A 461,373-nucleotide genomic window follows, 5' to 3' on the forward strand; every position below is an offset into this window, starting at 1 on the left:
TCCTGGATTTCCTGCATGGGTGGGGCTGTTCCGGTATCCACGGCCTGGGAGTTGCCGGAGGAGGGCGCATCGCAGGCCGCGAGCATCATGAGTACGATGACCCCCGTCAGAATCACGACGAGGGCATCGAACCGGTTTGATCGGTGGGATGGGGAGGAGGCTGTCATGGAATGATTCCAGAGTTGAGTGATGAGCTGCCTGATGAGATGTGGCACGTCAGAATGTCCATGTGGCACTGAGCCGGATATCCCGGCCGGGCTCGTCCCGCACCAGTAGACGCCCATCCGCATCCGTATCGGCCAGTGAGGTCTGCTCGGCATAACGGGTGTCCAGGAGGTTGCGCACGACCAGGGAGAGGCTCAGGCGATCGTCCATCCCGGGCTGCCACTGGGCCTGAATGTCGTGCAGGCTGTAACCGTCCCGTTGGGGGGCATCGTCGGGTACCCGGGTGAGGTCATCCACCCAGGTGAACGTGTAGCCCAGGGTGAGGTTGTCCAGAGCCGCCCAGCGCTGATCCCAGATGAACCGGTCACCTCCGGTACCGCCCCGTCGGCGAGAGACAGACTGAGGATTGCCATCCTCATCCACGGTTTCGGCGCTGAAGAAGGAGAGCCGGGTATCGTGTCGGCCGATACCCCAACTGGCGCGGATCTCATAGCCACGGGTGCGCAGGGTGTCCTGGCGGTTTCTGATCGTGCCCACGAAAGGTGGCTCATGGCCGAACCGCCCACTGGCAAACGGGCTTCCCCAGGGATCATCCCGGTCGATGCTGTTGCGCAGGCGGGTGTCGAACACCGTGAAGTCCAGGGTCAGCCGGTCGCTCTCCAGCAGGGCATCCCGCGCGTCATAGCTCACACCGGCCTCACGTCGTCGGGATTTCTCTGCCTTGAAGGGCTTGCCATCGTTGAGGTTGGTGTCCTCATTGAGGTAGGCCATCCAGCCGATGGGTATGATCCCGGCGCCACTCACGGCCTCGCCATAGCCAGCAAAGGCGGTCCAGCCGCCGAAGATATCCACCTGTGCGCTGACGTTAGGGGAAATGGCATTGCCCGATAGCGTCTGCTGGTGGAACTCGGTGGAGAAGTCGTCGAAGCGTGCCCCCAGGGAGAGCGACCACCGCCCCTGGTGCATGCGATTCTGGATGAAGGCACCCAGGTTACGGGACTCGCTGGTGATGCTCGGACCTTCCGTACGACCTTCTTCCAGGTAGTAGTCCATGCCGAGGGTCAGACGGTGTTGGATGTCCGCGTGATCAAAACGGAAGGTGTTCCTTGCGTCGCCGCCGTATTCCCGCGTGCGGGTGCGGGTGCCGTCATCGAGTCTTTGCAGCTGATGATCGGTGTAATAGAGACGACCGATCCAGTCCAGCCACTGCTGGGGCGCATCATGGGTGTGTTGCAGGGTCCAGCGATGCTGTCGCAGACGTTGACCCACCGCGTCCTGGGCCTGGTCCTGACGAGGATCTCCGAAGTCGCTCCCCCGTGATCCATAGGGGTGGTCCCCGGTGAGCGTGTGACGCTGGGCGCCCAGTCGGATCTCGTGTCCCTGGGTGGGAAGGCGGCTGAGTCGGAACAGGTAGTCCCGATCCTGCCCACCGGAATGGGGCATGGTGTCTCCCCCGCCCACGCGGTAATCATCACGATTCACGGCCCGCAGATGAGCCAGGGCGCCCCATTGCTCGTTCAGCCGGGCCATGAGAGATGCAGAGCCGAGCAACGCATCATCCGCGCTGGCATGACCGCTTTTCACACGAACGCCCTGCTGTTGGCCAGGCAAGAGCAGATCCTGAGCGTCCTTGGTGGTGAATTCCACTCGCCCCCCCAGTGCCCCGGGACCCTGGTCGGCCGAGGGACGTGGGTCCACTTCCACCTGCTTGATGAGATCCGGGTCCAGACCGCTGAGGCTGCCGCGATGCTGATGGAGATTGCGGCCTTCCCGGGCGCCGTCGATGTTCACGTTGAGATTGCTGGCTTCCAGTCCACGCAGATACAGTCGCTGCGCGTTGCGACTGCCGCCGCCTACGTCCACTGAGGCCTCGGAGCGGAAAATGTCCGCCACATCCAGTGGCTGGTGCCTTTGGATGTCCTCGTCGGTGATTCGGCGATTGGAGTGATTTCGGGACTCGAGAACGATGGGGTCCAGTTCGACAACGGCCGATGCATGATGGCTGGTCTGGCCAGCAAAGGCTGGCGACACCAGGGTGCCGGATATCATGGCCAGAACAAGAGGGGTCGGTTTGTGCATTGAGGTTCCTTTCGCGCACCACCCCGTGCGCGGTGATCGGGTGGACAGACCACGGGGTGTCAACGCAGGAGGGCCGAACGAAAGGGACTCACCAACCGGAAGGGGAGCGGGTTATCCGTGACCGGCCCCGACCGCAGCGCCCCGCAGTGTTCGGGTCTGTTCAGGGCCGGTCTCCGGACTTGTGGCCTGGAGGGCGATGACGCCCTCCGGCAGATTGCCTTCCCACACGACCCGCCCGAGAAGGACGTGAGCCGCGCAGTGGCATGAGAGAATCTGCCGTTACCACCTACCGTTGCGGGGGCAGTGCCGGACTCGCCAGGCAGGGCTGGCTGAACCGGACTTCCCGTTTAACCTGCCAGACCGGGAGGGTCGGCAGGCACCCAGAACAACCGCGGAGACTATCAGGTTAATTCGGGCCGATTCAACTTGACGGTGGGTGCGAATTCTGCAGCCGGCTCCCGTGCAGCGTGTGTTTGTGCACAGGCGGGCCGGTGCCTAGTCGATTGCACGGTTTTCTGTCAAGGGGAAATCGCCCATGGGGAATGTTCTTAATAAGTCTATATAAATGAGCGAGTTAGCCTGGGGTGGCGATTTTTTGATCAATCTGACGGTAATGCCCGTCAGGCCAGGCTTTTCGAGGTTTGCCGACACGCTGTCCACAAAGATATCCACAGGATCTGTGGATGATGTCGTTGCGATCCGGGATGTACTGGGCCATCAGTCCCCCATTTCGGTCGCCGAGGGGGAAGCCAGTTCATCCGCATGCGCGCCATGGGCATCCAGCCCTTTCAGAAGATCCGCCTCTGAAAAGGGAAGATTGACCTTGCGGGCAGGTTTTTCGGCAGCCTCTATCACGATCTTGCCGGCTTTAACGTGAATGGTGACCGGGCTGGAGACATCCAGCCTGGCCTGCGCCAGAATCTTGCTGGAAAGCCGCACAGCGGCGCTGTTTCCCCAGCGTTTGATCTCACTTTGCATGGGAATCTCCAGGGCTGGGTGTATCTACTTAAGTAGATACTTAATTGCAGCTGGATGTAGTCGTCAACGCCGCTCAAGACGCTGGCAGAGCTGCTTGATCATGGGGTCGCGCCCATTCTAACCCTGAGTAGTCCGCGCCGCTTTCAAATCGCCGGGCGCATCAAGGATGTTGCGCTTGATGCGCCACATGACTTCAACGGTTTTCAGCTGTACGGCGATGAACGGGAGCATGACCAGAAGATGTGCCCAGCTGCCTGCCTGCAGTACACCGCTGTTGATGAGCCCCAGGTGAATGAAGAACATGCCGAAGACGAAGAACGCCACGCCAGGGCAGATCAGAGCGAAGGTGCCGGCATTGCCCTGGTTTCCTCGCGAATAGTCGCGGAAATAACCCAGGCGCTGCATCACGGCATAGCCGATCAGCCCGAAAAGGATCTGGGCGGAAAGAATGGCGGCGCTCAGGATCAGCAGTGAACTGTAGTTGACCGGCTGATCGAAGCCCTGTTGCAGGCCATAGGACAGCCGGATCCAGGTGATGCCCAGCAGGGTGAGGATGGGGATGATGATCCACAGACTGGGGCTGGCTGCCACATTGATGCCCTTGACCATCATGGCCTGGAAGCCGTGCACCAGTTTGATCACCGCCAACAGGATGGCCGCGGTGAAAAAGAACATGGAAAGCAGGAGAGCGATAATGGCCGTGGCCTGGGTCTGACTCATCATGGCCGGTGCCGCTAGGCCCACGGCGATCATGGCCAGGGCGAAGATGGCGATCATCGGCGCCAGGCTGTTATTGGATGAAAAATCCACGTTGCCCTCGGTGAGGGTGCGGGCAAAGTAGGTGGTCAGGATCTTCAGGGCATACACGCCCACCGCCAGGAAGGCCAGCAGCGCCAGCGGGAACAGGTATTCCACCACCGACCAGAGATTGGGCACGAACAGGGCGCCCAGCACGAACATCATGTTGATGGACATGGCCAGGGTAAGGGGGATGGCCATCAGGGAGATCTCGTTGTTGCCGCTGCGCAGCTGGGCGAATGCCGGCGTGCGGCGGAATTGGCGGTATTCGCGGATGTTCCAGATCAGCAGCCTGAAGTGCAGGGCAGCGAAGAGCACCACGGCCACCAGAACCAGCGCCAGCCCGACCGATGCGGGCGTGACCGGGCCGGTGAGGATGGGCCACAAGTGATTGAAGGTGGCCATGGAGGGTTGGGGGCGTTCCACCAGAAACATGGGGTACATGAAGAACGAAACGGCCAGACCGCCTGCCCCCAGGGCTGCCAGGAAGAAGAGGGGATGGTACGACTCATTGAGGTCGCGTTTGAGCATGGAGGGTTCCTTGGGTGTATGGGGTAATATCCGTATATTATAAATTGCTAATATATTACTGGCAAACCCGGACTCTTGTCCGGGTACGGCTGTGGATGGCTTAGCGACACTCCATGGGTACGAGCTCAAACTGTCGATGGCAGGCGATGCACACGTTCTGCACGTTCACCAGGCGATGCATGATCTCCTGACTGGGGGCACCCTGCCGGGATTGCTCGGCAATGTCATCGAATCCCAGGCGCATGGCCCGGTACATCTCCACGAAATCCGGGGACAGATTGGCCGCCATGCGCTCGAACCGCCTCAGCTCCCGCTGGTTTGTCCGATGGGGGCGACCCTCTTCCTCATAGGCTTGCGCCAGCAACTTCATGCGTTCCAGCATGGCCGAGGTGGGGCGGAAATCCTCGGCCAGGGTGGCGATGCGTTCATGATCACCCTCCAGTGCAGAGGCAAGGATGCCGTTGGATATCTCCATGAACTGCCGCATGTGACCGAGAAGATGCTCGCGGTCGTCATCGCACAGATGCAGGGCGGTCCGCGATGCTCCGGAATCCGCCTGCGCCGGGCTGGTCGCAAGTAAAGCCATGATCAACAGGAGAAAAAGGCCCGAAAACCGGGGTCGGGATGAGTGTGCTCTTGTCATTGAATGGATCTGCCAGGGTGTTCAGGGAAGAGGGGTTTCATCGTAGGGAGTAGCGCAGTCCCACGCGGTAAAACCGGCCGGGGTCGGCCAGCAGGCTGCTGTTGTTGTTGGCGTCAAACAGGTTGTCGATACCGCCGTAAAGTTCCAGGTTGTCCCAGGTCCGGGGCTGGAAGCTGGCGGTCAGGTCAGCCACGGTGTAGCGGCTGTCCCGCTCGGTATTGTCGGCATCCAGATAGCGCTGACCCACATGACGGACGCGCAACTGCCAGAACTGCACATCATCAGGCGCCCAGGTGAGTCCGGCCACGGCCGTGACATCCGGACTGGTGGAAAGGGTGCGTCCGGTGTTGCGGTTCTCCGCGTCCACCCAGGTGCCGGTGAGATCGGCATGCACCGTGTGGGTCAGGGGCAGGGACAACAGGGCTTCCAGCCCCCGGATACGGGCCTCGCCCACATTGCGGAAGGTGATGTACTCGGTGTCCTGAGGCTGTTCACGAACCCGCTCCACGCGGTCACGGATGTCGGTATGAAAAGCGGTAAGCTCGTAGCGGCCGCCGCCGACCCGTCCCAGCAGGCCCAGTTCCCAGGTGTCGCTCCGTTCCGGCTTCAGGTCATGGGGGGTCTTGCCCACGCTGGGGTCCGACACATGGGCGCCGAGCATGGGCATGCCGCTCGGGTTGATATGGTTGGAGTCGTAGTCGCGATTCTCGGGCACCTTGAAGCCCTGGGCGTAGTTGAAGCGCAAGCGGGTGGCTTCGGTCAGGGCATAGACGCCGCCAGCCTTCATGGTGGTGCTGTCCTCGCCCACACTGGCTTCGTCGTAGCGGGCGCCGTATACCAGATCCAGTCGTTCGCTGGCCTTCCACTCATGCTGGACGAAGGCGCCGCCGTGCCAGCGGTCATCACCATCCCGGTATTGTGCACCTGCTGCCAGAGTGTGTTCTGCCGACGGGCTCCAGGTGGCCAGCAGGTCATTGATGGTCTCGGTCAGGATGGTATCCCTGCCACCTGCATCCGTCTGGCCGCGGTTGTCAAAGCCCAGGTCACGCCAGGGGATCGCGGTCACTGAGCGTTCCTTTTCATAGCGGCTCTGATAGAGGTTGTAACGCAGTCCGAAGCGTTCATCGGGCTGCCAGTCCAGGGTGCCGGAGACATCCGTGCGACGGTTATCGTCGGTCCAGCGGGTGGGGATGTTGAAGGCAGGAATGGTCTGGCCCTGATTGCTGGAGTAGTTCGTGTCGGTGCGACCCTCGTTCACATAGTCCCGGGAACGGCTCTCCTCCATCCAGCCCAGCTCCAGTTCACCCTGCAGGGTGTGGGTGATCTGGTGGCGCAGCGTCACTCCCAGGTTGTACACGTCTGCCTCGTCCAGCCGCTGTTCATCGAAGCGGTAAACATCCTGGATGTTACGCACGGGAGAGTTGGGTCCACCGTGCCCGGAGGGCGGCGTTCGTTGCCCGGTGACGCCCACCTGGGCGGAAGTGCCCCTCTCGTAAGCATTGCGGGTGCTGGCGTTGGCCAGCACGCTGACCTGGGTGCGCTCATTGCCCCCGAGCAGGTTGGCGCTGGCGGATAACCGCTCCGCGCCCCCGCCATCGCGCATCCCCGCCTGCACGTCCACATCCGCCTCGAACCCGCTTCGCGGTTGGCGGGTAATGATGTTGATCACGCCCCCCAGGGCGTCGGAGCCGTACAGCACACTGCCTGGCCCCTTGAGGATCTCGATGCGCTCGATCTGCCCTGCGGTGAGTCGGTTGAGTTCATAGCGCCGACTCGGCTCGCCCGAGACGCGGCGCCCATTGATCAGGAACACCGTGTCATCCCGGCTGGCACCCCGGATGGAGGCCAGGGTGCCATCGGCACTCACGTACAGCCCGGAGTGATTGCGCAGTATGTCCGAGAGCAGCACGGAGCCGCTGTTCTGGATGTCCGCGGCGGTGATCACTTCCACCGATGCAGGACTGCGCTCCAGGGCGCGTTCGGTGCGGGTGCCCGCCGTGACGGTGAGTGTCTCGAGTTGTGCCGCGGACGCCTCGGTTGTTGCCTGGTCGACCTGGGCGTGGGCCAGGGCTGGCAGCAACAGCAGGGCTATCTTGGGAATGGTACCGGCCACCACCGCGGCAGTCAGTGGGCTTTTCTGGCGGGCAATGGGAAGCGGGCAGGAGCGGTTGAGCGTGTTCAGGTGAGGCATGCGGTCCAGACTCTCCATTTCGCCCCTGCCCATGGGCGGAGAGCGATCGGTGAAAAAGGCCTGGCTGGCTCACCGGATATGGCCGGTTGGCGGGCTTGGCTGCTGCGCTTTGAGTTATTGAATAAGAATTATGTGCGTTATGTTAGTCCTTCGCGAGTCTGGTTGTCATTGATATTGCCCAAGTCGATGACTACCACCCGACCGTGCCCGGCCCGCCCTTGAAGGGCCCCTGGATCTCGGCGGTGATCCAGCCGCCGTAAAAGCTTCCCTGCTGCGCCTGCACCTGCTCACCGTCCACGTAACAGGCCTCAACCCGACCTGCATAGAAGGAGATATATCCAGCAATATCAGAATGTGAGTCCGTGGGGTGTTCATAGGCCCAGCACACGTCACGGATCGTTCCGCCCGATGTGTGCAGGTTCCAGTATCGGGCCCGCCCCTTGAATTCGCAGTAGGTGCTTGTGTCGCTGGGTTCCAGCCGTGACCAGTCGACGCTGTCCGGGGGCAGGTAGTAGCAGGGCGGGTGGGATGTCTCCAGCACCCGAAAGGCCTGCCGGGTTTCGGCCAGCACCTGCCCGTCATGGACGACCTTCAAGTGGCGCTGCACCGGCTCCACACGGGGTGGGCGCGGATAGTCCCACACGGATTCCTGGGGGTGGCTCGTGGTCATGGTGGTCTCCTCACTTCATCGCCAGCGGGTGCAGATTTGGAGTGTCCGCCAGTCTCCTGGGTTCCTCCGTGTGGATTTCCAGGGTCGCGGTTCAATAAGAACTGGCGGGTGGTCGTTGACGTGGGTCAAGTCACAGTTTAACGTCTGTTGACAGAACCCATGGTTGTAAGGAGTCCGCTGTGAGTGCCCTTCCTGATATGACCCAGCACGACATGGCCCAGCCGGAGATCAGCCCTCAATCCCTGCGTCAGCGTTACCAGGCGGTACGGGATCACAGCGTCGCGCTGGCAGCACCGTTGTCCGCGGAGGACATGACGGTGCAGACCATGGCCGATGTGAGCCCCACCAAGTGGCATCTGGCCCATACCACCTGGTTTTTCGAGAATTTCATCCTGCATCCCCACGCGAAGGGTTATCACCGATTCAACGAACGTTACGGCTACCTGTTCAACTCCTACTACTACACTGTGGGCCAGATGCACCCCCGCCCGCAGCGTGGGCAGATCACGCGCCCCGGCGTCGACCAGGTCATGGCTTATCGCGCCCATGTGGATGAACATCTGCTGAACCTGCTGGATGAACGTGGCGACGATCCGGAGTTGGCCCAGCTGGTCACGCTGGGGCTGAACCATGAGCAGCAGCACCAGGAACTGATCCTCACGGATATCAAGCATGTGCTGGCTGCCAATCCACTGTGTCCTGCCTACCGGGATGGCCCGCTTTCCAAGGGGGTATCCTTAGCACCCCTGGAGTTTTTGCCGGGGTCCAGGGAACTGGTGGACATCGGTTCCGAGGGGACCCATTTCTGTTTCGATAACGAGCGCCCGCGGCACCGGCAATGGCTGGAACCTCACCAGTTGGGCGACCGGCTGATCACCAACGGTGAATTCCTGGAGTTCATTCGTGACGGTGGCTACCGCACCCCGGAACTCTGGCTGTCCGACGGCTGGGCCACCGTGCAGGCCCAGGGATGGGACCGCCCCCTCTACTGGAACCGGGAGTACAACTCGGAGTTCACCCTGCTGGGCGAACAGGCCCTGGATCCGTCCCGTCCCGTGTGCCATGTGAGCTACTACGAGGCTGACGCCTTTGCCCGCTGGGCCGGCGCCAGGCTGCCCACCGAGGCCGAATGGGAGACCGCCGTTGAACAGGCCGGCATCGAACCGGCGGGGCAGGGTGGGCATTCTGCCTTTCATCCCGACACCGCACAGGGCCGTGGCCTGCGCCAGTGCTTTGGCGACGTATGGCAATGGACCTCCAGCCCCTATGTGCAATACCCCGGTTACCGGGCGCCCGCCGGCGCCATTGGGGAGTACAACGGCAAGTTCATGTGCAACCAGATGGTGCTGCGCGGCAGCTCCTGCGTGACGCCGCCTGGGCATGCTCGAATCACCTATCGCAATTTCTTCTATCCCGGAGACCGCTGGCAGTTCATGGGGATCCGGCTGGCCAAGGATATCGACTGATGCCGGCAAACGCACAACGCCTCAATTCCCCCGCCGACGAGCGGGAAGTGTTCCTGCAGGACATGCTCACGGCCTTGTCGGGTCGCCCGAAGCAGACCTCGCCCAAGTACTTCTACGATGAAGTGGGCTCGCGCCTGTTCGATCGGATCTGCGAGTTGCCCGAGTATTACCCCACGCGTACCGAACGGCGCATCCTTGAGCAGCACGGCGCCGAGATGGCCCGGACCCTGGGGCCGCGTGTGATGCTGGTGGAGCCGGGCAGTGGCAGCAGTACCAAGGTACCGCTGATCCTGAAACACCTGAGAGAACCCGCCGCTTATGTGCCCATGGAGATCTGTCTGGAGCATATGGTGGCCAATCTGGGGCCTCTGGAGGCCGCGTTCCCGCAATTGGAGATTCTGCCGGTGGCGGCAGACTTCACCCGGCCATTCTCGCTACCCACGCCGCGACTGCGGGCGCGGCGCCGGGTGGTGTTCTTTCCTGGCTCCACGCTGGGCAATTTCACCCCTGAAGAGGCACGGGAGTTGCTGCGTACCCTGCGCCGGGTGGTCGGTCATGGGGGCGCGTTGTTGCTGGGCGTGGATCTGCAAAAGCCATCCGAGGTGCTCATTCCTGCCTACGATGACGCTCAGGGCGTCACCGCCGCCTTCAACCTCAACCTGCTGGAGCGTGCCAACCGGGAGCTGGGCGCGGATTTCAATATCGGCAACTTCAAGCACCGGGCGGTGTGGAACGCAGACGCGGGACGCATCGAGATGCATCTGGTCAGCCGTTGTCCCCAGGCCGTGCACCTGGCTGGCGAGATGTTCCACTTTGCCACCGACGAGGCCATCATCACCGAATACAGCCACAAGTACACCCACCCGGCCCTGCAGTTGCTGGCGGCCGAGACAGGCTTTGCCGCGCATCGCACCTGGGAGGACGAGAAAGGGTGGTTCAGCCTTCAGTACTGGGTGGCGGTGGACTGAACGACCCGCTGCATCCAGACCCTGAGCGCAGCGCGGTGGGAGCCTCATCCAGCTCCACCATGGCGATCAGTTCCCGATGGCGGAGCCCTTGAGATGGGGTTCCTCGTTGGCGGAACGCACGCAGTTCTTGCCCGCTCTCTTGGCAAGATAGACGCTATCGTCTGCCCGCTTGATGAGTTCATCCGGGTGGGTCATGGCGGGCGTGCGCACCGCGACGCCAATGCTGGAACTGCCCTGCCATGCCCCAGCCCCCGTGGGGACTCTCATGGCGGCTACTGCATCCTTTATCTGCTCGGCAATGTACAGGGCACCCCGCAGCGGAGTGGCCGGGCATAGCACCAGAAACTCGTCGCCACCCAGTCGACAGACGATATCGTCATTGCGCAGCGTGTGCCGCAGGGTTCTTGCCAGTTCGACCAGCACATGATCACCAGCTTCATGGCCGTAGGTGTCGTTCACTTCCTTGAAGTGATCCGCGTCGATCATCATGCAGGCCAGGGGTTTGCCCAATCGGCAGGACTCTTCCCAAAGCGCCTCAAGGTGTTGCATGGCATGACGTCGGTTCGGCAGGCCGGTGAGCGCATCCGTAAGCGATAGCACTTGCAACTGGCGGTTGGCCTCGGTGAGCTCTCGGGTTCGCGCCTCTACCCGTGCCTCCAGGGATTGGTTGAACTGAACCAGTTGCCGGTTGCGCTCGGAAACCTGAGTAAACAAGGCGCTCAAGGCGTTCACCAGTGGCTCGACATGCTCATGGCTGGTTTTCTCCGCGTCGGCATAGGCTGCCCCGGGGGAGGTGCCTATGCGGATGGCCTCGATCTGCCGCGCCATGTGCTGATCCTGGCCCAGGATGTGGAAGGCCAGCCAATGGATCAGATAGTCGAGAAGCTGTTTGCTGGCCCGGGGGGTGTCCTGAATCAGTGACCCATGCAGCCGCGTGACGTCCTCGAGAAAATCCCGATGCATCTGTACATGGGTATCCACATGGCGGGCGTCCAGGCCCATCGTCTTCATCAGCGCTTCCTCTTCCTTGAAATGAAAGCCTGCATAATCGACCAGTTGCCCGTACAGCGTTTCCAGGTCCTCCCGATGAACCTGGTTGGCACCCAGTAGGTGAGTGTGATCACCCGAATTGATGTCCTCCTGATCACGTTCGTTAAGGGGCCTGATCAGCAAGACGCCGCCGGCGCCCGGGAGGGAGTTCGGCGGCGTCTTGGGCGTAGGTCTTGGGAGGACGTCAGAACGGAGGGTTGTCTGGGTCCTCGGTCGGGAGGGGGACGTCGGACAGTAAGCTGAGCTGGGTCATATTTTCCTGCGAGCGTTCGTCGTGGTAGCGGTGGATCTGCCCCAGGTAGTGGGATTCGAACAAGATCAGGAAGTCGTGGAGCAGGGCCTGCAACTCGACGACAGCGTCGTCGCTGAGTTCGGGCCAGGGCAGGGATTGCGGATGGAGGGTTGCGGGCATGAGGGTCTCCAGGGGTTCAACGGCTTGCGGCGGCACGGCGCGGAGTGGGTTTTTCTGCGGGGGCGAACACGTCGAGGTAGAGTTTCTCGTCGAGCTGCGGCAGATCGCGCTGGGCGGCCACGGCGAGCAGTTCGGCGGCCAGGGTGGTGAGCAGGCGGTAGTTGCCGATGGCGTGGTCACACAGGGTGTGCTGGAGCGTGGGCGTCATCAGGCTGGCGTTGCCGGCGGTGTTGAGCAGATGCTGCAGGCAAGCCAGGAGTTCCTCGCGGCTGGCCGCTTCGGTGACCAGACGGGTGCGGATGCGGGAGCCGAGCGGGATCAGTTCCTCGCGGCGCAGCTTCTCGGGCAGGCGGGCATCGCCGGCAAGGATCACGCACAAGAGCGTCTGTGAGTCGAAGCGGGCGCTGGCCATCAGGCGCAGTTCGGACAGGACCGCGGGACTCATTTCCTGGGCTTCGTCGATCAGGAGCACTGCGCGCCGGCGGGTGGTGTCCAGATGCGCGAACCAGTTCTCGCGCAAGGCCTTGAAGCCGCCCCAGCGGTTGTGTGGGCGCAGGGGGACGCCGAAGAGATCGCCCATCTCGCGGTAGAAGTCGGCCAACTGGCTCTGCGGATGATGGATGGCGACGACGGTGAGATCGGGCAGCCGTGCCAGGCGTTCCGCGATCAGGCGCAGAACCACGCTCTTGCCGGTGCCGGGGTCGCCGTTGATCATGGCGAAGCCGCCTTCGCGGACCAGGCCCTGTTCGATGCGCCAGTAGAAGTCCTCGACGCGTGCGGGCACATAGAGCGCCTCGACCGGGATTTCGGTGGCGAATGGGTTCCACTTCAGCCCATAGAGGGCCAGTAATTTCGAGTTCATGCGGAGTCCTCTTCGGGGTCTGGGGTGGGCAGGTAGGCGGGCGGCAGGCCGGTGGCGGCATAGTCGGCCAGCAACTGGCGCAACAGCGGCGCCATCCCCGAGGGTGGCAGTGGCGTGAGCGCGCGTGCCGCAGGTGGCCGGACGCGTCGTTGTGCGTTGGCGTTGGCGGATTTGTCGAGCGGCAGCACCGGGCACAGGACGGTGCCGGTGCGGGGATCGACCAAGTCGACGCGGGTGCGATCCCACCGCGCGTAGCGCAGCGACACCCGGTCGAGGTGCTGGTAGCGGGCGGGGATCTCGAAGCGCTGCCCCTCCAGAGACACCGTGCCATCGGAGCGTCGCTGGCGGCGGGTGACCTCAACACGGAAAGCATCGGCCAGTGCCGCGACCGGCGGGCAGTCCCGGCTGACGTTCGGCCCGGCCAGATAGCGTTTCAGCGGGGTGGTGTCGAGTTCACTGTGGCGGGTGCGGTGATACTCCTGCTCGGCCCAAGCCTGCGTGGTCTGGTTGAGCACATCGAGGGTGAGTGGGGTTTGTCCCTCCAGCATCGGCATCAGGCGACCTTCGATACGCCCCCAAAGGGACTCTTGCTTCCCGTTCTGGTAGGGAGAATACGGTAGCGTCGTCTGGTGCAGCACACCCAGGCGCTGCAATCCGGCAACGGTTTCCTCGGCGATCATCGCTGCACCGTTGTCCGTCATCAGGGCACGCGGCAACCCGCGCTTCATGAGTGCCTGGGACAGGCCGTGGACGAGGCTCTGCGCCGTCTCGTCCAGGTACCACTGCAGGTGGCAGATCAAGCGCGAGCGGTCATCCAGGATGCCGAGCAGGTACGGTTTGACCCAGGCGCCCTCTCGGGTCAGTACCTTGCGCGAACCGTGGTGGAAGTCCAGGTGCCAGAGCGCACAGACATGGTCCAGCTCGTAGCTGCGCACCTCCAGCGCTGCGAATCGGTCGCGGGCGAGGATCGCGCCGTCGGTTGCACACTTCGGCCGCGCCTGGCGGAACATCCCGTGCGCCTTCAGATAGCGCCGCACCGTGGGATACGAGGGCATGCAGACCTCGCTGTCGGCCAGGTCCACGCACAGGTTGTCGAAGTGCAACTGCACCGTCCAGCCCGGATGTTCCCGGTATTGCTGCACCAGGGCGGCGATCACGGCCGGCGTCATGGCGGTGAAGTGGCCATGCGGGCGGCGCTGGTTGCGCAGTGCCGCCACCGGGTCGGGGGCCGACCGTGCCGCGTAATACCAGCGCTCCAGTGTGGACACCCCGAAGCGCACCTCGGTGCCGGTGACGGGATGGCGCCAGACGCGCTCGGCCAACGCCGCCAGTGCCGCCCGCAATGCTCCCGGTTCCGGCGGTGCGGCGAACAAGGGACCAATGATCGAGAAGCGCAAGCGCGCCCATCGATCACGCAACAGAGGATCGTTCGGTGGATGCACGTTCGTCTCCCAATATGCGCGGTGCCGGCGGCACCACGACCGGGAGAGAAGGCTACGCAGCGGGAATCGGTTCGACCATTGGCATCCTCTGCGGGAACTCAGCGCCCCTCGGGCGCCGTGATCGTGAGTGGGGTGAGCAAGGCCAGCAGGCACCGCAGCGGTTCGTGTTCCTGGCCGGGCAACTGCTCCAGGAGACCGTTCGGCAACCGTGCCGCAGCCACCGGCAGCAGGAACCGCGCACCCAGCACCCGCCACAGCGAGGTCCGCACAAAGTCTTCGCGCCACCACCGCCGCCACCGTGCCAGGGTGCGCCAGGGAATCGATAACGCTTCACACAACGCAGCCGCCGCCGTGCCGTGCCCGGCCGGCCGGGTTGACCCCAGCACCACCACCCAGCTCAGCCATACGCGCCGCCCCAGAAAACGCACCGACTGGCTGGTCGTCCGACGTCGGCACTGGCTGCAGCAGAAACTCAGCCGCGTCGCGTATTCAGCGCGGAACGCAGGCGGGCAGCCGCGCGGCTTGCGTGGATAGTTGGCGCGGTGTAGCACGCCGCCACACGGGCACCCGGCCGCCTGCGCCTCGGCCGCCAATGCCTCATCGATGTGGATTAGAAACCGGAAAAACTGGGGATCGGACAACGGAACATGGCACACTGTGAGTGTCTCTTGGCTTGGTAACCAGAGACTCCCCCAAAGGGCGCGTTCGTTCAAGCTCCCCGAGGGGGATCCCCCCTCAAACCTCACCCTGCGTGATCATTCCACCCGCAAACACCCTCAGTAAGGGTGATCGTACTCAGTAGGGCGCCCAAACGGTTGATCAGGTCCACCAGATGTTGGTGCTGCTCATCAACCGTCGACAGGCCGGTAACGAAATTGGCGTTCCACTGGAATGCAAGCATGGGAAGGGGCTCCCCTTGATGGATCCGGATCGCTGCTGCAAGAACACGCGCTGGAGGAAAATCGGTCGGGTACGGCCTGCCCAGGGTATACCCACTGGCGTAGGATCTGTATCCATTTAAGAACTGGTCTGATTCTAAGCCCGATCTCCTGGCTTGCAAAGGATCAAGGTCTGATTCAGTACCGACGCAACCCGCGGGGGTAGGGGTACCAGGGGTCGTACCAAGGGTCGTAATAGTACGGGGGGGGATGGCGATACGATCGGTCGGTGCGTGGTTCAGGCCACAGGTGGTGTCCGGCTGTGCGCACACGCACATAGTCGTAGTCGTGCTCGCCCACCGGTCGCGTGGCGATCCCGTCGATTGTTCCGGTCACGGTGAAGGCGCGCCCGGGCGTATAGATGGCAGGATCGAGGAAGCCCTCCACCACGGCCAGAAAACGGCCGTCGCTGCCGTCCCCTGAGTGTGGTCGCCCACGGTTATCCAGTTGGCGGGAGACCACCTCAACCAGAGTGCCGTGCTCCTGGTTTTCCACCCCGGCGATGGAGCCACCCCAACGCACGTGTTCTCCCTGGAAGCGCTCAGGGGCACCCCGTACCTCGGTGAGGTGCGGGCTGTCCGGGGGCGGTGCGGGTATGCCCTTGGGGGTTGCGGCGCAACCCACCAGTGCCGCCGAAGCCAGCAGAATGGGCAGCAGCAGTATGCGCATGGCAATCACCTGAGAAGCGGCCTGGGATGGCTGTATCCCGTTAAGACCACCGCGCCGGGTGCAGGTTCGCTTATCGTCCCATTCTCAGTGCGCGTACCTGAAGGCCCGAGGAAAATCGAGCGTCTGGGATTTTCTTGTGCTGGATCACTATCGCGGAAGTTGTCCTCGTGTAGTGTCTGCTGCGACATGCCTGATCGCGTGGAGTCAGCGCGGTATTTGCCAGTAAGCCTCATTTGGAGGGAATTTAAATGGTTGACGAAATGAAAGGTTCGCTCTCGGGACTGAACGAAGAAGAGGCCATGGAGTTCCACGGTGTCTTCATGACCAGCATGATGGGTTTCCTGGCGGTTGCCGCTGTGGCCCACGTCCTGGCCTGGATGTGGCGTCCCTGGGGTGTGGCTTGGTAAGACCGTTCGCCTGAATGGCGAAACGAGTTCCAGGTTGTACCTCCAGCAAAGCAGTAGAACCAGTTTTTTTCCGATATAGGAGACTTCAATATGTGGCGTACTTGGCTGCTGTTCGATCCGCGCAGAGCGCTGGTTGCCCTGTTTGCGTTCCTGGCCGTGCTGGCTCTTTTGATCCACTTCATCCTGTTGAGCACCGAGCGCTTCAACTGGATGCATAGCGCCTCTCTGGTTGACACGACCGAGCAGGTTGCCGTTCAGGAAACGGGCAAGTCAACCCTGGCCTGAACCGGCCTGAGACGGTCTGATGTCCACGCTCCCGGGCGTGGATGACCACGACGAGACTTTGGGGTTTACTTGTGCTGAGTCACGATGCCAAAACTTGTCCTGGTGTAGTGTCTACTGCGAAGTACGTGATCGCGTTGAATCGGCGCGGTATTTGCCAATAAGGCTCATTTGGAGGGAATTTAAATGGTTGATGAAACGAAAGGTTCGCTCTCGGGTTTGAACGAAGAAGAGGCCATGGAGTTCCACGGTGTCTTCATGACCAGCATGATGGGTTTCCTGGCGGTTGCCGCTGTGGCCCACGTCCTGGCCTGGATGTGGCGTCCCTGGGGTGTGGCTTGGTAAGACCGTTCGCCTGAATGGCGTAACGAGTTCCAGGTTGTACCTCCAGCAAAGCAGTAGAACCAGTTTTTTTCCGATATAGGAGACTTCAATATGTGGCGTACTTGGCTGCTGTTCGATCCGCGCAGAGCGCTGGTTGCCCTGTTTGCATTCCTGGCCGTGCTGGCTCTTTTGATCCACTTCATCCTGTTGAGCACCGAGCGCTTCAACTGGATGCATAGCGCCTCTCTGGTTGACACGACCGAGCAGGTTGCCGTTCAGGAAACGGGCAAGTCAACCCTGGCCTGAACTTGGCCTCAAGGCGTTTGATGCCCGACTGCCGGGCGGGATTGTTCTGTCATGCGCATCCCGCCCGGCATCAGGGTGGCCTCCTGAAAAACCCCGCCTTTTTTTAGTCCTCGCCGTTGAAGGACTGCCGCTTCCCGGCGGCCACTTGCCTGTCACCCCTGCCGCCTGGCTTGCCTTATCCCTTATTCCGTAAAAGGGATCTGTCCCCTTTTTTGGGGTTCAGTAGCGCGTCCAGTACGCTTAGAAAATGCTCCACGTCCAGGGGTTTGGTCAGGTATTCGTCAAAGCCCACGCTGATGCCGCGCTCCACGTCTCGTTCGGTGGCGAAGGCCGTCAGCGCCATGACCGGTATGGCAGCGGTGGCCGAGTTGGCGCGCAGCCGCTTGAGCACCTGATAGCCATCCAGTTCGGGCATGTTGATATCCAGCAGGATCAGGTCCGGCTCGTGGGCGGTGGCCAGCTCCAGGCCCAGACCTGGGTCGGGGGCGCTGAGCAGGCGCAGATGAGGGCGCCGGGTGAGAATCTGCGCCACCAGACGCAGGTTGGCCGGATTGTCGTCGATATGCAGCACGGTGTGGGTCTGGGTTGCGTCCCCCATGGATGCCGGCTGACTGCTGGGTTCCATGCGGGTCACCTCGACGGACTCCTGAACCCCCTGGGGCAGGCGCAACCAGAAGGTGCTGCCCTCTCCGGGCCGGCTGTCCACGCCAATCTCTCCCCCCATGACCTCTATCAGTCGACGGCTGATGGCCAGCCCGATCCCCGTGCCCTCAATGCCCTCCATGCACCCCTCCAGCCGGCTGAAGGGCAGAAAGAGCTGATCGAGCTTGTCCGGAGAAATGCCCTTGCCGGTGTCAGTGACGCTGATGCGCAGCCATCCCTGGAAATCCGGGCGGATATCCAGGCACACATCACCGCCGTCCCGGTTGTACTTGATGGCGTTGGAAAGCAGGTTGATCAACACCTGCTTGAGGCGTATCCGGTCGGCCAGGACCACCCAATTCTCGTCGTGGCCCGGGTCGATGCGGATCTGTCGGGCGTCGGCCAGGGGAGTGAGCAGCATCAGGCACTCGCGCACGAGTTCCCGCAGGGGGATGCTTTCGATGGACAGTTCCACCCGGCCAGCCTCCACGCTGGCCAGATCCAGCACCTCGTTGATCAGGTCCAGTAGATGACGACCGCCCTTGAGGATCTCGCCCACGCTGTCGGCCTGGATCTCATCCAGCGTGGGATCAGTCTCCAGTAACTGGGCAAAACCGAGCACGGCATTCATGGGAGTGCGCAGCTCATGGCTCATATTGGAGAGAAACTCCGATTTGGCCCGGCTGGCCCGTTCGGCTTCCTCCTTCGCTCTGCGTAGATCTTCCTCTGTCTGCTTGCGGTCGCTGATGTCCTTATGGCTGATCACTAACTGCCGACCGGATGCGGGTCCCCCGTCCAGAGGGGTGGCCAGTACCATGAAGGCTGTGCCATTAATTCGGTATTCGTCCTCGAAATGGGGCACCTGACCGCGCAGAACCTCCCGGATGCCCGCCGCGACCCGGCGCGCCTCGTCCGCTGACTCACCCTGAACCGCAGTGCACAGGGAGAAATAGTTGATGCCCCGTCCCACCGGGTCCTGGGCACCTTGGTGATGGCGGCTAAAGTCATCCCATGCACGGTTCACGGCGATGATCGTGCCCTCGTGATCCAGCACGCAGATGCTGGAGCGCAGCGAGTCGATAATGGCCTGAGTGAAGGCCAGCGTCTTGGCTTCGCGCTCCTGGGCGGCGGTTTCGATGGATCGGCGCTTGCGCTCCCGGTCCATCTGGTGCAGGGCGTGGGAGGTGTCCTCGACGATGCCCCGCAGCAATTGCAGAACATCCTCGGTGAACAGGCCCTTGTCGCGCCCCATGAAGCTGCCCAGGCCCAATAGCTCATCACCACGGAACAGGATGAAGTGGACGCAGGTACGTATGCCGTTGGCGCCCGCCCATTCCCGCCAGGCCTCGGGCGTATCGGGGGACTCGCAATCCTTGCACAGCAAGGGGCGGTCGTTCAGGCATTCCCAGGGATTGCCACGCAGTATTTCCCAGGTCTCTTGCAGAGGCAGTCCCCGGGCCTGTTCCTCGGTCAATCCATGGACCACAGGTTTTTTCAGTTGGGCATCGCCTCGGTGGCGCAGGCTGATGGCGCAGGCATCCAGGCCACCCTGTTCCACGAGGATGCCGGCCGTGCGATGCAATAAGGTCCCTTCGTCATCAATGCGGTTGATGCATTGATTCACCTGGGTGCGGGTGGCATACAGCCGAAAGATCTGTTCCAGACGCGATTGGGCCAGCTTGCGGTCGGTGATGTCGCGATTGACACCGCGCCGCCCCAGATAGGTGCCGTCGTCGTCCACCACCGGCTGGCAGTGGTGTTCGATCCAGCGGATCTCGCCATCCGGGCGATGCACGGCAAACTCCAGAGCCATGTGGGACAGATCGCCCTCTTGATGGCTCACCTCCGTCAGGTGCTGGCGCCAGCGCTGGGCATCCTCCGGGGTGAAGAGTGTGTACATCAGGTCCGGATCCTTCAGGAAGGCCTCCGGGGGATAGCCACTGATGTCCTCACACCCGGGAGAGACATAGACATAGCGGCCATCGGCACCGTACCAGTAATCCCAGTCCGGTGAGTGTTGTGCGGCAATGCGATAGCCACGTTCGCTCTCGCGCAGTTGCTCGTGGGTGGTGCGCAATTCCTCCTCTTGGCGCATCCGCTCGGTGAGATCCACCAGGGCGCAGGCAAATTCCAGGTCCCGCCCGTCGCGGCCGGGCAGGCGTGCCACGTGCAATTCTCCCGGGAAGTGATCCTGCTGCGCGGGGCTGGCACTAAAATGGACGTCTGCCAGTCGGGCCTGGCCGTCTCGCGCGGCCTGGCGCAGGGCCGCCTGGACGATGGCCTCGTGCTCACGATCCACCAGGCTGCACAGCCTTTTCCGGCGCAGATGGCTCACGTCGAGCCTGAAAGCCTTCGCCGCCTCCTGATTGGCCTCCAGGATCATGCCGCTTTGATCCACCACCAGGGATGCCATGGGCAGGCCGCCGAAGAAGGCAGCGTAGTTATCCAGTAACCGCTGGGTGACAAACTGGGATTCGCGCAGCTCGGCGTTCTGGATCTCCAGTTCCGACTCATACACGCTGAGGGTCTGTACCAGCTCGGCCAGGCTCACTTCACCCTGCTTGAGGAGGTTCTCGGCCTGTTCGAAATCGCCCTGCTCGACGGCATGCTGGGCACGTTTCAGGGCATGGCTGGACTGGGTCTCTTCTTGGGTCATTGCCGGCAATCTTGAGGCCGTGCGGGCACGGCATGAGCAGAGACCATGGTTCCGGCATGGCCTGCGGATAGCCCAGGGTCCTTTTCATGGCGGTGCCTGGAGTTTACCGAGCGAGGGTAGGGGATACAATTCGGTATGGGAAGGCTTGAAAGGGGGGGCATGCCATGGTCCAGATCGATGGCGACGGACTCCAGTCCCAACTGGATGCCTTCATGTGACCAGACAAGAAAAAAGCCGCTAAGGTTTCCCTTAAGCGGCTGATTTCGTTACTGCTTTTGGTGGGCGGTACTAGGATCGAACTAGTGACCCCTGCCGTGTGAAGGCAGTGCTCTACCGCTGAGCTAACCGCCCGATACGAAAGAAGCGCAGATTATAGGGAGGGCGGTGGGGGTCGTCAATACCTGATTTTCAGGTCGGTATATTCGGGTCTTGAGAGGCATCCTGGTCGGTCGCCATAGGCGGCACCCTGAGCACGTGTTGCGCTTCCTGCAGGGTGAAATCCAGGAAGGCTTGTCCCACTTGCGAGAAGCGTTTGCCACGTGGGTAAACCACGTACCAGTGCCGCCGAATGGGGAAGCCTTCCACATCCAGCACCACCAGCCGGTTCAACAGCAGTTCCATCTCCAGGGTATGCAGGGATAATACGCCCAGGCCCATGCCTGCCCCCACGGCCTGCTTGATGGCCTCACTGCTGTGCATCTGCTGTGCCGCGCGCAAGGCCACGCCGTGCTCCGCAAAGAAGCGTTCGGCGGCGCCCCGGGTTCCCGAGCCTGTCTCGCGCATGACAAAGCACTCGCCCGAGAGGCGGCTCAGTGGGATGTCCTTCTCGTTGGCCAGGGGATGCTCCGGTGGGGCAATGATCACCAGGGGGTTTTCCATGAAGGGGTGGGCCATGGGCTCGGAGGTGGGGGGTTGCCCCATGATGGCCAGATCCATGGCGTTGATGGCCAGCCGGTTCAGCAGTTCCTCCCGGTTGCTCACCTCCAGGGTGACCGAGACGCCCTGATGACGATTGCAGAAGGCAGCGATGAGCCGGGGTACGAAGTAGTTGGCGGTGCTGGCCGCCGCGATGGTGAGATGGCCGCGACGCAGACCCTTCATCTCGTCCAGCACCATCTCCACCTCTGCCAGTTGCGCGGCGATGGCGCAACTGTAGTGGTAAAGCTCACGACCGGCGTCGGTGAGATGGATGCGTTTGCCGATCTGTTCGAACAGCGGCAGGCCCACGTGCTCTTCGAGTTGCTTGATCTGCATGGAAACGGCGGGCTGGGTGAGATGGAGTTCCTCCGACGCCCGCGTATAGCTCAGATGTCGGGCCACGGCCTCAAAGGCCTTGAGTTGGCGGAAGGTGAAGTTCATCTTGGTCAATGTTGCCCCGCGCCATGATCATCCAAAGGGAACGATGCCTATCAACAAAACTCTTCTCGACCCGGTCGTGTCGTCAGAAGGGGATCGTTTCGCCACCGTCGTATTCCACTGCCGTGGTCTCGTACATGGCATCTTCTGCTTCCTTGTTCATCACGATGATGCTGATGCGCCTGTTGATGGGGTCCTCGGGGTCCTCCCTGTTGAACAGCACGGTGGAACCCAGGCCCATGACGCGTCCCACCTTGTCGCCTTCCATGCCGCCCGCCACGAGTGCACGCCGTGCCGCATTGGCCCGGTCGGTGGACAACTCCCAGTTAGTGTAGTCGGCACTGGGGAAGGGGCGGGCGTCGGTATGCCCGGTGATGGTGACGCGATTGGGCACTGCGTTGATGATGGCACCCAATTCGCCAAGGATTGCCTGGGAGTAATTGAGAAGCCGATCGCTGCCAAGATCAAACATGGGGCGGTTTTCGCGATCCACGATCTGTATCCGCAGACCTTCGGGTGTGATGTCCAGTAATAGCTGGTCCTTGAAGGGCTCCAGGGCCTGGCTTTTGTCCAGTGCTTCTTCCAGTACTTCCATCAACGATTCCAGACGCTCTTCGTCCTGTTCGCGTGCCATCTCTTCGGCACGCTCCATGTCGATGGCCCCTTCAAAGTCGATGATGGATGGAGAAGCGCCGTCACCCTCGGTGGGATGGGGTGGCGTGGGGCTGATGCCCATGGCAGCCGAAGGGTTCTGGAAATATTCCGAAATGGCGGCCTTTTGCCGTTCATCCGTCATTCCCAGGATCCAGAGCAACAGGAAAAACGCCATCATGGCGACGGCAAAGTCGGCAAAGGCAATCTTCCAGGCGCCACCATGGTGGCCTGCCTTCTTGACCACCCGCTTGATGACGATGGGTTGCTTCTTGTCTTCGGCCGCCATGGGCCCTTACTCCTTGGCGCCGCGCAGGTGGGATTCCAGTTCCGCGAAGCTTGGGCGCAGGTCGGATGCCATGGCCTTGCGGCCGAATTCCACCGCCACCTGAGGGCTGTAACCCTGGACATTGGCGAGGATGCAGGCCTTGAGGCAGGCGAAGAACTTGGCTTCCTCCTCGGCCCGGCGCTCAAGGGCAGAGCTCATGGGGCCGACAAAACCATAGGCAAGCAGGATACCGGTGAAGGTCCCCACCAGGGCGGCCGCGACGAGTCCGCCAATCTTGTCAATGGGTCCGTCCAGGGCGCTCATGGTGTTCACGATGCCGAGCACCGCCGCCACGATACCAAAGGCCGGCAGGCCATCGGCAACCCGGGCCACCGCATGGGAGGGCTCCGCCGCTTCCTCATGGTGGGTTTCCAGGTCGATGTCCATGAGGTTGTCCAGTTCGAACGGGTTCATGGCGCCGCTCACCACCAGACGCATGTAATCGCAGATGAATTCCACCGCGTGATGGTTCTTCGCAATTCGGGGATACTTTTCGAACAGCGGGCTGCTCTCGGGTTCCTCAATGTCTGCCTCGATGGACATCAAGCCTTCCTTGCGGGCCTTGGAAAACATCTCGTACATCAGGCCGAGCAGTTGCAGATAGTCGTCCTTCTTGTAGGTGGAACCGCCCATGAGTCTGGGTATGGCCTTGAACACCTGGATGATGGTCTTCATCGGGTTGGCAATGATGAAGGCGCCCAGCGCCGCCCCACAGATGATGACAAACTCGTATGGCTGCCAGATGAGGATCAGCTGCCCGCCGTGCGCCGCCCAGCCACCTAATACGGCAACAGTAACGATGATTGAACCAAGGATCAGATTCACGAGCCGCTAACCTCCGGGATTGGCGCGATGACTGCGGGGGGGGTGGCTTGCCGATTTAAAACCACGCGATAATAGCGCAATCAAGACGCCCGTCACACTCACTGGACTCAGGAGCCACATTGATGGACAAAAAATCGCTGGCGGACTGGGTGCATCACCTGGGGGATCGGGATCTGCCGCTGCTCGAGGGAACCGCTGCCATCTTGTCCATTGTGGAGGCTAACCCCCAGATGAGCATGCGGGCGGTCGGGCGCCTGGTGCAGCGGGATCCGGGGCTGGCCCTCAAGCTCATTCGGGTGGCCAATGGCGTACCCCATCGTCACTTTCGCACCGAGGTGGTGGCCCTGGACGAGGCCGTGATGATGATTGGCACCGACGGGTTGAAGCGGACCATCCGTGAACTGGAAAAGGTGCCGGATGTGCTCTCCACGAATGCCCAGTCCTATTACCGTTATCTGGCGGGCCGGGTGGCCTATGCGGCGGCTCTGGCGGAGGCCTGGGCCGAGAACCGTCACGACATGATCCCCTCCGAGGTGGGCCTGGCAGCGTTGCTGTACGACCTTGGGGAACTGGTCTGGACCATCCATGACGAGCGGCGCATGGCGCGCTACATGGAGCTGGTCCGTGACGGACAGGTGCTGCCCCATGAAGCCGAGTACGTGGCCCTGGATGTCAGCCTGGAAACGGTGGGTCACGCCCTGGCGGAGCGCTGGCAACTGCCGGCCATGGTGCGCGAGTGCATGTGTCCTGCCAATGCCCGTCATGCCCGGGCCATGGGGGTGATGCTGGCCTCCAACCTGGCCCGGGATGCGATGGCGGCCTGGGACCACCCGGGCGTGGGGGGCAACCTGGACCAGGCGGCTCGGTATCTGGACTGTAGCTCCGAGGAACTGGCGGACTACATCAACGGTGCCACTGAGCATTTCAATACCCATGTGGATCTCTACGGTCTGGATCCTGTTCCCTTGCTGGACGAAGAGAAGGTCAAGGCCTATCGGGAAGCGGGGGCCAAGCCGCCTGAGCCGGTCTTCTGCCTCATGCCCCGGTCTGATCGGTATGAGCAGGCCCGCCGCCAACTGGCCTCCCACTCACTGGAGAACCGGGACCAGGTTCTGGATGTGTTGCTGGAGGGGTTGCACGAGGGCCTGGGGCTGAACCGGGTGGTATTCGCGCGACTCAGCGACATTGGTGACACCCTGTCGGCCGAGCGCATGGAGGGCACCGATCACGAGCCGGCCTTCAATCGTTTTGAGCTCAACCTGGCCGGGGGGCACCTGATCGCGGTGATGATGAAGCGGCCCTCGGCCTTCTGGTTGAACCCCTCCAATTGTGACGAGGTATGGCCGCGGGTGCCCCACTCCATGCGCACCCTGATTGGTGTGCGAGAGTTCTTCGCCCATTCGGTATTTGTGGGGGACCAGCCTTACGGCCTGGTCTATGCGGACCGCCGCTCCGGATCCTGCGCGCTGGATAGGCGGGCGCTGAAGGGGTTCAAGGCGCTGGTTGAACTGGCCACCGCCCATCTGGAATCGTTGCGACAGGCAGGCCAGGGGCGCCTCTGAGGGCGCCCCGGCCACCTCGAGGGTTTTATTGCCCGTAACGGCGTTCGATGTACTGCTCCACCAGCACCTGAAACTCCTCGGCGATGCGCTCGCCCTTGAGGGTGACGGTCTTTTCGCCGTCCTCGTAGACCGGTGCGATGGGCGTTTCGCCGGTTCCCGGAAGGCTGATGCCGATGTTGGCGTGCTTGCTCTCCCCGGGGCCGTTCACCACGCAGCCCATTACCGCCACGGTCATCTCCTCCACACCGGGATACTGCCGGCTCCATTCGGGCATCTTGTGGCGGATATAGTTCTGGATGTCCTGGGCCAGATGCTGGAAGTAATCGCTGGAGGTACGGCCGCAACCGGGGCAGGCCACCACCGCCGGCAGGAATCGGCGCAGCTCCAGGCTTTGCAGGATCTCCTGGGCGACGATGACCTCCTTGGTGCGTTCCGCGCCCGGCTCCGGAGTGAGCGAGACGCGGATGGTATCGCCAATGCCCTCTTGCAGCAGGACCGCCAGACCGGCGGTGGAGGCGACGATGCCCTTCACACCCATGCCGGCCTCGGTGAGGCCCAGGTGCAGGGGGTAGTCGCAGCGCGAGGCCAGGTCCTTGTAGACGCGGATCAGGGGCTGCACGCCGCTGACCTTGCAGGAGAGGATGATCCGGTCCCGGGGGAGGCCAATCTCCTCGGCCCGCGCGGCGCTGCCCAGCGCTGACTGGATCAAGGCCTCGCGATTGACGTCATGCATGCCCAGGGGCTGGGGTTGGCGGGCGTTTTCGTCCATCATGCGGGCCAGCAGGTCCTGGTCCAGGCTGCCCCAGTTCACGCCGATGCGTACTGGTTTGTCATACTGGCAGGCCATCTCGATCATTTGCGCGAACTGGGTGTCGCGCTTGGCGCCGCGACCCACATTGCCCGGGTTGATGCGCAGCTTGGCCAGTGCCTCGGCGCAGGCGGGGTACTTGCTCAGGAGCTTGTGACCGTTGAAATGGAAATCCCCCACCAGGGGGGTGTTCACCCCCAGGGCATCCAGGCGTTCGCGAATCCTGGGGACCGCCGCAGCGGCCTCGTCCGTATTCACGGTGATGCGTACAAGCTCAGAGCCGGCGCGGGCCAGATCGGCCACTTGCCTGGCGGTGGCGTCGATGTTGGCGGTGTCGGTGTTGGTCATGGATTGAATGACCACCGGGGCGTCGCCACCCACGGTGACATGGCCCACGCGAACCGGAACGGTGGTGTGCCGGCGGTACTCAGGATTGTTCGTCATCATGGTGTGCGGTACTGGCAGATTGAGGTGGAACAATGGTAGCAGGTTGCCCGCCACCCTTGTACGGGCGGGGGATGATCCTGCCACGGTAAAAAGGACATCGGGACGATTCAATGAACTTCACTTTCCTGCATGCGGCGGATCTGCACGTGGACAGCCCCCTCAAGGGGCTGGACCGTTATGAAGGGGCGCCGGTGGAGCGTTTGCGCAACGCCACGCGCCAGGCCCTGGAGGCCCTGGTGGATACCGCCCTGAATGCCCGGGTGGACTTCCTGCTGCTGGCCGGAGACATCTACGATCGGGACTGGCAGGACTTTCATACCGGCCTGTTCTTCCGTGAGCAGATGGTTCGCCTGGAGCGAGGCGGGGTGCGGGTGTTCATGGTGCAGGGCAACCATGATGCCCAGGGGGTGATCAGTCGCCAGTTGCATTTGCCCGAAAACGTGACCGTCTTTTCCAGTCGAACGGCACAGACAGCGCAACTGGAGCCGCTCTCCGTGGCCATTCATGGGCGCAGCTTTCCCAATCGCGCGGTGGATGAGGACTGGGTGCCCGAATACCCGGCACCGGTGACCGGGTGCTTCAATATCGGGTTGTTGCATACCAGCCTGAGCGGGCGGCCGGGCCACGACCGTTATGCCCCGACCGATGTGGCCGCGCTCACCGCCAAGGGTTACGACTACTGGGCGCTGGGGCATGTGCATCATCGCGAGGTGGTGTGTGAAAGCCCGCGCATCGTCTTTCCCGGCAATCTGCAAGGCCGTCATGCCAACGAAACCGGCCCCAAGGGTTGTGATCTGGTGCGGGTTACGCCCGCGGGCATCCAGTCCGAATTCATGCCCCTGGATGTGGTGCGCTGGCATCGGATCGAGCTGGATGTCACCGATCTCGAGGATATCGCCGCCTTTGTGCGCCGGGTCTCCAGGGCCCTGGAGCAGGCGCTGGACGGGGATCTGGAGCGACTGCATGCGGTGCGTGTACATCTCACCGGCATGAGTGCCCTGCAGGATCTTGAGGCCCGTCAGCCCGGCACGCTGGAAGCCCAGGTGCGGGCTGCCGCACAGGACCTGGATGGGCCCCAGGTGTGGGTGGAACAGGTGCGGGTGCGCCTGAGTCGTCCGCTGGAGCGGGGTCAGGTGGCGGCCCGGGATGACGCCGTGGGCGAGTTGCTGCGTCTGGTGGATGAAATGATGGAGGATCCCGACCGGGCCGCCGAATTTCTGCAACAGCCGCTTGCGGGTCTTCTGGACAAGATCCCCGGGGAGGTGGATCTCCCTGACTGGGTCGAGCTGAAGGATGAACAGCAGGTGCGGGATCTGCTGCTGGATGCCGAATCCACCGTGCTGGCACGGCTGGGCGAGGCGGGGCAGGGCGAATCATGAAACTCATTCGGCTGGATCTTCAGGCCTTTGGGCCGTTCACCGACACGCAGATTGTCTTTGGCCAGGCCGATGATGGGCGGGACGCTGACGGTCTGCACCTGATCTACGGCCCCAATGAGGCCGGTAAATCCTCGGCGCTGCGGGCCATGACGGATCTGCGTTTTGGCATTCCTGCACGCAGTCGCGATAACTTCGTTCACGATTTCAAGCGCTTGCGCCTTGCAGGTGTGTTTGTGGATGCCCGAGGGGAGCCCGTCTATCTGGCGCGTCGCAAGGGGCGGGGCGTCACCCTGCACAGGCCAGACAGCAAGGACGACACCCTGACCGATGCGCCCGCGGCCACCCCGGAGCAGGAGCAGCAACTCACTGGCGGGCTGACGCGAGAGGCATTCGAGGCCATGTTCGGCCTGGATCACCTGCGCTTGCGCGAGGGTGGGGATCGCTTGCTCAAGGGGGAGGGGGAACTGGGGTCTGCCCTGTTCGAGGCCAGCGCCGGCACCCGGGGCATCGCCGGCATACTCGAGGCCCTGGATACGGATGCCAAAGGCCTTTTCAGTTCACATGGACGGGCCACCCAGGCGGTGATCAATGAAGCCCGGGCGACCCTGGAGGCGCAGCGCAAGGTCCACAGGGATGCACTCACGCGACCCGCAGAGTGGCAGGCCCTGGAGCGCAGTCATCAGCAGGCCCTGGAAGAACTCACCAGTCTGGAGAAAGCCCTGGAGGAAGCCCAGCGGCATGAGAAGGATCTGGCGGGCCTGCGAACCGTGGCGCCGCTTCTGGAGGACCTGGACCGTTTGCGCAAGGAGCTTGCGTCGCTTGAAACCGTGCCCGACCTGGTGGCCGAGGCCCGCGAGCAACGCCTGTCGGCCCAGCAGGCCCGCGGCCGTGCCCGCCAGGACCTTCGCGATGCCGAGACCCAGTGGCAGGAATGCGAGCGTCGATTGCAGGCCCTGGTGATTGAAACCCCGCTGCTGGAGCATGCGGCCACCATCGAGCGGTTGGCCGGGCGCCTGGAGACGGTGACCGAAGCCCGGGTGGAGCTTTACCGTCAGCAGGCCCGCGTGGAGCGGCTGGATGCCCGCCTGACCGAACAGGCTCAACGCCTGGACGACAAGGCTGATGTGGGGAGGTTATTGAAACATCTGCCTTCGGCGGCCGATCGGGCTGCCCTGGAGGAGGATCTCAATCAGCTGGCAGTGATCGGGCCGCGTCTGGAGGATCGCCGGTCGCGCCTGGAGACGTTGGAAACGGCCGAGCGGGAGGCGGAGCACGAGGCCGCAGCCCCTGAGGCGACGGCCAGCGAATCCCTCGCCCAGGCGCTGCATCAGGCCCGGGCCCTCGGGGAGGTGACCGCAGATACCCAGGCCGTGAAGCGGGATCTGGAGGATATGCACAGCCAGTTGCAGCAGCATCTGGCAGATATGGGGCAGGTGGAGCTTCAGGTCGTGCGGGAATCCCGGCCCTTGATGCAGGCTCAGCTGGATGAGGCCCGGGATGCCCAGGGCGCGGTGGAGGACACCCTGCGGGCGCTCAACGAGGAGGAGGCGCGCCTGCAACGGGATCGGCAGGAACAGGCCAGACAACTGGAGCAGCTGACGGCCGGTGGTCGGGTGGTGACCCTCGATACCCTGCTTGAAGCCCGGGCATGGCGCGATGCCCTGTGGTCGCGTCTGAGGCAGACCTATGTGGAAGGCCAGAGCGCTCCAGAAGCGGCGATGAAGGATCTCGACCTGACGCGCCCCTTGCCAGAGAGCTTTGAGGTCGCTCAGATGCAGGCCGATCATCAGGCAGATCAGCTCAGGGAGAATGCCGGGCAAGCCGCGCGCATCCAGGAATGCCAGGGCAGGATCAAGGCCATGGATGAACGCCATGGGGAGATCCAGGCCCGGCTTGCGCAAGGGCAGCGGGAGCGTGAGGCATTGATTGAACAGTGGCAGACGCGTCTGCAGGCTCAGGGGCTGCCGGATCTTTCCCCCGATGCCCTGGGGCAATGGCAGGGGCGCCGCGAGGCCCTGCTGGAACTGGCGAGGCGACTGGAGCGGCTGGAGCGCAGCCAGTCAGAGCGTGATGAGCAGCGTCGGCAGGCCATGGAAACACTGAGCCAGGCCTTGTGTGCCGTTGGCGAGCGCCCGGCTGGAACGGACCTGGCGGTGCTGATCGAGCAGGCGGGTGCCTGGGAACGCCAGGCCACCGCCGCCCAGGGGCGTCGTCAGGAGCGCGAGCGCCATGCACGGATCCGGCAAAGGGATCGGGATGCATTGCTTCGGGACATCGACGCCATGGAACGGGAGTGGCAGGCCCGCACCCGCGCCGTTTCGGCCTGGCATGAACGCCTGGGTCTGCCCGCGACGGCAGGGCCGGCCGAGGTGCGCGCCCGTCTGGAGGAACTGGATACCCTGGAGGCCCTGAGTGTCGAGCGGGGGGATCTACTCGCCGCGCAAGCACGCCAGCAGGCGCTGGTGCGGGACTTTCAGGATCAGGTGGCCGGCCTGGCCCATCTTCTGGGTGAACCCACGCCCAGCTCGCCGGATGACTATGCGGGTCAGTTGCAGACGAGGCTGCGGGTTGCCCGGGAGCGAGAGCATCAGCGGGCCATGGGCCTTCAGGAGCAGGGCGCGGCAGCGGCCGCTCGGGAGCGGGCCCGGCAAGAGCTCGATACCCAGGCCAGGGCGCTTGAGGCCTTGTGCCAGGCGGCCGATGGGGTCGGGGAGGACGATCTGCCCGGGATCGAGGCCAGAGCCGACCGCAAACGTCAGGTGCGTATGGGCCTGGAGGAGCGGCAGCAGCAGCTTGCCCTGGCCTCCATTCGATCGGAGGCGGACTTGCGCCAGCGTCTGGAGGGGTTGGACGTGATCGCCATCGAGGCGGACCAGGCCCGCTGTCAGGTAGAGATCGAACGCCTGGGGCAGGCGGTGGCCGAGGCCCGCAAGGTTGAAGAACGCACCCGCAGGGATCTTGAAGAGGTGGACACCTCTGACGAGGCGGCCCGTGCCCGGGAAGCGATGGAATCGGCTGCCGCCCGTATCCAGGGGGCCATCCGGCCCTGGATGCGCCTGCGCCTGGCCCATGCATTGCTGCAGGAGGCGCTTCATCGATTCCGTCAGCGTTCCCAGGCGCCCATGGTGGCGGCAGCCTCGAACTATCTGGCGTTGATGACTCAGGGGCGCTATGCGCGCCTAGAGGCCGATGAATCCCAGGACGTACCGGTACTCAAGGCCATGCGGGATGACGGCACCCTGATCGGCGTGGATGCCATGAGTGAGGGCACCCGCGATCAGCTCTACCTGGCACTGCGCCTGGCGGCCCTGGAGTTGCGACGGGAGTCCCATCCCGGCATGCCGGTCATCCTGGACGATGTACTGATGACCTCGGACGATGCCCGGGCCGGTTTGATCCTGCAGGCGCTGGCACGGTTTGCCGGGGCGGGGCAGGTGATGCTGTTCACTCATCACCGGCATCTTCTGGAAGTGGCCCGGGAGGCGGTGCAGGCCAACGCCCTGCACATCCATGAATTGGGGCGTGAGCGCGGCGCGGCTTGACGCTCCTGCAGCAAAGCCCGCATAATTCAACGCCTTTCCGGCGCCCGTGCGCCGTAGATACCGAGCAATGGTGACCTGCACCGGTCCCCTCGCGACAACAAGCTGTGAACCCCGCCAGGCCCGGAAGGGAGCAACGGTAGCAGTGGACTTGGGCGCCGGGGTGCGGCTGGTGTGGGTTACCACCCTTTCGAGGCCATGCCGGGCTTGGCACTCTTCAGCGACCCGCAACGAGATCCATGAGCTATCAGGTCCTGGCCCGCAAGTGGCGTCCCCGCACCTTCGAACAACTGGTGGGCCAACCCCACGTGGTGCGCGCCCTCTCCAATGCCCTGCGTGAAGATCGCCTCCACCATGCCTATCTATTCACCGGCACCCGTGGCGTGGGCAAGACGACCATCGCCCGCGTTCTGGCCAAGTGCCTCAACTGCGAAACGGGCATCACCGCCCAGCCCTGCGGCCAATGCAGCGCCTGCCGTGAGATCGACGAGGGCCGCTTTGTTGATCTGATCGAGGTGGACGCCGCCTCCCGCACCCGTGTGGAAGACACCCGGGATCTGCTGGAAAACGTGCCCTATGCCCCCACCCGGGGCCGCTTCAAGGTCTACCTGGTGGACGAGGTGCACATGCTCTCCACCCACAGCTTCAATGCCCTGCTCAAGACGCTTGAAGAACCCCCGCCCCACGTCAAGTTTCTGCTCGCCACCACGGATCCGCAAAAGCTTCCGGTCACCGTGCTCTCCCGCTGCCTGCAGTTCAATCTCAAGGCCATGCCGCCGGAGATGATTCATGGCCATTTGCTCCAGTTGCTGGAGCGGGAAGGTATCCAGGCCGAGTCGGCGGCGGTGATGCAGGTGGCCCGGGCCGCCTCGGGCAGCATGCGCGACGCCCTGAGCCTGCTGGATCAGGCCATCGGTTTCGGGGGCGGCGTGCTGCGCGAGGCCGAGGTGCTGGACATGCTCGGTGCCATCTCCCGAGACCATCTGAAACGTCTTCTGGAGGCCCTGGCCGAGGGCGATGCCCGTGAACTGCTGGCAGCGGTGGACGTGCTCTCGGAGCAAGCGCCGGACTATGGCGCGGTGCTGGGGGAGGTCATCACCCTGCTGCATCACCTGGCCCTGGTTCAGCAAGTGCCCGAGGTGGCGGACAGCTTGCCTGATGATCCGTCCATGCTCAGGGATCTGGCATCACGACTGTCACCTGAGGATGTCCAGCTGTTCTACCAGATCGCCCTGATCGGGCGCCGCGACCTACCCCTGGCGCCGGAGCCCCGGGCCGGTGTGGAGATGGTCTTGTTGCGCATGCTGGCGTTCCGGCCGGCGGAGGCCTCGCAACCGACAGCCGCTGCCACCCAGGCGCCTTCGTCTGCGCCTGCCGGCAAACGCCCAGCTGCGTCGTCACCCGGGCCGGAGCCATTCCCCGCGCCTGCACCGACACCCTCTGCGCCCCCAGCGCCCCCAGCGCCCCCAGCGCCCCCAGCGGCCCCTTCGGTGCCGGCGTCCGGGAGCGGCGAACTGGACTGGCCGCAACTGGCCGCCAGCCTGGGGCTTGGGGGTATCCCCGGTCAGCTGGCCAGCCATTGCGCATTGTTGCGCTACGATGGTGGTGAGTTGGTCCTGGGCCTGGCACGTCAGCACGATAACTTCAGGACCACCAAGGCTCAGGACAAGCTCCAGGAAGCGCTGCGCCACCACCTGGGTGAAGAGGTGAAGCTCACCATCCAGGTAGGGAATGCCCAGGGAGAGACCCCGGCAGCCATGGCCGCACGTCGCGATGCGGAGCGTCAGCGGGCGGCCGAGCAGTCCATCGACGAGGATCGCTGGGCGCAGGGACTGAAAGAGCAGTTTGATGCGGAACTGGTCCCGGGCTCCGTGCGTCCGCGCGATCGGGAGTAACGCCCGGCCCGGTCCAGGTCATGGATTCGGGCTGGCGATGATGTTTCATTGACCCCGAGGCTTTACACTAGGCCTCTTGATTCCACTGACGTACGTAAGGTGAAGATATGCTGAAAGGCGGACTTGGCAATTTGATGAAGCAGGCCCAGAAGATGCAGGAGGACATGGCCAAGGCGCAGGCTGAGCTGGCCGAGATGGAAGTGACCGGTGAGTCCGGCGGTGGCCTGGTGACCGTGGTCATGACCGGCAAGCATGCCGTGCGCAAGGTGGGCATCGACCCCAGTCTGCTGGAGGATGACCGCGATATGCTGGAAGACCTGCTGACTGCCGCCATGAATGACGCCGTGCAAAAGGTTGAAGACATGACCCGGGAACACATGGGCAACCTGACCCAGGGCATGGGTCTGCCCCCGGGCTTCAAGATGCCTTTCTGAGCCCTTCGTGGCCGAAACCTCTTTGCTGGAGCGCCTGGTGGAGGGCCTGAGATGCCTCCCCGGCGTAGGCCCGAAATCCGCCCAGCGCATGGCATTGCATGTGCTGGAGCGGGATCGCGAGGGGGCTTTGCGCCTGGCGGCCGTGCTGCGCGAGGCCGTGGAACGCATCGGCCACTGTCGGGTGTGCCGCACCCTCACCGAGCATGAGGTCTGTCATCTGTGTGCCGATTCGGGGCGCGACCGGCAGGTGATGTGTGTGGTGGAGGCGCCTGCGGATGTGCTCGCCATCGAGCAGGCCACCGGCTTTCGCGGCCAGTATCATGTCCTGCTGGGGCAGTTGTCTCCCCTGGATGGCGTGGGCCCCGAGGAACTGGGGCTGGATCAGCTGGAGGCGCGACTGGGAGCAGGGGAGGTTACCGAACTGATCCTGGCCATGGGCACCACCGTGGAGGGCGAGGTGACAGCCCACTATATCAGTGAGATGGCCCGGTCCCGGGGTATCCGTACCACCCGTATCGCCCATGGGATTCCCCTGGGGGGCGAGCTGGAATATGTGGACCGTGGCACCTTGTCTCATGCCTTCGACGGGCGCCGGGAATACTGAATGCGAACACGCTATCCGCCTGAAACCGTGATGGGGAATGCATGACCGATTGTATTTTTTGCAAGATTGCCGAAGGCACCATCCCTGCCGACAAGGTGTATGAGGACGACCTGGTTGTGGCCTTTCGTGACCTCAACCCAAAGGCCCCGGTGCATGTGCTGGTGATACCGCGCAAGCATATTGCCACCCTCAACGACCTGACCGAGGAAGATCATGCCGTCCTGGCCCGGTTGCAGTGGGTGGCCACTCGCGTGGCACAGCAGGAGGGGATCGCCGAGGATGGCTACCGAACCGTGATGAACTGCAATGCAGACGGTGGACAGTCCGTCTACCATATTCATCTGCACGTGCTGGGTGGGCGCCAGATGGAGTGGCCTCCGGGCTGACCATTCACTGAGGATCGCTGGAATGAACAAGTCTCTCTCAACTCTATGCCTGGGCGCGGTGCTGTCGTGCGCAGCAGGCGTGAGTGCGGACGAGGCACTGCATCCGGCGCTCTCTCCTGGTGTCAGCCTGTCTCAGTGGGATGTCTCCAGTGTCTGGGGGGGCGAGTCTGAGGTAGGGCCGCGCTTCACCGTGGGGCCGTATTGGGAGAATTTCCTCACCCAGGGTAACGGACACCTGAGGGCCCTGGACGGGCGTCTGTTCCGCGAGAGCCTGGATTATGACTTGCGGCGGCAGGCCGATCGTGTCCCGGCACCCAGGGGGCGCATGACGGGGACTGGTATCGAGGCCGTGGGCGGGTACCAGTTGGGCTATGTGGCCGACCGGGTGCGCTACGATCTGGTGCTGGGCGTGGGCTATGACCGGGTTCGCCAGGCCTGGGACCGGGGGGTGCGGAATGCCGGCCGGGTCGGTGGCTTTGAGGATGAACTGCACCCCGTTTTCTACACCCGCATCGGGGCAGGCCCGGTCTTCGAAACGGAACAATGGCGTGGGCGTCTGCATATGGGCCTGAAATACCCCCTGGACCTGGATGACGAACTGGATCTGACGTCCCTGATGTTTGGTCAGGATCCGGCACACGTGTCCCAGTACCACTCCGGGAGTTTTGTGAACTTCAGCAACCTCTTCCTGCTGGGGGGCAACGAGTTCCGCCTGGACTTCTATTACGACCGGTATCGGCTGTCGTCCCCGGGTCTGGGGGGAGGCGGCCTTGACGCATCGGGGCTGGATTGCCTTGATTGTGGCACTGGCTCCACCCAGAGCAATGTGGAGATCTTCGGTATCGAGATGGGTGTGAATTTCTAGGCATCGGGCCCACCGGCTGTTTTACCCCGGTAGCAGGTTCCGGTAGCTTTCATATCGCCGCGGGCTGATGTGCCCGGCCTTCACCGCCTCCAGCACCGCACAACCCGGCTCCACCGTGTGGCTGCAATCCTGAAAGCGGCATTCCCCCGCCCGTTCGCGAAGCTCTACGAAGCCCTGCACCAGTGCCTCCCGGGAGGCAGGCCCGGGCGTGAAGTCACGGACACCAGGGGAGTCGATCAGGGCGCCGCCACATTCCAGGGGATACAGCGTGGCATTGGTCGTGGTGTGCCGCCCACCTTCGCCCCCCATCTCGGAGAGGGCGCCGATGCGGATCTCCAGGTCCGGCAGCAGGGCCTTGACCAGCGACGACTTGCCCACCCCCGACTGACCCACCAGCACACTCACTCCCGAAGACAGTGCAGCCCGGAGTGTGTCCATGCCCTGATTGTGGGGGACGCTGGCGTGTATGACTTCGTAACCCAGGTCCCGATACTCGGTCAGGGGTGAGGGCAACGGAGCCCCCGCGGGCAACAGGTCCACCTTGTTGAAGAGGATCACGCCCCGGGCGGGCATGCGCTCAATGGCCGCCAGATAACGATCCACCAGCGACCAGTTGGGTTCTGGGGCCGGGGCAATGACCACCACCACCTGACTCAGGTTGGCCGCCACGCTCTTGGGGTTGCCGCGAGGGTCCACCCGCTCCAGCAGGTTGGTGCGTGGCAGGATGTCGGTGACCACGGCGTGCCCCTGGGCATCCCGATGCCACTGCACCCGATCATTGCACACGCCGTGCTCCAGGCGTCGGCGGGTGGTGCAGCGGTGGACCACTCCCTGGTCGTCTTCCACTAATACCTGTGATCCGAAGCGGGTGACCACCCGGCCGGCCATGGATTGGGTCATTGCGTGTTCCGTGGGTTGTCTATGTGTGCAGCAACTGATCCACCTTGGCGGCACAGATGAAGTCGTTCTCCGACAGGCCGCCAATGGCATGGGTGGAGAAATCCACCTGGCATTGATTGTAACTCACGGCCATGTCCGGATGATGATCCTGCTGATGGGCGATCCAGGCCACGGCATTCACAAACGCCATGGTTTCATGGTAATTGCGAAAGCGCACCGTGCGGCTCAATTTCCCGGCGTCGTCGGACAGCTGCCAATCGCTGGCGAGCTTCTCCATCATGCCCTTGGCCGCTTTCTCGTCAAGAGGGGCGACCCCACCTTCGCAGGGTACGCACTGTTTCTGGCTCAGTGACTCGTTCATGCAACCTCCCAGGGCGGCGGGGGCCGCCTCGAAAATGCGCGTGTCTACGGTGTAGACTGTGCCACAGACGTCACGTTCGAACAAAAAAGGAACCCCATGAGCCCTCACCCGGATAACCTGGTCTGGATTGACCTTGAGATGACCGGTCTGGACCCCCAGTCTGACTACATCATCGAGATTGCCACCATCGTCACGGACAAGAATCTCAACATCCTGGCCGAAGGACCGGTCATCGCCATCCACCAGAACGAGGAAATCCTCGGCGGTCTGGACGACTGGAATCACAGCACGCACAGCCGCTCCGGACTCCTTCAGCGGGTGCGGAGCAGCATGTACAACGAGGTGGATGCCGAGCAGGCCACCCTGCGTTTCCTGAAGGATTACGTGCCGGCACGCACATCACCCATGTGCGGCAACACCATCTGCCAGGACCGGCGCTTTCTATACCGCTGCATGCCCGACCTGGAAGCATTCTTCCATTACCGCAACCTGGATGTGAGTACGCTCAAGGAACTGGCGCGGCGCTGGGCACCCGAGGTGCTCAATTCCCTCTCCAAGGATGCCACGCACCAGGCCCTGCAGGATATTCGCGACTCCATCACCGAGCTGCGCCATTACCGGGAGCACCTGCTCAAGGTGTAACCCGGCTCAGGGTTCGATGGGGGTATCCGGGCAGTTGCCCCAGTCGGACCAGCTTCCGGGGTAGCCACGAACCTTCTCGAAGCCCAGGTGCTTGAGCACCAGCCAGGTGTAGGCGGAGCGGTGATGGGTGTGGCAGTAGGTGACGATTTCCTTGTCGCGGGTGATGCCCTGGGTGCCCAACTCCTGTAGCAGCGTCCTCTCCGGACGTAGTCGAAGATCCTGTTTCGCATCCATGGCCTGAGTCCATTCGTACAAAATGGCCCCGGGGATGTGCCCACCACGTTGGGCGCGGACATCACTGCCATCAAATTCCTCAGGGCTGCGGGCATCCAGAAATGCCACCCGGGGGTCTTGCAGGTGCGCCAGGATCCAGTCCCGGTCTGCCACCTGTGACTCGTTAAACGCCCCTATCGGGTAATCGCCCTGATCAATGCTGGGTTCCTGGGTGGTCACCGGCATGTTCTCCCGGCGCCAGCCCTCCAGCCCCCCGTCCAGCAATGACAACCGCTCGTGCCCCACCACCGCCAGGGTCCACAGCAGGCGTGAGGCCTTGCCACCTCCCTCGTCATCATAGGCCACCACGTGGCTGCCGGGATGAATGCCCAGTTCCCGGAAGAGTTGCGTCAGATCATCGGGTTCGGGGATCATGCCCATGGCCGGCGGTTCGTCCCGCAGCAGGCGAGGGTAATCCAGGTGCACTGCGGCAGGAAGGTGCCCCTGGGCATAATGGTCTGCCTCGCTCACATCAATGATCCTGAGGGTGGTGTCCTGAAGTCGGGCCTCCAGAGCGCGCGCGTCGATAAGCAAGGGTGTCTCGATCAAGGGGGTCTCCGTGGGCATGATGGATTCCTCAAGAAGATCACGCATGGGGCGACGTCCTGCCCGGGGTGGTTCCCGGAGCCAGCAGGGTGGGGATGCCATCCAGTGCCGGGTCGGTGTCGGGATAATCGATGGTGTAGTGCAGGCCCCGGCTCTCCTGCCGGGAGAGCGCACTGCGGATGATGATCTCTGCCACCACGGCCAGGTTACGCAATTCGATCAGGTCGTTGCTCACCCGGAAATTGCTGTAATACTCGTGGATTTCCCCCTGGAGTAACTCGATGCGGCGCAGGGCCCGTTGCAGGCGCTTGCTGGAACGCACGATGCCCACGTAGTCCCACATGAAACGGCGCAATTCATCCCAGTTGTGGGAAACCACCACCTCCTCGTCGGAATCGGTGACCCGGCTCTCGTCCCAAGGGGGGATCTGGGCGTCACGGGTGACGTGATCGGTGTGCTCGAGAATGTGTTGTGCGGCTGAGCGGGCGAATACCAGGCATTCCAGCAGCGAGTTGCTGGCCATGCGGTTGGCCCCGTGAAGGCCGGTATAGGCCACTTCGCCGATGGCATACAGCCCATCCAGGTCTGTACGGGCGCTGAGGTCGGTGACCACTCCGCCGCAGGTGTAATGGGCAGCGGGCACCACGGGCAGCGGGTCGCGGGTCATGTCGAAGCCGTACTCCAGGCAACGCTTGTAGATGGTGGGGAAATGCGCCTTGATGAAGTCGGCCGGCTTGTGGGAGATGTCCAGGAACAGGCAATCGGCCCCCAGGCGCTTCATTTCATGGTCGATGGCCCGGGCGACGATGTCTCTCGGGGCCAGCTCGCCGCGGGGGTCGAAATCATGCATGAAAGGCTCGCCACTGGGCAGCAGCAGGCGCCCGCCTTCGCCGCGTACCGCCTCCGAGATGAGGAAGGACTTGGCCTTGGGATGGAAAAGGCAGGTGGGATGGAACTGCATGAACTCCATGTTGGCCACCCGGCAGCCGGCCCGCCACGCCATGGCGATGCCATCGCCCGTGGACCCGTCCGGGTTACTGCTGTAGAGATACACCTTGCTGGCACCGCCCGTGGCCAGTACCACGGCCGAGGCGTCGAAGATCTCGACCTGCTGGCGATCCAGGTCCAGTACGTAAGCCCCAAGGCAGCGCTCGCCGGGCAGGCCGAGCTTGGCGCTGTTGATCAGGTCGACGGCGATGTGATGTTCGAACAGCTGGATATTGTCGTGACGTCGGACCTGTTCCACCAGGGTGGATTCGATGGCCTGACCCGTGGCATCGGCGGCGTGGACCACACGGCGATGGCTGTGCCCTCCCTCACGGGTCAGATGCAACTGCACCCGGCCATCCTCGGTGGGTTCGCGCGTGAAGGGTACGCCCAGATCCAGCAGCCACTGGATGCTTTGGGGCCCGTTCTCCACCGTGTGGCGCACCGCCTCCTCATCACACAGGCCAGCGCCTGCGCCCAGAGTGTCGCGCACGTGGGCGTCGATGGAATCCTTGCGATCGAGCACCGCCGATACGCCACCCTGGGCGTAGAGGGTACTGCCCTCGGTGATCGGACCCTTGCTCAGTACCGCCACCCGGCGCTCCGAGGCCAGGTGCAACGCCAGGCTCAGGCCGGCGGCGCCACTGCCAATGATCAGGACATCCGCTGACTGGCGCTCAGGCGCCTGGGTATCTTCCTGCATGGGTTTACAGCCTCGCGTAAGATGTCAGCCTCGATCGATCCGTCTGGGGTGCCATGGGGCACTTCCGGTTGTCCTGGGAGCGCCCGGGTCCGTCAGGACCCGGGCCTTGGTCTCGGGGCACCTCCCAGGACGGGCCTTGCTTGAGGCTATGTTGTTATATGGGTTATTTTGTCACAGTTTTTCGCGCTGTCACACGTGCCGGGGGGCGGGCTCAAAAATTGACCTATGCCAAGCATTTGCGGGAAAAGACCTGCAGATGGGGAAGTGTTTATCCCATTTGCCAGAACTTAAAGAGGGTTTTCATGTCCATCGCAGTTAGGGTACAGGAGGTGCCCTCAGAGGGGGAGTGCCCGCATGGGCAATAAAGTTACCGATGAGGAATTGGTCAGGCGTGTTCAGGCCGGGGACAAGAAGGCTTTCGACGTGCTGGTGCTCAAGTACCAGCACAAGATCGTCAATCTGGTCTCGCGCTACGTGCATGACCCCTCCACGGCGCTGGACGTGGCCCAGGAAGCCTTTATCAAGGCCTATCGGGGCCTGGCCAATTTCCGTGGAGAAAGCGCTTTTTACACGTGGTTGTACCGGATCGCGATCAACACCGCGAAGAATTATCTGGTGTCACAAAGCCGCAGAACACCGGACTACGAGGTGGATGCCCAGGATGCCGAGCAGATGGGCGGCGAATCGGCTCTCAAGGAATATGCAACCCCGGAAGGGGAAATGATGTCCGATGAGATACGCATGGCCGTTCAGGAAGCCATCGGCGGTCTTCCGGAAGACCTGAGAATCGCCATCACGCTTCGTGAACTGGAAGGCATGAGTTACGAAGAGATCGCTCAGACCATGGGTTGCCCCATCGGCACGGTGCGATCCCGAATTTTCAGGGCCCGGGAGGCGATTGACCGAACCTTGCGGCCTTTGCTGGATTAAAGCTCTACATAAGCGAGAAGTCACATGACAGCCACTAAAGAGGAAAGACTCTCTGCACTGGTCGATGACGAGGCCGATGCATTCGAGCTCCGCCGGCTGGTGGACGAGATGGAGAAAAACCCTGAGGACCTGTCCCAATGGGGACGGTATCACCTCATCGGGGACGTCATGCGTGGAAATACCCTGTGCGCCCCTGCGGGCTTCAGCGACCGGATAATGCAGGCCATCGAGGAAGAGCCCGCGCCCACCGTTTCCCCCTGGGCGAGGCACGGTCGGATGCTGAAACCCGTGGCTGGCATGGGCATGGCAGCCGCCGTGGCCGTGGCAGTGCTGGTGGGCGTACAGAACTTCACCGGCGATGCCAGTGATCCAGGGTCCGCTGAACCGGCGATGGCGGGCAGCGAGTCCGACCTGCGTTCGGTGCAGTTCGGGCAGGGTCAGCAGCCGCGCTATCAGTCCGTATTCCCCTCGGATACCCGCAGTACCCAGGTTCAGCACTCCCCAGTGGAGATCGGTGGTCATCGGGCGCTACGCATCGATATGGGTGACGCCCGTTTCAACAGCTACCTGATTAATCATACGGAGTCGACGGTGGGGGCCGGGGTGTTTCCCCAGACGCGAAACGCGGGTCACGGCGCCTCGGGTGAATGATCCGATGACGCGTCGGCTCCCAGCCTGTCTGGCGATGGCCGCATTGCTCGCCTCGGCGGTGGCCGCTGCCTCGGACACGAGAGCCGATGACCTGGTCGCAAAGATGGTCCGTGCTGTGGATCAGTTGAATTATGAGGGGATTTTCGTCTTCTCTCAGGAAAACCGCATGGAGACCATGCATATCCTGCATGGTCGGGACGAGCATGGCTCCCGCGAACGTCTGATGGCCCTCAGCGGTGAACCCCGCGAGGTCATCAAGGATGATCACTCCATTACCTGCATTCGGGCGGACAGCGCCTCGGTGTGCATGGAGCCGCGCAAAACGCTGATGGGCATGCCTGGAATGAGCCCTCTGCGAGGTGGTACGGAGGGCCTGCGGGACAACTATCGCGTGGATGTGGGCGCGTCATACAGGATTGCGGGGCTCTCCTGTCGCGAGGTGGCCATCCTGCCCAGGGATGAGTTGCGCTACGGCCATCGCCTGTGCATCCATGAAGACTCGGGCATGCTCCTCAAGGCCCAACTCCAGGGCCATGATGGGACGGTGCTTGAGCAGTTCATGTTCACCCATATCGAATTCCCCGAGTCGGTCGACGAGGAACGCTTCGAACCGGCCATGGAGGGGGAGGACTTCACCGTACAGCGCTTGGAAAAAAGGGATCGCCCCGAGCGGGAAGTCATGGAGCCCGATCCCCACTGGCACCTGCGCGATCTGCCCCGAGGCTTTGGTGTCACCGCGGTGCGCAAGCGAGCCATGGACGCCAATCCCCACCCAGTGCAGCACATGGTGCTCTCTGATGGCATGGCCACGGTGTCGGTATTCATTGCCCGTGCAGAGCGCCCCGAGGATCTGTTGGTCGGTGTAACCCGTTCTGGTGCCCTGCATGCGGCCGCGCGGCCGGTGGGGGACTATCAGATCACCGTGCTGGGGGAGGTGCCGGCAGCGACTGTGCGCCTGATTGCCGAATCCGTCGTCCACGAGGAAAGCCCGTGATAGAAGAAAACGCCCGCGTGATTGCCGTGGATGAGCCGGGGTTTGCCTGGGTGGACACCCAGCGCAAGACCGCTTGCGGCTCCTGTGCCGTGTCCAGCGGTTGTGGCACCAGCGTGATCGCCAAGCTTTTCAGTGCCAAGCGCACCCAGGTGCGTGTCATCGACCCGCTGGGTGTCAAGCTGGGCGAGGAGGTGATGGTGGGCATCGAGGAGTCCGCCCTGGTGCGGGGGTCCCTGGCGGTCTACATCCTGCCCCTGATCACGATGCTGCTGGCCGCGCTGGCGGCTCAGGGGCTATGGTCCGGTGCCGGTGAACTTCCAGTGGTGTTCGCCGGTCTCTTGGGACTGGGTGGTGGCCTGGGCCTGGTGGCCTTGTACACGCGACGGATTCGTCGCGACCCCCGTTTCCAGCCAGTGGTGGTCCGCCGCCTGGGTCCACCGGTGACGCCCGTGGAGGGTGTGCTGGCCCCCTGACGTGACAAGCCCCATCCGACATTCAATCCACGGACCGACCTGCGAGCGCATGTTCATGATACCGAGCACTCGTTACAAACTGTTTTTCTCCTTGCTTCTGGCCCTGGCACTGATGTTTCCGGTGGCCGGGGCTGCACAATCCAGAAGCCTCCCGGACTTCGTGCCCCTGGCAGAAGCCAACAGCCCTGCCGTTGTGAACATCAGTACCTCGCGCACCGTAGAGAGCCGAATGGGTCGGGGGCACCCCCCGATCGAGTTGCCCGATGGAATGCCCCAGGACGGGCCCTTTGGCGATCTGCTGCGTCGCTTCTTCGGCGAAGAGGGGCAGGGCGCGCCCCGGCGCGAATTCGACTCCCGGTCCCTGGGGTCGGGGTTCATCATCTCGGACGACGGCTATGTGGTGACCAACCATCATGTGGTGAAGGAGGCCGACCAGATTGAGGTCCGTCTGAGTGACCGGCGTACCTTCGAGGCCGAATTGGTGGGCTCCGACCCCCGTACCGATGTCGCGCTGCTGCGCATTGACGCCACCGACCTGCCCACCCTCAAGCTTGGTGACTCCAAGGATCTCAAGGTGGGTGAGTGGGTGCTGGCCATCGGCTCTCCTTTCGGATTCGATCACTCGGTGACGGCCGGCATCATCAGTGCCAAGGGCCGCAGCCTGCCCACGGAGAACTACGTGCCGTTCCTCCAGACCGACGTGGCCATCAACCCGGGTAACTCCGGCGGACCGCTGTTCAATCTGGATGGAGAGGTGGTAGGCATCAACTCCCAGATCTACAGCCGCACGGGGGGCTTCATGGGCCTCTCGTTCGCCATTCCCATTGAAGTGGCCATGGATGTGGTGGATCAGCTTCGCGAAACCGGACGCGTCAGCCGGGGCTGGCTGGGCGTGATGATCCAGGAAGTCACCCGCGATCTGGCCGACTCCTTCGATATGGATCGCCCCATGGGCGCCCTGGTGGCCCGGGTATTGCCCGACAGCCCCGCCGAGGCGGCCGGTCTCAAGAGCGGGGACGTGATCGTGGGCTTTGATGGTGAGGAAGTTCCCCGTTCCTCCGCGTTGCCCCCCATGGTGGGACGTTTCTCCATCGGCGAGACCGCCGAAGTGGACATACTGCGTGATGGCGAGCCCAAGAGCCTGTCGGTGAAGATCGCCAAGCTCCCGGAAGATGATGATCGGGCTCGGGCACACACGCAGGCCCCCGCAGAGCCCCCGTCTGCCGCCATGGAAATGTTCGGGATGGATGTGGGGCCTGTGCCCGATGACATCCGCGAGCGTCTGGACCTGCCGGAAGGCGGCGTGCTGGTGAAAGACGTGGCTCAGGGAGCCGCACAGCGGGCGGGTATCCGCTCCGGGGACGTGTTGCTGATGATCAACAGCCACGCCCTGGAGTCCCCGGAGCAGATGTCCAAGGTGCTTGAGGATCTGCCCGCGGGGCGTTCTGCCCGGGTTCTGGTGCAGCGCAGTCAGGGCCCGATCTGGATGCCGCTGGACGTGCCCGAGTGAGGCAATGACAGCTCGGGTGACCGTTTATCATCGCGAGGGGTGTCATCTCTGCGATCGCATGTTTGATGAGCTCCGTTCGTTGCAACACCGGCTGGATTTTCACGTCCAGCCGGTGGATATCGACGAGGATCCCGACTTGAAGGAGCGCTTCAACGTCAAGGTGCCGGTGCTGGCAGTGGAGGATGAAATCCTCTGCTGCCATTTCCTGGATGTGCCGGGGCTGGAGCGGGCCCTGGAGCCCGACTGAGGCGTTCCCGGTCGCCCCCTCGCTGTTCCTGCCTGGGCCGAGTCTGTACAATGCGCGCAACCCATCTGGCTGCACCCGCCACGGGCCCAGGATTCTGGGGCGCGGACGGGTGCGCATCATTTTGAGCATCGCCCATGAGCAGTAGTCCCCCGATCGACGACAAACAACAGCGCATACGGAATTTCTCCATCATTGCCCACATCGACCACGGCAAATCCACCCTGGCCGATCGTTTCATTCAGGAATGTGGCGGGCTGACCCAGCGGGAAATGGCGGAACAGGTTCTGGACTCCATGGATCTGGAGCGGGAACGGGGCATCACCATCAAGGCGCAGAGTGTCTCGCTGTTCTACACAGCCCGGGATGGCCTGGAATATCAACTCAACTTCATCGACACCCCCGGGCACGTGGACTTCTCCTACGAGGTTTCCCGATCCCTGTATGCCTGCGAGGGGGCCCTGCTGGTGGTGGATGCATCCCAGGGCGTTGAGGCGCAGAGCGTGGCCAACTGCTACACCGCGATTGATCAGGAACTGGAAGTGGTTCCGGTGCTCAACAAGATCGATCTGCCCGCCGCCGAGCCCGAACGCGTGGCCCACGAGATCGAGGAGATCATCGGCATCGAGGCACAGAATGCCGTGCGGGTGAGTGCCAAGACGGGCGAGGGTGTGTCCGACCTGCTGGAAGCCCTGGTGGCCCGGATTCCACCACCCCAGGGAAGTCCTGACGGGCCCCTGAAGGCCCTGATCATCGATTCCTGGTTTGACAACTACATGGGCGTGGTGGCCCTGGTGCGTGTCAAGCAGGGGAGTATCCGGCCCAAACAGAAGATCATGGCCATGTCCACAGGGCGCAATCACCTGGTGGACAAGGTGGGCGTATTCAATCCCAAGCCCACGCCTTGCGATGTGCTGGGCGTGGGGCAGGTGGGTTTTGTCATCGCCACCATCAAGGACATCACCGGTGCCAAGGTGGGGGATACCCTGACCAGCGCCGATCATCCCGCCGACTCCCCGTTGCCGGGTTTCAAGGAGGTTCAGCCCCGGGTCTTTGCGGGCATCTTCCCGGTCAGCGCCGATGATTTCAATGATCTGCGCGATGCCCTGGACAAGCTTCGCCTCAATGACGCCTCGCTGCACTATGAACCCGAGACCTCCCAGGCCCTGGGCTTTGGTTTTCGCTGTGGTTTCCTGGGCATGCTCCATATGGAAATCGTCCAGGAACGCCTGGAGCGGGAGTACGATCTGGATCTGATCACCACCGCGCCCACCGTGATCTATGAGGTGGAAACCACCAGCGGCGAGGTGAAGACCATCCACAATCCCTCGCAGTTGCCGCCGAGCAATGAGCTGGCCGAGATCCGCGAACCCATCATCAGCGCCAACATCCTGCTGCCACAGGACTATGTGGGCGCAGTGATCACCCTGTGCGTGGAAAAGCGGGGTGTGCAGACCCGCATGCAGTATCTGGGCAAGCAGGTGTCTCTGGGCTACGACATGCCCATGTCGGAGGTGGTGCTGGACTTCTTCGACCGGCTCAAGTCGGTCAGCCGCGGCTATGCCTCCTTTGACTACGAGCTGAAGAACTTCGAGGCGGCCCCCCTGGTGAAGGTGGATGTGCTCATCAACGGCGAGCGCGTGGATGCCCTTTCCATCATTACCCACAGGGATCAGGCCCAGACCCGGGGCCGGGATCTCACCGAGCGCATGGCCAAGTTGATCCCCCGGCAGATGTTCGAGGTGGCCATCCAGGCCGCCATCGGCTCCAAGATCATCGCCCGCTCCTCCGTGAAGGCCCTGCGCAAGAACGTGACCGCCAAATGCTACGGCGGCGACGCCAGCCGCAAGCGCAAGCTGCTGGAAAAGCAGAAGGCCGGGAAAAAGCGCATGAAGAACATCGGCCGCGTCGAGGTACCCCAGGAGGCCTTCCTGGCAGTGCTTCAAGTGGACAACAAGGACTGATGGGAGACAGGGACCATGACATTTGACCTGGAATTGATTCTGGTACTGGGCACTCTGGTTACCGGTCTGGTGTGGCTGGCCGATGTGATCTGGTGGCGCAAGTCACGCATGGCTGCGGTGCAGGAGGCGAATCCCGGGCAGGGCAAACGGGTGGCAAAGGCCGCGGCCAAGGCTCAGGAGCCCTGGTATGTGGACTATGCCAAGGCGTTCTTGCCGGTACTGCTCATTGTGCTGGTGCTGCGCGCCTTTGTGGCGGAACCCTTCCGCATTCCCTCCGGCTCCATGATGCCCACCCTGCTCGTGGGTGATTTCATCCTGGTGAGCAAATCCAGCTACGGCATCCGGCTACCGGTGGTGCGAACCCGGATCATCGATACCGGCCAGCCCCAGCGTGGCGACGTGGCGGTTTTCCGATACCCGGCGAACCCCCGGGAGGACTACATCAAACGCATTGTGGGTGTGCCGGGGGATCGCGTGGGTTTCTACGACAAGCGTCTGTACATCAATGGGGAACCCGTGCCTCAGGAAGTGCTGGGCAGTTACGAGGGGCAGGGCTCGGGGGCGGTCATGACCGGTGCCCAGTTGATGGAAGAACGTATCAACGAGGTCTCCCATCAGGTGCTGGCATGGCCGGATCGGCAATCCGCTGAAGGTGAGGTGGTGGTGCCCGAAGGTCATTATTTTGCCCTGGGCGACAATCGGGACAACAGTAACGACAGCCGCTTCTGGGGGTTTGTGCCTGAGGAGAACCTGGTGGGCCGGGCCCTGTTCATCTGGATGCACTGGGACCACGGCGCCCGGGAGATGGATTTCAGCCGACTGGGCACGCGTATCCAGTAGGGCGACCGCTGGCGCTGCCTGTGGCGCCGGTGATTCGCGTCAGGGGTTATACTGAGCCCCTGACTATTCGTCTCTATTGGGGGCTCAGAACATGAAGACCTTGCATTCGCAATCCGGCGCCGGGTTCATCCCGCTGCTTCTGATCATCGGTATCCTCGTGATGCTGGGAACCGTGGGACTGCGGCTGTTCCCGGTTTACATGGAGTACTGGAACGCAACATCCATCGTCAAGGATGTGGCCAGCGAACCAGGTGCCGCCAACAAGAACGCCCGTCAGTTGTGGACCGATGTGAACCGCCGCTTTCAGATCAACTCAGTGGATAACGTGCAGCGCGACCATGTCACTGTGGAACAGCAGGGGGGCGGGCAGGTCCTGCGGGTCCAGTACGAGGTGCGCACCCCCATGATTGCCAATGTGGACGCGGTGGTGAGTTTCGACCGGTCGTACCCACTGGCAGATTGAGCATGGTACGTACTGGTCTTATGGCGCTTTTGCCCGAATCCGTCCCGGATTCGGAAGCCCTGCGTCAGGCGCTCACCCATCGTAGCGCCGGGCAGCGCCACAACGAGCGCCTGGAATATCTGGGTGACAGTGTGCTCAATTTCATCATCGCCGACCGCCTGTACCAGGTGCGGCCCGAGGCCCCGGAGGGGGAACTCAGCCGCCTGCGGGCCGCCCTGGTGAACAAGGACAGCCTGGCGGTCATTGCTCGGGATCAGGGCATGGGGGAGTTGCTCAGTCTCGGTGAGGGCGAGCGCAAGAGTGGCGGTCATCGCCGGGATTCCATCCTCGCCGATGCCCTGGAAGCGGTGATCGGTGCGGTGTACGTGCTCACGGATTTTGAAACCACGCGGGACTTCGTGCTCAAGCTCTATGCGTCCCGCTTTGCCAGCCTGCCCAGTGCCGAATCCCTCAAGGACCCCAAAACCCGCCTGCAGGAATGGCTGCAGCGCAGAAACCTGGACATCCCCGACTACGAGATCCTGGAAGTGTCGGGCAAACCTCATGATCAGCATTTCAAGGCAGCCTGCCATATCCCGGCTCGGGAGTTATCGGTGAAGGGCGAGGGCAGCAGTCGTCGCCGCGCCGAGCAGGCCGCCGCCGTCAAGGCCATGGAAGCACTCCAGGCCGTGGAGAAGAACACTTGATTGAACATTCCGATCCTGGCTCCCTGGGCCAGGGTGATGACCTGTCGTCCACTCGTTGTGGTTATGTTGCCATTATCGGGCGTCCGAACGTGGGCAAGTCCACCTTGCTCAACCACCTGGTGGGGGAGAAGATCGCCGCCGCCAGCCGCAAGGCCCAGACCACGCGGCACCGGATTCGCGGACTGATCACCCACGGCCCGGACCAGTTGGTGCTGGTGGATACCCCGGGGGTGGATCCCTCCACACCCAAGTTGTTGGGCAAGGTACTCAATCGCACCGCTCAGGCGGCAGTGGATGATGTGGATGCCGTGGTCCTGGTGGTGGAGGCGGGCCGCTGGGAACCCGCTGACGAGGCCCTGGCCCAGCGCCTGGAGAACAGCAACCGCCCTGTGGTGCTGGTCATCAATAAGGTGGATCGGCTCAAGGACAAGTCGGCCCTTTTGCCCTATATCGACCAGGTGCGGGGACGGCTGCCCTTTCACGAGGTGGTGCCCCTCTCGGCCCTCAAGGGCAAGAACGTCGAGCCACTGGTGGACACGCTGATGCAACTCCTGCCGCCAGGCCCCCATCTGTTCCCGGATGACGAAATCACCGACCGCAGTCAGCGTTTTCGCGTGACGGAGGTGATCCGCGAGCAACTCCTGGAGCGCCTGGGCCAGGAAGTGCCCTACGCCACCTCGGTGGAGGTGGAACAATGGGAAGACTCCGGCACCGCACTGCATATCGGCGCGGTGATCTGGGTGGAACGCGAGGGTCAGAAGGCCATTGTCGTGGGCAAGGGAGGCCGCATGATCAAGGGCGTGGGCAGCGGCGCCCGGGTGGAACTGGAACAGATGCTCGAACGCAAGGTGATGCTCAAGCTCTGGGTGAAGTTGCGGGACGGCTGGCAGGATGATCTGGACGGTATCCGCCGCATGGGGATCGACGTGGAGTCGTGAGCACCGTCGCGCGCAGCATCGGCTATGTGCTGCATGCCCGCCCTTACCGTGAAACCAGCCAGCTGCTGGAACTGTTCACCGTATCCGAGGGGCGCATGGCCGCCGTGCTGCGCGGTGCCCGCAACCGGGGGCGTCACGCCGCCCAGCCCTTTCGCCGGATGGAACTGGCCTGGTCCGGACGTGGTCAGGTACAGACCCTCACCCAGTGCGATGAGACCGGGGCCATGCGGCTCAAGGGAGATCGGGCCATTTGTGGCCTGTATGTGAACGAACTGGCCATGAAGTTGTTGCCCCGACAGATCCAGGCTCCCGAACTGTTCGAGGCGTATGAGCGGGTACTGGGCCAACTGGCAGATGCTGGCATTCCCGTGGAGTTACCGTTGCGCCAGTATGAGCTGGCGCTGTTGCAATGGCTGGGGGAAGGCCTGGAGTTCCTGTCCAGCGACACACTGGACCCCAGCGCTCATTATCTGGTGGAACCTCAGCAGACGCCGCGTCCCGCCGGTGCAGGCGAGATGGATTCACCCCACTGTATCACCGGGCGGGCATTGACCGCCCTGTTATGCGGTCAACTGGAAGACCGCGAAGACCGGCGTCAGGCAAGGCGGGTGCTGCGTCTGCTGCTGGATCACCATCTGGAGGGTAAGCCCCTCGTTTCACGTCAACTCATCGCCCGCGGGCGATCGGATGCCACATCATGAGCTTTGTCTTTCCCCGTTTACGCCTGGGTGTGAACATCGATCATCTGGCTACCATCCGCCAGGTACGTCACACCACCTATCCCGATCTTGAAGATGCCGTACGCCGTATTGAGGCCGCCGGCGCCGACATCATCACCCTGCATCTGCGGGAGGACAGGCGCCATATTCAGGACGCAGATGTGTACGGCCTGCGCCATACCATCCAAAGTGGCATGAATCTGGAGATGGCCCCCACCGCCGAGATGCATGCCATTGCCCTGGAGGTGAAGCCCGAGGCCTGTTGCCTGGTGCCTGAGCGCCGTGAGGAACTCACCACCGAGGGTGGGCTGGACGTTCTGGGGCATGAGGATCGCCTGGCCGACTACTGTGCCGGGCTGGTGGAGGCCGGCATCAAGGTCTCCCTGTTCGTGGAGCCGGATCCCGAGCACCTGGATGCCGCCCGGCGCATCGGCGCGCCCGTGGTGGAACTGCACACGGGTGCCTATGCCAACGCCGGGAGCCCTGAGGAGCGTCAGGCGTTGCTGGAACAGATCGGCCGGGCGGCGCGCCACGGTCACGAACTGGGGCTGGTGGTCAGTGCCGGTCACGGCCTGGACTACGACAACGTGGGACCCATTGCCGCGATTCCTGAATTCTATGAGTTGAACATCGGCCACTCCATCGTGGCGCGGGCCCTGTTCTGTGGCATTCAGGAAGCGGTGGTGGAGATGCGTGCCGCCATGGATGCTGCCCGCTGATGCGCGTGATCGGGATCGGTACGGATATCGTCGCTGTGCACCGTATCGAGGCCTCGTTGACCCGCCATGGCGAGGGTTTCGCCCGACGTATCCTGCATCCTGACGAATGGGACGGATTTCGCGACAGTCCCGCACCGGCGGCATTCCTGGCGAAACGCTTCGCGGCCAAGGAGGCGGCCGCCAAGGCCCTGGGCGTGGGCATCGGGGCCCGGATGTCCCTCCAGGATGCCTGCGTCGACCACGACCCCCACGGACGCCCCTTGCTGCGCCTTGAGGGCAGGGGGCAGGAAACGGCGCAAGCCCTGGGGGTCAAGGAGACGCAGATCAGTCTCTCCGATGAGCGCGATTACGCCCTGGCCTTCGTGGTCATGTCAGGTTGATCACGTTGTCCCAAAGCGATAGCAGGGCCTCCACCTCGTCCAGCAGGGTTTGACGCATTCCGGGTATGGACACCTCGTCATTCTCGCGCAAGGCTTTTTCCAGAGCGGTACTGGCCGCCTCCAGGCGGGGTGTGGCGCAATAGCGCGAGGCCCCCTTGAGCTGGTGCGCCAGCTTCAGCAGCGCCGGGCGCTTCATCCCGGTATCGCACAACTCCTGTCGGGCCCTTGTCAGATCCCGGATCAAGAGTTGTCGCAGTTCCCTCGCCAGGTCAGGGGAGTCGCCAGCCATACGCAGGGCACGCTCCGGATCGTGAAGGGGGCCACCCGTCGGCAGTTGAAACGAGCTTGCAGGGGGGGCGGCGCTGGTCGGGACCTGATCGTTGGCGGCCTTTTTCACGCAATCCAGTAGATCGTTCTGGGAAACGGGCTTGGTCAGGATGCGGTCAAATCCCAGCTCCAGCAACTCCCGATGGAACTCAGGGCGGGCGTCAGCGGTAACGGCGATGATCCTGGCGCCTGGGTCCTCCCGGCGGATGAGCCGCAGCGCTCCGGGGCCGTCCAGCACCGGCATGTGTACATCCATGAATACGATATCGCAGCGCCGGGCCCGGTAGGACTCCGCAGCCTGGCGGCCGTTGGCGGCTTCATCCACCAGCCCGCCCATGCCGCTGACGAACTCGGTGAGCAGACGGCGATTGATGGCATTGTCATCGGCGATGAGAACGCGCTTGCCACTGATGGACCGGGGCCCTGGATGTGCCAGTCGGGGTCTCTCGGTAGCGGGGTACTGCCCGGATTCAGTACCCTGCCTGAGCAGATACTCTCTCAGCATGCTTTCCGACAGTTGCGGCGCGACCAGCAGCGCACCGCGCCGACGCCATTCTGCAGTGAGATCGTCCGGGAGGGCAGAGAAGGCGACCAGGATCACCTGCTCCGCCTGCCGGGGAGGCTGTCTGAGGACGCGCAGGCTCTCAGCACCCGGACGGCGCAGCCATAGCAAGCCCCGATGCCTGTGCGATGCACGCAGCGCATCCAGAAAGCCCTGCATGCTATCCACTGGCCACGCCTGCAGCCCCTGCTGGCGTGCGCAGCCCAGCGCCAGGTCACGGGCCTCGGCGTCATCCGCGTGGATCACCAGGGCATCGAGCACCGGTGCGGCGGGTTCAGCGGCCGCGTCGACGGTTTCCATGGGCACCTGCAGGCGGAAGGTGGCGCCTTCGCCCGGGCGACTGTCGACCGAGATCTGCCCCCCGAGCACCTTGACCAGGCCTCGCGTAATGCCAAGCCCCAGGCCTGAGCCCACCCTCTGAATCTCGTCGGGCTGAACCTGGTAAAAGGGCTCGAAAATTCGCTCCAGGTGGACTTCGTCGATCCCGGGCCCGAAGTCCTGAACCTCCATCTCCAGAGTAGTGCCCTGGGCAGTCTCCCGGGCCCGCACCCGCAGGATGACATGGCCGTTCAGCGTGAACTTGACCGCATTACTGAGCACGTTGGTCAGTAACTGCTTCACCCGTAGCGGATCGCTGATCAGATGCTCCGGGGTGCCCGGCTCCATCAGCAGGGCAATATTGACGGTCCGCTCCGGCACGGCCTTGTCGCAAACGCTGATCACTTCGCCCAGCAGTTGCCGCAGATTGAAGGCTGTGCGGTTGATGTAGACATTGCCGGACTCGATGCGAGAAATATCCAGCAGGTCGCTGACCAGTTTAAGGGTGTCCTGGCTGGATTCATCGATGATATTGACCCAGGATCGTTCCTGGTCATCCAGGGTGCCACGCTGGATCAACAACTCCGCGTAGCCCTGAACTGCGGTGAGGGGGGTGCGCAGTTCGTGGCTGATGCTGGCCAGAAACTCGGATTTGCGCCGATTGGCCTGATCGGCCTCACCGCGAGCCCGGGTCAGGGCCTGGTTCTTCTCGTCGATCTCGCGGAGTTTTTCCTGCAGGCGTTGTGTGGCCTCCTGAACACGCTCAGTCATGGACTGCTGGGAACGCTCGATGCTCTCCGCCATGCTGTTGATGCCCACCTGCAGCACGCCGATTTCACCATCCACCCGGGCGCGACTGCGGGCCGTGAGGTCTCCCTGGTCGATGTATTTCACCGTGGCGGCAATCTTCTCCAGCGGCATGGACAGGCGCATGCTCCAGCGGCTCACCAGCACCCAGGTGATTGCCAGCAAGAGCATGACGATCATCAGGCTCTGCAGCATGGACTGGGTCTGATGCACCGAGGTGGGGACGTTGGTCAGGCTGAGCGAGACCGTGCCGATGAGGCGGGGATCGCCATTGCCCGGAGCCGTGGAGGCATCGGGCAAGGGCAGGTCGAACTCGTCCAGGGCCGTGAGACGGATCTCCTCCTGAAAACGTTTGACCTCCTCGCCAAACAGGTGCGAGGCCATCCAGGCCACGGCCGCGTTGGTATCACTGCCACCAGGCTGCTGTTCGTGATGGTAAACCTGATGCCCCTGGTGATCCTTGATGGTGACCTCCAGCACATCGGGCTGCATGCGTGCCTTGGCGGTCACCGCCTCCAGATAGTTCCTGTTGCCGGAGATCACCCCATACTCAGCCGCTGGCCCCAGGAATGCCGCCAGCATCTCACCGCGCATCAATAACTGCTCATCCAGTTCCCGGACCTTGATGTCCGTCCAGTAGAGCGTCAGCGCCAGCGCCACCGCGAGGCTGGGTAGCAGTGACAGGGTGAGGATGCGATGGCGTATGCGACCTTGCATCAGGGCTCTTCCACCGTGATGCGCAGGGAACGGGCCACCTGGCGATTGATGGAGACCTGGTGGACTTCGGTATGGCGGCGCACCGCCACCCAGTCGTCGGGGCCACTCAGGGACTGAATGTACTGGCCGGCCTCGCGGCCCAGGGCCTGTGGCGGACTGTGGATGGACATCAGGGCTCCCGCCCGGTGAAGGGCCTCGGAATGACCAATCAACGGCGTCCCCTGCCGGTACGTGGTCATCATGATACTGACGATGGTACGAGGGTTGTAGATGCGCCGGTCGGGGACGGTGAGGATGGCATCCGCTTCCCTTGATGCCTGGATGAAGGTGGGGATCAGGTCGTCCTCCTTCGCGGCGAACCGCAGCAGGGACAGGGGGTCGTCCTTTTCACGGAGGCTGGTGTTGTCCGGGGTGGTTCCAAACCCCGGGCTCTGAACGATGGCGAAGCGGTTCAGGGCAGGCACGTGCTGGCGTACGATCTCCACCCGGCGTTCCAGTGGGATGTCCATGAAGATGGCCGCAAAACGCGGATCACCCCCGCGACTATCCATGACGCGCTCGTAGCTGATGGCAGGTACGGTGATGCTGAGCACCCGTGCCTTTCGCGTTTGCCCTTGCGCGGATTCAGCTGCCCGTGTTCCGGATGTAATGATCAGGCAGTTGTGGCAATCGGCACTCTGGAGCCACAGGGCAGCATCCGGTGAGTCCATTGCGGTGAAAACCGGTTCCCTGTCTCTTGGCAGGGTGCGAGCGAGCCCCTGGAAAACCTCCTGGTGCAAGGGAGTCTCTGCACTTGCCAGGAAGATGATGCGCTGGAAGTGCGTGACCGTCGGGGCTTCTGCCCCGCCGTCCTGAGCGAGAACCGTCTGGCCCATCCCGATCCATATCGCCATGATCAGGCAGAACCGGGTCAGTGAGGCATTCAGCCATTGGCGTCGGCTCGCCCAGGAGCATCTGCCGACGCCCCTGAGGGTATGGGTGGAGAAAGGGGAGGACCATTCCATGGGCAGTCTCAGAACTCGGCACTCAGGGTAAACCAGGCCCCCGTCTTGCGAGGGTTGGCACGCCAGTTCGAGTCCGGCGAGCGGGTGTCGTAGCCACTGGCCAGCAGGTCGGTGATGGAAAGTGAGGCTTCCACCCTGGGGGACAGGTCGTAGGTCAGGTGAAGATCCAGGAAACCGTCCCCCGCGTCCGCGGGGCGACTGCCGGGATCATCAATCCACTGTACATCGCTGTAGTGGTAGTAGCTGGTCATGATGCGCCAGTCATCACTGGGGCGCAGGATCATGCCCAGGTTCAGCACATGGGAAGGTACGGAATCAGCCTGTGTCTGGCCGTGATCATCACTACGGGCCTGCATCAGGCTCAGCCCGCCCATCAGGCGCAGGCGCCGGTGGGGGCGGTAGCCGAATTCGGCCTCCACACCGCTGATGCGCAGGCTGCCTTCGTTGCGGAATACCCCGGGGGGCTGTGCATTGATGATGGCCTCGTAGGGCATCTGGATGATCCGTTCGATGGTGTTGTGAAACCCCTTGAGGTCGACAGTGACGCGACCTTGGTCGAATTGCCCATGGTAACCCAGTTCGTAGGAGCGGATGACCTCCGCCTGGAGGTTGTCTTCGGTGGTGAGTAAAGCATTTTCGCTGTAAGGAGGGCGGGCCGCAGCGAAGGCCTCCACAAGGCTGGGTGTTCGTATGGCGCGCGAGGTGACCAGGCGGATACTGTGTTGCTCACTGGCAATAAAGGTAATACCAGCCCGGGGCATGAATTCACCACCCACAAGGTCATTGTGTTCGTACATCCCGCCCAGATGCACCAACCATTGGGGAGTCGGCTTCCATTCCAAGTGGCCAAATAGCCGGTAGAGTTCATTGCTGATCCAGTCACCATCATCGAAATAATAGTTTGAGCGTGAGCGATCCACCCGGATTCCTCCGCCCAGTACCAGTTGTGTATCGCTGGCGGGCTTGGAGTGCCGTTCCAACTCTAAATCGTGGCGGCGGGATGTGGCCTTGCCGCGGCGATCAGGTGTGATTGCAAACTCATCCCAAGTGGTGTTTTGCTCGAAATAATATTGAAATACATGGTGGGTCTCCATGTCCCGCTGATCCTCAAGTCGCAAATGCACATATCCACCGTCCACTTGGTCGTTGCGAAATATGGGTTGTTCGCCTTCACCGGTGGTCTTTCGGGACTCAGCAAGGCCGGTACCAGCCATGAGGACCAAACCAGGCGCAAAATGCCAATCGGCGCGCGCATTTACCTTCGTCAACGTGAATTCATCGTGTTGCTCGCTAAGACCATCACTGGACTTTTGCCCGGCGGTTATCCGATAGGAAAGGGCAGCGTCTGGGGTGCTTGCTCCGAGACGATACTGAACGTCGCGAATACCTGCCGTACCCAGGCTTGTCGATAGTAGCTGTCCCTGAGTGTCTCCAGAATGGCGTGTCAGTATGTTAACAATGGCGGAAAAGGAATTAGAGCCGTATGCAGCGGCATTGGGTCCCCGAATGACTTCGATGCGTTCGATTTCCTCCAGAGACAGCCCCAGTTCGGCCCACTGAGCACCACCGTTGGTGGGGCTATAAATCGATCGGCCATCAATCAGCACCTGCATCTGGCGAGCAAACTGCTGTCCTAGACCTTGGTAAACGACCATGGGCTGTCTGCCATTGTGTTGCCCGATGATGAATCCTGGCACCAGTCGAAGCAGGTCCGTCAGGTCGCGAGCCTGGCTGGCCTGCAGCCACTCCCGGTCGATGACCGTAATGGATGCCGGCGCCTCGGAGAGAGGCTGCTCCAGACGGGTGGCCGTCAGGGCCACCGGCAGATCCATGAAAAAATCCTGCTCCGTGGGGGACCATTCGCCAGCCCAGGCGGGCAGGCCAAGTGGCAGGAGCAGGGTCGTGCCCATGAGCCATGGAAGGGTTCTGCCAGCAGTGCAGCGGCATGCCTTTGACGGATGACGGTGACGAGCCATGGTCTTTGGTGTTTGCCCGGAACCCGGATGGGCGGGAATTGAGGTGAGTTTCAGCTTCATGGGGCCACCTGGATACGTAATGACCGGGCTACATACGGGTTGATCGCCACTTCGTGTCGTTCCGTGTGATGTCGCTGGGCGCTCCACTGGGGCTGTCCGCTCTCCAGCGACTGGAGCAGCATGGCGGCTTCCTTTCCGAGTTGTTCTGGAGTGGCATGAATGGAGATCAGCGCCCCCGCCCTTAGCAGGCTCTCTGAATGCGCAATCAGGGGTGTTCTATGGCGGTAGGTGGTCATCACGATGCTGACGATGGTGCGCGGGTTGTAAACGCGCCGATCCGGGACGGTCAGGATGGCGTCGGCCCGCTCCGAAGCGCGCGCGAAGGTACGGATCAGATCGTTTTCCTGATAGCTGACAAAACGCTCGACTCCCGTGGCCCCGTTGCTTTCATGGCTCGCCAATCCTTCCACGGGGGATGCGCGGGAGGGGCCCTCAATCAACGCCAGACGATTGATGCCGGGAAGCACTTCCCGAGCGATCGCCATGCGTTGCTCCAGGGGGATGTCCATGAAGATGGCCGCCAGGCGGTCCGTGTCGCCATGGGTCTGGACGGCCAGTTCGAAGGACTGGCGCGGGATGGTGATGCTCAGGATGTGGGCTTCACTGAGGCCTGGCAGGGCCCGGTTAAGGGAGCGGGTGCCGGAAGTGATGACCAGGCAGCGATGGCAGTCCCAGATGGACAACCATGCTTCGGTGTCGGGGTGTCCCAAGGCGGCATACACCATCCGCCCATTGGGCACGTCATGGATTTGGCCGAAGATGCTTTGATGCGGGCCACTGTCCTCACTGGCCAGAAAGAGAATACGCTCCCACTGGGGGCTGCCCGCCGAGGCGTCGGGCACCGGCAACAACAGGCTGCCGGCCAGTAAGGCCAGCGCCAGGATAAGCCGGTGGGGATGAGCGATCCTTGTCATGAAGTGGGCGTTCCTTCTGTGCGGGCTGTTCCGCTCGCGGTGCCTAGAACTCCAGGGAGAGGCTTAGGTAGGCTTCGGTGGATCGGCGGTTGCCGCGCCGGTTGGGGCCATCCACGCGGCTGTCAAAGCCACTGGCCAGCACATCTCTCACTGAAAGTGCAGCGGAGGCATGGGGCCCCAGGGTGCGACTCACGTGCAGGTCCAGGAAACCGTCTCCTGCATCCAGGGGCGGACTGTCCATAACCGGGTCATCAAGCCAGTCGATGGAGCCGTAGTGGTAATACTCCGCGGTGAGTGTCCAGGGGTTGTCGGGTGTGAACATCAACCCCAGATTGGCCGTATGCCCCGGTATGGAATCGGCCTGTGGTTGGGCGTCTTCGTCCACCTGGGATGTGCTCAGCAGGGCGAATCCCCCCAGCAGACGCAGACGGGGTGTGGGCCGGTAATCCCATTGGGTTTCAAGGCCCTGCAGGGTCAAGCCTCCGATATTGCGGAACTCGCCCCCCTCTTCGGCTTGATTGAAGGCGGCATAAGGAACCTGGATCAGGTCTTGCAATTGGTTACGAAACAGTTTTACGTCAGTCGTCAGCCGACCATCGGCAAACTGGCCGTGGTAGCCCAACTCAAGAGAATGAATGACCTCTGGCTCGAGTCCGCCCTGCGATCTAGTGAGGGTTCGTTCCTGGTCGGGTCTCGAGCGGTCGACGATGTTGATTTCCTCTTCCGCCAGGCTCGGGGTTCGCGTGGCTCGAGACGCCACGAGGCGAAGACTGTGCTCTGGATGGGGCATATAGACAACGGCCGCCCTGGGCATGAGGTTATCCTTGGTGATGTCGTTGTATTCGTACATGCCTCCCAGGTTGACCAGCCATTGAGGCGTCGGAGACCACTCCCAGTGGCCGAATACCCGATAGAACTCGTTCTCAATCCATCCCCGGTCATCAAAATAATAGGACGACGCGGAACGATCGAGTCTTGCACTGCCGCCGTAAACGACCCTGGAGTCGGGAGAGAGGCGGCGTGATGACTCCAGTTCCAGATCATGACGTTGTGCCCGGGATTCAAGGGTGGTGGTGTAGCGATCACCTTCCGCATTCAGAGCTTCGAAATCATCCTCCAGGTCATGGAACTGGAAGTAATACTGCAACCTGTGGGTCGTATCCGCGTCGCGGCTATCCTGGAGTTGCAGGTGAAGGTGGCCGAAGTCGCGAGTGAATTCCCGGTTTGGTAGTGCGCCCAGTGCGCCTTGTACGCCGTCGATGCCTTTACGGGATTGGCCCAGCCCAAGCTGGGTGGTGATGCCAATCCCGGGCAGGGGGTTCCAGTCGGACCGGGCGCTGAAGGTGTCGATGCGACGCTGGTCGTGTTTGTCCGGAAAGCCGTCGTCCTCCTTGCGCTGGATGGCCACCCGATAGTGGCCTTGCTCGGTATCACCGCCGTAACGCCAGCGCAGGTCGCGAACCCCATTGGACCCCAGGCGGGTGGACACCCGGTTACCCTGCGTCTCGGCGGAATGCCGGGTGAGGATATTGATGATCGCGAAGAAGGAATTGGAGCCATAGGCGGCGGCGTTGGGCCCGCGGATGACTTCTATCCGCTCGATGTCATCCGGCGTGAGATCCAGGATGCCCCATTGAGTGCCCCCGTTGATGGAGGTGTAAATGGAGCGGCCATCCACCAGCACCTGGAGTTGTCGCACAAACTGTTCGGAAAACCCGTGGTAGGTCACGATAGGGCGCCCACCGTTGGCGGAGCCCACCACCACCCCCGGCACCATGCGCAGCAGTTCATGGATGTCCCGGGCCTGACTGTGGCTGATCCAGTGCCGGTCGATCACCGTGACCGAGGCGGGCGCCTCGATCAGGGGCTGTTGCAGGCGGGTGGCGGTGAGGGCCACGGGCAGGTCCATGAAATAATCCTGCTCGGTGGGCCATGCCTCCTCGCCGAACGCGGGGAGCGCCAGGCTTGCCCCCATCAGGCCCAGACCGGTGAGCCCCATCCAGCGACATCGGCGCGAAAACGGGCGTGTCCAGCCGTGCTTCGGCGGCATTTCGAAAGGGGTGTCCGGCATGGTTATAATGGGCCCTGAGTCTCGAGGCGACCTTTAACGATGAATTATCCGACGATGGAATCCTGCGTGGGCAACACGCCCCTGGTACGGCTGCAACGCCTGCCGGGTGACACCTCCAATGTGCTGCTGGGCAAACTGGAGGGTGATAACCCCGCCGGTTCGGTGAAGGATCGCCCGGCCATGAGCATGATCCGCCATGCGGAGGAACGCGGCGACATCCGCCCCGGCGACATCCTCATTGAGGCCACCAGCGGCAACACCGGCATCGCCCTGGCCATGGCCGCCGCCATCCGTGGATACCGGCTGGTGCTTATTATGCCGGAAAACATGAGTTCTGAAAGGCGCGCGACCATGAAGGCCTTTGGCGCCGAGATTATCCTGGTCACCAAAGGCGAGGGCATGGAGGGTGCGCGGGACCTGGCCCAGCAGATGCAGGCCGAGGGCAAGGGCCGCGTGCTGGATCAGTTTGCCAACGCGGACAACCCCCGCGCCCACTATGAAACCACCGGGCCGGAGTTGTGGCGAGACACCCAGGGGCAGATCACCCATTTTGTCAGTTCCATGGGGACCACCGGCACCATCATGGGGGTGTCGCGTTACCTGAAGGAGCAGAATCCCAACATCCAGATCATTGGTGTGCAGCCCACTGAAGGGTCCAGCATCCCGGGCATCCGCCGCTGGCCTGAGGCCTATCTGCCGCGCATCTTTGATCCTGCCGCCGTGGACAGGGTGATTGACGTCTCCCAGGATGAGGCCGAAAAGACCATGCGGCGACTGGCCGCAGAGGAGGGCATTTTTTCGGGTGTCTCCTCCGGAGGCGCCATGGCCGCGGCCCTGAGGCTGTCGGCGGAACTGGAAAATGCCGTGATCGCATCCATTGTCTGTGACCGTGGTGACCGCTATATCTCCACTGGCGTGTTTCCCGCATGACGGCCGCGTTCGCAGAACCGGTGATGGTCTTTGATATCGAGACCATCCCCGACGTAAAGGGCGGCCGCAGGATTCATGGCCTGGAAGATCTGGACGACGCCAAGGCCGCCAAGGCCCTGTCGCAACTCAGGTTGCAGAAGACCGGTAGCGAGTTTCTGGCCCTCCATCTGCATCGGGTGGTGGCCATCTCCGTGGTGCTGGCCACACGGGATCAGTTGCGGGTGTGGTCCCTGGGCAGCCCGGACTCGGATGAGGCCGAGCTGGTGCGACGCTTCTTCGAGGGGATCGAGCGCTATGCCCCCACCCTGGTGACCTGGAACGGTGGCGGATTCGATCTGCCGGTGTTGCATTATCGCTCGCTGCTTCACAAGGTCTCGGCGCCCCGGTACTGGGATACCGGCGATGACGATCGCAGCTTTCGTTACAACAATTACCTCTCCCGCTTTCACTGGCGCCACGTGGACCTGATGGATGTGCTGGCCGGCTTTCAGATGCGCGCCAATGCGCCCCTGGACGAGATCGCCACCTTGCTGGGTTTTCCCGGCAAGATGGGAATGAACGGCGCCCACGTGTGGGATGCCTGGCTGGCCGGGGATATCCAGGGTATTCGCGACTACTGCGAGACGGATGTGCTCAACACCTACCTGGTCTTTCTGCGCTTTGAACACCTCAGAGGCCGCCTCAGCGATGAAGGCCTGGCCCGGGAAGAGGGGCGCGTGGCCGAATTGTTGCGGGCTTCAGAAGCCACCCACCTGCAGGCCTTCCACCAGGCCTGGCTCGGACACCCCCCGGAATGAGTGCCAGAAAACGCAATAAATTGCCTGACGAGCCCGTTCAGGCCCATATCGATTCCATGACCCACGAAGGACGCGGTGTTGCCCGCCTGGACGGCAAGGCCGTCTTCGTGGACGGCGTATTGCCGGGCGAGACGGTGACTTTCCGTTACACGCGCCGCAGTCGCCGTTACGACGAAGGGCGCGTCGACCAGGTGCTGGAGGCCTCCAGTGATCGGGTGGAACCCCGCTGTCCCCATTTTGGGGTCTGTGGCGGCTGTGTGCTCCAGCACATGGATCCCTCAGCCCAGGTGCGGGCCAAGGAGCAGGCCATGCTGGAGAATCTCAAGCATCTTGGCAGCGTGAGCCCGGACCGGGTGCTTCCTGCCATCACCGGTCCCCGATGGGGTTATCGACGCAAGGCGCGCCTGGGCGTCAAGCATGTGCCCAAGAAAGGCGGTGTGCTGGTGGGCTTTCGGGAGCGGGGCAGCCCCTATCTGGCCGAACTGGAGATTTGCCATGTGCTTCATCCGGCGGTGGGTGAGCGCATCATGGCCCTGCGGGCATTGCTCACCGCCATGCAGGCGCGGGAGCGGATACCACAGATCGAGGTTGGGGTGGGGGATGATGATGCGGTGGCCCTGGTGTTTCGCCACCTGGATCCGCTCACCGAGGGGGACCGGGAGCGTTTGAAGGCCTTCGGGCAGGACCATGAACTGCAGATCTGGCTGCAGCCCGGTGGCCCGGACAGCATCAACCCCCTGTGGCCGGAGTCACCCGCGGATTTGTGTTTCACTCATCCGGAGGAGGGGCTGCGTATCCCGTTTTCCCCTGTGGATTTCATCCAGGTGAATCGGGATGTGAACCATCGCATGGTGCCTCAGGCCATGGAGCTATTGCAGGTGGCACCGGAGCATGGGGTGCTGGACCTGTTCTGCGGGCTGGGTAACTTCACTCTGCCACTGGCCCGGCGGGCTGCCCGGGTGACCGGGGTGGAGGGGGATGCCGCCATGGTGGAACGGGCTCGGGAGAATGCAGTCAAAAATGGTGTTCATAACACCCGTTACTTTGCCGCGGATCTGAGTGCGGACCTTGCCGGGGCGACTTGGTTATCCGAGCCGGTGGACCGAGTCCTGCTGGACCCGCCCCGGCCCGGTGCCTGGGAGGTGCTGGGGCCGGTGGCAGCCCTGGCGCCGGAACGGATCGTCTATGTCTCGTGTAACCCGGCCACGCTGGCGCGAGACGCAGGTGAACTGGTCCGCGAGCATGGTTATCGACTGGAAGCGGCGGGTGTCATGGACATGTTTCCGCATACGGCTCACGTGGAGTCCATGGCGGTATTCAGCCGCTGATAGCGAGGCAGATCATGATTGATACCACCACCCTGGTCCTGGCCAAGGGCCTGTTGACGGCCGCCATCCTGCTGGGAGGCTGCGCCTGGCAGCTCTGGTCGGTGAAGCGGGCGTTGAGGGAGCGGAGGGAGAAGAGGGGCTAGCGCCCTTCTCCCCTCCGGGGAGAAGGGCTGGGGATGAGGGGACGGGAAAGACCCCGAACTCAGATGTCCCTCAACAGTTCATTGATGCCCACCTTCGAGCGGGTCTTCTCGTCCACCTTCTTGACGATCACCGCGCAGTACAGGCTGTACTTGCCATCCTTGGAGGGCAGGTTGCCGGACACCACCACGGAACCGGCCGGGACGCGGCCATAGCTGATTTCGTCCTTCTCCCGGTCGTAAATGCGGGTGCTCTGGCCCAGGTAAACCCCCATGGAGATCACCGAGCCTTCTTCCACGATCACGCCTTCCACCACCTCGGAGCGGGCGCCGATGAAGCAGTTGTCCTCGATGATGGTGGGGGAGGCCTGCAGGGGTTCCAGCACGCCACCGATGCCCACGCCGCCGGACAGGTGCACGTTCTTGCCGATCTGCGCACAGGAGCCCACCGTGGCCCAGGTGTCCACCATGCTGCCTGTGTCCACATAGGCGCCGATGTTCACATAGGAGGGCATCAACACCACGCCCGGGGCGATATAGGACCCCCGGCGGGCAGTGGCCGGCGGCACCACCCGCACGCCACCCTCACGAAATTCCCGTGAGTTTACGTCGCCCCACTTGGAATCCACCTTGTCGTAGTAGTTGGTGAACCCCCCCTTGATGAACTGGTTGTCATTGATGCGGAAGGACAGCAGCACAGCCTTCTTGAGCCATTCATTGACGACCCATTCCCCATCACGCTTTTCCGCCACCCGGGCCGTGCCCCGGTCGAGCATGTCGACGGCCTCCATCACCGCGTCCCGCAGGCGGGTCTCGGCATTGCGGGGATTGATCTCCGCGCGTCGCTCAAAGGCGTCTTCGATCAGGGTCTGAATATCACTCATGGGATGTTCCTCTGGTGGTCAAGCCGGTTGGTTTGCGGATTCTAAGGGGTGAAGGTTCCCGGTGTCATTGCGCCCGGTACGGGGCTGACTCCAGGTGACGGCGAATGCGTTGGGCGGCGTCGATGCAATCGTCCAGCGGCGCCACCAGGGCCATGCGGACCCGCCCCTGGCCGGGGTTGCCCGCCGCAGTGGCGCGGGAGAGGTAACTGCCGGGCAGTACGGTGATATGTTCCTGGGCAAACAGTTCCCGCGCGAAGGTTTCATCATCCCCGGGTGTGCGCGCCCACAGATAGAACCCCGCGTCGGGACGCTGTACATCCATGACGCCATCCAGAATCTCCAGAACCGCGTCGAACTTGCGGGTGTACAGCGCCCTGTTGTCCTGCACGTGGGACTCGTCATTCCATGCGGCGATGCTGGCGGCCTGGGCCGGCGGTGCCATGGCGCAGCCATGGTAGGTGCGGTACTGGTGGAAGCGCTCCAGGATTCGGGCATCCCCGGCCACAAAGCCTGATCTCAGGCCCGGCAGGTTGGAGCGCTTGGACAGGCTATGGAAGACCACCACCCGCTCAAAATTCGGGTCACCGGCCCGGGCTGCGGCGCCCAGCATCCCCGGTGGCGGAGTGGCGTCGGTGAAATGGATCTCTGAATAGCACTCGTCGGCGGCGATGACGAAGTCATGGGCGTGGGCCAGGGCCAGCAGTCGCTGCATGAAGGCCTCGTCCATGACGGCGCCGCTCGGATTACCGGGATTGCAGAGGTAGAGCAGTTGGCAGTCCCGCCATTGATCCTCGGAGATGGCCTCAAGATCAGGTAGGAACCCCTTGTCTGCGCTCAGGTTCATGAACAGCGGCCGGGCCCCGGCCAGCAGGGCAGCCCCTTCGTAGATCTGATAGAAGGGATTGGGCATCAGCACCAGGGGGTTGTTCCGGGTGCGATCCACCACGCATTGGGCCAGGGCGAACAGGGCCTCCCGGGTGCCGTTCACCGGCAGTACCTGGCGCTCGGGGTCCAGGCTGTCCGTGGGCAACTGGAAGCGTTGCCTGGCCCAGTGGCTGATGGCCTGACGCAGTTCCGGCCCGCCACGGGTCATAGGGTAGCGGGCCAGGCCTGCCAGGTTGGTCTGCAATGCCTCCAGGGCGACCCCGGGGGCCGGGTGGGCCGGCTCACCGATGGAGAGCGGGATATGGCTCAGATGCGCGGGAGGGGTGATGCCCTGCTTGAGGGCTGCAAGCTTCTGAAAGGGATAGGGCTGCAGGCGATCCAGGTCGGGATTCATGTCTTGGGGGAGCGAAAGGGCGCCATAGTATACGGTAGAAGGCACCAGGATGAGGAGCCGGCCCCGTTGTCACGGGACCGCCCCCGGGCAGTGAATGGATGCGTCTATACCTCCAATTCCCTGGGAGGGGGGTCCGTCACTCCGATCTCCAGTGCCTCTCTCAGGCGCGAGGCAATCAGCGCCTGGCGTTCGGGGTCACTGATGGGGGTGTCGTCCAGATTGGAGATGTAGAAGACGTCATCGGCCTGTTCGCCGGCAGTGGCGATCTTGGCGTTGTGCACTTTCACCTGACAGTCGGTGAGGATGATGCCGATGCGCGAAAGCAGTCCAGGTCGGTCGGCCGTGCTGATCTTCAGCACGGTGCGTAGATAATGCGTGTGCGGCGCAAAACTCACCTCGGTGGGCACGTCGAAATGCTTGAGTTGGCGAGGGGTGGAGCGGCGCACCATGTTCGGGCGTCGGTCAGGCTCCTTCAGGCGCTCCTTGAGCAGTCGGCCGATCTCCTGAACCCTGAAGGGGTTGTCGATGGGCTGGCCGGTATCCTCCAGGACAAGGAAGGTATCCAGGGTGCGGTGGCTGCTGGTGGTGATGATGCGGGCATCCACGATGTCCAGGCCCAGCTGGGTCAGAGCCGTGCTGGTCAGGGCGAACAGGTGGGGGTGGTCTTCCGTGTAGAGGAATATCTCGGTACTGCCCCGCGCCGTTTCCTGGCGCACCTGGACCAGTGGCAGGTCCTCTTCGTCCACCTCGTGGATGGCCCGCGTGTGCCAGGCGATCTCATCAGCGGAGTGACGCAGGAAATAGTCCACATCAAAGTCGTTCCAGATGGTGAAGCAATGTTCCTCGTCCACGCCCCGGGACTTGAGCAGCTCCAGGGCATGGGTTTGCACCTCGCCCACCAGTTCATCCTGATCCGGCGGATTGTCCAGCCCGCGGCGCAGCATGCGCTGGGTGGAGGCATACAGGTTGCCAAGCAGGGAGTTCTTCCAGGAGTTCCACAACTTGGGGTTGGTTCCCCGGATATCCGCCACGGTGAGCAGATACAGATAGTTCAGGCGCATGGTGTTGCCCACCTGGGAGGCAAATTCCATGATGACGTCCGGATCCGAAATGTCCCGGCGCTGGGCGGTGAGGGACATGAGCAGGTGGGCGCGAACCAGCCAGCCCACCAGATTGGCGTCGTACAGGGCCAGCCCATGACGCAGGCAGAACTCCCGGGCCTCCTCGGCCCCCAGTTCGGAATGGTCACCACCGCGTCCCTTGGCAATGTCGTGGAACAGGCCGGCCAGGTACAGCAATTCCGGCTTGGGTATGCGCCGGAAGAGGCGTGAGCACTCGGGCAGTTCTTCATCATGCTCGCTGCTGGCAAAGCGCCGCAGGTTGCGGATGACGGCCAGGGTGTGTTCATCCACCGTGAAGACATGGAACAGGTCGTACTGCATGCGTCCCACGATCAGGGCAAAGGCGGGCAGATAGGCAGCCAGCACCCCATAGCGGTTCATGCGACGCAACTGGTCCGTCACGCCGTGGGGTTGGCGCAGGATCTCCATGAACAGGCTGCGGCAGGCCAGGTCCTGGCGGAAATTGTCGTCGATCAGGCCCCGGTGGGAGCGGATCTCGCGGATGGTGGAGGCGCGGATGCCCTTGAGGTCCGGGTGCTGCTGGAGCAACAGGAACACTTCCAGGAGGGCAGGGGGGTACTGGCGGAACACCCTTGGGTGGGTGATCTCCAGGAATCCGCGCCGGGCCTGGAAACGCCGGTTGATGGGCACGATGTCGTCATCGGTTTCGTCCAGCAGGATGGCCTCGCTGAAGTGCTGCAAGAGCATCTCATTGAGCCGTTCCAGTTCCATCACGGTGCGAAAGTACTGCTGCATGAACTGCTCCACCGCCAGATTGTGGTCGTGGTCGCTGAAGCCCAGCAGATTGGCCAGACGGCGCTGATAGTCAAACAGCAGGCGATCTTCCTTGCGGCCGCTGAGCATGTGCAGTGCAAAGCGCACGCGCCACAGGAAGGCCTGCCCATCCATCAGATCGTGGTATTCGGCCTGGGTGAGAAAGCCATGAGCCACCAGTTCCGCCAGGGCGCTGGAGCCGAAGTGGCGTTGAGTGACCCAGCCGATCATCTGGATGTCGCGCAGGCCTCCCGGGCTCTCCTTGAGATTGGGTTCCAGGCGATAGGCGGTTTCGCCGAAGCGCTGATGGCGGGCCTCCTGTTCGTCCAGCTTGGCGCAGAAAAAGGCCCGACTATTCCACATGCGCTCCGGGCTGATGCGTGACTCCAGTTCGGAAAACAGTGACTCAGGGCCTGTCAGGGGACGGGATTCGAGCAGGTTGGTGGCCACGGTGATATCGGCGGCAGCTTCGCGGCTGCAGTCCTCCAGGTTGCGAACGCTGTGCCCCAGCTCCAGACCGATGTCCCAGAGGAAGGTCACGAATGCGCCCAGGCGTTCCTCGGTACCCGGGGAAATCCCGTTCTGGAACAGGATCAGGATGTCCACGTCCGATCCCGGATGCAGGTCGCCCCGCCCATAGCCCCCTACTGCGGCCAGTCCCAGCGTCTCCTCCTGATCCAGGGCCATGCCCGCCCAGGCGGTGATCAGCAGGCGATCCATCGTGGCAGCGCGGGCCTGCACCAGGTCGGTGACATCGCAGCCCTCGGCAAAGGCCGTTTCCAGCGTCAGGCGCACATGGTTGAGGGCATCCACATAGGTCTGCCTATCCGGGGGGGAGTGAGCACGCAGGCGCTGCTCCAGCGACTCCCAGTCCAGGCGCTGTTGAATGGATTCCGGCAAGGGCCTCAATGCGGACATGGGACTGCCCTCAGCTGGTGCGCTCGTCCTTGCGCAGGGTCAGGATCTCGTGGCCGTCTTCGGTCACCAGGATGGTGTGCTCCCACTGGGCCGACAGGCTGTGGTCCTTGGTGACCACCGTCCAGCCGTCGGCCAGCAGACGGGTGTGACGCTTGCCGATATTCACCATAGGTTCGATGGTGAAGGTCATGCCCGGTTGCAGCTCCATGCCTTCGCCGGGTGTGCCGAAATGCAGCACCTGGGGGTCTTCATGGAACTCCCGGCCGATGCCATGACCGCAGTACTCACGCACCACGCTGCACCGCTCGGCCTCGGCGTAGGTCTGCACGGCATGGCCAATGTCACCCAGGCGGGCACCGGGGCGCACCATCCGGATGCCCCGCCACAGGGCCTCATGGGCGATGTCCACCACGCGCTGCGCCTTCACCGAAGGCTTGCCGATGATGAACATGCGACTGGTATCCCCGTGGTAGCCGTCATGGATCACGGTGATGTCGATGTTCAGGATGTCGCCGTCCTTGAGGCGGCGATCCCCAGGGATGCCGTGGCAAACCTGGTGGTTCAGCGAGGTGCAGATGGAACGGGGGAAGCCCCGGTAATTCAGCGGCGCTGGCGTCGCCTTCTGTACGTTGACAATGTGCTGGTGACAGAGTTCGTCCAGTTCGGCGGTGCTGATCCCGGCCTGCACATGGGGCGCGATCATCTCCAGGACTTCGGCGGCCATGCGGCCGGCGACGCGCATTTTTTCGATCTCTTCCGGGGTCTTGATGGATACGGGCATCAGGTGGGGTCCACGGCGGGTTGGGACGCGCTATGCGTTTGTTGTGAAAGACCGTTTATGGTATAAAGCGCCCGCGCTCCATGCAAACCAGACCGCCGGGAGCGTCCACTCTATCGAATCCACACATACGCCGTCACGCATGGCTGGGTGCCCTTAGCGGGTTGCCATGCGGGGCGTATGGAGGCTCAACCCTCAGGAGAATCATCATGCCTAACGTCACCATGCGTCAGATGCTCGAAGCGGGCGTCCATTTCGGACACCAGACCCGTTACTGGAACCCGAAGATGGATCAGTACATCTTCGGCCACCGCAACAAGATTCACATCATCAACCTCGAGAAGACGGTTCCGTGCTTCAACGATGCGATGAACTACCTGGGCAAGATGGCCGCCAACGGTGGCAACATCATGTTCGTGGGGACCAAGCGTTCCGCTCGTGATCTGGTGGCCGAGCACGCCAGACGCTGCAAGATGCCCTTTGTGAACCACCGCTGGCTGGGCGGCATGCTCACCAACTTCAAGACCGTGCGCGAGTCCATTCGCCGCCTCAAGGATCTGGAGGCGATGCAGGAAGACGGTAGCCTGCGGGTGCTGAACAAGAAGGAAGCCCTGATGCGTACCCGCGAGATGGAGAAGCTCGACCGCAGTCTGGGCGGCATCAAGGACATGCCCGGCCTGCCCGACGCCCTGTTCGTGATCGACGTGGGCTATGAGCGCATCGCCATCAGCGAAGCCCGCAAGCTGGGCATTCCCGTCGTGGCCGTGGTGGACAGCAACAACTCCCCCGATGGCGTCGACTACGTGATCCCTGGCAACGATGACGCCATGCGCGCCATCCAGCTGTATGTCAGCGCCGCTGCCGATGCCATCAACGATGCCCGGAGCGTGGCCCGTGCCGGCGCCGGCGACGAGTTCGTCGAGGTGAAGGACGAAGCCCCCGCCCCGGCGGCCCAACCCGCGGAAGCCCCCGAAGCCGGACAGGCTGAGGCCAGGTAACTCTTTCCAGGCTCCGCCGACGCCCGAATGGCATCGGCGGGGCGCTGCAAACGAATCTTCAGGAGTATCCCCATGCAGATTACCGCATCCATGGTCAAAGAACTGCGCGAGACCACCGGCGCAGGCATGATGGAGTGCAAGAAGGCCCTGACCGCGGCCAATGGAGACATGGAAGCCGCCATCGAACAGATGCGCAAGTCCGGTGCCGCCAAGGCCGTCAAGAAGGCTGATCGTGTCGCTGCCGAAGGGCAGGTGATGGTGGCCAGTTCCGATGATCATCGTCGCGCCGCCATCGTCGAAGTCAACTGCGAAACCGACTTCGTGGCCAAGGACGAGAACTTCAAGTCCTTTGTGACCCAGATTGCCGAACAGGCATTGGCACAGCAGCCCGCCGACGTGGACGCGCTGATGGCGCTGTCCGGCGCCGAAGGCAGCCTTGAGGAGACCCGTGCAGCCCTGGTGGCCAAGATCGGCGAGAACGTGCAGGTGCGCCGTTTCCAGCTCTTCGCCAGCGAAGACGGTGAACTGGCTCATTACCTCCATGGCACCCGCATCGGTGTGGTGGTGGAAATGGTGGGTGGCAGTCAGGACCTGGCCCGCGACGTGGCCATGCATATCGCCGCCAGCCACCCGGTGTGCGTTGACGAAAGCCAGGTGCCTCAGGATCTCCTGAAAAAGGAAGAGGCCGTGTTCCGTGCCCAGGCCGAAGAGAGCGGCAAGCCCGCCGAGATCATCGACAAGATGATCACCGGTCGTATCAAGAAGTATCTGGGCGAGGTCACCCTTCTGGGTCAGCCCTTCGTCAAGGATCCCGACCAGACCGTGGGCCAGATGCTCAAGTCCGCCGGTGCCCAGGTACGCCAGTTCGCCCGTTTCGAAGTGGGTGAAGGCATCGAGAAGAAGACGGAAAACTTCGCTGAAGAGGTCATGGCCCAAGCGAAGGGCTCCTGATATTGTTCTAGACAACACCGCCCCAGAACCCGGGGCTTCTGCCCCCGGGGACCGACAATCCAGCCATCAAGGTTACCCATGACTGACGACACCCGCCCTGCCTACAAGCGAATCCTGCTGAAGCTGAGCGGCGAGGCCCTGATGGGGGATCTGGAGTACGGCATCTGTCCGGATGTGCTGGGGCGGGTGGCTCGCGAAGTGGCCGAACTGAGCCGCCTCGGCATCGAGGTGGCCATCGTCATTGGGGGTGGCAACATCTTCCGGGGGCAGGGATGGCCCAGGCGGGCATGGATCGGGTGAGTGCCGATCACATGGGCATGCTGGCCACCGTGATGAACGGCCTGGCCATGCAGGATGCCCTGGAACGGGTGGGCAAGTTCTGCCGGGTGATGTCGGCGCTCAAGATCAATCAGGTCTGTGAGGACTACATCCGCCGCCGCGCGGTGCGTCATCTGGAAAAAGGACGCATCGTCGTGTTTGCCGCCGGTACCGGCAATCCCTTCTTCACCACCGATACCGCCGCCAGCCTGCGTGCCATCGAGATGAACTGCGATGTCATGATCAAGGCCACCAAGGTGGACGGTGTCTACGATTCCGATCCCATGCATAACCCCGACGCCAAACGCTACGATCGGCTGACCTTTGACGAAGTCCTCACGGCGCGTCTGGGCGTCATGGATGCCACGGCCATCGTCATGTGTCGGGACAACGATATGCCCCTTCGGGTGATCAACATATTCAAGGAAGGGGAACTCATGCGACTCGTCATGGGCGAGCGCGTGGGCACCCTGGTCGAGAGAGGTTGAGTGACATGCTTGATGCCATAAAAGACGATGCTTCCACCCGCATGGGCAAGAGTATTGATTCCCTGCGGCTGGAAATGGCCAAGATCCGCACCGGCCGTGCCCAAACCAGCCTGCTGGATCACGTTCAGGTGGAATACTACGGTAGCGAAGTGCCCATCAATCAGGTGGCCAACGTCAACGTGGAAGATGCCCGTACCCTGACCGTGACGCCCTGGGAGCGGGACATGGTGAGCAAGGTGGAAAAGGCCATCATGAATTCGGATCTGGGTCTGAACCCCTCTTCCGTCGGCACCGTGATCCGCGTGCCCATGCCGGCCCTGACCGAGGAACGGCGCAAGGACCTGGTAAAGGTGGTGCGCCACGAGGCGGAGAACGCCCGGGTGGCGATCCGCAACATTCGGCGGGATGCCAACAGTGATCTCAAGGCCCTGCTCAAGGACAAGTCCATCACCGAGGACGATGATCGCCAGGGGCAGGAGATCATTCAGAAGCTGACCGATCAGCATATTGCTGAAGTGGACAAGGTGCTGGCCCAGAAAGAAAAAGAACTCATGGCCATCTGATCCCCACGGATGGATATCAAGACGCAGTGAGCCAGTCTCCCGTGAATACTGCGGGCACGCCGCGCCATGTGGCCATCATCATGGATGGCAATGGGCGGTGGGCCCGCTCCCGCCTGCTTCCCCGGACAGAAGGTCATCGCCAGGGCGTGAACGCGGCCCGAATGGCGGTGCGCTACTGTGCCCAGCAGGGCGTCCGGGTTCTGACCCTGTTCGCCTTCAGCAGCGAGAACTGGCGTCGCCCCCGTCAGGAGGTGGGCACGCTGATGGATCTGTTCGTGGGTTCCATCGGCCGCGAGGTGCCGGAACTGGTGGAGAAGGGCATTCGCCTTCGCTTCATTGGTGATCGCACCACCTTCTCCGCCAAGCTCCAGGCGCGCATGGCCGATGCCGAGGAGCGCACCCGGCATAATCAGCATATGGATCTGGTGGTGGCCGTCAGCTACGGCGGGCGCTGGGACATTGCCAACGCCGCTGCGGCGCTGGCTGAACGGGTGCGGCGTGGGGAGCTTGAACCGGAGCAGATCACCCCCGAAGTCATGGAGGGGCATTTGTCCACGGCGGGTCTGCCTGAGCCGGATCTGTTCGTGCGCACCGGAGGCGAACAGCGCGTCAGCAATTTCCTGTTATGGCAGCTGGCTTACACCGAGCTGTTTTTTACTGATGTGCTCTGGCCGGATTTCGATGAAGACGAATTGGGCCGGGCCTTTGAACACTTCGCGGGGCGCCAGCGGCGCTTCGGGCATATCCAGGAACAGATCGTGGGGACGGGGGATGCTTAAACAACGGGTGATGACCGGCGTGATCCTGGCGGCAGCCGTCGTGGCCGCCGTGTTGTTGCTGCCCAATTCCGTCTTCGCGGTGGTCATGCTGGCGGTCACGCTGCTGGGTGCGTGGGAGTGGAGTCGTCTGTGCGGGCTCGATGAAACCCGGGTGCGCGCCGCCTATGTGGGGGGGCTGGCCGTTCTGGGTGGTATCACCTGGTGGCTGGTTTTCGTGCAGGTGCATCTCTGGCCCGTGGCCATCGGAGTGATCTGGTGGGCCTGCGTATTGGTGATGCTGGCCCTGTACGAGCCAGGGTCCGGGGAGCGCCGGGCCCTGCGTCGGTATGGGCTGGCATTGGCAGGGGCGTTGACCCTGATCCCCGCCTGGGCCGCACTGGTGTGGTTTCATCAAGTTCAGCCGCTTCTGGTGCTGTACCTGGTGTTACTCACTGCCACCGCCGATACAGCTGCCTACTTCACGGGAAAGCGCTTCGGTCGGGTGAAGCTGGCGCCATCCATCAGTCCCGGCAAGACCCGGGAGGGGCTTCTCGGCGCTATCGCAGCCATCGTCCCCTTTGGGTTGCTGGGTGCCTGGGGTTTTGGGGTGGAGCCCGGGTTGTGGTTTTATTTCGTGGCCTTGTGTGTGATCACGGCATTGATGTCGGTGGCTGGCGATCTGTTTGAGAGCCTGGTCAAGCGGGAGGCGGGCGCCAAGGATAGCGGTACCCTGTTGCCCGGGCATGGTGGGATAATGGATCGCATCGACAGCCTCACGGCCGCAGCGCCGGTCTTCCTGATCGGTCTCTTGTGGGCCGGAATTATGGCAAGATAGCGCTCGGCGAGGGATGGGGATTCCAACCACCCGTTCCGTGGCCTTGCACACGCCGGCGGTATCCGTCAGCGTCAACCTGACTGTATGAGTACCGGGAGTCTTTCCATGGCTGCTTCCCCCAAGGGCGTGACCGTTCTCGGCGCCACCGGAACCATCGGCGTCAACACCCTGGACGTGATGGCGCGCCATCCCCAGCTCTATCGGGCCGTGGCCCTCACCGCCAACGGTAATGTGGAGCGCCTGGTGGAACAGTGCCGCGCCCATCGGCCCGCCTATGCCGTGGTGGCCGATCCCGAACAGGAGGGCGCACTGGCCGCCGGATTGAAGGCGGCCGGGCTGGACACGGAAGCCTTGGCAGGACCCGAAGCCCTGGCGCATGTGGCTGCCCTGCCGGAAACGGATTATGTGATGGCAGCCATTGTTGGCGGTGCCGGCCTGCTACCCTCCCTGGCCGCGGCCCGGGCGGGGAAACGGGTGCTTCTGGCCAACAAGGAGGCCCTGGTCATGTCCGGGCGCATCTTCATGGACCAGATCCGTCAAAGCGGCGCCGAACTGCTGCCCATCGACAGTGAGCACAACGCCATCTTCCAGTGCATGCCGGGCGATTTCGATCGGGGGCTTGGGCGTGTCGGTGTGGAGCGCATTCTGCTGACCGCCTCCGGCGGCCCCTTCCGCGCCTATGCCGCCTCGGATCTGGAGGCGGTGACCCCGGAGCAGGCCTGCGCGCATCCCAACTGGGTGATGGGGCGCAAGATCTCGGTGGATTCCGCCTCCATGATGAACAAGGGGCTTGAGCTGATCGAGGCCTGCTGGCTGTTCGATACCACGCCGGACAAGGTGGAGGTGGTGCTGCATCCCCAGAGCGTGATTCACTCCATGGTGTCCTATGTGGATGGTTCGGTACTGGCACAGCTGGGCAACCCCGATATGCGCACCCCCATTGCCCATGCCCTGGCCTGGCCGGAGCGCATTGCCTCGGGTGTGGATCCCCTGGATATCGTGCAGGTGGCCCGACTCGATTTCGAACGACCCGACATGGATCGCTTCCCATGCCTGCGCCTGGCCTACGAATCCTTCGAGGCGGGGGGCACTGCCACTGCCATCCTCAACGCTGCCAATGAAGTGGCGGTGGAATCCTTTCTGGATGCACGCATTCGCTTCACGGACATCCCCCGGGTCATATCCCACTGCCTGGAGACCATGGAACTGGGCGCGGCGGATACCCTGGAGGAGGTCCTGGCGGCCGATGAGGCGGCCCGCGCCGTGGCCCGCGCGGTTGTTACGGCGGGTGGGCTTGGTCAGCGGGTCACGGCCTGATGACCTTTCTGATCAGCGTTCTGGCCTTTGTGGTGGCCATCGGGGTGCTGGTCACCGTGCATGAGTTCGGCCACTACTGGGTGGCGCGGCGCTGCGGTGTGAAGGTGCTGCGTTTCTCCGTGGGCTTTGGCCGCCCGCTGTGGCGGCGGGTGGCTGGCAAGGACCGCACCGAATATGTGATTGCCGCGATCCCCCTGGGGGGGTACGTGAAGATGCTGGATGAGCGTGAGGACCCTGTCGCCGACAAGGACCTGCCTCGTGCCTTCAACCGCCAGAACGTCTGGCGTCGCATCGCCATCGTGATTGCCGGGCCCACCGCCAATTTCCTCTTCGCCATTGCTGCCTTCACCCTGATGTTCATCGTCGGCGTCTCGGGGGTGAAGCCATTGGTGGGTGAAGTGATGCCGGGGTCCCTGGCCGAACAGGCGGGCTTTGAGCGCCAGGATGAGATCCTGCGGGTGGAAGACAAATCCACCCCCACCTGGGAACTCGTGGCCCTGAATCTGCTCGAAAAAGGCCTGGATGCCCGTGAGGTTGATGTGCTGGTACGCACCGCCGGGGGGCAGGAAGTGTGGCGGACGCTGGATCTGACCGATCGGCGTCAATTGCTGGCCGACGGCTCGCTGCTGGATAAACTGGGGATGGAGGTCTGGAGGCCCTGGTCCGAGCCGGTATTTGGTGAGGTGCTGGCGGATGGGGCGGCTGAACGTGCCGGCGTACAACCCGGGGACCGCATCCTGAGCGTGAATGGTGAATCCATTTCCAGTTGGCAGGCCTGGGTGGAGCATGTCCGGGCGCGTCCTGACGAAACACTGGATGTCCGTCTGGAGAGGAATGGGTCTCCCATCACCCTCACTTTGCGAACCGAGGTCCGCGACGAGGGTGGAGAGCGGATCGGTCAGATCGGCGCCTGGCCCCGCATGGACGAAGAGGCGGCCGAGGCCATGCAGCGCCAGGTGCGCTATGGGCCTTTCACCGCCATTGCCCTGGGGCTTGAGCGGACGTGGGACATGTCGGTGCTGACCCTGCGGGTGATGTGGCGGCTGATCACCGGGGAGGCGGCGGCCAGCAACATCGCTGGCCCCGTGAGCATTGCCGAATATGCCGGTGTGAGTGCGGTCATTGGGTTTTCCGCATTCCTGAGTTTTCTGGCCATTGTCAGTCTCAGCCTGGGCATCATCAATCTGCTGCCCATACCGATTCTGGATGGGGGGCACTTGCTGTATTACCTGGTGGAGATCATCAAGGGCAGCCCGGTCTCACAGACGGTGGAGGCCATCGGCCAGCGCATCGGCCTGGTGATGATCGCCATGCTGATGTCACTGGCCTTTTACAACGATTTCATGCGAATCCTGGGTTGAATCTGAATGTTTCTTGAGGTGCGACGTCTGATCGCCGGCACGGGGCTGGCCATTGCCCTGGCCAGTACCCCTACCATCCTGCATGCCAGCAATGAGCGGTTTGTCATTGAGGATATCGAGGTGGAGGGTCTGCAGCGCATCGCTGCCGGCACCGTTTTCAGCTATCTGCCGGTGGGTGTGGGTGATTCCTTTGATGAGGCCCAGAGTGCCGAAGTGATCCGCGCCCTGTACCGAACAGGCTTCTTCTCGGACGTGTCGCTGCTACGGCGTGATGGGGTGCTGGTGGTGATGGTGGAAGAGCGCCCGGCCATCAACGAGATTCGCATCAGCGGCAACCGGGACATCAAGACCGATCAATTGATGGATGCCCTGCAGCAGGTGGGCATGGCCCGCGGGCGTGTGTTCAACCGCAGCGTGCTCGAGCGGATGGAGAACGAGTTGCTGCAGCAGTATTTTGCCCGAGGCAAGTACAACGTACAGGTGGATGTGGAGGTGGATGAGCTGCCCCGCAACCGCGTGGATGTGGTCATTGATATTGCCGAAGGCCGGGTGGCCCGTATCCAGCAGATCAATCTGGTAGGTAACGAGACCTATTCCGATCGGGAGCTGACCCGCCGTTTCGACTCCGGGGAACCACCCTGGTACAACCCCTTCAGCCGGCGTGACCATTATTCCCGCCAGCGCCTGTCCGGGGATCTGGAAGAGTTGCGTTCCCGCTATCTGGATTCGGGTTTCGTGAATTTCAATATTGACTCCACGCAGGTCACGCTCACCCCGGATCGCAAGGACATCTACGTCACCATCAATATCGACGAGGGTGATCAGTATTCCATCAGCGAAGTGAATCTGGCAGGCGACCTGGTGGTGGGCGAGGAGGAACTGCGCGAACTACTGGAGATCCAGCCCGGGGACACCTTTTCCCGCAGTCGCATCACCCGCAGTGCCAATGCCATCAGCGACCGTCTGGGCGATGAGGGCTATGCGTTCGCCAACGTGAACCCCATCCCCGAACTGGATGAGGAGAATCAGACTGTGGCGCTGACCTTCTTCGTGGACCCAGGGCAACGGGTGTACGTGCGGCGCATCAATTTCAGCGGTAACACCCGCACCCGGGATGAAGTCTTCCGTCGCGAGATGCGACAAATGGAGGGGGGCTGGTATTCCGCATCCAATGTGGATCGCTCCCAGGTGCGTCTGCAGCGGCTCTCCTATGTGGAGAATGTGAATGTGGAAACCCGCCGCGTCCCCGGCACGGAGGATCAGGTGGATCTGGATATCACCGTGCGGGAGCGCCTGTCGGGCAACTTCATGGTGGGGGCGGGTTATTCCCAGAGCCAGGGTGTGCTCTTCAATACCAGCCTCTCCCAGGAAAACTTCTTCGGTACCGGTAACCGGGTCTCCCTGGCCGTGAACACCAGCCGGGTGAGCACCCTGTACAGCCTTTCCTACACCAATCCCTACTACACCATCGATGGGGTCAGTCGGGGCTTCAATGTGTTCTATCGGGAGACCGATGCCTTCCGGGCTGACATCTCCCGTTATTCATCCAACCGGTTCGGGGCCAACGTCACTTATGGCATCCCGCTGACCGAGTACAACACCTTCCGGATCACGCCCGGGTTCGAGAGCGTGGAGATCCTCACTTCGGATAATACGCCGGATGAGATCTTTGACTATCTGGATGCCGAGGGGGATCGGTTCGATCTTTACACCCTGACCACAAGCCTCAGTCACGACACCCGTAACCGCACGGTGTTCGCGGAGAAGGGCAACCTGCAACGGGGTACGCTGGAGTTCTCCTTGCCCGGTAGCGATCTGGAATATTACAAGATCGACTACCGCAACCAGTTGTTCGTGCCGGTGCGTGAAAACCTGACCTTCAAGCTCTCCGGCGAGGTGGCCTATGGGGAGTCCTACGGCGATACCGGCGACCTGCCGTTCTTCGAGAAGTATTTTGCCGGCGGTACGCGCTCCGTACGTGGCTACCGGGATCTCAGTCTGGGCCCCCGCGACAGCCGCGATGATCCCTTTGGTGGCAACTTCCGGGTGCTGGGCGGCGCCGAACTGATCTTCCCGCCTCCCTTCATGGAAGAGGCGCCCAACGTGCGCATGAGCCTGTTCCTGGACGCCGGTCAGGTTTACCCCAGCTACGAGGACTTTGAAGCGGATGAGATCCGCGCTTCCGTGGGCGTTGGCATGACCTGGTTGTCGCCCGTGGGCGCGTTGACTTTCAGTCTGGCCGAGGCGTTAAATGATGAGCCCGGTGACCGGCTGCAGTCCTTCCAGTTCAATATTGGCGCCTCCTTCTGAGATCCGGTGGACCTACTGCACGGGCGTCCCCATTGCCGCGGAGAAAGGGTTTGAAGAGTCATATGTCGCGAATCATCACCGGGTTGCTGCTGGTCCTGGTGCTGGTCCTGCCCGGACTCGCGCTGGGGGCGGATTCCGTCGCCTTCGTGAACATCAATCGTGTCATGGATCAATCGCCTCAGGCGGAGGCCTCGCTGAGTGCCCTGGAGGAGGAATTCGCCCCCCGGGATGCCGAACTGGTGGCCGAGCGTGACGCGCTGCGTCGCCTGCAGCAGCGCCTGGAGCGGGATACGGACATCATGGGTTCGGAAGAGCGTCTTGAACTGGAGCGGGAATTTCGCAACCGCTCCCGTGAGTTCAAGCGCGCCCAGGACATGTTTCAGGAAGACCTGAATGTTCGCCGCAATGATGAGCTGGCCCGTCTGCAGCGATTGGTGCATAACGTGATCCTGGACATTGCCAAAGAGCAGGGCGTGGATCTCGTGGTGACCGAACGCACCGTCCTGTTCGCCAGCGACCGTATCGATATTACCAGCAAGGTGCTGGACGAGTTGCGCCGGCAGCATCGGAACGGTGGTTGATGGGGATGACGGAGGCCGCCATCACGCTTGGCGAACTCGCCGAGTATCTGGGGGCGGATCTGCACGGGGGGGAGCCGGGTGCGCGAATTGATTCGCTGGCCCCCCTGGAACGGGCCGGTCCGGGCCAGTTGGCCTTCATGACCCATCGTCGTTATCAGGAAGCGCTCATCCGCACTCGCGCCGGTGCAGTGATCCTTTCCCCCGAACAGCTGCCCCATTGCCCCGTGCCGGCCCTGGTCTGCCAACAGCCCCATGTCGCCTATGCACAGGCCGCGCGATGTCTTCATCCGGATCCTGTGGCCGTGGCCGGCATCGCCCCCAGTGCCTGTGTCAGCGATGACGCCCAGGTGCATCCCACGGCTGAGGTGGGCCCGCAGTGCGTGGTGGAGGCCGATTGCCACATCGGGCCGGGGGTGATCCTGGGGCCGGGATGTATTCTCCAGCAAGGATGCCAGGTGGGCGAGGGTTCGCGACTGGTAGCGCGTGTGACCCTGGGCCCCCGCGTGCGGCTGGGAAGACGCAACCTGGTGCAACCGGGGGCGGTCATTGGCGCGGATGGCTTTGGTTTCGCCCGGGAGGATGAAACCTGGCTCAGAGTCCCGCAGGTGGGCAGTGTGCTTATCGGTGACGATGTGGAAGTGGGTGCCAACACCACCATTGACCGGGGTGCTCTGGATGACACCATCATCGAGGATGGGGTCAAACTGGATAACCTCGTCCAGGTGGCGCACAACGTCTTCATTGGTGCGCACACCGCGGTGGCCGGTTGTGTGGGCATTGCCGGCAGTGCACGCATTGGTCGGCGCTGCGGCATCGGCGGTGGTGCGGGTATACTGGGGCATCTGGAGATCGCGGACGATGTCACCGTGACCGCCATGACACTGGTGACCCATTCCATACGCGAGCCCGGGGTCTATTCTTCCGGCATGCCCCAGGCACCCGCCCGGGAATGGAACCGCAGCCTGGCCCATCTGCGCCGGCTGGGGGAGCTTTTTCGCAGGGTGAGGGGGCTCGAGCAGGGGGGCGATCCGGATGGCAGGCAGCGTCGTTGAGGTCTTTCGCCGCCGCGACGAGGGTTTTTCTCGGATAAGAACAGGATAATAATGTGGATCAAATGACCATACACGAGGTGCTGCGTTATCTGCCGCACCGTTTTCCTTTCCTGATGGTGGACCGGGTGCTGGACTATCAACCCGGCGATTACATGAATGCCATCAAGAATGTCTCTTTCAACGAGCCTTATTTCCAGGGGCACTTTCCGATTCGTCCGGTGATGCCCGGTGTACTCATCCTGGAGGCCCTGGCGCAGACCACGGGTCTGCTCGCCTTCAAGACGCAGGAACACCGCGGTGAGTCCGGGGACAAGCAGCAGCTCTATCTGTTCGTGGGCATCGATGAAGCCCGCTTCCGTCGCCAGGTGGAGCCAGGGGACCAACTGCACCTGCATGTAAAGCATGTGCGTACCGTGCGTGGCATCTGGCGCTTTGAGGCAGAGGCCAAGGTGGATGGCAAGGTGGTTGCCACGGCCACCCTCATGTGTGCGGGCAAGGATGTGGAATCATGATTGACCCCCGTGCCGTTGTGGACCCCGGCGCACGGATAGAGGAGGGCGTCAGCATTGGCGCCTTTTCCATCATAGGGCCCGATGTGAAGATCGGTCGGGGTACCTGGATTGGTCCTCATGTGGTGATCAACGGGGACACCACCCTGGGCGAGGACTGCCAGGTATTCCAGTTTGCCTCCCTGGGGGAAGCACCTCAGGACATCGGCTATCGGGGTGAGCCAACCCGCCTGGAGATCGGTGATCGCAACATCATCCGGGAATTCACCACCTTGAGCCGCGGCACCCCGAAAGGCGGGGGCTGCACCCGGGTGGGGTCGGACAACCTCATCATGGCCTATGTGCACATTGCCCATGACTGCGAGGTGGGCGACCACGTGGTGTTCTCCAATGCCGCCTCGCTGGCAGGCCACTGCCATGTGGGGGATCGGGCGATCCTGGGGGGCTTTACCCTGGTGCATCAGTTCTGTCGGGTGGGTACTCAGGCCTTCACCAGCATGGGCGCTGCCTTGAACCGGGATCTACCACCTTACTGTCTGGCCAGCGGCAACTATGCCCGGGCGGTGGGTATCAACAAGGTGGGCCTGAAACGGCGTGGTGTCTCTCCTGAGGCGGTGCGCGCCCTGCATCGGGCCTTCAAACTGCTGGTTCGAGGCCGTGACCGGGCCCAGGGGCTTGAGGCCGTCGCTCCGCTGGTCCAGGCCCATCCCGAGGTGGCCACCTTCGTGGACTTCATCCAGAACAGCCCCCGCGGCATCATCCGTTCCGGCCGTCGCGGCGAAGGCTGAGGAATCAGGGACGGGATTGGACCCGGCTATGGGGTGCCCGCCGAGCCAGGATCCTTGTCCTTGAAGCGTACATCCACAATGCGCACGCTTTCCACCGCCTCCACCTGATTGGGGGCGATCAGGCGCTCAGCGAGGGTCTTGACGTCAGCCAGTTTCACCTTGCTCAGGTTAACGTCCAGTTCAACGGTCACTTCCACTTTCACGGTGTTACCTCCTCGCTGCAGGGCGTGTTCAGATGCTGGGAGCGGTGGTATGGGTCGGGTCCAGCATGTCCCGCAGGCTCATGGGATCGGCGATCCCCGGCAGCTTGATACTGCCGCCGTCGCGACCGATGATGCCCACCTTGCCATAGCCCAGGACTCGGCCCAGCCGGCCTTGAGACAGCCCGGCCGCCCGGATATCGTCAAGATCCAGCATGCGCTTCCTCCGAAACACTGTACCGGTGACCGTGATCAATCTTCGGTCGGTGACGGACACCTCGGTATTGAGGAAGATGGCCAGTGCGCGGGCCATGACCCCGGGCACGATCACCACATACACCACGGCGGCAACCACTTCGCCCCCCAGGCCAAACGGGCCCAATACCAGCAGGATGCAGAGGGTGAGGAGCTGGATGGGCGGCAGAAAGATGGCCCAGTGGGTGTCGGCACGGAACAGGATATCCTCGTCGGGTTCCAGGAGGTCCTCGGTGACCTCGTCACGGCTCAGGGAAAAGGACACCAGGGCAGCCACCATGGCAGCTGGCAATAGCAGCGTGCCTGCTACCAGCAGCGTGGTGCCCAAGGGCGTGCCGAAGAAGTTCAGCCCTGCGAATACGTTGATGGCGGCGGCCACCAGCACGCCAGCAGAGACGAAATTCAGTCGCCGTTTCCAGCGTCGACTATTGGGCAGCGACTGGCAGGGGCGCGAAGGCCACCATCGAACCAGCATCACGATCAGCGTGATGGGGAACAGAACGATGAAAAGGCCCAGGGAGAACAGGGCCGCGCGGCCCAGGAAGACAAGCGAACCCATGAGACTGAGCAGGGTGCACCAGAACAGCACGTGGGGAAGCCAGCGGCTCCAGAAGCTCCTTTTTTTGCGCTTTTCGTTCAAGGCCAGACTCCGGTGGGCATCTTGAGTGTTTTCCCCATTGGGGATGTTGCCCTATTTTGCCTGAGTCTTTACCGGATTGTCCCCGTATCGGGCGTTACGAGTCCTTGGTCTGGTCCTGGGCAGTATCCTTTCCTTCCCCGGGCTTGTGAACGCCGCGCAGCTCCTTTACCCGATCCACGCCCTTGCGTCGCTGTGCGTAGATCACCTCCAGCTTGGCAGCAATGTCGTCACGCTCCTCGCCCTCGGGGGTTTTGGGCAGCTTCTCGCGCAGGTCCCGTTCCTTGTGCTTGAGTTTTTTGAGCACCTTGCGGATGGACTGAATCTCCTTACGCTGCGAGGCTCGGTCTGCATCCAGGAACTTGCCCAGCTTAGCGAGCAGTTTTTTTGTCGCCATGGGTATGATCCGGTTGGGGTGAGTCAGGTTCAGCACTGGCCATCCGCTCGATGTCTTTCTCGTCCAGAGCCAGCGCGCCCTCGGCCGCCTGCTCGGCCAGTGTTCCGGTCTGAAGCAGGGCGCGTGCCGCATCCAGGAGGTTTTCGCACACCTCCGAGGCATACTTCTCATCATTGAGCATGGATGTGGCAATGGCGGGGGACAACCACCGACTGCGGACCATCCGGTTGATGTCCGACGTGAATCGGCGACCGGATTTCTCGGTGGACAGCTTAAGCGAGTCCAATGACAGGCTTGTGACAGTGTCCGGGTCCTGAGATCTCAATTGCTTGATTTCCCGCAGTACGCGGGCGATGCGCAGGCGGATGCCGTCATAGGCCTCCCGTACAGCCGTATTGGAGGACAGGCCATATCGGGAGAGGTTCTTGTGGAGATGCTTGGTGGCCTTCACTGCCTCGACGATATCCCGGCTGGCCTGCTGGAGGGCATCCACCTGGTTGATGGCATACGGGGACATCTCCCGCCCCTGGATCTCGCTGGAGAAGGCGACAATCTCGTTATGCAGGCTCTTCACCTTGTTTTCGTAGGCGTCGTCCAGGTCCAGCGGGATGATCCGGTGGGTTTTCCTGACTGCCTCCGTGAGCGAGTCATCCGAGGCGATCACGGATCGGCGCAGGCTGACCCCATGGGCGATCAGGTCATGGGCATTGTCATACAGATGGCTCACCTCCTTGCGCAGGGCGTTCAAAGCACTGGCGGGGGTTTCCAGGGCACCCGGGTACAGGTAAAGCGGTTGCGCCCTGGATTTGGGCGTGAATTGCACGTAGCGCAGCAAAAACCACTCAAGCTGTTTGACGAAGGGGGTGAGCAGAATCACGCCCAGCAGGTTGAACAACGTATGGAACAGGGCCAGCTTGAGCAGTAGATCATCCTCAATTCCCATCAGAACACTGAGTTGGTCCACCACCCAGCCCATCTGTTCGATCAGGGCGATGGCCACCGCAGCGGTCATGATGTTGAAGATCACATGGGCCATTGCCAGGCGCTTGCCGCCCAGGTTGGCGGTCATGCCGCCAATGGCGGTGGTGACGGCGCTGCCCAGATTGGCACCGATGGCCAGGGCCAGGGCGGCATCGTAGGTGATCTGGCCGGCGGCGAGGGCGGCGATGATCACCAGCAGGGTGGCATGGCTGGACTGCATGATCACCGTAATGGCCATGCCGATGCCGGTGAACAGCAGCACGCCCCACAGGCCGGGCACCTCATAGGCGGAGAATTCAAAGGCCTGCTGGAAGGCCTCGAAGCCCTCCTTCATGTAGTGAATGCCCAGGAACAGAAAGCCCACGCCCAGGGCCAGGTATCCCAGACCCTTGATCAACTTGGAACTCTGCAGCAGCATGACCACGCCGAAGACCAGGGCTGGCATGGCATAACCGGCGATATCAACGCGAAGCCCCAGTCCGGCAATGAGCCAGGCCCCCGTGGTGGTGCCCAGGTTCGCCCCCATGATGATGCCAATCCCCGCCGCCAGCGTGATCATCTCGGCACTGACAAAGGAGATGGTGATCAGGGATACCAGGGTGCTGGACTGCATCAGCGTGGTGGAGCCGATGCCAAAGGCGATGCTCTTCCAGAGCCGGTTGGTGGACCGGCGCAGTACCCGTTCCAGGGCGCCGCCGGTGAAGGCCTTGAAACCCTTCTCCAGGGAAATCATCCCGAACAGGAACAGGGCGATACCGGCGGCGATCTCCTTGAAATGCGGGCTGGCCCAGAAGCCATAGCCCAGCATGATGAACAACACCAGGAGCCAGTAGCGGCGAGGGTCCAGCAGGGTGATGTTCATCTTCAAGGTGTTGCTGTCCTCAATTTTCCCTCGTGTATCAACTCCAGGGCCATGCGGGCAACCTTGTCCGAGCCGCCGCCCTCGCCCAGGCGATCGCGGATCTGCCCCAGCGAGGCTACCATGTCCTCATAATACGCCTGGTCCGTGAGTAGTCGCTCAAGTTCGGTGCCAATGTTCTGGGCACTGGCTTCATCCTGTACGAATTCCCTGACCACGCGCCGTTCGGCCACAATGTTGGCGAGGCCGATATCGCGGATGAGGATCATGCGCTTGAGAATGGCGTGGGTGATGGGCGCCACACGGTAGATGATGGCCATGGGGGTCTTCAGCAGGGCGGCCTCCAGGGTGGCGGTGCCCGAGGCGATGATCAAGGCCCGACTCACCGACATCACGTCGTGGGCCTGCCCAACGACCTGATGGATGCCCAGCGATGCATCCACCCTGGGCGTGATGTCTGCCTCGATATCCACTCCTGGCGCCAGTGGCATCACGAATTGAAGATCCGGGTGACGTACCCGCAGCCAGCGGCAGGTTTCCATGATGATGGGGAGATGACGGCGCAGTTCGCCCGAGCGACTGCCCGGTAACAGGCCGATCACCGGCCGCAGGGGGTCCAGCCCCAGGTTGGCCATGATCTCCTCGCGACCCCCGGAGGGCCTGACGCTGTCCACCAGTGGGTTGCCCACGTAGCGCACAGGGATCCCGTAGCGCTGATAGACCTCCACCTCGAAGGGGAACAGGACCGCCATGGCATCCACAACCCGTCCGATGCGCTTCACCCGGTGGGGGCGCCAGGCCCAGATCTGTGGGCTGACGTAGAAAAGCACGCGGATGCCCTGCTGCTTGGCCGCCCGCGCCAGACGCAGGTTGAACTCCACATAGTCCACCAGCACCAGCAGGTCCGGCGGGTCACTGCGCAGGCGTTCCTTGAGAATGTTCAGGGCGCGGCGGATCTCCCGATACTGGGCGATCACCTCCCACAGACCTACCACCGCCAGCCGACGTGCGTCCACCACCAGCTCCACGCCCGCGTCGCGCAGGGCATTGCAGCCCATGCCTGTGTAGCGGTTACCCGGGCTCAGGTCCTCCAGGGCGCGGACCATGGCGGCTGCATGGTGGTCGCCGGAGGCTTCGCCGGCCACCACCATGATGTGCAGGGGGTTGCTCACGTCAGTCAAGGGCGCCCCGGATGACCTGGGTGACGCGCTCGATGGATGCATCAGGCAACTCCGGATAGATGGGCAGGGACAGGCAGCGCGCGGCCACCGAATCGGTCACCGGCAGGTTCACCCCGGCGGTGGTGTCGGCAAAGGCCTTCTGACGGTGCAGCGGGATGGGATAGTAGATGGCGCAGGCGATCTGTTCGGACTGCAGGGCCTTCATGATCACATCACGCTGATCACTGAGGATCGTGTACTGGTGGAACACGTGAGTGCCCAGGCCGTCCTCGAAAGGCGTGGTCACGCCGGTGCCGGCCAGTTGCTCGTTATACTGATGCGCCACCCGTCGGCGGCTGAAGTTGTAGTCGTCGATATGGGGTAGCTTGACGCGCAGGATGGCGGCCTGGATCTCGTCCAGGCGGCTGTTGTAGCCGATGCGGTCGTGGTGATAGCGCACGTCGCTGCCATGATTGCGCAGATTGCGCAGCATGGCCGCATGGGCCTCGTCGCGGGTGGTCACCAGGCCGCCGTCTCCGTAACACCCCAGATTCTTGCTGGGGAAGAAGCTGAAGCAGCCGAAGTCGCCCGTGGACCCGGTCTGTTGGCCGTCCACCCGGGCGCCAAAGGATTGGGCGCAGTCTTCCAGCAGCATCAGGTCGTGTTGCCTGCAGAGCTGTTTGAGGGTGTCCAGGTCGGCGGGCTGGCCAAACAGGTGCACCGGCATGATGGCGCGTGTCTTGTCATTGATGGCCCCACGCACCTGTCCCGCATCGATATTGAAGCTATGGGGATCGATATCCACGAATACCGGTGTGGCACCCACATAGCGGATGGCCTCGGCGGTGGCAATGAAGGTGAAGGCGCTGGTGATCACCTCGTCGCCAGGCCCGATACCGGCGGCCCTGAGGGCCAGGTGCAGGGCGTCGGTGCCCGAGGCGCAGGTGATGGCGTGCTCGACGCCCAGATAATCGGCCAGTTCCTGCTCCAGGGCCTGCACATTGGGGCCCAGGATGAAGTGGGTACTGTCGAGCACACCCCGCACAGCGGCGTCGATGTCGCTCTTGAGATGCTGGTATTGGGTCTTGAGATCGACCATGGGGATCATGGTGGGGTCCTTCTGCAAACGAATCGGGTGTTGGGGCGGTCGGGCGAGGGGGCTCAGCAGTCCTCGCCCAGCACATGGGCGCCGTGGCGCACCTGTTCGGTAATGCGGATGGCCGTCTCCAGGGCGCGTTGCCCATCCTCGCCGGAGACAATGACCGGCCCACCGTTCCGCACGGCCTCCAGGAAGGCGGCAATCTCGGTCTTCAGGGCGTCGCCTTCCTCGAAAATGCTGGTCTCTGTGGTCACTTCCGGTATGCCGGGGAACATTTCCCGTTCGCCCAGGCGGTGGATGGACAAGCCTCGATTCTGGAAATCCACGGAAACATAGGCGTTCTTCTGGAAGATGCGCATCTTGCGCTCGCTCTTGAGGCTCACCCGGCTGGAGGTGACATTGGCCACACAGCCATTTTCGAATTCAATACGGGCATTGGCGATGTCCAGCGCCTCGGATAGCACCTTGGCGCCACTGGCGGCCACGGATTTCACCGGCGAGCGCACCATGTCCAGGATGATGTCGATATCGTGGATCATCAGGTCCAGTACCACGTTCACGTCGGTGGCCCGGGGCTTGAAGGGGGCCAGCCGGTGGGACTCGATGAACAGGGGCGGGCAGCGCTGGTCGGCCAGGTCCAGAAGGGCGGCGTTGAAGCGCTCCAGGTGCCCCACCTGCAGGATCGCATCGTGCTCGCGGGCGATGCGGTTCAACTCCGCGGCCTCTTCCACGGTGCTGGTGATGGGCTTTTCCACCAGTACGTGGGTACCCCGCTCCAGGAAGTCCCGCGCCACCTGATAATGCAGGGTAGTGGGCACGGCGATGCTCACCGCGTCCACCTCACCGAGCAGTTCCCGGTAATCGGTCACACCGCGACAACCGCAGTCCGCTGCCACCCGGGCGACCGCCTCGGCGTCAGTATCGGCCACGGCGACCAGATCGGCGTGGGAAAAGGCGGCGTACTTCTGGGCGTGAAACTTGCCGAGATAGCCGACGCCGATGACGGCGCATCGGGTTGGAGTCATGGGTTTTCCAGGGTTTTTCCGGGAATGGGGCGTGTGTAACGGCCAGTCGTGGGGTGCCAGGATACACCGTCGTGGGGTGCCGGGCCGCTTGGCCATGCATCCCTGCCGCTGATGCCCGTGGGGCTGGCTTTGCCTTGGCTGACCTGCTTAATTGATTACAGACTGACTATTTTAATGGATCCCGAGGGCCTTGTGGTGACGGAAGCAGAACTGACCCAATTACTGGCACAAAACAACGTGGCCGGCGTGGACGAGGTGGGGCGGGGCCCCCTGGCGGGCCCGGTGGTGGCCGCCGCCGTGATCCTGGACCCTGCTCGCCCCATTGCCGGGCTGATGGACTCCAAGTCCCTGACGCCGGCCCGCCGCGAGGCGCTGGCAGTGCTGATTCGTGAGCGCTCGCTCGCCTGGTCCCTGGCCCTGTGCACGCCAGAGGAGATCGACGAGATGAACATCCTGCATGCCACCCTCGAGGCGATGCGCCGGGCTGTGGCTACGCTGACGCGATTGCCATCCATCGCACTGGTGGATGGCAATCGCTGCCCTGAACTGAACTGTGCCGCCTATCCCGTGGTGAAGGGGGATGGCCGCGTCCCCTGCATCAGCGCTGCCTCCATCATTGCCAAGGTCCACCGGGATGCCCTGATGGCCGACCTGGATCAGATCTATCCCGGTTACGGGCTGGCCACCCACAAGGGTTACCCCACGCCGGCCCATCGGGACGCCCTGGTCAGGCTGGGCCCCAGTCCGTGCCATCGCCGCAGTTTCGCTCCCGTCCGGGAAGCCGGGATGCGCTGAGTCTCCCTGGCCGCAAGGCTGGATCAAGGGCCCCCCTCTGGCCTTATACTCCCCGACTGTCCAGCTCGACTCAGCAGCCCCACGGCACCCATGACACCCAGTTTCGTTCATCTCCATCTGCATTCCGAATTCTCCCTGGTGGACGGCCTGGTGCGCGTCGGTGCCCTGGTGGACACCGCGCGGGCCAACGGCATGCCGGCCTGTGCGGTCACGGACCAGAACAACCTCTTTGGCATGGTCAAGTTCTACAAGGCCGCCCTCAAGGCCGGGGTCAAGCCCCTCATTGGCGCCGATGCCTGGGTGACGGCACCGCAGCCTGGGGAGCCGCCCACGCGCCTGGTCCTGCTCTGCCAGGACAACGAAGGCTACGGTAACCTCACACGGCTGATCAGTCGGGGTTATCAGGAGGGCCAGCAAAGCGGTGCCCCGGTCCTGGAACGGGACTGGTTCACCCCGGAGACCTGTCGCGGATTGATCGCCCTGTCCGGCGCGCGCGAGGGGGAAGTGGGCCGGGCCCTGCTGTCCAGCCAGCCGGATATGGCCCCGCCCCTGTGCGATCACTGGGCGGGCCTGTTTCCGGGTCGCTTCTACCTGGAACTGGTGCGCACGGGGCGGGAAGGCGAGGAGGACTACCTGCACGCGGCGGTGGCACTGGCTGCCACCCGTGGCCTGCCGGTGGTGGCCACCAACGATGTGCGCTTCCTCAAGGCCGAGGACTTCGACGCCCACGAGGCCCGTGTATGCATCCACGATGGTCGGGTGCTGGACGATCCGAGGCGGCCACGTCTGTACAGTCGGCAGCAGTATCTGCGCACCCCTGAAGAGATGGCAGAGCTCTTTAGCGATGTGCCAGAAGCCCTTGAAAATACGGTGGAGATCGCCAGGCGCTGCAACCTCACGCTGACCCTGGGGGAAAACTATCTGCCCCAGTTCCCCATCCCCGACGGGATGACCACCGACGAGTATTTTCGCAGTGAGTCCCGCAAGGGGCTGGAGCAGCGCCTGGTACGTCTGGTGGCTGAGGATGACCCGGATCGGGAGGCCCGCCTCCAGACCTACAAGGAGCGTCTGGAGGTGGAACTGGACGTGATCTGCCAGATGGGGTTCCCCGGTTACTTCCTGATCGTGGCGGACTTCATCCAGTGGGCCAAGGACAATGGCGTGCCGGTGGGGCCGGGCCGTGGCTCCGGGGCGGGGTCTCTGGTGGCCTATGCCCTGAAGATTACTGATCTGGACCCAATACGTTATGAGCTTCTCTTTGAGCGGTTTCTGAATCCAGAGCGGGTCTCCATGCCCGACTTCGATGTGGACTTTTGCATGGAGAAGCGGGACAGCGTCATCGACTACGTGGCACGGCGCTACGGTCGGGACAAGGTCTCGCAGATCATCACCTACGGCACCATGGCCGCCAAGGCGGTGGTGCGCGACGTGGGGCGGGTGCTCGGGCACCCCTACGGCTTTGTGGACCGCATTGCCAAGCAGATCCCCATGGAGATCGGGATGACCCTGGACAAGGCCCTGGAGCAGGAGGAGGACCTGCGTCGGAGCTATCAGGATGACGAGGAAGTCCGCGATCTCATCGATCTGGCCCTGAAGCTGGAAGGGGTGGCCCGCAACGCCGGCAAGCACGCTGGCGGCGTGGTCATCGCCCCCACCACGCTCACGGACTTCTCGCCCCTGTTCTGCGAGCCAGGAGGGCAGGGGGTGGTCACCCACTTCGACAAGGACGACGTGGAGGCCATTGGTCTGGTGAAGTTCGACTTCCTGGGCCTGCGCACCCTGACGATCATCGATTGGGCCGTGCACAACATCAATGCCCGGCGCAAGGAAAACGGCGAGGATCTGCTGGACATCAACGATGTCTCCCTGGAGGACCAGGCCACCTTCAGCCTGCTCAAGCGCCAGGAGACCACCGCGGTCTTCCAGCTGGAATCGCGGGGTATGAAGGATCTCATCAAACGCCTGGAACCCGATGATTTTGAAGACATCATCGCCCTGGTGGCCCTCTACCGCCCCGGCCCGCTGCAATCGGGCATGGTGGACGACTACATCAACCGCAAGCACGGTCGGGCCAAGGTGGAATACCCCCATCCGGCCCTGGAACCCATTCTCAAGCCCACCCATGGGGTGATCCTCTACCAGGAACAGGTGATGCAGATCGCCCAGGTGCTGGCTGGCTATAGCCTGGGCGGCGCGGATTTGCTGCGTCGCGCCATGGGCAAGAAAAAGCCCGAGGAGATGGCCAAGCAGCGGGAGATCTTCCAGAAGGGCGCCGTGGAGCAAGGGGTGGAGGCCGGCACCGCCACCTACATCTTCGACCTGATGGAGAAGTTCGCCGGTTACGGATTCAACAAGTCCCACTCGGCGGCCTATGCGCTGCTCTCCTACCAGACCGCCTGGCTCAAATGCCATTACCCGGCGGCCTTCATGGCGGCAGTGCTCTCCGCCGATCTGGATCACACCGACAAGATCGTGAATCTCATCGACGAGTGCCGCTCCATGAATCTGGAGGTGATCCCACCGGACGTGAATGCCTCCAGCTACGAGTTCACCGTGCGCGACGCGCGCACCATCGTCTACGGGCTGGGCGCCATCAAGGGCGTGGGGGAGTCGGCCATTCAGGTGATCCTGGACAGTCGTCACCAGGGCGGGCCGTTCAGCAGCCTGGATGACCTGTGCATGCGCGCCGACTCCCAGAAGATCAACCGGCGCACTCTGGAGGCCCTGATCCGCGCAGGCGCCCTGGACTCCATCGGCCCCAACCGGGCCACGCTGATGCACACACTGCCCCAGGCGCTGTCCCGCGCCGAGCAATACCTGCGGGATCAGAGCATGGGGCAGGAGGATCTGTTCGGGGATCTGGTCGCGCCGACACCGGAGGTGATGGCGACCGAGCAGTGGCCGGAATGGGACGAAGAGAGTCGCCTGCTGGCGGAAAAGGAAACCCTGGGCCTGTACCTCACCGGGCATCCCATCATCCGCTATGAGGCCGAACTGGCGCAGATCACCGGTAAGCGCATCGCCGATCTGCTCAGCGACCTGGCCGATAGCGCCCCTGCCAACGGCGGCAGCAATGGGGGTGGCAACGGCGAGGGCGGGGGTTACGGTCGGGGCCGGCAGCGGGAGCAGACCGTGATTGTCGCCGGTCTGGTGGTGGCCATCCGCACCCGCAACGGCAACTCCGGACGCATGGCCTTCCTCACCCTGGATGACCGCAGCGGCCGGGTGGAAGTCGGACTGTTCGGGGACGATTACCGGCGCTACCAGAGCCTGCTGGTCAAGGATCGCCTGCTGGTGGTGGAGGGTAGCGCCGGCGTCGACGAGTTCAGTGGCAACGTGCGCATGCGCTGTCGCCAGATCATGGATCTGGACCAGGCGCGGGAACAGTTTGCCAAGCGGGTGGAACTGGCCGTGAACGGCAAGGCCAGCCCGGGGCTTCTGGAGGGGCTGCACTCGCATCTGGAGCCGTTTAGTGAGGGGCCATGCCCCATCTACCTGAGTTACTGCAACGACCAGGCCAGTGCCTGCTTTCGCCTGGGGGCCCGCTGGCAGGTGCGCCCCAACGAGGAACTGATCCATCGCCTGCGGGAGCTGCTGGGCGAGGAGGCAGTGCGGATCGTTTACCGGTGAGATCAATATGCTGCGACGCACTTGAGACGAGTCAGTTCCCCGCGTGTACAATGCCTCTTTCCCACACCAACCGACAAGTCATCGAATGAACCCGGATTTCCTTGAATTTGAGCAGCCTATCGCCGAACTGGAAGCCAAGATCGAAGAGCTCCGGTTCGTGGGTGATGATGCGGAAGTGAACATCCAGGACGAGATCGCCCGTCTGGAGGCCAAGTGCAAGAGCCTCACCGAGTCGATCTTCTCCAAGCTCACGGCCTGGCAGATCGCCCAACTGGCCCGTCATCCGCGACGGCCCTACACCCTGGATTACGTGAAGCACATGCTCACGGAGTTCGAGGAACTCCACGGTGATCGCGCCTTTGCCGATGATCCGGCCATTGTGGGTGGCATCGGGCGCCTGGGGGATCGGCCCGTGATGGTCATCGGCCACCAGAAGGGCCGTGATACCAAGGAGAAGATCTTCCGCAACTTTGGCATGCCGCGCCCCGAGGGTTACCGCAAGGCCCTGCGCCTGATGCAGATGGCGGAGCGGTTCTCCCTGCCGGTGATCACCTTCATCGATACCCCCGGTGCCTATCCCGGCGTAGGGGCCGAGGAACGGGGGCAGAGCGAGGCCATTGCCCGCAACCTCATGGAGATGTCGGAACTGCGCACGCCCATCGTCTGCACCGTGGTGGGCGAGGGTGGCTCCGGTGGCGCCCTGGCCGTGGGGGTGGGTGACAAGGTGCAGATGCTGCAATACAGCACCTACTCGGTGATCTCGCCCGAGGGCTGCGCCTCCATTCTCTGGAAGAGCGCTGAAAAGGCCGCCGAGGCCGCCGAGGCCATGGGCATCATCTCTACCCGGCTCAAGGAACTGGGGCTGATCGACGAGGTGATCAACGAACCGCTGGGTGGCGCACACCGGAATCCGGACGCCATGTGCCAGACCTTGAAGGCGAATCTCCAGGAGACCCTGGACGAGTTGCAGTGCATGGATGTGGATGAACTGGTGGAGCGTCGTTATCAACGCATCATGAAGTACGGACAGGTCAAGGAGTAACCCCCCGTGCTCAAGGCCCTCGCCCAGGCCCTGGAACGTCTGCCGCCAGCACGACGGTGGTTGCTGGGGCTGAGCGGGGGGCTGGATTCCGTGGCCTTGTTGCACGGCTTGGCGCAGCTGGATGCTCCGGCGGGTTCCCCAGGCTTGCGCGCGGTGCATGTGCACCATGGTCTTCATGCCCGTGGGGATGAGTGGGCCCGGCATTGTCAGGTGCTCTGTGATGCCCTGGAGGTGCCGCTGGAAGTGGTGAGCGTGGATGCCCGGCCCCGGCGGGGCCAGAGCCCTGAGGCCGCCGCCCGCCGGGCACGCTATGAGGCACTGGCCGACCGGATGGCCCCCGGTGACGCCCTGCTGACCGCCCATCACCGCCGCGATCAGGCGGAAACCCTGCTTCTCCAACTCCTGCGTGGCGCCGGCCCGGCCGGGCTCTCGGCCATGCCCCGCTGGCAGCCCTATGGTTCAGGCTGGCATGGTCGGCCCCTGCTGGACATGGACCGATCTGTGCTCGAGGCCTACGCCCACCAGCATGACCTGGTCTGGGTGGAAGACGACAGTAATACCGACCTGGGGCTGGACCGTAATCTTCTGCGCCATGAGGTGATGCCCCAGCTGCGTCAGCGCTGGCCGGCCCTGGATACCACACTGGCCCGGGCAGCGGGCCTGCAGGCGGAGGCCCAGGAACTTCTGGCGGAGCGCGCCCGGGAGGACCTGCAGGACCTGCGAGGGGAGGTGGCAGGCACCTTGTCGATTCCGGCGATTCGTGCCCTGCGCCGCCCCCGGCAACGCAACGCCTTGAGGGGCTGGTTGCAGGAGAAGGGCTTGCCGGTGCCGAACCAGAATCGCCTGGAATCCCTGTTGCAGCAGATTCGGAATGCCAGTCCCGATACCCGGCTGCGGGTGAGCTGGCCCGGGGCAGAGGTGCGCGGGTATCGGGACGGTCTCCATGCCATGGAGCCATTGCCGCCGGTGGACCCGGGGCGGGCATGGTCATGGGATGGCACGACGGATCTCCACCTGCCGGAACTGGGCATGACCCTGTCGCTGGAGGCGCTGGTCGACTTGCATGAACTGGACCCGACCCGCCTCGAATGGCCGCTGACGGTGCGCCTGCGCCGTGGAGGCGAGACCTGCCGTCTGCGCGGACAGACCCGGATCCTCAAGAAACTCTTTCAGGAGGCAGGCATCCCCCCCTGGGAACGGGAACGCATTCCCCTGATACACGCCGGCGATCGTCTTGCCGTGGTGTGGGGCCTGTGGTGCTGTGATCTCCCGACCGGGGTGGTGGGCGGTGAAGCACCTGAGTGAATACCGGGACGCGGGAGCCGTCCGGCAGGTGGCGGCGGCCATTGCCCGTGAGTTGGATGCGGACCGGTGGTATCGATTCATGGAGTTCTGCGGCGGCCACACCCACGCCATCGCCCGGGACGCCCTGGCCAGCCTGTTACCGGAAAACCTGCGGTTTGTTCATGGTCCGGGGTGTCCGGTCTGCGTGCTCCCTGGTGAACGCGTGGATCTGGCCATCGCCCTGGCGCAACGCCCGGAGGTGATCCTGTGCACCTATGCCGATACCCTGAGAGTGCCCGGCTCCGGTGGCCACACCTTGCTCCGGGCGCGGGCCCTGGGAGCGGATGTGCGCATGGTGTATGCCACCACCGATGCCCTGCGGGTGGCCCGGGACCATCCGGATCGACAGGTGGTCTTTTTTGCCATCGGTTTCGAGACCACGGCCCCGGCCACGGCCGTGGCATTGTTGCAGGCCCGTGATGAGGGTCTGGTCAATTTCTCTGTCTGCTGCAACCATGTGCTGACGCCCCCCGCCATGGGCGCCGTGCTGCGCGGTAATCAGGGCAATGCGCCGGCACGGGTTGACGGCGTGATTGGCCCCTCCCATGTGTCGGCCATCATCGGCCTGGAACCCTACGCCTTCGTGGCCCATGAACTGCAAACGCCCCTGGTCGTGGCCGGGTTCGAGCCCCTGGATGTGTTGCAGGCGGTGCACATGCTGGTGCGCCAGATCCATACGGGTCGCTGCGAGGTGGAAAACCAGTACACCCGGGTGGTGTCTCCTTTGGGGAATCCCAAGGCCCGCGCCCTGATGGATCAGGTCTTCGTGCCCCGACCCAGCTTTGCCTGGCGGGGCCTGGGGCGGTTGCCGCACAGCGCCCTGGGTATGGCTGATGACTTTGCAGATCTGGATGCCGAACGGCGCTTCCCCGTGCAGGTGGTGCCGGTGGAGGATCATCCCGCCTGCCAGTGCGCCGCCGTCCTGCGCGGGGAGATGGAGCCCCGGGCATGTGGCGTGTTTGGCCGTGCCTGCACCCCGGAGAGCCCGCTGGGCGCGTGCATGGTGTCCTCGGAGGGGGCTTGCGCGGCGGAGTATCGATATGGCTGAGAACACCATCACCCTGGCCCACGGCAGTGGCGGGCGCGCCATGAGCCAGTTGATTGAGGATCTGTTTCGACGCGCCTTCGACAATCCCTGGCTGAATCAGGGCAATGACTGTGCAGTGATGGACTCCCCGCCGGGTCGCCTGGTGATGGCCACCGATAGTCACGTGATCACGCCACTGTTCTTCCCTGGTGGTGACATTGGCAGCCTGGCCGTGCACGGCACCCTGAACGACGTGGCCATGAGTGGTGCGCAACCCCTCTCCCTGTCGGTTGCCTTCATCCTGGAAGAGGGGTTTCCCGTGGTCGATCTGGAACGCATCGTCCGCTCCATGGCCGATGCGGCCCGGCAGGCGGGCGTGCCCGTGGTAACCGGCGACACCAAGGTGGTGCCGCGGGGGCAGGCGGATGGAGTGTATATCACCACCACCGGGCTGGGCCGGGTTGCGGAGGACGTGAACATCGCGGGCAACCGCGCCCGCCCGGGGGACGCCATCCTGGTGAGCGGCACCCTGGGGGATCATGGGGTGGCCATCCTGTCCCTGCGGGAAAACCTGCAGTTCCAGACCACCCTGGAATCGGATACCGCCGCCCTGCACGAACTGGTGGCGTCCATGCTGGCGGCCGTGCCGGATATTCATTGCCTGAGGGACCCTACCCGGGGCGGGCTATCCTGCTGCCTGCACGAGCTGGCGCAGCAGTCGGGCGTGGGCATGATCATCGATGAGGCCCAGCTCCCGGTTCGGGAGGCCGTGGCCGGGGCCTGCGAACTGCTGGGTCTGGACCCCCTCAATGTGGCCAACGAGGGCAAGCTGGTGGCCATTTGTCCCGAAAACCAGGCCCAGGCCCTGCTGGCCGCCCTGCAACAGCACCCGCTGGGCCGGGAGGCGGCCATCATCGGCCAGGTGGTGGAGGACCCGCACCGGCTGGTGCGTCTGAAGACCCGCTACGGGGGCATGCGCCATGTGGAATGGCTGGCCGGCGAGGCCCTGCCGCGGATCTGCTGAACATAACAGAATGCCTTCAAGGCCGGTGAGGCTGTGCCAGATAGTCCTCGGATTGCATCTCCAGCAGACGGCTCACGCAGCGCTGGTACTCGAAGCGTAGCCGCTGCCCCTGATACAGCGCCTCGGGGCGCGCTTCGGCGGCGATGATGAGGTTCACCTTGCGGTCGTAGAACTCATCCACCAGCGCCAGGAATCGCCGGGCGGCGTCGTCCATGGTGTTGTCCATGACCGGCACATCGGCAATCAGCACCGAATGGAACTCCCGGGCGATCTCCACGTAGTCCACCTGGCTGCGCGGGCCCTCGCACAGATCGGCGAAGCGAAACCACACCACCCCGTCGGCACAGCGTTGAACGGGGATCTTGCGACCCTCCACCTTGATATGGCGGCAATCGTGTGGCGCATCGGGGGCCAGGGTGTCGAAGGTGCTGATCAGTTGCTCGCGGGACTCATCGTCCGACGGGGTGTGATAAATCCGGGCCTGTTGCAGGCTGCGCAGCCGATAGTCCACATCCCCATCCAGATGGAACACCTCCAGGTTTTCCTTGATCAGCCCGATGGCGGGCAGGAACAGGTCCCGTTGCAGACCGTCCTTGTAAAGCTCATCCGGTGGCAGGTTGGAGGTGGTCACCAGGCAGACGCCATTGTCCATCAGTCCCGCCAGCAGACGGTGCAGCAAGACCGCATCAGTGATGTCGGAGACGAAGAACTCATCCAGACACAACAGGCGGGCACGGGCCATGCGCCGGGCAACGATGGCAATGGGGTCGCTCTGGTCCTTGAGTTCGCGCAGCTCGGCGTGCACCTTCTGCATGAAGCGGTGAAAATGCAGCCGCGTCTTGTCCTCGATGGGCAACTCATCGAAGAAACGATCCACCAGGTAGGTCTTGCCACGACCCACATCCCCCCACAGATACAGACCGCGCACGGGTTCCCGCGCATCACCACGCCCCAGCAGGCGCGCCAGTGGACCGGGCCGCTTCGGTCGGGGCGCCGCCTCCAGGTCATCCGTGATGCGTCTCAAGCGCGCCAGGGCCTGCTCCTGGGCGGGATCCAGCTGGATTTCAGGTGGGTGTTCGGGTTGCACGCGACCGTGATGGGGCATGAGGACGGCTCTGTGATGACAGCGCTACGGCACTGCAGCATAGCATAGACACCCGTGCACCCAACCCCGCGAATCCCATGGAAAAGGACTGGTCAGGGGCCTATTCGGGGTTTAGCATTGCGATTATCCGTTTCGTCATCTGGTGAATGAGAGCTGTCATCCATGAATAAAGCCCCGGAAACCGATCTCCATGCCCTGCTTGACCAGCCCATGCCCGACCGTGACGGGCATTTCGGGCCCTATGGGGGGCAGGCCGTACCCCCGCAGTTGAAGGCCATCATGGATTCCATCGCCGAGGCCTATCTTGCCATCCGCGAGACCCAGGCCTATCAGGACGAACTGGCCGAGCTGTACACCCACTACGTGGGTCGCCCCAGCCCCATCTACCTGGCCCGGCGGCTGAGCGAGCATTGTGGCGGCAATGCCGAGATCTACCTCAAGCGGGAGGATCTGAATCACACGGGCGCCCACAAGATCAACCACGCCCTGGGGGAGGCCCTGCTGGCCAAGCACATGGGCAAGACCAAGGTGATCGCCGAGACCGGGGCGGGTCAGCATGGTGTGGCCATGGCCACCGCCTGTGCCCTGGTGGGACTGCCCTGCGAGATCCACATGGGTGAGATCGATATCGCCAAGGAACACCCCAACGTGGTCAAGATGAAGATCCTCGGGGCCACCCTCATCAGCGTGGATCGCGGCACACGCACCCTCAAGGATGCCGTGGACAGCGCCTTCGAGGAGTACATGAAGGACCCGGACAACTTCTTCTATGCCATTGGCTCCGTGGTGGGCCCCCATCCTTTCCCCATGATGGTGCGGGACTTCCAGTCGGTGGTGGGGCGCGAGGCGCGCGAGCAGTTTCTTGCCATGAAGGGGGAGCTCCCCGACTACGTGGTGGCCTGCGTGGGGGGCGGCTCCAATGCCATGGGCCTGTTCACGGCCTTCCTGCACGACCTGGAAGTGAAGATGGTGGGCGTGGAGCCTTCCGGTCGGGGCCTTGGCCTGGGTGAGCATGCCGCCACGCTGACCTATGGCAAGCCTGGCACCATGCACGGGTTCCATTCCTACATGCTGCAGGACGATGAAGGTCTGCCTCAGCCCGTGTACTCCATTGCCTCCGGCCTGGATTACCCTTCCGTGGGCCCTCAGCACAGCTACCTGAAGGATATTGGCCGGGCCGAGTACCATGCCATTGATGATGAGGCCTGCCTGAAGGCCTTCATGGATCTTTCCCGCTTTGAGGGCATCATCCCCGCCCTGGAATCCTCCCACGCCCTGGCCTGGGCCATGCAGGCGGCGCGTGAGGCCGAGCCGGGCACGCGCATCCTGATCAACCTCTCCGGGCGCGGTGACAAGGACGCGGACTTCGTCGCCGACAAGCTCGCCCTCTAGGGCATCATCATCCCTCTGGCAGCGCCCCTCTCCCCACCGGGGAGCGGGGCAGGGGTGAGGAACCTTCATCAGCAGGGTGGTGTCTCCCACTACTGCAAGGGGTTGCATCCCATCCCCACCTTCGCGGAGGTGTCATGAAATCGCTCACCCTGTCCCGCTTTCCCGCACCGGATAATCCCGCTCTGATCCTGCTGCCCTGGCTGGTGGCCCTTGCGGCGGTGGTCCTGGCATTGACTCTGGGCGACCCCGCAGCCCACCTGGCCGGCGAAACGGATACTTCGGGTCTGCTGCGAGGGTTTGCGATGCTCAAGGGTGTGATCACCCTGGTGGCCCTGTTGTTACTCTCCTGGCGCCTGTTGTGGCCGGTGCCCAAAAACCTTCTGGTGGGCTATCTGCTGGCCATCACCGCCATGGCAGGGGCGGGTGCCATGGTCTGGCAACTCTCCTATCTGGGTCTGGTCTCCATCTTCTTCCATGGTGGGCTGATCCTGCTGCTGCTGATGGCCTGGAAGGATTCGGCGGCCCGGTAAACCCATCACGCAACGCCCAGCCACTGCACCAGCTGATAATACAGCGGGATGCCAATAATGACGTTTACCGGGAAGGTGAGACCCAGCGCAGCCAGCATGGCCAGGCCGATGTTGGCCTTGGGGATGGCGGCACGAATGGCCGCCGGTGCGGCAATGTAGGAGGCGCTGGCCGTCAGGGCAGTGAGGATGAGCAACGAGCCGGCGGGCAACCCCATCAGCAGGCCCATGCCCAGGCCGACGCCAGCAAGCACGAAGGGGGCAAACACGGCAAAGCACAACAGCCGCCAATGGTGCCAGGGGATGGGGCGCAGGGTTTCGGCCGCCGTCAGGCCCATTTCCAGCAGGAACAGGGCCAGCACCACCTTGAATGCGTTGGTCAGCAGGTCGGTGACCGCCGCACCTTCCTGGGGGCCGTAAAGCAGGCCGATGATCACCCCACCCACCAGCAGGATCACACCCCGGTTGGTGAGGGTTTCATGCCATATCCCCGGCATGCCGGCGCTTGCCTTGGCGCCGCTATAGCGGCGATAGAGGAAGATGGCCACCATGATGGCCGGCAACTCCATCATCACCAGGTAGAGGGTCACCTCCGGGCTGATGGTGAGCTTCAGACCCTCTGCAAAGGCCAGGGCCACGGCAAAGGTGCCGGCGCTCACGGAGCCGTAATGGGCGGCCATGCTGGCACTGTCCGCCGCCGACAGGCAGACGACGCGCATCAGCAGGGGCATGAGTATCAGCGGAATCAGTGCCCCCAGCACGGCCACCGCCATTAGATCCTGGATGACCGACAGGCTGATATTGCCATGCAGCGCCATGCCCCCCTTCAGACCGATGGTCAGCATCAGCAGCAGGCTGAGGGTGTCGTAGGCGGCCTTGGGAATGGTCAGGTCGGATTTCAGCAGCCCCGCCACCAGGCCGAGCAGGAAGAACATGACGACAATATCGGGCATAGGTGTGGAAGCAGTTGGCCAGGAGGGGCGGATTTTGAAGCGAAAAGCGTCTGGATGCCAGTGCCTGGGACTTGAGTAGCCCTTGACCTGGTGGCACTCTCCTGAGATGACACTCTCCATGCGCATCAAGATCATTCCATGGGTTGCCTTGGCGTTGAGCTGGCTGGTGCTGGCCCCGGTACAGGCGCAGACCATCATCCTCCAGGAAGGGGAATCCTGGGAGCGGGGTGGCGTGCAGGTCTGGTGTGGGCCACCCCCTTCCAGCGTGCGCCCCATCGTGATCACCGAATGCCAGTTCTGGGACGATTTCGACCGCACCTGTCTGTTCGAGCGCCGAATTCATCGGGTCGGCAGCCAGGAGTGTGTGGAGGAATGCCAGCACTGGGATGATTTTTCGAGCACCTGTGACTTCGAAACCCGCTGCGAGTTTCACCCGGATCAAGGCGTGTTCGTGCACACGCGCTGTGAGCAATTCGACGATTTTTTCAGGACTTGCGAGCGGGAACGAGCCCGTATTCTGCAGTGAGCGGTTACGGAGGCTGTTTTCTGCTTTCGTTCAAACCCCCTAAAGAATCCATTCAGGTCGCCGATACAGACTCCATACCCCCCAGTGCAGGAGTGTGTCGCCGTGGCTATCGAAAACAGTGTCTTCCCGGTCTCACTCAAGACCCCCGATTTCCGTCCCGGCGCCAAGGGTGCGGGGCAGGGCATGGCCGCCGGCGACAATGGCTCGGCCCGCAGCCTGAATGCTCTGCAGAACAAGATCCTGCAGAGCCTGGCAAAGCAGATCCCCGGGCAAAGCCTGGGGAGCATGAAACGCCTGGATGCCAATGACTTCACCCCCGAGAAGGTGGCGGAGCGCATTGCCGGTTTCGTGGAGCTGGGGCTGGCCAACGCCCGCGCCCGCGGAGCCAGTGAGGAGCAACTGCAAACGCTGAAAGAGCAGGCTACACGAGGCGTCGAGCAGGGCTTCAAGGAGGCCCGGGAGATCCTGGGAGGTCTCAATCTGCTCGATGGCAAGATCAAGGCGGACGTGGACGAGACCGAGCGGCTTACCTTCGAGGCTCTGAAGAACCTCGAACTCGCCCCCCAGGATCGTGATCTGGTCGGCATGACCCGCCTGTCCATGATGGAGCGCTATCAGCGCGCCGAGAGCCTGGAACTCAACATCACCACACAATCGGGTGCCCAGGTGAGCATCCAGTTCCAGAGTGCTCAGGATACCCGTGTCCAGGCCGAGGCCCGGATGGAGGGTGGGGACTCCCGGGGGTGGCTGGATGTGAGCCGAACCGAGCAGAGCGGGTACAGCTTCTCGATCCAGGGCGACCTGAATCCGGACGAACTCCGGGCCGTGGAGGATCTGGTGCGTGATGTAGGCCAGTTGGCCAATGAGTTCTTCAATGGCGACGTGCAGCAGGCCTTCGAGATGCTGCCCGATCTGCGTTTCGATGTCAGCCAGCTGCAGTCCATGGATCTGAACATGACCCGCACCGAGACCTACCGGATGGCCCAAAGCTATGAGCAGACCCGGCAGATGGAGTCTCCGGAGACCGCCATGCCGGCAAGACGCCTGGGCCAGTTGATGGAATCCATGCAGGAACGGTTCAACCTGCCACCGCTTCAGTTCCTGGCCAATCCCATGGACGATGGCGGACTGATCATGAAGACACTGGTGGAGCAGGATGCCCGCTTCAAGGAAGCCGCTACCGAGCAACAAGAGCGGTTCCAGGAGAACATGGCGCGCTTGCTGGACGCAGTGCGTCAGTAGCATGAGAGCCCGCAGCGGGGAATATTCCGGTCACTCCACGGTCATAATTCCAGGTAACCACCCCTGGAGCTCCGGTGACCCCGCTAACCCATCATGAAATCCTCACCCTGGTTGGCCCCTTTGCCCGCGATGAATGGCGGGTGGATCTGGCGGCCACCGACCGCCAGAACCGGTGCGTGGTTTTCGAGCCGCGCACCCATGACAACCCCGAAGATCCTTCGAGCCTCTCGCTCACCGAACACCTGCAACTGGAAAACCCGGCCCGTGGCCGGTTCTGTCTGCGGCGCACGCTGACCGAGGCCTCGGGCCTTTGCGCCACGCTGGAGGTCACCGGTGACGACCCGGCCTCGGTGTACGCCCAGTGCGCCCGTGTGCCGCTGCATGACCACTTTCGGCACCAGGCCGGCACGCTGGCGGCCATCAGTTACGCCCTGGAGTATCGCCGCCCCGCACCCAACGTCGAGCCGGGCTGGAGGCGGCGTTTTACCCTGGGCGAGGCCTGCGTGCGCGGGCGACGCCTGCAGTTTGATGCCCGCACCGTCCCGGGTCTGCCGGCCAAACTGACCCTGGACTGGCATCCCCGGGGGGATATCCATCTGCCCGGTGACCTGCTGGCGGTGCAGGGCTGGGCGTGGCGACCCCTGCAACTGATGCCCGGTGGCTGGAAGGCCACCGTAAAACTGGCACGACGGGAGCCGGAGCGTTCACGGGAGGCCGAGGAGCGTTTTCTGGCCACCGTGGCACATCTGGAACAGACCCTGTCCCAACCACCCACGCGCTTTCATGAGCGCTTCAAGTGGCAGCGCTGGCGGGTGGTCTTTCAGCGCAGCCTGGCCATACAGGGCATGCTGGCCATTCTATCTGCCATCCCCATCCTGTACTGGGGCGATTTCGGGCAGGATGGTCAGGTACCGCTGTGGACCACCGGTGTGCCGCCCGTGATGCTGCTGGCCATCTTCCTGAGCTGGTCCCGCGAGGTGCCGGTGATGGAGATCCCGCCACTGCCCAAACCGCTGCTGGCCGCCGCCTGGGAGCAGGGCCCAACGACTGAAGGAGTCTCCGACTGATGCAGGGCAATCCCATGAACATCCCGGCGGTGTCCATTGCCGCCGCCAAGCAGGCACTGATCGAGCAATACGCGGATCCGGTGCTGCGGCTTCGTGCCTCCATGCTCTGGGGCACGCGCGGGGTGGGCAAATCCTCCATCATCGCCCAGGTGGCCGAGCACTACGGTGTGCCCCTGGTGGACCTGCGCTTGACCACCATCGAACCGGTGGACATCCGCGGTGCCATCTATGCCGATGAGGAACAATCCCGTACGGTCTGGTTTCCCCCGGAGTTCCTGCCCGGCCCGGATCAACCCGAAGGCATCCTGTTTCTGGATGAACTCACCGCCGCCGACCAGCGCCTGCAGATCTCCGCCTATTCCCTCATCCTGGATCGGCGCGTGGGGCACTACCATTTGCCCCATGGCTGGCAGGTGGTGGCGGCGGGAAATGCCCGCTTTCATGGGGCAGTGAGTCACGACATGGGCACGGCCCTGGCGGACCGCATGTTTCATTTCAATGTGCAGACGGCCATCGACGCCTTCCTGGAACATGCCCTGGAACGAGGCTTTGCCCCGGAGGTGATGGCCTACCTGAAGGTGCGGGCCGACAAGCTGGATGACACCCAGACCCAGCTCGCCAATGACTATCTGATCGGTGCAAGCCCGCGGGGGTGGGAGGACATCTCCAACGTACTGCGCTCGGATATCTCCGACATGGCCAAGCGCCTGTTCGTCCAGGGGCGCATCGGGTCCGCCAATGCCGCAGAGTTCTTCGGAGTGTTGCGGGAGATCCAGTCGGGGGTGGATGTGACCCGGCTGCTGGCAGCGGATGCGGGGCCGGAAACCGCGGACCTGCTGCCGCACTCACTGGATGGTCTGTACGGCATGATCTACGGCCTGCTGGCTGCTGTGGAGGATGCCAGTGCCATGAACCGTGCGCTTGAGATCATTGAGCAGTATCCGGATATCCGGGCCGATGTGGCCTTGCCCATTCGTGAAGCCCAGACCCTCACCATGGAACTGCTGCTGCAAAAGGGCCTGGCCCGGGGGCTGGAGAACACCATCCTGGCCAGCCCGGCTTATGAGCGCTATATGGCGCGTCGGGAACAAGGGGCATGACGGGCTACGACGACCCGGTTCACGCTGGCCACCGGGGCACCCGGGCGGTACAGACCATGGTGGAGTACGCGCCGTCCACGGGGGGACTGGCCCTGTGGATGCAGCATCAGGACGTGGACGAACTTCCCGAGTCGGTCAGGGCGGCCAATGATGGTCAGACCATCTATTACGGGCCTACCTTCGGGGATCTGCCCCTGCCGCGCCAGGTGGGCCTGGTGGCGCACCAGGTGCTGCACGTGGCCCTGCGCCACGCCCAGCGCCGGGAGGAACTGAGGCAGTTGGTGGGCGATGTGGATGCCCAGCTCTATAACATCTGCGCCGACGCCATCGTCAACACCAGCCTGAGTCATCTGGACTGGCTGGAACTGCCCAGGGATGCGGTGACGCTGGAGCGGCTGCTGCAGGAGACTCTCGACGTGCGCTATGGGCCCGAACAGGCCCTGCTGGAATGGGATGTGGAGCGGCTCTATCGTCAGGTGGACGATCGCCGCAAGGGGCGGGGGTCCGGGCGCGGTGAGGGCGGGGATCAGGGGGGATCGGGGGGAAGTGCCAGCGAGGATTCCCGCGACGGCAGTGAGGATAAGCCCGGACCGAGGCAGGATGGGCCCCGGGCCGAACAGGCGCGATATCTGGATGGGGCGGAGTCCAGGGATCTGCTTCCCAGTGATGAGGATGTGAGCCGACCCGAGGCCGCAGCGGAGCAGAGCCGGGAATGGGCCGAGCGCATCAGCCGGGCCCATGCCGGGGACGGTGCCTTCTCCATGATTCGCTCACTGCTCGCGGATCTGCCCCGAGTGCGGGTGCCCTGGGAGCAGGTGCTGCGTACCCAGTTGACCCGTGGCCTGACCCGGAATCCCGAGTTGTCCTGGTCCCGCCCGTCACGCTCTTACCTGGCCAATCGGGGGCGCACGGCGGGTGGGCGTCGCATGCCCTGGGAACCGGGCATGGTGGGTTCCCGTGCGGTCCCTCGCCTGGTACTGGTGGTGGATGTCTCGGGTTCCATCGACGAGGGCCTGCTGGGGCGCTTTGCCACCGAGATCGAGGCCATCACGCGTCGCACCGAGGCCAATCTGATCCTGGTGATCGGGGACCTGGCCGTACGCTCGGTGCAGCGCTTCGAACCCGGGGTGTCCTCGTTGCGGGATCTGGTCTTCGAGGGGGGCGCAGGCACCGATTTCACGCCCCTGCTCAAGGAGGCCGACCGGCAACGACCGGACATGGGGGTGGTGCTCACCGACCTGCAGGGACCAGCCCACTACCGCCCGGACTGGCCGGTGCTCTGGGCCGTGCCTCCCGAGCATGAAGCCACCCCGGCGCCGTTTGGTCGCAAGCTGGTGCTGGTGGACTGAGAAGCCTGCGTCCTTTTCAGGGCATCAGTCGCTGGATCTCCCAGGTCTCGTACTGCAGCCGGTACTGAAACCGGTCATGCAGTCGGTTGTCCCGTCCCTGCCAGAATTCGAAAGTGTCCGGCACCAGCCGGTACCCGCCCCAGGTCTCGGGTCGGCGCACATCCCCATGGGGATGGCGCAGTTGCACCCGCTCCAGACGTTGCTCAAGGGCCTCCCGGTTTTTGACCGGACTGCTTTGTTCCGAGGCGGCCGCGGCCAGCTGGCTGCCCCGTGGGCGGGACCGGAAATACTCGTCCGCGTCCGTTGAGGGCAGGCGTTCCACGTAGCCTTCCACACGGATCTGACGCTCCAGCCCGGCCCAGTAAAACAACAGGGCCGCCATGGGATTCTCTGCCAGTTGCCGACCCTTGAGGCTGCGGCCATCGGAATACCAGCACAGCCCCCGATCATCCACATGCTTGAGCAGCACCGCCCGGGCTGAAGGACGGCCCTTGGCGTCCGCCGTGGCCAGCACCATGGCAGTGGCGTCGGGCTCGCTCTCGGCGTCCTTGAGCCAGTCGGCCAGTTGCTCGAAGGGGTCCAGGGCCAGATCGGCACGGCGCAGGCTCGCACGCTGATACGATCGGCGGGTCTGACGATGGTCAATGGGCGACATGGGCCGTCAACTCCTGCACTGTTGGAGGATCTGTTCAGCGGCGATGGTGCCGGACAGGATGGTCGGTGGCACGCCCGGGCCCGGCACCGTGAGCTGGCCGGCGTAATAGAGATTATCCAGCTTGCGGCTCTTCAGTCTGGGCTTGAGCATGGCGGTCTGCATCAGGGTATTGGCCAGGCCGTAGGCATTGCCCTTGAAGGCATGATAGTCGTGGATGAAGTCCTCGTGGGCGTAGGACCGGCAAAACACCACATGATCGCGAATGGACTGGCCGGTGATGGCCTCCAGTCGGTCCAGGATGAGGTTCTGGTAATGGCGTCGCGTCTCGGGGGTGTCCTCCAGGCCAGCGGCCACCGGGATGAGAACCATGAGATTCTCCTGGCCTTCAGGGGCCACCGAGGGGTCGGTCTGCGAGGTGGCGCTCACGTACAGGGCCGGTTCGGTGGGCCAGGTGGGGTTTTCATAGATCTGCGCCGCATGGGCCTCGAAATCGGCGTCAAACAGCAGGGTGTGGTGCGGCAGCCCCTCCAGCTTCTTGTCCACGCCCATGTAGAAGATGATGGAGGAGGGGGACATGACCCGCTTGTCCCAGTAGCCTGGTGAATACATGCGATCCGCTTCAGGCAGCAGATCCTGCTCCACGTGGTGATAGTCCCCGGCACCGATCAGATAATCCGCTTCGAAGCGCCCCTGTTCCGTGTTGACGGCCACCACCCGTCCATCCCGGGTTTCGATCCCGGCGGCCTCGGTACCAAATTCAAAGCGTACGCCCATCTCCTGAGCCAGCTGGTGCATGGCCTTGACCAGTTCATACATCCCGCCCATGGGGTACCAGGTGCCCAGCTTGAGATCGCCATAGTTCATCATGCTGTACAGGGCCGGTGTGGTGCGGCCCGTGCCCCCCAGGAACAGGATGGGGAACTCCAGCATGCGGTGCAGGCGCGGGCTCTTGAAGTAACGGGTGATATGGCTGCGATAGGAGCGCAGCAGATGCATGGAGAAGAGATAGCGCAACAGCCGCAACTGGGCAAATTCCATGAAGGAAAGGCAGGGTTTGTTGGCAAACTCGCCGATGCCGACGGTGTATTTCACCTCGGCCTCGTCCAGGAACCGTTCCAGCTGGAAACCGGCACCCGGCTCGATACGCTCGAACAGTTCCACGGTCTCTTTCACGTCTGCCGGGATCTCCACGTAGTCATCCTTGCCGAAGTAGATCCGGTAGGAGGGGTCCAGGCGCTTCAGCTCAAAGTAATCAGCGCTCTTGCGCCCGAATTCGGCGAAGAACCCGTCGATGACGTCGGGCATCCAGTACCAGCTCGGCCCCATGTCGAAGGTGAAACCCTGGGCGGAAAACTGCCGGCCCCGACCGCCGGGGATGTCGTGGCGCTCGATGACGGTGACATCCATGCCCTCGCGGGCCAACGTGGCGGCGGCGGCGAGCCCGGAGAAACCGGCGCCGATGATGACAATCTTGTTTTTCTTCATGATTTCTTCGAAAAATGGCGGTGAATGGGTACGCTACTCCGGCGGCCCGTGGCTGGCAAGGTGTACCGCCCCGCGCCCCTCCATGAAAACCCGCCCATGGGACCCGGGCCATGGGTGGGGTATGATTGCCCTCCCAATTTGTTCAAGTAATGACATCCATGACTTCCATACCCTCCCGTATTGCCCAGGAACTGGGCGTTCAGGCCAGCCAGGTCAACGCTGCCGTGGAACTGCTGGACGGTGGCTCCACCGTGCCCTTCGTGGCCCGTTATCGCAAGGAGGCCACCGGTGGCCTGGACGATACGCAACTGCGCAATCTGGAGGAGCGGCTGATCTACCTGCGGGAGCTGGAGGGGCGCCGACAGGTGGTGCTCAAGGCCATCGACGAGCAGGGCAAGCTCACCGACACCCTGCGAGAGGCCATCGAGACCGCCGAGACCAAGACCCGTCTTGAGGACCTCTACCGGCCCTACATGAAAAAGCGCCGCACCAAGGCACAGATTGCCCGGGAAAACGGCCTGGAACCATTGCTGGACAGTCTGCTGGAGGATCCCGCTCAATCCCCGGAGGCGGTGGCTGCCGGCTTCACCCGTGACGAGATCACCGTGGAGGCGGCCCTGGAAGGGGCCGGGCATATCTTCATGGAGCGCATTGCCGAGGATGCCGACCTTATTGAAGAGATGCGCAAGTTCGGCTGGGAGCACGGCTACATGGTCAGCCGGGTGGTGGAGGGCAAGGAACAGGCCGGTGCCCGTTTTCGTGACTATTTCGATCATGTGGAGCCCCTGTGCAAGGTGCCTTCCCACCGGGCCCTGGCCATGTTCCGGGGGCAGGCCGAAGAGGTGCTGCGCCTGGAGGTGGCCTGGAGCCAGGCCCAGGCCCGGGGCGAAAAGGAAGAGGCCGGTGCCTCCCCCGGCGAGCGTGCCGTGGTGCGACGCTTCGGCCTCTCGGACCAGGGGCGGCCCGCCGACGCCTGGCTGGCGCGGCATGCCCGCCTGGCCTGGCGGGCCAAGCTCTCCATTCACCTGGATGTGGCCCTGAAGCGCCGCATCAGGGAGCTGGCGGAGGAGGAGGCCATCCGTGTCTTCGGCGCCAACCTGGAGGACGTTCTGCTGGCCGCACCGGCAGGGTCCCGGGCCACCATGGGCCTGGACCCAGGTGTGCGCACCGGCGTGAAGGTGGCCGTGGTGGATACGGAGGGCGCGGTGGTGGATACCGCGACCGTGTATCCCTTCCAGCCGAAGAATCAGGTGGATGCCACGTTGCACGTCCTGGAGACGCTGGTGAAGCGGCATCAAGTGGAGCTCATTGCCATCGGTAACGGGACCTTCTCCCGCGAGACGGATGCCCTGGCGGCGGAACTGCTGCGGCGCCTGAATCGGCCCGCACTGAGCAAGGTGATCGTGTCGGAGGCCGGCGCCTCGGTCTACTCCGCCTCGGAGGGGGCCTCCCGGGAGTTGCCGGATCTGGATGTCTCCCTGCGGGGCGCGGTGTCCATTGCCCGGCGTCTGCAGGACCCGTTGGCGGAACTGGTGAAGATCGATCCCAAGGCCATCGGCGTGGGTCAGTATCAGCACGATGTGAATCAGAGCCATCTGGCCCGCAAGCTGGACGCCGTGGTCGAGGACTGCGTCAACGCCGTGGGTGTGGACGTGAACACCGCCTCCGTGCCCCTGTTGGCCCGGGTGTCCGGCCTGGGCCCCACGCTGGCGGAGAATATCGTGGTACACCGTTCCCAGAATGGGGCCTTCAGGAACCGGACAGCCCTCAAGGCCATCCCCCGCCTGGGGGCCAAGGCCTTCGAACAGGCGGCGGGCTTTCTGCGTGTGCCATCCGGGGACAACCCGCTGGATGCCTCGGGGGTACACCCGGAGGCCTATCCGGTGGTCAAGCGCATCATGGCCAAGACACAGCGGGATGTGCGTCAGTTGATCGGGGACGAGGCGTTCCTCAAGGGCCTCGACCCGCGGGAGTTCACCGATGAGGCCTTTGGTGAACCCACGGTGCGGGACATCCTCGCCGAATTGGCCAAACCGGGCCGCGATCCCAGGCCCGAGTTCCGCACGGCTGCCTTCCGTGACGGGGTGGACAAGCTGGAGGACCTGGAGCCTGGGATGGTGCTGGAGGGTACGGTGACCAACGTGGCCAACTTCGGGGCCTTTGTGGATGTGGGCGTGCATCAGGATGGCCTGGTGCACATCTCCGCCCTGGCCGAGGGCTTCGTCAAGGACCCTCGGGACGTGGTGCGGGCCGGGGACGTGGTGAAGGTGAAGGTCATGGAGGTGGATCCGGAACGTCGCCGCATCGGCCTGAGCATGCGACTGGGGGATGAACCCGGGCAGGAGAGTCGCGGCGGTCGCAAGCCGCCTCGGGACCAGAAGGTCCCCCATCCCGGTCGCAACGGCAAGGGGGCACCGCCGAAGGCTGGGGCTCGCGGCAAGCCCCGCGAGCCCCAGCCGGAGAGTGCCCTGGCCGCCGCCCTGAAGGCGGCCCAGGGCAAGGGCTGAGGACCGACGTCCGGGGCTGATGTCATGCACGAGATGTCCCTGGCCCGTGAGGTGCTTCGCATCCTGGAAACCCAGGCCCGGTTGCAGAAATTTTCCCGGGTCCACGCGGTCACACTCTCCGTGGGTCCACTGGCCGCGGTGGATGAGCACGCCCTGCGTTTTGCCCTGGAGGCGGTGATCCAGGGGACGTTTGCCGAGGGGGCAGAACTGCATATCGAGCCCTCTGTGGCCAGTGGGTGTTGCCGACACTGCGGACACTACTTCAACATGGACTCCTGGCTGACCCCTTGCCCTCGTTGCGATGGCCCTGCGCGGGCCGAAAACGGTCAGGAGATGCAGGTGAAGGACCTGCAGGTCAGTGATTAGGGCCGGCTGGGGCCGGGTAGGCGGTCAGGGGATGCGGAGGAAGAGATCATGTGCACGGTTTGCGGTTGTGGTAACGATGACCACGGGCACGAGCATCATGGCAAGAACACTCGCCAGGTGTCCGTTGAAACGGACCTGCTGGCACGTAACGACGCCCATGCTCAGGACAACCGGGCCTGGTTTGAGCGGGAACGGGTACTGGCCCTGAATCTGGTCTCAAGCCCCGGGTCGGGCAAGACCAGCCTGTTGACCGCGACCATCGAGCACTTGAGGGGGCGCCTGCCGCTGGCGGTCATCGAAGGCGACCAGCAAACCAGTCGCGATGCTGAACGCATCCGACGGACGGGCGTGCCTGCCGTGCAGATCAATACCGGCAAGGGCTGCCACCTGGATGCCCATCGGGTGGGCCATGCCTGTGAAGAGCTGGAGCCGCCCCGGGGCGGCATCCTGTTCATGGAAAACGTGGGCAACCTGGTGTGCCCGGCGGCCTTTGATCTGGGTGAGGCCTTCAGGGTCGTGGTCCTCTCGGTCACGGAGGGGGATGACAAGCCCTTCAAGTATCCGGACATGTTTCAAACCTCCCAGGTGATGATCGTGAACAAGCTGGATCTGCTCCCCCATGTGGACTTCGACATGGACGCCTGCATCGAACAGGCCCGCCGGCTCAATCCGGAGATGGAGGTGTTCCAGCTCTCGGCCCGCACCGGGCAGGGGATGGCGGCCTGGGTGCAGTGGCTGGAGGATCAGTGTTCAGGCCGGGGGGATGTGTCGGAGGGTCAGGAACTGGAGGCCCTGCGCCAGCGCGTGGCCGAACTGGAGTCCCGTCTGCAGCAGGCGGGGCTGATGAAGTCCTGAGGATACTCCGTGACCCAGGGTCCGGTTCGCCTGCATCTGAGTATCCAGGGGCGTGTTCAGGGGGTGGGCTTCAGGCCCCATGTTCATCGTCTGGCCCAGTCCCTGGAACTGACGGGTTGGGTGCGTAACCAGGCGGACGGCGTCGAGATGGAGTTGCAAGGGGATGCGCCGTCGCTGGATGCCTTTATCTCCGCTCTGCCAAAGGGGCTGCCGCCTCTAGCGAGCGTGGATCACCTTGTGCGCTCAAGCCGGGTGCCCTTGGATGGAGAACCCGGGTTCGTGATCCACCCGAGCCAGACGGGCGGCTTTCACTTTGGCCCGATGGCGGATGCGGCGATGTGTCCGCAGTGTCTGCGGGAAATGTTCGACCCCCATGACCGTCGTTACCGCCACGCTTTCACCCATTGCACCCACTGCGGCCCCCGCTACACGATGCTGGATGGACTGCCCTATGACCGGGCCCGCACCAGCATGCAGGTTTTCACTCCCTGTGCAGCCTGCGAGGCGGAATACGAAGACCCCGCCGATCGGCGCTTCCATGCCCAGGCCAATGCCTGCCCCGACTGTGGTCCCCGCCTTGCCCTGTTGAACCCGGATGGCCAGCCTGTTGCATCGGATGACCCCGTGGCCGGGGCGGCGGCCTGGCTTGCCGAGGGGCGCATCCTGGCACTCAAGGGGGTGGGTGGATATCAACTGCTGTGCAATGCCCGCGATGCCGCTGCCGTGGCCCGTTTGCGGGCGCGCAAGCATCGCGGTGAACAGCCTCTGGGCGTGATGGTGGTCAATACGGCTTCTCTGGACGGTCTGGCCCAGGTGGAGCCACCACAAAGAGCATGGTTGGAGGACTGGACCCGCCCACTGGTGCTGCTTGAAAAGACCGCGGATACGGATACGGCACTGCCCGGCGTGGCTCCCCATCTACCCTGGCTGGCGGCCATGCTGCCCTGCGCCCCGGTGCACTACCTGCTGTTTCACGCCCTGACGGGGCAGCCACCCGGGACGGCATGGTTGCAGCAACCCCAGCCCTTTGTACTGGTTTGCACGTCGGGCAATCTTCATGGCGAGCCCTTGTTCATCGACGATGCTCAGGCGCTGGAGGGTCTGGCAGCCGTGGCTGATGGCTTTCTGGTCCATGATCGGGGCATTCGCCAGCGCTGCGACGACAGCGTGTTACGCGCGACCGACGGGGGCCTCACGGTGATTCGTCGGGCCAGGGGCTTGAGTCCTGCGCCCATTCCCCTGCCGCGCGAGGGGCCTGCCGTCCTGGCCACTGGGGCGCTGTTGAAAAACACCCTGTGCATCACCCGGGGCCGCCAGGCCCTGGTGTCCCCCCATGTGGGGGATCTGGATCGCCACGGGAGTTGCCGGGCACTGGAGGCACTGGCCCAGTGGTGGCTGGAGCGGCTGGACGAGACGCCCGCTGTGGTGGCCTGCGACATGCACCCGGACTTTTACAGCACCCGTCTGGCCTCGCGCCTGGCGGCCCAATGGTCGGTGCCCTTGCTGGCGGTACAGCATCATCATGCCCACCTTGCAGCGGTACAGGCCGAGCATGGCCTCGATCGGCCAATGCTCGGCCTGGCCATCGATGGCTACGGCCTGGGGACGGACGGCGGCGCCTGGGGCGGAGAGTTGATGCTGCTGGAGGGGCAGGACTTCCAGCGGGTGGGCCACCTGCGGTCCCTGGCCCTGCCAGGAGGTGACCGGGCAGCGGTGGAGCCCTGGCGAATGGCGGCGTCGGTCCTGCACGCCCTGGGCCGAGGCGAGGAGATCCCCGTGCGTTTCGCTCAATACCCCCAGGCCCAGGGTGTGGAGATGCTGCTGTCGCGTGGTGGCCTCTGCCCGCGCACCACCAGCCTGGGCCGTTTATTCGATGCGGCTGCTGGTCTGTTGGGGGTGGTGGATTTCAATGGCTATGAGGGGGAGGCCGCCATGCGACTGGAGGGGCTGGCGACCCGCCATGGCCCGGCAGAGGCGCTTCCTGGGGGATGGGAGCTGGACCGGGACGTGCTGGACTTCTGGCCGCTGCTGGCTTGCCTGGCCGGGGAGCGGCGTTCGGTAGCCGAGGCGGCTGCTATCTTTCATGCCACGGTGGCACGCGGGCTGGCCGAGTGGACCCTGAGCCGGGCCCGGCATCTGGGACTGGAGGAAGTGATGCTGTCGGGCGGTTGCTGTCTGAATCAGATTCTGATGCGGGACTTGCGGCATCTTCTTGCTGGCGCGGGGGTGCGTGTGTATGAGCCCCGGCGGGTACCTCCCAATGATGGGGGGGTGAGCCTGGGGCAGGCCTGGGTGGCCCTGCAGGTGGTGAACGGTTGATCAATCCGGGAGGAATGCCATGTGTCTGGCCATGCCGGTGGAAGTGATCGAATGTCTTGAGGGAGATCGGGCCCTGGTGGATCTTGGCGGTATCCGCAAGGAGATCAGCCTGGCCCTGGTGGATAATGTGTCGGTGGGGGACTTCGTGATCCTGCACGTGGGCTTTGCCATTGGCCGCCTGGATCCCGATGAGGCGGCTCGTAGCCTGGAGATGTTCCGTCAGATGGGCATCTGAAGGGCAGGGGAATGTGCCAGGCACAAAAAAGCCGGGAGAGGTTTCCCCCTCCCGGCCTTTCAAGCGGCATCGGGCCATGCCCGATGCAACAAGCGCCAGGTGCTTACTTGGCAGCCTTGGCCAGGGCGTCGGCACGGTCGGTGCGCTCCCAGCTCACGCCCAGGTCTTCGCGACCGAAGTGGCCGTAGGAAGCGGTCGGACGGTAGATCGGCTTCTCCAGATCCAGCATGGTCAGGATGCCGAACGGGCGCAGATCGAAGATGTCGCGGACGATTTCCGTCAGACGGGTCTCGTCGATCTTGCCGGTGCCGAAGGTTTCCACGGCAATGGAGGTGGGCTCGGCCACACCGATGGCGTAGGAGACCTGAACTTCGCAGCGCTCGGCCAGGCCGGCAGCCACGATGTTCTTGGCCACATAGCGGGCGGCGTAGGCAGCGGAGCGGTCCACCTTGGAGGGGTCCTTGCCGGAGAAGGCACCGCCACCGTGACGGGCCATGCCGCCGTAGGTGTCCACGATGATCTTCCGGCCGGTCAGGCCGCAGTCGCCCAGCGGGCCGCCGGTGACAAAGCGACCGGTGGGGTTAATGTGGAACTTGGTGCCCTTGTGCAGCCACTTCTCGCCCAGCACGGGCTTGATGATCTCTTCCATCACGGCTTCCTGCAGATCCTTCTGTTCGATCTCGGGAGCGTGCTGGGTGGAGAGCACCACCGCGTCGGCAGCCACGGCCTTGCCGCCTTCATAGCGGAAGGTCACCTGGCTCTTGGCGTCGGGACGCAGCCAGGGCAGGGTGCCGTTCTTGCGCACTTCGGCCTGGCGCTGCACCAGCTTGTGAGAGAAGTGGATGGGGGCGGGCATCAGCACGTCGGTTTCGTTACAGGCATAACCGAACATCAGCCCCTGGTCACCGGCACCCTGGTCTTCCGGGCGGCTGCGATCCACACCCTGGTTGATGTCCATGGACTGGGCGCCCAGGGAATTCAGCACGGCGCAGGTGTTGCCGTCAAAGCCCTTGTCGGAGCTGTCGTAACCGATGTCCAGCACCACTTCGCGTACCAGGTCTTCCAGGTTCAGAACGGCAGTGGACTTCACCTCACCAGCAATCAGCACCATGCCCGTCTGGGTCACGGTCTCCGCGGCCACGCGGGCCTTGGGATCCTGCGCCAGGTAGGCGTCAATGATCGCATCGGAGATCTGGTCGGCCATCTTGTCCGGATGGCCTTCGGAGACGGATTCGGAGGTGAATAGATAGGTCTTGCTCATGTAATGGTTTCTCCTGGTAATGGTCTTTCAGGGTTGAAGTCGGATGATCGCCCGGAATCAGGCCTTGCGGAAGCGAAAGATGCCCCAGCACAGGTGCCCGGCCTTGCCGCCATCAACCCAGTGTTGCAAACCTTTTTTCATGCGTGCGATGTAATCCTCGGAGATGAGGCCCTTGAGGCTCTCTTCGCGGGCTTCAAGCTCCTGAAGCACCCGCCCGTAGTGGCGCGGCAACTGGTGACTGTGATCCTCGAACCCGATCTCTTCCATACCCACCTTCTTGGCGGCATCCCGGTAAAAACCGGGGGAGCCCAGGGTTTCCAGGTGGATGCGGTCCAGGATGGGCTGCAGCTTCTCCTTGGGCGCATCGTCAGTCTGCATGGGGTCGGTGAAGATGAAGACACCGCCGGGCTTGAGCACGCGGGCCACTTCCTCGATGACCTTGGCGCGATTGCCGCTGTGGAGGATGGCGTCCTGGGACCACACCACGTCGAAGCTGTTGTCTTCGGCCGGGATGGACTCGAAGCTGGCGTCGATCACGTCGATGAGATGATCCAGCTTGAGGGCCTTGTTCATCTGGCGATCGCGCTCGTTCTCCACTTCGCTCAGATTCAATGCCTTGACGTGGCAGCCGAAGGTGGTGGCCAGGTAACGGGCTGCACCACCGTAGCCGGCGCCGATGTCCAGCACCTTCATGTCGCTGGTGGGTTCGCCCAGCAGATCGCCCATGTGGGCTACCGTGCGACGGCTGGCGTCGGGGATGGGTTCCTCATCGGACTCATACAGGCCGATGTGGATATCCTCGCCACCCCATACACGGTGGTAGAAATTATCGGCGTCTTCGCTGTTGTAGTAGTCGCGGGCAGTGGCGACGGCACCTTCATACTGATTCGTCATTATTCTTTCCCCGTATATTTCTTGCTGGCTACGTGGATGAAGAAGTCCGGCTCAGCTTCGTGGTAGGTTTCCTTGAAATCGCCGTAGGTTTCGATGTTCTGGAAACCCACCTCGCGCATCAGACGGCGCACATAAGGCTTGCGCAGCGGGAACATGTTCAGGTGGAACACGGACTTGTCCGGGAAGGCATAGCGGAAGCGGGCCAGGCCGTCATCCACGTGTTCCGGGTACACCGAGACGTTGTCGCCACAGTAGTAGAAGGTGTGCGCACTGGAATAACCATGATCCAGGATGGCGTCGTAGTTGCGCTGGTCCAGGATCAGGACGCCGTCATGGTTCAGGGCGGCATAGAACTCGGCCAGGGCCTTGCGGCGATCGTTTTCGTTGAACAGGTGGGTGAAGGAGTTACCCAGGCAGACAACGGCATCGTAGCGGCCATAGATGTCACGATTGAGTTCGCGCCAATCAGCCTGCGTGGTGCGCAGGATGTGTCCACGCTTGCGGCCGTTTTCAAAGGCCTTGACGAGCATTTCAGGGGCGCCGTCCACGCTGACCACATCGAAGCCGGCCTCCAGCAGGCGGACGGAGTGGAAACCGGTACCGGTGGCCACATCCAGCACGCGCTTGGCGCCGCGCTTCTTGAGTTCCTGGATGAAGAAGTCGCCTTCGCTCTGTGCGCGACTGTCCCAGTCGATCAGATCATCCCATTTGTCGACGAATGATTCGGTGTATTCCTTCACGTAGTTGTCGGTGTCGCGACGTTCTACCGGCTTCTCGCCGAAATCCTGGTCTTTCATGGTGTTGGACATAGTGATGTTCCCCGCCATTTGAGGTGTTTGATTTGCGTTGCATCGCGCGGCGCTCAGCGCCTCCACGATATCGAGCACACCGCCATGACCGGGCCAAACGAGTCGACCCTGTCTGCGATGCGTGGCCGGCTTGATGTTTGCCGGCGATGGTGTCCGCCTCCACCATCGAACTCTATGCTGGCGTGTTGCTGTGTCCTGTGAAGAGTCGCGACCGCCCGGATCCTGCAATCACCCAAAGGGTGCGGGGGGTGCGTCTTCCTTGCGACGGTTACCGCGGCCGGATCGTGGGGCACGACCGTTTCGATGACCTTCGGGTCAGGTAGCCCGAGTGCGGAAAAACCGTGGACGCCTTGTTGGCAGGTGGTCGCCCGACGGGGCGACAAATAAATATGAACTCCGACTACGTTATTGCTCGCGCCAAAGACCTGCCTGGTTGCGGCTGATCACCACACTGCATTGCATGGTGGTCACCGTATGCACCTTCAAGGTTATGCGCTGATGCATCCTTAGTAGCTTGGGGGACTTTCGCGAAGAATGCAAGTTTGGGCCCTGTGGATTCACTGAATCTTCACGCGAGCAGGCGCGTATTTCGTCACTCATCACAGCACATGCATGCGCCTTGGAATGCGCGTTGTCGCGAACCCCACATTGGGGCAAACGCCCTGTTGTGGTGCGCTACGCCACCCTCTGCGGGAGCGGCATGACAGGATTAAATGTTGATCCAAAACAGCAGGATACGCGAGTGCTCTGTGTTTTTCCAGGATTGGCATGGGAATTGCCCTTACTTTTGGCGAGGTCTTACGGGGCAAGGCACGCCCAAGGCGAGCGCCCGGGCGCAGCACCCCCCGTCATCCATTCTTTACCAAGAGGGCAATAGTATGGCGCGCATCGGCATTTTTTTCGGTACCACCTCCGGCAATACGCGCAAGGTGGCCAAGATGATCAAGAAGAAGTTCGATGATGAAACCATGGCAAAGCCCCTGAATGTAAATCGGGTTTCGGCTGATGATATTGCAGGCTATGACTATCTGATATTCGGCACGCCCACCATGGGTTCCGGCCAGTTGCCGGGCCTGTCTGCAGATTGCGAGGAGGAGAGTTGGGAGGAATTCATGCCGACGCTGGAAGAGGTGGATTTCTCCGGCAAGACGGTGGCCCTGTATGGCTTGGGTGATCAGGTGGGATACCCGGATGAATTCGTGGATGCGCTGATGGAAATCCATGACGTGGTCACCGATCGAGGGGGGCGCGTGGTGGGTTCGTGGCCGACAGAGGGGTATACCTTCAACAGCTCTCAGGCGGTGGTGGATGGGGAGTTTGTTGGCCTGGTGCTGGACCAGGATAATCAGAGCGACCAGACTGAGGCCCGCCTCGAACAGTGGCTCAAGCAGATCGCCCCGGATTTTGATCTGACGGTTTGATCCCACAGGCCGCCCCGGCGCTCTCCGGGGCGGTTTTTTTCGGCTTCATCGTTGATAATGATTAGCAACACCATTAGCATGCCGGTCTTGCGTGCCTGAGGCGCATACTGGTTCCGCGAGGTTTTGCCCCATGAATTCAGAAGATACATCCCCAACAAGCAGCATCCTCCACGGCCTGCAGTCAGTGATTGACCTGGGTGGTCCGGTGGTGGTCATCCTGTTGATCATGTCGGTGGTGGCGCTCACCGTCATCCTCGTCAAGATCTGGCAGTTCAGCTGGCTGCGGCTGGGGGATCAGAGCAGCCTGGACGAAGCGCTGGCGCACTGGCGTCAACACCAGGGCGACAAGGCGCTGGATGTGCTCGCCCGGTCCCGTAGTCCTGCCGCCCGGGTGGTGGAAACCGCCATCCAGGGACGCCGAGACCCCAACATGCCCGAGACCCTGGTCCGGGAGGAAGTGGGGCGCATCGCCGCCGGCTGGCTGGAAAAACTACGCGGACAATTCCGGGTGCTGGAAGTGATCGGCAGTCTGGCGCCGTTACTGGGTCTGCTGGGAACCGTGCTGGGCATGATCGTGGCCTTCCAGCAACTGGAGGCGGCTGGCAACCGGGTGGACCCGGCCATCCTTTCAGGTGGCATCTGGGTGGCCCTGATGACCACCGCCGTGGGCCTGGCCGTGGCCATCCCCGTGGTGGCGGTGCTCAATGGTCTGGAACGTTGGCTGGAACGTTTCCGCTATCGCCTGCAGGATGCCGTGACACAGGTCTTTACCGTGCGACCACCGGAGCCGATTGCCGACCGTCAGGAGGAGGATGGGCAGTCTCGGCAGGCCCGCATCAAGCTTTGGAAGGGGCGGGCGGCCTCCGATGCAGATTGAACTGCCACCACGCCGCCGACGGGCACTGATCAGCCTGACGCCGCTGATTGATGTGGTCTTCATCCTGCTGATTTTCTTCATGCTGGCCTCCAGCTTTCTCGACTGGAGCGCGGTGCCGCTGAGCACGCCCTCCGCTCAACAAACACCGGCGGTTGTGGATGAACCCCCTTTGTCGGTGCGCATCTCCGTCGATGCGGGCGTGCGCATCGAGGGTGAGGCCGTGGAACATGACGCCATCAAGGGCGTGATCCGGCAGTATCTGGACGAACAGCCCGAGCGCACGGTGGTGGTGCAGCCCGAAGCTGGCGTGACCCTGCAACAGGTGGTGGATGTGCTGGATGAGGTGCGACATGCCAATCCACGCTCCATGAGGCTGGCCCGAGAGTAAAGTCCATGCATCTTCCCGAGTTTCCACAGCGTGAAGCCGATGAGAACCATCTCATCCCCCTGATCAACATCGTCTTCCTGTTGCTGATCTTCTTCATGGTGGCCGGTGCCTTGTCTTCTCAGGATGTGTTTGACGTGGAGGCTCCGGATTCGAGCATCGAGGAGGAGGTGAACGATGAGGGCTGGCTGGTCTTGCTGGGGGAGGGTGGACGCCTGGCCCTCGAGAATGAGGAACTGGATAGTGAGGCCCTGAAGGCGCGCCTCGTGGAGGCCCTGGAGGAGCGGGAAGGCGACGAAACGAGTTCCCAGCCCGCCGTGCGCATCAAGGCCGACCAGGCCGCCACCACCGAGGAGTTGCTGGATCTGATGGAACTCCTCAGGGATGCCGGTGTGGAAAAAGTCATGCTGCTCACCGTGCTTGGTAATCATTGATCATGCGGATTCGAGGTTTTCCATGGGTTGTGGCACTGGTCCTGGCCGTGGGGGTGCATGCCTCCGTGCTTTGGTACCTGGCGCGCACGGACACCGAGACCGACGGTGCTGAAGCACCGGGTGAATCCGGTGTGGTCATCGACCTGGGGCCCGCAGGCCGAACCATTGGAGATCCGGAGGCACTGCCAGAGCCCGAGCCGGAACCTGAACCCGAGCCGGAACCTGAGCCCGAGCCGGAACCTGAGCCGGAACCTGAGCCGGAACCTGAGCCGGAACCTGAGCCAGAGCCTGAGCCGGAGCCGGAGCCAGAGCCAGAGCCAGAGCCAGAGCCAGAGCCGGAGCCAGAGCCAGAGCCGGAGCCAGAGCCAGAGCCGGAACCTGAACCCGAGCCCCGGGAACCCGCAGAGGATCAGCCAAGGGATGCGTCGGTCCAGGGGGAGGAAAGTGAGCATGAAGCCCCCGCCGACGAGGTCCGTGACGCCCCCGCAGCTGACCAGGGTGGAGGCGATCCGGCCGCAGAGCAGGATTATGCCCGGGAGCTGCGCGCCTGGCTGGAACGGCACAAGGAATATCCCCGTCAGGCCCAGCGTCGGCGTCAGGAAGGGGTGGCCACGGTGCGGGTCACCATCGACCAGGATGGCAACGTGCTCTCCTATGAGCTGGAGCAGGGGTCCGGCCACAGTCTGCTGGATCGGGCCGTGGAGGACATGATCCGTCGCGCCGACCCCTTACCCGCGATGCCCGCCGATATGGGACAATCGACTTTTACCTTCTCGCTCCCGGTCTCCTTCAACCTGCGTTAACGGCTTGTGCCGGTGGTGACTGGGATAAGGCGCGTTGAGGGGGTATGACCCCTCTGGTATCCTTGCACGCCATCCGGCGCACTCAGTCGCCGTCACCCCATTTCCAACGAATATCTCATGACTCGATACGTATTCATTACAGGGGGCGTGGTTTCCTCCCTGGGTAAGGGCATTGCTGCTGCCTCCCTGGGAACCATCCTTGAGGCACGTGGCCTGAAGGTGACCCTGCTCAAGCTCGATCCCTACATCAACGTGGATCCGGGCACCATGAGTCCGTTTCAGCATGGAGAGGTATTCGTCACCGAGGATGGGGCGGAAACCGATCTGGATCTGGGCCATTACGAACGCTTCGTGCGCATTCGTACCACCCGCCGCAACAATTTCACCACCGGTCAGATCTACGAGAACGTGATCCGCAAGGAACGCCGTGGCGACTATCTGGGCGGTACCGTGCAGGTCATCCCCCACATTACCGACGAGATCAAGCGCTCCATTCGTGCCGGTGCGGAGGGCGCCGACATTGCCCTGGTGGAGATCGGCGGCACCGTGGGCGATATCGAGTCGCTGCCTTTCCTGGAGGCGATTCGCCAGATGGGTGTGGAACTGGGCCATGACAATGCCCTGTTCATGCACCTGACCCTGGTGCCCTACATCGCCGCCGCCGGTGAAATCAAGACCAAGCCTACCCAGCACTCGGTCAAGGAATTACGCTCCATCGGCATTCAACCAGATATCCTGCTCTGCCGCAGCACCCACCCTCTGCCGGAGGGGGAGCGCCGCAAGATCGCCCTGTTCACCAACGTGGAGGAAAAGGCCGTCATTTCAGCGGTGGATGTGGACAACATCTACAAGATTCCGCTGTGGCTGCACTCCCAGAAGCTGGACGAAATCGTCCTTCGCAAACTGCATGTGGAGGCCCGGGCGGCCGATCTTTCCGATTGGAAAAACGTGGTCAATGCCATGGAATTCCCTGAGGCCGAGGTCACCATCGGCATGGTGGGCAAGTACGTGGAACTCACCGAGTCCTACAAGTCCCTCAACGAGGCCTTGACCCATGCGGGTATCCACACCTCCACCAAGGTGAACATCCGTTATATCGATTCGGAAAAACTGGAGAATTCGGAAGACGATGTGCTGGGCGAGGTGGACGCCATTCTGGTGCCGGGTGGTTTCGGCGAGCGGGGCGTGGAGGGCAAGATTGCTGCGGTGCGTTATGCCCGGGAGCACCGGGTGCCTTACCTGGGCATCTGCCTGGGGATGCAGGCAGCCGTGATCGAGTTCGCCCGCCACGTGGCCGGCCTGGAGGATGCTCACAGCACCGAATTCCGGCCCGAGACGCCGCATCCGGTCATCGCCCTGATCACCGAATGGCAGAACGCCGAGGGCCAGCTGGAGCGACGCGCCGAGGACGACGACCTGGGCGGCACCATGCGCCTGGGCGGGCAGGAGGCCCGTCTTGACCCCAAGACCCTGGTTTGCCGGATCTATGGGAACGAGGTGATCAGCGAGCGTCACCGGCATCGGTATGAATTCAATAACCAGTACCTGGAAACCCTGGCCAAGGCGGGTCTGGTGATCTCGGGTAAATCCATGGATGATGCCCTGGTGGAAGTGGTGGAGCTTCACGATCACCCCTGGTTCCTGGCTTGCCAGTTCCATCCGGAATTTACCTCCACGCCCCGGGATGGGCACCCGCTCTTTTCCGGTTTTGTGCGTGCCGCGCGGTTGCAGCACGAGAAAAAGGCCAACCTGAGTGAGCACTATGAATCTGTGTGATTTTCAGGCCGGTAATGATCAGCCGCTATTCCTGATCTCCGGGCCTTGCGTGATCGAAAGCGAGCAGCTGGCCCTGGACACGGCCGGACAGCTCAAGGAGATGGCGGATCGTCTGGGCATCCCTTTCATTTACAAATCCTCGTTCGACAAGGCCAATCGATCCTCTGTACAGAGTTTTCGTGGCCCGGGACTGGACGAAGGTCTGAAGATCCTGGAAAAGGTGCGGCAGCAGATTCAGGTGCCGGTGCTCACCGATGTCCACGAGGACACCCCCATGGAGGCCGTCGCCGCCGTGGTGGATGTGCTGCAGACACCGGCCTTTCTGTGCCGCCAGACCAACTTCATCCAGAAGGTGGCCGCGCAGGGGCTGCCGGTGAATATCAAGAAGGGGCAGTTCCTGGCCCCGTGGGACATGCAGAACGTGGTGGACAAGGCCCGGGCCACGGGTAATGAACGCATCATGGTCTGCGAGCGAGGGGTTTCCTTCGGCTACAACACCCTGATTTCCGACATGCGCGGCCTGGCGGTGATGCGCCAGACCGGCTGTCCGGTGGTATTCGATGCCACGCATTCGGTGCAGCAACCCGGCGGACGGGGAAGCAGCTCCGGCGGTCAGCGGGAGTTTGTTCCGGTGCTGGCCCGGGCAGCGGTGGCCGCTGGCGTGGCCGGATTGTTCATGGAGACCCATCCCGACCCGGAAAAGGCCCTCTCCGACGGCCCCAATGCCTGGCCCATGCCCCTGCTGGAAGACCTGTTGACCACCCTCAAGGCGCTGGACGAGGTCACCAAGCGCCAGGGTTTCATTGAAGATCAGTTCCTGATCGCATCCCAAGATTAGTAGAGGACACTCATGACCGAGATCGTCGATATCCATGCCCGCGAAGTGCTGGATTCCCGCGGCAATCCCACTGTCGAAGCGGACATCAAACTTGTTTCCGGTGTCACTGGGCGGGCCATCGTGCCCTCCGGCGCCTCGACCGGCTCCCGCGAGGCCCTGGAACTGCGCGACGGCGGCGACCGTTATTGCGGCAAGGGCGTGCAAAAGGCAGTGGCCAACGTCAACGGCGAGATTCGCGAGGCCTTGCTGGGGGTTACGTCGGACGATCAGGAGGCCATTGATCGGCGGATGATTGAACTGGACGGCACGGAGAATAAGGGTCGTCTGGGCGCCAATGCCCTGCTGGCAGTGTCCATGGCAACTGCCCATGCCAATGCCATGGAGAACGGATATCCCCTGTATCGGCATCTGGGCGGGGAGGGTGCCAACATGCTGCCCGTGCCCATGATGAACATCATCAACGGCGGGGCCCATGCCAGCAACAATGTGGACATGCAGGAATTCATGATCCTGCCCGTGGGCGCGCCCAACGTGGCCGATGCCGTCCGTTACGGCGCTGAGGTGTTCCATGCCCTGAAGAAGGTGCTGGGTGCCCGCAAGCTGTCCACCACCGTGGGTGACGAAGGTGGGTTTGCCCCGGACCTGGACTCCAATGAAGCGGCCATCGAAGCCATCCTGGAGGCCATCCATCAGGCCGGCTTCACCCCGGGCAAGGATATCCATCTCGGTCTGGATTGCGCCGCTTCCGAGTTCTACAAGAATGGCCGTTATGAGCTGGCGTCCGAGGGCAAGAGCCTGGATGCGGCCGGCATGGTGGACTATCTGTGCCGGTGGATGGATCAGTACCCCATCATCAGCATCGAAGACGGCCTGGATGAGGGCGACTGGGACGGCTGGAAGCTGCTCACCGAGAAGCTGGGCAACCGCGTGCAACTGGTGGGCGATGACCTGTTCGTGACCAACACCCGCATCCTTCAGGAAGGCATCGACAAGGGGATCGGTAACTCCATCCTCATCAAACTCAACCAGATCGGCACCCTCACGGAGACTCTGGAGGCCATCCGACTGGCCCAGGCAGCCGGTTACACGGCCGTGATCTCCCATCGCTCCGGCGAGAGTGAGGACGTGACCATTGCGGACCTGTCGGTGGCCACGAGTGCCGGACAGATCAAGACCGGTTCCTTGTCGCGCTCCGATCGGGTGGCCAAGTACAATCAGCTGATCCGTATCGAAGAGGAGCTGGGCTCGGCGGCCCGCTACGCGGGCCGGCAGGCCTTCCCGCACCTGAAGTGAGGCCTCAACGCGCCCCCCATGCCCGCGTGCGCGAGTGGGGGGCGCTGCGCGCCTGGACAGGAACATGAAGTGGTTGACCGCCCTGCTGCTGGCCTTGCTGGTGGCCCTGCAGTACAAACTCTGGTTCGGCGAGGGCAACCCGCCCGAGGTCTGGCAATTGCGTGAGACCCTGGAGGCGCAACAGGCGGAGAACCGGCAATTGCGCAGCCGTAATGAGGCCCTGGAAGCCGAGGTGATCGACCTCAAGACCGGCCTGGACGCCATCGAGGAACGCGCCCGGCGCGAGCTGGGCATGATTGGTGAGGATGAGGTCTTCTTCCAGGTGGTGGACCGTCACCGCTTTCCCGAGTACCGATGAAAGAGTACCGATGAAACCTGAGCCAAGATTCTGGGCGGTGATTCCTGCCGCCGGCGTGGGCAGTCGCATGCGAGCCGACCGCCCCAAGCAGTACCTGCCCCTGGCCGGTCGCACCGTGATCGAACAGACCCTGGATATATTCCTGCGTCATCCTCGTATCGCCGGTGTGGTGGTGGCCGTGAGCCATGACGATGCCTATTTTCCTTCCCTGTGCCCCACCGCCGACAAGCCCCTCAAGGTGGTGGATGGTGGTGCCGAGCGCTGCCACTCGGTGTTGAATGCCCTGCGCGGCCTGAAGGCACTGGCTCAGCCGGATGACTGGGTGCTGGTTCATGATGCCGCGCGGCCCTGTTTGAGTGACGAGGATCTGGAGGGTCTGATCCAGGCCCTGGGAGATGATCCGGTGGGCGGCATCCTGGCCACCCCGGTGAGGGACACCAAGAAGCGGGCCACGCCCGATGGGCGCATTGCCGCCACGGTGGATCGCTCCGACCTGTGGCGAGCCTTCACGCCCCAGATGTTTCGCCTGGACGCCCTGGCAGGCGCCCTGGAGAAGGCACTGAATGATGGCTTCATGGTCACCGATGAAGCCTCGGCCCTGGAACATGCCGGCCAGTCTCCCCGACTGGTGGAAGGCAGCGCCGAAAACATCAAGATCACCCGCCCCGAGGATCTGCGTTTGGCCGAGTTCTACCTGGCCGAGCGCAAGCGGGCATCCACGACCCGGAACGAGACATGAACCTGCGTATTGGTCACGGCTACGACGTACATGCCTTCATGGAAGGCGATCACCTGGTGATTGGCGGGGTGCATATCCCCCATGACCGGGCCTTCAAGGCCCACTCGGACGGCGACGTGCTGCTGCACGCCGTCAGTGACGCCATCCTGGGCGCGCTGGCCCTGGGTGACATCGGTCGGCACTTTCCGGATACGGACCCGGCCTTCAAGGGCGCGGACAGTCGTGAACTGCTGCGCCAGGTGATGGGGCAGGTCCGCGAGCGGGGCTGGAGAGTGGGCAATGTGGACGGCACCATCGCCGCTCAGGCCCCCAAGATGTCACCCCATGTGGATCGGATGCGGGCCAATATCGCCGAGGATCTCGGGGTGGAGGTTGAGCAGGTGAACGTGAAAGCCACCACCACCGAGCGTCTGGGATTCGTGGGCCGCAAGGAGGGCATCGAGGCCCACGCGGTGGTGCTGCTGACCCGGGAGTGAAACGCCTCCCCCAGGGTCAGCAACCTTGGGGGAGGGGGGTTGCCTGGCCTTAACGCTCCAGGTGTTTCAGCTTGTCCGGTTTTCCGTTCCATTCCTCCGCATCCGGCAACGGATCCTTGCGCCGGGTGATCACCGGCCACTGCTGGGACAGTTCCGCATTCAGTTCCAGCATATGCTCCTGCCCTTCAGGGACCTCATCCTCCGGCACGATGGCCTCGGCTGGACACTCCGGCTCGCACAGAGAGCAGTCGATGCATTCATCCGGGTCAATCACCAGAAAGTTGGGGCCCTCGTGAAAACAGTCCACCGGGCACACCTCCACGCAGTCCGTGAACTTGCAGCGGATACAGTTTTCCAGTACCACAAACGTCATCGTGCATATCCCTCCAGATGGGTGTGATTGGGGCAGGCCCTGACTGGCCAGTGAATCAAGCCTGAGGCCTGAGCCGGCTTAACGTCAAGATCCCCTCATTTCGGTGCCGTTACCCCCAGGAAAACAGGGTTTTGCCAGGGGGTTCAGTCACTCACTGATCCCGTTGCTTCTTCCTTGATCAGAGACTGCAGCCGATAAAGGGCCTCCAGGGCCTGCCGGGGGGTGAGATCATCCGGGCTCAACGCTTCAACCGCCTCGCGCAGCGCCGTTGCGGCCGGGTCAGCAGGCTCCGGTGGCGAGGGTGTCCAACCGCCGTCGGCGCCAAAAAGGCTGAGTTGGGGGCTGTCGGCAGCCGCGCCAGCCAGGCTCTGCTGTTCCAGTTCCGACAGGCGCTCCCGGGCGCGCTGGATCACGCTGCGGGGTACACCAGCCAGTGCGGCCACATGCAGGCCATAACTCTGGTTGGCCGGCCCTTCTTTCAGGGCATGCAGGAAGACGATGCGCTCACCGTGCTCGATGGCATCGATGTGTACATTCACAATGGCAGGGAACTGCTCTGGCAGGGCCGTGAGCTCGAAATAATGGGTGGCGAACAGACTGAAGGCCCGGTTCTTGCGCGCCAGGTGTTCGGCGCAGGCCCAGGCGAGGGAGAGGCCATCGAAGGTGCTGGTGCCACGGCCGATCTCATCCATGAGTACCAGGCTGCGATCAGTGGCATGGTTGAGGATGTTCGCGGCCTCGGTCATCTCCACCATGAACGTGGATCGGCCCGAAGCCAGGTCGTCACTGGCACCGATGCGGGTGAAGATGCGGTCCACGGGCCCCAGCCGGGCATGGCGAGCGGGCACGAAGCTGCCCACGTGGGCCATGAGCACAATCAGGGCGGCCTGACGCATGTAGGTGGATTTACCGCCCATATTGGGGCCGGTGATCACCAGCATGCGGCGCCGGTCGTGCATCTTCAGGTCATTGGGCACGAATGGGGCATCCAGTACCTGCTCCACCACCGGATGCCGCCCTTCCTCGATGAGCAGTCCCGGCGTGTCGGTGAGTTCCGGAGCCCGATAGTCCAGGGTCTCGGCCCGTTCCGCCAGGTTGGCCAGTACATCCAGTTCCGCCAGGCCCTCGGCGGTCTGACGCAGCCCCGGCAAGGGTTCATGCAACTGTGTGAGCAGCGCCTCGTAAAGCTGTTTTTCCCGGGCCAGTGATCTTTCCCGTGCTGAGAGCACCTTGTCCTCAAAGCGCTTGAGTTCGGGCGTGATGAAGCGCTCCGCCCCCTTGAGGGTCTGGCGGCGAGTGTAATCCTCCGGGGCCTTCTCCGACTGAGTGCGGCTGATCTCGATGTAATACCCGTGCACACGGTTGTAGGCCACCTTGAGATTGGTGATGCCCGTACGTTCCCGCTCACGCTGCTCCAGATCCACCAGGAACTGATCAGCATTCTCCGACAGGCTGCGCAGTTCATCCAGTTCCGCGTCGTAACCCGATGCGATCACGCCACCGTCACGGATCAGTACCGGGGGCTGGTCGATCACGGCCCGGCGCAGCAGGTCCACCACCTGCGGGTGTTCTCCGATCTGCCCCGCCAGGGCGGTGATGCGCGGTGATGCCAGGGTGGCCAGTTCTGACTGCAGGTTGGGTAGTTCTGCCAGGGAATCACGCAGGGTGGTGAGATCGCGGGGGCGGGCGGAACCCAGGGCCACCCGGGTGAGGATGCGTTCCAGGTCGCCGATCCCCCGCAGTTGCACCTGAAGGGGCTCGAAGGCCTGCCGTTCCTGCAACTCTCCAACCGCGCCATGGCGCTCCTGCAGGGCGCGGCGATCCCGCAGGGGCTGATGCAGCCAACGGCCCAGCAGGCGACTACCCATGGCCGTGACCGTGCGATCGAGCACGGAGGCCAGGGTGTTCTCATGGCCTCCGGACAGATTCACGGTGAGTTCCAGGTTCCGTCGGCTGGCAGCGTCCAGAATGATGCCGGCATCACGGCTCTGCACACTCAGGCCATCGATATGGGGCAGGGCGGTCTTCTGGGTGTCCTTGACGTACTGCAGCAGGGCCCCCGCGGCCCCGACCGCCCGATGCATGTCCTCGCAGCCAAAGCCGGCCAGATCCCGGGTGCCGAACTGGCGGGTCAGCAGTTCTCGCGCGGCGTCCACCTCGAAATGCCACGGTGGCCGGCGGCGCACGCCCGTGCGTTCCGGGCCGGGCAGTGTCATGCCCTCGGGAATCAGGATCTCGGCCGGGCGCAGACGTTCCAGCTCACCCAGCAGGGGCTCCGTGCCGGCGAGTTCCTGAACCTGAAAGCGCCCCGTGCTCAGGTCCAGGGCGGCCAGCCCGGTGTGTTCGCCATCGCCCCCAACGCACACCAGCAGATTGTCCCGGCGCTCATCCAGCAGGGCGTCCTCGGTGACCGTACCCGGCGTAACCACCCGCACCACCTTGCGTTCCACCGGGCCCTTGCTGCTGCCCGGGTCCCCCACCTGCTCACAGATGGCCACCGATTCTCCCAGTCGCAGCAGCCTGGCCAGATAGGACTCCACAGCATGCACGGGCACACCTGCCATGGGGATGGGTTCCCCGGCGGACTGTCCACGGCGGGTGAGGGTGATGTCCAGGAGCCTCGCCGCGCGGGTGGCGTCGTCGAAGAACAGCTCGTAGAAATCCCCCATGCGGTAGAACAACAGGATGTCCGGATGCTCGGCCTTGATGCGAAGAAACTGCTGCATCATGGGGGTGTGTGCAGAATGATTCTTTACTTCAGTCACTTAATGCCTTTTCTTGTCAAATGGTCCGAAGGATGTCCGATCGGCGGCGGCCCGCAGGTCGCAATGGTCGGGATGATGCCCTTAAAAGGCCCCGGCGTGAAGGAAGCGCGCGGTGAACAACGCATCAGGATCGTCTAATCTCCATACAGGAGGAGATACATGGCCCCTCCCGGGCCGCTCTTCCGTTAATGACGCAGCGATTGCTGCGCGGCCGGGCTCAGGCTCGGCCTTTTCAGTCACGCAGATAGGAGGTTCGTCTATGACAACATGGGTCATCGTCGCGGATGCGAGTCGGGCCAGGTTTTTCAGCGCCGAAAAGTCCTTCAGCCCTCTGGTGGAAGAGGAAGACTTCACGCATCCCGAGGCCCGATTGCACGAACACGAACTGCAATCCGACCGAATGGGGCGAACATTTGACAGCAGTGGCGATGGGCGTCATGCCATGGGGAAGGAGACGCCTCCCAAGAAGCATGAGGCCAACCGGTTTGCGAGGGAGTTGTGTGAGCGACTCAACGTGGCCCGCGCCAAGGGTCAGTTTACCAAGCTCTACATCATCGCCGCGCCCTCGTTCCTCGGAGCGTTGCGCGGTTGCATGAATGCGGTCACCCAGAAATCCATTGCCGGTGAGATCGACAAGAACCTCACCACTCAGGATCCGGCCGATATCCGGCGGCAGTTACCGCAGTTCCTTTGAGCCAACGGCCCATCCTGGGGCCGTGCCCCCACACCCGGGGTCATCCCGTGGCTGTGGGGGTGTGCTCAGGACTCCTTCCCCACCAGGGGCACGAAGCGCACCGCCAGCACCCGCTGGCAATCCAGTTCTCCCTCATCGTTGCAGGTGGCCACCACCAGATCCTGGCTCTGCCAGTTGGAGTTCACCGGGATCACCATGCGCCCGCCGGGGCGCAACTGGTCTTCAAGGCTGGCGGGGATGCGTGGAGCACCGGCGGTGACGATGATGGCGTCGAAGGGGGCCTCCTCCGGCCAACCGGCATGACCATCGCCCACCCGGGTATGGATGTTCCCGTAGCCCAGGGCCCGCAGACGTTCCTGAGCGCCCTCGGCCAGTTCCGGTATGACTTCAATGGTAAAGACCTCCCGGGCCAGCTCCGCCAGGATGGCGGTCTGGTAGCCGCATCCAGTGCCCACCTCCAGTACCCGCGCCTCGGGGGTCAGGTCCAGCAGTTGTGTCATCAGGGCCACCACGAAGGGTTGCGAGATGGTCTGCTGATGTCCGATGGGGAGGGCGGTGTTCTCCCAGGCATGACTTTGTTGCCTGGCCGGCACGAAGTGGTCCCGGGGCACCCGGGTCAGGGCCGCTTCCACCTCGGGTGCCAGAGACTGAAGGCCCGTGGTGTCAGCGGTGGCCTTGAAGTCAAGGCGAACCTGTTCAATGAGCCGGGCGACTGGATCTTTCATGGCGCGGTATCTCCTGTCAACGCCTGGAACAAGCCCTGGAAGGCTCGCGTTCCACGGCATGATAGTATTTCGCGGGCGCGCTTGTAGAGGCCCGAATCGATTCACCTAATGAACTGGGGGCATGCATGAACATGGGTATGGATGAAAAACGTGATTTCCAGCGTTTGCAGGTGGATCATCCGGTCAGGGTGAAGGAGCTGGATTCGGGTCGGGAGCACCAGGGGCTGGGGCGGGATCTAAGCCCGAACGGCCTCTCCTTCTATCTGGATGATCCGCTGCCAGTGGGAATGCAGCTCGCGGTGGCGATTGAACCGATCAAGGCCCTGGTAGCGCCGCTAAATGCGGAAGTGGAGGTATTGCGGGTGGACCCGGAAGGCCTGGGCTATGTGGTGGCCACCAAGATTCAGCGCATGCTGTGATGACCGCCCTCAACGACTCCGCTCTGGAGGGGCGTGCCAGGGCCCTGGGGGACCTGATTCTGGCGCGTGGTTGGCAGCTGGCCCTGGCTGAATCCTGCACCGGGGGCTGGATCGCCAAGGTGATCACCGACATTCCCGGCAGCTCGGCCTGGTTCGATCGTGGCTTTGTCACCTACAGCAATGCCGCCAAGCGGGAACAGTTGCAGGTGCCTCAGCAGACCCTGGATGCCGCCGGCGCCGTGAGTCGCGAGACCGTGCAGGCCATGGTGGACGGAGTCTTGCGCAACTGCAGCGCTGATCTTGCAGCGGCAGTCAGCGGTGTCGCCGGCCCCGGGGGCGGGACCCTCGACAAGCCGGTGGGCACGGTCTGGGTCGCCTGGGGACTCAGAGACCAGCCCGTTCATGGTGAATGTCTCCACTTGCAGGGGGATCGGGAAGCCGTGCGACGGCAGAGCGTCGCGCGGGTGCTGGAGGGCCTGCAAACCCTGCTGGAACGCCGCTAACCCCCCGTGTTCGGGATTGGCGACGGAGGGCGGGAGTGTGAGATACTCCCACGCTTTCCGGAATTGTTTAAGGGCGCCGTGGACGGTGCCAAACCACATGACTAGGGATGATCGAGAGGGCAGGATCTTGGACGAGAATCGTAAAAAGGCGTTGAGCGCGGCACTGGGCCAGATCGAACGGCAGTTCGGCAAGGGCGCTGTCATGCGCATGGGCGATTCCAGCGTGGTGCGTGATGTGTCGGTGGTGTCCACCGGGTCCCTGGCCCTGGATATTGCCCTGGGTGTGGGTGGTCTGCCCCGCGGTCGCGTGGTGGAGATCTTCGGGCCCGAGTCCTCTGGCAAGACCACGCTGACGCTGCAGGTGATCGCCGAATGCCAGAAGGAGGGCGGCACGGCGGCCTTCGTGGACGCGGAACATGCCCTGGACCCGACCTATGCCCAGGCGCTGGGTGTGGATGTGGACAATCTCCTGGTCTCCCAGCCCGACACCGGTGAACAGGCCCTGGAGATCGCCGACATGCTGGTGCGTTCCGGCGCCGTGGATGTGGTGGTGGTGGACTCCGTGGCCGCACTCACCCCCAAGGCCGAGATTGAAGGCGAGATGGGCGACACCCACGTGGGCCTGCAGGCCCGCCTGATGTCCCAGGCCCTGCGCAAGCTCACCGCCAACATCAAGCGTTCCAACACCCTGGTGGTGTTCATCAACCAGATCCGCATGAAGATCGGTGTGATGTTCGGTAACCCCGAGACCACCACCGGTGGCAATGCGCTCAAATTCTACTCCTCCGTTCGGCTGGATATCCGCCGTACCGGCGCCATCAAGAAAGGCGACGAAGTGATCGGCAACGAAACGCGGGTGAAAGTGGTCAAGAACAAGACGGCCCCGCCGTTCCGGGAAGCCCACTTCGAGATTCTCTATGGCGAGGGCATCTCCCGCCTGGCCGAAGTGATCGACATGGGCGTGAAGGACGGCATCGTCGACAAGGCAGGCGCCTGGTACAGCTACAAGGGGGAACGCATTGGCCAGGGCAAGGATAACGCCCGTAACTTCCTCAAGGAACATCCGGAGATCGCCGCGGATATCGAGTCCCAGATCCGCGACAAGCACATGCCCAAGCGGAAGCCTGTTGAGAGTGACAGTAGCGAAAGCCAAGCCGCAGAAGGCTGAACAGGATCCTCAGGAGAGCGCCCTGCGTCTGTTGGCGCGTCGCGAGCACAGTCGTTACGAGCTCGCCGGCAAGCTGGCGGCACGGGGTTTTGCCAGGGACAGTGTGGACGCGGCGCTCGATGACCTCGAGTCCGAGGGCTGGCTCAGCGACGCCCGTTTCGTCAGCGAATTTGTACGTTACCGAATCCGCCAGGGGCAAGGCCCTCTGCGTATCCTTGCCGATCTGCGCCAGCGCGGCATCGACGAGGCTCAGGCCCAGCAGGCCCTGCAGGCAGCAGAGGTGGATTGGCAGGTTCAGGCCCATGATGTTTACGAACGCCGCTTCGCCGGCGAGCCACCCCGGGACTACAGGGAACGCGCCCGGCAGATGCGTTTTTTGCAGAGCCGGGGTTTTTCCGCGGAAGTCATCCGCCGGGTCATGAATGAAGTAGGCAAGATATGAAAAGCGCCGATATCAGAACCAGTTTTCTCGAATACTTCCGCTCCAAGGGCCATGAAGTGGTGGCCTCGGCCCCGCTGGTCCCCGGGAACGATCCCACCTTGCTGTTCACCAACGCAGGCATGGTGCAGTTCAAGGAGACCTTCCTGGGGCTTGAGCAGCGGTCCTATCAGCGGGCAACCTCCTCGCAGCGCTGCGTGCGCGCCGGTGGCAAGCACAACGACCTGGAGAACGTGGGCTATACGGCGCGGCATCACACGTTCTTCGAGATGCTGGGCAATTTCAGCTTTGGCGATTATTTCAAGCGTGATGCCATTCACCATGCCTGGGAGTACCTCACTCAGGTGCTCAAGATGCCCGCCGACAAACTCTGGGTGACGGTCTACGAGACGGACGACGAGGCCTACGATATCTGGGTGAAGGAGATCGGCGTGCCCAGGGATCGGGTCACCCGCATCGGTGATGATCCTGGTGGCGGTTCCGATAACTTCTGGCAGATGGGGGATACCGGTCCCTGCGGCCCCTGCACCGAGGTCTTTTATGACCATGGTCCCAGCGTCTGGGGTGGCCCGCCGGGTTCGCCCGAGGCTGATGGCGACCGTTACATCGAGATCTGGAACCTGGTCTTCATGCAATACGACCGGGACAGTGAAGGCAATCTGAACCCCCTGCCCAAGCCCTCAGTGGACACGGGCATGGGCCTTGAGCGCCTGGCCGCGGTTCTGCAGGGGGTTCACTCCAATTATGAAATCGACCTGTTCCAGAATCTTCTGGATGCGGTGGGTCACATCATGGGCAGTGAGGACACTCATTCGCCCTCCTACAAGGTGATCGCCGACCACATCCGCTCCTGCAGTTTCCTGATCACCGACGGTGTCATGCCTGCCAATGAAGGCCGGGGCTACGTGCTGCGCCGGATCATCCGCCGCGCCGCCCGCCATGGACACAAGCTGGGCATGACCGACCCCTTCTTCCACCGCCTGGTGGAGCCCCTGGTGCGTGAGATGGGCGAAGCCTATCCCGAACTGGCCAAGGCCCAGAAACAGGTGGAACGGGTGCTCCTGCAAGAGGAAGAGCGCTTCCGCGAAACCCTGGAGCATGGCCTCAAGCACCTGGAAGAGGGGCTGGAAAAAATCTCCGACAAGACCATCCCCGGCGGCCTGATCTTCAAGCTCTATGATACCTACGGCTTCCCGGTGGACCTGACCGGCGACATTGCCCGGGAGAAGGGCCTGGAACTGGATATGGCCGGTTTCGAACACGAAATGGACCAGCAGCGTGACCGTGCCCGGGCCGCCAGCAGCTTCCGCATGTCCGATGTCGGTGCGGTGGCCAAAGGGGTGTCGGACTCCCGGTTCGTGGGCTATGAACACATCGAGGAGCAGGCCCGGGTGCTGCGCCTGGCGGGAAGCGACGGCAAGCCCGTGGACAGCCTGAATGACTCCAGCGAAGGCAGTGTGCTGCTGGATGTGACCCCGTTCTATGGGGAATCCGGTGGTCAGGTGGGCGATACCGGCTTTATCGAAGGCCCTGACGGGCTGTTCCAGGTGAACGACACGGTGAAGCAGGGTGGGGTGTTCATCCATCGAGGCACCATGCTGCGCGGGACGCTGAATACGGATTCCGCCGTCACCGCCCGGGTGGATGGCGAACGTCGTCGCGCCGTGGTGCTCAATCACTCGGCCACCCATCTGCTCCATGCCGCCCTGCGCGAGGTACTTGGCGAGCATGTGCAGCAGAAGGGTTCCCTGGTGGCCCCGGATCGGCTGCGCTTTGACTTCTCCCACTTTGAGCCCGTGAGCAGCGAGCAATTGGTCCGTATCGAGCGCATGGTCAACCACGCGATTCGCGCCAATGCCCCCGCCGAAGCCCGCATCATGCCCATCAAGGAAGCAATGGAAGCCGGTGCCATGGCGCTGTTTGGGGAAAAATACGGCGACGAGGTGCGCGTGCTCTCATTGGGAGATTTCTCGGTGGAGCTTTGCGGCGGCATTCATGTTCAGCGCACCGGTGATATCGGTGTATTCAAGGTGATCAGCGAGGGCGGGGTGGCCTCCGGCATCCGCCGTATCGAGGCCGTGACAGGCGAAAACGCCCTGAATTACCTGGATGACACCGAAAACCAGCTGGACGAGGCCGCCCGGATGCTGCGCGCTGGCCGGGGTGACCTCACCGAGAAGATCCAGCAGGTACTTGACCGCAATCGCGGCCTGGAAAAGGAGCTTGAGGCCATGAAGGCCAAACTGGCGTCCCAGGCCGGCTCCAGCCTGACGGACCAGGCGGTGGACGTGAACGGCGTGAAGGTGCTGGCGGCGCGCATGGATGAAGCCGACCCCAAGTCACTGCGCGAGACCGTGGACCAACTCAAGAACAAGCTGGGCGAAGCCATCATCGTGCTGGCCACCGCCCGTGATGGGAAGGTGAGCCTGGTGGCTGGCGTGACCGCAAGCCATTCCAGCACCATCAAGGCAGGCGAGCTGGTGAATCAGGTAGCCCAGCAGGTGGGCGGGAAGGGCGGTGGTCGGCCCGACATGGCCATGGCCGGTGGAAATCGTCCGGAGGCGCTGGATGAAGCCCTGGCCTCCGTGAAGGGCTGGGTGGAGTCACGTCTTTGATGTCCGCCCTGGAGCCTTGCCTTTCTGCCCCGTTCCTCGGCTTGATGAGCGGCTTGGGCGCCTGGTACGGAAATAGTCCTTTCGTGCACCCTTGCGACTGTTGTCTAATGTAAATCTGATACCCAAGTAGAACACTATGGCATTGATTGTTCAAAAATACGGCGGCACCTCCGTGGGAAGCGTGGAACGCATCCAGCACGTAGCCGACCGCGTGAGTCAGTCTCGTCGCCAGGGGCATGACGTGGTGGTGGTGGTGTCCGCCATGAGCGGGGAGACCGACCGACTGCTGGGCCTGGCGCGCGGCATCCGCAGCGACGCCGATGGACGTGAGCTGGACGTGCTGCTGTCCACTGGCGAGCAGGTGACCATTGCACTGCTGTCCATGGCGCTTGAGACCAAGGGATGCCCGGCCCGCTCCTATACGGGTGCCCAGGTGCACATACGTACCGACAGTGCCCACAACAAGGCACGCATCCAGGAGATTGATGGTGCCCGGGTGCGTCGTGATCTGGCCGACGGCAAGGTGGTGGTGGTCGCCGGTTTCCAGGGCGTCGATGAGTCGGGCAATATCACCACGCTGGGCCGAGGTGGTTCCGATACCACGGCCGTGGCCCTGGCAGCAGCCCTCAAGGCCGACGAATGTCAGATCTTCACCGACGTGGATGGGGTGTATACCACCGATCCCCGCGTCGTTCCCCAGGCACGGCGACTGGAACGCATCACCTTCGAGGAGATGCTGGAAATGGCCAGCCTGGGTTCCAAGGTCCTGCAGATCCGTGCTGTGGAGTTTGCGGGAAAATACAATGTACCTTTGCGTGTTCTATCCTCCTTCCAGGAAGGAGGAGACGGCACGCTCATCACCTTTGAGGAAGGGAGCATGGAACAGGCGCTCATTTCCGGAATCGCCTTTAACCAGAACGAAGCTCAACTGACCGTGACGGGCGTTCCCGACCAGCCCGGCGTGGCCTACCGCATTCTCGGCGCGGTGGCTCAGGCCAATATCGAAGTGGACATGATCCTGCAGAACGTGGGAGCCGATGGCACCACTGACTTCACCTTCACGGTTCACCGTAATGATTTCGACAAAGCCATGGGCATCGTTCGCGCCCGTGCCGAGGAACTGGATGCACGAGAGGTCTCCGGGGATCCGAAGATCGTCAAGATCTCGATCGTAGGCGTGGGTATGCGCTCCCACGCCGGCATTGCCAGCAAGATGTTCGAGGCCCTGGCGGCTGAAGGCATCAATATCCGCATGATCTCCACCTCGGAAATCAAGATCTCCGTGGTGGTGGACGAGAAATACCTGGAGTTGGGGGTGCGCGCACTGCACGATGCCTTTGAACTGGAGCGGGCACCTGCAGCGTAATGCGTATTGACTGGGCCCAGGATGCCGGCGGAGGACATCCGGTTTCTTGAGGTCCATCCAGGTTGAAATCGGCCATGATGGCCGATTGGCACCAGGCCATAGAGTCTGGTTTACTATAAAACCAAGGTGATTGAAGTTCAGATTGGAGAAAAGGAAATGTTGATTCTTACTCGTCGGGTAGGCGAAACACTGATGATCGGTGACGAAGTCACCGTGACCGTGCTGGGCGTGAAGGGTAACCAGGTTCGCGTCGGCATCAATGCACCCAAAGACGTTGCCGTGCATCGGGAAGAAATCTACGAGCGCATTCAGCGCGAGCAGGATCCCGATGGTTACGTAGCCGATAACAACCAGCCCTGAAGTCATTGCCAGCTGAATGACCGAACCCGGACAGGGCAGGGCGGGCGATTCGCAAGGCGCCCCACCCTCTCCGGGTTGCGGTGCACTCTACTCTTTACGAAGGCTCATCAAGCAGGTACCATATCGGCCTTCAATGAAGTCCTCATCCCGGAGAGATGGCCGAGCGGCTGAAGGCGCTCCCCTGCTAAGGGAGTATGGGTCAAAAGCCCATCGAGGGTTCGAATCCCTCTCTCTCCGCCATACGATGCATCTAAGCCCCTGATTTGAGGGGCTTTTTTGTTGGTGTGGCAGGTGTTAGTCCCCCAACTGGTCCCCCGCGCCGATTCAACCCAATCAGCTAACGACTTCCCCCAAAAGGTTAAACCTCGCCGCCGTCTCGGAAAGTCAGGGATCAGAATCGCCCGGTTCATTCGGGTTACCCGGATGTTTCCAGATGCGGATTCACCGAGGCTGCCTTTCCGCTCCCCGGGAATACCATGGCAACGTCGGGCAGGACGATCCCCTTGACCACCGATTGACGCCGCGCCCCCTTCACAAGATACCGATGAACGTTGGTTCCATCCGGCCGCTTCTGGTGGACTCTCAGCTTCATGAATCGCTTCCGCTTCATTCATGTCACCGGCAAGGGTCCCCACCCATTGGGCGAAGAGCGCCTGGTCCGATGCCAGCCACGCCAATCCGCGGGTCGGCATGATGTGATGGACCAGCAGGGGCGTGACCCGCTCATGAAAGCCATGACGCCGCCGTGGTCTGTAGGTCACCGTGTAGGCCTGGCAGCGCGGCACGCCTGTCATGGGGCCGGCCAGTGGATCCCAGGTGCCGATGGATTGGCCATCGGCCCAATATAGGGTGACCCACTGATCCACCGCCGGTTTACCCAGGTCATGGAGCAGGGCAGCCATGGCCACCGCATAGGTCCACAGATCATGCTGCCTGGCAATGCGCTCAGGCTCGCCGCCGATCGGCAGCAATCGCCCCCGGCGGATCAGCAGTGCCTGGTGTACAACCTCGAGGGTGTGATCCAGTAGTCCGCCAAGGCCCGCATGATGGTGGGCCTGGGAGGCGGGCAATTGCTGCACGAAGCTGGCGTATTGCCGGATTGGCCACAGCACCAAGGCCTGATGATGTGGGCCGGGCAGGCCGGTCAACCTGGCAATCTGGGCCAGCACGGCCTGGCGGTGTGTGGGTGTGAAGAGGGTCTGCGCGTCCTGGATCGGTATCAGGAGCGATGGCGATCCTACCGCGTCCGTGCCGTGAAGGCTTCTGCCTGCCTGATGGCCCAGTGAGCGTGTGATCCAGGAGGTCAGGGCGTTCATGAGGGCATGGTAGGGCGGGGGCGGGGCGTCCCCAAGCGTTTATGGTCTATCGGGAGAATGGGGATTTTCGGGTATTGGCGCGCGCATGGAAGGTTGAGGTGCCTGGTGCGTTGCGGGAGAATCGTCGAGTTATTGATGGCCTTCCAGAATCGTGTCCTCCCTGATGGGCTGTCGCTCTGGGTCCACGGGGAGTGGACGGCGGGCAGCCGTGCTGAGCTTGCTCGCGCTGTTGAATATTTGATCAACAAACAAACGCATCCAGGCAGCTGGACTTGGGCCTTGAGGGCCAGCAGGCTCGAGACATCAGCCGAGCACGGGACCCAGTGGATGGGATCCACTTCAGCAGGAAATCCGTGAGGGTATTGCCGAGGTCCGCCGCACCCTGGGGCAGATCGTCGCAGGGGACAGCGACAAGGACGAAGAATTTTCTGCCAGCGCCTGCGGTTGTTGCGGCACCCGGTTGGCAGGTGCCCGGCATCACTGCGTGATTCTTGGGAAGTCAGTCTCAGGGTGAATCGCTGGCATGGCCTGCACCACCTACTTGCCTGCCATTTTCCTCGCGGCGTCGTACTCGGCATCCAGACCTGACTGGGAGTCGATCGAGGGATCAATCTGCTTCAGGCCCACATGCATCATCGACAGCAACTGTAGGCCAGAGAAATCGCCCGAGAGTGACTTCAGCGTGTAGCGCTTGGCAGGGTCGTTGATGGAGAGACCGCTCTCGCCGAGCTTTGCAATCTCGAACACGGTGGTGGCCAGCTGCTGCTTATCCATCTTCTCGAAGGTTTCCAGCGCTCCGGTCATGTACATCACCACGTCCATGCGCAGGCCTCCAAAGGATGGTCAGGGCAGCGTTCACGAGCAGATGCTGTTCCGTGACAACGAACCCAGCCTGTCACTGGCCCAGGCCGGTCGAGCCTGGGCATTCGATGCCCCGGGGTCCGACTTCAAGCTGGGCCTGGAGGCCTACCGCATCAGTCAGGCGGCGCTGTTCGACCCCATGATGGCGGTGCACACATCCAACGTGGAGCCGCTGCCCCACCAGATCTCTGCCGTCTACGAGGTGATGCTGCCCCGTCAGCCGCTGCGCTTCGTGCTGGCCGACGACCCCGGCGCCGGCAAGACGATCATGGCCGGCCTGTTGATCCGTGAGCTTTTGATGCGCGCCGACGCCAAGCGCATCCTGATCGTCTCTCCGGGCGGGCTCACCGACCAGTGGCAGGATGAGCTGCTGGAGAAGTTTGGCGTGCAGTTCGAGATCTTCAGCCGCGAGAAGCAGGAGCAGTGTGCCTCCGGCAACTACTTCAATGAGCAGGACCAGCTGATCTGCCGCCTGGACCAGCTCTCGCGCAACGAGTTCTACCAGGAGAAGCTGGTCAGCACCGAGTGGGACCTGATCATCGTCGATGAAGCCCACAAACTGTCGGCCAATTACTTCGGCAACAAGATCAACAAGACCAAGCGGTTCCAGCTTGGCGAGCTGCTTGGCTCAATCACCCGCCACTTCCTGCTGATGACCGCCACGCCGCACAACGGCAAGGAAGAGGACTTCCAGATCTGGCTGTCGCTGATCGACAGCGACCGCTTCTACGGCAAGTTCCGCGAAGGCGCCCACAAGGTCGACGTCTCCGACATGATGCGGCGCATGGTCAAGGAGGAACTGCTCAAGTTCGACGGCACCCCGCTGTTCCCCGAGCGCCGGGCCTACACCGCCAACTACCACCTCTCCGACGCCGAGGCCTCGCTGTACGAGCAGGTTACCGACTACGTGCGTAACGAGATGAATCGTGCCGATGCGCTCTCCGGCAAGCGCAAGGGCACCGTTGGCTTCGCACTCACACAGCTGCAGCGTCGACTGGCCTCCAGCCCCGAGGCGATCTATCAGTCCCTGAAGCGCCGCCGGCGCAAGCTTGAGGATCGTCTCAACGAGATGAAGCTCATGGCCCGGGGGCAGTGCGTGCGGGAGGGTGATTCTGCTTCCACGTTGGGCACCTATGTCGTTCAAAAGCAGATCGAGTTGCCGGAAAACCTGGACGAACTGGATGAGGAACTGAGCGCCGAGGAGTACGAATGCTACGCCGAGCAGGTGGTGGATCAGGCCACCGCGGCAGAAACCGTACCCGAGCTTGAGGCCGAGATCCTGATCCTCAAGGATCTGGAAGAACAGGCCTCTCAGCTGGTGGCCTCCCGCAGCGACCGCAAGTGGGAGGAGCTCTCGCACCTGCTGCAGGACAGCCCGGAGATGTACACCGCCTGCGGCAGCCGCCGCAAGCTGATCATCTTTACCGAGCACAAGGACACACTGAACTACCTGGTCGACCGCATCCGCAGCCTGCTGGGCCGTCCCGAGGCGGTGATCACCATCCACGGTGGCACCAACCGCGACGACCGACGCAAGGCCCAGGAGCAATTCCGCAACGACCCCGACGTGCTGGTACTGATTGCCACCGACGCCGCCGGTGAAGGCGTCAACCTGCAGAACGCCAATTTGATGGCGAACTATGACCTGCCCTGGAACCCCAATCGCCTGGAGCAGCGCTTTGGCCGTATCCACCGTATCGGCCAGACCGAGGTCTGCCACCTATGGAACCTGGTGGCCAACGAGACCCGCGAAGGTGCGGTCTTTCAGAAACTGTTCGACAAGCTGGAGGTTGAGAAGAGCGCCCTGGGCGGTAAGGTCTTCGACATCCTTGGCGAGGCCTTCGAAAACACCTCACTCAAGGAACTGCTGGTCGAGGCCATTCGCTACGGCGAGTCCGCCGAGGTGAAGGCGCGCCTGGAGCAGGTGATCGACGGCGCCCTGGATACCGACCATCTCAGGGAGATCATCCGTCGCAACGCCCTGGTCGAGCAGCACATGGGGCTCGAGGAGCTCTATGCGGTGAAGGAGGAGATGGAGAAGGCCGAGGCGCGCAAGCTGCAGCCCTACTTCATCCGCGCCTTCTTCACAGAGGCATTCCAGCTCCTGCGCGGGGAGTTGCGCCCTCGGGAGCCCGGCCGCTACGAGGTGCGCCACGTGCCCGCTGCCATTCGCGAGCGCGACCGGGTGATCGGCGAGAGCCGTACCCCGGTGTTGCGCAAGTACGAGCGCATCTGCTTCGAAAAGGAGCACGTGCGCCTGCCCGGCAAACCCATGGCCGACCTGATCCACCCCATGCACCCGCTGATGCATGCCACCACCGACCTGGTGCTGCAGGCCCACCGCGGCAAGCTCAAGCAGGGTGCCGTGCTGGTGGACCCCAATGACGACAGTGAAGAGCCCAAGATGCTGTTCATGGTCGACCATTCGGTGCGCGAGGTGCAGAACCAGAGCAACGGCTCGCCTCGGGTGGTCTCGCGTCGCCTGCAGTTTGTGGAGATCGACGAGCAGGGCAGGGCAACCCATGCCGGCTGGGCGCCGCATCTGGACATGCAGCCCATCGACGACTACGACCTGAGCCTGGTGCAGGACATACTCCAGGCACCCTGAAGTGGACCCCATCCACTGGACCACCTGACAGGGGGGTTAAGCTCTAACCGGGGTTGTAGCTCTCAGGCGTCAGGCCGCCCGAGTCAGAGGTTGGTTGAAGTAAACCTCATCCGGTGTTGCGTCGTCCAGCCCCTGATGGGGCCGCTCGGCGTTGTACCAGGTGAAGTACTGCTTCAGATCCTGGCGTAAGTGGACGCCATTATCAAAGGCCTTCAGGTAGACGCACTCGTACTTCACGCTGCGCCAGAGCCGCTCCACAAAGATGTTGTCCTGGTAACAGCCCTTACCGTCCATGCTGATCTGGATTTTGTGGTCTTTCAGCACCTGGGTGAACGCCTTGCTGGTGAACTGGCAGCCTTGGTCCGTGTTGAATATCTCGGGTCGCCCATGGCGTGCCAGAGCCTCCTCAAGGGCATCAATGCAGAAGTCGGTGTCCAGGGTGTTCGACACACGCCAGGAGAGCACACGACGACTGTGCCAGTCCATGATGGCCACCAGGTACATGAACCCCCGGGCCATCGGGATGAACGTCACATCGGTCGCCCAGACCTGGTTGGGACGATCGATCACCAGATCCCGCAGCAGGTAGGGATAGATCTGGTGGCCCTCGCCCGGTCGACTGGTGCGCGGCCTCGGATACACGGCGTGCAGGCCCATCTGGCGCATCAGCCGCTGGACTCGCTTGCGGTTTACCGGGTGGCTCAAGCGGTTGAGGTAGGCCCTCATCCGCCGCGAACCATAGAACGGCCTTCGCAGGTATTCCTCGTCAATCAGGCGCATCAGCTCCAGGTCGCTATCCTGGGTCGGCTTGGGCCGGTAGTACACCGAAGAACGGCTGATGTCGAGCAACTGACACTGTCGCCGGACGCTGACATCAACCGCCTGCGGCTCCACCAGGGCCTGTCGCTGGGCCCGGCTCAACGACCGAGCCTGCGTGATAAAAAATCGCGTTCCACCGTCAGCTTGCCGATCTCACGGTACAGGGTGTCGATCTCCTCCTGAGTCTTCTGGGCCGCCTTGCCCCCACCCTTGCCCTCGAAGATCCCCGTCGCCTTGTCCAGCAACTCACGCCGCCACTGACTCACCATGGTCGGATGGATCTCGAAGCGGGCTGCCAGCTCCGAGGTGGTCTGTTCCCCTTTGAGGGCTTCAAGGGCCACCTTGGCCTTGAAGTCGGCGCTGTATTGCTTGCGTTTCCTGCTCATGATCAGATTCTCCTGTCGGAATGATCAGAGCTTAACCCCTGGTCCGAATCTTGGGGTCCACCTCACCCTGGATCACTGGCGACCTGGAGGCCCTGGCGCTCAACCATGCCGTGCAAGCCCTGGTGCCCGAGCACTTCCGAGAGGTGAAGGGGCGCCGCGAGCGCCACGCCGACAAGGTGCTCAACGCCGTCAATGAGCGGCTGGTCAAGGAGATCAACTACTGGTCTGACCGCTACATCAAGCTCACCGACGACATGAAGGCTGGCAAGCAGCCACGCATGCGGCCGGAGATGGCGCGTCGGCGCGTGGATGAACTCACCGAGCGCCTCAACCAGAGACGCCGCGAGCTCGACGCCATGAAGCAGGTGGTCTCCAGCACCCCCGTGGTCATCGGCGGCGCCCTGGTGATCCCCCAAGGTCTGCTGGCCCAGCGCCGGGGCGAGACCCAGTTCAGCGTCGACGCCCAGTCCCGCGCCCGCATCGAGCTGCTGGCCATGCAGGCGGTGATGGACGCCGAGCGTGCCATGGGCCACCAGGTGTTCGATGTCTCCGATCAGAAGTGCGGCTGGGACGTGACCGCTCGCCCGCCGGCCAACCCGGATGGCTCGATCCTGCCCGACCGGCACATCGAGGTGAAGGGCCGCGCCAAGGGGCAGAGCACCATCACCGTCTCACGCAACGAGATCATCTACGGCCTCAACCAGGCCGATAAATTCTGGCTGGCCATCGTCATCGTGGAGGGGGAGCGCGTGGAAGGGCCCTACTATGTGCAGAAGCCCTTTGCGAGCGAGCCCGACTTTGGTGTGGCCAGCATCAACTACGATCTAGGTGAACTGCTGGCCAAGGGCTCGACGGCAACCTAGAATCATGGTGCCTTACAGTAAGGAGGGCATACCATGACCGCCATCGCCAAGATTACCACCAAGGGCCAGACCACCATTCCCGCCGATATCCGTGCCGCGCTGCAGGTCGGCCCCGGCGACTTGCTGGCCTGGGAGCTGCAAGAAGACGGCAGCGCCACTGTGCGCCGGGTGCAGCCGCTGGATCTCGAATATCTCAGGGCTCTGGAAGGCACGCTCAGCGAATGGGCCTCGGCAGCGGATGAGGCAGCCTATCGTGACCTTTGAGCGCTGGCAGGTGGTGCGTGTGCCGTTTCCGTTCACCGACCGAACCGCCACCAAGAACCGCCCGGCATTGATGCTCTCTAGTGCGGCCACCTTTAATGCGCCCGCGGGGCATGGAGTCTTAGCCATGATCACCTCTTCCAAGAATCCATCATGGCCACTGGATTGCCCCATTGAGGATCTTGCAGCCGCCGGCCTACCCGCGCCCTCGGTGGTGCGCTGCAAGCTGTTCACTCTGGATGCTCGCCTGATCCGGGGAGAGCTGGGCCGGTTGTCCGCAGCGGATGCCGACCGGGTCAGGAAAACCCTTTCCCTTCTGCTGGAGCTGGAATGACCGCCATCAAATGTCCCAAAAAGCTGATCGAAGTCGCGCTGCCGCTGGACGATATTAACGTCGCGGCCGCCCGTGAGAAGTCGATCCGGCATGGCCACCCCAGCACCCTGCATCTGTGGTGGGCGCGGCGACCTCTGGCGGCGGCACGGGCGGTGCTCTTTGCGCAGCTGGTCAACGACCCCGGCTACCAGCGAGAACTGGGTTACGGGGTGAACAAGCAGGAGGCGGAGATCAAGCGAGAAAAGCTGTTTCAGATCATCCGCGACCTGGTGAAATGGGAGAACACCAACAACGAGGAAGTCCTGGGCCGTGCTCGGGAGGCCATCTGGGAAAGCTGGCGGGAAACCTGCCACCTGAACCGTAATCATCCCCAGGCGGCTGAACTGTTCAATCCCGAAAAGCTGCCTGCCTTCCACGATCCCTTTGCCGGCGGTGGCGCCATCCCGCTGGGGGCCCAGCGTCTGGGGCTGGAAAGCTATGCTTCGGACCTGAACCCGGTGGCGGTGATGATCAACAAGGCGATGATCGAGATCCCGCCTAAGTTTGCTGGCCAGCCGCCGGTGGGGCCGATTCCCGATAGTGAAAAGCAGCAGACGATGTATGACGACTGGTCGGGCGCCAAGGGCTTGGCCGAGGATGTGCGCCGCTATGGGCACTGGATGCGGGAGGAAGCCTTTAAGCGCATTGGGCATCTGTATCCCAAGGTGAAGATCACACCGGACATGGTGGCCGAACGGCCTGATCTGAAAGCCTATCTTGGTGAGGAACTGACTGTGATCGCCTGGTTGTGGGCGAGGACGGTGAAGAGTCCGAATCCGGCGTTCAGTCATGTGGATGTGCCGTTGGTCCGCTCTTTTGTGCTGTCGTCAAAAAAGGGGAAAGAGGCATGGGTTGAGCCAGTTATTGAGGGGGGGGGATATCGGTTTGAAGTCAGGCTTGGTCCACCATCTGAAATAGCTTTGCAGGGTACTGTTGTTCGAAGTGGTGGCACCTGCATTTTGAGTCAGACAGCCATTCCCTTTAAATACATCCGAGCTGAAGCCAAAAATGGTCGAATGGGCCAAAAGCTCATGGCGATGGTTCTGGAAGGGAAAGCCGGGCGTATTTATTTATCACCAAGTGAAGATGTAGAGTCAATTGCTAATTCAGAAGAAGGAGAGCGCTTCACCGAAACTGAAATATCGCACTGGCCCGGGAGAACTAATGTTGTTGAGTATGGAATGACCAAGTTTCTGGACCTCTTCACCTCCCGCCAACTGGTAGCCCTCACCACCTTCTCCGATCTGGTGCAGGAAGCCAGAGAAAAGGTCATTGCCGACTATCGTTCGGCAAACCCCAATGCCTCCACCCGACGCGGGGTGGGTTTGGATGAAGGCAGTCTCGATCCCGATGATATGCCACTGGCCCAAGGTGGATCGGGGGCGACGGCGTATGGGGATGCGGTGGTAATTTATCTAACCTTCTGCCTTGATCGCTGTGCTGATTTTAATAACTCTCTAGTGGGGTGGCGTCAAGGTAATGAAAAGATTATGTATCTATTTTCTCGGCAAGCCATTCCGATGATTTGGGATTTTGGTGAAGCCAATATAATGGGTAATGTTGTTGGTGGCTTTATTACAAATCTTGAGTACCAAGTCAAATGCATACTGAAGCTTGGCATCCCGGCTGCAAGTGGCACTTCATTACAGCTCGATGCATCCGCACAGGAAGCGAGCAAGAATACGGTTGTCTCAACAGATCCTCCTTATTATGACAATATCGGCTATGCCGACCTATCCGATTTCTTCTATGTCTGGATGCGTCGATCACTACGCAATATCTATCCAGCACTATTCGGCACCATGGCAGTACCCAAAGCGGAGGAGCTGGTGGCTACTCCCTATCGCCATGGCAGCAAGGAGGATGCTGAGGCTTTCTTTATGGATGGCATGACCCGTGCTGTTTATAATTTGGCGGTGCAGGCTCATCCTGCCTTCCCGGTCACGATTTACTACGCCTTCAAGCAATCGGAAACCAAGGAAGGCAGTACCACTAGCACTGGCTGGGTGACCTTTCTGGAGGCAGTCATCCAAGCTGGCTTCTCCATTGACGGCACCTGGCCGATGCGAAGTGAGCAAACCCACCGGATGATAGGAATGGGCACCAACGCCCTGGCCTCCTCCATCGTCCTGGTCTGCCGCAAACGCCTCCCCAACGCCGGGACCATCTCCCGCCGCGACTTCCAGCGCCAGTTGCGCGAAGAAATGCCCGAAGCCCTGGAAACCATGATCGGCGGCGAGACCGGCCAGACACCCATCGCCCCGGTGGACCTCGCCCAGGCCGCCATCGGTCCCGGCATGGCCATCTACTCCCGCTACGAGGCCGTGCTGAATCAAGATGGGTCGCGGATGAGTGTTCATGATGCCCTGGTGCTGATCAACCGTGCGATTACCGAGTTCCTGACGCCGGATTCCGGCAACTTCGATGCCGATACCCAGTTCTGTGCCAGCTGGTTCGACCAGTATGCCTGGAGCGCCGGGCCCTTCGGTGAGGCGGATACCTTGGCGCGCGCCAAGGGCACCAGCGTGGATGGCGTCAACCAGGCCGGTGTGGTCGAGTCGGGCGGCGGCAAGGTCCGCCTGCTCAAGTGGGGCGAGTACCAGTCCGACTGGGATCCCACCACCGACAAGCGCACGCTGGTGTGGGAGGCCTGCCACCAGATGATCCGCCGCCTGCAGAACCATGGTGAATCCGCCGCCGGCGAGCTGCTGGCCAAGATGCCGGAGAAGGGAGAGTCGATCCGTCAGCTGTCGTACCACCTCTACACCCTCTGCGAGCGCAAGAAGTGGGCCGAGGAGGCGCGGGCCTACAACGAGCTGATTGGTTCCTGGCATGCCATCGTGGCGGCGTCTCATGAGATTGGGCATGTTGGCGAACAGATCGGCTTTGATCTCTAGGAGGCGGCATGCTGAAGCGGCTGGAACTTGATAACCTCACGCTATTTCCCCAGGCGCGGCTGGATTTCGCGCCGGGGCTCAACGTCATCGTGGGTGAGAACGGCACCGGCAAGTCGCATCTGCTCAAGGTCGCCTATAGCGTGATCGCCAACGCTTATGAGCAGGGCAATGAGCCGAGCGTGACCGACCCCACCAAGGTGCTACTGCAGAAGGGAATTGCCGACAAGCTGATCAAGGTATTTCGGCCCGAGTCGCTGGGTCGCCTGGCCAGTCGCCGCCAGGGGGCGCAGACCTGCAAGGTCTCCGTCGCCTTTGAACAGGCCGCGCTGGATACCGCCTTCAGTTTCAGCACCCGCTCGCAGACCGAGGTCAAGATCGATGGGCTGCCCGGGGCCTGGCAGGAAAAAGCGCCGGTCTTCATGCCTACTCGGGAGCTGCTCAGTCAGTACCACTGGCTGCTGCCGCTCTATGAAAGCCGCCATGTGGATATCGAAGAGCACCACATCGACCTCTGTAAACTGCTGGGGGCGCCGGCCATCAAGGGCACTCGGGAAAAGACCGTGGCCGAGCTTGTGGCACCCCTGGAGGAGGCCATGGGCGGCAAGGTGGTGCTGGACAAGAACGGGCGCTTCTACCTGCGCATTCCCGGCCAAGGCAACCTGGAGATGCCGCTGGTGGCCGAAGGGCTGCGTAAGCTGGCGATGCTCGCCCGCCTGATTACTACCGGCTCGCTGCTCGACAAGGGCTACCTGTTCTGGGATGAGCCCGAGGCGAACCTCAACCCCAAGCTGATCAAGCTGGTGGCCCAGGCAGCCGTAACACTCAGCCAGCAGGGCATACAGGTGGTGATCGCCACCCACAGCTACTTCCTGCTCAAGGAGCTTGATCTCTTGACTCGTCAGCAGGCAGTGGCGCAGCGCTACTTTGCCCTGGTTCGCGGTGAGGGGTTGGTTGAGCGTATCGAGGTAGCCGACCACCTCAGTGGCCTGGAGCATCTGGTCAGTCTGGATGAAGAATTGGCCCAGTATGATCGCGAGATGGAGCTGGTCAATGCCTGAAGTGACAGAGGGCCAGCTTACCTTCCACTTTCCCGAGGGCTGGCAGCTGGCCAAGTACGACGACAGTTCCTGGCATCGCCAGCGGATGAAGAGTCGCCCCAAGGGAGTGGATATCTTGGCCCACGATGGTGGCCCCACCCACTGGTGGATCGAAGTCAAAGATTGCGAGGGCTATGAGCCAGAAAACCGTCCGCGACTCTCAGGAACGGATCCATCTGAGGTCATCCAGGCCAGGCAGTGGGTTGAGCAACAAGGGTTGAAGTCCACGGTGCAGGTGGCGCGACGCAAGCCGTTTATCGTCGATGAAGTCGAGGAAAAGCTCCGCGATACCCTGGCGGCGCTCACCGTCGCCCAGCGGGAAGGTGAACCTGAGCTAGCACGCTTTAACATCGTTTGGCCACAATCTCCAAAGCTTAAGGTTGTTTTGCTGCTGACCTGGAATCAACGGGACTTCAAACGTCTGGCTACTCGCCTGCGGTCCAAAATGGAGACCGCCCTGGCACCCTATGGAGCCCAAGGTTTTGTCGTGAACGAGAAGAATCCGGGAGACGCTGGGCTAAATTGCCAGGTGATAAGGAATCAAGCATGAGCATTGAGCAGGCAATAGAGCAGCTGACGCGCACCGATGTGATCCGCACCATCGATGCGAGCGGTCAGCGTGTTCCGCCTGGTGAGCGCTTCTCATGCCTGCACCAAGGGCGTCGCTTCGATCCCAAGCAGCTGATGGCGGAGGCGCTGGCCTACACCAAGCAGCACCGCGTCGATCCGGAAGCGCTGGAGCAGGCCCTGTATGAGCCCTTTGTGGAGGCGCTCAAGGAGCGCGAGTTCGCTGTGGTCAGCAATCCCCGCCAGATCGGTGATACCGACCTGACCGTCATGGTCTACGAGGTAAAGAAGCCACCCCTGGTACAGGAGAACTTCAAGCGCCTCTTCTCCGCCAACCAGAACCGCTTCTACTGGAACCGCGAGAAGTTCTCCAAGCTGAAGCGTGGTGCCCCGGTGTTCGTGGTCAACAACAGCGCTGCCCGGGTGCTGTTTGGCTATCTGCAGGACACGCTGATTCGCGCCGAATACGATGAGGAGAGCCATGTCAGCCGCTTCACCCATCAGGGCGAAACCTTTGAGGTCGGCCAAAAGTACCTAGAGTTCGTCTGCATCGAGGTCCGGTCGCTCCTGCACTCGCCGCCGGGCTGGCACTGGAAGACCTTTGGCAGCGGTGAACACTCCTATATCTCGGGGCCCGAGGTCAGCGCCAAGGTGGCCAGGAACAACCTGAAGTGGACCCCATCCACTGGACCACCTGACAGGGGGGTTAAGCTCTAACCGGGGTTGTAGCTCTCAGGCGTCAGGCCGCCCGAGTCAGAGGTTGGTTGAAGTAAACCTCATCCGGTGTTGCGTCGTCCAGCCCCTGATGGGGCCGCTCGGCGTTGTACCAGGTGAAGTACTGCTTCAGATCCTGGCGTAAGTGGACGCCATTATCAAAGGCCTTCAGGTAGACGCACTCGTACTTCACGCTGCGCCAGAGCCGCTCCACAAAGATGTTGTCCTGGTAACAGCCCTTACCGTCCATGCTGATCTGGATTTTGTGGTCTTTCAGCACCTGGGTGAACGCCTTGCTGGTGAACTGGCAGCCTTGGTCCGTGTTGAATATCTCGGGTCGCCCATGGCGTGCCAGAGCCTCCTCAAGGGCATCAATGCAGAAGTCGGTGTCCAGGGTGTTCGACACACGCCAGGAGAGCACACGACGACTGTGCCAGTCCATGATGGCCACCAGGTACATGAACCCCCGGGCCATCGGGATGAACGTCACATCGGTCGCCCAGACCTGGTTGGGACGATCGATCACCAGATCCCGCAGCAGGTAGGGATAGATCTGGTGGCCCTCGCCCGGTCGACTGGTGCGCGGCCTCGGATACACGGCGTGCAGGCCCATCTGGCGCATCAGCCGCTGGACTCGCTTGCGGTTTACCGGGTGGCTCAAGCGGTTGAGGTAGGCCCTCATCCGCCGCGAACCATAGAACGGCCTTCGCAGGTATTCCTCGTCAATCAGGCGCATCAGCTCCAGGTCGCTATCCTGGGTCGGCTTGGGCCGGTAGTACACCGAAGAACGGCTGATGTCGAGCAACTGACACTGTCGCCGGACGCTGACATCAACCGCCTGCGGCTCCACCAGGGCCTGTCGCTGGGCCCGGCTCAACGACCGAGCCTGCGTGATAAAAAATCGCGTTCCACCGTCAGCTTGCCGATCTCACGGTACAGGGTGTCGATCTCCTCCTGAGTCTTCTGGGCCGCCTTGCCCCCACCCTTGCCCTCGAAGATCCCCGTCGCCTTGTCCAGCAACTCACGCCGCCACTGACTCACCATGGTCGGATGGATCTCGAAGCGGGCTGCCAGCTCCGAGGTGGTCTGTTCCCCTTTGAGGGCTTCAAGGGCCACCTTGGCCTTGAAGTCGGCGCTGTATTGCTTGCGTTTCCTGCTCATGATCAGATTCTCCTGTCGGAATGATCAGAGCTTAACCCCTGGTCCGAATCTTGGGGTCCACCTCAGTATTGCTTGCGTTTCCTGCTCATGATCAGATTCTCCTGTCGGAATGATCAGAGCTTAACCCCTGGTCCGAATCTTGGGGTCCACCTCAACCTGGAGCGGGTCAATCTGCTGCTCGAGGTATTTGCGCGGGATGAAGAAATCGCGCTGCAGCTACAGACTTGCTACCAGGCGTTGCGGGCCCACGTGGATGATCAGGAAGAGCCTGAGCACCACGAACCCCGGGTCTGGTATGTGATGCAGGGGAAAACTTTCAATCCCCAGCAGGGTCTGACCTATCTTTGGGCGCCGATCGAGGGGAAAGGCGGGCGTTCATTTAACCACTGGAAAGCTGTGGGCGAGGTCAGGCCGGGAGATATCGTCGTTCACCATGCGGCAGGTGGGGTTCAAGCGGTCTCACGGGCGGAGTCGATGCCCTTCGTGACGCCCCAGCCAGATGACGTCGACAACGAGTGGCGTGGTGATGGTAACCGTGTCGACCTTGAGGTGCTGGTTCAGCTAAAGCAGTCGGTCACTGTAGATACCATCCGGCAGAAGAAAGCGCAGCTGCAGAAAGCCCTGGCCGATGTGCGTGGCCCCTACCAAATAGCGCCGCAGTGCTCCGCCTATAGCCGCGCAGCGGCTTAGGGGGTGGTGAAGCGGCGCATGGCGCGCAGCGCCATCACTCCGGCGCTTCCTGCTGTTCGATGTATTGCTTCAGGACCGAGAGCGGCGCCCCGCCGACGCTGATGATGCAGTAGCTGCGAGACCAGAACACCGGCTTGTGCCAGTAGTAGCGCCGTATGTGCTCCCCGTACTCCTTGCGGATCAGTCGGGAGGTGACAGTCTTGAGATTATTCACGAACGCAGATGGCGCGGTGCGCGGCGTCAACTCCAGGAGCAGATGCACATGATCCGGTTCGCCGTTGAACTCCAGAACCTCGCCTTCCCACCTTTTGGTGGTAGCGCGGACGATTTCTTCCAGGCGGGAAAGCATCGGGCTCGTGATGCACTTGCGCCGGTACTTGGTGACGATAACCAAATGGTACTGGAGCCGATATGTGCAATGGTAGAGCCGTTTTAGCGGTTGCGAGTCCATAACAACCAAGTATACTTTCAGTATGGTCCAGCGCAAGGTCACATACCGGCTTTACCCAACAGCCGCCCAGCTTGCCGCCCTGGAACACCAACGCTGGGTTCACTGTCTGCTGTGGAACGAAGCACTGGCTGAGCGGCGGCGGGCCTGGAGCGAACGGCAGGAGTCACTGGGGTTTTCGAGTCAGTGCAAGCGATTGACCCAGTGGCGACGTCTGTCGAAACTGCTTCGCGGCCTTAACGCCCAGTCCACACAGGTCACGCTCAAGCGCCTGGATCTGGCATTCAAGCACTTTTTCCGTCGGGTAAAGAACGGCGAGACGCCGGGCTTTCCGCGCTTCAAGCCCCTGCATCGCTTCAAGGGTTGGGGTTACAAAACCCACGGTGACGGTTGGCGCCTGATCACGAATGAACGGATGAAACACGGGACATTGCGGCTCAGTGGTGTCGGCAAGATCGCGATCCGGGGCAAACCTCGAACCACCGGCACGCCGAAGACCTGCGAGGTATTGTGTCGCAACGGCCGTTGGTACGCGTCGGTGACGCTGAACTGCGAACCGTCGCGTCAGCGCGGAGACGAACTTGGCGGTCTGGACTGGGGGCTGGAAACCTTCGCCACCATGGCCACGCCCGCGGGGACCGAAACCATCGGTAACCCGCGCCACCTGGCCAACAGTCTGAACGAAATTCGCCGGGTCCAGCGCCACATCTCCCGCAAGGAGGAGGCGGCCAGGAAGGCGTCCGGCAGACAGCGGCGCTTTCCTGTCTCCAACCGGCTCCAGAGGGAATACGAGCGCCTGCGCCGTCTTCACCGCAAGGTGGCGAACCAGCGCCACGATTTTCAGCACCAGACGACGGCGCGGCTTGTTGGGCAATTCGCCGTCCTGGGCCTGGAGGCACTGAACATCCGCAACATGACCGCTTCGGGCGGTCAGTACAAAAAGGGCTTGAACCGCAGCATCCTCGATGCCGCAGGCGGGGCCTTCCATCAACTGCTCGGGTACAAAGCGGAAGAGGCTGGGACCTGGGCGATGGAGGCCCCGACGCGGCAGCTCAAGCCCTCGCAAACCTGTCACGCCTGCGGGCGCCAGGAGAAGAAGCCGCTCGGCCAGCGGCGTCATGAGTGCCCTTGTGGCGCGTCCTGCTCGCGGGACGAAAACGCCGCTCGGGTCTTGATGAACTGGGCCAAGCAGCAGTTATCCGGTCGGGAACGTGGCCGATGCGTGGAGGGCGGCAAGACCGAATCATCCCCGGATGATCCGGCACGCCCCGAGAAGCGCGAAACTCACGCCATAGCCTGAAAGGCTTGGCGGGAGTAGTTCATTACGTCTATCGCCTGATAGCCGATAACGCGCCAACCTGCCGGCCGGTGGCCAGATGAAAGGCAATCGCACAGGGCGTTACTTCATCACCCGGCTGGGCCTGGAGGAGGCGCTCAAGGAGCGGGAGCCAGAGCTGCAGTTCCTCAGTAGCTGGGAAAAATTCATCGAATGGAAGACGCTGAAGACGCGCTACCCTTCCGTGCGTGTTCGGCGTCAACGGTTTACTGATCCACTCACTGGTCAATCAGAGAGTGAACTCGAATTCATCGCGGAAGCAGACCTGGAGTCGTCATAATATCACTGAAAGCCTGGCGAGATGTCGTCACGCCACATAAGGATGTGCTGGGAGGCACATTCAAGCAGTCGGAATTTGCTGCGGATATCACCCAAGTGGCAACCGGCACGGCACCCGAGGAGTATCAGGACGCCGAGAAGTTTTTCTCACGCACCTACATCACCGAAGGCATGCGCCTGCTGCTGATCTCGGTGGCGCAGCGCCTTGCTGGAAAGGGTGGCGACCCGGTCATCCAGCTGCAGACGGCCTTTGGTGGCGGCAAGACGCACACCATGCTGGCGGTCTACCACCTGGCCTCCCGCAAGACCTCCACCGACAAGCTCCACGGCATCCCGCCGATCCTGGATGAGGCGGGCATTCACGAGCTGCCCAGCGCCCGGGTGGCGGTCATTGATGGCATCAACATGGCGCCCAGCCAGCAGTCGGTGAAGAAGGCAGGGCAGAAGGTCACCACTCTCTGGGGGGAGCTGGCCTGGCAGCTGCTGGGCGACGAAGGTCTGGCCATGGTGAAAGAGTCCCACGATCGGGGCACCTCTCCCGGCAAGCAGGTGCTGGTCGAGTTACTGCAACGCGCCTCACCCTGCGTGGTGCTGGTGGATGAGCTGCTGGCCTATATCCGGCAGTTTGAGCTCGGCAAGTCATATTCTGCCGGCACCTACGACAGCAACGTCAGCTTTATCCAGGCGCTCACCGAGGCCATGAAGGCGGTGCCCAATGCCATTCTGCTCGCCTCCCTGCCGGAATCGGAGCTCGAAGTCGGTGGCACCATGGGCCAGCATACCCTCACCGCGCTGGAGAAGTACTTTGGCCGCGTGGAGTCGGTGTGGAAGCCGGTCGCTACGGAAGAAGCGTTCGAGATCGTTCGCCGCCGGCTTTTTGAGAACGCTGGGGAGCGTGCCGAGGTGGAAGGCATCAGCCGGCAGTTCTCGGACTTCTATCGGCAGTATGCCGAGAAGTTTCCCACCGAGACTCAGTCCAATGAGTACTTCGAGCGCCTGTGCCGTTCCTACCCGATTCACCCCGAGGTGTTCGACCGTCTCTACGAGGACTGGTCGACACTGGATAAATTCCAGCGTACCCGCGGCGTGCTGCAGTACATGGCGATCGTGATCCACAACCTGTGGGTGTCGGGTAACCGGGACGCCTTGATCATGCCCGGCTCACTGCCTCTGGAAGACAGCAGTGTGCGTGACAAGAGCATCCACTATCTGCCCCAGGGCTGGCAGCCGGTGATCGAGCGGGAGGTGGACGGCCCGCGCTCTGCCGCTCAGGCGCTGGATAGCGAGGTCGCCCTCTTTGGCGGAGTCCACGCGGCTCGCCGGGCGGCACGCACGATCTTCCTGGGCAGTGCGGCCTCCAGCAGCACCCAGGCGGCCCGTGGCATCAAGCAGGAGCGCATCCTGCTGGGCGCCGTGCAGCCTGGGCAAGCGATCGGCGTCTTCGAAGACGTGCTCAAGCGCCTGCGCGACCGTCTGCATTATCTCTACTCCGAGCAGGATCGTTTCTGGTTTGATACCAAGCCCAACCTGCGTCGGGAGATGGAGAGTCGCAAGCAGAATATCAGCGAGCGAGATGCCTTGATTCCGTTACTCAAGGAGCGCACCGCCCGCCTGATGGGGCGTCAACACCACTTTGCCGGCATCCACGTCTTCACCGCCTCCAGCGACGTACCTGACGAGTATGGCAGCGGGCCCCGCCTGGTGGTGTTGCCGACCGGTGCCGCCTACAGTCGTACCGAGAGCAACCAGGCCTATCGGGCCGCCGAGGAGATCCTTCGCAACCGTGGTGAACAGCCGCGTCAGAAACAGAACCGACTGATCTTCCTGGCGGCCGATTTCGACGTGGTGAGCCGCCTGAAGGACCAGGCACGTACCTTCCTGGCCTGGAGGTCGATCGTGGAAGATATCGACAGCGGCGCCCTCAACCAGGACCTGACCCACCTGCGCCAGGCCAAACAGAGTCGCGACTCGGCCGAATCCTCGCTGTCCCAGCTGATTCGAGAGACCTACAAGTGGCTGATGGCTCCAGTGGAGGAGTTCATGAAGGGCAAGCCGACACTGAGATGGGAGGTCGTCCAGGTCTCGACCACCACCCCGAACCTGATCGAGACCATCGAGAACAAGCTGCGCGAAGAGGAGTGGCTGATCTACGAGTGGTCGCCGATCTTCCTGCGCAACATCCTTAACCAGTGGTACTTCAAAGATGGTGTGACCGAGGTCAGCGCCGTCAAGGTGTGGCAGGACAGCTGCCACTATCTCTACCTGCCGCGCCTGGTGAACGACAGCGTGTTCAGGAACGCCATGAACCAGGGTGTCGCCTCGGAAGATTTCTTTGGCTATGCGTCTGGCAAAGAAGGGGACCGGTACCTCGGATTCACTTTTGACGAGGGCAGCATCGGCGGGCTGGATACCGAATCGCTCATCATCGAGCGCGAGGCCGCCAAGGCATACCGGGACAAGCTGGCAGCCGAGGCTGCACAACGCGCCAACAAGCTGGCTGATCGTAATGCTGATCAGCCAGGTGGATCAGATGGCGCGAGCGCCCCAGCGGGCACGGGTGAGGGCACTGCGTCTCCCATGGACTCAGGATCCGGCGGCGTCACTGTTGCTCCGAGCCCCGCCTCTCAGAGCGTTGTCAAAAAGCAGTTTTACGGCACAATCACTCTCGACCCGGTCAAGGCCAAGCTGGATTTCGCCAACGTGGTCGACGAGATCGTCCAGCAGTTCACGCTTCGCACCGGGGTCGAGGTGAAGATCTCGGTCGAGATCGAAGCCACGAGCCCCGATGGCTTCGATGAGGCGCTGCAGCGGACCATCAAGGAAAACTGCAACGTGCTGAAGTTCAGCAGCTCGGAGTTTGAGGGGGAGTAAATCGGCCGGTGCCGAGGGATGATGGTCATGGTACCTGGATGGACGGGGAAGAATCCCTCCGACAGAACACGGGCTGCATGCGCGAAAACAACTCGAAGTACGAGTCTGTTGCTCACTGAAAGGGGAAGATTCCAGGGAGGTGCCGAGTGTTCACCTGCCTGGATACCATGGCCTCGATCCTGGTATCTGCCTACACCCAGCGGGTGGATGCCGCCACGGGGCATGAGGAGGATACCTACGTGTACAGCGTGTACGTGACGCGGGAGCAGTGGGAGCAGATCCACTTTGGTGCATTGGATCAGGTGGAACCGGCCTTGGCACTGGAGCGGTTCGAACTGCGACGGAACATGACCAAGACCGGGATTTTCCGGGGAATCGAGCCTTTTGATTCAGGGCGTTTATGACCAGCCGACCACCTGGTTTTCGGGATGGGCGCCCGCCTGATCATGCTGCGCCACCCGGTAGACGCCGCGGCGCACCTGTTCCAGGTGACCCTGGCGTTTGAGCTGGGCGAGGCGTTGCGGTAGGTTTTGCGTCGGCAGGCCTGCCTGAGTGGCACGTTCGCGGATGTCCGCCAGGGTCACCTCCGGAGCCTGGGCGATGATCTGCAACCACTGCTCAGCTTGATTGCGCTGCGGTGATCGGCCCTGGAGTGGGCTGTACTTGGGCAGTCGTGCGCCAAGTTCAAGGAGTTTGCCGTCCAGATGGGCCAGTTCAGCACGCTGGACTTCCTGCAGACGCCGTAGGGCATTGCGGTGGCTCTCGATCAGTTCCCGCCGTTCGGCCTTCAGGGTCTGGAGTTGCTCGCGGCGGGAAGCCTCTTGTTGTTCATATTCTTCCCGGGCCTTGTGCTTCGCCAGTTCATAGAGTTCTTGTGCGGTGAGTAGGTCTAGACTATTAGTCATTGATAGGTTTTCTGGTGTCTTCTTGCACATGAATGCCTCGGATCTTCAGCCGAAGAGGCATAATGGGTGCTCTACTAAAACTGAGAATCACTTCACGGTATTTCTGTACCTTTATGGAACTCTAGAGCTAAATACCTATTGGTTGGCATGGTTATAACCTAAAGGAGAAAAGTGATGTCTTGGGGAGTTGATGAAGCTCAAGTCATTCGCGAGATGATAAAGCATGAGGCTAATGTCAGTAACCATCGTCTGACATGGCTTGCAGCCCTGCAAGGTCTATTGTTTGCAGCGCTAGGTTTCTTCTGGTGCTCCGAGGGGGCAGGTCCGTATATATTGATCTTGTCAGTATTGGGTGTATTCTCCTCTGCGTCAAGTCTCTATTCGCTTTGGTTAGCTCATCGCGCTACGGAAAACATTTTAATCTCATGGAACGCGAATAAGCTCGATACATATAATGGTCCCGATGTCATAGGTGCTTTCGTTACTGGTAGTTCACGTTGGTTTCTGCCGTGGTTTTGTCTGCCATTACTGCTTATTTTGGCTTGGTCTTCCTTTCTTTTGATTGCATTGTACAGTGATGGAGTTTTCTAATTTGAGTCCATCTTCAGCGCAACTCGGAGCCTGCCTATCTGGTAGTCCGCAAAGAAGTTACTTCAGCTTCGATTTGCCTATGGGGCATCCGTCCATCATCGATGATCTTATGGTCCCCTTTGTCGTGTGAGGCAAGCCGGCCCTTTGGGATAGGGCCCTTCCCCTTCATGGCCCCTTCCATTCCTGTCCTTGATGCCCCTTTGGGCCCTTTGCCGTTTTCTGTTGGGGTGTCCACAGAATCCGTGGATAAGGTTGTGGATAATTCCTGGAAGAACGTCTGCTGGGCTTGCAGGATGAGGGCCACGGAACAGATTGGACACTTTTTGATCAGGTCCTGGGCAGGGAGGCCGGGGATGGGGCGGTGACACGACGGTTCCAGGATCTGGAGCTGGTGTCGCAGGGGGGGGGCACAGAGTGGCTTTTCGACCCGTATTGACGGGCTATACTCGCTCGAGCGGGCGAAATCAAAGCGGGCTGGTGGCGTGATTCAGCCCCGGTTCATGGACGGCCGTTAGCATCGGGGCCTGGCGGGGTTCCGCAGGAGGTCGTGTGATGAGGGTGGAAATCTGGGGTTCGCAAGTCCACGTGGTGGACCTGGTGTCCGGCTCGCTGTTGCTGATCGTGGCGGGCTTCCTGCTCTGGAGTGTCTGGGCCATCCGCCGCAAGGGATTCAGAGGCGGTACTGGGGTGGTGTGCGCAAGGTCAGCGTGGCGACGATGGGTGTCTCGATTGCCATTCTCGGGGCGGTGTTCCATATGATGGGAGTGGTGGCGAAGGCGATTCTCGACGCATGGGGGCGTTCCGATTCAGGTGTCTACTATGCAGGTTTGGAACCTGAAGACCCATCAAGGATGCGTATAGATCCACCTTTTTCCGACTCAAATGATAAGGATTGAGGGTTGATCTATCTGCCTTTGCCCCTGGTCGCTACCCTGTTGGCTAAACTACCTCCCTGTTGACCGGCTTGCTTGCTGGGATTGTTCAATTCACTGGTGGCGTTATTGATCGCCCCCACCGCCTTGAACCCCACCCACCCCATCATCGCACTCCAGATCACCGGCAGCCCCAGGTACAGGCCGGCGATGATGGTGGTGAGCAGGATGGACTTCAGGTCCGGGCCCACCCGATCCAGCAGCGAGGTGCCGGTGTACAGGGACTGCAGCAGGTTGTTGTCCACCCACAGGGTGATGTGCCATAGCACGGCCCAGAACTTGACCGTGAAGATGGCGATGGCGCCGACCAGCAGGATGGAGGGCTGGTACATGCCGAACAGCAACACCAGGGGCAGCATGGCGTAGATGCCCATCAGGGTCAGGGCCTGGATGAAGGGCAGGGCCTGCAGGATGAGGGCGAGGGTCGGCTCCATGAACAGGGTGTAGAACGAGACCAGGCCGATGGCGGACACGCCCTGGGTGAACAGTTCATTGCCGGAACCCACGATGCCGGTGGATAGGCCGACAGAGAGCGGGGGCAGATCGTCCGCCTCGAAAGACTCGGCGTGTGGGTCCGTGACGGAGGTCTCGCCACCGGCCTCCACATCGCCGGCCAGGGCACCGGCACCATCCACCTCATAGGCGACCGGATCGGACTCGCCACCCCCGCCAAAGAGCATGACCGCACTGACCACTAGCAGAACGACGATGGCACCGCCGCCGATGATCACGCCCTTGGGCGGGGGGCTCAGCTGAGGGGGCTCACTGCCGGATGTCTCGAGGTCATCCAACGGCGGCAGCAGGCGCGGATGCTCACTGAAATCAGCGCCGGATTCGGGGCGCGTGGGGTGGTCATGCGTTTCCTGGGACTGTGGATCGTTCGCCATGACGGGCCTCCTGGACATCAGTCATCGATCTGAGCGGACTCGGCTGCGGGCCGCCATCGGTCGAATTGCGCGCGGATGATGGCTTCGGCGTCGGTCGTCGGGATGGCATCGACGCTGGCCGAGTCAGGGACACGCAACCACACCCCTTCGCGCAGCAGGTTCATGTTGGGTTCGCCGCCCAGGCGCAGGAAGGCCTCGGGATTGGCCTGCCAGAGGGCCACCAGACCCTGACGGGCGCGATGGCCCGGCCACAATTCGGAGGCGATATCCAGGAGGGTCTGCTGAGGCCGGACGGGGCCGTAGTCACCTACCGGTGCCGGCGCTGGCGGCTCCACCCAGCGGGGCGCATCCCGTGTCTCGGCCCGATCTGGCGGTTCCCGGAGCGCCATCGGCGGGATATCGCCGTAGCGCTCCACATACCGGGTCTGGTATTCCGGTCGCAGCTCGAACGACACCAGGCGGTGAACCGGATCCAGGCTCACCTGCCAGGCCTCACCGGCCAGCGTGGCCAGGGCCTGCTCCAGGGGCAGGGGGCCCAGGTGGCGATGCACCTCGGGCAATGGCTGGTTCAACAGCACCGGCCGATAGGGATCAGCGTAGGCCGCGTCGGCCAGGGCAAACCCACTGGGGGGCAACAGGTGACGCACCGCATCGCCCACGGTCTGCACGCTGCGCCGTGGGAAGCGCACATCAACGATCACCGAAAGAGGCCGCACCTGCTCCGCCGTGGGGATTGGTGCCAGGGTCTGATAGCGACCGACACGCACATCGCCGCTGGCTGCCGCCATTGTGGCGCCGAGGGTCGTGGTGACCACCAGGGTGGTCAGGAAGCGTTGTCGCATGTCCGTCTCCGGAAAAGAGGCGGGCCCGCGCCAGATGGCAACAGACCCGCCGTAGAGGCAGTCCATGGCTGGCAAACCGTGGACGCCACCATCTTTCCGAAGGGGTAGGGCAGGGGGCAATGAAAAACCGTTCATCCAAATGGGTGCGGTTTTTTTGAGTCGCCCGTGAGTAGCTATTGGGTTTCCAAACCCCAAGCGAGGTGCTGAGGGTACTTCAGGGATGTGACTTCACTGGGAGGCTGACCATCCATATTCGGTGCCGACGTCCGGGGATGTCACACGCAGTTCAACGGTGTCTGACACGCTTGACCAAGACATGCCGGCTACGTCGGGCTAAACTGCCGCCGAAGTGGCTAAATGGAAATTGGGCTGTACGTGGCTCCTTGCTCGACCGCAGGAGGGCCGTATGGCTCCAGTAAGCTGAGGGGAAGGTGTAATGACGGGTGAACCGCATGCATTGGCGCGCAGCGTGTCGCGCCTGCCGTCGATGGTCTTTCAGTACCGGATGAACCCGGATGGAACCTGTCGATACGAGTATGTCAACCAGGCCATCGAGGCAATCTTCGGGCTCACCCCTGATCAGGTACTGGATGATCCCATGACGGTGATGGAGCGGATGCACCCCGACGATGCTTCCCAAGTACGACGGTATTTCGGTCACTCCGCCGCCACCCAGACCGCCCTCCGCTACCAGTACCGAGTCCACCATCCGGAACAAGGCTTGCTTTGGGTGGAAGAGTACGCCCAACCGGAATCCTTGCCCGACGGGTCGATCCTCTGGCACGGGCAGGTCTTTGATATCACCGAGTTCAAGGTGCTGGACTCCGAGCTGTCCTTGAGCCGTGCACGGCTGCGCGAGGCCAGCAAGCTGGCGCATCTGGGTCATTGGGAAATGGATCTGCGAACCAATGATGTGTGGTGGTGCGATACAACCTGTGAATTGCTTGGTTGCGATACGTCTGACTTCAAGCTCCCGGTCGAGGAGCACTGGGGCCGTCTTCATCCTGATGACCTGGATCGGGTGAAGGCAAACCATGCGAGCGCCCTGCAGGATAAGCGGCCCGAGATCAGACCGATTGAGTGCCGAATACGCCGGGATGATGGTAAGTTCATCTGGGTGACAAACTGGGCCCGGATTCGCTTCGATGAGGACGGCGAACCCGTGCAGCTTTTCGGCACGACGCAGGACATCTCGGAGCGCAAGCGGCTCGAACAGACCCTCATCGACTCCAAGATGGCGGCAGATCGAGCGAACCAGTTCAAGTCGGATTTCGTGCTCGGGATGAGTCATGAGTTGCGTACGCCGCTGAATGCCGTGCTGGGTTTTGGTCAACTGCTCCAGCACGATCCTGACCTGACGCCCGAGCAGGCCGCCAACCTGGAGGAGATCCAGAGGGCAGGCCAGCATCTGCTGGGGCTGATCGACGAGATCCTGGATCTGTCGAAGGTGGAATCGGGGCGTCTTGAGCTTTCCACCTCGACCGAGGACTGCGGGATGCTCGCAGAGGAAGCCATCAGCCTGGTGACCGCCCTGGCAGAGAACCGCTGCGTCAGGCTGGAACTGGATGTGGAGGATGATATTGCGGTGGATTGTGACCCCACCCGGCTGCGTCAGGTCATGGTCAACCTGTTGTCCAATGGCATCAAATACAATCGCCCCAATGGTGAGGTGAAGCTCAGTGTCCGGCGGCAGGGTGACGGCGAGCAGGAAAGCATACGGATTGATGTCAAGGATACCGGGATCGGTATTCCGCAGGACCGAATAGCTGATGTGTTTCGGCCCTTTGAGCGACTGGGGCGGGAGCATGTAGAAGGCACCGGTATCGGCCTGGTCATCAGCAAGAGGCTGGTGGAAGCCATGGGCGGTAGCCTATCCGTGGAAAGCGTCCAGGGGTCGGGCAGTCGGTTTTCTATCACCATGCCCCTGGGAGATGGCGCTCAGTCCTCCGTGCGGGCAACGCGATCGGTGACTGTCAATGCCGAAAAGGCCCGGGGTTTGGTTCTGCACATTGACGATAGCATGACCAATCTCAGGTTGTTGCAGCGCGTGCCGTCGCCCTTGGACGCTGTAGACTACATGGGCTCGCCGACGGGCTCGTTGGGCCTGGATCTGGCCACCGCCTACAAACCCCGTCTGATCTTCCTTGACCTTGAACTCCCGGATATGCACGGCTTTGAGGTGCTCGGCCGACTTAGATCAATGGTGGCAACGCGTCATATCCCGGTGGTGGGTTTGACGGCCCGAGCCTCGGCCAATGATGTTTGCAGGGGCCTGGAGGCGGGATTTGATCGCTACATCGGGATTCCCTTTGATATCGACGAGGTCATGGGAGCCATCCATGCATACATGGCCCAGGATGAAGGGGATCGGTTATTGGGATAGAATCGCGGCCCATTTCCCAGAATATGGATTTTGATGTGGCGTGTACCTGATGCTTCTCGTTAGCCCGTATCATGCCATCCCAGGATACGGCCATGGCGTTTGAGAAAGGGCAGCGCAGGTTCGCCTGGCGAAGGGAGCTCGCCATCCTGAGTGTCCTGCTGATGGTTGTCTGGTTCTGGCCCGGCCCATCGTGGGCAGGGAGTCATGGATGGCCGGAGCCGATCAATGTGGTCGACCGGGAGCGGGTATCCCTGGCACCTCACAGTGCGGTTTACATGGATCAGGCTCGGCGGACCGCACCCGAGGCTCTGCTGGCACAAGGGTGGCCCGACTTTGTGGAGGTGGATTCGCGCTCCTTCAACCTGGGTATGTCACCCGGCGTGCTCTGGGTGGCCTTTGGTTTGCAAGACCTGGATGCCCGGGCCCGACTGCTCTATCTGGACAATCCTCTGTTCGATTCTGTGACCCTGTTCGCACAGGACGAGGACGGAGGCTGGCGTGAAGTGCCCCGACACCGGGCGGTGGCCTGGGATCAGCAGTTGCGCGAGGCCTGGCGCCACGTCTTCCATCTTGCCGCCGACGGCCCGGGCACTCGGTACCTGCTGCGGGTGGAGACGGGCCAGAATCTGCGGTTCCATGCCGAGATACAGACCCTTGAGGGGCATCAGGCGCAGACCACCCGATTCTGGCTGGCGCAGGGGGGATATCACGGCATCATCCTGGCCCTGGCGATCTACAACCTGTTCCTGCTCTTCAGCCTGCGTGACACCAGCTATGCCTGGTACATCGCCTTCATTGTTTCCACCGCGGGTTATTTTTTCTTCCAGCGAGGTCTTCACCTGGAGTTTTTCCCGGGGTGGGGGAGTCAGACCACCCAACTCCTGATGTTCCTTTGCCTGGCACTGTTGTCCACGTTTGCGCTGCAGTTCACACGGCGTTTTCTGCTGATGCGCCGCCGCGATCCGGGTTGGGACCGGTGGCTGCGCCTGGCCTTGCCCCTGCCATTGATCGGCATCGTGCTGCATGTATGGGCAGGCACGGCCGGCAGTGTCCTGTTCTTCTCTCTGGTGACGCTGGGGGTGATCGTGTTGGTGGTGGGCGCCAGCCTGCGCGCGTACTACTTTCATGGCTTCCGCCCGGCGTTGTATCTGCTTATGGCCTGGGCGGTCATGGTGATCGGCGCCCTGCTCTTCATCCTGGGCGCCTTGGGGATGCTGCCCAATAATATGCTCACCTATTATGCGGTCCAGGCCGGCTCGGCCCTGGAAACCATGCTGCTGTCGCTGGCCCTGGCGGATCGCATCCGTGAACTGCAGTCCGAGCGCAAGGCTCTGGCACGCAGGGGAGATCAGCTCGAACGGGTCACGTTGCTGGATGAACTCACCGGCCTTTACAACCGCCGTCATCTGGACCGCACCCTGCCGGAAATGGTGGCTCGTGCCTGCCATCTTGGATCTCCTCTTTCCGTGGCGGTGGTCGATGCAGACAACTTCAAACAACTTAACGACACCCATGGCCATGCCGTGGGTGACCAGGTTCTGATCCGCATGGGGCAGGTCATGGCCGACTCGGTGCGCCGGGGAGATGTGGTGTGCCGCTATGGAGGAGAGGAATTTGTCCTCCTGATGCCGGGTGCCGACGCGCTCACCGCCCGGGAGATTGCCGAGCGTTTGCGTCGGGCCGTGGCCAGTCTGCTCCACCCCGTGGATGGCGTGAGTGGTCGGCAGACCGTCAGCATCGGATTGGCCACGCTGCAGCCGGGCGAATCCCCACAGGCTCTGTTTCTGAGGGCGGACAAGGCCTTGTATGAGGCCAAGACCGCGGGCAAGGACCGGGTAGTGGGGTGAGCTTCTGATAGACAAATCATCGATGCCGTGAAGCGCTTGTACACCTGGAATATGTTCTTTGTGCCCGCAGTCGACCCTGAGCGGTCATTCAGTGGGAGGTGGTGTGACAGGCTGCAGTCTGCTGTAAAGCTGACGCCCGAGACCTTGAAGGTTTTACCCGGGATTGTTTCGGGCTGTGTGTGACGCTCGCTCAGGACTTGGTGGGGTGATCCAGGGCGTAGCTTTCGAGAACTTCCAGCGGAATGATGGCGAGAGTTTCCTCGTGAGTGGCGCGGAGATAGACGCCGGGGGCTTGGCCAGCCTTGTGGGCTTCGAGCCAACGGCCGGCGCATAAACACCAATGGTCGCCAGGTTTAAGGCCCTGGAAGCCCATCATGGGATTGGACGTCATGAGGTCGTTGCCCTGGGCGCGCGAGTACTCGAGAAATTCCCGGGTCATCTTTGCGCATACGGTATGGATGCCACGGTCTTCATGGCCAGTGTTGCAGCACCCGTCGCGATAAAAGCCCGTCATGGGATCGGCGCCGCAAGCTGCAAGCTCCTCGCCGTATACGTTGCGTGAGGGGAAGGGGTTCATGGGATGCTCCAGAAGTGTATCGTTGGCCATTTTACGATCGGTTCGGGAGGGATAAAAACCTCTCATCTACCTGGGTCCGAAGCACTCGAACTCTATCCGAAGGGCGTCTTGGTCATGATGCGCCATCAATGCGCAGCCGCAGACGTGCGGGCTGTTCAGGAGATGGCGCTGGTGACCGATGCACCTGGGATCGTTCTGATGGCGCCGGGTAGGTACGCCCCTTCATGAGGAGGACGTCCATGGGCGCAGCCTGGTGAGGTGTACTGCCACCACAGACCTTCTCGTTCGCACCCTGTCCTAACCAGCCTCTATCCACTTGGGTGTCGTCCAGGTATTCGGTGCCTGTCCCAAGATAGGTGCATACCAGACGTAAATCCAGATTGTCTACATGAAAATAGGGACACTCCTGATGGCTGATCGTGTCCAGGCTGATATCCAGGAGTGTATGTCCGGACACTCGCTGGAAATAACCCGCCAGCACCTTGATGTCCGCTGCAAGCCACTTCAAAGCACCCAATTGGCTTTCCAGTAGATCGTTTAAGTCGTCCAGCGCCACAACCCTTTTGAGCCTGGGTGATTCTCGAACAGCCAGGCTGATCAGCTCCTCATCGTGTTCAACCAGCTGCCGTTGCCATAGCACCATGCTGCAATCGAGCCGGTGAATCAGGGACAGGTCTTGAGGGTGTTGCGTGGTCAGAATCCCAGCGATGGGAGCCACCGCCGTACCTGCTGTTTCTGGCACACTCATGGGGCTTCTCCGGTTTGGACTTCGGTTTCCTGATGGGCCAGCCGCCACGCGGGGAAGGGATCTTCCAGGTGTTCCCACATTGCTGTCCCGCCGGCCATCTCAGTGTCGGTGAGCAGGCAGCTATCCAGTTGCGCACGCAGTTCGTGCTCTTTCATGTTCATGCCAATGAAAACCAGCTCCTGCCGGCGATCACCGAAATGCTCATCCCAAAGTGGAACCACGCCGTTTTTCCACCAGGTTTCGTTCACGGGCCGGTCTTCTTCCGCCACGGCGGCCCACCAAAGCCCCGCAGCCTCATGGGTGAGCGCGCCGCCCGCTTGGGAGAGACTGCCAGCCCAGTCGTATCGCGAGGCGAGCCAGAAATACCCTTTGCCGCGGAGAACCCCGGGCCAGTCGCTGCTTAGCAAGGCATGAAATCGGGCGGGGTGGAAGGGACGCCGCGCCTTGTAGACAAAGCTGGTAATGCCGTAGGACTCCGTCTCCGGCGTGTGGATCCCCATCATTTCCTTGATCCATCCTGGCGCTTGGCTGGCCTTTTGGAAGTCAAAGGACCCGGTGCCCAGGATACTATCGAGCGGCACCTTGCCGTAGCTGGCCTCGATGAGCCGCGCATCCCGGTTCAAGGCTCTGACGACGCCTTTCACCTGCTGGAGTTCTGCCTCGTTCACCCGGTCAGTCTTGTTGATGATAATGACATCAGCAAACTCAATCTGGTCCGCTAGCAGATCCACGACCGAGCGATCATCTTCTTCACCCAGGGACTCCCCCCTGTCGCGCAATAAGTCGACCGACGCGTAGTCATGCAGCAGGGCAGCGGCATCCACTACCGTGACCATGGTGTCGAGACGCGCCACATCGGACAGGCTACGGCCCTGTGCATCACGGAAATCGAAGGTGGCCGCCACGGGCATGGGTTCTGAAATACCCGTGGATTCGATCAGCAGGTAGTCGAAGCGCCCTTCTACGGCGAGCCGGCGGACCTCCAAAAGCAGATCCTCGCGCAATGTGCAGCAGATGCAGCCATTGGTCATTTCCACCATCCGCGCTTCAGTCCGAGAGAGGTCCGTGTCGCTTGATCTGACCAGGGTCGCATCGATGTTGACCTCACTCATGTCGTTGACAATCACGGCTACCCGCATCCCATATCGGTTGCGCAGTACATGATTAAGTAGTGTGGTTTTTCCTGCACCAAGGAATCCAGACAGAACGGTCACGGGAAGCTGTTTCATGGGCTGCACTCCATGGAGTCGTGGATGAATGAACCGAACGCGGGCCTCAAGGGCCTCGGTAATTTCTTTCCCTGGTTTCGGCCTGTTGCTTGGCCTCGATGCTCAGGGTGGCGGTGGGTCTGGCCAAAAGGCGCCTGAGGCCTATAGGTTCTCCGGTGACATCGCAGTAGCCATAGGTTCCATCCTGGATGCGTTTCAGGGCCTGATCGATCTTGCGCAATAAGGTGGCCTCGCGCTCTCGCAAACGGATCTCCAGACCCTGTTCCTCCTCCCGTGCGGCGCGGTCCAATTCGTCTGCCGCCCGCTGGGTCTCGCGCAAATGATCTGTGGTGGTGCGGATGTCATTGATGATTTCAGCGCGCATTTTGAGTAACTCCGCGCGGAAATAGGCGATTTGTGTCTCGCCCATGTACTCACTGGAGGGCATCTGGAGCAGTTCGCGGGTCGTCAGCATGCGGGTGCCTCTATCCGAGTGCGAAGGTCGGAAATGATAGAGTAGTTATAACATAACTATTTGTGGATGATCCAACCACACACCACTGAGCCCTCAAGAGCGTTTCCGGTCAACTGGATGTTGATTGCAGTCGCGGTCACTCTCACGCGCAAATTCCCAGCATGGTCTGGGCGAGATTGACCAGCAGCACCAGGATCAACATGATGAGGCCATGAAGCCAGAGGTTTCTGGGCGGGGGTTGAACAGTGTGTCGGGTTGAATTCACCGGTTTTGCTCTTGGCCAATGTCTGCTGGTTGCAGTGGCCCTGCTTGTCACGGCCTGCTCGGCATCGGTCGATCCGCCGGAGAGGACCGGCGAGTGGTTGGTGGACCTCGGTTCAGTGTATTGCAGTCCCCTCCCGGTGGTCAGTTTTTCCGCCGACCGGGAGTGGATGGTGTTCTGGACTCGATATTTCGATGGCGATGCCGATACCGGCAGGCGCTCTCCCATCACATCGCCGGCACTGCTGGAGGTGGATGGCCGGCGGCTGGTTTTGCCTGCAGGGCCGGTGGATCGCGTTGATGGCCCATCCTTCTCCCCATCCAGCCTGTGCTGGGATGACGCTGGAGACGGCCTATTCGTGCGCAGCAGTGGCCAGTCAGGTGATGCGGACCGCCCCTGGTATCGGGCCGATGTCGGGCCCGACTCGAGGCTGGTTCCGGTCTCCGCGCCGCCCGAGTCCTGCCGCCGCCCACCCGAGGTGGAATGGCAGTGGCACCGCGAGGTCGTCATTCCCACCGAAGTTCGTGGCGGGCTGCAGGTGATTCGTGACGGCTGCTGCACGGCTGAGCTGCGACTTGCGGATGGTCGTCTGCTGGTTCGCCACGAGGCCCGCAGCAGGCTGTCGGATCTTGTTTCGATCGGAAGTTACGCTTGGTCGGATTCCAGAACCCGGCTGGCTTACACGCTGCACGAGGAAACGAGCTGGCGCTTCGGACAGCCGACCCGCAGCTTCGTTCTTGAGGAGCCTGAGCAGCCGGATCTGCTGGACGGCCAGGTCTACGCTTTTGCCTGGCGCGGCGATGACGAGCTGATCGGCTGCGCAAACCGCCCGCGCAGTGAAGGGGGCGGCAGCAGTCTGAAGCGCTGGCGCTTCGAAGCGGCCCATCGTTGATGTGATGGGCACGAGAAAGACGATGACCAGTTGCATCCTATTGAGTGGCAGACTGGCCCGGGAGCCTCGGCGAGGGCTTACGGCGAATATTTCGTCAAATCAAGCGTGGCCAGGGCCATCAGTTCCTTATGCTTGGTGGACAGCGTTCCCTCTGCCGGGGGGCCGTTCTGTATTCTTTCCGACAAGGCCGTGGCCCTGCTGCGGCGCCTGGGGTATCGGGCCCACAAGCTCAACGACGGCGTCTCGGAATGGCAGGCAGCAGGTCTGCCGCTGGAATCCCGGGACGCAACCTCACCCACCGAACACGAACCCAGGAGTCACCGCCATGCCTGACAGAGCCCATTGGGATGAAGTCTACGCCACCCGGCCCAGTGATTCGCTCAGCTGGTATCAGTAGGGCGGGGGGTTGTCGATGGACTGGATAAGGCAACTGAACCTGCCACCCTCCGCCAGCATCATCGATGTGGGGGGCGGGACCTCCCGCCTGGTGGATGAATTGCTGGCCGCAGGGCACGACGATCTCACGGTGCTGGATCTATCTCAGCAGGCCCTTGAGACTTCCAGGGCCCGTCTTGGGGATGCCGGTGGCAGGGTGTCCTGGTTGGCGCAGGACATCACCGAGGCCGATCTCCCTCCGGCGCGTTTCGATCTCTGGCATGACCGCGCCGTGTTTCATTTTCTTACCGACCCATCGCATCGCCAGGCCTATGTGGAACGCCTGCAACAAAGTGTGCGCCCCGGTGGACGGGTGATCATGGCCACGTTCGCAGACACGGGCCCGGAGCGCTGCAGTGGTCTGCCGGTGATGCGCTACGGGCCCGAAAGCCTCCATGTGGCGCTGGGCGAGGATCTGCGACTGCTCCGACACGCCAGCGAGCATCACACCACGCCCACCGGTGCTGTGCAGCACTTCAATTTTTGCCTTTTCGAGCGACCGCTTCACCCGTGACCGGGGGGCTGAAGACCGCTTCCAGCCCCTTTGAAATTCAAGCTCATTTCCGAAAACCATGGAGTTGTTATGTCCACCTCACGTCGCCAAGGCCTGGCCACCCGCGCCATTCACGGAGTGTCCGGCCGGGATCCACAAGGGAGCCCCCACACCCCCATCTACAACACGACCACGTTCGGCTTCGATTCCACCGCTGATCTGCTCGATGTGGTGGACGGTCATAAACCGGGCAGCTTGTACACCCGTTATGGCGTCAACTACCCCCGCCTGAAGGCGGGAGCTTGTGAAAGCAGGCTGGGTTGACCAGGGAGAGCGGTGAAAGCCCGCTACGTTTGCAACAGGTCGTCAAGACCCACCGGCGGATGCTGCCTCAGTCTGCCGCTCTGGAAGGCCGGGATCATGCTGGCGAAAGGTAAAACGCCGAAGGTTTTGGTCGCCGCGCAAGCGGGAGCCGGTTGCAGACATTCCCGAGGGGAGCGGGCCGCAAGGCCCTGTCACCAGACCCGTAAGGGTTCTGTTTTTGGAGAGCGTTGAAATGGCGGTTTTGGTACTGGACAGGCGTAAAAAGCCCCTGATGCCGTGTTCGGAGAAACGCGCACGGCTACTGCTGGAACGGGGTCGGGCCGTGGTCCACAAGATGCGTCCGTTCACGATCCGGCTGAAGGATCGCACGGCGGAGGCATCCACCTTGCAGCCGGTACGAATCAAGATCGATCCCGGCAGCAAGACCACCGGGGTGACGGTGATCCGCGAGGATGATTCCGACCCGGAGCAGCAGCAGGTATTGATGCTGATGGAGGTGGAGCACCGTGGCCACCAGATCAAGGACGCATTGACCCAGCGCCGCGCCTTTCGGCGGCGTCGCCGGGGGCAGTTGCGTCACCGGGCACCCCGGTTCGACAACCGCACCCGGCCTCGGGGCTGGTTGGCACCGAGCCTTCAACACCGGGTGGATACCACACTGGCCTGGGTGGCGCGGCTGCGCCGACTGGCCCCGGTCACAGCCATCGACCAGGAGTTGGTTCGATTCGATACACAGGCGATGGAAGCCCCCGAGATCAGCGGCGTGGAGTACCAGCAGGGGACATTGCACGGTTACGAGGTGCGCGAATACCTGCTGGAGAAGTGGCAACGGCGCTGCGCCTACTGCGGGGCCAGGGACTTGCCTCTGGAGGTGGATCACATCCATCCCCGGAGCCGGGGCGGATCGGATCGGGTCAGCAACCTGACCCTGGCCTGCCACGACTGCAATCAGGCCAAGGGGAATCAGCCCGTGGAAGCCTTTCTGGCTGCCGATCCCAAACGTCTGCAACGGATCAAAGACCAGGCCCGTGCGCCGCTCAAGGACGCGGCAGCGGTCAATGCCACGCGCTGGGCGCTGTTTCAAGGGCTCAAGGCCATGGGCCTGCCCGTGATCACTGGCAGCGGCGGTCGCACCAAATACAACCGCCAGCGGTTGGGCCTACCCAAGACCCATGCACTGGATGCGGCTTGCGTCGGTCAGGTCGCAGCGGTCACGGGCTGGAACGTGCCGACGCTGACGACGCGGGCCACGGGCCGGGGGAGTTATCAGCGCACGCGGCTCAACCGCTTTGGCTTCCCCCGTGGCTACCTGATGCGGAAAAAACAAGTGAAGGGCTTTCAGACCGGAGATCTGGTCCAGGCCCAGGTGCCGACCGGCAAGAAAGCAGGCACGTATCAGGGCCGCGTGGCCATCCGCGCCACCGGCAGCTTCAACATCCAGACCGCCCAAGGCGTCGTCCAGGGCATTTCACACCGCCACTGCCGTCTGCTGCAACGAGCCGATGGCTATGGCTATACCTTCCAACCCAAACCACTACAGGAGGACGCGAGCAGGGCCGCGTGATCGTGCTACGCACGATGCGCTATCCCTCCCCGACCTGAAGGACGGGGTTTCTCGCGCAAACTGATGAATCTGCCGGGCTGGTCTTTGCACCCACTCAGGGGCAACCTGTCAGAGCATTGGTCCGTTTCGGTCAGCGGCAACTGGCGGCTGACCTTCAGGTTCGATAACGGTGATGCAATCCTGGTCGATTATCAGGACTACCACTGAGGAGGGTCATGATGACGATGCACAATCCGCCGCACCCCGGAGAATTACTGCGCGATGACGTGTTGCCTGCGCTGGGTCTTTCGGTGGCGGCCGCGGCTCGCGAACTGGGCGTCACGCGGGCGGCACTGTCGCGTGTACTGCACGGTCACGCGGGTATTTCACCAAAGATGGCTTTGCGCATCGAGCACTGGCTGGGTGTAGAACGGGGCGGGCGCGCCGAAGTCTGGGCAGGAATGCAACTCGATTACGATCTATGGCGTGAGCGCCACGGCAAGGCGGCGTAGGCAAGCCTGATTTGGGAGACGCTGTAACAACCGGGAAACAATCAATCCACCCCCCTCGGCATCCAACGCCCCGTGAGGGACCTCTCTATGAGGTGTTCCTGCCGTTGCCAATCAATGTGGCAGTGCTTGCTCCGGGCCGGTCAGCGTCCCTGGTGGGAGGGGCGCTGACCGGCCCAGGCATATCAGCATTCGGTGCGTTCGGCCATCTCCAGTGCGTCATCGACCTCGATGCCGAGGTAGCGGACGGTACTTTCCAGCTTGCGATGACCAAGCAGGAGTTGCACCGCCCGCAGGTTCTTGGTTCGCCGGTAGATCAGCGTGGCCTTGGTGCGGCGCAGTGATCCCGCAGACCTGCTCAACCAAGTGAGGCTGAGCATGACCAGCGAAGCTCAGTAGAAGGGCCTGACATTAATGGGCGAGGTGGATCCTGACGTGCCGCCGCGTCTGTGGGGTGACCCGGAGGCGGTCAAACAGACGCTGGTGATCCTGGTGGATAATGCGATCAAGTTTACCCATACAGGACGCATCACGCTGATGTTAAAAGCTGATGAGTGCTGGCTACGCTTCCTGGTTGAGGATACCGGCCCAGGGTCTCGCCCAGTCCGATGATGGCCCGGATGATGGCGGCATCCTCGGGGTGATGGGCGGGTCTTCCTCCATGTCGGAGACGAAGGACCGATCGATCTTGACGCGCGAGATGGGGTAACAGCAGGATGAACTCATCGCCGCCGAAGCGGGCCACGGTGTCTTCCTCGCGCAGTAGGGCACGCAGGCGTTGCGCCATGTGGATCAGCAGTTGATCGCCCTGGGCAATGGCCTGACCGATCCTGTCCAGCATGACGCTGCGATTGGGCAAACCGGTGAGCGGGTCATGGAAGGCCAGATACTCCAGACCCTCGTTCAGGGCGCGCTTGTCCGAGATGTCCTCCGCCAGCCTGATGTAATGCGTCACCTCCCCACGGGCATCTATCTGCAGGAATCTACCGGACACACCCATACCCCCGGAACCGGTGTCCATAGGGCCCGAGAGTGGCACCAACGACACTTGGCGCTGGAGGCTCCGCCAGAAATATGGCGAAATACCCGGCATGGATCAGTTCACCTTGCCCCTGGCGTTATTCAATTTCCTCCCGGTGTTGCTTACGGCGGTGGCGCTGGGTTTTCTCGCGCGTCTGCTCGGTCGTCTTCGTCACGACCTGATGGCATGGGCCATCCTTGGGGCTGCCCTGGTGGTGGCCGGTGGTCTGTCCAAGGCGATCTGGAAGCTGCTGGCGACTCTCACAGGACAGGATGTGGTTTGGCTCTCCAATGCGCTTTTCCTGTTGATCGGGCCAGGGTTTTTCCTGCTGGCGGTCATTACCTGGGGGGTGTTTCGCCGGGTGGAGGTCGGTCCTCGGAAAATCGTGCTCCTGGGATGGGGGCTGGCCGGGATTATGCTGGCCTGCACGGTCGCTGCTGTCCGTACCTGGGGTCTGGAGATCACCAGAGGATGGTTCCTGCCATTCATGCTGCTCACCAGTTTGGGTAATCTGGGCCTGATGGCGCTACTGATCCGGCTCGGTTGGCGTGCCCGGCAATGGGGTGTGATCGGTCTTCTGCTGGTGAACGTGCTGGTGGTGTTCGCGTTGCAGCCCATCGCCATGGCCGGGGCAGATACGCTGGCCATGCAGTGGCTGGAGCAGGTGATCACTGCATTGGGTGCCTTGTGTCTTGCGGTCGCCCTGTGGCTGTTGGTGCGAGCCGCGCGATAGAAAAGGTGTCCGTCCCCTTTTTCGAACCTGGCTGCATGGCTGGTATGATGCGGTGCAGCGGTGGCTGGCGGTGTGCCGGCACCAACAACCTATGAGCCGACAAAGGAAGATGGAATGACTTCAGCATGTGATCAGCGGTCTGCGGCTGACGCCATTGAGTTGCGCCCCGGGGTTCACTGGGTGGGGGTGCTGGATCACGACATCGTCAGCTTCGACGTGGTGATGACCACCGATTATGGGACCACTTACAACGCCTATCTGGTGGATGCAGAGAAAAAGGTCCTGGTGGATGCGGTCAAGGACGGGTTCTTCGATGATTTCCTGCAACGGGTCCGGCAGGTGACCGACCCATCGCAGATCGATTACATCGTCTTCAATCACACCGAGCCGGATCACAGCGGCTGCCTGGAGCGCCTGCTGCAACTGGCGCCCAACGCCACCGTGGTGGCCAGTCGGCAGGGCATTGGTTACCTGCGGGAGTTCCTGGGTCGCGATTTCCCTCACCAGGTGGTGAAGGGCGGGGACACCCTGGACCTGGGCAACAAGACGCTGCGCTTCGTATCGGCACCCCATCTGCACTGGCCAGACACCATGTACACCTATCTCGAGGAAGACGGGTTGCTGTTCACCTGCGATTCCTTCGGATGCCACTATGCGCATCCGGCCATGCTGGATGACCGAGTGGGGGATTTCAGTGATGCCTTCAAGTACTACTTTGATGTGATCCTCAAGCCCTTTTCCCGTTTCATGCTCAAGGGCATCGAGCAGGTTCGGGCCCTGGAAGTGCAGGGGGTGTTACCCGGTCATGGCCCCTTGTTGATGTCCAACTGGCGCCACTGGGTGGATACCACGGAACAGTATGCGCGCCAGGCCATGGAATATCCTCATCAGGACTACGTATTCATCCCTTATGTCTCGGCGCATCACAACACGGAGGCCATGGCCCATGCCATTGCCCGGGGGTTGTCTCAAGCGGGGCCGTTTCAGGCCCACGTGGCGGATATCGAAACCATGCCCCAGGGGGAACTGGAGGAGCACATGGCACGTTGTCAGGCCGTGGTGGTGGGGTGCCCAACGGTCAATCAGAACATCCTGCTGCCGGTTTACAAACTGTTTGCGGCGATCAACCCGGTGCGGGACAAGGGCAAGCTGTGCGGAGCTTTTGGTTCTTATGGCTGGAGCGGTGAGTCGGCCAAGATCATCCCGAGCACACTGGCGCAGCTGAAATTGAAGATGGTGGATGAGGGGGTATTCGTGCGCTTCTCCCCGGATGACGCGGCGCTGGAAGCCTGCATGGCCTACGGGCAATCCCTGGGCGCGCGCTTGCGGGACAAGCAGGCAGCCTGACATGAGCTGCTCATCACCCTTTTGGCTGCCTGGGCTGCCCACCCCTGTGTGGGCCCGGCCGGACTTGACCTCGCGCAAGCTTTTTCGCCTTCGCTGCAGGAAGCTGTATCGTCTGCTTGACATCTTTCTGCGTCAACGTAGACTTACATCCAGGCTACAGTTCTGGGTTGTGCAGGCAGCAGGATTCGGCACCACCAACACTGTGGCAGTGCTTGAAAAGTAACCGGTTCCCTATAGAAATCCGGTCTTTAAACCTAGAGGGCTTTACCAATGAGCGAATACAGAGCGAGCAGACCGAGCAACCCGTCCGACGATTGGAAGCTGTGGCTGGTGGTCAATCCGGGCACGTGGCTGATGCCGATTCTGATGACCGTACTGGTGGTGGCTCTGGTAGTGCACGCCTTTGTTTACAGCAACGACAACTACAACCCGCTGACGTATGAAGTGTCTGCGGAAGCTGTTGCTGAATAATCTGACGTAATTGGAGGGTTTAAACCATGTATGACAGCATCTCTGGCCTGAGCGAAGAACAGGCAAAAGAATTCCACGAACAGTTCAAGACCACGTTCACCGTGTTCATGGTGCTGGCCGCTGTGGCCCACTTCCTGGTGTATCTGTGGAGACCGTTCTACTAAGGTCTTACCGACTGTCTTGCTAAGGCAGCGGTAAAGGTGGAGGAGTTCTGATATACCCTGGCTGAAGGGGTATATCAGGCTCCTCCACCTTTCCACGTTTCTTTCCGTTCCTTTCCTTGTATTCCCTTCATGTGGCGAGATGAGGGCGTAGGTGGGAGTTTGACTAAAACCATCAGGTATTGCAACCCCCTTCACGCAGTCTGACTCCCGAACTGCCCGAGATTTTCCCGGTGTTTCCCCGACACCTTCAGTATTCCCCTCGTCAAATCTCTGACATCCCTTGAAAATTGCCTCCTGGCATCGGTGCCGATGAGCCCCCTGTGCGCCTGTAAACCGGCAACATCTGGCCGCCTTGTGCAGCCGACGAGTCTGCCGGTCGGTCACGAACGGCCGTTATCTGCCCCTGATGGGGATCTGATCAAGATGGCATGCACTGTGCATTGAATGTTGCAAACAACATCGACCGGTGCACAGATGCGCAAGAAGATTCTCTGGGTTTTGGGTGCTGCGGGGGTTCTCGCCCTGATCACCCTGTTGGCCTCCACTGTCGGCCTGGCATGGGCCAACCTTCCGGGGCTCATGCTGGTGGTCGGGGGTACCTGGCTGGCTTCCGTGATCGGGCATTCCCCGAAACCCGTCATGGATCTTCTGAAGCGTTTGCCTGAACTATTCCGACAACCTCCGGTGGTACATCTGCCCACCCAGGATCACAAACGCCTGTTAAAGGTGGCTGACCTGTGCCGCCGTGGTCATGTGCGCATCGCGGAGGACACCGCCAAGACCATCGGCGACCCGTTTCTCCAGGCCGGTGCCCGCCTGGCCCTGGACCGTCATAGCGGAGACGAACTGGTGCGCATGCTGCAATGGCGCATCCGGCGTCAGAAAGAGTCGGATCATCGGGATATCCGCATCCTGCGCACCATGGCCACGTTTGCCCCCGCATTCGGCATGCTTGGCACACTGGTCGGGCTGGTGGCCCTGCTGGGTAACCTGGGCTCGTCCGGCCTGGAATATGTAGGGCTGGCCATGGGTTTTGCGCTGATGAGTACGCTTTACGGGCTGCTGGCGGCCAATCTGATCTTCAAGCCGCTAGCCCTCAAACTGGAGGACCGCTCCCGACACCAGCTGCTGCACATGAATTTCCTGCTGGATGCGGTGCTCATGCTGCATGAACGTCAACATCCCGTGATGATCAACGAGTTTCTTGAATCCGTGCCACGGGATCGGGACGAGCCCGCCGAGTGGGCAAGGGCACCGGTCCGGGCCTTGCCGCAGGAGAGATTGCGGGCATGACCACTTCTGCCTGGGGAACGCCGGCGGCACTCAGGGAAAGCTCCCACACAGGGTCTTACCGGGGTCGGGAACGCGTGGAGTTCGACGAACCGGTGCAGACTGACGGCGGCTGGACCGTGGGCTACCTGGATGTGCTGTTGCTGCTCGTGACGCTTTTTGCGGCCTTGCTGGCTGCGGCCTATCTGCAGATCGACGAACTGCAGGGGCGGTTCGCAAAGGCGGACAGCGAACCCCAAACCGTGAACCTGCAAACCTTGCTGGAGCCAGCGATGCCAGAGGCGACGCCGGGCATGCCGTCCTCCGATCCGCCCACGGGATGGCCCATGGACCCGGCCCCGCCGTTACCACCGATCTCCTATCCCGCACCGGAACTGTTGACCCAGACCATCCCGGTGTTGTCCATGACGGACAAGGCACCGGCTCCCCGCATCGAGTCGGTCCCGGCGCCCATCCTGCTGGAACCTGCCGAGTCCCCCGAGGTTCCGCCGGCATTGGAGGCGCTGGCCGATCTGGTGGCGGGCCAGGGAGCGGAACAGCCACTGGAGATGCTCATCGAGGAGCATCAGGTGCGCCTGGAAGTGGGTAACGACATCCTGTTTCCTTCCGGTACGGCCCAGTTGAGTGAGGCGGGTATCGGTCTTCTGGAGGAGGTCTATCAGGTCCTGGCCCGGGAGGAGCTGAGCATCATCGTCGAGGGTCACACGGATGATGTCCCCATCAATACGGAGCGGTTTCCTTCCAACTGGGAGCTGTCCTCCTTGCGCGCCACCACGGTGGCACGGCAGCTTATCGAGCTGGGCGTCCCGGCCGAGCAGCTGCGCATTGCCGGTCACGCCCACACCCGTCCCCGGGCGCCCAATGACACACCGGAAAACCGTGCCCAGAACCGCCGGGTGAGCCTGGTGCTCGAAGTGGCCCGGTAAAGAGATTTGCCACCTTTCTGCCTATACTGGCGGACATGACCATACTCAACGCTATTCTGGATCTTGCGCTGACGGCCGCCCCCTGGCTGCTTCTGGGTTTGCTGGCAGCGGGCATCATCAAGGGGTTTCTCTCCGAGGCCCGGATGAAAAGCTGGGTGGGCGGCGAGGGCCTGAAGGGGATTTCCCGGGCGGCCGTTATCGGGGCGCCATTGCCCCTGTGCTCCTGTGGGGCGATTCCCACCGGCCTTGCCTTGTACCGGGGTGGGGCGGGGCGGGGACCCTCCACTGCCTTCATGATCGGTACGCCGGGGATCGGGGTCGATTCACTGGCGATCAGCTATGCCTTGCTCGGGCCCTTCATGATGGTGGCAAGGGCCGCAGGTGCGGTCACAACGGCCGTGACCACTGGATTGCTGGTGAATCTGAGTCGCCCGGCCGCGACGCCAGGCGCCGAATCCCCTGAGACCAATGGGGCAGGTGACAGCTGTTCCTCCGGTTGTTGCAGCACGGGTTGCGACGGAGAGCCTGAATCACGGGCTGCAGGAGCAAGCGAGGCCGGGTGGCGGGTTCGCCTGGCCTCCGGCATGCGCTATGCCTTTTCCGATCTGCTGGATGACATCAGCACCTGGATACTGGCGGGGCTGATCCTCGCCGGTGCGCTGGTGGCCCTGGTGCCCCCGGAGTCCCTGTCGCAATGGGGTAGTGGGCCGCTGGCCATGCTGGTGATGGCCCTCATCGGGGTGCCTCTCTATATTTGCGCCACCGCAGCCACCCCGGTGGCGGCGGGAATGCTCGTGGCCGGTGTTTCCCCTGGCACGGCGCTGGTCTTCCTGCTGGCCGGGCCCATCACCAGCATGGCCACGTTGGGGGTTTTGCGCCGGGAAATGGGCAATCAGGCCCTGGCGCTTTACATGACCGGCATCGTGACCACCACGATTGCCCTGGGGCTGATAGTGGACCTGATCGTGCAGGCCAGTGGCCTGGATCTCACACAACAACTGGGGGCAGCCCGTGAGCTGACGCCCATGTGGCTGGAAATCACCGCGCTGGTGATCCTTCTGGCTGTGGCGATTCGCCCGGCACGCCGAGTCCTGATGCACCGCTGGAGCTGAACCATGTGCGGACGTTACGCCCTGCATACGGCCTGCAGCCGTATCGCTCTGGCTGGATCCTGCCATCACCGAGCGCCAGCCCATCCGCCATTTGATGCGTCGCCTGGCCCCGGAACGTCTTACCTGTCATCCCGTCAGCCAGCGCGTGAATCATGCCTCACATGAAGGGATGGACCTGATTGAACCAGTGCCCTGACCCGGTCTACACATGGTCGACTTACAGTCGGGCAGCTGATGTGGGAGCATTTTCGATGGCAGGTCACCCAAGGATGCATGGGGCACAACCATGTGACGTGGGAGATCGATCGGGGAACGGCCTTGGGGCAATTCCCCTAATGACGAATAGGGGCAGAGCTTCATGGTTGAACTGATATTGCTGGGGGTGCTTTTACTGGGCGTCGTGGCCATCATTGGCTGGACGATTTCCATCTTCAACCGCTTGGTCACCCTGCGTAATCAGGTGGCCAACGGATTCGCGCAAATCGACGTGCAGTTGACGCGTCGCCATGATTTGATCCCCAACCTGGTGGAAACAGCCAAGGGCTATCTGCGGCACGAACGGGAAACCCTGGAAGCAGTGATCCAGGCCCGCAACCAGGCCGCCGCGGGCCTGAAACAGGCGGCGGCCGACCCTACCAACGCCTTGGCCATCCAGCAACTGGCCGGTGCCGAGGGTGCCCTGGCGGGTCTGATGGGTCGCCTGTTTGCGCTCTCCGAGGCCTATCCGGACCTGCAGGCCAGCGAGAACATGCAGCAGCTTTCGGCAGAGCTGGCGGCCACGGAGGATCGCGTCGCACTGGCCCGTCAGGCCTTTAACGACTCTGTGCTCAACTACAACAATGCCCGGGAGATCTTCCCGAATCGTCTTGTCGCGGGGCCGATGGGGTTTGAGGCCGCGCAGCTGCTGCAGATCGAAAACGTCTCCATGCGTCAGGCGCCCAAGGTGTCATTTGGTTGATGGCACCATGGCGGATACATCGGGCGGCGTGGCAACCGACACCTCCGCTCGGAAAAAATCACGCCGGCGGAATCGGAGCAGGGTAGCCAGAAAGACCTCCGGAACATGCCCCAGGCGTGTGTTGTATCGCTCCACGGCATGGTTGAATCCGTCCCGCATGAAGGCTACCTCGTTTTCCAGTGCCACCAGAGTGTCATGGAACCCGATCATCGCCTGAGATGTGGTGAGATCAGGATAGGACTCGCGCAACAGGCGCAGCTGTTGCAGCAGCTGCTGCTCAACGCCCAGCAGCTGCTCTGCCCTGGGAATATCCACTGACTCGTTGCTGGCCTGGGTGCGCAGCTGGGCCAATCTCTCCTGCAGTTCCCGCTCGTGGGCCATGGAGGTCTTGACGACCTCCTGGATGGCCGGGATCAGGGTGGCCCGTTTTTGCAGGGACACGCCAATATTCGACCAGGTGGTGTCCACGCGATTTCTCAGGAACACCAGGTCGTTGTACATCAGCACCACCACGGCAATCAGCATGTAAATGGGGGTGATCATCGCCGCAATGAGCAGAGCAGCCCCATTGAATGCCCCCATCAGTCCAATCAGGGTCAGCAGTGCCGCCAGGGCTGCAATGAAGCCCAGGGTCAGGGAAGTAAAGCCGCCCCGGGCCTTGCGGAGCATCAGCTGAGCCTCGCTGAGATTGCTGAGGAGGTAAGGCGGTTCAGAGGTCGCCATGTACAGCGACTGCTGGGTTTCGGGGTCAATCTGTGCCCGTCCCAGGGCATAGAGGGTGTCGCCCACGTCCAGGCGCTCCTCCGTATGCCGGTAGCGACCACTACTGACGATCGCGCCGCCGGGTGCCCGATCCCTTTGGCGCTGGGTGTGTTTGCGGGTTGTGATGACCTGAGCGCCTTCGGGATCAATGGGGAAGTCACCCTCACGATCACGACAGATGAAGCGTTTACCCACCTTTTCCTCACTGATCGTGACCCAGCTGTCCTTCTTTGTGCCGCGATTTTCCTCCAGTTTGTAGTGATAATAGACACATCGTGTCTTTTCGATAGGTGAGGTGAGTGCTTCGTGCTGAGGCGCGGGGAGTATTTCACCCTTGAGTTCCGTAAGTCCGTAGGTGGCACCGGCACTGGGGCTGGTGGGTATGTTTTCAATGGTGCGTTTGAGATGAATCATCGATAACCCGATGGGCAGCAAGAAGATGGCACCCAGGGCCCCGAGAACGAGGATCAACATCGGGACTCCACCTTCCAGGCGGGTGGGTTCAAAGTTTGCCTCCCTGACTTCCATGGCCTGTATGGCCTCACTGCCCAGGGGAATGGGATTCGGCCGTTCCCACCCGCTCAGGCTTGCCACCAGGCGCTCAGGCCAGTGCTCCCATGTGCCACGCACGCGCTCGGTGGTTCGCGCAACATTGATATGCAGGCGTTCAACCAGTCGGGCTTGTTCCTCGGGTAGATGGGTGTGCAACGCGCCGCTCCATGTGGCCAGACCGTCCCAATGCCCGTCCCAGTGCAGGCCATGCTGGCTCAGTGTTCCCTGAATGGTCTCTCTGGCGGCCGAGGAGGCGGCCTCTTGCTGCTCCATGGCCACCTGCAGATCGATCCTGGCCGCAGCCAGGCTCCACAGCATCAGCAAGACCAATGTGGAAATCATCAGTAAACTGAGGAAGGCAGCCACCTTGTGGATGCGCAGGGACCAGCACAGGGTGAGCACGATCAGGGCCACAGCGGCCAGTGAGAACCAGATGGATGTGAGCGTGGTGCGGGCAAGGGACTGACGCTGATGCGATTCCCCGAAAGCGGATACCCGGGCCACGTAATGCTCCGGTAGTCCACGTAGCTGGACCCCCAGAGTGTGGGCCACGGGAGTGGCCAGGCCCAGCACCGTGATCGTATCCCCCGGGTCGATCCGGTACTCGGTGAAACGCCGATCCCCCCGGGTCTGCTGGTATTTTCTGGGCGCCGAGAAGCCTTGGCGGCCTCTATCGCTGTATATCCTCACGCTGCCTGTTTCGTCCTCGAGCCGCAGGAAACTGGTGGCGTCGCGAGTGTCGCTGACCGTTCGCCAATAGTAACCCCCTTCCGAGTCACGTACCTTGCGCTCCTCGACATGTCGAAAATACAGCGTCTGCCGTCGGGAACTGGGTGCAGTGACCATGGGACCATCACTGGTAGCCTTACCCGACAGTTGCACCACGCCGGGAATGATTTCGGCCACCTTGATCTCGGGCAGTCGCTCCACCGCCCGCATGTGCCCCATGCTCGTCAGGCCGGAATGGGCGGCATAGCCGGCCGCGAGGGACAGCAGAAGGATCGCAATCAGGCGCAGTAGCATCGAGTGGGTCCATGTGGCGGGCGAACCTCAAGCATCAATGGCGATACAGGGGCTGGCAAGTCATCTGCACGTCGTCCAAGGGGCGACCGCGGTCCACCACCGCAACCTGTCTCCCACCCGGGCGCGACCCTGGCGCCTGAGTTTCTTATACTGGCAGGCATGGAGATACCCAGGGGTGTGAGTGCTCGTATCGAGCCGCTGGCATGTTCAGGTCACGGGCCTGTGGCCGGCCTGGATGGTTGCCGGGGGCGATGGTTGTGCGTGATGGGTGATCCTCACTGCCCCGAGACGATCCGTGCCTTGATCCTGGAGAACCCACGCGATCTCCTGCACCTGGATCCCCGTCCCCAGGTGGTGGGTGCGGACATTCCCATTGGATTGGCAGACATGGCGCCTCGCCGTGCCGATGTGGAGGCCCGTCAGCGCCTGGGTCGCCCACGCGGCAGCAGCGTATTCCCGGCACCCTTGCGGGTGATGCTGCAGGCCCCATCCTACGAGCAGGCCTGCCTGCTCGGTCGCCAGCAGGCGGGGCGGGCCCTGTCCCGGCAAACCTGGAACATCATTCCCATGATCCGGGCCATGGACAACTTCCTGCAGGAGTGCGGTGACCGTCAGGCCTGGGTACGGGAGGTGCATCCTGAACTGAGCTTTCAGGCATGGAATCAGGGCCAGGCCATGACGCACAACAAGAAGACACCCGAGGGTCGCCGGGAGCGACATAGCCTGTTGGAGGCGACTTTCCCGGGAGCACACGAGGCAGCCTGCCGTGATCTGGTCCATGAACGCTACGCACCGGACGATCTGCTGGATGCCTTCGCCGTGTTCTGGACCGCAGCCCGGATCGCTCAAGGGCGTGCCATTCGACTGCCCAAGGTGCCGGAGAAGGACGCCACCGGGCTACCCATGGAGATCGTGTGCTGATGAGTTATCGACTGGCGATCAGGGCTTGGCAAGTCAGCCGTGCGTCTTCCTGACCATGTCATCACCGCTGCCCGGGATGCTCGCAACCCGTACTCCGTGGTTTGCAAATCCCCAGGGTCTTCATCCGTGAAGACGAGGCCAGCGAGGGTGCCCTGGCCATGGATGGCAAGGAGGTTTCTGGACCGAGCCTGGACAGGGGCGTGATCTTCCAGAATCACAGCCTGCTGCCCTGGCTCTCGGCCCTGTCCAACGTGGCCTTCGCGGTTCGTTCCCGCTGGCCGGACTGGTCGCGCACCAAGGTGCAGGAGCACAGCCTGAAATATCTGGACATGGTGGGGTTGGGCGGCTCCGAGTACAAGAAGCCGGCGGAGCTGTCCGGAGGCATAAGACAGCGCGTGGGCATCGCCCGGGCATTCGCCATCGCGGGCAGTGGCTTTATCCCCTCCAGTCGGGGCGTGGGCTCAACCAGGCGAACAGCAGCCCACCCAGCGCACCCGCCAGTGCCAGCGCCAGGATGCCGGTGGAGAACCTTGATGCACCGATCAGGGTGGCCGGCAGCAACTGGTTCATCACCACCAGGGCGACCGAGATGCCGGCGGCGCCGGCCAGGGTGTGGAGCGCGATACGGGCCTCTGGCCACCAACGTGCAATCAGTCCACTCACGGGCAGGGCGATCAAGAAGGCGGCTGCCACCAGCACGCCGTAGGTGGGGGCAAAGTTCAACAGATCATGGGCGGTGCTCTGCAGTCGCAACGTCATGTTCATGGGCGCCCCCAGGGCCTGGACCATGGCCAGGTTGAATTGGGTCTGGATGATGCTGCCCAGTAACGTGGCCAGGACAAGACCCGCAAACCAGGCCAAAGCCGTCTTGAGTCGCTGCATGACACCTGCCTCCTCGATGCTGCTGCCGTGATGGCCCTCAAGGCCCTGCATGGGTATTCTTGCAGCTAAGCCCACCGAAATCACGTTGCCGCCATGACCCTGCGACTGATGAAGGCATTACCCCTGGTCCTGATGCTGCTGGCCACTCCACTCAAGGCGGCGGATTACCGACTCGATACGATCGCCTCGGGGCTGGAGCATCCCTGGTCCCTGGCCTTTTTGCCGGATGGGCGCATGCTGGTCACCGAGCGGGCAGGGCGCCTGCGGGTGATCGAGAACGGGGAACTTCAGGAGGCGCCTGTGGAGGGCGTGCCGTCATCCTTCGTTCGCAGCCAGGGCGGGTTGCTGGAGGTACTGCCCCATCCGGACTTCGAGCGTCACCCCTACCTGTTTCTCACCCAGGCCGTGGGCGAGCCGCGCGCCAACACCACGCGGCTGATCCGGGGGCGGCTGGAAGGCAACACCCTCACGGAGGTGGAGGTTCTGTTCGAGGCGACGCCACGGCGAACCCGGCCGGTGCACTACGGAGGGCGCATGACCTTCCTGGACGATGGCACCCTGTTGCTCGGGCTGGGGGATGGCTTCGATCATCGCGAAGACGCCCAGCGACTGGACAGTCACACCGGTACCATCGTGAGACTGAACCCGGAAGACGGCCGTGCCCCCGACGATAACCCCTTCGTAGGTCGCGATGATGCGCTGCCGGAGATCTACAGCTACGGCCACCGCAATGTGCAGGGCCTGGTATGGGATGCACAGACCGGCATTCTCTGGTCGCACGAGCATGGCCCACGTGGCGGCGATGAACTCAATATCATCCAGCCGGGCGCCAACTACGGCTGGCCCGTCGCCACCCACGGGGTTGATTACTCCGGCGCCATCATCACCCCTCACACCTCGTTGCCGGGCACGGAAGACCCCATCCATCACTGGACGCCGGCGATCGCCCCGGCGGGCATGACCCTGTATCGCGGCGATCTCTTCCCCGAGTGGCAGGGCAGCCTGTTCATCACCTCCCTGGTCCAGCGCCATGTGCGCCGCCTCACCCTGGACGGGACACGGGTGGTGGACGAAGAAATCCTTTTCGACGAAGTGGATGAACGCATTCGCGACGTGCGCACGGGGCCCGATGGTGCCCTGTATCTGCTCACCGACAAGGCGGATGGACGCGTGCTGCGCGTGGACGTGCCGACCGCCCCGTAAGGGGGCCGGTCGGGTCACGCCCTGTCGGCAGGCATTCGCTCCAGAATGATGGAGAAATTATTCACCGGCATGTCGATCACGGATTGCAGGGACAGTCCGTGTTCCCGACCCAAAGTTTCGATATCGGCGATGTCCCGCACACCCCAGTCCGGGTTCTGGGCCCGAAGGTACTGGTCAAACTGCTGATTGCTGGGCGCGGTGTGCGTCCCGTCGCGGGAGTAGGGGCCGTAGAGGTAGAGCAGACCGCCGGGTGTGAGGTACTGGCCAGCACCTTTCATCAGGCCGTCCGTGGTGGCCCAAGCCGAGATGTGCGTTACATTGATGCAAACCATCGCGGCAAAGCCATCCGCGGGCGGGCGATCCGATTGCCCCAGCCCCCAATCCGCCTGACCCGCATCCAGTCGCACCGGCGCCTTCAGATTGGGCAGGGACGCACTCTCCCGCCAGGCCTCGATACTGCTCAGGTGGTGCGGATCCACATCGGTGGGCCACCAGGTGATGTCGGGGAATGCGCGGGCAAAGTCCACCACATGCTGACCGGTGCCACTGCCCACCTCCAGGGCATGGCCGCTCAAGCCCCCGAAGGCATCCCGCAGGACGTCCAGAATGGGGTTGATGTTTTCGTGGTAGGAGGGGGAATCCAGGCGAGCGTTGGCGGACATGAAGTCTGGCTCCGGGGCTCATGGGTGCGGGTTACGTGCGGCTCCTGGGGCCATCTGCATGATGGGATCCTCGAAAAATCGCCCCAGTCAGGGCATCATACTCCCAACTCTCCCGATCGGGTGGATACCCATCTTGCATTCCGGATTCTCTCACCTGGGAGACGACCCAATTGGATAGGGCCCCGTGCATGCATCCTTTTCAAGCGAATCAAGACCATCGCCGGGGGGTGCTGCAGGCCATGCTGCTGGTCACCGTGATCAGCGCCCTCGTATTCGCGGCCCTCAACTTCCCCGATGGCATGATTCTGGTGGCCTGGATCCAGGTGGCCGTTGCCGTTTTCGCCGCATTGACCACCCTGGGCCTGTCACATTTCTACGAACGCAATCGCGAGCGGTCCGAACGGGAACTGATGCGCCTGGCGACGACGGACCCGCTGACCGGATTGGCCAATCGCATGCGTCTTAACGATGTCTTCCAGCGGGAACGGGCGCAAGCGCAGCGCAATGGAACCGCGCTGTCGCTGCTCGTACTGGACCTGGACCGCTTCAAGCAGATCAACGACGAGCACGGTGTTACGTCCCGCACTGATCCCGCTTACCACCCCCTCGCCATCCCAGGTTCCTTGAGGGCCTGTTAAAGCACATCCCCGCCTTCAATCCGGGACATCCGGGTCAAAGAAAAGGCCGGTGCACCTCTGGTAGTGTGAAATCTTCGACCAAATCACAACACCAAAAGGCACCGGCCATGGCTTTGATCCTGCCAGGGATTGCGTCCCTTGAGCAACACTTATCGGCCCTGTTGACTCATCCCGAGGGGTATCGACCCAAGCGGTGCCCGCATTGTGGTCGCGCCGGGCTGTGGTGCCACGGGTGCTATGGCCGCAAGGCCGACCGGGATCGTGGTGGCACCCTGAATCCGATTGCCATTGCGCGATTTCGATGCCCGGGGTGTTGCCGCACCTGTTCGAGGTTGCCCGAGTGCATTCCCCCACATCGTTGGTATCTGTGGGCGGTACAGCAGTGGGCATTGCTGGCACTCCTGGCGGGGCGTTCCTGCCGCGCCCTGAGCCGGGAGGGGATGCCGGGCAGGCACACCCTGGGGCGGTGGATGCACCGTTGGCGGGAGCGGTTTCACCTGCACGCCTTTGCCTTGTGTCAGCACGACCCTGGGTGGGGGCGTTATCCCGGCATGGCCACCTTGTGGCCGGCGGTGCTGGCCTGCATGCCGCTGTCAGCGGCGATGATCCTGGTACAGCATGTCGGGATCGCCATCCCATGAAGGCACGGGGATGCCCGTGGCGGGACAGGGGGTCAGTCGTGTTTCCATGACTCCACACAGTCTGCCCCTTGGACGGGGTGGGGCGCTGGGTTTTGCTGGGCGTTCCCTATCCGGCCCCAGGAGGCCTGCCCATGAAAATCAGCAAACCCATCCATCCCATGGCCCTGTTCCGTCTGAGCGTGCTCGGCACGCTGGCAGCCTGTCCGCCACTGCACCGGGGTGAGCTCAAACAGCACCTGCAAGCCCTGGCCGCCCGGGATTACCTGGATCCCACCACCGGGCGGCCGGTGCGTCTGGCGGAGAAGACTATCGAGCGCTGGTATTACGCCTACAAGCGCGGTGATATCGAGGCCCTGGCGCCGTGCTCCCGCTCGGATCAGGGCGCCTCAAAGATCGACCCGGCGCTGCAACAGGCCCTGCTGCAGGCCAAGCAGGACAACCCACAACGTTCCCTCAACGCCCTGATCCGGTTGCTGGAAAAGGAGGGTCGGGTGGCCCGGGGAGTGCTGTCCCGTTCCAGCGTTCACCGTCTGCTGCGGCGCCATGGGCTCTCCCACACTGCGGGATCCCCCAGTCAACCCCGGGAACGGCGACGCTTCGAGGCCCATCATGCCGGGGATCTGTGGCAGGGCGACGTCATGCATGGCCCCAAGATCCCGGTGAAGGGGCGGCTGCGCAAGGTCTATCTGGTCTCGCTCATGGATGATGCCTCGCGACTGATCACCCACAGCGCCTTCTGTACCGACGAGGGGGCCCTGGCCATCCAGGGGGTGCTCAAGCAGGCCCTGCTCAAGCGCGGCCTGCCGTCACGGCTGATGCTGGACCAGGGGGCGGCATACCGTAGCACCCAGTTGCAGGCCATCTGCGCGCGGCTGAAGATCCATATGGTCTACTGTGCGCCTTACCAGCCTGAAGGGAAGGGTAAGATCGAACGCTGGCATCGCCGAGTGCGGGATCACTTCCTCGGCGAGCTGGATCTGCAGCGGATCCAGGGGCTGGAGGATCTCAACGCGCGTCTGTGGGCCTGGCTGGACCAGGACTACCATGTGACGCCCCATGCCGGCCTCAATGGCCTCACCCCGCTGGCCCGCTATCAGCAGGACCTGGTCAACATCCGCCCCCTGGGGCCCCTGGCCACCGAACTCGACGCCCTGTTCCATCACTATCACACCCGCAAGGTGCGCAAGGATGGCACGGTCTCCCTGCACGGGCAGTACCTGGAGGTGCCCTTCGAACTCGTCGGTCAGAGCGTCATCCTGGTCGAGGATCCCCATCAACGCCAGGTGGTGGCCGTGCTCGATGCCCAGGAGCAGCCCGTGGGCAAGGCCACGCCCCTGGATGCCCGCGCCAACCTCAAACGTCGACGTCAGCAGCCAGTCATCCCCGATCCGTCCCCCACCGCCCAAACCGGACCCAATGCCATCGAGCTGGCCCTGCAGCAACAGCAGGTCGACTGGGTGCTCGACACCGACGCGAACGAGGAGGCATGAACCCCATGTACCGTGAACACTTCGGTCTCACCCAGGACCCCCTGGGCAAGCAAAGCCGCGCGCTGTTCGATACCGAGCCGCTGCGCTTACTCAAACAACGCTTCGACTGGTTGCTCGAACACCCCGGCGTGGGACTGCTCACTGGCCCCCCGGGAGTCGGCAAGACCGCCGCCCTGCGCCAACTGACGCAACCCCTCAACCCGCATCGCTTCGAGGTCATCTATCTGGCCGAAACCGACTTCGGGCGCCTGGACCTGTATCGCTCACTGGCCCTTGCCCTTGGCCTGGAACCCCCGCATCGACGCGCCGCCCTGTGGCGGGAAATCAAGGCCCGACTGCGCGAGATGGCCGAGCAAAAACACCTGCTGCCCCTGTGGATCATCGACGAAGCCCAGAACCTGCCCAACGAGTTCTTCCGCGATCTGCCGGCCTTCATCAACTTCGCCTTCGACTCCCAGGACCTAATGACCCTGTGGCTGGTGGGACACCCCAGCCTCGCCCAGACCCTGCAGCGTGCCCCCTACGAGGCCCTGGCCAGCCGTCTGCAGTGCCATATCCAACTGCCCCCCATCGACGACCCCGAGCAGTTCACCGCCCTGGTCAGGCATGGACTGAAGCAGGCCGGCGTGCAGCAGCAACTGATGTCCGACTCCGGCCTACACCTGCTGCTCATGGCCAGCCGTGGCCGACCCCGCACCGCCAGCCAGATCCTGTGTACCGCCATGAAACTGGCCGTGCCCAAGGGACTGAATCACCTCCCCGACGAACTGCTCCAGGAAGCCATCGAGGCCCTGCGATGAATACCCAGAACATCGAAAAGCCGGTCCTGCCCCCGGACCTGGACCCCGACACGGTGCGCGCCCTGCACACCGTCCTGCTCAACCTGGTGGATCACCTGGAGTCGGTGTACTTCGCGCAACTGCGCCAGGAAGAGGAAAGACCGGACAACGACGTCACCACCCCCCGCCGGGCTTGCCGGCTGCCGGGCGATGAGCCACCCTTCTGAGTCACATCCGTCCCAGGCTGCGCGCGGAGGTGTTACCTTCCGCGCTCAGCTCGGGATGGGCCCTTTATCCCACCTCACAGAGGCCGGGATGGAAAGCCTTGGATAGGGTGGGACGTAACAACGGTCACGAGGCCGGCGACAGGGTGTTGATCGCCTTCGCCGACATGCTTCGCGCGCGCCTGCGGGATACCGACCTCATCGTGCGCTCTGGGGGGAGGAATTCCTGGTGCTGCTCAACAACACCGATAGCAAACAAGCTGTCGCCATCGCCGAGGAACTGCGAGCAAACCTGGAGCAATTGCCCATCCATTACGGGGGGCAGGTCCTGAGACTCACCGTCAGCATCGGTGTCGCCGGATACGGAACGGACGGGCGCGACCTGGATACGCTCACCCGAATCGCCGACGAACGCCTTTACCAGGCCAAAGGGAGTGGTCGCAACAGCGTTTGTGGTGGCCCTGAAGAGGAGGGCGGAGTGGCACTGGTGATGGCCGCTGGTGGATAACCGGCAGGCTGCGACCGCGACAAAGCGATGACGATACCCAATCTCAAAGCCCTCGCTGGACTCGACCGCGATCTGCAACAGTCGTTGTTGAGCCAGATCCGCGACCTCTGGACCCATACCTCCACCGCCCTGGAGGGCAACAGCCTCACCCTGGGCGAGACCAAGTTCGTCATCGAGGAGGGGCTGACGGTCTCCGGCAAGCCGTTGAAGGATCATCAGGAGGTGATGGGGCATGCCCGCGCCATCGAACTGATCTACAAGGCGCTGGGCGGGGAAGTCACCGAATCGCACTTGTTTGACCTGCACCGGGCGGTGCAATCAGAACTCGTGGCGGACATCTACAAGCCCTGCGGGGCCTGGAAAGTGGAGCCCAACGGCACCTATGCCGTCACCGAGGAGGGGCGCCAGGCCTTCATCGAGTACGCCTCGCCCGAAGACGTGCCCGCATTGATGGCCGGGTGGCTGGCCGAGCTCAATCGGCTCGCTGAAGAACCCCTGAGCGAGACGGACGCAGTCGATGCCTATGCCCGGTTGCACCTGGGATTCGTCCACGTACATCCGTTCTGGGACGGCAACGGGCGCCTGGCGCGTCTGTTGAGCAACATCCCGGCGCTCCGTTCCGGCCATCTGCCGGTGGTGATCGATGTGCGCGACCGTAAGGAATACATCGACATCCTGGCCCAATACGAGCTGGCAAGCGGGCAGCTCACCGCCGAAACCGGTGTCTGGCCCGCCGAGGCCCAGGAGGCAGCCTTCCGGGCATTCTGCCAGCGGTCCTACCAGGCAACGCGGGACCTGGTTGAGCAGGCAAGAGAGCAGCAGGCGAAGCGCAACCTTCGTCGCAACACACCCAAACCGCGTCCAGATCGGGATGATCAATGACTGGCTCCATTAACCCCTGAGTTCGAGATCATCCCGAATCACCTCCGGATAGCGAAACGCAATCTCGATGCAGCCTGGTTGGTGGGCTTGGCAGCAGAGCATGAGGGACGCCACCGCCATTACCAGCCGAACACGGCCAAGCGACGGGTGTTATCCCATTTTCTCCTGGGTTTGAGGGTATTGCGGCGCGAATCAGCCAGGATCGTCGATGACACCTTACAACGCATTCGGTCGGGGATACGGGCCGTGTTCGCCGCCGCGATTCCTGCATGATTTCGTGGGGATATCCCAGGCGAAGAGCTTTTGCTATGTCTACCCCTTAATACTCAATTCTTTCGCTTCCTTTCTTTGTGAGGCAAGTAAACGTATCTTGCTTTGAAGTGCATAACCCCAATAACCAATGGCCCATATGAGAAGTAAAAATATCCATTGCTCTTGCTTGTCTGTCAAATCGAGTGTTTTTTGTAAAAATGGCGCTGCTGTGTCAGTAACAAACTTTGCAAATAGAACAGAAGCAACAGCAAAAGCTACACCGAAAACTGATATTTGAATCTTCATTTAGGTTGTGCTCTTAATTTGGAGTGTTAATCAAGTGTCAAGGCGTAAGCTAACATGCAAACTGATTGAGTTGGCGTTTTCGCAAAATATTATTAACCCGGCGATCAAATAGCTACGCTGCTGCGTACTGAATTGCCTTGGCTTGGAAATAGCTGGCAACCCGCCTGGGCAGTTTCTGCAGTTTGCGCATGTGAGACATTGCCTTCTGCTTCAGTTGTTCCTTGTTGCGCGCAGGCGGACCGCTATGAACGCCAGCCTTGATATCGCAATTTAGGTATTCATCAGGGTTCAGATCATGCGAGTACGGTGGCAAATAAAAGACCTCGATTTCATCTTTGTGGTCACTCAGCCAATCCCGGACCTTATACGCATGATGTACCCGGAGATTATCCAGAATCAGGAAAATCTTCTGGTCACAGCTCTTGACCAGACGCTTCATGAAGTCAATCAGAAGACCCGCATGCATAGTGCCCTCATAAATTCGGAAACGCACCTTGCCACGATTGGTGATCGTGGAAATCAGATTGATGGATGCGCGCTTGGCGTTCTGCCGCAACACCGGAGTCTGCCCCTTGGGCGCATAGCCACGCACGTGCTGGCAATCCGACCTCAAACCCGTCTCATCACCCCAGTGGATCTCCGCCTTCTCCTCCTTGGCACGCGCCTGAATCGCGGGGTAGTCAACCGTCAGCCAGCGCTGAACATCTGCCGCCTGCTGTTCATAGGCCTGCTTTTTCGGCTTTTGCACCGTGAACCCCCAGCGCTTGAGGTATTCCGTGATCGAGCGAATGGGCACCGTCTGCCCGGTCTCTTCCCGGATCAGTTGCCGAACGGCCTCACGGGTCCACAAGGCGTACTGCAGGTTCAACTGATCAGGTGTATGGTCTCGCAGCTGCTGCTGCAGATATTCTTCATCTTCGGGATCCAGCTGTCTTCCCGAGCCAAGGCGTCGGCCACGTCGCCTGGCAAGCAACGCGTCCCAGCCACCCTCACGATATTTCTTCAACCATCGACCTACTGTAAGGTGGTGGACGCCAAGTTCTTCACCAATCTCTTGGCGTGTGAATCCGCGTTCCGACAGAGAAACAGCCGTCTTGCGCTTCTCTTCCTGCGCGGCCGGATGCAGTGTGCGAGCGTCTTCTCGTTCCATGCTCAAAGCGTAACACATGCATAGCTAATTGATCACCGGGTTAATAACCTAGATATTGCACTCACCGGACTAATTTTTCGAGATATTCTATGACTGTGCCCGACGAAAACCATATCCATCTGGACGAACGGTTTTCCACTGCCTCATTGCGCCCTTCCTGGCTCCCCCCCACCCGCTGCTGCGCCTGGACCGACTGCTGGATTAGAACCCCGTCGACGTCAGCGAATTGGAACTGACCCGCTACCGTCTGACCAAGCGCGAGGAGAAGAGCCTGCGCCTGGAAGACTCGGATGGGGACTATGGCCTCAAGCCGGTCAGCAGGTGGGTTCAGGCAAACCCCACGACCCGGAGAAGCAGCGCCTGGCGGAGATCATCGAACGGCTCAACGACCTCTATGGCGCCGAGGTGAGCGACAAGGACCAGCTGCATTTTGCCAACGGCATTGCCGACCGCATCGAGCGTGACGAGTCGGTGATGGCTCAGGTACGCAGCCACAGCGAGGATAAGGTGATGCACGGCCTGTTCCCGAAGAAGATCATTGACGCGGTGCTGGATGCCCTGAACGACCACGAGGAGCTGAGCATGCCGGTACTGGAGGATGAAAAGGCGGGGAGGGCGTTTGCGCTGCTGATTTTGAGGTTGCTGGCGGGGCGGTCAGCGAGGATTGAGGAGGGGGAGCAAGGCCGACGAGTTTGATCTTCCCTGAATTTGCAGCAAACCTCGCCTGGAAGCCGTAAATCCCTTCCCAGTATTAGCAGGAACCCTCTTGTATCGGCAGAGAGACCTATGGATACAACAATTTGGCACGATGAGTTGGAGGAACCCCCATTTGATCCAAAAGGTTGGTGTGTTCCAAATCATTATCCCTTTGTTTTTTGGGCTAAATAAAAAGATTTCACCACGACTCACCACCATGTTTGAGTTTCTGCAAAGTAGCATCAGACGACGACTGGTATTAAATACCGCATGGAAGGGCGCTGACGCGCTTGAGGAAAAAAGGTGACCATGGCATAACTTATCTTAAGCAATACCACACGGTTTCGCAGTTTGATCAGGGAGCAGGGATGCACACGAAGTGTCGTTACAAATCAGCCCACTTCGCCTCCCGTGTCCGCGGTACAAGCGCTGCTGCTAAATTGAGATATGGTCGCTGCCCCTTGTGGTGGTTTCCGAATGTTGTCATTTGGCAAAGCCGAGCCATAGCTAATTCTCAAGCTAACTTGGTCGCGACCGCACAGGTTCGGCAAAGCGCTTATTTCCCACCAAGCAAAAAATCTTCTTATACCACATCGCCCCAACCCCACCCTGGTGTAGCCAGTAGCGTGGGTGAGCATTTCCATGAGCGCAAACTAGAATCACGACAACATGTTGGTGACGCTCTTGTAAAGAAATTAGATCAGCATGATGAGTGCCTTGAGCCTTTTGGGTGAGTTATGAGCAGAACAAAGGTGAGGTGGGATATGGCCAGTAGCGATCAAAAAAAATACGAAGATTTCGTGAACCACTCGACTGCATCCGCGTCTTCTGAAGTCGTCTTTCTTTATGGTAAAGCGAGTGCTGAGTTCATTAAAGGTTATCGAGGGATCGATAATCAGAATGGTTTCAGGTTCAATAAGTCTCACAAGGATATTAGCTCTTATCGGATTAACCCTGAGTTCAAGGATAATAATATCAAGCAACAGGCTGGCTTCTCTGCAGAGGTTCTATACACCTCGAAAGAAAATGCGAGAAGGATCTTGGAGGGTGATCCCAATAGAGTGGCAAGATCAGACGATACTAGAATGGGGACTAATCATCCTGTTGTCGACCATGTGGTGGTTGATAAGAAAGGAAACATCATTGATGGCTCCGGTTCTCAAATGAAATTCGTCAACGATGAGAAGACGTTGATTAAGAGGATTGCCGAGGGTGAGGGTGGTGGGAAAACGGATCTTTCGCGATACAGAGGAAAAAAACTTTTACTACCTACCGAGCAGGTCGAAACTGCTAAGGCGTTTTGCGATGAGCAGGCTAAGCAGTACGACAAAGCACATGAAGAATTGATAAAGAAGAACGAGATTGAAAAGGCAAAGGTAGCCAAAGAAAGAGCGGACTATTATCGCCAAGCTAAAAAAGACATATTGTTACGTCCCACCCTATCCAAGGCTTTCCATCCCGGCCTCTGTGAGGTGGGATAAAGGGCCCATCCCGAGCTGAGCGCGGAAGGTAACACCTCCGCGCGCAGCCTGGGACGGATGTGACTCAGAAGGGTGGCTCATCGCCCGGCAGCCGGCAAGCCCGGCGGGGGGTGGTGACGTCGTTGTCCGGTCTTTCCTCTTCCTGGCGCAGTTGCGCGAAGTACACCGACTCCAGGTGATCCACCAGGTTGAGCAGGACGGTGTGCAGGGCGCGCACCGTGTCGGGGTCCAGGTCCGGGGGCAGGACCGGCTTTTCGATGTTCTGGGTATTCATCGCAGGGCCTCGATGGCTTCCTGGAGCAGTTCGTCGGGGAGGTGATTCAGTCCCTTGGGCACGGCCAGTTTCATGGCGGTACACAGGATCTGGCTGGCGGTGCGGGGTCGGCCACGGCTGGCCATGAGCAGCAGGTGTAGGCCGGAGTCGGACATCAGTTGCTGCTGCACGCCGGCCTGCTTCAGTCCATGCCTGACCAGGGCGGTGAACTGCTCGGGGTCGTCGATGGGGGGCAGTTGGATATGGCACTGCAGACGGCTGGCCAGGGCCTCGTAGGGGGCACGCTGCAGGGTCTGGGCGAGGCTGGGGTGTCCCACCAGCCACAGGGTCATTAGGTCCTGGGAGTCGAAGGCGAAGTTGATGAAGGCCGGCAGATCGCGGAAGAACTCGTTGGGCAGGTTCTGGGCTTCGTCGATGATCCACAGGGGCAGCAGGTGTTTTTGCTCGGCCATCTCGCGCAGTCGGGCCTTGATTTCCCGCCACAGGGCGGCGCGTCGATGCGGGGGTTCCAGGCCAAGGGCAAGGGCCAGTGAGCGATACAGGTCCAGGCGCCCGAAGTCGGTTTCGGCCAGATAGATGACCTCGAAGCGATGCGGGTTGAGGGGTTGCGTCAGTTGGCGCAGGGCGGCGGTCTTGCCGACTCCCGGGGGCCAGTGAGCAGTCCCACGCCGGGGTGTTCGAGCAACCAGTCGAAGCGTTGTTTGAGTAAGCGCAGCGGCTCGGTATCGAACAGCGCGCGGCTTTGCTTGCCCAGGGGGTCCTGGGTGAGACCGAAGTGTTCACGGTACATGGGGTTCATGCCTCCTCGTTCGCGTCGGTGTCGAGCACCCAGTCGACCTGCTGTTGCTGCAGGGCCAGCTCGATGGCATTGGGTCCGGTTTGGGCGGTGGGGGACGGATCGGGGATGACTGGCTGCTGACGTCGACGTTTGAGGTTGGCGCGGGCATCCAGGGGCGTGGCCTTGCCCACGGGCTGCTCCTGGGCATCGAGCACGGCCACCACCTGGCGTTGATGGGGATCCTCGACCAGGATGACGCTCTGACCGACGAGTTCGAAGGGCACCTCCAGGTACTGCCCGTGCAGGGAGACCGTGCCATCCTTGCGCACCTTGCGGGTGTGATAGTGATGGAACAGGGCGTCGAGTTCGGTGGCCAGGGGCCCCAGGGGGCGGATGTTGACCAGGTCCTGCTGATAGCGGGCCAGCGGGGTGAGGCCATTGAGGCCGGCATGGGGCGTCACATGGTAGTCCTGGTCCAGCCAGGCCCACAGACGCGCGTTGAGATCCTCCAGCCCCTGGATCCGCTGCAGATCCAGCTCGCCGAGGAAGTGATCCCGCACTCGGCGATGCCAGCGTTCGATCTTACCCTTCCCTTCAGGCTGGTAAGGCGCACAGTAGACCATATGGATCTTCAGCCGCGCGCAGATGGCCTGCAACTGGGTGCTACGGTATGCCGCCCCCTGGTCCAGCATCAGCCGTGACGGCAGGCCGCGCTTGAGCAGGGCCTGCTTGAGCACCCCCTGGATGGCCAGGGCCCCCTCGTCGGTACAGAAGGCGCTGTGGGTGATCAGTCGCGAGGCATCATCCATGAGCGAGACCAGATAGACCTTGCGCAGCCGCCCCTTCACCGGGATCTTGGGGCCATGCATGACGTCGCCCTGCCACAGATCCCCGGCATGATGGGCCTCGAAGCGTCGCCGTTCCCGGGGTTGACTGGGGGATCCCGCAGTGTGGGAGAGCCCATGGCGCCGCAGCAGACGGTGAACGCTGGAACGGGACAGCACTCCCCGGGCCACCCGACCCTCCTTTTCCAGCAACCGGATCAGGGCGTTGAGGGAACGTTGTGGGTTGTCCTGCTTGGCCTGCAGCAGGGCCTGTTGCAGCGCCGGGTCGATCTTTGAGGCGCCCTGATCCGAGCGGGAGCACGGCGCCAGGGCCTCGATATCACCGCGCTTGTAGGCGTAATACCAGCGCTCGATAGTCTTCTCCGCCAGACGCACCGGCCGCCCGGTGGTGGGATCCAGGTAATCCCGGGCGGCCAGGGCTTGCAGGTGCTGTTTGAGCTCACCCCGGTGCAGTGGCGGACAGGCTGCCAGCGTGCCGAGCACGCTCAGACGGAACAGGGCCATGGGATGGATGGGTTTGCTGATTTTCATGGGCAGGCCTCCTGGGGCCGGATAGGGAACGCCCAGCAAAACCCAGCGCCCCACCCCGTCCAAGGGGCAGACTGTGTGGAGTCATGGAAACACGACTGACCCCCTGTCCCGCCACGGGCATCCCCGTGCCTTCATGGGATGGCGATCCCGACATGCTGTACCAGGATCATCGCCGCTGACAGCGGCATGCAGGCCAGCACCGCCGGCCACAAGGTGGCCATGCCGGGATAACGCCCCCACCCAGGGTCGTGCTGACACAAGGCAAAGGCGTGCAGGTGAAACCGCTCCCGCCAACGGTGCATCCACCGCCCCAGGGTGTGCCTGCCCGGCATCCCCTCCCGGCTCAGGGCGCGGCAGGAACGCCCCGCCAGGAGTGCCAGCAATGCCCACTGCTGTACCGCCCACAGATACCAACGATGTGGGGGAATGCACTCGGGCAACCTCGAACAGGTGCGGCAACACCCCGGGCATCGAAATCGCGCAATGGCAATCGGATTCAGGGTGCCACCACGATCCCGGTCGGCCTTGCGGCCATAGCACCCGTGGCACCACAGCCCGGCGCGACCACAATGCGGGCACCGCTTGGGTCGATACCCCTCGGGATGAGTCAACAGGGCCGATAAGTGTTGCTCAAGGGACGCAATCCCTGGCAGGATCAAAGCCATGGCCGGTGCCTTTTGGTGTTGTGATTTGGTCGAAGATTTCACACTACCAGAGGTGCACCGGCCTTTTCTTTGACCCGGATGTCCCGGATTGAAGGCGGGGATGTGCTTTAACAGGCCCTCAAGGAACCTGGGATGGCGAGGGGGTGGTAAGCGGGATCAGTGCGGGACGTAACACATATCAGACTCGGATATCTCGGAAGGGCAAGCAAGATTCTATCGAGAGCACCCAGAGCTAGCTACTGCAACTGATATGGCTAAATTAAGTCATCAAGCTGGTCTGAAAGGAGCCCAGGTTGGTGCGGTGGTTGGTGGGGCAATTTCGATACTAGTAAACGTTGTGCAAGTAGGCACAGGAGAGAAAAGTAAAGAGAAGGCGGCTGCTGACATCTTGCATTCTACTGGTAGCGCTGCCGCTGCAGGGTATATGACTGCGTTTTCGGGGTCGTTATTGTCAGCCGCCATGCAACAATCGAAGTCGCAGGCCATTAGAAGTCTTTCGGCAACGTCACTACCCGCAGTAGTCATTTCGACATGCATGAATCTAGCGGGCATCATCAAAGCCTATGTGTCCGGAGAGATCGATGGTGTTCAGTTTCTTGAGAAGGCTGGTCAGTCCGGTACTAATATGCTGGCGTCCAGTTTGTTCGCCACCATTGGACAAATAGCGTTACCGGTACCTGTGGTAGGTGCGATGGTGGGAGGGATGATCGGCTACAGCCTGTCTAGTATGTTCTATGCAGAAGGTCTCCTCGTCCTCAAGGAGGCGAAGCAGGCAAGGATAGATTACGAGAACACCAAGCGTCTATGCGAAGCAGCAAGACAGACCATGCGCATAGAGAGGGTAAGAGTGGAGGAGCTTTTTAAAAATTACCTGGACCAGAAGGAAAAAGAATATCAGGACTTATTTTCGAACATGGATAGACAATTGCTCGAAGGAGATGTATCTGGTTTTTGCCAGACTATCAATCAGTTTGCAGGTGGTTACGGCTATAATCTAGAAGTTTCTTCAGTTAAAGATCTGGACGATATTATTAATGGGCCAGGCTCGCTGAAAATTTAACCAAGAGAGGTGGTTTATGTATTTAAGCTTGCTTAAGAGTCGTGACAGCAAGATCTTGTTTTTGAAGTATGCGGTTTTGGTTTCCTTTGTTGATGTGCTAACAGATGAAGATGAAGGGGTCGAATTTGAAGCTAGGTACGGCTCGCATTTCTATTTGTCTGACGGTCATTTTCACGATGAAATCGTTTCTTTTGCACAAAATAATGTAGAAAGCATTCATAAAACATTAAAAAGCTTCATTGCTACGGGGGTTGAGCTGAAGACCCTGAAAATGTTTTGTGACGAGATGGGTATGGAGGCATTTTTAGATCGCGACCCTTGGTATTCCGAGTTGGATAGAAAAGTTGATGAGTTGTTGGCGCAGTTTTTGTTTGGGACAGCAGCGTTAATACAAAAAACGGGTCAAACTACTAATCCAGATTTATTGAGAGAGCAAAAAATAAGGCAATCTTTTTTAATAAAGAGCTGTGAGGCGTTTGCTGAGTATAACGAGGAAATCATCGATAATCTTTCACCTGAGGAACGAAAGGTCATGATTTTTGAGTTATTAGGAATGGCTTACTCTGATGGCGTTGTATCAATTCAAGAAAAGGAAGTGGTCATTGAGATATCTAGTTTGTTGGGTGTTGAGCATTCCTTCATTGAAGATGTGACCGAAGTGATCGAAGAAGTTTCAAGGTTGCATAAAAAAGGACTTGAGTTAATCGAAGAGTAGGAGTCTTGATATGCCATTACCGTTAATTGTACCTATTGCTGTTGGTTTGGCAGGTTTATATGGCGCAGGAAAGGGCGCCAAGGCTGCTATCGATAATAGTGATGCGAAGGACCTTAATAGAAGGTCAGAGAGGATTGTCGAAGAGGCGCAGAATTCCATTGAAAACAGTCGATTGGAATGCCACGCAAGATTAGAAGATCTCGGCAAAAGAAAACTAAAAGCAATTGAAGTGGGTATCGGTAGGTTTGTGGATGTTTACTCGAGAATGGAGAATGTCGAGCTTGATGATTTCAACCTTAACGAGAATGGGTTGCCGCAAAAAAAGGAAGAGACCCCAGAGTTGATGATGAAGGAGTTTGAGTTCTTGGCCGAAAGTGGAAAAGGCGTGGGGGCGGGTGCATTAGGAGGCGGTTTAGCGGCGTTTGGGGCATATAATGGAACCATGATGTTGGCGGCAAGTGGTACAACCACCGCGATTTCCTCGTTAAGTGGTGCCGCAGCAACAAATGCAACTTTAGCTTGGTTGGGCGGCGGGACATTAGCTTCTGGCGGCCTCGGAATGGCTGGTGGTGTGATGGTCCTAGGGACCTTAGCAGCAGGGCCGGCTCTGTTGATTTTCGGGAGTATATTAGGTGCGAAGGCAGATAAGAATCTGTCCGATGCAAAAGCTAACCTTGAGAAAGCGAAGACGTTTGAGGAAGAATCTAAATTAGTCATTGCGCGCCTTACCGGCATCATCGATGCTGCGACGCTCGCTTCGAATGTAATATCCAAGGCGAGGTCACGGCTGAGAAGATCTCTTGATGCCTTGGAGAAAGTGCAATCAACGCAAGGTGTGGATTACAGGTCGTACTCTAGAGAACAGAAGGAGGTTGTTGTTATTGCAGTAAAATATACTCAGCTGATACGGGTGTTGGTGGAGTTGCCGCTGCTCAGTGAGAAGGGTGATTTAATAGAAGCTTCAGTGGAGGATCTTAGGCAGAAGAATAAGGAGCTGGCTTGAATAATTGAAATGGTGTGATAAGTAGGCAGGATAGGAAATAGTTATGAGATGGCTTCCTTCTCTGTCGGTATTATGTCGGAGCTCGGGTGCCGTAGGTGGTCGATGGGGTAGATACTTGGTCGTGAGCCGCTAAAAGCACGATGCAAGAGAGTCCGTGAGTACGATCACCCTTACTGAGGGTGTTTGCGGGTGGAATGATCACGCAGGGTGAGGTTTGAGGGGGGATCCCCCTCGGGGAGCTTGAACGAACGCGCCCTTTGGGGGAGTCTCTGGTTACCAAGCCAAGAGACACTCACAGTGTGCCATGTTCCGTTGTCCGATCCCCAGTTTTTCCGTACGCGTCCGCTAGAACCCATATTTCATAGTCCGCCCTGATCCCCCATCGTCCACGGCACGATCTCAAGCAACCAAGGAGATGTGCCGGCATGAACAGAGGTGTCCGACAGCGCAAGCGCGCTTTCTGGAAGGGACTGGTCCAGCAGTGGGCGGCTTCAGGCCAGAGCAAGGCGGCCTTTGCCCGTCAGCACGGGGTCACACCCCAGCAGTTATCGCAGTGGGCAGTGCGCTATCCGGAATGGGTGGTGGCCGCGACCGAGGCCAAGGCGGAGCATTCGCCCTCGAAGCCCGCCACCGGGACGCAGCGCTTTTTGACGGTGCGCACGGTGGGGGACGACCCTGATCCCGTAGACCTGTCGCCGCAGCTCGGTGGACCGGTGGTGGTGACCTTGAGCCACGGTCGTCGGCTCGAGCTCTATCCGGGGTTTTGCGCCCAGACCCTGCAACGGGCCATGGAGGTCCTGGAGGCATGATCGCCTGGCCCACGGGGGTGGCCATCCACCTGGCAGTGGCGCCGGTGGATTTCCGCAAGGCCTTCGATGGTCTGTGCATCGAGATCGTCGAGGCCCTGGAGCGGGATCCGCTCAGCGGTGAGTTGTTCGTCTTCCGCAACCGGGCCGGGGATAAGCTCAAGGCCCTGTACTGGGATGGCCAGGGCTTTGTGATGATCTACAAGCGCCTGGAGAAGGGGCGCTTCAAGTGGCTCCAGCAGGTGGATGGAGATGCAGAGGGTGAGGTTCGGCTCTCCCGCAGCCAGATGCAGGCGCTGTTCGAGGGTATCGATTGGCGGCGCCTGGAAACCCCTCGAAAATGCCTTGCCACAGCCACCCGCTGATAGATAAATACCATCAACAAGTCAGCCACTTAGCGCTTTCGGCGTGGTAAAATGCGGGCATGTTAAAGGGCGCTGCACAAGACCTGCCGACACCCCCTTCCGGCCTGCGCGAATCGCAGTTCCGCGCTGCCCTGGCGGACCGTGATCAGCTCATTGAGCAGCAGTCCCAGCTACTCGCCCAGCAGCAGTCCACGATCAATGAGCTGAGCGAACAACTGGAGAATCTCAAGCGCCAGGTCCTTGAGGCCCAGCGCAAACGCTTCGGGCAAAGCTCCGAGCGTGGCTGTTACCTCCAGCAGGATCTCTTCCACCCGCAGGAAGCCCCGATCCCCGAGCAAGACGAAGAAGAAACCACCGAGGCGCCCAAAAAGCGGCGCAAGACCCAGCCCCCTCGAGGTCGCCGTGTCCTCCCACCGGAATTGCCCCGGGAGACGCAGCGCTACGACTACGACGACGAAACCCGGGCCCAACTGGAAGCCCAGAACGGCGGCCCGCTGGTGGAGATCGGTGTCGAGGTGACCGAGACCCTGGAGTACCAACCCGGGCAGCTGTACGTGAAGCGCCACGAGGTGCCCAAGTATGCGATCCAGGGGGATGACGGGGAGCGCACCATCGTCTCTCCACCGCGCCCCTCGCCACCGATCCCCGGCGCCCAGGTGGGTGCCAGCCTGCTGGCCCATACCGTGATCAGCAAGTTCGCGGATCATCTGCCGCTCAACCGCATCAGCCAGCAGCTGGCCCGGGATGGTTACGACGTCCCCCGCCAGCGGCTGTGCGACTACGTGCTGCTGTCCGCCTCGGTCCTGGCCCCGCTGGCCGACCTCGTTCGCCAGGATGCCCTGGCCAGTCCGGTCGTTCACAGTGACGACACCACGGTGCCGCAACTGGAAAAGGGCCGACGACAAACCCGAACCTGTCGCCTGTGGCTCTACCTGGGCCGCGGGCGGGAGGACGGCATCATCCCGGTGTTCTACGACTACACCACCAACCGATCCCAGGAAGGTCCGCTGGAACACCTGCGTGACTACCAGGGATATCTGCAAGCCGATGCCTATGCGGGCTACCTGAACGCCGAGCGGATCCAGGAGGCGCTGATCTGGTGTGCCTGCTGGGCCCATGCGAGGCGCCCGTTCGAAAAGATCGCCCGCAAACACAAAAAACGCGGCCGGGTGCATCTGGTGATGAAGCTGATCACGGCGATCTACCAGGTGGAATCGCGCCTGCGCGAACAGGGGATCACGGACCCCGAGCAGATCCGCGAGGCCCGCCAGCGCCGCACGGTGCCCATCCTCAAGCGCTTGCGTCGCCTGCTGGACCGCATCCTGCCCAGCCTGCCGCCCCGGGGAGACTTCGCCAAGGCGATCGGTTATGTCCTCAACCACTGGCAGGCCCTGATGCGCTTCACTGAGGATGGCCGCCTGGAGCCCGACAACAACCGCGGCGAACGCGCCCTGCGCGGGGTATGCGTGAGCCGCAAGAACTGGAACTTCACCGGCTCCGAGAATGGTGGCCACGCCCTGGCCATCCTGCTCACCCTCCTGGAAACCTGCAAGCAGAACGGGGTGAACCCGCGTCACTATCTGATCGATGTGCTTGAGCGCATCCAGGATCATCCCGCCAATCGCCTCCACGAACTGCTGCCCTATCACTGGGAACCGCGCACCCAGGCCTGCGGGGAGAATGCCAGCGGGGAGTGAGGGTTGGGTATACGTGCCCTACCGGACACTTACGTTTTTCCGGTTTCTAATCCACATCGATGAGGCATTGGCGGCCGAGGCGCAGGCGGCCGGGTGCCCGTGTGGCGGCGTGCTACACCGCGCCAACTATCCACGCAAGCCGCGCGGCTGCCCGCCTGCGTTCCGCGCTGAATACGCGACGCGGCTGAGTTTCTGCTGCAGCCAGTGCCGACGTCGGACGACCAGCCAGTCGGTGCGTTTTCTGGGGCGGCGCGTATGGCTGAGCTGGGTGGTGGTGCTGGGGTCAACCCGGCCGGCCGGGCACGGCACGGCGGCGGCTGCGTTGTGTGAAGCGTTATCGATTCCCTGGCGCACCCTGGCACGGTGGCGGCGGTGGTGGCGCGAAGACTTTGTGCGGACCTCGCTGTGGCGGGTGCTGGGTGCGCGGTTCCTGCTGCCGGTGGCTGCGGCACGGTTGCCGAACGGTCTCCTGGAGCAGTTGCCCGGCCAGGAACACGAACCGCTGCGGTGCCTGCTGGCCTTGCTCACCCCACTCACGATCACGGCGCCCGAGGGGCGCTGAGTTCCCGCAGAGGATGCCAATGGTCGAACCGATTCCCGCTGCGTAGCCTTCTCTCCCGGTCGTGGTGCCGCCGGCACCGCGCATATTGGGAGACGAACGTGCATCCACCGAACGATCCTCTGTTGCGTGATCGATGGGCGCGCTTGCGCTTCTCGATCATTGGTCCCTTGTTCGCCGCACCGCCGGAACCGGGAGCATTGCGGGCGGCACTGGCGGCGTTGGCCGAGCGCGTCTGGCGCCATCCCGTCACCGGCACCGAGGTGCGCTTCGGGGTGTCCACACTGGAGCGCTGGTATTACGCGGCACGGTCGGCCCCCGACCCGGTGGCGGCACTGCGCAACCAGCGCCGCCCGCATGGCCACTTCACCGCCATGACGCCGGCCGTGATCGCCGCCCTGGTGCAGCAATACCGGGAACATCCGGGCTGGACGGTGCAGTTGCACTTCGACAACCTGTGCGTGGACCTGGCCGACAGCGAGGTCTGCATGCCCTCGTATCCCACGGTGCGGCGCTATCTGAAGGCGCACGGGATGTTCCGCCAGGCGCGGCCGAAGTGTGCAACCGACGGCGCGATCCTCGCCCGCGACCGATTCGCAGCGCTGGAGGTGCGCAGCTACGAGCTGGACCATGTCTGTGCGCTCTGGCACCTGGACTTCCACCACGGTTCGCGCAAGGTACTGACCCGAGAGGGCGCCTGGGTCAAACCGTACCTGCTCGGCATCCTGGATGACCGCTCGCGCTTGATCTGCCACCTGCAGTGGTACCTGGACGAGACGGCGCAGAGCCTCGTCCACGGCCTGTCCCAGGCACTCATGAAGCGCGGGTTGCCGCGTGCCCTGATGACGGACAACGGTGCAGCGATGATCGCCGAGGAAACCGTTGCCGGATTGCAGCGCCTGGGTGTGCTGCACCAGACGACGCTACCGTATTCTCCCTACCAGAACGGGAAGCAAGAGTCCCTTTGGGGGCGTATCGAAGGTCGCCTGATGCCGATGCTGGAGGGACAAACCCCACTCACCCTCGATGTGCTCAACCAGACCACGCAGGCTTGGGCCGAGCAGGAGTATCACCGCACCCGCCACAGTGAACTCGACACCACCCCGCTGAAACGCTATCTGGCCGGGCCGAACGTCAGCCGGGACTGCCCGCCGGTCGCGGCACTGGCCGATGCTTTCCGTGTTGAGGTCACCCGCCGCCAGCGACGCTCCGATGGCACGGTGTCTCTGGAGGGGCAGCGCTTCGAGATCCCCGCCCGCTACCAGCACCTCGACCGGGTGTCGCTGCGCTACGCGCGGTGGGATCGCACCCGCGTCGACTTGGTCGATCCCCGCACCGGCACCGTCCTGTGCCCGGTGCTGCCGCTCGACAAATCCGCCAACGCCAACGCACAACGACGCGTCCGGCCACCTGCGGCACGCGCGCTCACGCCACTGCCACCCTCGGGGATGGCGCCGCTGTTGCGCCAGTTGCTGGCCGACTATGCCGCCACCGGCCTGCCGCCCGCCTACCTGCCCACCCCAGACCCCGAAGAGGACTCCGCATGAACTCGAAATTACTGGCCCTCTATGGGCTGAAGTGGAACCCATTCGCCACCGAAATCCCGGTCGAGGCGCTCTATGTGCCCGCACGCGTCGAGGACTTCTACTGGCGCATCGAACAGGGCCTGGTCCGCGAAGGCGGCTTCGCCATGATCAACGGCGACCCCGGCACCGGCAAGAGCGTGGTTCTGCGCCTGATCGCGGAACGCCTGGCACGGCTGCCCGATCTCACCGTCGTCGCCATCCATCATCCGCAGAGCCAGTTGGCCGACTTCTACCGCGAGATGGGCGATCTCTTCGGCGTCCCCCTGCGCCCACACAACCGCTGGGGCGGCTTCAAGGCCTTGCGCGAGAACTGGTTCGCGCATCTGGACACCACCCGCCGGCGCGCAGTGCTCCTGATCGACGAAGCCCAGGAAATGAGTCCCGCGGTCCTGTCCGAACTGCGCCTGATGGCCAGCGCCCGCTTCGACTCACAGACGCTCTTGTGCGTGATCCTTGCCGGCGATGCCCGCCTGCCCGAGAAGCTGCGCCGCGAGGAACTGATCCCGCTCGGCTCCCGCATCCGCACCCGTCTGGTCACCGAAGCGGCCAGCCGCGAGGAACTCCTGGCTTGCCTGCAGCATCTGCTCAACACCGCCGGCAACGCCAGCCTGATGACGCCCACGCTCCAGCACACCCTGTGTGACCACGCCATCGGCAACTACCGCCTGCTCACCACCCTGGCCGCCGAACTGCTCGCCGTGGCCGCCCAGCGCGATCTGCCGCAGCTCGACGAGAAACTCTACCTCGACGTGTTCGCCCCCGCAGAAAAACCCACTCCGCGCCGTGCCGCCGCAAGCCGTTGAACCCCTGGAGACCCTCATGCCCGCAACCCTCCATCCGCAATCCCTGCCCTGGCCCGAACTCAGCGACGACGCTGTCGTCGAGTTGCAGGCCCTGCTCCACGACTTCCTGATCTTGTTCGAATCCCACTACCTGGGGCAGATCCACCGCTACCACGACGAACGCTCGCAGGAAAATATGACCCAGCTCAGCTTACTGTCCGACGTCCCCCTCCCGACCGAGGACCCAGACAACCCTCCGTTCTGACGTCCTCCCAAGACCTACGCCCAAGACGCCGCCGAACTCCCTCCCGGGCGCCGGCGGCGTCTTGCTGATCAGGCCCCTTAACGAACGTGATCAGGAGGACATCAATTCGGGTGATCACACTCAGTCCGATGGTCTAACGTTAGAAGCTGCCACACAACGGGTGCCTAGATCAATCAGAACGAGAACCTAACGGCCATCGACGTCAGCGAATTGGAGTTGACCCACTATCGTCTGACCAAGCGTGAGGAGAAGCGCCTGCGTCTGGAAGACTCGGATGGGGACTACGGCCTCAAGCCGGTCAGCGAGGTGGGCTCAGGCAAACCCAAGACGCCGGCGGCTGTCACAAGTGGTTGCCTGAGAGCGAATCTTTATGCTGCCATTTCCAGGGGGTTATCCTTAGGGACTCGCTCAAGAGTCATGGTGACAGTATCGACATGCGACCAGTTACGAGTCTTTCCAGTCCACCGCTCCGGGCGAAGCTGTCGGGCTCTTTGGAACTGCTGATGACAGGGGGCGCCTTATCCTCACTCCTGTGGGCTCAGCGGGCGGGTGTGACAGGGAAGCGGATACCGCTGTGGCGCCGGGCGGTGTTCGTGTTTGTACCAGCGGGGCCTTGAAGGGGGAGAGTCGCTGAATTAGCGGCAATATTCTCTGGCTTCCCGCTGGTCTCGTTCGATCCGCTGTCGGAGTGTGCGGCCACGGTCTGCCGTATAGCCTCTTCGCAGTTCGCTGCGGGCGTTTTCTATGCGGTCTTGGTAGAACTGGCACATACGCTGGTTTGATCGGGAGTCGATCTCGTCGAGCCGCTGTTGCAGGGCCTGTTGGCGTCGCTGTAGTTCGCGCTGCCGGGCGGCCTCACGGTCTTGGCGCTCAAACTCGCGGAGCTGGCGTTGGGTTTCCAGGCGCCTTCGCTGGGCTTCGCCCGGGTCAGCGGGCGCTGCCTGGGGTTGAACTCGCTGTGTGTTGGCGCCGGGCGGGGCGTCCCCGAAGTGGGTGTTACCGTCTTCGTCGGTCCATCGGTATACCTGGCCGCTGGCGGCCGCAGTAATCAACGCGAGCGCGATGCCCGCTGCCAATGCCAGTTTCACCGTATTCCCTCCTGTTCCTCTGCGCCTATCGAGAAAGTCCTTGCTCGGCCTCTTGCCCGCGCGCGCCCCTTATATCTCGCAATGTAGCCGGGACCCCCATCCCCAAGCCTGACTCATATCAATTCAATCGCCCGCTTGGGAGCCCAAAGCCAACGGGATTCCGAGAATTTTCGTCTTAAGAACGAGCGCACCAAGGCCCAAGGTCATGGAAAGGGGGGGGGTGCCATGATCCAGGTCGATGGCGCCGGTCTACAGCCCCACCTTGAAGCTTTCATGTGGGAGATCCTGCCTGCGAACGATTCAGGTCGGGAGGTGCGCGTGAACGCGGACGGCGGCGCCATGCTGCTGGGGATGGGAGAGTAGGGCCTTGTCCTGATTCCGCCTGCGTTCGTTGACAAGCGTCGCGCCTGTCAATGCCGGGTCGTTGACAAATCCGTTGACAAACAAAAAAGGGGTTAGGACTCATCATCCTAACCCCTTGATTTTTGGCTCCCCGGGACGGGCTCGAACCGCCGACCTAGTGATTAACAGTCACCCGCTCTACCGACTGAGCTACCGGGGAATTGCTTTGGAAGCCCGGCATATTACGGATGCTGCCGGGCTTCGTCAAGGGGTTTTAACCCTCTACTGCACGACCAATGCGTTCCACGGCCTGCTTGAGGTTATCCAGGCTGGTGGCGAAGGAAATACGCACGTGGCCTTCGGCGCCGAAGGCGGAACCGGGGACCAGGGCAACGCCCACCTTGTCGAGCAGGTGCTCGGCGAATTTCACGTCGCTATCCATGCCCAGCTTCTCCATGGCGCCCTTCACGCTGGGGAAGGAGTAGAAAGTGCCGTCGGAGGGCAGGCATTCCACGCCCGGGATGGCATTGAGGGCCTCCACCAGGTAGTCGTGGCGGTCCTGGAAGGCCTTGCACATCTCGGCCACGCAGGACTGATCGCTGTTCAGGGCCACCTGGGCGGCTTCCTGGGCGATGGACGTGGGGTTGGAGGTGCTCTGGGACTGGATCTTCTTCATGGCCGCGATCAGCGGCTTGGGGCCACCGGCGTAGCCGATGCGCCAGCCGGTCATGGCATAGGCCTTGGACACACCATTGAGCACGATGGTCTGCTCGTACAGGTCGGGGCAGGCCATGAGGATGTTGCAGAAGGGGGCATCGCGGAACATCATGTGCTCGTACATGTCGTCCGTGGCCACCACTACATTGGGATGACGCAGCATCACCTCGCCCAGGGCGGCCAGTTCCTCGCGGCTGTAAGCCACGCCCGTGGGGTTGGAGGGGCTGTTGATCACCACCAGGCGGGTGCGGGGCGTGATGGCCGCTTCCAGTTGCTGGGCCGTCATCTTGAAGCCCTGGGACTGGTCGGCGCTGACGATTACCGGCTTGCCGTCGGCCAGCAGCACCATGTCCGGGTAGGACACCCAGTAGGGGGCGGGGATGATGACTTCGTCGCCCTCGTTCAGCAGGGCCTGGCAGAGGTTGAAGAAACTCTGCTTGCCGCCGCAGGAGACCAGAATCTGATCCGGCTGATAGCTGTGACCGTTATCGCGCTGGAACTTGTCGATGATGGCCTGCTTCAAACCTGGCGTGCCGTCCACGGCGGTATACTTGGTCTTGCCCTCGCGGATGGCGGTGATGCCCGCCTCCTTGATGTGATCCGGCGTGTTGAAGTCGGGTTCGCCGGCGCCCAGGCCGATCACGTCGCGTCCTTCGGCCCTCAACTGGGCGGCGAGGGCGCTGACGGCCAGTGTGGGGGAGGGCTTGATGCGCTGAACGCGGGATGAGAGCTTGATGTCCAAGGCGGTATCCAGGAATGCTGGTGGATGGAAGACTCGATCCAAAATAATACTCAAACTGTCCTGATAAGATAAGCCCATGGACCAACCTTTCCACCTTTCCACCCGCTTTGACCCGGCGGGAGACCAGCCCGCCGCCATTGAAAGCCTGCTGGATGGCCTGGACTCGGGCCTGGCCCATCAAACCCTGCTGGGAGTGACCGGCTCGGGCAAGACCTTCACGATTGCCAACGTGATCCAGAAGTCGCAGCGGCCCACCATCATCATGGCGCCCAACAAGACCCTGGCGGCCCAGCTCTATGGCGAGATGAAGGAGTTCTTCCCGGAGAACGCCGTGGAATACTTCGTCTCCTATTACGACTATTACCAGCCCGAGGCCTATGTGCCGTCGTCGGACACCTTCATCGAGAAGGATTCCTCCATCAACGACCACATCGAACAGATGCGCCTGTCGGCCACCCGGGCCCTGCTGGAGCGTCGCGATGCCATCATCGTGGCCAGCGTTTCGGCCATTTATGGTCTGGGGGACCCCCGGGCCTATCTGCAGATGGTGATGCACCTCAAACGGGGGGATGTGATCGATCAGCGGGAGATGCTGCGCCGGCTGGCGGAATTGCAGTACACCCGCAACGATCTGGAGCTCAAGCGCGGCACCTACCGGGTGCGCGGCGAGGTGATCGACATCCACCCGGCGGAGTCCGAACGCGAGGCCGTGCGGGTTGAGTTGTTCGACGAGGAGATAGAGCAACTCTCCTATTTCGACCCGCTCACCGGGGAGGTGCTGCGCCGGGTGCCGCGCTTGACCATCTATCCCAAGACCCACTACGCCACGCCCCGTGAGACCCTGCTCGAAGCCGTGGAGCAGATCAAGGTGGAGCTCCGGGAGCGCCTGGAGGCCTTGCGCCAGTCGGATCAGTTGGTGGAGGCCCAGCGCCTGGAGCAGCGCACCCGCTTTGATCTGGAGATGATGCTGGAGCTGGGCTACTGCTCCGGGGTCGAGAACTATTCCCGCTATCTTTCGGGCCGCAAGGCGGGGGAACCGCCGCCGTGTTTTCTGGATTACCTGCCCAAGGATGCCTTGCTGGTGATCGATGAGAGCCATGTCACGGTCCCACAGCTGGGCGCCATGTATAAAGGCGACCGCTCCCGCAAGGAGACCCTGGTGCAGTATGGCTTCCGCCTGCCTTCGGCCATGGACAATCGTCCCCTGCGTTTCGAGGAATTCGAGGCCCTGGCACCCCAGGCCATTTATGTTTCCGCCACGCCCGGGCCCTATGAGCAGAAGATGGCGGGGCAGGTGGTGGAGCAGGTGGTGCGTCCCACCGGACTGGTGGACCCGGAGGTGGAGGTGCGCCCGGCGACCACGCAGGTGGATGATGTGCTCTCGGAAATCCGGCTGCGCACGGAGGTCAATGAGCGGGTGCTGATCACCACGCTCACCAAGCGCATGGCCGAGGATCTCACCGAATACCTGAGTGAACACGGCATTCGCGTGCGTTATCTGCATTCCGACATCGATACCGTGGAGCGTGTGGAGATCATCCGTGATCTGCGCCTGGGGAAATTCGATGTCCTGGTGGGTATCAACCTGTTGCGTGAGGGCCTGGACATGCCCGAGGTGTCCCTGGTGGCCGTGCTGGATGCGGACAAGGAAGGCTTCCTGCGGTCCGATCGCTCGTTGATCCAGACCATCGGCCGCGCGGCCCGAAACCTGAACGGCAGGGCGATTCTTTACGCCGACAGGGTGACGGGCTCCATGCAGCGGGCCATGGACGAGACTGAACGTCGCCGCGAGAAGCAGGTGGCCCATAATCAGGAACACGGCATCACCCCCAAGGGGGTGGAGAAGCGTATCGCCGACATCATGGAGGGTGCCTATGCCGGTGGCTCCATGGCCGCACCCAAGCGTTACGCCAGGGTGGCGGAGCAGGAGGCGGAATACGGACGCATGTCACCCAAGGATACTGCCAAGGAGATCAGTCGTTTGGAGAGCCAGATGTTCGAACACGCCCGCAACCTGGAATTTGAGGAGGCGGCCCGATTGCGGGACCGGATCGAGAAGCTCAGGGACGGCATGCTGGGCGTGGTGGAGGGCTAAGGCATGAGCTACCGTTCATGGTGTCTGGCCCTGGGGCTGTGCCTGATCAATGGACCGTTGCTCGCTATTGAAAGAGCCTGGCCCATTACTGAGGGTATGGATGTGGTGGGTGAACTCAGTCACGCGGAGGCGGCCTACGAGGACACCCTCATCGATGTGGCTCGTCGTCACCAGGTGGGTTTCGAGGCCATCCGTCGGGCCAATCCCGAGGTCAATACCTGGATCCCCGGGGAGGGCACCCGGATCCTGTTGCCACACAAGTTCATCTTGCCCGATGCCCGGAGGCAGGACATCGTGGTCAACCTGCCCGAGATGCGCCTGTACTACTTTCCCCGGGATGAGTCCCGGGTGATGAGCTATCCGGTGAGCATTGGTCGCATGGACTGGGGCACGCCGGTGGGCACCCTGGATGTGATTGAAAAGCGGGAAAACCCCAGCTGGACGCCGCCGGATTCGGTGCGTAAGGCCTATGCCGAGCGGGGCGAGGAACTGCCCCGTGTGGTGCCGCCAGGCCCGGATAACCCCATGGGAGACTATGCCATCCGCCTGAGTCGACCCAGCTACCTGATACACGGCACCAACTGGTCCACCGGCATTGGCATGCGCTCCACCCATGGCTGCATCCGCATGGACAACGACGATATCGGCGAACTGTATTCCCGGGTTTCCCTGGGCACGTCGGTGAATATCGTCAACCAGCCCATCAAGGTGGGCTGGCGGAAGGGGCTTCTCTATCTGGAAGCCCACCCGCCGCTGGAAGAGCTGGAGGACGATGCCAAGGGCATGGACGAGGCCGTGGCCAAGGTCATGGATGCGGTGGGGGAGCGCGATGCTCGGGTGGACTGGAGTCGTGTTCGTTCAGCCCTGAACGAAGTATCCGGCGTGCCCCAGGTGGTGGGTTGGGAGGCCGATCAGCCCCTCACCACCAGCACCAGTGCCACCAGCAGTGCCAGGGCCGAGCCGCCCGCGGCCGATCCGTAGCAGATCAGCTTGAGCCGCTCGGAGGCGTGCACACCCAGGTCATGAAGGGTGTGCAGGATGCGATGGGCTGCATGGAAAAAGAACAGGGCGATGAGTATGGCCAGCCCGAATCCGATCAGCGGATGCCCCAGCAGCCCGCGCATCTGCTCATAGCCCATGGCATCGGGGCCGAAACCCATGCCCATGGGCACCAGCAGCCCCACGATCAATACCAGGATGGGCCCCACCAGGGCCGCCAGCATGCCGCCGCCGCCGAACAGGGACCAGAAGATGGGTTCATGTGAGCGGGGCTTCATTGCAGACCTCTTATGGCAGCGACCAGGATCACCAGGGACACCACACCCCAGGCCCATAGGGCCACGCGGTTCAGGGTGACATCGGAGAATCCCCGGGGAAACCGGCGCGTTTTTACGGGCGGCACGGTCAATGGCAACACCTTGAACCAGGTCCAGGCGTGGAACGTGAAGGCGGCCAGTACCACCAGGTGCAGCAACCAGGACAGCGGCGAGAACAGCAGGCCGCGCCAGGCTTCAAAGGCCCCCGGCCCCACGGCCAGGGTGGCCATGCCTATCAGCAGGAACACCCCGTACAGGGCGATGACCACACTGGTGCCCTCGCGCAGCAGGTAAAACCGGTAACTGGGGCGGCGCAGCCACCAGCGCTGCATGCCGCGGGTGTAGGTTCTGGGTTGGTTCATCGGCGCCCCCTCGGCTTGAGAAACCGCAGGAAGTAGTCCTGGGTGCTGGCGATCTTGTTCTGATTGATGGCCCGGGCCGGGTCCACGTGCTTGGGGCATACCTCCGAGCATTCCCCCACCAGGGTACAGCCCCAGACGCCTTCCTCGGCGTTGATCACTTCCATGCGCTGTGCCTCGCCTGCATCCCGGGAGTCGGCGTTGTAACGGTGCAGCAATGCCAGGGCTGCCGGGCCGGTGAACGCCTCATTGAGACCGTACTGGGGACAGGCGGCATAGCACAACAGACAGTTGATGCACTGGGCATAGCCCAGGTAATCCTGGATCTGATCCGGTGTCTGGTTGCGCGGCTGATCACCTGGATCGTCATCGGCCGACGGGATCAGGTAGGGGTGCACCGACTCCAGCTTGGCGAGAAAGTCCGTCTGGTCGATGGCCAGATCCCGCAGGATGGGGAAATGGGCCAACGGCTCCACCCGGATGCGCGCCGGATGGTAGTCCCTCAGAAAGGTCTGGCAACTGAGTACGGGTTCGTTGTTGACCATGCAGCCGCAGCTGCCGCAAATGGCCATGCGGCAGGACCAGCGGAAGGTCAGGGTGCCATCCAGGTGATCCTTGATGTACTGCAGGCCCTCAAGCACGGACATCTCCGCCGTGAACGGCACCTCGTAGCTCTGGTAGTAAGGGGCCTCGTCGGTCTCCGGATGAAAACGCAGGCATTCAATGACAATGGTGCGGGTCTGGGTCATGTCTTATTCCTCCCGCGCTGGCTGATCGGGCTGGCTGTCGCGACCATAGATACGCTCACGCGGGCTGGAGCGGGTGATGGTGACGGGTGCATGGGAAATGCGGGGTGGCCCGTCGCCCTGGTGGTGGGCCAGGGAGTGGCAGAGGAAGTTGTCATCATCGCGTTTTTCGAACCCATCCTGGCGCAAATGCGCGCCCCTTGACTCCTTGCGCGCCAGGGCCGAATGCGCCATGGCCTCGGCCACCTGGAGGGTGTGGCCCAGTTCGATGGCGGTGAGCCATTCGGTATTGAAGCAGCGCCCCCGGTCATCCAGCTTCACGCCCCGGTGATAGCGGTCCCGCAGGGCCGACAGGCGTTCGCAGGCCTGCCCCATGCGCTCGGCATCGCGGACGATGCCGACGCCGGACTCCATGATGTCGTGCATTTCCGCGCGTATCACCGCCACCCGTTCGCCCTCGGTGGTATCGAGCATCTTCAGGTGCCGGGCTTCGGCCTCGTTTGCCTGGGCTTCCAGGTTGGCGGGCGCGGTGGTGGTCTCCCGGGCCAGTCGTGCCGCCGACTCGCCAGCGGCGCGACCGAAGACCAGCAGCTCGGCCAGCGAGTTGGAGCCCAGCCGGTTGGCGCCGTGGATGCCCACGCTGGCGCATTCGCCGGCGGCGAACAGGCCTTGCAGCGGGGTGGCACCATTCACGTCGCAGGGTACGCCGCCCATGGTGTAGTGCACGGCAGGCCGGACGGGGATGGGGCTGTCCACCGGATCGGTGGCGGCGAAGGTGAGTGCCAGTTCACGGATCATGGGCAGGCGTTCCATGATCTTCTTCTCGCCCAGATGCCGCAGGTCCAGATGCACGGCGCTGCCGTTGGGTGTGTTGATCGTGCGACCGGCCTGATCCTCGTGCCAGAAGGCCTGGGAAACCCGGTCGCGGGGGCCCAGTTCCATGGCCCGTGGGCGAGGCCAGGGATCCAGCGGGCCCATGCCGTAGTCCTGCAGATAGCGGTAACCGTCCTTGTTCAGCAGGATGCCGCCTTCACCGCGGGCCCCCTCGGTGATCAGGATGCCTGAGCCGGGCAGGGCCGTGGGGTGCCATTGCACGAACTCCATGTCCCGCAGGGGAACACCCTGGGCATAGGCCATTCCCATGCCCTCACCGGTGACGATGCCGGCATTGGTGTTCTGCCCGAAGACGCGACTGGCCCCACCGGTGGCCAGGATCACCGCCTTGCAGCGCAGCAGTACACTCTCGCCGGTGGCGATGTTGAAGGCCAGCACCCCCTGGACCCGCCCATCTTCCACCAGCAGATCCGTGCAGAAGAATTCATCAAAGCGCCGGATGGACGGGTACTTGAGCGAGGTCTGGAACAGGGTGTGGAGGATATGGAAACCGGTCTTGTCGGCGGCAAACCAGGTGCGTGGCGACTTCATGCCCCCGAAATAGCGCACATTGATGCCGCCATCGTCCTGGCGGCTCCAGGGGCAGCCCCAATGTTCCAGCTGGGTCAGTTCCCGGGTGCACTGGCCGATGAAGTATTCCACCACATCCTGTTCGCACAGCCAGTCACCGCCGGAAACGGTGTCTTCGAAGTGCTTGTCCAGGGTGTCGTCCGGGTGGATCACCCCGGCGGCTCCCCCTTCGGCGGCCACGGTGTGGCTGCGCATGGGGACCACCTTGGAGACCAGGGAAATGGTCAGCTCCGGGTCTGACTCAGCGGCCGCGATGGCCGCCCGTAGCCCGGCGCCGCCGCCACCGATAATGACCAGATCAGATTCAATCGCATCCATCCTGCTCAACCTTGTCTCCCGATGAGGGTTTGCGTTAGCGCAACATAACTTATCATGCCATTAGAGGATATGTGCCCGCCAAGTTCAAATCCCGGGCCCTGGATGGTCAGGGGTTCGTCCCGGGCGCTCAAGTTGGCTATGATCTGCGCTGCGCCAGCGCAGCACCATCCACCTTGAGTACCGGGACAGCATGAAGCGGCTAAGAACCCACTATGAAAACCTGCAGGTGACCGAGAATGCCAGTCAGGAGGTCATAAGGGGGGCGTACAAGTTTCTTTCACAGAAATGGCATCCGGACAAGAACCAGCAGCAGCGGGAGAAGGCGGAGCGGGTCACCAAGATCCTCAATGATGCCTACAACGTGCTCTCCGACCCGGACCAGCGCCGCGCCCACGACGAATGGATTGCCGAGCAGCGCACCGTACGCAAGCTGGCGGATCAGTCCGCCCAGCCGGGCGGCGCCAGTTCCAGGAACTACGTCTACCATTATTCCTATGCCCTCAGCCCGGAACTGGCGGGGCATCGGGAGCGGTACATCAGCCTCAATGACGGCACCGTGATGGATGTGCGCACCGGCTTGCACTGGTTTTGCCATTCCGTGGGCGAACGCTGGCATGCCGGGGGCATCTTCACGGGTACGCCCCAATTGCATGATGCCGAACTGGCCGCGGCCCTGCCGGCGCGGGTGAATACCGGCCAGGGGCAGGGCCGGTTCAAGGACTGGCGTCTACCCAGCGAGAAGGAGCTGAAGTCGCTGTACACCCGCAAGGGGATCAGTCTGCGGCGCTCCCTGGATGACTCGATCTTTTCCATCGATGACAAGGGTCCCTACTGGACGCTGACCGACAACCCCTGGCTGTACGACAACGTGCCCCGGGTGGTCATCCTGCAGGGGGAGGGGCAGCGCGGGGATGGCGATCTGGTGCTGGCCCGCGCGCGCCTGGTGCGTGGCCCTGACCACGCCATGCTGGCCGAGTTGATGCACCAGATTGCCACCGATTATCTGGCCCGGGGGGAGCGCCAGGAGGCCATCAAACACTTCCAGCGCTCGCTGGAGCTGGCCGAACAGGCGAGCGGCGTCGAGGAGAGCAATATCATGATCCTCATGCGCGACCTGGCCCTGGCCTATTTCGAATCCCAGCAGCCTTCCGAGGCGGAGGCCTGGCTGCGCCGGGTGCTGGAACGCAAGCGGCACCACCACGGCCCGGACCATCTGGAGGTATTCAAGGCCATGGTGGACCTGGCCTGCCTGCACAAGTCGCTGGGCAACTTCCGGGCCGCCCTGGATGACCTTTCCCAGGCCTACGGTGTTCTGAGGCGCCTGGAGAACGTCAGTCAGTGCATGACGCTGGGTGTGCTGTATGACCTGGTGGCCCTGCAGATCATGCATGGGGAGCACCGCAAGGCGGAAACCCTGATCAGTCGGTATCTTGAGCACTCCGAGGGGTCGGACCTGGGGGCCTTCCCGGAGCGCACGAACGTGTTGTTCATCATTCTGGGGTTATTGCGTTCCAGTTCCGGGCAGGGGGTGGGTGACCCTCAGCATCTTTACCGGACGTTTCTGGAATTTTCTCCGCCTCCGGTGGAGGAGGCAGAGGACTTTACGCGAGTGGGGGTGTGAGGGCCTCAATTGTGAAACAGGGCGATATTCTGCGTCGGAATCTCCAGTCGCCAGCCATGGCGCCGGGCAATCCAGGCCAGGGTGTCTGGTGAGTAGAAGCAGATGTGGGTAGGGTCGCGCCGGTAATGCCAGCGGGGAAAATGCGCGTCTGCGGGACGAAAACCCGTCATCACCCCCAGCCACCCTCCCGGGCGCAGCAGGGCGCTCAGGCGCTCGAACTCCAGCCCCGGGGCCCGGAAATGCTCGGCGGTTTCACTACAGGTGATGAAATCGTAGTGCTGGGTCAGGGCAGCCTGATCCGGGAAGAAGACCGGGTCGTAATACCGGGTGGGAAAGCCCTTTTCTTCCAGCATCCGCGATAGGGCAGGCCCCGGACCGCAACCGTAATCCAGGCCTCTGGCCCCGGCGCTCAACCGGGGCCAGAGGGCGTCGCTCAGGCGCGACAGAAACGCACGGTAACCGGCATCCCCGGGATCATTGCGGTGGCTGGCATAGTACTCCCTCTCTCCCGCAACGGAGAGCCAGCGCACCGGGTCGAGCCAGACCAGACGGCAGTCACTGCACAGGAAATAGTCGCTCGTGTTCACGTGAGCGTAGAGCCAGGGGCGTGACTTCCCGCACAGGGGGCAGGGCATGCCCTCAGCGACGCCCCATGCCCCTCAGGCGGGCGGGTTCGATGATCTCGATCCAGTAGCCATCCGGGTCGGTGACAAAGGCCACGTCCTTCAGGCCACCTTCGTCCGGGCGCTTGACGAACGGCACCTGATTGTCGTCCAGCCAGCGCACGGCCACGTCCAGATCCGGCACCGAGAAGCAGATGTGCCCAAACCCCTGGGGCTCCGAGTTGCCATCGTGGTAGCTGAAATCCGCCTGCTTTTCCGTGCCCCAGTTATGGGTGAGTTCCAGGATGCCTTCCTGGTTGAAGGTCCACTCGGTCCGCTTCGCCTCATCCTCCGGGGGGGCTTGCCGTCCTCGAGTCGGGCCAGGAAGTACAGCGAGAACTCCAGTTCGGGAAAATCCAGGCGACGCAGCAGACGCATGCCGAACACCTGGCTGTAGAAGGCCAGGGCACGCTCCGGGTCCTTGATGCGCAGCATGCAGTGGTTGAGGCGAAAGCCCCGGGTCTGGGGGGCGACGGATTTGGTGATGCCAGGTTCCTGTTCGGTATCGAATGCCATGAGAACTCCCATCGTTTGCTGGTTTCCCTATCAGGGACAGGATCTGGAAGGGGCGAGTTTCATCCTTGGCCGCATCTTACCCCGGGAGACCTGGATTGAGTATGCTGGACCTTCACCCGTGTTTCAGGAGTAAGGACCAATGGCAGAAGAAACCCCCGCGCCCGTGAGCCCCAACCCACATTCGGATGATCTGCTGATGCCCAAGGTGGTCTACATCCTTTATATCCTGGGGCCCTTTGTCAGTTTCACCGGCATCATCGGGGTGATCATCGCCTATATCTACCAGGGCTCGGCCCCGGACTGGATCAAGACGCATTACCGGTTCCAGATCCGCACCTTCTGGATGGGCCTGGCTTTTCTGATCCCGGGTATTCTGCTCACTGCGGTATTCATCGGCTGGCTTGTCCTGCTGTTCTGGGCCATCTGGCTCATCGTGCGCTCCGTGAAGGGCATGAAGACCCTGGGGGAACGCCAACCGGTGGAACATGTGGAGCGCTGGTCTTTCTAAGGCTGCACAAGTCGAAGAAGTGGAGGTACCACAGCATGAGGCATCGTTATCACAAGCTGTCCGTGGCGTTGGCAATCGCCATGGGTGTTGCGGGTACGGTCTCCGCCCAGGAAGTGGTGAGGGAAGGGATCAGCACTGAATACCAGAGTTTTAACCTGGTGAGGGTGGCCTCCGGGCTCTCGCATCCCTGGGCCGTGGCCTTTCTGCCGGATGGACGCAAGCTGGTGACTGAGCGCTCGGAGGGGATGGTGGTGATCGATGAGGGTACCAAGACCCGTGTCACGGGCCTGCCGGACTTTCACGCCACCAATCAGGGAGGCATGCTGGATGTGGTGTTGCACCCGGCCCACGAGGATAACGGCTGGATCTACATTACCTACTCCAAGGGGGATCGGCAGGGCACGGTTCCCGCTCTGATACGGGCCAGGCTGGAGGGCCACGAGCTGGTGGACGTGGAACATCTGTTCGAATCCAACGAGTACACGCAGCCGGGCCGCCATTACGGCTCCCGGGTGCTGTTCCTGGAGGATGGCACCTTGCTGATGACCATCGGCGATCGGGGCGCCGAGCCTCCCCGGGCACAGGATACCCTGGATCATTCGGGGAGCGTGGTGAGGCTGAACGATGATGGCTCCGTGCCGGATGACAACCCGTTTGTGGGGGATGATGCCTACGCGCCGGAAATCCATGCCTACGGCCTGCGCAACATCCAGGGGATCGCCCTGCACCCGCAGACGGGGGAGGTCTGGGCGACGGATCACGGCCCCCGCGGCGGCGATGAACTCAACCTGATCGAAGCGGGCAACAACTATGGTTGGCCCAAGGTGACCCTGGGCCGGGATTATCGCACCGAGGAGCAGTTCCCGGATGCCGAGGCCCGTCGCAAGGAAGACATGACTGATCCGGTGTTCGAGTTCCTGCCCACGCTGGCGCCTTCCGGGTTGGCCGTGGTGGACAGCGACCGCTTTTCAGCCTGGGATGGCAACCTGCTGGCCGGGGGGTTACGTGCCCAGCGGATTCTGAGGCTGGTGGTGGAGGATCAAACGGTGATTCACGCGGAAGAGTTGCTGCACAAGGATGTGGGGCGCGTGCGGGATGTACGTCAGGGGCCGGATGGTTATCTCTACGTGCTCAGTGATGAATCCGATGGCGGGCTCTATCGGCTGGAGCCCCGGTAAGGTCCGGTAAAGTAAAAAGCCCCTCTCCCGCTTTCGGGAAAGGGGCCAGGACCTGGCGCAGGTCTTACTGCAGCCAGGCGTCTACCACATCGCGGTTCTGCTCCACCCACTTCTTGGCGTTTTCGTAGGGGTCACCGCCTTCTTCGTTCATGACCATCAGGTCGGCCACCTGGTCCGTGGTCCACTGGAAGTTATCCAGGATGGCGTAGGCTTCAGGCATGTCGTCCTTCAGGCCGGTGCGCACCACCGTGTGAATGGCCTCTTCACCGCCGAACACGCCCTTGGAATCTTCCAGGTACTTCAGGTCCCAGCGACCTTCCTTCCAGTGCGGGGTCCAGCCGGTGACCACCACCCAGTCGTCGGTGCGAATGGCGTTGGAGAGCACGCCGGTCATGGTGGCGTCGGAACCTTCCACCAGACGCAGATTCAGGTCGTATTCATCGATGACCGTCTCGGTGGTGCTCATGATGCCGGCGCCTGGGTCGATGCCGATGATCTGACGACCGAAACGTGCAGCGTTATCATTGAGCTCATCGATGGAGTCAATCTCCACGTAGGTGGGGACCATCATGCCAATCCGGGTGCCTTCCAGGTTCGGTCCCAGATCTTCCACGCGGTCACCCACTTCTTCCACATAGCTGGCGTGGGTGGTGGGCAGCCAGGCGGCCACGAAGACATCCTGGTCGCCCGTGGCCACGGATTGCCACATGGCGGCGGCACTCACGGAAGTGGTGCGCACGTCATAACCGGCTTCTTCCAGGACCACGCGCATCACGTTGGTGCTGGCCACGGCGTCGGCCCATTCCACGTAGGGAATATTCACCCGGCCTTTGTCAGCGGCAGCGGCAAATGGGACAGCCGCCAGGCCAAAGGCCAGGCAGCTGCCGGCCAACATTTTGGGAAGATTGCGCTTGAAATGCTTACTCATTGATACCCTCCATACAGAATTTGAGGCGCCTTTGAAGTCGCGCCCGGCTGCTTGAGCCTGATTTTCATGATACACATTATCAGCCATGGGGAAAAAAGCCCCCTTGAAAAGCTTGGTTTTACGTAATGCCCGAATGTCCTCTCCCACCCCTGTGCCCCTCAAGTGATTCGCCTGGTCTGCTGGTGGGGCTCGGGTGTCAGCGAAACCTATCCCGAGAGACCCTGGAGGCCGCTCTGCGTGAGGCTCTGGGGCGGGTGGGCGCGTGCCTGGAGGCCGTCGTTGTCCTGGCCACCCTGGATGCCCGGGCACGGGAGCCTGCCATCACCACTCTGGCCTCGGAACGAGGTTGGGCAGTGCATGCCTATCCGTCCGAGGCCCTGGCTGGGGTCCACGTACCCCATCCGTCCGAACGGCTGCGTCAGCTCACGGGGACCGCCTCGGTGGCGGAGGCCGCTGCCATTCTGGCTTCCGGAGCAGGGCAGGGGCGCATGATTCTGGAGAAGTATCCGTATCGGGGGGCGGACGGGGGGCATGTGACCGTGGCAATCGTCCAACTGAATCCATCATGTGTCAGTGAGGGGCCTTGATCCTGCCTATCCCCGCAAGATACCTGCCCTGGATTCTGGGTCTGCTGGGCGTGTTCCTGGGTACGGCCACGTGGGTTGCATTCCAGTTTGGGGGCGACATCGTTCGCTGGGTGGGCGGTTTTCAGGGGCAACTGGTCTCTGGAGTGGATGCCCGCCCGGTGCTGGCTGGAGTCATTTATGTATTGGTGGTGACCTTTGGCAAGGTCACGCCGTTTCCCGGCGGATTTCTGCTCATGCTCTCTGGTGGGTTTCTGTTCGGGGCCCCGGTCGGGGCGGTGTTGAGCGCCCTGGGGTCGGCCTTCAGCGCCGTGATGGTGGGGGCCATGGGACGATGGTTGTTTTTCGATGCCATTCATCGACGCTGGGGGAGTCACCTGGCGCGCTTCGAGGACACGGTGGCCACCAACGGCTTCAATTTCATCCTGGCCGCCCGGCTGTTCCCCATTGTGCCCGCGTGGATCATCAACCTGATGCCGGTGGTCTTTCCCATTCCCTTCCGGCACGTATGGATTGCGACCTTCCTGGGGCTCGTCCCCATATCGTTCGTGGTCGCCAGTCTGGGTGAGGGCCTGTCCAACCTGGCTCAGGTGGAAGATCTGAGCCCGTCCGATGTGTTCAGGCCTTCACTGCTGTTGCCCCTGGCGGGGCTGGCCCTGCTGGCCCTGGCACCCAGTGCCGTCAGGCTCTGGCGTCAACGCCGCCGTGATCGTGGGGTGGATTGATGTTAATCTGAGGATTCTAATCAGGTATTGTCCATCCACGACACTTGGAAGGTTGCACCATGTCCACTGCGCCCGTGCTGGAATCCATGACGTCCCCTGTGGCCTTCGACAATCGCTACGCCCGCTTGCCGGAGCGCTTCTTTGCCCGTATGAACCCAACGCCCGTGGCATCCCCCCGGCTCAAGGCCCTCAATGCAGGGTTGTGTCGAGAGCTGGGCATCGACCCGGACGCCCTGTCGGAGGAGGGGTGGGCTCAGACGCTGGCTGGCAATACCTTGCTGCCTGGCTCCGAGCCCCTGGCCATGGCCTACGCAGGTCATCAGTTCGGCCACTTCGTGCCGCAGCTGGGCGATGGTCGGGCCCTGCTGCTGGGTGAGGTGGTGGATCCGACGGGGGCACGACGGGATATTCAGCTCAAGGGGGCCGGCCCTACACCGTTTTCCCGAAGGGGGGATGGTCGTGCGGCACTAGGGCCTGTGTTGCGCGAATATCTGCTCAGCGAAGCCATGCATGCCATGGGCATTCCCACCACCCGGGCCCTGGCCATGGTCACCACCGGTGAGGCTGTGTATCGGGAGGAGCCGTTGCCCGGCGCCGTGCTGACCCGGGTGGCCCGCAGCCACATCCGCGTGGGTACCTTCCAATACTTTGCGGCACGCGGTGATCACGCCGCAGTAAGGTCCCTGGCGGATCATGTGATCGAGCATCATTATCCCGATGCCCAGGGGGCATCGTCCCCGTATCTTGCCCTGCTGGAGTCGGTGGCCGAGCGTCAGGCCGAACTGGTGGCCCGCTGGATGCTGGTGGGCTTCATCCATGGCGTGATGAACACGGATAACATGGCCGTCTCCGGGGAGACCATTGATTATGGTCCCTGCGCCTTCATGGATACCTACCATCCCGGCACCGTGTTCAGTTCCATCGATCAGCGGGGACGCTATGCCTTCGCCAATCAACCGGAGATTGCCCAATGGAATCTGGCCCGACTGGCTGAGACCCTGCTGCCACTGATCGATGATGACGCATCCAGGGCCATCGACCAGGCCACGCAGATCCTGGAGGCCTTCCCGTCCAGGATCTCCACGCACTGGCTGGCCGGCATGCGCAGCAAGCTGGGACTTCAGACGGAAGAAGACAGCGATCTGGAACTGGTGCGTGAACTGCTGGATGTGATGCGCAAGCAGGAAGCAGACTTCACCCTGACCTTCCGTCATCTGAGTGACCTGGCCGCGGGTGTGGAGGTCCATACCCGTGTCAGGTCCCTGTTCAATCATGCCCAGCCCTTCGATGTCTGGCTGCCCTGCTGGCAGGCCCGGGTGGCCCGTGAACCCGATGGGGCAGGTGAGCGCGGGGCCCGCATGCGGCGCGCGAACCCGGCGTACATCCCGCGCAACCATCGCGTGGAGCAGGCCATTGTTGCCGCCGTCACCGAGGCGGACTTTGGTCCGTTCGAGCATCTGCTTGGCCTTGTCACGCAGCCATTTGATGAACATCCCGGCGAGGAGGCCTTCATGCTGCCGGCCCGGCCGGAGGAACGCGTCCACCAGACCTTCTGCGGTACCTGAGGGGTGGTGATTCATTCATGTTCATGGAAAGCGCCCGGGTTAGGATGAGGGCGGCCAGCGATCCCAAGGAGCCTTTTGATCTTATGCAGAGCCCGTGCATCCATGTTTGCCAGACTGAAGAGGGTCGGTGCATCGGCTGCGGCCGCACCATCCTGGAAATCGCCGCCTGGACGCGGTTCACCGATGGTGAACGTCAGGTGATCATGGACCGGGTCCGCGACGAGGGCTACGGGGACGCACCGCCCGAGGCACCCACTCCTGACCCGGGTTCCCAGGCTTCAGACGAGGAGGAAAATGCGGAGCCGGAGAATGACCCTGGCATTCCCCGCGAGATCCAGATTACCGGCGCCGACCGGCACCGCCCTGAGTCGGTCTGTATCGACGGCATTCGTTACGGTGAGCAGATCGTCGATCTGGTCAAGGCCTTACAGGCCATTGCCGAGGGTGGGCATGATGCCGCCTCCTGTCGATCCATCGCCGTTCGGGCCCTGCAACGTCCCGCCCGCCGCCGCTGAACCGCCTTGTCTTGAGGGCCGTAATCCTTTAGCCTGACCACTATTCTCGGATTCAATCCCTCCGGGAGAAACGATACGCAGCCCAGGCTGCAAACCCCGCCCCTGACGGGCCCATGGTTTGCGGCCTTTTTAGTGGGGATCACCCCCGAATACAGCAACGCGCACGACCCCGCGTACAGGTCGGCGCAGGAGACTCCTGATATGCCCGTAATCACCCTTCCCGACGAAAGCCAGCGCCGCTTTGACGAACCCGTAAGCGTGGCCGATGTGGCCGCCGATATCGGTCGTGGTCTGGCCAAGGCCACCCTGGCCGGCAAGGTGGATGGTCGCCTGGTGGATGCCAGCCATCGCATCAATGAGGATGCCCGTCTGGCCATCGTCACCGACCGCGATCCTGAAGGGGTGGAAATGATCCGTCATTCCACCGCCCACCTCATGGCCCATGCTGTGAAGAGCCTGTTCCCCAGCGCCCAGGTGACCATCGGTCCGGTGATCGATGATGGCTTTTATTACGATTTCGCCTTCGAACGGCCCTTCCACCCGGAAGATCTGGAGAAGATCGAGGCCAGGATGAAGGAGCTGGCCAAGGCCGACATTCCCGTTGAGCGTCGAGTGATGCCCCGGGATGAGGCGGCGGAGTTCTTCCGTGCCCAGGGCGAGGAATACAAGGCCCGCATCATTGAGGACATCCCCCAGAACGAGGACATCTCCCTGTACACCCAGGGCGACTTCGTGGATCTGTGCCGTGGCCCCCACGTACCCAGCACCGGCAAGCTCAAGGCCTTCAAGCTGACCAAGGTGGCTGGTGCCTATTGGCGGGGCGATTCCAAAAACGAAATGCTCCAGCGCATCTACGGCACCGCCTGGCCCAACAAGCAGCAGCTGGAAGACTACCTGCACCGCCTGGCCGAGGCGGAGCGCCGGGACCATCGTCGCATTGGCCAGGAGCTGAACCTGTTCTCGATCCAGGACGAGGCCGGCGGCGGCCTGGTGTTCTGGCACCCCAACGGGGCCCGCATCCGCCGTGTGGTGGAGCAGTTCTGGTACGACATGCATGAGCGGGCGGGCTACGAATTCCTCTACACCCCGCATATTGCCAACCTGGAACTGTGGAAGACCTCCGGTCACGCCGACTTCTACGGCGAGTCCATGTACGAACCCATGGAAGACGATAACCAGGCCTTCCAGCTCAAACCCATGAACTGCCCGTTCCACGTGCTGGTGTACAAGGATCGTCTGCGTTCCTACCGGGATCTGCCCCTGCGCTGGGCGGAGATGGGTACGGTCTATCGCCGGGAGATGTCCGGTGCCCTGCATGGACTGATGCGGGTTCGCGGGTTCACCCAGGACGACGCCCACATCTTCTGCCGTGAGGACCAGATCGAGGATGAGATCCTGCGCATCCTGGATCTCACCCTGGATGTGCTGCGGGCCTTCGGCTTCGATGACTTTGACATCAACCTGTCCACGCGCCCCGACAAGGCGGTGGGTTCGGACCATATCTGGGAGCATGCCACCGCGGCATTGCGGGCTGCCCTGGAGAAGAAGGGCCTGGAGTATGAGCTGGATGAAGGTGGTGGCGCCTTCTATGGCCCGAAGATCGACATCAAGATCCGCGACGCCATTGGCCGTCAGTGGCAGTGCTCCACCGTGCAGCTGGATTTCAACCTGCCGGAACGGTTCGATCTGGAATATGTGGCCGATGACAATCAGCGCCGTCGTCCCATCATGGTCCACCGCGCCCTGCTGGGCTCCGTGGAACGTTTCTTCGGCGTGCTCATCGAACACTACGCTGGATCCTTCCCCCTTTGGCTGGCACCCGTGCAGGCCCAGGTGCTCACCATCACCGATCGGCAGGACGATTATGCCCGGGAAGTGGTGCAAACCCTGCGAGCGCAAGGCCTTAGAGCTGAAATGGACTTGAGAAACGAGAAGATCGGCTTTAAAATCCGCGAGCACACTTTGCAGCGGGTGCCCTACCTTCTGGTTTTGGGAGACCGGGAGATGGAAACCCGATCCGTGGCCGTAAGGTCCCGCACCGGGCAAGACCTGGGAACCATGGACCTGGATGCCCTCATCCAGCGTTTGTCCCGGGAAGTGGCAGATCGCGGCCGAACCATTGTGGAGGATTAAAGTATCAGCGCTGGAAAAGAGAACCGACTGAACGAGCAGATCAGCGTCCCGCAGGTCCGCCTCATCGCCGAGGACGGAGAAAACCTGGGGGTCATGCAGACTCGCGACGCCATGAAGATTGCCGAAGAGGCTGAACTCGACCTGGTCGAGATCGTGCCCACCGCAGATCCACCGGTTTGCCGGGTAATGGATTACGGCAAGTTCAAGTTCGAGCTGAGCAAGAAGACGCAAGCTGCCAAGAAGAATCAGAAACAGGTTCAGATCAAGGAAGTGAAGTTTCGCCCGGGCACCGATGAGGGCGACTATAACGTCAAGATCCGAAATCTCACCCGGTTTCTGGAACACGGCGACAAGTGCAAGGTCACCATCCGCTTCCGTGGTCGTGAAATGGCCCACCAGGAATTGGGCGGCAAGCTGCTGGACCGGATCGAGAAGGATCTGGAAGAGCTTGCCACCGTGGAGCAGCGGCCCAAGATGGAAGGTCGCCAGATGATCATGGTGCTCGGCCCGAAGAAGAAGTGATGAATAAAACGGATGCACGGGTTCCGGTACACCTGTGTGTCCTGATCAACAGGACCGCCGTGAAGGCGGCCTTACCAGGAGTTCGAAGATGCCGAAGATGAAGACCAACCGGGGCGCCGCCAAGCGCTTCACCAAGACCGGGGCGGGCGCGTTCAAGCGCGGCCAGTCCCATCGTCGTCACATCCTGACGAAGAAGAGCACCAAGCGTAAGCGCCATTTGCGCGCGGCCTCCCATGTCCATCCTTCGGATGTGGCTGCCGTTCGCCAGATGCTGCCCCACCGCTAAACCGATTCTTCATCAGGAGTACGAGAGATGCCCCGAGTCAAAAGAGGTGTAACCGCCCACGCCCGGCACAAAAAGGTGCTGAAGAAGGCGAAGGGTTACTATGGTGCCCGCGGTAACGTCTATCGCGTTGCTGTCCAGGCCGTCACCAAGGCCGGTCAGTATGCCTATCGCGACCGTCGTCAGCGTAAGCGCCAGTTCCGCGCCCTGTGGATTGCCCGTATCAATGCGGCTGCCCGCCAGTTCGACCTGTCCTACAGCCGCATGATTCACGGCCTGGACAAGGCTGGAATCGAAATCGACCGCAAGGTGCTGGCCGATCTGGCCGTGCATGACATTGCCGCTTTCGGTCGCATTGCCGAAAAGGCCAAGGCTGCCCTTTAATTTGCACCCTTAGGGGGCGCGCGACGTAAAAGGGGAAAGGCCTTGCCTTTCCCCTTTTTTGTTTTCACTGCCAACGACGGAAAGCATCACGTGGAATCCCTCTCCAAACTGACCGAAGCGGCGCTCAATGCCATCAAGGGCGCCAAGGATCTGCGCAATCTCGAAGACCTGCGCGTCCACTTTCTGGGCAAGAAGGGCGTGATCACCGAGCAACTCAAGACCCTCGGATCCCTGCCGGTGGAACACCGCAAGCAGGCGGGGCAGGCCATCAATCAGGCCAAGCAATTGGTCAATCACGCCCTGGATCAGCAGCGCAGCGTGCTGGAAGCGGCCGCCCGTGAGGCACGTTTGGCCTCCGAGACAGTGGATGTCACCCTGCCGGGACGTCGCCAGGAGTCGGGTGGCCTGCATCCGGTCACGCTGACCATTGAGCGCATGGAGCAATTGCTGGGGCAGTTTGGTTTCCATGTTGCCGAAGGCCCGGAGGTGGAGGACGACTACCACAACTTCGCGGCCCTCAATATTCCCTCGCATCACCCGGCCCGGGCGATGCACGATACCTTCTATTTCGACGCCGGCACCCTGCTGCGCACCCACACCTCGCCGGTGCAGGTGCGGGTGATGGAGGGGCAGGCTCCGCCGCTTCGCATCATTGCCCCGGGGCGCGTGTATCGCTGCGACTCCGATCTGACCCACAGCCCCATGTTCCACCAGGTGGAAGGACTGCTGGTGGATGAGGGCGTCACCTTTGCCCAGTTGCGTGGCGTGCTGGATGCCTTCCTGAAAGCCTTTTTCGAGCAGGACGACCTGCAGACGCGCTTCAGGCCGTCCTACTTCCCCTTCACCGAGCCATCGGCTGAAGTGGACATCCAGTGCGTGCATTGCGGCGGAAACGGGTGCCGGGTGTGCAAGCACACCGGCTGGCTGGAGGTCATGGGCTGCGGCATGGTGCATCCCAATGTCTTCGAGCATGTGGGCATCGACAGCGAACGCTACACCGGCTTTGCCTTCGGCCTGGGGGTGGAACGCATGGCCATGCTGCGCTACGGCGTGAACGACCTGCGTCTGTTCTTCGATAACGACGTCCGCTTCCTGCGCCAGTTCGTCTAGTTAAAGGGTAGTCATTCATGAGAATCAGCAATCATTGGCTCGGCCAGTGGGTGGACCATGGCCTGACCGTGGAAGAACTGGGGCATCGCCTGACCATGGCCGGCCTGGAACTGGATGCCATCGAACCCGCGGCCGGTTCGTTTACCGGTGTTGTGGTGGGGCAGGTGCTCTCGGTGAAGCCGCATCCGGACGCCGATAAACTGCGTCTGTGCCTGGTGAACGATGGCGGCGGCGAACCGGTACCCGTGGTCTGTGGTGCCCCCAATGTCTACGAGGGGATGAAGGTTCCCTTTGCGCCGGTGGGTGCCACGCTGCCCAATGATTTCAAGCTCAAGAAGGTCAAGCTACGGGGTGCCCCATCCCACGGGATGCTCTGCTCTGCCCGTGAACTGGGCCTGTCCGAGGCCAGCGATGGCCTGATGGAACTGCCGGCGGATACGTCCGTGGGGCAGGACCTGCGCGAACTCCTCAGCCTGGATGACCAGATTCTTGAGGTGGACCTGACTCCCAACCGGGCCGACTGCCTGAGCCTGTCGGGGGTCGCCCGTGAGGTGGCCACCCTGACGAAGAAGCCACTCAAGGCCGTGGAAACCACGCCGGTTGAGGCCGCCTGCGATGACACCTTCCCGGTGCGCCTGGATGCCCCCGCGGACTGCCCCCGTTACGCCGGCAGGGTGGTGCGTGGCGTGGACGCCACCGCACCCACGCCCATCTGGATGCAGGAAAGGCTGCGCCGCGCTGGTATCCGCAGTCTGGGGCCCCTGGTGGATGTGACCAATTACGTGATGCTGGAACTGGGTCAGCCCATGCATGCCTTCGATCTGTCGGTATTGCGGGGCACCCTCATCGTGCGCCGGGCCCATGAGGGCGAAGTGCTCAAGCTTCTGGATGCGAAGGATCTCACCCTGAGCGGTGATGATCTGGTGATCGCCGACGAGCAGAAGTGCCTGGCCCTGGCGGGCATCATGGGCGGTGCGACCAGCGGAGTGACCGACGCTACCCGGGATGTCTTCCTGGAATCGGCCCACTTTGCCCCCATGGCAGTGGCGGGTCGGGCCCGTCACCATGGTTTGCATACCGATTCCTCCCATCGTTTTGAACGGGGTGTGGATCCTGAACTGCCGTCCCGGGCCCTGGAACGTGCCACGCAGCTGCTCTGTGAGATTGCTGGAGGGCAGCCGGGGCCCGCACAGGTTACCCAGAGTGAAGGGCATCTTCCGGTGCGCAACACGATCGAATTTCGGCCTGTGCGTACCAATGAGTTGCTGGGTGCGGACATCAGCCCGCAGGCCATGCAGGAGATCCTGACCCGTCTGGGCTGCCAGGTAAACGATGCGCAGACCTCCTGGCAGGTGACCCCCCCGTCGTTCCGCTTCGATCTGGCCATCGAGGCAGATCTGGTGGAAGAGATTGCCCGGGTACACGGTTACGACGATCTGCCCACTCAACTGCCTGCGGTACAACCCCAGGTGACCTGGCTGGACGAGGCGCGGGTGCCGGCGCGTCGCATGCGTGCCTGCCTGACGGATCTGGGTTATCTGGAGGCAGTGACCTTCAGCTTTGTGGATCAGGAGTTGCAGGCCCGCTTTGCCCCGGGCGTGGCCCCGTTGAAGCTCGCCAATCCCATCTCCTCGGAGTTGGCGGTGATGCGTACCAGTTTGTGGCCGGGGCTGGTGAAGGCGGCACAATACAATCTCAATCGCCAGCAGGAGCGCTTGCGCCTGTTCGAAATCGGCCTGAGTTTTGTGCCCGAAGGTAATGAGCTCAAACAGGAAAAGATGATTGCAGGGCTGGTCTGTGGCCCGGCATGGCCCAATCAGTGGGGACAGCCGGACCGCACCGCCGACTTCTTCGACATGAAGGGGGATGTGGAGTCTCTGCTGGGGCTGGCTGGCCTGGAGCGACGCGTGCAATGGCAGGCCTGTGAGCATCCGGCCCTGCATCCCGGTCAGTCCGCCGAGCTGCGCCTGGATGGCCAGGTCGTCGGTTGGGCAGGCACCCTGAGCCCGGACCTGGAAGACTGGCTGGACCTGGACACCAGCATGTATCTGTTCGAGTTGAAGCTGGAGGCCATCAGCCGGGGTCACGTGCCCAGGTTCCGGGGGCAGAGCCGGTTCCCGGCCATCCGTCGGGACCTGGCAGTGCTGGTGGATGAGGCCGTGCCGGCCGCCCGGGTGGTGCAGGTGATCGAGTCCATGGACTACAGCGCCCTTCAACAGGTGAGCCTGTTCGATGTGTATACCGGAAAAGGTGTACCTGAAGGAAGAAAAAGCCTGGCTTTGGGCTTGATTTTACAGGATTTATCCAGCACTCTAACCGACAGTCAGGTGGACGACATGATCGCTGCTGTCGTGGACAAATTACAAAAAGAGGTTGGGGCGACCCTCAGGGCTTGAGCAATGGCACTGACCAAGGCGGAAATGGCAGAGCAACTCTTCGATGAGTTGGGGCTCAACAAGCGTGAGGCCAAGGAACTCGTCGAGTTGTTCTTTGAGGAAGTGCGCACTGCGCTGGAGCGAGGCGAACAGGTAAAATTGTCGGGTTTCGGCAATTTTACGCTTCGCGACAAGAACCAGCGTCCCGGGCGAAATCCCAAGACAGGCGAAGAGATCCCGATATCTGCCCGCCGCGTGGTGACTTTCCGCCCCGGGCAAAAACTCAAGGCGAGGGTCGAGTCTTATGCTGGAAGCGGGCAATAACAGCGAACTGCCGGCCATCCCCGGCAAGCGCTATTTCACCATCGGCGAGGTCAGCGAGCTGTGTGGGGTGAAGCCCCATGTGCTGCGCTACTGGGAGCAGGAATTCCCATCCCTCAAGCCGGTCAAGCGCCGCGGCAACCGTCGTTACTATCAGCGTCAGGATGTCATCCTGATTCGCCAGATCCGCAGTCTGCTCTACGAGCAGGGTTACACCATCGGTGGAGCCCGGCAGAAACTCTCCGGCCAGGAAGCCAAGGAAGACACCACCCAGAGCCAGCAGATCATCCGCCAGATGCGTATCGAGCTGGAGGAGGTACTGCAGATCCTCAAGCAGAAACCACCCCAGTCGGGTGAGCATAAATAGGCCGGCATAGCCCCTTCCCAAGTCGACCTGAGTTCCCTATAATGCGGCACTTCTTCGGGGCGTAGCGCAGCCTGGTAGCGCACCTGCATGGGGTGCAGGTGGTCGGAGGTTCAAATCCTCTCGCCCCGACCAAAAGTCCTCAAAAAGCCCGGCCTTGCCGGGCTTTTTTGATTCGGCCTCTGATGAACACCCCTCATACTCAACGCAGCTGGCGCAGTGCCTTTGCCGTCTATCGCCATCCCCGGGTGATCGGCATGCTGTTCCTGGGGTTTGCCGCCGGTCTGCCGCTGCTGCTGGTGGGCGGCACCTTCACTGCCTGGTTGCGTGACCTGGGGGTGGAGCTGGCAGCCATCGGCTTTCTCAGCTGGGTGGGCATGGCCCATTCCATCAAGATCTTCTGGGCCCCGGTGGTGGACCGGCTGGCGTTGCCCCTGCTCACCCGCTGGTTTGGACGGCGCAGGGCCTGGATGCTCCTGGCGCAGGTGGTGATTGGTGGTTCGTTGCTGGGCATGGCCCTGACCGATCCCACCCAGCATCTGTGGCTGGTGGCCGTCTGGGCCGTGCTGGCCGCCTTCGGTTCCGCCACCCAGGATATCGCCATTGATGCCTATCGCATCGAGGCAGTCACTCGGGATCGACAGGGCGCCATGGCGGCCTCCTACATCTTCGGTTATCGGGTGGCCCTGCTGGCCGCCGGGGCCGGGGCCCTGCATCTGGCCGCCGTGGGTAACTGGAGCATTGCCTATGGCGTGATGGGGCTGCTCATGGGGGTGGGCCTGATCACCACGCTCATCATCCGCGAACCCGAGGTCACCGTGGATCAGACCACCCAGCGCATGGAACAGCGGGTGGTGGACTATCTGCAGCGCACCCGCCATCAGGGCTGGCGTCGGGGGCTGACCGCCTGGTTCATTGGTGCGGTGATCTGCCCCTTTGCCGATTTCATGAAACGTTTCGGCTGGGTGGCGTTGCTGATCCTTTTGTTCATCGGCACCTTCCGCATCAGCGATATCTTCATGGGGGTGATGGCCAACCCCTTCTATCTGGACCTGGGTTTCACCAAGACCCAGATCGCCAATGTGGCCGCAGCCTTTGGGCTGGCCATGACGCTCACGGGGGCGGCCCTGGGCGGCCTTCTGGTGGTGCGCTATGGCATCATGCGCATGCTCATCTTCACCGCCTTTCTGGCCCCGATCACCAATCTGACCTTCTCCTGGCTGGCCATGCTCGGCCCCGAGACGTATGGCCTGGTGGTGGCCATCATGGCGGACAACATCAGTGGTGGACTGGCCATCTCGGTGTTCATCGCCTATCTCTCCAGCCTCACCAATACGGCCTATACAGCGACCCAGTACGCCCTGTTCAGCTCCCTGATGACCCTGCCCGGGCAGTTCCTGGCCGGATTCACCGGTCTGCTGGTGGAGCATATTGACTGGTTCTGGTTTTTCGTCTCCTCGGCCCTGATCGGCATACCGGCGATCGTGCTGGCCTTTGTGCTGGCGCGCTGGGCCAACCCGGACAGGATTGAACAGCCCGGCAAATAAATCCAGCGCACCTTGCACGCCCCTTATCCCGCGCACTCATCAGGAGCCGCCGTGACCCAACCCACACTGCACCTGTTCATCCCCGGTCTGCTGCACAAGGTGCCGGAATGGCTCGCATCCTATGGAGAGGTGGGACGCTACCCGGCGTTGGAATGGCTGTTGTCCAGGGGGGATCTGCATCCCACCCGGGACTTGCCCCGCGAGACGGCCCTGTGTCGGCTCTTTGGTATCAGCGAAGGCATACCCGCCGGCGCCCTGACACGCATGGCCTGCCATCCCGACGAACCGCTCACCGGCCACTGGCTGTGTGCGGAACCCGTGTACCTGGAGGCGGGCATCGACGACCTGGTGCTGACGGAGGCCTCCCAACTGAATCTGTCATGGCCTGAGGCCGAGGCACTGGCGACGCTGGTGAATGAACATTTCACGCATCGACCCTGGACCCTGGAGGTCTCGGCGCCTGACCACTGGCATATTCATCTCCCAGGCGATGCGGGTCCGGGTCTGGAAACCACGCCGCTCTCGGCGGCGGCCGGCCAGCGCATCGGTCGACTTTTGCCCAGGAAGGGCCCCCATGCCAACGCCTGGCTGCAGGATCTGAATGAATTGCAGATGCTGTTGTATCCCGCCCCGGTAAACCAGGAGCGGGAAGGACAGGGCCGCAAACCCATCAACAGCCTCTGGATCTGGGGTCAGGATCCCCTGCCATCGACGCCGGCCCAGGCGCCGCTGGCCGCCGCATTCGGTCAGGGCCGGTTGCTTGAGGGGCTATGCCAGTGGGGCCAGGTGTCCTGCCAGCCGCTCCCTGAAAATGCTCATGCCGTGCTGGAAGGCAGCAGGGGGGATGAGCACCTGGTGGTCCTGGAGGATCTATGGGCTGCGGCAGCCTACGACGACATCGAGGGGTGGCGAAAGGGCATGGAGGTTCTTGAGCGGCAGTGGTTCGAGCCGCTTCTCAAGGCCATCCAGCAGGGGAGAGTGCGCAGTCTTCAGGTGCATGCCGGGGATGGCATGGTTGCCGTTATGGGCCCCACGGTGCGCTGGCAGTTCTGGCGTCGCCCCCGCTCATTGAATGACCTGCTGGGAGGTAACACCCCATGAAGGCTCGCCGACGACTGCAACGCCCCAGCGAAACTCCTCAGGGGGCCGATCTGCTCACCCGCCTCTATGCGCATCGGGGTATCCAGGACCCAGCGCAGATGGATCATGCCCTGACAGGCCTGGCACCCACCCAGTCACTATCCGGAGTCGCGGCCGCCAGCGCCCTGCTGCATCAGGCACTGGAAGAGGGCTGGTCGATCCTCGTGGTGGGGGACTTCGACGCCGATGGTGCCACCAGCACCGCCCTGGCGCTGCGGGCCTTGCGGGCCATGGGGGCGGCACGGGTGGATTACCTGGTGCCCAATCGCTTTGAATACGGCTATGGGCTCACCCCAGAGATCGTCGCCGTGGCCCGGGAGCGCGAACCCCGGTTGCTCATCACCGTGGACAACGGCATCTCCAGCCTGGACGGGGTGGCCGCCGCCCAGGCGGCGGGCATGAAGGTGTTGATCACGGATCACCACCTGCCCGGCCAGGATCTGCCACCTGCCGACGCCCTGGTGAATCCCAACCTCCCGGGCGATGAATTTCCCAGCAAGTCACTGGCCGGGGTGGGGGTGATCTTCTATGTGATGGCCGCACTGCGCGCCCGGTTGCGCACCACGGACTGGTTTACCCGACGCGGCGTGGCCCAGCCCAACCTGGCGGATTTGCTGGACCTGGTGGCCCTGGGTACGGTGGCCGACGTGGTGCCCCTGGATCGCAACAACCGGATACTGGTGGATCAGGGTCTGCGACGCATGCGGGCCGGACGTGCCGTACCCGGCATCCGGGCCCTGCTGGAGGTGGCCGGGCGCAATCCGGCACGGGTGGTGGCCTCGGACGTGGGATTTGCCGTGGGCCCACGCCTGAACGCCGCCGGTCGCATGGATGACATGTCCATCGGTATCGAATGCCTGCTGACCGATGACCCTGCCCAGGCCCGCACCCTGGCCCAGACCCTGGATGACCTGAACCGGGAACGCCGGGAGGTGGAAAAGGACATGCAGGAACAGGCACTGATCACGCTGGAAACCCTGCTGGCCGAACATCCTGAACTCACCCAATGGCACGGGCTGTGTCTCTACGAGCCCGACTGGCACCAGGGGGTGATCGGCATCCTGGCCTCGCGCATCAAGGACCGGGTGCATCGCCCGGTGATCGCCTTTGCCCGGGCAGAGGAGGGCACGCTCAAGGGGTCAGCACGCTCCATCCCCGGCCTGCATGTCCGCGACACCCTGGAGGCCATCGCCACCCGTCATCCGGGACTCATCACCCGGTTCGGGGGGCATGCCATGGCGGCGGGCCTGAGCCTGCCCGAGGATCATCTGGAGCCGTTCCGGCAGGCCTTCGAGGACACCGTTCGCGAGACCATGGACCCTCGCGACCTGGAGGGGGTCATTCACAGCGACGGTCCCCTCCTTGATCATGAACTCAATCTGGAGACGGCCGAGCGCCTGCGTGCCGCCGGCCCCTGGGGGCAGGGTTTCCCGGAACCCTTGTTCGATGGCGTGTTCCATATACGGGAGCGTCGCCCCCTGGGAGATGGTCGCCACCTGCGCCTGACCCTGCAGCCGGTGGACGGCTCGGTACGGGTGAATGCGGTGGCCTTCAATATCGATCCCGAGGAATGGCCCGATGGTCAGGAACAGGTTCATCTGGCCTATCGTCTGGACGCCAATGAATTCCGCGGGGCCTGCACGGCGCAACTGGTGGTGGAACATGTGGTGCTGGGCTAAGCCCAGCCCCTCATCCCCGACCCTTCTCCCCGGAGGGGAGAAGGGAGAGATGGACAAATAAAACATACGCTCGGATGATCATGGACACGCCCACACAACCGCAGGCAAAAACACCCCCACTGCTGCAACTCACCCAGGTGAGCAAGCACTACACGGAAGGCCACCAGCGCCGCACGGTCCTGGACAGCATCGACGCCCAGGTGCAGACCGGTGAGATCGTGGCCCTGGTGGGGCGCTCCGGGTCCGGTAAATCCACCCTGCTCAACCTGCTGGCCGGCATCGACCGCCCCGACGCAGGGCAGATCCATGTGCGTGGTCGGCGGCTGGACACCATGAGCGAGCGGGAGCGCACCCTGTTCCGTCGCCGTGAGGTGGGTTTTGTTTACCAGTTCTTCAATCTCATCCCCACCCTGACCGTGGCCGAGAACGTGGCCCTGCCCATGGAACTCAATGGTGTGGCTAGCCGCGATCGGGGAGAGCGGGTGGACCAGCTGCTGAATCTGGTGGAACTGGGCCATCGGTCACAGGCCTTTCCCGATAAACTCTCCGGAGGCGAACAGCAGCGGGTTGCCATGGTGCGGGCCATGGCCCATGAACCGGCCCTGCTGCTGGCGGACGAGCCCACCGGCAACCTGGATGCGGAAACCGGTGCCCGGATCATCAGTTTACTACGAGATCTGGTCAGGGATCAGGGGCGCACCCTGGTGATGGTGACTCACAGCCAGGAGGTGGCCGCCATTGCCGACCGGGTGTGGACCCTGAGTGAAGGCCACATCACCCCCTCGGACAACACCCCATGACGCTGCTGGCCAAGGCCCTGATCCGGGACCACCGCAAGCGGCCCTGGAATATCCTGTTTTCCATCCTGGGTGTGGCCCTGGGCGTGGCCATCGTGGTGGCCGTGGATATCGCCAACTCCAGTGCCTCCCGGGCCTTTGAAATGTCATTGGAAACCGTGACCGGTCGGGCCACCCATCAGGTACTGGGGGGGCCTGCGGGGCTGGATGAGACCCTGTATGCCCAGTTGCGCCGGCAGGGCTTTCGCGAGAGCGCTCCGGTGGTGGAAGGCCATGTCCAGGCCCGCGGCGAAACCTTCACCCTGCTGGGCCTGGAGCCCTTTGCCGAGGCCCCGTTCCGGGACTACGCCGACGGTATCCGCGGCGAAGGCGTGAGCGCCCTGGTGACGGATGCCGATGCCGTCATGCTCAGCGCCCGGGCCGCCGCAAGACTGGACCTGGAACCGGGGGACCGCTTCACCCTGACCATCCGGGGTCGGGAGGAAACCGTCACCCTTCGCTCGGTACTGGACACTGACGAACCCGGCCTGGATGGCATCATGCTGGCCGACATCGCCCACGCCCAGGTGCTGCTGCAGCGGCTGGGGCAACTGGATCGCATCGACCTGATCCTGCCCGACGATCATGCCCTGGAGCACCTGCGGACGCTGTTGCCCGAGGGGGCCGAGGTGATGGCAACCCAAAGCCGCAACGAGGCCACGTTGCAGATGTCCCGGGCCTTTCACATCAATCTCACTGCCATGAGCCTGCTGGCCCTGCTGGTGGGAGCCTTTCTCATCTATAACACCATGATCTTCTCGGTGCTCCGGCGCCGCCGCCTGTTGGCCACCTTGCGCATGCAGGGCATGACCGGTGCCGAGCTGTTTCGACTGGTGATGACCGAGGCCCTGCTGGTGGGCCTGATCGGCTCCGTGCTCGGGTTGCTGGCCGGCACCCTGATCGGGCAATTCCTGCTGCAGATGGTGACGCGCACCGTATCCGACATGTATTTCGTGCTCACGGTGACCGAGTTGCATCTCACCCTCTGGGTGGTGCTCAAGGGCCTGCTGCTGGGTGTGGCCGCCACACTGGCGGCAGCCCTGGGACCCGCCTGGGAGGCGGCACGAATCTCACCCCGGGACGCCCTGAGTCGCTCCACGCTGGAGCGGGGCGTGGGGCGCCTGATGCCCTGGCTGATCGGGGCCGGCCTGATCCTGATGGGCCTGGGCTGGGTCCTGGTGCAATGGCCCAGTCAGAGTCTGTTGCTGGGGTTTGCCGCCCTGTTCCTGCTGATTCTGGGCTATGCCCTGCTGATCCCGCCGGCCTTGCTGATGCTGGCCCGGAGCCTGACCAGACCCATGGGGGCGGCCTTTGGCGCCGTGGGGCGCCTGTCGGCACGCGGGGTCAGCGCCGGGATGAGCCGGGCGGGACCGGCCACCGCCGCCCTGGCCCTGGCGGTGTCGGCCACCATGGGTGTGGGCGTCATGGTGGAGAGCTTTCGCACCACGGTGGATGTGTGGCTCGGCCAGACCCTGCAAAGTGATGTGTATGTGAGTGCGCCGGGACGTTCCGGGGTGGGCGTCAATCCCACCCTGCCGGACGGAGCCCGATCCCGGGTCGAGGCCCTGGAGGCGGTGGAAACCGTGAGCACGGCGCGGCGCGTCCATGTGCATTCGCCCCGGGGCACCGTGGAGATGATGGCCGTGGACCCGGCACCGCGCACCCCCGAGGGTTATCGCTATCGGGCGGGTGATGGGGCCGCCGCCTGGCAGGCTCTGGAGAGCCAGGATGCCGTGCTCATCTCCGAGCCCCTGGCCTGGCGCTTGTCGCTGGGGCTGAACGATACCCTGACCCTGCGCACGGATCGGGGGCCCCGGGAGTTCACCATCGTTGGCGTGGTGCAGGAATACGGGTCGGACCGCGGCCTGGTGACGGTGCATCGGGCACTCTACGACCGCTACTGGGACGACCCCGGAGTCGCCTCGCTGGGTATCTATCTGCGGGATGGCATCGCTCTTGATCCTGCCCTGGAGGACATACGCGCCGCGGTGGCCGATCTGGAGGCCCCGGTGCTGGTGACTGCCAGCGGTGAGATCCGCGAGATGTCCATGGATATCTTCGACCGTACCTTTGCCATCACGCACATCCTGCGCCTGCTCACGGTGGGCGTGGCCTTCATCGGCATCCTGAGCGCCCTGATGGCCCTGCAGATGGAGCGCTCCAAGGAGAATGCCGTGCTGCGGGCCACGGGTGTCACGCCCGGTGAACTGGGAGGTATGGTAGCCCTGCAAAGCGGCCTGCTGGGACTGGCGGCGGGGCTGCTGGCCATCCCGCTGGGATTGCTCATGTCCCAGGTGTTGATCGAGGTGATCAATCTGCGCTCGTTTGGCTGGAGCATGCAGCACGATGTATCCCCACGGGTGCTGATGGAAGGGTTGTGGCTGGCGCTGCTGGCAGCGCTGCTGGCCGGAATCTATCCAGGGCTGCGCATGGCGCGTGCCCGGCCGGCTGAACATCTGAGGGAGGAGTGATCATGATCCGACGATGGTCAGTAGCGGGGGTGACCCTGTTGGCGATGTTGTTGCTGATGGGCTGCGGAGAAGGGCAGCCGGATCGTGAAGATGACACCCTGGCCGTCTCCCAGGCCCTGGGAGGGGATGACATGGAGGGCTACGCCCGGGCCGTGGAGCCCCGGGAGTTCCGATTCCCCGAGGATCATGCCGCTCACCCGGAGTACCGGAACGAATGGTGGTATGTGACCGGCAACCTGGACGACCCCGAGGGCCGCCGCTTCGGGTTTCAGATCACTTTCTTCCGGTTCGCCCTGTCGCCCACACCGCCCGACTCGGAGTCCGCCTGGGCCACCCATCAGGGCTGGATGGCCCACCTGGCGGTGACCGACGTGAACGGCAACCGGCACCGGGCCCTGGAGCGTTTTTCCCGTGGGGCCGCCGGCTTGGCCGGGGCGGAGCTGGATCCTTTTCGTGTCTGGCTGGACGATTGGGAACTGGGCGCCGAGGCGGGTAATGACTTCCCCTGGCGACTGGTGGCCGCCGAAGGCGATCTGGCCCTGGACCTTCGCCTGGAGCCCCTCAAGGACAAGGTCTTCCAGGGGGATAGGGGGCTGAGTCAGAAGTCTCCGGAACCGGGCAATGCCTCATATTATTTTTCCATGACCCGTCTCGACACCGAGGGTACCCTCAGCCTGGGGGGGCGCGAGTACCCGGTGAGTGGTCTGTCGTGGATGGACCGGGAATGGAGTACCAGTGTGCTGGGAGAGAACCAGGTGGGATGGGACTGGTTTTCCCTGCAACTGGATGACGGGCATGATGTGATGGTTTACGAATTGCGTCTGGAAGACGGCGGCGTGGATCCCTTGAGCAAGGGCCTGTGGGTGGAACCGGACAGCCAGCATCAGGTGATCCCCCATGACGCCTTTGACCTGGAGGTGCTCAGGACCTGGACCAGTCCCACCGGCAGCACCTATCCGGTGGCCTGGCGTCTGCGTCTGCTGGAACAGGAACGCGACCTGGAGATCCGTGCCGTGCGTGAGGATCAGGAAATGGACCTGACGGTACGCTACTGGGAGGGGGCGGTGGATATCTTCGAGGCCGGAAAACCGGCCGGACGCGGGTTTGTGGAGTTGACCGCCTATTGAGCGGCTGATGCTGGATCAATTGTCGAGGTAAGCCATGCAGGATCATGATTATCCGGATGTTTCCCGTAAGCGTATCCCGGTATGGGATCTGCCGACCCGCCTCTTCCACTGGTTGTTGGTACCGCTGCTCATTGGCCTGTGGTACACGAGCCAGGATGTGATGACCATGAAATGGCATATGTGGCTGGGCTACACGCTCCTGGCCCTGCTGCTGTTTCGCATCATCTGGGGGGTGTTGGGCACCCGTTCATCTCGATTCGGTGATTTTCTGGCCGGTCCGGTAACCGTCTTCCGGTATGTGCGGGATCTGTTGCGGGGGAAGTCCCCAACTTATACCGGGCATAACCCCCTGGGCGGGTGGTCGGTGATGCTGATGCTGGGCCTGCTGCTGTTTCAGGGAATCAGCGGCTTGTTTGCCAATGATCAGATCTTTACCCGGGGGCCCTTTGCACGCATGGTCTCGTCATCCACCAGCAATACCCTCACCAGTCTGCATAAATCCAACTTCGATCTGTTGTTGATCGTGATTGGCATCCATGTGCTGGCGGTGTTCCTGTACTGGCTGATCAAGCGGGACAACCTGGTGGGCCCCATGATCACCGGGCGCAAGTGGGTCGCTCGGGGCGAGGCCTCGGGCGTGCGGTTTGCCAGTCTGTGGTGGGCGCTGGTGGCGCTGGGGGTGTCGGCGGCTGGGGTCTGGGGGGCGGTGACGTATCTGCCGTAGGGGGTTGGGGGGCTCCCTTCCCCCCACCCCGAGAGAAACAGGGTCTCCATCCTGGCTCCCTTCTCCCCTCTGGGGAGAAGGGTTGGGGATGAGGGGCGGAGGCGCTGAATTACATGCGGAAATCGTCGTGGCAGGAGCGGCAGCTCTGGCCCACGGCGCCGATCTGACGGCGGATATCCCGCTCACCTGCCTCGTCGGTGATCAACTCCACCAGGCGAGCACTGGCCTGCTCAAAGTCGGCGGCCTTTTCGTCGAAGGCTTCCCGGTTCATCCATACCTCGGGCATGGCATCGGTATGACCCATGTCCGAACCCTCGGTGAAGCCCTGCCAGGGCATGTCGGCCACCCGATCCAGTTGCCCGGCATGCTTGGCGGCCAGCTCACGATCGAACGGGATGTCCCCCTGAGCCATGGCGCCCAGCGGCCCCATGTTCCACTTGAACACCTGGAAGACCCCCTGGCGATAGTCAATGGCATCCTCCGGATCGGCCGCCGAAACCGTTCCGAAACACAGGGTGAGGGCCAGGCCGGCAATCAGGGTTTTGGTCATGGTTTTCATGGGTCGTACCTCCAATGTCTCGCATGGTGAGCGACTGAGTGTAGCAGTTGACCCCATGTCGGGACATTCAAGCATTCCATCGAACAGACGCTATAAAACCATGCAAGCGTCAGACGTAAGTGGCAGCCTTGCCGGGTCACGCATGGGCGAAGGGCCCATTCAAAGTCAGTTCGACAGTGAGCCTACCGCAAGGGAAGGCGCTCCAGAGGGAGGAAGTACAGATGGGGTCGCGTTTGACCATCCGGATGAAGTTAATGGCCATGACCGGGCTGGCCCTGGCGTTCATGGTAATCCTGGCTGCGGTGGGGCTGGGGGGGATGCACCAGAACCACGCCCAGTTGAACAGCATCTACCAGGATCGCGTGATCCCCATGGATCAATTGAGCCGCATCGGCAACACATTGGCGGACAACCGCGCGCAACTGCTGATTGCCCTGCACAACCCCAATCTCGACAATATCGAGGCCGCCGTCGAGCGTATCGAGGCCAACAATCGGCAGAGGGATCAGATCTGGCGCGATTATCTGGAGACCTACCTCACCCCCAGGGAACAACAACTGGCGGACCGCCTGGCGGAGCAGATGGCAGGGCTGGAGGAACAGGCCATGACCCCGGCGGGGGAAGCCCTGAGAAGCTTTCATCTGGAGCGGGCCGACACGCTCCTGCAGGAGCAGGTCACACCCCGGGCCGAGGCCGTCAATGCCACTCTCGCGGATTTGATGAGCCTGCAAATGGATGTTTCACGGGACATCTACGAGGGGGCCCTGAGCCAGTATCAGAACACCCGCAACGGCATGATCGGCGGCCTGCTGCTGGTCATTGCCATCTCCTTGGGGATCGCACTGCTGGTGATCCGGCGCATCACCGGCGCGGTGGATGAACTGGACAAGGCGAGCCGGGAGATGGCCAATGGCAACCTCACCATCAAGGTGGCCGAGTCCGGAAACGATGAACTGACCCGGGTCGCCAGAGGTTTCAACCAGATGGTGGAGAGTGTCCGGGGCATCATCGGTCAGGTCACCGGTGCCACCACGCAGGTGGCTTCGGCTGCTGAGGAGTTGACGGCCGTGACTGGCGAAACCCGCCAGCGCGTGGATCATCAGCAGAACCAGACCGAGCAGGTGGCCACGGCCATGAACGAGATGACCGCCACGGTGGTGGAGGTGGCCCGCAACGCCGCCGATGCCTCACAGGCAGCCCGGCAGGTGAACGAGGAGGCCGGTGAGGCCCAGCAGGTGTCGGCCCAGGCGATCAAGGCCATCCAGGAACTCTCCGATGAGATTCGCAGGGCGGGTGAAGTGATCCAGAAACTGGAGGCGGACAGCGAAAAGATCGGTGCCGTGCTGGATGTGATCCAGGGCGTTGCGGAACAGACCAATCTGCTGGCCCTGAACGCGGCCATCGAGGCAGCCCGGGCCGGAGAACAGGGCAGGGGGTTTGCGGTGGTGGCCGACGAAGTGAGAACCCTGGCCAGTCGCACCCAGAAATCAACCCTCGAGATCGAGGAGATGATCAAGGCACTCCAGGGCGGCACGCGCAATGCCGTGGCCGTGATGCAGGCGGGCCTCAAGCGGGCGGAGGAGACTTCGAACGGCGCCGCCATGGCCGATCGCTCCATGGCCTCCATCGTCCATGCCGTGGGCACCATCAACGACATGAGCACCCAGATTGCCAGCGCCGCCGAAGAACAAAGTGCCGTGGCGGAGGATATCAACCGCAACGTGGTGCGCATCAGCGAGGTGGGCCATGATGTGTCCAGCGGGTCGGGAGAGATCGCCAGTGCCGCTCAGGAACTCTCGCGGTTGGCTGCTGATCTGAGTCATGCCATGGATCGATTCCGTGTAAACTGACACCCATGAACCTGCGCTGCATCACTTTCGACCTGGATGACACCCTCTGGGCCTGTGCCCCGGTGATCCAGAATGCTGAACGCACCTTCCATGACTGGCTGGGCGCCCATTATCCGGGCATCACCCGGCGCATGAACCTGGAAGCCATGATTGATCATCGGCAAAGATGGTTCCGCCCCCGGGCCCGCCAGCATCATGATCTCAGCTCCCTGCGCAAGCAGTGGCTGGCCGCCCTGGCGGTGGAATACGGCTACGATGATGCCCTGGTGGAACCGGGCTTTCGGGTCTTCTGGGAAGCCCGGAACCAGGTGTCGCTCTACGATGATGTCCTGGAAACCCTGGACAGGCTGCGTCACCATTACACCATCGGCGCCATCACCAATGGCAACGCGGACGTGCATTACATCGGCATCGGCCAGTATTTCGATTTTGTGGTGACCGCCGCAGGGGCTGGCCATGCCAAGCCATCGCCCGAGATCTTCACCGCGGCCCTGGATGAAGCCGCCGTGGCCGCCCATGAGGCGCTTCACGTGGGGGATGATCCGGAGCGGGATGTGCTCGGCGCGGCGCGAGTAGGGATGCGCACCGCCTGGGTGAACACCCATGGTATGAAATGGCCCGGTGGGCCCGGGCCAGACCTGCAGATGCCCCATGTGGGCGAGCTGCCGGGCAGGCTGTTGATCGGATCCACCAACCCGGAGGAGCGTGCCTCGTGAAGCGATTTGGCATTCGCATTACCCTGCCTCAGGGCGACACCCTGTCGGCGTCACATCTGCTGGGGGAGGGCTGGGAGCATTTCCGCTGGTATGAGACGGCCCAGGAGAGGGATGCGGCCCTTGAAGACATGCAAAATCCCCCGCCTTACTATCGTCGCGGCGACATGATCACCCAGGTGCTGGAAAAAGTGGAACGCTGATCAGCCATCCAGTTCCGGCCCCAGCACCTTCCAGACCGTGTCCAGCATCACCGGTTGCGCCCGGGTGGTAGGGTGAATGCCGTCGGACTGCATCATGCCTTCCTCCAGTGCCACGCCTTCCAGCAGGAAGGGTACCAGGGGCAGATCATGCTCGGCGGCCAGATCGTGATAGATCTGGTGGAACCTCTCGGCGAAATGTCTGCCCAAGTTGGGCGGTACCTGAATGCCCACCAGCAATACCTGGGCGCCGGCATCCTGGCTGAGGTCAATCATTTCACGCAGATTGCGGGACATCTCATCCAGCGGGATACGCCGCAGACCGTCGTTACCCCCCAGGCTCAGAATGACCCACTCGGGCTCATGTCGCTCCAGCAGCCGGGGCAGGCGGGTCAGGCCACCGCGGGTGGTTTCGCCGCTGATGCTGGCGTTGAGTACACGAAAATCCCGGCCCTGTTCATCAAGGCGGGTTTCCAGCAGGGCCACCCAGCCCTGATCCGTGGGCATGCCATAGGCGGCACTCAGACTGTCGCCCATCACCAGCAGGGTGGGGCGCTCGTCCGCCACGCTGGCCGTGACCGGCGTGAGGAACAGCAACACAATCAGAAGGAGTCTTGATCTCATGGTCTCTCACTCTCCCGCCCCGGTGGTTTCCGCGAGCGGTATCGTTAAATCCGTCATGGGCCCGGCCGGACGATTGTCCATTCTAAAGGGTGTGGACCTGCATGTGGCGCCTGCCGAGGCGGTGGCCATCCTGGGAGCCTCGGGTTCGGGCAAGTCCACATTGCTGGGCCTGCTTGCGGGCTTGGATCTCCCCAGTGGGGGAGAAGTTCGCCTGCTGGACCAGGATCTTGGCAGGTTGAGTGAGGATGCACGGGCCGGACTGCGGGCTGGCCGGGTCGGGTTTGTCTTCCAGTCCTTCCAGCTGCTGCCGGCCCTGACGGCCCTGGAGAACGTGATGCTCACGCTGGAACTCTCCGGTCACGAGGGCGATGCCCGTGCCGGGGCCCGGGAAGCCCTGGAGCAGGTGGGTCTGGGTCCACGCCTGGACCATTATCCCAGTCAGCTCTCGGGAGGTGAACAGCAGCGGGTGGCCATCGCCCGTGCCTTCGCCGCCCATCCCCAGGTGCTGTTTGCCGATGAACCCACGGGCAATCTGGATCAGCAGACGGGCGAGCAGATCATCCAGCTGCTGTTCAACCTGAAATCCGTTTATGGCACGGCCCTGGTGCTGGTCACCCATGACCCGGATCTGGCCAGTCGTTGTGAACGGCGCTACCGCATCACTGACGGCGTCCTGGGGGCCGCATGAACCGCGCGCTGCGTTACTCCTGGATCTCCCTGGGCCGCGAATGGCGGGCCGGGGAGTTGCGTATCCTGGCGCTGGCCCTGGTGATCGCGGTGGCGGCCGTCACCTCAGTGAGCTTTTTCACCGACCGGGTGCAGCGGGCCATGTCCCTGCAGGCCACGGAGCTGTTGGGGGCGGATCTGAGCATCACCTCGCCCCAGCCCATACCCGGCGAATTTGCCCAGGAGGCCCGGGAGCGGGGCCTGGATACGGCCCGTTACGTGAGCTTCCCCAGCGTGGTGGTGTCCGGTGATGATTCGGAACTGGCCGAACTCAAGGCCGTGAGTGATGGCTGGCCCCTGCGGGGTACCGCCCGCGTGAGCGATGCGCTCTTCGGTGAGGAGCAGGAAACCCAGTCCGTGCCCGGCTCCGGCGAGGCCTGGGTGGAGGCACGCTTGCTGCAGCTGCTGGACCTGTCCGTGGGCGATAGCCTGGAGGTGGGCGAGATCTCGCTCTCCATCAGCCGGGTCCTCACCTATGAGCCGGATCGGGGTGGGGACCTTTTCCAGTTGGCACCGCGATTGATGCTCAATGTGGAGGACCTGGAAGCCACTGGGCTGATCGTTCCCGGCAGCCGGGTGAATCATCGTTTCCTGGTGGCCGGGGATGAGACCGCCATCAACCGCTACCGGGATTGGGCCTCGGCGGAGCTGGCGGAAAATCAACGTCTTGAAACCGTGGCCGACGCTCAACCCGCCCTGCGCAATGCCATTGCCCGGGGCGAACAGTTCCTGAGCCTGGCCGCCCTGGTGGCTGTACTGCTGGCCGGAGGCGCGGTGGCGGTCGCGGCCCGTCATTACAGCGACCGGCAATCGGATACCAGCGCGATCATGCGTTGTCTGGGGGCGTCGCGGCGCTTCGTCCTGCAGGTGTTCACCCTGCGCCTGCTCTGGCTGGCCCTGCTGGCCAGCGCCGTGGGCCTGGTGCTGGGTTTCGTGGCACAGGGCGTGCTGGCCTGGCTGCTGTCGGGCTGGTTCGCCACCGAACTGCCGTTGCCCTCGCTATGGCCGGTATTCACCGGCATGGGGGTGGGGTTGATCACGGCCCTGGGCTTCGGCCTGCCCGCCTTGCTGCGTATCGGCCAGGTGCCGCCGCTGCGCGTGCTGCGTCGGGACCTGGGTGCCCCTCCGCCGGCCATGTGGCTGGTTCTGGGGCTGGCCATGCTCACGCTGGGTGTGCTGCTGCTGTGGCAGGCCGGGGACGTACGCCTGGCCGGTTTCGTGCTTGGCGGCGCGGCCATTACGGTGGCCGTGCTCTGGGCGGCGGCGCTGCTCCTGGTGAAGGCCCTCACGCCCCTGCGCAGCCGGGGCGGAGTGGCCCTGCGCTTCGGTCTGGCCAATCTCTCCCGGCGCGGCGCACTGAGCGCCGTGCAGCTCTCCGCCTTCGGTCTGGGCATCATGGCCCTGCTGCTGCTGGCCCTGGTGCGTGTGGACCTGCTCTCGGAATGGGAAGGCAGCCTGCCCGAGGGCGCACCCAATCACTTCATGATCAATGTCCAGCCGGATCAGGTGGAACCCCTGCAGGCCCTGTTCGAGCGCCATGGCATGGAGAGACCCGCGTATTACCCCATGATCCGGGGTCGGCTCTCGGCCATGAATGGCGAACCGGTTCGCCCGGAGGATTACACCAACCCCCGGGCCGAGCGCCTGGTGACACGGGAGTTCAATCTCTCCTTCGCCAGGGACCTGCAGCCGGGTAACCGGGTGGTGGCGGGGCAGTGGTGGGACCCGGCGGACCCGGAGCCGGGCTTCTCGGTGGAGGAAGGCCTGGCCGAGACCCTGGGGATCGAGCTGGGGGACACCCTGGAGTTCAGTATCGCGGGTGAGCGGGTGCAGGCACCGGTGACGAACCTGCGCGGCGTGGAATGGGATTCTTTCAATGTGAATTTCTTTGTGCTCTCGTCGCCAGGGGTGCTGGAGGATTTTCCGGCCACCTACATCACCAGCTTCCACATGGATGAGGCAGGGCAGCGCATGCTCACCGAGGCTGTGCGCCAGTTCCCCAGTATCACCGTGCTGGATGTGAGGGCCCTCATGCAGCAGGTACGCAACATCATCGACCGGGCCAGCCTGGCGGTGGAATACGTCTTTCTGTTCACCCTGGCTGCCGGTGTGACGGTGCTGTTCGCCGCCATTCATGCCACCCGCGACCTGCGCCGCCGGGAGAGCGCCATACTGCGCACCCTGGGAGCCAGCCGTAAACAAGTGCTGGCAGGCCTGTTGGCAGAGTTCATGGTGATGGGGGCACTGGCCGGACTGCTGGCCAGCGCAGGAGCCAGTGCCGTGGGTATCGTGCTGGCCCGTGAGATCTTCGATCTACCCTACACGGTGAACCCCGTGCTGTGGTTGGCGGGTGTGGGCGGCGGCGCCCTGGGCGTGGGGCTGGCCGGTTGGCTGGGTGCCCGTTCCGTTCTGCGCCAGCCGCCGTTGCTGACGTTGCGCCAGGTGGGGTGAGCAGGCCCCATCGCCCGCCGCACCCAATGCCGGATATACTCTGCGCCCATGCGTCACACCCAATACGACAAGACCCCTCTCGCCCGGCAACCCCATGAGGCGTTGCTGGAGCGATTTGCGCCCACGGACGGCGCCAACCCCGAGCCTCGCCTGGGCAAGGCGATTGCGGATGCCCTGCGGGACCATAAGCGTATCGGCTCACAGCCCCACTGCCTGGATGTGGCCGAGAATCTGCGCGTCTTGGGCGTGGATAACGACACCCTGATCGCTGCCCTGCTGCTGGATGGACATCTGGACGGCTCACTCGGCGACGAGCACATCCGCGATCAGTTTGGCGATACGGTGGCCTGCCTGGTGCGCAATGTGCATCTGCTCACCACCTTCAAACGCTCCGCCAGCCAGGTGGAAAGTACACCGGAACAGGCAGAACGACTCCGGCGCATGCTGCTGGCCATGGTGGACGATGTGCGCGCCGTGCTCATCAAGCTGGCCTATCGCCTCCAGCATCTGCGCCTGTTGTCCGCCGAGCCGGACGATCTGGCCCGGGCCATTGCCCGCGAGACCCTGGAGATCTTTGCACCCCTGGCCAATCGCCTGGGCGTGGCCCAGCTCAAGTGGGAGATGGAGGATCTTTCCCTGCGGATTCTGGAGCCCAGGGAATACCGCCGCATCGCGAAGCTGCTTGAGGAAAGTCGCACGGAAAGAGAGCGTTACATCATGGACTTCACAGAGCACCTCAGGAAGGCGCTAAGGGAGGAGCAAGTCCAGGCCGAGGTGCAGGGGCGACCCAAGCATATCTACAGCATCTGGCGAAAGATGCAGCGCAAGAACCTGGAATTCGAGGATCTTTATGATCTCAGGGCCGTCCGGGTGATTGTGGACCGACTGTCGACCTGCTACGCCGTGCTGGGCGTGGTGCACAGCACCTGGCCCCACATTCCCAAGGAGTTCGACGACTATATTGCCAACCCCAAGGATAATGGCTATCAGTCCCTGCACACGGCGGTCATTGGCCCGGAAGGCAAGGTGGTGGAGGTGCAGATCCGCACCCGGGGTATGGATGAGTTTGCCGAACTGGGGGTGGCAGCCCACTGGCGCTACAAGGAGGGCGGTCGCGAGGATCAGGCCCTGTCCCGGGCCATCACATCCCTCAGACGACTTCTGGAAAATCAGGATAACGATCGGGAACTGCTGGATAATTTCCATTACGAGCTGTTCCACGACCGGGTCTTTGTGCTCACGCCCCATGGCGATGTGATCGACCTGCCCAAGGGGGCCACCCCCCTGGATTTCGCCTACACCATCCACACCGAGGTGGGGCACCACTGTCGGGGCGCCAAGGTGAATGGGCGCATTGTGCCGCTCACCTACGAATTGCGCTCCGGGGAACGGGTGGAGGTGCTCACCAGCCAGTCCGGCGGGCCCAGCCGGGACTGGATGAACCCGAACATGGGTTTTCTGCGCACTGCCCGGGCCCGGGCCAAGGCGCGCAGTTGGTTCCGGCAGCAGGACCATGACAAGAACCTGTCCGAGGGGCGCGCCGTGCTGGAGCGGGAAGCCCAGCGCCTGGGGGTGAGCACGCCGGACATGGATGAACTGATGCGCCGCTTCAAGCAACCAGGTCGGGATGAGTTGCTGGTGGCCATTGGTTCCGGAGAGATCACCCCCGCGCAATTGGCTGGCGCCATGCAGGTGCCCATCGAACTTACTCCGGAAGAGACCCTGATGGGTCGCCGTCACCGGCACCCGTCGCCAGCAGACAAGGCCACCGACAAGGGCATCCGTATTCGGGGGGTGGGCAACCTGCTGACGCAGATGGCCGGTTGCTGCCGGCCGGTGCCCGGGGACCGGGTGATTGGCTACATCACCCGAGGCAAGGGAGTCACCATCCACCGGCGCGACTGCGTGCACATCCTGCGCATGTCCGAGGAAGAACGTCCGCGCCTTGTGGAGGTCACCTGGGGCGAAGATACCCAGGCCTACCCGGTCAAGGTCACCGTGGAGGCCTTTGACCGCCAGGGGTTGCTCCGGGATATCACTCAGGTACTGGCGAATGAGCGGGTCAATGTCCTCTCCGCCGCCACCCAGACCGATCCCGCCGAAAACACCGTCACCATGGATCTCACCCTGGAGATCACCGACACCACACAACTGAGCAAGGTGCTGGACAAGATCGGCGCGGTGGCCAATGTCTTCTCGGTGCGCCGGGTATCCGCCGGCTGATCGGCCGAATCGACCAACCATGAGGTGTTCCACATGACCACGCCCTTGAGCGCCCTGCGGGGAATCCTGCCGCTGTGGGTTCTGGTGATTCTGGCCACCGGCTGTGCCGGTATGCCCGACATGCGCCCGCCAGCGCCCACTCCCAGTGAACCCCCCACCCGCGCGCAGGTGCCCGCACCCGAGCCGGTCCCTGAGCCGGAACCCCGGGTCGAGCCCACACCGGAAACCAGTCGTGTGCCGGCGCCCTCCATTGCCCGACAGGAACCCGCACGAGAGGAACAGGCCCGGACACAACAACCGCCCGCCGTGCTGGCCCTGGCCAGGGATGCGGATGACCGGATGCAGCAGGGCGATGCCGATGGCGCCGCCGCCGCACTGGAGCGGGCCCTGCGCATCGCCCCCGATGACGCCCGCCTGTGGCAGCGTCTGGCGGCCGTGCGGCTGGAACAGGGGCAACCGGAGCAGGCCGTGAATCTGGCGGGACGCTCCAATGCCCTGGCCCGCGGGGATCAGGCATTGCAGGCCCGCAACTGGCGCATCATTGCCGAGGCTCGACGGCGCATGGGAGATCATGCCGGAGCCAATGAAGCCGAAGAACGGGCCCGCTCCCTGGCCCCGGGAGAACTGGGTTGAGTCAGGACTGCGAGCACGTATTGGGAGACGACGGCCCCCTGGCCCGGGAGCTTGAGGATTTTCGTCCGCGCCAGGCCCAGCAGGATATGGCCCAGGCCGTCGCCGAAGCCATGGAGGGGCAGGCCACCCTGGTGGTGGAGGCAGGAACCGGCGTGGGCAAGACCTTTGGCTATCTGGTGCCCGCACTGCTCGATGGCGGCAAGGTGATCATCTCCACCGGCACCCGCAACCTTCAGGATCAGCTCTATCACAAGGACCTGCCCCTGGTGGCCGGCGCCCTGGGCGTCTCCCCCCGAACAGCCCTGCTCAAGGGCCGGAGCAACTACCTCTGCCCACATCGTCTCAACATGACCCTGGCGGAGGGTCGAATGCTGGAGCCCCGCCTGGTGGAGCCCCTGCGCAGGGTGCAGGCCTGGGCGGACAAGACCCGCCATGGTGACATCGCCGAACTCACCGATCTGGGGGAGGATGCGGAGATCTGGCCCCGGGTGACCTCCACCGTGGACAACTGTCTGGGTCAGGACTGCCCTGAATACTCTGCCTGTCATGTGGTACAGGCGCGCCGCCGGGCTCAGGAGGCCGAGGTGGTGGTGGTCAATCACCACCTGTTGTTCGCCGATCTGGCCCTGCGTGGCGAGGGCTTTGGTGAGCTGTTGCCCTCGGCCAATGCCTTTGTCCTGGACGAGGCCCACCAGTTGCCGGATGTGGCTGGCAACTTCTTTGGGGTCACGGTGAGTGCGCGGGCGTTGACGGACCTGGCCCGGGACAGCATTGCCGAGTTGCTCAACAACGCCCCGGATATGGGTGAGCTGCGGGATCGGGCCGATGCCCTCACCCAGGCCGTCAAGGCATTTCGCCTTGCACTGGGAGAAGGTCCGGGCCGGGGGCCATGGGTGTCATTGGCCACGAAACCGGCCGTGGAGCAGGGACTGGATGACCTGGAAAATCGTCTCACGAGGCTGGCCGACGGACTGGAGGCGGTGGCCGAGCGGGCCAAGGGCCTGGAGTCCTGCGGGCGTCGCGCTCGGGAACAACTGGAGCGGCTGTCGCTGTTTCGTGGCCCCCAGGAGAATGCCGTGCAATGGTACGAGGCCTGGACCCGAAGCTTCAGCCTGCACGTCACGCCCCTGGACGTGGCCGCCCTGTTCAAGGAACACCGTGGTGCCTATCAAAGTGCCTGGATCTTTACCTCCGCCACCCTGTCGGTGGACGGTGGTTTCGATCATTTCAACCGCCGCATGGGCCTGGAAGATCCGCGCTGCCTGCTTCTGGACAGCCCATTTGACTACCAGGCCCATGCCCGGTTGTTCCTGCCACCCCGCCTGCCCGAACCCAACGATGGCCGATTCACCGGGGCCCTGGTGGACATGGCGGTACCGCTGATTCGCGACAATCCCGGCGGCACCTTCATGCTGTTCACCAGCCTGAAGGCACTACGGGAGGCAGCACAGCGTTTGCGCGACCAACTGGACAGGCCGCTGCTGGTTCAGGGTGAGGCCTCGCGTAATGTCCTGCTGGAGCGTTTCCGGGAGGCTGGCAATGCCGTGTTGCTGGGCTCCCACAGCTTTTGGGAGGGGGTGGACGTGCGCGGCACCGCGCTCACTTGCGTGATCATCGATCGTCTGCCCTTTGCGGCGCCCGGGGATCCGGTCCTGGAGGCACGCATCGCCCGAATTCGCCAGGGCGGGGGCAATCCCTTCCGTGATCTGCAGCTGCCCCAGGCCGTCATCAGTCTGAAGCAGGGTGCCGGCCGACTGATCCGGGACATCAGCGACCGGGGCGTGCTTGTGCTGTGTGATCCACGCATCCGTTCAAAGAGTTATGGCAAGACCTTCATCAAGAGTCTGCCCCCCATGCAGCCGGCGACCGACGACCGGGAGGTGATCCAGTTCCTCCAGTCCGGCCCGTCCCTTCAGACCTCATCCGAACGAGCCCCCCAGTGACCACCACCACTCCGCGCAACCTCCTTGCCATCGAGACGGCCACCGAGGCCTGTTCGGCCGCCCTGTGGATGGAGGGTCGGATCCATGTGCGCTTTCAGGAGGCACCTCGGGCCCATGCACGGCTGATCCTGCCCATGATGGAGGCGGTGCTGGCTGAGGGGGGGATCGCCCTGGGGCAACTGGATGCCCTGGCCTTTGGTCGGGGCCCGGGAGCCTTCACGGGTGTGCGGGTGGCCACGGGCGTGATCCAGGGGGTGGCCTTTGGTGCCGATCTGCCGGTGGTGCCCATCTCCACCCTGGCGGCACTGGCTCAGCAACGGCTCGATGCTGGAAGCAGACAGGTGCTGGCCGCCCTGGATGCCCGTATGGGTGAGGTGTACTGGGGTGCCTTCGAGGCCGACGCAGGCGGGCTGGCGGTGCCGGTGGGCCACGAATGCGTCTGCCCGCCCCTGGCTGTTCCTGAACCGCCCGACGGGGCTTGGGAACCCATCGGCCGCGGCTGGTCCGCCTGCCAGGAGGCATTGGCCCAACGGCTGGATATGCGGGCCGACTCCCCCTGGGATGATTGTCTGCCCAGCGCCGCAGACGTGGTACGCCTGGCGGCACGGGGCCTGGCCCTGGGCGAAGGCGTGCCGGCCGAGCAGGCGCTGCCGGTCTACCTGAGGGATCAGGTGGCCAATAAACCTCGACAAGTCACGCGGCCCGGCAGCGCCGGCGCGGCCCAGGACACTCAGTCATGAATGCCTTCAGCACCGACCCCAATGCCCCGCTGATCAAGGCGCGCCTGCGTGCGACGCCAGCCGATTTTCAGGTGGATGAACTGCCCATTACCACGCCCGAGGGGGAGGGTGAGCATGTCTGGCTGCATCTGCGCAAGACCGGCCTCAACACGGATCAGCTGGCGGGCATGCTCGCTCGCGCGGCGGGGTTACCACGACGGGCCGTGAGTTATGCCGGGCTCAAGGATCGCCATGCGGTGACCACCCAGTGGTTCAGCGTCCATCTGCCCGGGTGTGACGCCCCCGACTGGTCTGATCACCTGCCGCCTGAAGTGGAGATCCTCACCGCCCAGCGGCACCGTCGCAAGCTGCAGACGGGGCATCTTCGCGGCAACCGCTTTCAGATCCGGCTACGGGACTGCGAGGGAGACCGAGAGGCAACGGAGGCACGGTTGCAGGCCATTGCCCATCGAGGTTTGCCGAATTTTTTCGGGGAACAGCGTTTTGGCCATGATCGTGGCAACCTGGACAAGGCTCGGGCACTGTTCTCTGGGGAGATTCGTGTACGCGACCGCAAGCTCAGGGGGCTATACCTCTCGGCGGCCCGCTCGGAGATCTTCAACCGGGTGCTGGCAAGGCGGGTGGAGGAGGATCACTGGGATCGGGCCATGCCCGGGGATGCGATGCAACTGGATGGTTCTCGCAGTTTCTTCATCCACCGGGAGGAGGATCCAACGGTGGCCGAGCGGGTGACCGCCTTCGAGATCCACCCCACCGGCCCACTATGGGGGCAGGGGGATGGCCTCACCGAGGGGATGGCAGCACGACTGGAAGCCGAGGTGCTGGAGGCCGCGGACCTGATCGACCTGGCCCGTGGCCTGGAAGGCGCTGGCCTGTCCCAGGAGCGGCGTGCCCTGCGCATCTGTGTGAAGGATCTGTGCTGGTGTTGGCTTGATGAGGCTGATCTGGAGCTGCGCTTCGAACTGCCCGCTGGTGCCTATGCCACCACGGTCATCCATGCCGTGGCGGACACGGCCTAACCGATCCGGGGGGATCCAGTGACCGGGGCCAGCTTGCTCGAAGGATAGCCACCCCCCAGCTTGCTGAGCGCTTCGCGATCGTGAAGCGTCAGCACGCCTGCCTTTTCGGACACATAGCCACGACGCTTCCACTCCGCGAAGAAGCGGCTCACCGTCTCCACCGTCAGGCCCAGCAACTCGCCCGTCTCGGTGCGCGAGAGGGGCAGGGGTACCTGCTCATGGCCGCCGTTCTTGTCGGCCCAGTAGAGCAGGAAGGTGGCCAGGCGCTCGTTGGCCTTCTTGGTGCCCAGCTCCACGGCCAGGGTCTCCACCTGTTGCAGGGCAGCCGCCCAGCGGGCGAGCAGGGCATTGTTCAGGGTGGGATGGTCGGTCTGCAGGCGCTTGAGCACGTTCAGCGGCAACCGACAGACCTGCACCGGGGTGAGGGTCGTGGCGGTGTGATTGTAGGTCTGCCCCAGCAGGCTCTCCGCCCCCATGATATCCCCCTGGGTCAGCAGACGCAGGATCTGTTCACGGCCATTGACGGCGGTACGGGTGAGCTTGACCACGCCATCCTTGAGTGTGTAGGAGGCCACGGCCTCGGCATTTTCCTGATAGATCACCTCGCCCGCCGGAATCACCAGGTGTTCGGCGGGATTATCGAGGCTTTCCACCACCGCATCCGGCAGGGCACCGAAAAGGCTCTCGGCACGCACGGGACAGCGCATGCAGTCGTTGTCCATGAGTGGGGCCGGTGGCCGGCCCCCGTTGGGTTTGTTTCGTATGCTCATAGTACCGGGCCGGTGCCGATGATGTGGTTACATGGGTTGAACGAGGGTGAAGGCACCACGGATCTGTCCTTCTGAATAACCGGTGGCCTGGTCGTCGGGGTATTTGCGCAACAACGCCTGCTCCACGTCGTAGCGCACCTCGGCGCCATGGCAGGTCATGCACAATTCGCCAGCGGGAATGGCACGCATGTAGCGAATCTCCCGGACCCCGCCATCCTCCCGAACCTCGTGATGCTCCATGGTCTTGGGGTCCTCACCAGCCGCCAGGCGTTCCTCAAAGGCGTTGAGTACGCCACGCTCCCAATCGTCAGGAGCATTGTCGGGATTGCGCAGTTGCAGGCTGGTGCGGCCGGTCTGAATGCCGGTGCTTTCAGAGATCTCCTGGGCAATCTCGGGGGCTCGTTGGCTGCAAACGTCGATGGCATGCACCGGGCCCCCTTCCTCCACGGCAGTCTTGAGCTCGGTCTGCAGGGACTGGGCAAACTGCTGGACCGCCTCCCGGGCCTGCTCCAGATGGACTTCGGTATCATCCTGAGCCCACAGCGGAGTGTGGGCCAGCGCCATGGCCGCCAGGGCCAAACTGGGAAATATCGTTTGTCTCATGTGAATCCCTCCCGCGATTTCACTGTTTTCCCGGCATGATCACTTGGCATACTAGCATGAGATTACTCAATAAAACCCACACTGGAATAATGAAATAGATGAAAGTTAGGATGAGCGTCAGTCCTTCAGCCGTAACAACACAAGAACGGCCCCGGTGCCACCCATGGCTGGCGGGGCAGAGCAGTAGGCCAGCACCTCGGAACGCTGCCTGAGCCATTGGGCCACGCGACTCTTGAGCACCGGCCCTCTATTGCTGGAGCGCAGCCCCTTGCCGTGGATGATTCTCACGCAACGCAGGCGCCTTTCCCGGGCTTCAGCCAGGAACAGGACCAGGGCTTGATGGGCTTCGCGGGCGAAGAGACCATGGAGGTCCAGTTCATCGGCAATGCGATACTGTCCCCGGCGCAGTTTCCGGAACACCTGCCGCTGCAGTCCCTCGGCCATATGGGTCAGTTCGTCGCCGGGTTGCACATCGATGCCATCAAAGGGATCCTCCTCCAGGGCCTCGATCACGCGACGGCGATCGGCCTCAGCCTGGCGAGGACGTGGCGGGGGAGGGCGGCGCTGCAAGGGCTGGCGGTCGCTGCGCACGGGCTGTACCTGCCCTACCGCGGCCCTGAACAGGGCCATGTCGTCGTCCTCCGGCAGTTCGTTGGGGGGCATGACAGATCTCCGTTGGGACATGCGTCTAACACGGGGTTTCCAGTATATTAGCCACCTGACTTCACAGTGACCCACTATGCGTATCCTGCTCAGTAATGACGATGGTGTCCATGCACCAGGACTGCAACAGCTGGCCAAGACCCTGCGTGGCCGGGGCCAGGTGACCGTGGTGGCTCCGGATCGGGACCGCAGCGGTGCCAGCAATTCACTCACGCTTTCGCGACCGTTGCGGGCCACCACACTGGATAACGGTGACGTGCGTGTGGACGGTACGCCCACGGACTGCGTGCACCTGGCCTTGACCGGTCTGCTGGCCGAGGAGCCGGACATGGTCATCTCCGGCATCAATGCCGGCGCCAACCTGGGTGACGATGTTCTTTATTCGGGTACGGTGGCTGCCGCCATGGAAGGGCGGTTTCTGGGGCTACCGGCGATTGCCGTCTCCCTGGCAGGCCAGCAGCAATGCAAGCATTATGATTCCGCCGCCCAGGTGGTCCTGGAACTGCTGGATCGACTGCGCAGCATTCCACTTCCTTCCGACACCATCCTCAATGTCAACGTTCCCGACCTGCCCCGGGGCGAGATCCGGGGCTATCAGGCCACCCGCCTTGGGCATCGTCACAAGGCGGAGCCGGTGACCCGCTCTACCGATCCCCGGGGTCGTCCCATCTACTGGGTGGGTCCTTCAGGCCCGGAACAGGACGCCGGGCTGGGGACCGACTTCCATGCCGTGCGCTCCGGCTACGTTTCGGTCACGCCGATTCAGGTGGACCTGACCCGCTACGAGGCCATGGACATCGTCAGCCGCTGGCTCACGGAGGGCGAGGCTTGAATCATGATCTGACCGGAATCGGCATGACGTCCCAGCGTGCCCGGGATCGTCTGGCCGGGCGTCTTCGAGAACTGGGCATCCGTGATCCCCGGGTGCTGGAGGTGATTCGCGCCACGCCCCGCCATCTGTTCGTGGACGAGGCCCTGGCGCACCGCGCCTATGAAAACACCGCCCTGCCCATCGGGTTTGGCCAGACCATCTCCCAACCCTACATCGTCGCCCGCATGACCGAGGCGCTGTTGGCCGAGGCCACGCCGCAGATGGTGCTGGAGGTGGGCACAGGCTCCGGGTATCAGGCAGCCGTACTGGCACAACTGGTGGAACGGGTGATCAGCCTGGAAAGGATTCGCCCGCTACAGCGCCAGGCCCGTGAAGTGCTCAGCCTCATGCGGTTGCAGAACATCAGCCTGCGTCATGTGGATGGCCATCATGGCTGGCCGGAAAACGCCCCCTACGATGCCATCCTGCTCACCGCAGCGCCCCGGGTGATCCCCGAGGCCCTGCTGCTGCAACTGGCTATGGGCGGGCAGTTACTGGCCCCGGTGGGTGAGGAGAGCGGGGCGCAGACCCTGGTACGCATCACACGCACCCCGGAGGCCTATGTGAGACAGGATCTGGGCCCGGTGAGTTTTGTGCCGCTGTTGCCGGGAGAGGTGCCATGAGGCTCTTTGGTCCCTTGTATGACCGGGTGATGATGTGGTCGCGACATCGCCATGCCCCGCGCTATCTGGCGGGACTGTCGTTCGCCGAATCGTCTTTTTTTCCCGTACCCCCCGACGTGATGCTGGCCCCCATGGCGGCAGCGCGCCCCGATCGAGCCATGCGCCTGGCCCTGATCACCACGGTATTCTCCGTACTGGGCGGCCTGCTCGGATACCTGCTGGGCTACCTGGCCTTTGAGCTGCTTCAGCCGGTGATTGTGGGGGCGGGCTATGGCGAGGAGCTTGTACGCGCCCAGGAGTGGTTCTCCGTGTGGGGCGTCTGGGTGGTCCTGGTGGCCGGCTTCTCGCCCATCCCCTACAAGCTCTTCACCGTCACCGCCGGGGCCCTGTCCATGGCGCTGCTGCCTTTCGTGGTGGCCTCGTTCCTGGGCCGGGGGGCACGCTTTTTCGCCGTGGCCCTGATCATCAGCTGGCTGGGCCCCCGGGTGGAACCGCGCCTGCGCCCGTACATCGAATGGATAGGATGGGCGTCGGTCATCCTGCTGGTTCTGGCGGTGATCATTTATCAGTTACAGGGGTGAGAAACAAACTGTGCGCATGGCAGCGGTGGCAGCCTGGGTGCTTATCCTGCTGATGCTGGCCGCCTGCGGCACGCCTCAGAGGTCGGGTGAATTGGGATTCCGCTCTGGCGTGCACACGGTGCGGCATCACGAAACCCTGTATGCCATCGCCTGGCGCTATGGTCTCGAATGGCAGGACCTGGCCCGCTGGAACGATATCGACGAACCCTACACGATCTATCCTGGGCAGCGTTTGCGCATGAACCCGCCGCCCGGCGACCGTCAACGCACCGTGGCTCAGGCGCCGCCAGCGCAGCGGGGCGGAACGCCCCGCGAGACCCGCAACGAACCGCCGCCAGTACAGCAACCCCGTCCAGTCGAGCCGCGAGCCGAGAGGCCGCCAGCACAGCAACCTCGTCCGGTCGAGTCGCGACCCGAGACGGCCCCTCAGGCCAGATCCACCCCCCCGGCCTCCAGCTCACCACCCACGCAACGCAGCACTGCCTCCAGCGGGGCCATCGACTGGCGCTGGCCTACCGACGGCGAGGTGATACGCTCGTTCCCGGCCTCCGGCACCGGCAAGCGGGGGATCGGCATCTCGGGGCAGCCGGGCCAGTCGGTGCGGGCCGCCGCCAGGGGGCGGGTCGTCTACAGCGGAAGTGGACTTGTCGGATATGGAAAGCTTATCATCGTCAAACACGATGACACCTATCTCAGCGCCTATGCGCACAACGAGAAAATCCTTGTAAATGAAGGAGCTGAGGTGTCTCAGGGGCAGGAGATCGCGCTCCTTGGCGACACTGGAACCGATCGCCCCATGCTGCATTTCGAGATCAGAAAAGACGGGAGGCCCGTGGATCCATCAAGCTATTTGCCGAGTCGATAAAACAAGGGGCAACCGCCCCGCACAGGAGGTCACATGCCGAGAAGGCGAGATAAGAACCCCGTGTACGAGGATGGTGAGGAAAAGGTTGAGGAGGAAGTGCTGTCGGAACCTGAGGACCGGGTGACAGCGTCACTGAAGGACGCTGAAGAAAGTGACACCACCCCGATGCTGTCGGATGAGGTGGTGGGATCGAGTACCCAGGACGACGCGGAGGATGAAGAAGATGAGGAGAAGGTCGTGTTCGCCGCGGGCGAACCTCCCAGGGCCGACCTGGACGCCACCCGGCTGTACCTCAGCGAGATCGAGTTCTCCCCTTTATTAACGCCGGAGGAGGAGGTGTATTACGCCCGCCTGGCCCAGAAGGGAGACGAAACCGGCCGACGCAAGATGATCGAGTGCAATCTGCGCCTTGTGGTCAAGATTGCCCGACGCTACATGAATCGGGGCCTGGCGCTTCTGGATCTGATTGAAGAAGGCAACCTGGGCCTGATCCGCGCCGTGGAGAAGTTCGATCCGGAGCGTGGCTTCCGCTTTTCCACCTACGCCACCTGGTGGATCCGTCAGACCATCGAGCGGGCCATCATGAACCAGACCCGCACCATTCGCCTGCCCATCCACGTGATCAAGGAGCTCAACGTCTACCTGCGTGCCGCCCGCAAGCTGGCCCAGGAGCTGGACCACGAGCCCACCGCCGAGGAAGTGGCCCGCCACCTGGACAAGCCGGTACAGGACGTCAAGCGGATGCTGGCGCTTTCCGAGCGGGTGACCTCGGTGGATCTCCCCATCGGCAAGGATGGCGACCGCCCCCTGCTGGACGTGATTCCCGACGAGCATACTCCCGAGCCCTCCGACCTTATCCAGGATGAGGATGTGGTGCAGTACGTGGATGACTGGCTCATGGAACTGGACGAGAAACAACGGGAGGTGATCGTTCGCCGCTTCGGCCTGCACGGGTTTGAGCGTGCCACCCTGGAGCAGGTGGGCTTCGAGCTGGGCGTGACCCGGGAGCGGGTGCGCCAGATACAGATGGATGCCCTGAAAAGACTGCGCAAGATCCTGGAAAGTCGGGGATTCTCGGAGGATACCCTGCTGCAGAATTGAGTCGCTTAGCCCGGGATCAACAGTACCGCCGCCACTCTGCGCCCTTCGCCCATGACGATGTTGTAGGTTCGGCATGCCGCCGACGTGTCCATCACCTCCAGGCCGATACCCTGGGCACGGATGGCATACAGCACCTCCCGGGGAGGCCAGCGCAGGGTGGGGCCGGTCCCCAGGAGCACAATCTCGGGAGACAGCGCCAGCACGGGCTCGAGAGCCTCGAGCTTGAGGTCATCCACACGGGAGACCGGCCACTGGGGTATGAGTTGATCGGGCAGCACCACCACGCTCTCATGATGAGCCACCTGGTTCACCTGCACCCCACCACCCCCATAGGCGGTGATGATGTTCTGGCCCTCGCCATACTCACGCGTCATCTTCATGAGTTAAAAGTACAACCCAGCCAGGCCGCAGGCAAGCCGCAGCGGGCAGCCTCAGGCGCATTGATTGACAGTCCCGGGGTGCCCCTTTATTGTTTCTGGTTTCCCTTTTCCCGACTCTCCAGCCCTTGGAAACACCCGTGATCGACGACTTTCCCAGAATCAAGCGTCTTCCGCCGTATGTCTTCAGCATTGTCAACGACCTGAAGGCCAAGGCCCGCGCCCGGGGCGAGGATGTGATTGATTTCGGCATGGGGAACCCTGATCAGCCCACGCCGCCCCATATCGTCGAGAAACTGGTGGAAGTCTCTCGCCGCGGCGACACCCATCGCTATTCCGTATCCAAGGGCATCCCGCGCCTGCGCCGCGCCATCTGCCGCTGGTACAAGGACAACTACGATGTGGATCTGGATCCGGAGACCGAATCCATTGTCACCATTGGCTCCAAGGAGGGCCTGGCGCATCTGGCCCTGGCCACCCTGGGGCCCGGCGACGCGGTTCTGGTGCCCAACCCGGCCTATCCCATCCACCCCTATGGGTGCGTGATCGCCGGCGCCGACATCCGTCATGTCCCCCTGACGCCGGATGTGGATTTCTTCGCGGAACTGGAGCGGGGCATCCAGGAATCCTGGCCGCGCCCGAAGATGCTGATCCTGAATTTCCCGGCCAACCCCACCACCCAGTGTGTGGACCTGGAATTCTTCGAGAAGGTGGTGGCCATTGCCCGGGAGCACAAGATCTGGGTCGTGCACGATCTGGCCTATGCCGAGATCGTCTTCGATGGCTACAAGGCCCCCTCCATCCTGCAGGTGCCCGGCGCGAAGGATCTGGCGGTGGAGTTCTACACCCTCTCCAAGAGCTACAACATGCCCGGATGGCGCGTGGGTTTCATGTGCGGCAATCCCACCCTGGTGGCGGCCCTGGGGCGCATCAAGTCCTACCTGGACTATGGCACCTTCACCCCCATCCAGGTGGCGGCCATTGCCGCGCTTGAAGGGCCGCAGGACTGCGTGGAAGAGATCCGCCAGCTCTATCTCAACCGCCGCGACGTGCTCTGCGACGGGCTCAATGCCCTGGGCTGGGAAGTGGAAAAGCCCAAGGCCACCATGTTCGTCTGGGCGCCGATCCCGGAGCCTTACCGGGAAATGGGTTCACTGGAGTTTTGCAAGAAGCTGTTGCGTGATGCCAAGGTGGCGGTATCGCCGGGCATCGGTTTCGGCAATCACGGCGATACCCATGTGCGCTTCGGTCTGATCGAAAACGAGCATCGCACCCGCCAGGCCCTGCGCGGTATCAAGGCCATGTTCCGCGAGGATCAGCGCAAGGCTGAGACCGCTTGAGTGCGGCGGGCCCGGCGGACGAGTCGCCGGGCTGTCCCCCCACCCCTGCAGCGCCTGTCGGTGCCATGGTGCCGACAGGCTGCCCGCCGTTTCCCCAATAGCCCGTTTACCCCCTTCATTTTTATCCCGCCCGGCCGCTAAGAAAGTGGAGGGCGGCAGGGGCGTGGCCGTACGGTCTCTTTTCGGTGATGGATGGCGCACCAAAACAGAGAATCCCGTCACAAAAACGGTTCCCGAGGTTCGACGCCTGGGTTAGCATGGAAAGTTGGTAAACGGGACACCGTGAGCGAATGATTTTTCTCAATTTTTCCAGGGGTATGGGGCAAGCTGCGCCGTAACCCGCCCACTCAAGGTCAAGTCTTAAGGGAAGGGGAGTACGTACCACATGGCCAAATCAATTCTTACGGTGGACGATTCCGCATCGATTCGCCAGATGGTGTCTTTCACGCTCAAGGGGGCAGGCTATACCGTCACCGAGGCGGTGGATGGGCAGGACGGCCTGGACAAGGCCCGGTCCGGCAATTTCAACCTGATCTTCACCGACCAGAACATGCCCCGTCTCGATGGCCTTGGCCTGATCAAGCAGTTGCGCGCCATGCCGCAGTACAAGAGTGTGCCGATCCTGATGCTCACCACAGAGTCCGGTGAAGCCATGAAGACACAGGGGCGCGCCGCCGGGGCCACGGGTTGGCTGGTGAAACCCTTCGACCCCCAGAAGCTTCTTGAAGTCGTGCGCAAGGTGATCGGCTGATCATCCCATACCTGACATTCCTTGAAGGAGGGCGGGAATGACCATCGACATGACCCAGTTCTACCAGGTGTTCTTCGACGAAGCCGATGAACATCTGGCGGATATGGAGAGCCTGCTGCTGGAACTGGATGTCGATCAGCCGGATCTGGAGATGCTTAATGCCATCTTCCGGGCTGCCCATTCCATCAAGGGGGGCGCCGGCACCTTTGGCTTTACGGACATGGCCCGGGTCACCCATATACTGGAGACCCTGCTGGACCGCCTTCGCAAACAGGAGCTTCAGCCCGCCACCGAGATGGTGGATGCCTTTCTGGAGGCTGGCGATGTGCTCAAGGCACAGCTGCAGGCTCATCGGGAAGGTGAGGAATACCAGGATGAGCGCATCGACCGGGTCTGTACCTGGCTGGAGCGACTCACCCACGGCGAGCAACCTGCCGGCGCACCCCCACCTGTGGCCCCAACCGCCCCCCCGGCGCAACCCACCCCGGCGCGGGCGGCTGAGCCCACCTGGAAAATCAGCTTTGACCCCCATGCGTCTGAATTCAAGGCGGATGTCCACCTGGATGCCCTGGCCGAAAGCCTGGGGGAACTGGGTACCCTGAAGCGGTATTCCGAGGCCACCGGGCGCCCGGTCGTCTGGCACCTTTCGGGCCCCGGGATCAGCCTGGCCAGTATTCAGGAGATCTTTGATTTCATCTGCGATCTGGATGGCGTGCAGATCGCACCCATGGACGACGCGGAAAAGAGCGCCGCGCCTGCCGCTGACAATGGGGATGAGGCCTTTGGCTTTTTCGATGAGGCCCCCGGCACACCCCAGGAAGCGGAAGATCCGGGATACGGTTTCTTCACGGACTCCCCTGCCGCGCCCGTTGCGACCCCAACGGAACAAACTGGCCAGGCCTCGGACAGCGGCTATGGGTTCTTCGAGAACGCCCCGGGTGCGGAGGCCTGCCAGGACACCGACTCAGACGGCTTTGGCCTCTTCGGCAATAGCCCGGGCATGGAACAGGTGGCCTCTCAGGCCGCCCACGACCGGGAGGAGAACGCCCAGGGCTACGGCCTGTTCGATCCCTCGCCCGGCTATCCCTCATCGACCCAATCCGGCGATGACAACCCCCGAGGTCAGCCGGAGACGCCAGCAAAAGGCGGTGACTCCGGTGGCGCACCACCGAACAAGGAAAACACGGCCAAATCCCAGCCTCCCAAGCGGGGTCCCAGCGGGGATTCCTCCATCCGTGTCAGTGTCGAGAAGGTGGATCAGCTCATCAATCTGGTGGGCGAACTGGTGATCACCCACGCCATGCTCGCGGAATCTGCCACCCATCTGGACCCGGTCACTCACGAGAAGATCTTCAGCGGCCTGTCCAACCTGGAACGCAACTCCCGGGACCTGCAGCAATCCGTCATGTCCATCCGCATGATGCCCATCAGCTTCGTGTTCAATCGCTTCCCCCGGGTGGTGCGCGATACCGCCGCAAGCCTGCAGAAGAAAGTCACCCTGCGCCTGGTGGGTGAGGACACGGAACTGGACAAGGGGCTCATCGAGCGACTGGCGGACCCACTGAACCATCTGGTGCGCAACAGCATCGACCATGGTATTGAATCCCCCGAAAAACGTCGGGCGGCGGGCAAGTCCGAGACGGGTGAGATCGTCCTGCGTGCCAGTCATCAGGGAGGCAATATCGTCATCGAGGTGAATGATGATGGCGCCGGACTGAATCGGGAAAAACTCCTGGCCAAGGCCACCGAGCGGGGCGTCCCCATGTCGGACAACCCATCCGACAAGGAGGTGTTCCAGTTGATCTTCGCGGCTGGCTTCTCCACCGCCGACAAGGTGACCGACATCTCCGGTCGTGGCGTGGGCATGGATGTGGTTCGCCGCAACATCGAACAGATGAATGGCCGTATCGAGATCGACTCCGCGCCCGGGCAGGGCACACGCATCACCATCCGGCTACCCCTGACCCTGGCCATCCTGGACGGGATGGCCGTGCGCCTGGGGGACGAGACCTTCATCCTGCCCCTGACCGCCATTCGCGAGTCCATCCAGCCCAAACGGGAACAGTTCAAGACGGTGTCCGGCAAGGGGCGGGTGCTCAACACCAGCGGGGAGTACCTGCCTCTGGTGGTGTTGCAGGACATCTTCGAGTTAGGGCAGGTCGGCCAGAGCCTCGAGGACAGTATCGTGGTGATCGTCGATACCAACGAGGGCCGCATGGCCCTGGTGGTGGATGAACTGATGGCTCAGCAGCAGGTGGTGATCAAGAGTCTGGAAACCAATTATCGCAAGGTGCGTGGCGTTTCCGGGGCCACCATCCTGGGCGACGGGCGCGTGGCCCTGATCCTGGATGTGGATGAATTGGTGCAACTGAACCAGGAAATGCAGCCCAGACGCACAGGCACTTCGGAACAGGGGAATCTGGCATGAGTGAAGATCTGAAGGATCGGGCCGTCATCACCAGCGATGACAGCCGGGAATACCTTACATTCACCCTGGGAGATGAGGAATATGGCATCGATATCCTCAATGTCCAGGAGATCCGTGGCTACGATGCGGTGACCAAGATCGCCAACTCGCCGGATTACATCAAGGGCGTGATCAATATGCGCGGGGTCATCGTGCCCATCATCGACATGCGCCTGAAGTTTCATCTGGGACAGGTGGAATACAACCAGTTCACGGTGGTGATCATCCTCAACATCTCCGGGCGGGTGATCGGCATGGTGGTGGATGGTGTTTCGGATGTGGTCGCTCTCAAGGGAGAGCAGATCCGGCCGGCACCGGAATTTGGCGCGGTGCTGGACACCGCCTACATCGACGGACTGGCCACGCTGGATGAACGCATGGTGATCGTCGTCGATATCGAAAAACTCATGACCAGCGGCGATATGGGGCTGGTTGACCGGATTCAGAACGAATCCACCTGAGTCTCGGGCTAATTTAATAAGCTTCAAGGAGTCAAGGCCATGCGTTGGTTCAATAATCTATCGGCAGGCATCAAGATTGCGCTGCTTGGCGGCGTGTTACTGCTCTCCCTGGCGTATGCGGCCTTCGAGGCCTATCAGGGGTTTACTGGCTGGTCCAATTATTCCCAGCAGGTCCGCGACAACCGCCTGCCTTCCATGGAGGCCCTCGGTCAGATGAACACCGAGCGCATGGCCATCCGTGCTCAGACGGTGGAAGTCATGCTGCAGGATGAGGCCTATACGGACAAATCCGCGCTTCGGGACATCGCCCAGCAACGGGCCCGTTCCTGGGAAACCGTTGATCGCTATTGGGAGCAGTTTGCCGAAATTCCTCGCCTCACCGACGCAGGTCAGCAGCTGTATAACCGTTTGCGCGGTGAATACCAGGCCTGGAGGACCATCTATGTGGACCTGGATGCCCTGATCGATAACATGATCCGCACCCAGGATCCCGCTCAGTTCGACGCCTACATGCAGGAGTACCAGGCAACGGTTGAACGCATGATCCCCATCTCCAACACCATGGGCGCCACCTTCGTGGAACTGGTGGACGGCAACGTGGCCCGGGCCTCTGCCGATGCGGATATGAATGTGGAGACCGCTGCCTCCGAGATCCGTGAGCTGTTCTGGATTGCTTCCATCGCCATACTCATCTCTGTTGCCCTGGCGGTGCTGACCTTCATCAGCATGGTGCCGCCGCTGCGGTCTCTGGTGGCCAAGTTCGATGCCATCGGGGCCGGTGACTACGATCAGGAAATCGAGCAGACCCGCAAGGACGAGGTGGGTAAGGCCCTGAAGGGCCTGGCGGACATGCAGGCCAAACTCAAGGCGGACATCACTGAGACCAAGCGTGTGGCGGCTGAAAACCTGCGCATCCGATATGCCCTGGATACCGTTTCCTCCAATGTCATGGTCTCTGACACGGATGCCCAGATCGTTTACGCCAATGATGCGGTGATCGGCATGTTCCGCAAGGGCGCCAACGACATCCGCAAGGATCTGCCCAACTTCGATCCTGACCGGGTGCGCGGCTCCAGCATGGATATGTTCCATAAGCGTGCAGCCCATCAGCGTCAGATGACGGAATCCATGCAGTCCACCCACGAAACAGAGATCGTCATCGGCGGGCGTACCTTCAAGCTCATTGCCAGTCCTATCTTCGATGAGGAAGGCCAGCGTCTGGGGGCGGTTATTGAATGGGCCGACCGCACCGAAGAATTGAAGGTGGAACGGGAAGTGACGCACCTGGTGGAAGGCGCCGTGAAGGGCGATTTCAACCAGCGTATCGCCACCGAGGAGCTGAGTGGCTTCTTCAAGCGTCTGGGTGATGCTATGAACCAGCTTGTGGAGCGCACCTCCACGGGTCTGGGTGAGGTGGCCCGAGTGCTCAACGCCGTCGCCGACGGGGATCTGACTCAACGCGTGACCGGTGACTACGAAGGCACCTTCGGGCAATTGAAGGAAGACACCAACGCCACCGCCATTCGCCTTCAGGAGCTGATCGGCCAGATCAAGGAGTCCGTGGATGCCATCAACACGGCGGCCCGAGAGATTGCAGTAGGCAATACCGATCTGTCCCAACGCACCGAGGAACAGGCTTCCAGCCTGGAGGAAACCGCTTCCAGCATGGAAGAGTTGACCTCAACGGTGAAGCAGACGGCCGACAATGCCCGCCAGGCCAACCAGCTCTCGATCAACGCCCGCGATGTGGCCAGCCGGGGTGGTGATAAGGCCAGGGAGGCCATGGATTCCATGAAGGCCATCACGGAAAGCGCCGACAAGATCGGCGAGATCATCACCGTGATCGACGGCATTGCCTTCCAGACCAACATCCTGGCCCTGAACGCAGCGGTGGAGGCAGCCCGGGCCGGGGAACAGGGTCGGGGCTTTGCCGTGGTGGCTGGCGAGGTGCGCAACCTGGCACAGCGCTCGGCCGCCGCCGCCAAGGAGATCAAGGCCTTGATCGCCGAGGATACGGCGACCATCGAGACCGGCAGCAAGCAGGTACTTGCCGCCGGACAGACCATGGGAGAGATCGTCAACGAAGTGAAGCGGGTCTCGGATCTCATTGCCGAAATCACCGCCGCGGCCGATGAGCAAAGCACGGGTATCGAGCAGGTCAACAGCGCCGTCACCCAGATGGACGAGGTCACGCAGCAGAATGCCTCGCTGGTGGAGGAGGCCGCTGCGGCTGCCGAGTCCCTGGAGGAGCAGGCCCAGGGTCTGGCGCGTGCGGTCAGCGTGTTCCGGGTGGATGAGGGTGCCATGGGTTCTGGCGGCCATCAGTTACCGGCGGCTTCCAAGGCCCCCAGCCGGGCTCTGCCAGCCGCGAACAAGGCTCAATCCGGGCGCCCGGCGACCGCTGGCAAAGCGGCCACCGGTAGCAGCAGCAAGCCCCCGCAGGGCAAGGCAGTGGGTGGTGGCGCGAAGCCGGGCAACCGGCCCGCCTCGCGTGCCAACCCGGACGATGAGTGGGAAGAGTTCTGAGCGCCATCGGAGCCAGCCATCCATGACAAGGCCCTTCAGGCCCGGTGCCTTGCACCGGGCTCACATCGCCAGCGGTCACGCCCATGCGTGACCGGGAATTCGATTTCAGGGACGCCGACTTCGAGCGAATCCGGCGAATGATTTATGAATATGCCGGCATCTCGCTCAATCCGGGCAAACGGGACATGGTCTACAGCCGTGTGGCCCGGCGCCTGCGTCAGGCGGGCCTGAATTCCTTTGAGGCCTATCTGGATCGCCTGGAGGTGGATGCCGAGGAATGGCAGCACTTTGTTAATTCGCTGACCACCAACCTCACTTCCTTTTTCCGGGAGGCCCATCATTTTCCGGTGCTCTCTGAGCATGCCACCCGGATGCACGGCAGCCATCGACGCACGCTGAGGATCTGGTCGGCCGGATGCTCCACTGGGGAGGAGCCGTTTTCCATCGCCATGACCCTGATCGACACGTTCGGCAGCTGGACGCCGCCCGTGAAGATCCTGGCCACGGACCTGGATACGCAAGTGGTGCGCCATGCGGCCGAAGGCATCTATCCCATGGAGCGCATCGAAAAGATGCCGCAGAATGATGTGAAACGCTTTTTTCTGCGGGGCAAGGGCAGTCGTGAGGGCATGGTGCGGGTCAGGCCTCAGGTGCGGGAACTCGTCACCTTCGAGTCGCTCAATCTGCTGGGGCCGAGCTGGCCACTCAAGGAACCCTTTGATGCCATCTTTTGCCGCAATGTGTTGATCTATTTCGACAAGCCCACCCAGTACCGGCTGCTGTCCAGGTTTCATCCCTTGCTGCATCCGGAGGGCCTGTTGTTCGTGGGGCATTCGGAGAGCCTGGCCCATGCCTCCGATCTGTTCCGCTTGCAGGGCAAGACGGTCTGTGTGCCGGTGGCGAGGGGGCGCCCATGAGCGAAGGTTTCGAGGAGGTCCTGGCACCCAACCTGTACTATGACCGGCACTTCGACATGGATGCCGTCAAGATACTGCCGGGAGAGTACTACGTCTCCAATCGGGAGCTGCTGATGGTGACTGTACTGGGCTCCTGTGTGGGGGCCTGCGTCAGGGATCGTCTGCGGGGCATTGGGGGCATCAATCACTTCATGCTGCCCGACGACAAGCGCAACGAGGACAGTCGCGTGGGCAGTTCCATGCGCTATGGGGATTACGCCATGGAGATCCTGATCAACCAGCTGATCAAGCTGGGGGCGCGTCGGGAAAACCTGGAGGCCAAGGTATTCGGTGCCGGCAATGTGCTGCCCGGGTTCAAAAGCAATATCGTCGGAGAGCGCAACGCCCAGTTTGTCACCGATTACCTGGCGACGGAGGGCATTCCCATCGCGGCAAAGGACTTGCTCGGTAATCACCCGCGCAAGGTTTACTTCTTCCCCACCACCGGGCGGGTACTCGTGAAGAAACTGCGCAGTCTGCACAACGAGACCATCATCGAGCGGGAACTGAGCTACAGCCAGAAACTGCGCCAGGCCAAGGTGTCCGGCGAAGTGGAACTGTTCGACTGACGTATGCGAGGAGACCGATTCATGCAGGGCTTAGGAATGGAGGCAATCACACGGGCGCTCACACCCCACTGGCCAGCGGTGATGACCAGTGTGGCCGCCATCGTCGTCTGGGTGCTGCTGTCGCTGCCTGCCTGGCCCGGCATGCTGTTGATCGCCCTGGCCTGGGTCGGCTCCCTGCTCTGGCAGGCCCGTGATGGCGTCCATGCCGGACAGGCAGCCCAGGCCCTGGCCGATGAACAGCAGGGCACACTGGACAGTGACCGGGAGTTATGGAACCTGGTTGTTGAGATTGATGCCCTCATGGCGCCGGAGACAAGCGAGTTACGCACACTGGTGGGGCAGGCCCGGGAATTGATCCGGGATGCCGTGCGTGATCTGCAGGACAGTTTCCACAACCTGAACCAGACGTCCCGGGAACAGCAGGAACTGGCGCTGAGACTCATCAAGGGCATGTCCAGCGATGCTCAGGGGACCTCCAGTGTTGAGGCCATCGACATGGACCACTTCATGGAGGAGAACGGCAAGGTGCTGGCCCAGAACGTGCAAATGCTCATCGACATGGGCAAGCACAGCGTGGAGGTGGCTCATCATGTGGACGATCTCTCCAGCCTGATGAATGAGATCTTCGGGCTGCTCGACAGTGCCAAGCACATCGCCGGACAAACCAACCTGCTGGCTCTGAACGCTGCCATTGAGGCGGCCCGTGCCGGGGAGGCGGGCCGGGGATTTGCCGTGGTGGCCCAGGAGGTGCGCAAGCTCTCCCGGGATTCGGATAAGTTCAATGAGCAGATCCGCGCCCAGGTGGAACAGGCCAACCGACTCTTTGGTGATGCCCGCGAGGTGGTTGGCCGCATGGCCTCACAGGATCTGAACACATCCATCACGGCCAAAGGCAGCATGGATGAGATGATGGAGCAGCTGCAGAAGCTCAATCAGAGCCTGTCCGAGGGGCTGGATCATATGTCCGGCGTGGCCGAGCGCGTGCAGCAGAATGTGGATGCGGCGGTCAGGCTGTTGCAGTTCGAGGACATTGCGGGTCAGGTGCTTGACCGGGCCCATACACGCATCGACTTCATGGAACGCTTTGTCTCCGAGCTGCGCCAACTTCCCATGGTGGAGCCGCAAAGATCGCAGCAACAGCTGGAACAGGCCCGCGGTCGGCTCAAGGCGCTGCGTGAGGAGTTACGGGATGCTGCCCACCGTCCCGTGCATCAAAAATCCATGGACGAAGGTGATATTGAACTCTTCTGATGCGATGCCCGTGGCCAATACAAGAAGTTCAAAGCTGAGGAAGGGCACCGTGGGGAAGCCGATACGGGTACTGGTGGTCGACGATTCAGCGTTGGTGCGCAAGCTTCTGACGGAGGTTCTGAACTCAGTCGAGGGCATTGAGGTGGTGGGCACGGCCCAGGACCCGTATGTGGCGCGAGAGCGCATCAAGAGCCTTGATCCAGACGTGCTGACCCTGGATGTGGAAATGCCGCGCATGGATGGCCTGACCTTCCTGCGCAACCTGATGCGTCTGCGCCCCATGCCCGTGGTAATGGTGTCCTCGCTCACCGAGCGGGGGGCCGAGGTTACCATGCAGGCCCTGGAGCTGGGCGCTGTGGATTTTGTCACCAAGCCCGCCCTGGATCTGGCCAATACCCTCAACGCCTACCGCGATGAGTTGGCTGCCAAGGTCAAGGTTGCGGCCGGGGCCAGGGTACGCACCCTGGCAGCAGTGAAACCCAAGCATTCCGTCGACGAGATCCTGCCTGCCAAGGCCGTGGGGCACTGGCGTACCACGGACCGCCTGCTGGCCATCGGCGCCTCCACCGGGGGAACCGAAGCGGTGAAGGATGTTCTCATTGACCTGCCACCGGACAGCCCTGCCGTGGTCATTGCCCAGCACATCCCCGCAGGTTTCAGTGGCGCGTGGGCGCAGCGCATGAATCGGCAGAGCCGACTGGTGGTCAAGGAGGCCGAGGAGGGCGAGCGCCTGATGGCTGGCCATGCCTACGTGGCACCCGGAGATCAGCATCTGATGGTGGCCCGGGATGGGGCCCGCTACGTCTGCCGCCTGAATATGGCCGAACCGGTCAATCGCCATCGGCCCAGCGTGGATGTGCTGTTTCGTTCCGTGGCCCAGGCCGCGGGCAAGAATTCCTGCGCCGCTCTGCTCACCGGCATGGGGGCCGACGGTGTGCAGGGCCTCAAGGAGCTGCATGACATGGGCGTGGAGACCATTGCCCAGGACGAAGCCACCAGCGTGGTCTGGGGGATGCCTGGAGAGGCCGTGAAGCGGGGTGCGGCCTCCCAGGTGCTGCCTCTGGACCGGATTGCCGAGGCCATGCTGAAGGCCTCCCGCGTGCGCTGACGCCCTTAAATATTTGGGCATGCGCCCAAAAATCTGAGATCATCCTCACAATTCTTGCCGCTATTTCCTATTTTCGCCCTCGCTGGAGTCTGGTATGAGCATCAAACGTCACGTCGATGAAAAGACCAACCTGGTGACGATATCCGTGGGTGGTCGGTTTGATTTCGCCCAACACAAGGCCTTCCGTGACGCCTATCGGGATCTGCCCGCCCAGGGCACCCGCTATCGGGTGGACCTGAGCGAAGCCACGTACCTGGATAGTTCGGCCCTGGGCATGTTGCTGCTGCTCCGGGAGCACGCCGGTGGCGATACGGCCCGGGTGAGCCTGCGGGGCTGTAGCGACGATGTACGCCGCGTCCTCAAGATTGCCAATTTCGATCGCCTTTTCACCCTGGAGTAACCCCCCACCCCATGTCACGCGACGCCCATCCAAGCCCCATTCGGGAATCCGGGATCACGCACGCCGTTGCTCCGGTCGATTCCCGCGGGCTGGCGCTGGTGGTGGACGATGAACCCACCAATCGCCGGCTGCTGGCGCGCATGCTCAAGAAGGAGGGTTTCGACACTCTGGAGGCGGAGAGCGGCGCCCGGGCCATCGAGCTGTTCGAGCAGTCGCCGCCGGATATCGTCTTCATGGATGTGATGATGCCGGTGATGGATGGGTTCGAAGCGACCCGGCGGATCAAGGCCATGGCCGGCTTTGATTTCGTGCCGGTGATCTTTCTCACCGCGCTGCACGATGAAAAGTCCCTGGTGCAATGCACGGAGTCGGGGGGAGACGATTTTCTTACCAAGCCCTTCAACTTCAGCATCCTCAAGGCACGCATCACGGCCATGGAACGGGTGCGCGATCTGCAGCGCATCATCGCCGGCAAAAACCGGGAACTGGAGCAACTCCTGGAGCAGGACCGCCAGGAGCAGAAGCTGGCCGAACGGGTATTCAGTCGGGCCGTGAACGACCGTAATGTGCATACGGAACAGTTCGGGCTGGTGCAGCGGCCCGCCACCACGTTCAACGGCGATCTGGTGCTCACCCAGGACCTTCCCGATGGGGGCGTGCGTATCCTCCTGGGGGATTTCACCGGCCATGGCCTCGCGGCCGCCATTGGCGCGCTGCCCGTGGCCGAGACCTTTCGCACCATGACCCGCAAGGGGGTGGATGACGAGCAGGTGCTGGACGAGATCAATCGCAAGCTGTATCGCGTGCTGCCGCCGGAACGCTTCATGGCCGCCTGCCTGGTGTCCATCCCCGGCTCCGGTCGTGAGATCCGCTGGTGGAACGGGGGCATGCCCAGTGCCTGGTTACGCACCCAGGAGGGCCTGCAGGAACTGGCTTCCCATGCCTTGCCGCTGGGTATCCTGCCGGAGCTGTCGGACCGGGAAACGCCCCGGCGCGTGGCGGTGCGTCGTGATGATCGACTGCTGATGATGAGTGATGGTCTGCTGGAGGCCCGTGATCCGGGTGGGCGCATGTTCATGGATCACGGTTTTGCCGGGGTGCTGGAGGCATGGACCCACGGCGGGGCGGTACTCCCCGACCTGTTGCAGGCCCTCGAGGAGCACTGCGCCGACCAGCGGCCGGAGGATGATGTTGCCATTCTGGAAACCCCCCTGGACCCGGAGCTTTTCAGCCGTCCGCCCGTGAGTCGTGAAAGACACCCGGAAGGGGGATGGACCTGGTCGCTGACGCTGGAGGACGAGCGTCTTGGGGACTTGCCCTCGCTGGAGTCCGCCCTGCGTCCACTGGGATTGCTGGATGGCCTGGAGGAGGATGCCGGCCCTCTGGAAACCATTGTCAACGAGCTCTACAGCAACGCCCTGGAGCACGGGGTGCTGCGACTGGACTCTCCCATGAAGGCCGACCCGGACGGATTTTGCAACTATTATCAGGAACGGGGTCGCCGCCTGGCCGAGGGTTGTCGGGGACGTGTGGATGTGAGCGTGGCCTATGAGCCCGGTGAGACGCACGGCATGTTACGGGTAAAAATCAGTGATTCCGGCCCGGGGTTTGACACCCAACAGTGGGACGATGTGTCGCTGGACACCACCCGCCCCTGGGGCCGTGGCATCGCCCTGGTGCGGGATCTGTGCGATGCGGTGGTTTTTGACGATTCTGGCTCCCGGGTGGAGGCCGTTTATCGGTGTCGCTAAACGACGGGAACAGTGCGTTTTATCAGTCCCTGGAGGAACGCCTCCGGTGGCAGACCCGTGCCATGGAGGCCATGGTGAACGGGATTGCCATCGCCGATGCGACTCAGCCGGATAGCCCGTTGGTGTACGTGAACCCGGCCTTCGAGCACATGACCGGTTACCGGGCAGACGAGGTGCTGGGTACCAACTGCCGTTTCCTGCAAGGGGATGATCGGGATCAACCCGGCGTTCGGGAATTGCGTGATGCCGTGGTTGAAGGGCGGGCCACGAAGGTGTTGATACGCAATTACCGCAAGAATGGGGAATTGTTCTGGAACGAGTTCAGCATCTCACCAGTGCGCAACGACGCGGGTGTAGTGACCCATTACGTGGGGATTCAGCAGGACGTTACCGAACTCATGCAGGCCATGGAGGCTCTGCGCCAGGCCAAGGCGGAGGCCGACCGGGCCAATCAGGCCAAGTCCGACTTTCTCTCCCGCATGAGCCACGAACTGCGCACTCCCATGAATGCGGTCCTGGGGTTTGCCCAGTTGCTGGAACTGGACCCGGAACTGAACAACGAACAGCAGGAAAACGTCGAGGAGATCATCCGCGGCGGCAGGCACCTTCTGGACCTGATCAACGAGGTGCTGGATCTGGCCCGGGTGGAATCGGGCCGGGTGGAGCTGACTCCCGAGCCCCTGGAACTCCAGGGCTTGATGGACGAATGCCTGGCCCTGGTTGAGCCACTGGCCAGGGAGAATGACCTGGAGATTTGCAGCGGCCAGGATCTGTCGGGGCATTACGTGCGGGCCGACCGGGTCAGGCTGAAACAGGTTCTCATCAACCTGCTCTCCAACGCCATCAAGTACAACCGGCCCCAGGGTCAGGTGACTGTTGACCTGGAGCCAGCTCGTGAGGTCCCCCAGGGAGTGCGCATTCGGGTGTCCGATACCGGGGGGGTATCCCGAACGAACGCATCACCGAGCTGTTTCAACCCTTCACAAGACTGGTGGAGGACCAGCACACGGTGGAGGGCAGTGGCATCGGCCTGGCCATCACCCAGCGCCTGGTGCACCTCATGGAGGGGCGCATTGGTGTCTACAGTCAGGTAGGGGAGGGCAGCACCTTCTGGGTGGAACTGCCCAAGGACATCCCAACGGTGGAGGCGCCGGATCGGCAGCCCTCGACCTCCTCGCCCAGGACCACGACAGAACAACCGGAATCAGGGTGCAAGATCCTTCAGATCGAGGACAATACTGCCAACCTGCGCCTGCTTGAGCGGCTGCTCAAGCGCCATGACGCCTTCAGTGTGCTCAGTACGGAAGACCCCTACATCGGCCTGGAACTGGCGCAGGAGCACTGTCCGGATGTGATCATTCTGGACATCCAGATTGCCCGTCTGGATGGCTTCCAAGTGCTGGAACAATTGCGGAGTCATGCGGCCACACGTGACATTCCCGTGCTGGCCCTCACGGCCAATGCCACGGAATCGAACCGTCAGCGCGGCCTGGAGGCTGGCTTCGACGCTTACCTGACCAAACCCCTGAATCTGGAGGAGTTGCTTGATACACTTCGCACACTCCTCTCTCAGGATAGAGCCAACCGCCCCGGTAACAAGGTGCGCCAGTGAACAGCCATGACCTTTCCCGCAACTCCCATCAAGAGCCCGAGCGCAAGGCAGCCCGGATCATGGTGGTGGACGATGAACGGGCCAACCTGATCCTGATGGACCGCCTGCTGCGTACCGAGGGCTATTCCAACCTGGCCCTGGTACAGGACCCCCGGGAGGTGATCGCCACTTATCGCCAGGCACCCACCGACCTGATCCTGCTGGACATCAAGATGCCGCACATGAACGGCTTTGAGGTGATGGAGCAGTTCGCCGCGCTGAATGACCCCCTGGTCCCGCCTATTCTCGTGCTCACGGCTCAGCACAGCCGCGACTACATGCTTCGGGCCCTGAGTAACGGTGCCCGGGATTTCATCGGCAAACCGTTTGATCGGGCTGAAGTGCTGGCACGGGTACGCAACATGCTGGATGTGCAGCTGGCGCACCGCATGACCCACGACCAGAAAGACATGCTGGCGCAACTGGTGCATGAACGCACCGAGGAGATCCGGCGTACCCGCCTGCAGGTGGTGCAGCGTCTGGGGCGCGCCTCGGAATACCGGGATAACGAGACCGGGTGCCACATCCTGCGCATGAGTCACATCTCGGCCCTGCTGGCCCAGCATGTGGGCTGGGATCGTGATCAATGCGAGCGCATGCTCCATGCCAGCCCCATGCACGACGTGGGCAAGATTGGCATTCCCGACCAGATCCTGCTCAAACCAGGCAAGCTCACGCCCGATGAGTGGGAGATCATGAAGACCCATGCCACCATCGGCGCCGACATCCTCAGTGGCGATGATTCCGATCTGCTGCTCATGGCCCGGGAGATCGCCCTCACGCACCACGAAAAATGGGACGGCAGTGGCTACCCCAACGGCCTGGCCGGTCATGATATTCCCATGACCGGTCGCATCTGCGCCCTGGCGGATGTCTTTGACGCCCTGACCTCCTGGCGGCCCTACAAGAAGGCCTGGACCGTGGACGATGCTCTGGATTTCATCCGCAACGGGGCAGGGCATCATTTCGACCCGGATCTTACCGAACTCTTCTTCAGCCTGGTGCCCGACATCCTGGCCATCCGCGAGCGTTTTCCAGAACCCATTCCCGAGGCCGACTGATCCCCCAGGGCCCCTCCCCGGGTCGGCCCGATCTCCGCTATAATGCTGGGCTTTCCCCGCCATAGGAGCCAGATCATTGGAACCCGTCAAAGTCGGCCTGTTGGGCCTTGGGACCGTGGGCAGCGGCACGGTCAGAGTGCTCAAGCGCAATAGCGACGAGATCACCCGCCGGGCTGGTCGTGGTATCGAACTCGTGGCGGCTGCGGCCCGCAATCTGGACTCCCTGGGCGATCTGGACGTGAGTGGCATGCGCCTCACCGAAGAAGCCCTGGAGGTGGTGGACGACCCTCAGGTTCAGGTGATCGTCGAACTGATCGGGGGCACGACACTGGCCCGGGAACTGGTGCTGCGGGCCATTGACCAGGGCAAGCATGTGGTGACGGCCAACAAGGCCCTGATCGCCCTGCACGGCAACGAGATCTTCAGTCGCGCTCAGGAGCGTGGCGTGATGGTGGCCTTTGAGGCCGCCGTGGCGGGTGGTATCCCCATCATCAAGGCCATCCGCGAGGGCCTGACCGGCAACCGCATTGAATGGCTGGCCGGCATCATCAACGGCACCGGCAACTTCATCCTCACCGAGATGCGCGACAAGGGGCGGGAGTTCGCCGATGTGCTGGCGGAGGCCCAGCGCCTGGGTTACGCGGAGGCCGATCCCACCTTTGATGTGGAAGGGGTGGACGCGGCCCACAAGCTGACCATCCTGGCCTCCATTGCCTTTGGCATCCCACTGCAGTTCGACCGGGTGTATACCGAGGGCATCTCCGGCATCTCCCGGGATGATGTGGTCTACGCCAACGAACTGGGCTACCGCATCAAGCATCTGGGCATTGCCCGCCGGGCCAATGGCGGCATCGAACTGCGGGTGCATCCCACCCTGATTCCCGAGCGGCGCCTGATCGCCAACGTGGACGGCGTACTCAATGCCGTGCTGGTCTGGGGCGATGCCGTGGGCCCGACCCTTTACTACGGCCCCGGGGCCGGTTCCGAGCCCACCGCCTCAGCAGTGGTGGCAGACCTGGTGGACGTGGTGCGTGCCCTGACCACTGACCCGGAAAACCGGGTGCCGCATCTGGCCTTCCAGGCCGATGCCCTGTCGGATGTTTCCATCCTCTCCATGGACGACGTGCAAACCGCCTTCTACCTGCGCCTGCGGGTGCTGGACCGTCCGGGCGTGATGGCTGATATCACCCGGATCCTGGCGGACCTGGACATCAGCATCGAGGCCATCATGCAGAAGGAGCCGGATGAAGACACCCAGGAGGCCGATGTGATCATGCTGACCCACCAGGTGCGCGAGGGTAATCTCAACCAGGCCATCGGCCGTATCGAGGCCCTGGACAGCGTGATCACCCCGGTGACCCGTATCCGCCTGGAAAACCTCAAGTAACATCGCGTCAAGACGCCCCGACCCCGAGATCCGACCATGCCTTTCCGACCCCGTTACACCGGCATCATTGAACGCTATCGTGACCGCCTGCCGGTGCACGACGACGCCCGCATCATCTCCCTGGGCGAGGGCAACACGCCCCTTATCCGGCTGAACAACGTCCCCCGGGTGCTGGGCAAGGAAGTGGACATCTATGTGAAGTTCGAGGGGCTCAACCCCACAGGCTCCTTCAAGGACCGGGGCATGACCATGGCCGTCACCCGTGCCGTGGAGGAGGGCTCCCGGGCCATTATCTGCGCCTCCACCGGCAACACCTCCGCCTCGGCAGCCGCTTACGCGGCCCGGGCCGGGATCACCGCCTTCGTGCTCATTCCCGATGGCAAGATTGCCCAGGGCAAACTGGCCCAGGCCATGATGCATGGCTCCACGGTCATCCAGATCAAGGGGAATTTTGATGCCGGCATGCGCCTGGTGAAGCAGGTGGCCGAAACCTCACCGGTGACGGTGGTGAACTCGGTCAACCCCTACCGTCTCCAGGGCCAGAAGACGGCGGCCTTCGAGATCGTCGAGGAACTGGGGCGTGCCCCGGATTACCACTGCCTGCCGGTGGGGAACGCCGGCAACATCACCGCCCACTGGATCGGCTACTGCGAGTATTCCTCTGCCTCTGGCGATCACGTGACCGAGTCCTGCGGTTTCTGCAAGGGCCGCTGCATGTACGCCGGTGGCGCCATCGTGGGTAATCGCCCGCGCATGGTGGGCTACCAGGCCAGCGGCAGCGCCCCCTTCATGCGCGGCGCCATGGTGGACGATCCGGATACGGTGGCCACGGCCATCCGCATTGGACACCCCCAGTCCTGGGACTACGCCTGGAAGGTGAAGGAGGAGTCCGGCGGCTGGTTCGATGAGTGCTCTGACGAGGAGATCCTGGCCGCGCAGAAGCTGCTGGCCGAACGGGAGGGCGTGTTCTGTGAACCCGCCTCTGCCACCTCGCTGGCCGGCGCCCTGCGCGACGTGAAGGCGGGCAAGATTCCCGAAGGCTCCAGCATCGTGTGCACCCTGACGGGGCATGGCCTGAAGGATCCGGACATCGCCATCCAGCAGAGCCTGCGGGCGCCGCTGACGGTGGAGGCAGATCTGGATTCGGTGAAGCGGGCCATTCTGGAGAACATGGCCTGAGTACCCCAACCCCTCTCCCGCCGGCGGGAGAGGGGCTCAAGCGCCTTGGCGCCCCGTCCAGTCCCGCGCAAACTGCCAGGCCACCCGGCCGCTGCGCGACCCGCGCAGCAGGGCATACTGCAGGGCCTCGCGCCGCGCGGCCTCGGTCAACGCGCCCCCGTCCAGATGTGCCAGCCAGTGGGTGACCACCTCCAGGTACTGAGCCTGGGAAAAGGGATGAAAGGCTACCCAGAGGCCGAATCGCTCCGATAGTGACACCTTTTCCTCCACCGCCTCGCCAGGATGGATTTCGTCATCCACCCGCTTCGCTTCCAGGTTGTCCACACTGCGCTCGGGCATCAGATGACGACGATTGGAGGTGGCATAGATGATCACATTCTCCGGCGTGGCTTCCAGGTCACCGTCCAGAACGGCCTTCAGTGCCTTGTAGGCTGGTTCGTTGGCCTCGAAAGACAGGTCATCGGCGAACAGCACGAACCGCTCCGAACGATCACGCAGCGGCGCCACGATGCGGGGCAGATCCACCAGTTCGTGGGCATCCACCTGCACCAGGCGCAGCCCCTCACTGGCATAGCGGGTCAGGAGGGCACGCATCAACGAGGACTTGCCCGTACCCCGGGCACCCCAGAGCAGGGCATTGTTGGCCGGTCGCCCGGCGATAAACTGCCGGGTATTGCGCTCCAGCAACTCTCGCGGTCGCCCGATATGCAATAGATCGTCGAGCGATAGCGGATTCACCTCGGGGATGGACTGCAAACGCCCCTGACGCCAGCGAAATGCCGGCGCATCCCACTGGATCGGCGGGGCAGGGGAGGGCAGCATCTCCTCCAGCCGCTCCATCAGGGAGTGGGCACGCTGGAGCACGCCCTCCAGTTCGACGACACGATCAGACATTCAGGCGCTCCTAGTCTTCCCGATTGCTCAGGGTGAGGCTTTCCACCGCCATGAATACCTCTCGCAGGAACAGCCCCAGGGCCGCAATCAAGCTGGTCATGGCCAGCACGAACATGGCTCCCACCGTCCGGGGATGCTGCATATCGAAGAGGAAATCCAGGAATACAGCCACGATGGTCAGAGATACCAGCATGGCCGTAGTGATGCACAGGGTCATACCCCAATGGACCAGGCGGGCACGTTCATCGAGGATCTTCAGTTCCCGGGTGCTCAGTTCACGGCGTTTGGCATCGGGGGCGTGCATCATCTGGGCCAGATGCCGGCGGCGGTCCACCACGCGGCCGAGGCGGGTAACAAAGGCATTCAGAAAACCCGCGATTGCCACCAGCAGGAAGGCAGGCGCCACAGAAAACTGGATGACTTGCGAGATTTCTATGGGTGAGGTGGAGTCGATCATGCGATCACCGCTGCGGAATGTTGTGATAGGCGATTTCAACTATATCCATAAATCATCCGGTCATGCATCCTGTGCTATGTTAAGAAGGATAAATGCCCCTTCGCGAGGTAATTGCATCATGAGCGAACATGCCAGAATCGAGGAACTGCCTCAGGTGGGCATGGCATTCATGGACGATGATCATGAGGAGGCCATGGGCCTGCTCGCCCGCGTGGTCGAAACCCTGGAAGCATCCCGTGATGGCCATGCGGAGCCGGAAGGGCTGCGCCGCGACCTGCGCAACTTCATCGAGCACAGCCGGGCCCATTTTCGGCGCGAGGAAGTGATCATGAAGGCTGTTCATTTCCCGCCCTTTCACATTCACAAGAATGAACACGACCAGCGGCTGGAAGAACTGGTCACCTACGTGGACGATCTGGATGCCGGTGTGATCGGGCTGGAAGACCTGAAGGACCAGTTCCTTAATGAGTTCCTGCCCTGGTACCAAAGCCACTGCGAGACCATGGACCAGGCCACCGCTCGTTACGTGGAGAAGCAGGCGGCTGCGGGACCGACCAAGGCCTGAATCCTCCCCACCCGACCCTCACGCATCACGGTGGGGAGCCCCCCGAATAATGAAAGTCACAAGCCCCTCTCCCTGTGGGGGAGGGGCTGGGGTGAGGGAAAACGGAGTGACTCAGGCCTCCAGGCGACGGTATTTCACCCGGTGAGGCTGATCTGCGTCGCTGCCCAGACGCTTGCGGCGATCCTCCTCGTAGTCCTGGTAATTCCCCTCGAAGAAGACCACATTGCCGTCCTCCTCGAAGGCCAGGATATGGGTCGCGATACGGTCCAGGAACCAGCGATCGTGAGAGATCACCACGGCGCTGCCGGGGAAGTCCAGGATCGCCTCTTCCAGGGCTCTCAGGGTTTCCACGTCCAGATCGTTGGTAGGTTCATCCAGCAGTAACAGGTTACCACCGCTGCGCAGCAACTTGGCCAGGTGAGCGCGATTACGCTCACCGCCGGAAAGCTCCTTCATGAGCTTCTGCTGATCACTGCCCTTGAAGTTGAAGCGGCCCACATAGGCGCGGGAGGGCATCTGGAAGTTGCCCACATGGATGATGTCCTGACCATCCGAGACTTCTTCCCAGACCGTGCGCTGATCCTGCAGGGCATCACGGGTCTGATCCACATAGGCCACCTGCACGGTCTCACCGACGCGGATCTCGCCTGAATCCGGCTTCTCCTGGCCAACGATCATGCGGAAGAGGGTGGACTTGCCCACCCCGTTGGGGCCGATCACACCGACAATGCCACCGCGGGGCAGCGAGAAGGAAAGGTTTTCATACAGCACCCGATCCCCGTAGGACTTGCTCACACCCTCCAGATCCACCACCACGTCGCCCAGGCGTGGGCCGGGCGGGATGTAGATCTCCTTGGTCTCGCTGCGTTTCTGGTAGTCCTGTGAGGAGAGTTCCTCAAAGCGCTTGAGGCGGGCCTTGCTCTTGGCGGAACGGCCCTTGGGGTTGCTGCGCACCCATTCCAGTTCCGATTCCATGTTCTTGCGGCGGGCGCTTTCCTGCTTCTCCTCGATCTCCAGGCGTTTCTCCTTCTGTTCCAGCCAGGAGGAGTAGTTACCCTGCCAGGGAATGCCTTGACCCCGGTCCAGTTCGAGGATCCAGCCCGCCACGTTATCCAGGAAGTAGCGATCGTGGGTCACTGCCACCACGGTACCGGTGAATTCCGACAGGAAGCGCTCCAGCCAGGCCACCGATTCGGCGTCCAGGTGGTTGGTGGGTTCGTCCAGGATCAGCATGTCCGGGGCCGAGAGCAGCAAGCGGCACAGGGCCACCCGGCGGCGCTCACCACCGGAGAGCTTGGTCACGTCGGCATCCCAGGGGGGCAGACGCAGGGCATCGGCGGCCACTTCCAGCTTGCGCTCCAGATCCCAGGCGCCGGCAGAGTCGATGCGATCCTGAAGCTCCGCCTGTTCGGCCAGCAGGGTATCGAAATCCGCATCGGGGTTGGCGAATTCCTCGGCGATGGCATTGAAGCGATCCACCAGGGCCTTCACCTCGCCGACACCGTCCTCCACATTGCCGCGCACGTCCTTGTCCGGGTCAAGATGAGGTTCCTGGGAAAGAAAGCCGATCTTGATGCCCGGTTGCGGGCGCGCCTCGCCGATATATTCCTTGTCCAGGCCCGCCATGATGCGCAGCAGGGTGGATTTACCCGCACCGTTATAACCCAGCACGCCGATCTTGGCGCCCGGGAAGAAGTTCAGCGAGATGTCCTTGAGGATTTCCTTTTTTGGCGGGACGACCTTGCCCACACCATTCATGGTGTAGATATATTGGGCCATATGGAACCTGTATGGGGAATGAGTTGTGCGATGAAAACGGGCGACTGGCCCGGTGCGTTGTCCGCATTATCCTGAAGTTGATCGGCAGTTTCCACCGGCCACTTCGGCAAGTGCCCAGATATGCGGGTTTTTTTGCCTTGAAAGGGTCACAGTCTTTTGGCAAGCTGGACCCATTCCAATTGCGACGCCCGGATGCCCACTCCTCCCTCCCTATCCTTCGCGCAGCGCAAAGCCACAACGCATGGTCGGCCGGGTTATCGGCCCATGGCAGCGGGGGCACTGGCCATCCTCCTGGCCGTGGTGGGCTTCACCGGTGTGGACATGCTGCTGGAGCAACGCCTGCAGGACCGCGCCCGGACCCAGGTCCTTGGTGAACTCTCCACCGTCCGGGCCCGCATGGAAGGTGAACTCAACGCCACCATCCATTTCACCCTGGTGCTGGCCACCTACGCAGGGATCCACCCCAACATCAGCGAGAGCGAATTCCGCCGGGTGGCGGCAGAGCTGTTTCGTCAACGCAGCGACATCATACGCAACATCACCCTGGCCCCGGACAATGTCATCCGGTTCGTGTACCCGCAGGCGGGCAATGAGGCCGCCCTGGGGCTGGATCTGGAGAACCACCCGGAGCAGGGCGAGTCGGTTTATCGCATGATGCAGACCGCCGATACGGTGCTTGCCGGGCCCTGGGAGCTGGTTCAGGGCGGCACGGGGCTGATCATTCGCACCCCCGTATACCTGAACTCTGATCGCGGCCGGCATGATCCCCAGGCCTACTGGGGGCTGACCAGCATCCCCATCGACATGGAGGTCATCTATGAGATCACGGGCCTCATCGACCTGCAGGATCGGCTGGATATTGCCATTCGGGGGCGCGATGGCCTTGGCCCTGCCGGTGCCGTGTTCTTCGGCGACCCGGAACTCTTCAACCGGGACAGCCTGCGCCAGGAGGTGATCATCAAGGGGGGCGCTGGGAACTGGCTGCACGGCCCAAGGGTGGGTGGTCTGCCGCCACGGCGCGTCCCATGGCCTGGCACCTTACGGGTCTCACCCTGGTGCTGGTGGCCGGCGCCCTGGCATGGCGCATGACAAAGCAGTCCGAGCGCGTTCGGATCTCCCAGGCGCTTTATCAGGGGCTGAGCGAGCGCCTCAGGGCCACGATTGCGGCCATGCCCGACATTTGCTTCATCCTGGACTCCGAGGGTCGTTACCTGGAGGTGTTCGGCGGCCATGACCCCCAGAGTTATCACACCAGTCATCAGGCCCTGCTGGGTCGGACCCTGCATGAGGTCATGCCCCGGGACAAGGCGGATCTCTTCCTGGCGCGGATTCATGAGACCCTGCGCACCGGGCAGCTGCAATCCATCGAATATGCCCTGTCGGTGGAGGATGTGGAAGGCGTTGAACCGGAAAGTGGACCTGCGGGATCCCAGTGGTTCGAGGGCCGTGTCACGCCCCTGGGAAAGGATGTCATGGGGCGTCCGGCGGTGATCTGGCTGTCGGTGAACATCACCCAGCGCAAGAAGGCCCAGGACAGCATGCGCTTCATGGCCCTCCATGATGCATTGACCGGCCTGGCCAACCGTACCCTGCTCAGGGATCGCATCATCCATGCCATTCCACAGGCGCGGCGGGAGCAGAGCCGTATCGCCGTCATGTACATCGACCTGGACGACTTCAAGCCCATCAATGACAGCCTGGGGCACGACGCCGGCGATACGGTGCTGTGCGAAGTGGCGCAACGACTCAACGAATCCGTAAGGGATTCGGACACCGTGGCCCGGGTGGGCGGGGACGAATTCGTGATCCTGCTGGAAAGACTACCGGATCCGGAAATGGCGGCGCGCATCGCCGAAAAGATCCTGGAGGTGCTTGGCAAGCCGATCCACGCCAAGGGCCGCCCCTGCCAGGTGACCACCAGCATCGGTATCAGCCTGTATCCGGATCACGGCGAGACCTACGAATCCCTGTTGGGAGCGGCGGACCGGGCCCTTTACAAGGCCAAGTCCCAGGGCAAGGGCCGCTACTGGCAGGCCGATTCCCGTCCCACAAACATCAGTTCCTGATGCCCACACCCTTGTTCAGCAGGAACAGGGCCACGCCATACAGGACCAGCACAAAGCCGATGATGATGGCGTAGGAGGTCGCCAGGCCGATATCGGCCACCCCCAGGAAGCCATAACGGAAGGCATTCACCATGTACAGGATCGGATTGAGCATGGAGGCCCCCTGCCAGAACTCCGGCAGCAGGGTGATGGAGTAGAACACCCCCCCCAGATAGGTCAACGGCGTGAGGATGAAGGTGGGGACGATGGAGATATCATCGAAGCTGCGGGCAAACACCCCGTTAATCAGCCCGGCCAGGGCAAAAAGGGTGGCCGTGAGCACCACCACCGAGAGGGTGACCGCCAGATTGTGGATGGCCAGCGGGCTGAAGATCATGGAGATCAGGGTCACTGCCACCCCCACCGCCAGGCCGCGGCAGACACCACCCGCCACGAACCCCAGGATGATCAGGTAATTGGGCACGGGCGAAACCAGCATCTCTTCCAGGTGGCGCTGAAACTTGGCGCTGTAGAAGGAGGACACCACGTTCGAGTAGGCATTGGTGATCACCGCCATCATGATCAGCCCTGGGACAATGAAGTCCATATAACGGATGCCTTCCATCTCCCCGATGCGCGAACCGATCAAGCCCCCGAAGATGATGAAGTACAGCCCCATGGTGATCACCGGGGGCAGGATGGTCTGAATCCAGATGCGGGAAAAACGCAGGACTTCCTTGGTCACGATGGTGCGCAGGGCCACCCAATTGGCATAGCCTGACATTATGCGGTCACCCCCGTATTGCGGCTCTCGTCCACCATATTCATGAAGAGTTGCTCCAGGCGATTGGTCTTGTTGCGCATGCTGCGCACCTGAATGCCTTCCCGGTTCAGATCCAGGAAGAGTTGATTCAGGCTGACATCCCGATCCACATCCGCCTCCAGGGTGAGTTCATCCACCCAGCGCAGTCGATGCTGGGGCAGGGTGGGCAACTGCATCAGTGGCTGGCTCAGATCCAGGATGAAGGTTTCCGTGTTGAGCTGGTTGAGCAGACCCTTCATGGTGGTGTTCTCGATGATGCGCCCGTGATCGATGATGCCGATGTTCCGGCACAGGCTCTCGGCCTCCTCCAGGTAGTGGGTGGTGAGGATGATGGTGCAGCCCTCCCGGTTGATCTCGCGCAGAAACCTCCACATGGAGCGGCGGATCTCGATATCCACCCCGGCGGTGGGCTCGTCCAGGATCAGCAACCTGGGTTCGTGCACCAGGGCCCGGGCGATCATCAGGCGGCGTTTCATGCCCCCCGATAGCAGCCGCGCCATGCCCTTGCGTTTATCCCACAGGCCCAACTCCACCAGATATTTCTCGGCACGCTTCCAGGCCTCCTTGCGGGGGATGCCGTAATACCCGGCCTGGTTGACAACGATCTCCTCCACCGGCTCGAACATGTTGAAATTGAATTCCTGGGGGACCAGCCCCAGGCAACGCTTGGCGGCGTAGAGGTCCTTGTCCAGGTCGTGACCGAAGATGGACACACTGCCCCCGGACTTGTTCACCAGGGAGGCCACGATACTGATGGTGGTGGATTTCCCGGCCCCGTTGGGGCCAAGCAGGGCGTAGAAATCGCCGGGCTCCACCTGCAGATCAATGCCCTTGAGGGCCTCGAATCCGTTCTTGTAGGTCTTGGTCAGGTTCTGGATGGACAGGGCGTGGGGCATGGGCAATCCGTGATCCGCTCCGGGAGATGGGCAGGCCGGGGATTTTAACAGATCCGTTTTTTCCCCGGGTCGGGATGATAGATTACGGGGATACACCCATCGAACCCGGATACCCATGACCGACTGTTTCGAACGCGACCATGCCGCACAGGCAATCACCCTGATCCCCCTGGAAGCCGCCCTTTTTGATCCCTGGCTGGAACGACAGCCGGAGCGGATCCGCAACTGGGTGAAGGCCTCCCGTTTCCAGCCCAAGGCCGGCCACCACCTGCCGCTGCCGGAAACCGATGGCCGCGTTCGGCGGATGCTGGTGGGCATCGACCCGGACGCCGCCACCTGGGCCGTGGCGGATCTGCCGGGCCGGCTGGGGGAGGGGGTCTACACCCTGGAGTGTGACTGGTCGCCGGAGCGCCTCACCCAGGCGGCGGTGGGTTGGGGGCTGGGTAGCTACCGGTTCGAGCGCTACCGCGCTTCCGACAAGCCCCATCCGCGACTGAGCCTTGCCCGACTCACCGATGATCAGGCGCAGCGAGTCGAGCAGACCGTGACCGCCATTGGCCTGGTGCGGGATCTCATCAACACCCCGGCCGAGGACATGATGCCCGAGCACCTGGCCGAATCCGCCGAGCAACTGGGCGAGACCTTCGGTGCCACGGTGCGGCAGGTGGTGGGGAATGCCCTGCTGACAGAGAACTACCCCAGCATTCACCGGGTGGGGCGGGCCAGTCACCACGCCCCCGTGTGATCGATTTACAGTGGGGGAACGATGCCCATCCTCAGATCACCCTGGTGGGCAAGGGAGTGTGTTTCGATACCGGTGGGCTTGATATCAAACCGAGCAACGGCATGCGCCTCATGAAAAAGGACATGGGCGGTGCCGCCCACGTGCTGGGCCTGGCGCATTTGATCATGGCGGCGGGCCTGCGGGTGCGCCTGCGGGTGCTGATTGGCGCCGTGGATAACGCCATCGATGGCAACGCCTTCCGACCGGGGGACGTGATCACCACCCGCAAGGGCCTGACCGTGGAAGTGGACAATACCGATGCCGAGGGTCGTCTGGTGTTGTGTGATCTGCTCACCCAGGCCTGCGAGGAGAGCCCCTCACTGATCATCGACTTTGCCACCCTCACGGGGGCGGCGAGGGTGGCGGTAGGTACGGAGATCGCAGCTTTCTTCACGGATGCCCGTGAACTGGTCCATGGCCTGCATCGTCACGCAGAGACCCAGGAGGACCCTTGCTGGCGACTGCCGCTGCATGAACCCTACCGGGAGTTGCTGGAGAGCTCCGTGGCGGATCTGGCCAACAGCGGCAGTACCCCGTATGCGGGAGCCATCACCGCCGGACTGTTCCTCAAGGCCTTCGTGCCCCAGACTCAGCCCTGGATCCATTTTGATGTGATGGCCTGGAACACCCGGGCCCGCCCGGGGCGTCCCAAGGGCGGCGAGGCCCTGGGCGTGCGTGCGGTATTCGCCTGGCTGGAGGAGCGTTTCAGTACGCCCCAAGGTCCAGACTGCCAAGATTGATCCGGGTCACCGCCAGGGCGTAGGCGGCGGTGCGGTAGTCCAGGTGCCGCCCGCCCTCGCGCCGGAACCGGGCGATCTCCTGGAACGCCACGCGCATGGCATCGTCCAGGCCGGAGCGCACCAGGTCCACTTCTTCGGCGCCACGGATGAGGTTCTCGCGCATCCAGGCGGGGGTCTTTTCACCACTCATCATTTCCAGAGCAGAAACGATATGCTCGCCCCGGGTTTCATCCAGGCGACGCTGCAGGCGCCCGAAGCGGATATGGGAGAGGTTACGGATCCACTCGAAGTACGAGACCACCACACCGCCGGCGTTGGCATAGATGTCCGGCAGGATCACCGTGCCCTTGCCACGCAGGATCTCGTCCGCCTCGTAGGTGATGGGTCCGTTGGCGGCTTCGATGATCAAGGGGGCGCGGATGGCCTCGGCATTGTCCTTGTGGATCACGCCCTCCAGGGCCGCCGGGATGAGCACGTCACAGTCTTCCGCCAGCACGCTTGCCCCTTTGTCCACGAACCGGGCATCGGGATAGCCCAGCACCGTGCCGTGCTCATTCATGTAGCAACGTACCGACTCCACCGACAGACCCCGCTCGTCCATCAGGGCGCCCTCGCGCTCGATGATCCCGATGATGCGGGCGCCATCCTCCTCCTGCAGGAACCTGGCCGCGTGATAGCCCACATTGCCCAGACCCTGCACGATGATGCGCTTGCCCTCCAGGGACCCCTGCAGGCCCACCGCCTCCACCTCGGAGGGGTGGCGGAAGAACTCCCTGAGGGCATACTGGATGCCGCGCCCCGTGGCCTCCAGCCTTCCCGGCATTCCGCCCAGATCCACTGGTTTGCCGGTCACACAGCCCACGTAGTTGATATCTTCCGGGTAGAGGTTCTTGTAAGTATCCAGAATCCAGGCCATTTCCCGCTGACCTGTACCCACGTCGGGAGCGGGCACGTTGGTGGCCGGGCTGAGGAATCCGCGACGGGCCAGCTCCCGGGCAAAACGCCGGGTGATGAGTTCCATCTCGTCCCGGTCGTACTGGGTGGGGTCAATGCACAGACCGCCCTTGGAGCCGCCAAAGGGCACATCCACGATGGCGCATTTATAGGTCATCAGCGCAGCCAGGGCCTCGGTATCGTCCTGATCCACGGTGGGGGAGAAGCGCAGCCCCCCCTTGGCGGGAAGACGATGGGTGCTGTGTACGGCCCGCCAGCCGGTGAAGGTACGCACCTCCCCGCGCAGCTTGATGGGAAACGAGACCTGCAGGGTGGCGTTACAGGCTTTGAGGGCACGATCAGCCCCGGGCTCCAGCTTTACCTCCTTGAGGGCTCGATCCAGCATCAGGGCCACGTTCTGCTGAAAACTCCCGGAGCGGGCGGCGGTAGGTTGATCGGTCATGAAACCTCCTGTTTGACGATTGTGGCGCCTTGGCCCGATGGTATCTCCACAGGCACGCCAAGCGTCGTGAAAGGACGTTCACGACGGCAGAGTATTCAGGAGCGTGAAAGCTTCCGGCGCCGATCCTCGTCCGCCTTCTCCCGCAGGGCGCGGGCCGTGTTCTTTTCCGGATTGCTGAACACGAAGCGTCCGGCCAGCACGCAGCCCTTCATGCCCGGCTCACAGGGGCGATCATCCAGATGGCCGCACAGGCCCTTGCTTTCATGTGGGCAACCCCATCCACCCATGATTAACTCCTCAAGTCTTGCGCCTGAAGCTGTCCCCGTTCCAGCCGGTAATGCCGATCCGCCATCGGGGCGGTGGCCTCCTCGTGGGCGATCACCAGGGTCGCGCGCTGAGCCAGCCAGGGGGCCATGCGTTCGCGCAGGCGGGTAATGGTGGCCGGGTCCAGACCCCGGAAAGGCTCATCCAGGACCACCAGCGGCGAATCCCTCAGGATCAGCCGGGCCAGCGCCAGACGGCGGGCCTGACCGCCGGACAGCAGTGCCCCACCTTCGCCTACCTGAGTGTCCAGACCCTGCCCCAGGGTCTGGACAAAGTCGTCCAGGCCGGCCATGAACAGGGCTTGATGCAATTGCTCTTCAGTGGCCTCGGGGCGGGCCAGGCGCAGATTATTGGCCATGGTGTCGGCAAACAGCACGGTCTCCTGGGTGAGGGCTCCCAGTTGGCTGTAGAGGTCCTGATAGCTCATGTCCTGCACCGGCACGCCAGCCACGCGGGCCTCACCCTCCTGAGGCGCCACCAGGCGCAGGGCCACACTGAGGATGCTGGTCTTGCCGGCGCCGGAGGCCCCGGTGATCAGGACCGTTTCACCCGTGTTCACCTCCAGATCAATCCCCTGCAGCACCGGTGGCGCCTGTTCGCCGTAGCGCAGCACCACCTGACGAAGTTGCAACCCTTCGGAAGAAGTTGGGGGGACCGGCGTTTTCGGTTCCTCCAGGGCAGGGCGGGTATTGGCCACATCCAGCAGACGGCGGGCCGCGCTGCGGATCTGCCCCACCCGTTGATAGGCCCCGGGAAGCATGCCCAGGGCTTCGGAAAGCCCCAGTGTGGCGAGGATGACCAGGACCGCGATGGGCGCACTGGCCTGTCCTGCGGCCAACCAGCCAATACCCAGCCAGAGGGCCAGCCATACGGCCGCCAGGCCCGCCAGCATGGCCAGGGCATCCCCCAGGGCACCCCAGCGCGCCAGCCCACCCTCGGCATGGGCACGGTCCGACTCGGCAGATTCCAGCGCGCGTCGATGACGCCCCAGGGCCCCGAAAACCCGCAGTTCCGCCAGGCCCTGAACCCCCTCCACGGCCAGTTCACGCACGCGGGCAGCGGCCCGGGTGCGGCGCTCACCAGCGGCCCGCCCCAGGGCCAGGGCCAGGGCCGGCAACACCAGGCCGGCAAAGGCCAGCAGGGCAATCACCCAAAGGGCACTGATCGGGGCCAGCAGGCCGAATAATACCGCGCCCCCCACCAGGGCCAGCACAGCCGTCAGGGTAGGCGTGATCACCCGCAGGAAGAGGCCGTCCAGGGTGTCGATGTCGCCCACCAGTCGCTGCAGCAGGTCAGCCGAGCGAAAACGGGCCAGGGTGCCCGGATCCAGAGGCGCCAGGCGACGGAAGATCCAGCTGCGCAGGTCTGCCAGATGGCGCAGCACCGCCTCGTGATTCACCAGACGCTCGGCATAGCGCCCCAGGGTGCGGGTAATGGCCAGGGCACGGATGCCGCCCGCGGGCCTGTACACATCCAGCCCCAGAATGAGCCCTGCGCCGGCCAGGGCCGACGCGGTGATGAACCAGCCCGACAGGGCCAGCAGGCCCGTGGAGGCTGCCACCGTCAGCACGGCCAGCAGGCCGCCAGCGGCAAACCAGGGCAGACGGGGCAGGGAGAGCTTGAGGAATGGCCAGAGGTCCTTCATGCGTGATGCCCCCTGTCCTGAACCACCTGACCATCCTGAACGGTGATGACCCGGTTGGCCCACTCCAGTACCCGGGGGTGATGACTGGCAATGAGCAGGGTGGCACCGGTGGTGGCCGAGCGTTCCAGGGCCTTGAGGACCTGCTCCTCGGTGTCGGGATCCAGGCCCGCCGTGGGTTCGTCCAGCAGCCACAACGGGGCCTGTTTGAGGGCTGCGCGGGCCAGTGCCACCCGCTGGGCCTGGCCGCCGGACAGACCATACCCCCGTTCCCCCAGCGGGGTATCCAGCCCCTGAGGGAGCTGGCTGGCAAACGACAGTACACCGGCATCCCGGGCGGCCGACCTCACTGCCTCGTCCGAGGCCTGGGGTTCACCCATGCGGATATTATCCGCCAGGCTCCCTGCGAAAACGTGGGGGCGCTGTCCCATCCAGGCCGCCTGGCGCACCGGATCCGGCTCCGCCCCGTCCACTGCCACCTCCCCCTGATCGGCGCGGATGAATCCCGCCAGCAGGTGCAGCACCGTGGATTTCCCGGCACCGCTGGGGCCGCACAGGGCCACCCGCTCGCCGGGCTCAATGGTCAGACTCACACCGCGCAGGGCCTGGCGTTGCCCGTCCTCGAAACTCACATGCACGTTATCAAGGCGAACACGCACGCCGGTACCGCTGGAGGGATGGGGCAGGGGAGGTGGGGAGGGCAGTTGCGGCGCCTCGCGGCGCAGCAGCGGCATCAGCACCTGGGCGGCTCCCAGTGCCGCAGCGCGATCATGATAGTGCTGGGCCAGTTGCCGCAGGGGCTGGAAGAAGTCCGGGGCCATGAGCAGGATGAACAGGCCGGAGAACAGGGTAAGTTCCGGGGCCGGCCCCCAGGTGAGATAGCCAATCAGGCCGAAACCCACGTACATGGCCACCAGGGCAATGGCCACGGCGCTGAAGAATTCCAGCACCGCAGAGGACAGAAAGGCCACGCGCAACACCTTCATGGTGCTGGCCCGATAGCCTTCGGCGGCCTCGGCCACATCCGCGGCGGCGCGCTCCTGGGCATTGAGCAGTCGCAGGGTGGTCAGACCCTGGAGGCGATCCAGGAAATGCCCACCCAGGCGGGCCACGGTCTCCTGCTGGCTGCGGCTTACCTCGGCCGCCCCCATGCCCAGCAGCGCCATGAAGAAAGGAATCAGTGGGGCTGCGAACAGGAGGATCAGGGCGGCCAGCCAGTCCTGGGTGAGGGCGGCAATGAAGATGCCGACGGGTACCAGGGCTGCCACCATCATCTGCGGCAGATAGCGCCCGTAATAGCCGGATAATCCCTCCACTTGTTCCACAATGGCCGAGGAGAGGGTGCCGCTGTGGCGATCGGCAAGCCGCACCGGCCCCAGGGTGGCCAGGTGCTGGAATATCCGATCCCGGAGACGCCCCTGGATGCGCAGCGCCGCCTCCTGCCCCGTGGCCTCGCGCACCCATCCCAGCACCACGCGCAGCAACATCACGCCAGCCAGCCAGGCGAACGGCACGGCCAGTTCCGACGGGCCCTGTCCATGGCTGATGGCACGATCCAGCAGCCAGGCAATCAGTCCTGCCTGTGGAATGATGAGCAGGCCGGAGAGCACGCCGGCCCCGGTGGCCAGCCCCAACAGGGACCGGACCGGAGCGACGTGCTCATTGAGCCACTGGCGTGCTTCCCGGTTGGGGATTTCCGGGGGCGTATTGTCGGCCGGAGAAGTCAGTGGTAACCCTCACCGACACGCACCTTGCCCCTGAACACCCAGTAGGTCCAGGCGGTGTAGGCGAGGATGATGGGGACCACGAACAGGATGCCGATCAGGGTGAACAACTGGGCATCCGGCGAAGAAGAGGCATCCCAGAAGGTGTGCTCCGGCGGCACCGCGTAGGGCCACATGCTGATCAGCAGACCCGCATAGGCCAGCACGAACAGCACCAGGGTGGCCACGAACGGGGTCCCCTCGTTACGCTGGCTCAGGCCGCGCCACAACCACAGGCCCGCCAGTACGGAGAGGGTGGGGAAGACCCACAGCACCGTGGCATTTTCCAGCCAGCGCTCCAGGATGTGAGGATGAGCCACCGCCGTCCACAGACTCACGATGACATAGACCGTCAGCACCGCTCCCAGCATCCAGCGGGCCATCTTGTAAGCCCAGTCCTGCAGATCCCCTTCGGTCTTCATGATCAACCAGGTGGCGCCCAGCAGGGTGTAACCCGCCACCAGACCCAGACCGGTCATCACGGTGAAGGGAGTCAACCAGTCCAGGGGGCCGCCCACGTAGGAGAAGCCTTCCACCTCGAAGCCCTGGATATACGCGCCCACCACGGCCCCCTGAGCGAAGGAGGCCACCAGGGAGCCCAGGAAGAATGACCAGTTCCAGGGCCCCCGCTTGCCGGGAGCCGACTTGAAGCGGAACTCAAAGGCGACACCGCGGAAGATCAACCCTGCCAGGAGCAGGAACACGCCGATGTAGAGTGCTGGCAGGAACACTGCATAAATCAGGGGGAAGGCGGCCAGCAGGCCGGCGCCCCCCAGGATCAGCCAGGTTTCATTGCCATCCCAGACCGGCGCGACGGAATTCATCATCACATCGCGATGATCCTCGTTGCGGGCGAAGGGGTAGAGGATGCCCACCCCCAGGTCGAATCCGTCCATGAGCACATACATGAACACCCCGAAGCCGATGATGGCCACCCAGATCAGTGTGAGATCGATCAGTTCCATGACGGCTTACCTCGCGGGCTGGGTAATGGATTCATCGGCCGCGGATAAAGGCCGTTTGGGATGGGCGCCGGGCACGGGATGATCACCCTGGGCCTCATCGGGACCCTTGCGGATGATACGCACCAGGAAGGTGACGCCGGCGATGAACACCACTGCATAGACGGCGATGAAGCCGATCAGGCTGAACAGGGCCATACCTCCGGTCAAGGAGGGGGTGAGACCCTCCTCGACCCGCATCAGGCCATAGGACAACCAGGGCTGACGGCCCACCTCGGTGACGAACCAGCCCGCCAGCACCGCCACGAACGGCAATGGGATCATGAAGCTGAGCAGGCGCAGGAAGCGAGGCGAATGCTCCAGGCGGCCCCGCCAGGTCAGCCAGGCGCCCCATAGGGCCATCACGATCATGAGCAGACCGATACCCACCATGACCCGGAAGCTCCAGAACACGATGGGCACATTGGGACGATCCTCCGGCGCCCACTCCTTGAGCCCCTGGACGCGGCCATCCATTTCATGCGTGAGGATCAGGCTCGCCAGCTTGGGAATGCCCACTTCCATGAAGTTGCGTTCCTGAGACTGGCTGGGGATCGCGAAAAGCAGTAGCGGTGCCCCATCGGTGGTTTCCCACACCCCTTCCATGGCAGCCACCTTGGCCGGTTGATGTTCAAAGGTATTCAGGCCATGCACGTCCCCCACGATCAACTGCGCGGGTGCTGCCAGGGCCAGCATGATCAGGCACATCTGCAGGGCCTTTTTGGAGGCCAGCGGCGTCTTGCCCTTCAGCAGATACCAGGCCGAGACGGCCGCCACCACAAAGCCGCCGGTGAGGAACGAGGCCAGTGCCACATGGAAGAAGCGGGGCCAGAAGGAGGGGTTGAAGATCGCCTCGCTCCAGGAGGTGAGATGGAAAATGCCATCCCGCAGCTCCACGCCCGCCGGGGTTTGCATCCAGCTGTTGGCAGAGAGGATCCAGAACGAGGAGATGAAGGTGCCCAGGGCCACCATGCAGGCGGCGAACAGGTGGGTGCCACGGGGCACCTTGTCGCGGCCAAAGAGCAGTACGCCCAGGAACACTGCCTCCAGGAAGAAGGCCGTCACCACCTCATAGGCCAGCACGGGCCCGAGGAAGTTGGCGCTGGCGTAGGAGAAGACGCTCCAGTTGGTGCCGAACTGGAACGACATGACGATGCCCGAGACAACCCCCATGCCAAAGACCACGGCAAAGACCTTGGTCCAGAAACGGGAGAGCTGTTCGTAGGCCGGGTTGCCGGTCTTGTAGAGCAACCCCTCGAGCAGGGCGATATAGGAGGCCAGCCCAATGGTGAACACCGGGAAGATGGCGTGAAATGAGACGACGAACGCAAACTGAATTCGCGATAAGAGAAGCGGATCAAGTTCCATGGAGGCAGGACTCCCGTGTCGTGGTGGACTTTAGACTCATTCTGCGCCTTCCTCCTGGAATACCCTATGATTTTAGTCAATCACCAACCCGCGAATTTCAGTCCACCTGATCCAGGACCCGCAGCCGGTGCCCCGGAATTGTACCCCCCCGCGTCGTTCACTCAACCCCTTTTGCCAACCGTTTGCCCTGAAGAGGGATGTTCAATCCCCGCCAGGCGGCCCCATCACCCCCGAGGATCGCAGGCAGCCATGGAAGGCCACTGCCGAGGTGCCACTGGACTGGCGGTCCCAGCAGTTGACGATCTCATCGAAACAGGCCTCCACCTCATCGGTGTAACCGCAACGAAAGGCGGCGGCCTCGGAGAGTGAATCCACCGTGTCGTGGGTGACCGTCATGGGGCCCTCGGTCATCATCCAGTGCAGGGCCTGCCGGGCGCCCTCCAGGGAAAAGGTCATGCTCTGGATGTCACCAAAGGCGTCTTCCACCTTCAGGTGTACCTCACGCCCCTCCATCAGGGCCTGCATCAGCGGGGGAATCTCATTCCCCTGGCGCGGCTCCCAGAGTGCCCACTCCACCGACTCGCCCTGTCGCCCCTCATCGCCCGCAGGTTGCTGATCCTCGTCGATGTGAGTCGAGACCACGCGGGAATGCCCTTCGGAGGCCACGCGAGCCTCCACGCAACAGGTCTTCTCCGCAGAGGGATTGCCTGAGCGGATCAGGATGGCGGCCTTGAGCGGACCATTGCGGGCTTGACCGATGGCGAACGCGTGCCCGTCTTCACTGCGGGTGTAAGCCAGCAGGGTCAGTTCACCCCCATCGGGCTCACTGTAGCTGATCCACCAGTCCTGAAAACGCTCGGCAGCGTTCAGGGGCAGTGCCATTCCCAACAGGATACCGGCAACCCATAAGCGGTGACGCATGATTCCAAACCCCCGGTGCGTGGCGGAAAAGTCAAGTTCATGGGATCAGCAATGATTGATCTTTGTCAAGCTCACGCCCTGGGCGGAGCCGCGAACAAGGTCCATTTCATATATCCGTCATGTTCACCTGTTAATTTTCGCTGCAATGCAGCATATACTAGGGGGTAATGAGTTGGCGGGTACTCGTGGTCACAGCCCTCGAGGCCCAGCCGCCCGACCCGCCTCGCTCGTCACCTACATTCGCCCAACCCAATCGGAGGTGGCATATGGCTGCCCATCCTTTTTCCCTTGAAGGAAAAACCGGCATCGTCACCGGGCTCGCTAACGCTGACAGCATCGCCTATGGCTGCGCCAAGGCCATGCACGAAGCCGGCGCGGAGATGATCGTTACATACGGTTCTCCCAAAGCCGAGAAACACATCACCCCCCTGGCCCCTGACATGGGCAACCCCCAGCTCATGCTCTGTGACGTGCAGGATGAATCCCAGGTGGAAGCCCTGTTCGCCCAGGCCCGTGAGCGCTGGGGCAAGCTGGATTTCCTGATCCACTCCATGGCCTTCGCCACCCGGGACGACCTGCATGGTCGCGTGGTGGACTGCTCCCGCGAGGGTTTTGGCATGGCCATGGATGTGTCCTGCCATTCCTTCATGCGTCTTGCCAAACAGGCCGAACCCTTGATGAAGAACGGCGGCACGCTGATCACCATGTCCTACTACGGGGCTGAAAAGGTGGTGGAAAACTACAACCTGATGGGGCCCGTGAAGGCCGCCCTGGAGGCCTCGGTGCGCTACATGGCCGATGAGCTGGGCCCGGCGGGCATTCGCGTGCATGCCATCTCACCCGGTCCGATCCGCACCCGCGCGGCATCGGGGATCAAGGATTTCGAAAATCTGGCACAAACGGCCGAGCAGCGTTCCCCCCTGCGCCGCCTGGTGTCCATTGAAGATGTGGGTCGTACGGCCGTCTTCCTGACCTCGGAAGCGGGACATTCACTCACCGGCGGCACCACCTATGTGGATGCCGGTGACCACGTGAAGGCCTGAAGATCATGGACAAGAGAGTGGAACAAGACTTTATCGAAAACCGAACCTTTGATGAGATCCAGGTGGGAGACTCGGCGACCATCGAACGCCGTCTCACCATGGATGACATCAAGCTGTTCGCCATCATGTCCGGCGACGTCAACCCGGCCCACGTGGACGAGGACTTCGCCAAGAGCACCCGATTCCAGGAAATCATTGCCCACGGCATGTGGGGCGGAGCCCTGATCTCCACGGTACTGGGCACGGAGCTGCCAGGACCCGGCACCATCTACCTGGGGCAGACCCTGCGCTTCAAGGCCCCGGTGGGCCTGGGCGACGTGCTGCGCGTGCACGTGAAGGTTCTGGAAAAGGATCCCAGCAAGAACGGCATCAAGTTCGATTGCCGCTGCACCAACCAGGACGACCGGGACGTCATCGTCGGCGTGGCCGACGTGCTGGCCCCGACGGAGAAGATCCGTCGCCCACGCACGATCATGCCCCGGGTTCGCATGGCCGAACGGGCTCGACTGCATGAACTGCTTCACGCCGCTACCCATCCGGAACCGGTGAGCATGGCGGTGGTGCATCCCGTGGATACCCAGTCCATCCTGGGTGCCTATGAGTCGGCCCGGGCAGGATTGATCCATCCGGTGCTCATCGGCCCGGAAGACCGGATTCGTGCGGCCGCTGACGAAGCCGAGGTGGACATCTCCGATTTCGAGCTGGTCTCCGTGCGACACAGCCACGCCGCAGCGGAGGAAGCCGTCAGCCTCACCCGCAGTGGCCGGATCGAGTCCATCATGAAAGGCTCGTTGCATACCGATGAATTGTTGCGGGCCGTGCTCGCCCGCGACTCGGGGCTGCGCACGGAGCGGCGGATCAGCCATATCATGGCCTTTGATGTGCCCACCTACCCGCGGCCACTGTTCATCACTGATGCCGCCATCAATATCTACCCCACGCTGGCCGACAAGATGGACATCGTCCAGAACGCCATCGATCTGGCCCATGCGGTGGGCAACGACAACCCGAAGGTGGCCATCCTCTCCGCATTGGAAACGGTCAATCCCAAGATCCAGTCCACCCTGGAGGCGGCCGCCCTGTGCAAGATGGCAGAACGTGGGCAGATCACCGGGGGCACCCTGGACGGCCCGCTGGCGTTCGACAATGCCGTCTCGGAGGCTGCGGCGAAGACCAAGAATATCGTCTCGCCGGTAGCCGGCAAGGCCGATATCCTGGTCGCCCCGGATCTGGAAGCCGCCAACATGCTTATGAAGCAGCTCACCTATCTGGCGGACGCCACCGGTGCGGGCATTGTGCTGGGTGCACGCGTACCCATCGTGCTCACCAGCCGGGCAGATGATGCCATCACCCGTATGGCCTCCTGTGCACTGGCCCTGCTGGCGGCGGACTATCAGAAGAAGAAGGGGAGATAATGGCGGACATCCTGGTCATCAACAGCGGTTCCTCGAGCATCAAGTTTGCCCTGTTCGCCCGGCAGGAGGGCGGGCAGGGGCTCGAGGGCTTTGCCGCCCGCTTCCGGGGGCAGTTTTCCGGCCTGGGTGACCAGCCGCACTTTGTCGCCAGGGATGCGCAGGGACAAACGTTGCTGGATGAGCACCCGCAGGGGCAGGATGGGGACCGCTTCGATCATGCAGCGGCCCTGGAATGCCTCCTGGACTGGGTGGATGATCACTCCGACGCGGATGACATCGCTGCCATCGGCCATCGGGTGGTTCACGGGGGGCGCACCTATCGCCAGCCGGCTCGCCTGGATGCCGAAACGGTCCGGGATCTGGAAACCCTGATCCCGCTGGCGCCATTGCATCAGCCCCACTGCCTGGCACCGGTAAGCCTCTTGTCGGAACTGCGGCCGGATGTGCCGCAGGTGGCCTGTTTCGACACCAGCTTTCACACCACCCAGCCCCGGGTGGCTCAGGCCTTCGCCCTGCCGCGGGATCTCACCGAGGCGGGCCTGGTCCGTTATGGATTCCATGGCCTTTCCTATGATTACATCAGCCGTGCCCTGGCCCAGCACGTACCCACCCCGGAAACCGGGCGGGTGGTCGTGGCCCACCTGGGTAACGGCGCCAGCCTGTGCGCCATGCACAATGGCGTGAGCGTGGCATCCACCATGGGGTTTACCGCCCTGGACGGGCTGCCCATGGGTACTCGCTGCGGCAATATCGACCCCGGTCTGGTCCTGCATCTGCTCAGCCACGAGAACATGACCCCGGATGAGGTAAGCCGGGTCCTGTACAAGGAATCTGGTCTGCTGGGCGTCTCGGGCATCAGCAGCGACATGCGCGTACTACTGGATAGTGGAGAGCCTTCGGCACGCGAGGCGGTGGATCTGTTCGTCTACCGGATCGTGCGCGAGATCGGCAGCCTGGCCTCCGCCCTGGGCGGTCTGGATCACCTGGTGTTCACCGCAGGCATCGGCGAGCGCGCCTCCCCGGTGCGTTCGGAAGTGATTCGTGGCTGCCAGTGGCTTGGGCTGGAGGTGGACGAGGCCAGTAATCTGGAGCACGGGCCCTGCATCAGCACCGCCTCAAGCCGAGCCGCTGCCTGGGTGATCCCCACTGATGAGGAGCGCATGATCGCCTGGCACACGGCACAGTGCTGTGACTGAGTGAGTCTTGAGGGAGGGGCCGGGCTTGAAAAGGCCATCGCCTGCTCCCAACCCCCCTTGTGTTGGCGCCATGCCCCGGGGGCTGGGCGCGGAGGTGCCCCCCCACGCCACGAAAAATCCTAGTTGTCGTACTTGAAGGATACGTTCAGCCTGGCCCGGTAGGCAGCTATATTCCCCTGGTCATCCAGCTTGATGTCCAGTTTGTTCACCTCCACGATTCGGAGTTCCCGCAGGCTTGAGCGCGCCTTGGCCACCGCCTGCTGAGCTGCATCCTCCCAGGACTTTTCACTGGTTCCAATCAACTCTATTACCTTGTAAACACTCATATTATTATCTCCTCATCTCCTGAATAAATCCGTTGTGACGGCAATCATTTTCTTCCTTGAAGGCAGGCAGCCACGCAAAAGCCGCTTCCCCCGTCTTTTATAGACGACTGATGGGAAGTTGTCAGTCGGCCTCCGGTCGACAACAAAGACATCACCTCGACATTAAGACCCCTAACCGGCCGCCTGCTGCCCGAATATGTCCCGAGCAGTCCGGATACCCCGCAGATACCGACACTGTCTTCGCGCCGCCAGATCCACCAGGCTCGCCGGTGCCCCGATGGCCGATCCAAAGGAATGGAACAGATCGAAAGCGTGGGCGATAAAGGCCTCAGTTCCCATTCCCAGGCGCTGCAGCAGCTTTGGCGTGCCTTCCGGTATGCGTCCCCGTTTGGTGGGGTGAACGCAGCGGCCCAGGGTTTGCGTCAGTTCCACATAATCCGGCCATGAGAAGGGGATACCCGCCTCGAATCGCCCCGTGCCGTCAAAAGGCATCAGCGGAGCCGGCTGCAGCGAACGCAGCACACTCTCCTCACGCAGGACCTCGCTATTGAAGATGCCACTGATGATGGCCGGGTTCATGGGGGCGTTCGTATTGGCTTTGTGAAGGAGGGGAGGGGGGGCATCCTCGCGCTCGGGCGGCGCATCACCCACCCGGGTGGCCATGCTCTCTTCCTGAGGTTGACTCAACCTGCGGCAGATGGCGGTGTACGTGCTGTCCTCCAGGCCTTCACACACCCCTGCCCGAATCGGATTCAGATCCACATAGCTCATGGCGGCCAGCAACGCCTGCTCGTCCAGCAGTGCCTGACTCTTGAAACGCCCCTCCCAGAACCGCCCCCGCACCTTGTCCTCCGCGTTGGCACGGCGAGCAATGGACTCGTTCAAGACCCGCATGAACCAGGAAAGATCATGCAACCGGCCGCGGTACTCGTCGGCATATTCTTCGGCACGAGCCACCTCCGCCGCCGAAAGCGTCTCCCGGGCATCCGAAAGATAGCGCTGCACCACCTCCGGGCCGCTGAACAGGCGCGTCCAGCGGGACAGTACCTCCCGGTCATTCCAGCGCCTCGACCGCTGGGCATCCACCCGCAATACCAGGTGGTAGTGGTTGCTCATGACCGCGTAGGCGGCCACATCGATGGCAAACACGGAAGCCAGCCCCAGGGCGCGGTCCTCTATCCACCCGCGTCGGTGCTCATAGTCGTTGCCGGTGACCGAATCCTGCCCACAGAGAAACGCCCGCCGCACGCAGCGGGACACCACGTGATACCAGGGCGTGTCATCAAGGCAGATTTGCGAGGCGCGGGGTTGGGTCATGGGGTGAGCTTAGTGGGATGGTGGGTGGGAGTCAATAACAAAGTGGGTGTCCTATGGTAAGTTATGAAAAGACATGAGGACGTAAGCTAAGGTCACTGGTATTACAGATAACATCTATACTGTCCGCATTAGCAGGGTCAGCGGCCGGAGTATCCGTCACGGTTTGGAATCCATTCCTGAGCCAGAACATTATCGAGGAGCACCGCATTGGATCGATTTGGCAACGCACGGGTACTGGTTGTAGCCGGCTCTGACTCTGGGGGCGGGGCAGGTATTCAGGCAGACCTCAAGACCATCATGGCGTTGGGCGGCCATGCCTGTACCGCCATCACCGCCCTGACGGCCCAGAACACCCTGGGGGTGCAAGGCGTGCATGCCGTCCCCGTGGACTTCGTCCGCGAGCAGATACGGGTGGTGCTTGAGGACATCGGCGCCGACTGCATCAAGACCGGAATGCTCCAGGACCGGGCGGTCATCGATGCTGTGGTGGCCGAACTGGAGGCCCGGGCTGCTCACGTGCATGTGGTGGTGGACCCGGTGATGGTGGCCAAGAGCGGGGATCAGTTGATCAGTGATGACGCCGTCGGCCATTTGCGGTCGGTGCTGCTGCCCCGTGCAAAGGTGCTCACCCCCAATCTGCCCGAGGCAGAGGTGTTGCTGGGCCGGTCGATCAGCGGGGTAGAGGCCATGCGGGAAGCGGCCATGGCATTACGGGCCCTGGGCCCAGAGTATGTGCTGCTCAAGGGTGGCCACCAGCAGGGGGAGATGATCAGCGATTGCCTGGCCTCGGCTGAAGGGGTGGAAGTGTTCACCAGCACCCGTCTGGATACCCGATGCAACAACGGTACGGGCTGCACCCTGGCCAGCGCCGTGGCCGCCGGTCTGGCCCACGGGCTTACCGTCCGCGAGGCCGTGTTGCAGGCGCAAAAATACCTGTTCGAAGCCCTGCGCTCGGCCCGCCGCCTGGGGGAGGGCGCCGGACCGGTGAATCATGGTTTCAATGTTGGATATTAGTCAGTTATGGCGTAAACCTTGAAGTGACTTCATGCGTTAACTGCGATGAATCAAGGGCTTGCAAGCCCCACTTCAACCATGACCTGAGCTGGCGCCCCCGGGTGTGACTTTTCATCAGCTTAGCGCCGTCATTGCCGGCCAACCGCAGGAGTGCCACGTGGAACAGCACCCGGGCGCTTCTGGAAACGCCCGGTCAAGAAACCATGCGGGCCGCCCGAGCCTGGCAGAGGGTTCATGCTTATATGGCATTATATACAGCCTCTGATTACACTCAGGCCATGGCCCACCCCCGCTCCCAGCACCCGCCGGCATCCTCCGCCCCAGGCTCCCCGACGACGGATACCGTCGATCCGGTATTGCGTCTGGCCGGGCAACTGCGCAGGCGTTACAAAGGGTGCATCACCGGTGAACTGATCCTGCCGGCCCAGCCCGGGCAATACGCCCCCATCCCCGACGAGCTGGACCCTCGCCTGAAAAAGGCCCTGGAGGCCCGGGGCATCACCCGCCTCTACACCCACCAGGCCGAGGCCTGGCAACGTGTCCGGGCCGGTGAGCACCTGGTGCTGGTCACCCCCACCGCCTCAGGCAAGAGCCTGTGCTTCCACCTGCCGGTGATGCAGGCGGTGCTGGAGCGGGGCGTCAAGGCCCTGTACCTGTTTCCCACCAAGGCCCTGTCCCAGGACCAGGTGGCCGAGGTACAGGCCCTGAACGAGGGAGGCGACCTGGGCATTCGCGCCTTCACCTTCGATGGTGACACCCCCGGAGATGCACGCAAGGCGGTGCGCACCCGGGGGGATATCGTCGTCTCCAACCCGGACATGCTGCATCAGGGCATCCTGCCCCATCACACCAAGTGGGCGCAGTTCTTCGAGAACCTGGAATATGTGGTCATCGACGAGACCCATACCTATCGTGGCGTCTTCGGGGCCCACGTGGCCAACCTGATGCGGCGCCTGCAGCGGATCTGTCGCTTTTATGGGGTCCGTCCCCGTTTCATCATGGCCTCGGCCACCATCGCCAACCCGGGGGAGCTGGCCACCCGCCTGATCGGCGAGGCGGTGAGCACCGTGGATCAAAGCGGGGCGCCGCGAGGCGAACGCCATCTGCTGCTATGGAACCCGCCGGTGATCAATCCGGATCTGGGCATCCGCGCCTCGAGCCGCTCCCAGAGCACCCGCATTGCACGACTGGCGACGCGCATGGGGCTGAAGAACATCGTCTTTGCCCGCTCCCGGCTAATGGTGGAAGTGCTCACCAAGTACCTCAAGGATGTCTTCGACAAGGACCCGCGACGTCCGCCCCGTGTGACCGCCTACCGGGGTGGCTACCTGCCCACCCAGCGCCGCGCCACGGAGAAGGATCTACGGGCGGGCAAGGTGGACTGCGTGATCAGCACCTCGGCCCTGGAGCTGGGTGTGGACATCGGCAGCCTGGATGTATGCGTGCTCAATGGCTACCCGGGCACCATTGCCGGTTCCTGGCAGCGGCTGGGGCGGGCCGGGCGCCGCCAGCGCCCAGCCCTGGGCGTGCTGGTGGCCGGCAGCGATCCCCTGGATCAGTTCATCGTGCGTAATCCGGAGTTCTTCCTGGGCTCCGGGCCGGAACACGCGCGCATCGACCCGGATCAGTTGCTGATTCTGCTGGACCATGTGCGCTGCGCCGCCTTCGAACTGCCGTTTCGCCAGGGTGAGCGCTTCGGGGAGGAATCGCTGGAAGAGCTGCTGGGTTACCTGGAGGAGGAGGGCGTGCTGCACCGGGAAGGGGATCAGTGGTACTGGAGCGCCGACAGCTATCCGGCCAACAGTGTCAGCCTGCGCTCCGTGGCCGAAGACAACTTCGTGGTGGTGGATGCCACCGGCGGCGGCAGGCAGATCATCGCCGAGGTGGACTTTTCTGCGGCCCCCATGACCCTGTACGAGGGCGCCATCTACATGGTCCAGGCCAGCCCCTACCAGGTGGAGCGACTGGACTGGGTGGGTCGCAAGGCCTATGTGCAGGAGACCCGGGTGGATTATTACACCGACGCCATCGACTACACCCGGCTCAAGATCCTGGATGATTTTGATCGCGCCCGTCACCAGGAATCCACCTGCACCCATGGCGAGGTGCATGTGGTGCGGCGGATTCCTGGTTACAAGAAAATTCGCTACTACACCCATGAAAACATTGGCTTTGGTGAAATCAATCTCCCGGATCAGGAGATGCACACCACGGCGGTCTGGTGGGAGCTGGCGCCCCAGACCCTGGAGGCCCGCTTCGACTCCCGCCAGGAGGCCCTGGATGGGTTCCTGGGGGCCGCCTATGCCATGCACCATGTAGCTGCCCTGCGCATGATGTCGGAGACCGGGGATCTGGGACGCGCCGTGGGCGATGGTGATGCCCGGTGGTTTGCCACCGTGGGCAGCCATGGTCGCGGCCAGATCCGCGACGAGCAGGGCGAGGAGAAGTCCCCGGATGCCCAGGGGCGCTTCCGTCCCGCCGTGTTCCTCTACGACAACTTCCCCGGTGGGGTCGGCCTGTCGGCGCCGCTGTTTGATCAGCGCATGGCGGTGGTCCACGATGCCCTCGGTCTGGTGGGCCAGTGCGAGTGCACCCATGGCTGTCCGGCCTGTATCGGCCCCATCCTGGCCTCGGATGAGATCCGGGGCTATTCCCCCAAGGCCGCGGCCCTCAGGGTGCTCGGCCTGTTTGGCGACGCCCCGTGAACCTGCGCCAGCGCCTGGATCGACTCAGGGGGCGCAGCGCTGAGGCGCCCGCCCAGGAAGGGGTGCCCCATGGCAAACCCTCGGTCGCCGAGCGCGTACAACGCCTGCGGCCCCGCCGGGAGGCCCATCCCCCTTCTCATGCAGACGCGGATCAGGCCCTCGCCGACCGACTGGGCGCCCAGTTCGTGGCGCCGGGCGTGCTCGGCTGTTCGCAATACTGGCCGCTGGACACGTCCCACGGCCGGTTTCCACTGTCGGCCCTGCTGGGAGAGCAGATGCACCTACCCGAGGCCCGGGGGGCAGATCCGCATGGACTGATCTTTCTGGATACGGAGACCACGGGCCTGGCCGGGGGCACCGGCACCGCCGTGTTCATGCTGGGCCTGGCCCGGGTGGAAGGGGATCACCTGCATGTACGCCAGTTCATGCTGACCCGGTTTGCCGGGGAGGCGGGCATGCTGCATCAGGCCACCGACTTCCTGACCGGTGCCCATACCCTGGTCACTTACAACGGCAAGTGTTTCGACCTGCCCCTGCTGCTCACCCGTGCCCGCCTGGCCGGCGTGGATGATCCGTTTTCCCGGCTTGGACACCTGGACCTGCTGTACCCGGTACGACGGCTGTTCCGCCGGCGCTGGCCCGACTGCCGTCTGATCACGGTGGAGCAGAAGTTATTGGGATTCGGGCGTCTCCATGACCTGCCCGGGGCAGAGGCGCCCCTGGCCTGGATGGATTATCTGCGTGGCGGGGATGCCCACCGTCTGCCGGGCGTGCTCACCCATAACTGCTGGGACCTGGTCTCTCTGGCCGCCCTGTGTCCGGCCCTGGATCAGGCTCATGGTGCGCCGGAGGCCTTTGGCGCTGACCCTGTGGCGGTGGCGAAGGGGCATTTGAAGGCCGGGCAGCAAGAACGGGCCCTGGCGGTGCTGCATCAGGGTCGCGAGGACCTGGATGAAAGGGGCCTGCTGTTCATGGCGGACCTGCTGCGCCGTGAGGGACGCGACCCGGAGGCCCTGAAGCTCTGGGATGCACTGTCCGCGCGGGGCTGCGTGGCTGCCCTGGAAGCCCTGGCCAAGTACCATGAGCACGTACGTCGCGACCTGCGGGCCGCCCTGGAGTGTGCCCGTGGTCTCCCTGCGGGCGAGGCACACCAGCGCCGCCGGGAGCGTCTGATGAACAAACTGGCCCTGCGCGCCGACCCACCCAGGGAAGACCCTTAACGTGAAAGAACCAAGGTTCAGCTACAAACACTCCCTTCTCCCCCTCGGGGGAGAAGGGCTGCCGTGAGGCATGAGAGTCAAGGGCTTATCCCCTCAGCAGAAGTCCCGGGAGTCCGTGGGCAATTCACCGAGCCAGGCACTGCGATCCGTCAGATGCCGGGCCACCAGATGACAGACCCCATCCTCCTGCTGCCACTCCCCCCGCACCTCCAGCAGGCGTCCTTGCAGCACCTCTGCCCGGAAACGGGTGACCAGGGCCGGCCAGACGATGATGTTCACCGTGCCTGTCTCGTCCTCCAGGGTGAGAAAGACGGTGCCACTGGCGGATGAGGGGTGCTGGCGGGTGATGACCAGCCCCACATAGCGAACCTGACGCCGTTGGGGGAGGGCCCGCAGGGACTGGGCCGTGGCCGGACCCAGCGCCGCCAGCCGCTCGCGAAGCAGCGCCAGGGGATGACGCCCCAGGGACAGGCCCTGACTGGCATGGTCCGCCACCAGGTCCTCGCCTTCGCTGGGCATCCGCAACAGGGGTTCTGCCTCCCGCACGCAGGCATCCGCCAGCAGTGGCAGGGGCGTTTCCGTGGCCAGGGCCGCCCATCGGGCACGATGCCGGTGGCCACTCAGGGATGCCAGGGCACCGGCGGCGGCCAGGGTGTCCATGTCCTTGCGATGGAGCTGGGCACGGTGGGACAGATCCGTTGCCGCCGCGAAGGAACGCACCCGGCGCGCGTCCACGATGCGATCAGCAGCAGCCCGTGAAAGCCCACGAATCAGGCGCAAACCCAGGCGCAGGGCAGGTGGGGGGATGTCCTCGGGGCCATGCCCCAGCTCGTCGTCGAGAGGGACGAGGGTGCAATCCCAGTCGCTGGCGCACACATCCACCGGCAACACCTGCACACCGTGCCGCCGGGCATCCTGGATCAACTGTGAAGGCCCGTAGAAACCCATGGGCTGACTGTTGAGCAAGGCCGCGGTAAACGCCGTCGGCTCATGGTATTTCAGCCAGGCAGACACGTAGGCGATCAGGGCAAAGCTGGCGGCGTGGGATTCGGGAAAACCATATTCGCCAAACCCCAGGATTTGCTGATAGATCTGCTGGGCGAAGGCCGGGTCATAGCCACGCGCCTCCATGCCTTCCAGTAGCCGCGCCCGAAAACGGTCCAGGGTGCCCTTGCGCCGCCAGGCCCCGATGGCACGGCGCAGTCCATCGGCCTCGCCGGCACTGAACCCGGCCGCCACCATGGCCAGCTTGATCACCTGCTCCTGGAACAGGGGCACCCCCAGGGTGCGCTCCAATACCTGCCTTACCTGGGGGCTGGGGTAGGTCACCGGCTCCAGACCCTGTCGACGGCGCAGATAGGGGTGCACCATCTCCCCCTGGATGGGGCCGGGCCGGACGATGGCCACCTCGATCACCAGGTCATAGAAACAGGCGGGCTTGAGGCGCGGCAGCATGCTCATCTGCGCCCGGGACTCGATCTGGAACACCCCCACCGTGTCGGCCTGCTGGATCATGTGGTACACCGCCGGGTCCTCCCGGGGCACGGAGGCCAGGGTCAGGCGCTTCCCCCGGTAGGCCTGTATGAGATCGAAACTGCGTCGGACCGCAGAGAGCATCCCCAGGGCCAGGACATCGATCTTGAGCAGGCCCACGACATCCAGGTCGTCCTTGTCCCACTGGATGATGGTGCGATCCTCCATGGCGGCATTCTCCAGGGGCACCAGATGTGACAGGGGCCTCCGGGAGATCACAAAGCCCCCCACATGCTGGGACAGATGCCTGGGAAACCCACGGATCTGTTCCACCAGGGCCACCAGACGGCGCATGATGGCGCTGTGCGGGTCCAGGCCCGCCTCGCGCACCCGATCCTCGTCCACCCCCGATTCCCACCAGGCCATGTTGGTGGCCAGTCGGTCCACCTGCGCCTGGGAGAGCCCCAGGGCCTTGCCCAGATCCCGGATGGCGCTGCGGCGTCGATAGGTGATCACGGTGGCCGCCAGGGCGGCCCGGTCGCGACCATAGCGGGTGTAGATGTACTGGATCACCTCCTCGCGCCGCTCGTGTTCGAAATCCACATCGATATCCGGGGGCTCATTGCGTTCCCGGGAGATGAAGCGCTCGAACAGCATCTCCGAATGGGCGGGATCCACCGAGGTGATCCCAAGACAGAAGCACACGGCGGAATTGGCCGCCGACCCTCGCCCCTGGCACAGGATGCCCCGCTCCCGGGCGAAACGGACAATGTCGTGTACGGTGAGAAAATAGGGCTCGTAGCCCATGTCACGGATCACCGCCAGTTCGTGATCCACCAGGTGACGCACCTTGACCGGCGCCCCTTCCGGCCAGTGACGGGCCATGCCATCCTCCACCAGCCCCTTGAGATACCGATCCGGTGCCAGGCCCTTGGGCACATCGTCCAGGGGATATTCATACCGCAGTTCATCCAGGGAAAACCGACAACGCCGGGCGATCTCCACGGTGCGTTCCAGCCAGGGGCGCGGATAGAGTCGGGCCAGGGCCTGTCGGGTGCGCAGATGGCGCTCACCATTGGGAAACAGGGCTTCCCCCACCTGCGCCAGGGGTCGACCCAGGCGGATGGCGGTGAGGGTATCCTGGAGGGCCCGACGCCCCCGGACATGCATATGCACATCGCCAGTGGCCACCAGGGGCAGGCCGGTCTCCCGGGACAGGGCCTCCAGGGCCTCGCGCCGACGCCGATCCTGTCCATCCCGGTGCAGGGAAGCAGCTATCCAGGCACGCTCGGGGAAATGCTCATGCAGCCAACCCGCAATGCCGCAGGTATCGCCTGCCTCTCTGGATGAGTCCAAAGGCAGGGGGGGCACCCACAGGGCCAGCAACCCCTCGGCATGGGAGGCTATATCCGGCCGGTGGAGTTGATAGGTCCCCTTGTGGGCCCGCCGCCGCCCCCGGGTGATCAGGGTGGAGAGGTTTTCGTAACCGTTCTTCGTGGCGGCCAGGAGGATCAGGGTGAACCGGCAGTCCACGTCCACCTGACTCCCTATGATGAGTGGTATCCCATGTTCCCCGGCCGCACCGTGGGCACGCACCACTCCGGCCAGGGAGGCAATATCCGTGAGCGCCAGGGCCTCATATCCCAGATCGGCGGCACGGGCCACCAGTTCCTCCGGGTGCGAGGCCCCCCTGAGGAAACTGAAGTTGGACAGGCACTGGAGTTCGGCATAGGGCGCGGGGCATTGGGACATGATCGTCACGGACAAGGATGCGCCTTGAACCGGCAGGAGGCCGGCAAGGATTACTGTTCATATTAACAGTAATCCCTGTTGGTTGCGGGATTGAGAACCACTCCACCTCCAATCTGCTAATCTTCAGCGACACGGCAACCAGGGGCGTGGCTCAGGTGAAACACATCACGTTGATCCAGGGGCATCCGGATCCGCAAGGCGGGCACTTCTGCCACGCCCTGGCCGATGCCTACCTTCGGGGCGCGGCACAATCAGGACATGCGATACAGGTCATCGACGTGGCACAATTGGAGTTCCCACTCCTGCGTAGCCGGGCAGAATTTCACGGCGGTCCGGTTCCCGATGATATCGCCCAGGCCCAGAGCGCCCTGGCCGATGCCGAACACCTGGTGTTCATTTATCCGATCTGGATGGGTACCATGCCCGCATTACTCAAGGGGTTTCTTGAGCAGGCCTTCCGTCCCGGGTTTGCCGTCAATGAACTGGGTAAGGGGGTACTCAAGGGCAAATCCGCCCGGATCGTGGTCACCATGGCCATGCCGGCCCTGATCTACCGCTGGTATTACCGGGCACATGGATTGAGAAGCTTTGAACACAATATCCTCGGCTTTGCGGGCATTGGCCCCATGCGCGAGAACCTGATTGGGATGGTTGAGGGGATGAACGATGCAGCAAGACAGAAATGGGTTCACAAGATGGAGAAACAAGGGCGTGCAGGTTGCTGAAAAAAAATCACTTTACCGATTCAAGTCACTGTGGTTACTGGGTCTGGTACTGATCCTGGGGGCCTGTGACCGCCACGACGGGGATACCCTCCACCATGGTGTATGGGACGTGGACAACTTCTCCGCGCCGGACACCTCCGAAATGTCCCCGGAAGAGGCCGAGCGCATGCTGGGCGCCCGCGCTGTCTACACGCGGCATATTGCCCGTTTCGAGGACATGCAGTGCCTGAAGCCCCGCTACGAGCACCAGCCCCTGGATGCCGAGACATTCATGGAGGACTTCGGGGTGGAACCGGGCCAGGTGGGTTTGGCGGATGACGACATCACCCGGATTGAGATCACCTGTTATGACAACCCACTGGAGCGGGGCAGTACGCTTTTCGTCAAGGATGAGGATACGCTGATGACTGTCTGGGAAGGTGTGTTCTTCCAGATGCATCGCAGCAGTGGCAGCCCGGTGCCGGCGCGCTAGGTTCTGTCTGAAAAGTATGATCGGAAGCAAAGGACAACACATGCGAGACAAACCATGGCTCGAAAGCTCTTGGCAAGCTTGTCGTATCGAGTGCCTATACGCCGCATTTCCTTCATCCAGCCAAAAAGGCGCTCCACAATATTTCGTTGTCGATAGCGTGCCTTATCAAAGCCCCGACTCCGGCCACGACGCGGCCGTCTGTGCATCTTCCGGCTGGCAATCACTGGCTTCATGCCGTAGCGATCACAGTATCGTCGGAGCGCGTCACTGTCATAACCCTTGTCGGCCACGATGTGATCACAGCGTTTTACTGGGCGACCCACAGGTCCGGGCAAATGAACACATTCCATCACTGTCGTGAACCATCGGGAGTCCGCATGCTGACCCGGCGACAACTCGAACGCCAGCGGGTGCCCACAGCCGTCGCACACCAGGTGGATCTTGGTGGTCAGGCCGCCTCGACTGCGCCCCAGGGCATGGTCTACGGGTTCTTCAGACCCCCCTTTTTACCGCCTCCAGAGGCGGCTCGAGTAGCGCGAGTCGATGTCGAATCAAGCATCCAGGTCCCCAGATCCATCAGGCCATCCTCGCGAAGCCGTAAATGCAGGCGCGCCAGTACCGCCTCGAAAGTCCCGTCATCCCGCCAGGTCCGGAAGCGGTCGTACACAGTTTTCCACGGGCCAAATCGTTCCGGCAGATCACGCCACTTGGCGCCGCTGCACAGAATCCAGAAGATACCATTGAGCATCTGGCGATCATCACGCCGGGGACGCCCCATGCGCTGTGGTGTTGATACGATATCCTTGACCAGCTCCCACTCTGCATCGGAAAGCTCGTACCGCTCTGCCATGAGTCCTCCTGTACAGATTCATCATGGTAAAAACTTAGCAAAATCACTTTTCAGACAGAACCTAGACCACCGGACGTTTCATCGGGACAAAAAAACGCCCCCACCCGGAAGACCCGAGTGGGGGCGTTTTTTGTCCCGATGCCCGTAAAGGGGCGTCGGATTATTCAGCCTTCAGAAGCTCAGGCGCTCTTGCGGGCGGCGCTCTTCTTGGCAGCGTCCAGGTTGGAGACGGTGGCAACACTCTCTTCACCCAGCTTCTGCACTTCTTCAGCATAACCGCGCTGCAGTTCGACCAGCTCGGTGGTGTCCTTGGCGACCTTTTCGCTCAGGGACTTGGCAGCCTCGCTTTGGGCGCTCACATAGGCCTGAAGACTCTGCGAATCGCTAACGGTCTGCATGGCACGCATCTGCTCGATGGCTACTTCGGAGTAGCTGCGGAACATGCTGATCTGGTAGTCCACCAGCTTGGCCATATGGTCAAGGGTGACATTGTTGAACTTGCGTGCCGGAGCCGCCAGCTTGTCAAACTGCTCTTGGGCACTGACAAAGATATCGTTGTACATGGCAAATCTCCTGTCTTTCTGTGGTTAAGGCAGGTGAATTCCTGACCTTGTTGCGTTGCAGCATAGCGCAGTTTTTTGTGCAGTGCAACAACTGAATTCATTGCGCGGAGAGTGACCCATTCAGGCCAGCGATACCCCCGAGAACCCCCAGCGTTATGATTTCCTTGAAAATTAAGTGGGGAAGACACCGAAATAGAAGCCAAAACCTGCCTGGATGTAGTAGATTCAACGAAATTTTTTTCGTTCTTGCCCGGGCCTGGATCCGTTCAGGTGTGGGCAGCGTCAAGGAACCTACTGATGAGCGACAAAGGTAACCGCAGCACACTTGTCGGCATCCTGGTCTTCGACCAGGTGGAAGTTCTGGACTTTGCCGGCCCCTTCGAGGTGTTCTCCACCACGCGCCTGGACGAGGCCCGAAGGGCCGAAACCGATTCCCCCTTCGATATCCGCCTGATTGCCGAGCACAAGCAGGTGATCACGACGACCGGGGGCATGATGGTGGTGCCTCATCACGATTTCGAAGACTGCCCGGACCTGGACATCCTGGTGGTTCCCGGCGGACGGGGGGCCCGGCGGGAGATCAGCAACATCCGGCTGATGGAATGGTTGCGGCAACAGTCCGATGGACTGTCCCTGCTGGCCGGTGTGTGCACCGGCTCCATGCTGCTGGGGCAGGCAGGCCTGCTGGAGGGCCTGCGCGCCACCACCCACTGGCGTTCGCTGGACTGGATGCGGGAGTATTTCCCGGATGTCATGGTGGTGGAGGATGAGTTCGTGGTGGATGCCGGCTCGGTGATCACCTCTGCGGGCATCTCCGCCGGCATCGACATGGCCCTGCAACTGGTGCTGCGTTTCCACGGCCAGGAGGTGGCCCGGGCCGCCGCCCGTTACATGGAATACCCGTTCCCGGAGAACAGCCGCCTCAGGATGGTGCAGGACATCAAGGATGCGGCCGACCGTTCACAGCAGATCCAGGAGGCCCATCAGCAGGATGACTCAGCCCGTTAAGGCGTCATTGGCCGCCCGTCAACCAAACAACCCCTGCAGATACCATCCCCCGTCCGGGTTGCGCAGATCCCGATACAGCCACAGGCCCTGCCCAGCGGGCGTGGAGGCCCGAACATAGTCCCGTCTGACATCCCCGTCATCCCACCAGCCCGACTCGATGCGTTCGTCCGTCTCCACTGGGGTCACAGGGCAGGGGGATGCCATGGGGGGATCCAGCAACCAGACGGGACGCACCCCCGTGGATGGGCGCACCTGACTGCCAGGGTCCCCCTCGCCAATGCCCATCTTCATGAAACACCAGGCCCGTTCAGGGCGATGATCCGCCACGCAGGCCAACCCCTTGACCGCATCCTCGCCCAGACGGGCCCGCAGACGTTCCAGCAGTTGTTGCAGGTCTGCCCGCTGTTCGGACCCCGTGGTGAACAGGGTCTGACCCTGATGATGAGCCAGCGGCGACAGATCCTGCGCCGACACGGTCAGGGCTGTGACCGTGGCCTCGAGCACAGTACGCTCCAACACCTCCCGGCAGACCTCCAACAGGTGTTCTGCATCCCGACTGGGAGACAACAGCCCCACCCGCAGCGGCGTGGATACCCTCCGGTGATGATGCAATGCCACCCGCAGGCGGCTCACGCCCAGACCCCGTCCCCGCAACCAGCCAGCCAGCATCCACAGCAACGATTCCAGCGCGAGGAGCAGCTGGGCATGCCGGTCCACCTCGAAGGGCAGATGCCGAGTGTGCTCGAAGCGGGCCGGTGGATTGAACCGGGGCAGGGGGTCTGGCACCCGTCCACACAATCGATCCAGTTCCCGCAGAAGCTCCGGCCCCAGACGCCGGGCCAGACCCTCACGGGGCAGCCGCAGCAGATCCCCCAATGTGCGCAATCCCAATCCTCTCAATCTTTCCTGGCGTTTGGGGTCATCTTCCAGGGTTTCCAGCGGGGCCTCCCGAAGCAGACGCAGCAGGGCGTCGCCATCCGTGACCGTTGTGCCCGGTGCCCACTGTGCCAGCAGGCGGGAAGCGGAGGGGCAGGGCGCGATCCCCGCCCGCACCTGAAAACCCAGGGGGCCGAGCGCCTCCAGAACCCGGCCCCGCAGGGCCTCCACGCCCCCGAACAGACGCAGGCTGCGCCCGATCTCCAGCAGGATCAAGGGCTCGCCCGGCGGCTGATGCACATGGTCGGTGAATTGCAGTCCCCAACCCGCCAGCGCATCCAGGGCCTGCTGCTCTGCGGAGAGATGACGGGGCAGGGTGATCAATTCCCGGCACAGGGGCAGGGCGGCCGCCAGGGGCATCAGAGGGCAGATGCCCCGTTGCCGGGCACGACGATTGGCGGCATGGACCCACTGCTGCCTGCCTTTCTCCTGGATGATGACCAGGGGATCGGCCACGGCCTCTCCCGCCTGGTGGATCAGATCCAGGCAGAGGTGGGGGAAATACAGGGCCAGCCAGAGATCCGGCCGGGGCGCCGATGAAGCCTCTGGCCTGGATGGAGAGGCTTCAGCAGGCCCGGGAGCACCCCCCGGGCCGTCGTCGGCGCGCACCGGGGGTGCGGTTCGCAACCGGCCAGGCGGCGCAGGCGGGATGCCCGGCAATGCAAGCTGGCCCTGGCGGGGAGTGTGCATGGGGGCGCCTCAATTCCTGTTTACACATACAGTATAGTCGCCCCCATCAACCCGGCACCACCCCCGAGATGACTCAACCGCCCGGTGATCCTAACGCTCATGCATCACGGTCGTGAGTCACCCCAGATGATGAAAGATACGTTACAAGCCCTTCTCCCCCTCGGGGGAGAAGGGAGTGTCTGTAGCTGACCTGGTTCTTTCACGTTAACCGGGTCGCTGTGGCGTGATGTCGTAGCGCCGCTCGCCCTCGCGTTTTTCATACTGGTTGGCATCCACCACCGCCAGGGCCGTCATGTTCACCAGACGACGCACCGAGGCCGTTTCGGTGAGAATATGTACCGGACGGGCGGCCCCGAGCAGGATCGGGCCCACACTGACACCCTCGCCACTGGAGGCCTTGAGCAGATTGAAGGCAATGTTGGCGGCATCGATATTGGGCATCACCAGCAGGTTGGCCTCGCCCTTGAGGCGACAATGCTGGAACAGGCGATTGCGGATCTCTTCCTTGAGGGCGGCATCGGCGTGCATCTCGCCATCCACCTCCAGGTTCGGATCCATGCGCTCCAGGATATCCCGGGCCCGACTCATCTTCCTGGCAGTTTCCGATTCCACACTGCCAAAATTGGAGTGGGAGACCAGGGCCACCTTGGGCGTGAGGCCGAAATTGCGCACTTCTTCGGCGGCCATCAGGGTGATCTCTGCCAGGGTCTGGGCATCCGGGTTCTCATTCACATAGGTATCGCAGATGAACAGGGTGCGATGGGGCAGCATCAACAGGTTCATGGTGGCAAACGTGCGCACCTCCGGGGCCAGGCCGATGACATCGCTGACGTGCTTGAGATGGTAGGCGTGCTGACCCACCATGCCGCAGATCATGGCGTCCGCCTCCCCATTGCGCACCAGCATGCTGCCGATCAGGGTGTTGTTGCTGCGGATGCGGTGCTTGGCCACATCCGGCGTGACCCCGCGACGCCCCATCATGCTGTGATAATCCGACCAGAAGTCCCGGAAGCGGGGATCGGAATCCGGGTTGATCAGCTCGAAATCCTTGCCCGGCGTCAGTTGCAGGCCAATGCGCTCGATGCGCGACTGAACCACCTCGGGGCGGCCGATGACCACCGGGTGCGCCAGTCCCTCCTCGAGCACCGTCTGCACGGCACGCAGCACCCGCTCGTCCTCGCCCTCGGGGTAGATCACCCGACGTGGCGCCGCCTTGGCGGCGGCGAACACCGGTTTCATGACGAAACCGGACTGATACACGAAGTTGTTGAGATGATCCCGATAGGTCCACAACTCCTCGATGGGCGCCGTGGCCACTCCCGAATCCATGGCGGCCTTGGCCACCATGGGGGCAATCTTGACGATCAGCCGGGGGTCAAAGGGTTTTGGGATCAGATAGGAAGGCCCGAAACGCAGGCCTTCATCCCCGTAGGCCTTGGCCACCACTTCGGAAGGCTCGGCCCGGGCCAGTTCCGCCAGGGCCTTGACCGCCGCCACCTTCATCTCATCGGTGATGGTGCGGGCGCCCACATCCAGGGCCCCCCGGAAGATGAACGGGAAACACAGCACGTTGTTCACCTGGTTGGGATAGTCGGAACGCCCCGTGGCCATCACGGCATCCTGGCGCACCTCCAGCACCTCCTCGGGGAGGATTTCCGGATCCGGGTTGGCCAGGGCCATGATCAGCGGGTTGGGCGCCATTCGCGCCACCATGTCCTTCTTGAGAACACCGCCCGCAGAGAGCCCCAGGAAGATATCGGCACCGTCCATGACCTCGCCCAGGGAACGGGCATCCGTGGCCTGGGCAAAGCGCTGCTTGATGGTATCCATCTCCTCGGGGCGGCCCTTGTAGAGCACCCCATGGATATCCGTGACCCAGATGTTATCCAGGGGCAGACCCAGGGTGACCAGCAGATCCAGGCAGGCGAGGGCGGCAGCACCGGCCCCGGAAGTCACCAGTTTGACGTTGCTCAGATCCTTGCCGGACAGCTGCATGGCGTTGAGCACGGCTGCGGCCACAACGATGGCGGTACCATGCTGGTCATCGTGAAACACCGGGATGTTCATGCGTTCGCGCAGCCGGCTCTCGATATAGAAACACTCCGGCGCCTTGATATCCTCGAGATTGATGCCCCCGAAGGTGGGCTCCATGGCGGCGATGATGTCCACCAGCTTGTCCGGGTTGTTCTCGTTCAACTCGATGTCGAACACATCGATATTGGCGAACTTCTTGAATAGCACCGCCTTGCCTTCCATGACCGGCTTGGCCGCCAGAGGCCCCACGGCCCCCAGACCCAGCACTGCGGTGCCATTGGTGACCACCCCCACCAGGTTCGCACGGGCAGTCAGCCTGCCAGCCTCGCTGGGGTCGGCAGCGATGGCCCGGGAGGCCGCCGCCACGCCGGGGGAGTAGGCCAGGGCCAGATCCCGCTGGTTGGTCAGCCCCTTGGTGGGCACCACGGAGATCTTTCCGGGGGTAGGGTAGAGGTGGTAATCGAGTGCAGCCTGGTCGAGCGAGGTCTTATCCATGGTTCCCTTGGGTCTCCGGGGCTTGGATCGTGGATCAATGGGGGGTGTATTATGGGCGCTTACAGACATTCCCGCATCCAGCATGCGACAGGGGGCAGCCATGCCAGGACGAAAAAAAGGTTGGACCGTAGTCACAGGAGCGGGCAGCGGCATGGGCCGGGCCCTTGCCTGGGACCTGGTGAATCGCGGGGGGCGAGTCATCGCCGTTGGCCGCCGGGCCGATGCCCTGGAAGAGACCCGCGCCAAGGCCCCAGAGGCTATCCAGGCGGCCGTAGCCGATGTCTCCACGCCCGCGGGTCGGGACGCGATCGCTCTGGCGGCCGCCGCTCAAGGCACCATTCACGCTGTGGTTCATAACGCTGCCGTGCTCGAGCCCGTGGGCGCCTTGAGCGAGGTCAGCCTGGATGACTGGCGGTACCAGCAGGCCGTAAACGTGGAGGGGCCGCTGTTTCTCACCCAGGCCTTGCTGCCGTACCTGGCCGAGGACGGGCGCATCCTGCAGGTATCCTCCGGCGCGGCCCACCGCAGCCTGCAGGGCTGGGGCGGTTACTGCGCCTCCAAGGCGGCCCTGTACATGCTCTACCAGTGCCTGAGGGATGAATTGGGTGCGCGTGGCATCCATGTGGGCAGCGTACGCCCGGGCGTGGTGGACACCCCCATGCAAACACGGATCCGCGAGACCGACGAACAGCGCTTCCCGGGCGTGGAACGGTTCCGCCGCCTGAAGGCCGAAGGTCAGCTCCAGCAGGCGGAACGGGTGGCCGATTTCATGAGCTGGATCCTGCTGGAAACGGGAGACAAGCAGTTCTCCCTGGAGGAATGGGACATCGAAAACGAGGCGCAGACGCGTCTTTGGAAGGATACGCGGCAGGTTTAGCGGGTTTGATGGGGGCTTCGACACCCCCAGCAGTTCCTGATATCGCGGCTTACGTTTTGGGGGCCTTTTGGTGAAGGGCTGGGATTCCCTTGGCCGGGGGACAGGCAGTCCCGCAGGACCATTGCCTGCCAGCGACATCATTTAACATAATATATATTATGCGTACTACGATAGACTGAATACCGTTGCCCCCACGGCCGCCATCCTTGGACCGATGCGTCCGGTCAGTCTCCGGGGGCGGATTCCTGTAAGCGGGCTTCAGCCGCAGGATGCGGCTGCAGAGCCTACATGGACGTATTCACGGCGTCCCGCTGTAAGGAATCTGCCCCCGGAGACTGACTCCACCCCGGACCCCAAACGAAGCCACCCACAAAGGCCACCCAGGCAAAACCACTCAATCAGCCGCTGTCGCCAGATCAATCCCCTCAGCCATCACCTGAGCCAGAAACCGGATCTGCTCCTCAGTAATCACATAGGGCGGCATCATGTAGGCCACGTTACCCAGTGGCCGCAGCAAGGCACCGCGCTTGAGAGCATGCTGATAGGCAATCAGCCCGCGACGCTCCTGCCAGGGATACGGCTCCCGGGTGGCCTTGTCCTTGACCATCTCCACCGCAGCGATCATCCCGTGCTGACGCACATCCGCCACGTGCGGATGATCCACCAACGGCGCCAGGGACTCCCGAATCACCTGGGCCAGACGCCGGTTACTCCCCAGCACATCCTGCTGCTCAAAAAGATCCAGCGTGGCCAACGCCGCCGTACAGGCCAGCGGATTGGCCGTGTAGGAATGGGAATGCAGGAAGGCATTCAACTTGGTGTAGTCATCGTAAAAGGCCTGATACACCGTGTCGTTGGTGAGTACCACCGACAACGGCAGATACCCCCCGGTCAGCCCCTTGGACAAACACATGAAATCCGGCGTGATGTTCGCCTGCTCACAGGCAAACATCGTCCCCGTGCGCCCGAAACCCACCGCAATCTCATCGGCGATCAAATGCACCCCATGCCGATCACAGGCCTCGCGGAGCAGCTCCAGATAACGGGGATGGTACATGCGCATATGGCCAGCACACTGCACCAGGGGCTCGACGATCACGGCACACGTCTCATGGGCATGGCGCGCCAGGGTCTCTTCCATGGCCTGGAACCGACGCTCGGCCACCTGCTCACAGGTTTCACCCGGCTCACGTTCATAGCAATCTGGCGCCGTGACCGGGATGGGCTTCATGAGCAACGGACCATAAGTGGCCTTGTACAGGGGCACATCGCCCACCGCCAGGGCCCCCAGAGTCTCGCCGTGGTAGCTATTGGTCAGACAGATGAATCGCGTCTTGCCCCCCTGCCCTGTGTTGAGCCAGTAATGAAAGCTCATCTTCAGGGCCACCTCCACCGCTGCTGAGCCGCTGTCGGCATAAAAACAGCGACTCAGCCCCGGAGGCGTGATCTGAACCAGGCGCTCGGAGAGTCTCACCACCGGCTCATGACTGAACCCGGCCAGGATCACGTGCTCCAGCTGATCCAGCTGGTCCCGGATGGCCTGATTGATCACCGGATTGGCGTGACCGAACAGATTCACCCACCAGGAACTGACGGCATCGATGTAGCGATTCCCGTCAAAGTCTTCCAGCCAGACCCCCTCCCCTCGCCGAATGGGCGTTAACGGGAGATGCTCGTGATCCTTCATCTGTGTGCAGGGGTGCCAGACCACTGCCAGATCGCGCTGCTTGATGGCTTCGTTGTTCATCGTCTCACCATGGTGCCAAAACCAGAAAGGGCCGCGATTGCTCGCGGCCCTGCCCTCACCTGCTCCAGTCAGATCATCCGACGAAGGATCAGGCAACCCCCGCCTGCATGGCCTCGTACTCATCCTCGAAGAAGAACTTCTCTTCGCCAAAGGCCGGCTTGAGATGATTCAGCCAGGTGGCCTGGTCATCATAACGGGCAAAGAACGGACGCTGCACCCACTCCGGATTGCGGCCCTGGATGAAGCGCAGCACGAACACCTTCTCGCCGTGAATCTCGGTCACGCCCTGGATCTCCACCTTGCCGGGACCGGCACTCATGGAAGGTCCACGGGCGGTGCGGCTCAGACCGGACACCTGCTTCATGGCATCCCGGTAGATCTCCCAGGCACGGGCCAGCGGCACTTCAAAGTACCGACGGGCGCCGGTATCACGCTCGGCGAACATGTAATACGGGATGATCCCCAGGCGCACCTGCGTTTCCCACATGCGTGCCCACACATCCGGGTCGTCGTTGATGTGCGCCAGCAGCGGACCCTGGCTGCGAATCTCGGCGCCGGTGGCGCGCAGACGACGGATGGCCTCGCGGGCCATGGGGGTTTCCATTTCCCGCCAGTGATTGTAATGGGCCATGATGGCCACATGCTTGCCCGCCTTCACCAGGCGCTCCAGCAGCATGACCAGATCGTCGGCATCGGCGTCGCTCACGAAGCGATGTGGCCAGAAGGTCAACGCCTTGGTGCCGATGCGCACGGTCTGCACATGGTCAAACTCGGGCCCCATCAGCGGCTCCAGATACTGGGCCAGATGCTTGGTCTTCATCACCATCGGGTCACCGCCGGTAATGAGGATATCGCTCACCTCGGGCTTGACACGCAGATAGCCCAGCATGTCGCTGGCCTGGTTGGAGGCGATGCGCAGACTCTTGTCGCCCACAAATTGCGCCCAACGGAAGCAGAAGGTGCAATAGGCATGGCAGGTCTGCCCCTGACTGGGGAAGAACAGCACGGTCTCGCGGTACTTGTGCTGCAGGCCCTGCAAGGGCTCTCCATCCAGTTCCGGGCGGTTCATCTCCATCTGCCCTGCTGGATGCGGGTTCAGTTCTTCGCGCAGTTCACGGGCCAGTGCCACGATCTCGGTGCGATCCGCGCCGCGACGATGCAAATCGGCCATGCGCTCGAAGGCCTCGGGCTCGAGCATGTCGCGCTGCGGGAAGGTCAACTGGTAGATTGGGTCATCCGGTACCTGATCCCAGTCGATCAATTCCTCTATGATGTACTCATTGACACGAAACGGCAGGACGCTGGCCACCACCTTCATCTCGAAGCGGCAGTCGTCGGACAGACGATCCAGGGCCGGAATCTGGTCAAGATTACGGTCGGTGAAGACTTTGAAGGCCCGGGTTTCGAGCTCCCGCAATTCTTCGTGTCGATAAAAATTGAGGACGGAATTCATAGACGCCTCCGATTCTGTGATCAGATCAAGATGCAAAAAGGGATCTTGGATCCAGCGTGACGAAGAACGGGCGCCGCAGGCGTGCCAGCCCTGCTCTCCGAGGAGGCCGCGCATGAAGGCGGCCTTGATGGCAAAGTATTAAGGGGGCAAAGCTTTTCGAATATAACAAACCCTGATGGGCGAAGGCAAACCGCACCCCAAACTGAGGATTGATATGCACCCTGAATTCCCCCTGGCCGACGACATCCTGCACCTGAACCACGCCGCCGTCGGACCATGGCCCGTGCGCACTCAGCGTGCCGTGGCCGCCTTCGCCGAGGAAAACACCCGGCTGGGTTCCCGCCACTACCTGCAATGGCTGAAGGTGGAAAAACGCCTGCGGGAGCGGCTTCAACGGCTCATCCAAGCCCCGTCCGTGGATGATATCGGCCTCCTCAAGAACACCTCCGAGGCCCTGTCCGTGGTGGCACACGGCCTGCCCTGGCAAGCCGGAGAGAATGTGGTCTGCCCCCTTCAGGAGTTCCCTTCCAACCGCATCGTCTGGCAGTCCCTGGAACGCTTCGGGGTGGAAACCCGGCTGGTGGACCTGGCGAAGGTCTCAGACCCGGAGGCTGCCCTGCTGGGCGCCATGGATCGGCGCACGCGCCTGCTCAGCGTGAGCGCCGTGCAATATGCCAGCGGCCTGCGGATGGACCTGAACCGACTGGGCAGCGCCTGCCACAATCGGGGCGTGCTGTTCTGCGTGGATGCCATCCAGCAACTGGGCGCCCTCCCCCTGGATGTACAGGAGTGCCAGGCGGATTTCCTGGCCGCCGATGCCCACAAATGGCTCCTGGGCCCGGAGGGCATTGCCGTGTTCTATTGCGCCGAGCGCCTGCGGGATCAACTCACGCTGCAGCAATTTGGCTGGCACATGGTGGAAGATATGGGCAATTTCGACCGCCTGGACTGGGAGCCGGCCCACTCTGCCCGACGTTTTGAATGCGGCAGCCCCAACATGCTGGGCATCCATGCCCTGGAGGCCAGCCTGTCACTGTTCGAGGAGACAGGCATGGAGTTCGTGGCCGATGCCTTGTCACGCAACGTGGAATACCTCATCGATCTGCTTCGAGCCAGCAAGTTCGACGTGTATTCACCCGTGCAGGCAGATCGTCGGGCGGGGATCGTCACCTTCGGACGCAAGGGCATGGATGCCCAGAAGACCTATCAGCAACTCATGGAAGGCGGGGTGCTATGTGCCCTGCGTGGGGGCGGGATCCGGTTTTCACCGCATTTCTACACCCGCACCGGCCACATGGAGCAGGCCGTGGAGCGTGCAGCCGAAATCTAGCCCTCGGTCTCAGCCCACCCCTGCCAGCGACGAGGAGGCACGATGGGGCGGCGCGCCGAACAGCTGACCATAGTTCGCCGTGGTCTGTTCGGCCAGGCGTTCCAGGGGCACGCCCCGCACGTCCGCCAGGCACTCCGCCACATGACGCACCCAGGCAGGGTGATTGGTCTTGCCCCGGTAAGGCATCGGGGCCAGGTAAGGGGCATCGGTCTCCACCAACAGACGATCATCCGGGACCTGTCGCGCCACGTCCCGCAGGGCCTGGGCATTGCGGAATGTGACGATGCCGGAAAACGACACAAACAGGCCCATGTCCAGCCCGGCGCGGGCCGTGTCCCAGTCTTCGGTGAAGCAGTGCAGCACCCCACCGGTGTCCCGGACCCCCTCCTCCTTGAGGATATCCAGGGTATCCCGACGCGCATCCCGAGTATGGATGATCACCGGCTTGCCCGCGGCCCGAGCAGCCCGCAGGTGGCGACGGAAACGCTCCCGCTGCCACTCCAGGTCCCCTTCATTGTAGTGATAGTCCAGCCCCGTCTCGCCAATGGCCACCACACCCGGATCACCGGCCATGGACACCAGTTCCTCTTCGGTGGGCTCATGCCCCTCCCGCGCACTGGGATGCACGCCCACCGAGCAGGATACCTGTACATAACGAGCAGCCAGATCCTTCACCTGGGCGTAATTGTTCATGTCGATGCACACGCACAGCATGTGATCCACGCCCGCCTCGGCGGCCGCCTGCATCATGCGGTCCCTGTCGCCGTCAAAGGGCTTGAGGTCGATGCGGTCCAGATGACAATGGGAGTCGATAAGCAAGGTGCGAGATCCTACATGGTATGAGTCGGACGATCGGCCTGCAGACTGCCGCCCAGCAGGCCTTCGATCTTGTTGCGGGTGGCACCGTTGTCCTGTTCATTGAACTGCACGCCAATGCCGGGCGTCCGGTTGCCCTGGGCGCGGGGCGGCGTGATCCAGATGATGCGGCCCGCCACGGGCAGGCGTTCGCGCTCCTCCATCAGGGTGAGCAGCATGAAGATCTCATCCCCCAGCTTGTAGGGCTTTTGCGTGGGGATGAACAGGCCGCCATTCTTTACAAAGGGCATGTAGGCGGAATACAGCGAGTTCTTGTCCTTGATGGACAGCGAGAGGATACCTTGTCCCGGTGCCACGATGGCCTCCCCGGTTGGACCTGCCTGGCAGGCGATGCGTGAGGGTTCAGGAGCGGGCCAGATCCCGCCAGGTGATCAGCATGTCCTCCAGGAACATCACGGTATTCACGTTGGAGTCCAGACCCTGGCGCCAGATCAGCAACTGCTGCTGAAGCTGGAACGATGCCTGCAAGTCTAACGCCTTTGCCAGGGCCTGCAAATCCTCGCGCGGGGCAATCCCCGACACCCGGGGGTCATCCGCGCCGGTCATGTGCCAGCGGATCAGGTCATCCACCAGGATCTGCAAGCGGGTGACCCATTCGGTCATGGATGCATCCTTGAGGCGATCCACCAGGCTGCTCAGGGATGCCCGTCGCCCCAGCAGATCCAGAAGGGCACGTCGCTGTGCCTGCCATTCCTCCAAGGCCTCCCCCCCGGCCAGGCTCCGGGCCCGCAGGGGTGACCCCTGCCCCAGGGCCAGCAAACTATCCAGAGACTCCCTGGGCACGGATTCGGCGAGCCATTGCCGGGCCCGGGCAGCATCCGGCATGGGCAATTTGATCTGCTGACAGCGACTGCGGATCGTAGCAGGCAGGCGGGCCGGATGGGCCGTCACCAGGATCAGCACGCCCTCCCCCGGGGGTTCTTCCAAAGTCTTGAGCAGACTGTTGGCCGAGGCATCGTTCATGGCGTCCGCTGGATGAATGATGGCCAGGCGATGGCGCCCATGACTGCGGCTCAGCCCCATGAAACCGGCCAGGCCGCGGATCTGGTCCACAAGGATCCGGGTCTTGCCCGCGGGGATGGTCAGTTCGGTGAGATCCGGATGGGATCCGGCCCGTACCATGTGGCAACCATGGCACTGCCCACAGGGTGCGCCCTCGGCATCGGGGTTGCTGCACAGCAGGCTCTGGGCAAAACGTCGGGCCATCTCCAGTTTGCCCACACCCTGAGGGCCCGTGAACAACAGGCCGTGGGCCAGGCGCCCGGCATCCACCCGCCCCTTGAGGGCCTGCCAGGCCGGCGACAGCCAGGGATAAGGCGCGCCGGTCATGCGCCCCCCCGTTTCCACCCGACATTCACCAGGGCGTCCACCCGGGCGATCAGATCCGCCCTCACCTGCTCCAGGGACTGCTCGGCGTCGATCACGGCGTACCGCCCGGGATTCATCTGCACCCGCATGTGGTAGATGAAACGCACCCGCTCGAAGAACGACAAGGTCTCCTGCTCGAAACGATCGCTCTCGCCCCGCTTGGCCGCACGGGCCAGACCGGTGGCTACCGAGGCATCCAGAAACAGCGTCAGATCGGGCCGGAAGGCGCCTTGCACCCAATTCTCCAGGGCGGCAATACGCTGCACATCGATTTTTCGACCGCCCCCCTGATAGGCGTAGGTGGCATCCGTGAAGCGGTCACTGATCACCCAGGTGCCGGCCTCCAGCGCGGGCAGGATGCGCCTTTGCAGATGCTCGGCCCGGGCGGCAAATACCAGCAGCAACTCCGTGTCCTCATGCATGGGCGGGTAGTCCCGCGACAACAGCAATTCACGCACGGCCTCGCTGATCTGGGTGCCGCCGGGTTCGCGGGTGGTCATCACGGGGATTCCACACCCGCTCAGGTGGTCCGCCAGTGCCTGCACCTGGGTGGACTTGCCCACCCCCTCGATCCCTTCGAGGCAGATGAATTTCCCGCGAACGGGCGCGGCTTGCGTTGGATGATCAGACTGGGTGGTCAATGGGATGAATCCTGGTCAATCAGCGACCGTACCGGCTGGCATCACCACCGAGCTGGTATTTGATCACCGCCTGGCGATGTTCCCGGTAGGTCTCGGAAAAGTGGTGACTGCCATCGCCCCGGGAGACAAAGAACAGGGCCCTGGAGTCCGCCGGATTGGCCACGGCTTCCAGCGCGGCCGCCCCTGGCAGGGCGATGGGCGTGGGCGGCAGGCCGTCACGGGTGTAGGTATTGTAGGGGGTATCCAGACGCAGGTCGCGGCGACGGATACGGCCATCGAAATGCTCAATGCCATAAATCACCGTGGGGTCGGTCTGCAGACGCATGCCACGGCGCAGGCGCTCCACAAAGACCGCCGCCACCATGGGCCGTTCCACCGCCCGGCCCGTCTCCTTCTCGACGATGGAGGCCAGGATCAGGGCTTCGTAGGGATTTGCCAGGGGCAGGTCTTCCTGCCTCGCCTCCCAGGCCGACGCCAGGGCACGCTCCATGCGTTCATGGGCACGGCGCAGGAAGTCCATGTCCGTGGTGCCACGGGGGAAGAGATAGGTATCCGGGAAGAACCAGCCTTCAGGGTGGGCATCCGGCTTCCCCAGGCGTTCCATCACCGAATCGTGGTCGTCGGGCTCCAGGGTGTTCTCGATGTGCTCATGGGCCGCGATGGCCCGCATCATCTGCCGGAAATTCCAGCCCTCGGGGATGGTGAGGCTGTACTGCAGGGTGCGCCCTTGTACGAACAAGGCCAGCAGCGCCGGAGGCGTGAGATCCGGGGTCAGAAGGTACTCACCGGCACGCAGGTCCTGGGCCTTGCCCTCCATGCGCCCGTAGGCCTCCCAGTAATGGGCATTCCCGATGATGCCGGCTTCTGCCAGGTCCTGTCCCACACGCCGCAGCGAGGCCCCGGACGGCACGGTAAATACCTGGTTTTCTGCCACGTTGGCAGGCCTTTCCAGAAACTGTTGATAGTCCCAGGCCAGCGCACCGGCCCCGGCCACGGCCATCAGCAACAGTAGTATCAGGATTCGCATGGGGTAGCCTGTCTCGATGGGGTCATAGGGCCTGTTGCAGGTGGCCAATGAGCGGCGGCATTGGCATGGCACGCCCCTCCAGGGAGCGCACGGGCCAAAGACCGATGAGGGTATTGGTCAGGAACAGCCCATCGGCCTGCCAGAGATCCTCAAGCCGTACCTGTTCCTCCCGGCAGGGCAGCCCCCATGCCCGGCCCGTCTCCAGAACCCGCGCCCGGGTGATACCGGCCACGCCACAGTGTGACAGCTCAGGGGTGACCAGGGCCTCCCCCCGGACCAGAAAAAGATTGCTCATGGTGCCTTCCACTACCTGTTCCGATGTATCCAGCATGAGGCCTTCCTGATACTCGTCGGACCATTCAGACCGGGCCATCACCTGCTCCAGCCGATTCAGGTGCTTGATGCCGGCCAGCGCCGGGTTACGGGAAAGTCGCATCCTGCACAGGCGCACATCCACGCCCACATGCGTTGCCGGAGATGGGGGGTGAGCCAGTTCGGTGAAGGCGAGCAGGCGGCTCGGTTCAGGACAGGAGGGAGGACGATATCCCCGAGGCCCACTGCCCCGGGTGATCATGATCTTGAGGACGCCCCGGGACTGCCCTTCCAGCAGCGAGGAGGCCTCTTGATGCAGCACATCCGGATCGGGCGGCGGGATGTCCAGGCGCTCGCATCCTGCCTGCAGACGACCGAGGTGTCGCGCCCAGAAGCGGGGTGACCCCGCTTCCACCCGCAGGGTTTCAAAAAGACCGTCGCCGTATTGAAGCCCGCGGTCTGTTACCGGCAGGCATTGAGAGGGTTGTCCGTTGACGAGCATCATCGGTCAACCCTCTGCTCTTCTGCTGCCCTTGCGCCGCCGGATAGGCCTTAGATCTTGTTAAAGACCAGGCTGCCGTTGGTGCCACCGAACCCGAAGGAGTTGGAGACAGCCACGCGGGCCTTGGTCTCCCGCGCCGTGTTGGGCACGTAATCCAGATCGCAAGCAGGATCGGGGTTATCCAGGTTGATGGTGGGCGGCAACACGCCATGATGCAGGGCCAGCGCCGAGAAGACCGCCTCGATGCCGCCAGCAGCACCCAGCAGGTGACCGGTCATGGACTTGGTGGAACTCACCGCCGTCTTGTAGGCATGGTCACCCAGGGCACGCTTCACGGCCATGGTCTCGGCCTTGTCGCCGGCCGGGGTGGAGGTGCCATGAGCATTCACATAATCCACTTCATCGGGATTGATGCCGGCGTCCTTCAGGGCCTGCAGCATGCAGGCTGCCGCACCCTCGCCGCCCTCGGAAGGCTGGGTCATATGGTGGGCGTCGGAGTTCCAGCCGAAGCCGGACAACTCGCAGTAGATGCGGGCGCCCCGGGCCTTGGCGTGCTCGTAGTCTTCCAGCACCACAACACCAGCGCCGTCGCCCAGCACGAAGCCGTCGCGGTCCTGGTCCCAGGGGCGACTGGCACGGGTGGGGTCGTCGTTGCGCGTGGACAGGGCCCGGGCCGCGGCAAAACCACCGATACCCAGGGGCGTGGTGGCCATTTCGGCGCCACCGGCCACCATCATGTCCACTTCGCCGTACTTGATCATGCGCGCGGCGTCACCGATGTTGTGCGTACCGGTGGCACAGGCGGAAACGATGGAGATGTTCGGACCCTTGAGGCCGTACATGATGGAGAGGTTGCCCGCGACCATGTTGATGATGGCGCTGGGCACGAAGAATGGGGAGATCTTGCGGGCACCGCCCTTGAGAAAAGCGGCGTAGCTCTTCTCGATATAAGGCAGACCGCCGATACCCGAACCGATGGCCACACCGATACGCTCGGCGTTTTCCTCGGTCACTTCCACCCCGGCGTCACGAATGGCCTGGATCCCGGCGGCCATGCCGTAATGGACGAAGGTGTCCATCTTGCGCTGTTCCTTGGGTGAAATGTAATCGTCAGCGTTGAAATCCCTGACGGCCCCGGAGATGCGCACGGGCATCTCGGATGCGTCAAAGACGTCGATGGGAGAGATGCCACTACGACCCGCGGTGATGTTGTCCCATGCGGTATTGATGGTGGATCCGACCGGCGAGACGATGCCAAGACCGGTGATGACTACGCGCCGTTTAGACAATCTACTGCCCCTTTTTCACGCCGGGCGTGAAATCTTGAAGTTCAACTCTGTACAACCAGCGGTTTGAGCACTCGTGGCCGCGATCAGGGGACTGGTCGCGGCCACGGGCGTTGAACACGGGTATTGGTAATCCCCGATCAGGCGCTCGGCAGGTGCTCATTGATGTAGTCGATGGCCTGCTGAACGGTGGTGATCTTCTCGGCCTGCTCGTCAGGAATTTCGGTTTCGAATTCCTCTTCCAGCGCCATCACCAGTTCAACGGTGTCCAGTGAATCCGCGCCGAGATCGTCCACGAAAGAGGCACTGTTGGTGACGTCTTCCTCTTTAACGCCGAGTTGCTCAACGACGATTTTCTTGACGCGTTCTTCGATATTGCTCATGGTTAACCTATCCCCTTGATTTGAAATGCAGCCGAAGCTGGGCCGCTATTGTATTGAAATCCCTTCGGTCGATCCACTGTGCGTGTTCGCCAAGGGGTGCAGCGCACCCCCGGAAGTATGGACCGCGACCGATGGGCTGTAAACTCTACTGGGCGTGATAAAAAATCAAGCTAAAACATTACCCTGATCATGACCTGGGCCCTGGATCAGCCCATAAACATGCCGCCATTGACGTGCAGGGTCTCCCCGGTCACGTAGGCAGCCGCCGGCGAAGCCAGGAAGGCCACCACCCCAGCCACCTCGGCGGGATCACCCAACCGACCCAGCGGGATCTGGCCCAGCAGGGCATTCTTCTGCTCTTCCGGCAGCCCCCGGGTCATGTCCGTGTCGATAAAGCCCGGCGCCACCGTGTTCACGGTCACGCCACGCGCGCCCACCTCGCGGGCCAGGGACTTGCTGAAGCCCAGCAGGCCCGCCTTGGCGGCGGCGTAATTGGTCTGCCCGGCATTGCCGGAAGAACCCACCACCGAGCCCACGTTGATGATACGCCCCTTGCGGGCCTTCATCATGCCGCGCAGCACGGCCTTGCTCACCCGATAGACGGCGGTCAGGTTGGTCTGGATGATGTCATCCCACTCTTCATCCTTCATCCGCATCAGCAGGTTGTCCCGGGTGATGCCGGCATTGTTCACCAGCACGGTCACAGCGCCGAATTCGCCACTCACCTGCTTGATCAGGCCATCCACATCCTCCGGACGGGTCACGTCCAGGACCATGCCGCGGCCCTTGGCACCCGCCTCGTTCAGATAGGCGGTGATCCCTTCCGCCCCCTTTTCACTGGTGGCGGTACCCACCACGGTCGCACCCTGGCTGGCCAGGGTCAGGGCGATGGATTTGCCAATACCACGGCTGGCGCCCGTCACCAGGGCAATTTCACCTTCAAGAGTCATGCATACTCCTCGTCTGCGGTCTGCAATGGGCAGCGGCCCCGTCAGGACCGGCACATCTCCAGGGCCTGAGCCAGGGACTCAGGATCCTGCACACAGGCCAGTTTCAAAGATTTGTCGATGCGCTTGTTCAAGCCCGTGAGCACCTTGCCGGGCCCCAGTTCCACCACATGGGTGATGCCGTCACCGGCCATGCGCTGAATGGTCTCCACCCAGCGCACAGGGCGGTGAATCTGTGCCGCCAGGGCACCGCGGATCACACTGGCGCCATCGTGACAATCCACGTCCACATTATGGATCACGGGGATGCGGGGAGTGCCCACACGGACCGCATCCAGACGCACATGCATCTGCAGGGCGGCCGACTTCATCAGCTGGCAATGGGAGGGCACGCTCACCGGCAGCTGGACGGCCCGTTTGGCGCCAGCGTCCTTGGCCAACAGGGTGGCACGCTCCACGGCCGCCGTCGCGCCGGCGATCACCACCTGACCGGGGGCATTGAAGTTAACGGCTTCCACCACGCCATCAGCGGAGGCTTCCAGGCAAACGGCCTGCACCTGCTCTTCCGTGAGACCCAGCACAGCCGCCATGGCGCCCTCTCCCTCGGCCACGGCCCCCTGCATCAGGCGACCCCGCTCGGCCACCAGGCGCACGGCCACATCAAAATCCAGGGAATCGGCGCAAACCAGCGCGGTGTACTCGCCAAGGCTATGGCCCGCCATGATCTGGGGCTCGGGGCCGCCTTCGGCATTCCACACCCGCCAGGCGGCCACGCCGGCTGCCAGCATGGCTGGCTGGGTGTTTTCGGTCCGGTTCAGATCCGACTCGGGGCCTTCCTGGGTCAGCGCCCACAGATCCAGCCCCAGTACATCGGAGGCCTCCTGGAAGGTTTCGCGCACTTGCGGATGGGCTTGCGCCAGGGCGCCGAGCATACCCAGGGATTGGGAGCCCTGGCCCGGAAAGACACAGGCGATTCTCATGAGACAAGTCCTTGCGAGGGTCATGGTAAAGCCGCCTAGTGTAGGCAAACCGGGGGGGCGGGGGCAATGCTGGTGACAAACCGCATCAGAAGGGGCAGATAGCTCTTGTGTTATGGCGCACAGTGTTGATAATTACCCCACCTGGATCGCCAAACCCTGTATGGGCATATGTCTAAAGAAGATCACATCGAGCTGGATGGTACGGTGCTGGATAACCTGCCCAACACCATGTTTCGTGTTGAGCTGGATAACGGACACATCGTCACGGCCCACATCTCGGGGCGCATGCGAAAACACTACATCCGTATCCTCCGGGGCGACAGGGTCACCGTGCAGATGACGCCTTACGACCTGAGCAAGGGTCGGATCGTTTACCGGAACAAGTAATCCCCCCTCATCCCAACCCTTCTCCCCCAAGGGGAGAAGGGCTTTGCTGAATTTTCCCTTCAGCCAGGATAAGGGATCCTGCTCCCCTCTCCCGCTGGCGGGAGAGGGGCTGGGGGTGAGGGTTGGCCGGGGCAGCTCAGTGCACCGGTTCCTCGGCAAAGTCCAGGGACAGACTGCCGTCCTTGACCGTGACGTGCACCTCGCCGCCGCCCACCAGGCGACCGAACAACACCTCTTCTGCCAGCGGCTTCTTGATCTGATCCTGAATCACGCGGGCCATGGGACGCGCACCCATCTTCGGATCGTAGCCATGCTCCGCCAGCCAGGCGCGGGCCTCCTCATCCACTACCAGGGCCACCTTCTTCTCATCCAGCTGGGCCTGCAACTGGATCAGGAACTTGTCCACCACATTGGCGATGGTCACCGCATCCAGGGCCTTGAACTGGATGATGGAATCCAGGCGATTGCGGAACTCCGGACTGAAGGTGCGCTTGAGCACCTCCATGGCATCGCTGGAGTGATCCTGCTGGGTGAAGCCCACCGACGGCCGGCTGGCCACTTCGGCCCCGGCGTTACTGGTCATCACCACGATCACATTGCGAAAGTCCACCTTGCGCCCGTTGGTGTCCGTGAGGGTGCCATGATCCATCACCTGCAACAGCAGGTTGAACACATCCGGATGCGCCTTTTCCACCTCATCCAGCAGCAGCACCGAGTGGGGCTGCTTCAGGATGGCATCGGTGAGCAGGCCGCCCTCGTCATACCCCACATACCCCGGCGGCGCCCCGATGAGCCGGGAGACCGTGTGGCGCTCCATGTACTCGGACATGTCAAAGCGTACCAGTTCGATCCCGAGGATCTGGGCCAGCTGGCGGGTGACCTCGGTCTTGCCCACGCCGGTGGGCCCGGCGAACAGGAAGGAGCCGATGGGCTTGTCGGTATCGCCCAGCCCGGAGCGGGACATCTTGATGGCCGCAGCCAGCTTCTCGATGGGCTCATCCTGACCAAAGACCACCATCTTGAGATTGCGCTCCAGATTCTTGAGGGTGTCCATATCCGAGGCAGACACGCTCTTGGGCGGGATACGGGCAATCTTGGCGACGATGTTCTCCACATCCTGCACCGAGATGGTCTTCTTGCGCTGACTGACCGGCTGCAACCGCCGGTTGGCCCCGGCCTCGTCGATCACATCAATGGCCTTGTCGGGCAGATGGCGGTCGGTGATGTAGCGGTTGGAGAGTTCAGCCGCAGCCCGCAGGGCCTTGCTGGTATAGCGCACCTCGTGGTGGGACTCGAACCGGGACTTGAGGCCCTTGAGGATCTCGAAGGTCTCATCCACCGTCGGCTCATTCACGTCGATCTTCTGGAAACGCCGCGCCAGGGCGCGATCCTTCTCGAAGATGCCGCGATATTCCTGATAAGTGGTGGAGCCGATGCACTTGAGCTCACCCGAGGCCAGCATGGGCTTGATCAGGTTGGAGGCATCCATCACGCCACCGGAGGCAGAACCGGCACCGATGATGGTGTGGATCTCGTCGATGAACAGTACCGCGCCGGGCTCACGCCGCAACTGACCCAGCACACCCTTGAGGCGCTTCTCGAAGTCCCCCCGGTACTTGGTGCCGGCCACCAGCGCACCCAGGTCCAGGGAATAGATGGTGCTGTCCCGCAGCACTTCAGGCACCTGGTCGTCGATGATCTTCTTGGCCAGACCCTCGGCGATGGCAGTCTTGCCCACGCCGGCTTCACCCACGAACAACGGGTTGTTCTTTCTGCGCCGGCAGAGGATCTGCACGGTGCGCTCCAGTTCATGGGCCCGGCCGATCAGGGGGTCAATCTTGCCCTTGCGGGCCTGCTCGTTGAGGTTGGTGGCGTAGCTTTCCAGCGGATTCTTGCGGTTGCTCTCCTCGCCCTCCTGACCTTCGCTGGGCGCAGCACTGGAGGGATCCTCCTCCTGTTGCTGCTCATCCGGCACCTTGGAGATGCCGTGGGAGATGTAGTTGACCACGTCCAGCCGGGCCAGATCATGCTGGCCCAGCAGGTAAACGGCATGCGACTCCTGCTCACCGAAGATGGCCACCAGCACGTTGGCACCGGTGACCTCCTTCTTGCCGGAGGACTGCACATGGAAGACGGCCCTTTGCAGCACCCGCTGGAAGCCCAGCGTGGGCTGGGTGTCCCGCGGGTCCTTCAGGGGCAGCTTGGGTGTGTTGGTATCCACGAATTCCTCGAGCTGCTTGCGCAGGCCTTCCACGTTGACCCCGCACGCTCGCAGCACATTCACGGCGGTGGGGTTGTCCGTGAGGGCGAGCAGCAGGTGCTCCACCGTCATGAACTCGTGACGTTTTTCGCGTGCGGCCTTGAAGGCCATGTTCAGTGAAAACTCGAGTTCTTTATTCAGCATGGTCGTACCGCTCTAGGCCTCTTCCATCGCACACAGCAACGGGTGCTGATGCTCTCGTGAATAATCGTTGACCTGGGCCACCTTGGTTTCAGCTACATCCCGAGTATAGATGCCACAGACGCCCTTGCCGCGCGTATGCACATGGAGCATGACCCGGGTGGCCTTCTCGCGATCCATCGCGAAGAAGACCTCCAGGACCTCGATCACGAACTCCATGGGCGTGTAGTCATCGTTCAGCAGCACCACCTTGAACTGGGGTGGCTGCTTGAGTCGGGGCTTCGCCTCATCCAGTAACAGGCCACTGTCTTCGTCGGATTTTCGTTCTTCTCCCATAGCCTTTGATCGATATGCAGTCGAAACGTTTCCGTTTTCTTTCTGAATCACATGTGTTCGACGATATTTTCGCCGAACTCGGAGCACGACAGTTCGGTGGCTCCGTCGACGGCACGGGCAAAGTCGTAGGTCACTCGACCGGAACTGATGGCACCACCCAGGCCCTTGACCAACAAATCCGCCGCCTCGAACCAGCGCAGGTGGCGCAGCATCATTTCAGCAGACAACACCAGAGAGCCCGGGTTCACCTTGTCCAGGCCGGCGTACTTGGGTGCGGTACCGTGAGTGGCCTCGAACATGGCCACGGTATCAGAGATGTTGGCCCCCGGCGCAATGCCGATACCACCCACCTGAGCTGCCAGGGCGTCGGAGATATAGTCTCCGTTGAGGTTCATGGTGGCAATCACGCTGTAGTCGCCCGGACGCAGCAGGATCTGCTGCAGGAAGTTGTCAGCAATCACGTCCTTGATGATGATTTCATTGCCGTTGTTGGGGTTCTTCAGGCGGCACCATGGGCCCCCGTCGATTTCCTCGGCACCGAACTCCTCCTTGGCCAGGTCATAACCCCAGTTCTTGAAGGCCCCTTCGGTGTATTTCATGATGTTGCCCTTGTGCACCAGGGTCACCGAGCTGCGATCGTTTTCGATGGCGTACCAGATGGCCTTGCGCACCAGGCGCTTGGTGCCATCTTCGGAAATGGGCTTGATGCCCAGGCCGCTGGTTTCAGGGAAGCGGATCTTGGTCACGCCCATCTGGTTGACCAGGAAATCGGAGAGCTTTTTGGCCTCGGGGGAACCCGCCGCCCATTCGATACCGGCGTAGATGTCCTCGGAGTTCTCCCGGAAGATCACCATGTCGGTCTGCTCGGGATTCTTCAGCGGGCTCGGGGTGCCCGGGTAGTAGCGCACAGGGCGCTGGCAAACGTAGAGGTCCAGTTCCTGACGCAGTGCCACGTTCAAGGAGCGGATGCCGCCCCCTACGGGCGTGGTCAGCGGGCCCTTGATGGACACCACGTAGTCACGCACGGCCTCCATGGTCTCCTTGGGCAGCCAGGTATCGCCACCATAGACACGGGTGGCCTTTTCGCCGGCAAAGACTTCCATCCAGGCAATCTTGCGCTTGCCGCCATAGGCTTTTTCCACGGCAGCGTCCACCACCCGCATCATCACCGGCGAGATATCCACACCGATGCCGTCACCCTCGATGTAGGGGATGATCGGGTTATCGGGCACATTCAGGGAACAATCCTCATTAGCCGTGATCTTGGTGCCATGCTCGGGAATCTTGATATGTTGATAAGCCATGGGAGCTCCCTTTGTGGAAAATGACTGTTGTTAAGGATTTTGGTGGGATTATACACGCGATGCCCGGGTGCGTCGGTGGGTGGGTTGATTTCGCCGGTGGGAGCGGCCCTCGGCCGCGAATGACGAACCTGTCCGCAGCCCCGGTGTCAAGCATCCGGGCAGGTCCCACAAAGAACCCAACGAAGAACCACATCCAAATCCACATACAAACTCTGGAGTTTTCATATTCATGGTCTGGACACCGCGCGTTACCGTGGCAAGCGTCGTTGAACGGGAGGGTCGTTTCCTCCTGGTGGAAGAGCAGGAGGATGGCCGCCGCGTTTTCAACCAGCCGGCCGGGCACCTGGAGGAAGGCGAGTCCCTGCTGTCGGCCTGCCTCCGCGAGACGCTGGAGGAAACCGGGCGCCAGCTCATACCGGAGGCGGTGGTGGGCATTTACCGATGGCAGCATCCCGACAGCGGGCTGACCTTCATCCGGGTGGCGGTGACCGGCAGCGTGTCCGAGCCCCTGCCCGACCACACGCTGGACGAGGACATCCTGGCCACCCATTGGCTGGAACCGCGTGTACTGGCGGAAGATCCGGCTTGCCAGCGCAGCCCGCTGGTGCTGCGGTGTATTGAGGATTACCTGGCGGGGCGGCGGTATCCGTTGGAGTTACTGGTGGAAGTTTGAGTGGTATCATGAGGTGCATGCCCCATACCCATCCCAAACGCGTCATCGTCGGCATGTCCGGCGGCGTGGATTCGTCTGTTTCCGCCCTGCTGCTCATGGAACAGGGCTACCGCGTCGAAGGCCTGTTCATGAAGAACTGGGAGGACGACGACGAACCCGGCTACTGCTCCGCCGCCCAGGACCTGAAGGACGCCTGGGCCGTGTGCGAGGAACTGGAAATCCCGCTGCACAAGGTGAATTTCGCCAAGCAATACTGGGATCGGGTGTTCGCCCACTTCCTGGAAGAGTACCGGGCCGGGCGCACCCCTAATCCGGACATCCTCTGCAACCGGGAAATCAAGTTCCGGGCCTTCCTGGATTACGCCCTGGACAAGGGGGCCGACCTGATCGCCACCGGCCATTACGCCAGGGTCCGTCAGGGTCACGACGGCCAATACCAGCTGTTGCAGGGCCAGGACCCCAACAAGGATCAGTCCTACTTCCTGTACACCCTGGGTCAGCGCGCCCTCTCCCGCACCCTCTTTCCCCTGGGCGAGCTGGAAAAGACCCGTGTGCGTAAAACCGCAGAAGAGGCCGGTTTCGTCAATCACGCCAAGAAGGACAGCACCGGGATCTGCTTCATCGGCGAGCGTCGTTTCCGGGATTTCCTGCAACGCTATCTGCCCGCCCAACCGGGCGAGATCGTCAGCACTGAGGATCAGGTGCTGGGAGAGCATCAGGGCCTGATGTACTACACCCCCGGCCAGCGCCAGGGCCTGGGCATCGGCGGCGTACAGGGCGCACCCGAGGTGCCCTGGTACGTGGTGGACAAGGACATGGACCGCAACCGGCTCATCGTCGCCCAGGGTCATGACCACCCCGCGCTGCAATCCACCGGGCTGACCGCCGTGGACCTGCACTGGGTCTCGGACGAGCCCCCTGCCCTGCCCCTGCGCTGCCAGGCCAAGATCCGCTACCGTCAGGCGCATCAGGACTGCCTGGTGGAAGCCGCCCCGGACGAACCGGGCACCCTGCAGGTACGTTTCTACACACCCCAGCGGGCCGTGGCGCCGGGCCAGTCGGTCGTGTTCTACGAAGGTGAACACTGCCTGGGCGGCGGCATCATCGCCCGCCGGCATCCGCTGCCCTTATCCTGAGAGCCCCCTTGCCCCCTTGTGGGAGCGGCCCTGGCCGCGAATAACAGGAACCATTGATGTATCCGGCCCTCATCCGGGGGGTATCCCTGGATGAGGGCCTGCCCCGAACCCCGAGAAACCGGCGCCGTAGTTTGGTTCGCCCATTCGCGGCCGAGGGCCGCTCCCACGGGCTGCCCCGTGCAAAGCCGGCTTTATGGTATCTTCCCTGCTATAACCCACCCAGAAACAAGATATTCCCGTGGAATCCTCAAATCATAATCGCGCCCTCGCCCTGGCTGCCCTGTTTCAGTCCGCCGCCATGGTCAAGGAAATCGCCTGGCATGGCCGCTGCGACCTGGACCAACTGCAGACCATGGTGGGTAGCCTGTTCGCCTTTGAAGCCAACACCATCGAGTCCGTGTACGGTGGCGTGGACAACCTGGAGCGAGGCCTGCGTACCCTGCTGGAACAGATCCAGTCGCCCTCCCATCAGGTGGATGCGGAAATCTCCCGCTACGTGATCAGCGTGCTCTACCTGGAGCGAAAGCTGATGAAGAATCCTCAGATGGTCAAGGCATTAGGCGATGGAATTGATGTCGCCAGTCATCAGAGTGAGGCCTTCGGCATCACCCATGAGAACATCATGGCGCGTCTGGGCGAGACCTATCAGAACACCATCAGCCAACTGGGTCCGCGGATCGTGGTCCAGGGGGATCAGAGTCATCTGGGGAACAGCAACAATGCGGCGCGCATTCGCACGTTGCTGCTGGCAGGGATTCGCGCAGCGGTGCTGTGGAGACAGGCGGGAGGGTCGCGGTGGCGGCTGATCTTCAGCCGCAACGCGATCGTGGCCGAGGCCAAGGGGATCCTGGATCGGATCGTGGAGTGAAGCAGATGGAAACCCCTCTCCCCAAAGGGAGAGGGGCTATTCCAGGTTACGCCGCTGCCACCGGAATCACCTTCCGCGCGGCTTCCTCATACTCCGGCAACTGATCAAAGTTCAGATACCGGTATACCTCGCCCGCCATGGTGTTCAGGTCGGCGGCATACTCCAGATACTCCTGAGGCGTGGGCAGACGACCCAGCACCGCCGCCACCGCAGCCACCTCGGCCGAGGCCAGGAACACATCGGCACCATCCCCCAGGCGGTTGGGGAAGTTGCGGGTGGAGGTGGAGACCACCTTTGCCCCCGGGGCCACGCGGGCCTGGTTGCCCATGCACAGGGAGCAACCAGGCATTTCCATACGAGCACCGGCACGGCCGTAGATACCGTAATACCCTTCTTCCGTGAGCTGACGCTGATCCATCCGCGTGGGTGGCGACAGCCACAGGCGAGTGGGCAGCTCACCGCCCTGGAACTTCTCCAGCAGCTTGCCGGCAGCACGGAAGTGACCGATGTTGGTCATGCAGGAACCGATGAACACCTCATCGATGTTGCCACCGGCCACCTCGGACAGCAGACGGGCATCGTCCGGGTCGTTGGGGGCGCACAGGATGGGCTCCTTGATCTCGCTCAGGTCGATCTCGATCACCGCCGCATACTCGGCATCCTTGTCGGCACGCATCAGCTTGGGATCGGCCAGCCAGTCTTCCATGGCCTTGGCGCGACGCTCCAGGGTGCGTGGGTCGCCATAACCATTGGAGATCATCCAGCGCAGCATGGTCACGTTGGAACGCAGGTACTCGGCCACCCGCTCCTCGGACAGACTGATGGTGCAACCGCCGGCAGAACGCTCGGCAGAGGCATCGGAGAGCTCGAAGGCCTGCTCGACGGTGAGGTCATCCAGTCCTTCGATCTCCAGCACCCGACCGGAGAAGATGTTCTTCTTGCCCTTCTTCTCCACGGTGAGCAGACCCTGCTGGATGGCCGCATGGGGAATGGCATGCACCAGGTCACGCAGGGTGATGCCCGGCTGACGCTCACCCTTGAAGCGCACCAGAACCGATTCAGGCATGTCCAGGGGCATCACGCCCGTGGCGGCGGCAAAGGCCACCAGACCGGAACCGGCCGGGAAGGAGATGCCGATGGGGAAACGGGTGTGGGAGTCGCCGCCGGTGCCCACGGTGTCGGGCAGCAGCATGCGGTTCAGCCAGGAGTGGATGATGCCATCCCCCGGGCGCAGCGCCACACCGGCGCGGTTCATGATGAAGTCCGGCAGGGTGTGATGGGTCTGCACATCCACCGGCTTGGGATACGCCGCCGTGTGGCAGAACGACTGCATCACCAGGTCCGCCTGGAAGCCCAGACAGGCCAGGTCCTTCAGTTCGTCGCGGGTCATGGGGCCGGTGGTGTCCTGGGAACCCACGGTGGTCATGCGCGGCTCGCAATAGGTGCCCGGGCGCACGCCCGCCACACCGCAGGCCTTGCCCACCATCTTCTGGGCCAGGGTGAAGCCCTTGCCGCTATCGGCCGGGACCTCGGGGCGCTTGAAGACATCCGAGGCCGCAAGGCCCAGGGACTCACGGGCACGGTCGGTCAGGCCGCGACCGATGATCAGCGGGATACGGCCACCGGCGCGCACTTCGTCCAGCATCACCGGGGTGCGCAGTTCAAAGGTGGTGATCACCTCGTCGCTGCCATGACGGCAGACCTTGCCCTCATAGGGGTAGATGTCCACCACATCGCCCATCTCCAGGGCGTTCACATCCAGTTCGATGGGCAGGGCGCCGGCGTCTTCCATGGTATTGAAGAAGATCGGCGCAATCTTGCCACCCATGCACACACCGCCGAAGCGCTTGTTGGGTACGTAGGGCAGATCATCGCCGATGTTCCACAGCACCGAGTTGGTGGCGGACTTGCGGGAGGAACCGGTACCCACCACGTCGCCCACCATGGCCACGGGATGACCCTTCTGCTTGAGTTCCCTGATCTGGGCCTCGGCGTCGGTGACCCCCTCGCGCGGGTTCTTGTACATGGCCTTGGCATGCAGGGGGATGTCCGGGCGGCTCCAGGCATCCGGGGCCGGCGACAGGTCATCGGTGTTGGTCTCGCCGGGCACCTTGAAGATGGTCACGGTAAGTTTTTCCGGCAGGGCGTTGCGGCTGAGGAACCATTCCGCCTCGGCCCAGGACTGCATCACACCCTGAGCATGGGCGTTGCCGGCCTTGGCCCGCTCTTCCACGTCATGGAAGGCATCGAACATCAGCAGGGTATGCTTGAGTTCGGTGGCGGCGGCCTCGGCCAGTTCCGCGTCGTCCAGCAGTTCCACCAGGGTGGCGATGTTGTAGCCGCCCTGCATGGTGCCCAGCAGTTCCACGGCGCGCTTGCGGTCGATCAGCGGGGAGCTGGCTTCCCCCTTGGCCACGGCGGACAGGAACCCGGCCTTCACATAGGCGGCCTCATCCACACCCGGCGGCACGCGATGGGTGATCAGGTCCAGCAGGAACTGCTCCTCGCCCTTGGGCGGGTTCTTGAGCAATTCCACCAGATCCGCGGTCATCCCGGCGTCGAGCGGTTTGGGCGGCACCCCTTGGGCTTCGCGTTCCTGAACGTGTTGGCGATAGGCTTCGAGCACAGTAGAACCCTCTGCTAGGCTGCCCCGCAGGGCGGGGAGGGATGTATGATCCCTTGGTGTCACTAGGTTATTTTGACAACAATCTTTATTGCGCGGCAGCATTCTAAACCAGCAGGGGCGGCAGGTCACGATTGTCGACAGTTTGCCCCGATAAAAACAAACCAAGAGGGACGCACGATGACCGACACATTCAACACTCGCACCACCCTCCAGGTACAAGACAAGACCTACCACATCAGTAGCCTGGAGCCGCTGAAGGCCCACCACGACGTGGACCGCCTTCCCTATTCCCTCAAGGTGCTGCTGGAGAATCTGCTGCGCAACGAGGATGGCAACAATATCACCCAGGAGCACGTCAACGCCCTGCTCAACTGGGACGCCCGGGCCGAACCCACCCAGGAGATCGCCTTCACCCCCGCTCGCGTGGTGCTGCAGGACTTCACCGGCGTGCCCGCCGTGGTGGACCTGGCCGCCATGCGCGATGCCATGAAGGCCCTGGGCAAGGATCCCAATCGCATCAACCCCCTGGCCCCCGTGGACCTGGTGATCGACCACTCGGTGATGGTGGACCACTTCGGCAAGGCCGACTCCCTGGACCTGAACATCAAGCTGGAATACCACCGCAACAAGGAGCGCTACCAGTTCCTGCGCTGGGGTCAGAAGGCCTTCGAGAACTTCCGCGTCGTGCCCCCGGGCACCGGCATCGTGCATCAGGTGAACCTGGAATACCTGGCCCAGACCGTGTTCGTGCGCGAGGACAACGGCGAATACCACGCCTACCCGGACACCCTGGTGGGCACCGACTCCCACACCACCATGATCAACGGCTTGGGCGTGCTGGGCTGGGGCGTGGGCGGCATCGAGGCCGAGGCGGCCATGCTGGGCCAGCCCATCTCCATGCTCATCCCTCAGGTGGTGGGCTTCAAGCTCAACGGCAAGCTCCCGGAAGGCGCCACCGCCACCGACCTGGTGCTCACCGTCACCCAGATCCTGCGCAAGCAGGGCGTGGTAGGCAAGTTCGTGGAGTTCTTCGGCGACGGCCTGGATTACCTGCCTCTGGCGGATCGCGCCACCATTGCCAACATGGCCCCGGAATACGGCGCCACCTGCGGCATCTTCCCCGTGGACAAGGAGACCCTCACCTACCTGCGCCTTTCGGGCCGCACCGATGAACAGGTAGCCCTGGTGGAAACCTATGCCCGTGCCCAGGGCCTGTGGCGCGATACCGGCGCCCGTGAGGCCGACTACAGCGAAATCCTGGAACTGGACCTGGGCAGCATCGTCCCCAGCCTGGCCGGCCCCAAGCGTCCCCAGGACCGCATCCCCCTGGATCAGGCCCGCGGCAACTTCATGGATACCCTGGATGAGTTTCTCAGGGAGCACCATGCCTGCCCTGAGGGCGATGATGAAGAACGCTTCGCCGGTGAGGGCGGCCACGCCGCACCCGGGGTGGACGACGCCCACGAAAAGGGCGCCGTGGAATACGAGATGGATGGCGAAAAGCACCTGCTCAAGCACGGCGCCGTGGTGATCGCCGCCATCACCTCCTGCACCAATACCTCCAACCCGGCCGTGCTGCTGGCCGCTGGCCTGGTGGCGAAAAAGGCCCACGAAAAGGGCCTCACGCCCAAGCCCTGGGTAAAGACCTCCCTGGCCCCCGGCTCCCAGGTGGTGCCTGCCTACCTGCAAAAGGCCGGCCTGCTCAAGCCCCTGGAGGCCCTGGGCTTCTCCGTGGTGGGCTTTGGCTGCACCACCTGTATCGGTAACGCCGGCCCCCTCCCCGAACCCATCGGTCAGGCCATCAAGGAAGGGGATCTGATGGTGTCCTCGGTGCTCTCGGGCAACCGCAACTTCGAGGGTCGCATCCACTCGGATGTGCGCACCAACTACCTGGCCTCGCCGCCGCTGGTGGTGGCCTACGCACTGGCCGGCTCCATGACCGTGGACCTTTACAAGCATCCCCTGGGCACTGGCAAGGACGGGCAACCCGTCTACCTCAAGGATGTCTGGCCCACCCAGGCAGAGATCAACGAACTGATGCAGGCCAATATCTCCTCGGCCATGTACCAGGAAAAATACGCCGACGTTTTCCAGGGGGATGCCAACTGGAAGAAGATCGGCGTCACCGAATCGGAGCTCTACGACTGGGCCGAATCCACCTATGTGAAGAACCCGCCCTACTTCGAGGGCATGAGCATGGAACCCGAAGCTCCCGGGGATGTGACCGGCGCCCGCTGCCTGGTGATGGTGGGTGACTCCATCACCACCGACCACATCTCCCCGGCTGGTGGCATTCACCCCGAGAGCCCCGCAGGTGAATACCTGCAGTCCCACGGCATCGAACCCAAGGAATTCAATTCCTATGGCTCACGCCGCGGTAATCATGAGGTGATGATGCGCGGCACCTTCGCCAATGTGCGTCTGCGCAATCGCATGGCGCCGGGCACCGAGGGCGGCTGGACCACCCACGTGCCCAGCGATGAGCAGATGAGCGTGTACGACGCCGCCATGCGCTACCAGGAAGAAAACGTGCCCCTGGTGGTGCTGGCCGGCAAGGAATATGGCACCGGCTCTTCCCGGGACTGGGCGGCCAAGGGCACGCGACTCCTGGGCATCCGCGCCGTCATCGCCCAGAGCTTCGAGCGCATCCACCGCTCCAACCTGGTGGGCTTTGGCGTACTGCCCCTGCAGTTCAAGGACGGTGACAATGCCGAGAGCCTGGGACTCACCGGCCATGAACGCTTCGATATCAGTGGCCTGGAGGGCGAACCCGGCGAGGTCACCGTGACGGCCAAGGGCGACGACGGCAAGGAAATGCGCTTCCAGGCTCGGGTGCGCATCGACACGCCCAAGGAATGGGAATACTACCGCCACGGCGGCATCCTGCACTACGTGCTGCGCCAACTGGCGGCCGCCTGACCCTCCCTTCATCCTTCCTCCACACACGACGGGCGGAGCCTTGTATCCGCCCGTCCCCTTCCCCCTTGCCCAATGGAGTCAGTCCCGGTACTTTGACAATTCCCATAGGCACGAAGCGGCTAAACTCCCTAGCAGGATTCCTCATAAGCCGTTTCCAGCGGAGCAGGCATGATCGACATGAAAAGGACGATCCCCGCCGACCAGGCCGATGCCGGAAGCGTTCTCGCTGAAGACGTTCGGGATCGCAGTGGTCGCCTTTTGTTGTCCGCCGGCATTCCCCTCAAGGACAAGCATCTAAGGGTGCTCAAGACCTGGGGCGTCGCCCAGGTGGCCATCTGGCAGGAGGCACCGGCCAGCGCGACGGACAATAGCCAGCCTTCCAGGGAGCCCCCACCCCCCGTTGATGAAAAGGCCTACCAGCAGGCCGAGGCCGTCATGCTCAATGCCTTCCGGCACTGCGACCTCCGGCAGTCCGTCATGCACACCCTGTTCGATCTGGCCACCCGACGCCTGGCCTCTGCCATCCAGCTCAAGAGCCAATCATGACCAAAGCCTGCCTGGATGACATCCTGGCCCGGGACCCGAAACTGGGCACCCTGTCCGACGTCTACCACCGCATAGAAAGTGCCATCAACGACCCCAACAGCTCCTTCGAGGCCATGGCCTCGGTGATTGAGTCGGATGCGGCGCTGGCGACCAAGGTGCTGCGCATCGCCAACAGCAGCCTCTACGCCCTGCCCGGCGGCATCCATTCCATCCAGCGGGCCATCAGCATCATTGGCACTCAGCAGCTGCGGGACCTGGCGCTGGCGGCCACGGTGATCCGTCATTTCGAGGGCATGCCCATTACCGGCGTCGATATGGAATCCTTCTGGCGCCACAGCATTGGCTGCGCCCTGCTGGCCCGTTCGCTGGCCAGTTTTCGCCGCGAGGCCAATGTGGAACGGTTCTATGTGGCCGGCCTGCTCCACGACATCGGTCGGCTGGTGATGTACATGCACATGACAGACTCCATGACCAGGGTCCTTGAGGCCCGCGAACACAGCCATGACCTGCTGTTCCGGGAGGAGCAGTGGGCGCTGGGCTTTAATCATGCCCAGCTCGGTGGCGACCTCCTGGAACGCTGGCAGCTGCCAGTGGCCCTGCACGAACCCGTGCGATGCCATCACGCCCCCAACGAGGCGCAGCGCTATCCCGTGGAAACAGCGGTGGTCCATGCCGCCGACAGCATGACCAACGCCCTGCGCATGGGCTCCAGCGGCGAGCGCCTGGTGCCGCCCATCGATGAACAGGCCTGGGCGCGGATCGCCCTGCCTGAAACCTTGCTTGAACAGGTCACCGCCTATACTGAGCAGCATTACGCCCAGGCGGTGGAAGTGTTCCTGGCATAGGCCGGGGGCCAGGATGCATATGACCCAAAACGAAGACGAAGCACAGCCCGACGTGGACTACCTGCGCGAACGGGTCCGGCATCTGGAACAGGCCGGTCAATGGCATCACTATGCCATGGACGTGCTCACCTCCATGACCGCCATCTTCGGCGATCACAGTCAGAGTCGGGATGTGGCTGCCATCCTGGAGAGCACCCATGAGTGCGTAGGGCGCATTCTGCCCCTGGAAGACGCCGGTTATTACACCGTGGACGATGAGTCCAGCTTCCATCTGGGCTTTCGTCAGGCGGGATGCGAGGGCCCCGAGCTGGAGGCCATCGTGGAACGACTCATCGACGAGGGCATGTTCTCCTGGGCCCTCAACCAGAACCATCCGGTCTGCCTGCCCTGCCCTGGGAATGACGAAAAAGAAGGCGCGCGCAACGACCACGTGGTGCTGCACGTCATCTCCTCCCGCACGCGCATTCGCGGCATGTTCGTGGGCCGCACCCGGGGGCAGCCAGTACACCCTCGCGATCCGGGCATGAAGGTGCTCTCCATCGTCCTGTTCAATGCCGCCTACGCCCTGGAGAGCGCAGCGCTGTACACCCTGATGGAACACCAGCACCAGACGCTCAAGAAGATCAGCGAACGCCAGTCCATGGAACTGGCCCACCAGTACAGCCACGACGCCCTCACCGGCCTGCCCAACCGCGTGCTATTCAGCGATCGCCTGCATCAACTCATCCAGAAGGGCCATGCCGGGGATGAGGACGACAGCAGTCATGTGGCCGTCATCCTCATGGATCTGGATCACTTCAAGCGCGTGAACGACAGCCTGGGCCATGGTTGCGGTGATCACCTGATCAAGACCCTGGCCGACAACCTCCGCGGCATCCTGGCCGACACCGAACTACTTGGCCACCATCACCTGGACGAAGGCAATGTCACCCTGTCGCGCCTGGGGGGAGATGAATTCGGCATCATCCTGGATCGCGTGGATTCCCTGGACCTGCTGGCCCGTTTTGCGCAGCACCTGCTCAACAACGTAAGTTGTGAATACGTGATCCACGGTCACCCGGTGTTTCTCACCTGCAGCGCAGGCATCAGCATCCACCCCTTCGACGGGCGGGACGTGGACACCCTCATCAAGAATGCCGATGCCGCCATGTATGAAGCCAAGCAGCGTGGCCGCAATCATTATCACTTCTACACCCAGGACATCAACGCCCAGACCTACAGGCACCTGATGCTGGAGAACGAGCTCTCCAAGGCGCTGGACCGGGACGAGTTCCAGCTGCACTACCAACCGCAGATCTCACTGGCCACTGGCAAGGTGGAGGGCCTTGAGGCGCTGGTGCGCTGGGAACACCCGGAAAAGGGCTACTTGAACCCTGCTCATTTCATCCCCGTGGCCGAGGATACCGGCCTGATCGAACAGTTGGGCCTGTGGGTGGTGCGGCGGGCCTGTGCAGACATGAAGCGCTTAGAAAGCACGGGGCTGCCCGTGCCCCGCATGGCCATCAACCTCTCACCACGCCAGTTTCGCCAGGCGGACCTGGCCGCCCAGTATGCCGCCATCATCCGTGATGCCGGCATCCAGGCCTCGCAGATCGAACTGGAGCTGACCGAGAGCACCATCATGCGGGACATCGACAAGGCCGTGGAGATCTTCGGGGAAATGCAGCAGCTGGGTTTCCGTCTGGCGGTGGATGACTTCGGTACCGGCTATTCCTCCCTGAACCAGCTCAAGCACTTCCCCCTCCACACCCTGAAGATCGACCGCTCCTTCATCCGCGGCATCCCCCAGGACCGCGACGACGCGGCCATCGTCAAGGCCATTGTCGCCATGGCCAAGGGGCTCGGGCTGGAGGTGGTGGCCGAAGGGGTGGAAGCCCGGCATCAGCTGGATTTTCTCAAGGGCCTGGACTGCGAATCGGTGCAGGGGTTCTACTTCAGTCGGCCGCTGCCGTACGATGAGTTGTGCGAATACCTTCGGGGTTCTGAGTCCGTGAAGGCAAAGTCTGCATCGTCCTGAAGATGAGCGCCTGAGGGGAAGATGGCTCCGCCCGCCTACCCTCTATCTTTCTTCCCCGTCATCTCAATGGGATCAAGCCACTTTCTCAATTCTGCCTCATCCAGGTCTGTCATCTCCATGGCCACCTCCAGCACCGACCGCCCCTCCGCATAGGCTTTCTTGGCAATCTCCGCCCCCTTCTCATAGCCAATCAGCGGATTCAGGGCCGTCACCAGCACCGGATTTCTCGACAGGGCATCACTCAGGCGCTCCTCATTGACGGTCAATCCTGCCACCACCCGCTCCAGGAGCAGGCGCGCTCCGCCCGCCAGGAGCTGAACGCTTTCAAGCAATGCATCCGCTATCACCGGTAACATCACGTTCAGCTGGAAGTTTCCCGACTGCCCGGCAATGGTGATGGTGGTGTCATTGCCCATCACCCGCGCACACCCCATGGCCACCGCCTCGGGGGCCACCGGGTTCACCTTGCCCGGCATGATGCTGCTGCCCGGCTGCAACGCCGGCAGGGCGATCTCTCCCAGCCCGGACAGCGGCCCGGAGTTCATCCAGCGCAGATCGTTGCAGATCTTCATCAGGCTCACTGCCACCGTCTTGAGTTGCCCGCTCATCTCCACGGCGGCGTCCTGCGCCCCCAGGGCCTCGAAGCGGTCCGGCTTGGGCACGAAGGCCACACCCGTGCGACGCGACAAGGCCGCCGCCACCCGCTCGCCGAACTCGGGATGGGCATTCACCCCCGTACCCACGGCCGTGCCACCGATGGCCAGCTCCTCGATACGCTCGCCGGCATCCTCCAGCCGCTCCACCCCGTAGCGCAGCTGCTGCACCCATGCACCGATCTCCTGATCCAGGCGCACCGGCATGGCATCCATCAGGTGAGTACGCCCGGTCTTGACCACATGCCGGTATTCCACCGCCCGTTGATCCAGCCCATCGGCCAGATCAATCAGGGCCGGGATCAGATCCCGCTCCAGGGCCACCCGTGCGGCCACATGCAGCGTGGTGGGGATCACATCGTTCGAACTCTGCCCCAGGTTCACATGATCATTGGGGTGAACCACCTCACCTAATTGCCGCGCCGCCAGGTGGGCAATCACCTCGTTGGCGTTCATGTGGGTGCTGGTGCCGCTCCCGGTCTGAAAGACATCCACGGGAAACTGGTCCCCATGAAGACCCTGGGCCACCTCCTCGGCTGCCTGGATGATGGCCTGGGCCATCCCGGCCGGCAGCAGCCCCAGTTCCGCATTCACCTGGGCGCAGGCCGCCTTCACCTGACCCAGGGCCTGAATGAAGACGGGCGGCATGGGCCGCCCGCTCATGTGAAAGTTGTCCACGGCCCGCTGGGTCTGTGCCCCGTAGAGGGCATCGCCGGGCACCTTCACCTGGCCCATGCTGTCCTGCTCGATCCGATCTTTCGGCATGTTCACACTCCTGCCAACTGCATTGGACTCACCTGTAGTATAATCCACGGCCTTTTTCGCAAGCCCCCGGAGAAGCTCCCATGGATCTTTCGACCCTCACCGCCATCGCCCCGGTGGACGGACGCTACGGCAACAAGACCGAAATGCTGCGCCCCATCTTCAGCGAATTCGGCCTGATCCGCCATCGCGTTCAGGTGGAGGTGGAGTGGCTCAAGGCCCTGGCAGACCACCCCGGCATCACCGAAGTGCCAACCCTGAGCGAGCATGGGGTGCAGATCCTCAACGGCATCGTCGAAAACTTCTCCGAAGAAGATGCCCGGCGGGTGAAGAACATCGAGAGCACCACCAATCACGACGTGAAGGCGGTGGAGTATTTCCTCAAGGAGAAGATCGCGGGCAACAAGGAACTGGAGGCCATCAGCGAGTTCTTCCACTTCGCCTGCACCTCCGAGGACATCAACAACCTGGCCTATGCCCTGATGCTCAAGCATGCCCGGGGGCAGGCCATGCTGCCGCTGATGGACGAGGTGATCCAGTCCATCAAGACCCTGGCCCATCGCCACGCCGACCAGCCCATGCTGTCCCGCACCCACGGCCAGCCCGCCTCCCCCACCACCCTGGGCAAGGAGATGGCCAACGTGGTGCATCGCCTCAGGATCGCCCGCAACCAGGTGGCCGATGTGGTGCTCAAGGGCAAGATGAACGGCGCCGTGGGCAACTTCAACGCCCACCTGAGTGCCTATCCGGAAGTGGACTGGGAAGCCCTGAGCCAGGGCTTCATCGAAAAGCTGGGCCTGGAGATGAACCCCTACACCATCCAGATCGAACCCCACGACTACATGGCCGAGATGTTCCACGCCCTGGCCCGCTTCAACACCGTGCTGATCGACTTCTCCCGTGACGTGTGGGGCTACATCTCCCTGGGCTATTTCAAGCAGCGGGTGGTGGCCGGCGAGGTGGGTTCATCCACCATGCCCCACAAGGTGAACCCCATCGACTTCGAAAATGCCGAGGGCAACCTGGGCCTGGCCAACGCCGTGCTGGATCACCTGGCCGGCAAACTCCCCATCTCCCGCTGGCAGCGTGACCTCACCGACTCCACTGTGCTGCGCAACATCGGCCTGGGTTTCGCGTGGTCGGTCATCGCCTACCAGGCCCTGAGCAAGGGCCTCACCAAACTGGAAGCCGACACCGCCCGCCTGGACGCCGACCTGGAAGCCAACTGGGAAGTCCTGGCCGAACCCATCCAGACGGTCATGCGCCGCTATGGTGTGGAAAAACCCTACGAAAAGCTCAAGGAACTCACCCGCGGCCAACGCATCGACGGCCCCAGCCTGCGCGTATTCATCGACAGCCTGGAGATCCCGGAAGAAGCCAAGGCCAGCCTGAAGGAACTCACCCCAGGGCGGTACACGGGAAATGCAGGGGATCAGGCGCGGCGGGTCTAAACAGGACGCCGCACCTTCCCCACTGCTTCAAGAATCACCTCCGCGCCGGCACCGGCGCGGTGGGCATTCTCGCTGATATGCCGCCGCCAGGCCCGCGCCCCGGGCATACCCGGGAACAGCCCCAGGATATGCCGCGTCATGGCCTGCAGGGGCACACCCTCGGCCAGACGCGCCTCCACATAGGGCACGAAACGCTCCACCACCTCATGGGGCGTGGGCACCGGTCCCTGCTCGCCATAAAGCAGACGGTCCACCTCCGCCAGGATCCCAGGGTTGTAATAGGCCTCCCGCCCCATCATCACCCCATCCACATGCTCCATCTGCGCCTGACAGGCATCCAGGGTAGTCAGCCCCCATTGATGATGATGGAGAGATGGGGGAAATCCGCCTTCAACTGATGCACACGCTCGTAGCACAGAGGCGGGATCTCCCGATTCTGCTTCGGGCTCAGTCCCTGCAGCCAGGCCTTGCGGGCATGCACGATGAACAGCTGACAGCCTGCCGAGGCCACCTTATCCACGAATCCCGCCAAAAACTCATAAGAATCCAGATCATCGATCCCGATCCGATGCTTCACCGTCACCGGGATATCCACCGCCTCGCCCATGGCTCGCACACAATCCGCCACCCGCTCCGGCTCCCTCATCAAAGACGCCCCAAACCGCCCGGAACTCACCCGATCCGACGGACACCCCACGTTCAGGTTCACCTCATCATATCCAGCATCCTGAGCCATGACGGCGCACCGGGCCAGATCCCCCGGCTCCGAGCCACCCAGTTGCAGCGCCACGGGATGCTCAGCCGGATCAAAGGCCAGAAAGCGCTCCCGGTCCCCATGAATCAGGGCCCCGGTGGTGACCATCTCGGTATACAGGAAGGCCCGACGGCTGAGCAGGCGCAGAAAGTACCGGCAGTGGCGGTCAGTCCACTCCATCATCGGCGCGACGCAGAAGCGGTGCTGGGCAGTAAAGTTCTGAAAATCAGGCATTCATAGTTCTCTTGAAAGACTCACGGCGCCCCCTTCATCCCGAGGTGGTGCAGACCAAGACCGGATATGCATATTGCTTTCTCCTTGGCCTGGGGCGATCATGAGACTAGGTTCTGTTGTTTTTCCCCATGAAGCAAATCGACCATCACACAGAGGAAGCTGTCCGGCGCTTTCTTGGCTTGATCACGAGTCGCTACGACGTAGCGGCAGCGATCGTCTATGGCAGTCGTGCTCGTGGCACGCATCGCCCAGACAGTGACGCGGACGTCGCCGTTCTGCTACGCGGTGAGCATCAACGCTTCTTACCTACCAAACTGGACATGGCTGATGTCGCCTTCGATGTTCTACTCGAAACCGGCATACTCATCTCGCCACTGCCGATCTGGCTCGACGAATGGGAGCACCCTGAGAACTACTCCAACCCCGCCTTGCTGCGCAATATCGATCGGGATGGAATTCGGTTGTCAAGATGCTGAACAAACAGCAATTGGTGCCCAAAGCACTGATGGGTAAAGCCGACACTGCTTGTGCATCTGCCCGCATCTTGCTTGAGTTAGGCGACATGGATGGCGCGGCCAACCGCGCGTACTATGCCATGTTCGATGCAGCCCGTGCGGCTCTGCTGGCGTCAGGCGCACCCGTCACTTCAGATGTTGGTCGTAGCCATAGCGGCCTGATCGGAGCCTTCGGCAACTTTCTGGTGAAGAATGGCCCGGTATCGAGAGAGGTAGGCCGCCTGCTGAACCGGGCACACGAAATCCGGCTGGTGGCTGACTACAACGGGGCCTCGGTTGAACCTTCCGACGCGAAGGACATGGTCGAGCAGGCTGAAACCTTCGTGACCACCATGCGAGCCAGGTTCATGACCGAAGGTTGAATGACTCAACGCCAACCCAACCATGGACTTCCCCCTCTCCCTCCCTCAATGGCTCCTGGCCACCCTCGTCCTCATTATCGGCGCCATCATACAGGGTGGCATCGGCTACGGCGTGGCCCTGCTAGGCGCGCCGCTACTCTACCTCATTCACCCCCAACTCATCCCGGCCCCCATGCTCATCGTTGGCATGGCCCTGCCACTGCTCATCCTTCTGCGGGAATGGCGTGCCGTTCACCCCCATTTGGTCAGCCCTTCCACGAAGCTGCGCGCATCGGCTGCGGCCTGCTGTATGTGATCGAGGTAGTCGGGTAGTCGGTTTTTGCTCATACGGGTTTCGCCTCCGCAAGCACCTTGGCCCGGAACTTTGGCGGCAAATCGCCGGATGTCAGCAGATTAACGTCCACGCCGAGCAGCGATTTCAACTCTTCTTCCAAATCGCCCAAGTCCAATAGAGTCGCACCGGGCAGCGCATCAACCAGTAGATCAAGGTCGCTCCCAACCTGGTCGGTACCATGCAGCACCGAACCAAAGACACGCGGGTTCGCAGTGCGGAAGCGGCCTACCGCCTCACGCACGGCACTGCGGTTCATGTCAAGCAAAACAGACGGTCGCATGAGCATGCTTTCTTATCGGACACTTGGTTGCAGGATGTGCAATCGAAAATGGAATTTCAAGAACTATTTTCGAGAATCCCTGTGCTAGCATTGACCAGTGAAACCGATACTTGGAACCCAGAAAAGAACGCGTTCCCCCGCATGCCCCCTCAACACCCCCCGCATCACCGTGGCCGGTGCCAGCGGGTTCATTGGCACCACCCTGTGCCGGGAACTGGCCCGGGAATACCCGGTGACCGCACTCACCCGCTCCCCGGCCCGGGCCGAAACACCCGACCCCGAGGCCTGCATCCAGTGGCAGCATTGCGACCTCTTCTCCCAGGACGACGTCACCCAGGCACTGCAAGGGTGTGACTACGCCATCTACCTGGTGCACTCCCTGGCCCCCTCCTCCCGGCTCACCCAGGCCGCACCCCGGGACATGGACCTGGTCCTGGCCGACAACTTCGCCCGGGCCGCCGCCGCCAATGGCGTGAAACAGATCCTCTTCGTCGGCGGCTACATCCCCGACAGCTTCCGCATCTCCACCCTGCTGTGGAGCCGACGGGAAGTGGAAATGGTACTCGCGGCCCATGGCGTGCCGGTTACCGTGCTGCGCGCCGGCCTGGTGGTGGGCCCCGGTGGCTCCGCCAGCCGACTCATGGTGGAACTGGTGCGGCGCATGGGCGTGCTGTTCATGCCGCCCTCGGCCCGCTCAGTCACGCGCCCTATCGCCCTGCAGGACCTGAACCGAGCCATTCAGCATGCCGTGGGCCGACCGGAACAATTCAACGGCCCCCACGACATCGGCGGCCCCCAGGACGTCAGCTACGTGGATGCCCTGCGCACCACCGCCCGACTCCTGAACCTGAAACGCCGCTTCATCATCCTGCCCTGGCTACCCGCCCGCATCGCCGCCCTGGGCGCCCGCTGGGTGACCGGCACCCCCACCGACCTGGTCGCCCCGGTCATCGACAGCCTGCCCCGGGATACGGTCATCCGCGACAACCCCCTGCAACGGCACATCAACCCCGGCGCCATCCCCTTCGAACAGGCCCTGAACGAGGCCCTGGACCACCCCCGGCAACGCCTTAAACCCAGCCCCCGTCAACCCATCCAGAAACGCACCCGGGCGCATCTGCGCCGCGACAGCCGGGTGCGCTCCATCCAGCGCATCATCCTCCCCCCAGGGCAGGACGCCGCCTGGGTGGCCGGCAACTACTTCCGCTGGCTCACCCAATGCTGCTGGCCCCTGGTGATCACCGAAGTCATCGCCCCCGCAAGGGAAAACGGCCACCCCAACACCACTCAGCCCGACGCCGGCTACCGCATCCACCTGCGCTGGCCCCGCCTGAAAATACTGGAACTCACCCACGCGCCCGAAGCCAGCCACGCACGGCGTCAGGTCTACCGCATCACCGGTGGCCTGCTGGCCAGAAATGTCGAGGAAAAGGGCCGTTTCGAGTTCCACACCGTACTGGATGACCGCTACACCCTGGCCGCCATCCACGACTTCGCCCCCGCCCTGCCCTGGTACATCTACCTATGGACACAAGCCGTGGGGCACCTGCTGGTGATGCGGCGTTATCAGCGGCATCTGGCACGGCTGGCGAGGTAGGGGGCGGGAAAGTAGGCCTATAATCCTGGGAATAGATGGCCAGCATACATTCGAACATTAGAGTGATTCGCGCTCCTGGGCCGCAGGTTGCTCCCGATCATCCATCAAAGGCGAAGGTAGTACACTCCCCCCATGCGCCTCACTCCCCAACAACAAACCACCATCCGTCACATCGTCACCAAGCATGCCGGGGCTTCTGCACGGGTGCGCCTGTTTGGCTCACGTCTGGACGATACCGCACGCGGGGGCGATGTGGACCTCATGGTGGAACTGAATGAACCGGTGGACCAACCCGCCCTGCTCTCAGCCACCCTTTCCGCCAAGATCAGCCGCCAGCTGCAGGGACGCCGGGTTGATGTAGTGCTGAGCGCCCCCAACCTTCAACACCTGCCCATCCACGACGTAGCCTATCGAGAAGGCGTGATACTGTGAGTATGAACAAGCCACTTACAACACATCAACGCCTCAAATTCCTGGCCGACCTGGCAGAAAAGGAAGCCCGGCACCTGGCCCTGACGGACGAACGCCTGTTTGCTCAACCCTTCACCGAGGAACGTGCCAGATCCCTGGCCCAGGACATTGACCTGGCCGAACGCGCTGATGCCTTCGTGGCACGATTTGGGCGCCTGCAGGACACCCTGGGGGACAAACTCATTCCTCGCCACCTGGAGGCCCTGGGTGAAAAAACCGGCGCCGCCATCGACAACCTGGACAAGGCCGAACGCCTGACGTTGATCCCCTCAGCCGACGCCTGGCTGGCCATGCGCAAACTGCGCAATCAGATGATCCACGAATATATCGACGACCCAGGCATCCTGGCCAACGCCCTGCAGAATGGCCATCAGTATGTGCCCATCCTGGTTCAGGTGACCGACAACATCCTCAAGGATCTTGATGCGCGTGGGTGGAGGAGTTGAAGGTTCTCAGAGCAACCGGACCGCTGCCACCACCAGCCCACCCACGGTGGCAATGAAACCCATGAGCCATAAAAAATGCTGGTCATGGCGCTTTTCCATGCGGTCGAAACGGCTATCCACCTTCTCGAAGCGTGTATCGATCTGTTCGAACCGCCTTTCCACCTGATCAAAGCGTCTTTCAACTTGCTCAAGGCGCTTGTCCACTTGCTCAAGGCGCTTGTCCACTTGCTCGAAGCGCTTATCCACCTGCTCGAAGCGCTTATCCACCTGCTCAAAGCGCCTTTCCACCTGCTCAAAGCGCTTGTCCATCTGCTCAAATCCTTCCCGCATCAATTCCCGCTGATGCTTGAGTTCCTCCTCCACCCGAACCATGCGCTCGCGCAACTCCACCTCATACACCGCCGGTGGCTTGCCCAGGCTCTGCTCGGCCAGCCACTCACCGATGTGGGCCTTGATGAACTCAATGTCCTCTTTGGATAACGTCATGGTGGTCTCCCTGACCTTCAAGAATGGGCTTATGGTGATTGTGCCAGAACACCCGCCCAACCTGCACCCGGCCAGCGCTACCCCTTCTCCCCCCGCGACGTCCGATCATAAGCCCTGGCCCCCGCCGCCTTCTTCTGCACCTTCTGCAACTCCACCGCCAGATCCTCCCGGGCCTGCTCCAGCAGCGGCACCAGGGACTCATCCAGATCCCGTATCCGCGTCAACCGCTCCGCCAGGGCGCGAGCAAGCGCTTCATGGCCCTCAAACACATCCACCCGGATACGCCCGGCCAGTTCACCCCGCCTCTCCTCGCTGCCCACCAGGGCATCCCACTCCCCCTGCTGTGCCCAGGTGATCCGTTGCCGCGCCAGGCGCTCAAGCTCCGCCGCTGCGGCCAGTACATCCTCCACACCCTGACTCATCACACCCTCCCGTGGGAGCGGCCCTCGGCCGCGAAAACACATGCCCAAAAACGACAAAGCGCCCGGAGTACACACGCACTCCGGGCGCCTAAAAATCCCTCAAATCACTCCACCGGCCGAACCGCCGGCTGATCACCCCCCGCATGGGCGGTGGGATTCTTCCGCACCTCGGCGGGAATAGCCTTCCAGGCCTCGCGGATCTCGTTGAGCAACTGGGTCACCTCATCGAGGATCTCCACATCGTTGCGGGCATTGGCCGAGACCAGGCGGCGCTGCATGTATTCGTACAGGTTATCCAGATTAACGGCAATATCGCCGCCCTTATCCAGATCCAGCCCGCCGCGCAGCCCGCCGATGATATCGAAGGCCTTGCCGATGAACTTGATCTTGGCGCTACGATCCCCCCGATGCACCGCACCGCGGGCCTGGGCCAGGCGGTCGATGCCGCCATCGAAGAGCATCTCGATCAGGCGATGCGGGTCCGCAAAGGAGGCGCCGGCAGCGCCCACCTGCTGGTACTGATTAATGCCTCTGTGCATGGCTGCTTGATTCATGGTTGGACGCTCCCGGCGGTCTTTAAATCCACACCCCTGCTATCGGCAAGCCAAGGGAAAAGTTTAGCCGCCCGCTGCCTTACTTGCGGTTATTACCCGGCAAGGCCTTCAACTGGTTATCCAGGAATTGACTGGTCTGGTTCATCTGGGCAATCATGGCATCCATGGCACTGAACTGGGCGATGTAGCGGGCCTCGATGCGCTCCATGCGGTATTCCAGGCGGTCGCGATCATCGGCCAACCCGGACATTTGCTTTTCCAGGCTCTTGGTACGGCTATTGATGATGCTGTCCCTGCCAGTGAACTGATCCACCACACCCTTCATCCGCGCCGCGATACCCGTATCAGCCTGGGTGAACAGGGAAACCACCGCCTCACGGTCCTCGCTCAACCGCTCGTTCAGCCGGAACTCGTTGATGGCCAGCGTGCCATCCCGCTGCGTGCTGATGCCAAGATCCGCCAGCGCACGAACCGTTCCATCCATGCCCTCGACCGGGTTGCTGATCATGCGCGCCATCTGGTCCTGCACACCGCGCAGCGTGGAGTCGCCATTCAGGATACCGCTCTCCTCGCTCTCCGGATTGAAAGCATTAAGCTCATTGAGCTGCCCCCGCAACTCGTTATAGGCCTCCACAAACCCACGGATGGCCTCCAACGCGGTGCCCTCCTGCTCAGCGACCGTCACACGCGTGGTTCCCACATCATTCAAGGTGAGGTCCACGCCATCCAGCACCCCGCGCAGTTCATTGGTGGGACGGGTTATTTGCAGGCCATCCACCAGCACAATCGCGTCCTGTGCAGCTCGCAATTGTCTGAAACCGCCGCTGGTATCCTGATCCTCGCCAAGGTCTGCCGCATTGAAGCCAAGCCTGTTGAGCAGCGCCCCCCCGTCCGCATTCACATCAATCCGTGAAATGGCATTTTGCTCACCCGTCTGGGTGGTGCTGAGAGTAAGGCGTGGCCCGTTGCCGTCATCAATCACAGAGGCGCGCAGGTTGGCGGACTGATCATTGATGGCGTCCCGGAGATTTTCCAGGCTTGAGCGATTCTCCGATAGAGTAAAGGTTTCCGTGGTCCCATCTGCGAGGGTAATCGTGACATCTCCGGCCCCCAGCGCTGTTTTGGGGTCGAAATCCTCTTCTCCGCTGAAAAGATCCGCACTGGTCGCGAGGCGCTGGGACTGAGCCAGCTGCGCCACCTCCACCTCGTAATTGCCGATGGGCGCGTTATCACGGGCATTGGCCGTGACCATACCTTCGTTCACTACACGCGTTTCCACTTGCCGGAAATCCCCGGCACTACTCAGGCCGCTCAAGGTCGAGCCAAACTCGGACAGCGCATTCTTGAGTTTGCCAAGGCCGGAGATCTGCGCCTCAAAGCGTTGTTCCTGGCGGGCAATGCGATTTTCCCGTGGCTCGCGCTCGGCGGCTACCAACTGATCCACCAAGTCGCGTACATTGATCCCCGACCCAACGCCCATGGATGTGATTGTGCTCACGGCAACCTCCTGCAAACTCAAAAGGGCGGTGAACGCCCCTGCCTTCGTCGACACCCGACGAGGGCAGCGCGCACCGCCTGAATGGATTCAGCACTGATCTTCGAGATACAAGATCTGCGCCAGATCAGGCCTTCTCCTTGACCAACAGGCCGCGTAGCTCTTCCATCTGGGCGGCCACGGCCAGGATTTCGTCCGGCGGCAACTGTCGAATGACCTCCTCGCTTTGCGAGTCCATCACCTTCACCACCGTGCGCCCTGTGGAATCATCCACCGTGAAATGCAGATCCCGCTGAACCACCTGGACAAACTCATTGATGCGCTCTACTGCCGCATCCACGGACTTTTCCAGATCCGCTGGATTGGGCGCCTCAGGCCGCACAGATTCCTGGCTCGACTTCCCACTTGCAGCCTCAGGCACGGATTTTCCCTGACCACCGGCGTCCGGCGGCGAAACCTTGCCGGCCGCTTCTTGCACACTGGCCTGACGCGTGGGCGCCAGGTTCATGGGTATGACATTGATTCTTGTATCCATCTGCCTTCTCCTCCCCCGATGGCGGGGAGAACGAAGGCCCGGGTGACGATGGTCGCCCGGGCTTTCGTGTTCACTTCAAGCCCCGGGTATTAGTTGAGCAATGCCAGGACATTCTGCGGGGCCTGGTTGGCCTGTGCAAGTACTGAGGTGCCGGCCTGCTGGAGGATCTGCGTTCTGGTCAGCTCTGCGGTTTCGGTGGCGAAGTCGGCGTCAAGGATGCGGGAGCGGGCGGCTGACAGATTCTCTACAGTATTGTTCAAGTTTGCCACCGTAGATTCCAACCTATTCTGGATGGCGCCTAATTCTGCACGAAAGCCTGCCACATCATCAATCGCATCATTCACTGTAGATATCGCCGTTGCGGCGCCTGCAGCAGTGGTTAAATCCACCCCGTCTATCCCGAGGCTAGCGTTTTGCGCGTCAATGCCACTTAATGCAATAGTGATAGTCTGACCTTCATCTGCACCCACTTGCAAGTCGATATCAGCTGCTGCTGCTAATACTGTTTTACCATTAAATTTTGTATCTGATGCGACCCGGTCAATTTCGGCGAGTATTTCTGTAACTTCCTTTGTGAGCTGAGCCCGATCGCTGTCTTCAAGAGAACCGTTTGCCGACTGGACAGCCAGTTCTCTCAAACGCTGAAGATTATTTGTAATTTCAACCAAACCACCCTCAGCGGTTTGCGCCAAAGAAATTCCATCATTTGCGTTTCGGGCAGCTTGGTTCGACCCTCGTATTTGGGCAGTAAATGATTCAGATATAGCAAGGCCGGCAGCATCGTCCTTAGCGCTGTTGATGCGCAACCCGGAAGACAGCCTTTCCAAAGAAGTCTGCAGCTGATTCTGCGTGGCATTGAGGTTCCGCTGGGCGTTCAGCGAAGCAACATTAGTATTGATGACCTGTGACATGACCGTTCTCCTACCTGATGTTTCCGGGTCTCAAACCCGTGGGTCGTTAAAGTCTGGGAGCCGGATGGGTCTCGGTAATGCTCCCTTCAACCCTGTTATCGACCGCCCAGCGGCAAGCTTTAGCCGGTGGCGGCAAAAAATTTCCACCAACTTGCCGCCCTGACGGCCCGGAGGACGGTAAATCGCTGAAAATCAGCAACAAATAGCCGAAGCACGGCCAGGTGTTGCCGGCAGGATAATGCATGAACGGTCGAAAATTGCAGCCGGGAGGCGCTCAGCCTCGCGCCGCCGTGATCTGCCTCGATGGCACGCCCTGGTATCACGTGGTTTCCCGCTGCGTGCGGCGAGCGTTCCTCTGTGGTCAGGATTCAGTCGCGGGCGCCCACTACGAGCATCGACGGGGCTGGATTGAGGATCGGGCTCGGGAATTGGCGTCGGTTTTTGCCATTGATGTAGCGGCCTGTGCGGTCATGAAGCAACCACTACCACCTGGTTCTGCGCGTGGACGTTCACCGGGCCAGGAGAGGGGACGCCAGGGAAGTGCTCTCGCGCTGGACTCAGCTGTTCAGCGGCCCGGAGCTGGTGCAGCGTTATCTGTCGGAGGCCGGGGATGCCCTGTCGGCCGCCGAGGTGGCGCGCGTGGAGTAATATGCCGCGGAGTACCGCACCCGGCTGCATGATCTCTCCTGGTTCATGCGGGTTTTGAACGAATCCATTGCCCGCCGGTTGGATCAGCTCCAGGAATACGCCACTGTCGGCCGGAACTGCGATGCGTCGGCCGAGCCCCTGCAAACACCGCGACATCCTGCGAGATCTCAATAGTGAGATCCTGCGCGAGGAGCGGGTACTCGGGGATCTGAAGCCCCCCGCTGATGCCTTTTGACGGCACGGCCGGATTTGAGTGCGGCAAGCGGCATGATTTCGCCCAAATATTGTAGGCTGGGGGCTGAATCGAAACAGGCATGGACACCCCGTGAACGCGAAAAACCAGCTAAATAAGGCCATCCAGAGCATTGAAAACGCCCTCAAGGCCGGCGACATGCAGGCCGTAGAGCGTCAGTGCACCCAGGGTTTGCGCCGTTTTCCCAATCATCCTGTGCTGCTGTGTGCGCTGTCCCGCTACCATCAGGCTCAGGGGCGCACCGAGCAGGCCCGCCAGACTTCGGAGCGTGCCATCGCCAAGGGAGGGCTCAACATCGCGCCGGTGGTGGCGCACCATGTAGGCCTGATGGAATCCAACAGGGAATGGGAAGAGGCCGTCAAGCTGCTGCAGCGGGCCCTCAAGAACACCGATAACCGATTCGCCCTGGAACTGCTGCTCGCGCGCCAGCTTTGCCGCGCCAACCGTCGCGGCGAAGCGTTGCCCATCTTCAAGAACCTGGTGTCGCAACAGCCCACCGCCGCCCTGCTCAACGATTACGCCTACTGCCTCTTCGACCTGGGATATCAGGAGGATGGCCTGCGGCAGTTGCGCCTGGCCACGGCCCTGGACCCCAACAACCTGGTCATTCGCTCCAATGTGCTGTTGCAGGCCCATTACCTGCCCGACATGACCGCCGAGGAGCTCCTGTCGTTGCACAAGGAGTGGTTCGAAACCTGCGCCCGCCTTTATGGCCGCACCCGCGAATTTCAGCGTCGCCCCATGGAGGGCCGCCCGTTAAGGGTTGGCTTTATCTCCAACGGCTTTCGTGCCCACCCTGCCGGCTGGCTCAGCTTTGGCAGCCTCAGCGTGTTGGCGAACTATTTCGACACCGAGGTGTACCTGTACAGCACGCACCCGCCATCCGAGAAGGACCAACTGGTTCCTCAGATGCGCGAATTCGCCGACCAGTGGCTGTCGGTCTTCGGGTGGACCACAGAGGCGCTATTCAAGCGCCTTTTGGACGATGAACTGGATGTACTCGTAGACATGGCCGGCCACAGCGAACACTCCGCCATCCCCGTGGTGGCCGCCCGGGCCGCCCCGGTTCAGGTGAAATGGGTAGGCGGGCTGTTCAACACCTCAGCCGTGCCGAACATGGACTATCTGCTAAGTGATTGGGTGGAGACGCCGGAAGGCGCCGAGGCCAACTATACCGAGGCCTTGGTGCGACTCCCGGGTGGGTATGTGACCTATACCCCGCCGCCGTATATGCCGGAAGTGAACGAACTACCCGCGTTGACCAATGGGTATGTGACCTTTGGGTGCTTTAATAATGCGTACAAGATCAACCCCACCATCGCGCGCGTGTGGGCGGATATCCTGACCCAGGTTCCGGGAAGCCGACTTCTGCTGAAGGACAAGCGATATGGTGATCCGACGGTAAGGGATCACTACCTGAAGATGTTCACTGAGGCCGGCACAGACCCAGAGCGGATTACATTGGAGCCGGAATCGCCTCATGACGAACTCCTGAAATCCTATCACCGGATCGACATTGCCCTGGACCCTTGGCCCTACTCCGGCGGCTTGAGCACAGTAGAAGCCCTTTACATGGGCGTGCCTGTGATCACACATCCCGGCCCGACTTTTGCAGGGCGGCATGCGGCTAGTCATATCACGAATGTGGGTTTGGGTGATTGGGTTGTGGGGGATTTTGAGGGGTATGTGGGGCTGGCTGTCGAGCAGTCTTCACAGTTAGATGATCTAAGTCGGTTGAGGCTGGAGTTACGGCAATGCTGCAAGGATTCAGCGCTGGGCAATCATTTGCAAATGTCCGCCAATATAGATGAGGCTTTCCGCGTAATGTTCAGGCAATGGACAAGCGGGAAAGCACTAGCAGCCATCAATTTTAATAAACATCACAAAATCCCCCTATTGCCCGAAAACCCAGCAAACGGTAAAGGGTATCAACTTTCTTGCATAACTAACCAAGGCATACTATCCAATATTGTTGATCCCATTAAAGCGAAACTAATCATTGGAATGATTACCACATTCTCGAATCAGACTTCGAGCACAATCGACGAAATCATCTGCAATTGTGAAAAAGCAATCTCAACTGACCCTAGAAACAACACTGCGTTCTTCGTTCTCGTACATGCCTTACAACAATCAAGCCCTCACTCAATAGAAAAAACGCTTGCTACAGACCTGCTTGAGAAGCTCAGTATTGCAGGCTGGCAAAGCAGGTTTTCGCTTTACTCTTATTGGCTGAGCTCAGTAGAAAACATCAGATCTGTCGATAAGCCTGCCGCAAGCGCCGTGATCATCACAAACAATATAAAACCCGAAACCATTGACACGGCAAAAGAACTCAGAAGACAAGGAAATAAAAGTCTTGACATCATCCTTGTTATAAACGGCCTCAACATAAGCACGCCACCGGAAATCAAAAAATACATCAATACATTAATCACTTTGCGCTACAATTCCGGCGCGTATCTAGCGAGAAATATAGGTGCCATCTTCACCCAAGGATCTATTTTAATCTTTGTGGACGATGACGGCCAACCAATGGAGGGATTCGTTGCAGGACATATCGAATTGCATTCGCGCAAGGCAATCGCCTGCGTCCGGGGAATATGCCAGCCAAGGAAAGGAAGCATACCTCAACACTATCATCTTGGGAACCAAGAGTCTTATGCACCTCCAATACTTGAAGGCAACGTAAGCTTCAAGAAGACTAACTTTTTTGACGCTGGAGGCTGGGGTGACTATATTTTCTTTGGCCATGGTGGCTTCGACATCTCGTATCGTCTGATCAAGATGGGCCTTGGCCGAACAACTCAGATTTACAGCCCCAAAGTTGGAATCTACCACGAATATAGTAAAAGTCCAGACAGGACGCAGCAAAAACGTAAATGCCAAAATGCATCATGGCTACTACTTGAACATCTGCATAAAGACCTAACACCAACCATACATAACGAATTCAGCGCTAACATATTACAGCCCAATGGGGATAGAGAGCGCCTAGATTCGCAACATCCAAATCTAGCCGGCGCGACAACAGAAACACTTCCGGGCTTCAGCCGAGAAGCAAGTGACTTAATAAGCGATTATTACCGTAAATCCAGAGTCATTCTAGAGTACGGAAGTGGTGAGTCGACAGTGTTTGCATCAAAATTGGAAAACAAGCGCATTTTCTCAGTCGAAAATGATTTAGCTTGGGCTCAGAATCTCGAGCACCGCATTAATACACAAGAACCAGCCTCAAACCCTATAGTTCACAGGGTAAATATCGGCGAGACTGGCAAGTGGGCTAAGCCACTAAACGACTCCAACTGGACGGCGTTCCACCGCTATCCTTTGGAAATATGGGATCAACCCTACTTCGAACACCCTGATGTAATATTAATTGACGGAAGGTTCCGGGTTGCTTGTTTCTTAACGGCGCTCTTACGGGTCGAAAAGCCCACAACCATTCTCTTTGACGATTATGCTTATCGCGAGAGATATAAAGTCATTGAGAGACTGATCAAGCCTGATACGATCATCGATAGGATGGCAGTATTTCATCTCGAGCCAACCTCATTACCAAGAAGCCATCTAACGTGGATCGTTGGCTCTTTCAATGAAGTCACCTATGCAGAAGAGGGTGACTTCAGCCCACATAAAGAATGCAGCTCGACAAAACCTTAGGCCCCGCCTCAATATAATAAAAAACTGGACGAGCAGTAAAAAAGATAAAATTCCGGATCACCAAAATCGAGAATATTAAACAGGGATAAAGGTTAATAGACAGCAGCCGGGTAAAGGCTAGCTCCACCCGGCTGCAAAATCTAGAGGTCAGCAAGAATTCAAAAACACTACTGCAGCAACTGCAACACACTCTGTGGTAACTGATTGGCCTGAGCAAGTACCGAGGTGCCAGCCTGCTGCAGGATCTGCCCTCGGGTGAGGGCTGCCGTTTCCGCTGCGAAGTCCGCGTCCTGGATACGGGAGCGGGAGGCATCGAGATTCTCGCCAGTAATCGCCAGGTTGGAAATCGTTGTCTCAAACCGATTCTGAACTGCGCCAAGTACTGAGCGCAGGCCATTCACCTGTCCGAGCACATAGTCAGCCGTGGTAATTGCGTTGGATGCATCTTCCCTGGTTGCTACGGACATTTCGGAGAGTGTTCTTTGTGAAAGGCCACCGTCATCGGTTGGATCAAAGCCCAGGTTATTAACAACAAAGTCCTCACTACCGTCACCGAAGGAGATTCGCGAATCGAAGTCGCCCAGCAGGGTGAATCCGGCTTCGAAACGTGCGTCAGTGGCGTTCGCCAATCCACTGAAATTACCCCCGGAGTCAGTGATTAAGTTAATCGGTACACTGGCTCTTGAAGTTAAAATTAGCTCATCATCATCGTTCTTGGTGGCGATAACTCCATCAGTTTGTGCTTGGCGACTATTGATGGCAGTTACCAGATCGTCAAGAGTCGAAATGCCGCCCCCACCGCTCGTCGACAGAGTGAAGGCGACATCATTGATAGTTAATCTGTCAGCGGCAGCCGTAAATCCCCCTAGATTCACTTCCACTCGCTCATTACCGATCGCCTGTATCCCAGTCTTCTCAGAAGCTCGGTTAATCGCATTGATCAGATCTTCGGAGGAGTGGAATTCGCCTTGGTTCAGATCTGGCTCTTTACTTGCGTCGACCCAGGTAAACTTTGTGCTGCCTTCCCCATCGAGATTGGTGAGTGAAAATTCGGCAGCGGCACCGGAAGTAACAGCTGCTGCCGCGCCAGTCGCACCTGTCAACACAATTCCGTCGAGATTCCCAGCAGTGCCGTCAGCAAAGATACCAAGTTCGTCGGTTACAGCGCCCAGCGGCACCGCTTCCCTAACCGAAGCACCCAATTTGGAACCCCGTGCATCCACACCATCCACTTCAATGGTCTGCCCTTGATTTGCACCCACCTGGAAAAACAATTCAAGCCTCGATCCATCCAGCACATTACCACCATTAAACTGCGTGGTAGAGGCAATGCGATTGGCTTCCTTGATCAGCTGCTGAACCTCTTGATCCAGGGCGCGACGATCGGCGGCGGAGTTGGTGTCGTTTGCGGACTGCACGGCCAGTTCGCGGATGCGCTGGGTAATATTGCCAAGCTCGCCTAGAGCCCCTTCGGCCGTCTGGGCAAACGAGATGCCGTCGTTGGCATTACGTCCTGCCTGATTGACCCCGTTGATCTGTGAGGTGAAGCGCTCGGCGATGGACAGTCCGGCGGCATCGTCCTTGGCGCTGTTGATGCGCAATCCGGAGGATAGCCGTTCAAGGGCCTGCTGCAGCTGGCCCTGGCTGGTGTTGAGGTTTCGCTGAGCATTCAACGAGGCGATATTCGTGTTGATGACCTGTGCCATGGTTAAGACTCCCGAAGCGGTTAAGCGGCAAACTACCGTGCGCTACACACCAGACCCCATGCCTGGTTAGGAACACGGGGAATGCGATCCCGCGACCCAGAACGGCGCTTGACGCACTTAAAGCAATGGGCGTGCCAGTAACCCTGCCTCAGAATGCAAAAGTTTTTAACTTTATGATTATTATATACTTTACGGATTAACAGAGGCTCGTCTCAGGCCGATAATACGCCTACTGGCGTCATCTCTTTGGTTGAAATTCCGGATTGCAAGAGGTTGTTTCGGTAGTGCGTTGCCGGAATGATGGCAAGGTATTGCCACCTTTCCCGTCTGGCGCCCCCACCCCCGTGGTGCGATAATTTCCCCATGACCTCCGTAATCGAACTCTACGAGCAAATCAGCAGCGCCCCGGACGAGAAGACCCGGGCGCGCCTGATCGTGGAAGCCATCGAGCATGTGGAACGCCGTTTCCCGGCCGTGAACGATCTGGCCACCAATGCGTCGCTACGGGAAACTGAACTGCGGTTGCAGAAGGAGATTGAGCAGCTGCGGGGGGATCTCCAGAAAGAGATCGAGCAGTTGCGGGCCGAAACCCGGCAGATGGAAGGCAATCCCAGAACCGAGATGAAGCAGATCGAGGACAATCTCAGGGCCGAGCTGAGGCAGATGGAGGGCAATCTCAAAGCCGAGATGGGGCGCCACAAGGTGGACACCATCAAATGGACCCTGGGCGCCCTGCTGGCCCATACCACCCTTATCCTGGGGGGCATGCGCTATTTCTTCGGCTAAGAGTCAGTCGAGCAGTCAAGCCCTGGAATGACCCTGCAAAAAAAGGCAACCGTGGGAGCTGCCCCCGGCGGCGAAAGGCGGTGTGCACAAAGGCTTGAGCCCCCTGCTCCCCTCAATCGTGGGCCCGCCATATCCCGCAGCAGGCGAGCACTATTCCCGAGATGGCGGCCACCGCCGGGCGGTATGTACCAGGGCCAACACCCACACGGTTTCGTCATCGATCTCATACACGAGGCGATAGCTTTCGTACGGTATCAGTGCCCTCGGCTTCCATTCCATCGGCGGTGGCTTTGGTAGAAAATGATGCTTTGTCAAAGGAGTGACTCATGAGCGATCAAGACAGTCCCCGGCGTACCGATCACGACAGCCCCTGGAAGGATGCCCTGGAATCCTATTTTCAGGAGTTTGTGCAGCTGTTGTTCCCGGCGATCCATGGGGAGGTGGACTGGTTGCAGGGGTACAGCCCCATGGACAAGGAGTTGCAGCAGATCACGGCGGATGCCAGCAGCGGCCGGCGCCATGCGGACAAGCTGATCAAGGTGCATGCCCGGGATGGGGGCGAGACCTGGGTGTTGATTCATGTGGAGGTGCAGGGTGAGCCGGAGGATGGGTTTGCCCAGCGGATGTATACTTATCAGTACCGCTTGCGGGACCGGTACGGGGTGGATGTAGTGAGCCTGGCGGTGCTGGCGGACACCAGTCCGGGTTTTCGGCCGGACTCCTTTAGGTACTCCCGCTGGGGGTGTGAGTTGAGCTTTGCGTTCCCCATGACCAAGTTGATCGACTGGGAGGCGCGCTGGGCGGATCTGGAGGTCAGCGAGAATGTCTTCGCCCTGGTGGTGATGGCACAGATCAAGGCCAAGCGTCTGGATGATGGTGAGGCGCGTCAGCGGGCCAAGGTGGGCTTGATTCGTCTGCTGTATGAGCGGGGTTACAGTCGGGTTCAGATTCAGCGGCTGTTCCACATCATCGACTGGATGATCCAGCTGCCCAGGGAGCTGGAACGGGGTTTTCTGGAAGTGGTCTATGCCATTGAGGAGGAAAAGCGTATGCCTTACATCAATACGGCGGAGCGGTTGGGGATTGAGAAAGGGATTGAGCAGGGTATTCAGCAGGGCCACAACCTGGGTGTTGCGGATACCCTGCGTAAGCAAATTGCCTTGAAGTTTGGCGAACTGCCCGCCTGGGCCGATGAACGCCTGAGCCAGGCCAGCGATGAGCAATTGGATGAGTGGGTCGTCAAGATCCTGTCCGCCGATAGTCTGGAAGCGTTGCTGGACAAGCACTGACAGGGTGGGCGGTCAGTGGTGGTGACCGCCCCTGCCCCCCCCCGTGGGAGCCGCCCTCGGCGGCGCAAGGCGGTGTGTACGAAGCCTGAACCCGGTGCCATACCCATTCGCGGGCAGGCCCCCTCAAGTGCCCCACACCCGGATGCATCGCCCTTCCACGGTCCGCTCCGTCTCCCAGATGCGCTCTTCCCAGGTCACCTTAGAATCTCGGTTGAAGATCACCAGGTGGGCCTCATCGGCCCCCACCTGACTGGCATACGATGCCGTCTGGACCAGACCCTGGCTGATGACCCCCTCCAGGGCGCCGCGCTGCAGCTTGAGTTCGATGACAATACGCTGCATCGGCCCATGAAAACCCCTGGCCGGGTCGGTCGGCCATTCAATGAACAGATCCGTGCGCTTGCGGCCCAGACCATATTCCCGGCTGATGCGGCCACCGCCATTGACGATACGCTGCAAGAACGCCTGCATCAGCAACTGCGGGCCCGCCTCCTTGTAGTCAAAGCGCTCCAGCCAGGCATCGGCCTGTTCGCGGAAGAACTGCTGGAAGGCACGCAGCAACTTCGGCATGTCCAGGTGCCCCTTTGGGGTGACGTACCAGCCCTGCTCCTGGTTGGGGATGCGGGTCTGCATGATCCAGGTGAGGTCCCTGGGGATCACCTCTCGATAGATCCGGTTGCTGATGCGTACCTGGGGCCGGGTCTCGATCAGACCCAGATCCTCCACGTACTGCTGATCGTCAGGACTGATGTCCTGCAGGTCCTCGTCCTGACCCGACAGCAGGGCACGCATCACCCCCTGCACACGGGGTTCACGCAGTTTGTCGGTTAGCTGGTCCAGGTGCGTGGTTCGGGACTGGATCAGGGCCTCCCGGGCGGCCCGGTAGTCCTCCAGGGACAATGGCCGACTGCGGTCGCGGGCGGGCTTGAAGCGCCAGGTGAGTTCATAGCCCAGGGCGTTCACCAGCCAGGGCTGGCCACGGGTGTCTTCCCATAGCTCCGGGAAGATGGCCGGATCAAAGGCCTGACCTGTCTCGTCGGTGTGCTGCTGCCAGAGAGACCGGCATTCGTCTTCGATAAAGTTGCCCATGCGCAGCGACTCGGCCTTGATGTTGAAGGCACTGCCGCCGGTGATCACCTGGGCCCCTTCCTGGTGCAGGCGATAATCCCGCACGTCGCGCACGCCGCACAGCACGATGCTCTGGGGGAAGGCATCCGGTCGTTGTGGGTAGCCGGCGCGGATCTGGCGCAACAGCGAGATCAGCGTGTCGCCCACCAGGGCGTCCACTTCGTCCAGAAAGAGCACTGTGGGGCGCTCACTACGGGTGCTCCAGTGTTCCAGCATCTGTTTGAGCTGGTCCTGAGGTGGCTGTTCACGATGCTGGTTGAACCAGGAGAATACCGTTTTATCTTTCAGGTAGTGCCGGATGGCGCCCGCAATGGCTGCGCACACGGTCGGAATACCTTTTTCCTCGTTCCCACGCGCCGCCTGGGCGCCCTCGATATTGGCATACGCACAGGCGTAACGACCCTGCGCATTGATCGCCTCCATCATCGCCAGCAGCGTGGTGGTCTTGCCCGTCTGGCGCGGGGCATGGAGGACAAAATACCGCTTCTGCTCGATCAGCGCCTGCAGATCCTCCCAGTCGATGCGACTCAAGGGATCAATGGCATAGTGGTCAGCGGGAACCGTGGGACCGGCATTGTTGAAGAAGCGAGGCATGGCTGCAGTATAGGACGGAAGCCCTCTGGCAGACCAATGTCTAGTCGATAGCTTTCGTATGGTATCAGCTAGCCGGTGCCTGGAATCCTGCCCGTCTTTCCCATTTTCGGATGCGTGGTCAGTCGGTTGGCTGCGGGTGAAAATCATTTGGGCGGGCCGCGTGGCCGCCAGCTGGTTGTTGGCCGCCTCACTATAGGACACCCACTTTGTTATTGACTCCCACCCACCATCCCACTAAGCTCACCCCATGACCCAACCCCGCGCCTCGCAAATCTGCCTTGATGACACGCCCTGGTATCACGTGGTGTCCCGCTGCGTGCGGCGGGCGTTTCTCTGTGGGCAGGATTCGGTCACCGGCAACGACTATGAGCACCGACGCGGGTGGATAGAGGACCGCGCCCTGGGGCTGGCTTCCGTGTTTGCCATCGATGTGGCCGCCTACGCGGTCATGAGCAACCACTACCACCTGGTATTGCGGGTGGATGCCCAGCGGTCGAGGCACTGGAATGACCGGGAGGTGCTGTCCCGCTGGACGCGCCTGTTCAGCGGCCCGGAGGTGGTGCAGCGCTATCTTTCGGATGCCCGGGAGACGCTTTCAGCGGCGGAGGTGGCTCGTGCCGAAGAATATGCCGACGAGTACCGCGGCCGGTTGCATGATCTTTCCTGGTTCATGCGGGTCTTGAACGAGTCCATTGCTCGCCGTGCCAACGCGGAGGACAAGGTGCGGGGGCGGTTCTGGGAGGGGCGTTTCAAGAGTCAGGCACTGCTGGACGAGCAGGCGTTGCTGGCCGCCATGAGCTATGTGGATTTGAATCCGATTCGGGCAGGGGTGTGTGAAGGCCTGGAGGACAGCACGTACACCGCCATCGGCCGCAGGTTGAGTCAACCTCAGGAAGAGAGCATGGCCACCCGGGTGGGTGATGCGCCGCCCGAGCGCGAGGATGCCCCCCCTCCCCTCCTTCACAAAGCCAATACGAACGCCCCCATGAACCCGGCCATCATCAGTGGCATCTTCAATAACGAGGTCCTGCGTGAGGAGAGTGTGCTGCGTGCGTTGCAGCCGGCTCCGCTGATGCCTTTTGACGGCACGGGGCGATTCGAGGCGGGTATCCCCTTCTCATGGCCGGATTATGTGGAACTGACGCAGACCCTGGGCCGCTGCGTTCACCCCACCAAACGGGGACGCATACCGGAAGGCACACCCAAGCTGCTGCAGCGCCTGGGAATGGGAACTGAGGCCTTTATCGCGCACGCTTTCGATCTGTTCCATTCTTTTGGATCGGCGATCGGGGCACCAGCGAGCCTGGTGGATCTGGCGGCGCGAAGACAGTGTCGGTATCTGCGGGGTATCCGGACTGCTCGAGATATGTTCGGGCGGGACCTTTCTGTTGCATCGTGAAGCAGTTCAACCCTCTATGCCCTCCGATTTTCGCGGCCAAGGGCCGCTCCCACGGGGGGGTTCTGGACTTGATCACAGGGTTTCCACCTCAAACGCCACGATCTGGCGCTGTTCGCTGGAGAATTCCACCCCAATCAGGTGGATGACCTTGCCCTGGCCCTGGTATTTGTCGGCGTAGCCCTTGTCCTTGATCTGCTGTAGCGCCCTGCCCTCCGGGAGCTGTTCCACCACCTTGAACTCGAACAGATAAATGTGGCCATTGAAGTCCAGGGCCATGTCCACCCGGCCCATGTGGGTGGAGTCCTCCACCCGGATCAGCAGCCCCAGCGCCGCCAGGTGACTGTAGAACACGCTGGCATAGTGGCCCTCGTATTGGGCGATGGGGTTGTTGCGGTACCAGTCGTGGGGCAGGCTGGCGAACAGGGATTTGAGATGGGTTTCCAGGGCCTTGAGGTCGTGGGCCTGCAGGGCCCGGAACAGGGTGAGGGTTTCCCGGCCTGAACGCGGCAGACCCAGGGCCGGCAGCAGGGCCTGGTTGAGGCTGGATTCCACTTCCCGGTTGGGATAACCCAGGGTGTACAGCCAGTAGCCGGTGATGGGTTGTTCCACCTTGTGGATGGTGAGATAGCCGGTCTGGAACAACAGGGCCTCGGTGGCGATGTCGTCCACGTCGAAACGCCCGAGCAGGCTTGCTTCGGTTTCCATGGCTTCCAGGCGTGGGGTGTACAGGCCCCTTTCCGCCAGCAGATTGACCAGAAAACTGGGGGTGGCGCTCTCGAACCAGTAAGGGCGGAATTCTCGTTTCTGGAACAACAGCAGGACGTCGAAGGGATTGTAGACCGCCTGGGTGGTCTCATCTCCCCAACGATAGCCGTTGTACCACTGGCGGATCTGCTGGCGATCCAATCCAGGCAGCTCCGGGGCGAAGACAGTATCCAGGTCTTCGTCGGTATAGCCACAGATCGGGGCGTAGGGTTTATCCAGGGTGATGTCGTTGAGGTTGTTGAGCCCGGAAAACAGACTCACCTTGCTGAACTTGGACACCCCCGTAAGCAGGCAGAAACGCAGGTGGGGGTCAGCGTCCTTGAGGACGGAATAGAGATTCTTCAGGCCTTCCCTGAGTTGGCGGGCGGTGTCCGGCTCGGTGATATTGTCCAGGATGGGCTTGTCGTATTCATCAATGAGGACGACCACACGCTCGCCATGGTGTTCATGGGTGCGACGTATCAGTTCCCCGAAGCGTCCGGCGATACTGTTATTCCTGAGGCAAACCCCAAGACGAGCGGCCGCCTCCCGAAGCATTTCCTGAATCCGCTCATCCAGAGCCGCACGACTGCTCATCACCCCATCGCCGAAGCCCAGCCTGATGACAGGATGCCTGGTCTGCCAGTCCCAACGATCATGGATGTACAGGCCCCGGAACAGCGGCTCATTGGCCTCGAAGAGTTCCTTGAGGGTGTCCAGTAGCAGGCTCTTGCCGAATCGGCGGGGGCGGGAGAGGAAGTAATAACTACCCTCCTGGGTGAGTTGGTGCAGCCAGGGGGTTTTATCGACGTAGTAATAGCCACCCGTGCGGATCTTGGCGAACCCTTGTATGCCTACGGGAAGTTTGCGGCGGGCAGATGAGGTCGTCATAGGGTCAATTCCTGGGGACAACAAGGGCCATGTCACATGACCGTGAGTTTACCCCCTTGCAGGCCACCCGTGGTGGTTGGGCCTGGCACAGTCTCCATGGGACACCGGATGATGTACCCAAATGGAAAGGCCCCACCACATTCCATGTAGCGGGGCCCATGTCGCTCGGCAATGACCCATCCATTGGATCCTCCGTGAAGCACTGCCTTTCATCCTTGACTGCCTTCACTGGCGACGAGAGTTATTTTCCACAGTTTCAAAAGGGAAACAACTGCAACATCTCCATAATGTGAAGCAGTTCAACCCTCTGTGCCCTCCGATTTTCGCGGCCAAGGGCCGCTCCCATGGGGGGGCTGGACTTGATCACAGGGTTTCCACCTCAAACGCCACGATCTGGCGCTGTTCGCTGGAGAATTCCACCCCAATCAGGTGGATGGCCTTGCCCTGGCCCTGGTATTTGTCGGCGTAGCCCTTGTCCTTGATCTGCTGTAGCGCCCTGCCCTCCGGGAGCTGTTCCACCACCTTGAACTCGAACAGATAAATGTGGCCATTGAAGTCCAGGGCCATGTCTACCCGGCCCATGTGGGTGGAGTCCTCCACCCGGATCAGCAGCCCCAGCGCCGCCAGGTGGCTGTAGAACACGCTGGCATAGTGCCCCTCGTATTGGGCGATGGGGTTGTTGCGGTACCAGTCGTGGGGCAGGCTGGCGAACAGGGATTTGAGATGGGTTTCCAGGGCCTTGAGGTCGTGGGCCTGCAGGGCCCGGAACAGGGTGAGGGTTTCCCGGCCTGAACGGGGCAGGCCCAGGGCCGGCAGCAGGGCCTGGTTGAGGCTGGACTCCACTTCCCGGTTGGGATAACCCAGCGTGTACAGCCAGTAGCCGGTGATGGGTTGTTCCACCTTGTGGATGGTGAGATAGCCGGTCTGGAACAACAGGGCCTCGGTGGCAATGTCGTCCACGTCGAAACGCCCGAGCAGGCTTGCTTCGGTCTCCATGGCTTCCAGGCGTGGGGTGTACAGGCCCCTTTCCGCCAGCAGCTTGACCAGAAAACTGGGGGTGGCGCTCTCGAACCAGTAAGGGCGGAATTCCCGTTCCTGGAACAACAGCAGGACATCGAAGGGGTTATACACCGACGGTTGGCGCTCATCGCCCCAGCGGTAGCCGTTGTACCACTGGCGGATCTGCTGGCGATCCAGACCGGGGAGTTCTGGGGCAAACACGGTGTCCACGTCCTCGTCGGTGTAGCCGCAGATGGGGCCGTAATCACTGGAGAGGGTGATGTCGCGCAGGTTATTCAGCCCCGAGAACAGGCTCACCTTGCTGAACTTGGACACCCCCGTAAGCAGGCAGAAACGCAGGTGGGGGTCAGCATCCTTGAGGACGGAATAGAGGTTCTTCAGGCCTTCCCTGAGTTCGCGAGCGGTGTCCGGCTCGGTGATATTGTCCAGGATGGGCTTGTCGTATTCGTCAATGAGGACGACCACACGCTCGCCGTGGTGTTCATGGGTGCGACGTATCAGTTCCCCGAAGCGTCCGGCAATACTGTTATTCCTGAGGCAAACCCCAAGACGAGCGGCCTCCTCCCGAAGCATTTCCTGAATCCGCTCATCCAGAGCCGCACGACTGCTCATCACTCCATCGCCGAAGCCCAGCCTGATGACAGGATGCCTGGTCTGCCAATCCCAACGATCATGGATGTACAGGCCCCTAAACAGCGGCTCATTGGCCTCGAAGAGTTCCTTGAGGGTATCCAGCAGCAGGCTCTTGCCGAAGCGGCGGGGGCGGGAGAGAAAATAGTATTTTCCCTGCTCGATCAAGTGGTCGATGTACGGGGTCTTGTCCACATAGTAATAGCCTTCGCGTATGATTCCGGCGAAGGACTGCACACCTATGGGAAGTTTGCGGCGGGCAGATGAGGTCGTCATAGGGTCAATTCCTGGGGACAACAAGGGCCTTGTCACATGACCGTGAGTTTACCCCCTTGCAGGCCACCCGTGGTGGTTGGGCCTGGCTCAGTCTCCATGGGGCACCGGATGATGTACCCAAAAATGGAAAGGCCCCACCACATTCCATGTAGCGGGGCCCATGTCGCTCGGCAATGACCCATCCGTTGGATCCTCCGTGAAGCACTGCCTTTCATCCTTGACTGCCTTCACTGGCGACGAGGATTATTTTCCACAGTTTCAAAAGTGAAACAACTGCAGCAGTTTCATAATGTGAAGCAGTTCAACTCTCTGTGCCCTCCGCTTTCGCGGCCAAGGGCTGCTCCCACATTCAGGGCAGCCCCTTTGCCGGTTGTGGAGGTGTGCTAACCTCCTACCTAATTAGAATTTTTTTGCCCTGGAGGCCACCGTGACCGCCGCCGAACGCCGGATACTGCCCATTGGCATCCAGTCTTTTAGCAAGCTGCGCGAGGGCCACTACTACTACGTGGACAAGACCCCCCTGATCCACTCCATGGCGAAGATCGGGGGGTACTACTTCCTCTCCCGCCCCCGCCGATTCGGCAAGAGCCTGCTGCTGGATACCTTGAGTTGCCTGTTCGAAGGCCGAAAGGCCCTGTTCGAAGGGCTGTACATCCATGATAAGTGGGACTGGCGGAAAACCCACCCGGTCATCCGCATCAGCTTTGCCGATGGCGTGGTCCAAACCCGTGAGGAACTGGATGCCCACATCTGGCACCAACTGAAAACTCAACGTGAAAGGCTGGAACTCACCCAACCACCGGCCGCGATCATCTCCGGTGAGTTTTCATCACTGATCCGTCAGGCTCACGCCCGCTATGGCCAGGGTGCCGTGGTCCTGATCGATGAATACGACAAGCCCATCCTGGACAATATTCGCGACCCCGAACGCGCCCGCGAACTGCGCGAGGGCCTCAAGAATCTCTACAGCGTGCTCAAGGACGCTGATCCCCATCTGCATTTCGTACTGCTCACGGGGGTATCCAAGTTCAGCAAGGTCAGCCTGTTCTCGGGGCTGAATAACCTCAACGACATTACCCTGGATGCCCCCTTCAGCACCCTCTGCGGCTATACCGACGGGGACATCGATACGGTGTTTGCCCGGGAGCTGCCTGGCCTTGACCGCGAATCCATCCGCCGATGGTACAACGGCTATCGCTGGGGTGGGCAGGAGGTCACGTCCGTTTACAACCCCTTTGACGTGCTGCTGCTGTTCCAGAAACGTGAACTCGGCCCCTACTGGTTCGAGAGCGCCACGCCGACCTTTCTTGTCGATCTACTCAAGGAGCGCGGCGTCTTCACCCCTGCACTCACCGCATGGCACAGTCGGCCGGCGCTGCTCAGCCGTTTCGACGTGGATGACATCGCCACCGAGGCCCTGCTGTTTCAGACAGGCTACCTCACCCTCAAGAACATTCATAAAGAGGTGCCCAACCGACCACTCTACGAACTGGGCCTCCCCAACCAGGAGGTGGAGATCAGCCTCAACGAGGCCCTGCTGCCCACGCTGGGACTCAGTGACGCGGTCTTTGATGAACTGGTCATCCGGTTGCCGCGCCTGCTGAAGGCCGCCGACATGGCGGGCCTTGAGGCCCACATGAAGGCCCTCTACGCTGGCCTGCCCCACGACTGGTATCGCAACAACCCTATTGCCCAATACGAGGGGCATTATGCCAGCGTGTTCTACAGCCACTTCGCCGCACTGGGCGTCCAGGTCACGGTGGAAGATGCCAGCCACCATGGGCGCGTGGACATGACCGTCTATTTCGGCGGTCACATCTATGTCTTTGAGTTCAAGGTGGTGGAGCAACTGCCCGAAGGCAGAGCCTTGGAGCAAATCAAGGACAAAGGCTATGCCGACAAGTATCGTGCCTCAGGCAAGCCCATTCACCTGGTCGGCGTGGAGTTTTCGAGCGAACAGCGGCAGATCGTGGCATTCGATGTGGACACTTTGGGGCCATAGATGTGTTTTGGGGGCTTGATCACAGGGTTTCCACATCAAACGCCACGATCTGGCGCTGTTCGCTGGAGAATTCCACCCCAATCAGGTGGATGACCTTGCCCTGGCCCTGGTATTTGTCGGCGTAGCCCTTGTCCTTGAGCTGCTGTAGCGCCCTGCCCTCCGGGAGTTGTTCCACCACCTTGAACTCGAACAGGTAGACATGGCCATTGAAGTCCAGGGCCATGTCTACCCGGCCCATGTGGGTGGAGTCCTCCACCCGGATCAGCAGCCCCAGCGCCGCCAGGTGGCTGTAGAACACGCTGGCATAATGCCCTTCATATTGAGCGATGGGGTTGTTGCGGTACCAGTCGTGGGGCAGGCTGGCGAACAGGGATTTGAGATGGGTTTCCAGGGCCTTGAGGTCGTGGGCCTGCAGGGCCCGGAACAGGGTGAGGGTTTCCCGGCCTGAACGCGGCAGACCCAGGGCCGGCAGCAGGGCCTGGTTGAGGCTGGACTCCACTTCCCGGTTGGGATAACCCAGGGTGTACAGCCAGTAGCCGGTGATGGGTTGTTCCACCTTGTGGATGGTGAGATAGCCGGTCTGGAACAACAGGGCCTCGGTGGCGATGTCGTCCACGTCGAAGCGCCCGAGCAGGCTTGCTTCGGTCTCCATGGCTTCCAGGCGTGGGGTGTACAGGCCCCGTTCCGCCAGCAGCTTGACCAGAAAACTGGGTGTGGCGCTCTCGAACCAGTAAGGGCGGAATTCTCGTTTCTGGAACAACAGCAGGACGTCGAAGGGGTTGTAGACTGCGGCAGTCGTCTCATCTCCCCAACGATAGCCGTTGTACCAATCCTTGATCTGCTGGCGATCCAATCCAGGCAGCTCCGGGGCGAAGACAGTATCCAGGTCTTCGTCGGTATAGCCACAGATCGGGGCGTAGGGTTTATCCAGGGTGATGTCGTTGAGGTTGTTGAGCCCGGAAAACAGACTCACCTTGCTGAACTTGGACACCCCCGTAAGCAGGCAGAAACGCAGGTGGGGGTCAGCGTCCTTGAGGACGGAATAGAGATTCTTCAGGCCCTCCCTGAGTTGGCGGGCGGTGTCCGGCTCGGTGATATTGTCCAGGATGGGCTTGTCGTATTCGTCAATGAGGACGACCACTCGCTCGCCGTGCTGCCGATACGCCAGGCGAATCAGGTCGGAAAATTCTCCAGAGATATCCGGGGCTCCACTCTCCTCCACCCCCAGTCTCTCCCGATTGAGTCGCAGCAGGTGACGGATGCGGGCATCCAGGGCCTCGCGGCTATCCATGACACCATCGCCGAAACTCAGCCGAATGACAGGATGCCTGGTCTGCCAGTCCCAACGATCATGGATGTACAGGCCCCGGAACAGCGGCTCATTGGCCTCGAAGAGTTCCTTGAGGGTATCCAGCAGCAGGCTCTTGCCGAAGCGGCGGGGGCGGGAGAGAAAATAGTATTTTCCCTGCTCGATCAAGTGGTCGATGTACGGGGTCTTGTCCACATAGTAATAGCCTTCGCGTATGATTCCGGTGAAGGACTGCACACCTATAGGGAGTTTGCGGCGGGCAGATGAGGTCGTCATAGGGTCAATTCCTGGGGACAACAAGGGCCTTGTCACATGACCGTGAGTTTACCCCCTTGCAGGCCACCCGTGGTGGTTGGGCCTGGCACAGTCTCCATGGGACACCGGATGATGTACCCAAATGGAAAGGCCCCACCACATTCCATGTAGCGGGGCCCATGTCGCTCGGCAATGACCCATCCATTGGATCCTCCGTGAAGCACTGCCTTTCATCCTTGACTGCCTTCACTGGCGACGAGAGTTATTTTCCACAGTTTCAAAAGGGAAACAACTGCAACATCTCCATAATGTGAAGCAGTTCAACCCTCTGTGCCCTCCGCTTTTCGCGGCCCGGGGCCGCTCCCACGGGGATTTCCTGGGCTTGATCACAGGGTTTCCACCTCAAACGCCACGATCTGGCGCTGTTCGCTGGAGAATTCCACCCCAATCAGGTGGATGGCCTTGCCCTGGCCCTGGTATTTGTCGGCGTAGCCCTTGTCCTTGATCTGCTGTAGCGCCCTGCCCTCCGGGAGCTGTTCCACCACCTTGAACTCGAACAGGTAGACATGGCCATTGAAGTCCAGGGCCATGTCTACCCGGCCCATATGGGTGGAGTCCTCCACCCGGATCAGCAGCCCCAGCGCCGCCAGGTGGCTGTAGAACACGCTGGCATAGTGCCCCTCGTATTGGGCGATGGGGTTGTTGCGGTACCAGTCGTGGGGCAGGCTGGCGAACAGGGATTTGAGATGGGTTTCCAGGGCCTTGAGGTCGTGGGCCTGCAGGGCCCGGAACAGGGTGAGGGTTTCCCGGCCTGAACGGGGCAGACCCAGGGCCGGCAGCAGGGCCTGGTTGAGGCTGGACTCCACTTCCCGATTGGGATAACCCAGGGTATACAGCCAGTAGCCGGTGATGGGTTGTTCCACCTTATGGATGGTGAGATAGCCGGTCTGGAACAACAGGGCCTCGGTGGCAATGTCGTCCACGTCGAAACGCCCGAGCAGGCTTGCTTCGGTCTCCATGGCTTCCAGGCGTGGGGTGTACAGGCCCCTTTCCGCCAGCAGCTTGACCAGAAAACTGGGGGTGGCGCTCTCGAACCAGTAAGGGCGGAATTCCCGTTCCTGGAACAACAGCAGGACATCGAAGGGGTTATACACCGACGGTTGGCGCTCATCGCCCCAGCGGTAGCCGTTGTACCACTGGCGGATCTGCTGGCGATCCAGACCGGGGAGTTCCGGGGCAAACACGGTGTCCACGTCCTCGTCGGTGTAGCCACAGATGGGGCCGTAATCACTGGAGAGGGTGATGTCGCGCAGGTTATTCAGCCCCGAGAACAGGCTCACCTTGCTGAACTTGGACACCCCCGTGAGCAGGCAGAAACGCAGGTGGGGGTCAGCATCCTTGAGGACGGAATAGAGGTTCTTCAGGCCTTCCCTGAGTTCGCGAGCGGTGTCCGGCTCGGTGATATTGTCCAGGATGGGCTTGTCGTATTCATCAATGAGGACGGCCACTCGCTCACCATGCTGCCGATACGCCAGGCGAATCAGGTCGGAAAATTCTCCAGAGATATCCGGGGCTCCACTCTCCTCCACCCCCAGTCTCTCCCGATTGAGTCGCAGCAAGTGACGGATGCGGGCATCCAGGGCCTCGCGGCTATCCATGACACCATCGCCGAAGCTCAGCCGAATGACAGGATGCCTGGTCTGCCAGTCCCAACGATCATGAATGTACAGGCCCCGGAACAGCGGCTCATTGGCCTCGAAGAGTTCCTTGAGGGTATCCAGCAGCAGGCTCTTGCCGAATCGGCGGGGGCGGGAGAGGAAATAGTATTTTCCCTGCTCGATCAAGTGGTCGATGTGCGGGGTCTTGTCCACATAGTAATAGCCCTCGCGTACGATTCCGGCGAAGGACTGCACACCTATGGGAAGTTTGCGGCGGGCAGATGAGGTCGTCATAGGGTCAATTCCTGGGGACAATAAGGGCCATGTCACATGATGTTCAGCCTGGGGTGGGAGTTATCCAGCGAGCAAGGGAGTATGCGAGCACTACCGCCCAAGACAGGTCACCACCACCTCTCGAGCATGCCCACGGGCGCGGTGTTCCCAGAGAAAGATCCCCTGCCAGGTGCCAAGCATGAGCCGCCCCTGACCGAATGGCACCGTAAGACCTGCACCCGTGAGAATGCTGCGGATGTGCGCCGACATGTCGTCCGGCCCTTCCATGGCATGAGCATACTTGGGGTCACCATCCGGCACGGTGCGGGTCATGTATCCCTCCAGATCCTTGAGCACTGTGGGATCAGCATTTTCCGTGATGGTCAGCGAGGCGCTGGTATGACGACAGAAGATCTGGCAGATGCCGGCCTGCAAGCCCGACGTGCTCAGCACATCATTCACCGCTGCCGTCATCTCCGACTGCCCCCGGCCCCGGGTATTGATGGTGATGCTCGTTTGATGAATGTCCATGACGCTACCCTCGGCGTGCCCGATTTCAGGATCAGGATAACGGATTCGACACATACGAAAAGGCCCCTTCCAACCAAGGAAGGGGCCTTTTCGTATGTATTCAAAACGATATGGTAGGCGCGATTGGACTCGAACCAACGACCCCTACCATGTCAAGGTAGTGCTCTAACCAGCTGAGCTACGCGCCTGTCGTGTTCGAGTTGGGCATTATACAGGCTGCCCATTGGGTGTCAACATGAAATTCAAGGAACTGATTTAACTGATAAAAAATGGTGTTCCCTCAGATCACGCACCATCTGCTCCGACGCTACCCAGTCAGAGATCCCAAACCTCTCAAGGCACCGGGGGGGAAAGTCCGTGCCCAAATCGTGCCCAAACTGTGCCCGGATAATAAAGGCCCTACCCCCTGCCCCAAATAACCATGTGCCGTACCTGAATACCACCCATATCGGGCTGCCCGGAAGGTCACCACCAAGCACCACAGCACGAGGCCGCAATGGCGACGGATACATGAGTAACTCTCGGTCATCACGACACGGCATGCCCAAGCAATCCCCGCCAGGCTGCTTTTTCACAACAGTTACGAGAGACCTTTGCGGTGCGCTGAGCACTGCTCGTCATGCTCCGATCCCCGGCGTCACAAACCAGGATCACTTGGACTGGGGCACTGAAAGACATGGAGATATGCAAAGTCGGCGGTAAGTCTGCCGCCACCACGCCGCAGACAAACGCAGACGGTCGGTCAACCCTGCTTCGGGGGGCACTTGCCAAGGCCGGAGAGATATTTCTCTATGGCCTGCCTTACGACGTCTGATCGAGTAGGGATGTTTCCCTGGGGTGTCCGCTGCTCAGCGCGGCATTCATCAAGCAACGCAAGAGTCTCGTCGTCTAGTCGTATGTTCACTTGTCGTTGCTGTGTGCGCTTCACCACAGGGGGCTCCCGTCCTCGTTCTCTTGTTTGACCACCTTGAGTCTACCGTCTCCCCCCTTGCTTGTGTAGCTGTATAGCCACTTGACAATACGTATAGCGGCTATACAATAAGTGTTGAATGTATAGCCGCTATACGAAGGAGGTGGCAAATGACGTACCTGACGACCGAAGAACTGGCCAAGCGCCTCAGCTACAACCCCCGTTACATCAATAACGTGCTGCGACCGAAACACCTGGATGAAGGCAGGCACTACGTGCGGCCGTTTGGTGGGCGCAAGGTGCTCTACATCTGGGAAAACATTGAGGAGGACATGTTCTGCGACCAGCCCGTGGGCATCCCCATGGCAAACGGGGGGGTGTGCAATGGCTAAGGTGCGAGCTCGCCCAGATAGCGGGAAGCTTTTCATTGACTTCCGCTACCAAAACAAGCGCTGTCGCGAATTGACCGCCCTGGACGACACGGGCGTTAATCGGAAACGACTGGAGAAACTTGCAAAGCGAATTGATGCCGAGATCGCGGCGGGGATTTTTGACTACTCCAAGTTCTTCCCGAACAGCAAGCGCGCCCAGCAGCTCCAGCAACCGCAGACCGATGGTGGCACGAGGTCCCACCAGGGAGATGTGGAAACTTCCGACTCACCGCAGCTCAAGGAATTCGCCGAAACCTGGTTCGCCGAAAACGACCTTCGCTGGAAGCGCTCCTACCGCAAGAAGCTGCACGACATCTGGGAGAAGAAACTGCACCCGCAGTTCGGAGAGAAAAAGGTCAGCGACATCTCCAAACCCGAGATCCTCCAGTTCCGCGCAGAACTCGCCAAAGTACGCCGCGGAAAGGAGGAAGGCCTTTCACCCTCTCGGATCAACCAGATCATGAATCTGCTTGAACAATTGCTGGAGGAAGCCGCCGACCGATTCGACTTTAACACGCCCTTCAAGGGAATCAAGCCACTGCGGATCCCCCGCACCCAGGTCGATCCCTTTTCCCTCGAAGAGGTTCAGCAGTTCCTGGCAACCGTGCCTGCCGAGTGGCGCCCCTACTGGTTGGTGCGCTTTTTCACCGGCATGCGCACGAGCGAGGTCGATGGCTTGAAGTGGAAGTACGTGGACTTCGAGCGGCGGGAAATCATGGTGATGGAAACCCGTGTCGAAGGCGAAGAGGACACGCCAAAGACTGACGGGTCTCATCGCGCGATCCAGATGTCGGACATCGTCCATCAGGCGCTCCAGGAACAACACGCGACCAGCGCCGAGCGCAGCGAATATGTGTTCTGCACCCGCTACGGATATCCACTGACCTACCGCAACGTCAATAACCGGGTCTGGTATCCCACATTGGCCAAGGCGGGCCTCAAGCGCCGCAATCCTTACCAGACCCGCCATACCGCCGCGACCCTGTGGCTGGCCGCCGGCGAAAGCCCCGAGTGGATCGCGCGCCAGATGGGCCATTCCAACACCAAGATGCTGTTCACCACGTACTCCCGGTACGTGCCCAACCTCACGCGTCAGGACGGGTCCGCCATGGACCGCCTGCTCAAGTCCCGTTTCACCGACCACGCATGGAGGGCACAGGAATGACATACCTTGAACACACCAAGCCATTTCCACAGCAACCCGACCGCCTGGTGCTGAGAATGGCCTCCGCCCTCCACACCGCCTTTCAGATTCCCGAGGGTGTGGGTCTGTGTCAGCCCCTCGGGGCCCCGGACTGCGACAACAACCGGGAAGCCCTGGTGCACTGGGTTGAACAGCAGGTGGATCAACTGGACCCCGCAGTCTGGACCGCGATCATGAGCCAGTTGGTCCAGGAACTGGACGAGGTGCTCAGACGCGAGGAGAAACGGTCATGGCTATGAAAGTGAAAGACTTGATCCCGGTGCTCCAGCACCCGGACACGGACGTGGACGCCAGGTTCACCGGGCAGTTCGGGCTGGAAATCGTCAAGACATCCTTCGCGCAGAACGGCGAACTGTATGGTGCGGCCAACATGTACGACTTCACCGGCTCCGTCAGGGTCTATGCATTCGCCGAACACTGGGGTGGCAAGCTACCCCAGCCGCCGACGGAATCATTTCTGGCCATCCAGTTCAAGTTCGACCGGCACTTCAACATGGTGCCCGTGGCCTTGCCCATGAAATCGGAGACCATGCCGGCGCGTTCCAGCCTTGAACTGCTCCCGGCTCATCATGCCCCCAGCCCAGATGACCTTCCCAGACTGGTCGCCCTGGGAGAAGGTTTATCCTGCGAGGCCTATCGGGATTTCCTGGCATGCGTATTTTCCGATCCAGACTTCGCCCATGCGTTCCTCACGCTCCCCGCCGGGCACCGCTGCCACCATACAGAACCGGGTGGTTTGCTCAGGCACAGCCTGGAGGTAGCGGAAGGAATCCAGGGACTGAAACTCCAGATGCACCCCCTCAAGCGGGATGCGGGCATTCTGCTCGGCCTGTTCCACGATGTGGGCAAGGTACTTCTGGCCCAGGACCAGGCGCGGAAGCTCCCATGCCGGTTTAGCGATCATGAGGATCTGATCGAAGTTGTCCTGGACAATAGCCTGTCCATGCTCCGATGTCTGGATCCTGACGCCTACTGGGCCCTCTGGCAAGTGGTGCATGCCTACCAGACCAAAAGCCACTACGAGGCTCCACTGGCTAAAATGGTGGCCGCGCTGGATGGCGTCAGCGCCCAGCAGGATGCCGAAACCCGGGGGCGCGGCCGGTCCTCAGCTTGTAGTTACTGGGTGCCAGCGGGGCGTCGATATGATGGACGTGTCAGGTGGCACTGGTCGCCACCGTATGGCGATAATGTCATCGCTCCGTGATCAGAAATTCAGGGCGCACTGGTATGTGCGCCTGCCGCCTGATAGGCCTTGCCGCCATTAATTTTGTTTGGCAGGGCCTATCCCCTACCCTCCTCGCCGGCCCAGCCCGGACTCGATCAACCTCATGAGGGTCAGAGACGGTCTACCGGCCCGTCCATGAAGGCATGCGCACACTCACCGATACCACGGATGGCGAGGCGGTGCGCGCGCATCCCGTCCTGGGCGAAGACATGGGCCGCTCCGACGTGCGCAAGTACCTGCCCGGCAGACGCCGACGCAACCGATGATGAAGTCTCCTGGGACAAGCTCAAGTCCAATGACGAGATAAAGCCCCTGCGCGACAGGGATATTTCCTGGACCTGTGGCAATGGCGCGCCCATCGCAGCAACCCGGTGGTCTCGATATTCTTTACCTCTAAAACATATCAGTCCTTGAGCACTTCATGGACCTATCCATAATGGATGCATAAACGTTAAATCATGCATCACCTAAAGCCACCCATGATCACCCTATTGCGGGTTAAAACAGGCCATAAATCACATAAATAAATCCAACCTGAAAAGAATACGCAGCAACATTCATTAATTCACCCATCAAGGAAAACCCGGTACCTTTTCATCTGGCCAATGAACTGGCAGGATGAGGCCTCATAGGGAAAAGGACTGGAGGACTATAATGTTAAATCATTTTTTTCGTAAGAAAAGTTTAGTGCTCGCATTGAGCCTGTCAGGTGGCTTTCTGGCAGTCCCACATAGCGTTCATGCCCAGAGCATTTTCTCGGGGCCTTATCTTGGGGGATCGGCCGGGCTATTCTCGGATTTCAATGCAGACTTCGAGGAGTCCGACTCTTCTTCACAAGACACTATTCGCTTCGGCGCAGATGACATGCTTTCACGCTTCGACGTTCGCGCGGGATTCGGTCATGTGGTACCCGGCAGTCAGGTCTATTTTGGCGCGGAAGTCAGCTATACCGTCGCCAATGCGTTCGACGAGGAGATATTGTCAGCATCCGATAGCGAAGGGCGGACAACATTGGACCTTGAGGGAGATAAAGGCTTTGCCGTGAAGGCGAAACTGGGCTACGTGGCCACCCCCAGAACCCTGCTGTACTGGACGATGGGCTACCAGCAAAGAAACTATGAACTCACGGTGATAGGCCCAGATGGGAGAGGTTCTGACGATGAAGACTTCAGCGGAGTTGGATATGGTTTTGGAGCCCGATTTGCCTTATCCGACAATGTTCATCTGAGCGCTGAGGCCTTTCGCATCGATTACGGTTCCGAGTCCTGGATGGACGGCGACACGCGTCTGAAGATCGACCCCACCGAGACCCAGTTCGATGTGGGCCTGATCTATCGATTTGATCTATAGACGAAGCGGCGGAGCCAAAATCGCGGCTATCGGATGCGTGGGAGCTGGCCTGCCGGCGATTTCTGCGGTAACAGCGCCCTGGCCATGCTATGTGCACACCGCTTTCGCGGGCGAGGCCCGCTCCCACAAGGGCCAACCACCTGACCTCAATGCCCGGCACCGTGGGAGCTGGCCTTGCCGGCGATGCGCTGCGACAGCAGCATCCAGGCCATGCTTCCGATACCATCCAGAACACCGGTCTCGTAACAAAGGCTTTGGCTATTTCAATCAACTTGAATTCAGTTTAGTCTGGGAGAGGCTTTCAACTAGGCAGCCAGCATGGACAAGAATCGGTTACGCGAGCGTGCCCGGGCCATACTACGCGACAATGTATGGAAGGATATCGACGTGGAGATCGAGCGGGGCGAAGTCAATCTGGGCCACCTCATGGAAGAATTGCATACCTACCACGCTGAACTTCTCCTGCAGTCTGAAGCCCTGGAAGAAGGGGAACGAGTTACTCAACGTGCGCTGACGCGGTTCAATCGCCTCTATCAGGGCCTCCCATACCCCACCTTTGTGATCAACCAACGTGGCCATGTACGAGAGGCCAATGGCGCCGCACTGACGTTGCTGGCGATGGATCAGCAACTATTTCAGCATCTGGCACTACCCGATCATCGCAGTGAACTGGAAAAGGCGCTGGACGAGGCTGCCCGCGAAGGGTCCGCTGAACGCCGTGAGATCCCACTGCGCGGTGCCGGCGGGCGGCGGCTGATCGCCGACCTCAAGCTCATCCGCATCCCGGGTACCTACGATGAAGACACAGAGTTCGTCTGCAGTGTGGTGGACCAGACCGCCGCCGTGGAGCAGCGGCAGGCCCTGGAGGATCTGAACCAGCGGCTGCGTGAAGAGCAGGAGCGCTATCGGATCCTGGCGCAGTTCTCACCCGACTGGGATTACTGGCTGGGTGAGGACAACCGTTACTGCTATGTGTCACCCGCCTGCGAACAGATCACCGGTTATCCCGCGCAGGCCTTTCTGGACGATCCGGACCTCATGTTGCGCATCATCCATCCGGATGATCGGGCGGTGTATGAAGGACATCTGCACGCGGGCAGTGAGGACAGCCACGCGCTACTGCATTTTCGCATCATCACGCCGTCAGACGATGTCCGTTGGATCGAGCACGACTGCCGCGCCGTCCGGGATGCGTCGGGCCGCTACCGGGGGCACCGCGGCACCAATCGGGACATCACCGCGCGCCACGAGGCGGAGGAGGCGCTGCAGCGCAATGAAGCGGCCCTGACTCAGCTACTGGATAACGTGCCCGAGATTGCCATCCAGGGGTACCGGCCAGATGGGACGGTAACCTACTGGAATCCCGCCAGTGAGCACCTCTATGGCTATTCCATCGATGAGGCGCTGGGCGCCAACCTGGCCGATCTCATCATTGCTCCGGAGGATCACGAGGCCTTTTTCCAGGGCATGCGGGACGTGCGCGAGGGGGAGCACCTACCCACCTCGGAGATGCTGATCCTGCGGCATCGAGAAGGGCACACCCTCAAGGTACTCACCTGCCATGTGGTCGTGCAGCATGCTGAGGACAATCTGAGTCTGTACGCCATGGATGTGGATCTCACGACCCGACTCAGGGACCAGGAATGGCTATGGGAGGCGGTTCAGGGCGGCAACGTGGGCTTGTTCGAGTGGCGGCCAGATGGGGATGTTTTTCTCTCGCCCGAACTCAAGGCGCAACTGGGCTACCAGGATCATGAACTGGAGGATGACCTGGAAGTTTGGCGATCCTTGATCCACCCGCACGAGCGCGATGAGGCCATTCGCCGGTTCGAGCAGTACACTCGCCAACCCCAAGGGCGATTCCACCTTGAAGTGCGCATGCATCATCAGACGGGCCAGTGGCGATGGATCCTGCATCAAGCCTCCCCCGTCCATGGCCCGGGGGGACATCTGCGCAAGATCCTGGGTTCCACCCTGGACGTCACGGAGCGCAAGCTGGCCGAGGAACAAAGCGAGCGACTGGCCTACGCCGTAGAGCAAAGCCCCGGTGTCGCGATGCTCACCGACACCGATGGCGTGGTCGAGTACGTGAACCAGCGTTTCTGTGACATCACCGGGTTCTCCCGCGAGGAGGTGCTCGGACAGCGACCCGGCATGCTGCGTTACGGCGAAAAGAACGTCGAGAGGTACGAAGCACTCTGGGCAACGATCCGCAGCGGCAAAACCTGGGAGGGCGAGTTCAACAATCGCACCCGCTCGGGCGAGCCTTACTGGGAGCAGGCGCGGATTTCACCAATCCGCAATGCCCGTGAGGAGGTCACGCATTACATCAAGCTGGCGGAGGACATCTCCGACAAGCGCGCCCTGACCAAGCGCCTGGAGTATCTGGCCTTCCATGACCCGCTGACAGGCTTGCCCAATCGCAACGTCATGCTGGACAGGATCGGTCAGGCCATTGCCCAGGCCCGACGGGATCGGCATACCGTGGCCGTGGTGTTTATTGACCTGGATGACTTCAAGGTGGTCAACGATTCACTGGGCCATGCCCAGGGCGATCAACTGCTGATTCACATCGCGGAGCGTCTGCGCACCCTGGTGCGCGAGGAAGACACCGTGGCCCGCTTCGGCGGTGATGAGTTCATCCTGCTGCTGTCCAGCCTCACGCATGCGGAGGATGTGATCCCGGTAATCGACAAGCTCCAGGCAAAACTAAGCCAGCCCATATCACTACTTTCCAACCAGATCTGTATGACCGTGAGCATGGGTGTTGCCGTCTTTCCTGGTGATAGTGATCGCCCCGAAGAATTGGTACGTCATGCCGACGCGGCCATGTATCGCGCCAAGGCCGAGGGGCGACGCTGCTACCACTTTTACACCCAGGAAATGGACGCGGCACTGCAGGAACGCATGGAACTGGACCAGGCCATGCGCCAGGCGCTGGAGCGAGACGAATTCCATCTGGTGTATCAACCCCGGGTGGAACTGGTCACCGGGCGCACCCTCAGCCTGGAAGCCCTGGTGCGTTGGCATCACCCCCAATGGGGCATCATCTCACCAGGTCGTTTCATTCCCCTGGCGGAGGAGACAGGATTCATCCTCTCGCTGGGGCCGACGATCCTGCGGCAGGTGTGCGAGCAGATTCGCCACTGGAAGGTCCGGGGTGTTCCGACGGTGCCCGTGGCGGTCAACCTGTCGGCGCGTGAGTTCCGGGAGCCCGGCGTTGTCGAACGCATCCTCACCGTGTTGGCCGAAACCGGCCTGGACGCCAACGATCTTGAAATCGAGGTCACCGAAAGCGCGGCCATGAGTTCCATTGAGCAAACCATACACACACTCACCGAACTCAATGCTCGTGGGGTGCGCATATCCATTGACGACTTTGGCACCGCCTACTCTTCCTTGAACTACCTCAAGCGCCTGCCCGTGTACGCCATCAAGATCGATCGGTCCTTCGTCTCCGACATGGAGGAAGACCCCGCCCATCACCCCGAGGATGCCGCCATCATCCGGGCCATCATCGGACTGGGCGAGACCCTGGGCATGAACGTCATTGCCGAAGGTATTGAAAACATCGTGCAACGGGACTTCCTGCTCGACCATGGCTGCATGCAGGGACAGGGCTATCTGTTCAGCCGACCGATGCCAGCCGAAGACATGGAGCGCTCCCTGATTGTTAAAAAAATATTCGACGCCGGCGCCTCCTGAACCAGAGTGCCTGTGCATCGATCCATATTGGAGATAAAAGGCTCGAGCCCTGGGGTACCTGCTACGGATCATCCACCCACATCAATCCCTGCGAAGCCAGCCAGTGCTCACTGACAACGGGCGTGTCATCAGAGATCTCCACCCACTGAGCATCCACAGCAATGGTATGACGGTCCGCCATGATCAACAGCAGGCCACCATCATCTTGAGCGACCGAGTTATTGTCAAATCTGGTGTACGGCGGTCAGGCGGCCTTCCTGTCTGACTGATCGATTACTTGCTCTCCGTCCTGGAACTTGACGTTGTTGACGACCAGTTCCAGTTTCTGGAAATGCTTGATGCGTCTCCAGCGCTTCTGGGCACTCTGGAGCAGCTTGAATACCATCGCCAATGTCGTCGCCCGGGATCCGCAGCTCCGGCTGCGCTTGGTCCGCAGGCGAACCGTGGAGAAGGTCGATTCCACCGGGTTGGTGGTTCGGATGTGCACCCAATGCTCCGCAGGGTAATCGTAAAATGCCAGCAGCTCATCCCGATCCTTTGCCAGGCAGGCCATCGCCTTGGGGTACTTGGCCTCGAAGCATTTCAGGGTGCGATCAAAGGCCTGGTGAGCCATTTCTCGGGTCTGCGCCATCCAGATTTCCTGGAGATCGGACTTGACCTTGGGCTGCACCGACTTGGGCAGCTTGTTGAGCACATTCGCTGTCTTGTGGACCCAGCAGCGCTGATGGTCCGTCTGTGGATAGATCTTGCTCAGCGCTGCCCAGAAACCCATGGCACCGTCGCCCACAGCCAACTTGGGGCCGGTGGTGAGGCCGCGCTCCCGCAAGTGGGTCAGCAGCGCCTCCCAGCTATCCGCCGACTCACGGAAGCCATCCTCGACAGCCACCAGCTCCTTGCGGCCATGCTCCGTGACCCCGATGATCACCAGCAGGCACAAGCGGTCATCCATGCGCACCTTGCTGTAGATGCCGTCAGCCCACCAGTAGACGTAGCGGCGGTCTGACAGGTCCTGCTGCCGCCACGCTGTGTGCTCATCCTCCCACTGCTTCTTGAGCCGTGAAACCGTGTTGGCCGAGAGCCCCTTGGCCTTCTCACCCAGCAATGCCCTCAGGGCCTCCTGGTAGTCCCCGGTGGAGACCCCCTTCAGGTAGAGCCAGGGGATCAACTCCTCAACGCTGCGAGCCCGCTTCAGGTAGGGCGGCAGCAGACTGCTGTTGAAGCAGGCGCCACCGCCACTGCGGTCACGCACCTTGGGCACCTGGACGCTGACATCACCGATCCCGGTCTGCACCGTGCGCTCGGGCAGGTAGCCATTGCGAACCACCGCCTGGCGCCCATCGTCGAGGCGCTGCTCGGCATACTGCGCCAGGAAAGTGGCCAGTTCGGCCTCGACCGCCTGGGCAATCAGGTCGCGGGCACCCTGGCGCAGCAGCTCGTGCAGCGGATCCGTGGCCTGCGGTTCTGGTTGTGAAACAGCTTGAAGGGTAGACTTGGTCATGGCGTATCCGCTTTTGTTGATTGAGATCTTGGTCGTGATCAATCAACAGGATACGCCACCTTCACTTCCTCCCCCCATACACCAGATCTGAGCTTAACTCTGAGCGACCACACCCAGCACCTGATTCACCCACCAGACGGGCACCATACCCTCGGGCGGCGGCTCAGCGGCCTGTGCCAGCGAAAGCACAAGCAACACGCCACAAACCCCGGTTGCCAACCTGCCCCGACGGTGCCATTGCAGCCATGAGCGCACCAGATGACGTCGATGATCCGGCACACCCCCCCCATGCGCGCGCTGCAAATGGGCGTTGAGACAAACCTGTGCCACACGATATCTCCTGAGATCAGTGATACAACGCCAGCCGGGTCAGGCGGCGCAAGGGCGATCGTTCCAGAACATTGAAAGCGAATTTCTTGCACATGGCATTGCACATATCCGGATGGCCTGCGTACCAGGCCTGAAAAGCCGGCAAGACCACCCGATGGATGAACTGCGCCCAGCGCTCCCCCACCCATGCGGCGTCGCAACGTTCGAGCTGCCGCTCACCAGCCTGAACCAGGCAGTGGTATCGATAGGGATTGAGCTTGAGTGTCCATAGCGCATGCTTCAGGCCTGCCTCGTCGGCCACGCGCAAGTAATCCCGATCCGGTTCACCGAGTTCCGAATAGGCCGCCTCGAAGCCGCCAATGAAGGGAATCCGGGCCTGCCAGGCCGTCTGCAATGGTCGCGAGGACCAGCGGGGATGATCGCGCCCATCCAGGCCATGAACGCCGAGCAGCACGTCCACACACCCCAGATCGTGACCATGCTCCGACTGCGACCGATCGGCCAGTCTCAGGCCCATATCCCCGAGGATGCACCGCAAGCGGTCAATGGGAATGCCGTTCTCTTCAGCGGGCAGCGCCAGGCCCACGTTAAACACCTGAGCGCGCCCCCTCTCGCGCGGCCCCACCCCAGGCGGGGTAAACGGCAGGATCACATGCGCGCCCTGCCCTCCTTGAGCAGCGTGATGCACCACCTCCAGTTGCGCATAGGGGAAGGCGACATCCTCACCCCTCACCGCCACCACGAACCACTGCCCGGGCACATAACCGCGCCACTGGCGCAAGCGACGCGCAGTCATCACATTGATGGCATCCTGGCGAGGCTCATTGGATAGGTTCACCGTGTAGAGACTGCGGCCCATCCAGTAATAGGCAGGCCAGATCCAGGGATCCCTGGACATGATCGCGTCCCCCTGATCCCAGGAAAGATGCCGCCATTGCGCCAGCTCACCAGGTGGCAGGGGCGCGTCCGTCACGAAGTTGATCAGGGGCTCACCGGTCACGTCACAACACCGGACTGTGTAGGTTGGTTTCGCTCACGCATACCTCCCAAGACAGGGAGCGATGCCATGATGACCTCGATCGCAACGGCCATGCAGGACAATGCTGTCGTGAATATTTAACGCTTCTCTAAAATTTACCCCGGTTTTCGGGCCGAGATGGAAGGAAAGAAACCACATTGAACCAATACAGGCGCCACAAGCGCGCCTCCCCTCCATTTCGGATATTTACAATATCGGATATTGGCAAAGTGGCGGGTCAAACAGCTATGGCGTGGCGGTCCACCTGGGTGCGGGTGCCCCGGCCCAGGCAGTTGAGCAGCACGATCACTCGCTCCTCACTGTTCTGGGCCTGGAAGATTGCCTCCATGCCAGCCAGAGGGCCTGCAGTGATCATCACCCTCTGTCCCGGTTGCAAGGGGGCAAGGTTCAAATGATGGCAGCCAGTTTGCGGGTCTTCTCGCTTACGCAGTGCTTCGATCAACTCCCCAGCCACAGGTACGCATTCCCCGCCAAAACGCACCAGGTGGCTCACTCCTCGCGTGGAACGAACAGGGGCCAGAGACTGTTCACCGTAACTGGGGGACACAAATAGATATCGCGGGAACAGCGGCTCCTCCAGCTCAGAGATGCGCCGCGATCGGCGGGCCCGACGTCTCAGCCGTGGCAGGTAGACGGCATACTCCTGTTCCTCCAGGCCTTTCGCAGCCTGCATCTCTTTTCTTGGCTTGCAAAACACCAAATACCAATGATCACGCATGATTGAATTCTCGACTGCAAGAAATCCCACCAAAGGGGTGCCACTACATACCCAGGCAGGACGGTGAGGCCCGATCCTCAAAGGCTCGCAACACTTGCGAGAGATTTTTTTTCGGCACCACCGGCCGCAGGCCCTCGTGAAGATCCATCTCCTGCATGCGCAAGTTGATATGCGACAGTCTTTGGATGGCACGGGAAGACAGCAACTCGCGCCGCAGGCGAGTCAGCGCAGCTCCCCGCATGAAGGCTTCGAGCACCGCATCACTGTCGGATGGATGCAGCAGCAAATCATCAACGTGCTTGGCGAACAGACGTTTGAGAGCGGCCAGGTCAGTGGCCCCAGTCATCCCGATGATGGCCGGCGGTACCGAGCCTTTTCGCTTGACGGCCTGCCTCACCGCATCGACGAAGCAGAAGCCTCCGGACTCATCATGCGTGGTATCGATCAGGATGCAGTCCACCGACATACGAGCCTCTATCTGCTTCCGTGCCGTGGCAGGATCGGAATCCTGCCACACGGTTACACCACGTTTCCTCAGGGTGCCCGATATCCGGGAGTCAGATGACTGCCCCAGCATCACCATCCAGCACTGGAGGGGCGCCACTGCGCCACGCGGTGATGAGCAACGGGGCGATGAATGGATTGCATCTGGGGCGTGTCGTTTCATGGTCCAATCCTTGTCATGACCCCATCCGCACATCTCAACGCCACGGACAGGCATCGCATGGGTGATGTGGGTCGCGTTCGATGGCTTATCCACTTCACACCTTAACTGCATATGAGCTGGCTTCAGAGGCATCAGGCGATCTGACTGATCCGTTTTGGATGCAGTTTACCTTCAATTCGGACAATGCCCCGGTACAACAACACCATGGATCAGGACAACATGCAGATTCACACCAACAGAGTGCATGCTGCATGAACTCACCGCTTTTGCTTCGTCGCCCCGGCCTGGCCCGGCTGCTGCTCTGGTCGCTGTGTGCCGCCCTGGTAGCCACCCCTACCTGGGCGCAAGCGTCTTCCACGCAAGGCACCATCACCGATCAGCAATTTCTGGATTACCTCAGACAACTGGCGATAGCCTCCCCTGCAGCGACCCCGCAAGCTGCACAGTTTGGCGTCATTTCCGGCTTTGGCCTGCCCCACGGTACGGCCTTTGCCTCGGGGGTACTCACCGACCGACGTGAGCGTCGCGCGCAACGGGATTACGATGGCTCGGCGAGCTTGGGCGTGGGCTTTGGCAATGCACGCGAAGCCGTGGGGGTCGATATCACCCTGGGGATCATCAGCACCACCCCCTCCGAATTCGCCGAGGATGGCAACCTCAACCTGAAGATGCATCGGCAACTGCCGGGCCTCATGCCGGGCGGCGTGTCCTCTGTGGCCGTGGGTGTGGGCAACCTGGTGCGCTGGGGCGATGCCCAAGAGGTAGACCAGAACCGTTACGTATCCGGTAGCACACTGTTACCCCTGACCACGAGCGGGGGTCGAGCTCTGCCCGTGATGCTGAGCGCAGGGCATGGCACGGCTATCAGCGATCTGGGGCGGGAAGCCGACAGCTTTTTCGGAGCGGGTGTGGGGCTCACGACCCGCTTCTCCGCCTCAGCTTCGTGGGCGGGAGATGAGTGGATCACGGGAGTGACCTGGCTGGAGAGGGACCTGAACATGCAGGTCACCCTGGCCATGGGGGATGCCACCGATCGTCTGGGCGAGGGTCGTCGTTATATCCTGGCCGTGGCTTTCGTATTCGACGACGTCTTCTCCCGCTGGGGGCGCTGAGCCCCCATGGGGCACCCGATCAACGGGTGCCCTGAGCGGATTCAATATCAGTAAGCAGACTTTCCAGCGACTGGTGTAGCTCACTGCCATGGTGTGGCTGACCCAGCGCCTGTTCCACCCAGTGTGCCGCTTGCTCGAGTTGCACACTGTCCAGCTGTTCCAGTGAGAAGTTGCGTATCACCGGAGGCAGCCCCACAGAAGCACCCTCCACCGTCTCAGCGTCACCCGCAGGGTCGGATGTGGCATCCGGCGGGGTCGGAGCAGGCGGCCCCATGACATCAGGCGTCACCAAAGGGGGCGGCGCCGGCGGGCCTGGAACCACGATGGACTCCGGTGGAACCACCGGAACCTGCCCACTCCAGGCTGGACCGCCGGAGAGTATGGCCAGCGCGCCCAGCGCAGCCCAAGGCAGACGTCCACGCCCGGTGGCCACCGCTGCCAGGATACCGTTCTCCGCATTGTCATCACTATATCGCATGACTCAAAGCACCTCGGATGGCGTAACCACCTCATCCCACAAGCAGACACCACCAACACACTGATTGGCGCTGTCCATCGCATCGGCGCCCCCCCCGCCGCTGGACAGATCCAGCTCGTGGAACTGCCCATCTTCGCCCTCAACCAGTAACGGTTCTGCCTCGGGAGACTCCATGGTATCCATCAAGGCCGCCATGAAGGCCTCGCCACCCATTGGCGATGTCAGAAGGAATCCGATACCCTCACCCAGCTCGATGTTGAGTCCACCCTCCTCAAAATCGCGGGCGACCACATCCATATCCCAACCAGCAAATGTATTGCCTTCGGGGACCCTGACCGCAGCATCGAACTCACCGTAGCCATCCAGGAAGTCGCGGCGAATATCCAGACCCAGTTGCTGAATACCCTCACCAGCATCGGCCCAGGCAGTGAGCAGGTTCTCCGACAGATTCACCTCCCCTGACAGACCGCCAGACAAGGCGATGCCCTGGATCACACCATCGTATTCACTACTCATGGCGCCAAGCCCGGCCAGCTGATCCCGCACCGCCTGGCTCGATCCGGACCAGGTGAGCTGATTGCCTTCCAGCACCAGGTCTTCAAGATTGCCACGCACTTCCACCAGGGAGACAATATCGCGAACGGAGTAAACCTGATCGACGGCACCAACGATCTGGTTATCCTTGATCACCAGATTCGTCGCGCTGTGCCCACCGTCCTCGTTGATGGAAACAGCAATGGCCCCGTTAAGGCCCGACTGGGCCCGCCCGGCCCCCAGGACCCCATCGGGGTCGGCGTTGACAAAGTCGCTGAACTGGTTGCCCTCGATCACGAAATTATCGAATCGGTAGGCGGTGTCGCCTTCGCCGTAGAGCTGGATACCACCGCTGTTGAAGGCACCCTCGTTGTTGACGATGCGCACATCCTCGTTCTGACCCTTGATCTCCATCCAGAAGTTACGACCGAAGAACAGGGCGTCCCCGCCCTCACCGCCGTAGCCATTATCCATATCCAGAAATTCAGCCAGCCCGTCAAAGTTGGCGCCGCCGGCATGGAGACCGTGATAAAAATAGTTATCCTCGATGTCCACGTCCTTCAGGGATGACAGATACAGATGCCCCGCACCCGGTCGCCAGAAGACATTGTCGGCGATGGCCGATTCCTCCAGACCGCCCAGATAGAGCGCCCCCCCCGTACCGCCCACCACGCCACCGAAAAGGTTCCCGGAAAGATTCCACCCGGAGGCCACCGGATCGCCGTTATAACTGCCCCCCATGAAGCTGGGAGCCTTATCGCCCGTGTAGCCAGTGACGTAGCTGTTGAGCAGACTGAAGTCATTCAGCCCAGCACCTTCACCTCCCAGCACCGCAGTATCCCAGGTGAGCGGACCATCGACATGATGCAGACGCAGCCCGTCCAGGGTGACATCCGGCGCGGCAATGGTCACCTTGCCGTTGATCCAGGCCTCCGACTCTCCACGAACACCATCCTCCACATCCACCAGGGGGTTACCCTCGGCATCGCGCGTGGACACACCCTGGTTGGGACCGAGCAGGGTGAGAGGCTTGTCGATGCGGACATCGCCGGTGTATTCACCCGACTGCAGTTGCAGTACGTCCCCAGCCTCGGCTGCGGCAATGGCCTCGGCCAGGTCCATGAAACCGGTACCCTGAGTTTCATTCACGATCAGGGCAATAGGATTCGGGCCAGTCACTTGACCGAAGTCGATCTTGTCCAACAGGCCCTGCAGCAGGCGCAGTTGAGCCTCAACAAGACCTTGCGTGTCGAAAGCCACGGAGCCCGCCTCCACGGCGTCGCTGCTCAGCAGGGCCTCGATAGTCTCCACAGTGTCCTCAGCGGTCAGTGACAGATTCACCAGGCTGTCGAGATTGCCCACCTGGTCCGCCAGTACCTGACGCTGGGCGGCATCCATGTTGGAAGCGTCTGCAAGGATGGTTGCATCCGGGTTGGTCTGCTCTCCCAGTAGCCTGCTCAGCTGGTCGGGCGTTTGATCGGCAGTCACCCGCAGGGCCGCATCGGGGCCCAGTTCCAGACGTGCATCGGCAATGACCGCCTCAGCGGCCAGGCTGACAATCCCGGTTCCGGAAACCACAACCACGGCCGAACCCAGATTGCCCGTCCACTGCGGATTATCGCTGGAATCCAGCTCAGCCGTCACCGTGCTGCTATTCAACAGGGTGAGATCAGCGTCCAGGGCATCTTCCAGAGCCGTGACTCGGGTATGCCCCTCACCAAGGGTGCCCGCCCCTGGGATCTGGACGGTCGAGAGCACCACTGTCGTGCCGGCAGCGATGGAGAACCCGCCCTCTCCCAGAGATTGGGCCTCGCGCAGATCCAGTTCACTGTCCTGGCCCGTCACGCGCACCCGACCGGTTCCCGGCAGACTGCCAGTGAAGGCCACCGATGTGTCATCACCCAGGGCCAGACGCAGGGTACTATCGATCGTGGACAGGTCCGCCGCAGCCGCCTGTGCCAATGCCCCCACCTGCACCACGCCGCCCTGGATCTCGCGCCCATCGGCCTGATCCGCGGTCAGACTCAATTCCTGTCCATCAGCCACACCCAGAGTCAGGGCACCCAACTGACTGTCCGGCGAAATCACGACTGTGCCAATATTTTGGGCGGTGAACGTCTCCACCTGCACGCCGGTGAGATCCAGGGGCTCGCTGCTCAAACGGGACAGCGTCACGGTGGTATCTTGCCCTCCTTCGATCGCGCGACCATTGGCTTGCTGGCTGCCCAGGATCAGGGTCTGACCAGTCTCCAGAGACACAGCGGCCGGCCCCAGCAGGGTGGCCGAGTCGAGGCTCACCGTATCGGTGGCCAGGGTGGCAACCACCGTCGAACCGGACTCGACCTGAATGGCCTCAAAGTCCACTTCACTGCCGTCCAGTACCTGAATCTCCAGCCGACCACCCGCGTCCACCTCAATGTACCGTTCATCCGCCTGGGCCGCCGTGATCACCAGAGTGGCATCGTCTTCAACCCCCAGGCGCAGCGCCGTACCCAGATCGGCACCGGCCAAATCCAGACGATCCCCCTCCTCCACGTTGATCGAGAGGTTTTCCACAGAAATGGCCGACAGATCAGCCGTTAATGTTCCTCGGGCCCCGGTCAGCTCAGCCTCACCGGGGCCTGCGATCCGGGCAGCGTCAGCCAGTTCAACTGGCAGATCCAGACTGACACCCTCGTTCACCCAAAGGTAGAAGTCACCAGTCTCCAGCGACGTCACGTTACCCAGGCCTCCCAAGGAGAGCCCTTCGCGAAGGTGGATGGCATCGCCCAGGCGCAGCGTGGTCACCTGGTCACTGCCATCCCATTCGTCGCGAATGGCACCAACCAACTCCTGGAGTTGCCCAAAGGTAAAGACCGTCATCTCCGGGCTGAACTCGGCCTCCTGATCAAAGCCTTCCACCAGCGTTTCGCCAAGCTGTATCCGAACGGGTGAGCCTTCCTTGGGCAGGGTAAGGCGCCCGTTGTCCACATCTTCTGTGGTGAGATCCGTGAACTCAATGGTAGGAGGACGCAATCCACCCGGCTGGAAATTATCACCGAATGCCTGCAGGTCGATCCTTGTGTCGTCGGTCGACTCACCCACCACGCGCAGAGTGCCCGACCCAGACAGGCTACCGAGAAGCTCATCATCCCGCTGGTTTAGACGGGCTTCAAAGTCATCCAGAGAAAACTCCAGGGCCGAGTTGATATTAAAGCGGCTGAGTGAACCCCCGTCCTCCTCATTCACCACCAAGTCGGCATCATTCAGGGAGACCTCCCCACCACGGGCCTCAATGGTGTTGTCACCCGCACCAAAATTGATAACGCTGCCTTCAGTCAGGCTCAACCGGGCACCGTCGGGGGCGTCGTCACCAAACTCGAAAATCACACGGTCCGGTTCATTGCCCAAGGTGATATCAACAGCGAGTTCTGCCTCGAGATTGTCCGCGTCCACCCACTGTGATAGATCAATGATCAACGTTGTCGCTTCATCGGTGGCGCCCTTGAAGCCTTCGCCTTCGCTGAGTTGAGCCATCTGGGATGCACTCAGCACAAACCTGATCCCGCCCGGCAGCGACAGCTGGCTCACATCATCTGCCAACTCGGCCGAGCGTATATCCACCGTGGCGATCTCGATGGCGAGCTGCTGCAGCGCATCCTCTGTCAGATCATCGGCGGAGAGCGTGCCGGTCAGGCTCAAAGTACCCTCACCCGCGATGGTCACTTCCGGGGACATCTGATCGAATGCCAAGATCAGAGTCTGGCCATCCGCCACGGTGATATCAGCCACCTTGGCAAACCGCACCTGGATTGCCATCAAACTCGCGGATCCCATGCCCATCGTGTTGATGATGACACTCGAGTCGGCCACGGCATCGCTGGACAACAAGGAGCTGATCAAATCGGCAGTGCTGTTGGCTTGAGTCAAGCTAAGGTTGGTGATGCCCGCGGCTTCCACCTTGTCCAGATGCTGAGCCAAGGCTTCCAGGCGGCCAAGATTCATGCTGGCGGCATCCACTGTGACGCTCTCAGCGGCCACCGATTCACTAGCCAGCAGGGTATTGATCAGAGTGGATGTGCTATTGGCCTGGGTCAGCGCCAGGTTATCAAGACTCTCCACCCGAGCCAGCTCACCTGCCAAGGTATCCAGCTGATCCCTGTCCATGCCGGTGGCATCGATCTGGACCTGCGCCTGATCACCAGCACGGGCCAACAGTGACTGCATCTGACCCGCTGACTGTTCCTGAGTCAACGTCAGCGTGCCACTGATGCCCGCATCCACCACCCTGGCAATAGCATCCGCCACAGCGTTGAGCTGTTCGGCGCCCATGTCGCTGGCGTTCACCACCACCGAGCTTTCAGCCACAGCGTCGCTGCCCAGCAGGGCCTCAATGTCTCCGGCTGCGTCATCAGCACTCAAGGAGAGGTTGTCCACGCTGTTCAGCTTCGCAGCCTGATCGGCCAGCACCTGGCGCTGGCCAGCCTCCATACCCTGTGCATCCACGTCGACCAGGGCATCCGCCGCCAGGGCCTCACCGAGCAGGGCACTGAGCTGCGTCGCATCCTGGGCAGTGCCCAACGTCAGCGTGCCACTGATGCCCGCATCCACCACCTTGGCAATGCGATCCGCCACGGCGTTCAACTGATCGGCGTCCATGCCGGTCGCGTCCACCGTGAACGTGCCATCCTCCGCCGCTTCCAGGCGTGACCTGATGGTGTCCGCGTCGTCTGCTGCGGTCAGCTTCAGATCCGGTTCCGGGGCCGGATCACGGCTGCTTGAAGAACTGGACTTAACCGCCGCAATACCCGCCACCGCGCCCAGCACACCCAAGGCCACATAAGCAGGGTCAATCTCATCCGGTTGCCATGCGGTGCCCGGCTCCGGCCACAGGCCCAGGGCTTCCAGCCCCGCCTGACCCACAAGGGGCTCCCCATCCGCCCACTCCACCTGATCGGGCATCAGGGTGTAAAAATCACCATCTTCCATGATCACGCTCACCGAACCGTCCGGATGAGTCACGAAATTCTGCACCCCCGGCAGATCACCCAACGCCACCGGCTCCTCTGCCAACGCGCCCTCGTCCACAACCTCCGCTGCCGAGTCATCCACCCAAATCAATCCCTGCGACGCCAGCCAGTGCTCGCTCACAAAGGGCATGTCATCGGAGATATCCACCCACTGCGCATCAACCACAATGGTACTGCGGTCCTCCATGAGCAGCAGCAGCCCCCCATCCTCGCGGGCCACCACATCCAGTAAGTCCTTCAGCCGCCAGGCAGGCACCATGCTCTCGGGCGACGACTCAGCGGCTTGGGCCAGCAACGGTGCCAGCAGCACGCCATGCATCCCGGCCGCCAATGCACCCTGACGGTGTCGCCGCAACCACTGGCGCACAAGGCGAAGGCGATGATCGGACACACCCTCCCCGGATACCCCCTGATCAGACCCGGTGTGCAGATTCTGCAACATAGCGTTACGACAAGTGGGTGCCATGGGATATCTCCTTTAATCTGTGATGCAGGGGCGCGCGGATCGCGTCACCGTCATGATCCGGGCGGGCGCGCATCCGGTGGCGGTGTGCCCCCCCGTTGCTGTGTCCGGGAACGCCAGAGCCATTCGGAAAGATTGACAAGCCGGTCCTTTTCTTCGGCGGAAAGCCGGCCTTGCCGTCGGTAGGCCTCGATCAGGGCAAACACCTGCTCGAAACCATTGACTCGCTCGGGCGAGACCCCGCGCAAGGCAAAAATGGCCTGATCATCAGCCCTGGAATCGAATCGCGCGTGATCAAAGATCACCTGCCACCGTCCATGGTCACCGGGCAATAGCCGACAAGGCACACGGCTGGACTGCCAATGCTCGAATAGAGACGCAGGGACGAGCCCCGCGCCCACCAATTCCTCACATGTCCCAATAAACACGGTGTAGGCGCCATACTTCCCCTTCAGCCCACATTTCGTTTCGATCACACACGCCTCCCGCAACAAGAGCAACGTCACGCTGACATTAATGCACCGACTATGGCTGGCGACGCTGTCCAAGATTTTTGTTTGATGATCGAAATTTACCTCTCATCAAAGGTCGACATGGAAGGAAAGAAACCACATTGAACCAATACAGGCTCGACAAGCCCACCTACAAAGTCCATTTCGGATGCTTCCCCCCTACCTCAGGAGACTCCAGGTCTCAAAGGGGAGATACAATTCACACTTCTTTTGTGTGTCTCCGTCAAAGGCTAACTGTGTCCTCCCATGCAATTTGCAGAATCGCGGGTCTGTTGACCCTGTTCATGCTTCCGATATTCCTATCGGGCTGCACTGTCATACCTGGCATGTCGATGCCCACACCGGACCAGTTGGAACGCTCAAGTGGGCCCGAGGGCATTTACCAGACCCGAACCGGGCTGGACGTCAAGCTCATCGCCATCACCCCCAAGCTCACCACGCGCCAGAGTCAGGATCTGACGGATCACCCCATGGCTCCACTGCCCCTGGCGTCGTCCGCGGCGCTGCGTGGTGACTATCGCATCGCCCCGCGCGATGAGCTGGAGATCACCGTCTGGGGGCACGAGGAATTACAGCTGATCGATCGCGAACATCAGCCACGCCATGTGGTCGCCGATGATGGCACAATCTTTTTCCCCTATGCCGGGCGTGTGGAGGTGGGTGGTTTAACCGCACGGGACGCACAGCAAAGGCTCACCAAAGAGCTCTCCCAAGTCTTCGCCCAACCCCAGGTGGATGTACGAATAGTCCGCTTCCGCGGCCGTTCGGTGCAGGTGCTGGGGGAAGTGGAAACTCCGGGCAAGGTCTTTATTGCTGATCAACCCCTCACCGTGGTGGACGCCATTAGTCAAGCCGGCGGACCCTCCGATAACGCGGATCTTCGCCGCGTTCTGCTATCCCGTGATGATGGCAACCACACCATTGATATTCTGGCCAGCGTGGGGCGTGCAAAACTCATCAACAGCCTGGTGCTGGAGGAGTCGGACCTCGTTTATGTGCCGGATAACAGGGGCTCGCGTGTCTACGTGCTTGGTGAATCGGCCCGCGCCGCCAGCCTGCCCATGCCCCGTGCAGGCCTCACCCTCACCCAGGCCCTTGCCGAAGCCAGCGGTCTGAACCCATCCACGGCCCAGGCCCGCAGCGTGTACGTTCTGCGCGGCAATACAAACCAGCCCAAGGTCTACTACCTGGATCTGCGCCGGGCCGACGGTCTGCTGCTGGGCGACCGCTTTGCCCTGGCGGAACGTGATGTGGTTTACGTGGATGCAGCACCGATCACCCGCTGGAACCGCTTTATCAACCAGTTGCTGCCCTCGCTCGTCATTCTGCGCGAAGCCGACAGAGGCCCCCTCAATTTGGGCACCAACTAGTGCCTGCCCATCATCGAGCCCACTAGCACACCATGCCCTTTCAAATGGATGATTCGTCACAGCCCCAGGAAAACCGGGGCGCGGTCAACGCAACGGCCGCAAGCCACACTAACGATGACGGCGATACCATCGACCTGAGCCAGATTGGGGATTTTCTGCTCCGAGGAAAGTGGCTCATCCTCGGTGGCCTCCTGGCTGGCGTCCTGGTGGGTGGTTTCATGTCGTGGCAAAGCCTGCCCCGCTACGAGTCCAGCACCTTACTGCAGGTGGAACTCAAGTCCCCCATGTTCGCGCTCCAGATGGATACGGAATTCGTATCCGAGTCCCGGGGCATCCCCACCGAGGTGGAAATCATGCAGTCGCGCATGGTGCTGGGCCGTGTGGTGCGCGAACTTCAGCTAGAGGTGGTCACCCGCCCACTCCCGGCGCCACTTCTGGGACGCCCGCTGGCTGCCGAGAGCCCACTGGTGTCAATGCCGGGCCTGGGCCCATGGCTTGCGCCCTACGCAGGTTACAAAGCCTCGGTGGAGGTGGCCACCCTCGAATTTGAAGGCTTCTGGAGTGAGCAGGCCGTGATCATTGAAAACCTCGGTGACCAGCGCTTCGCCGTATGGACGGCCGACGGCGAAACCCGGCTCGGAGAGGGTCAGGTGGATGAACGCCTGATCCTGCATCATGAGGATGGCCAACTCAGCCTGCGCCTGCATGAACTGCAGGCCACGCCGGGGGCGCGGTTTCAGTTACGACGCCGATCCGAACTGGCCGCCATCTCTGACCTGCGCAGTCGCATGAGCGCGGGAGAGCAAGGGCGCCAGACGGGCCTTGTCAGGCTCTCAATGAGCGCCGAATCTCCGCAAGCAGCGGCGCAAATGGCCAATGCCATCGCCAACGCCTATCAGCGTCAGCATGTGGAACGGCGCTCGGAGCAGGCGCGCGCCACCCTCGCCTTTCTGGAGCAGCAGATTCCCGGCCTGCGCCAGGACGTGGAACAGTCTGAACAGTCTCTGGTCGATTTCTTGCGTAAAGAGGGCACGGTGGACCTGGACCGGGATGCCTCCCGCGTGCTGAACCGGCTGGTGGAACTGGACACCCGCCTCACGGAATTGAGCGCCGAACGGGAAGAGTTGCTGTTGCGTCTCACGCCCGAGCATCCCCAGGCGCAGGCCCTGGACAGGCAGATGCAGCGCCTGCGGGAAGAACGGGACCGGATCGAACGGGATGTGGGCCGCATGCCGGCCACGCAACAGGAGCTGCTGGCCTTGCGCCGTGAAAACCAGGCGGCCACCGAAATCTACGTGAATTTCCTCAATACTGCCCAGGAACTGGAGATCGCCCAGGCGGGCATCGTCGGCTCCGTGCGCATCATTGACCCAGCCGTGGCGGAAAACCGCACGGTGGGGGCAGGTGCCCAGCGCACCAGCTTGATTGCCGGGATACTGGGCGGGATACTCGGCGTGGGCCTGGCATTCTGGTTCCATGCGGCAGGCCGCCGCGTGTACGAGCCCGACTCCCTGGAGCACCACACCGGGTTACCGGTGCACGGTGTGGTGCCCTTCAGCCCATTGCAGCGGCGGCTGAGCCGCGAGGCCCGCGGCGGCGGAAAGATCCCCGTATTGATTGAGGTCAGCGACGACGACGCGGCCGCGGAGGCCATGCGCAGTCTGAGCACCAGTCTGCGCATGGCCCGCCAGCCGGACGCTCAAAGCCACGTCATCCTGGTGACCGGCCCCAGGCCTGCCGTAGGCAAATCCTTCATTGCCATCAACCTGGGAGCCGTGCTGTCACAGGGCGGGGCGCGGGTGCTGGTGATCGATGCGGACATCCGTCGCCAATCACTGGATCCCTACCTGCCCGAAGATCACCGCGCCGTGGGTCTCACGGAGTATCTCTCCGGGAGTGCGTCCTCCGATGAAACCATCATCAACCTGGGAGACACTCAAGGACTGCTGCATGTCATGGGCGCAGGCCACCTGCGCACCCGGGCCTTCACCATGATGTCGAGTCCCCGTTTCGATACCCTGATGGAAGAATGTCGGGGGCGCTACGACTACGTGCTCATCGACACCCCCCCTGCCCTCATGTTCGCCGATGCAGCAAGCCTGGCACGGCGCGGACTGGATACACTGATCGTGCTGGAAAGCAGTGGTCACAAGATGGCCGAGGTGGAGGAAACCGTCAGGCGCCTGCGGCGAGCTGGCGGTCGTGTGCTCGGTTTCGTGCTCAATCAATACGTCCCGGCCTCCCTGGGCGCCGGTTACCACGGTTACCATGGCTATTCCAGTTATCGTTACCGGTACCGCTATGGAAAGCATTACGCCAAGCGCCCTGGGTGACGGTGACGCCCTAGTACTACAGCCGTAACTGCAGCAGAGAATTCGTTACTGGCATGGACGACGCTGACCCTGTTTCCGAACACGCTACCTCATGCCATCCAGTTCCGCGGCCATGGCGGCCACCAGGTTGCTGGCTTCATCCGCGGGATCCACCTCCTGTGGCGCATGGCGGGATGGCCACACAATACGCCGGGCCAGCGTCTTGAAACGTGTGGCATGATGAGGGCTATCCAGGTGAGCATAGAGCCAGCCCAGCGACTGCCAGCGGCGTAGCGTCAGCCAGTCCGCATCGCTTAGCGCATTGAACGCCCGCTCATCGAGCTGATAGAGCCCCTCGAGCGCATGCTCGGGCTGGGGGTGGTCGATATCCGGCACCTGCCAGGGCGAGAGCAGCTGCCGCTCTTCGAGATAGGCCAGCGTCGGGTGAACCGACGCGATACCCCGCGCCAGCGTATGCAGAAACGCCTGGGTCTTGACCAGGGGCTCACTGTAGGCACCGCCGTCGAAGAAAGGGGTCACCTGGTCCCCCAGCGCCTCGTCTCCCTCGCTGCCGACAGGCACCACCGCCGCCCCCTCCCACAGCGCCAGCCCCTGCTCCGCTTCGTCGAGGCAGAACGGATAGACCCGCAGCGCCGCCGGCACATAGGGCGCCTGCCAGCGGCCATCGCGTGCCACATAAACGTTCACCTCCGCGATGGGCCCCATCACTGCCACCGCCTGCCAGCACTCATCGACTCGGCGAAACATCACCGGCATGCCCTGCGCGACCCGGCGGATCTCATCCAGGGCCAGCGGCTGCAGCGCCAGGTGCCGGGCGAAACCGAAGCCGGCGGCGCGGCGCCAGCCCAGGTGGCCGTGTGTCTCCAGTACGAGTGGTGTCATGGCAGATGCTCCTTGAAATATGATCGGCGGCTGGGGAAAAACCCTAGCCGATGTATGGGTGAGATGAAGAGATCGCCGACGGTTCCACCCCGATCTCCTCTACCCACCGTGCCAGACGCAAGCGAAAGGCCTCCCGCTGCGCGAGAAAGTCGGCGCGCGCTCTGCGTCCCCGCTCGGCACGCGCCGCTTCCGGCATGGCCAGGGCACGATTCACCGCCTCGCTCAGCCGGTCGCGGCTGGTTTGATACACCTGGCCCAGCGCCTGACGATGTGCCGGCCTGGCCGGCACCAGGATGCCGTTCTTCGGCGTGATCAGTTCATTCATCGGCGGCGCGTCCAGGGTGATCACCAGCGCCGCCATCGCCCGCGCCTCGTTGATGTAGTGGCCGAAGCCCTCCACCTGGGAGGTGCACAGCTGGATGCCGCCCCGGGCCAGGGCCGGGAAGTAGGCCTCCGGCGCCAGCCAGCCGGAAAAGTGGTGCATATTGCCCTGGCGTTGCCAGCCCGCACCGTTGCCGGGAACGTCCTGGCCGCGGACCTGCAGCCACAACGTCGGCAGCTCCGGACAGGCCTGCCAGAGTGCCTGAATCTCGCCGGTCATGCGCCGACGCGAGCGGCCACGGAAGTGGCTGAAGGCGAGGTAGTCGTTAACGCGCACCCCGGGGTCTTTCGAGGTGAAGCCAACATAGACATGGCGCTGCTCCGGGAAAGCTTCTGTCAGCGCCGTTATCGCGGCCCGGCTCTTGTGCAGAAAGGTATCGATCCAGTGCGCCGCGGCGGCGGCACTTGGCGGCTCCAGCCACTCCGGGTTCACCAGCAGCGCCCGATGCCGGTAGCCGGCCAGCCAATCCGCCTCGAACACCCGCTCGATGAAGATCGCCAGCTGGCCCAGCCGGCCCAGGCCGCCAGGAAAGGCCATGGGTTCGCGCCCCTCGGACACCGCCAGCGGCACGGGAATGCGCCGGGCCCGCAAGCCGGGGCCGGCGGGTCGGGCCTGCAGCGCCTCTTCCAGCACCTCGGCATCGTGGGTCAGCCCGTAGGAGTGCGACGGCACATACAGATCGACCACCAGGGGCGCCTGGGCGTTGCGAGAGGCAGCGGCCGTTGCAGCGGCGCCGGCCGCTACGGCACGCCAACCGCCCTCGGCGCACAGCGCCGCGGCATCGATATCCTGAAACACCTCGCCGTTGAGCCAGGCATCCCGCGCCGCCCGGCAGGCCGCCTCGAACTGGCGCGCTCGCCCCGCCATATCGAACAGCGGCGACCGGGGCAGCTCCTCGTGCAGGCGCGCCTTGAGCCGTGCCAGTGCACCCGGGTCGCGCAGCCATTGCACCGCCCGCGCCTCATAAGTGGCGGCATCCGGCGTGACCAGCGCGTCCAGCCCGGCGGCACGCAGCAGGCTGGCACTGACCCGGGCGGCGAAGTTGCGCCCTTCCAGGGCCAGCACCGGCACGCCGGCGAACAGCGCCTCGGTGGTGGAGGTATGGCCGCCATAGGGCCAGGGGTCCAGCATCAGGTCGCAAACGCCCAGTCGCGCCAAGTGCTCCGCCCGCGGCAGGGCGGGCGCTCGCCGCAGACGCGCCGGCTCCAGTCCTGCCTCCCGGATAGCGGCCTGCAGGCGCTGCCAGGCCACCGGGCCGGGGTCCAGCAGCCACAGCACGGTGCCCGGCACCGCCTGTAGAATGCGCATCCAGCAGGCCCATGCATCGGGGGTGATCTTGTTGACGGCGTTGAACACGCCCAGCACTGGCGACCCGACGGGCAGGCCCAGTGCCTCCCGGGATGGCACCAGGGGCGGTTCCCGGTCGGCGAAGTCATGGGGCTGATAGCTGGGCGAAAGCCGGATCAGCCGCTCGCTGACATCCACCTCCTGCCCGGGCGGTATGACCCCGGCATCCGCCACCAGAAAGTCCACGCAGGGGCTGGCGAGGGTGCCTGGCCAGCCCAGCCAGGCCAGCTGCACCGGTGCCGGCCGGTGCACCAGAATGCCCATGCGCTGGGCCCGGGTGGGGCCGTTCAGCTCCACCAGCACCTCGATGCCCTGTTCCCGGATCTGCTCGGCGGCGCTTCGGTCATCCAGGCCCGACAGCCCATGAAAGCCAACGCAATGGCGTGCCAGCTCGCGCCGGGTGGCGGATCCATCGTCCCAGCCGCTGCAGAACAGATGCACCTCCACCGCCGCGGGATCGTGCCGACGCAGCAGACCTAAAAGCAGATGGCCGGTGGGGTGGTCACGAAAATCGCTGGACAGATACCCCAGCCGCAGCGGCCGCCCCGCCGCCGCTGCTCTATCCAGGGGCGGCAGCGGTGTGGCCCTGGGCAGGGCCCGCGACGACCAGGCGGCCATCACCCGGCCGTTGATGGCCGGATCATCACACCACAGCAGGTGCGAGCGCGGCAGCTCCCGAGCCTCGACCGTCTGCCCCCGGGCATGGGCCGCGCGCAGCTGTTCGGTCAAACGCGCCTGCCAGGCAAAATCCGCCACCCGCTGGGCGATATAGAGCACCGTCGAGGCCCACGCCAAAGGCTCGCCCAGGGCCTCGAAGGCCTTACGGGCCGCGCGGACGGCACTCGTCTGATCGCCCAGCCGCACCAGCGCATTCGCCGCTACCAGCACATCGGTGGGCGGCGCCTCGGGGTGAGCCAGCACCCGGCCCAGGGCATCGCGCGCGGCGGCCTGGTCACCCAGCTCTTCGGCCAGCCGACCCGCCACCCGCAGCGCCCTCAGATGCGTGGGTTGTGCCGCCACGGCGGCCCGGGCCAGGGCCAGCGCCACCGCGGAATCCCGCGCCTGCACCGCCTCGGCGGAACCGCACAGGCCGCTGGCGAGGTCCGAAGCCGGGATCTGCGCCGCCGCGGCCTCCTGTACCAGCCGCGAGATCACGGCCTGTGCATCGCCGGCCAGCGCCCGGGGCAGCGCCTGTTGCAAAAGCGGCAGCAGGCGCGGGTTGATCGCTGGTTCAGGCATCATCGTGCTCCATTACCCGTCAAAAAAAAAAGGGGCGGCACACGTGCCGCCCCTGATGAGTACTGCTACTTTCTGCGACCCGCTATCGGGTTAAACGATGTTTTGTTCCTTCTCGTCGGCACCGAAGTTGTCCAGCGAGAACGAGCCACCGACCGTGTTAACCAGGGCCAGCTTGTAGAGCTCCGCCGCCTCGACGGTACCGTCATCGGCAGAGGACTGCTCGTGCGCCCAGATGGCAGTCAGGCTGTCGTCGTCCGAGCCAGTAATAGCGAAGATGGAGGTATTGATCTCTTCACTTTCAGCATTTGAGGAGAAACTGAAGTGGTTATTGAGAAGATCAGCAATCGCACCGGCATCACCAAGATCCGTGCCGCTGGCAGCGCCGGTGATCAAGCCGAACTCATCATTACTGAGGTCGAATGGGAAGTTATCTGCAAAGGCGAACGTTGAAACGACACCTTCAACCTGACCAACCTTCGTGCTGGCCTCGAGCGCCCCCTCCAGCACGATCAGGTCCTGATCCACCTGGAAGTTGTGGATGACGTCAGGCTCGGCGTTGCCAAGAGACAGCACCGTGACCTCGGCCTCGCCTTCGCCATCGCCCCACTCGAACGGATCGAAGCCTTCCCGGACAGTGTCGACCGACTGATCGTCGACCTCTGCGTCGGCCCCGGCCGTGACGCTCAGGGCATTGATCAAGGCAGTCAGATCCCGCCCATCACTGTCCTCGGTGTAGAGCGTCTCCGCGCCGTCTTCCGGACTGCCGGGCTCGGTCACGCCGCTCAGGAAGGTCGTGGTCAGCCCGTCCTCGCTGATCACACCCGGGGCCGAGCCGAACAGCGTGCCGTCGCCGTCGGTGCTGCCCCCAGCGTTTTCCACGGGCGAGTCAGGAGTGGCCTCATACCCATTCTCCGGGTTGACGAAGCTCTGGCGCACCGCCTGGTCTTCCGCGTCATCGCCGCGCAGTGTGGCATTACCGTTACCCGTCGTGCCTTCCGCTGCAGAGAAAGCGTCCGCTGTGTAGGAGTCGCCGGGGTTCTCGAATGTTTGTCGCACGCCATCCAGACCGAAGGCCAGATTGGGCGCGATCAGGAGCAGAAGCTCGGCGACGTTGTTGGAATCATCAACCGGAGTTCCGTAAGCACCTTCTCCGGCAAGATCGGCCACCGTTTCGCCTGCAGCCGTCGCAGAAATCAGGTCGATGAACTCGATGGACCCGCCACCTTCCAGATTGAGCTTCAGCGAGATGAATTCCCGCTTCTGGAAGATATCGGCATAGGCCGTCAGACCTTTCGCAAACTGCACGGACTCAATCTGCGACAGAAGATCTTCATCATCCTTCAGGCCAAGGAAGCGCACGAGATCGCCCCGCCCGGCATCAGTACCCAGGGTGAACCCGTAGATCTTCAGCGTGTCGCCCGAGCCGAGTGCACTGGCCGAGATCAGCACCTCATCATTGCCAAATTCGGCAGCGAACGACTCACTGATCGGACTGTCGGGGCTATCGTCAACATCGGATTTGTTCTTGATGACGAACGCATCCTTAGTCGAATCCGAGAGATCAGTGATGTCCCCAACGACAAAGTCACCCTCCGAATCTACGTATACCGGCCCCAGAGTCACGATCCCGCCGCCGTCCGGCGCAAAGACACGATGATTGCCATCGGGTGCCGCATCTTCCGCATCCGCCACGGGCTTGAATGTCGGCGCATCCCCGAACAATCCGGAATCGTCCGCCGGATTGGTGCGGTCCGCGTTCTCAGTATCAACCCCCTTGGCAGTCTGATCGATGTTCGGAGTAATGGTGTCCAGCTCGATGAAGTTCGCTCCATCCGTAACAGACGATATCGAGCCAACATCTGCCGTGCAGTCTGTTGCAGGCTCGAATTTACCCGGGGTGATTTCGCGCGCCGTGAATTCCGGACCAAGCTCGATGCTTGTGCCGTTGTCCCTGAACGCCCTGACGGTATTGGCCGCACCGCTGGCAACCGTACCCAACACATTCGCGCCCGGAACAGCCGCCGTCACGGTAATGAAATACAGGCCCGCTTCACCACTGAATGTATCAACGGCAATTTCAATGGCACCCTTGGCTGCCGCATCTTCTGCCAGTTTCTCAATGATGGCGGCAGCAGTGTCATTAGACGCCACTGTGTACTCGGCAGAGGTATTGCCAAACTCAACCCGCAGGGTCTCGCCCACAGACAGCCCTTCGACGAAACCACTGTCGAAACCGACCCGAATAACCTGCTCTGTGGACTCATCTTCGTTGATATCAGCTCGGGTCAACCCCGTGACGTTCAGCGGATCGACTCCGCCAATTTTTGCCGTCAGCGTCAGGGTCGGTGTATCGCCCGCACTCAGGCTGATACCTGCAATGTCGAGAACGCTCGATATACCAGTTCCATCGGTATCATTATCAATCGCCGCCTCGAGCTTTGCCTCCAGATCCTCAAGCAGCTCTAGGCGGGTGTCGCCGTCGATCAGGAACTCCACACCGGCGATCGTCACCGAAACCTCACGGCCGATACCGGCGAAGTAATCATCGTCAGAGCCGTCGATGCTCAACGACGTGACCTGCTGGACAGCGTCCTTCGACTGGAAGGCAGTGATGTTCAACGGAGCGAAATTGCCTGCATCCCCGGTGATGGTGAATTGGTTCGACTCCAGACCCCGGCTGGCGCCGAAGCCTGTCCCGGTGGCGAGCTCATCCATCAGTGCATTGAGGGTACCCTCAAGTGTGTCCTGCATGTTTACCGTGAAGACCTGTTGACCAACAGAGATGGACACTTTCCCGGTGTCGCTGTTGATGCCCGACTCGAAGTACGCGGCATCACCGGAGGCGAAGGTCACCGTGGTTTCTTCGGGCTGGCCATCCAAATCATAGGTGCCGGCGCTGATCGTGAACTGCTCGCGCACAGAGTCGGCCGAAACCAGGGTGATCTCATTCCCGACCTTGCTGACTGCGCTGATCAGGCCGTCAAGCGACCCGCCCGCGGTACTGGTCGCGCTACCTTCGGTACCAGTGCCGATAACACTTCCGCGATCGCCAGACACACGTGCGTTTAGCTCGACCAATTCGGCGCCGACCGGGTTTGCCGTGACAACCAGGCTGCCTTCGTTCACAGCCAGCGTTATCGCATCTTCCTCTAGAAGCGGGTTGAAGAACGACACAAAATCGGAAAGTGACGTCTCCAACGCCGGACCAGAGACATTCTCGACAATTTCAAAATCTTTCTCCAAGAAGAACCTTACATCATCATCACTTGGAGCCACGCCCAAAGTGTAATTGGCTTCAGTTCCGTCGACGGTTACTGTCAACGACACCCTGAAATCGGGACCAAAAATTCCATCGTCGAAGAACACGTCTTCGGTGCCGGTCAGACCTGACCCGAGTGCGACTCTTGCGGGGCTCACTCCGCCCGTTGCACCACTGATCGCCGTGACCAGATCGTCAACAGTCGCCGCCGAGAAGGTTTCGGTCCGCCCCTGCCCTCCGGTTTCAGTGATCGTCAGCGACACCTCGCCACTGGCGAACGGCGTGAACCCGCTGAAATCCACCGTGGCAGCCTGCTGGGCGCCCTGATAATCCAGCCGGATATCGCTGACAGAGAATGTCTGCTCACCCGGATTGGCGCCTTCAAGGGTGATGGTGGTGCCATCCTGCGTTGCCGCGGCAATCAGGTTTTCAAGCGCACCACCGACACCGGTCTGGGCATTGATCGCTTCCACCAGCGCTTCGGCGGTAGACACCTCGCTTGTGTCAACGGGAAGAGAGGAAAACCGAATCTGGGCGGCAATTTCCGTCTCATCCGTCCCTTCACCGATCTTCAGGCTGCGTCCCATCGGTGAAAAGGCAAACTGGCCAATGCCCGGCATTGCGGTGATTTCGATGCCGCCGTCGATCAGCTTGGCAGTATCAATGATGCTCTGCTGCTCGAGCACGTTCAACAGTTCCGATACATCTAGGATGCCGGAGAGACTTACTGACCCTTCCCCGACATTGGAGCCGTCGATCACCTGGTAAAGCTGGAAGGAACTACCGTCCACCTTGGTCGTGGGTTCAATATCCGGAACGTTGATGATCAGTTTGGCCGGATCGGCGGACAGGACCATGTCCGCACTCACGGTGACCGTCTCCTGCCCGTCCCCAGATTCAATCTCCAGCCAGACCTTGCCACCCTCGAAATACACCGACGGTGCATCACGACCCGTCAGATTGGTCGCGAAATCGTCCCCTTGCGAGCCCGTGGTGTAGTTCCCGCTATCGCTCAGGCTCACCGTGGCAAGCTGGGTCACCCCGGCGTAATCCAGGCGCACGTCCTCGACGGTGAAAAGCTGCTTGCCGGGGGTTGCGGCGGTGAGCATGATCTCCCCGCTCCCGGAAACCTCAGCGTTTTTCAGGACACCGACAAGGGATCCGGCATCAGCGGCATCTACGCCTTGTCCTTCGAACGTTGTGGTCACTCCACCGAAAAGCGCCGGAAGGGTGATACTCAGATCCAGAGTGTCAACACCATCCGTGGCCGTTATGACGATGTTTCCATTTTCATCAATAACGGCGCTGTCAACTATGCTTCCTTGTCTTTGCTCAACAAGATAATCCAGCAGCAGCCCGATGGTGGCAGGCGTGTCCTCGTCGCCGATTTGTGGTGTTGGCAACAAGGGGTTGGTTGCGATGAAAAATCCATCCTGGCCTGTAGTCTCCACGACAAAGCCACCCACAAAACCAAAACTGTTGATCACCACCGAAGGGATGGCCGAGGCGGTGGCCTCGGTGACCAGTGGATCATCCTCACTGAAGTTGCCTTCAATGACAATCTGCGCTGGCTGAGCCGACTGGGCCGGCTGTAGCTCTGACTGGATCGCATTGACCAGCGCCTGAGCCGGGTCGACATTCCCCGCAACGGTCGAAAAGAAGAGAGTGTTAGCGGTGTCCTGCGCGTCGAACTTTGGAAAGGTGGTGTCTCCCACCACGAAATCCTCGTTTCCTGTGACCTGAAGAAAAAACTGAACTTTCTCTTCTGTTGCGACAATTCTGATTGCACCATCAACAAGTTCTGCCGATGCGACTTGCGGAACGTCTCTCAATGCCGAGAGAAGGTCCGCTACGGTTGTGATATTTTCAATATCCACCGTTTCAGAGAAATTGGTCTCACTCAAAGGACCCCCAATTTGTTGAAACAAGCGGATCGTATCTCCCGAAACTGTCGAGTCTTCGTCGACGGTGTTTCCCACCTCCAATACGAGTGTGGCAGGGTCAATCCCCTGCATATTTGCGGAAACCACAACCGGGTTCCCGCCGGCCCCCTGTGCATCCACCGGCGTTATTGTCAGCCAGACCTTGCCGCCTTCGAAAAACACCGGCGCACCACGGTCGGTTGCGTCGCCGTCACTGAAGACCGCGTAGTCCCCCTCCGGAAACAACGGGATGGTCGCCTGCTGGAACTCGCCTGCGAAGTCCAGTTCGCCCGTGGCTTGCAACGGATCCGGCCCTTCGGTGGCGGCGGTCAACTGGATACCGAGTTTCCCCGGACCAGCCGCAGTCAATGGCAGGTTGTCCTGAGCCGAAGCCAGGAAAGCGCTGCCATCGATGGATTCACCTGGTGTCGTTCCAAGAAACACAGTCGCACTGGAGTCACTGACAGTCACTGTATAGGGGAATCCGCTTCCCTGTTCCTGAAGCGGCGCGGACAAGCCGATTATCTCGCCATCCTGCACCGACATAAGTCCCGTCGCCGGCGACTCCAACGGAACGGAAACCCCGTCTATCGTCAGAGAGCCATTGCTCAGATTATATGTTGCGAAGCCAGGCGAGCTGCCAAATGGCGGCGTCGGCCCCGTGCCCGTGTTGAAAAACTCGTAACGCAGTTCCCGACCGTCAGCCAGCGTGACTTCGAAGACCAGCGTCTGCGCCACTGTCGGATCGAACACGCCTGCAACCACAGTGTCGACACTCTCGATCGCTTCGGGCTTTGCTGCCAGCACAGCCTGCAGTAGGGCCTCGACCGAGCCGCTGGGATCACCGGCCAGCATATCGGCCTCGATCGGGTCTGCACCCTCGATCAGAAGGCGCAGTTTGCCCCCTTCGTAATAGTCATCCGCGTCGACGCTGAACGTGACCTCGCTGACTTGCTGCACACCGTTCTGCTCGACAGCGGCGGCGGTCACGGCAAAGGTGTTCTCGCCAACCTCGTTGGCCGTAAGGGTCAGCACGTTGTCGTCGACCGTCGCCACCAGAGCGGTATTGACCCCCGTGTTGTCATTGATCGCAGCCTTCAGGGCTTCGAGGGTCGCATCGATATCCGCGAGGTGGATTTCCAGATCCTGAACATCGCCCAGGCCGAACTTGTCATCACCCACCGGCTTCAGGATGGGGCCAAGGACAACGCGACCGGCAGTGGGAGCGAGCACTTCCTTGAGGTTTGAATCGACCGTTTCCAAACCAAAACCGATGCTCGAACTAATCGCAGCCAAGAGCATTTCTGTTTGACCGTTGTCCGTTACAGGCAAGCCGTAGCCGCCCTCACCGGCCCTTTCGCCGATCAGATCGGCCAACTCTCCCGCAGGTATGGCGTCTTCACCGATCAGGTCGACCAGCTCGATGCTGCCGCCATCGGCAAAGTTAAGCCGAACCGAGATGAGGTCCTTGTCGTCAAAGACCTCGTTATAGTTGGTCAGGCTGCGCGCAAACTCGACGGACGCAATCTTGCCGGCGAATTCCTCGATGGGGTTCACATCGGTATGATCAATAAACCGAACGACATCCTGACCGATGGTCAGCCCGTGAATGCTCAGGGTCTGGCCGGCGGCAAGTTCCGTTGTGTCTACCACCACCTCGTGGTCGTCGAAAAATTCAAGAATAGAGTTTATGTCAACAGGATCGAAGCTGCTTTTTTCAAAACCATCTGTGTCACCGCCTATAAACGCATCGGACACGTTCTTCAGGACAAAGCCGCCATTGAACACCACGTCGGACGTCACCGTGGTGGACGTTCCATCGACATCAATCTCGACCGACACGCTGCGGTCGAACGGGGTGTTGTTGCCCTCGTTCGTGCGCGTCGGCCAGCCGTCGATGGTATCCGGGAAGGTGACCTCCCACTCGGTCTTCTGGCCGTCATTTTCGATCAGTTGGACGCGGCTATCGCCATCTCCACTGCCCGAACCGACATCCAGGGCCCTGTCCAGTTGCCCCAGTAGCTTCAGCTGATGGATGGGGTCATCATTCTCATCGACCCCAACCGTCACGAACGCATCGCGCAGATCGACATCTGCCTCAAGATTGAGATTGATTTCTGCGAGGATCTCATTGAACTGCGGGTCATGAATCGCGTCTCCATAGAAATCCTCCAGTATAGTGCGCAGGAGTGCCGGCGAGATCGCGATAGCTTCAGGAAAACCCTGAAGTTCATTACCTAAGCTAGCATCTTCGTCAGACAAAATTTCCGCGAGCTTTTGAACACTGACAAACACCTCATCTGTAAGCGAATAGGTCGCGCCACCCGGGGTGGAAAACAAGGAGGCGAAGAAGAGAAGGGACTCAAAGCCGGAACCGCCATTCACTTCGGGACCAAGATCGCCCGCGAAGAAACCATCAAGCAACAATGCCGCCGCGCCGATAGGAACAAATATCGAATTCGATGGTACGACATATTTGCCATCGGTCATATCTGCCAGTGAAACAGGGGTTTGGGCCTCTGTTAAGGGATTCACGGTCAGCCCAACGATCGCCTCTTCTGGGGCGACGACTTTCTGATCAGCCAAGATTTTTTCGGCAAACTCCTTCAAGGCTTGTTCAGCTTGCAGGTTGGTAGTGGTTATCGTGTGCTCGAAGATCTTGCCGTTGATGGTGAGCGTCAGCACCGAGCCTTCGCGGTACTCATCACTGTCACTGGAGAAGGTCACCGTCGTGACCGGCAGCGTACGACCGTCAAAGATGGTCTGGTAGACAATGGTGTCTTCCGAGCCTTCGTCCTCGGTCAGCCAGATGGTATCGCCACCGAGGCCGCCAACGATGGTGTGCCCACCCGGGCCGGAGAAGATGGTGTCATCACCGCCCTCCGCCTCGATGCGCAGGTTGATGGAGTCACCGATGGCCATCATGTCGATGCCGTTCGGGTTGTTATTCCCGAAGGCCACCACTTCCTCGGCACCGGCCAGCGCCGCGTTGGCCTGCGGGTTGGTCAGCGCCGACTGGATGGTGGTGTAAGCATCGCGGATGCTGTAGGTGACGTTATCGCTGTTCACCGACAGCCCGGCCTGGGCCAGCGCCACTGCCTGCGCGACGGTGAGGTCGCCGGTGACGGTGAGTTCCACCGTTTCGGGCTTAAAGCCGGCGGTATCCGCCTCGAAGCCCTCGACGAAGCTGTTCAGCACCGTGGTGGAGCCGGTGGTGGTGCCGAAGATCTGCTCTACGGACCTTACCAGCTCCGGCTCGCTGTCGAAGTCTTCCAGTTCCGGAGGTGTAAGGGCGTCAATCGCCGCCTCCAGCTCACCCAGGCGCGTGTCAACCTCACCGCCCTTACCGGTCAGCGCCTGCAGCGCAGTCACCGCCGCGTTCAGGTCGGCCAGTTCGCCGGTCAGGTCCACGATGTCGTCAATAGCCAGACCGTCGATCTGGCCCTGAAGATCAGCAACCTTGCCGTCCACATAGGCCACCACCGTGTCGGTGATGCCGTCCAGCTGGCCTTCAAGGGCCACCAGGCGCTGATCAATCGCACCGCCCTCACCGGTCAGCGTCTGCAATGCAGTCACCGCCGCGTTCAGGTCGGCCAGTTCGCCGGTCAGGTCCGCGATGTCGTCAATCGTCAGACCGTCGATCTGGCCCTGAAGATCAGCAACCTTGCCGTCCACATAGGCCACCACCGTGTCGGTGATGCCGTCCAGCTGGCCCTGCAGCGCATCCAGCTCAGCGCCTACATTGGAGCCATCGCCCGCCGCGTCGGTGATCGTGCCCACCAGCGTGGTCAGCTCACCCAGCGCCGTCACGTTGGCGGAGATGTCGTCGGCGTTGTCATCGATTTGCGCCTGGAGTGCATCGTCCAGGTCTTGAATAGAGCCCTCCAGCTCCATAACAGCCTGATTCAATTCACCAGTCAGACGTGTATCCAACTGCTGAAGCAGCAGGAACAGCCCTGTCGGATCCTCACTCTCATTCTCACCCACAACCCCCTCAAGCGTCTTGAGGGCATCGCTGAGCGCCTTGAGGGAGTCGTAGTCGCCCGGCAACAGGCCGCCGTCGATGTTGACCAGGCCGGAGTAGCTGATGGCGTCGAAGCCGCCGAACACCTGATCGACGATCTCGTCACTCACTCCATCGGCCGCAGCAACATAGTCGGCCAGCGGAGTGCGGACGATGGTATTGTCCTCGATGGTCAGCACTTCGACACGGATGGTGCTGCCGATCAGCTTGAAGGCACCCGGGTCGTCCAGGAAGGCGATCAGATCGTCGATCTGGTCCGCGGGAATGCGCAGCGTCACTTCCGCCGCATCCGTGAGGCTGAGAATGCCCCCGGTGTTGATCAGACCGCTCAGGCCAAAGGTGCCACCGGAGCTGAAGCTCGGCGAGACGCCGCTGGGCAGGAAGTCGGTCTGAACGATCTGCCCATCGATAATATCGGTTCGCGTGAACTCCACTTCCCCGGCGAACACGGTATAGGCATCGAAGCCAAGAATGTTGGTGTCGAGCGTAAAGGTCAGCTCGTCCTTCTCATCAGACACGTCTGTGTTGCGTGAACTGTTCGGGAAGCGGAATTCCAGCTCGGAGCGGTTGCCTTCCACCCCGCTGAGGTCGAGTCGGATTTCGCGGGTATCGAAAACACCCGGCGTCGGGTCGTCCAGGCGCACCACAACCTTGTTGGTGCCAGCGCCCAGGTTGCCGTTGAATTCGATGCTGTTGGCATCGGGCGCCTTGAACACGAACTCGTTGTTGGCGGCCGTGCCGGTGAGGTTAACGATAAAGTCTTTCGCGGCGGCATCGCCGTCTACCTCCGGATCGGTCTCCAGACGCGCGGTGAAGATATTGGCAGCACTATCGAAGGCCTGAATATCGCCGCGCACAAAGCTGGCTTCACCGTTGGCGGCGATATTGACGGTAACGGGGCCGTCGTTGTCACCGGAGAAGGCGATGCTGGCCGGTGAGATGCTGTCATCGATGGTGACCAGGAAGGCCTGGTCGACCCGCTCAATGTCATCGACCTGCGCTTGGAACTCCAGGCTAACCGCATCGACGGAGGGGTAGCCGCCCTCGGGGCGCTCGTCGATCACGCCCTGCAGTACCGCCTCCTGGCGCGGCTCGTTAAGGGCATTGAAGCCCTCGACGGACGCACCGGTGGCGTAGACAAAGATGTCCTCCTGAATGGCGGCCATCTCGGCAACGGTCTCTGCCGCATTGACCGCGTCGAGCGCCACCGAGAGCGCCGCCGGCTCGACGGCCAGCAGCAATTGGGTGAAGCTGGCGTAATCGCCGCCGTTCAGCGCCTCGAAGATGGCTTCCTGACGCACGTCTGACAACTCTTCGAACTGAGTCAGCGCCGCATCGACCTGTGCAAAGGTCAGAGGCTCGCCGTTCAAGGTCTTGCCCTCGAGATTTCCCAGGGCGTCCGCAACGTCACGGAAGAGCTCAAGGGTAAGCGCGGAGTCGCCATCGTTGGCGTTCACTACCACTTCCTGCACCGCGGTGCGGAAGGCTTCCAGCAGGTTCAGGTCAACCGACAGCGCTTCAAAGCTGGTGTAGGGGCCATTGGCGGCCAAATCCGCCGCCAGCGCCTCGAAGCGGCCCTCGACCAAGGAATCCAGACGGTCTACCCCTGCTTGGGCAGCCTCAAGGCCGGCTTCGGTCACTTCATGGCCGTTGACCGTCTTGCCCTTCAGGGCAGTCAGGGTGGCAGCCACCGCCTGCAGGTCGTCGACGCTCAGGGTGCCTTCGTTACCATTCTCGACCGCGTCCTGCACCGCCTCGCGGAAGGTCAGCAACTCATCGAACAGCCCGATCATGGCGGTGAAGCTGCCGTAGTCATTAGCGCTCAGGTCGGTCTGCAGCGCCGCATAGCGACCGGCCTCCAGCTCGCCAATCCGCCCGATCAACGCATCGAAGCTTGGGGTCGCGGCGTCTCCATCCACCATCTTGCCATTGACGGTCTTGCCGTCCAGGGCAGCGAAGGTGTCACGCACCGCCTCCAGTTCAGCCGCCGCCAGCGTGCCGCCTTCGGCTGCCTCGACCGCCTCCTGCACCGCCTCGCGGAAGGTCAGCAACTCGTCGAAAAGCCCAATCATGGCGGTGAAGCTGCCGTAGTCATTAGCGCTCAGGTCGGTCTGCAGCGCCGCATAGCGACCGGCCTCCAGCTCGCCAATCCGCCCGATCAACGCATCGAAGCTTGAGGTCGCGGCGTCGCCATCCACCACCGCGCCGTTAACGGTCTTGCCGTCCAGGGCAGCGAGGGTGTCGCGCACCGCCTCCAGTTCAGCCGCCGCCAGGGTGCCGCCTTCGGCTGCCTCGACTGCCTCTTGCACCGTCTCGCGGAAGGTCAGCAACTCGTCGAACAGCCCGATCATGGCGGTGAAGCTGCCGTAGTCGTTGGCGCTCAGGTCGTTCTGAAGCGCCACATAGCGTCCGGCCTCCAGCTCGCCGATCCGGCCGATTAGCGCATCGAACCCCGTGGTCGCGGTGTCGGCATCCACCACCGCGCCATTGACGGTCTTGCCGTCCAGGGCAGCGAGGGTGTCGCGCACCGCCTCCAGTTCAGCCGCCGCCAGGGTGCCGCCTTCGGCTGCCTCGACTGCCTCTTGCACCGTCTCGCGGAAGGTCAGCAACTCATCGAACAGCCCAATCATGGCGGTGAAGCTGCCGTAGTCGTTGGCGCTCAGGTCGGTCTGAAGCGCCGTATAGCGTCCAGCCTCCAGCTCACCGATCCGGTCGATCAGCGCATCGAAGCTTGAGGTCGCGGCGTCGCCATCCACCACCGCGCCGTTAACGGTCTTGCCGTCCAGGGCAGCGAGGGTGTCGCGCACCGCCTCCAGTTCAGCCGCCGCCAGGGTGCCGCCTTCGGCTGCCTCGACTGCCTCTTGCACCGTCTCGCGGAAGGTCAGCAACTCGTCGAACAGCCCGATCATGGCGGTGAAGCTGCCGTAGTCGTTGGCGCTCAGGTCGTTCTGAAGCGCCACATAGCGTCCGGCCTCCAGCTCGCCGATCCGGCCGATTAGCGCATCGAACCCCGTGGTCGCGGTGTCGGCATCCACCACCGCGCCATTGACGGTCTTGCCGTCCAGGGCAGCGAGGGTGTCGCGCACCGCCTCCAGTTCAGCCGCCGCCAGGGTGCCGCCTTCGGCTGCCTCGACTGCCTCTTGCACCGTCTCGCGGAAGGTCAGCAACTCATCGAACAGCCCAATCATGGCGGTGAAGCTGCCGTAGTCGTTGGCGCTCAGGTCGGTCTGAAGCGCCGTATAGCGTCCAGCCTCCAGCTCACCGATCCGGTCGATCAGCGCATCGAAGCTTGAGGTCGCGGCGTCGCCATCCACCACCGCGCCGTTAACGGTCTTGCCGTCCAGGGCAGCGAGGGTGTCGCGCACCGCCTCCAGTTCAGCCGCCGCCAGGGTGCCGCCTTCGGCTGCCTCGACTGCCTCTTGCACCGTCTCGCGGAAGGTCAGCAACTCGTCGAACAGCCCGATCATGGCGGTGAAGCTGCCGTAGTCGTTGGCGCTCAGATCGTTCTGAAGCGCCGTATAGCGTCCAGCCTCCAACTCGCCGATCCGGTCGATCAGCGCATCGAAGCTTGAAGTCGCGGCGTCGCCATCCACCACCGCGCCGTTGACGGTCTTGCCATCCAGGGCAGCGAAGGTGTCGCGTACTGCCTCCAGCTCAGCCGCCGCCAGGGTGCCGCCTTCGGCTGCCTCGACTGCCTCTTGCACCGTCTCGCGGAAGGTCAGCAACTCGTCGAACAGCCCGATCATGGCGGTGAAGCTGCCGTAGTCGTTGGCGCTCAGGTCGGTCTGAAGCGCCGCATAGCGACCGTCCGCCAACTCGCCGATCCGATCGATCAGCGCATTGAAGCTTGTGGTCGCGGCGTCGCCATCCACCACCGCGCCGTTGACGGTCTTGCCGTCCAGGGCAGCGAAGGTGTCGCGCACCGCTGTCAGCTCAGCCGCCGCCAGCGTGCCGCTTTCGGCTGCCTCGACCGCCTCCTGTACCGCCTCGCGGAAGGTGACCAGCGGCGCGAAGATATCGATGACGGCATCAGCATCGGCATAGCCGCCTTGCGGACGGTTGGCCAGCAGGTCGTTCAGCAGCGCCTGCTGGCGGCCTTCGACCAGGACTCCGAAGTCGGTCAGGTCGAGATCCACGGCACCTTCGGCATCGAAGGCCTGGGCGAGGCTTGCCAGCGCGGTCTCGAGTTCGGACGGGGTTTCCGCCTCGTTCACGTCGTCCATCACGAAGCGCAGGTTGGGGGTAATGAGGGCCAGAAGGTCGGCCACATCACCCAGCTGGCTGATCGGTGCAGCGTAGGAGCCTTCGCCGATGGCGTCGCCACCCAGCGGGCTGAGCAACTGGGCGACGGTCTCGCCCTGAGGCCCTACCTGCAGATCCAGCGCAACGATATCCACCAGAGCGATGGAATCGCCGTTGCTCAGGTTGAGCTTGAGCGACAGGAATTCCTTGTCATCGAAGGTCTCGCCATAGGCAGAGAGGTTCTTGGCGAGTTCGACCGAGGAAGCGCGCGCATCCAGAGCGGCAAAGTCGGTGAGGTCGGTGAAACGCAGGGTGTCACCGCGGCCTGCCTGGGTGCCCAGGGTGGCGCCGTGAATGGCAGTGTTGCCCAGGCCGGGCGCCACATCGAGCGCGACGGTGTCGCTCCCGAAGTCAGCGCTGCCGAGCGCGTCTTCCAGACCGGCAAAGGCTGCCTTCAGTTCACCGTTGATATTCCCACCCACGTAGGCGTCGGCCAGGTTCTTCAGCACGAAGGCGCGAGGGTCGACGGCCAGGGTGCTCTTCTCGGTGACGTTGCTGACGGAGCCGTCGTCTTCGAGGCGCAGCAGCTTGCCGAGGATCAGCAGCTCGTCGCCGGTGGTTGCGGTCAGGGTGTCATCGATGCCGAGCGCCGCCTTGTCGGTGTCGAGATCCTTGAGGTTAAAAGTGAGCTTGTCGAACTCTACCTGTCCGTTGTGGGTGCCGCCGGCCCCGGTCAGGTTGTTGAGCTGACCGACAGTGACATCGTCGATGATCTCGATGGCGGTGGCGTTGGCGAACGCCTCGTCGGCCTGGGCCAGCAGGTTGGCGATGGTGTCGCTGACGGTGTAGGTCAGGTCTACCGCAGCCAAGTTGACGTCAGCGTTGTCGACAGCTGCTTCGAGCGCTGCCGCCTGGGCGGCGTCAACTTCTGCCGTCGTGACGATGATCTTGCCGGCAGCCTCCAGGGCAGCGGCACTCTCCGCCAGCCCATCGGCAACGGCGAGAGCGGTATCGGTCACGTCGTAGGTGGTATCGCCATCGTTGGCGAGAGCGGCAATGGCGACGGCTTCCGCCACCGTTGCTGCGGTGGTGGCTTCGATGTCGGTTGCGGCATCACCCGCGGCGCCGGCGTCGGCCAGGTTCTCAGCGGTGTCCTTGAGGTCGAAGTCAAAGTCGAATTCATCACCGCGAGCTTCGAACAGGGCATTCGACTGGGCGACGCTAATCGGCTCGGCAATCTCCAGCGTTGCGGCCTTGAGCGCCGACAGATCGGCATCGATATCGATGGCGCCTGTGATGATCACCTTGCCGGCGCCGGTAACGTCTACCCCGGCCTTGGCCAGGGCATCGGCCTGGGCGGAGGTCAGGGTGAGAACGCCATTAACGCCCAGCACGATGGTCGGGGTATTGGCCCCCGCCGTCTCATCGATCTGCAGCTCGGAGAGATCGACTTCCTCATCGATGTTGATGATGCCGTCGAAAGTGACCTTGAGCTGGCCTTCGTCTTCGCCCTGCTCGGTCTCGGGCCTGCGCTCGATGACATTGAGGGTGCGCACCTGCTCGAAGGAGAGTTCGGCGGTGACGTTGTTGCCGATCTCGAGCGTCTTGACCCCGGAAACCGTCTTGGTGCTGAGGTTAACGGTTTCGCGGCCTTCGCCATCGGCGCGGCGGACCACTTCCACCACGGTCTCGCCGTCACCCTGAATGGATTCGGCGGCCTGCAGCTGCTCGTCGCTGAGGGTAATGCGCGGCGCAGAGCCTGCCTGGCTGATGACGTTGAAGGTACCGCCTGTGGCCTGGACGGTGGCGGCCGACACATCGACGGTGCCCACCAGCAGCAGGGTATTGCTGCCGCTGCCCAGCTCGATGGTGCTGTCATCCGTCAGGATGCGGCTGTCGTCGGCGCCGGGGCCACCGTAGAGCACCACGGTGTCGCTGCCTGCGCCCATGTCGATATCAAGCACACCGGGCGCATCGCCGTCGGGTCCTTCCGGCAGGATCAGCGTCTCGTTGCCGCTGCGGCCGTTGAAGGTGATGTTGGTCTCGATCGGGGTGTGGGTGAGGTCAAGTACGCGCTCGACGAAGGAGCCGGAGACGACCTTGTCAATGACCACGTCGTTGGCGTCGTACTGCAGCGAGGCCTTCTGGCCGGCATTCACCGACAGTTCCGCGATCTCGGTGGTGCCGCCGTTGCCGGCACGCATCAGCACCACGGCATAAGCATACTGGGTGGTGCCGGAGGCAGTGATGTCCGTTGCGCCATTGAGCACCCCGGCATCCAGCTCGGCCAGGTCAGCGCCGGAACCGGTGAGGCTGTAGGTGGAGGCAGCAAAGTCCACGCCGCGGGCGGCGAGCTCGTTTACCTCGGTGGCGGTCAGCTCGGCACCGTCGTTGACGATGATGGCCTTGGCATTGGTGAGCAGATCAGCGCCTTCGGCGACATTGAGGAGGTTCGACGCGCTGTCGACGAGGCGGTAGTTGGAGAGAATCGGGTCGCCTGCTTCCAGCGCGGTGACTTCGGCGACCGTCTGGGGCAGGCCGGCGCCCTGGAGGGCGTCGGCGAGTTCGGCAAGCCTGGCCTCGAGCGCTTGACTGACTCCATCCAGGTTAGCCTGCACGGCGTCGATATTCCCCTGCAGCTCGGTCTTGTTGGCGTCGACCGTGGCCGACAGATCGGTCACCACATCCTGCAGGGTAGCCAGGTCGTTGGCCACCTGGGTGATATCGTCTGCGTTGCCATCGATCAGCCCCTCCAGACGGGCCACCTCGGTGTTCAGGGTGTCGGTCAGCGCGCTGATCGCCGCGTCCAGGTTGGACTGAACCGTATCGATATTGCCCTGCAGCTCGGTCATATTATCGTCAACCGTGACCGACAGGTCGGTCACCGCACCCTGCAGGGTAGCCAGGTCGGCGGCCACCTGGGCGATGTCGACCGACAAGTCGGTGTCCAGTTGGGCGATCTCGCTCTCAAGGCGCGTCACCTCGCTGGTCACGCGATCAGACAGCGCGTCAATCATGCCTTCCAGCGCAGTCTTCGCATCCGCCAGTGCTTGCGTCTGAGCGAGGTCGTTGGCGTCGACAGTGTCGCTCAACGCCGCGACCAGGCCATCCAGGGCGGCCAGGTCACTGGCTACCTGGGCGATGTCGGCGGTCAGCGCACTATCCAGATCCGCCAGCTCGCCCTCGAGACGGGTCACTTCGTTGGTCACGCGGTCCGACAGCGCGTCAATCATGCCTTCCAGCGCAGTCTTCGCATCCGCCAGTGCTTGCGTCTGAGCGGCGTCGTTGGCGTCGACAGTGTCGCTCAACGCCGCGACCACGCCATCCAGGGCGGCCAGGTCACTGGCTACCTGGGTAATATCGGCGGCGTTGTCGCCGATCAGCCCCTCCAGACGGGCTACCTCGGTGTTCAGGGTCGTGGTCAGATTCCTGATCGCCGCGTCCAGGTTGGACTGAACCGTATCGATATTGCCCTGCAGCTCGGTCATATTATCGTCAACCGTGACCGACAGGTCGGTCACCGCACCCTGCAGGGTAGCCAGGTCGGCGGCCACCTGGGCGATGTCGACCGACAAGTCGGTGTCCAGTTGGGCGATCTCGCTCTCAAGGCGCGTCACCTCGCTGGTCACGCGATCAGACAGCGCGTCAATCATGCCTTCCAGCGCAGTCTTCGCATCCGCCAGTGCTTGCGTCTGAGCGAGGTCGTTGGCGTCGACAGTGTCGCTCAACGCCGCGACCAGGCCATCCAGGGCGGCCAGGTCACTGGCTACCTGGGCGATGTCGGCGGTCAGCGCACTATCCAGATCCGCCAGCTCGCCCTCGAGACGGGTCACTTCGTTGGTCACGCGGTCCGACAGCGCGTCAATCATGCCTTCCAGCGCAGTCTTCGCATCCGCCAGTGCTTGCGTCTGAGCGGCGTCGTTGGCGTCGACAGTGTCGCTCAACGCCGCGACCACGCCATCCAGGGCGGCCAGGTCACTGGCTACCTGGGTAATATCGGCGGCGTTGTCGCCGATCAGCCCCTCCAGACGGGCTACCTCGGTGTTCAGGGTGTCGGTCAGGGCGCTGATCGCCGCGTCCAGGTTGGACTGAACCGTATCGATATTGCCCTGCAGCTCGGTCTTATTATCGTCAACCGTGGCCGACAGGTCGGTCACCACACCCTGCAGGGTAGCCAGATCAGCGGCCACCTGAGCGATGTCGACCGACAGGGCGGTGTCCAGTTGGGCGATCTCGCTCTCAAGGCGCGACACTTCGTTGGTCACGCGGTCCGACAGATCAGCGATCATTGCTTCCAGCGACGCACGCGCGGCGTCCAGCGCCGCCGTCTGAGCGACGTCGTTGGCGTCGACGGTGCCGCTCAACGCCGCGACCACGCCATCCAGGGCGGCCAGGTCACTGGCCACCTGGGTAATATCGGCGGCGTTGTCGCCGATCAGCCCCTCCAGACGGGCTACCTGGGTGTTCAGGGTCGTGGTCAGATTCCTGATCGCCTCGCCCAGGTTGCCCCGCACGTCGTCGATATTTTGCTGCAGCTCGGTCTTATTATCGTCAACCGTGGCCGACAGATCGGTCACCGCACCCTGCAGGATAGCCAGGTCGTTGGCCACCTGGATGATATCGTCGAAGTTGCCACCGATCAGCCCCTCCAGACGGGCCACCTCGGTGTTCAGGGTGTCGGTCAGCGCGCTGATCGCCGCGTCCAGGTTGGACTGAACCGTATCGATATTGCCCTGCAGCTCGGTCTTGTTGGCTTCGACCGTACCGGACAGCGTGGTCACCACACCCTGCAAGGCGGCCAGGTCGCCGGCCACCTCGGCGATGTCGCCTGTAAGCGCTGCGTCCAGGTTGGCGACTCGGGCAACAGCCGCATCGATTTCCGCGTTCAGCTGATCGGTGCGTTTGGTAAAGAACTCCCTTAGTGAAGCTTCGATATCAGCGATATCAATAGTGGTGTCTTCAAAGGTACCCGTGCTGGAACGCAGCGATACTCTGGGACCATTCTCGGCGGGGAATAGGGTATTGTTTGCTGCCAGGAATTGATAGGTCGAGTTGGCCTCTACATCGTCATTGACGGTAACGATTAATTCACCCTGACCTGAGACCTGGTTGGCTCCCAAGGTTTCAAGCTGCACCCGGGAAAGTTCCAGACTGGAATTCAGGATGATGGTATCGGCCCCTTCGATGCTGACACCTGGCTCAAGGCGAATGTTGCCATCGCTGACCTCGAGGGTGCCGCCGCCCAGGCTGATTACACTGCCTTCCAGCAGGGTCAACTCGTAGTCATCGTTGGGCATGTCGAAGGTGAGGGAGCCGCCGCTGAGTTCAATATTCAGTTGAGCGGTAAAATCCTTGACTTCCTGATCATTGATATCGCCCACCAGCAACCAGAGGTTGCCCTCCCCGCTGATGACAAGATCCTCGTCTGCTTCTTGATTATCAATGAGCGCCTTATTCACAAACAGCGTCAGGCCGTCTTCGATCACCACCGAGGTGACGTCATCGGTGATGAGCTTGACATCACGATCGTTGCCTTCGGGGAAGACCACTTGGTCGTCGTCGCCATCGCGCTGAATGTTATCCTCGGCCGAGAAGTCGCTCCAGTTGACGAATCTGGCACCTTCATCAGACTCCTCGACGTAGATATGGCCACCACTCAGGGTGAGCACGCCGTCTTCGAGCACTACGTCGAAGCTACCTGGCTCACTCTCGGGCTCTAGTGACTCTTCCGGCGCAGCAGGCGATGAGCTGCCACTGCTACCGCTACCCGCCGCAGCAGCAGCTACTCCGCCAGCGGCCAGGGCACCGAGCACATAGGGTGTGTAGGAGCCGCCGGCCATCGCAGAGGTGCCGGCCTCGTCCGCGGACCACAGCAGGGAGGCACCGCTGGCATCGCGAGACAGAACGGCACTTTCGGCTGTAATAACTGCATCGGCATCTTGGGCCAGGCCCAAATCACCTTCAGGGTAGAAGGCGACGCCTGACGTGGAGAAGAAGTCGGACAGTGTTGCGACTTCTTCTTCGTCCACCTCGAGAATCAGATCATTGCCCAAGCGCTTGGCAACAAGTGCCTCAGGCGCTTTTCCCGTGACGGAGTCGATAAGTGTGATACGAGCGCCTTCGGGAAGCTCAATTTCGGAAAGCTCCGCAACGCGCATCATGATCTGCTCACCGCTGGGCAGTTCAATCAAGGCGCTAAGGATCTTCGTTTCAACGGCAGCCATATCGCACTCCATTTTGGAAAGACTTGTTGATCGGTTGGCAGCGCCTTGCGCGAACTCACTTAAATTCGATCCGCCAGGCTAGTGAATTCTCTATCAATAGAGGGCACACAAATTAACGAATGAATAGTCAGCTGCGCACCCCAAAAATGCACACTATTTCACATGTGCTTTCTCAACTTCCATCAACATAAACTATTGAGGCATTGAGAGTGATATTCACCATACTAGGCTGCCTCGCGGCACCGCAACCGGAGTACGAATTTTATTGCATCCATATCGGATTAAGTTTTGTAAAATGTTTCAGGTTTTAAATTCCGATATTGAGACATTTCCCCGGCAGCGGGGACATACCGTCCGAGGATCTCATCATTCAGGGTAGGCTGACTTCAGCCAGAGAGGGCATATCAGAATCGCGCTTCAGCCGGGCGCCAACGCATGCAGCGCGCTAACGCTCACCAAAGGACTGACTGATGCCGCGGGTAATGGGCTTGGTCAGGAAACCGAGCACGGTATTCTCGCCGGTCTTGATCTCCACCGTTGCCGTCATGCCGGGCTGCACGCGCACCGGATTGGGTCCAAGGCCGACAAGATCCTTGCCCTCCATGACCACGTGAACCCGATAATGGGGTTCCTCATCGCGAGCTCGGTTGGTCTCGTCTTCCAGTGTGTCGGCGCTGATGAACTGGACAGTGCCGGGAAAGGCCCCGTAGATCATGAAGTCGTAGGCATCGAGCTTGACGTTGGCCTCGAGTCCCGGGCGTACATAGGCAATATCCATTGGCCTGACCCGCGCCTCGATCACGAAATCGTCTTCGACGGGTACGATCTGCATGATCTCCTCTCCGGAGCCCACGACGGCTCCACGGGTGGTGATGCGGACGTTTCGCACCACGCCATCCATGGGGGCAATGATTTCGGTGTTCTGCAGCACCTCGCGATGCTGCACCAGCAGCTGCTGAAGAGCCTCGAGTTGCTCCTGCGCCTGGGAGAGCTCCTGCTGGACCTCCTGGAAATACTGGTGGCGGCGGGTCACGATCTTGCCCCGGGTGTCAGCCCGTTGACGCTGCAGGCGCAGGATCTCGACCTGGCTGACGTCGCCCGTGGCGCGCAGCGGCTCAGTCAGTTCCAGTTCGTCATCGATGATGGCGAGGATGTCCTGCTGCACCTGGATGTCCGTCGCGAGGCTCTGCTGGCGGCGCTGAAAAAGATGGCGGTGGTTGGCGAGGATCTCCGGGTACTCGGCCAGCCAATCCGGGAAATCAGGCTCTGTGCCCATGATCTCGGCGCTCAGCCGGGACACGGCGGCAGTCTGCGCGGCAACCTTGGCTCGGGTTTCGAGAAACAGCGCCTCGGTACGAGTGCGATCCAGTCGCACCAGGACATCTCCCGCACGCACCAGGTCGCCTTCGCGCACCAGGATCTCGCTCACGCGGGCGGGATCCATGGACTGGATGACCTGATTGCGGGCGCTGGGTATGACCGTGCCCTGTACGCGAGTGATCTGGTCGATGGTGGCCCAGGCGGCCCAGGAAAGGAAGGCAACCAGAGTCGCGGCGACCAAGGGAATCAGCAGCCTTGACGACCGGCTGGCGGCAGATGTTTCAAGGGGAGTCATGCGACTTGCCTCTTGCTTGGTGCATCGGACACCTTTTTCTTGCTACTCAGATCAGCCATCACCTGCTCACGCGGTCCGTCCATCACCAGCCGGCCATTGGCAAACACAAGCAGCCGATCCATCATCGGCAACAGGGCGGTCTTGTGAGTGGAGACCACCAACGTCCTGCCCTGCTCGCCCAGGCCCTCGATCAGCTTGACGACTCGAGCCTCGCTGATCGTGTCCATGGAGGCAGTGGGCTCATCGAGCAGAAGCACATCAGCGGGCGTGAGCAGCAAGCGTGTGAGCCCGATCAGCTGGCGCTGGCCACCGGAGGTTCCTCGCCCCCCTTCGCTGATGGGCAGTCCCAGGCCCATGGGGTGGCTGTTGATCAGCTCGATCAGTCCGGTCTTGCGCGCCGCCTCGAGAATCACCTCGTCGCCAGGATCAGGCAAGCCTCGCAGCACATTCTCCCGCAGAGTGCCCTTGATGAGCCTCAGATCCTGAGGCAGGTAGGTCACCAGTTCGCGCAGGCGCTGCTGCTGGATATGCACCATGTCCAACCCGCCCAGATAGACCTGTCCTGCCTTGGGCCTGTAAAGCCCCGAGGCAACCTTGAGCAGCGTCGACTTGCCGGAGCCAATGGCGCCGATCACGCCCACCTTCTGACCTGCGGGAATCTCCAGCCTGGCCAGCTCCAGGGCCAGCTGGGTGTTCTCTCCATAGCTGAACTCGATGCGCTCCAGACGCAGACTGCTCTCGACCACTTCCGGATTGAGGGTGCGCTCCTGCTCATCCTCCTCATTGGGCAGGCTCATCAGCTGGTCGAGGTTCTTGAGCGCGCTCCTGGCGTGGGACCACTGCACGAGCACCGAGGGGAAGCGGGCAATGGGACCCAGGGCACGCTGGCTGATGATGCTGCAGGCGATCAGCGCGCCCATGCTGAGCTGTCCCTGCACGGCGAGAATGGCGCCGAAGGCGATCAGCACCACATAGCTGAACTGCTGCAGCGAGGCGGTGACGTTGGAGGATAACGCTGAGGCGGCCTTGATGCGGTCGTCGTCATCACCTGCCTTGAACAGTAGATCTCGCCACTGCTGCTGAAGTCCCGACTCGTTGGTGGTGGCCTTGATGTTCTCGACCCCATCGATGGCCTCCACCAGCAAGCCAGCCTTCTGATTCTGGTGACCCTGGCTGGCGGCAATGGCGCGTCCGACGCGAAACTGGCAGGCGATACCAATCACCAGCGCCAGCGGCACGAGCACCAGGGGCACGATGGCGAGTGGTCCACCGATGAAGGCAATCACCCCGATGAAAAACAGGGCAAAGGGCACATCGGCCAGGACAAACAACGTGGAAGAGCCAAGCACCCCGCGCACATACTCCAGCCCCTTGAGCTGAGCGGCGAGAGTGCCGAGCGAAGGCGGCCTGGCTTCCATGCGAATGTTCTGGGCGCGACGGAAGAACCAGTCCGAGAGCTCGATGTCGATCCGTGTGCCTTCCTTGTCCAGCAGGTGACTGCGCACCTGCTTGAGCAGCAGGTCAAAGAGCAGCGCCACCGTGACACCGGCGGCGAGCACGAAGAGGGTCTCGAAGCCGGTGTGGGGAATCACCCGGTCATAAACCTGCATGGTGAACAGCGCGGTGGCCAGCGCCAGCATGTTGATCACCAGCGTGGCAAACAGGGCGTCCCGGTAGATCCCCTTGCGACGCCCCAGGGTCTGCCAAAGGATGTCGATGGCGCGTCTTGGTTTGTTTGTCATGACTGGGGATCTCTGGCATCGGTGTCGGGCGCCAGGAGCAGGGCGGCCGCACTTCCGGTCAGGTCGGCGAGTCGCCAGGTGGCACGGAAGACATCTGAGCGGGCATCCTCGACGGCCAGCCCGGCGCTGCTGGCCTCGCGTACCGCGTTCATCAGGTCGAGCCAGGACTTCTGGCCGATGGCATACTGACGGTTGTAGGAGGCCGAGACCCGCTCGGCGCTCAACCGGGTCTGCTCGGCGCTCTGCAGGCGCAGCTGGGCGGACTCGCGCTGGTGCCAGAGATCCGCAACCTCGCTGCGCAGCTCACGCACGGCCGCCTCGCGCTCCTGCCCCAGACTCTGCGCCCGTGAGGAGGCAGCCTCAATGCTGGCCACGGTAGAGAAACCGGCGCCGAAGTTGGATTCCAGAACCATCAGCAGTCGGGTGTCGGAGCGCTCAGTGGCAACGATGTCGCTTCCGCGATTCTCGCGTTGCTCCAGCCTCAACGCCAACGTGGGAAAGTGGGCCGCTCTTTCCCCGCGGGTATCGGCCCTGGCGGCCTTCTGCTGAAAACCCAGCCGTGCCAGCTGGGGTGAATGATTCAGGGCTTCGCGCTGAGCTTCGTCAAGTTCAGCGACGGAAATCAGGGCCCCGCTGACGGAAGCCAGTTGCACTGCCCTCACTTCCTGGCCGGAGAGTTCGGAGAGTTGAGCGAGACTCGACCGCAGCGACTGAGCAATCGCCGTGCGTTCGGCAATCGCCTGAGCCAGACGCGAGCTGGCAAGCTCCAGATCCGCCTGAGGGCTGGCCATCTGGCGCACTCGCCGCTCGATCATCTGCTGCAGGCTGCGCAGCTCATCAACATTCCGGGTAGCGATCTCGAGTTGGGCCTTGCGCCGGCTCGCCTCGGCATAGGCATCGATGACCCGCTGCAGGACATCCTGGCGCACGCCCCCTACCTGCTCCCGTGAGGCTTCCAGGCGTGACTCAGCCGCATCGATGCCCGCCATGATGCGGCCGCCAGTCCACAGCGGCTGCTGCAGGCTGAGCACGGCCTGAGTAGTGTCGTCGTCACTGCTGGCTTGCAGGCCTGGCGTGGGGAAACGCTGCCAGGCGGCCGCATTGCGATCCGCGCGCGCGGCGTCCAATTGACTCAGGCTCGCGGTCACGCTTGGGTATTGGCGAAGCGCCGCTTCGGCCAATGCCTCAAATGACCACTGAAACGGCAACTGATCACCGCCGCGCGGTGAAGCGGCGACTGCTGGAGTCACCGCAAACGTCGTGGCGAAGAAAAAAATACCCGAAAGCAGGGTCAAGGCCTGGCCCGTCCTGCCCGGAATCCGCCCCACGGCCGCCCGGTCATCTGACATGGCCGTACCAGGCTCGCCACCATGAGCCATACCTATACATTTCGGGAGGAATCGAATAAGCATGTTCGACCATCACTAGCATGTGCGAGTTATAGATAGAGGGCGGGCTAAATCACCAGGGGCGGCAGAATGCGATCTTCACTGACGCAGGAGAGAACGACGCCTCAAACGGGTCAGGCCACAACTGCCTGCACGCCGTGAAATTTCTTCCAGCGCTGGAATCGCTGATCCTTGAGCAGTTCCATGCCGTTCCCGTCAGGCATGGGACGCTTGAATGACGACATGGCGGCTCTCGGGGGCAACGATCATACTCGTGTCATTACAACACTCTGCCCAGCCACGGGCCTCAGAGATGGAACCAAAATGGATGCAATCATCCGCTGGCGCGATCCCTGGTGAATTGGACCACTTCACGTACTTCATTGGTCAGATTGGCGACGACGACATCAATATCGGGCTTGGCAGTGTCACTGTAGGCAGCAGCTCGCCTGGCTGTCGCCTGATGAATGATCACCGCTGCAGTTACGGCTGTAGTACTAAGCCGCCACCCAGCGCCGCGACAAGGCCTGGGTGGCCAGTTCGATCTGCTCCAATGCACGAACGAAGGCGCTGTAGCCACGGCCATAAGGGTCATCCACTTCACCGCCCTGCCAATGCCCCAGGAGGAACACCCGCCCACGGGCAAAAGGCGCCCGCAGGAAGATATCCTGACGTTGCCAGTGCTCCATCACCAGCACCAGATCCGCGTCACGCAAATCCTCCACCCCAACCCCTCTGGGCACATGTTGGCGTGGGTCGCCGTAACCATGCTCGACCAGCACCTCCTGCGCCAGCGGATCCATCCCGGACGCCCAGGGCGGCACACGCAACCCGGCGGAAGTCACGCGGGCCGCCGGCAGCGCGGAAGCCAGCACCACCTCCGCCATGGGACTGCGACAGATATTGGCCGTACAAACCACCAGCACTTTTTCCTGCATTGCGTCGATCACCCTGTTCAAAGCTGCCATCTCAATCACGAAAGGCCCGGTCACGTACTTTCACCACGGGCTCCAGAAGGTAGGCCAGCACGCTGCGCTGCCCCCCCAGGATATGTACCTCGGCCACCATGCCGGGGATGATGTCCAGCGGACGCTCATCGGCATCGTAAAGGTGCCCCTCGGTGCGCACTCGCACCGGATAAAGCAATTCATCCATCCCCTGAACCTCCACCGCATCAGCGCCGATGGTGACCAGTTCCCCGTCCAAAGCCCCGTAACGGGCAAAATCGTAGGCGGTGATCTGCACCCGCACTGGCTGGCCCGGGTAGAGAAACCCGATGTCACGGGGGTGGATATGGGCCTCCACCAGCAGAGCATCATCGGCAGGCACCACGTCCACCAAGGGATCACCGGGACGCGCCACCCCACCCAAAGTGGACACATGCAACTGGTTCACCACCCCCGCCACGGGCGAACGGATACGGGTACGCTCCACCTGGTCCGCCTTGGCCGGTAGCACCTTCTCCAGTTCTGAAGCCTCGCCGGTGGCCAGGCTCAGATCGGCCAGCGCCTGGGTCCGAAAAGCCTGGCGCAGGGCCTGCTTGCGATCGTCCACTTCCTCGATCGACGCCTCCAGACGCTCCAGGGCTGCGCCGATGCGCTCGCGCTCGCCTCGCAGCTCGTTCAACGTGCGACGGATCTGCAGCAGCGACAGTTCAGGCTCAAGACCCCGCTCCACCAGCGGCTGGATGAGATCCCGCTCCACCTGGGCCAGCAGGATGCCCGACCGCACCGTGCGCAGCGCCACCTGCTGCTCGGCATACTCCTGTTCACGCTGCCGGCGCTGCCCCGTCAACACCCGCAACTCCGCATCCAGCTCCGCACGGCGCCCCGCGAACAAGCGCGTTTCGCTGGCCACCACATCGGCCGCCTGGGACACCACCTGCGGAGTGAATTCAAGCGGCGTATCGACAATCTCCGCGCGCAGCCGCTGCATCCTCGCCTGCAACGTGTGATAGCGCTGCAGGCTCTCCTCGTAGCCCCCCTCCAGCACGCCGCCGCCGAGCACCAGCAGCACATCGCCGGCCTCCACCCGTTCGCCCCTGGCCACGCGAATTTCCTGAACAACCCCACCCTCCAGGCTTTGCACCACCTGCAGACTGCGTGAGGGCACCACCTTGCCCTGGCCGCGAGTGACCTCATCAATCTCGGTCACATGGGCCCACACCAGGGCAGTGACCAGAAAAAGCAGGATCACGCCCAGCAGCACACTGCCGCTCAGCGAGCGACCCAGGCCACGATCACCCATCAAGCTATCGAAACCATCGCCGCCCGCCACGCTAAGGAACCCTCACCTTGCTCGGCACGGGGACGGCCGATGCCGTTCGCCCAGTGGTCAACACTCGCTCCCGGGGCCCGTCAGCCACCACCCGACCTTCATCCAGAACGATCACCCGATCCACCAGTGCCAACAGACTGGTTCGGTGGGTCACCAGCACCAGGGTGCGATCCGCCGACAAATCCGCCAGCCGTTCGATCACCCCCTTTTCGGTCTCCACATCCATGGCGCTGGTGGGTTCATCCAGCAACAGGATGCGCGGATCGCCCACCAGCGCCCGAGCCAGACACACCAGTTGACGCTGCCCCCCGGAGAGGCCCTCGCCGCGCTCTCCCACCACCAGGTCATAGCCCATGGGGTGCGCGGCCAGAAACTCATGAGCCCCCGCCAGGCGCGATGCCGCCAGAATGCGCGCGTCATCGGCATGAGGGTTGCCCACAGCGATGTTCTGACGCACCGTGCCGCTGAACAGCCACGCCTCCTGCAGCACGCTGCCCACGTGTCGACGCAGGTCGGCCGGGTCCAGCTGGCGAATATCGTTGCCACCCACCCGCACCGAGCCCTGGTCGGGCTCGTGAATGCCCAGCAGCAGACGTGCCAGGGTGCTCTTGCCAGACCCCACCCGCCCCAGCAAGGCCACCCGCTCGCCCGGCTCGATCAACAGGTTCACCCCCTTGAGGGCTGGCTGGCTCTGACCCGGGTAGGTAAAGCTCACCTCCTGGAACTCGATCCGGCCCTGCAAATCCGGGCGGCTGAGGAAGCGCCGCCCCACAGGACGCTCACTGGGCAGATTCATGAGCTGGTCGATGGCCCGGTAGGACTGACGAGCCTGGTTGATGCGGGTCATGGTCTGTGCCAGTTGCGCCAGCGGGGCAAGAATGCGCCCGGTGAGAATCACGGCGGCAATCATGGCCCCCATGGAAATCACCCCGTCGGCAATCAGGAACACGCCGAACACAACGATCCCCACCTGGGCACCCTGCTGAGTGAAGGCAGTGGTGTTAAGGGCAAACTGCTGGATCGCCCGGGCACGCCGGCCGGTGCCCGACTGGTGCCACACACTCTCTTCCCAGCGTTCACGCACCAGCGGACCGGCCCCGGTGGCCTTGATGGTCTCCAGCCCGGATACCGCCTCCACCAAAACGCCCTGCTTGTTGCGACCCTGCTCGAAGGCATCCCGGGAGATGCGCGCCAGGAAGGGCTGCAAGGCCAGCCCCATGAGCAACACCAGCGGCACCGCCAGCAGCGGCACGATGAACAGCGGCCCACCAATGAGATAGATCACCCAAATGAACAGGAGGATGAATGGCAGGTCCACCAGGGCCACCAACGAAGCCGAAGCGAAGAAATCGCGCAGCGTCTCGAACTCCCGCAGGGTGTTGGCAAAACCACCCGCCGAGCCCCGGCGCGCGCTCATGCGCAGATTCAGCACATGATCAAAAATGCGGCGCCCCATGCGGATGTCCGCCTTCTGGCCGGCCTGCTCAATAAAGGCGGCGCGCAAGGTCTTCACCACAAAATCGAACACCAGCGCAATACCCACCCCCACGGTCAGCGCCAGCAGGGATTCCACAGCCTCGTTGGGCAACACCCGGTCGTACACCACCATGATGAACAGCGCCGTGGACAGGCCCAGGAAGTTGGTGAGTGCCGCCGCCAGCATCACCTGCACGTAGGTCCAGCGATTGCTGGACAGCGCACTCCAGAACCAATGCCCGCCGCTGCCCGGCGAGACATCCCCGCCCGCTTCGGCGCGCGGGCGCGGTCGCAGGGCAATCACCCGCCCATGGCTCAGAGCTTGCAGTTCGGCCAGGCCCCGCTCCACGGGCGTATCGCCGAACAACGGATCGAACACCACCCCACGATCACCACCCTGTCGTGACAGCACCACCACAGCGCGCCCCTGCCCTAGCAACACGACCGCCGGCAGGGCATCGGCTGGCAGCGAAGTCAGATCACGGCGCCCCACCGCCGTGATCAGCCCAAAGCGCTCCGCAGCCTCCAGGAAGGCCGTTTCATCCATGCCCGGATCCAGGCCCACCTTGCCAGCACGCACCGCCCCGGCCGACACGGGCATATCGAAGTGGCGCGCCAGGAACAACAGGCACCGCTCCAGGTCCGCGCTGCCAGCCTCACCCACGCACTCAGTCATCCCGATCCACCAGCGTCACCTCGGGAATCTGGAGCGCACGGAGCAACTGGCCTGCCAGGGCCAGCTGACGAAACCCGGCCAGGTCAAGCTCCAGACGCAAATCCATCACGCGCAAGGAGGACTGAAACAAATCCCGCTGAGCATCCAGCAGGTCCGTCAGGCTGCGTCGCCCAATGGTGAACTGATCCTCATAGACCCGAACCGCCTCCCGATCAGCCTGAAACGCCCGATACTGCGCCTGGAGTTCTGCCTCGAGAGCCTGCACATCGCTCCGGGCGTTTCGCCAGCGGCGCACAAACTCACGCTCAAGGGCCTGTTGCTCCCAGCGGGACTGCCATTCCCGCTCCCGCGCCTGGGACACACGCGCACCGGGGGCGCCACCACCGTAGAGCGGGTAATCCAGATGAAAGATCAAGGCCAGGTCCGAATCACCTCGATCACTGCGATCCACGTCGAAGCGACGCCCCTCCAGATTCACGCGCAACTGTGGCCATCGCTCCCCCGCCAACGCCCGCCCCTCCGCGCGACTGGCCGCGACCCGGGACGCCGCCTCGCGCAGGGCTGGATGATCATCCAGCGTTACCCGCAAGAGATCCGGATCGTGGGACAACAGATCAAGACCGGGCGGAGACAAGGTCTTCGCCCGATTGAAGAACCATTCCTCGTAAACAGCGGCCGCGCGCTCCAGGCGACCTTCCAGGGCAACCAGACGGGCCCGGGCATCCGCCACGCGACCATCGGCCCTGAGTAAATCGGCCCGTGAACCCACGCCCCCTTCCACCCGTTCCTGCACGCGGTCACGAATCGCTTGATGACGATCCAGGTTGTGACCTGCAAGGGCCTGCTGAGCCTGGTAACGGGCCAGATCGTAATAAACACCCACGGCTTCCAGGGCCAGCTCCGCGGTCAGGGCGCGGGCATGCCACTCCTGTGCCGACAGATGTTCGCGGGCGGCCTGCAGATGGCCCGCCGAGGCGCCAAAGTCATACAACCGCTGCGATACGCTGATCACCGCATCCACCCGCGAGCCGCTATCAAAAGCACGTTGATCAGTGGCCGACAGACTGCTGCGCTGTTCCAGGCCCAGGCGCACACTCGGCAGACGATCTGCACGGACCTCGCGCACCCGATGGCTCAACTCCGCCCCACGGGCGGTTTCCCGCCTCAACGCCGGGCGCAACTGCACAGCAGTGGCCACTGCCTCTTGCAGGACCGCCACTGCCTCGGTCCGGGCCGCCGCCTCTGGCGCATCCGACCATATCCGCACCTGTTCGGACCACCCATCAGGCTCAGCCTGGGTCTGGGCCGGCAAGGCTGGCAACAGCAACACAACGAGGAATTGAAACCATTTGAGGGGTTTTGGGAAAGCCACATTTTCTCCCGGGCACAACACAAGGGCGCTCACCGGATTGCCGGAGAATGGCTCGCCACCTGAAAACACGACCCTTGAGATTAGAGGATGCAAGACGGGGACTCACCCACAATCCCCTCCATTACGGTTGCATTGCGCACCCCGTGCCAGGCAACGCATTCAAGTCAGCAAAGCCGCGCTCAGGAAGCACGACATCCCCTGCAAACCGAGTTATTGTCAAATCTGGTGTACGGCGGTCAGGCGGCCTTCCTGTCTGACTGATCGATTACTTGCTCTCCGTCCTGGAACTTGACGTTGTTGACGACCAGTTCCAGTTTCTGGAAATGCTTGATGCGTCTCCAGCGCTTCTGGGCACTCTGGAGCAGCTTGAATACCATCGCCAATGTCGTCGCCCGGGATCCGCAGCTCCGGCTGCGCTTGGTCCGCAGGCGAACCGTGGAGAAGGTCGATTCCACCGGGTTGGTGGTTCGGATGTGCACCCAATGCTCCGCAGGGTAATCGTAAAATGCCAGCAGCTCATCCCGATCCTTTGCCAGGCAGGCCATCGCCTTGGGGTACTTGGCCTCGAAGCATTTCAGGGTGCGATCAAAGGCCTGGTGAGCCATTTCTCGGGTCTGCGCCATCCAGATTTCCTGGAGATCGGACTTGACCTTGGGCTGCACCGACTTGGGCAGCTTGTTGAGCACATTCGCTGTCTTGTGGACCCAGCAGCGCTGATGGTCCGTCTGTGGATAGATCTTGCTCAGCGCTGCCCAGAAACCCATGGCACCGTCGCCCACAGCCAACTTGGGGCCGGTGGTGAGGCCGCGCTCCCGCAAGTGGGTCAGCAGCGCCTCCCAGCTATCCGCCGACTCACGGAAGCCATCCTCGACAGCCACCAGCTCCTTGCGGCCATGCTCCGTGACCCCGATGATCACCAGCAGGCACAAGCGGTCATCCATGCGCACCTTGCTGTAGATGCCGTCAGCCCACCAGTAGACGTAGCGGCGGTCTGACAGGTCCTGCTGCCGCCACGCTGTGTGCTCATCCTCCCACTGCTTCTTGAGCCGTGAAACCGTGTTGGCCGAGAGCCCCTTGGCCTTCTCACCCAGCAATGCCCTCAGGGCCTCCTGGTAGTCCCCGGTGGAGACCCCCTTCAGGTAGAGCCAGGGGATCAACTCCTCAACGCTGCGAGCCCGCTTCAGGTAGGGCGGCAGCAGACTGCTGTTGAAGCAGGCGCCACCGCCACTGCGGTCACGCACCTTGGGCACCTGGACGCTGACATCACCGATCCCGGTCTGCACCGTGCGCTCGGGCAGGTAGCCATTGCGAACCACCGCCTGGCGCCCATCGTCGAGGCGCTGCTCGGCATACTGCGCCAGGAAAGTGGCCAGTTCGGCCTCGACCGCCTGGGCAATCAGGTCGCGGGCACCCTGGCGCAGCAGCTCGTGCAGCGGATCCGTGGCCTGCGGTTCTGGTTGTGAAACAGCTTGAAGGGTAGACTTGGTCATGGCGTATCCGCTTTTGTTGATTGAGATCTTGGTCGTGATCAATCAACAGGATACGCCACCTTCACTTCCTCCCCCCATACACCAGATCTGAGCTTAACTCTGCAAACCTTGCCGCGCATCCAGACTGGACCCTTTCCCATTACGGGGAAAACGACTGTCTCGATACTCTGGAGGAGAACAAGAGTGTGGGCCCAATGGCCTTCTGCCTCACGCGCTCTCACGAGGGCCTTATCAGGCACGCTCAAAGAGCGGAACTGTGATCCGTTCCGTACTACCCGCCGAGCAACCCATTAGATTTTCTTCTGCGGGGGCACTTAAGGGGGAGAATGTAAAAATCACCTTTGGGGAGAAGAGTCTTGATCCTTCAGACTGACATCTCGCCCGAGAAATCTGCTGCTGCACATTAGGCCATTTGGGTCTGTGCTGTGAGTTATTGTCAAATCTGGTGTACGACGGTCAGGCGGCGTTCCTGTGCTGTGCGTTCCCTTCTAAATCGCTACGCCAGCCAACTACCCGGAAGTGAGCCGGGACTAAAGTGGAAACCGAGCAAGTCAACCTCAAAAATTCTCACCAATAGACGGTTTAGCTGAGCAAACGGCATTTCGCCATCTGGATGCGTTCAAGTTGGCGAATCATGAGGCTGAGGCGTCGATCCTGGGGCCCTGTGAGGGGTGTCCAGCGCAGTCCCAGCAGGACGGTGGATGCCTGCTCGCGACGACTCATTCGGGCCAGGTGGGCAGTGAATTGTCCTTCAAGCGGACTCCCGCCGTCCGATTCCAGCCAGATCGCCACTCTGATCTCGGCGTGGGTGGGCACATCAGGCATGTGATCCGCTTCCAGTCCCATGCCCGTAAAAGACAGGTCCGAAAGCCCGCATGACACATGCCCCAGTCCGGGCAGCCGGATCGTACACCTGGCATCGATCCCGGAGGGCACGCCAATACGCACGTATTCGCGCCGCTCCGTCACATGCATCACCCTGGGCGCCAGCAGTGTGAGCTGAGACCTGGGACCGGACCCCGTCGGCAGTGATTGCGCCTGCTGCACCACGGAGGAAAAAGAGATCGAGCGACCATCCAGTTGCACAAAAACCGCAACCGGCTCCCCCGTGTTGGCAGAAAATCCGTTGGCACCAGAGGCGCCATCTTCCAGGCGAACCTGCGCTGAAAACTTGTCCACATTCATCAAGCGCAGGAATCGCATGTTCCCGGCCACGGCCTTGGCGCAAGGCTTTACCCGGGCGCATCGACCGCGCGCCCTCCCCTCCCGGCACATGGGACACACCCCCATGCGAACCCCTCGGGCCCAACCTCGTTCCAGTGCAGAAAAAACATCCCTGAACCCACGGAGGTGGGTCACACGGGCTGTGTCCTGATGATGCAGAGCTTCCATGTGTTCAATCCGTAGGGTGACCTCGGCGGGCAGAGGGGGTTTATGGGTGGCCAATTGGCGCTGTGTGGCAACATCAATTCCATCCAACTACCAAGGTTACCCGCTAAATCGGGGCATCGGGCCGGGATTGCTCCGAAATGAATCATTTTGTGACTGCGGCACAAGCGGCGACTGTTGATGGGGGTCAATCCTGAAGCCAGCGCACCAGCAGACTCCGGAGCTCCTTGCGGGTGTAGGGCTTGCTGAGGTGGTCGTCCATGCCTGCCAGGCTGTAGCCCCGAACGTCTTCCTTGAGCACGGCGGCCGTCAGGGCAATGATGGGAGTGCGCCGTTCGGCGGGTTCCTGCTCACGGATGCGGCGTGCAGCCTCCAGCCCCGTCATCAGGGGCATCTGACAATCCATGAGGATGAGCTCAAAGCGCTCGGCACTGGCCAGGCGGACCGCGGCCTCGCCATCGCCCGCGCAGGTGACCCGATGCCCGAACGACTCGAGGGTTTCGCCCACCATCTCCAGAATCTCGGGGTTGTCATCCACCACCAGGATGTGAGCACTTCTCATCCTGGCCTTTGTGAGGCTGCCCCCTGGGTTTTCCTGCACGGGCGTTGCAGGTAACCGGGCAACGGGTAACTGCAGTTCCATGGTGAGGGTGGTGCCCTCCCCCTCCTGGCTCTCCACACGGATCTGACCGTCCAGGGCCTGGATCAGGTTGTGCACGATGGCCAGCCCCAGGCCTGTTCCACCGGGACGCGTCGGGCCTTGATGAGACTTGTAGAATGGCTCGAACACACGCTCCAGCACCTGGGCACTCATGCCCACGCCCGTATCCGAGACCTGTATGTGGATACGATGTAACGCATCGTCGTCACCTTTACGCCGGTCTGCCCAGGCGCGCACGGTGATGCGACCGTGCTCGGTGAATTGGTTGGCATTGCCCACCACGTTCGACACGACCTGCCTGAGGCGCAGGGCATCCACCCATACACCTTCGGGTACGGAGGGATCGATATCCACAACCAATCGATTGCCCCGCCCGCGTACCACACCATCCATGAGTTCCAGGCTCTGACGCAGCAGGCCCGGCAGGTTCACTGCCTCGGGATTGAGCGTGATCTGCCGTCCCGCCTCGGATTCACTGAAATCCAGAATGTCATTGATGATGCCTCGCAGCATCTCGCAGCATCTCGCAGGAACGGCGCAGTGCGGTGACATAGCGATGCTGACGCTCGTCCAGGGAGGTTTCCATCAGGGTTTCGATCAGGCCCAGCATGGCGGTGAGGGGTGTGCGTACCTCATGGCTGGTCATGGCCATGAACAGGCTCTTGGCCTGGTTGGCCCTCTCGGCCTCCTCCTTGGCCTGCATCAGGGCCAGCTCCGCCTGCTCCAGGGAGGAGATGTCGATGGATACTCCCAGGCTGGAGCCCTGGTCTTCCGGGTCAAAGGAGTAAATGGTGAGCAAGGAGGGAAAGCTCTCGCCCCCATGACGATTCAGACGCATGCGGCCCCGCCAGGCCTGCCCTGTCCGCAGGGTGGCCAGCATCTCCGGGAAGCGCGCCACGTCCTCTGGCTGATGCAGCATGGCCACGGGCTGGCCGATCGCTGCATCGCGCGCGTAGCCGAACAGGTTTTCGGCACCGGGGCTGAATTCGGAGATGACCGGTTGGCCCATGTCCGGATCGCTGCGGGTGATGATGAAGGCCACATCCTGACTGGCTTGAAAGATGGACTCCAGGGTGACCTGTTTTTGCTTCAGCTCGTGGATGTCCCGGCCCACGCCCAGGATCTCCACAATCTCGCCCCGCTCATCAAGGATGGCGCTATCTTCCCAGTGAAACCAGCGCCAGCCGTCCACCGTCATGGCCCGCTGTTCCACCTGGATGCGATGAGGGGGCTGCAAAAGCCCCTCCATGGCCCGGAGGGTGTCGGCGATATCGTCCTCATGAACCAGGGGAGCGAAGGAATGCCCTAGCAGTTCGTCGCGGGTCTTGCCAAAGGTGCGGCAGTAGGTATCGTTGACGAACAGCAATCGATTCTGGGCATCCACCCGCACGATCAGATCATGCTGGGACTCCACCAGGCTACGATAGCGCTGCTCGCCCTCTTTGGAGCGATAGCGTTCATACTGTGCCTCCACCAGCAGGCGCAGCGTGGTCTCAAGGGCGCGCAGCAGAGCCAGAACCCGATCGGCCTCGCCACTGCTCACCGCGCCCCTGCCGTCCAGGTGGGGTAGCTGGGCGATGAGCCAGAGCGGATCATCGCCCACGCCCAGTTCCATTCGCCAGCACACCTGTGTGCTGCGGGCCATGGCCTGCGTCACTGCCGACTCGCCCCGGCCCTCCCAAGGACGCCCCCAGGTCCACTCTATGTTCGTGTTCTCGGGTACGGAGCTGGCCAGAACCCTCGCATCCAGCTCACTCACCAGCGCCAGCCGGACAGAGGCCGCCTCGGCCAGGCCGGTCAGCACCTCTTTGAGGCGCGCCATGGGCATCAATGACTCAAGACAAAGCCCCTCCAGGGCGATATTGTTCTCCATCATTCAAGGATTCCCGATCAGCACGTTGGCGAGGCGGCCGTGGTTCATTCATAGGGTCCGACGACAGTGGGGCGAGATGCCCCACGCAAATACAGGGATATCATGCCTTGCGTGCTGTGGGCGCGGTCAATTGTTCCGAATCGCTCCCGAACTGGAAGCTTTGTGGTCACCCGACACTAGATGTCGAGCAGATGCTCCTGGGCACACTCCTCAAGGAATTGCTCCATGCGCAGTGCTGCGTCGTCCGTAAGCCAAAGGAACACCCGTCGCCGATCGCTGGGATCCCGCTCCTTGCGCACCAGCCCCCTGTTCACCAGCTCTTCCACATGCCGCAGGGCCGTCGTGAGGGGAATGCCCGAGCCCACCGCCAGGCTGGAGACGTAGTCAGGCCGCCCGGCCAGACGGGCGATCATCAGATCGATCAGGATGTTCCAGGTGGCGCCGTTGCACACATCGGGGTCGAAATAGCGACCGCGCAGCACGCGCGCTTCAGCTGCCCCGCGCAACAGACGATGCGTACCCGCTTCGGTGTGATCCTGGGCGGCGCGTGCGCCCTCACGGGTCACCGCACCCTGCATCGACTTCTCTCGCCCCGACTCCTGATCCGGGTCCACTTCCTCTTTCTCGGAGTGCAGGTAACGCAGACGCGATTCGATCTTGTTGAGCTGTCCGCGGGTGAGGTTCAACACCTCCCGGAACTGGCGTCTTTCCAGGTCCCTGCGCAAGGCTGTGCGAATCGCCTTGACGAACTCCTGCTCGCGAAACGGTTTGAAGAGGAAATCCGTCGCTTCCATCCGCAGCGCATGCTGGACATGATCCCGCGAGGCATAGCCGCTCATGAAAACAATTTCCACGCGCTCCTCCCCCTGATCACGCGTGAGGGCACGAACCAGATCCAGGCCATCCCAGCCGGGCATGCGCACATCCGACACCAGAACGCGGATGTCTCCATCCGCTTTGAGCATGTCCAGTGCCTTCTCCGGATTCACGGTGGTGATGGGAGCGAAACCGGCCCGGGAGGACATCGCGCTCAGCTCATCGAGGATGTCCGACTCGTCATCCAGTATGAGGATCTTGCATTCTTCATCCGAGATGGACATTTCCAGCCTCCTGCCTTGCTGCCGAAAAACAACGATGAAACGACCCGAGTGGTCCCTGCCATTGCCGACCGTTATCCCATGGCAGCGGTAACCCAACGACGCCCGTCACCCAAAATCATTCTGATTGGATCAGTTTAAAGCCGATGAGATGGGCGTTCATAGGCGAAACCGGGGCATTCACTCCAAATTCGAACCTTTTGTCTGAAACTTGAGGTTCACCCCATCGAAGTGGCAAGCCAGGTGAAAATCGGCATGCCTTTAATCCCCACGCCCGCGCGTACCCCGTCCGAAACGGAACCATTTCACGTTTTTTTTCTCCAGCCAAAACGGCACCTTATAGGCGGAGAGTGAACGATTCGACTCATGGTGAACAGGGGAGGTGTGTCATGGACAACGGAGTCCCGCGCTCCATAGAGGTCTATCGCGAGGTCAGCGAGATGGCGCCTTCATCAGTCCACGATGGCAGCCAGCCCGTCATGGTGGGCTATATCGCCAAAGTGCCCTATTCGGGTGATCAGGCGGCCATGCAGCACCTTTCAGAAACGTTGCCAGCACTGGTGACCCTCTGTGTGGTGGCCTTGGTCACCACCCTATCGGCCGCGCTGCTGGTCATTCTCATCACAGTCATGACGACGCTGACCTGAACCGGAGATCAGACCTTGGACGCACTGGCGCTCAACCCCTGTGTACACGCGTCGGATCACCCGGCTGCGGACGAATTCTTTTATGGCGCCTTTCGCGCGCTGCTGGGTGAAGCCCCCTATCCGTGGCAGTTCCGCCTCTTCGAACAACTCGTTGAGGGCCGCGCCCCCACTCATGTGGCCATCCCATCAGGCTGCGGGAAGAGTGCCGTGCCCGCTATCTGGTTGCTCGCCGTCAGTTTCGCGGCACTGGTTCACAAAAGCGGACCTGGTCACCACCTGTTCATCCTGCGTCACACACTGCCCCAATCCGACACCGACTGGCAGGTGGCCAGGTCAACGCTCAATGCCCTGGTCACGGCCAACCTGGCCTTTGGTTGCAACAACCCCCTCACCCCGGTACTCAAGGGTTTGCAGTCGCTGTGCCAGGAGAATTGCAACACCCCGCTAAAGTTACTGGAAGACGGCCAACCCCTGGCCGGCAAAACCTCCAGGAACGGCCCCACCATCACCTTGGTCGATGCGCCGCCGATTCATCTGGCCGCGCCGGCGCCGGTCCATGTCCTGCAGACGATTGCCCGGCAGATCGGGGTGCCCCAGGATGGCTCACTGTGTTTCTGGCCCCAGGGCTACCTCACCCGCGCCTCTGGAAAGGCTCGCGCTGAACCAGGGGCAGACGATGCGGTGCTTGCCCTGGACAAGTCGGATCATTCGGACCATCGTCTGTCCCGAAGGCTTCACCCCAGTCGCAGCATCGTGGTGGATCCCACCCACGACGACAACTGCGTGCGCACCATGCTGGGTTGGGCATTACAGTTCGAATCCCAGCGCAAATGGGTGCTGATATGCACCACCGATCCCGCCAAGGCGGAGGCGATTCACAAGGGCCTCTCAGCCAGTCTCTCGCCGGGCCGGGTGCTGCGCGTGGGCAGCGAACAACGCGCTGCTGAATGCAGCGAGACCTTCGAGTCGTTCCAGGCTCAGGAATTCTTCATGGGAGCCCGCGGGCTGACCCCAGAAACCGTCTACTTGCTGTGTACGGACGATTACCGCTGGGTGGGTGATATCGATGCGGATGTGGGCATCTTCGATCACGCCAGTGAAGGCCAGCAGGCATGGCGTGCCTCCCGCGTGAACCGCTCTGCCCAGACCCGGGAGGGGGTGGTGATCCAGCTTGCCTGCCCCGAGGACGAGGCCATCGGCCAGCGCACCGGTGTGACGCGCCAGCCCATGACCACCGTACTCTGGCGCACCAGCCTGCCATTGATCCAGGATGTTTCAAGCTGGTTGAACACCTTCCCGGTTCAGCCCCGTGAGCGCTTGCAAACCACACAGGCGAACGTACACCGTTTTCTCAGGAACCACGCGCGCCAGTGTCCACACGAGCAGGCCCTGTTGATTCCCCCCGAGTCCGCGCCCGAGTATTTGACCATGGAGAGGATATTGCGTGAACCGCATCGCCTGGAACGCGCCACCCTCATCCTGCCCTCACACGCCGGCGGCCTGCGGGGAGGCTTCCTGGCGGCAGAGGCAGAGTATCCGGTCAGGGATCTGGCGGATGTGGACAACATTCGTGAACGCTGGATCGTTTATCGCAGCGGGCGTTTCTGGCATGGCAGGCGTTTACAGGGCATCGACAGATCCCAGCGCCATGCGCTGGGTGCCGGCCAACCTCGCCAGGCCCTTTCTGCCCTGGAAAAGAAGACGGGCCTGGAACTTGTGCACGATGTCTTCTCGGAATTCATGTTGCCGACCCACGTGGATGGCACGCCAGAAGCCTATCAAACCTGGCTGGTCCATCCAGACATGCCAGACATGAAAGCGTGATCCAGTCCCACCCCCACTACAGCATCAACGGGGGCAGGATGCGATCCTCCTTCAGGCAGGCCAACATCTCATTGATATTGCCCTCGGGAATGAGGCCGTATAGCAGTCGCCTGACATCGTCTGCGCTCAAGGGTTGGCTGCGCTCATCGTCATCCGGGGTGCATTCCATGACGAATCGGCGTCGTAAACGGGTCAGCCCGCAACTGCGCAAGACCGCATCACGCACTTCGGGCATGGATACGGGCTTGAGTAGAAAGTCATCCACCTTACGCCGAAACAGGCGTTGCACGAAGTGCTCGTCCGCGCCACCGGTCATGGCAACAACGCCTGGCGGCACCTTGTGCGTGCCCATAAACCATTGACGCGCCTCATCAATCAACGCAAAGCCATCATTTCCGGCCAACATGATGTCCACCAGAAGACAATCCGGCTCAAACCCCTCCTTGAGCACATCCAGCGCCGTGGCCACGCAATCGCAGGCCACGCTCCGGATCCCCAGGCGCTTCAGGTAGTCGTTGACCTCCTGGCAGATTGCCACTTCATCGTCCACCACCAGCACGCAGAGTTCATCGCTGGCGCGCGCGCCCAGCGGCAACGCCTGAGTGCTGTGCTCAACGACCTGCTCACGGAAACTGTGGACCTTCGACGTCACGAACAGGCATCCTTCCCCAGCTCCACACCCAATTCGGCATCCCGCCGGCTCAATCCCTCGCGAGTCACGGCCTTGATTTTGCGCAGGGATACAGGCTTGTTCAAAAACGCCAGGGCACCCTGCCCCACGGCCTCCTCGGCCAACGCCACCGTACCGTGCCCGGTGATGACCACCACCTGCACACCGTGGAATTGCTTCCAGCGCTGGAATCTGCTGTCCTTGAGCAATTCCATGCCGTTGCCATCGGGCAAACGCAGGTCGAGAAACACAATGGAGGGAGGCGTCTCATCGTCCATGCGACGACGCACCTCCCCAAGTTGGCAGGCGTGCCAGCAGAGAATGCCCTGCCGGGATATGGCGGAGGCCAGCTCACTTCGGATCAGTGGGTCATCCTCAACAATCAATGCCCAGCGATCAAGCTGGGACGCCGCGGAAGACAAACAGTCGGCCTTGGGCGGGCTTTCTTCCGGCATGCAGCCCAGGAAGTCAAGCTCTTCCTCGGTCAGGATGGGGTGTCTGGATGTTGGCATGGTGGCTCTCGGGGGTAGTGATCACGCTCTATTTATTAGACCACTCCCCCTGGACAACCGCTCAGGAAATGGAACCATCATGGATCTAATGAATGGAAACGCCTGCGCCCAACGGGCATGGATCACGGATTTCTAGCCGGATCGAACATGCTTCCCCGGCGCCGGGGGAGCAGGCAGCCATTTTGTCAACATGCTGGAGAGTTCCTTGCGGGTGTAAGGCTTGGGGAGCCAGTCGTCCATGCCCGCATCGAGGTAAGCCTGGCGTTGATCCTTGGTCAGGGCCGCCGTCAGGGCGATGATTGGAACCTGGCGGTTCCTTTCATCATGAAGGCGTATTTTCTGGGTGGCCCGAATGCCATCCATCACGGGCATCTGGCAATCCATCAGCACCAGGTCGATATCCGCCAGTCCCGGCTGTTCGCAGTATGCCACTGCCTCGGCACCGTCACAGAGCAGCTCCACCCGGCAGCCCAGCCGCTCCAGGGTTTCCCCCAGCAACTCGCGCACGTCATCGTTATCCTCCACCACCAGGATCCGCGGTGCACGCTGCGCAGTACCAGCAGAGCCCTTTTCCAGCGACGACCTCCCGCTCGCTGCTTCCTTGAGCAGCAGTGGTGGCAAGGCATTGAAGCTTCCGGTGGCGTCTCCGTCTTCAAGATCGGCGGGCGGTAACCACAATCGAAACCATACCCGCGTGCCCATGCCCGGTTCACTCTCCACGCCCATGTCGCCGCCCATGGTGCGCACCAGGCTCTGCACGATCGGCAAACCCAGACCCGTTCCTCCCGCACGGGCCATACCCACGTTGGGGGCCTGAAAGAACGGCTCAAACAGCCGTTCCTTCACTGCTTCATCCATGCCGATCCCGGTGTCGCTCACCTGGAACCGCAGCGGGAGCCTGCCTGACTCCAGCGATCGGGAGGCAGGGCGCTCCCGGCTCACACGCACGGTAATCCGCCCACCCTCGGTGAACTTGATGGCATTGCCCACCAGGTTCCATAACATCTGGCGCACCCTGAGCGGGTCCACCATCACACCCGCGGGCAGATCATCCGCCAGGACCACTGACAAGGTGTTCCCCCGGTCTCGTGCCGAGGGCTCCAATAATTGCAGGCTATCCCGCACCAGGCGGTGCAGCGCTGCCGGCTCAGGATGGATGCGCACCCGACCGGCCTCGATCTCGCTGAAATCCAGAATATCATTGATGATCCCGCGCAAGGCCTCCCCGGATTTGAGCAGCGATCGGGCATGGCGTTGCTGATGCGGGTCGAGCGGCGAGTCCAGCAGCATTTCGGCCACGCCCATCATGGCGGTGATGGGGGTACGAATCTCGTGGCTGACCGTGGCCAGAAAGCGGGATTTAGCCTCGCTGGCGGTACTGGCCTTCATGGCCAGCTCCTTGGCCTGGTCGCGGGAGTGGATCAACGCCCGCTGGGCGCGGCGAATCTGCCGCTGCTGGCGCCGACGAATCTCGGCATTGGCAAACATGTCCGCCATGGTGCGCAGGATGGCAACATCCACGCTACCCCACCCACGGTGCGCCCGGACGGCATCGAAACCCACGAACCCCTGGCATTGCTCATCTCCCATGATGGGAATGGTGATGTTGCTCTTGATGCCCTGGGGGCCCAGTATCTGGCGCAGTGGGTCATCCTCACTCAAGGCCTGCACATCCGGCACGTTGTAGACCTCACCGGCACTATGAGCCTCTACCCAGGCCTCCAGCCCCTGCAATGGCGTTTGCTGCAGGTTGTCCATCTCGCTGGTGACCCCTTCGGCGCACCATTCGTGGGTATTGCTGGCGGTGTAGGCCTCCAGATCATAGGTGAACAAAAACGCCCGATCCGCCCTCACCAGGCGGCCAATCCTCTCCAGTCCCTCGGTGATCAACGGATCCAGCTGGGATTCCCGGGCATTCATGAAGCGCAGCGAAAAATGCGTCAGCAGCCGTTCGAAATGCCCCCACCGCTCCAGCTCCTGGTTTTGCACGCAGGCCTGGCAGGATTGCGCCAGCTTGTCGGCCACGGCGCGGAATGACTCACAAAAGGAACCAGAAAGCGGCTCCCCGGCCACGAGCAGCACCAGCAGCCCGTAACCGGGCAACTTGAACACGTGAAAAGAGTACTTGCCTCGGGTAAACACCGCCATGCCGTCGCCACCCGGTTGTTCCAGGTGCTGCCACAGCAAGCGCGGCGGATGCGCCACCAGAAAGCCGGCCAGCAGTCCATCGCGCATCATGCGCATCGGCACCGAGCGGGCTATCGACCAGGGTTGGTCGGGCTCATCCTGCTCGCGGTGGATCACCACTGCCCCCAGACTATTGGTCATCCGCACCATGCTGGAGAGCGCTTCTCCCAGCATGGAATCCAGGTCCAGGCTGCGACCCACCGACAGGGAGATCTGCAGCAGCACCTGGGTTTCAACGGCCAGGTTCACGGCACAGCCCCTGCCTCGGCCCCAGCGAACAGACCCATGACGACCGACTTGTTGTAGAACTCCAGGCACTCCAGACCACAGTTGGCGATTTCTCCCACCGACAACATCCCCACCAGCGGATAGTCCCGGGTCAGTACACGCAATTCCGCGGCGAATCCTTCGTCCATGAACAGGGCCCTGGAAATGCAGTCGCACACCACCCCAAAGTCCGGCGGCATGGGGCCAGGATAGCCCGCCTGAGCCTGCGATACTGCCCAATCCGCTGCCTTGACCAGATCCCCCGGCACACCGTGCAACAACTCGACGAACATCCCCTCGGGCACATCCGCCACGCAGGTCAGCGCACCCAGTGCATCCACCGACAACGGGTCACGCACCACCCGCTCGCCACGCAATCGACACATGCCCAGGGGATAGGCGCGCGCCATCTCGACGAAGTTTTCCTTCGTGATGCGCAGCCCCGAATGGGCCTCAATCAACTCGGCATACACCTCGAACGCCGGGCGGCTGTTCAGGCTCAGTAATCGATTCTGCTCGGCCCGGGACACCTTCACCGGTTCCGATACGGGCAACCAGCCATGGGCCACACCGATTCCCGCAGGCATGCTCAGCCGGGCCACTACGGCGGCATCCTGAACCACCCCGCCTGACGTCAGGATGCAGGCACGCCCCGAACCGTCCAGCGCCCCGGCGCCAGCGCCCAGGTAATTGCAATCCAGCCCCACCTGGTCGAACAGTGCCGACACCAGATCCGCGATGCGGGTGGAAAAGGCGTCCACAAAGGTGATCAGGGTACATTTGCCGGGACCCTGCGCATCACATGCCAGCTCCGCCGACAGCGTATCCATACGGGTCACGGGCTGGCTCAACCCGGTCATCGTGTTGATCATGGGTGCCACCGGTAGGCCGACGACAATGGCCCCCTTGGAGAGCAGTTCACCATCGGCGATCAGTTTCGGGAACAGGCCGCCAAACAGCGGCAACGTCTGCCGGGTGAGCAGTGCATCCAGGCCGGGAATGTCCACATGATCCTCAACGCAGGAGAGGATCATCAAGCCGCGCACCCCGGGCGCCCGGCTGGCCCTCTCCAGGGTGGCGGCCAGCCCTTCCAGGCTGCCCGTACGGTCAAGCCATATCGACGGCATGTGCCTGTACCTCAACGGCTGGCATCACAAAGGAAAACACCGCACCGCCTGCCTCGTTCCAGCAGTCGATCCGTCCCCCCATGTCACGCATGATGCCGTAACTGATGGATAAACCCAGGCCGGTGCCCTGCCCCACCGGCTTGGTGGTGAAAAATGGCTCGAAGAGATGCTCCATCGCATGTCGAGGGATGCCCCCGCCATTATCGGACACCTGCATCACCGCCTGTCGAACACCCTTTTCCACTCGCACAAAGGTACGAATCCGCAAACACGCACGGTAATCCGGGTCCCCTTCGCTGTCGGCCCGGGACACCTGAGTGCGCAGCGCGTCGCGGGCGTTGCTTACACAGTTCAGTAATACCTGCTCCAGGGGCTGCAGTCGACCAAACACCACGGCAGGTGGCGAAGCGTGCTCCACCTCCACCTGAACACCGCTCACCGCCAACTGCTGGCCCATGAGGGACAGCACACCATCCACCACTTCCGAGAGCGTGACGGCATGATCGTCCTCTTCCGCACGCCGGCCAAACACGCGCATGTGGTCGATGATGTCGGCGGCTCGGCGCGCCTGATCGGTGACTCGCCGCAGGCGGGCCTTGACGTACTCGACGGTCTCTGGAGTCCCTCCTTCCTCTTCCAGGGCCTCATGGGCATTATCCGCCGCCAACTGGATCACCTGCAGGGGCTGGTTCAATTCATGCGCCACACCGGTGGTCATCTCGCCGAGGGTGGCCATCTTGGCCGCTTGCACCAATTGCGTCTGGCTATACTTGCTCTCACTGATATCCATCATCAGTGCCACCACCTCCGGCGTTTCGTCCTCGCGCGCCTCGAGCAGCGTCATGCTCATGTAAATCCATCGATGACGCTCCGGGGAGTCGAGCAAGCGCAGTTCCATGCTCACATGCCCACGCTGGGCCAGAGTCACCATCATGGAAGACAACCTCTGTGCATCCAGGTCGTGCAAACGGTCCAGCAGCGCCTCCGATGAGGGAATGCTCTTCATACCGGTGATCTGCTCCACCGCACCGTTGGTGAAGGTGGTCTGGATGCCGCCATCACTCAGCAACTGACCGCACCAGATGGCGATGGGAGATCGATACACCAGACGCTCCAGTCGCTGCGTCTGACGCTCCAACTGCTCCCGCTCCACCTTCAGTTTGTGACTCAGACTGACCAGCGCCAGATTGAGGGCGTCTGGCTCTATCACGCGGCCAGGAATCCTGGGCATGTCAAAAGACTCACGGTTCTTCAGGGCCGCCTCGGCCGTCTCCCTCAAAGGGCGACTGAAAAGGGCACTCGCGGCAAAGGACAGGAGCAGGCTGACTGCCAACAGGGCCAACGCCGCAACCAGATAAGGCATCAACCGCGCAGCCGGCCATTGGGCAAGATCCGGTAGCGGATTGAGATGAAGGTGCATGGTGAGGAAGAGCAAGGGAGGGAGCAGCGTGGCCAGCACCAAGCCGTTGAGAAGGACGGCACGGAAACCGTAGATACGCGGCGTGAGCGCAGAGCGGATGGCAGAGCGATTGCTCACCAACATCAGCACAACCAGACCGACCGCCGATGCAAAGAGCACCCCGCCAAGGGCCTGCTTGAACAGCACCACTGCGGCCGTGATCAGGTCCAGTCTTGGATCAGCCTGAACAAGCAACCACCACAGCGGCACGCCCAGCAAGGCCCAGAAAGCGAACACCGCCAGGGGCAGCTCCACCCGTCGCCGCGAGACAAGCCACGCCACGCACAGCAGTTCCAGCAACAGAATGGGCGGGGCCAGCCAGGTGTTCCAGAGCCAAAGGGTGGGCAGGCTGGCCAGGGTCAGCCCCACAACGGCATGGGGCAGACCGAACAGAACGAACAGCAAAAGCCCCACCGAGAGGCCGGGTAGCAGATGCAGATGGAGATCGCCCACGGGCAGGTAGAGCAGCTCCGCCGTCAGGCTGTTGACCAGCAGCGCTGCCGCACCCACACCCAGGCATATCACCCAGCGCTGCCAGGAGGGAGCCTCCACCCCTAACTTGAACATCCGTACCACTCACCCCGCATCCTGGACCTGTTGCTCGAGCTTCGCTGGCCCGGGTCATACTGCAAGAGAACCCCGGGGATAACCCTCAGGTCAGGACGGCTCGCCCACATGCAGCATGGCAGCGAACACAAAACCCACGGAGCAACCCACGACCAGACCACCCATGGCAGCCAACATATACCCGATTTCCATGGACTTTCCCCCTCATCATCTAAGGTAAACACACAGCGCCAAAGCGCCTTCACCTCAGAGACTATAAGCCCATGGGCAGATACCGCCCACACGGAAAAGAACCATTCTGGAGGTATTCTACAGGCACGGGCACACGGCACTCCATAGCAAGAGGGCACAATGCGGCTGTCTGAACCCCGGTGTGATGGGGGTCTATCCGCGGGGCATGGGGGTGTTATCGGTGACCGGAGCGCCCCTGCTGGGCCAACGCCAGCGTAGCTGCAGGGAGGGTGCCGGAGGATGTCATGGCCACCTGTCGAAGCCTCCGGGCGCCCAGCATGGAGACAGGCAGCAGGAGGGCCCAACCCAGCACCATGATTTCCGGCGGAAAGTGCAGCTGGGCTTGCGCCAGGCCAACCACCACCATCAGGCCATGCACCAGCAGCATGACCGCCAACGCCCTGTTCACGCTGAACCCAGCGCCTTGGAGCAGATGATGCAGATGATCATGTCCCGGCTTGAACGGTGACCCGCCACGGGCCCAGCGTTCGACCATGACGCGCAGGGTGTCCACGATGGGCACGCCCAGGAGCCACAGGGCCGACTCGGGTGGCAACAGTGCCACCCCGGGCTGGCTCAGCACAATCACCCAATAGGCCAGCAACAGCCCCAGGGTGGTGCTGCCAGCATCGCCCAGGAACACCAGTGCACGCGGGCGGCCCACGCGCAGGTTCAACCACAGGAACCCGACCAGGGCACCCAGCTGGGCGAACACCAGCATGGCGGTGGGTGCCTGACCGCTCCACATCACCAGCCAAAGCAGCCCCGCGAGGGTCACCGCGCCCAGACCGGCCGCAAGCCCATCCATCCCATCCACCAGGTTGTAGGCATTGATGCATCCCACGACCGCCACCAGTGTGATCAGGGAAGCGACCGCGAGGGCCAGCCAGCTCCAGGGCAGAACATCCAGGGAGACGATCCCGATATCGAAGATGGCCACCCCCGACCCCAGTAAAACAGCAACCGCCAGAGCCTGCGCCCCAAAGCGGATGCGCACCGAGATCGCCCGGGCGTCATCCCACACCCCAACGGCCAGGAGCAGCACCATCGCCGCGATCAGCGCGACAGGCAGGGGGCCTTCCAGCAGGCCCTGACCACCCCACAACCCGTGTGCGACCAAGCAACACAGCAGCATGGACACAGTGATGGCGATGCCCCCGATCAGCGGTGTGGGATGCCTGTGCGCGCGATGCCCACCGGGGTGATCCACCAGACCGAAATAATCGCCTCCGACGCGCAATGCCAGCCTCAGGCACAGTGTGGTCACCAGCACTGCCACGGTCATCAATGAGAAGCCCGTGAGCAAGTCACCAA

Annotated in this window: 404 protein-coding genes, 5 tRNA genes, 1 other RNA gene, 10 pseudogenes and 1 riboswitch (2 of these 421 running past the window's edge); of the genes and pseudogenes, 246 read left to right on the forward strand and 174 right to left on the reverse strand. The window is 62.2% G+C overall.

The annotated features are described in order from the left end of the window. The 7 genes from ECTOBSL9_RS11830 to ECTOBSL9_RS11860 all read right to left on the reverse strand — a co-directional run. Positions 1-167 carry the 5' end (the start) of an ABC transporter substrate-binding protein gene (locus ECTOBSL9_RS11830; protein WP_063465223.1) on the reverse strand. It extends 991 nt beyond the left edge of the window, so the window shows 167 of its 1,158 coding nt (coding positions 1-167); it begins with the start codon at positions 165-167; its stop codon lies off the left edge, out of view. Positions 168-216: 49 nt separating this feature from the next. Next, positions 217-2,244 carry a TonB-dependent receptor domain-containing protein gene (locus ECTOBSL9_RS11835; protein ID WP_063465224.1) on the reverse strand — a complete coding sequence of 676 codons (2,028 nt, stop codon included), beginning with the start codon at positions 2,242-2,244 and terminating at the stop codon, positions 217-219. Between the two features lie 146 nt (positions 2,245-2,390). Beyond that, positions 2,391-2,643: riboswitch (cobalamin riboswitch) on the reverse strand. 318 nt (positions 2,644-2,961) lie between these two features. Continuing rightward, positions 2,962-3,222, reverse strand: a complete 261-nt coding sequence (locus ECTOBSL9_RS11840) for a MazF family transcriptional regulator (protein ID WP_240480968.1) — start codon at positions 3,220-3,222, stop codon at positions 2,962-2,964. 117 nt (positions 3,223-3,339) lie between these two features. Beyond that, a complete protein-coding gene (locus ECTOBSL9_RS11845) occupies positions 3,340-4,551 on the reverse strand; it encodes a hypothetical protein (RefSeq protein WP_063465225.1) in 1,212 nt (403 codons plus the stop codon). Positions 4,552-4,651: 100 nt separating this feature from the next. After that, entirely contained in the window at positions 4,652-5,137 is a 486-nt protein-coding gene (locus ECTOBSL9_RS11850) for a hypothetical protein (RefSeq protein WP_156500114.1), read from the reverse strand. A gap of 94 nt (positions 5,138-5,231) precedes the next feature. Beyond that, positions 5,232-7,385 (reverse strand): TonB-dependent siderophore receptor, encoded by a 2,154-nt coding sequence (locus ECTOBSL9_RS11855; RefSeq protein ID WP_168161559.1) that lies wholly within the window; start codon positions 7,383-7,385, stop codon positions 5,232-5,234. Between the two features lie 190 nt (positions 7,386-7,575). Further along, entirely contained in the window at positions 7,576-8,055 is a 480-nt protein-coding gene (locus ECTOBSL9_RS11860; RefSeq protein ID WP_063465227.1) for a DUF427 domain-containing protein, read from the reverse strand. Positions 8,056-8,234: 179 nt separating this feature from the next. Between ECTOBSL9_RS11860 and egtB the strand changes: the two genes are divergently transcribed. Both egtB and egtD read left to right on the forward strand, forming a co-directional pair. Continuing rightward, the gene (gene egtB, locus ECTOBSL9_RS11865) at positions 8,235-9,521 is read left to right on the forward strand and encodes an ergothioneine biosynthesis protein EgtB (RefSeq protein WP_240480969.1); all 1,287 of its coding nucleotides are present in this window, start codon (positions 8,235-8,237) and stop codon (positions 9,519-9,521) included. Beyond that, positions 9,521-10,489, forward strand: coding sequence for an L-histidine N(alpha)-methyltransferase (egtD, locus tag ECTOBSL9_RS11870; protein WP_063465229.1), 969 nt, complete (start codon positions 9,521-9,523; stop codon positions 10,487-10,489). The genes egtB and egtD overlap by 1 nt, the downstream gene beginning before the upstream one ends. A gap of 66 nt (positions 10,490-10,555) precedes the next feature. Here egtD and ECTOBSL9_RS11875 read toward each other — a convergent pair whose 3' ends face one another. The 7 genes from ECTOBSL9_RS11875 to ECTOBSL9_RS11900 form a co-directional block, all read right to left on the reverse strand. Further along, positions 10,556-11,662 (reverse strand): GGDEF domain-containing protein, encoded by a 1,107-nt coding sequence (locus tag ECTOBSL9_RS11875; RefSeq protein WP_063465230.1) that lies wholly within the window; start codon positions 11,660-11,662, stop codon positions 10,556-10,558. 61 nt (positions 11,663-11,723) lie between these two features. Continuing rightward, positions 11,724-11,951, reverse strand: coding sequence for a hypothetical protein (locus tag ECTOBSL9_RS11880; RefSeq protein WP_063463907.1), 228 nt, complete (start codon positions 11,949-11,951; stop codon positions 11,724-11,726). 16 nt (positions 11,952-11,967) lie between these two features. Further along, on the reverse strand, positions 11,968-12,813 hold the full coding sequence (locus tag ECTOBSL9_RS11885; protein ID WP_063463908.1) for an ExeA family protein: 846 nt from the start codon (positions 12,811-12,813) through the stop codon (positions 11,968-11,970). Continuing rightward, positions 12,810-14,255: a DDE-type integrase/transposase/recombinase gene (locus ECTOBSL9_RS11890; protein ID WP_063463909.1), complete on the reverse strand. Its 1,446-nt coding sequence runs from the start codon at positions 14,253-14,255 to the stop codon at positions 12,810-12,812. Before ECTOBSL9_RS11890 ends, ECTOBSL9_RS11885 begins: the two co-directional genes overlap by 4 nt. A gap of 98 nt (positions 14,256-14,353) precedes the next feature. Then, positions 14,354-14,896 (reverse strand): hypothetical protein, encoded by a 543-nt coding sequence (locus tag ECTOBSL9_RS17315; RefSeq protein ID WP_205632059.1) that lies wholly within the window; start codon positions 14,894-14,896, stop codon positions 14,354-14,356. A gap of 101 nt (positions 14,897-14,997) precedes the next feature. Continuing rightward, positions 14,998-15,156, reverse strand: a complete 159-nt coding sequence (locus ECTOBSL9_RS17010; RefSeq protein WP_156500115.1) for a hypothetical protein — start codon at positions 15,154-15,156, stop codon at positions 14,998-15,000. 175 nt (positions 15,157-15,331) lie between these two features. Next, positions 15,332-15,862 (reverse strand): Slp family lipoprotein, encoded by a 531-nt coding sequence (locus ECTOBSL9_RS11900; protein ID WP_063465231.1) that lies wholly within the window; start codon positions 15,860-15,862, stop codon positions 15,332-15,334. A 248-nt stretch (positions 15,863-16,110) separates the two neighbouring features. Between ECTOBSL9_RS11900 and pufB (ECTOBSL9_RS11905) the strand changes: the two genes are divergently transcribed. From pufB (ECTOBSL9_RS11905) to pufA (ECTOBSL9_RS11920), 4 genes are all read left to right on the forward strand, one after another. Continuing rightward, complete coding sequence (gene pufB / locus ECTOBSL9_RS11905) at positions 16,111-16,269, forward strand: light-harvesting antenna LH1, beta subunit (protein WP_063465232.1); 159 nt, start codon at positions 16,111-16,113, stop codon at positions 16,267-16,269. A gap of 90 nt (positions 16,270-16,359) precedes the next feature. Next, positions 16,360-16,554, forward strand: a complete 195-nt coding sequence (pufA, locus tag ECTOBSL9_RS11910; protein ID WP_063465233.1) for a light-harvesting antenna LH1, alpha subunit — start codon at positions 16,360-16,362, stop codon at positions 16,552-16,554. A gap of 183 nt (positions 16,555-16,737) precedes the next feature. Further along, positions 16,738-16,896, forward strand: coding sequence for a light-harvesting antenna LH1, beta subunit (gene pufB / locus ECTOBSL9_RS11915; protein ID WP_025281025.1), 159 nt, complete (start codon positions 16,738-16,740; stop codon positions 16,894-16,896). 90 nt (positions 16,897-16,986) lie between these two features. Beyond that, the gene (gene pufA, locus ECTOBSL9_RS11920) at positions 16,987-17,181 is read left to right on the forward strand and encodes a light-harvesting antenna LH1, alpha subunit (protein ID WP_063465233.1); all 195 of its coding nucleotides are present in this window, start codon (positions 16,987-16,989) and stop codon (positions 17,179-17,181) included. 175 nt (positions 17,182-17,356) lie between these two features. Here pufA (ECTOBSL9_RS11920) and ECTOBSL9_RS11925 read toward each other — a convergent pair whose 3' ends face one another. The 5 genes from ECTOBSL9_RS11925 to motA all read right to left on the reverse strand — a co-directional run bounded on the left by ECTOBSL9_RS11925 (position 17,357) and on the right by motA (position 23,639). After that, complete coding sequence (locus ECTOBSL9_RS11925; protein ID WP_063465234.1) at positions 17,357-20,479, reverse strand: PAS domain S-box protein; 3,123 nt, start codon at positions 20,477-20,479, stop codon at positions 17,357-17,359. 276 nt (positions 20,480-20,755) lie between these two features. After that, positions 20,756-20,830 (reverse strand) — tRNA-Val (locus ECTOBSL9_RS11930). Positions 20,831-20,887: 57 nt separating this feature from the next. Continuing rightward, positions 20,888-21,838: a LysR family transcriptional regulator gene (locus ECTOBSL9_RS11935; RefSeq protein ID WP_063465235.1), complete on the reverse strand. Its 951-nt coding sequence runs from the start codon at positions 21,836-21,838 to the stop codon at positions 20,888-20,890. An 82-nt stretch (positions 21,839-21,920) separates the two neighbouring features. After that, positions 21,921-22,775 carry a flagellar motor protein MotB gene (gene motB, locus ECTOBSL9_RS11940; RefSeq protein WP_063465236.1) on the reverse strand — a complete coding sequence of 285 codons (855 nt, stop codon included), beginning with the start codon at positions 22,773-22,775 and terminating at the stop codon, positions 21,921-21,923. 6 nt (positions 22,776-22,781) lie between these two features. Further along, positions 22,782-23,639 carry a flagellar motor stator protein MotA gene (gene motA, locus ECTOBSL9_RS11945; protein ID WP_063465237.1) on the reverse strand — a complete coding sequence of 286 codons (858 nt, stop codon included), beginning with the start codon at positions 23,637-23,639 and terminating at the stop codon, positions 22,782-22,784. Positions 23,640-23,761: 122 nt separating this feature from the next. Between motA and ECTOBSL9_RS17745 the strand changes: the two genes are divergently transcribed. Continuing rightward, positions 23,762-25,201 (forward strand): HDOD domain-containing protein, encoded by a 1,440-nt coding sequence (locus ECTOBSL9_RS17745; RefSeq protein ID WP_063465238.1) that lies wholly within the window; start codon positions 23,762-23,764, stop codon positions 25,199-25,201. Between the two features lie 25 nt (positions 25,202-25,226). On the opposite strand, the gene ispG is transcribed toward ECTOBSL9_RS17745, so the two are convergent. Beyond that, the gene (ispG, locus tag ECTOBSL9_RS11955; protein WP_156500116.1) at positions 25,227-26,456 is read right to left on the reverse strand and encodes a flavodoxin-dependent (E)-4-hydroxy-3-methylbut-2-enyl-diphosphate synthase; all 1,230 of its coding nucleotides are present in this window, start codon (positions 26,454-26,456) and stop codon (positions 25,227-25,229) included. A 110-nt stretch (positions 26,457-26,566) separates the two neighbouring features. Between ispG and ECTOBSL9_RS11960 the strand changes: the two genes are divergently transcribed. From ECTOBSL9_RS11960 to ECTOBSL9_RS11995, 8 genes are all read left to right on the forward strand, one after another. Then, the gene (locus tag ECTOBSL9_RS11960; protein WP_063465239.1) at positions 26,567-27,835 is read left to right on the forward strand and encodes a DNA repair exonuclease; all 1,269 of its coding nucleotides are present in this window, start codon (positions 26,567-26,569) and stop codon (positions 27,833-27,835) included. Then, positions 27,832-31,377: a YhaN family protein gene (locus ECTOBSL9_RS11965; protein WP_063465240.1), complete on the forward strand. Its 3,546-nt coding sequence runs from the start codon at positions 27,832-27,834 to the stop codon at positions 31,375-31,377. Before ECTOBSL9_RS11960 ends, ECTOBSL9_RS11965 begins: the two co-directional genes overlap by 4 nt. Positions 31,378-31,455: 78 nt before the next feature. Then, an RNA gene (ffs, locus tag ECTOBSL9_RS11970) (signal recognition particle sRNA small type) lies at positions 31,456-31,552 on the forward strand. 61 nt (positions 31,553-31,613) lie between these two features. Further along, positions 31,614-33,269 carry a DNA polymerase III subunit gamma/tau gene (gene dnaX / locus ECTOBSL9_RS11975; protein WP_063465241.1) on the forward strand — a complete coding sequence of 552 codons (1,656 nt, stop codon included), beginning with the start codon at positions 31,614-31,616 and terminating at the stop codon, positions 33,267-33,269. Between the two features lie 107 nt (positions 33,270-33,376). Continuing rightward, entirely contained in the window at positions 33,377-33,703 is a 327-nt protein-coding gene (locus ECTOBSL9_RS11980; protein WP_063465242.1) for a YbaB/EbfC family nucleoid-associated protein, read from the forward strand. A 7-nt stretch (positions 33,704-33,710) separates the two neighbouring features. Next, positions 33,711-34,307: a recombination mediator RecR gene (gene recR / locus ECTOBSL9_RS11985; protein WP_063465243.1), complete on the forward strand. Its 597-nt coding sequence runs from the start codon at positions 33,711-33,713 to the stop codon at positions 34,305-34,307. A 41-nt stretch (positions 34,308-34,348) separates the two neighbouring features. Continuing rightward, positions 34,349-34,693 (forward strand): histidine triad nucleotide-binding protein, encoded by a 345-nt coding sequence (locus ECTOBSL9_RS11990; protein ID WP_063465244.1) that lies wholly within the window; start codon positions 34,349-34,351, stop codon positions 34,691-34,693. Positions 34,694-34,715: 22 nt separating this feature from the next. After that, positions 34,716-35,558: a hypothetical protein gene (locus tag ECTOBSL9_RS11995; protein ID WP_156500117.1), complete on the forward strand. Its 843-nt coding sequence runs from the start codon at positions 34,716-34,718 to the stop codon at positions 35,556-35,558. A gap of 21 nt (positions 35,559-35,579) precedes the next feature. Here ECTOBSL9_RS11995 and rsgA read toward each other — a convergent pair whose 3' ends face one another. Both rsgA and ECTOBSL9_RS12005 read right to left on the reverse strand, forming a co-directional pair. Continuing rightward, complete coding sequence (gene rsgA / locus ECTOBSL9_RS12000; protein ID WP_063465246.1) at positions 35,580-36,458, reverse strand: ribosome small subunit-dependent GTPase A; 879 nt, start codon at positions 36,456-36,458, stop codon at positions 35,580-35,582. A gap of 19 nt (positions 36,459-36,477) precedes the next feature. After that, complete coding sequence (locus ECTOBSL9_RS12005; RefSeq protein WP_063466179.1) at positions 36,478-36,819, reverse strand: 4a-hydroxytetrahydrobiopterin dehydratase; 342 nt, start codon at positions 36,817-36,819, stop codon at positions 36,478-36,480. A gap of 96 nt (positions 36,820-36,915) precedes the next feature. Here ECTOBSL9_RS12005 and orn point away from each other — a divergent pair, with 96 nt between their 5' ends. Continuing rightward, positions 36,916-37,461 (forward strand): oligoribonuclease, encoded by a 546-nt coding sequence (gene orn, locus ECTOBSL9_RS12010; protein ID WP_063465247.1) that lies wholly within the window; start codon positions 36,916-36,918, stop codon positions 37,459-37,461. Between the two features lie 6 nt (positions 37,462-37,467). Here the strand turns inward: orn and ECTOBSL9_RS12015 are convergent, their stop codons facing one another. After that, positions 37,468-38,328 (reverse strand): sulfurtransferase, encoded by an 861-nt coding sequence (locus tag ECTOBSL9_RS12015; protein WP_240480970.1) that lies wholly within the window; start codon positions 38,326-38,328, stop codon positions 37,468-37,470. Next, positions 38,321-39,970 carry an L-aspartate oxidase gene (nadB, locus tag ECTOBSL9_RS12020; RefSeq protein ID WP_063465248.1) on the reverse strand — a complete coding sequence of 550 codons (1,650 nt, stop codon included), beginning with the start codon at positions 39,968-39,970 and terminating at the stop codon, positions 38,321-38,323. Before nadB ends, ECTOBSL9_RS12015 begins: the two co-directional genes overlap by 8 nt. Positions 39,971-40,324: 354 nt before the next feature. On the opposite strand from nadB, the gene rpoE reads away from it, so the two are divergent. From rpoE to acpS, 14 genes are all read left to right on the forward strand, one after another. Continuing rightward, positions 40,325-40,900 (forward strand): RNA polymerase sigma factor RpoE, encoded by a 576-nt coding sequence (gene rpoE / locus ECTOBSL9_RS12025; protein WP_063465249.1) that lies wholly within the window; start codon positions 40,325-40,327, stop codon positions 40,898-40,900. A 24-nt stretch (positions 40,901-40,924) separates the two neighbouring features. Further along, the gene (locus ECTOBSL9_RS12030) at positions 40,925-41,551 is read left to right on the forward strand and encodes a sigma-E factor negative regulatory protein (protein WP_063465250.1); all 627 of its coding nucleotides are present in this window, start codon (positions 40,925-40,927) and stop codon (positions 41,549-41,551) included. Positions 41,552-41,555: 4 nt separating this feature from the next. After that, entirely contained in the window at positions 41,556-42,545 is a 990-nt protein-coding gene (locus ECTOBSL9_RS12035; protein ID WP_063465251.1) for a MucB/RseB C-terminal domain-containing protein, read from the forward strand. Next, entirely contained in the window at positions 42,542-43,018 is a 477-nt protein-coding gene (locus tag ECTOBSL9_RS12040) for a SoxR reducing system RseC family protein (protein WP_063465252.1), read from the forward strand. Before ECTOBSL9_RS12035 ends, ECTOBSL9_RS12040 begins: the two co-directional genes overlap by 4 nt. Positions 43,019-43,073: 55 nt before the next feature. Then, complete coding sequence (locus ECTOBSL9_RS12045) at positions 43,074-44,528, forward strand: DegQ family serine endoprotease (RefSeq protein WP_063466181.1); 1,455 nt, start codon at positions 43,074-43,076, stop codon at positions 44,526-44,528. 4 nt (positions 44,529-44,532) lie between these two features. Further along, positions 44,533-44,775, forward strand: a complete 243-nt coding sequence (locus ECTOBSL9_RS12050) for a glutaredoxin family protein (protein WP_063465253.1) — start codon at positions 44,533-44,535, stop codon at positions 44,773-44,775. A 134-nt stretch (positions 44,776-44,909) separates the two neighbouring features. Then, positions 44,910-46,736: a translation elongation factor 4 gene (gene lepA / locus ECTOBSL9_RS12055; protein ID WP_063465254.1), complete on the forward strand. Its 1,827-nt coding sequence runs from the start codon at positions 44,910-44,912 to the stop codon at positions 46,734-46,736. A 15-nt stretch (positions 46,737-46,751) separates the two neighbouring features. Next, positions 46,752-47,576 carry a signal peptidase I gene (gene lepB / locus ECTOBSL9_RS12060; RefSeq protein ID WP_063465255.1) on the forward strand — a complete coding sequence of 275 codons (825 nt, stop codon included), beginning with the start codon at positions 46,752-46,754 and terminating at the stop codon, positions 47,574-47,576. A gap of 91 nt (positions 47,577-47,667) precedes the next feature. Beyond that, a complete protein-coding gene (locus ECTOBSL9_RS12065; RefSeq protein ID WP_063466182.1) occupies positions 47,668-48,039 on the forward strand; it encodes a DUF4845 domain-containing protein in 372 nt (123 codons plus the stop codon). A gap of 2 nt (positions 48,040-48,041) precedes the next feature. Further along, on the forward strand, positions 48,042-48,725 hold the full coding sequence (gene rnc / locus ECTOBSL9_RS12070) for a ribonuclease III (protein ID WP_063465256.1): 684 nt from the start codon (positions 48,042-48,044) through the stop codon (positions 48,723-48,725). After that, on the forward strand, positions 48,722-49,663 hold the full coding sequence (gene era / locus ECTOBSL9_RS12075; protein WP_082829908.1) for a GTPase Era: 942 nt from the start codon (positions 48,722-48,724) through the stop codon (positions 49,661-49,663). The genes rnc and era overlap by 4 nt, the downstream gene beginning before the upstream one ends. Beyond that, positions 49,660-50,364, forward strand: a complete 705-nt coding sequence (recO, locus tag ECTOBSL9_RS12080; protein ID WP_063465257.1) for a DNA repair protein RecO — start codon at positions 49,660-49,662, stop codon at positions 50,362-50,364. The genes era and recO overlap by 4 nt, the downstream gene beginning before the upstream one ends. Next, the gene (locus tag ECTOBSL9_RS12085) at positions 50,361-51,101 is read left to right on the forward strand and encodes a pyridoxine 5'-phosphate synthase (RefSeq protein WP_063465258.1); all 741 of its coding nucleotides are present in this window, start codon (positions 50,361-50,363) and stop codon (positions 51,099-51,101) included. Before recO ends, ECTOBSL9_RS12085 begins: the two co-directional genes overlap by 4 nt. Further along, the gene (gene acpS / locus ECTOBSL9_RS12090; protein ID WP_063465259.1) at positions 51,101-51,481 is read left to right on the forward strand and encodes a holo-ACP synthase; all 381 of its coding nucleotides are present in this window, start codon (positions 51,101-51,103) and stop codon (positions 51,479-51,481) included. The genes ECTOBSL9_RS12085 and acpS overlap by 1 nt, the downstream gene beginning before the upstream one ends. Here acpS and ECTOBSL9_RS12095 read toward each other — a convergent pair. The 5 genes from ECTOBSL9_RS12095 to ECTOBSL9_RS12115 all read right to left on the reverse strand — a co-directional run bounded on the left by ECTOBSL9_RS12095 (position 51,468) and on the right by ECTOBSL9_RS12115 (position 60,216). Next, positions 51,468-54,212, reverse strand: coding sequence for an ATP-binding protein (locus tag ECTOBSL9_RS12095; RefSeq protein WP_063465260.1), 2,745 nt, complete (start codon positions 54,210-54,212; stop codon positions 51,468-51,470). The genes acpS and ECTOBSL9_RS12095 overlap by 14 nt on opposite strands. Continuing rightward, complete coding sequence (locus tag ECTOBSL9_RS12100; protein WP_168161560.1) at positions 54,212-55,105, reverse strand: ABC transporter substrate-binding protein; 894 nt, start codon at positions 55,103-55,105, stop codon at positions 54,212-54,214. Before ECTOBSL9_RS12100 ends, ECTOBSL9_RS12095 begins: the two co-directional genes overlap by 1 nt. 119 nt (positions 55,106-55,224) lie before the next feature. After that, positions 55,225-57,126, reverse strand: a complete 1,902-nt coding sequence (locus ECTOBSL9_RS12105) for a TonB-dependent siderophore receptor (RefSeq protein ID WP_063465262.1) — start codon at positions 57,124-57,126, stop codon at positions 55,225-55,227. Positions 57,127-57,248: 122 nt separating this feature from the next. Continuing rightward, positions 57,249-58,166, reverse strand: coding sequence for an ABC transporter substrate-binding protein (locus tag ECTOBSL9_RS12110; RefSeq protein WP_063465263.1), 918 nt, complete (start codon positions 58,164-58,166; stop codon positions 57,249-57,251). Positions 58,167-58,209: 43 nt separating this feature from the next. Further along, the gene (locus tag ECTOBSL9_RS12115) at positions 58,210-60,216 is read right to left on the reverse strand and encodes a TonB-dependent siderophore receptor (RefSeq protein WP_168161561.1); all 2,007 of its coding nucleotides are present in this window, start codon (positions 60,214-60,216) and stop codon (positions 58,210-58,212) included. Positions 60,217-60,276: 60 nt separating this feature from the next. Between ECTOBSL9_RS12115 and cysM the strand changes: the two genes are divergently transcribed. Genes cysM through ECTOBSL9_RS17685 form a run of 4 tightly spaced genes read left to right on the forward strand, consistent with a single transcriptional unit; the run spans position 60,277 to position 63,435 of the window. Beyond that, positions 60,277-61,167 carry a cysteine synthase CysM gene (cysM, locus tag ECTOBSL9_RS12120; RefSeq protein WP_063465264.1) on the forward strand — a complete coding sequence of 297 codons (891 nt, stop codon included), beginning with the start codon at positions 60,277-60,279 and terminating at the stop codon, positions 61,165-61,167. Further along, positions 61,164-61,964, forward strand: a complete 801-nt coding sequence (locus ECTOBSL9_RS12125; RefSeq protein ID WP_063465265.1) for a 3'-5' exonuclease — start codon at positions 61,164-61,166, stop codon at positions 61,962-61,964. Before cysM ends, ECTOBSL9_RS12125 begins: the two co-directional genes overlap by 4 nt. Next, positions 61,961-63,292, forward strand: a complete 1,332-nt coding sequence (gene rlmD / locus ECTOBSL9_RS12130; RefSeq protein ID WP_063465266.1) for a 23S rRNA (uracil(1939)-C(5))-methyltransferase RlmD — start codon at positions 61,961-61,963, stop codon at positions 63,290-63,292. The genes ECTOBSL9_RS12125 and rlmD overlap by 4 nt, the downstream gene beginning before the upstream one ends. Before the next feature lie 14 nt (positions 63,293-63,306). Next, positions 63,307-63,435, forward strand: a complete 129-nt coding sequence (locus ECTOBSL9_RS17685; RefSeq protein WP_256366314.1) for a hypothetical protein — start codon at positions 63,307-63,309, stop codon at positions 63,433-63,435. A gap of 59 nt (positions 63,436-63,494) precedes the next feature. On the opposite strand, the gene dapD is transcribed toward ECTOBSL9_RS17685, so the two are convergent. The 4 genes from dapD to map form a co-directional block, all read right to left on the reverse strand. After that, positions 63,495-64,316, reverse strand: coding sequence for a 2,3,4,5-tetrahydropyridine-2,6-dicarboxylate N-succinyltransferase (gene dapD, locus ECTOBSL9_RS12135; protein WP_063465267.1), 822 nt, complete (start codon positions 64,314-64,316; stop codon positions 63,495-63,497). A 64-nt stretch (positions 64,317-64,380) separates the two neighbouring features. Then, positions 64,381-65,595 (reverse strand): succinyldiaminopimelate transaminase, encoded by a 1,215-nt coding sequence (gene dapC, locus ECTOBSL9_RS12140; protein ID WP_063465268.1) that lies wholly within the window; start codon positions 65,593-65,595, stop codon positions 64,381-64,383. Between the two features lie 104 nt (positions 65,596-65,699). Further along, positions 65,700-68,408, reverse strand: coding sequence for a [protein-PII] uridylyltransferase (glnD, locus tag ECTOBSL9_RS12145; RefSeq protein WP_063465269.1), 2,709 nt, complete (start codon positions 68,406-68,408; stop codon positions 65,700-65,702). Positions 68,409-68,418: 10 nt separating this feature from the next. After that, positions 68,419-69,189: a type I methionyl aminopeptidase gene (gene map, locus ECTOBSL9_RS12150; RefSeq protein ID WP_063465270.1), complete on the reverse strand. Its 771-nt coding sequence runs from the start codon at positions 69,187-69,189 to the stop codon at positions 68,419-68,421. Positions 69,190-69,395: 206 nt separating this feature from the next. Here map and rpsB point away from each other — a divergent pair, with 206 nt between their 5' ends. From rpsB to lpxA, 13 genes and pseudogenes are all read left to right on the forward strand, one after another. Further along, positions 69,396-70,184: a 30S ribosomal protein S2 gene (rpsB, locus tag ECTOBSL9_RS12155; protein WP_063465271.1), complete on the forward strand. Its 789-nt coding sequence runs from the start codon at positions 69,396-69,398 to the stop codon at positions 70,182-70,184. Between the two features lie 72 nt (positions 70,185-70,256). Beyond that, positions 70,257-71,135 (forward strand): translation elongation factor Ts, encoded by an 879-nt coding sequence (gene tsf, locus ECTOBSL9_RS12160; RefSeq protein ID WP_063465272.1) that lies wholly within the window; start codon positions 70,257-70,259, stop codon positions 71,133-71,135. A gap of 78 nt (positions 71,136-71,213) precedes the next feature. After that, a pseudogene (gene pyrH / locus ECTOBSL9_RS12165) lies at positions 71,214-71,941 on the forward strand (UMP kinase). 5 nt (positions 71,942-71,946) lie between these two features. After that, on the forward strand, positions 71,947-72,504 hold the full coding sequence (frr, locus tag ECTOBSL9_RS12170) for a ribosome recycling factor (protein WP_025281075.1): 558 nt from the start codon (positions 71,947-71,949) through the stop codon (positions 72,502-72,504). Positions 72,505-72,584: 80 nt separating this feature from the next. After that, positions 72,585-73,283: a polyprenyl diphosphate synthase gene (gene uppS, locus ECTOBSL9_RS12175; RefSeq protein WP_240481127.1), complete on the forward strand. Its 699-nt coding sequence runs from the start codon at positions 72,585-72,587 to the stop codon at positions 73,281-73,283. Then, complete coding sequence (locus ECTOBSL9_RS12180) at positions 73,276-74,097, forward strand: phosphatidate cytidylyltransferase (protein ID WP_063465274.1); 822 nt, start codon at positions 73,276-73,278, stop codon at positions 74,095-74,097. Before uppS ends, ECTOBSL9_RS12180 begins: the two co-directional genes overlap by 8 nt. Before the next feature lie 105 nt (positions 74,098-74,202). Continuing rightward, entirely contained in the window at positions 74,203-75,414 is a 1,212-nt protein-coding gene (ispC, locus tag ECTOBSL9_RS12185) for a 1-deoxy-D-xylulose-5-phosphate reductoisomerase (RefSeq protein ID WP_063465275.1), read from the forward strand. Further along, positions 75,414-76,775 (forward strand): RIP metalloprotease RseP, encoded by a 1,362-nt coding sequence (rseP, locus tag ECTOBSL9_RS12190; RefSeq protein ID WP_063465276.1) that lies wholly within the window; start codon positions 75,414-75,416, stop codon positions 76,773-76,775. Before ispC ends, rseP begins: the two co-directional genes overlap by 1 nt. A 6-nt stretch (positions 76,776-76,781) precedes the next feature. Continuing rightward, the gene (gene bamA, locus ECTOBSL9_RS12195; protein ID WP_082829913.1) at positions 76,782-79,085 is read left to right on the forward strand and encodes an outer membrane protein assembly factor BamA; all 2,304 of its coding nucleotides are present in this window, start codon (positions 76,782-76,784) and stop codon (positions 79,083-79,085) included. 62 nt (positions 79,086-79,147) lie between these two features. Then, on the forward strand, positions 79,148-79,666 hold the full coding sequence (locus tag ECTOBSL9_RS12200; protein ID WP_063465277.1) for an OmpH family outer membrane protein: 519 nt from the start codon (positions 79,148-79,150) through the stop codon (positions 79,664-79,666). A gap of 5 nt (positions 79,667-79,671) precedes the next feature. Next, on the forward strand, positions 79,672-80,718 hold the full coding sequence (gene lpxD / locus ECTOBSL9_RS12205; RefSeq protein ID WP_063466186.1) for a UDP-3-O-(3-hydroxymyristoyl)glucosamine N-acyltransferase: 1,047 nt from the start codon (positions 79,672-79,674) through the stop codon (positions 80,716-80,718). Between the two features lie 62 nt (positions 80,719-80,780). Further along, positions 80,781-81,230, forward strand: coding sequence for a 3-hydroxyacyl-ACP dehydratase FabZ (gene fabZ / locus ECTOBSL9_RS12210; RefSeq protein WP_156500119.1), 450 nt, complete (start codon positions 80,781-80,783; stop codon positions 81,228-81,230). After that, a complete protein-coding gene (lpxA, locus tag ECTOBSL9_RS12215) occupies positions 81,227-82,015 on the forward strand; it encodes an acyl-ACP--UDP-N-acetylglucosamine O-acyltransferase (protein WP_063465279.1) in 789 nt (262 codons plus the stop codon). Before fabZ ends, lpxA begins: the two co-directional genes overlap by 4 nt. 26 nt (positions 82,016-82,041) lie before the next feature. Here the strand turns inward: lpxA and ECTOBSL9_RS17015 are convergent, their stop codons facing one another. From ECTOBSL9_RS17015 to ECTOBSL9_RS12245, 7 genes are all read right to left on the reverse strand, one after another. Beyond that, positions 82,042-82,218, reverse strand: coding sequence for a hypothetical protein (locus tag ECTOBSL9_RS17015; protein ID WP_156500120.1), 177 nt, complete (start codon positions 82,216-82,218; stop codon positions 82,042-82,044). Between the two features lie 28 nt (positions 82,219-82,246). Then, on the reverse strand, positions 82,247-83,110 hold the full coding sequence (locus ECTOBSL9_RS12220; RefSeq protein ID WP_156500121.1) for a PH domain-containing protein: 864 nt from the start codon (positions 83,108-83,110) through the stop codon (positions 82,247-82,249). 94 nt (positions 83,111-83,204) lie between these two features. Then, positions 83,205-83,504 carry a hypothetical protein gene (locus tag ECTOBSL9_RS12225; RefSeq protein ID WP_063465281.1) on the reverse strand — a complete coding sequence of 100 codons (300 nt, stop codon included), beginning with the start codon at positions 83,502-83,504 and terminating at the stop codon, positions 83,205-83,207. After that, positions 83,479-85,347: a Na/Pi cotransporter family protein gene (locus ECTOBSL9_RS12230; protein WP_063465282.1), complete on the reverse strand. Its 1,869-nt coding sequence runs from the start codon at positions 85,345-85,347 to the stop codon at positions 83,479-83,481. The genes ECTOBSL9_RS12225 and ECTOBSL9_RS12230 overlap by 26 nt, the downstream gene beginning before the upstream one ends. A gap of 2 nt (positions 85,348-85,349) precedes the next feature. Then, entirely contained in the window at positions 85,350-86,495 is a 1,146-nt protein-coding gene (gene lpxB, locus ECTOBSL9_RS12235; RefSeq protein ID WP_063466187.1) for a lipid-A-disaccharide synthase, read from the reverse strand. Between the two features lie 22 nt (positions 86,496-86,517). Then, a complete protein-coding gene (locus tag ECTOBSL9_RS12240) occupies positions 86,518-87,612 on the reverse strand; it encodes a DegT/DnrJ/EryC1/StrS aminotransferase family protein (protein ID WP_063465283.1) in 1,095 nt (364 codons plus the stop codon). Positions 87,613-87,665: 53 nt separating this feature from the next. Next, positions 87,666-88,628: a Gfo/Idh/MocA family protein gene (locus tag ECTOBSL9_RS12245; RefSeq protein WP_063465284.1), complete on the reverse strand. Its 963-nt coding sequence runs from the start codon at positions 88,626-88,628 to the stop codon at positions 87,666-87,668. A 195-nt stretch (positions 88,629-88,823) separates the two neighbouring features. Between ECTOBSL9_RS12245 and rnhB the strand changes: the two genes are divergently transcribed. The 6 genes from rnhB to hypE all read left to right on the forward strand — a co-directional run bounded on the left by rnhB (position 88,824) and on the right by hypE (position 97,490). Further along, a complete protein-coding gene (gene rnhB, locus ECTOBSL9_RS12250; RefSeq protein WP_240480971.1) occupies positions 88,824-89,423 on the forward strand; it encodes a ribonuclease HII in 600 nt (199 codons plus the stop codon). Positions 89,424-89,513: 90 nt separating this feature from the next. After that, the gene (gene dnaE, locus ECTOBSL9_RS12255) at positions 89,514-93,053 is read left to right on the forward strand and encodes a DNA polymerase III subunit alpha (RefSeq protein WP_063465286.1); all 3,540 of its coding nucleotides are present in this window, start codon (positions 89,514-89,516) and stop codon (positions 93,051-93,053) included. 85 nt (positions 93,054-93,138) lie between these two features. After that, on the forward strand, positions 93,139-94,095 hold the full coding sequence (gene accA, locus ECTOBSL9_RS12260; RefSeq protein WP_063465287.1) for an acetyl-CoA carboxylase carboxyl transferase subunit alpha: 957 nt from the start codon (positions 93,139-93,141) through the stop codon (positions 94,093-94,095). Between the two features lie 6 nt (positions 94,096-94,101). Beyond that, entirely contained in the window at positions 94,102-95,400 is a 1,299-nt protein-coding gene (tilS, locus tag ECTOBSL9_RS12265) for a tRNA lysidine(34) synthetase TilS (protein ID WP_063465288.1), read from the forward strand. Further along, the gene (hypD, locus tag ECTOBSL9_RS12270; protein WP_063465289.1) at positions 95,384-96,487 is read left to right on the forward strand and encodes a hydrogenase formation protein HypD; all 1,104 of its coding nucleotides are present in this window, start codon (positions 95,384-95,386) and stop codon (positions 96,485-96,487) included. Before tilS ends, hypD begins: the two co-directional genes overlap by 17 nt. Next, on the forward strand, positions 96,480-97,490 hold the full coding sequence (gene hypE / locus ECTOBSL9_RS12275) for a hydrogenase expression/formation protein HypE (RefSeq protein ID WP_063465290.1): 1,011 nt from the start codon (positions 96,480-96,482) through the stop codon (positions 97,488-97,490). Before hypD ends, hypE begins: the two co-directional genes overlap by 8 nt. Before the next feature lie 16 nt (positions 97,491-97,506). On the opposite strand, the gene zapE is transcribed toward hypE, so the two are convergent. Further along, positions 97,507-98,595: a cell division protein ZapE gene (gene zapE, locus ECTOBSL9_RS12280; protein ID WP_063465291.1), complete on the reverse strand. Its 1,089-nt coding sequence runs from the start codon at positions 98,593-98,595 to the stop codon at positions 97,507-97,509. Positions 98,596-98,757: 162 nt separating this feature from the next. Here zapE and trpB point away from each other — a divergent pair, with 162 nt between their 5' ends. Together trpB and ECTOBSL9_RS12290 are read left to right on the forward strand one after the other, a co-directional pair. Next, positions 98,758-99,987: a tryptophan synthase subunit beta gene (gene trpB, locus ECTOBSL9_RS12285; protein ID WP_205631964.1), complete on the forward strand. Its 1,230-nt coding sequence runs from the start codon at positions 98,758-98,760 to the stop codon at positions 99,985-99,987. A gap of 134 nt (positions 99,988-100,121) precedes the next feature. Continuing rightward, entirely contained in the window at positions 100,122-100,517 is a 396-nt protein-coding gene (locus ECTOBSL9_RS12290; RefSeq protein ID WP_063465292.1) for a hypothetical protein, read from the forward strand. Between the two features lie 5 nt (positions 100,518-100,522). On the opposite strand, the gene ECTOBSL9_RS12295 is transcribed toward ECTOBSL9_RS12290, so the two are convergent. Further along, positions 100,523-101,467: a sodium-dependent bicarbonate transport family permease gene (locus ECTOBSL9_RS12295; RefSeq protein WP_063465293.1), complete on the reverse strand. Its 945-nt coding sequence runs from the start codon at positions 101,465-101,467 to the stop codon at positions 100,523-100,525. Positions 101,468-101,585: 118 nt separating this feature from the next. Here ECTOBSL9_RS12295 and ECTOBSL9_RS12300 point away from each other — a divergent pair, with 118 nt between their 5' ends. The 5 genes from ECTOBSL9_RS12300 (at position 101,586) to ECTOBSL9_RS12320 (ending at position 106,751) form a co-directional block, all read left to right on the forward strand. Next, positions 101,586-101,993: a hypothetical protein gene (locus ECTOBSL9_RS12300; protein WP_156500122.1), complete on the forward strand. Its 408-nt coding sequence runs from the start codon at positions 101,586-101,588 to the stop codon at positions 101,991-101,993. A gap of 102 nt (positions 101,994-102,095) precedes the next feature. Further along, entirely contained in the window at positions 102,096-103,235 is a 1,140-nt protein-coding gene (locus ECTOBSL9_RS12305; protein WP_063465295.1) for a DUF5610 domain-containing protein, read from the forward strand. A 74-nt stretch (positions 103,236-103,309) separates the two neighbouring features. Beyond that, a complete protein-coding gene (locus ECTOBSL9_RS12310; protein ID WP_063465296.1) occupies positions 103,310-104,302 on the forward strand; it encodes a hypothetical protein in 993 nt (330 codons plus the stop codon). Further along, a complete protein-coding gene (locus tag ECTOBSL9_RS12315; protein WP_063465297.1) occupies positions 104,302-105,402 on the forward strand; it encodes an AAA family ATPase in 1,101 nt (366 codons plus the stop codon). Before ECTOBSL9_RS12310 ends, ECTOBSL9_RS12315 begins: the two co-directional genes overlap by 1 nt. After that, positions 105,399-106,751, forward strand: a complete 1,353-nt coding sequence (locus ECTOBSL9_RS12320) for a VWA-like domain-containing protein (protein ID WP_063465298.1) — start codon at positions 105,399-105,401, stop codon at positions 106,749-106,751. The genes ECTOBSL9_RS12315 and ECTOBSL9_RS12320 overlap by 4 nt, the downstream gene beginning before the upstream one ends. Before the next feature lie 16 nt (positions 106,752-106,767). Here ECTOBSL9_RS12320 and pdxH read toward each other — a convergent pair whose 3' ends face one another. After that, positions 106,768-107,406 carry a pyridoxamine 5'-phosphate oxidase gene (gene pdxH / locus ECTOBSL9_RS12325; protein WP_063465299.1) on the reverse strand — a complete coding sequence of 213 codons (639 nt, stop codon included), beginning with the start codon at positions 107,404-107,406 and terminating at the stop codon, positions 106,768-106,770. Positions 107,407-107,412: 6 nt separating this feature from the next. Then, positions 107,413-108,891 carry an NAD(P)/FAD-dependent oxidoreductase gene (locus tag ECTOBSL9_RS12330; RefSeq protein WP_063465300.1) on the reverse strand — a complete coding sequence of 493 codons (1,479 nt, stop codon included), beginning with the start codon at positions 108,889-108,891 and terminating at the stop codon, positions 107,413-107,415. 158 nt (positions 108,892-109,049) lie between these two features. On the opposite strand from ECTOBSL9_RS12330, the gene ECTOBSL9_RS12335 reads away from it, so the two are divergent. Genes ECTOBSL9_RS12335 through ECTOBSL9_RS12355 form a run of 5 tightly spaced genes read left to right on the forward strand, consistent with a single transcriptional unit; the run spans position 109,050 to position 115,173 of the window. Continuing rightward, positions 109,050-111,398: a Tex family protein gene (locus ECTOBSL9_RS12335; RefSeq protein ID WP_063465301.1), complete on the forward strand. Its 2,349-nt coding sequence runs from the start codon at positions 109,050-109,052 to the stop codon at positions 111,396-111,398. A 24-nt stretch (positions 111,399-111,422) separates the two neighbouring features. After that, on the forward strand, positions 111,423-111,764 hold the full coding sequence (gene hypA, locus ECTOBSL9_RS12340; protein ID WP_063465302.1) for a hydrogenase maturation nickel metallochaperone HypA: 342 nt from the start codon (positions 111,423-111,425) through the stop codon (positions 111,762-111,764). A gap of 48 nt (positions 111,765-111,812) precedes the next feature. Then, positions 111,813-112,619 carry a hydrogenase nickel incorporation protein HypB gene (hypB, locus tag ECTOBSL9_RS12345; protein WP_063465303.1) on the forward strand — a complete coding sequence of 269 codons (807 nt, stop codon included), beginning with the start codon at positions 111,813-111,815 and terminating at the stop codon, positions 112,617-112,619. 9 nt (positions 112,620-112,628) lie between these two features. Next, positions 112,629-114,938, forward strand: a complete 2,310-nt coding sequence (hypF, locus tag ECTOBSL9_RS12350; protein ID WP_063465304.1) for a carbamoyltransferase HypF — start codon at positions 112,629-112,631, stop codon at positions 114,936-114,938. Positions 114,939-114,957: 19 nt separating this feature from the next. After that, positions 114,958-115,173 (forward strand): HypC/HybG/HupF family hydrogenase formation chaperone, encoded by a 216-nt coding sequence (locus ECTOBSL9_RS12355; RefSeq protein ID WP_063465305.1) that lies wholly within the window; start codon positions 114,958-114,960, stop codon positions 115,171-115,173. Positions 115,174-115,276: 103 nt separating this feature from the next. Here ECTOBSL9_RS12355 and metK read toward each other — a convergent pair whose 3' ends face one another. The 3 genes from metK to ECTOBSL9_RS12370 are packed head-to-tail and all read right to left on the reverse strand — an operon-like array spanning position 115,277 to position 118,137. Beyond that, positions 115,277-116,434 (reverse strand): methionine adenosyltransferase, encoded by a 1,158-nt coding sequence (gene metK / locus ECTOBSL9_RS12360; RefSeq protein ID WP_063465306.1) that lies wholly within the window; start codon positions 116,432-116,434, stop codon positions 115,277-115,279. 57 nt (positions 116,435-116,491) lie between these two features. Continuing rightward, positions 116,492-117,328 (reverse strand): methyltransferase domain-containing protein, encoded by an 837-nt coding sequence (locus tag ECTOBSL9_RS12365; protein ID WP_063465307.1) that lies wholly within the window; start codon positions 117,326-117,328, stop codon positions 116,492-116,494. Next, the gene (locus ECTOBSL9_RS12370) at positions 117,328-118,137 is read right to left on the reverse strand and encodes a class I SAM-dependent methyltransferase (RefSeq protein ID WP_063465308.1); all 810 of its coding nucleotides are present in this window, start codon (positions 118,135-118,137) and stop codon (positions 117,328-117,330) included. The genes ECTOBSL9_RS12365 and ECTOBSL9_RS12370 overlap by 1 nt, the downstream gene beginning before the upstream one ends. A 713-nt stretch (positions 118,138-118,850) precedes the next feature. Here ECTOBSL9_RS12370 and ECTOBSL9_RS12375 point away from each other — a divergent pair. From ECTOBSL9_RS12375 to ispF, 11 genes are all read left to right on the forward strand, one after another. After that, positions 118,851-119,558, forward strand: a complete 708-nt coding sequence (locus ECTOBSL9_RS12375; RefSeq protein ID WP_240480972.1) for a flavodoxin — start codon at positions 118,851-118,853, stop codon at positions 119,556-119,558. Positions 119,559-119,688: 130 nt separating this feature from the next. Beyond that, complete coding sequence (locus ECTOBSL9_RS12380; RefSeq protein ID WP_063465310.1) at positions 119,689-120,435, forward strand: MotA/TolQ/ExbB proton channel family protein; 747 nt, start codon at positions 119,689-119,691, stop codon at positions 120,433-120,435. Next, the gene (locus ECTOBSL9_RS12385; RefSeq protein WP_063465311.1) at positions 120,425-120,823 is read left to right on the forward strand and encodes a biopolymer transporter ExbD; all 399 of its coding nucleotides are present in this window, start codon (positions 120,425-120,427) and stop codon (positions 120,821-120,823) included. Before ECTOBSL9_RS12380 ends, ECTOBSL9_RS12385 begins: the two co-directional genes overlap by 11 nt. A 5-nt stretch (positions 120,824-120,828) precedes the next feature. Further along, complete coding sequence (locus tag ECTOBSL9_RS12390; RefSeq protein WP_063465312.1) at positions 120,829-121,254, forward strand: biopolymer transporter ExbD; 426 nt, start codon at positions 120,829-120,831, stop codon at positions 121,252-121,254. A 2-nt stretch (positions 121,255-121,256) separates the two neighbouring features. Beyond that, complete coding sequence (locus ECTOBSL9_RS12395) at positions 121,257-122,057, forward strand: energy transducer TonB (protein WP_063465313.1); 801 nt, start codon at positions 121,257-121,259, stop codon at positions 122,055-122,057. Positions 122,058-122,174: 117 nt separating this feature from the next. Then, entirely contained in the window at positions 122,175-123,833 is a 1,659-nt protein-coding gene (locus ECTOBSL9_RS12400; RefSeq protein WP_063465314.1) for a CTP synthase, read from the forward strand. Next, a complete protein-coding gene (gene kdsA / locus ECTOBSL9_RS12405) occupies positions 123,820-124,671 on the forward strand; it encodes a 3-deoxy-8-phosphooctulonate synthase (RefSeq protein WP_063465315.1) in 852 nt (283 codons plus the stop codon). The genes ECTOBSL9_RS12400 and kdsA overlap by 14 nt, the downstream gene beginning before the upstream one ends. Positions 124,672-124,683: 12 nt before the next feature. Continuing rightward, entirely contained in the window at positions 124,684-125,964 is a 1,281-nt protein-coding gene (gene eno / locus ECTOBSL9_RS12410) for a phosphopyruvate hydratase (protein WP_063465316.1), read from the forward strand. 64 nt (positions 125,965-126,028) lie between these two features. Further along, complete coding sequence (gene ftsB / locus ECTOBSL9_RS12415) at positions 126,029-126,322, forward strand: cell division protein FtsB (RefSeq protein ID WP_063465317.1); 294 nt, start codon at positions 126,029-126,031, stop codon at positions 126,320-126,322. Between the two features lie 10 nt (positions 126,323-126,332). Then, positions 126,333-127,061 (forward strand): 2-C-methyl-D-erythritol 4-phosphate cytidylyltransferase, encoded by a 729-nt coding sequence (gene ispD, locus ECTOBSL9_RS12420; RefSeq protein WP_063465318.1) that lies wholly within the window; start codon positions 126,333-126,335, stop codon positions 127,059-127,061. Continuing rightward, positions 127,058-127,537: a 2-C-methyl-D-erythritol 2,4-cyclodiphosphate synthase gene (gene ispF, locus ECTOBSL9_RS12425; RefSeq protein WP_240480974.1), complete on the forward strand. Its 480-nt coding sequence runs from the start codon at positions 127,058-127,060 to the stop codon at positions 127,535-127,537. Before ispD ends, ispF begins: the two co-directional genes overlap by 4 nt. A gap of 49 nt (positions 127,538-127,586) precedes the next feature. Here the strand turns inward: ispF and fdxA are convergent, their stop codons facing one another. After that, positions 127,587-127,910 (reverse strand): ferredoxin FdxA, encoded by a 324-nt coding sequence (gene fdxA, locus ECTOBSL9_RS12430; protein WP_063465319.1) that lies wholly within the window; start codon positions 127,908-127,910, stop codon positions 127,587-127,589. A gap of 143 nt (positions 127,911-128,053) precedes the next feature. Continuing rightward, positions 128,054-130,639 (reverse strand): DNA mismatch repair protein MutS, encoded by a 2,586-nt coding sequence (mutS, locus tag ECTOBSL9_RS12435; RefSeq protein WP_063465320.1) that lies wholly within the window; start codon positions 130,637-130,639, stop codon positions 128,054-128,056. Between the two features lie 295 nt (positions 130,640-130,934). On the opposite strand from mutS, the gene ECTOBSL9_RS12445 reads away from it, so the two are divergent. Next, positions 130,935-131,369: a host attachment protein gene (locus ECTOBSL9_RS12445; protein WP_063465322.1), complete on the forward strand. Its 435-nt coding sequence runs from the start codon at positions 130,935-130,937 to the stop codon at positions 131,367-131,369. Positions 131,370-131,434: 65 nt separating this feature from the next. Here the strand turns inward: ECTOBSL9_RS12445 and ECTOBSL9_RS12450 are convergent, their stop codons facing one another. After that, positions 131,435-132,094, reverse strand: coding sequence for a protein-L-isoaspartate(D-aspartate) O-methyltransferase (locus ECTOBSL9_RS12450; protein WP_063465323.1), 660 nt, complete (start codon positions 132,092-132,094; stop codon positions 131,435-131,437). A gap of 137 nt (positions 132,095-132,231) precedes the next feature. Between ECTOBSL9_RS12450 and ECTOBSL9_RS12455 the strand changes: the two genes are divergently transcribed. The 8 genes from ECTOBSL9_RS12455 to ECTOBSL9_RS12490 all read left to right on the forward strand — a co-directional run bounded on the left by ECTOBSL9_RS12455 (position 132,232) and on the right by ECTOBSL9_RS12490 (position 139,204). Continuing rightward, complete coding sequence (locus ECTOBSL9_RS12455) at positions 132,232-132,513, forward strand: PilZ domain-containing protein (protein WP_168161562.1); 282 nt, start codon at positions 132,232-132,234, stop codon at positions 132,511-132,513. Further along, complete coding sequence (locus ECTOBSL9_RS12460; protein WP_063465325.1) at positions 132,513-133,016, forward strand: CinA family protein; 504 nt, start codon at positions 132,513-132,515, stop codon at positions 133,014-133,016. The genes ECTOBSL9_RS12455 and ECTOBSL9_RS12460 overlap by 1 nt, the downstream gene beginning before the upstream one ends. Positions 133,017-133,143: 127 nt before the next feature. Then, complete coding sequence (recA, locus tag ECTOBSL9_RS12465) at positions 133,144-134,184, forward strand: recombinase RecA (protein ID WP_063465326.1); 1,041 nt, start codon at positions 133,144-133,146, stop codon at positions 134,182-134,184. Next, a complete protein-coding gene (locus ECTOBSL9_RS12470; protein WP_063465327.1) occupies positions 134,150-134,626 on the forward strand; it encodes a regulatory protein RecX in 477 nt (158 codons plus the stop codon). Before recA ends, ECTOBSL9_RS12470 begins: the two co-directional genes overlap by 35 nt. After that, entirely contained in the window at positions 134,623-137,238 is a 2,616-nt protein-coding gene (gene alaS / locus ECTOBSL9_RS12475) for an alanine--tRNA ligase (RefSeq protein WP_063465328.1), read from the forward strand. The genes ECTOBSL9_RS12470 and alaS overlap by 4 nt, the downstream gene beginning before the upstream one ends. A gap of 136 nt (positions 137,239-137,374) precedes the next feature. After that, positions 137,375-138,604 carry an aspartate kinase gene (locus tag ECTOBSL9_RS12480; RefSeq protein WP_063465329.1) on the forward strand — a complete coding sequence of 410 codons (1,230 nt, stop codon included), beginning with the start codon at positions 137,375-137,377 and terminating at the stop codon, positions 138,602-138,604. Positions 138,605-138,760: 156 nt separating this feature from the next. Next, positions 138,761-138,964, forward strand: coding sequence for a carbon storage regulator CsrA (gene csrA, locus ECTOBSL9_RS12485; RefSeq protein ID WP_025281201.1), 204 nt, complete (start codon positions 138,761-138,763; stop codon positions 138,962-138,964). A gap of 149 nt (positions 138,965-139,113) precedes the next feature. Then, a tRNA-Ser gene (locus ECTOBSL9_RS12490) sits at positions 139,114-139,204 on the forward strand. Positions 139,205-139,379: 175 nt separating this feature from the next. Here ECTOBSL9_RS12490 and ECTOBSL9_RS17855 read toward each other — a convergent pair. Both ECTOBSL9_RS17855 and ECTOBSL9_RS17860 read right to left on the reverse strand, forming a co-directional pair. Continuing rightward, positions 139,380-139,574: a conjugal transfer nickase/helicase domain-containing protein gene (locus ECTOBSL9_RS17855; protein WP_082829915.1), complete on the reverse strand. Its 195-nt coding sequence runs from the start codon at positions 139,572-139,574 to the stop codon at positions 139,380-139,382. 37 nt (positions 139,575-139,611) lie between these two features. Continuing rightward, positions 139,612-140,133 (reverse strand): annotated as a pseudogene (locus ECTOBSL9_RS17860) (TraI domain-containing protein); the annotation flags it as partial. On the opposite strand from ECTOBSL9_RS17860, the gene ECTOBSL9_RS17590 reads away from it, so the two are divergent. After that, on the forward strand, positions 140,035-140,250 hold the full coding sequence (locus ECTOBSL9_RS17590; RefSeq protein ID WP_240480977.1) for a hypothetical protein: 216 nt from the start codon (positions 140,035-140,037) through the stop codon (positions 140,248-140,250). The pseudogene ECTOBSL9_RS17860 and the gene ECTOBSL9_RS17590 overlap by 99 nt on opposite strands. 567 nt (positions 140,251-140,817) lie before the next feature. On the opposite strand, the gene ECTOBSL9_RS12500 is transcribed toward ECTOBSL9_RS17590, so the two are convergent. Beyond that, positions 140,818-141,102 carry a hypothetical protein gene (locus ECTOBSL9_RS12500; protein WP_063465331.1) on the reverse strand — a complete coding sequence of 95 codons (285 nt, stop codon included), beginning with the start codon at positions 141,100-141,102 and terminating at the stop codon, positions 140,818-140,820. Between ECTOBSL9_RS12500 and ECTOBSL9_RS12505 the strand changes: the two genes are divergently transcribed. After that, a complete protein-coding gene (locus ECTOBSL9_RS12505; RefSeq protein WP_240480978.1) occupies positions 141,101-143,749 on the forward strand; it encodes a helicase-related protein in 2,649 nt (882 codons plus the stop codon). The two genes, ECTOBSL9_RS12500 and ECTOBSL9_RS12505, sit on opposite strands and share 2 nt — an antisense overlap. Positions 143,750-143,818: 69 nt before the next feature. Here ECTOBSL9_RS12505 and ECTOBSL9_RS12510 read toward each other — a convergent pair. Further along, positions 143,819-144,954, reverse strand: a protein-coding gene (locus ECTOBSL9_RS12510; protein ID WP_371258969.1) for an IS3 family transposase whose coding sequence is annotated in 2 segments (ribosomal slippage) — positions 143,819-144,678 and positions 144,678-144,954 — 1,137 coding nt in all. Because the reading frame shifts where the segments join, the coding sequence is not laid out codon by codon here. Positions 144,955-145,004: 50 nt separating this feature from the next. Between ECTOBSL9_RS12510 and ECTOBSL9_RS12520 the strand changes: the two genes are divergently transcribed. From ECTOBSL9_RS12520 to ECTOBSL9_RS12550, 7 genes are read left to right on the forward strand one after another with little or no spacing between them, the layout of a single operon-like run. Then, entirely contained in the window at positions 145,005-145,817 is an 813-nt protein-coding gene (locus ECTOBSL9_RS12520; protein ID WP_063465332.1) for a DUF3883 domain-containing protein, read from the forward strand. 33 nt (positions 145,818-145,850) lie between these two features. Then, positions 145,851-146,081: an AbrB/MazE/SpoVT family DNA-binding domain-containing protein gene (locus ECTOBSL9_RS12525; protein WP_063465333.1), complete on the forward strand. Its 231-nt coding sequence runs from the start codon at positions 145,851-145,853 to the stop codon at positions 146,079-146,081. Then, complete coding sequence (locus ECTOBSL9_RS12530) at positions 146,056-146,412, forward strand: type II toxin-antitoxin system PemK/MazF family toxin (protein ID WP_240480979.1); 357 nt, start codon at positions 146,056-146,058, stop codon at positions 146,410-146,412. Before ECTOBSL9_RS12525 ends, ECTOBSL9_RS12530 begins: the two co-directional genes overlap by 26 nt. Further along, on the forward strand, positions 146,409-149,348 hold the full coding sequence (locus ECTOBSL9_RS12535; protein ID WP_063465335.1) for a DUF1156 domain-containing protein: 2,940 nt from the start codon (positions 146,409-146,411) through the stop codon (positions 149,346-149,348). The genes ECTOBSL9_RS12530 and ECTOBSL9_RS12535 overlap by 4 nt, the downstream gene beginning before the upstream one ends. Positions 149,349-149,356: 8 nt before the next feature. Further along, positions 149,357-150,406 carry an ATP/GTP-binding protein gene (locus ECTOBSL9_RS12540; RefSeq protein ID WP_063465336.1) on the forward strand — a complete coding sequence of 350 codons (1,050 nt, stop codon included), beginning with the start codon at positions 149,357-149,359 and terminating at the stop codon, positions 150,404-150,406. After that, positions 150,399-150,995, forward strand: coding sequence for a hypothetical protein (locus ECTOBSL9_RS12545; RefSeq protein WP_063465337.1), 597 nt, complete (start codon positions 150,399-150,401; stop codon positions 150,993-150,995). The genes ECTOBSL9_RS12540 and ECTOBSL9_RS12545 overlap by 8 nt, the downstream gene beginning before the upstream one ends. After that, a complete protein-coding gene (locus ECTOBSL9_RS12550; protein WP_063465338.1) occupies positions 150,992-151,729 on the forward strand; it encodes a hypothetical protein in 738 nt (245 codons plus the stop codon). The genes ECTOBSL9_RS12545 and ECTOBSL9_RS12550 overlap by 4 nt, the downstream gene beginning before the upstream one ends. Positions 151,730-151,751: 22 nt before the next feature. Here ECTOBSL9_RS12550 and ECTOBSL9_RS12555 read toward each other — a convergent pair. Beyond that, positions 151,752-152,887, reverse strand: a protein-coding gene (locus ECTOBSL9_RS12555) for an IS3 family transposase (protein WP_371258969.1) whose coding sequence is annotated in 2 segments (ribosomal slippage) — positions 151,752-152,611 and positions 152,611-152,887 — 1,137 coding nt in all. Because the reading frame shifts where the segments join, the coding sequence is not laid out codon by codon here. An 87-nt stretch (positions 152,888-152,974) separates the two neighbouring features. On the opposite strand from ECTOBSL9_RS12555, the gene ECTOBSL9_RS12565 reads away from it, so the two are divergent. Next, positions 152,975-153,577: a hypothetical protein gene (locus ECTOBSL9_RS12565; RefSeq protein WP_063465339.1), complete on the forward strand. Its 603-nt coding sequence runs from the start codon at positions 152,975-152,977 to the stop codon at positions 153,575-153,577. Positions 153,578-153,611: 34 nt separating this feature from the next. Here ECTOBSL9_RS12565 and tnpA read toward each other — a convergent pair whose 3' ends face one another. Beyond that, positions 153,612-154,028, reverse strand: a complete 417-nt coding sequence (gene tnpA, locus ECTOBSL9_RS12570; protein WP_063465340.1) for an IS200/IS605 family transposase — start codon at positions 154,026-154,028, stop codon at positions 153,612-153,614. 22 nt (positions 154,029-154,050) lie between these two features. Between tnpA and ECTOBSL9_RS12575 the strand changes: the two genes are divergently transcribed. From ECTOBSL9_RS12575 to ECTOBSL9_RS12590, 4 genes are all read left to right on the forward strand, one after another. After that, the gene (locus tag ECTOBSL9_RS12575; protein WP_082829918.1) at positions 154,051-155,325 is read left to right on the forward strand and encodes an RNA-guided endonuclease TnpB family protein; all 1,275 of its coding nucleotides are present in this window, start codon (positions 154,051-154,053) and stop codon (positions 155,323-155,325) included. Between the two features lie 76 nt (positions 155,326-155,401). Next, a complete protein-coding gene (locus tag ECTOBSL9_RS12580; protein ID WP_063465342.1) occupies positions 155,402-155,641 on the forward strand; it encodes a hypothetical protein in 240 nt (79 codons plus the stop codon). A 95-nt stretch (positions 155,642-155,736) separates the two neighbouring features. Further along, on the forward strand, positions 155,737-158,511 hold the full coding sequence (locus ECTOBSL9_RS12585) for an ATP-binding protein (RefSeq protein WP_240480980.1): 2,775 nt from the start codon (positions 155,737-155,739) through the stop codon (positions 158,509-158,511). Between the two features lie 167 nt (positions 158,512-158,678). Next, positions 158,679-158,915 (forward strand): hypothetical protein, encoded by a 237-nt coding sequence (locus ECTOBSL9_RS12590; RefSeq protein WP_156500123.1) that lies wholly within the window; start codon positions 158,679-158,681, stop codon positions 158,913-158,915. Here the strand turns inward: ECTOBSL9_RS12590 and ECTOBSL9_RS12595 are convergent. After that, on the reverse strand, positions 158,910-159,416 hold the full coding sequence (locus ECTOBSL9_RS12595) for a type IV toxin-antitoxin system AbiEi family antitoxin domain-containing protein (protein ID WP_063465345.1): 507 nt from the start codon (positions 159,414-159,416) through the stop codon (positions 158,910-158,912). The genes ECTOBSL9_RS12590 and ECTOBSL9_RS12595 overlap by 6 nt on opposite strands. Positions 159,417-159,590: 174 nt before the next feature. Between ECTOBSL9_RS12595 and ECTOBSL9_RS17020 the strand changes: the two genes are divergently transcribed. Both ECTOBSL9_RS17020 and ECTOBSL9_RS17025 read left to right on the forward strand, forming a co-directional pair. Beyond that, positions 159,591-160,007: a hypothetical protein gene (locus ECTOBSL9_RS17020; RefSeq protein WP_156500124.1), complete on the forward strand. Its 417-nt coding sequence runs from the start codon at positions 159,591-159,593 to the stop codon at positions 160,005-160,007. A gap of 692 nt (positions 160,008-160,699) precedes the next feature. After that, on the forward strand, positions 160,700-160,903 hold the full coding sequence (locus ECTOBSL9_RS17025; protein ID WP_156500125.1) for a hypothetical protein: 204 nt from the start codon (positions 160,700-160,702) through the stop codon (positions 160,901-160,903). A gap of 8 nt (positions 160,904-160,911) precedes the next feature. On the opposite strand, the gene ECTOBSL9_RS12600 is transcribed toward ECTOBSL9_RS17025, so the two are convergent. Continuing rightward, positions 160,912-161,826 (reverse strand): conjugal transfer protein TraG N-terminal domain-containing protein, encoded by a 915-nt coding sequence (locus ECTOBSL9_RS12600; RefSeq protein ID WP_063465346.1) that lies wholly within the window; start codon positions 161,824-161,826, stop codon positions 160,912-160,914. 17 nt (positions 161,827-161,843) lie between these two features. After that, positions 161,844-162,668, reverse strand: coding sequence for a FimV/HubP family polar landmark protein (locus ECTOBSL9_RS12605; RefSeq protein ID WP_063465347.1), 825 nt, complete (start codon positions 162,666-162,668; stop codon positions 161,844-161,846). Between the two features lie 436 nt (positions 162,669-163,104). Here ECTOBSL9_RS12605 and ECTOBSL9_RS12610 point away from each other — a divergent pair, with 436 nt between their 5' ends. Further along, positions 163,105-165,051, forward strand: coding sequence for a PAS domain-containing hybrid sensor histidine kinase/response regulator (locus ECTOBSL9_RS12610; RefSeq protein WP_063465348.1), 1,947 nt, complete (start codon positions 163,105-163,107; stop codon positions 165,049-165,051). Between the two features lie 92 nt (positions 165,052-165,143). Then, a complete protein-coding gene (locus tag ECTOBSL9_RS12615) occupies positions 165,144-166,898 on the forward strand; it encodes a diguanylate cyclase (protein WP_063465349.1) in 1,755 nt (584 codons plus the stop codon). Positions 166,899-167,088: 190 nt separating this feature from the next. Here the strand turns inward: ECTOBSL9_RS12615 and ECTOBSL9_RS12620 are convergent, their stop codons facing one another. The 4 genes from ECTOBSL9_RS12620 to dksA form a co-directional block, all read right to left on the reverse strand. Then, positions 167,089-167,475, reverse strand: coding sequence for a DUF2237 family protein (locus ECTOBSL9_RS12620; RefSeq protein WP_063466190.1), 387 nt, complete (start codon positions 167,473-167,475; stop codon positions 167,089-167,091). Between the two features lie 112 nt (positions 167,476-167,587). After that, positions 167,588-168,223, reverse strand: a complete 636-nt coding sequence (locus ECTOBSL9_RS12625; protein WP_063465350.1) for a DUF1826 domain-containing protein — start codon at positions 168,221-168,223, stop codon at positions 167,588-167,590. After that, positions 168,220-169,452 (reverse strand): zinc metallochaperone GTPase ZigA, encoded by a 1,233-nt coding sequence (gene zigA / locus ECTOBSL9_RS12630; RefSeq protein ID WP_063465351.1) that lies wholly within the window; start codon positions 169,450-169,452, stop codon positions 168,220-168,222. Before zigA ends, ECTOBSL9_RS12625 begins: the two co-directional genes overlap by 4 nt. A 46-nt stretch (positions 169,453-169,498) precedes the next feature. Next, positions 169,499-169,903 carry an RNA polymerase-binding protein DksA gene (gene dksA / locus ECTOBSL9_RS12635; protein WP_063466191.1) on the reverse strand — a complete coding sequence of 135 codons (405 nt, stop codon included), beginning with the start codon at positions 169,901-169,903 and terminating at the stop codon, positions 169,499-169,501. Positions 169,904-170,340: 437 nt separating this feature from the next. Here dksA and ECTOBSL9_RS12640 point away from each other — a divergent pair, with 437 nt between their 5' ends. The 7 genes from ECTOBSL9_RS12640 (at position 170,341) to ECTOBSL9_RS12670 (ending at position 174,367) form a co-directional block, all read left to right on the forward strand. Next, the gene (locus tag ECTOBSL9_RS12640) at positions 170,341-171,060 is read left to right on the forward strand and encodes a hypothetical protein (protein WP_156500126.1); all 720 of its coding nucleotides are present in this window, start codon (positions 170,341-170,343) and stop codon (positions 171,058-171,060) included. A gap of 135 nt (positions 171,061-171,195) precedes the next feature. Continuing rightward, the gene (locus tag ECTOBSL9_RS12645) at positions 171,196-171,393 is read left to right on the forward strand and encodes a hypothetical protein (RefSeq protein ID WP_205631966.1); all 198 of its coding nucleotides are present in this window, start codon (positions 171,196-171,198) and stop codon (positions 171,391-171,393) included. A 79-nt stretch (positions 171,394-171,472) separates the two neighbouring features. Then, positions 171,473-172,009, forward strand: a complete 537-nt coding sequence (locus ECTOBSL9_RS12650) for a class I SAM-dependent methyltransferase (RefSeq protein ID WP_240480981.1) — start codon at positions 171,473-171,475, stop codon at positions 172,007-172,009. A gap of 69 nt (positions 172,010-172,078) precedes the next feature. Continuing rightward, positions 172,079-172,312: a hypothetical protein gene (locus ECTOBSL9_RS12655; protein ID WP_063465354.1), complete on the forward strand. Its 234-nt coding sequence runs from the start codon at positions 172,079-172,081 to the stop codon at positions 172,310-172,312. Between the two features lie 232 nt (positions 172,313-172,544). Continuing rightward, positions 172,545-173,876 (forward strand): RNA-guided endonuclease IscB, encoded by a 1,332-nt coding sequence (gene iscB / locus ECTOBSL9_RS12660; protein ID WP_063465355.1) that lies wholly within the window; start codon positions 172,545-172,547, stop codon positions 173,874-173,876. Between the two features lie 63 nt (positions 173,877-173,939). After that, positions 173,940-174,083, forward strand: a complete 144-nt coding sequence (locus tag ECTOBSL9_RS12665; RefSeq protein ID WP_082829922.1) for a type II toxin-antitoxin system RelE/ParE family toxin — start codon at positions 173,940-173,942, stop codon at positions 174,081-174,083. An 11-nt stretch (positions 174,084-174,094) separates the two neighbouring features. Continuing rightward, positions 174,095-174,367, forward strand: a complete 273-nt coding sequence (locus ECTOBSL9_RS12670; RefSeq protein ID WP_063466192.1) for a HigA family addiction module antitoxin — start codon at positions 174,095-174,097, stop codon at positions 174,365-174,367. Between the two features lie 182 nt (positions 174,368-174,549). Here the strand turns inward: ECTOBSL9_RS12670 and ECTOBSL9_RS12675 are convergent. Further along, a pseudogene (locus ECTOBSL9_RS12675) lies at positions 174,550-174,708 on the reverse strand (integrase); the annotation flags it as partial. Positions 174,709-174,778: 70 nt separating this feature from the next. On the opposite strand from ECTOBSL9_RS12675, the gene ECTOBSL9_RS17865 reads away from it, so the two are divergent. Continuing rightward, positions 174,779-174,976: an ATP-binding protein gene (locus ECTOBSL9_RS17865; RefSeq protein ID WP_082829923.1), complete on the forward strand. Its 198-nt coding sequence runs from the start codon at positions 174,779-174,781 to the stop codon at positions 174,974-174,976. On the opposite strand, the gene ECTOBSL9_RS12680 is transcribed toward ECTOBSL9_RS17865, so the two are convergent. After that, positions 174,894-175,358, reverse strand: coding sequence for a diguanylate cyclase domain-containing protein (locus ECTOBSL9_RS12680; protein ID WP_168161564.1), 465 nt, complete (start codon positions 175,356-175,358; stop codon positions 174,894-174,896). The two genes, ECTOBSL9_RS17865 and ECTOBSL9_RS12680, sit on opposite strands and share 83 nt — an antisense overlap. A gap of 97 nt (positions 175,359-175,455) precedes the next feature. On the opposite strand from ECTOBSL9_RS12680, the gene ECTOBSL9_RS12685 reads away from it, so the two are divergent. The 8 genes from ECTOBSL9_RS12685 to ECTOBSL9_RS12720 all read left to right on the forward strand — a co-directional run bounded on the left by ECTOBSL9_RS12685 (position 175,456) and on the right by ECTOBSL9_RS12720 (position 182,386). Further along, positions 175,456-176,118 carry a hypothetical protein gene (locus tag ECTOBSL9_RS12685; RefSeq protein WP_063465358.1) on the forward strand — a complete coding sequence of 221 codons (663 nt, stop codon included), beginning with the start codon at positions 175,456-175,458 and terminating at the stop codon, positions 176,116-176,118. A gap of 114 nt (positions 176,119-176,232) precedes the next feature. Next, on the forward strand, positions 176,233-177,465 hold the full coding sequence (locus tag ECTOBSL9_RS12690; protein WP_063465359.1) for an FprA family A-type flavoprotein: 1,233 nt from the start codon (positions 176,233-176,235) through the stop codon (positions 177,463-177,465). A gap of 270 nt (positions 177,466-177,735) precedes the next feature. Next, a complete protein-coding gene (pufA, locus tag ECTOBSL9_RS12695; protein ID WP_063465360.1) occupies positions 177,736-177,936 on the forward strand; it encodes a light-harvesting antenna LH1, alpha subunit in 201 nt (66 codons plus the stop codon). Positions 177,937-177,962: 26 nt separating this feature from the next. Beyond that, entirely contained in the window at positions 177,963-178,100 is a 138-nt protein-coding gene (gene pufB / locus ECTOBSL9_RS12700; RefSeq protein WP_063465361.1) for a light-harvesting antenna LH1, beta subunit, read from the forward strand. A 474-nt stretch (positions 178,101-178,574) separates the two neighbouring features. Beyond that, positions 178,575-179,393, forward strand: a complete 819-nt coding sequence (locus ECTOBSL9_RS12705) for a motility protein A (protein ID WP_063465362.1) — start codon at positions 178,575-178,577, stop codon at positions 179,391-179,393. After that, positions 179,390-180,316 carry an OmpA family protein gene (locus ECTOBSL9_RS17750; RefSeq protein WP_063465363.1) on the forward strand — a complete coding sequence of 309 codons (927 nt, stop codon included), beginning with the start codon at positions 179,390-179,392 and terminating at the stop codon, positions 180,314-180,316. Before ECTOBSL9_RS12705 ends, ECTOBSL9_RS17750 begins: the two co-directional genes overlap by 4 nt. 35 nt (positions 180,317-180,351) lie before the next feature. Then, a complete protein-coding gene (locus ECTOBSL9_RS12715; protein ID WP_063465364.1) occupies positions 180,352-181,428 on the forward strand; it encodes an SO_0444 family Cu/Zn efflux transporter in 1,077 nt (358 codons plus the stop codon). Positions 181,429-181,786: 358 nt separating this feature from the next. Further along, on the forward strand, positions 181,787-182,386 hold the full coding sequence (locus ECTOBSL9_RS12720) for a LemA family protein (protein ID WP_063465365.1): 600 nt from the start codon (positions 181,787-181,789) through the stop codon (positions 182,384-182,386). Here ECTOBSL9_RS12720 and ECTOBSL9_RS12725 read toward each other — a convergent pair. Further along, positions 182,375-184,723: a LemA family protein gene (locus ECTOBSL9_RS12725; RefSeq protein WP_063465366.1), complete on the reverse strand. Its 2,349-nt coding sequence runs from the start codon at positions 184,721-184,723 to the stop codon at positions 182,375-182,377. The two genes, ECTOBSL9_RS12720 and ECTOBSL9_RS12725, sit on opposite strands and share 12 nt — an antisense overlap. 264 nt (positions 184,724-184,987) lie before the next feature. Here ECTOBSL9_RS12725 and ECTOBSL9_RS12730 point away from each other — a divergent pair, with 264 nt between their 5' ends. Next, positions 184,988-185,644: a DUF429 domain-containing protein gene (locus ECTOBSL9_RS12730; RefSeq protein ID WP_168161565.1), complete on the forward strand. Its 657-nt coding sequence runs from the start codon at positions 184,988-184,990 to the stop codon at positions 185,642-185,644. Between the two features lie 89 nt (positions 185,645-185,733). Continuing rightward, a pseudogene (locus tag ECTOBSL9_RS16665) lies at positions 185,734-186,066 on the forward strand (ATP-binding cassette domain-containing protein); the annotation flags it as partial. 13 nt (positions 186,067-186,079) lie between these two features. On the opposite strand, the gene ECTOBSL9_RS12740 reads toward ECTOBSL9_RS16665, so the two are convergent. After that, a complete protein-coding gene (locus tag ECTOBSL9_RS12740) occupies positions 186,080-186,526 on the reverse strand; it encodes a hypothetical protein (RefSeq protein ID WP_063466194.1) in 447 nt (148 codons plus the stop codon). A 93-nt stretch (positions 186,527-186,619) separates the two neighbouring features. Here ECTOBSL9_RS12740 and ECTOBSL9_RS12745 point away from each other — a divergent pair, with 93 nt between their 5' ends. Next, a complete protein-coding gene (locus ECTOBSL9_RS12745) occupies positions 186,620-187,729 on the forward strand; it encodes a PQQ-dependent sugar dehydrogenase (protein ID WP_063465368.1) in 1,110 nt (369 codons plus the stop codon). A gap of 14 nt (positions 187,730-187,743) precedes the next feature. On the opposite strand, the gene ECTOBSL9_RS12750 is transcribed toward ECTOBSL9_RS12745, so the two are convergent. Then, entirely contained in the window at positions 187,744-188,391 is a 648-nt protein-coding gene (locus ECTOBSL9_RS12750) for a DUF938 domain-containing protein (RefSeq protein WP_063465369.1), read from the reverse strand. A gap of 188 nt (positions 188,392-188,579) precedes the next feature. On the opposite strand from ECTOBSL9_RS12750, the gene ECTOBSL9_RS12755 reads away from it, so the two are divergent. The 8 genes from ECTOBSL9_RS12755 (at position 188,580) to ECTOBSL9_RS12785 (ending at position 193,553) form a co-directional block, all read left to right on the forward strand. Continuing rightward, entirely contained in the window at positions 188,580-189,029 is a 450-nt protein-coding gene (locus tag ECTOBSL9_RS12755; RefSeq protein WP_082829927.1) for a diguanylate cyclase, read from the forward strand. Positions 189,030-189,136: 107 nt separating this feature from the next. Then, on the forward strand, positions 189,137-189,670 hold the full coding sequence (locus ECTOBSL9_RS17600) for a DUF6431 domain-containing protein (protein ID WP_240480982.1): 534 nt from the start codon (positions 189,137-189,139) through the stop codon (positions 189,668-189,670). A 131-nt stretch (positions 189,671-189,801) separates the two neighbouring features. Continuing rightward, positions 189,802-191,160, forward strand: a complete 1,359-nt coding sequence (locus ECTOBSL9_RS12765) for a DDE-type integrase/transposase/recombinase (protein WP_063464409.1) — start codon at positions 189,802-189,804, stop codon at positions 191,158-191,160. A gap of 5 nt (positions 191,161-191,165) precedes the next feature. Then, on the forward strand, positions 191,166-191,960 hold the full coding sequence (locus tag ECTOBSL9_RS12770; RefSeq protein WP_063464410.1) for an ExeA family protein: 795 nt from the start codon (positions 191,166-191,168) through the stop codon (positions 191,958-191,960). Continuing rightward, positions 191,957-192,166 (forward strand): hypothetical protein, encoded by a 210-nt coding sequence (locus tag ECTOBSL9_RS12775; protein WP_063464411.1) that lies wholly within the window; start codon positions 191,957-191,959, stop codon positions 192,164-192,166. The genes ECTOBSL9_RS12770 and ECTOBSL9_RS12775 overlap by 4 nt, the downstream gene beginning before the upstream one ends. 107 nt (positions 192,167-192,273) lie before the next feature. After that, the gene (locus ECTOBSL9_RS17870) at positions 192,274-192,495 is read left to right on the forward strand and encodes a diguanylate cyclase domain-containing protein (protein ID WP_371258979.1); all 222 of its coding nucleotides are present in this window, start codon (positions 192,274-192,276) and stop codon (positions 192,493-192,495) included. Next, positions 192,393-192,671: a GGDEF domain-containing protein gene (locus ECTOBSL9_RS12780; RefSeq protein ID WP_063465371.1), complete on the forward strand. Its 279-nt coding sequence runs from the start codon at positions 192,393-192,395 to the stop codon at positions 192,669-192,671. Before ECTOBSL9_RS17870 ends, ECTOBSL9_RS12780 begins: the two co-directional genes overlap by 103 nt. Positions 192,672-192,698: 27 nt before the next feature. After that, the gene (locus ECTOBSL9_RS12785) at positions 192,699-193,553 is read left to right on the forward strand and encodes a Fic family protein (protein ID WP_063465372.1); all 855 of its coding nucleotides are present in this window, start codon (positions 192,699-192,701) and stop codon (positions 193,551-193,553) included. A gap of 312 nt (positions 193,554-193,865) precedes the next feature. Here the strand turns inward: ECTOBSL9_RS12785 and ECTOBSL9_RS17030 are convergent, their stop codons facing one another. Together ECTOBSL9_RS17030 and ECTOBSL9_RS12790 are read right to left on the reverse strand one after the other, a co-directional pair. Further along, positions 193,866-194,111, reverse strand: coding sequence for a hypothetical protein (locus tag ECTOBSL9_RS17030; RefSeq protein ID WP_156500127.1), 246 nt, complete (start codon positions 194,109-194,111; stop codon positions 193,866-193,868). Positions 194,112-194,223: 112 nt separating this feature from the next. Next, the gene (locus ECTOBSL9_RS12790) at positions 194,224-195,261 is read right to left on the reverse strand and encodes an IS630 family transposase (RefSeq protein WP_063465373.1); all 1,038 of its coding nucleotides are present in this window, start codon (positions 195,259-195,261) and stop codon (positions 194,224-194,226) included. 169 nt (positions 195,262-195,430) lie between these two features. Here ECTOBSL9_RS12790 and ECTOBSL9_RS12795 point away from each other — a divergent pair. Together ECTOBSL9_RS12795 and ECTOBSL9_RS12800 are read left to right on the forward strand one after the other, a co-directional pair. Beyond that, positions 195,431-195,957: pseudogene (locus tag ECTOBSL9_RS12795) on the forward strand (type I restriction endonuclease subunit R); the annotation flags it as partial. 764 nt (positions 195,958-196,721) lie between these two features. After that, complete coding sequence (locus ECTOBSL9_RS12800) at positions 196,722-197,438, forward strand: hypothetical protein (protein WP_156500128.1); 717 nt, start codon at positions 196,722-196,724, stop codon at positions 197,436-197,438. Positions 197,439-197,502: 64 nt separating this feature from the next. Here ECTOBSL9_RS12800 and ECTOBSL9_RS12805 read toward each other — a convergent pair whose 3' ends face one another. The 5 genes from ECTOBSL9_RS12805 to ECTOBSL9_RS17605 form a co-directional block, all read right to left on the reverse strand. Continuing rightward, on the reverse strand, positions 197,503-197,712 hold the full coding sequence (locus tag ECTOBSL9_RS12805) for a hypothetical protein (RefSeq protein WP_063464411.1): 210 nt from the start codon (positions 197,710-197,712) through the stop codon (positions 197,503-197,505). Then, a complete protein-coding gene (locus ECTOBSL9_RS12810) occupies positions 197,709-198,401 on the reverse strand; it encodes an ATP-binding protein (protein ID WP_205632048.1) in 693 nt (230 codons plus the stop codon). Before ECTOBSL9_RS12810 ends, ECTOBSL9_RS12805 begins: the two co-directional genes overlap by 4 nt. Further along, positions 198,323-198,502 carry a hypothetical protein gene (locus tag ECTOBSL9_RS17320; RefSeq protein WP_205631967.1) on the reverse strand — a complete coding sequence of 60 codons (180 nt, stop codon included), beginning with the start codon at positions 198,500-198,502 and terminating at the stop codon, positions 198,323-198,325. Before ECTOBSL9_RS17320 ends, ECTOBSL9_RS12810 begins: the two co-directional genes overlap by 79 nt. A gap of 5 nt (positions 198,503-198,507) precedes the next feature. Continuing rightward, the gene (locus tag ECTOBSL9_RS12815; RefSeq protein ID WP_063464409.1) at positions 198,508-199,866 is read right to left on the reverse strand and encodes a DDE-type integrase/transposase/recombinase; all 1,359 of its coding nucleotides are present in this window, start codon (positions 199,864-199,866) and stop codon (positions 198,508-198,510) included. A 131-nt stretch (positions 199,867-199,997) separates the two neighbouring features. Beyond that, positions 199,998-200,531, reverse strand: a complete 534-nt coding sequence (locus ECTOBSL9_RS17605) for a DUF6431 domain-containing protein (RefSeq protein ID WP_240480982.1) — start codon at positions 200,529-200,531, stop codon at positions 199,998-200,000. A 250-nt stretch (positions 200,532-200,781) separates the two neighbouring features. Between ECTOBSL9_RS17605 and ECTOBSL9_RS17035 the strand changes: the two genes are divergently transcribed. The 10 genes from ECTOBSL9_RS17035 (at position 200,782) to ECTOBSL9_RS12870 (ending at position 209,369) form a co-directional block, all read left to right on the forward strand. Continuing rightward, positions 200,782-201,591, forward strand: coding sequence for a hypothetical protein (locus tag ECTOBSL9_RS17035; RefSeq protein ID WP_156500129.1), 810 nt, complete (start codon positions 200,782-200,784; stop codon positions 201,589-201,591). Positions 201,592-201,607: 16 nt separating this feature from the next. After that, complete coding sequence (locus tag ECTOBSL9_RS12830; RefSeq protein ID WP_063465377.1) at positions 201,608-202,306, forward strand: TerB family tellurite resistance protein; 699 nt, start codon at positions 201,608-201,610, stop codon at positions 202,304-202,306. 10 nt (positions 202,307-202,316) lie between these two features. Then, positions 202,317-203,309: a hypothetical protein gene (locus tag ECTOBSL9_RS12835; protein ID WP_063465378.1), complete on the forward strand. Its 993-nt coding sequence runs from the start codon at positions 202,317-202,319 to the stop codon at positions 203,307-203,309. Between the two features lie 425 nt (positions 203,310-203,734). After that, positions 203,735-204,118: a helix-turn-helix domain-containing protein gene (locus tag ECTOBSL9_RS12840; RefSeq protein ID WP_063463348.1), complete on the forward strand. Its 384-nt coding sequence runs from the start codon at positions 203,735-203,737 to the stop codon at positions 204,116-204,118. Next, on the forward strand, positions 204,115-204,480 hold the full coding sequence (gene tnpB / locus ECTOBSL9_RS12845; RefSeq protein ID WP_063463347.1) for an IS66 family insertion sequence element accessory protein TnpB: 366 nt from the start codon (positions 204,115-204,117) through the stop codon (positions 204,478-204,480). The genes ECTOBSL9_RS12840 and tnpB overlap by 4 nt, the downstream gene beginning before the upstream one ends. Before the next feature lie 59 nt (positions 204,481-204,539). Next, on the forward strand, positions 204,540-206,177 hold the full coding sequence (locus tag ECTOBSL9_RS12850; protein ID WP_063463514.1) for an IS66 family transposase: 1,638 nt from the start codon (positions 204,540-204,542) through the stop codon (positions 206,175-206,177). Between the two features lie 13 nt (positions 206,178-206,190). Then, the gene (locus ECTOBSL9_RS17325) at positions 206,191-206,739 is read left to right on the forward strand and encodes a hypothetical protein (RefSeq protein ID WP_205632060.1); all 549 of its coding nucleotides are present in this window, start codon (positions 206,191-206,193) and stop codon (positions 206,737-206,739) included. 98 nt (positions 206,740-206,837) lie between these two features. Then, positions 206,838-208,283 carry a DDE-type integrase/transposase/recombinase gene (locus tag ECTOBSL9_RS12860; protein ID WP_063463909.1) on the forward strand — a complete coding sequence of 482 codons (1,446 nt, stop codon included), beginning with the start codon at positions 206,838-206,840 and terminating at the stop codon, positions 208,281-208,283. Continuing rightward, the gene (locus tag ECTOBSL9_RS12865) at positions 208,280-209,125 is read left to right on the forward strand and encodes an ExeA family protein (protein ID WP_063463908.1); all 846 of its coding nucleotides are present in this window, start codon (positions 208,280-208,282) and stop codon (positions 209,123-209,125) included. Before ECTOBSL9_RS12860 ends, ECTOBSL9_RS12865 begins: the two co-directional genes overlap by 4 nt. A gap of 16 nt (positions 209,126-209,141) precedes the next feature. Then, the gene (locus ECTOBSL9_RS12870; RefSeq protein WP_063463907.1) at positions 209,142-209,369 is read left to right on the forward strand and encodes a hypothetical protein; all 228 of its coding nucleotides are present in this window, start codon (positions 209,142-209,144) and stop codon (positions 209,367-209,369) included. Between the two features lie 635 nt (positions 209,370-210,004). Here the strand turns inward: ECTOBSL9_RS12870 and ECTOBSL9_RS12875 are convergent. Continuing rightward, on the reverse strand, positions 210,005-210,457 hold the full coding sequence (locus ECTOBSL9_RS12875) for a DUF4124 domain-containing protein (protein ID WP_063465380.1): 453 nt from the start codon (positions 210,455-210,457) through the stop codon (positions 210,005-210,007). 225 nt (positions 210,458-210,682) lie between these two features. On the opposite strand from ECTOBSL9_RS12875, the gene ECTOBSL9_RS16680 reads away from it, so the two are divergent. After that, positions 210,683-210,820, forward strand: a complete 138-nt coding sequence (locus ECTOBSL9_RS16680) for a hypothetical protein (protein ID WP_205631968.1) — start codon at positions 210,683-210,685, stop codon at positions 210,818-210,820. A 123-nt stretch (positions 210,821-210,943) separates the two neighbouring features. Here ECTOBSL9_RS16680 and ECTOBSL9_RS12880 read toward each other — a convergent pair. Together ECTOBSL9_RS12880 and ECTOBSL9_RS12885 are read right to left on the reverse strand one after the other, a co-directional pair. After that, positions 210,944-211,019: transfer RNA gene (locus ECTOBSL9_RS12880), tRNA-Asn, on the reverse strand. Between the two features lie 54 nt (positions 211,020-211,073). Then, entirely contained in the window at positions 211,074-212,258 is a 1,185-nt protein-coding gene (locus ECTOBSL9_RS12885) for a pyridoxal phosphate-dependent aminotransferase (protein ID WP_063465381.1), read from the reverse strand. Positions 212,259-212,334: 76 nt separating this feature from the next. Between ECTOBSL9_RS12885 and uvrB the strand changes: the two genes are divergently transcribed. Further along, positions 212,335-214,353, forward strand: a complete 2,019-nt coding sequence (uvrB, locus tag ECTOBSL9_RS12890) for an excinuclease ABC subunit UvrB (RefSeq protein ID WP_063465382.1) — start codon at positions 212,335-212,337, stop codon at positions 214,351-214,353. A gap of 3 nt (positions 214,354-214,356) precedes the next feature. Then, the gene (locus ECTOBSL9_RS12895; RefSeq protein ID WP_082829931.1) at positions 214,357-215,334 is read left to right on the forward strand and encodes a L,D-transpeptidase family protein; all 978 of its coding nucleotides are present in this window, start codon (positions 214,357-214,359) and stop codon (positions 215,332-215,334) included. On the opposite strand, the gene frdD is transcribed toward ECTOBSL9_RS12895, so the two are convergent. From frdD to frdA, 4 genes are read right to left on the reverse strand one after another with little or no spacing between them, the layout of a single operon-like run. Further along, positions 215,265-215,630, reverse strand: coding sequence for a fumarate reductase subunit FrdD (gene frdD, locus ECTOBSL9_RS12900; RefSeq protein WP_063465384.1), 366 nt, complete (start codon positions 215,628-215,630; stop codon positions 215,265-215,267). The genes ECTOBSL9_RS12895 and frdD overlap by 70 nt on opposite strands. Further along, on the reverse strand, positions 215,627-216,031 hold the full coding sequence (locus tag ECTOBSL9_RS12905; RefSeq protein WP_063465385.1) for a fumarate reductase: 405 nt from the start codon (positions 216,029-216,031) through the stop codon (positions 215,627-215,629). Before ECTOBSL9_RS12905 ends, frdD begins: the two co-directional genes overlap by 4 nt. Then, a complete protein-coding gene (locus ECTOBSL9_RS12910) occupies positions 216,028-216,777 on the reverse strand; it encodes a succinate dehydrogenase/fumarate reductase iron-sulfur subunit (RefSeq protein WP_063465386.1) in 750 nt (249 codons plus the stop codon). The genes ECTOBSL9_RS12905 and ECTOBSL9_RS12910 overlap by 4 nt, the downstream gene beginning before the upstream one ends. A gap of 3 nt (positions 216,778-216,780) precedes the next feature. Beyond that, entirely contained in the window at positions 216,781-218,556 is a 1,776-nt protein-coding gene (gene frdA, locus ECTOBSL9_RS12915; protein WP_063465387.1) for a fumarate reductase (quinol) flavoprotein subunit, read from the reverse strand. A gap of 190 nt (positions 218,557-218,746) precedes the next feature. On the opposite strand from frdA, the gene ECTOBSL9_RS12920 reads away from it, so the two are divergent. After that, a complete protein-coding gene (locus tag ECTOBSL9_RS12920; RefSeq protein WP_063465388.1) occupies positions 218,747-220,177 on the forward strand; it encodes a tetratricopeptide repeat protein in 1,431 nt (476 codons plus the stop codon). Positions 220,178-220,182: 5 nt separating this feature from the next. On the opposite strand, the gene ECTOBSL9_RS12925 is transcribed toward ECTOBSL9_RS12920, so the two are convergent. Then, positions 220,183-220,764 (reverse strand): class I SAM-dependent methyltransferase, encoded by a 582-nt coding sequence (locus ECTOBSL9_RS12925; RefSeq protein ID WP_205631969.1) that lies wholly within the window; start codon positions 220,762-220,764, stop codon positions 220,183-220,185. A gap of 52 nt (positions 220,765-220,816) precedes the next feature. Continuing rightward, a pseudogene (gene gloA, locus ECTOBSL9_RS12930) lies at positions 220,817-221,355 on the reverse strand (lactoylglutathione lyase). A gap of 139 nt (positions 221,356-221,494) precedes the next feature. Between gloA and ECTOBSL9_RS12935 the strand changes: the two are divergent. Continuing rightward, positions 221,495-221,863, forward strand: a complete 369-nt coding sequence (locus ECTOBSL9_RS12935) for a hypothetical protein (RefSeq protein WP_240480983.1) — start codon at positions 221,495-221,497, stop codon at positions 221,861-221,863. 35 nt (positions 221,864-221,898) lie between these two features. Further along, a complete protein-coding gene (locus ECTOBSL9_RS12940) occupies positions 221,899-223,041 on the forward strand; it encodes a PQQ-dependent sugar dehydrogenase (RefSeq protein WP_063465390.1) in 1,143 nt (380 codons plus the stop codon). A 64-nt stretch (positions 223,042-223,105) separates the two neighbouring features. On the opposite strand, the gene ECTOBSL9_RS12945 is transcribed toward ECTOBSL9_RS12940, so the two are convergent. Next, positions 223,106-223,936 carry a glycine betaine ABC transporter substrate-binding protein gene (locus ECTOBSL9_RS12945; RefSeq protein ID WP_063466196.1) on the reverse strand — a complete coding sequence of 277 codons (831 nt, stop codon included), beginning with the start codon at positions 223,934-223,936 and terminating at the stop codon, positions 223,106-223,108. A 158-nt stretch (positions 223,937-224,094) separates the two neighbouring features. Between ECTOBSL9_RS12945 and ECTOBSL9_RS12950 the strand changes: the two genes are divergently transcribed. The 20 genes from ECTOBSL9_RS12950 to ECTOBSL9_RS13045 all read left to right on the forward strand — a co-directional run bounded on the left by ECTOBSL9_RS12950 (position 224,095) and on the right by ECTOBSL9_RS13045 (position 244,374). Continuing rightward, complete coding sequence (locus tag ECTOBSL9_RS12950) at positions 224,095-224,556, forward strand: cobalamin biosynthesis protein (RefSeq protein WP_063465391.1); 462 nt, start codon at positions 224,095-224,097, stop codon at positions 224,554-224,556. After that, positions 224,553-225,278, forward strand: coding sequence for a TVP38/TMEM64 family protein (locus ECTOBSL9_RS12955; protein ID WP_240480984.1), 726 nt, complete (start codon positions 224,553-224,555; stop codon positions 225,276-225,278). The genes ECTOBSL9_RS12950 and ECTOBSL9_RS12955 overlap by 4 nt, the downstream gene beginning before the upstream one ends. A 59-nt stretch (positions 225,279-225,337) precedes the next feature. Further along, positions 225,338-226,843, forward strand: coding sequence for a YdiU family protein (locus tag ECTOBSL9_RS12960; RefSeq protein ID WP_063466198.1), 1,506 nt, complete (start codon positions 225,338-225,340; stop codon positions 226,841-226,843). Between the two features lie 83 nt (positions 226,844-226,926). Continuing rightward, a complete protein-coding gene (locus tag ECTOBSL9_RS12965; protein WP_063465392.1) occupies positions 226,927-227,358 on the forward strand; it encodes a DUF1289 domain-containing protein in 432 nt (143 codons plus the stop codon). Positions 227,359-227,559: 201 nt separating this feature from the next. Next, the gene (gene thrS, locus ECTOBSL9_RS12970) at positions 227,560-229,491 is read left to right on the forward strand and encodes a threonine--tRNA ligase (protein WP_063465393.1); all 1,932 of its coding nucleotides are present in this window, start codon (positions 227,560-227,562) and stop codon (positions 229,489-229,491) included. A gap of 3 nt (positions 229,492-229,494) precedes the next feature. Next, positions 229,495-230,013: a translation initiation factor IF-3 gene (gene infC / locus ECTOBSL9_RS12975; protein ID WP_082829932.1), complete on the forward strand. Its 519-nt coding sequence runs from the start codon at positions 229,495-229,497 to the stop codon at positions 230,011-230,013. An 88-nt stretch (positions 230,014-230,101) separates the two neighbouring features. After that, positions 230,102-230,299, forward strand: a complete 198-nt coding sequence (gene rpmI, locus ECTOBSL9_RS12980) for a 50S ribosomal protein L35 (RefSeq protein WP_063465395.1) — start codon at positions 230,102-230,104, stop codon at positions 230,297-230,299. A 27-nt stretch (positions 230,300-230,326) separates the two neighbouring features. Next, the gene (gene rplT / locus ECTOBSL9_RS12985) at positions 230,327-230,680 is read left to right on the forward strand and encodes a 50S ribosomal protein L20 (protein WP_025281353.1); all 354 of its coding nucleotides are present in this window, start codon (positions 230,327-230,329) and stop codon (positions 230,678-230,680) included. Positions 230,681-230,770: 90 nt separating this feature from the next. Continuing rightward, a complete protein-coding gene (pheS, locus tag ECTOBSL9_RS12990) occupies positions 230,771-231,790 on the forward strand; it encodes a phenylalanine--tRNA ligase subunit alpha (protein ID WP_063466199.1) in 1,020 nt (339 codons plus the stop codon). 17 nt (positions 231,791-231,807) lie between these two features. After that, positions 231,808-234,186, forward strand: a complete 2,379-nt coding sequence (pheT, locus tag ECTOBSL9_RS12995; RefSeq protein ID WP_063465396.1) for a phenylalanine--tRNA ligase subunit beta — start codon at positions 231,808-231,810, stop codon at positions 234,184-234,186. Between the two features lie 3 nt (positions 234,187-234,189). Beyond that, the gene (gene ihfA / locus ECTOBSL9_RS13000) at positions 234,190-234,489 is read left to right on the forward strand and encodes an integration host factor subunit alpha (protein ID WP_025281356.1); all 300 of its coding nucleotides are present in this window, start codon (positions 234,190-234,192) and stop codon (positions 234,487-234,489) included. Next, the gene (locus ECTOBSL9_RS13005; protein WP_063465397.1) at positions 234,470-234,853 is read left to right on the forward strand and encodes a MerR family transcriptional regulator; all 384 of its coding nucleotides are present in this window, start codon (positions 234,470-234,472) and stop codon (positions 234,851-234,853) included. Before ihfA ends, ECTOBSL9_RS13005 begins: the two co-directional genes overlap by 20 nt. 55 nt (positions 234,854-234,908) lie before the next feature. Beyond that, positions 234,909-234,985 (forward strand) — tRNA-Pro (locus ECTOBSL9_RS13010). Between the two features lie 50 nt (positions 234,986-235,035). Next, positions 235,036-236,397, forward strand: a complete 1,362-nt coding sequence (locus tag ECTOBSL9_RS13015; protein ID WP_063465398.1) for an MFS transporter — start codon at positions 235,036-235,038, stop codon at positions 236,395-236,397. A gap of 51 nt (positions 236,398-236,448) precedes the next feature. After that, positions 236,449-237,498, forward strand: coding sequence for a hypothetical protein (locus ECTOBSL9_RS13020; protein WP_063465399.1), 1,050 nt, complete (start codon positions 236,449-236,451; stop codon positions 237,496-237,498). Continuing rightward, complete coding sequence (recJ, locus tag ECTOBSL9_RS13025) at positions 237,495-239,216, forward strand: single-stranded-DNA-specific exonuclease RecJ (protein ID WP_063465400.1); 1,722 nt, start codon at positions 237,495-237,497, stop codon at positions 239,214-239,216. Before ECTOBSL9_RS13020 ends, recJ begins: the two co-directional genes overlap by 4 nt. Before the next feature lie 80 nt (positions 239,217-239,296). After that, entirely contained in the window at positions 239,297-240,016 is a 720-nt protein-coding gene (locus ECTOBSL9_RS13030) for an ABC transporter ATP-binding protein (RefSeq protein WP_063466200.1), read from the forward strand. Continuing rightward, complete coding sequence (locus tag ECTOBSL9_RS13035) at positions 240,013-242,523, forward strand: FtsX-like permease family protein (protein WP_063465401.1); 2,511 nt, start codon at positions 240,013-240,015, stop codon at positions 242,521-242,523. Before ECTOBSL9_RS13030 ends, ECTOBSL9_RS13035 begins: the two co-directional genes overlap by 4 nt. Positions 242,524-242,525: 2 nt before the next feature. Further along, positions 242,526-243,650 (forward strand): lipocalin-like domain-containing protein, encoded by a 1,125-nt coding sequence (locus ECTOBSL9_RS13040; protein WP_063465402.1) that lies wholly within the window; start codon positions 242,526-242,528, stop codon positions 243,648-243,650. 34 nt (positions 243,651-243,684) lie between these two features. Continuing rightward, a complete protein-coding gene (locus ECTOBSL9_RS13045; RefSeq protein WP_063465403.1) occupies positions 243,685-244,374 on the forward strand; it encodes a cytochrome b/b6 domain-containing protein in 690 nt (229 codons plus the stop codon). Positions 244,375-244,483: 109 nt separating this feature from the next. Here ECTOBSL9_RS13045 and ECTOBSL9_RS13050 read toward each other — a convergent pair whose 3' ends face one another. Next, positions 244,484-244,933 (reverse strand): cytochrome c, encoded by a 450-nt coding sequence (locus ECTOBSL9_RS13050; RefSeq protein ID WP_063465404.1) that lies wholly within the window; start codon positions 244,931-244,933, stop codon positions 244,484-244,486. A 221-nt stretch (positions 244,934-245,154) separates the two neighbouring features. Here ECTOBSL9_RS13050 and ECTOBSL9_RS13055 point away from each other — a divergent pair, with 221 nt between their 5' ends. From ECTOBSL9_RS13055 to ECTOBSL9_RS13065, 3 genes are read left to right on the forward strand one after another with little or no spacing between them, the layout of a single operon-like run. Further along, complete coding sequence (locus ECTOBSL9_RS13055) at positions 245,155-246,783, forward strand: methyl-accepting chemotaxis protein (RefSeq protein ID WP_063465405.1); 1,629 nt, start codon at positions 245,155-245,157, stop codon at positions 246,781-246,783. Positions 246,784-246,788: 5 nt separating this feature from the next. Then, positions 246,789-247,499 carry an HAD family hydrolase gene (locus ECTOBSL9_RS13060; protein WP_063465406.1) on the forward strand — a complete coding sequence of 237 codons (711 nt, stop codon included), beginning with the start codon at positions 246,789-246,791 and terminating at the stop codon, positions 247,497-247,499. After that, entirely contained in the window at positions 247,496-247,699 is a 204-nt protein-coding gene (locus tag ECTOBSL9_RS13065) for a hypothetical protein (RefSeq protein WP_063465407.1), read from the forward strand. Before ECTOBSL9_RS13060 ends, ECTOBSL9_RS13065 begins: the two co-directional genes overlap by 4 nt. Here the strand turns inward: ECTOBSL9_RS13065 and ECTOBSL9_RS13070 are convergent, their stop codons facing one another. Further along, positions 247,700-248,320, reverse strand: a complete 621-nt coding sequence (locus tag ECTOBSL9_RS13070) for an arylesterase (RefSeq protein ID WP_063465408.1) — start codon at positions 248,318-248,320, stop codon at positions 247,700-247,702. On the opposite strand from ECTOBSL9_RS13070, the gene ECTOBSL9_RS13075 reads away from it, so the two are divergent. From ECTOBSL9_RS13075 to truD, 7 genes are all read left to right on the forward strand, one after another. Continuing rightward, positions 248,319-249,008: an ABC transporter ATP-binding protein gene (locus ECTOBSL9_RS13075; protein ID WP_063465409.1), complete on the forward strand. Its 690-nt coding sequence runs from the start codon at positions 248,319-248,321 to the stop codon at positions 249,006-249,008. The two genes, ECTOBSL9_RS13070 and ECTOBSL9_RS13075, sit on opposite strands and share 2 nt — an antisense overlap. Then, the gene (locus ECTOBSL9_RS13080) at positions 249,005-251,497 is read left to right on the forward strand and encodes an ABC transporter permease (RefSeq protein WP_063465410.1); all 2,493 of its coding nucleotides are present in this window, start codon (positions 249,005-249,007) and stop codon (positions 251,495-251,497) included. The genes ECTOBSL9_RS13075 and ECTOBSL9_RS13080 overlap by 4 nt, the downstream gene beginning before the upstream one ends. A 48-nt stretch (positions 251,498-251,545) precedes the next feature. After that, a complete protein-coding gene (relA, locus tag ECTOBSL9_RS13085; RefSeq protein ID WP_063465411.1) occupies positions 251,546-253,720 on the forward strand; it encodes a GTP diphosphokinase in 2,175 nt (724 codons plus the stop codon). A 33-nt stretch (positions 253,721-253,753) separates the two neighbouring features. Continuing rightward, the gene (locus ECTOBSL9_RS17755) at positions 253,754-254,353 is read left to right on the forward strand and encodes a tetratricopeptide repeat protein (protein ID WP_063465412.1); all 600 of its coding nucleotides are present in this window, start codon (positions 253,754-253,756) and stop codon (positions 254,351-254,353) included. Next, on the forward strand, positions 254,350-256,296 hold the full coding sequence (locus ECTOBSL9_RS13095; RefSeq protein WP_063465413.1) for an ATP-dependent DNA helicase: 1,947 nt from the start codon (positions 254,350-254,352) through the stop codon (positions 256,294-256,296). The genes ECTOBSL9_RS17755 and ECTOBSL9_RS13095 overlap by 4 nt, the downstream gene beginning before the upstream one ends. A gap of 68 nt (positions 256,297-256,364) precedes the next feature. Beyond that, positions 256,365-257,036: a tRNA (adenosine(37)-N6)-threonylcarbamoyltransferase complex dimerization subunit type 1 TsaB gene (gene tsaB / locus ECTOBSL9_RS13100; protein ID WP_063466201.1), complete on the forward strand. Its 672-nt coding sequence runs from the start codon at positions 256,365-256,367 to the stop codon at positions 257,034-257,036. Then, positions 257,033-258,055, forward strand: coding sequence for a tRNA pseudouridine(13) synthase TruD (gene truD, locus ECTOBSL9_RS13105; RefSeq protein WP_063465414.1), 1,023 nt, complete (start codon positions 257,033-257,035; stop codon positions 258,053-258,055). The genes tsaB and truD overlap by 4 nt, the downstream gene beginning before the upstream one ends. On the opposite strand, the gene ECTOBSL9_RS13110 is transcribed toward truD, so the two are convergent. The 3 genes from ECTOBSL9_RS13110 to ECTOBSL9_RS13120 form a co-directional block, all read right to left on the reverse strand. Beyond that, the gene (locus tag ECTOBSL9_RS13110) at positions 258,052-258,777 is read right to left on the reverse strand and encodes a Crp/Fnr family transcriptional regulator (RefSeq protein WP_063465415.1); all 726 of its coding nucleotides are present in this window, start codon (positions 258,775-258,777) and stop codon (positions 258,052-258,054) included. The genes truD and ECTOBSL9_RS13110 overlap by 4 nt on opposite strands. Positions 258,778-258,852: 75 nt before the next feature. Beyond that, on the reverse strand, positions 258,853-259,428 hold the full coding sequence (locus tag ECTOBSL9_RS13115) for a DUF3365 domain-containing protein (protein WP_063465416.1): 576 nt from the start codon (positions 259,426-259,428) through the stop codon (positions 258,853-258,855). 117 nt (positions 259,429-259,545) lie between these two features. After that, on the reverse strand, positions 259,546-260,091 hold the full coding sequence (locus tag ECTOBSL9_RS13120; protein WP_063465417.1) for a Smr/MutS family protein: 546 nt from the start codon (positions 260,089-260,091) through the stop codon (positions 259,546-259,548). 76 nt (positions 260,092-260,167) lie between these two features. Between ECTOBSL9_RS13120 and surE the strand changes: the two genes are divergently transcribed. From surE to rpoS, 5 genes are read left to right on the forward strand one after another with little or no spacing between them, the layout of a single operon-like run. Beyond that, positions 260,168-260,923, forward strand: a complete 756-nt coding sequence (gene surE, locus ECTOBSL9_RS13125; RefSeq protein WP_063465418.1) for a 5'/3'-nucleotidase SurE — start codon at positions 260,168-260,170, stop codon at positions 260,921-260,923. 23 nt (positions 260,924-260,946) lie between these two features. Next, the gene (locus ECTOBSL9_RS13130) at positions 260,947-261,585 is read left to right on the forward strand and encodes a protein-L-isoaspartate(D-aspartate) O-methyltransferase (RefSeq protein ID WP_063466202.1); all 639 of its coding nucleotides are present in this window, start codon (positions 260,947-260,949) and stop codon (positions 261,583-261,585) included. After that, complete coding sequence (locus ECTOBSL9_RS13135; protein ID WP_063465419.1) at positions 261,582-262,166, forward strand: YqaA family protein; 585 nt, start codon at positions 261,582-261,584, stop codon at positions 262,164-262,166. Before ECTOBSL9_RS13130 ends, ECTOBSL9_RS13135 begins: the two co-directional genes overlap by 4 nt. Positions 262,167-262,182: 16 nt before the next feature. Next, positions 262,183-263,031, forward strand: a complete 849-nt coding sequence (locus tag ECTOBSL9_RS13140) for a peptidoglycan DD-metalloendopeptidase family protein (RefSeq protein WP_063465420.1) — start codon at positions 262,183-262,185, stop codon at positions 263,029-263,031. A 33-nt stretch (positions 263,032-263,064) separates the two neighbouring features. After that, positions 263,065-264,132, forward strand: a complete 1,068-nt coding sequence (gene rpoS / locus ECTOBSL9_RS13145; RefSeq protein WP_063465421.1) for an RNA polymerase sigma factor RpoS — start codon at positions 263,065-263,067, stop codon at positions 264,130-264,132. Between the two features lie 5 nt (positions 264,133-264,137). Here the strand turns inward: rpoS and ECTOBSL9_RS13150 are convergent, their stop codons facing one another. Continuing rightward, positions 264,138-264,512: an Mth938-like domain-containing protein gene (locus ECTOBSL9_RS13150; protein WP_063465422.1), complete on the reverse strand. Its 375-nt coding sequence runs from the start codon at positions 264,510-264,512 to the stop codon at positions 264,138-264,140. 137 nt (positions 264,513-264,649) lie between these two features. On the opposite strand from ECTOBSL9_RS13150, the gene alaC reads away from it, so the two are divergent. From alaC to thrC, 15 genes and pseudogenes are all read left to right on the forward strand, one after another. Beyond that, positions 264,650-265,849 carry an alanine transaminase gene (alaC, locus tag ECTOBSL9_RS13155; protein ID WP_025281384.1) on the forward strand — a complete coding sequence of 400 codons (1,200 nt, stop codon included), beginning with the start codon at positions 264,650-264,652 and terminating at the stop codon, positions 265,847-265,849. Positions 265,850-266,234: 385 nt separating this feature from the next. Continuing rightward, positions 266,235-266,600 (forward strand): response regulator, encoded by a 366-nt coding sequence (locus ECTOBSL9_RS13160; RefSeq protein ID WP_025281385.1) that lies wholly within the window; start codon positions 266,235-266,237, stop codon positions 266,598-266,600. A gap of 37 nt (positions 266,601-266,637) precedes the next feature. Then, the gene (locus ECTOBSL9_RS13165) at positions 266,638-269,028 is read left to right on the forward strand and encodes a chemotaxis protein CheW (RefSeq protein ID WP_063465423.1); all 2,391 of its coding nucleotides are present in this window, start codon (positions 266,638-266,640) and stop codon (positions 269,026-269,028) included. Continuing rightward, positions 269,025-269,528: a chemotaxis protein CheW gene (locus tag ECTOBSL9_RS13170; RefSeq protein ID WP_063465424.1), complete on the forward strand. Its 504-nt coding sequence runs from the start codon at positions 269,025-269,027 to the stop codon at positions 269,526-269,528. The genes ECTOBSL9_RS13165 and ECTOBSL9_RS13170 overlap by 4 nt, the downstream gene beginning before the upstream one ends. A 39-nt stretch (positions 269,529-269,567) precedes the next feature. Next, entirely contained in the window at positions 269,568-272,054 is a 2,487-nt protein-coding gene (locus ECTOBSL9_RS17760; protein ID WP_082829936.1) for a methyl-accepting chemotaxis protein, read from the forward strand. Between the two features lie 83 nt (positions 272,055-272,137). Further along, a complete protein-coding gene (locus ECTOBSL9_RS13180; protein ID WP_063465425.1) occupies positions 272,138-272,971 on the forward strand; it encodes a CheR family methyltransferase in 834 nt (277 codons plus the stop codon). After that, the gene (gene cheD / locus ECTOBSL9_RS13185; RefSeq protein WP_063465426.1) at positions 272,968-273,579 is read left to right on the forward strand and encodes a chemoreceptor glutamine deamidase CheD; all 612 of its coding nucleotides are present in this window, start codon (positions 272,968-272,970) and stop codon (positions 273,577-273,579) included. The genes ECTOBSL9_RS13180 and cheD overlap by 4 nt, the downstream gene beginning before the upstream one ends. 21 nt (positions 273,580-273,600) lie before the next feature. Continuing rightward, the gene (locus ECTOBSL9_RS13190) at positions 273,601-274,830 is read left to right on the forward strand and encodes a methyl-accepting chemotaxis protein (RefSeq protein ID WP_240480985.1); all 1,230 of its coding nucleotides are present in this window, start codon (positions 273,601-273,603) and stop codon (positions 274,828-274,830) included. A gap of 4 nt (positions 274,831-274,834) precedes the next feature. Then, positions 274,835-275,938 carry a chemotaxis response regulator protein-glutamate methylesterase gene (locus ECTOBSL9_RS13195; RefSeq protein WP_063465428.1) on the forward strand — a complete coding sequence of 368 codons (1,104 nt, stop codon included), beginning with the start codon at positions 274,835-274,837 and terminating at the stop codon, positions 275,936-275,938. Between the two features lie 94 nt (positions 275,939-276,032). Beyond that, on the forward strand, positions 276,033-276,338 hold the full coding sequence (locus tag ECTOBSL9_RS13200) for an STAS domain-containing protein (RefSeq protein ID WP_025281392.1): 306 nt from the start codon (positions 276,033-276,035) through the stop codon (positions 276,336-276,338). An 11-nt stretch (positions 276,339-276,349) separates the two neighbouring features. Continuing rightward, on the forward strand, positions 276,350-278,089 hold the full coding sequence (locus ECTOBSL9_RS13205) for a SpoIIE family protein phosphatase (RefSeq protein WP_063465429.1): 1,740 nt from the start codon (positions 276,350-276,352) through the stop codon (positions 278,087-278,089). Between the two features lie 116 nt (positions 278,090-278,205). Continuing rightward, a pseudogene (locus tag ECTOBSL9_RS17875) lies at positions 278,206-279,701 on the forward strand (response regulator); the annotation flags it as partial. Between the two features lie 59 nt (positions 279,702-279,760). Then, positions 279,761-280,801 (forward strand): HD domain-containing phosphohydrolase, encoded by a 1,041-nt coding sequence (locus ECTOBSL9_RS13220; protein ID WP_063466203.1) that lies wholly within the window; start codon positions 279,761-279,763, stop codon positions 280,799-280,801. A 76-nt stretch (positions 280,802-280,877) separates the two neighbouring features. Next, on the forward strand, positions 280,878-282,188 hold the full coding sequence (locus tag ECTOBSL9_RS13225; protein WP_063465432.1) for a homoserine dehydrogenase: 1,311 nt from the start codon (positions 280,878-280,880) through the stop codon (positions 282,186-282,188). Positions 282,189-282,224: 36 nt separating this feature from the next. After that, entirely contained in the window at positions 282,225-283,367 is a 1,143-nt protein-coding gene (gene thrC / locus ECTOBSL9_RS13230; protein ID WP_063465433.1) for a threonine synthase, read from the forward strand. Positions 283,368-283,403: 36 nt separating this feature from the next. Here the strand turns inward: thrC and ECTOBSL9_RS13235 are convergent, their stop codons facing one another. After that, the gene (locus ECTOBSL9_RS13235; RefSeq protein ID WP_063465434.1) at positions 283,404-284,261 is read right to left on the reverse strand and encodes an ATP-binding protein; all 858 of its coding nucleotides are present in this window, start codon (positions 284,259-284,261) and stop codon (positions 283,404-283,406) included. A 10-nt stretch (positions 284,262-284,271) separates the two neighbouring features. Further along, positions 284,272-284,718, reverse strand: a complete 447-nt coding sequence (locus ECTOBSL9_RS13240) for a DUF2721 domain-containing protein (protein WP_063465435.1) — start codon at positions 284,716-284,718, stop codon at positions 284,272-284,274. 118 nt (positions 284,719-284,836) lie between these two features. Here ECTOBSL9_RS13240 and ECTOBSL9_RS13245 point away from each other — a divergent pair, with 118 nt between their 5' ends. Beyond that, entirely contained in the window at positions 284,837-285,283 is a 447-nt protein-coding gene (locus tag ECTOBSL9_RS13245) for a bacteriohemerythrin (protein WP_063465436.1), read from the forward strand. A 111-nt stretch (positions 285,284-285,394) separates the two neighbouring features. Here ECTOBSL9_RS13245 and ettA read toward each other — a convergent pair whose 3' ends face one another. Beyond that, positions 285,395-287,062 carry an energy-dependent translational throttle protein EttA gene (gene ettA, locus ECTOBSL9_RS13250; protein ID WP_063465437.1) on the reverse strand — a complete coding sequence of 556 codons (1,668 nt, stop codon included), beginning with the start codon at positions 287,060-287,062 and terminating at the stop codon, positions 285,395-285,397. A 264-nt stretch (positions 287,063-287,326) separates the two neighbouring features. Between ettA and ECTOBSL9_RS13255 the strand changes: the two genes are divergently transcribed. Next, positions 287,327-288,151, forward strand: coding sequence for a CHASE domain-containing protein (locus ECTOBSL9_RS13255; protein ID WP_063465438.1), 825 nt, complete (start codon positions 287,327-287,329; stop codon positions 288,149-288,151). Further along, entirely contained in the window at positions 288,088-289,128 is a 1,041-nt protein-coding gene (locus ECTOBSL9_RS13260; RefSeq protein WP_063465439.1) for a sensor domain-containing diguanylate cyclase, read from the forward strand. The genes ECTOBSL9_RS13255 and ECTOBSL9_RS13260 overlap by 64 nt, the downstream gene beginning before the upstream one ends. On the opposite strand, the gene ECTOBSL9_RS13265 is transcribed toward ECTOBSL9_RS13260, so the two are convergent. Beyond that, positions 289,118-289,891 (reverse strand): ABC transporter permease, encoded by a 774-nt coding sequence (locus tag ECTOBSL9_RS13265; protein WP_063465440.1) that lies wholly within the window; start codon positions 289,889-289,891, stop codon positions 289,118-289,120. The genes ECTOBSL9_RS13260 and ECTOBSL9_RS13265 overlap by 11 nt on opposite strands. Continuing rightward, positions 289,891-290,826 carry an ABC transporter ATP-binding protein gene (locus ECTOBSL9_RS13270; protein WP_063465441.1) on the reverse strand — a complete coding sequence of 312 codons (936 nt, stop codon included), beginning with the start codon at positions 290,824-290,826 and terminating at the stop codon, positions 289,891-289,893. Before ECTOBSL9_RS13270 ends, ECTOBSL9_RS13265 begins: the two co-directional genes overlap by 1 nt. A gap of 115 nt (positions 290,827-290,941) precedes the next feature. Here ECTOBSL9_RS13270 and ECTOBSL9_RS13275 point away from each other — a divergent pair. Next, positions 290,942-292,350: pseudogene (locus ECTOBSL9_RS13275) on the forward strand (M17 family metallopeptidase). On the opposite strand, the gene ECTOBSL9_RS13280 reads toward ECTOBSL9_RS13275, so the two are convergent. The 7 genes from ECTOBSL9_RS13280 to ECTOBSL9_RS13310 all read right to left on the reverse strand — a co-directional run bounded on the left by ECTOBSL9_RS13280 (position 292,316) and on the right by ECTOBSL9_RS13310 (position 300,765). Further along, positions 292,316-293,746, reverse strand: a complete 1,431-nt coding sequence (locus ECTOBSL9_RS13280; RefSeq protein WP_063465442.1) for a Glu/Leu/Phe/Val dehydrogenase — start codon at positions 293,744-293,746, stop codon at positions 292,316-292,318. The pseudogene ECTOBSL9_RS13275 and the gene ECTOBSL9_RS13280 sit on opposite strands and share 35 nt — an antisense overlap. A 95-nt stretch (positions 293,747-293,841) precedes the next feature. Next, complete coding sequence (locus ECTOBSL9_RS13285) at positions 293,842-294,033, reverse strand: hypothetical protein (protein WP_063465443.1); 192 nt, start codon at positions 294,031-294,033, stop codon at positions 293,842-293,844. Positions 294,034-294,035: 2 nt separating this feature from the next. Next, the gene (gene cydC / locus ECTOBSL9_RS13290) at positions 294,036-295,715 is read right to left on the reverse strand and encodes a thiol reductant ABC exporter subunit CydC (RefSeq protein WP_063465444.1); all 1,680 of its coding nucleotides are present in this window, start codon (positions 295,713-295,715) and stop codon (positions 294,036-294,038) included. Continuing rightward, on the reverse strand, positions 295,712-297,346 hold the full coding sequence (gene cydD, locus ECTOBSL9_RS13295) for a thiol reductant ABC exporter subunit CydD (protein WP_240480987.1): 1,635 nt from the start codon (positions 297,344-297,346) through the stop codon (positions 295,712-295,714). Before cydD ends, cydC begins: the two co-directional genes overlap by 4 nt. Before the next feature lie 89 nt (positions 297,347-297,435). After that, a complete protein-coding gene (cydB, locus tag ECTOBSL9_RS13300) occupies positions 297,436-298,440 on the reverse strand; it encodes a cytochrome d ubiquinol oxidase subunit II (RefSeq protein WP_063465446.1) in 1,005 nt (334 codons plus the stop codon). Between the two features lie 6 nt (positions 298,441-298,446). Further along, on the reverse strand, positions 298,447-299,844 hold the full coding sequence (locus ECTOBSL9_RS13305) for a cytochrome ubiquinol oxidase subunit I (protein ID WP_063465447.1): 1,398 nt from the start codon (positions 299,842-299,844) through the stop codon (positions 298,447-298,449). Positions 299,845-300,045: 201 nt separating this feature from the next. Next, a complete protein-coding gene (locus ECTOBSL9_RS13310) occupies positions 300,046-300,765 on the reverse strand; it encodes a hypothetical protein (protein ID WP_063465448.1) in 720 nt (239 codons plus the stop codon). A 266-nt stretch (positions 300,766-301,031) separates the two neighbouring features. Between ECTOBSL9_RS13310 and fabI the strand changes: the two genes are divergently transcribed. From fabI to ECTOBSL9_RS13325, 3 genes are read left to right on the forward strand one after another with little or no spacing between them, the layout of a single operon-like run. Then, entirely contained in the window at positions 301,032-301,808 is a 777-nt protein-coding gene (gene fabI, locus ECTOBSL9_RS13315; protein ID WP_063465449.1) for an enoyl-ACP reductase FabI, read from the forward strand. Between the two features lie 5 nt (positions 301,809-301,813). Then, positions 301,814-303,223 carry a bifunctional enoyl-CoA hydratase/phosphate acetyltransferase gene (locus ECTOBSL9_RS13320; protein ID WP_063465450.1) on the forward strand — a complete coding sequence of 470 codons (1,410 nt, stop codon included), beginning with the start codon at positions 301,814-301,816 and terminating at the stop codon, positions 303,221-303,223. Beyond that, entirely contained in the window at positions 303,223-304,419 is a 1,197-nt protein-coding gene (locus tag ECTOBSL9_RS13325; protein WP_063465451.1) for an acetate/propionate family kinase, read from the forward strand. The genes ECTOBSL9_RS13320 and ECTOBSL9_RS13325 overlap by 1 nt, the downstream gene beginning before the upstream one ends. A gap of 119 nt (positions 304,420-304,538) precedes the next feature. On the opposite strand, the gene ECTOBSL9_RS13330 is transcribed toward ECTOBSL9_RS13325, so the two are convergent. Next, positions 304,539-304,745, reverse strand: coding sequence for a dodecin family protein (locus tag ECTOBSL9_RS13330; protein ID WP_063465452.1), 207 nt, complete (start codon positions 304,743-304,745; stop codon positions 304,539-304,541). Between the two features lie 171 nt (positions 304,746-304,916). Beyond that, positions 304,917-306,062: a transposase gene (locus tag ECTOBSL9_RS13335; RefSeq protein WP_063465453.1), complete on the reverse strand. Its 1,146-nt coding sequence runs from the start codon at positions 306,060-306,062 to the stop codon at positions 304,917-304,919. A gap of 207 nt (positions 306,063-306,269) precedes the next feature. On the opposite strand from ECTOBSL9_RS13335, the gene thiD reads away from it, so the two are divergent. The 3 genes from thiD (at position 306,270) to ECTOBSL9_RS13350 (ending at position 311,001) form a co-directional block, all read left to right on the forward strand. Beyond that, positions 306,270-307,076, forward strand: a complete 807-nt coding sequence (gene thiD, locus ECTOBSL9_RS13340; protein ID WP_063465454.1) for a bifunctional hydroxymethylpyrimidine kinase/phosphomethylpyrimidine kinase — start codon at positions 306,270-306,272, stop codon at positions 307,074-307,076. Between the two features lie 242 nt (positions 307,077-307,318). Beyond that, on the forward strand, positions 307,319-309,781 hold the full coding sequence (locus ECTOBSL9_RS13345; protein ID WP_240480988.1) for a DEAD/DEAH box helicase: 2,463 nt from the start codon (positions 307,319-307,321) through the stop codon (positions 309,779-309,781). Beyond that, a complete protein-coding gene (locus tag ECTOBSL9_RS13350) occupies positions 309,778-311,001 on the forward strand; it encodes a ribonuclease H-like domain-containing protein (protein WP_063465456.1) in 1,224 nt (407 codons plus the stop codon). Before ECTOBSL9_RS13345 ends, ECTOBSL9_RS13350 begins: the two co-directional genes overlap by 4 nt. Before the next feature lie 93 nt (positions 311,002-311,094). Here the strand turns inward: ECTOBSL9_RS13350 and ECTOBSL9_RS13355 are convergent, their stop codons facing one another. Then, on the reverse strand, positions 311,095-314,226 hold the full coding sequence (locus tag ECTOBSL9_RS13355; RefSeq protein ID WP_063466204.1) for an error-prone DNA polymerase: 3,132 nt from the start codon (positions 314,224-314,226) through the stop codon (positions 311,095-311,097). 155 nt (positions 314,227-314,381) lie between these two features. On the opposite strand from ECTOBSL9_RS13355, the gene ECTOBSL9_RS13360 reads away from it, so the two are divergent. Next, positions 314,382-314,951: an NAD(P)H-dependent oxidoreductase gene (locus tag ECTOBSL9_RS13360; RefSeq protein ID WP_205631970.1), complete on the forward strand. Its 570-nt coding sequence runs from the start codon at positions 314,382-314,384 to the stop codon at positions 314,949-314,951. Beyond that, positions 314,938-315,423, forward strand: coding sequence for a hypothetical protein (locus ECTOBSL9_RS13365; RefSeq protein WP_063465457.1), 486 nt, complete (start codon positions 314,938-314,940; stop codon positions 315,421-315,423). Before ECTOBSL9_RS13360 ends, ECTOBSL9_RS13365 begins: the two co-directional genes overlap by 14 nt. Here ECTOBSL9_RS13365 and ECTOBSL9_RS16690 read toward each other — a convergent pair. Continuing rightward, positions 315,420-316,273 (reverse strand): IS5 family transposase gene (locus tag ECTOBSL9_RS16690; protein ID WP_156500131.1). Its coding sequence is split into 2 segments (ribosomal slippage): positions 315,420-315,919 and positions 315,919-316,273, totalling 855 coding nucleotides; the frame shifts between segments, so codons are not numbered across the junction. The two genes, ECTOBSL9_RS13365 and ECTOBSL9_RS16690, sit on opposite strands and share 4 nt — an antisense overlap. Before the next feature lie 179 nt (positions 316,274-316,452). Beyond that, the gene (locus ECTOBSL9_RS13375; RefSeq protein ID WP_025281694.1) at positions 316,453-316,836 is read right to left on the reverse strand and encodes a phasin family protein; all 384 of its coding nucleotides are present in this window, start codon (positions 316,834-316,836) and stop codon (positions 316,453-316,455) included. Positions 316,837-317,133: 297 nt separating this feature from the next. On the opposite strand from ECTOBSL9_RS13375, the gene ECTOBSL9_RS13380 reads away from it, so the two are divergent. Then, positions 317,134-317,844, forward strand: coding sequence for a DJ-1/PfpI family protein (locus tag ECTOBSL9_RS13380; RefSeq protein ID WP_063465459.1), 711 nt, complete (start codon positions 317,134-317,136; stop codon positions 317,842-317,844). 18 nt (positions 317,845-317,862) lie between these two features. On the opposite strand, the gene ECTOBSL9_RS13385 is transcribed toward ECTOBSL9_RS13380, so the two are convergent. Continuing rightward, the gene (locus ECTOBSL9_RS13385) at positions 317,863-319,470 is read right to left on the reverse strand and encodes a DNA polymerase Y family protein (RefSeq protein WP_082829940.1); all 1,608 of its coding nucleotides are present in this window, start codon (positions 319,468-319,470) and stop codon (positions 317,863-317,865) included. A gap of 204 nt (positions 319,471-319,674) precedes the next feature. Beyond that, entirely contained in the window at positions 319,675-321,999 is a 2,325-nt protein-coding gene (locus tag ECTOBSL9_RS13390; RefSeq protein WP_063465460.1) for an NADP-dependent malic enzyme, read from the reverse strand. Positions 322,000-322,150: 151 nt separating this feature from the next. Here ECTOBSL9_RS13390 and ECTOBSL9_RS13395 point away from each other — a divergent pair, with 151 nt between their 5' ends. Then, a complete protein-coding gene (locus tag ECTOBSL9_RS13395; protein WP_240480989.1) occupies positions 322,151-322,876 on the forward strand; it encodes an SDR family oxidoreductase in 726 nt (241 codons plus the stop codon). 394 nt (positions 322,877-323,270) lie between these two features. On the opposite strand, the gene ECTOBSL9_RS13400 is transcribed toward ECTOBSL9_RS13395, so the two are convergent. Continuing rightward, positions 323,271-324,623 (reverse strand): adenosylmethionine--8-amino-7-oxononanoate transaminase, encoded by a 1,353-nt coding sequence (locus tag ECTOBSL9_RS13400; RefSeq protein ID WP_063465462.1) that lies wholly within the window; start codon positions 324,621-324,623, stop codon positions 323,271-323,273. Between the two features lie 88 nt (positions 324,624-324,711). Then, complete coding sequence (locus ECTOBSL9_RS13405) at positions 324,712-326,076, reverse strand: KamA family radical SAM protein (RefSeq protein WP_063465463.1); 1,365 nt, start codon at positions 326,074-326,076, stop codon at positions 324,712-324,714. Positions 326,077-326,290: 214 nt separating this feature from the next. On the opposite strand from ECTOBSL9_RS13405, the gene ECTOBSL9_RS13410 reads away from it, so the two are divergent. After that, the gene (locus ECTOBSL9_RS13410; protein WP_063465464.1) at positions 326,291-327,406 is read left to right on the forward strand and encodes an aminotransferase class V-fold PLP-dependent enzyme; all 1,116 of its coding nucleotides are present in this window, start codon (positions 326,291-326,293) and stop codon (positions 327,404-327,406) included. A 9-nt stretch (positions 327,407-327,415) separates the two neighbouring features. On the opposite strand, the gene ECTOBSL9_RS13415 is transcribed toward ECTOBSL9_RS13410, so the two are convergent. From ECTOBSL9_RS13415 to fabD, 10 genes are all read right to left on the reverse strand, one after another. Continuing rightward, positions 327,416-328,225 (reverse strand): TatD family hydrolase, encoded by an 810-nt coding sequence (locus tag ECTOBSL9_RS13415; RefSeq protein WP_063465465.1) that lies wholly within the window; start codon positions 328,223-328,225, stop codon positions 327,416-327,418. A gap of 11 nt (positions 328,226-328,236) precedes the next feature. After that, positions 328,237-328,578: a PilZ domain-containing protein gene (locus ECTOBSL9_RS13420; protein ID WP_025281703.1), complete on the reverse strand. Its 342-nt coding sequence runs from the start codon at positions 328,576-328,578 to the stop codon at positions 328,237-328,239. 46 nt (positions 328,579-328,624) lie between these two features. Beyond that, the gene (gene holB, locus ECTOBSL9_RS13425) at positions 328,625-329,611 is read right to left on the reverse strand and encodes a DNA polymerase III subunit delta' (protein WP_063465466.1); all 987 of its coding nucleotides are present in this window, start codon (positions 329,609-329,611) and stop codon (positions 328,625-328,627) included. Continuing rightward, positions 329,608-330,291: a dTMP kinase gene (tmk, locus tag ECTOBSL9_RS13430; protein ID WP_063465467.1), complete on the reverse strand. Its 684-nt coding sequence runs from the start codon at positions 330,289-330,291 to the stop codon at positions 329,608-329,610. The genes holB and tmk overlap by 4 nt, the downstream gene beginning before the upstream one ends. Before the next feature lie 19 nt (positions 330,292-330,310). Beyond that, positions 330,311-331,318: an endolytic transglycosylase MltG gene (gene mltG, locus ECTOBSL9_RS13435; protein ID WP_063466207.1), complete on the reverse strand. Its 1,008-nt coding sequence runs from the start codon at positions 331,316-331,318 to the stop codon at positions 330,311-330,313. A 22-nt stretch (positions 331,319-331,340) separates the two neighbouring features. Further along, positions 331,341-332,135 carry an aminodeoxychorismate lyase gene (gene pabC, locus ECTOBSL9_RS13440; protein WP_063465468.1) on the reverse strand — a complete coding sequence of 265 codons (795 nt, stop codon included), beginning with the start codon at positions 332,133-332,135 and terminating at the stop codon, positions 331,341-331,343. A gap of 47 nt (positions 332,136-332,182) precedes the next feature. Continuing rightward, entirely contained in the window at positions 332,183-333,421 is a 1,239-nt protein-coding gene (gene fabF, locus ECTOBSL9_RS13445; RefSeq protein WP_063465469.1) for a beta-ketoacyl-ACP synthase II, read from the reverse strand. A 137-nt stretch (positions 333,422-333,558) separates the two neighbouring features. Beyond that, complete coding sequence (acpP, locus tag ECTOBSL9_RS13450; protein WP_063465470.1) at positions 333,559-333,801, reverse strand: acyl carrier protein; 243 nt, start codon at positions 333,799-333,801, stop codon at positions 333,559-333,561. Between the two features lie 206 nt (positions 333,802-334,007). Continuing rightward, a complete protein-coding gene (fabG, locus tag ECTOBSL9_RS13455) occupies positions 334,008-334,751 on the reverse strand; it encodes a 3-oxoacyl-ACP reductase FabG (protein WP_063465471.1) in 744 nt (247 codons plus the stop codon). Between the two features lie 41 nt (positions 334,752-334,792). Further along, positions 334,793-335,728, reverse strand: coding sequence for an ACP S-malonyltransferase (fabD, locus tag ECTOBSL9_RS13460; RefSeq protein WP_063465472.1), 936 nt, complete (start codon positions 335,726-335,728; stop codon positions 334,793-334,795). A gap of 168 nt (positions 335,729-335,896) precedes the next feature. Here fabD and infA point away from each other — a divergent pair, with 168 nt between their 5' ends. After that, positions 335,897-336,115 (forward strand): translation initiation factor IF-1, encoded by a 219-nt coding sequence (infA, locus tag ECTOBSL9_RS13465; RefSeq protein ID WP_025281712.1) that lies wholly within the window; start codon positions 335,897-335,899, stop codon positions 336,113-336,115. A gap of 136 nt (positions 336,116-336,251) precedes the next feature. Here the strand turns inward: infA and clpA are convergent, their stop codons facing one another. The 3 genes from clpA to icd are packed head-to-tail and all read right to left on the reverse strand — an operon-like array spanning position 336,252 to position 340,156. Then, entirely contained in the window at positions 336,252-338,519 is a 2,268-nt protein-coding gene (gene clpA, locus ECTOBSL9_RS13470; RefSeq protein WP_063465473.1) for an ATP-dependent Clp protease ATP-binding subunit ClpA, read from the reverse strand. A 12-nt stretch (positions 338,520-338,531) separates the two neighbouring features. Continuing rightward, the gene (gene clpS, locus ECTOBSL9_RS13475) at positions 338,532-338,852 is read right to left on the reverse strand and encodes an ATP-dependent Clp protease adapter ClpS (RefSeq protein ID WP_063465474.1); all 321 of its coding nucleotides are present in this window, start codon (positions 338,850-338,852) and stop codon (positions 338,532-338,534) included. Positions 338,853-338,899: 47 nt separating this feature from the next. Continuing rightward, positions 338,900-340,156, reverse strand: coding sequence for an NADP-dependent isocitrate dehydrogenase (gene icd, locus ECTOBSL9_RS13480; RefSeq protein ID WP_063465475.1), 1,257 nt, complete (start codon positions 340,154-340,156; stop codon positions 338,900-338,902). Positions 340,157-340,385: 229 nt separating this feature from the next. Between icd and ECTOBSL9_RS13485 the strand changes: the two genes are divergently transcribed. From ECTOBSL9_RS13485 to hflD, 3 genes are all read left to right on the forward strand, one after another. Further along, entirely contained in the window at positions 340,386-340,829 is a 444-nt protein-coding gene (locus ECTOBSL9_RS13485; RefSeq protein WP_063465476.1) for an NUDIX hydrolase, read from the forward strand. Positions 340,830-340,846: 17 nt separating this feature from the next. Next, complete coding sequence (gene mnmA, locus ECTOBSL9_RS13490; RefSeq protein ID WP_063465477.1) at positions 340,847-341,965, forward strand: tRNA 2-thiouridine(34) synthase MnmA; 1,119 nt, start codon at positions 340,847-340,849, stop codon at positions 341,963-341,965. Between the two features lie 238 nt (positions 341,966-342,203). After that, positions 342,204-342,833, forward strand: coding sequence for a high frequency lysogenization protein HflD (hflD, locus tag ECTOBSL9_RS13495; RefSeq protein ID WP_063465478.1), 630 nt, complete (start codon positions 342,204-342,206; stop codon positions 342,831-342,833). 46 nt (positions 342,834-342,879) lie between these two features. On the opposite strand, the gene acnB is transcribed toward hflD, so the two are convergent. Beyond that, a complete protein-coding gene (gene acnB, locus ECTOBSL9_RS13500) occupies positions 342,880-345,459 on the reverse strand; it encodes a bifunctional aconitate hydratase 2/2-methylisocitrate dehydratase (protein ID WP_063465479.1) in 2,580 nt (859 codons plus the stop codon). 177 nt (positions 345,460-345,636) lie between these two features. Here acnB and acnA point away from each other — a divergent pair, with 177 nt between their 5' ends. From acnA to ECTOBSL9_RS13520, 4 genes are all read left to right on the forward strand, one after another. Beyond that, a complete protein-coding gene (acnA, locus tag ECTOBSL9_RS13505) occupies positions 345,637-348,378 on the forward strand; it encodes an aconitate hydratase AcnA (RefSeq protein ID WP_063465480.1) in 2,742 nt (913 codons plus the stop codon). A 168-nt stretch (positions 348,379-348,546) separates the two neighbouring features. Further along, positions 348,547-348,924, forward strand: coding sequence for a hypothetical protein (locus ECTOBSL9_RS13510; RefSeq protein WP_082829941.1), 378 nt, complete (start codon positions 348,547-348,549; stop codon positions 348,922-348,924). After that, entirely contained in the window at positions 348,921-349,769 is an 849-nt protein-coding gene (locus ECTOBSL9_RS13515) for an HDOD domain-containing protein (protein WP_063465481.1), read from the forward strand. The genes ECTOBSL9_RS13510 and ECTOBSL9_RS13515 overlap by 4 nt, the downstream gene beginning before the upstream one ends. A 19-nt stretch (positions 349,770-349,788) precedes the next feature. Further along, complete coding sequence (locus tag ECTOBSL9_RS13520; protein WP_063465482.1) at positions 349,789-351,786, forward strand: bifunctional diguanylate cyclase/phosphodiesterase; 1,998 nt, start codon at positions 349,789-349,791, stop codon at positions 351,784-351,786. A gap of 35 nt (positions 351,787-351,821) precedes the next feature. Here the strand turns inward: ECTOBSL9_RS13520 and ECTOBSL9_RS13525 are convergent, their stop codons facing one another. Continuing rightward, positions 351,822-353,210 carry an aspartate ammonia-lyase gene (locus ECTOBSL9_RS13525; RefSeq protein ID WP_063465483.1) on the reverse strand — a complete coding sequence of 463 codons (1,389 nt, stop codon included), beginning with the start codon at positions 353,208-353,210 and terminating at the stop codon, positions 351,822-351,824. Positions 353,211-353,284: 74 nt separating this feature from the next. Here ECTOBSL9_RS13525 and purB point away from each other — a divergent pair, with 74 nt between their 5' ends. After that, positions 353,285-354,652: an adenylosuccinate lyase gene (gene purB / locus ECTOBSL9_RS13530; protein ID WP_063465484.1), complete on the forward strand. Its 1,368-nt coding sequence runs from the start codon at positions 353,285-353,287 to the stop codon at positions 354,650-354,652. Here the strand turns inward: purB and dusA are convergent. Beyond that, a pseudogene (gene dusA / locus ECTOBSL9_RS13535) lies at positions 354,649-355,589 on the reverse strand (tRNA dihydrouridine(20/20a) synthase DusA). The gene purB and the pseudogene dusA sit on opposite strands and share 4 nt — an antisense overlap. Positions 355,590-355,768: 179 nt before the next feature. On the opposite strand from dusA, the gene ECTOBSL9_RS13540 reads away from it, so the two are divergent. The 3 genes from ECTOBSL9_RS13540 to ECTOBSL9_RS13550 are packed head-to-tail and all read left to right on the forward strand — an operon-like array spanning position 355,769 to position 356,812. After that, positions 355,769-356,116, forward strand: coding sequence for a nucleotidyltransferase domain-containing protein (locus ECTOBSL9_RS13540; RefSeq protein WP_063466209.1), 348 nt, complete (start codon positions 355,769-355,771; stop codon positions 356,114-356,116). Next, positions 356,110-356,517 carry a HEPN domain-containing protein gene (locus tag ECTOBSL9_RS13545; protein WP_205631973.1) on the forward strand — a complete coding sequence of 136 codons (408 nt, stop codon included), beginning with the start codon at positions 356,110-356,112 and terminating at the stop codon, positions 356,515-356,517. Before ECTOBSL9_RS13540 ends, ECTOBSL9_RS13545 begins: the two co-directional genes overlap by 7 nt. A gap of 22 nt (positions 356,518-356,539) precedes the next feature. Further along, positions 356,540-356,812 (forward strand): hypothetical protein, encoded by a 273-nt coding sequence (locus ECTOBSL9_RS13550; RefSeq protein WP_063465485.1) that lies wholly within the window; start codon positions 356,540-356,542, stop codon positions 356,810-356,812. A gap of 28 nt (positions 356,813-356,840) precedes the next feature. On the opposite strand, the gene ECTOBSL9_RS13555 is transcribed toward ECTOBSL9_RS13550, so the two are convergent. Next, complete coding sequence (locus ECTOBSL9_RS13555; protein ID WP_063466211.1) at positions 356,841-357,131, reverse strand: nucleotidyltransferase family protein; 291 nt, start codon at positions 357,129-357,131, stop codon at positions 356,841-356,843. A gap of 97 nt (positions 357,132-357,228) precedes the next feature. Here ECTOBSL9_RS13555 and ECTOBSL9_RS13560 point away from each other — a divergent pair, with 97 nt between their 5' ends. The 3 genes from ECTOBSL9_RS13560 to ECTOBSL9_RS13570 all read left to right on the forward strand — a co-directional run bounded on the left by ECTOBSL9_RS13560 (position 357,229) and on the right by ECTOBSL9_RS13570 (position 359,645). After that, complete coding sequence (locus ECTOBSL9_RS13560) at positions 357,229-358,728, forward strand: NAD(P)H-binding protein (protein WP_240480990.1); 1,500 nt, start codon at positions 357,229-357,231, stop codon at positions 358,726-358,728. A gap of 132 nt (positions 358,729-358,860) precedes the next feature. Continuing rightward, positions 358,861-359,160, forward strand: coding sequence for a nucleotidyltransferase domain-containing protein (locus tag ECTOBSL9_RS13565; RefSeq protein ID WP_063465486.1), 300 nt, complete (start codon positions 358,861-358,863; stop codon positions 359,158-359,160). 2 nt (positions 359,161-359,162) lie between these two features. Then, positions 359,163-359,645 (forward strand): hypothetical protein, encoded by a 483-nt coding sequence (locus tag ECTOBSL9_RS13570; RefSeq protein ID WP_063465487.1) that lies wholly within the window; start codon positions 359,163-359,165, stop codon positions 359,643-359,645. Positions 359,646-359,651: 6 nt separating this feature from the next. On the opposite strand, the gene ECTOBSL9_RS13575 is transcribed toward ECTOBSL9_RS13570, so the two are convergent. From ECTOBSL9_RS13575 to ECTOBSL9_RS13600, 6 genes are all read right to left on the reverse strand, one after another. After that, entirely contained in the window at positions 359,652-360,131 is a 480-nt protein-coding gene (locus ECTOBSL9_RS13575; RefSeq protein WP_063465488.1) for a hypothetical protein, read from the reverse strand. Between the two features lie 77 nt (positions 360,132-360,208). Then, entirely contained in the window at positions 360,209-360,553 is a 345-nt protein-coding gene (locus ECTOBSL9_RS13580; protein WP_063465489.1) for a flagellar protein FliT, read from the reverse strand. A gap of 104 nt (positions 360,554-360,657) precedes the next feature. After that, entirely contained in the window at positions 360,658-361,092 is a 435-nt protein-coding gene (gene fliS, locus ECTOBSL9_RS13585) for a flagellar export chaperone FliS (protein WP_240480991.1), read from the reverse strand. A 94-nt stretch (positions 361,093-361,186) separates the two neighbouring features. After that, positions 361,187-362,605 (reverse strand): flagellar filament capping protein FliD, encoded by a 1,419-nt coding sequence (gene fliD / locus ECTOBSL9_RS13590; RefSeq protein WP_240480992.1) that lies wholly within the window; start codon positions 362,603-362,605, stop codon positions 361,187-361,189. A gap of 124 nt (positions 362,606-362,729) precedes the next feature. Next, positions 362,730-363,137 carry a flagellar protein FlaG gene (locus tag ECTOBSL9_RS13595; protein WP_063465492.1) on the reverse strand — a complete coding sequence of 136 codons (408 nt, stop codon included), beginning with the start codon at positions 363,135-363,137 and terminating at the stop codon, positions 362,730-362,732. Positions 363,138-363,226: 89 nt separating this feature from the next. Further along, positions 363,227-364,048: a flagellin gene (locus ECTOBSL9_RS13600; protein ID WP_063465493.1), complete on the reverse strand. Its 822-nt coding sequence runs from the start codon at positions 364,046-364,048 to the stop codon at positions 363,227-363,229. A gap of 242 nt (positions 364,049-364,290) precedes the next feature. Between ECTOBSL9_RS13600 and ECTOBSL9_RS17630 the strand changes: the two are divergent. Beyond that, positions 364,291-364,783, forward strand: a pseudogene (locus ECTOBSL9_RS17630) (transposase); the annotation flags it as partial. Between the two features lie 238 nt (positions 364,784-365,021). Next, on the forward strand, positions 365,022-368,612 hold the full coding sequence (locus tag ECTOBSL9_RS13605; RefSeq protein ID WP_063465494.1) for a glycosyltransferase: 3,591 nt from the start codon (positions 365,022-365,024) through the stop codon (positions 368,610-368,612). A gap of 167 nt (positions 368,613-368,779) precedes the next feature. Here ECTOBSL9_RS13605 and ECTOBSL9_RS13610 read toward each other — a convergent pair whose 3' ends face one another. Beyond that, entirely contained in the window at positions 368,780-370,318 is a 1,539-nt protein-coding gene (locus ECTOBSL9_RS13610; RefSeq protein WP_063465495.1) for a flagellin, read from the reverse strand. Positions 370,319-370,681: 363 nt separating this feature from the next. On the opposite strand from ECTOBSL9_RS13610, the gene ECTOBSL9_RS13615 reads away from it, so the two are divergent. After that, the gene (locus tag ECTOBSL9_RS13615; RefSeq protein WP_063465496.1) at positions 370,682-371,104 is read left to right on the forward strand and encodes a coiled-coil domain-containing protein; all 423 of its coding nucleotides are present in this window, start codon (positions 370,682-370,684) and stop codon (positions 371,102-371,104) included. A gap of 150 nt (positions 371,105-371,254) precedes the next feature. Here ECTOBSL9_RS13615 and ECTOBSL9_RS17050 read toward each other — a convergent pair whose 3' ends face one another. After that, complete coding sequence (locus ECTOBSL9_RS17050) at positions 371,255-371,383, reverse strand: type II toxin-antitoxin system RelE/ParE family toxin (RefSeq protein ID WP_156500135.1); 129 nt, start codon at positions 371,381-371,383, stop codon at positions 371,255-371,257. A gap of 47 nt (positions 371,384-371,430) precedes the next feature. Here ECTOBSL9_RS17050 and ECTOBSL9_RS13620 point away from each other — a divergent pair, with 47 nt between their 5' ends. Further along, complete coding sequence (locus tag ECTOBSL9_RS13620) at positions 371,431-372,393, forward strand: hypothetical protein (RefSeq protein WP_063465497.1); 963 nt, start codon at positions 371,431-371,433, stop codon at positions 372,391-372,393. Between the two features lie 123 nt (positions 372,394-372,516). Here the strand turns inward: ECTOBSL9_RS13620 and ECTOBSL9_RS13625 are convergent, their stop codons facing one another. Beyond that, positions 372,517-374,115, reverse strand: a complete 1,599-nt coding sequence (locus ECTOBSL9_RS13625; protein ID WP_063465498.1) for an AAA family ATPase — start codon at positions 374,113-374,115, stop codon at positions 372,517-372,519. Between the two features lie 247 nt (positions 374,116-374,362). Between ECTOBSL9_RS13625 and ECTOBSL9_RS13630 the strand changes: the two genes are divergently transcribed. Further along, entirely contained in the window at positions 374,363-375,514 is a 1,152-nt protein-coding gene (locus tag ECTOBSL9_RS13630) for a transposase (RefSeq protein ID WP_063465499.1), read from the forward strand. 72 nt (positions 375,515-375,586) lie between these two features. Here the strand turns inward: ECTOBSL9_RS13630 and ECTOBSL9_RS13635 are convergent, their stop codons facing one another. Next, the gene (locus ECTOBSL9_RS13635; RefSeq protein WP_063465500.1) at positions 375,587-377,149 is read right to left on the reverse strand and encodes an ATP-binding protein; all 1,563 of its coding nucleotides are present in this window, start codon (positions 377,147-377,149) and stop codon (positions 375,587-375,589) included. Between the two features lie 363 nt (positions 377,150-377,512). Beyond that, a complete protein-coding gene (locus ECTOBSL9_RS13640) occupies positions 377,513-379,075 on the reverse strand; it encodes an ATP-binding protein (RefSeq protein ID WP_063465501.1) in 1,563 nt (520 codons plus the stop codon). Between the two features lie 427 nt (positions 379,076-379,502). Between ECTOBSL9_RS13640 and ECTOBSL9_RS13645 the strand changes: the two genes are divergently transcribed. Further along, the gene (locus ECTOBSL9_RS13645; RefSeq protein WP_063465502.1) at positions 379,503-381,077 is read left to right on the forward strand and encodes an ATP-binding protein; all 1,575 of its coding nucleotides are present in this window, start codon (positions 379,503-379,505) and stop codon (positions 381,075-381,077) included. A 19-nt stretch (positions 381,078-381,096) separates the two neighbouring features. Here the strand turns inward: ECTOBSL9_RS13645 and ECTOBSL9_RS13650 are convergent, their stop codons facing one another. The 5 genes from ECTOBSL9_RS13650 to ECTOBSL9_RS16700 form a co-directional block, all read right to left on the reverse strand. After that, complete coding sequence (locus tag ECTOBSL9_RS13650) at positions 381,097-382,662, reverse strand: ATP-binding protein (RefSeq protein WP_063465503.1); 1,566 nt, start codon at positions 382,660-382,662, stop codon at positions 381,097-381,099. 365 nt (positions 382,663-383,027) lie between these two features. Next, positions 383,028-384,593 carry an ATP-binding protein gene (locus ECTOBSL9_RS13655; protein ID WP_063465504.1) on the reverse strand — a complete coding sequence of 522 codons (1,566 nt, stop codon included), beginning with the start codon at positions 384,591-384,593 and terminating at the stop codon, positions 383,028-383,030. A 90-nt stretch (positions 384,594-384,683) separates the two neighbouring features. After that, positions 384,684-385,103 (reverse strand): secondary thiamine-phosphate synthase enzyme YjbQ, encoded by a 420-nt coding sequence (locus ECTOBSL9_RS13660; RefSeq protein ID WP_063465505.1) that lies wholly within the window; start codon positions 385,101-385,103, stop codon positions 384,684-384,686. 111 nt (positions 385,104-385,214) lie between these two features. Then, positions 385,215-385,291, reverse strand: a tRNA-Val gene (locus ECTOBSL9_RS13665). Positions 385,292-385,845: 554 nt separating this feature from the next. After that, positions 385,846-386,034: a ribbon-helix-helix domain-containing protein gene (locus tag ECTOBSL9_RS16700; protein WP_371258981.1), complete on the reverse strand. Its 189-nt coding sequence runs from the start codon at positions 386,032-386,034 to the stop codon at positions 385,846-385,848. A gap of 149 nt (positions 386,035-386,183) precedes the next feature. On the opposite strand from ECTOBSL9_RS16700, the gene ECTOBSL9_RS13670 reads away from it, so the two are divergent. The 7 genes from ECTOBSL9_RS13670 (at position 386,184) to ECTOBSL9_RS13695 (ending at position 393,928) form a co-directional block, all read left to right on the forward strand. Then, positions 386,184-386,405, forward strand: a complete 222-nt coding sequence (locus tag ECTOBSL9_RS13670; RefSeq protein ID WP_063465506.1) for a hypothetical protein — start codon at positions 386,184-386,186, stop codon at positions 386,403-386,405. After that, a complete protein-coding gene (locus tag ECTOBSL9_RS13675) occupies positions 386,398-387,609 on the forward strand; it encodes an Arm DNA-binding domain-containing protein (RefSeq protein WP_082829943.1) in 1,212 nt (403 codons plus the stop codon). Before ECTOBSL9_RS13670 ends, ECTOBSL9_RS13675 begins: the two co-directional genes overlap by 8 nt. Then, the gene (locus tag ECTOBSL9_RS13680; RefSeq protein WP_063465507.1) at positions 387,606-387,887 is read left to right on the forward strand and encodes a hypothetical protein; all 282 of its coding nucleotides are present in this window, start codon (positions 387,606-387,608) and stop codon (positions 387,885-387,887) included. Before ECTOBSL9_RS13675 ends, ECTOBSL9_RS13680 begins: the two co-directional genes overlap by 4 nt. Continuing rightward, the gene (locus ECTOBSL9_RS13685; protein ID WP_063465508.1) at positions 387,884-388,852 is read left to right on the forward strand and encodes a hypothetical protein; all 969 of its coding nucleotides are present in this window, start codon (positions 387,884-387,886) and stop codon (positions 388,850-388,852) included. Before ECTOBSL9_RS13680 ends, ECTOBSL9_RS13685 begins: the two co-directional genes overlap by 4 nt. A gap of 164 nt (positions 388,853-389,016) precedes the next feature. Continuing rightward, the gene (locus ECTOBSL9_RS17690; protein ID WP_256366315.1) at positions 389,017-389,139 is read left to right on the forward strand and encodes a hypothetical protein; all 123 of its coding nucleotides are present in this window, start codon (positions 389,017-389,019) and stop codon (positions 389,137-389,139) included. 388 nt (positions 389,140-389,527) lie between these two features. Further along, positions 389,528-390,223, forward strand: coding sequence for an outer membrane protein (locus ECTOBSL9_RS13690; protein WP_168161567.1), 696 nt, complete (start codon positions 389,528-389,530; stop codon positions 390,221-390,223). Positions 390,224-390,541: 318 nt separating this feature from the next. After that, positions 390,542-393,928, forward strand: coding sequence for an EAL domain-containing protein (locus ECTOBSL9_RS13695; protein ID WP_082829944.1), 3,387 nt, complete (start codon positions 390,542-390,544; stop codon positions 393,926-393,928). A 244-nt stretch (positions 393,929-394,172) separates the two neighbouring features. Here ECTOBSL9_RS13695 and ECTOBSL9_RS13700 read toward each other — a convergent pair whose 3' ends face one another. The 5 genes from ECTOBSL9_RS13700 to ECTOBSL9_RS13715 all read right to left on the reverse strand — a co-directional run bounded on the left by ECTOBSL9_RS13700 (position 394,173) and on the right by ECTOBSL9_RS13715 (position 398,030). Continuing rightward, positions 394,173-395,426 (reverse strand): IS256 family transposase, encoded by a 1,254-nt coding sequence (locus tag ECTOBSL9_RS13700; RefSeq protein ID WP_063466214.1) that lies wholly within the window; start codon positions 395,424-395,426, stop codon positions 394,173-394,175. A gap of 93 nt (positions 395,427-395,519) precedes the next feature. Further along, on the reverse strand, positions 395,520-395,756 hold the full coding sequence (locus ECTOBSL9_RS17055; protein WP_156500136.1) for a hypothetical protein: 237 nt from the start codon (positions 395,754-395,756) through the stop codon (positions 395,520-395,522). Between the two features lie 16 nt (positions 395,757-395,772). Continuing rightward, positions 395,773-396,756 carry a hypothetical protein gene (locus ECTOBSL9_RS13705; protein ID WP_063465511.1) on the reverse strand — a complete coding sequence of 328 codons (984 nt, stop codon included), beginning with the start codon at positions 396,754-396,756 and terminating at the stop codon, positions 395,773-395,775. 256 nt (positions 396,757-397,012) lie between these two features. Next, positions 397,013-397,513 (reverse strand): transcription/translation regulatory transformer protein RfaH, encoded by a 501-nt coding sequence (gene rfaH, locus ECTOBSL9_RS13710; protein ID WP_063465512.1) that lies wholly within the window; start codon positions 397,511-397,513, stop codon positions 397,013-397,015. Positions 397,514-397,556: 43 nt separating this feature from the next. After that, entirely contained in the window at positions 397,557-398,030 is a 474-nt protein-coding gene (locus ECTOBSL9_RS13715; protein ID WP_156500137.1) for a hypothetical protein, read from the reverse strand. 401 nt (positions 398,031-398,431) lie between these two features. On the opposite strand from ECTOBSL9_RS13715, the gene ECTOBSL9_RS13720 reads away from it, so the two are divergent. Further along, complete coding sequence (locus ECTOBSL9_RS13720) at positions 398,432-399,292, forward strand: hypothetical protein (RefSeq protein ID WP_156500138.1); 861 nt, start codon at positions 398,432-398,434, stop codon at positions 399,290-399,292. A gap of 19 nt (positions 399,293-399,311) precedes the next feature. Here the strand turns inward: ECTOBSL9_RS13720 and ECTOBSL9_RS13725 are convergent, their stop codons facing one another. The 3 genes from ECTOBSL9_RS13725 to ECTOBSL9_RS17060 are packed head-to-tail and all read right to left on the reverse strand — an operon-like array spanning position 399,312 to position 406,252. Then, entirely contained in the window at positions 399,312-399,770 is a 459-nt protein-coding gene (locus ECTOBSL9_RS13725; protein ID WP_063465515.1) for a hypothetical protein, read from the reverse strand. 3 nt (positions 399,771-399,773) lie between these two features. Then, a complete protein-coding gene (locus ECTOBSL9_RS13730; protein ID WP_156500139.1) occupies positions 399,774-405,779 on the reverse strand; it encodes an ATP synthase subunit K family protein in 6,006 nt (2,001 codons plus the stop codon). A 50-nt stretch (positions 405,780-405,829) separates the two neighbouring features. Next, on the reverse strand, positions 405,830-406,252 hold the full coding sequence (locus tag ECTOBSL9_RS17060; RefSeq protein WP_156500140.1) for a hypothetical protein: 423 nt from the start codon (positions 406,250-406,252) through the stop codon (positions 405,830-405,832). A gap of 362 nt (positions 406,253-406,614) precedes the next feature. Here ECTOBSL9_RS17060 and ECTOBSL9_RS13740 point away from each other — a divergent pair, with 362 nt between their 5' ends. Both ECTOBSL9_RS13740 and ECTOBSL9_RS13745 read left to right on the forward strand, forming a co-directional pair. Then, the gene (locus ECTOBSL9_RS13740) at positions 406,615-407,658 is read left to right on the forward strand and encodes a polysaccharide biosynthesis/export family protein (protein ID WP_168161569.1); all 1,044 of its coding nucleotides are present in this window, start codon (positions 406,615-406,617) and stop codon (positions 407,656-407,658) included. 32 nt (positions 407,659-407,690) lie between these two features. Beyond that, complete coding sequence (locus ECTOBSL9_RS13745; RefSeq protein WP_082829946.1) at positions 407,691-409,991, forward strand: polysaccharide biosynthesis tyrosine autokinase; 2,301 nt, start codon at positions 407,691-407,693, stop codon at positions 409,989-409,991. An 84-nt stretch (positions 409,992-410,075) separates the two neighbouring features. Here the strand turns inward: ECTOBSL9_RS13745 and ECTOBSL9_RS13750 are convergent, their stop codons facing one another. The 15 genes from ECTOBSL9_RS13750 to ECTOBSL9_RS13820 all read right to left on the reverse strand — a co-directional run bounded on the left by ECTOBSL9_RS13750 (position 410,076) and on the right by ECTOBSL9_RS13820 (position 450,571). After that, a complete protein-coding gene (locus ECTOBSL9_RS13750; RefSeq protein WP_063465520.1) occupies positions 410,076-410,873 on the reverse strand; it encodes a SapC family protein in 798 nt (265 codons plus the stop codon). 43 nt (positions 410,874-410,916) lie between these two features. Then, the gene (locus ECTOBSL9_RS13755) at positions 410,917-413,841 is read right to left on the reverse strand and encodes a hypothetical protein (protein ID WP_063465521.1); all 2,925 of its coding nucleotides are present in this window, start codon (positions 413,839-413,841) and stop codon (positions 410,917-410,919) included. Between the two features lie 90 nt (positions 413,842-413,931). Further along, positions 413,932-433,512, reverse strand: coding sequence for a hypothetical protein (locus tag ECTOBSL9_RS13760; protein WP_063465522.1), 19,581 nt, complete (start codon positions 433,510-433,512; stop codon positions 413,932-413,934). A 445-nt stretch (positions 433,513-433,957) separates the two neighbouring features. Next, positions 433,958-435,127 carry an HlyD family efflux transporter periplasmic adaptor subunit gene (locus ECTOBSL9_RS13765; RefSeq protein ID WP_063465523.1) on the reverse strand — a complete coding sequence of 390 codons (1,170 nt, stop codon included), beginning with the start codon at positions 435,125-435,127 and terminating at the stop codon, positions 433,958-433,960. Beyond that, the gene (locus tag ECTOBSL9_RS13770) at positions 435,124-436,869 is read right to left on the reverse strand and encodes an ATP-binding cassette domain-containing protein (protein ID WP_063465524.1); all 1,746 of its coding nucleotides are present in this window, start codon (positions 436,867-436,869) and stop codon (positions 435,124-435,126) included. The genes ECTOBSL9_RS13765 and ECTOBSL9_RS13770 overlap by 4 nt, the downstream gene beginning before the upstream one ends. After that, a complete protein-coding gene (locus tag ECTOBSL9_RS13775) occupies positions 436,866-437,996 on the reverse strand; it encodes a TolC family protein (protein WP_063465525.1) in 1,131 nt (376 codons plus the stop codon). Before ECTOBSL9_RS13775 ends, ECTOBSL9_RS13770 begins: the two co-directional genes overlap by 4 nt. A 758-nt stretch (positions 437,997-438,754) precedes the next feature. Then, on the reverse strand, positions 438,755-439,195 hold the full coding sequence (locus ECTOBSL9_RS13780; RefSeq protein WP_063465526.1) for a low molecular weight protein-tyrosine-phosphatase: 441 nt from the start codon (positions 439,193-439,195) through the stop codon (positions 438,755-438,757). A gap of 31 nt (positions 439,196-439,226) precedes the next feature. Continuing rightward, positions 439,227-440,504 (reverse strand): HlyD family type I secretion periplasmic adaptor subunit, encoded by a 1,278-nt coding sequence (locus ECTOBSL9_RS13785; protein ID WP_063466215.1) that lies wholly within the window; start codon positions 440,502-440,504, stop codon positions 439,227-439,229. Between the two features lie 31 nt (positions 440,505-440,535). Further along, complete coding sequence (locus tag ECTOBSL9_RS13790) at positions 440,536-442,686, reverse strand: type I secretion system permease/ATPase (protein WP_063465527.1); 2,151 nt, start codon at positions 442,684-442,686, stop codon at positions 440,536-440,538. Next, positions 442,679-444,058, reverse strand: coding sequence for a TolC family protein (locus tag ECTOBSL9_RS13795; protein ID WP_168161571.1), 1,380 nt, complete (start codon positions 444,056-444,058; stop codon positions 442,679-442,681). Before ECTOBSL9_RS13795 ends, ECTOBSL9_RS13790 begins: the two co-directional genes overlap by 8 nt. Before the next feature lie 236 nt (positions 444,059-444,294). Then, positions 444,295-445,548, reverse strand: a complete 1,254-nt coding sequence (locus tag ECTOBSL9_RS13800; RefSeq protein WP_063466214.1) for an IS256 family transposase — start codon at positions 445,546-445,548, stop codon at positions 444,295-444,297. Between the two features lie 582 nt (positions 445,549-446,130). After that, entirely contained in the window at positions 446,131-446,751 is a 621-nt protein-coding gene (locus ECTOBSL9_RS13805) for a flagellar brake protein (RefSeq protein WP_063465529.1), read from the reverse strand. Positions 446,752-447,124: 373 nt separating this feature from the next. Next, positions 447,125-448,111, reverse strand: a complete 987-nt coding sequence (locus ECTOBSL9_RS13810; RefSeq protein WP_063465530.1) for an ATP-binding protein — start codon at positions 448,109-448,111, stop codon at positions 447,125-447,127. Then, positions 448,089-449,474: a PAS domain-containing protein gene (locus ECTOBSL9_RS13815; RefSeq protein ID WP_063465531.1), complete on the reverse strand. Its 1,386-nt coding sequence runs from the start codon at positions 449,472-449,474 to the stop codon at positions 448,089-448,091. Before ECTOBSL9_RS13815 ends, ECTOBSL9_RS13810 begins: the two co-directional genes overlap by 23 nt. Before the next feature lie 173 nt (positions 449,475-449,647). Further along, complete coding sequence (locus tag ECTOBSL9_RS13820; RefSeq protein ID WP_063465532.1) at positions 449,648-450,571, reverse strand: response regulator; 924 nt, start codon at positions 450,569-450,571, stop codon at positions 449,648-449,650. Between the two features lie 386 nt (positions 450,572-450,957). Between ECTOBSL9_RS13820 and ECTOBSL9_RS13825 the strand changes: the two genes are divergently transcribed. Continuing rightward, positions 450,958-451,215 carry a hypothetical protein gene (locus ECTOBSL9_RS13825; RefSeq protein ID WP_063465533.1) on the forward strand — a complete coding sequence of 86 codons (258 nt, stop codon included), beginning with the start codon at positions 450,958-450,960 and terminating at the stop codon, positions 451,213-451,215. 15 nt (positions 451,216-451,230) lie between these two features. Next, complete coding sequence (locus tag ECTOBSL9_RS13830) at positions 451,231-453,039, forward strand: hypothetical protein (protein ID WP_063465534.1); 1,809 nt, start codon at positions 451,231-451,233, stop codon at positions 453,037-453,039. Positions 453,040-453,055: 16 nt separating this feature from the next. Here ECTOBSL9_RS13830 and ECTOBSL9_RS13835 read toward each other — a convergent pair whose 3' ends face one another. The 6 genes from ECTOBSL9_RS13835 to ECTOBSL9_RS13860 form a co-directional block, all read right to left on the reverse strand. Continuing rightward, positions 453,056-453,691, reverse strand: coding sequence for a response regulator (locus ECTOBSL9_RS13835; protein ID WP_063465535.1), 636 nt, complete (start codon positions 453,689-453,691; stop codon positions 453,056-453,058). After that, positions 453,688-454,221, reverse strand: coding sequence for a response regulator (locus ECTOBSL9_RS13840; protein ID WP_063465536.1), 534 nt, complete (start codon positions 454,219-454,221; stop codon positions 453,688-453,690). Before ECTOBSL9_RS13840 ends, ECTOBSL9_RS13835 begins: the two co-directional genes overlap by 4 nt. A gap of 132 nt (positions 454,222-454,353) precedes the next feature. Then, on the reverse strand, positions 454,354-456,657 hold the full coding sequence (locus ECTOBSL9_RS13845) for a GAF domain-containing hybrid sensor histidine kinase/response regulator (protein WP_063465537.1): 2,304 nt from the start codon (positions 456,655-456,657) through the stop codon (positions 454,354-454,356). Further along, positions 456,654-457,802: an FIST signal transduction protein gene (locus ECTOBSL9_RS13850; protein WP_063465538.1), complete on the reverse strand. Its 1,149-nt coding sequence runs from the start codon at positions 457,800-457,802 to the stop codon at positions 456,654-456,656. Before ECTOBSL9_RS13850 ends, ECTOBSL9_RS13845 begins: the two co-directional genes overlap by 4 nt. After that, positions 457,783-459,828: a sensor histidine kinase gene (locus ECTOBSL9_RS13855; protein ID WP_063465539.1), complete on the reverse strand. Its 2,046-nt coding sequence runs from the start codon at positions 459,826-459,828 to the stop codon at positions 457,783-457,785. The genes ECTOBSL9_RS13850 and ECTOBSL9_RS13855 overlap by 20 nt, the downstream gene beginning before the upstream one ends. A gap of 406 nt (positions 459,829-460,234) precedes the next feature. Continuing rightward, positions 460,235-461,373: the 3' portion of a glycosyltransferase family 4 protein gene (locus tag ECTOBSL9_RS13860; RefSeq protein ID WP_063465540.1), read on the reverse strand. 55 nt of this gene lie beyond the right edge of the window; the window shows 1,139 of its 1,194 coding nt (coding positions 56-1,194); its start codon lies off the right edge, out of view; its stop codon occupies positions 460,235-460,237.

It is taken from the genome of Ectothiorhodospira sp. BSL-9 (assembly GCF_001632845.1).
Taxonomy (GTDB): domain Bacteria; phylum Pseudomonadota; class Gammaproteobacteria; order Ectothiorhodospirales; family Ectothiorhodospiraceae; genus Ectothiorhodospira.

Bases quoted from the DNA above. Each gene is read 5' to 3' on its own strand.
- ECTOBSL9_RS13395 (WP_240480989.1), top strand. From the start codon at position 322,151: ATGGGCCGGGCCCTTGCCTGGGACCTGGTGAATCGCGGGGGGCGAGTC.
- ECTOBSL9_RS12400 (WP_063465314.1), top strand. From the start codon at position 122,175: ATGACTCGATACGTATTCATTACAGGGGGCGTGGTTTCCTCCCTGGGT.
- ECTOBSL9_RS13550 (WP_063465485.1), top strand. From the start codon at position 356,540: ATGGACTTCCCCCTCTCCCTCCCTCAATGGCTCCTGGCCACCCTCGTC.
- ECTOBSL9_RS13135 (WP_063465419.1), top strand. From the start codon at position 261,582: ATGAGGCTCTTTGGTCCCTTGTATGACCGGGTGATGATGTGGTCGCGA.
- relA (WP_063465411.1), top strand. From the start codon at position 251,546: ATGCGTCACACCCAATACGACAAGACCCCTCTCGCCCGGCAACCCCAT.
- ECTOBSL9_RS13305 (WP_063465447.1), bottom strand. From the start codon at position 299,844: ATGGAACTTGATCCGCTTCTCTTATCGCGAATTCAGTTTGCGTTCGTC.
- ECTOBSL9_RS12085 (WP_063465258.1), top strand. From the start codon at position 50,361: ATGAGCTTTGTCTTTCCCCGTTTACGCCTGGGTGTGAACATCGATCAT.
- ECTOBSL9_RS12455 (WP_168161562.1), top strand. From the start codon at position 132,232: ATGGATGAAAAACGTGATTTCCAGCGTTTGCAGGTGGATCATCCGGTC.
- ECTOBSL9_RS13385 (WP_082829940.1), bottom strand. From the start codon at position 319,470: ATGCACACTCCCCGCCAGGGCCAGCTTGCATTGCCGGGCATCCCGCCT.
- rpmI (WP_063465395.1), top strand. From the start codon at position 230,102: ATGCCGAAGATGAAGACCAACCGGGGCGCCGCCAAGCGCTTCACCAAG.
- ECTOBSL9_RS12395 (WP_063465313.1), top strand. From the start codon at position 121,257: ATGCGGATTCGAGGTTTTCCATGGGTTGTGGCACTGGTCCTGGCCGTG.
- ECTOBSL9_RS13805 (WP_063465529.1), bottom strand. From the start codon at position 446,751: ATGCGATTCCTGCGCTTGATGAATGTGGACAAGTTTTCAGCGCAGGTT.
- ECTOBSL9_RS13790 (WP_063465527.1), bottom strand. From the start codon at position 442,686: ATGACTGAGTGCGTGGGTGAGGCTGGCAGCGCGGACCTGGAGCGGTGC.
- ECTOBSL9_RS11995 (WP_156500117.1), top strand. From the start codon at position 34,716: ATGAACAAGTCTCTCTCAACTCTATGCCTGGGCGCGGTGCTGTCGTGC.
- surE (WP_063465418.1), top strand. From the start codon at position 260,168: ATGCGTATCCTGCTCAGTAATGACGATGGTGTCCATGCACCAGGACTG.
- ECTOBSL9_RS12745 (WP_063465368.1), top strand. From the start codon at position 186,620: ATGACCCTGCGACTGATGAAGGCATTACCCCTGGTCCTGATGCTGCTG.
- cheD (WP_063465426.1), top strand. From the start codon at position 272,968: ATGAGCGAAGGTTTCGAGGAGGTCCTGGCACCCAACCTGTACTATGAC.
- cysM (WP_063465264.1), top strand. From the start codon at position 60,277: ATGAATTATCCGACGATGGAATCCTGCGTGGGCAACACGCCCCTGGTA.
- fliS (WP_240480991.1), bottom strand. From the start codon at position 361,092: ATGCACAGAGGCATTAATCAGTACCAGCAGGTGGGCGCTGCCGGCGCC.
- ECTOBSL9_RS13485 (WP_063465476.1), top strand. From the start codon at position 340,386: ATGGTCTGGACACCGCGCGTTACCGTGGCAAGCGTCGTTGAACGGGAG.
- ECTOBSL9_RS12375 (WP_240480972.1), top strand. From the start codon at position 118,851: ATGTTGATCCAAAACAGCAGGATACGCGAGTGCTCTGTGTTTTTCCAG.
- thrS (WP_063465393.1), top strand. From the start codon at position 227,560: ATGCCCGTAATCACCCTTCCCGACGAAAGCCAGCGCCGCTTTGACGAA.
- rpoE (WP_063465249.1), top strand. From the start codon at position 40,325: ATGGGCAATAAAGTTACCGATGAGGAATTGGTCAGGCGTGTTCAGGCC.
- ECTOBSL9_RS13750 (WP_063465520.1), bottom strand. From the start codon at position 410,873: ATGACACCACTCGTACTGGAGACACACGGCCACCTGGGCTGGCGCCGC.
- ECTOBSL9_RS13335 (WP_063465453.1), bottom strand. From the start codon at position 306,062: ATGACCCAACCCCGCGCCTCGCAAATCTGCCTTGATGACACGCCCTGG.
- ECTOBSL9_RS12245 (WP_063465284.1), bottom strand. From the start codon at position 88,628: ATGACTCCAACCCGATGCGCCGTCATCGGCGTCGGCTATCTCGGCAAG.
- ECTOBSL9_RS12960 (WP_063466198.1), top strand. From the start codon at position 225,338: ATGTCCACTGCGCCCGTGCTGGAATCCATGACGTCCCCTGTGGCCTTC.
- ECTOBSL9_RS12865 (WP_063463908.1), top strand. From the start codon at position 208,280: ATGAACTCGAAATTACTGGCCCTCTATGGGCTGAAGTGGAACCCATTC.
- ECTOBSL9_RS17050 (WP_156500135.1), bottom strand. From the start codon at position 371,383: ATGGAATGGAAGCCGAGGGCACTGATACCGTACGAAAGCTATCGCCTC.
- ECTOBSL9_RS13660 (WP_063465505.1), bottom strand. From the start codon at position 385,103: ATGGACATTCATCAAACGAGCATCACCATCAATACCCGGGGCCGGGGG.
- ECTOBSL9_RS13820 (WP_063465532.1), bottom strand. From the start codon at position 450,571: ATGTCCATCTCGGATGAAGAATGCAAGATCCTCATACTGGATGACGAG.
- acpP (WP_063465470.1), bottom strand. From the start codon at position 333,801: ATGAGCAATATCGAAGAACGCGTCAAGAAAATCGTCGTTGAGCAACTC.
- ECTOBSL9_RS12605 (WP_063465347.1), bottom strand. From the start codon at position 162,668: ATGCGACAACGCTTCCTGACCACCCTGGTGGTCACCACGACCCTCGGC.
- frdA (WP_063465387.1), bottom strand. From the start codon at position 218,556: ATGGATGCGATTGAATCTGATCTGGTCATTATCGGTGGCGGCGGCGCC.
- ECTOBSL9_RS17760 (WP_082829936.1), top strand. From the start codon at position 269,568: ATGCGTTGGTTCAATAATCTATCGGCAGGCATCAAGATTGCGCTGCTT.
- ECTOBSL9_RS13080 (WP_063465410.1), top strand. From the start codon at position 249,005: ATGAACCGCGCGCTGCGTTACTCCTGGATCTCCCTGGGCCGCGAATGG.
- ECTOBSL9_RS13345 (WP_240480988.1), top strand. From the start codon at position 307,319: ATGGCATTATATACAGCCTCTGATTACACTCAGGCCATGGCCCACCCC.
- ECTOBSL9_RS13115 (WP_063465416.1), bottom strand. From the start codon at position 259,428: ATGAGACAAACGATATTTCCCAGTTTGGCCCTGGCGGCCATGGCGCTG.
- acnA (WP_063465480.1), top strand. From the start codon at position 345,637: ATGACCGACACATTCAACACTCGCACCACCCTCCAGGTACAAGACAAG.
- ECTOBSL9_RS13405 (WP_063465463.1), bottom strand. From the start codon at position 326,076: ATGAATTCCGTCCTCAATTTTTATCGACACGAAGAATTGCGGGAGCTC.
- ECTOBSL9_RS13610 (WP_063465495.1), bottom strand. From the start codon at position 370,318: ATGGCACAGGTCATCAACACGAATATCGCCTCGTTGAATGCTCAGCGA.
- ECTOBSL9_RS13165 (WP_063465423.1), top strand. From the start codon at position 266,638: ATGACCATCGACATGACCCAGTTCTACCAGGTGTTCTTCGACGAAGCC.
- ECTOBSL9_RS13760 (WP_063465522.1), bottom strand. From the start codon at position 433,512: ATGGCTGCCGTTGAAACGAAGATCCTTAGCGCCTTGATTGAACTGCCC.
- ECTOBSL9_RS17320 (WP_205631967.1), bottom strand. From the start codon at position 198,502: ATGTACCGTGAACACTTCGGTCTCACCCAGGACCCCCTGGGCAAGCAA.
- ECTOBSL9_RS12650 (WP_240480981.1), top strand. From the start codon at position 171,473: ATGGACTGGATAAGGCAACTGAACCTGCCACCCTCCGCCAGCATCATC.
- ECTOBSL9_RS17755 (WP_063465412.1), top strand. From the start codon at position 253,754: ATGACCACGCCCTTGAGCGCCCTGCGGGGAATCCTGCCGCTGTGGGTT.
- ECTOBSL9_RS12910 (WP_063465386.1), bottom strand. From the start codon at position 216,777: ATGACCCAGACCCGCACCATTGTCATTGAATGCCTGCGTTTTCATCCG.
- ECTOBSL9_RS13855 (WP_063465539.1), bottom strand. From the start codon at position 459,828: ATGTTCAAGTTAGGGGTGGAGGCTCCCTCCTGGCAGCGCTGGGTGATA.
- ECTOBSL9_RS13520 (WP_063465482.1), top strand. From the start codon at position 349,789: ATGACCCAAAACGAAGACGAAGCACAGCCCGACGTGGACTACCTGCGC.
- ECTOBSL9_RS13355 (WP_063466204.1), bottom strand. From the start codon at position 314,226: ATGTCCCAATGCCCCGCGCCCTATGCCGAACTCCAGTGCCTGTCCAAC.
- ECTOBSL9_RS17685 (WP_256366314.1), top strand. From the start codon at position 63,307: ATGATTGATACCACCACCCTGGTCCTGGCCAAGGGCCTGTTGACGGCC.
- ECTOBSL9_RS13270 (WP_063465441.1), bottom strand. From the start codon at position 290,826: ATGCCCCACGCCCTGTCCATCCAGAACCTGACCAAGACCTACAAGAAC.
- mnmA (WP_063465477.1), top strand. From the start codon at position 340,847: ATGCCCCATACCCATCCCAAACGCGTCATCGTCGGCATGTCCGGCGGC.
- ECTOBSL9_RS12770 (WP_063464410.1), top strand. From the start codon at position 191,166: ATGTACCGTGAACACTTCGGTCTCACCCAGGACCCCCTGGGCAAGCAA.
- ECTOBSL9_RS13150 (WP_063465422.1), bottom strand. From the start codon at position 264,512: ATGAAGATGACGCGTGAGTATGGCGAGGGCCAGAACATCATCACCGCC.
- ECTOBSL9_RS12015 (WP_240480970.1), bottom strand. From the start codon at position 38,328: ATGCGTGATCTTCTTGAGGAATCCATCATGCCCACGGAGACCCCCTTG.
- ECTOBSL9_RS13600 (WP_063465493.1), bottom strand. From the start codon at position 364,048: ATGTCACAGGTCATCAATACTAATGTTGCTTCGCTGAACGCCCAGCGG.
- ECTOBSL9_RS17030 (WP_156500127.1), bottom strand. From the start codon at position 194,111: ATGAAGATTCAAATATCAGTTTTCGGTGTAGCTTTTGCTGTTGCTTCT.
- ECTOBSL9_RS17010 (WP_156500115.1), bottom strand. From the start codon at position 15,156: ATGCTTGCATTCCAGTGGAACGCCAATTTCGTTACCGGCCTGTCGACG.
- lpxA (WP_063465279.1), top strand. From the start codon at position 81,227: ATGATTGACCCCCGTGCCGTTGTGGACCCCGGCGCACGGATAGAGGAG.
- ECTOBSL9_RS11840 (WP_240480968.1), bottom strand. From the start codon at position 3,222: ATGCAAAGTGAGATCAAACGCTGGGGAAACAGCGCCGCTGTGCGGCTT.
- ECTOBSL9_RS13285 (WP_063465443.1), bottom strand. From the start codon at position 294,033: ATGGGTGGATGGGGTTGCCCACATGAAAGCAAGGGCCTGTGCGGCCAT.
- ECTOBSL9_RS12665 (WP_082829922.1), top strand. From the start codon at position 173,940: ATGAATCTGCCGGGCTGGTCTTTGCACCCACTCAGGGGCAACCTGTCA.
- pdxH (WP_063465299.1), bottom strand. From the start codon at position 107,406: ATGTCGCCCATTGACCATCGTCAGACCCGCCGATCGTATCAGCGTGCG.
- ECTOBSL9_RS12535 (WP_063465335.1), top strand. From the start codon at position 146,409: ATGACCGCCATCAAATGTCCCAAAAAGCTGATCGAAGTCGCGCTGCCG.
- ECTOBSL9_RS12565 (WP_063465339.1), top strand. From the start codon at position 152,975: ATGATCAGATTCTCCTGTCGGAATGATCAGAGCTTAACCCCTGGTCCG.
- ECTOBSL9_RS12750 (WP_063465369.1), bottom strand. From the start codon at position 188,391: ATGTCCGCCAACGCTCGCCTGGATTCCCCCTCCTACCACGAAAACATC.
- ECTOBSL9_RS13055 (WP_063465405.1), top strand. From the start codon at position 245,155: ATGGGGTCGCGTTTGACCATCCGGATGAAGTTAATGGCCATGACCGGG.
- ECTOBSL9_RS12620 (WP_063466190.1), bottom strand. From the start codon at position 167,475: ATGAACCCCTTCCCCTCACGCAACGTATACGGCGAGGAGCTTGCAGCT.
- acpS (WP_063465259.1), top strand. From the start codon at position 51,101: ATGCGCGTGATCGGGATCGGTACGGATATCGTCGCTGTGCACCGTATC.
- ettA (WP_063465437.1), bottom strand. From the start codon at position 287,062: ATGGCCCAATATATCTACACCATGAATGGTGTGGGCAAGGTCGTCCCG.
- ECTOBSL9_RS12805 (WP_063464411.1), bottom strand. From the start codon at position 197,712: ATGAATACCCAGAACATCGAAAAGCCGGTCCTGCCCCCGGACCTGGAC.
- ECTOBSL9_RS12610 (WP_063465348.1), top strand. From the start codon at position 163,105: ATGACGGGTGAACCGCATGCATTGGCGCGCAGCGTGTCGCGCCTGCCG.
- ECTOBSL9_RS13625 (WP_063465498.1), bottom strand. From the start codon at position 374,115: ATGCCTCGCTTCTTCAACAATGCCGGTCCCACGGTTCCCGCTGACCAC.
- ECTOBSL9_RS12530 (WP_240480979.1), top strand. From the start codon at position 146,056: ATGAGGCAGCCTATCGTGACCTTTGAGCGCTGGCAGGTGGTGCGTGTG.
- ECTOBSL9_RS13730 (WP_156500139.1), bottom strand. From the start codon at position 405,779: ATGGCACCCACTTGTCGTAACGCTATGTTGCAGAATCTGCACACCGGG.
- ECTOBSL9_RS12790 (WP_063465373.1), bottom strand. From the start codon at position 195,261: ATGGAACGAGAAGACGCTCGCACACTGCATCCGGCCGCGCAGGAAGAG.
- ihfA (WP_025281356.1), top strand. From the start codon at position 234,190: ATGGCACTGACCAAGGCGGAAATGGCAGAGCAACTCTTCGATGAGTTG.
- ECTOBSL9_RS13205 (WP_063465429.1), top strand. From the start codon at position 276,350: ATGTCACGCGACGCCCATCCAAGCCCCATTCGGGAATCCGGGATCACG.
- ECTOBSL9_RS12320 (WP_063465298.1), top strand. From the start codon at position 105,399: ATGACGGGCTACGACGACCCGGTTCACGCTGGCCACCGGGGCACCCGG.
- eno (WP_063465316.1), top strand. From the start codon at position 124,684: ATGACCGAGATCGTCGATATCCATGCCCGCGAAGTGCTGGATTCCCGC.
- zapE (WP_063465291.1), bottom strand. From the start codon at position 98,595: ATGCCCCATCACGGTCGCGTGCAACCCGAACACCCACCTGAAATCCAG.
- ECTOBSL9_RS13850 (WP_063465538.1), bottom strand. From the start codon at position 457,802: ATGCCGTCGATATGGCTTGACCGTACGGGCAGCCTGGAAGGGCTGGCC.
- ECTOBSL9_RS13675 (WP_082829943.1), top strand. From the start codon at position 386,398: ATGGCTAAGGTGCGAGCTCGCCCAGATAGCGGGAAGCTTTTCATTGAC.
- hypB (WP_063465303.1), top strand. From the start codon at position 111,813: ATGTGCACGGTTTGCGGTTGTGGTAACGATGACCACGGGCACGAGCAT.
- rpsB (WP_063465271.1), top strand. From the start codon at position 69,396: ATGCCTAACGTCACCATGCGTCAGATGCTCGAAGCGGGCGTCCATTTC.
- fabZ (WP_156500119.1), top strand. From the start codon at position 80,781: ATGACCATACACGAGGTGCTGCGTTATCTGCCGCACCGTTTTCCTTTC.
- ECTOBSL9_RS13160 (WP_025281385.1), top strand. From the start codon at position 266,235: ATGGCCAAATCAATTCTTACGGTGGACGATTCCGCATCGATTCGCCAG.
- ECTOBSL9_RS12815 (WP_063464409.1), bottom strand. From the start codon at position 199,866: ATGAAAATCAGCAAACCCATCCATCCCATGGCCCTGTTCCGTCTGAGC.
- ECTOBSL9_RS13050 (WP_063465404.1), bottom strand. From the start codon at position 244,933: ATGAAAACCATGACCAAAACCCTGATTGCCGGCCTGGCCCTCACCCTG.
- tsf (WP_063465272.1), top strand. From the start codon at position 70,257: ATGCAGATTACCGCATCCATGGTCAAAGAACTGCGCGAGACCACCGGC.
- ECTOBSL9_RS12005 (WP_063466179.1), bottom strand. From the start codon at position 36,819: ATGAACGAGTCACTGAGCCAGAAACAGTGCGTACCCTGCGAAGGTGGG.
- clpA (WP_063465473.1), bottom strand. From the start codon at position 338,519: ATGCTGAATAAAGAACTCGAGTTTTCACTGAACATGGCCTTCAAGGCC.
- nadB (WP_063465248.1), bottom strand. From the start codon at position 39,970: ATGCAGGAAGATACCCAGGCGCCTGAGCGCCAGTCAGCGGATGTCCTG.
- ECTOBSL9_RS12725 (WP_063465366.1), bottom strand. From the start codon at position 184,723: ATGCTACTGCGCCTGATTGCGATCCTTCTGCTGTCCCTCGCGGCCGGC.
- ECTOBSL9_RS12370 (WP_063465308.1), bottom strand. From the start codon at position 118,137: ATGTCCAACACCATGAAAGACCAGGATTTCGGCGAGAAGCCGGTAGAA.
- ECTOBSL9_RS12685 (WP_063465358.1), top strand. From the start codon at position 175,456: ATGGATCAGTTCACCTTGCCCCTGGCGTTATTCAATTTCCTCCCGGTG.
- ECTOBSL9_RS12730 (WP_168161565.1), top strand. From the start codon at position 184,988: ATGGGTGATCCTCACTGCCCCGAGACGATCCGTGCCTTGATCCTGGAG.
- pufB (WP_063465232.1), top strand. From the start codon at position 16,111: ATGGTTGACGAAATGAAAGGTTCGCTCTCGGGACTGAACGAAGAAGAG.
- ECTOBSL9_RS11990 (WP_063465244.1), top strand. From the start codon at position 34,349: ATGACCGATTGTATTTTTTGCAAGATTGCCGAAGGCACCATCCCTGCC.
- rsgA (WP_063465246.1), bottom strand. From the start codon at position 36,458: ATGACCCAATCCATGGCCGGCCGGGTGGTCACCCGCTTCGGATCACAG.
- accA (WP_063465287.1), top strand. From the start codon at position 93,139: ATGAACCCGGATTTCCTTGAATTTGAGCAGCCTATCGCCGAACTGGAA.
- purB (WP_063465484.1), top strand. From the start codon at position 353,285: ATGGATCTTTCGACCCTCACCGCCATCGCCCCGGTGGACGGACGCTAC.
- ECTOBSL9_RS13390 (WP_063465460.1), bottom strand. From the start codon at position 321,999: ATGGATAAGACCTCGCTCGACCAGGCTGCACTCGATTACCACCTCTAC.
- trpB (WP_205631964.1), top strand. From the start codon at position 98,758: ATGAATAAAGCCCCGGAAACCGATCTCCATGCCCTGCTTGACCAGCCC.
- ECTOBSL9_RS13035 (WP_063465401.1), top strand. From the start codon at position 240,013: ATGACGCTGCTGGCCAAGGCCCTGATCCGGGACCACCGCAAGCGGCCC.
- ECTOBSL9_RS13180 (WP_063465425.1), top strand. From the start codon at position 272,138: ATGCGTGACCGGGAATTCGATTTCAGGGACGCCGACTTCGAGCGAATC.
- ECTOBSL9_RS13700 (WP_063466214.1), bottom strand. From the start codon at position 395,426: ATGACCAAGTCTACCCTTCAAGCTGTTTCACAACCAGAACCGCAGGCC.
- ECTOBSL9_RS13400 (WP_063465462.1), bottom strand. From the start codon at position 324,623: ATGAACAACGAAGCCATCAAGCAGCGCGATCTGGCAGTGGTCTGGCAC.
- ECTOBSL9_RS13240 (WP_063465435.1), bottom strand. From the start codon at position 284,718: ATGATCGACTCCACCTCACCCATAGAAATCTCGCAAGTCATCCAGTTT.
- ECTOBSL9_RS12315 (WP_063465297.1), top strand. From the start codon at position 104,302: ATGCAGGGCAATCCCATGAACATCCCGGCGGTGTCCATTGCCGCCGCC.
- zigA (WP_063465351.1), bottom strand. From the start codon at position 169,452: ATGAAACAGCTTCCCGTGACCGTTCTGTCTGGATTCCTTGGTGCAGGA.
- ECTOBSL9_RS12445 (WP_063465322.1), top strand. From the start codon at position 130,935: ATGACAACATGGGTCATCGTCGCGGATGCGAGTCGGGCCAGGTTTTTC.
- orn (WP_063465247.1), top strand. From the start codon at position 36,916: ATGAGCCCTCACCCGGATAACCTGGTCTGGATTGACCTTGAGATGACC.
- ECTOBSL9_RS12180 (WP_063465274.1), top strand. From the start codon at position 73,276: ATGCTTAAACAACGGGTGATGACCGGCGTGATCCTGGCGGCAGCCGTC.
- map (WP_063465270.1), bottom strand. From the start codon at position 69,189: ATGCCCGTATCCATCAAGACCCCGGAAGAGATCGAAAAAATGCGCGTC.
- ECTOBSL9_RS12125 (WP_063465265.1), top strand. From the start codon at position 61,164: ATGACGGCCGCGTTCGCAGAACCGGTGATGGTCTTTGATATCGAGACC.
- infA (WP_025281712.1), top strand. From the start codon at position 335,897: ATGTCTAAAGAAGATCACATCGAGCTGGATGGTACGGTGCTGGATAAC.
- ECTOBSL9_RS12615 (WP_063465349.1), top strand. From the start codon at position 165,144: ATGGCGTTTGAGAAAGGGCAGCGCAGGTTCGCCTGGCGAAGGGAGCTC.
- truD (WP_063465414.1), top strand. From the start codon at position 257,033: ATGAATGCCTTCAGCACCGACCCCAATGCCCCGCTGATCAAGGCGCGC.
- ECTOBSL9_RS12550 (WP_063465338.1), top strand. From the start codon at position 150,992: ATGAGCATTGAGCAGGCAATAGAGCAGCTGACGCGCACCGATGTGATC.
- ECTOBSL9_RS12385 (WP_063465311.1), top strand. From the start codon at position 120,425: ATGCAGATTGAACTGCCACCACGCCGCCGACGGGCACTGATCAGCCTG.
- ispD (WP_063465318.1), top strand. From the start codon at position 126,333: ATGAAACCTGAGCCAAGATTCTGGGCGGTGATTCCTGCCGCCGGCGTG.
- ECTOBSL9_RS13515 (WP_063465481.1), top strand. From the start codon at position 348,921: ATGACCAAAGCCTGCCTGGATGACATCCTGGCCCGGGACCCGAAACTG.
- icd (WP_063465475.1), bottom strand. From the start codon at position 340,156: ATGGCTTATCAACATATCAAGATTCCCGAGCATGGCACCAAGATCACG.
- lepA (WP_063465254.1), top strand. From the start codon at position 44,910: ATGAGCAGTAGTCCCCCGATCGACGACAAACAACAGCGCATACGGAAT.
- ECTOBSL9_RS17605 (WP_240480982.1), bottom strand. From the start codon at position 200,531: ATGGCTTTGATCCTGCCAGGGATTGCGTCCCTTGAGCAACACTTATCG.
- ECTOBSL9_RS12590 (WP_156500123.1), top strand. From the start codon at position 158,679: ATGGCCTCGATCCTGGTATCTGCCTACACCCAGCGGGTGGATGCCGCC.
- ECTOBSL9_RS12540 (WP_063465336.1), top strand. From the start codon at position 149,357: ATGCTGAAGCGGCTGGAACTTGATAACCTCACGCTATTTCCCCAGGCG.
- ECTOBSL9_RS13070 (WP_063465408.1), bottom strand. From the start codon at position 248,320: ATGAGATCAAGACTCCTTCTGATTGTGTTGCTGTTCCTCACGCCGGTC.
- ECTOBSL9_RS13635 (WP_063465500.1), bottom strand. From the start codon at position 377,149: ATGACGACCTCATCTGCCCGCCGCAAACTTCCCGTAGGCATACAAGGG.
- ECTOBSL9_RS11845 (WP_063465225.1), bottom strand. From the start codon at position 4,551: ATGCTCAAACGCGACCTCAATGAGTCGTACCATCCCCTCTTCTTCCTG.
- ECTOBSL9_RS13695 (WP_082829944.1), top strand. From the start codon at position 390,542: ATGGACAAGAATCGGTTACGCGAGCGTGCCCGGGCCATACTACGCGAC.
- ECTOBSL9_RS12595 (WP_063465345.1), bottom strand. From the start codon at position 159,416: ATGACTAATAGTCTAGACCTACTCACCGCACAAGAACTCTATGAACTG.
- ECTOBSL9_RS12945 (WP_063466196.1), bottom strand. From the start codon at position 223,936: ATGTTGGCCGGCAGCTGCCTGGCCTTTGGCCTGGCGGCTGTCCCATTT.
- ECTOBSL9_RS12830 (WP_063465377.1), top strand. From the start codon at position 201,608: ATGTATTTAAGCTTGCTTAAGAGTCGTGACAGCAAGATCTTGTTTTTG.
- alaS (WP_063465328.1), top strand. From the start codon at position 134,623: ATGAAAAGCGCCGATATCAGAACCAGTTTTCTCGAATACTTCCGCTCC.
- ECTOBSL9_RS12045 (WP_063466181.1), top strand. From the start codon at position 43,074: ATGATACCGAGCACTCGTTACAAACTGTTTTTCTCCTTGCTTCTGGCC.
- fabG (WP_063465471.1), bottom strand. From the start codon at position 334,751: ATGACTCTTGAAGGTGAAATTGCCCTGGTGACGGGCGCCAGCCGTGGT.
- fdxA (WP_063465319.1), bottom strand. From the start codon at position 127,910: ATGACGTTTGTGGTACTGGAAAACTGTATCCGCTGCAAGTTCACGGAC.
- ECTOBSL9_RS13015 (WP_063465398.1), top strand. From the start codon at position 235,036: ATGAACACCCCTCATACTCAACGCAGCTGGCGCAGTGCCTTTGCCGTC.
- ECTOBSL9_RS12525 (WP_063465333.1), top strand. From the start codon at position 145,851: ATGACCGCCATCGCCAAGATTACCACCAAGGGCCAGACCACCATTCCC.
- ECTOBSL9_RS13130 (WP_063466202.1), top strand. From the start codon at position 260,947: ATGACGTCCCAGCGTGCCCGGGATCGTCTGGCCGGGCGTCTTCGAGAA.
- ECTOBSL9_RS12105 (WP_063465262.1), bottom strand. From the start codon at position 57,126: ATGGGCACGACCCTGCTCCTGCCACTTGGCCTGCCCGCCTGGGCTGGC.
- ECTOBSL9_RS11860 (WP_063465227.1), bottom strand. From the start codon at position 8,055: ATGACCACGAGCCACCCCCAGGAATCCGTGTGGGACTATCCGCGCCCA.
- ECTOBSL9_RS13320 (WP_063465450.1), top strand. From the start codon at position 301,814: ATGGACAAGAGAGTGGAACAAGACTTTATCGAAAACCGAACCTTTGAT.
- ECTOBSL9_RS12110 (WP_063465263.1), bottom strand. From the start codon at position 58,166: ATGACAAGGATCGCTCATCCCCACCGGCTTATCCTGGCGCTGGCCTTA.
- ECTOBSL9_RS12290 (WP_063465292.1), top strand. From the start codon at position 100,122: ATGAAATCGCTCACCCTGTCCCGCTTTCCCGCACCGGATAATCCCGCT.
- ECTOBSL9_RS12065 (WP_063466182.1), top strand. From the start codon at position 47,668: ATGAAGACCTTGCATTCGCAATCCGGCGCCGGGTTCATCCCGCTGCTT.
- ECTOBSL9_RS13540 (WP_063466209.1), top strand. From the start codon at position 355,769: ATGAAGCAAATCGACCATCACACAGAGGAAGCTGTCCGGCGCTTTCTT.
- ECTOBSL9_RS12380 (WP_063465310.1), top strand. From the start codon at position 119,689: ATGAATTCAGAAGATACATCCCCAACAAGCAGCATCCTCCACGGCCTG.
- ECTOBSL9_RS12715 (WP_063465364.1), top strand. From the start codon at position 180,352: ATGACCATACTCAACGCTATTCTGGATCTTGCGCTGACGGCCGCCCCC.
- ECTOBSL9_RS13655 (WP_063465504.1), bottom strand. From the start codon at position 384,593: ATGACGACCTCATCTGCCCGCCGCAAACTTCCCATAGGTGTGCAGTCC.
- ECTOBSL9_RS11935 (WP_063465235.1), bottom strand. From the start codon at position 21,838: ATGAACTTCACCTTCCGCCAACTCAAGGCCTTTGAGGCCGTGGCCCGA.
- ECTOBSL9_RS12720 (WP_063465365.1), top strand. From the start codon at position 181,787: ATGGTTGAACTGATATTGCTGGGGGTGCTTTTACTGGGCGTCGTGGCC.
- ECTOBSL9_RS12295 (WP_063465293.1), bottom strand. From the start codon at position 101,467: ATGCCCGATATTGTCGTCATGTTCTTCCTGCTCGGCCTGGTGGCGGGG.
- ECTOBSL9_RS13620 (WP_063465497.1), top strand. From the start codon at position 371,431: ATGAGCGATCAAGACAGTCCCCGGCGTACCGATCACGACAGCCCCTGG.
- dnaE (WP_063465286.1), top strand. From the start codon at position 89,514: ATGACACCCAGTTTCGTTCATCTCCATCTGCATTCCGAATTCTCCCTG.
- ECTOBSL9_RS12225 (WP_063465281.1), bottom strand. From the start codon at position 83,504: ATGGCGACAAAAAAACTGCTCGCTAAGCTGGGCAAGTTCCTGGATGCA.
- ECTOBSL9_RS13745 (WP_082829946.1), top strand. From the start codon at position 407,691: ATGCCCTTTCAAATGGATGATTCGTCACAGCCCCAGGAAAACCGGGGC.
- pufB (WP_025281025.1), top strand. From the start codon at position 16,738: ATGGTTGATGAAACGAAAGGTTCGCTCTCGGGTTTGAACGAAGAAGAG.
- ECTOBSL9_RS12030 (WP_063465250.1), top strand. From the start codon at position 40,925: ATGACAGCCACTAAAGAGGAAAGACTCTCTGCACTGGTCGATGACGAG.
- ECTOBSL9_RS13825 (WP_063465533.1), top strand. From the start codon at position 450,958: ATGGACAACGGAGTCCCGCGCTCCATAGAGGTCTATCGCGAGGTCAGC.
- bamA (WP_082829913.1), top strand. From the start codon at position 76,782: ATGTTTCTTGAGGTGCGACGTCTGATCGCCGGCACGGGGCTGGCCATT.
- uvrB (WP_063465382.1), top strand. From the start codon at position 212,335: ATGGACCAACCTTTCCACCTTTCCACCCGCTTTGACCCGGCGGGAGAC.
- ECTOBSL9_RS12200 (WP_063465277.1), top strand. From the start codon at position 79,148: ATGTCGCGAATCATCACCGGGTTGCTGCTGGTCCTGGTGCTGGTCCTG.
- ECTOBSL9_RS13510 (WP_082829941.1), top strand. From the start codon at position 348,547: ATGATCGACATGAAAAGGACGATCCCCGCCGACCAGGCCGATGCCGGA.
- ECTOBSL9_RS12785 (WP_063465372.1), top strand. From the start codon at position 192,699: ATGACGATACCCAATCTCAAAGCCCTCGCTGGACTCGACCGCGATCTG.
- ftsB (WP_063465317.1), top strand. From the start codon at position 126,029: ATGAAGTGGTTGACCGCCCTGCTGCTGGCCTTGCTGGTGGCCCTGCAG.
- ispC (WP_063465275.1), top strand. From the start codon at position 74,203: ATGGCTGCTTCCCCCAAGGGCGTGACCGTTCTCGGCGCCACCGGAACC.
- ECTOBSL9_RS11980 (WP_063465242.1), top strand. From the start codon at position 33,377: ATGCTGAAAGGCGGACTTGGCAATTTGATGAAGCAGGCCCAGAAGATG.
- ECTOBSL9_RS13565 (WP_063465486.1), top strand. From the start codon at position 358,861: ATGCGCCTCACTCCCCAACAACAAACCACCATCCGTCACATCGTCACC.
- ECTOBSL9_RS13690 (WP_168161567.1), top strand. From the start codon at position 389,528: ATGTTAAATCATTTTTTTCGTAAGAAAAGTTTAGTGCTCGCATTGAGC.
- pufA (WP_063465233.1), top strand. From the start codon at position 16,987: ATGTGGCGTACTTGGCTGCTGTTCGATCCGCGCAGAGCGCTGGTTGCC.
- rpoS (WP_063465421.1), top strand. From the start codon at position 263,065: ATGCCGAGAAGGCGAGATAAGAACCCCGTGTACGAGGATGGTGAGGAA.
- ECTOBSL9_RS12670 (WP_063466192.1), top strand. From the start codon at position 174,095: ATGACGATGCACAATCCGCCGCACCCCGGAGAATTACTGCGCGATGAC.
- pheT (WP_063465396.1), top strand. From the start codon at position 231,808: ATGAGAATCAGCAATCATTGGCTCGGCCAGTGGGTGGACCATGGCCTG.
- ECTOBSL9_RS12935 (WP_240480983.1), top strand. From the start codon at position 221,495: ATGGCAGAAGAAACCCCCGCGCCCGTGAGCCCCAACCCACATTCGGAT.
- frdD (WP_063465384.1), bottom strand. From the start codon at position 215,630: ATGAAGCCCCGCTCACATGAACCCATCTTCTGGTCCCTGTTCGGCGGC.
- ECTOBSL9_RS12480 (WP_063465329.1), top strand. From the start codon at position 137,375: ATGGCATTGATTGTTCAAAAATACGGCGGCACCTCCGTGGGAAGCGTG.
- thrC (WP_063465433.1), top strand. From the start codon at position 282,225: ATGCCTTTCCGACCCCGTTACACCGGCATCATTGAACGCTATCGTGAC.
- pufB (WP_063465361.1), top strand. From the start codon at position 177,963: ATGTATGACAGCATCTCTGGCCTGAGCGAAGAACAGGCAAAAGAATTC.
- motB (WP_063465236.1), bottom strand. From the start codon at position 22,775: ATGGCGGCCGAAGACAAGAAGCAACCCATCGTCATCAAGCGGGTGGTC.
- ECTOBSL9_RS12230 (WP_063465282.1), bottom strand. From the start codon at position 85,347: ATGAACATCACCCTGCTGGACCCTCGCCGCTACTGGCTCCTGGTGTTG.
- ECTOBSL9_RS13840 (WP_063465536.1), bottom strand. From the start codon at position 454,221: ATGCCAACATCCAGACACCCCATCCTGACCGAGGAAGAGCTTGACTTC.
- lpxB (WP_063466187.1), bottom strand. From the start codon at position 86,495: ATGGTGGTGGCCGGCGAAGCCTCCGGCGACCACCATGCAGCCGCCATG.
- ECTOBSL9_RS13800 (WP_063466214.1), bottom strand. From the start codon at position 445,548: ATGACCAAGTCTACCCTTCAAGCTGTTTCACAACCAGAACCGCAGGCC.
- tnpA (WP_063465340.1), bottom strand. From the start codon at position 154,028: ATGGACTCGCAACCGCTAAAACGGCTCTACCATTGCACATATCGGCTC.
- ECTOBSL9_RS17600 (WP_240480982.1), top strand. From the start codon at position 189,137: ATGGCTTTGATCCTGCCAGGGATTGCGTCCCTTGAGCAACACTTATCG.
- ECTOBSL9_RS12365 (WP_063465307.1), bottom strand. From the start codon at position 117,328: ATGACGAATCAGTATGAAGGTGCCGTCGCCACTGCCCGCGACTACTAC.
- ECTOBSL9_RS13410 (WP_063465464.1), top strand. From the start codon at position 326,291: ATGCACCCTGAATTCCCCCTGGCCGACGACATCCTGCACCTGAACCAC.
- dapD (WP_063465267.1), bottom strand. From the start codon at position 64,316: ATGAGTGATATTCAGACCCTGATCGAAGACGCCTTTGAGCGACGCGCG.
- ECTOBSL9_RS13060 (WP_063465406.1), top strand. From the start codon at position 246,789: ATGAACCTGCGCTGCATCACTTTCGACCTGGATGACACCCTCTGGGCC.
- ECTOBSL9_RS13075 (WP_063465409.1), top strand. From the start codon at position 248,319: ATGGTCTCTCACTCTCCCGCCCCGGTGGTTTCCGCGAGCGGTATCGTT.
- ECTOBSL9_RS13045 (WP_063465403.1), top strand. From the start codon at position 243,685: ATGCAGGATCATGATTATCCGGATGTTTCCCGTAAGCGTATCCCGGTA.
- fabI (WP_063465449.1), top strand. From the start codon at position 301,032: ATGGCTGCCCATCCTTTTTCCCTTGAAGGAAAAACCGGCATCGTCACC.
- ECTOBSL9_RS13810 (WP_063465530.1), bottom strand. From the start codon at position 448,111: ATGCTGCGAGGCATCATCAATGACATTCTGGATTTCAGTGAATCCGAG.
- ECTOBSL9_RS12545 (WP_063465337.1), top strand. From the start codon at position 150,399: ATGCCTGAAGTGACAGAGGGCCAGCTTACCTTCCACTTTCCCGAGGGC.
- hypA (WP_063465302.1), top strand. From the start codon at position 111,423: ATGCACGAGATGTCCCTGGCCCGTGAGGTGCTTCGCATCCTGGAAACC.
- ECTOBSL9_RS12450 (WP_063465323.1), bottom strand. From the start codon at position 132,094: ATGAAAGATCCAGTCGCCCGGCTCATTGAACAGGTTCGCCTTGACTTC.
- ECTOBSL9_RS12300 (WP_156500122.1), top strand. From the start codon at position 101,586: ATGCGCATCAAGATCATTCCATGGGTTGCCTTGGCGTTGAGCTGGCTG.
- ECTOBSL9_RS13260 (WP_063465439.1), top strand. From the start codon at position 288,088: ATGGCCTGGCACCTTACGGGTCTCACCCTGGTGCTGGTGGCCGGCGCC.
- ECTOBSL9_RS13650 (WP_063465503.1), bottom strand. From the start codon at position 382,662: ATGACGACCTCATCTGCCCGCCGCAAACTCCCTATAGGTGTGCAGTCC.
- ECTOBSL9_RS12115 (WP_168161561.1), bottom strand. From the start codon at position 60,216: ATGCCGCCGAAGCACGGCTGGACACGCCCGTTTTCGCGCCGATGTCGC.
- ECTOBSL9_RS12580 (WP_063465342.1), top strand. From the start codon at position 155,402: ATGAAAGGCAATCGCACAGGGCGTTACTTCATCACCCGGCTGGGCCTG.
- fabD (WP_063465472.1), bottom strand. From the start codon at position 335,728: ATGAGAATCGCCTGTGTCTTTCCGGGCCAGGGCTCCCAATCCCTGGGT.
- ECTOBSL9_RS13005 (WP_063465397.1), top strand. From the start codon at position 234,470: ATGCTGGAAGCGGGCAATAACAGCGAACTGCCGGCCATCCCCGGCAAG.
- ECTOBSL9_RS12600 (WP_063465346.1), bottom strand. From the start codon at position 161,826: ATGGCGAACGATCCACAGTCCCAGGAAACGCATGACCACCCCACGCGC.
- ECTOBSL9_RS12050 (WP_063465253.1), top strand. From the start codon at position 44,533: ATGACAGCTCGGGTGACCGTTTATCATCGCGAGGGGTGTCATCTCTGC.
- ECTOBSL9_RS13685 (WP_063465508.1), top strand. From the start codon at position 387,884: ATGAAAGTGAAAGACTTGATCCCGGTGCTCCAGCACCCGGACACGGAC.
- dapC (WP_063465268.1), bottom strand. From the start codon at position 65,595: ATGAATCCCGACCTGGATCGCCTGCAGCCCTATCCCTTTCAGAAGCTT.
- ECTOBSL9_RS11960 (WP_063465239.1), top strand. From the start codon at position 26,567: ATGAACTTCACTTTCCTGCATGCGGCGGATCTGCACGTGGACAGCCCC.
- ECTOBSL9_RS11965 (WP_063465240.1), top strand. From the start codon at position 27,832: ATGAAACTCATTCGGCTGGATCTTCAGGCCTTTGGGCCGTTCACCGAC.
- ECTOBSL9_RS12755 (WP_082829927.1), top strand. From the start codon at position 188,580: ATGCATCCTTTTCAAGCGAATCAAGACCATCGCCGGGGGGTGCTGCAG.
- dnaX (WP_063465241.1), top strand. From the start codon at position 31,614: ATGAGCTATCAGGTCCTGGCCCGCAAGTGGCGTCCCCGCACCTTCGAA.
- ECTOBSL9_RS13310 (WP_063465448.1), bottom strand. From the start codon at position 300,765: ATGCGTCACCGCTTATGGGTTGCCGGTATCCTGTTGGGAATGGCACTG.
- metK (WP_063465306.1), bottom strand. From the start codon at position 116,434: ATGAGCAAGACCTATCTATTCACCTCCGAATCCGTCTCCGAAGGCCAT.
- ECTOBSL9_RS13630 (WP_063465499.1), top strand. From the start codon at position 374,363: ATGACCCAACCCCGCGCCTCGCAAATCTGCCTTGATGACACGCCCTGG.
- ECTOBSL9_RS13280 (WP_063465442.1), bottom strand. From the start codon at position 293,746: ATGACCGATCAACCTACCGCCGCCCGCTCCGGGAGTTTTCAGCAGAAC.
- iscB (WP_063465355.1), top strand. From the start codon at position 172,545: ATGGCGGTTTTGGTACTGGACAGGCGTAAAAAGCCCCTGATGCCGTGT.
- cydB (WP_063465446.1), bottom strand. From the start codon at position 298,440: ATGGAACTGATCGATCTCACACTGATCTGGGTGGCCATCATCGGCTTC.
- ECTOBSL9_RS13325 (WP_063465451.1), top strand. From the start codon at position 303,223: ATGGCGGACATCCTGGTCATCAACAGCGGTTCCTCGAGCATCAAGTTT.
- ECTOBSL9_RS13235 (WP_063465434.1), bottom strand. From the start codon at position 284,261: ATGTCTGATCGTGTCGTCGAACTGGAGGGCGTGCTCCAGCGTGCCCAC.
- ECTOBSL9_RS13110 (WP_063465415.1), bottom strand. From the start codon at position 258,777: ATGGACAACGACTGCATGCGCTGTCCCGTGCGTGCCGAGAGCCTTTTC.
- ECTOBSL9_RS12895 (WP_082829931.1), top strand. From the start codon at position 214,357: ATGAGCTACCGTTCATGGTGTCTGGCCCTGGGGCTGTGCCTGATCAAT.
- rnc (WP_063465256.1), top strand. From the start codon at position 48,042: ATGGTACGTACTGGTCTTATGGCGCTTTTGCCCGAATCCGTCCCGGAT.
- ECTOBSL9_RS12690 (WP_063465359.1), top strand. From the start codon at position 176,233: ATGACTTCAGCATGTGATCAGCGGTCTGCGGCTGACGCCATTGAGTTG.
- ECTOBSL9_RS17865 (WP_082829923.1), top strand. From the start codon at position 174,779: ATGGGCGAGGTGGATCCTGACGTGCCGCCGCGTCTGTGGGGTGACCCG.
- ECTOBSL9_RS13380 (WP_063465459.1), top strand. From the start codon at position 317,134: ATGAGCGACAAAGGTAACCGCAGCACACTTGTCGGCATCCTGGTCTTC.
- ECTOBSL9_RS13640 (WP_063465501.1), bottom strand. From the start codon at position 379,075: ATGACGACCTCATCTGCCCGCCGCAAACTTCCCATAGGTGTGCAGTCC.
- ECTOBSL9_RS13220 (WP_063466203.1), top strand. From the start codon at position 279,761: ATGGTGGTGGACGATGAACGGGCCAACCTGATCCTGATGGACCGCCTG.
- mutS (WP_063465320.1), bottom strand. From the start codon at position 130,639: ATGATGCAGCAGTTTCTTCGCATCAAGGCCGAGCATCCGGACATCCTG.
- ECTOBSL9_RS12800 (WP_156500128.1), top strand. From the start codon at position 196,722: ATGGCCAGTAGCGATCAAAAAAAATACGAAGATTTCGTGAACCACTCG.
- lepB (WP_063465255.1), top strand. From the start codon at position 46,752: ATGACATTTGACCTGGAATTGATTCTGGTACTGGGCACTCTGGTTACC.
- frr (WP_025281075.1), top strand. From the start codon at position 71,947: ATGCTTGATGCCATAAAAGACGATGCTTCCACCCGCATGGGCAAGAGT.
- ECTOBSL9_RS17690 (WP_256366315.1), top strand. From the start codon at position 389,017: ATGCGCACACTCACCGATACCACGGATGGCGAGGCGGTGCGCGCGCAT.
- ECTOBSL9_RS13330 (WP_063465452.1), bottom strand. From the start codon at position 304,745: ATGAGTGTTTACAAGGTAATAGAGTTGATTGGAACCAGTGAAAAGTCC.
- rfaH (WP_063465512.1), bottom strand. From the start codon at position 397,513: ATGCGTGATCATTGGTATTTGGTGTTTTGCAAGCCAAGAAAAGAGATG.
- ECTOBSL9_RS11835 (WP_063465224.1), bottom strand. From the start codon at position 2,244: ATGCACAAACCGACCCCTCTTGTTCTGGCCATGATATCCGGCACCCTG.
- tnpB (WP_063463347.1), top strand. From the start codon at position 204,115: ATGATCGCCTGGCCCACGGGGGTGGCCATCCACCTGGCAGTGGCGCCG.
- ECTOBSL9_RS13785 (WP_063466215.1), bottom strand. From the start codon at position 440,504: ATGGGTGATCGTGGCCTGGGTCGCTCGCTGAGCGGCAGTGTGCTGCTG.
- ECTOBSL9_RS11885 (WP_063463908.1), bottom strand. From the start codon at position 12,813: ATGAACTCGAAATTACTGGCCCTCTATGGGCTGAAGTGGAACCCATTC.
- ECTOBSL9_RS12870 (WP_063463907.1), top strand. From the start codon at position 209,142: ATGCCCGCAACCCTCCATCCGCAATCCCTGCCCTGGCCCGAACTCAGC.
- ECTOBSL9_RS13680 (WP_063465507.1), top strand. From the start codon at position 387,606: ATGACATACCTTGAACACACCAAGCCATTTCCACAGCAACCCGACCGC.
- ECTOBSL9_RS12390 (WP_063465312.1), top strand. From the start codon at position 120,829: ATGCATCTTCCCGAGTTTCCACAGCGTGAAGCCGATGAGAACCATCTC.
- csrA (WP_025281201.1), top strand. From the start codon at position 138,761: ATGTTGATTCTTACTCGTCGGGTAGGCGAAACACTGATGATCGGTGAC.
- ECTOBSL9_RS13755 (WP_063465521.1), bottom strand. From the start codon at position 413,841: ATGCCTGAACCAGCGATCAACCCGCGCCTGCTGCCGCTTTTGCAACAG.
- ECTOBSL9_RS13725 (WP_063465515.1), bottom strand. From the start codon at position 399,770: ATGCGATATAGTGATGACAATGCGGAGAACGGTATCCTGGCAGCGGTG.
- hypE (WP_063465290.1), top strand. From the start codon at position 96,480: ATGGCTGAGAACACCATCACCCTGGCCCACGGCAGTGGCGGGCGCGCC.
- ECTOBSL9_RS13615 (WP_063465496.1), top strand. From the start codon at position 370,682: ATGACCTCCGTAATCGAACTCTACGAGCAAATCAGCAGCGCCCCGGAC.
- ECTOBSL9_RS11855 (WP_168161559.1), bottom strand. From the start codon at position 7,385: ATGCCTCACCTGAACACGCTCAACCGCTCCTGCCCGCTTCCCATTGCC.
- ECTOBSL9_RS13030 (WP_063466200.1), top strand. From the start codon at position 239,297: ATGGACACGCCCACACAACCGCAGGCAAAAACACCCCCACTGCTGCAA.
- ECTOBSL9_RS12655 (WP_063465354.1), top strand. From the start codon at position 172,079: ATGTCCACCTCACGTCGCCAAGGCCTGGCCACCCGCGCCATTCACGGA.
- ECTOBSL9_RS13720 (WP_156500138.1), top strand. From the start codon at position 398,432: ATGAACTCACCGCTTTTGCTTCGTCGCCCCGGCCTGGCCCGGCTGCTG.
- tsaB (WP_063466201.1), top strand. From the start codon at position 256,365: ATGGAGGGTCGGATCCATGTGCGCTTTCAGGAGGCACCTCGGGCCCAT.
- ECTOBSL9_RS12840 (WP_063463348.1), top strand. From the start codon at position 203,735: ATGAACAGAGGTGTCCGACAGCGCAAGCGCGCTTTCTGGAAGGGACTG.
- ECTOBSL9_RS17750 (WP_063465363.1), top strand. From the start codon at position 179,390: ATGACCACTTCTGCCTGGGGAACGCCGGCGGCACTCAGGGAAAGCTCC.
- ECTOBSL9_RS17745 (WP_063465238.1), top strand. From the start codon at position 23,762: ATGGACAAAAAATCGCTGGCGGACTGGGTGCATCACCTGGGGGATCGG.
- ECTOBSL9_RS13195 (WP_063465428.1), top strand. From the start codon at position 274,835: ATGCCCGTGGCCAATACAAGAAGTTCAAAGCTGAGGAAGGGCACCGTG.
- holB (WP_063465466.1), bottom strand. From the start codon at position 329,611: ATGACCGGCGCGCCTTATCCCTGGCTGTCGCCGGCCTGGCAGGCCCTC.
- uppS (WP_240481127.1), top strand. From the start codon at position 72,585: ATGGATGGCAATGGGCGGTGGGCCCGCTCCCGCCTGCTTCCCCGGACA.
- ECTOBSL9_RS17855 (WP_082829915.1), bottom strand. From the start codon at position 139,574: ATGAAGCGGAAGCGATTCATGAAGCTGAGAGTCCACCAGAAGCGGCCG.
- ECTOBSL9_RS12575 (WP_082829918.1), top strand. From the start codon at position 154,051: ATGGTCCAGCGCAAGGTCACATACCGGCTTTACCCAACAGCCGCCCAG.
- ispF (WP_240480974.1), top strand. From the start codon at position 127,058: ATGAACCTGCGTATTGGTCACGGCTACGACGTACATGCCTTCATGGAA.
- ECTOBSL9_RS11925 (WP_063465234.1), bottom strand. From the start codon at position 20,479: ATGACCCAAGAAGAGACCCAGTCCAGCCATGCCCTGAAACGTGCCCAG.
- ECTOBSL9_RS12100 (WP_168161560.1), bottom strand. From the start codon at position 55,105: ATGGCGATATGGATCGGGATGGGCCAGACGGTTCTCGCTCAGGACGGC.
- ECTOBSL9_RS13200 (WP_025281392.1), top strand. From the start codon at position 276,033: ATGAGCATCAAACGTCACGTCGATGAAAAGACCAACCTGGTGACGATA.
- ECTOBSL9_RS13245 (WP_063465436.1), top strand. From the start codon at position 284,837: ATGAGCGAACATGCCAGAATCGAGGAACTGCCTCAGGTGGGCATGGCA.
- ECTOBSL9_RS13555 (WP_063466211.1), bottom strand. From the start codon at position 357,131: ATGCGACCGTCTGTTTTGCTTGACATGAACCGCAGTGCCGTGCGTGAG.
- ECTOBSL9_RS12775 (WP_063464411.1), top strand. From the start codon at position 191,957: ATGAATACCCAGAACATCGAAAAGCCGGTCCTGCCCCCGGACCTGGAC.
- ECTOBSL9_RS17020 (WP_156500124.1), top strand. From the start codon at position 159,591: ATGTCTTGGGGAGTTGATGAAGCTCAAGTCATTCGCGAGATGATAAAG.
- ECTOBSL9_RS13040 (WP_063465402.1), top strand. From the start codon at position 242,526: ATGATCCGACGATGGTCAGTAGCGGGGGTGACCCTGTTGGCGATGTTG.
- ECTOBSL9_RS11900 (WP_063465231.1), bottom strand. From the start codon at position 15,862: ATGCGCATACTGCTGCTGCCCATTCTGCTGGCTTCGGCGGCACTGGTG.
- ECTOBSL9_RS11880 (WP_063463907.1), bottom strand. From the start codon at position 11,951: ATGCCCGCAACCCTCCATCCGCAATCCCTGCCCTGGCCCGAACTCAGC.
- ECTOBSL9_RS13375 (WP_025281694.1), bottom strand. From the start codon at position 316,836: ATGTACAACGATATCTTTGTCAGTGCCCAAGAGCAGTTTGACAAGCTG.
- pufA (WP_063465360.1), top strand. From the start codon at position 177,736: ATGAGCGAATACAGAGCGAGCAGACCGAGCAACCCGTCCGACGATTGG.
- ECTOBSL9_RS13670 (WP_063465506.1), top strand. From the start codon at position 386,184: ATGACGTACCTGACGACCGAAGAACTGGCCAAGCGCCTCAGCTACAAC.
- ECTOBSL9_RS13580 (WP_063465489.1), bottom strand. From the start codon at position 360,553: ATGAGTCAGGGTGTGGAGGATGTACTGGCCGCAGCGGCGGAGCTTGAG.
- ECTOBSL9_RS13545 (WP_205631973.1), top strand. From the start codon at position 356,110: ATGCTGAACAAACAGCAATTGGTGCCCAAAGCACTGATGGGTAAAGCC.
- ECTOBSL9_RS13140 (WP_063465420.1), top strand. From the start codon at position 262,183: ATGGCAGCGGTGGCAGCCTGGGTGCTTATCCTGCTGATGCTGGCCGCC.
- ECTOBSL9_RS13170 (WP_063465424.1), top strand. From the start codon at position 269,025: ATGAGTGAAGATCTGAAGGATCGGGCCGTCATCACCAGCGATGACAGC.
- ECTOBSL9_RS13120 (WP_063465417.1), bottom strand. From the start codon at position 260,091: ATGCCCCCCAACGAACTGCCGGAGGACGACGACATGGCCCTGTTCAGG.
- ECTOBSL9_RS12965 (WP_063465392.1), top strand. From the start codon at position 226,927: ATGCAGAGCCCGTGCATCCATGTTTGCCAGACTGAAGAGGGTCGGTGC.
- egtD (WP_063465229.1), top strand. From the start codon at position 9,521: ATGCCGGCAAACGCACAACGCCTCAATTCCCCCGCCGACGAGCGGGAA.
- ECTOBSL9_RS12850 (WP_063463514.1), top strand. From the start codon at position 204,540: ATGTTAAAGGGCGCTGCACAAGACCTGCCGACACCCCCTTCCGGCCTG.
- ECTOBSL9_RS11850 (WP_156500114.1), bottom strand. From the start codon at position 5,137: ATGGCTTTACTTGCGACCAGCCCGGCGCAGGCGGATTCCGGAGCATCG.
- ECTOBSL9_RS12035 (WP_063465251.1), top strand. From the start codon at position 41,556: ATGACGCGTCGGCTCCCAGCCTGTCTGGCGATGGCCGCATTGCTCGCC.
- ECTOBSL9_RS13740 (WP_168161569.1), top strand. From the start codon at position 406,615: ATGTCGATGCCCACACCGGACCAGTTGGAACGCTCAAGTGGGCCCGAG.
- ECTOBSL9_RS12920 (WP_063465388.1), top strand. From the start codon at position 218,747: ATGAAGCGGCTAAGAACCCACTATGAAAACCTGCAGGTGACCGAGAAT.
- pabC (WP_063465468.1), bottom strand. From the start codon at position 332,135: ATGATGCTCGTCAACGGACAACCCTCTCAATGCCTGCCGGTAACAGAC.
- ECTOBSL9_RS12950 (WP_063465391.1), top strand. From the start codon at position 224,095: ATGCCCGAATGTCCTCTCCCACCCCTGTGCCCCTCAAGTGATTCGCCT.
- ECTOBSL9_RS13770 (WP_063465524.1), bottom strand. From the start codon at position 436,869: ATGACAAACAAACCAAGACGCGCCATCGACATCCTTTGGCAGACCCTG.
- ECTOBSL9_RS12625 (WP_063465350.1), bottom strand. From the start codon at position 168,223: ATGAGTGTGCCAGAAACAGCAGGTACGGCGGTGGCTCCCATCGCTGGG.
- mltG (WP_063466207.1), bottom strand. From the start codon at position 331,318: ATGCGAATCCTGATACTACTGTTGCTGATGGCCGTGGCCGGGGCCGGT.
- rplT (WP_025281353.1), top strand. From the start codon at position 230,327: ATGCCCCGAGTCAAAAGAGGTGTAACCGCCCACGCCCGGCACAAAAAG.
- ECTOBSL9_RS13265 (WP_063465440.1), bottom strand. From the start codon at position 289,891: ATGTCAGGCTATGCCAATTGGGTGGCCCTGCGCACCATCGTGACCAAG.
- rseP (WP_063465276.1), top strand. From the start codon at position 75,414: ATGACCTTTCTGATCAGCGTTCTGGCCTTTGTGGTGGCCATCGGGGTG.
- ECTOBSL9_RS12505 (WP_240480978.1), top strand. From the start codon at position 141,101: ATGCGCAGGCCTCCAAAGGATGGTCAGGGCAGCGTTCACGAGCAGATG.
- pufA (WP_063465233.1), top strand. From the start codon at position 16,360: ATGTGGCGTACTTGGCTGCTGTTCGATCCGCGCAGAGCGCTGGTTGCC.
- kdsA (WP_063465315.1), top strand. From the start codon at position 123,820: ATGAATCTGTGTGATTTTCAGGCCGGTAATGATCAGCCGCTATTCCTG.
- ECTOBSL9_RS16680 (WP_205631968.1), top strand. From the start codon at position 210,683: ATGATCCAGGTCGATGGCGCCGGTCTACAGCCCCACCTTGAAGCTTTC.
- cydC (WP_063465444.1), bottom strand. From the start codon at position 295,715: ATGAAGGACCTCTGGCCATTCCTCAAGCTCTCCCTGCCCCGTCTGCCC.
- ECTOBSL9_RS12095 (WP_063465260.1), bottom strand. From the start codon at position 54,212: ATGCAAGGTCGCATACGCCATCGCATCCTCACCCTGTCACTGCTACCC.
- ECTOBSL9_RS13595 (WP_063465492.1), bottom strand. From the start codon at position 363,137: ATGGATACAAGAATCAATGTCATACCCATGAACCTGGCGCCCACGCGT.
- ECTOBSL9_RS13765 (WP_063465523.1), bottom strand. From the start codon at position 435,127: ATGACTCCCCTTGAAACATCTGCCGCCAGCCGGTCGTCAAGGCTGCTG.
- ECTOBSL9_RS12330 (WP_063465300.1), bottom strand. From the start codon at position 108,891: ATGAAGAAAAACAAGATTGTCATCATCGGCGCCGGTTTCTCCGGGCTC.
- ECTOBSL9_RS12740 (WP_063466194.1), bottom strand. From the start codon at position 186,526: ATGCAGCGACTCAAGACGGCTTTGGCCTGGTTTGCGGGTCTTGTCCTG.
- ECTOBSL9_RS12705 (WP_063465362.1), top strand. From the start codon at position 178,575: ATGCGCAAGAAGATTCTCTGGGTTTTGGGTGCTGCGGGGGTTCTCGCC.
- ispG (WP_156500116.1), bottom strand. From the start codon at position 26,456: ATGATGACGAACAATCCTGAGTACCGCCGGCACACCACCGTTCCGGTT.
- ECTOBSL9_RS12240 (WP_063465283.1), bottom strand. From the start codon at position 87,612: ATGATCCCCATGGTCGATCTCAAGACCCAATACCAGCATCTCAAGAGC.
- lpxD (WP_063466186.1), top strand. From the start codon at position 79,672: ATGACGGAGGCCGCCATCACGCTTGGCGAACTCGCCGAGTATCTGGGG.
- glnD (WP_063465269.1), bottom strand. From the start codon at position 68,408: ATGTCCGCATTGAGGCCCTTGCCGGAATCCATTCAACAGCGCCTGGAC.
- ECTOBSL9_RS12835 (WP_063465378.1), top strand. From the start codon at position 202,317: ATGCCATTACCGTTAATTGTACCTATTGCTGTTGGTTTGGCAGGTTTA.
- ECTOBSL9_RS13570 (WP_063465487.1), top strand. From the start codon at position 359,163: ATGAACAAGCCACTTACAACACATCAACGCCTCAAATTCCTGGCCGAC.
- ECTOBSL9_RS12335 (WP_063465301.1), top strand. From the start codon at position 109,050: ATGACTTCCATACCCTCCCGTATTGCCCAGGAACTGGGCGTTCAGGCC.
- ECTOBSL9_RS13190 (WP_240480985.1), top strand. From the start codon at position 273,601: ATGCAGGGCTTAGGAATGGAGGCAATCACACGGGCGCTCACACCCCAC.
- ECTOBSL9_RS13575 (WP_063465488.1), bottom strand. From the start codon at position 360,131: ATGACGTTATCCAAAGAGGACATTGAGTTCATCAAGGCCCACATCGGT.
- ECTOBSL9_RS12905 (WP_063465385.1), bottom strand. From the start codon at position 216,031: ATGAACCAACCCAGAACCTACACCCGCGGCATGCAGCGCTGGTGGCTG.
- ECTOBSL9_RS13255 (WP_063465438.1), top strand. From the start codon at position 287,327: ATGGCAGCGGGGGCACTGGCCATCCTCCTGGCCGTGGTGGGCTTCACC.
- recJ (WP_063465400.1), top strand. From the start codon at position 237,495: ATGAAGGCTCGCCGACGACTGCAACGCCCCAGCGAAACTCCTCAGGGG.
- rlmD (WP_063465266.1), top strand. From the start codon at position 61,961: ATGAGTGCCAGAAAACGCAATAAATTGCCTGACGAGCCCGTTCAGGCC.
- ECTOBSL9_RS12355 (WP_063465305.1), top strand. From the start codon at position 114,958: ATGTGTCTGGCCATGCCGGTGGAAGTGATCGAATGTCTTGAGGGAGAT.
- ECTOBSL9_RS12500 (WP_063465331.1), bottom strand. From the start codon at position 141,102: ATGGACGTGGTGATGTACATGACCGGAGCGCTGGAAACCTTCGAGAAG.
- ECTOBSL9_RS12460 (WP_063465325.1), top strand. From the start codon at position 132,513: ATGACCGCCCTCAACGACTCCGCTCTGGAGGGGCGTGCCAGGGCCCTG.
- ECTOBSL9_RS12940 (WP_063465390.1), top strand. From the start codon at position 221,899: ATGAGGCATCGTTATCACAAGCTGTCCGTGGCGTTGGCAATCGCCATG.
- ECTOBSL9_RS13815 (WP_063465531.1), bottom strand. From the start codon at position 449,474: ATGATGGAGAACAATATCGCCCTGGAGGGGCTTTGTCTTGAGTCATTG.
- ECTOBSL9_RS13780 (WP_063465526.1), bottom strand. From the start codon at position 439,195: ATGCAGGAAAAAGTGCTGGTGGTTTGTACGGCCAATATCTGTCGCAGT.
- ECTOBSL9_RS17035 (WP_156500129.1), top strand. From the start codon at position 200,782: ATGGCTAAATTAAGTCATCAAGCTGGTCTGAAAGGAGCCCAGGTTGGT.
- ECTOBSL9_RS12765 (WP_063464409.1), top strand. From the start codon at position 189,802: ATGAAAATCAGCAAACCCATCCATCCCATGGCCCTGTTCCGTCTGAGC.
- clpS (WP_063465474.1), bottom strand. From the start codon at position 338,852: ATGGGAGAAGAACGAAAATCCGACGAAGACAGTGGCCTGTTACTGGAT.